The sequence below is a fragment of the Microbacterium sp. W4I20 genome (genome assembly GCF_030816505.1).
GTDB lineage: Bacteria > Actinomycetota > Actinomycetes > Actinomycetales > Microbacteriaceae > Microbacterium.
Map to the genome: position 1 here is coordinate 1869676 of NZ_JAUSYB010000001.1, position 448834 is coordinate 2318509.

Consider the following 448834-nt stretch of genomic DNA (forward strand, 5'->3'; position numbering starts at 1 on the left):
CGCACATCCGGGACATCGGCGACCTGGCCGAGTACACGAAGAAGGAGATCGAGCACTTCTTCGAGCACTACAAGGACCTCGAGCCCAACAAGTGGGTCAAGGTCGACGCCTGGGGCGACGCGGCCGAAGCGCAGCGCATCCTCGACGAGGCGATCGTCCGCGCGGGCGAGCAGGGTCACTGACCCAGGAGCCCGCTCCCGTCACGACGAAGACCCCCGGATCCGCTCAGCGGCCCGGGGGTCTTCTCGTCTCTGTGCGAACGAGCACTCAGACCGAGATGCCCTTGCCCGCCATGAAGTCGATCGGATTCGTGTAGGCGCCGTTGATGTAGACCTCGAAGTGCAGGTGGCAGCCGAAGGACCCGCCGGTGTTCCCCGCGTAGGCGATGACCTGTCCGGCGTTGACCCACTGTCCGCTGCGCACGGCGAATCCACCCTGCTTGATGTGCGCGTAGCCCGTGGCGACGCCGCCGCCGTGCTGGATGCGCACGTAGTTGCCGTAGCCGCCGTTGTAGAACGCGGCATCGACGGTGCCGGAGTGCGCGGCGTAGATCGCCGCACCGCAACCATTGGCCAGGTCGACGCCGTAGTGCCAGCTGGAGGAGCATCCGTTGGAATTGCACTGCTGCGAGCGCGGGCCGTAGCCCGAGCTGCGGTAGCCCCCGTGCGGGCGGACCCAGCCGCCGTTGCCGGGAGTGCCGCCCCCGCCGCTGTTGCCGCCCGCATTCGCGGCGGCTTCCTCGGCGGCCTTGGCGGCGGCCGCCTCGCGGCGCTTGCGGCGCTCGGTTGCCCCCTTCTGGTACTCCGCGACTGTCTTGGAGGTGGTGTCCTTGAGCGCGGCGAGCTGCGCCTGCATCGTCTCGAGATTCTCGGACTGCTCGTCGAGCGCCGCCTGCGCCGCATCCGCCGCCTGCTGCGCCGCGACCATCTTCTGCTCGGCGATCTGCTGCAGACGATCGCGCTCGTCGCGCGCAACGACGGCCTGGTCGCTGAGCGACTGGGCGGAGTTGCGGGCGGCGACGGCGTCGTCGTAGACCGACTGGTTGTATTCGAGGAGCTTGTCCATCGTGCCGAGACGCGCGAGCAGCTCGTCGGCGTTGTCGGCGGAGCCCGCGAAGAACAGCTCGAGCGACGTGTCATCGCCACCGTTGCGGTAGAGCTGTGCAGCGACCTGTCCGGCCTTGCGCGCTGACTCGTCGGCGACGGCCGCCTGAGCGTCGGCCTGCTGCTGCAGGGTCTCGGCCTCCGCGATCGCGGCGAAGTAGTTCTGCTGGGCTTCGAAGAATTCGTCGGATGCCACCTTGGCGGCGGCCTGCGTGTCGGCGACCTTCTGCGTGAGGGACTGGATCAGCCCCTCGATGCGGCTGACTTCTGCGGCCTTCGCCGCCTGGTTCTTCTTCGCGGCCACCACGTCGTCCCAGTCGGGGTACGAGGCGGCATACGCGGCGGAGACGCCGGACGTGATGCCGAAGGCACTGAGCGAGACCACGCTGAGCACACCGAGTCCGAGGGCCCCGCGGCGGCTGATCCCCTTCTTCGCCAAAGCGCGACTCTCCGTCGCGCTGGGCGCGCAGCCACATTCTGCGGATGCTGCCTCAGCAGCATCCAGCGTGATCCTGTCGTTCACTCGGCCCCTTCCGCCGGTTTCACACATGTCACACTAACAACAACATTCACACCAGCAACAGAGTGAGTATGCGGATGCCGTGGCACGCCTGACGTGTCCATCGTCCCCCCGATCGACGCTTCGAGTGGGCTGCCGCGCCCTCGATTCGCGATTTGCCTGAAACATCCCTTATGCTTGAGCGTCGGCAAGGAAGTCCCCCGGGACTGACTCGGCCCCATCGTTTAGCGGCCTAGGACGCCGCCCTTTCACGGCGGTAGCACGGGTTCGAATCCCGTTGGGGTCACTCCATCCGATACAATTGAAAACAAGTATGGCCCTGTAGCGCAGTTGGTTAGCGTGCCGCCCTGTCACGGCGGAGGTCGCGGGTTCAAGTCCCGTCAGGGTCGCTCCATGCGATGAGCTCTTTCTTCGGAGGGAGCTCTTCGTCTAGGACGCGACAGGTTCGCCGGTCGCGCGGCTCTGTAGCTCAGTTGGTAGAGCGCACGACTGAAAATCGTGAGGTCACGGGATCGACGCCCGTCGGAGCCACTGCCGCTTCTCTAGGCTTCTACTGGGGAAGCGGCTTTTTCGTTAACAGCCCCGATTTGCCGAGTGTATCCGAGGGTGTCCCCCATCCTCCCAAACGGCAACTCACGACTCACGCAGCAGTACGCCGGCCACGTTCTCGAGCCCGCATCTCTCCCCGTTCCCTCACCATGCGCGCGGTCACAGGGTCTGCAGCGATCCCTTCCGCAGATTCGGCGGCTCGTAGGAGTAGCACGGTGTATCGGATGTCTGTGATGCCGAGTGTGTGGCGGATGAGTTCGCGTTTGGTGGGACTGTTGCCGGGGTGTCGTCGTTCGAAGGCGAGGATGGTGGTGTATGTCATGCGTTCATGTTCCTCGGGGGTTCGGACATTACAGCGGCGGTGTTAGGTTGCGGTTGCCCGGAAGTGTTGCGGTTGTCGAGACGGAAGCGTAAACTGTTGCTATGAGCGATACAAATGAGACCCATATGGTATGTCGTTTCTGCGGAAGTCGAGAACGAGATCATCCTGGTGGGGCGTACTGCCCCAGTTGGCCGCAGGGCAAAAAGGATGCGAACCTCACTGGCCCGAGCGTGAACAGCTCCGGACAGCACGCGCGTGGAATCGACACGGTAGATACTTGCCCCGTTTGCTCCACTGGGGGGCGCTGATGTTGCAGCCAGGAGAAGTGCAGGCCGCACTGGATCGCATGGAGATCGGAGAGGCATCGTCGGAGGTTTTGGGGATGATCGTTTTGGGCGCAACTGCCTTCGCCGCACTAGTGCCCGAGTACGTCTTCAAATCCCCGATTGCAGCGGTTGTCTTCGCCACACAGAACGAAATGGCGGCGGAAACGATGCAAGCCGGACGACCGAGTGAGCGGATGCTTCTACGTCTCGCCCCGCCACTTCCGGCATGGCCCGCGGTCGAGCAGAATGATACCGAGTCATGACCGCTACACTTCAACGCGTGTCACCGAACCCGAAACGTGTCCTGAGTCCTGCCGACGAGACCAACATCCGTGAAGCTCTCACCCGTCGTGATGATGCGGTTGAGGGTGTGCGTCGTGCCGTGTTGGATGCTGTGTCGCATGGTGCATCGGTTCGTGTCCTGGCTGAGTTCACGGGCATGTCGACGAACACGATCAGCCGCTGGAAAGCCGACGCAAGGGAGACGGTTTCTGATGAATGACATTCCCGATTTCGTGCTCGACCACGGCGACAGAATGTTTCAGGACCTCATGCGGCGGATGAAGCCCGAGGTGTCCGTGACGCTCGACCCATTCGTGATTCAACCGATCCGGATCAATGCCCGAGTGCGGCCTGAGCATGTGTGACCACTCGCAAGATGAGGGTGGCAGAGAAGCCGCGATGGTTGTCATCAACCCCGGAACGTCAGAACGGAATCACCGTGACGGTATCTGGTGCGACCCTTGCCTCGAGCCCCTGATCCGTGCGCTCAACACGGCAGGCGTGGCGACGGTAGCTTCCTGCTGCGGTCACGGCACCGCCCCGACGTGGGTGTCGCTCAAGGACGGCCGCGACCTCGTTGTGTTCCCCGATCACCCCACCACCGTACGGACCCTGAACCCGCATGCCGACCTGACGGATATCTCATGACCATCCCTTAGCGTCGTCCGTTGGGTGGTCCGTCGTGTACGTCTTGGTCGTGTTTCATGTTCGCGGCGTACAGCCTGACGCATGCATGTTCGAGTGTGTTCGACCAGCCGATGACGTCGCCGCGAAACGTGACCTTGTAGCGGACGACACCAGCACTGGGGAGTCGGCGGATCTCGATACGGCCGAACGGGTCCACCTCATGCCGCGCCGTCATCAACCACACACCCGGAGAAGGCTCGGTCGTCAGGAAAATCGGGTGGAAGGTGGTCACCGGTCAATGATGCGGGCAACGTCCGACAACGACAAGAAACCCCCGCCCGACCGGTGAAGGTCGAACGGGGGTCTATGATGTCGAACATGTTGAAGATCCGGCGTCGGCTTCGTGCGTTCTTCGCCATGCCGAACCCGCGCACGTCAACCGTTTGCGGTACGTGCGGGCGGGATCTCGAAGGTCTGATCGTGTTCAAGAGCCACACGGCCCCCGGACGTTACTGCTCCGAGTCCTGCGCGGAAGACGCTGAGTCCTCCTGGGCTTGGTGATCAGCCGCCGAGCTCCACGACCTCGAAGCGCGCAACCCACCGGATGGTTGTCGCCGCCGCACCCGTGAGCAGCAGCACGACCGAGTTCGTGGACGCGGATGCGCTGCACGCCCAGCCCGACGCCCCGGCATCCGCCGCGATGAGCGTCGCCGCCGGGAACGAACTTCCCACCGCAACGGCCGCCGCCGAAGCAATGCGCTTCGCTGCTCCCTTGAGTTCCCAGGTAGCGCTGTTTCCCGTGGCGGTGTCGCGCGCGGTCACCATCACTCGGTACTGCACGGTCTGCGCCGGGTTGAGCAGGTAGCCGGGCATCGATCCGACCGTGGCGCTGGTCGTCGTCGCACGCTGGACGATGTCGCTGATCTGCGCATCGCCGGCGACCGCAAACGCACCGTTCGCGACGGCCTGCTGACCCGCGATACGCGCGATGGCCTGCAACCCTCGGGCGGTCGCGTAAGCCGCGGTCGCGTGCGAAAGAACACCCTCCGACACGGCACCATCGGCGGTCGCTGTCCCGTTGTTACCCGATGCCCGCGAGTAGTTCCCGGATGCAGTCATCAGGTTGCCGGTCGCGAGCGACTTGACGCCGGAAGCCGTCACCTTGTTGCCGATTGCGGCGCCGTCCGCCGCACTCGCCTCCACCCCAATCGCTAGGCCGCCAATACCAGTGACCGTGTTGAAGTTTCCGAACGCGGTGCCCGCGCTGCCCGTAACCGTGGTATTGCTCCCGCCGACAGTGCAGTTGCCACCGCCGGGCACGTTGATCGTGTTGAGGTACCCGCCGACGATGACGCAATAGTCGCCGTCGAGGATGCTGTTGGTGTACCCGCCTCCGATGACCGAGAAGTCTCCCACGACGATTTTGTGTACGGCGCCGCCGAGGATCGCGTTGTGAGTCGCGTTGAACGCGATGTACGAGTGGTCGGCGAGAATCACGCCCTTGAGACCCGCAATCACGTTGTCGTACCCCACGCAGAAGCTGTGGTTAGCGCGCTTGTTCACGTCCGCTTCAAGAAGATCAGCCGGTGTTCGCGGGGACGTTGCTGAGCCCCGTGTTCACATTCGCGATGACGCCCTTGCCGATGACATTCTCGCGCCCAGGTGTGCCGTCGCCCCCGATGATGGAACCTAAGACGTCAGGAGCAATGACATTGTCGGGGTGACCTGCCTTAAAGTTCCAACCCGACCCCACCTGCGTGATTGTTACTTCCGAGCTGGGCACGTAAGCGTCGGCAAGGATAGCGCCGATCGTCGTTCCGCTGTCGCTCATGTCAGTGCCGAGCGCCTGGATGACGGGCTCGGGAAGCCGGTAGTCGCTATCATTCACTGCAACAAGACGATCAACCATTGCGTCTCCCGCCTTTCGTTTTGTTGTGCCTCATCGGTCGGTGAGTTTGGCGATCTCTGCGGGAACAGTCACGCGGCTGACCGGTTTGGCGCCGTCGCTGTTGCCGTAGAACTTGGTGTCGAGGGCTTGCAGTGCCGCGATCGAGTAGTCACGACGTACCGGCGTCCCGAGCTGCACGGATGCCGTGGACCCGGAAGCGCGCACAGGAAGCACGTTCCCTGCAATCCGCGACACCATCGTGCGTGCGTCCGTCTTGCCCTGGTCGTCGTAGATCATCATGCGAGCGAACATCACGGCGTCACTGCTGCTCGTGTTGTTCACCCATTCGTTGTCCCGGCTGAAGTAGTCGAGCCCGCGTGCGATCCACGGCTGGCGGGAATCCGTCGCGCTCGTCTTGCCGGCCCGGTCGTCCTGCTCTTCCATGAACACGACTTGCGCGGCACCCTGGAAGCTGTTGCCCCAGAAGCGGATGTTGCGTGAACCCTTGTTGTAGAACGCGAACTTGGTGTCACCGTTGATCTTGACGTTCGCGACAACACACCAGCCGCACAGTTCGATGTGTACGCCGTACTGGGTTTTGCCGATGATGTCGATGTTCGTGATTGCCGCGTCAACACAGGACTGGTCGAGCCAGATGGCGACCGAGTTGCGGGGGTTCTCGATGATGAGTCGGTTCGCAACCAGACCCGTCGACACGGTGTCTTTCCATGCGGCCATCTCGCTGTTGTCGAACGCCGCACCAGACTTGTTCGCGTTGCGGATGATGCTCGACTCGGCGGTGAACTTGTCCGTCCAGTCCGTCGAGAGGATCTGCTTGGCGTTGCTGCCATCGAGCGTGCTAAAACGTACGGTTGCGCCAGTGAGCCGACGCGTCCGGTTGCCGAACGCACGCACCCCGAACGACGTCGAGTTCGTGATGTGCATGTTCTCGAGCAGCAGACCGGACGCTGACGACCCATCACCCGGATCGTCAGCCAGGATCAGAGTCCCGTAGTTGCCACCCCAGTTGCCGGTGAACCCATCCAACTGGAACCCGCGCATGACTACGCCCGGTGCTTTCACGATCATGAAACCCTTGACAGAACCATCAGCCGGGATGACCTTGACAGCCTCGCCGGGATAGTTCTGCAGGATGAACGCACCCTTGCCCTTGGTGAACGAGTCACCGAAACCGGGCACCTTGTATGTGCCGGCGCGCATCGAGATCGTGTCACCGGGCTTGTGGTTGTTGAGCGCAGTCGCCAGTTCGGTCGAGTTCTTCACGATGACGGACTGTGCACCGAGCGGGTAGGCGGCAGAACCGAGCGGGAGTGCACCGATCTGTGCGGGGATGACTACAGGCGGCGTCTCGAGCTCGGCGATGCGTGCCTTGAGAAACCGCACCTGTTCGTTGAGACCCGCAATCTCGGCAGTCTGGGCGTCACGTTCGGTACGGGCGACGTCCAGCGCACCATCCGCCACCAGCAGCAGCTCACGGAGGCGCTCAAGTTCGGTGTCGTAGACGGCCTCGAAAGCAGCCCTCGCGTCATCATGCACAGACATGCGTACTCCTTGGGTCAGTCAAGGTCGGGCGTGACGGTCAGCGTTGAGTACCCGCTATTGGGAAACGTGATGACGTCGGCGCCCTTGGTCACTTCGAGCTCGACGCTGTAGGTGCCCTTTTCGAGCGTGCCGGTGAGCTTGTGTGCCACGACACCCTCGACGGCATCCGTGATCGTGGAGGGCAGGACGATGGCCGTGTCGCTGTTGCGGGGCTTGGCGACCAGTCGCACGGTTGCCCCGGTGAGATCCAGGTTCGCTTTCCACTGGATCGAGTGAGTGTCCCCGCTTTTGACGATCATGCGTCCTCCAACGTGTGCGTGATGATGACCGGTGCGAGGGTGTGAGCGCTCGTCACGTCAGTGAGTGATGCAGACCAGTCGCCCGTCAGTGTCCGTGTCTTCGGAACAGGTGGCCCCGGGACGTACGTGCCGACAGTGAACTCGGCCGCGCTTCCCGATACGGCAGCGACAGTGCCCGCGACTGGGAACGAGACCGAGAAGGTGGAGGCAGCGGCACTCTGAACCTGGACGATCCCGGAGATGACGCGCCCGACCGTCATGGATGCACTCGACGTGGAGAGCACGCCGACAGTCCCACCGAATTCGATCGGCGCCGTCGTGACAGTGAATGCAGCAGTCGCGGTCGAGGTGACGTCCGTGCTGCCCGAGATCCGCATCGTGGCAGTCATGGAACCGGCCGCAACAGACGCGGCCTGCGCGGCACCGGAGATGGCCCACTGCCCTGTCACCGCCGCCGATGTGCCCGACGTCGCTGATACTGAACCAGAGAACGCCTGGACGACACTCAGTGACCCGGATGCTGCAGACGTTGCAGGCGTGAGCCCCGAGATGGGGAGGCGCACCGAGAACGCCGCCGAGGTCACCGACGCCGCGACCGTAGTTCCCGAGATTTCCTGGGATACAGATGCCGGATCGACCGCGATCAGAACCGCGTACCCGTTCGTCGCGTGCGTGTTCTGGAACGTGACCGTCGTCGCGCCCACCGCACCGGCAGTCGGCATGTCCTTGTATCCGATGAACAACGACTCGGCAGACGTGCCGTTCGCGAACGTGTGCGAGATTTTCGTGAAGCCGTTGTTGACAGTCGCCTCAACGGTTTCGTTCGCTGTCGTGCGTTCCGTGGCAATGATGAACACGCGCGCGCCGGCGACCGTCGTAGTGATCGACGGCGCGGTGGTTCCGAACGTTGCACCAGATGCCGCGCGGGTGCCATCCGCGCCAACAATCAGAGACGCCGGATTCACGCCAGCGATCGATAACACCAGGTGCGAAGTCTCCACAGACTGGTTCGGCGCATACGTCCACGTCGTGTCACCAGACTGACGAGTACGCGTGAAAAGTGACGTTTTCAGCGTGCCCGTCAGCACGCCCGTCTTCTGCACCGACCAACCAGCCGGAGTTGTGATCGTGGTTGCCGACGAGTCTTGAAACCCGACCGGCAACACCATCAGATCACCGACAGCGGCAGAAGCGTTCGGTGTGACAGTGCGGTTGCCTGTTCCCGACTGGAAAACCGATGTGCCGGTCAGATGGGTGATCGGCATCGCGACCCCTTACAGTCAGTCGAGCGTGATCGAAACGGCCCCAACAGCAGCCGTGAGAGTGTCGCCCACAGCAACCGTCTTGGATGCCGCGAGGGCGGTCCAGTCGGTGCGCTGAGTACCCGCCGTAGAGGCCGAGTAAATCGCGAAGTGGGAGATCGTCGCCGCACCCGTAGCTGCAGCAGACGTCAGCACATTCGCGTTCGCCTTCACGCTCGGAGTAGCAGCAGTAGCCGCAGCCCAACCAGTCGCACCGATCGCCGTACGTGCAATCGCTGACGACTCAGTCGTACCGTTCGCTGAGTACGCCACATAGTCGCCGCCACCAGTCACGGGAAAGCGTGCATCGAGAGTGGCTACCTGCTCAGCCTGAGTGAACCCAGCCACGTCACGCCCCCTTGTTGACGCGGGCCGCAGCGAACTGGATGCTCGCCTCACGCTCAGAATCGGTCAGCGGCTCAAGCCGTGCGAGAACCTCGTCCTTCGACGGGGCGTTGTACTCGGGCGTCTTTGCCAGTCCGAGCAGCCAACCGAACTTCGGCGACACGTACTTCTCGAAAAGGCGCACCACGAGGTAGTAGACCCCCTGGAAAGCGGCGGTCACGGCGACAATCAGCGCGGGCTCAAATCCTGCGTCGAGCTCGATGCCAGCGGTAACGAAACCGCCAATTACTGCACCGACCACGATCGGGACGAACGTTCGGACGAGAGAGTCAAACAGGGTCTTCATGATGCTTCTCCTTGGGTATCTTCTGGATCGGTAGCCGCCTGCGTCGCGGCCAGGTGGATGATGCCGAGCTTCGTCATGATCGGCATGGGCAGTTCGGGCATCACGCCCGCGCGGCCATGGATGTTCCACAACCACAACTGCGTCTCGCGAGACCGAACAGCGTCATTCATCTCATGCGACTCGAGGGACACGGCTGCCAGGCGGGTTTCCATCTCGGTCAGGCGGCGCTGAAAGTCCGCAACCGCAGCCGACACCTGACGGTCGACCACATCGTCGACATACTTCTGAAACGCGGCCTGACCCTTGAGGAAGGCATCCTCAGCGGACGCCTCAACCTCAACCTCTTTGATCTGCTTGTCGACCTTCTTGCCCCGGAAGAGGAAGTACGAACCAACGAGAGTCCCAATGGACGCGCACACGGCTACGAGAATCGGGCTCCAATCCATCAGATGTCGCCTTCCGTCATCCTCGCGTCCAACCGATCCGAACGTTCACGGTTCAGCCCGTCGAGGACTCTGGTAGCACGTTCTCTTCCGAGGCGTGCAAGGTTCCACATTGGTAGCGCGAGGAGGCCGGTGAGACCAGCAGCAACGAACCCTCGGCCGGCGTCACCCTGCACGTAAGCGATCCACACGGCGCCGGCATACCCACCGAGAACGAACACCATCGCCAGCTTGCCTACCGCCTCGAGATACCAGAGACGCGGGATTGCCAGGCCGACGAATGCCACCAGTCCCGCCATGAACAGCGTCCATGATGCGATGGCAGTGATCGTCGGGTCATATACGAGCGCAAACGACGGCATGCCATTGAGGATGCCGTTGAAGCCCATCAGCACAACGAGCCCATCGAACAGGGGCAGGACGATGCGCTTCATCTCCCGAGACGTAGAACCTTCAGTCGCGGGGATCGCGTCCTCAGCCCAGATCGTCGATCTCCACAACCAGCGCATCAGCCGTGGATCTGCTTCTGCTGCTCGAGCCACGAGTCGTTGAGCGCCTTCGCCTCGTCGATCGTGGCCTGGAACTCTGCCTTCGACTTGCAGTTCACGGCCTTGCCGTAGATGCGTGCCCACCGGTTCGCGGTCGCCTGCGAACGCGAGGAGCGGACGCCACCGGGTACCGTGGCACCAATCAGCGCCCAACCCTTCTCGCCACCAGCGGCGAAGTAGATGATCACTGCCTTGTCCATGTCCAACTCCTTGAGGATTGTCAGCGAGATCGCCGGGGTAGTGTTGCCGCCAGCGGGCTTGCCGTAGTTCGTATCGCGGTCGCGGATGTACTCGAAGTGGTGACGCTCGTTGGGCACGTAAAGCCGATTCCGAATGAAGCCGTTCTCGGCGAGGATCTCGACGATGCGGGCGTGCACCCAGTCGTCGGAATCGAGCGCCGTACCCTTCGTGTGAAACGCGAGCGGATCATCCGGGTGCAGCGCCTTCGAATGCCCGGGGTAGAGCAACGGGTTGTAACCAGAGTTCACATACCGGACCCACGCGTTGTACATCCCGAGCTGCGTGAAGCGCGATCGGTAGGTGGAGTTCGCGTCGATGTCGCGGCCGAACTCCGCACGAACCTGCGCCTCAGCGCGTCGGAACGCTGCTGCGCCCTCGGGTGTGAACTGCACTCCGGGTCGGATCGTTTCGATCACCAGACCGCCCATGATCAAGCAACCTCGTAGATGCCGAAGATGTACATACGCCCCGGAGCCCACGCACCCCCAGTCGGGTACGTCGGTGACAGGTTCGTCCCGGACACGCCAATCTGTACCGGCAACTGCCCAGTCGGAACGGTCGGGATGTTGACAGTGAAAGATGCAGCGCCAGTCAGTCGAGGCTGAACGGGGTACGACGCAAGCCCCTGCAAATGGAACAATCCGTGCCCGATATGGCGCAGCTTCGACATGTCAGCAGGAGGCACCGGAAGAGATATCTGAATCGGGCCTCCGAGCGCACCAGTCTCGGGGGCGAAGTCAAGCTCATAGATGAACTCCACAAGCTGCCCGCGCTGCTGATACTTGGCGTTCACCGCGCCACCATTGACATACAGGTTTGTGTACGTCGGAGACCACGACTTCCACCCCGACGAAACCACCTTCCACCCGGTCCCGTTGTGCCGGTACTCGGTGTCCGTGTCTGCCGCGTACCCGAGCAACCCTGCCCGCTTGTACGGGTATGCGTCGAGGGCAGCAAAGTTGTCCCGGATGATGCGGTTACCCACATCGTTCGCCTGCTCCGAGATGATCGTCGGATCAACACCGATGTCTGGTGCTCCCGCGTCGGAGAAGATGTACGCGCCCGTCAACGGATCGCGGTCGTCGTAAGTCATGTGAACCCCTTAGAAACACGAAACGCCCACCCGTAAGTGAGCGCATGAACAGAGAGTGAGAGTCAGCGAGTGCCGCCGATGCGGAGTGCACCGGAGAGCGAATCTTCGTCGACCCCGCGCCAGATGTTGTAACCGCCGTCCGCGACCGCGACGCCACGCCCGCCAGCCACGACATACGTACCGAACGACACGGGAAGAACCTGCCAACCAGACCTACGACCCTGCGGCAGATCAGTCTTTGACGTGATCGTCGGTGCGCCGCCAGGTATGGACGCGTGTGGATGAATTCCGACAGATGCCACACCGACCTGTTGCACCAATGGCAAGTAGATCTCGATCTTCGTGACAGTCCCGACGCCCACAGCATCCTTCACGCGGTTGCCGTACACCCAGATGCCATCATTGCTCGCCGACGCCCACGGACGCTTACCCCACCAGCCAGAACCAGCCTGATAGCGTCCGCTGTCAGACGCGCGAACAGTCACTGAGAACGGCTTCGACCCGCCACCCGACTCATCTGGTGGAGTGGGCGTCTCCGTGCCCGTCACCTTCCCCTGAATGACGCCAGTAGCCCAGTTGATCTCCACCGCGTCACCAACAGTCGGTGTGTACCCGGCCCGGTAGAACAGCATGTACTCCACGCCATCCACGGTCACCGAAGCTTTCGGCGCGCCCGTCCCAGACATTGTGCCCAGCGGGTTCAACGGGGTGACGGGTCCAGTAACAGCCGGCGAACCGTTCACCCAGTCCACGCGGACAGCCATACCCACCACGGGCGGGTAGAACCCAATGCACGGGACCGTCACAGTCGACAGGCCCATGTTCACGACAGCGAAACGGCCATCCATGCGGACGAACACAGCCGTCCCCGTGTTCACGGACCCCTTCTCGGCAAGCTTCCGCGCGACCGTCTTGGCGTTACTCACGTCAAGCTCCGGGCAACACGCAGCGTCACACTCATGAGTGGCGAGTTAGACAACGAGATCTTCCGCACTTGCCCTACCAGTGGACGCTTCCAGTCAGAGAGCTGGGCAACATCACCGATCTCAAGAAGCGGGTTCACGTGACACTGAATCTGCACGTCATACTGCTGTGACCCGACCGACTGATCCAAGATTGACTGAACGCCAGAGTTCGCCTGAGCCTGCGTCTTCACCAGATCTGACGACCAGTACCGCGTGTTCACCCCATACGGGCCATCAACACTCAACGGACCAGTATTGACCCGCGCCACTGCGAAGATCGGCTTGCCCTTCGCGTCCTCGAAGGTGCCAACCACCTCGTTGTACACGGTGTCCGTGTCGATCTCATCTGCGACGTCGATGACCGTACCCTCAGCGCCCAGACGCAACGTCGCAACAGGTGCACCGATCACATCCGGGATAATCTCCCACGCGCCCCGACTGTTCACAACAGCCGACCCACCCAGAACGCGACCGAGCTCGAGAACCGCATCCAAGCGTCCGCCCTGTTTCGCTTCCCACACCTTCAAGGCTGGAACCAGGGCATCCGCAACAGTCTCCTCAACAGCCATCCCCGTCAGGCGGCGAAGCTCACCAAATGCAGACACACCCGCCCTGGACTGCTCCGGAGACTGAAACCCCCACCGCTCAACATCCGCCTCAAGCGAATCGAACTTCACGCCCACCCGAGACGCAGAAACCATCTCGCGGCCGTCGTAGGTCACAACCGAATCCGAGGCGAACGGAACCGAGCCCACACGGAACGTGCCCAACGAAACAGACTCCATGAAACCGCCAGCGCGGATCGTCATCACCGGTTCCACGCGCGCACGGAACGGCGACAGCACACCCACCGTACCCACGGGGACAAGCGACGAACCGTCGACAGACGAGTGAACGATCGTCCCGGAACCCTGTGTGCAAATGCCGCGCTCAAGGTCAGCATCCAACTGCCAAGACTCGAACCGGACATCCTCAAGTACCCGATCGGAACCGTTGAAGACGTTCACTGACAGCTCACGCTCAAACGAACCAGACAGGACATCCACAAGCTCATCGCTATGCTGCCTCATGGTGCTCCTATCCCGCAGTACCCGCGAGGTCATAGCGACGATTCACATCAAGCCGCAGGAGGTTGTCTGCGTTCAACGCGGCACGAGTGGCGTAGAACGCATTCAGATCGGCCCGCGTCAACAGCGGTACGAACAGGCCAGGGATCGGCGGATCAACCTCGTCGCCGCTCAGACTGTGCGCAAGTTCCGAACCACCCCAACGGTGATCCATGTCCATCTCTGTAACACTCAGCGCCGACAAGAACAAAGGCTGCGGAAGACGCAAACGCCCATCGTTCGACCCAAGCCGGATGCACACAATAGGTGGCATGCCGTTGTCGCCCATCATCGCCTGCACCTTGTCGGCGTCCTCATCGGTGGACGTACGGACAACCATGTCAAGACCGGTCACCCCATACCGCGGCTCCGACAGCACCACGCCCACACGTCGGCCAAGCGGACGAGAAACCACACCAGGCGTCGGACGGGTAACACTCCACCCGCGATCTTCACCAAAGAAGACCTTCACGCCGCCCGAAGGGTTCAAGGGGTTGTGCATCCACGTGTCCGCACAAATCAGGGTCGTCGTCGCAGATTCCGTGAACCCCAACGACTCCCCCGCCGCATCGAACAACTCGGCCCGATATGTCACAGGGATGTTGAAGGGGATCTCGAAATCGATGCGAGTGAACGCGCCGGCAGTCGGCGCACGCACGGCACCGCGCATCAGAAACTCACGGCCACCCGCAAGCCGGTAGACCGTGATCCAGGCAGCCTCCGGGATCAGGTCATCAACGAACACCTCAACAAACGGGGCTGCGGTGACATCCGTGAGCAACGTAATCGCCATCAGGCAGCCTCCGCGTTATATGGGGTGATCGTGATGTACCCGATCGCATAAGCCACCGCATCGAACTCATACAAGCCCGGTTCCGAGAGTTCGAGATCCTGCTTGTCGTACAACTGGTCAGCAACACGGATCGCATCACGACCCGGCGAGAACAAGTCCCTGTAGAACCGGTCCTGACGGAAGCTTCCGAAAGCCATGAGAACCTCCCGTCAGGACCGCACGCCGCCACGAGACCATGCGTTAGCCGCATCATCGTGAGCGACAATCTGTTCCTGCACGATCGCGCGCACGGGATTGCCGTCGACCATCAACGTGAACGCTGCACCCGCAAGCGAGACGCTCACCGGTTCGGTGGGGCCAGATGAACCCGCGCCCGAGAACATCCCGAGCTCCTGCCCCGTCCGCACCCACACAGCCTCAGACCGTGTACGACGCGCCGGGTCCATCGAGATATACGCCTCGTCATACTCCTCAGCGAACTTGTGAATCCCACCCTTCGCATACGGGTATATCCCCGGCTCGAAACCACCAGAAGCAAACGTCTTCACGCCGTTCTGGTACAGCCCACCATCCGCGTTCAGATACTTGGCGAAGGCATCATTCATCGCCTGCGTCTTCGGGTTGAGCCACACGTTCACCGTTCGGTTGCCGTTACGGTTCACGAAGTTGTCAATCTCCCGCTGAGCCGCAGCCGTCTGAGCGATCACCTTGATGTCCTTCTCAGACGGAATCGCATAGATCTTGTCTGCCAACGCAACAGCCTGCGCGCGTGTAGCACCCATCGCGATCGCCGAATTGATCAGCGCATCACGACCCTCACGCATGCGCGTGATATACCCCTCAGTCGAACCATCGAGTTCCAGTTGAGCGGCAGCCGCACCCTGAGCATCGGAGGCCAGACCTAGGAGCATTCTCATGTTCTCCTGGCCGGCTTCGGTCGCAATGTCCAGGCCGGAAGCGCCATCCGAAATTGCCTGATTGACCGCGGCAAGAGTCTCTTGGTATGAGATGTTCTGGTCGATCGCACTCTGGTTCGTGCCGTTCGCCTCATTCATGGAGTCGATGAGCTCGAGAAGCTGATCGTTCAGCGTGGAAACCGATTCCGACTGCTCCAAGTACGCATCCGCGGCAGACTTCGCCGAAGACTCCGCGTCACCCATCGCCATGTTCAGCAACGACTGTTCATCCGCGGACTCGCCAGCCTTCGTGGCCTGCTCCACCAGCGCAGCCTTGAACGGCTCCATCTTGTTGATGAGAGCGACCATCTGCTCTTCCGTCAGGCCACTTTCCTCGGCGAGCAGGCGGAACTTCTCCTGCGCCAACGGGAGATCGGATGCAGCCAAGTCGCCGAGCTCGTCACCAAGCTTCATCACAGCATTCGCCGCGTTCAGCACAGGTCGAACACTGTCGCCCGTTGCCTTCGCGCCAGAAGCAGCAAGGTCCAGCATCTCTGCCAGACCTTCGACCGCAGACTCCGCAATCTTCAGATCGCCCGTCGCGCCGAAACCCTTACCCAGTGCAGCGCCGAGAACCTCAGCCGCGCTCGAGGCCGAGACCAGCTTGTTGTCAGTGACCTCAGAAGCATCGCCCATGTTCTGGATAGCCTCGGTGAGCAGATCCAGCCCCGCCGATGCTGCAGCGAAGCCCAGAAGGGCACCGCCACCAATCTTTGCCAGACGGCTGAGCTTCCCGGTGAGTGCGTCGCCGTCGAAACCAAGCTGATTCAGGGACTCCCGCAGATCATTGAACTTCGGGATGGCGAGGAGAGTCGCACCGCCAGCAAGAGCAACGCCAGCCGCAAGAACACCCATGCCTGCACCGAGCTGCTTAGCCCAATCCGGGAGAGCGTTGAAGCCGTCAACGATCTCAGTGAGACCCTGCACCAGCCAACGCAAGGGGCCGTTGGCGCCCTCGCCCATGCTGATAAACGCGGAGTCGAGCGCACCAGTCAGCTTCTCCCAGTCGCCAATGAGGTTATCGAGACGAGTTGCGGCAGTCTCTGCTGCGTACCCGGAGTCGTCAACCTTCTCCGTCCACTGCTGGATGCCCAGAGAGCCTTCCTGGTACAACACGTTCGCCGCACGAACCGCGTCCGAGCCAAACATGATCTCGAGTGATGCGTTGCGCTGCTCGTCGGTCAGGCCGGAGAGCGAGGACTTCAGGTTGCCAGCGAACTCAGCAAGACCAATGAACTGCCCCTGCGAGTCATACGCCGAGATTCCGAGGCGCTCCATCTCCTTCGCGGCCTTCGCCGAGTTCGGAGTGAGAGCACCCAGCATCGTCTTGAAGCTCGTACCCGCGTCGGAGCCCAGAAGACCCTGTGACGCGAAAGCCGCAAGGCCAGCCGTCGTCTCCTCGATCGAAAGACCCGTGGAATTGGCGACAAGGCCTGCCTGGTTCAACGCCTGCGACAAGTCCGAAACGTCACCCATCGCCTTGCCCGCGCCAGCAGCCAGAAGGTCAGCGACATGAGACATGTCCGAGCCTTCGAGCTTGAAGATCTTCAGAGCTGTCGCCGCTATACCAGCCGCGTCGGCCACCTCGAGTCCGCCAGCAGCAGCGAGGTCCAGCGCGCCGGTCAACCCGCCGCCCAGGATCTCCTGAGCCGACAGTCCAGCCTTCGCCATCTCCTCGATCGCGTTAGCGGCCTCGGTCGCGGAGTACACGGTCGCAGCACCAGCGTCGATCGCAGCCTGACGGAGCGCGTCCATGTTCCCGCGCGCATCCTCGCCAGTCGCCGCAACATTCGACATCGCCTGGTCAAACTCAGCGAAGCGAGCCACCGCCATACCAACGCCGGCAGCAAGAGCGGCACCCATTGCAACGCCAACCGTGCCGAGAGTCTGCATCGCCTGACGGGTCTGAGCCAACTTCTCAGCCTGAGTTCCGACCTTGCGAGTCTCCTCCGCCGCCTGCTGCATGCCCTTGCGATAGTCATCGACAACGGCCTTCAGACGGACCGAAACAACCCTCGTAGCCACGTCGGCCTCCCCAAGAAATGCGAAAAGCCCCTACAGTGAGGGGCATGAAGTGGGTTCGGGGATTGCTTGTCGCGGCAGTCCTATGTGCGACCGTTGCGGTCGGCACATGGGTAGTCCACGCTGCGCTCGGCGCCGACCTAGGCGACCCGGCCATGACGCTGATCGTCGCGTCGGGTGGCCTTGCGCTACTCCTCGCCGCAACGGCCGGGGTGGCAACGATCAACGGCTCCAAGAAGAGCTAGTCGCGCTTCTTCACCGTCCAGTGCATGGCCCGCGTGTTCGCGTTCGGGTTGGCCTTCTTGTAGCGCTCTTGAACCTCGTCGAGCTTCGCATCCACCCAGTCGACGACCGGCCCTTCAACGTCGTACGCGAACTGATTCGCAGGGTCCATCGCCTCGGACAGCAAGTGTCCATGCTGCCCGCGCGGAAGATTCGCCTCATGGCGCTGAGCCAGCATTGCCGCGACGTCCCACGAAGAAAACTCAGGCTCCCGCAGGGTCACAGAACGGACCATCCGGCCGGCGCCGTCATACTCATACGTCGTGACCTCGCCGGGCTCCCACCCGAAAAGACGACGAGGCGAAACGCCTAATTCGCGGGCGATGGAGACTTCCGGCCCGCTCGCGCTTTTCCCAGTTTGCGGAGAGCCTGCAACGACTCGTTGATGTTCACGCCCCAGATAGTGAGCTCGATGTTGTTGCGGAACGCGGGGTCCATGATCGCGAACCCTGCGGCCCAATCCTTGGGATCGATCTTCTCGCCATCGACCGTGACCTCGGGATACAGGGCGGTCAACGCCTTCGGGTTGTACCCAACCTGCGCATCATCCTCACGCCCCTGCCGTGGAGGGCAGCGTCCGATCAGGTCATCCCAAACCTCAGGCATCACCTTCGAAACTCCCACAGTCACCATCTCGCCACCGAACTCGACATCCAACGTCGACTCCTGGACGGTCTCAAGCTTCTCGCGCTGCTTCGCGATCAGATCCTTGAAATCACTCATGCTTCTCACCTCTCACCGTTCTCACCGGAAGGAAGACCTGGCCGGGATGGGTGAGGCATCCCGGCCAGGTGGTAGTTACGCGACCAGAACCGCGTCGCGCTCAGTCGGCTTCGTCAGGTACAGCGTGTACTGAGCCGTATCGACACCGTTCTCCACGGGAGCATCCGGGCGACGAACGCCCAGAACACCCGTGAGAACATCAACGACCTGGCCGGTCGCATAGTTCGCGTCGTTCGCGACACCCTGACGCTGCACATACTGCGACTCAGTGCCAGCAGCGGACAGCGCCTTCAGGATCGCGTCCGCCGACGCAACATCCGACGAGACAACGACCTTGATGTTGACCGTCTCAGTCACCTTGCCGGGACGCGAGAGATCCTGGATCAGCGTGAGGCGCTTGTCCTCCACGTTGGCCTGCGAGATCTGACGGTCCCAACCATCGGCGGTCATGCCGTAGGTCAGAGCCTTCGTCGTGCCACCGTTGAGAATCGCGACAGACTTCGCGTTCGACCCCACCGGCACCTGCAGAATTCGCCAGCGGCCATCGGACTGGCTTGAGGTAGGAACTGTTTCGGCTGCCATGGCAGTCTCCTTTCATCTCCCCGTGAACCGGGGCTTCGGTTGCCCTCAGGGAGACCGAGGGGGTACAAAAAGAGCCCCGCTGGTAGGCAGGGCTCAAGACTTGGTTGGGATCAGGCGGGCTGAGACCAGAACTCGAAGCTCAGGTCGAGGTAGTGGAGGTCGGTCACGGAGTCGTACCGCCCTTTGCCCTCTTCGACGCCAGGAACCAGAACGACTGGCGTGGAGGTGCGTCCGACGATCACAGGCGTCTTCCCGATCAGCGACATCACCGCATCGGCGAGCAACAGAAGACCGTCAGCGTCGACCGCGACGATCCGCACGTCGTACCGGTACCGTGCGCGCGACTCGACACGCTGCTGAGCCGTGAACCGGCCGTCATCAAGATCAGCGGGCCCATCGGGAAAGAGGACGATGTAGTTCGCGCGAACCGGTGTGCCGTTCGTGACGCGGATGTTCGAAAACACCTTGTTCGACAGCATCGACACGGCCAGCAGCAGAGCCTTGAACGCGGTGAAGTGAGCGAGCATGATCAGCCCTTCTCGATCGCCTCAGCAGTCGCATCGAACACAGCAATCTCAAGACCGCGGATGAAGTCAGGCTCGTTCGCTTCAAGTGCGTCACGACCGGCATGTTGAGGGCTGGACTTCACGCCACCACCCGCATCCTCGACGAAACCGAATGAACCCTGGTTGCGCCCCAAGTTCGGGCCTATCTCAGACGCGATCTCATTGCTCGAGTACTGCATGTCGAAGTCGATAGAAGCCGCGTACCCGGTCAGGCCAGTACGCTCAGCACCCTGCTGCCAGTCCTGTTTCATCTCGGTAGACGTCACCTTCATGGCCTTGACGACGTTACGTATCACCTTGGCCGGCGCGCCTGTAAGGTCAGCGGCCACTTCGAACAACTCGGAGAAGTCGTCGGCCACGGTTCACCCCAGTTCCGTGAGCGGATACCTGTACGCCGTGACCTGACCCGCAACAGCCGCACCTTGGATGCGAAACTGGCGGTCAACGAGAAGCGGGTCCGGGGAAGCAGTGATGTGCACCTCGTCGTCAGCCCAGACCCGCGGCGAACCAAAGGGGACGGACAGATAAGGTTCCTGTGAGCCCACCGGAGAGCTCGTCGAGTCCGAGTTGGAAACCTCGCGAGATGCCCAACGGATACGAGCCTTGCCCGAGTAACGTTCAACGTCTAGAACGCGGGTCGGGTCACCCGTCACAGGGTCCGTGCCGTCCTTGAAGCGGCCGACCTGCACCGTCTCAGACATCCGCGACTCAGCCTCAGCGCGCAGACCAGGAAGAGCTGCGGCGATATCCGTACCCAGGCTCACGGGTTGCCATCCAGTTCGAAGATCGGATAACCGGCGATGTCAGCGCCGCATGAACACCAGTTGGCGCCGAAGTTGACGTTGCACCACGCCAGATGCATTGAACCGGTGCCGAGCATGTCGATCGCGAACGCACCAGACGGGTCAGTGAGGCCCAGAAGCGTCCACCACTCATCCAGGATTTGCACGCGCCCCTTGCCCGAACGGTACGAGCGAGATGTCGTGCCGTCATCGACCGTGATGGACACCTGTGTGGCGTCGTCGGGCTTCTTCACCTGAGCGACAACAGCCTCACGCACCACGTAGTCGAGTTTCGCCTCGCCGATGTCGTCAAGGTTGATGTCTAGTTGCGTGGCGCGGTTCTCGATGAGCATGGTCGCGTCATCGATCCACAGAACCCACTGCTGTTCCGTAATGGAACCAGATTCGGGGGCGGCCACACCAAGTGCGACCGCGATAGTTGCGGGAGTCACAGCCATGACCGCCCCCTTCTCTGATTACTCCTTGTCGGTCTTCGCGACCGGCTTCTTCGCGGGCTTGTCGTCATTGACGACTTCCCACTCAGAACCCAGACGCTCGACCTTCTCGTCGGCGACCTGCACGATCGCCCCGGACTTGATGTGCCGAAGGCGAGCCATGATCACACCAGGTCGTGGATCTTCGCGAACGCGTTCAGATCCGCGATGCCCCAGCCGTAGACGACCTCCGCACGGAACGCGACCTGGTTGTTGCGCTTCAGGTCACCGCCGCCGTCCGGGTCGCCGTACTTGATGAGCTCGAGACCGATCTGCTTCTGAACTCCCCAGCGGATGGCAGAGAAGTCACCAACGAAACCGAGCACCTTCGTGTCGACCGCGATGACGCCAGTGCCGCTAACCGTGTTGGACACCGACGCGCGGTGTCCATCAAGCTCGCTGGTCTCAACGCCGAGCTTGAAGTTCGGGTAGAGCTTCTGCTCGGAGTTCGTGCCGCGCAGCGCAGAGAACTTCGCCGCGTAAGCCGGCGCCAGTGCGATGTCACGCGGAACGAAACCGTCTGCGAGGACGAGGTTGTCGGCGGCGTCGAGGCTCACGTACGGCTTGTCGGCCGCAGCGTACTCGACGAGGTTCGTGGTGTCCGTGAGTCCACCGTTCATCGCGGCAACAACAGCGCCGGATGCAGGGTTGATCTCGTGGAACACGCCGAAGTCGAGGGCACGCGAGAGCGCCGGCTGGATGAGTGCGAGGATCTCGTCGACAACCTCGAGCTGACGGTCTTCGTCGGCCCACAGGACTTCCTCGTTGAACCGAAGAGTCTTGTGGAACTTGAACGGCTTGATCGGCTTCGTGGTCGGCGTGACGGTCGAAGCGCCCTTCTGGGCACCTTCAGCGACATACTCGGCCTCACCAATGCTGAACGACCACGACTCGCCCTCACCGAACGTCATCGGCGTCTGGGCCGACAGTTCAGCGACGGCCGAGCCGTTCTTGATCGCGCCGAGCCAGGGGTCGAGCTTCTGCTTGGGGATCGAGAGCGATCCAGTTGCGAGAGCAACCATAGTCTTGCCTTTCGTTTAGTCGGTGCTGCCGAACAAGCCCCGCGCGAACTCGCGCAGACCTTTGTCGGGATCACCAGTCGTTTTGTTGACGCCCTCTTTTGGGGCGACGTTGCCTGTCTTCTTCTGATCAGCGATCCGCTCGGCCAGGCGCTTGGCCTGAGCCTCAAGAGCGTCCGCATTGGAACCGGTCAGGAATAGATCGCGGTCCTCGGCAGTGATGCCGTGCCGTGTGGCGATCTCGGATCGCAGCGCGCGGGCTTCCGCCTCCGCATGCTTGGCCTCGAGGTCGATGAGCTTCTGCTCAACCGTCTTCGCGCCTTCCGCTTTCGCCTTCAGATCGGCGTAGTCGCCGAACTGATTCTTGGCCTGCTGGGCGAGCCGATCCTTGAGGATCTGATTCAACTCAGCCTGCGTGAATGTCTTGTCCTGCGGCTGTTCGCCAGCTTCCACTGCCACAGGGGCTTCGGGAGCAATGGGGTCAGTCATTTGGTTCCATCCGTTTCCGTGCCGTCGCACTCCAGAACCCCGAAACTGTCGGGTACAGCCCGCCGAAACGGGAAGTCAATCGGGGTAGTTACCCTCGAGGTAGTCGCGCAGGAAGGCTTTCTCCTTGGGTGTACGGCGGCGCTTCGATGCCATGTACTGCATCGTGTCCGCTTCCGGTCCCATCGCGCCGCCCTTGAAGACCGGGGATGCCGTGCACATACAGTCGTCGTGCGCCGCGAACGTTGCCGTCTCCTTGCGATAGACGGCGCCGCGGTCAGCCAGCATCCGGCAGAATTTGCACGATTTCGCACCACGAGCAATCCGCGTCCACCCGACACACGCCGGATCTTGCTTGCGGTTCGTGATGATCGTGTCCCGATACGGACGCGCCATCTCCGATCGCATCAACTGGGCGAACCGGGCAGCAGCAAGTTCGTCATCATCGATCGAGAGCGGTTCGGAAGCCCAGGCGACACCTCGGCGTACTTTCACCGTCCGATCGAGAATGACCGGGGCCGCAGAATACGAACCGACCGTGCCCACGCGCGCATCATCGTAGAAGTCAGCCGCGAGGGCAGAAGAACCCTCCGAGTAGTACGCCAGAACACCAGGAACCGTGTCCAGAAGCTGTAGCCGCCGCGACTCCCACGACCCGGAAGATCGGCGCAACATCCACCGCACCTGATCTTCCGCGTCATCACCCAGCAGGGTCAGTTGAGCTTTCGACTCCAGCGCCGTCACCATTCGGAACCTCCGCCTGACGTGCAGCAATCAGAGACTCAGCAGACTGACGACCGCGCATCTTGTCTCGCTCGGCAAGCGCACGTTCGATCTGCTGCTGCGAGTAACCGAGAACCTCAAGGCCAACGGTCGTCTCGCGCATCCATTCAGGAGCCGCGGCAACCTGCTTGGCGCCGGCGTCTGCAACCGCAGCACGGGAAAGGTAGACCGGAGAACGCCACTGCGTATCGATCGACGCCCATTCCTTGGGGATCTCAGACAGGCCGTTCTGGATCGCCAGAGCCGTCTGAATGCGGCGACGGATCGGGACGGACCAGTCATCGGTCGCGCCCTCAGCCTCAGCGATCAGATCCTCACGTGACGCGTTGTACGAATCAGCCGATGTCGGGTTCGCCATGTCCGTCAGCGCGAACGCCGAATCGGGCAGGTCGTACTCGCGCGCCTCCAGCTTCGCCAGGGCGTTCAGGTCCGCAAGATGGGGCGCCGGCGACTGTGCAGCGATGTGCTGCACGTCCGCACGCCCGTTAGAACCAGCAGGCGGGTCATCATCGTCAGGGATCGCGAGAGCACGCCCAAGAGCGATCTGCCAAGACGCCTTGTATGACCCGTCGGGGTTCTTGAACATGGCCTCGTTCGCGCCCAGCAGGATCAACTGCGGGATCGTGAACACATCCATGTGTGCTTCAAGACGAACCAGCTCACGGACAGCCGCGTACTGGTGTGAGATCGCGGCAGGCGTGATACGAGACCGACCCATGCGCTTCGAGGACCGCGGCTTGTATACCAGCGGGTCGACCGGGACATGCCACGGGTGCTCAGAACGATCAAGCTCCCATGAGCCATCGACAAGATCCGCGTTGATAGTCTCACCGTCGAGGTAGAGCACGAAACCGGTGATCTTGTTCCGATCGCGCGACGTCACCGACAGAAGATTGTCCAGGCGACGCTTCCGGTTGTTCCACTCGCCGGTCGCGTTCAGTGCATCCTTGGCGTGAACCAGAGCCTTCGGCTCATCATCGCTCACATCGCCCTGGGTAGTGATCAGATACGAGATGCCGTGGATCAGCGAGTCAGTGCGGCCCTGCGACAGCTCTGACAGTAGGAAGTTCGAGTCCTCGAGCTCAGGCATGCCCAGCGAATCAAGATCGCCGTCAGCCCACACCATCTGCTCGAGCGTGCACCGACGACCGAGGCCATCGACACCCTTCGCAGTCCACCCCAGAGCAAGACCCAGACGGTGATACTGCGGAGGAATGATCGTGCCCACCTGGCGCAGCGCAGACTTCCCGTCGTACAGATCCGAACGCTTCCGGTTGTGCGACGTCTTGTCCTTCAACTGCTTCGCAAGGAAGTTGACGGTGACCGTCTCATCCTCAGAAAGTCCAGGTACGCGCAGAGTCTCATCAACCATGCGGTCCCCCGTCTCTACAGCACCAAAGCCGTACGTTCGCTAGTGCGGCGCCGTGTTGGGCGTTCCACATCGTCTTTCTGAGCGCCCCAGAGGGCGAGAGTTGCGGACACGATCGGCGTGATGTCGGATTCGGCGTCCTTGCGGTTCCACGCCCATGCGCCGGCCAGGTTCCGCTTCCGTGCAACAGACAAGGCCACGTTCAACTGCGGCTGATCGGTGTGGCGCAGCTTCGGCACGGGCTCCATCACCCCATCGAAGAACTGACCGCACGCGATAGCCATGTCACGGCCCTCCGCGGCGGCCAGAGTCACCACGACGTCAGTGCCTACCAAGTAGTTGCGGCCACGGCGTTCCTCAACCAGGCCAGTCATCTCATCGACAACCACGGCATGGAGACGGTTCCGTTCCGAACGGCCCTTGACCCACGCCGACACCCACTCCACAGAGCGCTTCTGCTCATCGAGCTCCACATGCCACAGGCCGTCCGCCCGTTGACCAGCAATGGACACGGAAGCCATGGAACGATCAGGGGCGACATCGATAGCCAGAGTCAGACGGTCGATCGCCATAGAAGCGGGGTCGACAACTCTGCTCCACGAGACGTCATCGATGACCTGACCCGAATCGGTTGCGTCGTAGATACCGAGCGCTTCTCGCTTGAACGAATCCTCGTTCTTGAGCTGCTTCCGCATCCGCAACATCGACTCGAGCGGCGTCCGATGTGGGAACGACGGATTCGCCTTCGCCCACTGCGCCCGATCATCCGGGTCAGCATCCTTGTCAGCCGAGAACTCGACAAACACCATGTCATCAGACAGGCCAACAACCTGATCCTCTGGCTTCGAGCCCAGCGCGTCATTCCTGCGCTCGAGCCACTCCTCACCCGGATCGGTCGGACGCGGCGGAGTGCCCATGAAGAACAACAGCGCGCCGGCGGGCTGGCGAGACTGGTTTGTCGCCGCCACCATGTCCTCGAGCGCCTTCTCCGTCAGGATCTGCGCCTCGTCGAACACCTCGACGTCGACCTCATCGAAACCACGACCGAACCCACCCTCACGGGCGCCGAACATAATCACAGAGCCGTTACGAAACCGGATCTCCTGCTCACCATTCGCCGTACGGATGCCATCGTTACGACCCGCCGCCAGATGACCGCGAATCTTCTTCTTCCGGACCATACCCTGCATTGTCTGGAACGTCTTCGTCGCCGTCTTCGTCCGATGCGCCGTCCACAGCACCGTCATCCGAGGGTTCAGGATGCACAGTGCAATCACGATCATGCCGACCAGGAAGGTCTTGCCTACCTGCCGCGGAATCGAAAGAACAACACCGCCGATCGTCGCCGCGTACTTGCCGTTCTTTGACTTCCCCAAAGCGACCCGGCCGATACCGTGCTGCCACTCATCGAACGCCACGCCCATCGCCGCACACTGAGCAACCACGCGCGGCCAAGCCGTCGTGACAATCCCCTTCGGGTACACGACATGACGAGCAACATCCGTCAGCTTCGGATCAGACCGCAGCGGCGTCGAACTCTCCATCGTCGACATTCGCGCCGCCCTCCGCGTCCTCATCCTCGCCGCGCTGCAGTGCCTCAATCTCCTTCGAGATGATCGACAACTGGCGGTGAAGAGCAGCCTTCGCCGGCCCCTTCTCCTCCGGGAGTGAAGTCGCAATCTCGCGGCGCTGAGCAAGCAGAATCTGCAAGTAGTCGCCGCCCTCGATCGCCTCAGTGAGAGTGAGGATCTTCGGGGGCGTGGATGGCACCTCATCAGCCTTCACGGCACGCAAGGCGGGCTTAGTCGAAGGCATTGTTCACCACCTTGCGGAAACAAAAAAACGTCAGAGAGAGTAGACGGCAAGCCCCGGAGGTCCATAGGGCGAGGGGTGAGGGGGCACCCTCCCCTGGGTCTCGACTCGTTATTGGAGTGAGCCTGACCTCTTGATGATGGGTGCGATGAGCCGCGCCCGCTTCTTGGAGTTGCAGCGCCAGTGTGCGGCCTTGGCGTTACTCAGGTCGTGGCGTCCACCCTTGTCGATGGGTACGTCATGGTCTGCAACGAATGCTTCTGGGTTGGGCTTGCGTGTGCCTGGAATGTAGTAGGGAATGTCGTAGTCGATGGGATCACCACACAGGTGACAGTTGCCACCGCGCCTGCGTACGTACTCGCGCATCCGGTCTTGCATGGCGGTGTTACGCCTGACCATGGCGCTACTCCTCGTCCCACCTTGCAGCGGGTCGCATGATGTGACGTACTGGTCGGCGTGCGTCCTTGGCCTCGGCTATGTCGCGGTCTTCGCACAGGAACGCGGCACGCATGGAGGGGTAGGTGTCACCGCACATCTCGCATGTGTGTGTCTCGCTGCCGTGGTAGGTCGCAGCATGCTTGTCAGCCACGCTTAGCCTCCGTTGTGAGGGTTTCATCGATGATGTAGCGACCAGTGATGGCGCTACGCCTTGCGCCGCCTACGCGGTAGACGCCGTCGCCCAGGTGTTGGAAGCGGGAGAGTTTGGCTTGGAGCCTGTCTCTTTCGTCCATGAGGCCAAGGATCTGGCACCCCGCGCATGCGGGACCGTGTGGTTCATGTGACTTACTCATCGCCACCATCACCAGTAATGCCGCGCACTCTGTCGAGTGCGTTGGTGAGCAGGCCGACAGCTACATGGTCCGGAAGGTTGCTGCTGGATGTCAGCAGTGCATACGCGGATTCGGGGCGGTCGTTCACGGATGGCAGGTAGATGTTCGCGATCCAGTCGCCAACGAACTCGCCCTCTTCGATGAAGCCTTCGTCCATGAGGTGGTTGGTGATCGCTGTCTGCATTGCTGCTTCGGTCTGATCGCTCACGTCCACGGCCCTTTCACGATGACCCCGGCGTGTGACGTCCAGGTCTTGGGTGCCCATCCGTCTGGTGTGCTGGGTTTGTCGCGCATGAAGAGCATGTCGAGTGTGGGTTGTTTCATGGCGTAGACGATGATGGCGATACTGATGCCGACGATCATGCCGAGTGTGACTCTCACGTGTGCACCAGATGGCTGAGATCCAAGATCGTCGCGCCTTGTCGGATGAGCATGTCTCGGTGTTCGCGTCCGTGGTGTGCGCAGAAGGCGGCGGTAAGTCCGGATGGGTACTTGACGTAGACGTAGGCGCGAACGTAGGCGGGTGCGGCGGGGTTGTTGTCGCAGGCGAGGCATAGGTCGTCGTTGACTTCGATGACATCCACGATCACCCCGATCGCTCGAAGAGTGCAGGGTGCGACGTCATTGCCGCACCCTGCGTTGGTCATACGCCTAGACGACGGGCGAGGTCGTCAACGTCCTGCAGTTCCTGGTGGAGTGCACGGACGCGAGCTCGAGACTCTTCGATCGCTTTCTCGAAGTCCGTCTTGTCAGTGGCAAGCGTGACCGTGACGACCCGTTCCTTGCCGATTGCGCGGCGCAGTACGTTCATCAGGCGTTCGATACCCGAAGCATCGAACTCAACGCCGTTCAGGTAGACGGCGGGGCTGTCAGCTCCCCATGTAACTGTCAGTACTGGTTCCGATACGCCGTCGTTTTCGACTGCGGTTGCGGAGTTCCAGAAGGTTTCCTTGGGCATGATTGCCCCTTTCGCTCGACGGGCATCACGCCCGTCTCACCCAGCATCGCGCCGGGGAGCTTGTGGAGGTTTCAGAAGAGGTGTTCCCGTGTTTGTCAGCCCGCCATGCACGTAATGCTGTTCGCGGCGAATGACTCGGGAAGATGCACGAGCCAGGCATGTACGCGACTCGGAAGTATGGGTCGAGTTGTGGGGCAGGTACGGACGGGCGTTCCCATCCCTCAGACTTTCGACTGCCTGCCCCACTCTCGACGCTTGTGTGCCCGACCTCGCCATGACGCGGCTTCGGGCATGTTCAGTTGGAGCGCACTATCTGGGAGCGTGCGCATGTCGCCGATGCTCTGTATCGGCTTCCCCTCGACCGATCATCGCCGCGTCTTCACACGAGCCGACCAGGAGGGCATTGGGGGAATGAGAAACGCCACCAGTCCCGGAGGACGGTGGCGAACTAGAACGGGCAAAGTTTCGACACTTGTGCCCTGCAAGAGACATACTACGGCAGAACTACACCGTTGTCATTCGTTTCCTGCCCGCGTGTCTCGGCGTCGTATGCGAGTGCGCGTTGGGCGAATTCTCCTTCCCGTGTTTCACCGCATGCTCGACATGACCAGCGCACGGATGACATGGGCGCGTCGGGGTCGTAGTCGATGACTACGGGGTGTGGCACAGTGTCGCCTTCCTCGTTGATGTAGGTGTTGGCGCCGCACTCGGGGCAGGGTCGGAGGAACTGCATGGTTGACCGTGGCGTGAGTTTGCCGCGGATGAGTGCTGCCCATCCTCGGAGTTCGCGCAGGTAGAACTCGGTCGTATCATCCACGGCCATGATGGCGACGTACCATGCGCGGAGATCCTGTACGGGGTCGCGGTGCACTGTCGCGCCGGCCATGCGACACCAGTCTCCGATGGTGGAGGTGATGCGGTGAAACTGCATGAGTGCGTCGGCGTCGAGGATCATGCGTGTGTGACTTGCCGATCTGCCTCCCGATCTACCGGTGGTCGAGTGGATTGCCTCCTCAAGTTGCACCAAGAGCGCGTCTTCGGATGCCCATGTGTGTCCGTCGTCTGTCTGCACCTTCACGTTGCGCGGAAGCGTCAGATCATCGACGGCATCGAGTAGTTCATTCATTGGTTGCCCCTCGCTCGATCTGCAACCGGTAGTCCAGCGGAAGGTCGCGAATCTTCATCTCGGCAATCACCTTGTCGCTACCCCTGTCGGCAAGGTCAACAACCTTCGCGGTGATGGCAGCAGATACCCGGGGGCGGTCCTTGAACGCATAGTCGCTCCTGGTGACGTCGAGGCTTGTGAGAATGCCGTCAAATGCGACGCCCTCCTGAGTTAGAACGATCCGCGATCCGACGTCCGTTGCGAGCAGCGAGCCCACCGTTACCTCGTCAAGACTCGGCCCTGATTCGCTCATCACGTTTCCTCCTTGTGGCAGTCGCAGGCGCACCGTTCGTTGGGGCAGCCTGCGTGTTTGGGGGTGGATGGGAACGCGCAGAACCCGGACCGCGTCATGCGGATCGTGGACTTCGACGGCTCACTCATCGGGTAGTCCTTTCACGTCAAGCGCGGTCGCGAGGGCTGACATTTGTGCGTCTAACATGTCCCGCAGCGGGTTGCGCATCGGGCGTCCTGCAGCGATCCACCGAGCCATATGTTCCTCACTGGTTTCTTCCGCGACGAACTCCTTGCGCGGGTCGAGGGGTAGAACGTCGAACTCGTAGTCGTACCCGCTGAGGTTGATCCACGGGTTGGAGATGCACTCTTCGTGAGCGAGGACCGCCCGCGCATGGGCGTCACGGTCCTCGTCTGTCAGTGGGATCTCTTCGACGTGGCCTTTCCGTGGGAACCACGAGTTCATCAGCATCATCTCTTCGCTGACTCGGAACGTGAATCCGTTCCTGTTCAGGTCAGAATGGAGTGTCATCGCCGAAGCTTCCCGGTGTCGTCCATGCGTCAGTTGTTGCGGCTGGTGCAGGCTGTGACGTCGACGCCTGTGACTGTCCACCCGACGTTGATGCGGCCCGTGTGACCTGTGCCGTCGCGTATCGCAAGTCAGGTCCGATCGCGTCTACTTCGAGCTCGATGCTGGATCGCTGGATGCCTTCCTTGTCCTGGTATGAGCGCTGTACGAGTCGACCCTGTGCGATGACGCGAGCGCCCTTGCTGAGTGACCCGGCGACATGCTCGGCGAACTCACGCCAGACGGATGCACGCAGGAACAGTGCGTCACCGTCTTTCCAGTCGTTGCTCGTCTTGTCCAACGTGCGCGGGGTGGATGCGATGGTGAAGTTCGCTACCGGGAGTCCGTTCTGCGTGTATCGAAGTTCGGGGTCTGCGGTCAGATTGCCGACCACGGTGATTACGGTTTCGCCAGCCATCAGTCTTCGTCCTCGTCTTCGTCATCCAGGTATCCAGGCGTCTCGAACCATGCCGTTCGTCCTGTCGCTTCGAGCGTGTCGCCGATGAACTCGATCGTTGACGACGTGTTCTCGAAGATCCCTTCCTGGCCATCGTTCTTGTACCGGGCGATGATCCGCTCGATAGCCTCAGCGTCGCTGATTGTGATCTTGTGCATGATGTTGCTCCCTCTATGCGGTTTGTCTGATGGATTCTTCGAAGCGGACGGCTTCGAGTGTGCGTTGGATGGATTGGTGTGCGTCGGTGTTGAAGAGTTCGCGTTGTAGCCGGCGCCTGTATTTCGTGTCGGTCGCGAATCGTTCCTCACAGGCTTGGATGTACGCGTCAAGACTCGGCTCAGGCATCTGCGCGGCGTTCGGTTCGGATAGCGTTCGCGCGGTGTTGCAGGAATGCGATGGTCGTGGCTTCCCGCCAGTCGTTGGGACCGACGTGGATCTCTGCGCGCGGAGCGTCCGTGATCGCCTTCTCGATTGAGGTAGCAGCAACCTCGCGATCGTGCGCCGCCAGCCATCGGTCGAATGCTTCCCCGCGTGACTTTTCAAGCGCTTCCTCGGCCTCGTCGAGTTCAACCCACGGTCGCGGCTCGCCACCCGTCTCGACGTATTCGCGGATTTCCTCAGTGCTCGGCGTGTAGTCGTTCATTCCTCGTCCTCTCGGTATGGCGTGCGTGGGTGTGGTTGGCGTGTGGCGTGTACGGCACAACACACGTGGTCGCCTTGATGCCCGTGGTGGAGTCCGCATCGACGGTTGTTGTCGATCGGTTCACGACAGATCGTCTGACTGTTCACGGCTGTCCCCAGCAGCACGCAGAGCGGTCGCGACGTCGCGCAGGATGCCAACGACGGTCGCCCGGACGTTGCTCCCGCCGACCTCGTGGTGAGATTCGAGACTGCTCGCGGCGTGCTCGAGGTAGTCGGCGTCCGCCTCGTGCTCCGGGATTCCGACCGGACCATACGGGACGTGCGGTCGGGGGATTGTCAATGCGTCGGACGGTTCGCCCTGCGGCTCCGGGGTCCAGTGCAGGCACTCGGAACGCGCAAGAATCGCGTCGGCGATCTGCTCAGCTTCGTGTGTCGGGAGCGAGCCTTGGGGCAGCGCAACGGACTCGATGATCCGCACCGTCTCCTCCCATCGCGACGGCACATGCCGAGGTCCGATGCCGTCGGCGCTCGGCTCCGGTAAATCGGTGCGACGGAAGCCAGCAGCGAGGATCGCATCGGCAGCGTCGTATCCCAGGCGCGCATGCCCCGCACTCGTCTCACCGTCACGAGCAAAGAGTGGTACCAGCGTCGATGCCAGCGCTTCCCGCTCGTCGTCGGTCGGGTTACTGCCCCGCTTGTGGGGGATCGTGAATCGAGTCATCACCGTTCTCCTTCGTTTTTGAGTTGCAGGCATCTGACACACGAATCGTCAGCAGCCCACTTGTGTCCGTTCGCGCACGGGTTCTTCGTCTCACCCATCGCCGCATCCCACTGCGCGTTGATGTCCATGACGGATGCTGTGGATGGTTCGTCGGTCCAGCGTTTGTCGGTCAACCACCCTTGTGCGTACTTGGGCGTGCGACCGTCGATCGTCTTGCCGCCCATGAGTGACCCGAGCTCGGCCTTGTATGCTTCGACGCCGGCCATGATCGCTGCCATGTCCGCACCGGCCTTGATTGCTTTGATGAACGACTTGCGTGCTGGCTCTTTGCCCTTCTTCACGGGCCATGCTTGCCAGAACGTGTCGAACATCCGATTGATCATCTGCGTGCTCGGCGCATCCGTAGGGTGCGCAATGTTCTTCTTCTTTAGTAGGTCGGGTCGGGTCGGGTCGGGTCGGGTCGGGGGTAGCGAACTCACAGCGTTAGTCACACCGTCTGTCACGCGTGACGAACCCTGTGACATCGCACGCTTGTTCTCGCGTGCTTCACGGGCCTTTTTCTGCCGTTCTCGCGCGTCATCCCGGCGTTTTTTGACCGTCTCGGATGTCTCCTGGTACTCGTCCCAGTCGTGGAACCGCCACCCGTCTTTCGTAGTTATCCACAGGTTGCAGTCCACCAACTCGGCCGCAGCATCAACATCACCAACTAGACGCAGAACGGGGCGTTTGATCACCCCATCGGTGAGGTGCTGACACGAGTACGCGCCGGCTCTCACCCACAGAGTCACGGCGGCATCAGACAGGGTTGCGGTCTTCGGATGCGACCAGAAGCCGTCATCCACTTTGAACCAGGTCATCGGCCTCGCTCCTCACTCTCATCGGTTCATAGCGCCGGCGTTTCACAGGGACACACTCGAGGTCGTCTTCAGGGGTGATCGAGAGACGCATATAGGCGGCGTACGCGCTGGATTCCTGAGCAGTGTTGTAGACCGGATTTTGATCATGAATCGTCACGGCCTCTACTCGGCGTGCTTCCCAGCGCGACCGGTATCCAAAGAGATCGACGTACCAGATGTCGATCTCTCCCAGCCACCACGACATCCGACGGTGTTGTGCCCAGCGCTTTGCGAAGTCGTCAGCGATGCCGACATAGGCAAGCCGGTGCCGCGCGTCCCAAACCTCGTATACCCAGCAGGTGGCGGCCGGACGCTGACTGTAGGTGTCGAGCGCATCGGGCACTACAGCAGCTATCTCGGCTAGTCCGTTCGGTCGACTCACAGCTCCCTCCTTGGCGCGTTCGGGCACTCACTATTTGTGACTCCCCATGGCGTTCGGCAAACCCCGCATACATGGGGTCGTTCGTCGTCGTGCGGGTATGTGGTGGGCGCTTGGATCTGAATCGGCGCGGTCATGGTTGTCCTTTCAAGATGCGGCGCCTCTGACGCTCGTTGGTTGATCCCCAAATGCCGTACTTTTCGCGGCGTTCGAGTGCGTAGGTGAGGCATTGGTTTCGCACGTCGCACCCGTCACAGATGGCACGTGCACGCTCAGCGGTCTCGACATCACCAACGGCAGGGAAGAAGATCTCGCCGCCCGTTTCGAGACATGCACCGTAAGCCATCCATGGTTCGGGTGTGATGTTCGAGTCTGTGTAGACCCGCATGGAGGTCATGACGACACCGCCAGTTCGTGCTCGATCATGAGGCGACCGATGCGTTCTGCTGCTGCGGGGACGACGGCGTTACCGATTCCTCTAAGTCGGTCCACCTGGCGGGGAATCCCATTAGCCAGTCGGTCCACTCGGGGTTCACGATCCAGCCACTCACGCGCTGCCCGCCGCTGGCTATGTGCATCCAACCCAGATAGTCCTCGAGCTGCGAGCGGTGTTCGCCCGATTCGGCTCTCGCCCATGCGATCCCGTGGCTGCCCATCGATGCCCGCGGGGTAGGCCACAAGGTAGACCCGTTCACGCGGGGTCGGTGCGCCGAAGTCGGACGCATGTAGAGTCGCCCATTCTGCATCGAACCCGAGGGTGTGAAGGTCGGCGAGGACTGTTCCCCAAGCTCGTCCATCTCGAACGAGAGCTGAGACGTTCTCCACCAGGACGTATCGGGGTCGTACTGTGCGTATGACAGCCTCGAAGGCAGGCCACATCCATCGTTCATCGTTCATGCCTTTCTGCTTTCCGCCGAGGCTGAATGGCTGGCAGGGAAATCCTCCGCACACGACGTGAACGGCTGGTCGGGGCTGAGAAAGCCACCAAGCTGGCGCGGTTGTGACGTCTTCGTGTTGGGGTACGTCGGGCCAGTGCTTGGCTAGTACGTCGCGGCACCATGGATCGATCTCCACCTGGCCCACCGTGGTCATGCCCGCACGCTCAAGGCCGAGCTCGATTCCCCCGATGCCGCTGAAGAGGGACAGAACGTTCACGACGTAACTTCGAGCTCGAGTCGCGCGGTCCCACCCGGTTCGTGCCGGATCAACGGTGCGCGCTTGTCCATGTATTCCGGGGTGTCGTCGCGAACCACGCCGGCATCCACCAGCCCGTCACACATCGCCTTGAACGTCGGATAGATGTTGTCGCTGTCTCGACGCCGCTTGTCAGTGACGACCCAAGTGAGTTGCACGATGACATGAGGGGCGGGCTCGAGGTGTGCGTTGCGTGCGATCAACTTCGTGGAGTCACGAATGCCACGCGTTTTCGCTGCCTTGTCGGCCCAGTGCAGTCTCTGATTCGCGTTGAGGGGCGGTCTAGGCCAGTCGAATGTGAGAACCGTCATGACGTCTCCTGTCGTTTCTGATCCCACTCGATGTACTCGGGCGTGATCTCGGTCAGCGCGCCGTCACAGCACGCGAGGTGTGTTTCTGTGGTGCAGTCCCCGGGGTACGTCTTCGCGCCGCACAGACACCACGTGCGGTTCATCTGCGGGTTGTACGTGACTGGCGGGTGGAAGAACCACGGGCACAGTTCCGGGGTTGTTCGATGGCGCGTCGGATCTCCACTAATTCCCTGCCTCACCACTCCGGCTGTCCATGTCATGTCCCCTCCTTGGGGTGCAAAGAGGGCCGCTCTCAAAGATGGAGAGCGGCCCTCGAATGGTTGGTGTTAGCTGAGTTCACCACGTTTGATGTCGAGTGTTGCGGCGAGGTCATCGTTCGCGTGGATGCCGAGTGACGTCGCGTACTTCTCGATCTTGTCGAGCTCGGCGATCGTGGCCGCGTTGTGAATTGCGGCGATCGCTTTCGGGATCGCATCGGCGGGCGGTGCAGCAACGGGCGCGACGTCGGGTAGCGGCTCGATGATCACGGGCGTCTTCTTGCCGCGCTTCACGGTGCTGGCGATCTTCATGGTCTTGCCGATGTGCGAGAGGTGGCTGATGCGAATCCCGCCGACCTCTTCCGGCCCGAACCGAACCGTCTCGTCGAGCTTGAGTGTCACCCGGCGCCCGATCCACACGTCAGACTCATCACCCCAAGCGGCGATCAAGAGACGAACAACAGTGGGCGGTGGTCGCCACACTCGCCCGCCACCTTCCACTAGGTCGATGTCGTACTTCTGTTCCGCCTTACCCGGCTTCACCCCAGCGACGGTGAACGTGCGGGGACCGCCGATGAGGTCGTCGCTGTTCCACTGGTCTGATCGCGGTTCTGCTGTGATCCTCATAGCTGCAGTTCCCCTTCATATTCGTAGACCATCCAGTTCGGCGGTCCGAGCAGTTCACCTTCGATGCCAGGCCACTCCCCCGTGTCCATGCACCTCTGCCAAACGTCACGTGCTTCTCGTGCGAGCTTGGTTCCGATGTCGCGGTAGATGACGTCGAGTTCGTGCACGGCAACCTGGTATGGACCACTCGTCTCGACGGCAATGAAGTAGAACGCGTCGAGGTCTTCTCCGGTCTCGAACTTGTGGACGTCGCGGTAGAAGCATTCCTGAACGAAATATCCGAACTCGACGACGTGTTTGCCGAACCCGCGTGGGGAAGCATCCGTGGTCGTCTTGAGGTCCGCGGCAGATCCGTTCCCGTAGATGTCGAAACGCGCCCGCACTGGAACGCCCTCGGGTGAGCTAGAGAACACTGACGTCTCGCGACGAGGAATGGTCTCAAGGATTCTTCGTGCGTCGGGGTTGGCGAGTACGGCTTCGGTGATCTTCCCGATGACTGCGACCTCGACCGCTTTCATGGGCACGAACCCGTTGTCGCGTTGTTCGATCGCCCAGTCTTTGGCGGCTTTCGTGGATGCGGCACCGTTTGATGCGAGTAGTTCTTCCGGGTATGCGACTGCCTGCAATCCTGTGCCCAACACTTTCGCGTGGACTGCATGTCCGATGTCGAACGCGGATGATGTGCGCGGGTGTGTACGGTCCCACATGTACTTCGCGGGTGATCCCTTGAACGCGGGGAGCAACGAACGAGCGCCCGTGCTGGATAGCTCACTTCTGCGGTGATAGGCGTCGTCGCTCATCGAGTAATCGATCGTCATGTCGCGTCCACTCCAATCGCGTCGTCAAGCTTCTTCTGGATCGCGTCGATTCGGTTCTGCCACTGGACAGCATCCGCTCTCCACCCATCGGCCTGTTTGCGGCATTCCTGCAGAGTTGCAATACCCGGCGAGCAGTTGGACAAGTTCCGCTGCTGGTTGCGGATCAGCACGTAGCAGTGGTTTCGCTTCTCGATGTATTCGCGCTGCAAGTCACGCAGCTCGGCAATCTCGTTCATGTCGTTCTCTCTTCGTTGAAGGCGCACATGAGCCGTTTGAGGTTCATCTCGCCGGGTGATCGCAACCTGTCCCCCGCGTCACACGCGCAGAGGTCTTCTTCGTCCGGGTCGCGGCTGACCATGTAGTGGCCGCTGTCCTTGCAGATGGAGCACGTCATTCCGTCCACCACGCCCAGCTGTTGTAGGTCCAGCGCTTGTACCAGCGCACACCGTCCGTGACGTGTGACATCACTCGCCGATTGCCTCGGGGTCTGATCATGGCTTCCATCCCCCTTCTTCGGCAAGTCGCAGCCTGACGAGTTCGCGTTCCCAGCCGGCGATGTGCGCTTCGGCCATGGCGATTGCGATGGGGTTGTGCACGACGGTCGCGGCTTCCAGGAACCTCTGTTCGGCGGCGAGTCTTTCTTCTACCTCGAGGATGTTCATGCGAGCGAGTCGGTTCTGATGCGGTGAATAAAAAGGGCGTGCTTCCATGCGTCTTCCCACGTCGGATGTGGGATGAACGTGGTGCCGGTGAACAGAACCCAGATGCCGTCTTCGTTGCGGTGGATGTGCTGTCTGAGCGGGAACGGGAACAACATCGGTGTCTCCTTCATGTCGCGAGCTCGGCCCAGGCGAGTGGGAGCATGTAGCGGCGACCGGACTCGGGATCTTCAATGAGAGGATCGAGGGTTGGTGCGCGATGGCTACGGCGAATCCGCTCCATCGGGACTGCAGGTCGGGGTTGGTCACGACGGCGACGCGGCCGAGAAGGTCTGCGTCGCTCATGACGCGTTCACAATCGCTCGAGCCTCATCCGCGCTTACGACCAGTTCCCAAACAGTCGCGGCTCTTCCCATGCGTGAGGGTCTCGTCAACCCGGACTCACGGATCACCCCATGACGCACGTGCAGTTCACTCAGCCGGCGTTTTACAGAGTGCGGGTCGATGAGTGTCGGCCAACCACAGACGGGCGCGAGGTAGCCGTATGACGTGATCAGTTCGTCACCTGTGCGCGGGTTCTCGTCGAGTAGGTCGATGAGTGCGAGCTTCAACCGCAACGTGTCATGCGGGTTCACCTGTGACGCGGCTTGATTCGACGTGATCGGGTCGGACGTGTGAGACATCGTGCGCGTGTTCATGACTCCTCCTTCGACTGGGTGTATCTGGCATCGGCTGATGTCCGAGCTTCGGTGCAGTCGCCGCATCTGCAACCACGCTCCTCGTAGGCGAATCGAGTTCCATGCCTTTCCACCGGAGCTAGGAAGCGCACGGCGCCGTTACCCCACGCCCCGCCCCTCACTGCCCATGAGGTATGCGCCTGAGCAAGCAGGCGAGCATCCGCACGTCGTTTGCGCATGTACTCGGTCTTCGCTTCTCGGCACGTCTTGCATCGACACCCGTGGCTGTACTTTCCGTAACCATGCCCATCTGTTGAATCCATGGCGCACTCCTTAGTGTTGAAAGTCGAATGGCGGCCGGACTCCCACAGTCCGACCGCCAGACACGACAACCCCAGATGCCGTGTTGTGCGCACGATCCCCCAGGAAGGTGCGCGCGTTCCCGAGTCCCCAGACGCGGGAAGAGAAAGGGGCCGGTGATTGACAGTCACCAGCCCCAGGGTCAACGGGAGCACGCGGCAGCTTCCACACCGCCGGGAACAACTCGGAACCGTTATGCCCTTCGTGCTCATGCGCCGCGACAGTGAGCGCACACATGAGCCGGATGTTCACCACCCGAAGAGCGCAACCGCTCCATTGAAGAGGCCGACGCCGATCAGAGCGCCGATCATCGCGGTCGGGATCGGCACCCACTTCCACCACAGCCAGTAACGGATCTGCATCTTCCGCAACTCCCAGCGGTTCACGCGATGCTGCATGTCCCACTTCTTCGCCCTACGGATGCTGTCGCGCAACATTGCCGGGTAAGTGAATCCCGCCCAGTTCTTCTCTCTCTGTTCCATGTGCGCAGCCGGGATTCGGACCCGGACAACCCCTTACGGCTCTGCGCTGTGCCTTTCACCGATGGACCGTCACCCTTTCGAGCCGCCACTGACACGGATACTCCGCACTACTTCTTCTGAAACCCCCCAGACAGGACGCCCCCACATACCTCATGGACGTCGCGCCAGCCGAAACTTACGGAGAGTGCACAACCGCTCGCAGTCCTCATAGCCGGGGTGTCGTGATCCGGGCTGTCCTGGCTTCCCAATGACGGGGTTCCAGGCTGTTACTCCTGCAAGTTCTGTTCAGTTGAAGCCGCGATTGAGCGCGACAAGTAGCGGTACCCACAGCGACGCGAGTACAGCCGGATCAGATGACGGGGATCAGCCGGTGATACTCGCCAGACGGGTTAGGACGCGGCGGGCATGTCGAACCTGTGCAGGGCTTGCGTTACCCCACGAGGACTCGCCATAGACGACGAACTCGAAGTCGGTGAGGACGCGACGCCAGGAGGAACGGGCCTGAGATTGATACCGCCTGATGTCGCAGAGGATCGGGTTCGTCGGGTTCGTCTGCGGGTACAGGCGGCTGCTGAACTGAGCCATCACGACAGCTCCGTGATTTTCTGAGTGCGCGGCGAGCCCAACAGATAGCGGGACACGCACTGACGACACCACTTCTCATGCGACGGCTTCGAACCACAACTGCAAGCCGGAAGACTCATCACGCACCTGCCTTCGTGAACTCGCGCGAACCAACCCGCTCGAGCACATCCGACCGCGACAACTCATCCGGGTTCGGAATCTGGGACATCGAACGGAAAGTGACGGCGATCAGGAGCAGCCACAAGACCACTGCGACCGGAACCCAGAACACGGGAGGCAGGTGATCGATCATGCTGACACCGCCTGCCGGTCTGACTTCTGCGCAAGGTACTGCTGCTTGCGCACCTCAGGCATCTTGCTCGGCGGGAACTTCCCGTTCGCCTTGTACTTGGCGTAGTTCTCACGCTGGGTTGCACGGTTGCACTCGCGGCACTGGCGGGTCTGTCCGTTCGGGGCCTTCATGATCCGGGTGTTCTCCGGTGTGAACTCGTGACCCTTGATGCAGTGAGTCTTGCGGGCATTCTGGGCGCCGGCGCCCACCCCGCGGAGGATATTCTCCTTCGGGGATACGGGCTCCAAGTGCTCCGGGTTCACGCAGGAGCGGTTCCTGCAGAGATGATCAAGGTGCAGGCCGGCCGGGATCTCGGTGTCGTTGAACATCTCGAAGTAGACGCGGTGGGCGAACTTGCCCCGGTGATGGCCGTACCCGTTCGAGTCGACATAGCCGAGCCATTCCCAGCAGCCCGCCTCTGTCAAGCGAACGTGGTCGTACGGGCATTCAAGCTCGGGCGTAGTCATGCGACCCGCTCCGGCTTCTCGTTAGGAAGAGAACCGAGCCATCTCCGGGCCTCTTCGACCGGGATCAGGGGCTTCGAGCCAAAGTAGGACGGTACAAGCTCGGAGCGCTTGATCGCCTTCTGGATCGAGTCCACTGAGAGATCAGTCGCAACAGCCAGGTTCTGCACCGAGTAGCTGAGCTTGTCGAGATGCGCTTCCATCACGCGGCCTCCTTCATGAATCGGGTTGCGGGGATACGCAAAAAGCCGCCGACATGCACCAGCTCGTCGATCTGGAATTCGGCTCGCCCGTTCAGGCGGTCGTCCAGCTCGGAGATGGTGATGTCGGCGGCTCGTGCGACGATGCGTACGTCGGCGCCTGCCTCGCAGATCGCGGAGTTGACTCTTCTCGCGATGTCGGAGTTGATCTGGTTCCTATCCATTTCAACAGGTTATGGCACGTTGACGACAGGTGTCAACCGTTGGAGTCAAGTTTCTGCCGGAATCGGTAGGAAATCTGCCGTATCCTAGGGGAATGGCCGAGAACGTAACCCCGATCAGTCGCGCGATCTCCGACGAACTCACCGGCGCATACACCAAGCGTCGGTTGACTCAGGAGGAACTCGCGCGTCGAGTCGAGATGCCCCTAGTCACGCTGCAGAAGAAGCTGCGTGCACGGGCACCGATCACGGCCACTGACCTTGTCCTGTTGTCGAACGCAATCGGCGTCGATCCGGCCAAGGTTCTAACCGACGCGATGGAAGAACTAGCCAACGCCGAGCGTCTAGCGTCGGAGGGTATCCCTACGATCGCTGGACAACGGAAGAAGCGTCCGTCGGAGATGACAGAGGAGGAGTTGGATGCGTTCGAAGGCGAACAAGCAGCCAACCGAGACCCAGAGCTTGGTCACCCCGAGCCTGACCCTGCCTAGAGGAAGAGAGTATGACCCGTGGGAGCATGCTGAGGCTCTCGATATACCGGTATATGTGCGCCGGCTTCGATCGGCGAACGGGATCTATTTCCGGGAGTATGGCGAGATCATTTTGAGTGATCGCCTGCGGAAGGGGGATCAGCGATTGACTCTCTCGCACGAGCTTGGCCACGTGGAGCTTCTACATCAGGATGACCGACCGAAACACGAGATACAGGCCGACCGGTTCGCGGCCCGGAACCTGATTTGTCCGGACGAACTGGCCGACCTGTATGAGTGGTGTCCCGATGAGCGAAAGATTGTTGCCGAGCTCGGGGTGACTACGCGCTTATTTCGCGCGTATGTCCTGTCTCATGCGGCGTGATCCTTCAAGAACACCCAATCGCCGACGTCCATGCTTTCGATGCGGCTCCGCGTGTAGTCCGACGAAGACGACGGGAGTTCGCGTCCTGCCGAGTGGCGACCGATGATGTCGATCGTCAACTTGGATGTCATCTTCTGGGCAACCATCTTGTCGCCCAAGTTCCGCGGAGCGTCAGCCTCATACGTACCGCCGGCGGGCCATGCCGCTTCAGTGCGCCACATGTATGAGTAGGTGCGCTCCATCGAGCCGTCAATGACCTTGGAGCGGTCGATGCCCAGCGACTCCAACACCTTTTTCAGCTCCTGGTTGTCGGGAACCGGTTCGGACTGCTTTGGGTTGATGCGGTCGGCGTTGTCGATCATCTTCCGGAGCAGGCCAATCGCTTTGTCCAACTCCCGAGCCGTCACACTTCCGACGTGCGACTTGCTCACGAGCTCGCGAGCCTCCTCGATCAGTTTCTGGTTGATGCTCATGCCGTCTCTCGATTCTGTTCGATCTGGTTTATTGTCTCAGGCGGCGTGAACAGTAGCGCGAATTGTTCCATTGCGGCTATGAGTCGCTTGCGGTTCTGGGGCGACTTGTAGGCCCGCGTGGTTGCGCGCACGGAGTGTCCAACGATGTCCATGACGAGGTCTTCGGGGATGCCCGCCTCGAGTAGCAGGTCGACGGTTGAGTGGCGCGCGTCGTGCAGCCGGACATCCTTCTGGATGCCGTACTTTGCCATGTCGGTTCGCCAGTCGCGTGATGCCTGGTCTGGGCTGATGGGCTTCCCGTCGTTGGTGAACAGCAGTCCCCATTCGTTGGGCGGCATGGCGGGAATGTACTTGTCGAGGATGGCTTTGAGTGGTCCGGTGAGCGGGATGATGCGCCACGACTTCGACGACTTGGGCCGCGTGAGATACAGCCCGCCCGTGACGTGCCGGTACTCGTAATCGGCAGGAACTACGGGTTTCCCGTCGACACCTGAGAGAGGGAGCCTGATGAGTTGCCAGGAGAGATCCACAACATCGGTGACGCGATCGACTTCTAGCCCGAGGACTTCGCCACGTCGGGCGCCGGTCAACAGTGCGGTAGCCCACCGCGCGCCACGTACGGGGTCTTGTGAGGCCTGTTCGAGGAAGTGCAGCGCCTCCTCTAGGTCGAGTGCTTCGAGCGCTGGACGGGCCTTCCTGGGTGCTGCGGTCAACTCTGCAGGGTTGCGTCCGATCCGACCTTCACGCATGGCGATCTTGAACGAAACCGACATGGTTCGGTGCGCGAGTAGTGCGGTCGTCGAGGACAGCCCTTTCGCGAGGATCGAGTCATGAACCCGGCGCACATGGGTCGCGGTGACTTTGTCCAGCTTCACCTTCCCAATAGCAGGGATGATGTGGTTGTTCACGGTGCGCCGGTAACCATCGAGCGTGTTCGGGCGCACCTCTTTCGCCGCCACCTGTTCGACCCAGTAGTTCAGCCACTGTTCGACCGTCTGGTTCGCGGTAGGCAGGTCGCCACGTCGCTCGAGCTCGGACTTGATCTTGGCGAGTTCGGCGAGCAACTCCTTCTTGTCCTTGCGCCGGATCTTCTTGCGTCGGCGCTCACCATTCAGCGGCGGAAGTTCGACGACACCGGTCCAGTAGCCGCGACTGTCCTTGAAGACAGACCCCTCGCCCTTACCGCGCATGCGAAACCCCGTTGAGGTGAGCGGCAACGCCGCTACGTGATTGACATGTCACAGATGGCTCCATTCGACTTGACCCCGGGAACGTAGCGCGACTTGAACTGCACCCAGTCGTTCTCGAGAACTCGCTCCATGTCCACTTGGCGCTGGCGGAACCAGTCGCAGTCCTCTCGTGGCGGCACGGGCGTTACCTCGTCTGTTCGACCCATGGACTACTACTCCTTGATGCTTCCGTCGGCCAGCATGGTCGGCCCCGGAACCGCCCGACTCCGAATGCGAGCCATGACGAGGATCGCCGCGTCTAGTTTCTCCTCTGCGATTTCCTCATGCTTCAACGCCACCGGATGGCGGCTACTGGTCAGCTCGTATCGCGCCGCCTCCTCAAGGCTCTTCGTGGCAAGGCGAAGCGCCGAGGCCAACTCCTCCAGCTCGGACTTCGACATGCGCTTGATGTCTCGCAGTTTGGCAGCTTCGTACCTTGTGGTTGTTGTACTCATGCGGATCTCCTAGCGGTGTGGGGCTTCGGTTTGGTGGCGCGGACTCCGTTGTCCGCATCTCTTCTTCTCAGGCTTACGACGTAGGCCACAGCTCGTTCCCTTCCGGCCAAGTTAGGTGTACCCGATGGAGTACCCATTGGTATCGGCGGCTGGCGGTTGCTAGCACCCGATAAAGACACGGTAACACACGGTTTGGATGGAAAACAAGTCGATTTCGGTATGTACCTCACGACTGAAAATCGTGAGGTCACGGGATCGACGCCCGTCGGAGCCACAGGGTGATCGTTACAGTCACCTTAGAAACCCCCACCTAGCTTCTAACATGGTGGGGGTTTTGCTTTGCCTGGCGGCCGTACGCTGGGTGGCATGTCGAAGCCTTCCCGCCGCATCGAACTCACGCTGCGAAAGCCCTGGTTCGCGCTGTACGTCGGAGTGCGACCGACTCTCGTGATCGCCGGTCGCGGCCAGCCGACGCAGTGGGGCCCTGGCACCTGGCAGGTTCCGGCCGATGAGACTTTCGTCCTCGGCGTCTACCTGTTCAACCGGGTGTGGCGGTTCGGCCAGGCGGAGTTCGCGCTCGAGCCAGACGACGCACCGACGCTCGACTACCGCGCGCCCGTGCTCCCCTTCCTCAAGGGACGGATCCGCAATGACCGCTGACCGCGCGCTCCCGAACCTTCCCGCCAGCGACTTCGCGGTCACGAGGCGCTTCTACGAGAGCTTCGGCTTCCGCACGACCTTCAGCGACGACGGCTGGATGATCCTCCGGCGCGGCACGGTCGAGCTCGAGTTCTTCTCGCATCCCGACGTCGATCCTCTGTCCAGCGCCCACCAGTGCACGATCCGCGTCGCCGACCTCGATGAACTCTGGCTGGCGATCCGGGCCACCGGCGTGCCCGTCGCCGACACCGGACATCCGCGGCTCCACGAGCCGCGGATGCAGGACTGGGGCATGCGCGCGGGTTACCTCATCGATCCGGACGGGACGCAGCTCACCCTCATCGAGAACCCGCGCTGACGAGGCTCGACCGCCTACAGGTCGTCCAGCGCACTCCGAGCCTCCTCGAGCCCGCTCGCCGCGGCATCCTTCTGCTCGGCGGCTTTCGCCCGCTGCTTCTGCGCGCCGGGCACGTCCTTCTGCACCCGCTTCCTCTCAGCCCGCAGCGAGGTGAGCGTGGCTTCGAGTTCGGCCTCCTCCGCCGTCAACTCGTCGACCTTCGCCTGCAGCACCTGCAGGGCCTTGTCGTGCTTGGCGAGTTCGCGCTCCGCGGCGAGCACGTCCTTCTCGGCAGCGCTCACCCGCTTCTCCGCCTCTCGCCGCACCCGTCTGGCCTGCAGTTCATCCGTCGGCCGCTCCGGCGCAGGCGCCGGACTCGCGACCTCACCCGCGACCGCAGCACGGATGTCGCTCGACGCCTCGGACGGTTCGAGCGCCCTGATCAACCGACCCGATGCGACGGCGGCCGCAGCCTCCGGAGCGAAGAACGCTGCGGAGATGGTCTGGGTGACAGCCTCCAGGGTGGCCGGCGTGATGCGTTCGCCGCGCGTCGCCGCGAGGTCGGCGGCCATCTCGGCGAGCCGCCGCGTGAGCGTGCGTCGCTCGCGGCCGAGCTTGGCGAGCGCCGCCGCATCCAGGTCGTCCTGAGCCTCCCGCAGCTCCGCCGCCAGCTGCAGGGCCTGGCCCAACTGGTCGGCACGCTCCTGGGCGAAGACGTTCATGACCCAGGCGGCGACCGACGGCTTCCGCAGGGCGCGGATCTGCTCGGCGAGACCGGCGTCTCCGGCATCCTTCGCTCGTCCGTTGCGTTCGGAGACGAAATCCGCCGGCGGGCCGGCGTAGAGCGCGGCCGCGATCTCTTCCAGCGTCGCAGGAGCCATGCGCCCACGATACGCGGACCGGACGATCCGACACGCGATGTCAGGGCTCCCGCCCGAGGCCGTCACTCGAGAAGAAGGAACTCTCCCCAGCCCGATTCGATCAGGACTCTGGTCTTGACCGCGCCGTTGCCAGTGCCGGGATAGAGATAGAGGTCACCGGCAGGGCTCCGCGCGAGAATATCTGCGAGACCGTCTCCGTCGTAGTCGACGCCACCGGTCACCGCGGTGTACTCCTGCCATCCCTCGCCGACGTTGCGCGCGGGCGAGAAGCCGCTGATCGCGCCGGCGTAGAACACCAGCGCGCCGGAATCCCGCACGCCGATGATGTCGCCCCGGCCGTCGTTGTCGAAGTCACCACCGACGAGGAAGTGGAAATTCTCCCACCCTCCGCCAAGGGTCTGGTTCGGCTTCGCGAAGCCGCCGGCGCCGTTGCCGCGGTAGATCGTGAGGACTCCGGTCGAGGACACCCCCAGGACGTCCTGCTTGCCGTCGCTGGTGTAATCCGCTCCGGAAGCGATGTGAAGCATGTCGTACCATCCGGTGCCGGGACTGGTCGTGGGTGACCGGAACCCGCTCGCGCCGGTACCGGCGTGGAAATCGAGCCCGTTCCTCGTCGCGACGAGGATGTCGCCCTTCGTATCGCCGTTGAAGTCGGTGTGAGTGACATGTCTGCGGCTGTCGCCCCAGGACGCCGACACGGTCGTGGCTGCTTGGAAGCCGCCCTTGCCGGTGCCCGCTCGAAGTCTCAGATCGCCGTTGCCGGCGATCAGGAGAACGTCGGCCGCCTTGTCGCCCGTGAAGTCCGCCGAGCCGAACTGCGCTCCCGGCGCGCTGCCCAGACCGGGGAGGTACAGCGGGATGAAGCCACCGCGGGCGACGTTCGACAGACAGGTGAAACCCTGATTGATGGGCGTGTAGACCGCCCCCTTCAATCGGACCTCGAAATGCAGGTGGTTGGCGACCGTGGCCCCCGTCTTGCCGACGACGCCGATCTGCTGCCCGCGGGTCACTCGCGTACCGGGCGCGAATTTTCCGGGAGCTGCCATATGCGCGTACCGCGTGGTGTACCCGCCCGGGTGCTCGATGTCCGTGTAGTTGCCGTATCCGCTGTTCGACGTCCGCGTCTTGATGACGCCGTCGTACGCGGCGAGGATCGGTGCGCCACCTGCGCCGGTGATGTCGATCCCGTCGTGGGCGCGGTAATTGCTTCGGCATCCGTCGCCGACCTTGGACTGGATGTTTCCCGACGCCGGGTAGATCATCTGGCCGTCGGTCGCGGCGGCCGCGGGAGCGGCGGCCCAGATCGACGGGACGAGCACGCCGGCCACCAGCGCCATCGCCGTTGCGATCCCGATCCGGGCGAGACGCCATCGGGAAGTTCGCTTCATCTCGCGTGCTCTCTTGCTAGCTCGGTCGGCCCCAGGGACGAGTGTCCTCCGCCGTCACCGTACCAGGGCGTGCGGATTAACCGAGAGAGCGTCGCCCACGGATGCGAGGCTGTAACCCGCACACCGGCTCCACCTCGCTCAGAGCAGGTCGAACGCTCCCCCGTAGGGCGCCGTGTCGTCACCCGTGTCACGATGATCCACTTGCACGGAGTCGACGGAGATGACCACCTGACTCCCCGTAGAGATGAACACGCTCACCGATCGGTTGCCCACCACGACGAAGTCCACGAATCGGCCGCCGCCTTGAGCGGCCGACACGATCTCCTCCTTGATACGGTCCACGTCCTGCCCCTGCGCCAGGAAGAAGCCCACGTCATTGACCGCGATCTGGGTGCGAACCATCGTCTGCATCTCAGTCATCCCACTCGCCTCCCCGTCATCTGTCATGCCGCGAACGTAGCTCCGCGGGCACCCGGACAGAAGGGGATTGCGCCCGAGACGATTACCGGGCATGCACGCCCTCCGCACCCGCCGGCGTGCGGTGCCATATATCGCGGTGTACGGTTCACTCATGGGCAGACTGCGCTATGACGGGATCTCGGATCCGATCCTGATCGAAGACGTGACATTGGCGCACCTGAAGATCGTGATCGCGACGAAGCTCCGACGCCAGGAGAGCTTCATGATGACCTGGAGGCCGGTCAGCGACGGCATCGACAGGCGCGCGACGGTGTGGATCCACCCGGCCATCCCCCTGCAGTTCGGCTTCGACAGCGCTGACCCGCCTCCCATCGACCCGCATCTGATCGCCGAGATGATGAAGGCACTGAACGCCACCGGAGAGCTGGTCCTCGACCACCTCGTCGACTCCCTCTGACCGAGGACTCCACGGTGTCGGAGCCCCGCCCCCTGCCCCATGTCGGGTTTGCCGGCCTCGGGATCATGGGCACGCCGATGGCTGCCAACCTCGTGCGCGCCGGTCTCGATGTGAGGGTGTGGAACCGCACGGCCGCGGCGACCGCGGAGCTCGCCGACGCCGGCGCCACCGTCGCTCCGACCGTCGACGGGTTGTTCGCCACCGCGCGCGTCGTCGTGCTCATGCTGCGCGACGAACCGGCCGTCGATGCCGTGCTCTCCCGCGGCTCGGCACGGTTCGGCGAGCTGGTGCGCGACCACATCATCGTGCAGATGGGAACCTTCACCCCGGACTTCTCTCGCACCCTCGCCGAAGAGGTCCAGCGCGCCGGCGGCGCCTACGTCGAAGCGCCGGTCTCCGGGTCGCGCGGCCCGGCCGCGGCCGGCACTCTCGTGGCGATGCTCGCAGGGCCCGCGGATGCCATCGCCGAAGTGGCGCCCGTCATCGACGCCATGTGTGCCCAGCGGTTCGTGTGCGGCGACGTGCCGGCAGCTCTCGGGATGAAACTCGCGGTGAACACCTTCCTCATCACGATGGTCACGGGCCTCGCCGAGGCGTTCCATTTCGCCGCGGCCACGGGAGCAGACATCGAGGTGCTCCGGAAGGTCATCGACGCGGGTCCGATGGCGTCGGCGGTGTCACGCGGCAAGTCCGCGATGGTGACCGCAGGCGACTTCACCGCGCAGGCGGCGGTCGGCGACGTCCTGAAGAACGCGGAACTGATCGAAGACGCCGCTCTCGCCGCCGGCATCCCGCACCCGCTCATCGCCGTGTGCCGCGAGCTGTTCGCGGAGGCCTCCGCCGCGCACCGCGATGACGACATGATCGCGGTGATCACCGCGATCGCCGGGCGCCGAAACTGAGCGCGCGCGATCGGGTCGACGCAACTAGGCTGGATGCGCGCCAACGCTCGGCCTGACCTCCATGAGGTCTCGGCCCTGGCGTGAGCACACGACCTCCCCTTCGATCCACTCGACCCCGCCCCGCGGGGACGGAGCCGCCGCTCCGCGACGTGGCCTCGGCAGAAAGGCTTCATCCCCATGAGCGAATCCTCCGGAAACGCCGACCGCGACGAGCGGTCGCCCGACTTCTTCGACCAGCTGATCGAGACGGCCCCCCGCGAGTCGCAGTCCGCTTTCACCGTGGGCTTCCGCGGTTACGACAAGGGCGAGGTGGACGCCGCTCTCGCAACCCTCCGCACGCAGCTGCAGCAGCTCACGGCCGACCTCGCCGAGACCAAGGCCCACCAGTCCGAGGCCGTCGACGCCGCACGCGACGAGGAGCGTGCCGCACGCGAGGCCCTCGAGGGGGAACTCAGCGCCGCGCACGCGAAGGCGTCCGACGCCGAGCAGCAGATCGCCACCCTCACCTCCGAGCTCGTCGACGCGCCGCAGCCCGACGGACAGGAAGCGCCCTCGCGTCAGCAGTTCGAAGCCATCCTCCGCGTCGCCGAGGAGCAGGCGAACGTCCTCATCCAGAACGCGGCCGTGCAGGCCGACCGCCTGATGACCTCGGCGCGCGAGGAAGTCACCGCGCAGCGTGCCGAGGCCCAGGCCGACGCCGAGCGGATCACGGCTCAGGCCCAGCGCGACGCCGACCAGGTGCGCCTGAAGATGGACACCGAGTACACCGCGCACGAGGCCCGTATCGAGCGCGAAGCCGCCCATGCCGCTGAGAAGGTCAACCAGGCCGCGCAGGAGGCGACCGCGATTCGCACCGAGGCCGAGAAGGGCGCGGCCGCGCTGCGCTCGCTCGTCACGCGTGAGACCACCCAGCTGCGGGCGGATGCCGAACGCGAGGTGCGCGACATGAACGCGCGCGTCCTGGAGTTCGAGGAGACGCTCACCCGCCGTCAGGACGACGCTCAGCAGGAGTTCCTCGTGCTGCACAACCAGGCCGTCGCCCACGCCGAGCGCATCACGAACGACGCCAACGAGCAGGTCGCGGCGTCCCTCGAGCATGCCCAGCGCATCTCGTCACGTGCCGAGGACTACGAGCGCCTGACGCGTTCCCAGGCGCAGACCATCGAAGCCGACGCGCAGGTGCGCGCCCGCGAGATCCTCGACCGCGCTCGCGTGAAGTCGCAGAAGATCGTCGACTCGGTCACCGGTCACACCACCGCGGTGCTCCATGACGCCGAGGACCGGACCCGTCAGCTGCGCTGGCAGCAGCAGCAGCTCACGAGCTTCATGGCCGAGGTGCGCGAGCTGATCCGCCCGGACGGCGTCTTCTCGGACGACTCGCTTCCTGCCGCGATCGCCGATGCCGCCCCAGGATCCGACGAGACGCCGGCGAAGCCGAAGTCGAACGCGAAGTCGAAGGGCAAGGCCGCGGACGACAGCGCGAACGAGGAGTTCCTCGGCGACGAGGTGCTCGACGACGAGCGGGACGACGACCGACCGCTCGAGAAGATCACCATCGATGTGGTCGAGGTCGACGAGAACACCACGCGCTGACCCGCAGATCGCTCCGATGAGGGCGGCATCCACCGGTCGGTGGATGCCGCCCTCATCCGTTCCACGGCTATCGCTCTCTGTCGCATCGCGTCAAGCTGAGGAGCATGACAGACAGCGTGATCGAGGTCCGCGACCTCCGCAAGGACTACGGCGGCTTCTCGGCCGTCGACGGCATCAGCTTCGACATCGCGCGCGGCGAGACCTTCGCCCTGCTGGGGCCGAACGGCGCGGGCAAGTCCACGACGATCGAGATCCTCGAGGGTTATCGGCACCGCAGCTCCGGTGACGTGCAGGTGCTCGGCGTCGACCCCGCACGTGGCGGCCTCGACTGGAAGGCGCGTCTCGGCATCGTGCTCCAGTCGACCGGGGAGGCCGGATCCTTCACCGTGCGCGAGCTGCTGACGGAGTTCGCGGGCTATTACCCGCACCCTCGGGACGTCGACGAGGTGATCGCCGCGGTCGGCCTCGAGCAGAAGCAGCGCACGCGGGCCGCTCGCCTGTCGGGTGGGCAGCAGCGCCGACTCGACGTCGCTCTCGGGATCATCGGCCGGCCGGAGCTCCTCTTCCTCGATGAGCCGACGACCGGCTTCGACCCTGAAGCACGACGGCAGTTCTGGGACCTGATCCGCTCGCTCAAGGCGGAGGGGACGAGCATCCTGCTGACGACGCACTACCTCGACGAGGCCGCCCATCTCGGCGACCGCGCTGCCGTGATCGTCGGCGGGACGATCGCTGCGATCGGCCGCATCGACGAACTCGGCGGCCCCGAGTCCCGCATCCCGCTCGTGCGCTGGATCGACGCCTCCGGCCATCGACGGGAGGAGCGCACGGACGCCCCTGGCGCGCTCGTCGCCGACCTGCAGCGCGACGGCGAACCCCCGGGTCTCGAGGTCGTCCGCCCGACGCTGGAAGACGTGTACCTCGAGCTGATCCACGCGTTCGACCTGCGCTCCGAGGAGAAGGGGGCATGACCACCACGACCACCACCCCGCAGGCACGATTCGGCCTCGCGCGCACCCTGCGCCTGGGGGTCCGCCGCGTCCCGTTCGAGCTGCGCCAGTACTTCCGCGCCGGCGACCAGGTGTTCTTCACCTTCCTGTTCCCGACGCTCATGTACGTGCTGTTCGCCACGATCTTCACCGGTGACATCGGCGAGGGTCCCGACGCCATCAGCATCGCGACCTATTACCTTCCCGGACTGATCGCCGGCGGCATCCTGCTCTCCGGCGTGCAGGGCCCGGCTCTCGAGATCGCTGCGGAGAAGAGCGACGGCACCCTCAAGCGCCTCGGCGGCACTCCCCTCTCGCCCGTCACGTACTTCATCGGGAAGATCGGCGAGGTGTTCGTCACCGCGATCCTGCAGATCGCCCTGCTGATCGCCGTCGCAGTGGTCGTCTACCGCGTCGAGCTGCCGACGGATGCCGCGGCCTGGGGCCGCTTCGCCTGGGTCTTCGTCCTCGGGCTCATCGCCTGTACCCTGCTGGGCATCGCCCTGTCGTCGGTGCCGCGCTCCGGCAAGTCCTCCGCAGCGGTCGTGATCCCGGTCGTGCTGCTGGTGCAGTTCCTGTCCGGCGTGTACATCGCCTTCTCGGCGCTGCCGGAGTGGCTGCAGAACGCCGCGGGCATCCTTCCCGTGAAGTGGATCGCCCAGGGGATGCGCTCTGTCTTCTTCCCGGACTCGTTCCGAGCGGCGGAGACGAGTGGTTCCTGGGAGGTCGGGCTCATCGCGGTGATGCTGCTGGTGTGGATCGTGGTCGGCCTGGTGCTCAGTCGGCTCACGTTCCGCTGGATCCGTCGCGACCGCTGACCCGTCGGATGCGGCACCGGGAGAACGAGATGGGAGAGTGGTCATCATGAGGACGGCAGCCAAGGAACGACTCGGTTGGGACCTCGCCTCGGCGGCCCTGTTCGTCGTGACCATGCTCCTCGCCTTCACGCTCCCGTCCCGATTCCCCGGCTCCTCCTGGCTGCTGGTGGCGACAGGATGCGGCATCGCCGCCGTCTACGCGTTCGGCGCCCGGCGCTACGTGAGCATCCGGGAGAGCCCGGAGCCCTCACCGCTGACATCGGGGCTGCTGCAGGCGGCACTGATCGCACTGCTGGCGTTGGGCACGTCGATCGAGCCGACCATGATGCTGCTGCAGACCCTCGTGCTGCCGTTGATCTGGATGACCTCGCGATCGACGACGCAGTCGATCGTCGTCACCCTGATGAATGCCGGCATCCTCACCTTCGCGTACGCCGCATCGGCGGGCTTCACCCCGGGGATGATCCTGGGCGGCGCCATCACCTCGGGCCTCTCCGCGGCGTTCAGCGTGGCCCTGGGGCTGTGGATCACGCGCATCGCAGAGTGGGGCACCGAACGTCAGCGGCTGCTGGCCGAACTCACCGACACCCAGCAGGGGCTGGAGGCGGCGAGCCGCGAGGCAGGAGCGGCAGCCGAAAGGGCTCGCCTCGCACGCGAGGTGCATGACACGATCGCGCAGAGCCTCACCAGCATCGTCATGCTCGCGGAGCGCAGCCGGCACGACGGCTCCCGCGACACGATCGGACTCATCGAGGAAGCCGCCAGGGAGGCGCTGCGCGAGGCGCGGGCGCTCGTCGTCGTCGAATCCCCCGCCGCCGACTCGTCCGCGTCGCTCGCGGAAGCACTGCGGCGGCTGGGCGAGCGGTTCGCCCGCGAGACCGGGGTCCCGGTGTCGGTCACCGCCTCTCCCCTCGTCGTGCCGCGCGACATCCAGGTCGTGCTCCTCCGCTGTGCGCAGGAAGGCCTCGCGAACGTGCGCAAGCACGCGGCCGCAGCGTCGGCCTCGCTCGCGCTGACGGTGTCCGACGACGACGCCGCGCTCGTGGTGAGCGATGACGGGCGGGGACTCGACGGCCGGGATCTCGGCGAACAGCGCGGTTTCGGCCTCTCGGGCATGCGCGACCGTGTCGGCCTGGTCGGCGGCACACTCGAGGTGCGCGACGGCGAGACCGGCGGCACCGCCCTCACCGTCCGCATCCCGCTCGCCGTGCGACAGGAGACCACATGATCCGCGTCATCGTCGTCGACGACCACCCGATCGTCCGATCCGGGATCATCGGTCTGCTCTCCCTCGACAACGAGCTCGAGGTGGTCGGTGAGGCCGCTGACGGCGCAGAGGCGATCGCTCTCGCGACGTCGCTCCGCCCCGACGTGGTGCTCATGGATCTCCGCATGCCGGAGGTCTCGGGAGCCGAGGCGACTGCCCGGATCACCGCCGAGCTTCCGGGGGTGCGGGTGCTCGTCCTCACCACGCATGAGGACGACGACGACATCCTCAGCGCGATCGAGGCCGGCGCCAGCGGCTATCTGCTCAAGGCAGCGCCGCATGCCGAGATCGTCGCCGGCATCCGTTCCGTCGCGGATGGCCACACGGTTCTGGCCCCGACGATCGCCGCCACCTTGGTGACGCGCATGCGCACGCAGGACCCGGCGCGGCCCGCACTCAGTCCCCGCGAGCTCGAAGTGCTACGGCTCGTCTCGCGTGGGCGCAGCAACCCCGAGATCGCCCGCGAGCTGTTCATCGGCGAGGCGACCGTGAAGACGCATCTGCTGCACGTGTTCGAGAAGCTCGAGGTGTCCGATCGGACCAGAGCGGTGACCCTGGCGCTGGAGCTCGGGCTGCTCTGAGCCGATCGCGCACGTCGGGCACAGAAAAGCCCGGCATCGCGGAGAAGCTCACGCGATGCCGGGCTGAGGCTGAAGTGTTACGGCCGTCCGAACTGGGCGACTGCCGGGCAGTCGAACGGATCTGCACCCGCGGAGAGGCCGACCCGGTTGAGGTAGTCGATCACGATCTTGTACGAGCGCAGCAGGTTGGTCTCGGTGTACGGCACGTCGTTCGCCGCGCAGTAGTCGCGGACGATCTCACGAGCCTTCGCCAGATGCGGGCGCGGCATGCTCGGGAACAGGTGGTGCTCCACCTGGTAGTTGAGGCCGCCCATGAGCCAGGTCGTCGCCCATCCACCGGTGATGTTGCGAGAGGTGCGCACCTGCTTGGTGAAGAAGTCGAGACGGGCGCCCGGCTCGATGATCGGCATGCCCTTGTGGTTCGGGGCGAATGCCGCTCCCATGTAGACGCCGAAGACGGCGAACTGCACACCCAGGAAGGCGAATGCCATTCCGAGCGGGAGCATCATGAACACGGGAACGAGGAGGAGCACGAAACGAGCAGCGATGATGCTGAGCTCGATCCAGCGTCCCTTGACGTTCTTCGTCGTCAGGAGGTACTTGAGACCGAGGAAGTGGAGGTTGAGTCCCTCGAGCGTGAGCAGCGGGAAGAAGAGCCAGCCCTGCTTGCGGGTGATCAGCTTGATGAGACCCTTCGCCTTCGCGGCATCCTCTTCGAGGAACGAGATCGTGTCGACCTCGATGTCGGGGTCCTTGCCGACCTGGTTCGGGTTTCCGTGGTGCTTGGTGTGCTTCGAGTCCCACCAGGAGTAGCTCATGCCGATGCTGGCGATCACGATGCGGGCGAGCTTGAAGTTCGCGGGTCCCGTGGTCAGGATCTGACGGTGCGCCGCCTCATGTCCGAGGAAGGCGATCTGCGTCAGGATGATGCCGAGGCCGGCGGCGATGAGCAGCTGGAACCAGCTGTCGCCGAGGAGGATGAACCCCGTGATGAGGCCGCCGAGGGCGACGGCGATTCCGGCGGCGACAGCGACGTAGAACCACTGTGCACGGCGGAGGAGACCGGTCTCCTTGACGACCTGCGAGACCTGCTTGTAGGCCTGGGCCATCGGCGGGAACTCGGCGTTGCCCGCGTATGTCTGACGAATCGGTCCCAGCGTTGCTGCGGTCGTTTCGACCTGTGTGGTGGAGATGATCTTCTCCTGTCGATCGGAGCCCTTGAGCTGTGAAAGCCCAAGGCGACTGCCCAACGCTTACCTCACACTAACCGGGCCCGCATGCGGCTCCGGGAATACATCGGCACCCCTTGACGGGAGCCTGTGAGTGTGAATGGATCCGAGCATGAATCGCCATGTCCGTGTCGCGTCGGCGGCTGTGCTGCTGCTGGCAGGCGGGACCTCTTCGCTCGTCGGATGCAGCAGCGCGCCCGGGGAATCGGCGACCTGCATCGATTGGGTGTACTTCGAGGCTCCGGCGGACGCTTACGACGATGCGGATGCCGTCGCTCGTGGACGCATCGTGGGCCGGGAAGGGACGACCAGCTACCTCGAGATGCCCGCCGCGATGTGGACCGCAGAGATCGACGAGTGGATGAAGGGGGCCGGCGACCGGGAGATCGTCGTCACCTCGCTCCCCCGCGGGTGCGGTGACGAGGGCGACTCGCTCGCCGAGGCGATGGATGCCGGGGACGAGGTGATCCTCTTCCTGCGCGAGCAGCCGTCCGGCTGGGAGGCGATCACGCCGTGGCAGGGAGCGATCGCCCCGGCTCCGGACGGCGGCATCCCGGACGCCTGGCCGGAAGACCTCTACGACTGACGGCTCAGGCCCGAGCGCGGCGGGCCCGGCGACGCCAGGCACGCGGAAGGAGCTGCGGGAACGCAGGTGAGTGGCGGGCCGGCTCGCTGATCTCTTCGAGGGCGCGGAACGCGTCGTCCAGGGAATCGAAGGCGCCGAGGTCGGTGCCGTGGTTGTCGCGCACGAGGTGCGCGGTGCCGTCGAACTCGACGAAGCCGGCGAATTCGCCGTTGCGCGTCGCGACGTGCACGTCGGCGTCGGCCTGCTTCCAGGTCAACGGATCGGACGGGGGGAAAGTGATGGTGGTCATGGTGATGCTCATTGCTGTGTGGCGGGCGCGCGTCGGCGCTCCGCAAGTTGTGAGATCGAGGGCGGATGCCGCGCGCATCGATGTGCGCGGTCCTTTACGGCCCTGATCAGTGGCGACGTGGCGGCCGAGAGGGGCACTGCACACACGTTGCACGATCAGCATAGCAGAATCCGCCAGCACCCGTTGCCCGATCCCCTGCGACCTCAGCGCGCAGGGGGTTCGCCGCCGCCGGCGGGTCCACCGCCCCCGCTTCCTGGCGCCACCCCGGCAGCGGGCGTCGTCGACGTGTCCACCCCCACGACGAGGGCCGCCGTGTACCCGCTCTCCACGTCACCGGTGACAGTCGCGAGCTGCGTCGCGCCACCGTCATCCCCGAAGACATTGTCGGCGGTCAGCGTGGTCCGGGCGAGGTTCTCGCTCGACCCGCTGTACACGGACTCCGCGTACACCACGGCGCACTCCTGCTCGGGAAGAGCGAGCTGCGAGGTGGCGATCGCGTTGGCGGCATCCGTGATCGATGCTGCATCCGGGTACACCTCGAAGTGGATGTGCGGCCACCTCCCCGAGTAGCACCCGGGGAACACCGAGGTGAAGGAGACTCTGCCCTCGGCATCCGCCACCTGCACGCCACGCAGGTAGGTGACGTCCTCCAGCCCCGACGAGTACATCGAATACTCGCCCTGTGCGGTGCAGTGCCAGAGGTACACGGCGGCACCCGCGAAGGGGCGTCCGTCGTTCGCCAGATCGATCACCTGGAGTTCGATGGCGAGGGGCACTCCCTCTGCGGTGGCCGCACCGTCGATCGACGCCCTGATGTCCTGACGGACGATGCCGGAGTCCTCGAGGACGTCCGGCCCGTTCGATCCATCACCCGGGTAGGGGCCCGCCGTCTCATCCGGGATCTCGATAGTGGTTCCGCCGGTGCCTGCGCTCGCATCGGCGCTGGGCGTCGCGGTCGATCCGCCCGAGGCGGCCGGAGCGCAGGCCGCCAGGACCACCGCGCCCAGCCCGAGGCCCGCGAGCCCCAGAACCCCACGGCGGCTCATGAGCGTGCGGATGTCGAAGGGAGCACCCTGGTCGACGACCTCTTCGTCTGCGCGATCGAGGAGTCGACCCTCGTAGGCGGGACCATCGGGAGTGCGGGTGGGTTCGGGGATGCGGCTCATGATCGTTCCTCTCAAGCGGACCACTCGTGGACTGGTCACCCATGCTGCGGGAACTCTCGATCAGGAATCCATGCTCCGACTATGCGTCCTCTTTGACGGCACAGCGTCCGCCGACGCCTCGTCCTTCGCCACCGGCGGCCGGAGCACGAGGACCACGACGATGATCACGAGGATCAACGCCGTCAGCGTCACGGGGATCGGCAGCACCGGGTCGAGCAGGACCAGCAGCGCACCGATGGGGACGACCGTGTTCACGACTCGGTCGGCGTTCTCGCGGATCGCGATCCACCAGATGCCGAGCAGGAAGATCGCTATCGGGATGGTGACGGTGAAGGAGGCCGCGATGTTCGACAGTTCGCTCTTGTGTGTGAGCACGTCGATCTCCACCTCGATGCCGGCCGAGAACGCGGCGGCGGCGGCGAAGACGAAGTAGTGGGAGTAGCCGTAGCGCAACGAACGCCGGAACGATGTGATGGCCCGGTGGTGGGGCGGCCAGAAGTAGATCCACCAGAGGGATGCCGTGACGACGAGCGTGAGCACCGAGATCGCGATCAGCGGCCCGAGCGTCTCCACCTCGTCGAAGGCGTCGATGATCGCGTTCGCCGATGCGAGGAGGCTCTCGCCCAGCACGATGAGCGTGAACAGACCGTAGCGCTCGGTGATGTGGTGCGGGTGCCACGGCGTCTGCCTGCGGTGCTCGGCGAAGACGGGCACGGAGATCTCGAGCAGGGCGAAGAGCACGAAGGCCGCGATCTGCAGTGGTCCCGCGGGAATGAGGAGGAAGAGGATCCACAGCACCTGGACGGCGGCGATCCCCCACGCGTAGCGTTTCGTCGCCCCTCGGAGCTGGCCGGCCGACCGTGATGCTCGCAGCCACTGAGCCACCATCGCGACGCGCATCACCACGTAGCCGAGCACCGTGAGGGTGAAGACGCCCTCGTTGAACGCCCGCGGGATCCCCGCCGCGAGCACCAGCACCCCTCCCATCTGCACGAAGGTCGTCACGCGGTAGAGCCAGTCGTCGGTGTCGAACGAGGTCGCGAACCAGGTGAAGTTCATCCACGCCCACCAGATCGCGAAGAACAGCATCGCGTAGGAGGTGACCCCGTGCAGGAAGTGCCCCTCGCCGAGCGCATGATGCAGCTCGGCGGAGGCGATGCTGACGGCGACCACGAACACGAGATCGAAGAACAGCTCGAGGGTGCTCGCCGTGCGGTGCGGCTGCGATGGATCACGCGGCTGCATCGGACGGAGCTGGAAGCGAGAAGCGGCAGGATTCGCGGTCACGGCGCAAGGATAGTGCCGGCGCGCAGGGGTTCGAGGAAGTTGTTCATCCATTCGCCGGAAATATCTTCCGCTCCGGCACATCTTCCGCTACAGTGTTCAAAGTCTGCTGTGCCTGCTGCTAGCGACCGCCGTGTGGGACGGCGAAATGCACTCCGTGAGTGGGATCACCGAGTTCCAGCAGGACCCGAGGGGTCGGGATGCAGACGTTGGCCGTGAACGTGGGGTTCATGGTTTGGGGAAATCTGGGGAACACACTGATGGCGCACTGGGGATTTTTGCGTACATTCACGGCTCAAGGGGCCTCGGCATGACTTCCGTCGAGGATGCTCTGAGCATCACTCGCGCGGGTTCGGTCTTCTTGCCGATCGCGGCCCCGAGGGCGACCAAGTCGGTGACGCACACGGTGGTCACACCGCGCGCCTCCGCAACCCTGGAAAGACGCCGTCAGTGGGAGCGTCGCTATCGGATGAGACTGCGGATCACGGATGCGGCCGTCATCCTGTTCGCCGTCGGTCTGACCGCGATGGTCCAACTGATGACCGGTGTCGCCGGGCTCGAGATACTCCGCGACGGCGTCCCCCTCGCCGCGCTGTGGTACCTCATGCTCAGCGCACTGCACACGCGGGACGCCGCGTTGTTCCGTGCGAGTGCCACCGAGTACCGCGGCGTGGTCCACGCCAGCGGGCTCGCCTTCGGGATCATCGCCATCGTGGCGGTGCTGCTCGCATGGAAGTCGATGCAACTGACACTGCTGCTGGGGCTGCCTGTCGGTGTGTTGACTCTTCTGGTGACCCGGTGGTTGTGGCGCCACTGGCTCCAGGCGCAGCGGGCGTACGGGAGGTTCACCTCCCGTACGCTCGTCGTCGGAAACCGGGATGACGTCGAGTACGTGGTGCGCACCCTGCACCCGATCGGCGCGTCCGGCTACCAGGTGGTCGGGGCGACGCTCCTCGACGGCAACGCCCGGGAGGTGGAGGTCGACGGCGCGAAGTTCCCGGTTCTGGGGAACGTGAACTCCGTGTCGACGGTCGCCGCCGAACTGGGTGCCGACACGATCATCGTGGCGAGCCGCCCCGATGGCGAGCCCGAGTTCGTGAAGCAGCTGAGCTGGCAGCTCGAGGGGACCGCTGCCGAACTCGTGCTGTCGAGCCGCCTCACCGATGTCGCCGGCCCGCGGATCTCGTTCGCGCCGGTCGAGGGGCTGCCCCTCATCCAGGTGCAGATCCCGACCTACGAGGGCGGCCAGCACCTGCTGAAGCGTGCCCTCGACATCGCCGTCGCGACGCTCGCGCTCATCCCGATCGGCCTGGTGGCTCCGGTCCTGGCGCTGCTCGTCAAGCTCGACTCCCCCGGCCCCGTCTTCTTCTTCCAGGAGCGTGTCGGCCGTGACGGCCGTCGCTTCAAGATGGTGAAGTTCCGCTCCATGAAGACCGACGCCGAGCAGCAGCTCGCCGCTCTCAAGGAGCAGAACCAGGGCGCAGGCCTCCTGTTCAAGATGAAGGACGACCCGCGCGTGACCCGGGTGGGCCGCGTTCTGCGCAAGCTGTCGCTCGACGAACTCCCGCAGTTCTGGAACGTGCTCATCGGTGACATGAGCGTCGTGGGCCCGCGTCCGCCGCTGCCCAGCGAGGTCACCGCCTACGACGGGACTGTCTTCCGTCGCCTCTACATCAAGCCGGGCATCACCGGGCTGTGGCAGGTCTCCGGCCGCAGCGACCTCTCCTGGGACGAGAGCGTGCGTCTCGACCTGCGCTACGTCGAGAACTGGTCGGTCATGAACGACCTGCAGATCATGTGGCGCACCGCGAAGGTCATGGTGCAGCCGAGCGGGGCATACTGATCGGATGAGCAATTCGAACCGCCTCACCATCGCGATGGTGGGGACCCGAGGAGTGCCCGCGGCCTACGGCGGTTTCGAGACGGCGATCGAGGAAGTCGGTCGCCGTCTCGCCGTGCGCGGGCACGACGTCGTGGTCTACACCCGCGGCTCCGAGCGTCGGGAGAAGGACTACCTCGGGATGCGCGTCGTGCACCTCCCGGCCATCCCGGTGAAGCAGATCGAGACGCTCAGCCACACCGGGCTGTCGACACTGCACCTGATGTTCCGCCGCCGCCCCGACGCGACGTTCGTCTTCAACGCGGCCAACTCCCCGTTCCTCCCGTTCCTCCGGCTGCGCAGGGCCCCCGTCGCCCTCCACATGGACGGACTCGAGTGGCGTCGATCCAAGTGGGGCCCGCGCGGCAAGGCCTACTACCGCTGGGCCGAGCAGTTCGGCGTGCGCACGGCCGACGCCCTGATCGCCGATGCACCCGGAATCGCCGATTACTATCGCCACCAGTTCGACGTGCCGACCGAGCTGATCCGCTACGGCGCGCCGATCCTGGATTCCGTCGCCGAGGGGCGCGTCGAAGAGCTCGACGTCTCCCCCGGCGGCTACCACCTCATCGTGGCCCGTTTCGAGCCGGAGAACCACGTGCTCGAGATCGTAGAGGGCTACCGTCGCAGCGCGGCGACCCTGCCCCTCGTCGTCGTGGGTTCGGCGCCGTACAGCAGCGACTACACGCAGCGCATCCAGCAGGCGGCAGCCGGGGACCCGCGGATCCGTCTCGTGGGCGGCGTATACGACCAGGAGCTCCTCGACGCCCTCTACTTCCACGCGCTCACGTACGATCACGGCCACTCGGTCGGAGGAACGAATCCTTCTCTGCTGAGAGCCATGGGCGCCGGCACCGCCGTCATCGCCTTCGACGTTCCTTTCAATCGCGAGGTGCTCGACGGCGAAGGCTGGTACTTCTCGTCTCCTGACGACGTCGCCAGAGCGTTCGAGGATGCGGAATCGGGTGCCGGGCGAACACGAGAGCTCGGGGCGAAGGCGCAGCACCGCGCGCGCGATGCGTTCCGATGGGAAGACGTCGCCGACGCCTACGAGGAACTCGCGCGTTCGCTGGCCGAGCGGAAGAGCATCCACCGCATCGCCCGCAGGGCTCGGCGGTCATCGGAAGAATGGTGATCGACGAGCCGATCGGTGCCGGTCAGGCGGGGCTGCCGAGCTCCCGCTGCACCCGCGATGCCAGCGTCCTAGCGTCGGAGGCGGCTTTGATGAGGCCCCGTCGGTGGGCCCGTGGACCGAAATGGTGCACGTCGACCACGTCGAGTGGATGCGCTGCCTCGCGCCGCCACAGCAGCGGACGACGGTTCGGCAGGTCGAGCGTTCCGCGGCGCGCGTCGAGGGCGACCGCGTACTCGGCGAGCGACGCCGCCGAGACCGGTCGCTCCCCCAGCAGGAGCGCCTCTCGAAGCGTGAACGTGCGAGTGCGGGCATTCGGGCGCAGCTGGGCGATCAGGGCGCGCTCGGCGAGCGATGCTGCGATCACCAGGTCTGCGGCGTCGAGGTGGTCCGCGTCCAGCCGCGCAGAACGATGGCCGGACGCGCCCTTCTCGATGTCGACCGCGACGCGGCAGGACCGCTTGCCGGGCTCAGCCTGGGTGCCGGCCGATCCGAAGACCCACTCGACCCCGCTCGAAGCCGTGTCTTCCACGGCGGCGAATCCCTCTTCGAACGCCGCCGCCATGAGCGGTGAACGGCAGATGTTCTGCGCACAGACGAACAACACGCTCTGGATCATCCCGTTCCGGCTCCCCTGCACTCATCGCGCGTCTTCACCCGGACGGATTCCTCTCGTCCGCGGCGACACGGTAAGAATGATCTCACACGCGGATCGACGCCCTGGCGGACCGCGATCTGAAGGGTGGGGGGATCCTCGTGCTCGTCCTCGTCGTACATCCCGGCGCTGAGCTCTACGGCGCCGACCGCGTCACGCTCGAATCCGCAGCCGGTCTTTCTGCGGCCGGCCATACCGTGGTCGCCGCTCTGCCGGAACACGGCCCGCTGGCGGCTGCTCTCGAATCCTTCGGAGTGCGCGTCGTGGTCAGCCGCATGTTCGTGCTGCGCAAGCAGCTGCTCCGGCCTCGCAACTGGCCGGCGCTGATGGCTGCGGCCGTCGGCGGGTTCGTCGAATCCTGGCGGCTGATCTCTCGCCACCGACCCGATGCCGCCTACGTGAGCACCGTCGTCCTTCCTCAGTGGCCGATGCTGCTGCGACTGCGCCGCGTGCCGACGGTCACGCACGTGCACGAGGCGGAGGCCGACTCGCTGTGGGCGCTCCGGGCTTTCCTCTACGCCCCGCAGCTCTGGGCCCACACGGTGATCGCGAACAGCCGCTTCACGGCAGACCTCCTGCGCCGGACCCTGCCGAGCCTCCGCCGGAAGATCCGCGTCGTTGCCAATCCGATCCCGGGTCCGCCGGCGAGCGCTCCGCCGCGCGAGCATCTCGACAGCATCCGCATCGGCTACGTGGGCAGACTCTCGCCTCGCAAGGCGCCCGATGTTGTCGTTCGCGCGCTCGCGGTGCTTCGCGACCGCGGACGGAGCGCGCGTCTCGAGATCGTCGGCGACGTCTTTCGCGGATACGAGTGGTATTCCGCAGAGCTCCGCGCGCTGATCACCGCCGAGGGCTTGACCGAGGTGGTGACGACGCACGGGTACGACCCGGACATCTGGCCGCATGTCGCAGCCTGTGACGTGATGATCGTTCCGTCCCGTACGGACGAATCCTTCGGGAACACCGCCGTCGAGTCCGTTCTCGGTGAGAGGCCGGTGATCGTGAGCGATCTGCGCGGGCTGCGCGAGGCCGTCTCGGAGTATCCGACATCACGGATCGTGCCCGCCGGAGACGCCGAAGCCGTGGCGGATGCCGTCGAGGACATCATCGACACGTGGTCCGATGTCGTGAGTCTCGCCCCCGCCGCCGCGGCAGAGGCGTCAGCACGTCATTCGGTCGAGACCTATCGGCAGACGGTGGCAGCGGCGGTCGAGAATGCGGCGGGACCGACCAACTCCGCGTTCATGGAGAATTCACGGCCCTGAACAGGGGAGAATAGTCCACGGACGAGTTTCTCCGGTCAGGAGAGCAATGCTCGCGCCCTGGGGGAGGGGAACCAGATGACACTGCAGGACTACTTCGAGGCGCTGCGTCGACAGTGGATCGTCATCGTCGCGCTCACGATCATCGGTGCGGGCGCCGCTTTCGGCTACTCCCGGACTCTGCCTCCCGAGTACAGTTCGACCGCAGCGGTCATGGTGATACCGCAACGTGGAGACAGCACCAATGAACTCGTCCAGGGGTCGAGCTACGTGCAGAGCCTGGTGCAGACATATGCGGTACTGGCGTCGTCGCCGCTCGTCCTCACCCCGGTGATCGACGACCTCGGTCTCGAGGAGACCGCGACCCAGCTCGCCAAGCGCGTCTCCGTGGTCAACACCCTGAACACCGTGGTCATCGAGATCTCGGTGACCGACAACGCCAAGGAGCGGGCTCAGGAGACCGCCGCCGCCATCACGGAATCCCTCATCGCCGCCGTCGCCGACGTTTCGCCCAGCGACGCCGAGGACAACCCCGCCGTGCGGCTCGAGACGATCGCCCCGGCACGCATGCCGCAGGCACCGATCGGACCGAACACCCGGCTTCTCACCCTGATCGGTGCGGCGATCGGCCTCGCGCTCAGCGTCGCCTATGCACTCTTCCGCCGGGTCCTCGGTACCCGGATCACCGAACGCGGCGACATCGCCGCCGTGACGGACGCCCCGGTGCTCGGTGAGATCGTGGCGTGGCGACGGAGCTACACGATCCTCTCGACGATGCTGCGCAGTCGTGACAGCCGGTCGGCTGAATCGTTCCGGGCTCTCGCCGCCAACCTCAAGTACGTCGCCGTCGACCGCGATCTGCAGGTCGTGATGATGACCTCGTCGGCGCCGCACGAGGGAAAGTCGTCTGTGAGCATCGGGCTGGCTGCGGCTCTGGCCGAAGCAGGTCACCACGTTCTCGTGATCGACGCCGATCTCCGTCGTTCTTCCGTCGCCACTCAGCTTCAGCTCGAAGGAGCGATCGGCGTCACCTCGATCCTGGTCGGCGATGTGACCTTCGTGGAGGCCGTGCAGCACTCGGAGTCGATGAAGATCGACATCATCGCCGGCGGTGCGCCGGCCCCCAACCCGGGGCAGCTGATCACCTCGCACCGTCTGCGCGACCTCGTGGCGCAGGCTCGCGAGTTCTACGAGTACGTGATCATCGACAGCGCTCCGGCACTCGTGGTGTCGGACGCGATCCGTCTCGCGGACCTGGCCGACGGCGTGCTGGTGGTCGCCCGTTCCGGCCGTACGCGTCGCAAGCAGATCAGCGCGGTGCTGTCCACGATGAAGTCCACGAACAAGGACGTCGTCGGAATCGTGCTCAACGCGGTCAAACGCAACGAGAGCAGCCCCTATTACGTTCCGGACACCAGCTCGCGCCGCTGGAGCCGGTCGTCGAAGGAATCGAGCACGCGTACGAAGAACGAACCCGGCACCGACGTCGCAGACGCATGAGCGTCCTGCTCGCGCTGGCGGCGAGAGCCATCTCGATGGCCGTCTCCCTCGTCTGCGGCGTCTTGACGGCACGCCTGATCCTCGGCGGCGCAGGAGTCGAGTACTACGCCCTGTACACGCTCGTCGCGTCTCTGCCCGGGCTCATCTCGTTCTCCGACCTCGGATCGGGGGCCGTGCTGGTGAACAGCATCGCGGTGAGCGATGCGCCGCGCGAAGACCGCGTCATCCGGGCGCAGCTCACGACGGTCGGCCGCATCATGGTCTGCTTCGCGGGCAGCGGCATGGTCCTGAACGCCGTGCTGTACCTCACCGGCGCCTGGCGGGTGATCCTCGGGGATGCCGGCTCCATCGCCGGCGCCGACCTCGCGGCGTTCGTGTCGCTGACGATCTTCTGCCTCGGCATTCCTCTCGGCATCTGGCAGCGCGTGCTCCTCGGCCTGCACAAGAACCACCGCATCATCCTGATCCAGGCCGGCCAGGGGCCGCTGAACCTGCTGCTCGTGTGGTTGCTGGTGTCGTTCGCCCCGCCGGAAGCAGGCACCTTCCTCGCGCTCTCGTCCATGGTCTCCGGCTTCGTGATCGCGGCCGTCGGCTTCGGATTCGCACTCACCGCGCTCTCCCCCCTGTTCGGTCGCGCGATGCGGGACATCCCTCGGCCCCGCCGCATCCCGGGCGTGCGGGTCATGCACATCGGCTGGCCCATGCTCGTCCAGCTCGTCTCCGCCCCGCTCTCGGTCGCGCTGCTGCGCTACATCCTCGCTCAGTCGGGAACGACGCACGAGGTCGCCGAGTACGGCGCGGTGGGCCAGGTTTTCTTCGCCATCATCGGGGTGGTCTCCGCCGGCGGGCTCGCCCTCTGGCCCCTCTTCACCCGCGCCCGCGCGCGCGGGACGCTGGCACGGGGGCCCTACGCGATCGCCGCCCTGTTCGCTGCGGGCGCCGCGGTGATCTGCGGGCTCGTCTGGGCCGTGTCCCCCTGGCTGTTCGACTTCATCACCGACGGGACCCTCGAGGTCTCCGGGACGACGGTGCTCGCCTTCGGCCTGATGGTCGTGTGCCAGGCCGCGCTGTACCCCCTCGGCATGTTCCTGATGGACGAGGCGGGGATCCGCTTCCAGATGATCCCGGTCGCCCTGATGGCCGTCTCGACCATCGTCCTCGCACTCCTGGTCACCCCGACCCTCGGCGCCGCCGGCCCGGTCCTCGCGAACGCCGCCTCGGTGTTCGTCTTCCAGATCGTGCCCTTCGCCGTGTACATCGCGCGCCACCGTGAGCGACTGATGGGGTCTTCTCCCGGCCCGGAGGAAGTCGCGACATGAAAGCGCTCGCAGCGGTCGTCTGCCTGGTCCTTGCGGCGCGCATCACAGTCCTGCAGGGAGTGACCGCCGGCATCCTGCTGAGCCTCGTGCTGCTCCCGGTGTGGGCTGTCGCGCTCTGGCGCCTTCGCGGCGGATCATCGATCCTCACATTCGGCGTCCTCGCCATGATCAGCGGTATCGTGCTCACCGACTTCTTCGCCGGCGACCACCCGACGAACGATTCGATGATGCAGCAGAACACGTTCTCGCTCATCAGCCTCATCGGCGGCATCGGGATCATCGTCTGGGCGCGCAGCATCCTCGGTTCGGCCGGAACCGCCCTCTGGTACGGCCTGGGGCTCCTGGCCGGAGCCGTCACCCACGGTCTCAACATGGACAACGTCTGGAAGTTCGACCTGTCCGTGCCCGCGACCGTGACGGTGCTCGCGCTCTGCATGCTCAGCCGCAAGCTGTGGCTCGAAGTGGCCGCGCTGCTGCTGCTCGCCGTCGTGTCGGCGCTCAACGACTCGCGATCCGCCGGATCCATGCTCCTGGTGGCGGCGGCACTGGTGGTCTGGCAGGCGCTCGGCTCCCGGCTCAGCAAGAGCTCGACCACGGTGCGCACGCTCGCCGTCTTCGGATTCGTCGCCGTCATCGGCTATGCCTCGCTGCAGGCGTTCATCCTCGAAGGCTGGTTCGGCAAGGCCGCCGCGGTGCGCTCCGAGGAGCAGATCGCCCAGTCCGGCTCACTGATCCTCGGCGGACGACCGGAGCTCGGCGCATCCACCGAGCTCATCGCCGCGAATCCTTTCGGCCTCGGGTCGGGGACGATGGCGAACGGCATCGACCTGTTCATCGCGAAGATGGGCATGGCGCGTCTCAACTACGACCCCAACAACGGCTACGTCGAGAAGTACATGTTCGGCAACGGCTTCGAAGTGCACTCGATGCTCGGCGATCTGTGGATCCGCTACGGGATCTTCGGTGCACTGCTCCTGGTCGCCCTGCTCGTCGTCGTCGCCCTGGGGACCGCAGGACAGGTCGCCAAACGCCAGGCGAGCGGGCTGATGATCTTCCTCGCCATCCAGGTGTTCTGGGACTCGCTCTTCGCCCCCTTCTTCTCCACGTCGATCTCGACGCTGGTGCTCGGGGTCGGGCTCGCGATGGTCCCCCGCGCGAAGACCGCGGCGTCACAGGCAGTGCGCTCCGACTTCGTGAGCTTCGAACGCTGACCCGCCCGACGACGCGCACACGCAGAAGCCGAGGCCCCGCGACGCGGGACCTCGGCTTCTGTCTTCCGCCCTCGCGGACGACGCCTACGGCTTCGTGACCGTCAGGTCATCCCAGCTGAAGATCATCGCCGGCACGGTGGATGCAGCAGACATCGTGTTCATCAGTCCGAGGGTTCCTGCTGCCTGCATGGCTGCCGTGGTGTCCGTCGCGGAGACCTGCCAGGCGGCGGGCTCCGTATCGGCGGCCTTCCACACCTTCGCGGCGAGGGTCGTGGGGCTGGTGCCGGTGACCGACAGGGCGACGTTCAGCACCGTTCCCGGCGTGTAAGTGACACCCGGCATGAGGTACGAGCCCAGAGAGACCTCGTCGCGCAGCAGGTAGAGCCGCACGCCGCCGCCTACTTCGAACCGCACCCGCGCGGAGTAGTTCGATGCCCCCACCTGTCGCCCGACGACGGAGGCGGTCGCAGCCCCACCGGTCGCCACCGCATCCGCCGAGACGGACACGCGGATCACGGCGTCCGTGACGGACAGACCCAGCCGGGCCGTCCGAGTGGCGGACGGAGCGAGGGACACCTTGCCCTTGCCGTCGGCGACGCTGTACGACGCGGCGCCGCCGGTGACGGTCCAGGCGCCGCCGGTGTCGGCGGACCCCCACCCCCCGGCCGCGACGGTGCGTGCGAACGTGTCAGCGGCGAGAGTGGATGCCGCCGGCGGAGCCGTGACCGTGACCTGCTTCGTGATGGTGCCGGTCGTTCCGCTGTTGTCCGTCACGGTGAGCGTGACGGAGTAGGTTCCCGTAGCTGCGTAGGCGTGCGACGCCGTCGCACCCGTCGCCGTGCCGTTGTCACCGAAGGTCCACGCGTACGACGCGATCGTTCCGTCCGGGTCAGCCGAGGCCGATCCGTCCACCGCCACGGACAAGCCCGTGGCGGTCGGGGTGAAGGCGGCCACCGGAGCCTGGTTCGGTGCCGGTGCGACCGTCACGTCGACGCTCTTGGTGGCGACGCCGCCGCGATCGTCTGTGACGGTGAGCTTGACCGTGTACGTTCCCGCCGCGGCGTAGGTGCGCGACGCCGTGACACCGGTGGCGGTCGAGCCGTCACCGAACGTCCAGGCGTACGATGCGATCGTGCCGTCTGGGTCGGTCGATGCCGCAGCGTCGACCGAGACCTTCAGGCCTGCCTTCGTCGGTGTGAACGCCGCCGTCGGCAGCTGGTTCGGCGAAGTCGGCGCCGTCGGATCCGCGACCGTCAGCGACCGCAGGTTCATCGTGGCGGTCTGCGTGACAGACGTGCCGCCGAGGTAGGTCAGCAGACCCACCGAACCGTTGGCCTGGAGGCCGCTCGTAGTGTCGGTTCCCGACAGCTGCCACGTGGCCGGCTCGGCATCCGAGGAACGCCAGACCTTCGCACGCACCGTCGTCGGCGACGTGCCGGTGACCTGCAGCCGCACCGAGAGCTCGTCACCCGGCGTGTACGTACCGGGCACCACGTACGAGGTGCCGATCGCCGTCTCGCCCCGCAGGATATAGAGCCGCATCGTGTTGCCGGCTTCGAAGCGCACCCGGGCGGAGTAGTTGTCGGATCCGACCTGTCGGCCGATCAGCGTCCAGGAGTATCCGGCACCCGTCCGGTCGACGGTGAACTTCGCCAGGAGGTCGGAGTTCTTCGACGAGACCGCGTTCAGCATGGCGCCTCGGGTGTCGTAGATGTTCGAGGCGATCCGCCCGGCCGAACCGGTGACGGAGAAGCTCGCGTTCCCACCAGAGGTCGTCCAGGCCCCACCCTTGTCGGCGGTGCCCCAACCGGTGGCGGTCGTGCGATCGAACTGGTCCTCGGCAAGAACCGTGAACTTCGGCGGCTCGACCGCGGTCACCTGCTTCGACGCGGATGCTGTGCCGCCGCGATCGTCCGTGACCGTGACCGTGACCGTGAATGTACCGGCGGCCGTGTAGTCGTGCGTGGTCGTCGCCGTGGTCGTGGTCTTCGTCGTCGTGTCACCGAAGTCCCAGGCGTAGGAGACGATCGTGCCGTCGGAGTCGCTCGACGCCGACGCGTTCAGAGAGGCGTTCAGATTGTCGATCGTCGCCGCGAGAGACGCCACGGGTGCCACGTTCGGCGCGAGCGCCGCCGTGACCTGCTTCGTGGTCGTCGCGCTGCCGCCCCGGTCGTCGGTCACCGTGAGGGTCACCGTGTAGGTGCCCGGGGTGGTGTACGCGTGGGTCTCTGTCGCACCGCTGCCCACCGCTCCGTCGCCGAAGGCCCACGAGTAGGTGGCGATGGTGCCGTCGGAATCAGCCGATGCCGCGGCGTCGACCGCGACGCTCATGTGCGTCGTCACGGCCTCGAACGATGCGCTCGGAAGCACGTTGGCCGCCTGCACCGTCACCGGCTGGGTGATGGTGTCGGTCGTCCCGCGGTCATCCGTCACGGTGAGCGTCACCTGGTAGGTGCCCCCCGCAGCGTAGGCGTGGGAGACCGTCGGCCCCTCGGTCGAGCTCTCGCTGTCGCCGAAGTTCCACTTGTACGACGCGATGCTGCCGTCCGTGTCGACGGAGGAGGACGCGTCGAACGCGACGTCCAGGTCCGTGGGGATGGAGCTGAAGGCAGCCGTCGGAGCCTCGTTCACCGAGCCGAAGGCACCGAGCTGGTAGTGCTCGTTCACCTGCGCCCCGGTCAGCGGTGCGCTGTAGACCGCGACCTCGTCGATCGTGCCGGTGAAGGTGGTCGCGCCACCCCAGCCGTTGTCGTTGCCGACCCGCCAGTAGCCGTTGTAGTTCTGCGCGACGGTGTTCGGGTTCGAGCCGACGAGGTTTCCGTCGACGTAGAACGACATCCCATCGCCGGACATCTCACCGACGACATGGTGCCATTGGGCGTCGTTGTACGAGCTCGGCGTGGTGATGAGGTTCTGGACGTTGTTGTAGACCCCGAAGTTGAGCTTTCCGTTCGGCGTCATGAAGATGTGCCGGTCGTTGCTGCTGCTGAGTCCGTTGTTGCTGTCGCCGAACCCGACGATCTTGCCGCCGGCGGCGGTCGAGGTCTTGAACCACGCCTCCACCGAGAAGATCTGCGGGTTCACGTACTGCTTCGTTCCGGCCAGCCGGACCGTGGTCGTTCCTGTCGTGGGCGCCCAGCGCACCGCGGTGTTCGAGACGCCCGAGAGCACGCCGGTCTGACCCTTCACCAGGACGCTCGTGCTGCCGGTGTAGGTGCCCGTCGACTTGTTCATGCCCGCGTCGGCAGCGGTCGTGGCGCTGCCGGTCTCGCCGAGTCGCCAGTACAGCGTCGGATCCAGGCCGAACACCGACTTGCCGTAGGCGTCGGCGGGAGCCGCAGGGATCGAGGTCTCTCGTCCGCTGGCGGTCCAGTGCGCGTCGACCTCGGCGCGGGTGAGCGCCTTGTCGTAGACGGCGACGTTCGAGATCGCGCCGCTCAGGTATCCGCTGGTGCCGGCGTTGGGCCACGAGCTGACGCTGTCGCCGCCGATCCGCCAGTAGCCGGTGTAGTCCTGCGCGGAGAACGTGTCGGTGCGGTCGCCGATCTTGACGCCGTCGACGTAGAGCACCTGGCCGGTCGCACTGAGCGTGCCGACGACGTGGTGCCACTTGTTGTCGTTGAAGCCGGTGCCGCTCGAGATGCTCCTGGTGTCTCCCGAGTACACGCCGAACGTGACGCGTCCCGAGTTGTCCAGGTACACCTGGCGGTCATAGCTGGAGGAGTTGCCGGTCGGCGACGAGCCGAAGCCGACGATCTTCCCGCCGCGCGTGCTGCTCGTCTTGAACCAGGCCTCGACCGTGAAGGTCTGCGGACCGGTCTGCGCCGTGGTGGTGCGGGCGCCTGAGCCACTGCTGCCCGTGAAGGTCGTGGCCGTGGTGGTCGCCGTCAGGTTGGGCCCGGTCGCTCCTCGCGTCCCGCTGGCCACGACGAGATCGTTGCCGCCCGCCCAGTCGAAGGCCGCCGTACCGGTCGGTTCGTTCAGGGGCCAGTAGTCCACGGCACCGCTGGAGAGCACCGCGTCGTCGTAGGCCGTCGACACGCCGACCGCAGCTGTCGTCACGGGGACCCAGTCGGTCTGCGTGCTGTTGCCGAACGAGTCCAGCGCACGGACTCGATAACTGTAAGTCGTTCCGGGCACAGCGGTCTTGTCGCGATAGGACATCGCCGGCCGGTTCCAGAACGTCGAGAGCTGATCGGTCTCGTAGATCGGTGTGGTCATGCCCTTGTCCTGGCGGAACACCTGGTAGTGCAGACTCTCGTTGTCGCGGTCGTGGTTCGCGCTCCACGCCAGCCGGTTGACGCCGGTCTGGACGGATGCGGCGCTGAGCGCCCAGGCACCGCCCTGCACCTGAGGTCCCTGCTTGTTGGGGGCGACGTTCTTCTTCGCGAAGCGGACGATGCCCTGCTGCGCGGCGCCGTTCACCTTGAGGAACTCGCCGCCGATGAGCATGTAGTCGCCGGCCGCGGTGGCCTGCCACGGTCCCTGGTACTGGCCGGTGTAGTTGCCCGGCACCCACTCGGGGTACCACTGAAGGATCGTGGGCGTGGGCTGACCGGTGAAGCTGCGGTATCCCTGCGTGTCCGGAGTGATGGTCTTTCCGCTGGGCGTCTTCGAGAACGCGAGCGAGTGCTTGTAGGACCGCGGGTTCGTCTCGGGGAAGCTGCCGATGTTGGCGCAGTAGTGCGGGTGGCCGACGACGTAGATCGCGTCAGCCGTGGGAGCGACGTCGTAGCTGTCGCCGTGGCAGTCCTCCATCCACTGCAGGGTGCCATCGCTCCAGCTCGCGCGGAACGCGCCCTCGAAACCGTCCTGAGAGGTTCCGCCGTAGTCGAAGCCCGTGCCGTAGACGCTGTCTCCGTCGGACGACAGGGAGTACATGGCCGCCACCGTGCCCGCATTGCGGAGCACGCTGTTCATGGCCCAGGGCATGAGCGTGCCGGTGCTCGCGTCGAGGGCGGTGATGCCGCGGCCGGGGTTGGTCGAGCCGTTCACCGAGGTGAATGAGCCGGCGATCACGACCTTGCTGCTGTCGGGCGAGACGACGATGCCCTTCGCACCGTAACCGCCCTGCACGTCGGCGGTGAAGCCGGTCACGGCTCCGGTGGACGACGACACGGCCGCGACCTTCGTGCGCTGCGTGCCGTTGATCGTGGTGAACTCGCCGGCGAGGTAGACCGTGGAGTCGGTGAGGGCGATCGAGTCGATCCGACCGTTCGCCTCGGGCGCCCAGTTGGTGATGAGCGCGCCGGTCGCCGTGCTGAATGCCGCGACGCGGTAGCGCCAGTTGCCCGCCGTCTGCGAGAACATTCCCGCGACATAGATGCGCGAGCCGTCTGCCGACTTCTTGATGTCGAGGACGGTGCCGTTGGCACCGGGGTTCCACGAGGAGATGAGCGCGCCCGTGGTCAGGTTGTAGGCGAGCAGGTTCGCTCGCGGGGTCTCGTTGGTGCCGAGCGGAGAGCCGGCGGGTCGCGCGTTGGCGAAGCTTCCGCCGACGTAGACCGTGTTCCCGACGACCTCCTGCGCGTACACGACACCGTCGATCTGCACGGTGGGCAATGCGTCGGCCGCGAAGGTCTCGGGCGTTCCTGCTGCCGGCGCCGTGTCTGCGGCCGCGGCGACCGGAACGGTCAGAGCCCCGACGGTCAGAGCAAGGGCGGTTGCTACCGCTCCCAGCAGCGTCGCGCCGCGCGAGCGGCGGTTTCCGTGCTTACCAGCCGTCACGAAACGGCCACCCCAATTGATCTGCACTGTGATTCTCCCCAGAATTCTGCCTGCGCACCGAAGCGACGCATAAATGAAGGCCGTCCCCCTAGACGGCCTTTCCCCTGGGGCTGATACTAGGGCATACCGCTCGCATCGGCAAGATGCAAGTCGAGAGAGCGATATTCCGGAACAGGGCGGCTGCTAGCCGACGTCTCCGCGGAAGACGAAGGCCGGTTCGCCGGCACGGTAGTCGAGGGTGAGCGTCACGTCGCCCCGCTGGTTCTGCGGGATGTTGTACACGTACACGCCCTCGGCGGTTCCGCCCGCCTTCAGCGTTCCCTCGAACGGAGCCGCTCCGGGCTTCACGAGCCCGATCGCAGGCGTGCGTCCTTCGCCGATGTAGGCGTTGACCGCGATGAGTCCCAGATCGACCGGCGAGTCCGTGTCGTTGGTCAGCTTCAGCGTGAACTGCACGGACGGTCCCGCGATCTCGCCGGCCTGCACGGCCTCACCCTCGACCGCCTTCATCGCCGTGATCTCGGCGACCAGCCCGTCATCGCTCTCGGCAGGCTCGTCGGGGGCGACGGGCGCGAGTTCCGGCATCGTTCCGGGAGTCGCGGACGGATCGGGAGTCGGCTGAGCGCTCGGATCCGCTCCGTCCACGGGTGCGGACGCGGAGGCGGAGGCGGACGGGCTCGATGCGGGCTTCCCCCCACCCGACGCTCCGGAGGTGAGGGCGAAGTAGACGATCACCGCGACCACCACGAGAACCGCTGCGACCGCGATGACCCACGGCCAGGCCTTCCGACGCGGACTCCGCACGGACCCGTTCGATTCGTCGACCATGCTCATCCGCCTCACTCCCCCGACCGCCGAGTCGGCGGACGGGGCGATTCTATCCGACCGCCCCGCTCTCAGCCTCGGGTGTGGGGCGCGCTCCTGGCGATGCGCCGACCGTCACGCCACCCTCGCCACACCGCACGCAGAGGACGCCACGGACGCAGGAGCTGGCGCCTTCCCCCGCGGAGCAGCACTTCTCGCGCTGCCGTGCGGGACGATGCATCCCAGCGCCGCATCGTCTCCGAGTCGAGGAGCTTCTGCGCGAGCAGCATCCGATTCCTGATGTTGTAGTAGTAGTAGAGCGGCGACTTGGCGTGCACGTCCGGATCCCCGATGCCTTGGGTACCGCCTTCGTCGTGCACGGCCTTCGCCTGCTCGACCAGGATCAGTCGACCGCCCGCGTCCTCGACGCGCATCGAGAAGTCGACGTCCTCCCAGTAGAGGAAGTACTCCTCATCGAAGCCCCCGACCGCGGTCCACGCGGCGTCGTTGATCATCAGCGCAGCCCCGGTGAGCCAGCGGCGCACTCTGGCCTCGGGGTTCCGCCCGGCCCACGCGGTTCCGTGCGTGGAACCGTCGTCGAGATCGAGCACATGGCCGGCCGACCATACGCGCCCCGCGCCGTCCTCGACGAGCGGAGCAGCCACGATCGCCTCGTCGCCGTCGACGGCCTCGAGGAGCAGATGGGTCGATGCGGCGTCGATCGAGGCATCGGGATTGATCAGCAGGTGCCGTGTGCGCCCCGCCGCACGCGCCGCTTCCACACCCCGGTTGACGCCTCCGCCGAAGCCGAGGTTCTCGGTCTGCAGCAGGGCGAACCAGCCCTCGCGTGCGGCGAGGGCCGTGATGAGCTCGGCTTCTTCCGCTGTCGATCGGTTGTCGACGACGTACACCGACGCGGCAGGAAGCGCCCTGCTCGCGGCCACGAGGTTCCGTTCCAGCAGAGCGGAGGACCCGTAGTTGACGACGACGATGGCGAGCGTCGACTCATCGACCATTCGCGGCACCGTTCCCCAACGCACGCATCGCGCGGAACCACCGGACGGCGGCGAGAAGACAGAACGCGAGCGCGGCGGCGAAGAAGAACGCGTAGGCGTAGACGAAGACGGTCGACCAGCCCCAGAGCACGTAGACGAGGCAGACGATGCCGTAGTCGACCGGTAGCAGGATGACGGATCGCAGCGCTCCGCCTCCCCCGCTCTGCGCCGACGACGGGATCCCCTTCGACGACTTCAGCAGGTCGTTCAGGATCATCCCGAAGAACGTCGCGGTGGCCACCACTGCGAACCCCAGCGGAACGAGCAGGTAGGACGTGGGAACATCCGCGAATCGGAAGAGTCCGATGGCCGTCGCGATCGGCAGCGACACGATCTTGATCGCGTCGATGAAGTGGTCGAGCCACTCGCCGGCGAGCGATCCGCCGCCCTGCAGTCGCGCCACCTGCCCGTCGGCGGAATCGAGGGCGTACCCGATGGCGAGCAAGAGCCAGACCAGCAGGCCGGTCCACCAGCCGGGCGCCACCAGGGCGAGCACGAGGATGCCGGAGAACGTGAAGACCGCGCTGACGGCGGTGACCCCGTTCGGCGAGAGCCCGATGCGGTACGCCAGCGCCGCGAACACCCGCCCGACAGGACGGTTCACGTACACGCTGTACGCCGGTGCTCCCTTGGCGCGGCCCTTCTGAGCCGACGACAGACGCCGCATCGAATCCGCAAAACTCTCCGTGGCCATTCGGCGTGTCCCCTCCGTCGAACCCCGCAGAGAGGGGCGCTCGTTCACCAGATAGAGTATGCCTTGCCGAGGGGGCACGCATCTGGGGAGCGCCGCCGACGACTCGGCGAAGGGGAGGACCACTGCCATGACCGTTGTCGACCCTCCGAACGGAGTCCCTCGGCCTCGCATCCTCATCAGCGCGTATGCGTGCGGTCCCGATCAGGGGCCGGAGGCATCCGCCGGATGGGCGCTCGCGCGTGCCGCGGCGGAGACCGGCGACGTCTGGATCCTCACTCGTGAGCGCTTCCGCGAATCGTTGACGAAGGCCCTGGCCGAATCGCCGGAGCTCGCTGCCCGGGTGACGGTCGTGCACATCGACCTGCCCGCCCGCGTGATGCGGTGGAAGCGACGCGGATGGGATCTCTACTGGTACTACGCGCTGTGGCAGCGTCTGGCCGGCCGGACCGCGGCACGACTGCATGCCGACGAGCCCTTCGACGTCGCGCACCATGTCTCCTTCGCGAATGACTGGATGCCGTGCGGCATCGCAGATCTCGACGTCCCCGTGGTCTGGGGCCCCGTCGGCGGAGCCAGTCGCGTGCCCATCTCGTCGCTCCACCGTTGGCTGGGCCTGCGGGGGACCGCGACCGAGGTGGCTCGCACCGCGCTCACCGCACTCCCGCGCGCCCTCTGGGGAGACACGACCGCTCGCCGCGCGGCTCTCGTGGTCGCGCAGAACCCCGACGTCGCGCGCCGGTTCCGACGCGCCAGAAACGTGGTCGTCGAGCCCAATGCGGCGTTCGCCGAGGAGATCCCTCCGCACCACGGCAGCGAGTCAGGGCGGACGGCCGTCTTCGCCGGGCGCCTGCTGGCGTGGAAGGGCGCAGCGCTGGCGATCGACACGATCGCTCGCCCCGCGGCGGAGGGGTGGCGCCTCCTGATCCTCGGTGAGGGCTACGAGCGCAAGCGGCTGCAGCGACTCGTGAAGACACTGGGCGTGGCGGATCGCGTGGAATTCCTCGGGCATCTGCCGCGCGAAGAGACGTTGAATACTCTTGCCGCGGCCGACGCCCTGCTCTTCCCCTCCATGCACGACCAGGCGGGGTGGATCGTCGGCGAGGCGAGCGCGATGGGCCTTCCGGTGGTGTGCCTCGACCTCGGTGGGCCGCCCACGCTGGCCGACATCAACGCCCGCGTGGTCGAGGCGACCGCGCCGAACCTCCCCGACCGCCTCGCCGAGACGCTGCGCGACACGTCCGCGGCACCAGGGCGCCCGCACCGGCGATGGGCCGAGGACCGGCTGCCGGCGATCGTCGGCGACTGGTACGCGACGGCGATGAGCGGACGACGACGACCGCTCGCGGTGATGGAGTCGCTCACCCGACTGCGCCCGACCACCAACCCGTACCTGGTGCAGCTGTGCGAGTCGCTCGACCGCACGCCCGGCATCGACCTGTCGTTCTTCAGCTGGAAGCGCGCCATCCTCGGCCGCCTCGATGTGCTGCACGTGCACTGGCCCGAACTCCTCGTCGGCGGTCACCGTCTGTCGGGTCGGATCGCTCGACGCATCCTCACCGCGGTGTTCCTCCTCAGGGCCCGCCTGACCGGCGTCGCGATCGTGCGCACGCTGCACAACCTCGAGCGCCCGTCCGACATGGCGAAGATCGACCTCGTGCTGCTCGACGCGGTCGACCGCCTCACGACGCTCACGATCACGCTGAACGACGACACGCCCCTCCCCGAGGGACATGCGCGACGCACGATCCTGCACGGGCACTACCGCGACTGGTTCTCGTCGTACCCCACCCCGCCGGCGATCGAGGGCCGCATGGGCTACGTCGGTCTGATCCGCCGGTACAAGGGCGTGGAGCAGCTGATCGAGGCGTTCCGGGCGCTGGATGCCGAGGGGTCCAGCCTCTCGGTCGCGGGGCGGCCGTCCACCGACGATCTGGCAGCCGAGCTGATCGGCCTCGCCGCGGGCGACGAGCGGATCGAGTTCCACTTCCGCTTCCTCGACGACGCCGAACTGGTGGCGCGGATCTCCGAGGCGGAGTTCATCGTGCTGCCGTACCGGCACATGCACAACTCCGGCACCGCGCTGGCCGCGCTCTCCGTCGGACGCGCGATCCTCGTTCCCGACAACACGGTCAACCGGGCGCTCGCGATCGAGGTCGGCGAGCGCTGGGTGCACCTGTTCGACGGCGAACTGACGGATGCCGATCTGGCGCGCGTGCGCTCCGCCGTCTCGGCCGGGATCGAGGGGGTGCCCGACCTCTCCCAGCGTGACTGGTCGACGGTCGGCGCCGAGCATTCCCGGGCGTTCCATGCTGCCGCCGCGCTGCGGAAGGCGCGTCGATGACCGGTGGCATCCGGATCGCCGTGGCGATCCCGACCTACCGGCGCCCCGAGCGTCTCACCAGCCTCCTCGCGGTGCTCCCCCTGCGCTTCGCGGAGCTCGAAGACGGCGACAGCGCCGACGTCTTCGTGATCGACAACGACCCGGAGGGCAGTGCGAAGGATGCCGCGACGGCGCCGGCGCCGGGCATCCGTGTCACCTACGCTCCCGAGCCGACTCCGGGAATCGCAGCCGCTCGCCAGCACGCACTCGACGTGACAGGCGAGTACGACCTCCTGGCCTTCATCGACGACGACGAGGTCCCACGGGCGGACTGGCTTCGCGCGCTCGTCGACACCTGGCGTCGAACCGGCGCTGCCGCCGTCGCCGGGCACGTGCACACCGAGTTCCCGGCCGACACCGATCCCTGGGTGCGGGCTTCGGGCCTCTTCGCGCGCCCGCTCCGCACGGACGGCGAGTCGCTGCCCGCCGCCGGCGCCGGCAATCTCCTCCTCGACCTGGAGCAGGTCCGCGCAGCGGGGATCTCCTTCGACACCTCGCTCGGCCTCTCCGGCGGCGAGGACACTCTCTTCACCCGCGCGATCGTCCGCGCCGGCGGTCGCGTCGTCGCCTGCCCGGCATCGGTCGCCGAGGATCAGCTCGAGGTCGAGCGCGCGACGCGGCGCTTCGCCCTGGCGCGAGCGCGGCATCACGGGCAGACCCAGTCGGTGATCGAGCTGCGCATGGCGCAGAATGCTCCGGCGCGAGTGCGCTCGCGAGTGCGCAACCTCGTCAAGGGCGTCGGCTGGTCCGCTCGCGGTGCCGTCCGGTGCGTGACCGGGACGCTGACCGGCACGCTTCCGCGTCGCGCCGGCGGAGCGCGCGAGGTGCAGCGCGGAATCGGACTGGTGCAGGGTGCGCTCGGCGCCGCTGCGCCGGAGTACGCGCGCGACACCCACCCCGGGAGCAGTGCCCGTCGTGTGCGCGCCGCGCTGCGACGCGCGGTGCGCGGCGTCTCGCCGGTGTTCCGCTCCGTGGTGAGCGTCGACACCGCTCGCACGGTCGTCGTCCTCACGCTCGACGACGGCCCAGATCCCGAGTGGACACCCCGCATCCTCGACGAACTCGCCCGGCGCGGCGCGACGGCGACGTTCTTCGTGCTGCTCACCCGCACCCGGACACACTCCGAGCTCCTGAAGAGGATCGTCGCGGAGGGGCACGAGATCGCCCTGCACGGCGCCGACCACCGGCGACTCACCTCGTTCAGCGGCGCCGAGGCGCTGCGGATGCTGCAGTCGTCGCGTGCCGAGCTCGAGCAGCTGTCCGGGGTCCCGATCCGCTGGTACCGGCCCCCGTACGGAGCCCTGTCGCCGGCGACCTGGCAGGCGGTTCAGCGCGCTGGCATGACCCCGGTGCTCTGGACGACCAGTGTGCTCGACGGGCGCGATGCCGCGCACGCGGAGCGGCTCGCCCGAGCGACGTCGGGGATCGAACCGGGAGCCATCGTCCTCGCCCACGATTCCCGCGCCGGCGCAGCGGACGGCGTCGACGACCCCGACATCGCGCCGTTCGATCGAGTGGCGCTGATCTCGGACGTCCTCGACGCGTACGAGCGGCACGGGCTGCGTGCGGTCTCGCTGGCGGACTCGCTGCGTTCGGGCCGGCTGCGCCGACGGATGGTGCTCGTCGGCTGACGACGCCGTTCGGCATCGTCAGCCGACGAGGGTCAACGGGCGGTCACCGGCGGCTGCGGCGCGCCGATCGCGCGGGTCTGCAGGGATACGCCCAGCAGATCCACGATCTTCCCCGGCAGCGCCGAGACACCGACACCCGGGACCGCCCGCGTGAGCTGCCACGTCTTGGCATCGACGATCGGCGCGCCTTCGGTCAGCACCGACTTCGCGTCGTTGCCGGTCAGCGCGCGGAACTCCTCGATCGTGGTGATGCCACGGGTGCCGTTCGAACCGTCCGCCCAGCACGCGAAGTTCGCGGGCGACGATGCGGACGACCGGTGGTACAGGTTGGCCTCCTGCGAGATGCCGAACTGGTTCCCCGACCACTTGTTCGTCAGGTCCTGCACGAGCATCGGGCACGCCTGGCCACCGTACGAGAGGATGTTGTTCCGCACGACCACGTCGCTGGTGATCCACGGGATCAGCGAGCTGATGCTCTGGATCTCCTGCCGACGCTCATCCTGCATGTACGTGATCGTCCGTCCGTTGCCGACGATCGTGTTGTTCCAGATGTCGACGTCGCCCGAGTCGAAGACGAAAACGCCGCTGTTGCCGTTGCCGATGATGTAGTTGCCTGCCACCGTCGCCGTCTGGCTGAGCTCGATCTCGAGCCCCTCGCGTCCGTTGCCCTCGAACACGTTGTTCATGATGTTGAGCTTCGAGCTGGAGACGTCGAACCACAGGCCGGTGGACCCCACGTTGTCGGAGATGATGCTGTCCGACACGGTCACGTTCGAGGCACGGGACATCTTGACCCCGCCGGCCACCGGCGTGTAGTTGAACTTCGCGGCGTTGTTGCCGGTCACGAGCGAATTTTCCACCGTCAGGTCGTCGGTGTCGTTCACCGCGATGCCCAGCAGTCCGTTGCCGGTGACCGTGAGGTTGCGCAGCGTCTTGTCGTCGTTCCAGACGAAGAGACCGACGGTCGCGTTGTCGCGGATGACCATGTTCTCGAGGGTGAGTCCGTCGACCTCAGCGCTCACGGCGCCCAGCATCGCGACGGTCGTGGCGTAGCGCTGCACGCCGATACCGCGGACCGTGGTGCCCTCACCCTGGATCTTCAGGCCCTTGGCGAGCGCGCTCGCCTCGACGGCGTGACCCGCCGGATCGTTGCCGACGACGATCTGCTTCGCCCCCTGATCCACGAAGAAGGTGCCGGCGGTGACTGCCGAACGGCTGCCGACCTGCCTCAGTGGCGCTCCGTCGAACCAGACCTGATCGGGGTGGCCTGCCAGCGGGTTCGAGTCGTTGACCCACCAGCTGGTCTCGTCCTGTCCGGCACTGAACGACACGCGGCTGTCGAAGAACGTGCTCCACGGCGCCGCCCAGGTGCTCCCGGACTGCGACCAGCCGGTGACGGGCTTGGAGCCGTCGAGCCACACGGCCTCGCCGGGTGCCGACTGGATCGTCAGCCGCTTGGAGAACGGCACCGCGACGGTCTCGCGGTACGTGCCTGCACGCAGCACGATCGTCGAGCCGCTCGGGGCTGCGTCGATCGCCCGCTGCGCACCGGCCACGGGGTCGGCCTTCGTTCCGCTGCCCGAGCTGCGGGTGCCTTCCGGCACCACGTAGATCGCGTCCGCGGGAGCCGGGTAGGAGGTCTGGCCGACGGGAACGGATCCTGCCGTGCCGGTGCCGGATGCCGGGGGCGTCACCGGCGGAGTGGTCGGCGGAGTCACCGGGGGCGTGACGGGCGGCGTGGTCGGCTCCGGCGCAGGAGTGGGCGTCGGAGTCGGCGTGGGTGCCGGAGTCGGCGTGGGTGCCGGAGTCGGCGTGGGTGCCGGAGTCGGCGTGGGTGTCGGAGTCGGCGTCGGCGTCGGCGTCGGCGTCGCGGTCGGCTCCGGAGTCGGCGTGGGCTCCGTCGTCGGTGTCGGCGTCGGCTCCGTCGTCGGTGTCGGCGTCGGCTCCTGGGTCGGAACCGGCGTCGGCTCGGGCTCGGTGGTGGGCTCCGGCGCCGGGCTCGGGACCGGCTCGGGAGCGGGCTGCAGGTCATCGGAGCTCACGCTGAGCTCATCGACGCTCACAGCCAGGGGCTGGTTGCCGGGCGACATGTACGTCTGGATGCCGGGCGTTCCGGCGGTCCGTACGGCCTCCGCGGACCCGTCCGTCACCTTGATCTGCCAGCGCGGGGTCTCGGTGCCGACGATCCAGGCGCGAGCGCGCACGGTCACGTCGTCGGTGCCGTCGGCTTCGATCTCCACCCGCACAGAGGCGCCCTCCGGCACCTCGCCGATCAGGAGGCGGTCCTGACGGATCACCGTCTGGGTGTCGTTCGCGTCATAGCGGCCGATCGAGAGCACGCCGCGCGACTGGGTGTCGAGCCGGAACCGCGCACCGTAGTATCCCGACTCGCTGTTGCGCGTCGTCACGATCGTCGTCGCGCCGTACCCGGCGGTCGGCACCGCGGAGTAGCGGATCGTCGCGCCGACGGTTGCGTCGGTCGCTGCGGCGACCGTCGCGACATGGATGCTCCGGTGCCCGCCGCTGGTCGCGATCACGCCCGCGTCATCGCTCACCGAGGCGTCGGATGCGGGCGAGGAGACGTAGCCGTCGCCCCACCCTCCCGTCGTCGTGCGCGTGAACGTGTCCGTCCAGGTCTCGGAGCCATCGGCATCCGTCGTGGTCTGCGCGCCGACCGTGGCGAGTGCGCTGCCGGGTTGAGGAACCGATGCATCGGCGGCGGCCGACGACGGGACGGCGATTGCGCCGATCACGAGCGCGACGGTCATCGCGGTCCAGATCGATCGTGGGGTGTGCGGACGGTTCGACGATCGCTGGAACGCGACCTGGTGGAACGAAGTCATATGGGAGAGCCCGGGCCTTTTCGTGGGGGATCGTGCTTCTGACAGCGAGCTCGGGCGATCCGTCACAGGTCGCGTCGGCTTCACGATGCGACCGTGTTCTTGCGGGAACCACTCGAGTTCTGGTCCCTCCCCGCTGCGCACCATACCCCATCAAGCTGGAAAAGCTCCAGCATCCCCGGTCTCGTCCCAGAGCATCCGATAGAGTCGTCGGGTACGACTGTGGGGGTCGTGGACGGCAGGGGATGGCCGTCCGCTCTGTGACGCCACCACGGACATCGACGTTTTCTCGAGGGGGATCATGAAGGGCATCATTCTTGCGGGCGGTTCCGGAACCCGGCTGCATCCGATCACGCTGGGCGTCTCGAAACAGCTGATCCCGGTGTACGACAAGCCGATGGTCTACTACCCGCTGTCGACCCTGATGCTCGCCGGCATCCGCGACATCCTGATCATCACGACGCCGCACGATGCCGCGCACTTCGAGCGGCTGCTCGGTGACGGATCGCAGTTCGGCATCTCGCTGACCTTCGCGCAGCAGGCCTCCCCCGACGGCCTCGCTCAGGCCTTCACGATCGGCGCGGACTTCATCGGCGACGACAGCGTCGCCCTCGTGCTCGGCGACAACCTGCTGTACGGCCCCGGCCTGGGCACGCAGCTCAAGCGCTTCGCCGACATCGACGGCGGCGCGGTCTTCGCCTACTGGGTCGCCGAGCCCGAGGCGTACGGCGTCGTCGCGTTCGACGCCGACGGCCAGGCCGTCTCGCTCGAGGAGAAGCCGAAGAACCCGCAGAGCAACTACGCCGTGCCCGGTCTGTACTTCTACGACAACGACGTCGTCGAGATCGCGCGCAACCTCGAGCCCAGTGCACGCGGCGAGTACGAGATCACCGACGTCAACCGCGAGTACCTCGAACGCGGCAAGCTGCAGGTCGAGGTGCTGCCGCGCGGCACCGCCTGGCTCGATACCGGAACGTTCGATCAGATGACGGATGCTGCGGACTACGTGCGCACGATGGAGCGCCGCACCGGCATGCGGATCGGCGTGCCGGAGGAGGTCGCGTGGCGGCAGGGCTTCCTGAGCGACGACGAGCTGCGGGCCCGCGCCGAACTGCTCGTGAAGTCGGGCTACGGCTCGTACCTCCTGACGCTCCTGGAGAGGGGCCGCGCATGACCCGACTGCTCGTGACCGGCGGCGCCGGCTTCATCGGATCCAACTTCGTGCACCACGTGATCGCGCACACCGACGCCCACGTCACGGTGCTCGACAAGCTCACCTACGCGGGCAATCGCGCGTCGCTCGCCGGCCTCCCCGAGGATCGCGTCGAACTCGTCGAGGGCGACATCGCGGATGCCGCACTCGTCGACTCGCTGTTCGCGAGGACCGACGCGGTGGTGCACTACGCGGCCGAGTCGCACAACGACAACTCGCTGCACGACCCGCGTCCGTTCCTCGACACCAACATCATCGGCACCTACACGCTGCTCGAAGCCGCCCGCCGGCACGAACGCCGCTTCCACCACATCTCGACCGACGAGGTCTACGGCGACCTCGAGCTCGACGACCCGCAGCGCTTCACCGAGCAGACCCCGTACAACCCCTCGTCGCCGTACTCGTCGACGAAGGCCGGGAGCGATCTGCTCGTGCGCGCCTGGGTGCGGTCGTTCGGGGTGCAGGCGACGATCTCGAACTGCTCGAACAACTACGGTCCGTACCAGCATGTCGAGAAGTTCATTCCGCGACAGATCACGAACGTGATCCGCGGCATCCGTCCCAAGCTCTATGGCGCCGGGCAGAACGTGCGCGACTGGATCCACGCCGACGACCACTCCTCGGCCGTCCTGACCATCCTGGAGAAGGGTGCGATCGGCGAGACCTACCTGATCGGGGCCGACGGCGAGAAGGACAACAAGTCCGTCGTCGAGCTGATCCTCACGCAGATGGGCCTGCCGGCCGACGCGTACGACCACGTCACCGATCGCGCCGGCCACGACCTGCGCTATGCGATCGACTCGACCAAGCTCCGCACCGAGCTGGGCTGGTCGCCGCAGTACTCCGACTTCGAGTCGGGGCTGGCGTCGACGATCGACTGGTACCGCGCGAACGAGGACTGGTGGGCTCCCTCGAAGGACGCCACCGAGTCGTTCTACGCCGCGAAGGGCCAGTGACCGCGATGACGGAGTTCGGCAAGTCGCTCACGGTGACCGAGACGCCCATCCCCGGCCTGCTGCTGGTCGACCTTCCCGTGCACGGCGACTCGCGCGGCTGGTTCAAAGAGAACTGGCAGCGCGAGAAGATGGTCGCCGCCGGACTCCCCGACTTCGGTCCGGTGCAGAACAACGTCTCGTTCAACGACGCGGTCGGCACGACCCGCGGCATCCACGCCGAACCCTGGGACAAGTGGGTGTCGGTGGCGACCGGCCGGATCTTCGGCGCCTGGGTCGACCTGCGGGCCGGCGAGTCATTCGGCGCGGTCTTCACGGCGGAGATCGACCCGTCACGCGCGATCCTGGTGCCCCGCGGCGTCGGCAACGCGTATCAGACGCTGGAGGCCGACACCGCGTACACCTACCTCGTGAACGACCACTGGTCGGCCGACGCGGAGTACTCGTTCCTCAACCTCGCCGACGAGGCCGCGGCGATCGCCTGGCCGATCCCGCTGTCCGAGGTCGAGATCTCCGCCAAAGACCTCGCGCATCCGCGCCTCGCCGACGTGACACCGATCGGGCCGCGCAAGACCCTGGTGATCGGCGCGGCCGGCCAGCTCGGGCTCGCCCTGCGCGAGGCCTGGGGCGACGCCGACCACATCGAGTACGCGACCCGCGAGACGTTCGATCTGCGTGCGGACCCGGCGGGCGCCCGCCGCTGGCGCGACTACGGCACCATCATCAACGCCGCCGCCTACACCGCGGTCGACCTCGCCGAGACGGCGGACGGCCGGGGCGATGCGTGGGCCGCGAATGTGACCGGCGTCGCAGCGCTCGCCCGAGTGGCCGCCGAGAACGGCATCACTCTCGTCCACGTGTCGAGCGACTACGTGTTCGACGGCACGAAGCAGGGGGCCTACTCGGAGGCCGACCCGGTGCGCCCGCTCGGCGTGTACGGGCAGACCAAGGCGGCCGGCGACGCGATCGTCGCCACGGTGCCACGGCACTACATCGTCCGCACCTCCTGGGTGATCGGCGAGGGCCGCAACTTCGTGCGCACCATGGCCTCCCTTGCCGAGCGCGGCATCGCGCCTCGCGTCGTCGGAGATCAGATCGGGCGCCTGACGTTCACGTCCGACCTCGCCTCGGCGATCCAGCACCTCGTGACGACGGCGGCGCCCTCCGGCGTGTACAACGTGACCGGTGCCGGCGAGGCGCAGTCGTGGGCCGACATCGCCCGTGCGGTGTACCGACTCACGGGCCACGACCCTGCGGCTGTCACCGATGTGACGACGGACGAGTACTTCGCCGGCCAGGAGGGTCCGATCGCCCCGCGCCCGCTCAACAGCGTGCTCGATCTCGGCCGGATCGAATCGACCGGCTGGACCCCGCGCGATGCGGGCGCCGCCCTCGCGGCGTACCTCTCGGCAGACGAGAGCTGAGCGACTAGAGCTCGCCCGGCTTCATCACCTCGACATCGATCGCGCGGATCACGCGCTGCGCGGCGGTGTCGACGGGCGGTTCGCCGACGGCGCCGTCGGACTTCCGCCGCCGCTCGGGCGCGTAGACCACGAGCGAGTGGAACAGGAACCGGGCGAAGAACGCGACGATCAGCGAGAGGGCCGTGGCCAGCACGCTGGAGATGTGCCAGGTCTCCACCATCAGCGCCATCACCGGGATGCGCAGGGCTGCCTCGACGTTGTTGAACGCGAACGACGTGGCGAAGCGGATGCCGAGCGCCCGGGCATCCGTCCGCATGTCGGCGAACACGAACCGCTCCTGCAGCAGGAAGTTGCCGATGATCGTGACCTCGGCGCCGATGATCGCCGCCCAGACGTAGGGGACGCCCGCCGCGGTCAGCGCCCACATGATGCCGAGGTTCGCCAGAGCCCCGATCACGCCGATCAGGGCGAACAGCGACATCTTGCCGAAGCGCAGCCGTGCGAGGTGCGCGAGGAACGTGGCTCCCTGCCGCATGCTCGCCTTGGAGCTGCCGTGTCGGCGCTCGCCGAACTCCATCGGCATCTCCGCGATGCGCAGGTCGGTGCGCGCCAGGATCTCGAGCAGGATCTTGAACCCCTGCGGCCGGAGCGCCGGCAGGTCGAGACGGCTCCGGTCGACGAGGAAGAACCCCGTCATCGGGTCGGTGCTTCGGGCGAGACGGATGGGGAACATCGCCCGGGTCAGCCAGGTCGCCGCGCGCGAGACGCCGAAGCGCACGGCCGTGCCGAGACCGCTGGTGTCGCCGCCGCCGACATACCGCGAGGCTGCGACGACGTCGGCATCGCCGACCGCGAACCGGTCGAGCAGGGCGGGGAGGAGCTCCGGCGGATGCTGCAGGTCGCCGTCCATCACGATGCAGACGTCGGATGCCGCGGCTTCCAGCCCGACGACCACGGCGCCGCCGAGGCCACCGGTGTTCTCAGTGCGATGCACCACGCGCACCGGGATCGGCGCGTCCGCGGCGACGCGAGCGATCTCGGCGGGAGTGTCATCGGTGCTGTCGTCGACGAACAGGATCTCGGCGTCGCGTCCGGCGAGGGCCGCGGCGGTGCGCGCGACGAGCTCGGCGACGTTTCCGCGCTCGTTGAAGGTCGGCACGATGACCGTGACGGCTGCCCCCACGTGCTCCCCCGCTTCTGCCTGCGCATGGTCTGCGGCATCCATCGTTTCACGGGTTCCTATGGGTGTGGAACACGTTGCTGCTACACTCGGAGATCGCGGCTGTGGGAGTCGCACGGCGGATGGGGATCCGCCTTCTGGGGAATTACTGATCTGGGGAGATCATGGGGACGCGTATCGGCTATGCCGTGGGTGCTTTCGACCTGTTTCACGTCGGGCATCTGAACCTTCTTCGTCACGCCAAGCAGCAGTGCGATGTTCTGATCGCCGGTGTCGTGAGCGACGAGATGCTCCGTCAGGTGAAGGGCATCGAGCCCGTCATCCCGACAGCGGAACGTGCGGAGATCGTCAAGCACATCTCGTTCGTCGACGACGTGTACGTCGAGACGACGCCGTCGAAGCTCGACTCGTGGCGAGACGTGCAGTTCACGCACTTCTTCAAGGGCGATGACTGGCGCGGCACCGAGAAGGGCCTGCGCCTCGAGCGCGAGTTCGCCGAGGTCGGCGTGGAGGTCGTGTACTTCCCGTACACCGCGCACACGTCGAGCTCGTCGCTGCGGCGAGCGCTCGACGCGATCACCGCCGGCGCGAACGCACCGACGCTCGCCCTGTCCCGCTGATCGACTCGCGCTGATCGGCCCGAACCGGTCAGCGCGAGTCGCTCAGTTCGCGACTCCGAGCAGGCTGCGCGCCATCCGCGCCACGTGCGGCGGGGTGTGCGGGCCGAGCCAGACCGTCCACTGTGCGGGAGGTTCGGTGCAGGTCCACTCCACGCACCAGGCGTGCACGGCGTTCGCCAGCCGCTCCCCCTTGGTGTGCGCGCGGGTCGCGTCTCCTCGCACCAGCCAGCGCACGGACACCCCGTCGGGAACGTCGATGTGCCGGAACTGGATCCGCGCGGCGGCCTCGAGCATGACGACGCCGGTCGCGTCCCAGGGGAGTCGGGCGGCGATGCCGGCGATGACGCCTGCGTCGGCCGCGTCACCGGCGATGAGCACGGCTCGGTCGATGTTCTCCCAGTCGGGATCATCCAGGTGCTCGCACGCGCTGCTCATGCAAGAAGTATAGGTAAGGCTAACCTTAGCAGCAACCCTGTGGCTCGGTTGCTTCACTTTTCTACCCCCTGATTCCGCGTCACGTCAACGCACTTGGCGCGATGACCTCCGGCCGTCACGGTGGACTCGTGAACACGTCACCGTCGCCGCGTACACGGCGCATCACTCGGTTCTCGAGCGCTGTGGCGGCCACCGCGCTGTGCGCCGCTTTGGCCGGGTGCGGGATCACCGTCCCCGCTGACCCGGGCGGAACCCTCGCTGCCGTCTCCGGCGGCACTCTGCGCGTCGGCACCTCTCCCGACGACGGCCTCGTGGGGATGACCGGCGGCGAGCCCTCCGGCAGCATCGTCGACCTCGTCGAGGACTTCGCCGACAGCATCGACGCCGAGACGGAGTGGACCGTCGACTCGGAGGAGACGCTGGTGACCATGCTCGAGGCGGGCGACCTCGACCTGATCGCCGGAGGGATCACTGCCGAGACCCCCTGGCTCGATCGGGCGGGCGTCAGCCGCGGCCATCCGGGGATCGACGGCGCGGACGGCCGCGAGATCGTGATGCTGGTCCCCCTGGGTGAGAACGCCTTCCTCTCCGAGCTCGAGACCTTCCTCGACGCGAAGGTCGGTCCCTGATGAAGACGAGACAGTTCGGGAGGACGACGCTCCCGCCGGAGCAGGAGAAGGCGACCCGCCGCGCCGTGCGCTGGGAGATCTTCACCATCGTCTACACCGCGATCACGATCGCCGTGATCGCGCTCGTGGTGGGCAACTCGCAGGCGATGCGAACCGCCTGGATCGAGGACATGCTCTCCCTCGTCCCGCAGTTCGCCTTCCTGATCGCGCTCCTCTTCGTCCGCAGACGACCGAACCGGAAGCACCCCTACGGCATGCACCGCGCGATGGGAGTGGGACACCTCGTGGCCGGAGTGGCCCTTCTCGCCGTCGGCCTCAACCTCGCGGTCGAGGCCGTCACCGGACTCATCGCCGCCGAGCATCCGACCATCGGCACGATCGTGCTGTGGGGCCACACGATCTGGCTCGGCTGGCTCATGGTCGCCGTGATGGCGGTCGTCATCATCGGCCCCGTGTTCTTCTACGGCCCCGCCAAGTCGAAACTCGCCCCGGTGCTCCACAACAAGCTGCTCTACGCCGACGCCGACATGGCGAAGGCGGACTGGCAGACCACGGTCGCCTCGATCGTCGGCGTGCTGGGTGTGGGGGTCGGTGCGTGGTGGCTCGACGGCGCAGCGGCCCTGTTCATCTCGCTCGGCATCATCTGGGACGGCTACCGCAACACCAAGGCCGCGATCGTCGACCTGATGGATCAGCGCGCCCGCACGTACGACAGCAAGAAGCCGCACCCGCTCGCCGCCGACATCGTCTCGTACCTGCGCGACCGGCCCTGGATCTCGGATGCCGCGGTGCGCATGCGCGATCAGGGTCAGGTCTTCCATATCGAGGCATTCGTGGTGCCGCGCAAGCGCAAGGTGTCGGTCCACGACCTGACCACGACCGCCGAGGGCGTGGCCGCACTCGACTGGAAGGTGCAGGACGTCGTCATCGTCCCCTCCGAGCGTCTGCCCGACGAAGCCGACACCGGACGCTGACCGGAGCCGACCCTTCCGTGCGGCTTTAGGCTGGATGCATGACTTCTCCTGCCTCAGACACGATCACGATGTTCGGCGCCGAGTGGTGCAGCGACTGCCGCCGCACCAAGAAGCAGCTCGATGAGCTGGGCGTCGAGTACACCTACGTCGACCTCGAGGCCGACCCCTCCGCCGCAGACGTCGCGAAAGAGATCTCGGGACGCATGAACATCCCGGTCGTGCTCTACCCCGACGCCTCGCACCATGTCGAGCCCTCGAACGCCGACGTCGAGACGAAGCTGCGGGAACTCGCGCTGATCTGACCCGCGCACGCCCTTCGTCTCGTCACTCCTCGGTTCCTGAGCGAGGAGCGAAGCGACGAGACGAAGGGCGCTCAGGAACCACGCCGATACACTGGCGCGATGAGCACTGAGGCTCGGCCCGAACGGGCATCCGTCCGCCTGTCCCCCCGAACGATCGTGCTGTACGCGATCGGCTCGCTCGGCACCGGTGGCTACGCCACCCTCCCCGGGCTGGTGCTGACGTACTTCCTCACCGACAACCTCGGCGTCGCCGCGCTCGCCGCCGGTCTCATCGTGACGTCGGCGAAGATCTGGGACGTCGTGATCGATCCGCTGATCGGTGCGGCGTCCGACCGTCAGCTCGCGCGCACCGGCTCCCGCCGCGGCTTCATGGTCACCGGCGCTCTCACGCTCCCGCTCTGCTTCGCCCTGACCTTCGCGGTGCCGCCGTCGTGGGGCCCCTTCGCGGGCGCGGCCTGCGTGCTGCTGGCGTTCCTCGCCACGGCGACCGCCTTCAGCCTCTTTCAGGTGCCCTACGTCGCGCTGCCCGCAGAGCTCACCGGCAGCTACGACGAGCGCACCCGGCTGCTGGGCTGGCGGGTCGTGGTGCTCACCGCCTCGATCCTGCTGTTCGGCGCCGGCGGCCCGGCGCTGCGCAAGGCCGGCCCCGACCCGGCGACGGGTTACCTGCTGATGGGCATCGCCGCAGGCCTCGTGATCGGCATCGGCATGCTCATCGCCGCGCGCACGGCGGGTGCGCCGGCAGCTGCGGCGAGCGCCGCGGGTCGCGCTTCGGCACCGGCATCCACGGATTCCGGATGGCGCGACCAGTACCTCTCCGGATTCCGGGCCCTGGGCCGCAGCCAGCCGTTCCGCGCGCTGCTGGGCACCTTCCTGCTGCAGGCACTCGCGACCGGCACGATGCTGGCCGGCGCGCAATACGTCGCGACCTGGGTGCTGCGGTCCGAGGACGCGGTGACCTTCGTCTTCGTGGCGCTCGTCGGGCCCGCCCTGCTCGCGACCCCGGCATGGACGGTCATCGCCCGGCGGCTCGGGAAGGAACGGGCGTTCGCGATCGCGAGCATCCTGTTCACGCTGGCCGCCGCATCCATCACCGCCGCGGTGTGGACGCCCGGCGTCTGGATCTACGCGTCCGTCGCGGTCGCCGGCATCGCCTACGCGGGATTGCAGTCACTGCCCATGGCGATGCTGCCCGACGTCATCTCGCACGACGAGCGCGTGAGCGGCACCGGCCAGGCCGGCACGTTCACCGGCATCTGGACCGCGGGTGAGACCGTCGGCTTCGCACTGGGGGCCACAGCGGTGTCGGTCACCCTCGCCGCGACCGGGTACATCTCGACGGTGGCCGGGGAGGCGGTGGAGCAACCGGATGCTGCCCTCACGGGCATCGTGCTCAGCTTCAGCATCCTTCCCGCCGTGCTCATGGCGGCGAGTCTCCTGACGCTCCGTCGCTACCGGCTGCGGCGCCACGACATCGACGTCGCGGTTCCCCTCGGCGCATAAGCTGGGATCCCGCCCGAAGGAGACGCCGATGACTTCTGCGACCACGCCCGACGCCCCGTCCGCCCCCGCGGAGAGCGCGCCGAAGACCGCGGCTCCCGAACTCGGGGAGGGTGAGCGGGAACGTCTCGATCTCGCGATCCAGGAGCTGCAGGTCGGCGCGGGCACGTGGTCGGCCTTCACGCTCGCCCAGCGGGTCACGCTGCTGCGGGCGGTGCGCACGAGCGTCGCCGCCGTCGCCGAGGACTGGGCGAACACGGCGTCGGCCTCGAAGGGACTCGACGAGCGGCATCCGCTCCGAGGCGAGGAGTGGCTGAGCGGGCCGTACAGCGTGCTGGGAGCTCTGGACGCCTACCTCGAGACGCTCTCCCGACTCGCGAAGGGCACGAATCCTCTCGACGGTGTCAAGATCGATCGGGCCCCGGGTGGCCGCACGCGCGTGCACGCCTTCCCGCTCACCGGCATCGACCGGTTCCTGCTCTCCGGCTACACGGGAGAGGTCTGGCTCGAGCCGGGGGTCACCCCGAACGCCGCGCGGGCCGCCGCGGGCCTCGCACAGCGCACGCCGGCCGACTCCCGGGGCGTCGGGCTCGTGCTCGGGGCCGGGAACATCACGTCGATCCCGGTGCTCGACGTGATGTACGAGCTGCTCGCGCACAACCGCACCGCTCTGCTCAAGGTCAACCCGACCCAGGATGCCCTCGTGCCGGTCTACAAGCGCGCGTTCGCCCCGCTGATCGGCGCGGGGCTCGTGCGGATCGTCCGCGGTGGCCCCGCGGTGGGCGAGTACCTCACGGGTCATGCCGACCTCGCGCACGTGCACATCACCGGCTCGGCCACGACGTTCGACGCGATCGTCTGGGGCCCGTCGAAGGGTCCGGGAGCCGCGGCCACCACTCGACGCCGGCGCGAGAACCGTCCGCGCCTGAAGAAGCCGATCACGGCCGAGCTCGGCGGCGTCTCACCGATCATCGTCGTACCAGGCAAGTGGACCGACGCCGACCTCACCTACCACGCAGAGCACGTCGTGACCATGCGGCTGCAGAACTCCGGCCACAACTGCATCGCCGGTCAGGCCGTCATCCTCTCGTCGGACTGGGATCAGGCCGATGCGTTCCGGGCGGCGCTCCGTCGGGCGTATGCGAGCGCACCCGAGCGGCCGATCTGGTACCCGGGCGCTCCCTCGCGCATGCACCTCGCGGCCGACGCCTACCCCGATGCGCTCGTGCTCGGCGATCGGCTCCTGGTCGAGATCGACGGCGACGACGACGCCTCCGCCCTGCAGAACACCGAGTACTTCGCCCCGGTGCTCGGCGTCGTCTCCGTTCCCGGCACCGACCAGGCCTTCCTCGACGCGGCCGTGGCCTACGCGAACGACGAGCTCCAGGGCACGCTCGGCGCGAACCTGCTGATCGATCCGGCGACGGAGAGGCAGTTCGGCGCAGGTTTCGAACGAGCGATCACCGACCTGCACTACGGGTCGATCGCGATCAACGGCTGGACGGCCTTCGGCTTCATCACCCCGACGCTCACGTGGGGCGCGTACCCGGGCAGCACGATCGCCGACGTCGGCAGCGGCATCGGCGTGGTGCACAACGCCCTGCTGCTCGACCGGGTCGAGCGCTCGGTGATCCGCGGACCGTTCCGACCGCTTCCGCGATCGCTGCCGGGGCTGAACGGCGGCGGTCGCATGACGATCCTGCCGAAGCCGCCGTGGTTCGTGTCCGCGCGCACCGGGGCGGCCGTCAGCGAAGGCCTCACCCGGTACCGCATCGACGGGAGCGTGCGGGGGCTGGTGAAGACGCTGCTCCGCGCGCTGCGCGCCTAGCCGCTCGGTATTACAGCTCGCCCCCGGAAACGGTCAGCGGCTCCGCACAGACGCCGAGTCCGTTCTGGAACCCCTCGGCGAACCACTTCGTACGCTGCTCGCTCCTCCCGTGCGTGAAGCTCTCCGGGTTGACGGTGCCGGATGACTGCTCCTGGATGTTGTCGTCACCGACCACGAACGCGGCGTTCAACGCATCTTCGATCTGCGTCTCGGTGGGCCGGTTCAGATACGGGTCGCCGTCGGCATCCTTCTCCTCACTGATCCGCCCGATCCAGGCGCCGGCGTAGCAATCGGCCTGCAGCTCGATGCGCACGCCGTTGCTGTCGGGACCGGTCCCGTTGTTCGGGTACTGGTCCATCACCCCGGTGATGTGCTGGATGTAGTGGCCCCACTCGTGACCGACGATGTAGAGCTGGGCGAGCTCGTTGGCGGATGCTCCGAACTGCTCCTGCATGAGCTGGAAGAAGGTGGGGTCGATGTACACCGTCTCATCGCCGGGGCAGAAGAACGGCCCCACGGCGTTGGATGCCGTGCCGCACGCCGTGTTCGTGGCGCCGTCGACCACGATCAGCTGCGGGGGGCTGTAGTTCTCGACCTCGTCGGACCAGAACGCGTCGAGCGCGACCTGCGCCCCGGCCATGCGGCAATCGACGTTCTCATTGGCGTCCTGCCCGGTCTTGCAGTCCTCGATCGCGGTCCCTCCCCCGGGTTCGCTGCCCCCTCCGGGAGCGGCGCCGCCGAGCAGACCGCTGAGGTCGATGCCCAGCAACGGGCCGGCGATCAGCGCGATGATGCCGAGCACGCCCACCACGCCGCCCCCTGCGATGGCGGTGTTGCGTCCGCGTCGACGCGTGGTGTTGGTCGAGAGATCGGCGTCGGGATTGAAGGTCATGCGACGAGGGTACTCCGCGCGACGGACGAGCGAACGGACGTAGGCTCGAAGACATGACGACGACGATCACCATCACGGGCGCGGGCGGGCAGATCGGCTACGCGCTGCTGTTCCGCATCGCGGCGGGAGACCTGCTCGGACCCGACGAGAAGGTGCGACTGCGGTTGCTCGAGATCCCGCAGGGACTCGGTGCGGCGGAGGGCGCGGCGCTCGAGCTGCAGGACGGCGCGTTCGGCCTGCTGGAGCACGTCGAGGTGACGGATGACGCGGCAGTGGGGTTCGACGGGACCGATCTGGCACTGCTGGTCGGGGCTCGACCGCGCGGACCGGGCATGGAGCGCGCCGACCTGCTCGCCGCCAACGCCGGGATCTTCGGGCCGCAGGGCGCGGCGATCGCCGCCAACGCGGCATCCGGCGTGCGCGTCACCGTGGTCGGGAACCCGGCCAACACCAATGCGCTGATCGCCTCGGCATCCGCCGACGGCGTGCCGCTCGAGCGGTTCACCGCGCTGACCCGCCTCGACGAGAACCGCGCGCGGGCGCAGCTCGCGCTGACACTCGGAATGCCGGTCGACACCGTGCGGCGCGTCCCGATCTGGGGCAACCACTCGGCGACGCAGTTCCCGGACATCTCCCACGCCACGGTGGGCGGCGAGCCGGTCGGCGAGGCGCTCACCCAGATCGTCGGCGACGTGCCCGAATGGCTCGACTCGACGTTCATCCCCCGCGTGGCGAAGCGCGGCGCCGAGATCATCGAGGTGCGCGGCTCATCGTCGGTGGCGTCCGCGGCGAGCGCGGCGATCGATCACGTGCGGGACTGGGTGCGCGGGACCGACGACTGGACCTCGGCCGGCGTGGTGTCGCACGGCGAGTACGGTGTGCCCGAGGGTCTGATCTCGTCGTTCCCCTTGCGTTCGGTCGATGGTGAGTGGCAGATCGTCGAGGGCCTGGAGCTGACCGACTGGGCGCGCGCGAAGGTCGACGCCTCCGTCGCCGAGCTCGTCGAGGAGCGCGAGGCGGTCCGTTCGCTCGGGATGTTGTGATCCGTCACCGGTGAGGCCTCCGGCAGGGCAGAATGGATGCCGGAGGCGCACCCATGAGCGACATGATCGAGTCCACGACGTCCGCGGCATCCGTCGATGTGACCCTGACGAGTCCCCTGCATCTGCCGCACCCGGCAGCGGAGTGCCCGAAGTGCTTCACCGAGCTGCAGGAGAACCGCGAATTCTGGACGGCGCGCCCCGAGGGCGCCCGGCTGGTCGGGCTCGTCGTCTCCCGGGAGGGAATGCCGTCGGTCGTCGAGCAGCGTGACGACCTCACGCGTTTCGGCGTGCCCATCGAGGGATTCCGGCATCCGGCGCCCGACATCCTGGAGAGCTGGAGCGAGCGGCTGGGCCGTCTGATCGCGACGCTCAACGTCGGTGACGTGCTGGTCGTCGCGAACATCAACGCCCTCGGCCGTGACGCCGACGAGGGCGCCCGCACGGCAGCGGAGCTGCGACGCCATGGGATCATCGTCAAGGTGCTGAGCCACGACGCGCGCCACCTCGCCGACGCGACCCGCTGAGCAGCCGAGTCACCGAGCAGCCGAGCCGCTGCGCAGCTGATACCTGGGCCACCGCCCTTCACGCACGAGAAAGCCGGCTGCCACCCCATCGGGGCGACAGCCGGCTCAGAAGTTCACCGCATCAGTGGCGACTGTGTCACCAGCGGTTCATGTTCTTGCTCTCGTTGGCCTGACCATCTGCCGAGTCCTGCGAGACCTGGCGGCCGATGTCGGTCAGCAGCGCCTTCATCTCGCTCAGCGCCGAGTTCCACTGCGCCTTCGCCTGGACGTAGGCCTCAGAGGCCGAACCCGTCCAGTTCGCCTGGAGCGGCTTGAGCGCGTTCTCCATGTCGTTGAGCTTGGTGTCGATGTTGTTCGCACCACGGACCAGGTCGGTACCTGCCGTGTCGACAGCACCGAACTGCATCTTGTAACCGTCGTTACCCATGTTCTCTATCCCTCCGATCTCAGCCGAGACGGCCCATGAACTTGTTCTGAGCCTGTGCCGACGAGTCGTCGGTCTGGGTGTAAGCAGACTGCGAGTCACGCAGGTTCTGCTCGAACGTGTCGAGCGCGTTCGTGATCTTGCGCGACTTCTCCTGCCACGCCTGGAACGTCTGCTGGAACGCGGCGGCCCCCGAGCCGGCCCATGACGCACCGATGCCGGAGAGCTGGCTCTGAATCGAGTTCAGCTCACCGATGATGTCCGTCTTCGAACTGCTGACGATGCTGGCACCTTGCTGCAGGGCACCATCCGCTGCAGAGACTTCTCCTGCCACGGTCCACCTCCTGGTCATAAGGGCTTGTTCGCCCCGATTGGTCAGCCCCCGAAGGGCCGTGACGCCGATGCCCGGCGACAACTATCACCTTACGGGTCTCGCGGCACGATGCCCATGGGTAGCTCTGCCCACCTGCGGCCAACCTGACCCGGAAGGCTAGAGATGAGAGGACGGCGCGTAGGCGAGCTGCAACGTCTGCACCCCGTGCTCACGCGTGATCAGCTTCGCCCGCCCCGGTACAGCCGGCGTCGCCTTGACGTTGCCGATCAGCGGGCCCTCGTCGGGGCTGCCCGACAACAGGATGCCGGGAGCCGCCAGATCGCGCAGCGTCTGCATCACCGGTTCGAACGTCGCACGCGAGGCCCCACCCGAACGACGTGCGAGCACGAGGTGCAGGCCGACATCGGTCGCCTGCGCGAGCAGCGGCTGGAGCACGGCGATCGGGTTGCCCGACTGTGTGTTCACGAGATCGTAGTCGTCAACCAGCACGTAGACCTCCGCACCCGACCACCAGGAGCGATCGCGGAGCTGCTGCGGCGTCACGTCGGGCCCGGGGAGCCGGCCGCGCAGGTACTGTGCGAGGCCGCCCAACTCCTCCGATGCCTGCTGCGCGGTGGTGAAGTAGCCGGCGAGATACTCGTCCGGGATCTCCGAGAGCAGCGCCCGCCGGTAATCGACCACGAAGATCTGCGCCGTCTTCGGAGAAGTCGTCCGCATGACCTCGCGTGCGAACGAGCGCAGGAAGCTCGACTTGCCGGACTGGCTGTCTCCGAACACGTACACGTGCGGGTTGCGACGCACGTCGAACGCCGTGGGAGCGAGCTCCGCCTCGTCGACGCCCAGCAGGACCTGGCCCTCGAGCGGCGTGCCGGCAGCGAGCTGCTGCAACCGGGGCAGCTCGAGCATCTCGGGCAGCAGACGAAGCTTCGGGCCGCGCGGACCCTTCCACGCCGCGTTCACCCGCTCGATCAGGTGCTCGACGCCCTCGCCGAGCGTGTCGGGGTCGCCGGACCCGTCCACGCGCGGCAATGCCGTGAGCATGTGGTGCTTCGAGGGTGCGAGACCGCGGCCCGGCCGACCGAGCGGCACGTTGACGGCCACCTTGCGGTCGATCTCCGAGTCGGTCGTGTCGCCGAGGCGCAGCTCGAGCTTCGAGCCGAAGGTGTCGCGGATCGCGGTGCGGAAGTCCATCCAGCGCGTCGTCGTCACGATCAGGTGCACGCCGAACGTCAGGGCCCGGCCGGCGAGCGCCTGGATCCCGAACTCCATCTCGTCGAACTCGGCGCGGATCGTGGGCCAGCCGTCGATGACCAGGAAGACATCGCCGTACCCGTCATCCGCCCGCCCCTGGGCGCGCAGGCGCCGGTATGTCTCGATGGAGTCGATGGAGTTCGCCGTGAAGTAGCGTTCCCGGGCGTTGACGATGCCGACGACCTCCTGGAACATGCGGCGAAGGACGTCGGGCTGGTTCCGGCCCGCGACCCCCGCGACGTGCGCCATCTTCCCGAACGGCACGAAGGTACCGCCGCCGAAGTCCATGACGTAGAACTGCACCTCCTGAGGCGTATGGGTCAGGGCGATGCCGGTGACCACGCTGCGCGCCAGCGTGCTCTTTCCGCTGCGCGCCCCGCCGACGATGGCGAGGTGGCCTCCCGCGCCCGTCAGGCTCATCACCAGGCTGTCGCGACGCTGCTCGAGCGGACGGTCGACGATGCCGAGCGGGATCGTCAGCGGCCCCTGCGTGCGCCAGCGCGGCGAGATCAGACCCAGCTGCGGATCCTCGACCAGGTCGCCGAGCAGCTCGTCGAACGTGGCGGGCACATCGAGCGGAGGGAGCCACACCTGGTGGGCCGGCATGCTCCGCCCCTTCATCAGTGACACGGCGATGTCGAACGTGACGCGCTTCTCGGGAGCCTCCCCGCCCCCCGAACCCAGAACGGGCGCCTGCTCCTCGGAGTTCTCCTGCACGAGCACGGGAGCTGCGGTGAAGGATCGCGCCTCGATCGCGCGGATAGGGAGTTCACTCCCCGGCGCCTCGGGCGTCGCCCCCGGCTTCCGCCGTCGCGTCTTCGGTGGTGCGGAGACGTAGGCGGCGCGGAACTGGGTGAGCGTCTCGGCATCCGACTTCAGGATGCCGTGGCCGCCGCCACCGGGAAGCGTGAACGCATCGGGGACGCCGATGACCGCACGCGAGTCGGCGCCGGAGAAGGTCTTCAGACCGATGCGATAGGACAGGTGGGAGTCGAGCCCCCGCAGCTTGCCCTCCTCGAGTCGCTGGGTCGACAGCAGCAGGTGCACATGCAGCGAACGGCCGAGGCGCCCGATCGCGACGAACAGCTCGGTGAAGTCCGGCTTCGCCGCGAGCAGCTCGGAGAACTCGTCGGCGACGATCAGCAGCGCGGGCAACGGCTTGAGATCGGTGCGACCGCCCTTGCGCGCGGTCTCGTAGTCGGTCACGTTCGCGAAGTTGCCGGCGTCGCGGAGCAGCTCCTGGCGACGCGTCATCTCGCCCTGGATGGCATCCTGCATCCTGTCGACGAGGGTGAGGTCGTCGCCGAGGTTCGTGATGACAGCGGACACATGCGGCATGTCGGCCATGCCCGCGAACGTCGCACCACCCTTGAAGTCGATGAGGACGAAGTTCAACGCCTCGGACGAGTGGCTCATCGCGAGCGACAGCACCAGGGTGCGCAGCACCTCGGACTTGCCCGAACCGGTGGCGCCGATCAGCATGCCGTGCGGACCCATGCCCTGCTGCGCGGACTCCTTGAGGTCGAGCAGCATCGGCTGTCCGGTGGAGGTGAGTCCGATGGGCACCCGCAGCCGGTCCCGGGCGGAGCGCGGCTTCCACGCCAGCTCCGGATCGAAGTCGCGCACGTCAGGCAGTGCCAGGAGATCGGTCAGCTCCGCGCTGATCGTGCGGACGCCACCGGCATCCTCGTCCTCGGCCGCCTCGCCCAGGCCGGTGAGCCGCCGGGCGACGGCCTCGGCCGAAGCGATACCGAGGAAGTCGGCGGACGCGGACACAGCGCCGACACCGCGACGAGCGACCGTGAGAGCCGTTCCCTTCTCTCCCTCGAGGATGAGCCGGATCGTGAGCGGATCGGTCAGCTGGTCCCACTCGCGAGGAATGTCCAGAACGGTCACGCCGTCGACCCCGCCCTCCTCGTTCAGGAGGTTCCCCGGAGGCAGCTCGACGCCGTCGGTGATCACCAGGACGTGCGGGACGGCCCCGCCGCCCCGGCCGCTCACCGGACCTCGCGAACGGATGTCGGCGATCAGGGGCTCGATCTCGGCCCAGGAAGAGGCGATCCGGCGAACGCCGCCGACGGCATCCGTTCTGCTCTCCGACTGCGCATGCGGCAGCCACTTGACCCATTCCCAGTACGGCAGATCCACGCCGGATGCGATGACCGCGACCTGCAGGTCCTCGGGGGCCGCGAACGTCACCAGCTGCGCGATCATCGCCCTGGCCAGCCCACGCCCGCGCACGGTGTCGCCGACGAGTTCGATGCGGGCGCAGGTGCCGATGTTCAGGCCGAAAGGCAGTTCAGGCACCTGGTCATGGGTGAGGACGAAGCGATGCGCCGCAGAGGCACTGACCGGGTCGAGCTGGGCGAGCGGCGGGATCGGGGCCTCGTCGAGCGCCATCACGAGCGGCTGCGTGGCCGTTCCCACCCGCGTCACCAGGAACTGCGGGTCGCCGACCGGTCGCTCCCAGACTCGGGAGCCCTCTTCGACGATGAAGGGCAGCGATTCCGGGGCCGGCAGCATCCACTCCTCGTAGCGGCGCTGCCGCGATGCCACCTCTCGCACAGCGTCTCGGGTCTCGGCGAGATACGCGAGGTACTCCCGACGCGTGTTCTCCACGTTGGTGGAATGCTGCGCCTTCTGCCGCCACATCTGTCCGCCCACCATGGACAGCGCCATGAACAGGAACAGCCCGCCCATGATGTAGGTGCGTGTCGCGTCGCCGCCCTGGGTCAGAGAGAGCACAGCGACGGACCCGAGGCTGCCCACCATCGGCAGCGCCATCATCAGGGTGTTCGAGGCACCCTCCGGCTTGGGGAGCTCCGGTGCCTGCTGCAGAGTGAGTTGGCCGCCGGCCGGGGGTTTCGGTGCACGGCGATTGCTGGTTGTGCTCACGGCTGGCCCTCCTCGAGTCGCCTACTATTGTGTCAGGACGCCGAGATGATCCGGTATCGTGCGAGAACTTCGAGGGGCGGGGGATGTCAGCGAAGACGATTCGCCTCACCGTCGCCGATGCGAACGGCCGCCACGACCTCGTCGTCGCCGCCGATTCGACCGTGTCCGAGCTCCTCGCCGTCGGTGGTGTGGACCTGCGCAGATACGTCAGCACGACCACCTCCGGCGCGGCGATCGATCTCGACAGCGCGGTGTCGGTCACCCCGGGCGATGGTGGCGTGATCTGGCTGTTCGATCGCACGGAGACGGATGCCGGTTCGCCATCGGGCACCGGCGCGAGGAAGGCCGCTCCGGTCATCCGCTCGCAGCGGAGCCCGTTGCTGCTCTCACTGCTCCTGCTGATCACCGCGATCCTCGTCCTCTGCGCAGTGATCACCCCGACTCCGATGATCGTGATCGTGTCGGCGGTGATGCTGCTGGCGGGGGCCGTGAGCATGCTCGCCCAGCCCGTCAGCGATTCCACGCTCTACGTGGCGTACATCGCACCGTTCCTCGGCGGCGCGGCAGGCGCCGTCGCACTCGCGGGCTTCCGTGACCCGGGAGGCATGATCGCGGCCGGCATGGTGGTGGGCGCCACCATCGCCTGCGTCCGCCACGCGCAGGCGCAGGTGGAGGGGCCGATCCTGCGGGCGACGACCGCGGTCATCGCCGCGCTCTGGTCGGTGTTCGCGGTCGTCGAAGCCGCCGCGTTCATCGCCGAGGTGCCGGCGGCGACGATGACGGCCGTGCACATCGCCTGTGCCGTCCCCCTCTTCCACTACATGCGCGCGGCCGCGCTCGACGTCGATGCCCATGAGCTGATCGACACTCCCTTCGTCATCCGCGACGCGCAGGGTCTGCGCCACGAGACACCGCTCGCTCCGTCTCCCGTGCACGCCGATGCAGCCGCCAGTCAGTATCTCGTCGCGCGACGTCGCTCCGAGGCGGGCATCGTCGCCGCCTGCGCGCTCGCCCTGCTGTCTGCGCTGTACGCGGTGCCGACCGCGACAGGACAGACGGTGGAGGCCTGGTGCGTGCTCGGTGGGGCTCTGGGCGCCGGATGCTACTTCCTGCTCACCTCCCGGACACTGCGCAACGGGCTCTCCCGCGCCGCTGCCCTGGTCACCGGAACGCTCATCGCGTCGCTCGCGGCTGCTGTCCTCGTCGTCTCTTTCCAGCTCAGCGGATTGCTGGTCGCGTTGGCGTTCGTGCTCGCCGGAATCATCGTCGGATGCATGACCGTGCCGTTCGCTCGCGATTGGCGTTCACTGGGCTGGTCGCGCACCGGCGACATCGTCGAAGGCATCCTGCTCGCCCTGGCTCCGGCAGCGCTGCTGTACGGATCCGGGATCGCCGGACAGATAGTGGAGGTCTTCTCATGACCATCTCCCCTCCCGCAGCACTGCGATCGCAGACAAGATCGGCCACCGCGCGCGTGGCACGGACGGTCGGCGCCCCTGCGGGGGCAGGACAGCGCGCCGGGGCGTACCTGATCGACCTGGTCATCGTCGCGGCCGTCGCCGCGGCTGTCTGGTTCGCGAGCGGCTCGCTCGTGCTGGTCGCGGTCACGGTGATCGAGCTGTGGGCGATCGGCTGGGTGTGGGAGGGCCACACCGGCGCGACACCGGGAAACCTGATCTGCGGCATCCGCACGGTCCAGCGCGACGCGGATGTGAGCGTCGGCGCGCGCCGGCTGTTCTTCCGCAGCCTGGTGCTGGGCCTCTCGCACGTCATCCCCGTGCTGCTGCCGGTGGGGCTCAGCGCGTCGGGGCTGCTCGATGGCCTTGCCGGCGCGAGGATGATCGACGTCCGCAAGACGCGGCAGTCGGCCTCGAGCGGCGCCGGACGCGTGCTCGATCTGGAGGCACGGGTGGTGGGCGCGGGTTCGACGACGAGCATCGTCGCCGACGAGCCGGGTGTCATCAGCCAGACACCGCTCACCCCCGCGCCGGCACCCATCACCCAGGCACCCGCGCTCGCATCTGCTCCTGCGCCTGCGGCGCCTGTGCCTGTGGCGCCGCACGTCGAGGCCGGGACCGTCCCCGTGTTCGTGCTCTCCGACGGCACGGTCATCCAGGCGACGGGCCTGGGCTTCATCGGCCGAGCCCCGCGCGCGCCCGAGTCGATCCCCGATGCGATCCTCATACGGGTGCCGGATGGCACGCGGTCGTTGTCACGTACGCACGCCGCGTTCGGAGTGGAGGAGGGACAGCTCTGGGTGCAGGACCTCGGTTCAGCCAACGGCGCGTCCGTGCGTCACGTCGATGGCAGCATCACCGCACTCTCGCCGCACGTTCCCAGCTTCCTGACCCCCGGCGATGTCCTCGTGCTCGACAGCGATGCCGAGCTCGCGTTCCGCCACGTGGTCGCCCGCGGGGCCCGACCGGCAGCCGCGCCGCCGGTCGCCGCACCGTCCGAGATCCCGGCTCCTGCTGCCTCGAGCGCGCCCGCGGAGAGCCCGCGACCGGCGCCGGTCCCCGCGCAGGCTTCGGTACCGGAGCCTGCACCCGCTCCCGCTCCCGCACCCGCAGCCGCACCCGCACCCGCACCCGCACCCGCACCCGCACCCGCACCCGCGACAGTCGTCGCTCTGCAGTTCAAGGACGGCACGACCGTGCCCATCCTCGGTGTCGGATACATCGGGCGTGCTCCTCGCCTGCCCGACGGGGAACGCGCGGATGCCGCCCTGATCCCCGTCCCCGACGGGGACCGCTCCGTCTCGCGGACGCACGGACGCTTCGGCATCGTCGACGGACAGGCCTGGTTCGAGGATCTCGGTTCCGGGAACGGTTCCTCACTGCGAACCGCAGACGGCCGCTCCGGCCCGATGACCCCGCATCAGCGATTCGGCCTCATCCCCGGCACGGTGCTGCAGCTCGGCGAATGCGTGATCCGCGTCGTCGCCGCCTGATCGAGGCACGGACTTCCGCTCGAGACGCACAGGAAAGCCGCTCACGCGCAGGCGGGTGAGCGGCTTGTCTCTGGAACCGGGGTTACCAGCCGGTGTCTTCCTGCCCCTCGGACGTCGAACGTCCTGCAGCACCCGCCGCACCGATGTCGGGCGCGGCCTCGTCGTCGGAGGGCTCGACCTCGAACGCCATCAGGTCCTGTCCGCGACGACGGTTCCGCTTGTCACCGCGTCCGCCCGCACCGCCACCGGCCGCAGCGCCACCCATCATGGCACCGCCACGGCCGCCGTTCGCGGCACCCGGCTGGGCGACGACACCGGATGCTCCGGCTCCGCCCATGCCGCCCGTGCCGCCCACGCCGCCGGCTCCGGTGAGCAGACCCGCGCCGCCGCTGAGGCGGTTGGCAAGGGCCGCACCACCCGCGAGACCTGCGCCGCCCGCGACGCCGCCGAGGCCACCGCTGACCGATCCGGCGCCGCCACCGCCTGTCGTTCCTCCGGGGAAGTTGCCGGTACCGCCGGGGCCACCCGTGCCCACGCCGGGAACCTCACCGACGATGGTGCCGTCGATGTTCGGCTTCTCCGGCTCCTCGGGCCGGGGGAACGGCGGCTCCTCGATCCAGGGCGGATCGACCTGCGGCGGGTGGTAGATGATCGGCGGCCGCACGATCGTGCCGCCATCATCATCGTCGTCGCCATTACCGTTGCCGTTGCCGTTCCCGTTTCCGTTCCCGTCGACAGTGCCCGATCCGCCACCGCCGTCGGTGCCGCCACCGTTCACTCCGGGGTTGTTGATCGGAGGGTTACCGCCGTTGCCGTCATCCCCCGTCGGCTCCTTCGGGGGCTCGGGCTCGTCGTAGTCGGTCTTCGGCATCCCGTCGATGATCTCCTGGAGGCGCTGATCCAGTGCGGCCGCGAGCTTGCGGGCCTCCTCCTCCTGGGCCAGCTCCGCCTGCTCCGCGTAGTACTGCTGAGCCGCGGCCGGCGTCATGGTGACGCCTGGCGACACCTGGACGGGACTGTCGGTCTTCGCCGCCATGTCGAGGGTGTTCTGCTGCTCTGTGGAGAGCCCCGTCGGCGGGAGGCCCTTCGTGCCGGCTGCGGTGGACTGCAGCGCATCATCAGCCTCGCCGATGGCCTTGTTGAGCGCGATCTGATACTCACCGAAACGCTCGAGGTCCTTGCGGATCTTGATCAGCGCTTCTGCCACCGTCGTGCCGAATTTGCCGTCGAAGGCCTCGGTGCGAGCAGCCTTCTGCACGCTCGTCGCGACCGTGTCGACGGCCTCGGTGGCAGCGGCGCGCTGGATGGACTGCGTGCCTCGCACGATTCCTACACTGAAGTCGGTCCGGTTGATCTGCAGCCGGCCGAGTCGCTCGACGTTGTGTCCCATGGTGTCTCCCCTCAGACCGCGATCGACTTGTTGGAGCGGCCCACGGCTTTGTGGAGCAGGTTCTGGTAGGAGGCCTTCTGATCAGCGTCGAGCTGATTCGTCTCCTGGATGGCCTTGTCGAGGTTCACGAACGCCGTGTTCAGTTCCAGCTGGATCGAATCGAGCCACTTGATCGCCGACTGGTATCGAGTACTCAGCTCGGTGGCGAGATCGACGGATTTGCCGTCAGCGGTCCAGAGGGACGTGGTCTGCCCTTCGGCCAGGTGCTCCAGGGTCGCCCGAGACTTCACCAGAGTGTCGTACGCCTCTTGGACCAGGTCGATCTGAGTCTGGGCCGTATCCTCGTCCATCCCGAAGTCTGGAATCATCATGATTGTTGCGCTCCCCTCCGACGATGCTGCGCATGACGATGATAGCTCGGGTGGTCGCTCGTTCTCCATGGGGAGAGCTCCCCATGGAACGAGCGAAGCAGACTACGGCTGAGGACTGGGGTCGGACGCCTGAGGGTCACACGTGAGCACCGCGTTGCCGATCGCCTTCTCCGCAGTCTCCCGCTCGGCCTCGGGCGGATCGCCGCCCGCCATGATGAGGCGAAGAGCGTCATCCGACAGCTCGGAGTCATACAGGTACTGCCCCACACACGGATAGAACTCCGGCATGTCGTCGTACGTGGTGATGCCTCCGGCCCGGATCGTCGCGGCGAACCCCTCGGCGATCTCCTCAGGGGACGGGCGACTGTCGCTCTCGCCCGTGGGCGGGTCGGACGGCTCGGCGGACGTCGAAGGCGGGGCGTTCGTGGCAGGAGCCGTGTCGATCGGGCTGGGCAGATTCGCCACCAGCGACACGACGAGCACGATGGCTCCGATCACACCGCCGACGACCGACACGATCATGCCGACGATCGACGGCCACTTCGGCGCGTTCTTCTTGAACAGTCCGATCAGAGAGACGACGAACCCGGCCAGCAGCACCACCATGCCCAGGCCGAAGACTGCCGGGATGCATGCCAGAACCGTGCCCAGCACGGCCAGGCCCAGCCCCACGAAACCCAGGACCGGCGAAGGCCGAGAGGTCGCGGCAGGGGCCGAGGTCACCGGGGCGGACGCCGCGGGGGCCGGCGCTTCCGCCGCGGGCTGCGCGGAACCCGCGCCCTGGACGGGAGCGTAGTCATCCGTCCACTGCGCACCATCCCACCAGCGCTGACGCCCTGAACCGTCGTCGTACCACCCAGCCGGCATACTCATCCGCGCACCCTCCTCGTCGCCTCAGTCCGCATCACGCGAACACCCATCCTACGATGGAGGATCAGACGACTGCGGAACTCTCCGGAACGAAAGCATCGAGCAGCTCGAGGTCGTCAGGCGTCACGATGCGCGCCCCCACGGCATGCTCGACCAGGCGCGAACGGACCGAGTCCGGGATCCCTCCCGCGGCATCCCGCTCGACGCCACGCACGCCGTGCCGCGCGAACTTGTCGCAGAGACTGCCGACACGGCGCTCGAGCTTTCCCAGGGGCCAGCCCAGCCGGCCGGCGACCTCGTCCATCGCCGGCAGACGCACGGAACCCTCCGCCGCGAACCGGAGCATCGGCTCCGACAGGGCAGTCAGCAGGATCCTCTGCACGGGTGACAGGAGTCCGGCGACGTCGCCGTCGGCCGCCGTCGCCGTCCACGGCGTCGACACCTGGTAGAACGGAGCCTCAGCGAGGAGTTCGATCTCGTACGTGGTCGGCCCCGCGGTGAACATCACTGTCGTCGCGGGGAAGACCAGCGGCGTCGATTCCCCCGGGGCGAGCAAGGACTGCGCCATCCCGCCCGCCGAGGCGACGGACGCGGTCAGCCGCGAACCCACATTGCTCAGCCACCAGATGCCCTCGCGCTGATCGAGTTCGAGAAAGCGCCGGTGCACGTACTGGTTGTCATCCATCGCCAGATCGGCGCCCCGGCCGATCACGAAGGTCGACCCGGCCGGAATGCGTTGCCTCCGGCCGCCGAAATCGAGGTCGAGTGCAAGACCGCTCGCGCCCCCGAGGCCCTCCGGTCCTCCGAGATCCCCCATGCTCACGCCGTGTGACGGGGCCAGGCCCCGCCCGGGAAGGCGCTGACCGAACCGAGTTCGTTCGTGACCTCGGTCATGAACGAAGCCGCAGCCTCGTTGGCCGTCATGACGATGCTCACGAGGTTCACCACGTCGGCGATGAACGACACGACCGCGGCGATGATCGTCGCGACACCACCGGGCGCCCCGAACACGGACACGATCTCTGCGATGCCGAGCCCGACACCGACCGCCGTGGTGATCGCCGCGATCGAGAAAGCGACCCAGAAGTCGACGATCGCATCGGCGAACGTGTTCAACTGCTCATCGATCATCGTGCACTTGGCATAGATGTTGTCGGATGCCGGCTGCTGCAGCTCCACGCGCGCGGAGTAGGCATTGTAGGCGGCTCCGGTCCAGTGACCGGTGCTCGGGAGCGACGTGAGGACCACGGTCGAGGTCGCCACGGTGGCCGGGGTGCCGACGCTCTGCACCCAGCTGATCCCGGTCTGACGAAGCGTGTTCGGGCTGCCGACGTAGGCGAAGATCTCCGCCGTCTTCTGGATCGCCTCGTTCACCTTCTCGAACATCTTGCTGATCAGCTCGTTGAGCCGCTCGATCAGGTCGCCGATCAACGGGATGTGGCTGGCGAGCTCGAGGACACCGTTGATGATGTCGACGACCGTGCCCGCACCGTCGACGAACTCATCGAACTTCGACCGCGAGCGATCGACGTCGGCGGCGTTGTCGCCTCCGCCGTGCGGGGAGGTGCGGCCGGACGGCGCGTCGGGACCACCCGAATTCGGGCGCGGACGTGGAGGTCGGGGAATGCTAACCATGGTGACGTCTTCTTCCAGTCGTGAGTTCTACGATCAGCTGTTCAGCCGGGTCTGCCATGCCGATGCTGCCACCGGCTGAGCAGGGATATCTGTGTCGGGGCGGAGCTCCTGAGGCTCGGTCTCCGGGGCGACCGAGGGGTCGCCCTCGCCCTCGGGCGTCGGCTGCACGTCGCCGTCGGGCTGCACGTCGCCGTCGGGCTGCACGTCGCCGTCGGGCTGCACGTCCGCCACCCCGTCTCCGTCTGCGTCGCTGACGGCGTCGGGCACTTCACCGGTACCGCCGTCGGTCTCGCCCGTCGGATCGTCGGTGACGACGCCGGTCTCGCCGGTGCCGCTGTCGGTTCCGCCGTCGATCTCTCCGTCGACGTTCACCTCACCCGTGGCCTCCAGGCCGCCGCGGTCTCCGCCGTGGTCGACACCCGCCGCGTCGTGGTGCAGCTCCGCTGCCTTGTCGCGCAACTCGGCGGCCTTGTCCCGCAGCTCGGCGGCATCCTCCCTGGCGTCCGTCATCTCCTCGACGGCCTCCTCGCGGCTCTCCTCCAGCTTCTCGATCTGCTCGCGGATCTCCGCGGCCTCCGCTCGCTGTGCGGAGGCGTCGGCGCGAAGCGCGGCGGATTCGGTGCGGGTCTGCAGAGCACCGGTCTCGTCACCTGCGGCCTCCTGCTGGGTGGCCTTCAGGTCGAGCTCGGTCGCACGGCGCTCGCCGTCGGTCGCGCTGCGGTCGAGCTCGGCAGCCCTCTCCTCGAGTGCGTCGATCTGCTTGTCGAGCGCTTCGGCCTGCTCCTGCGCCTTGTCGGCGTGCTCGTCGGCGCGGTCCGCCTGCTTGTCGAGCGCGTCTGCGCGCGCATCGAGCTGGTCGGCCTTCGCGTCGGCCTCCGCACGCGCCTCGTCGTCGGTCGTCTCACCGTCGAGGGAGCCGTCCACTCGCGGGTCGTCCACCGACCCGGTTCCCCCGCCGCCGGTTCCTCCACCGACCGATCCGCCGCCGGATCCGCCGCCGGACGAACCGCCACCGGATGAGCCGCCACTGCTTCCGCCGCCGGGCTCGGTGTACTCCGGCTCGACGTCCTTCGTCTGGTTCTTCTCCGACTCGACGTCGGTGGTGTCATAGGCATCCGCGGTCAGGCGGAGCGAGTCGGCGAAGCCCGTGTGCGCGTCCGGTGCGGTTCCCAACAGCGCAGCCATGGTCGCCTGGAACGTGTTGTACGCGCTCGAGGCCTGCCCGCCGATGAAGGAGAAAGCTGCCGCATCGATGGTGAGTCCCTCGGCGGCCGAGGTGACATTGCCGTAGGAGCTGGCTGCCGTGTCCCAGTTGGCGGCGTCCTTGCGGAGGTAGTCGGTCTGAACGTTGACCTCGCCCTCCGGCCCGAAGGTCGACGGCGACGGCTGCGGCGACGGCTCGGGCAGGATCGACTCGCCCGGCACGTCCGGCAGCGGCCCCGGCGCCGCGGGCTGAATGCCACCAGAGCCGTTGACACCACCACCGCCACCGCCGAAGAGATGACTCCCCGCGCTCACCACCTCATCGAGCGGGGTGGCGGCATCGAGCACATTGCCGAATGCGCCGAGGACGTCGCCCTCCGCGACATTCGTGCCGAAGTCGACGATCTCGTCGATCGGGTTCACCGCGTCGACGACATCGCCGAACACATCTCCAAGTCCCATTGCTGTTCTCCCTGCCTCAGCGGATGGCGCCCATGCGGCGCATCAGCTCGTGGGGGTTGTGCGCGATCTTCGTCAGCTGCTCGATCGCGGGGAAACCCTCGTACTTGTTCTCGCGTTCGCGAGCTGCCATCGCCATGACGTTGTTCAACGCCCGGACGATCTCCTTCTCGATCACACCGTCGTTGGTGTTCCTGACCCATCGCTCGTCGAGCTTCACGGCGGTGATGGTGTCGCCCTCGCGCGTGACGCTGATCGTCTTCGAGGAGTTCACGCCATCTCGCGCCTGTCGGGCACGCTGCGCACGATGAGCGAGGAAGTCCGCCTGCTCGGCGTCTGCGGCCGCGTACATCTCGCGCAGCTGCTCCCGCCCTTCGAGCCCCCAGGTCGAACTCGGGTCGCCCAGCTCGACCGGCTCCGGCGCGGGCATCGGAGCGCCGCCCTCGTGGTCGGGGCTCTCGGAGTACGCCTTCATCCACTGCCCGGCGCGCTGCCCGAGAGCATCCTGGTAGCAGGAGCTCACCGCGAGACCAAGCGACTCCTCGCCGATCTCGTCGCGCCAGTCCTCATCGAGGGTGAGCGACTCGACAGCGCCGTTCGCGGCGAGAGTGAGAGTCACGGACCCCTTCTCGTCCTTCACCGTCACCGCGGTCAGCTGCTCCGACGCCGTGGCGAGCGCGCGCAGTTCGCGCTGCAGCTCGCCGGCCGTCTGCTGCAGCTCTGCCATCAGACGGTTGGCGTCCGCCATATCCAAACTGACCATGGGCTCCCTCTTTCTCAGACCTTTGACGCAATCCTACGAAGCGCCTCACGATGAACATAGGGGGAGAAGTGCCCATGGGCCCTCTCACCCGGCTGCGCGCCGCGCCCGCCCCCGTGCGACCAGCAGCACGACGACCGAGATCGTCGCGGCCGCACCGACACCCCAACCGACGATCTCCCGGGCCGGGTCGAGTGGATCCGCGTCCGGAGCGACCGAGATCGTCCGAGGCGGGTCCGGCTCCGGCTCGACCGGTTCGTACGCCGGGGACTGCGGGCCCGGAAGTGTTCCGTCGTCGACCAGTGCGAGCGCTGCGGCGGGGCGCACCTCTCCCCATCCGACCGTGTCGCTGGGCTCGGCCGGGGCGACGCGCATCGCCGACTGGGTCAGACGGAACGCCCACTGGTCGGGGGACTCGTCCGGGTAGCGTGCCGCGACCAGCGCCGCCGCCCCCGACACGACCGCCGTGGCGTAGCTCGACGACGCCGAGTCGCCGTTGAAGACGCAGTCGCCGCCCGAGATGTACGCCGACGGCATCGACTGCCCCGGTGCGGCGATGTCGACGTGCTCACCGGCATACGAGGAATCCGCGTTCCACGTGCCGTCCTTCAGCACCCCCGCGACAGCGAGCGCACCGGGCAGCTCGCCCGGATAGAAGTGCGCGGGGTCAGGACGGTTGGAATCCGCGGTGTTGCGGTTTCCCGCGCTCGCGATCACCAGGGAGCCCCGCGCGTGGGCATAGTTGACGGCATCCGTGTACAGCCCGGCCGAGTTGTCGTCGGACAGCGAGACGTTGATGATCTGCGCTCCGTGATCGGCGGCCCACCGGATGCCTGCCGCGACCGAACCCGCGCTCGGTCCGACGACATCGTTCGACGACTGCCCGTCCTCGGGCGCGGATTCGAAGGCCCGCACCGGCATGATCTTCGCCTCAGGAGCGATTCCCACGACTCCCGAGCCTTCGACCGGCCGTGCAGCGATGAGACCCGCCACGGCGGTGCCGTGGCCGAACAGATCGTCGTCGGCACGCGCCCTCCCGTCGCCGAAGGTGCTCGCACCCGCCACCAGTGCGTCCCGGAGGTGCGCGTTTCCCGCTTCGACGCCGGAATCGACGACGGCGACGGTGACCCCTCGGCCGCGACTGAGCCCCCACGCCTGCTCGAGGCCGAGCCGGTCGACGAGATAGCTGCCTCCCGAGACGAAGACCCGCTCCCCCGGGGTGCACTGCTGGCCGGCATCGACGGACGGGCCCGATACCGCAGCGACAGGGGCATCGAGGGGCAGGGTCGCTCCCGCCGTGCCCAGCACGGCGACGAGCCCCAGAGCCGCCACCGCGTCGCGCAGGATGCGCGCTCGCATCAGTTCGCCTGCCCGGATGCCGTGCTCTGCGCGATCGCGCGGCTCAGCGTGGGTCCCTGCTCGAGCAGCTGAGTCCATGCGGTCGGCACGGTCACCGATTCCTCGGCCGCGTATCCCAGCAGCGCCATGTCCTCCGCCGATTCGACCGGGAAGTAGACCCCCGCCTCCGAGACGAAGCCGAAGGTCGACCCCTCGCCCTTCGATCGGGACGTGATCGCCGCTCCGGCACCGGGGGTGACACGGGTTCCCGGTTCGAGGTCGTCGGGGGCGGTCGCCACCGACACCAGGGGTCCGTCCGCGGCGGGCGTCATCTGCAGGCAGGCGGTCGAGCCGTCCGCCGATGGGGCGGGCACGCTCTCGGGCCAGTCCGCGGGGATGGCATCCGAGTTCACGTCGACCAGGTCGGTCGCCTCGGCCACCGTCATCACCGCGGGCTCCACCCCGACGTAGGCGGTGAAGAGCTGGCGGGCGAAGGCTGTGGCCGGCACCAGCCGCCCGTCACCGTCTGCGACGTACTCGGCGACGACCTTCCCGTCGGACTGCGTCTGCACGGCCTGGCCGATCAGGAGACCCGCGGTGTCGGCATCCTCCCCCAGCTCACCGCCGAGGTCGACCGCGAGGGGCGAGCCCGGCGAGACCAGGTTGAGCCACAGCCCCGAGACGGACGGGACCGAACTCACGTCGTCGATCCCCAGGAAGACGCTGGCCACGACCGCCACGTTGTCGTCGGCGACGGCGTATCGCCGATCTCCCTGGATGAACCAGTACCGGTCGCTGTCGTCCCTCACGAGGGCGCCCTGGTCGTCCGAGCCGACACTGTCTCCGAGGAGTCGTGTCGATATCTCGAGCGGGTAGTCGGCGGCGACGCAGCTGAGCCACGGGTCGTCGTACTGTCTGTCGGGTGCGGGAAGGTAGTCGGGCGCACCGTCGATCCCGACCGGCGAGGGATCACGGCTGATGCCGTCGAGTTTGCCGGCGGGAACGGACGTGATCTTCGCCGAGCCGACCAGCAGGCGGGCGCTGGCGAGATTCTTGACCGGATAGAGCGTGCCGTCCAGCGCGACGTACCGCGATCCCTCGCCCTGGACGACGATGATCGCGCCGTCGCGCCAGTCCTTCGGGAGGCTGCCGGTGAACGTGCCGATCAGCAGCGAGACGATGACGGTGAGCACGCCCAGTGCGACGCTGACCACGACACCGCGCAGCGGCTTGCCCGGGGCGAGCTCACGGCCACCGGGGGCACCGCTGACGAAGGCACGCTGAAGACGGCGACGGTTGAAGGCCTGCGCCTGCAGCAGCTCGGATTTGGATGCCATGGATCAGAACCAGCCCCCGGCGATGATGGCCAGGGGAAGCAGCAGCGCGATCGTCGCCCACTCCGCGAAATCGGCGAAGCGGGTGAGTCGCAGTCGCGTCCGCGGGTTCAGCAGCACGACGACGATGACGCAGACGGCGGCGGCAGCGAGCCCGATCACCAGGCCGCCCATCCATTCGGGGTGCGTGAGGATGGCTGTGACGATGCTCAGCGCGACGCCGGAGAGCACGCCGGCAGCGACCGCCACGATGTCGAAGCGGGAGTACACCTGGCGCGTCCCGAGGAACATGCCCATGTACGTCACGGTGCACAGCAGCAATCCCCAGAACCCCGATGCGACGACCGGTACCGTCGCCACCAGCACGATCACGCAGAGCGAGATGCGCAGGGCGACCTGATACCGATGGGCACGGCTGTAGAGCTTCGCCACCTCTTCCGGGGAGATGTGCGACGGAGCGTCGTAGACCTCGGACTCCTCGCGCGCGGACACGACGCGCAGCGGTACCGACGCGAGAGCGACCCACGGCGCGCCCAGTCCGGCGATGCCGGCGACCGCCATCGCCGCCGCCAGCGTGCCGGCCACGGGGGCATCGAGCCAGGCGACGACGGCGCCGATCACCAGGAGCATGCCGCCGACGGCGATGGGGATGAGACCGTACTCCCGCAGCCGCTTGAGTGCGAGCAGGGCGATCACGCCGAACACCAGCATCGCGGCACCGCCGATGACGAGCGGCACTCCCCAGCCGGGACCATCCGGGAGCACGGTGAACCCGGCCACGCCGACGTACACCGACGAGACCAGGGCGAGGGCCATCGTGGCCTGTTGCGGAGCGCCGGTACGCGCCATCACGAGTGCGCAGATCAGGAGAACGATGGCAGCGGCAGCCGTTCCCGCCGCCGTGACGATCGTTCCGCTGCCCGTCCACGCCCAGACGGCCGGGACGAGTCCCAGGAGGAGGAGGACGGATGCGACCACGGTCGCCGTGGTCACGGAGCTCTGCGTCGACCAGCTCGGGGCATTCTTCTCGACGGCATCGGCGACGGCCTCGACGAGGTCGTCGTAGCGCTTGGCGAGGGCAGCGGACGCCCCCTGCTCGAGCACGAGGAAGTCGCCGTCCTGGACGCCCTGGGCCGCGAGGGTGCGGTCGCCGTCCAGCGGCACTCCGTCAGCGTGGACCAGCCGGAAACCCGAGGATGCCGAGTGGCTGTCGAGCATGCGCAGGCGTCGCGTCAGCGAGGGGAGCACCTCGGCGACGGGGACGCCGCCGGGGACGCCGACGTCGATCCGCTCGGACTCCCACTGCACGGAGAGCCGGATGAGTTGCGAGGACGCAACGGCTGTCGTCTGCGGCGACATGGGACCCCCTGCTTTCAGTGAACGCGCGCGGTTCAGACTATCGCGCGGACCATCGGATCTCGGCGCGGTGCGGCCGTCGACTACGAGTCGTCGTCGTCGTCCGCATCCGCCGGTGGCGCGTCCAGCAGCGCCAGATCGTTCCTGGTCACGAGCCGGCTCGAGACGGCGTATTCGACCAGTCGAGCCTTGCGGTTCACCGCGAGCCGCCCCTGCCCTCCGCGCATGCCCTGCACACCGATGCGGTCGAACTTCTCGCACACGTTGTCGAGCTTGCGGTTGAATCGTGTGCTCGTCCAGCCCAGACGCTCGGCGGCCTGCGCGGAGCTGGGGATCTCGCTGATGCCGGTGCCCTCGCGCTTCAGTGCGGGCTCGGCGAGCGCGAGGATCAGCAGCTTCTGCCGCAGAGTCAGGGGCACATGTCCGATGGTGGACTGCCCGCCGTCCGCGCCGCCGCTCGAGTCGATCCGGAGCGCGGCGCCCGTGGAGTGGATCGTGAACTCGTACGTCGTGGGACCGGCGGTGAACACCACCGCGGTCTGCTCGAAGACGATCGGCAGTCGCGCACCCGGCGCCAGCCAGGCGTTGACCCCGCCCGAGGAGTCGGTCACGGTCGCCGTCAGCCTCGCACCGATGTTGGACAGCCACCACAGACCGTCGGAGTGGGAGATCTCGAGGAAGTGCCGATGCAGGAACAGGTTGTCATCGTCCAGTTCCAGATCGCCCCGGCGGCCCACGTAGAACGGCGCCTCCGGTTGCGGTGAGTAATACTCCCCCGCGAATTCGACTGTGATCTCCATCAGCCCCCACACCCCCTGGTCGTCCTGCAGTTCGGATCGCTCACTCGATGCATCCCCGCGCGGCTTCCGACGCGCGTCCATCGTCGCGGCGCAGTATCACGTCGATGCAGACCGCGCCCGGCCCGGAGCTGAACTGGGCGCTCGGCTCCGGCGTCTGCTGCGGGTCGACCTCGCCGGACATCTGGACGACGTTCCAGATGAACGTGTCGCCCTCGAGCGGATCCTCGTTGCGCCACGTGAACGACACCTGATCGCCCGTCCTGGTACCGGTCACCTCGACGACCTTCGGCACCGCGTCCGACACGACATCCTGCGGGCTCGCGGATTCCGTCGCCTGCGGCGTCGGTTCGATACCCCCGACCAGGATGTTCAGGAGCACGATCCCGCCGATCACCACAACCGCGGCCGCGGCGGACAGGAGGATCCACAGCCCGGTGCGTCCGCGCGGCTTCTCGGCCGGTGCTGTCGCAGGGGCGTCTCGGAAGGAGGGCGCCGGCGGCAGGACGGATGCCGCGGCCTCCGGCACCACGACCTTCGGCCCGCGCACGATGGTCCGCTCGTCGCCGTCGGCCTCGCGGTCGGGTTGCGGTGCGGGAGGAGCGGGGACCCTGACCTGCGTCTGCTCCATCGACGCCTGCGGCGGCGAGTCGAAACGCGGCACATCGGGGGCGGCCTCGGGTCCCTTGCGCTGCGTCGTCGCCGAGGGACGCGTGGCGGAGGAGATGTCCGGATCGATGCTGACGATCTCGCGGACCCTGGTCAGGCCATCGCCGTCGTCTTCCCGCTCTTCGGCCGGAGCGTGGTCGTCGACGATGTCGATCGGGGTGACCGAGTGCGACAGTTCGATCTGCACTTTCTGCAGCGCGCGGGCGAAGGAGACCGCACTCGGATACCGATCGTCGGGGTTCTTCGCCATGGAGCGTTCGAGCAGGCGCTGAAGGCTCTCCGGAGAATCGGGGCGGCCGAGTGACGGCAGCGCCGCCCGCTCGATGCGCTCGATGAGATCGGCGCTCGAGTTGCGTTGCCCGGGGCGTTCGAACGGCGAGCGCCCGGCCAGCAGGGAGTAGACGGTCGCGCCGAGAGCCCAGATGTCGGTGCGCGGACCGCTGCGAGGAGGATCGGCGAAGGACTCGGGAGGCGACCAGGGAACGGACATCCCGGATGCCTCAGCGGTCGTCCCCGCGGTCGAGGCGATGCCGAAGTCGGTCAGAGCCGGCCGGTTGTATTCCGTGACCAGGATGTTCGCGGGCTTGATATCGCGGTGGAGGACACCCGCGCGGTGCGCCGTCTCGACTGCCCCGGCAACCTGCACGCCGACGCGGAGCGCCTCGGCGACCGAGAACTGCTCCTTGCGGGTGCGCAGCTGCAGATTCGGTCTCGGACAGTACTCCATGACGAGATAAGGGCGCCCGTCGCCCGCGACGCCTGCCTGATAGATGGTGACGATCGCGGGGTGGGTCGAGAGCATGGCCATGACGTTGGCCTCGTCGGCGAACTCCTGAGCGGCGTTGCCCGCCAGCCGATCGGCGAGCAGGACCTTGACCGCCACGCGGCGTCGCGGCATCTGCTGCTCGTAGAGGAAGACATCGGCGAAGCCACCGGTCCCGAGAGGCTCGACGTACGTGAACCCCGGCAGCTGCGGGGGCGGCGAAGGCCGACGGCTCACGGCAGATCCTCGAACGCGACGGTCACTCCGTCTCCCAGATCGACGACATCTCCGGACAGGACCAGCGTCTGCTCCCCGGGGTGCAGACGAACAGGGTCGGCGCCCGGGCGGAGCAGGGTCGAGCCGTTGGTGGTGTGAAGATCGATGACCACGACCGTGTCGGCATCCGGACGCACCTCGAGGTGGCTGCGCGAGATGTCCTGCTGCGGGCTCTCGACCGCCACGAGGTGCGGCAGGTTCTCGCCGCTCGCCCGCTGCGATCGCGGGCGACGGCCGATGATCACGGTGCGGTCGAGCTCGACCACCTGTCCGGTGGAGACCCGGATACGGCCGGACCCGGCGGGCGTCACCGGGATCACCTGGGTCGGGGTGTCGTTCGCGACCGGCGTCTGCTGCCGGAGCGCGCGCAGCTCGGCCGCCGAGATGGTCGCGCCGTCGTGGTCGCCACCCGCGTCGAGCGGGAGCGGCGGGTGGGCCGTGGCCTCGACGATGCCGGGCGCGGTGTGCACCGTCTCTCCGAAGAGCTCATCGAGCTCGTCGGGCTCGTCGGGCTCGTCGACGTCGCTCGGCGGCGCCATCGTCGCTTCTCCCGGGATCAGGGTGTTCCCGTCGACGGAGTCATCGACCGGTGCCTCTTCGGGCTCCGGTCCATCCGGCTCGGAAGACGGCGCCTCGGCGGCGGGGACATCCGGCTCGATCTCGATGGGTCCGTCAGCCGCCTCGTCCTCGGCAGTCTCGGATGCGACTTCGTCGGCCGGGACTTCCTCGAGCGGGATCGTCTCGGCCGGGACTTCCTCGGCCGGGACGGTCTCGGCCGGGACTTCCTCGACCTCTGCCGCCTCCTCGACGTCCGACTCGATGGCGACATCCGGGACATCCACCTCGACCGCGGCATCCGTCTCGTCCGCGACATCAGGCACGTCAGGGACATCCGCGGGAGCAGCGGAGACGCTCACCGCCTCAGCGGCCTGCGCGACCGCGGCAGCCGTGGCCGCTCCGAAGAGCGCCAGGGCCGGAGCCGGGATTCCGCTGAGCACAGCCGCGGACACGCCTGCTTCCTCGGACTCGATCATCGGCACGGGGCCCAGCACTGCGACGATCGGCTCCGCGTCGCTCGCCTCGAGCTCCGCGCTCACGGCCGCGGCGCGCACGACACCGCTCTGCACCGGAAGGCCGGACGCGGCATCCGTGCCCTCGACGGTGATCTCGATCCGCGTGGCTCCGCCGACGAAGCGCTCGCTCCAGGTGGTCACCTCGGCACCGGACAGCTCCTGCGCGGCATCCCCGCCACTGCTCACGCGGGCCACCACGCCGCCCCGCAGGGCTATACGCACGTCCTTGCCCTCGGCGACGGCTGCGGCGAACGGCGGCAGCGATGCGAACGAGCCCCCGACGCTGGAGGTGAGCACATCCACGACGCTCGCCAGGGTCTTCTCGGCGGGGAGTCGATCCCACAGACGCGCGACGACTTCGCTGGACACGCCGGGGGGAAGTGCGACGAGAGCCCCCGGAACGACGATCAGATACCACTGACCCGGTCGATAGATCGTCTGCATCAGCGAACCCCTCCTGCTGCCTCGCGTGGACGAGTGTCCATGTCGATGTCGGTCTCGAGAAGTGTGCCGGGGCGCGAGGCCACAGACACGGCATCCGCGATCACGACGGTGATGTTATCGCGCCCCCCGGCCTCGAGCGCCTCGGCGACCAGAAGCTCGGCTGCCTGCTGGGGATCGGTCGTCAGCGTCAGGATCTCGCTGATCCGCCGGTCGGACAGCTCGGAGGTCAGTCCGTCCGAGCACACGATGATCCGGTCGCCCATCTCCGCGGGGAACAGCCAGTAGTCGGCATCCCCGGTGCTGCTGGCGCCGATGGCGCGGGTGATGATGTTCCGCCGCCGGTCGGTCGCCGCGTCTTCGGGGGTGAGCTCCCCCGCTTCGATGAGCTCCTGAACGACGGAGTGGTCGACCGTGATCTGCTCGAGCTCGGCGTCGGCGAACCGGTACGTGCGCGAGTCGCCGATGTTCAGCGCGAGCCAGTAGCCCATACCGTCGACCGAGGCGATCACGACGCCGCTGAGCGTGGTGCCGGCGCGACCGTTGCCGGAGGTGGACAGGTGTTCGACGCCCTCTCGAGCCCGCTCGAGTGCGAACCGGACGTCGTCGAGCTCGATCGACGTCCGACCGATGAAGAGGGCGAACTCCTCGATCACCGTGGCGCTCGCGCGCTCGCCGGCCTCATGCCGCGCCCATGCCGTCGGCCACCACGAACACCGGAGAGCTCGCGAGGTAGGCGTCCTCGTTCAGAGCACGGCGCAGACCGGGGTGCGTCGCAGAGCCCGTGACGACCACCAGTCCCGGCCTCACGCGTATCCCCCCACCGTGACGATGCGATCGCCGATCTCGATGGCATCGCCGAGACGGACGGGAACCCGCTGGCCGGCGGGGCAGGCGATGCGCTGTCCGTCGCGCACGATGGTCATGCCGTTGGTGGAGTGCCGGTCGAGCACCCACCCGCCGGAGGCTTCGGATGCCGCTTCGAAGTGCGTCTTCGAGAGCGAGAGCGTCTCGTCACGCACCGGTACGATCACGGCGCCGTCTTCCGCGGCAGGGTTGCGTCCGAAGATCGTGCGTCGCGAGACCGGCACCCGGGTTCCGTCGTCCCACGTGAAGATCAGGCGATGACCCGGGATGCTGATGCGGGTCTCTTCGAGCTCGGCATCGTCATCGTCATCGGAAACGAAGCCCGGCGCGGGCTCCGACGGCACGGGCGCAGACGGTGCGGGTGCGAACAGCGCGGGCTCAGAGGGCGCGGGTACGAAGGGCGCGGGTTCGAATGCCGCGGGCAGAGGCGGTACCGGCGGTGCAGCAATAGGCGGCACGGGAGAAGCAGAGGGCTCGAACGGCGGTGCGGGAGTCGGCGCCGTCACCGGCACTGACGGAGCGCTCGGGCGCTGCACCAGAGTCTCGTCGAGGCCCGGGTCCAGGCCGAACCCGGACTCGGCCGCGGGTGCATCCGGGAGGGGGGCAGGTGCCGGGGTCACGATGGCCGGAGCAGGGGGACGGGTCTGGCTGACGCCGGGCACGAATGCGATCAGCGATCCCTCATCGGCGACGGGCATCGCGGGAGCAGGCGCCGCAGCGGGCGCACCCTCCACTGCCGGCGCGGATGCCGACGACGGCGCGGGCGCGGCGAACGCACCCGAGCCCGTCTCGGGCACGGTGAATGCCCCCGACGCGGGCGCGGGAGCAGGCGCGGGTGCCGGTGCGTCGAAACCCGTCGGAGCGGTGAAGCCGCCCGGGTGCACGGGGGCCGACGGCGGAGCGGGGATTCCGGGGATGGCCGGTCCGCCGAGGTCGGCGGGCATCGGCGGCATGGCCGGGATCGCTGTGGTCGCGGGGGCCACTGAGACGGAGGCCGGGGCCGGGGCCGGGGCCGGGGCCGGGGACAGCCGAGCGTCGAGGACGAGCGCGTTGGCGACCTTGTCGTGCCAGCCCTGGAAGCGCCCCGAGCCGTCGAACAGCGGAGTGAAATACCCGACGACGATGCCGGCGGACAGTCCGAAGATCACGTTGCGCAGCAGGGCACGACCGAAGCCGAGCGGCGATCCGTCGGTCGCCGACACGAGGCGCAACCCCTGGGCCCGCATGCCGATCGACCCCTTGCCCGACTGCATCCAGGTGTAGACGACGAACCAGCCGAGCAGCAGGAGCGAGACGATCGGGCCGCCGACCAGCAGCGTCGACAGCGTGCCTTCGAGTCCGCCGGCGAGGGTGGCGGCGACCATCAGACCGCCGCCGAGGATGACAGCCAAGCCGCCGGCGATGGCCGCATCGATGAGGTAGCCGATCGCACGCCGGGAGATCGGCGCGATCTGTGCGAACGCGGGCTGCGTCATGAGGTCTCGCTCTCGGGTGCGACGGGTGTGCTCGTACTGCTGCTGCTCTCGATCGTGCCAGGTTCGCGCCGCACGCGCGCGGTCGCGGCCTCGCGGAGCCCCTGCAGTCCGTTCGAGATCGCCGAGCCGCCCATCAGCGACCGCAGACTCAGACGCGCCTTCGTGCGCTTCCAGAAACCGGCATCCTTGCCGAGGCCGCCGACGATCTCGTCGACCTCGCCCCAGAACGCCTCCACGTCCTCCGGGGTCGGCTCGCTGGGCCCGAAGACCTCGGCGTCGGCACGGTCGGCGAGACGCACGACCTGGGGCACGGCGAGCGTGGCGACCACGGCGGTGGCCTCCTCGATGCGGGTGCCTCCCGGGGCGAGCCGGGCGCCGTAGTCGACGGCGCGGTCGGTCAGCTCGTCCCAGCCGCCGCTGATGCGGTCGGCCGTGCGCGCGGCAGCGCGACGCGACCGACGCTTCGCGGCCTTCCACGCCCCGATCACGATGAACGGCGACATCAGCAGCGCCAGGATGCCGAGCGTGATCCCGCCGATCAGCAGGATGGCGCCGATGATGCCGGCCAGGTTGAGGTTCTCGTCCTCCGACTCGCGGTCGTCGGGCAGCGTCGGCGGCAGGTCGACCGGCTCCTGCGGCGGGGGCGGCGGCTGCAGCACCTGCGGCTTCGGGTCGACGCGCGGCTTGGTGTTCTGGTCGTTGGGGACCTGGTCCTCGGGGGGCGTCGGATTGAAGGTGAGCCAGCCGACGCCCTCGAAGTTGACCTCGACCCAGGCGTGGACGTTGTCGCCGGTGGCGGTGAAGACCGCCTCGCCCTCCTGCTCCTCATCGGGGTAGTACCCCATGACGACCCGGGCGGGGATCTCGAGCTGGCTGGCCAGCAGCGCCATCGCGACGGCGTACTGCTCGTCGTCGCCGATCATCTGGTCGCCGCCGATGAGCGTCGAGATGCGTTCGGCGGTGTGACCGGCGCGTGAGAGCACCTCGCCCTCGAGTCCGTGGCTGAAGAAGCCGCCCTCGGCGAGGAAGGTCTCCAGCGCCCGCACCTGCTCGATCGGGGACTCGGCACCCGCCACCGTCTCAGCCGCGAGGGAGGTGAGCTCTTCGGGGACATTGCTCTGCTTCGGCATCGTGACCTTGCCGAACGGCACTTCGGCGAGCTGCTTGTCGTCGAACTCCTTCGGCATCACGGCGTCGACCGTGTACTCGTCGCCCTTCTCGAGCTTCGGAGTCGCGACGGCGGTACCCGTGGCGGTGTTGACGTAGGTGCCGCGACGCAGCTCCTCCTCGCGATCACCGCTGAAGCGGATCTCCGACAGTGCTCCGGCCGTCGGCATCCACACCCCGGCGTAGTCCTCGACGGCGATCTTCAGGGTGACCGGGACGCCCTCGGCGTCCGGTGACATGTTCGACCGAACCGGCGAGAACGCGCTCGACGACGACGGCCCGCCGTCGGTCACGTTGTAGACCATGCCGTCGAACTGATCCATCACCGCGGTGCGGACGCGCGCGCCCTTGGGCAGTCCCTGCACCGTGAAGAGGGTCTCCTCCACCTCGTCGCGCACGTTCTTGCGGAACGCCTGGAGAGGGCTGGGATAGTCGCGGATGTCGAACGGCGGGATGATGACGTCGCGGAAGACGTGGCGCGGCTCGGCCGGTGCGGCGATCGCGCTCGTGGCGACACCGGCGCCGCCGGCAACGGCCAGCACCGCGACGCCGGCGAGCAGGCGGCGCATGCGCATGTGGTTGGCGCGGGACGGATCGACCTCGCTGACCGAGACCGCCATGTTCTGCGGCGCCCAGAGCTGACGGAGGGCGAGCCAGGCGATGCTGACCACGGCGAAGACGAGTCCCTGCACGACGGGGAAGGCCGGCTCCGGAGTGCCGAGGGCGATGACGAGCATCAGGAGCACGCCGGCCGGGAGCAGCGCCCACGCGACCTGCGAGAAGCGGATCGCGAGAGATGCGGTGAGCGTCGTGACCACGAGAGCCAGCAGGAACGGGACGATCAGGTGCCCGTCGGCCGCCGCCACCGGAGCGACCGTGGTGAGCATCTGCTTCCAGGCGGTGACCGGGCCGAGGGCGAGCTTCTGGAGCGTCTCCAGCGTGGGGATGACCCCGATGATCGCCGTCTGCGGGAGCGCGAGGGCCGCACCGAAGACGAAGTAGGCGGCGACCGTGAGGCCCGTGATGATCAGGATGCCCCAGCGCCGCCAGGCGGAGACGGCCGCGATCGCGAGCCCGAGCACGATGCCGCCGATGGCCGCCGGCAGGAACGACGGACCCGCGAACGTGGGCCAGAACCCGACGAGCGAGATCACGACGAGCAGCGCGGTCGCCGCGAGGTCGAGGCCCCAACGGCGGATCGGGATCGCCGAGAGTGCGGAGGCGGGGACGGATGGCGCGGTCATGCGAGCACCTTCTGCAGAGCGAGGGGGATCTGTTCGAGCGCCCCGACGGTGACGACGTCGGCCTCGCCGATGCGTCGAAGCGCCGGGCCGGTCACGGTGGTGTCGGCCACGACGGCGAGCACGCGGGCGCCGAACGGCAGCCGAGAGCATGCCAGGCGCAGATCGTCGGCGCTCACCCGCGGGCCGGTGACGAGGACGACGACGCTCGCCAGCGGGATGGTGGCAGACACGACCCCGGCGAGCTCGGCGATGCCGCCCTCGCGGGGCTTGCTGTTCTCGACCGCCGAGAGGGAGTCGAGAAGCTGCTTGCCGGTGCCGGCGGGCAGTTCACGCCCCTGCACCCGCACATCGACCCGCTGCGAGTCGCGGAGGGCGCGGAGCCCGATCGACCCGGCCGCGGAGACCGCGAGCTCGAAGTCGTCCGGTGTGGCGTAGTCGGCGCTGGAGCGGGACAGGCCGATCACGAAGTGCGAGCGGCGGGTCTCCTCGAACTGGCGGACCATCATGGTCCCGGTGCGCGCCGTGGACTTCCAGTGCACGTGACGCAGGTCGTCGCCGGGCTGGTACTCCAGCAGGGCGTGGAACGAGACGTCGTCGCGGGAGAGGTCGGCGGCGGGCAGACCCTCGAGGTCGCGCAGGTAGCCGAGCGACTGTCCGTCGAAGAGCACCGTGCGCGGGTGCACGAACAGGTCGACCGGCTCGTCGCGCCGATGCGCCCGTTCGAACAGCCCGAGCGGATCGCCGCGCACGACGCTCACCGGTCCGACCTTCACGACGCCGCGCTTCTGAGTGGGGATCGCGAAGAGCTCCTCCGCCTCCTCGCCCGGTGCGAGCCGCTGGATGCCGAACTCACCGCGACCCGATCCGACCGGGAGCACGATGCGTGAGGGCAGGATCGCCCTGGTGCCGCGGTTCGCAAGCGTCAGCGCCCCGACCGCACGCTCGCCGACGACGACGCGCGTGCGCGCGAGGTCGAGCGAGACGTCGTAGGCCGTGCGGCCGATCAGGAACAGCGCGCACAGGGCGACCGTGATCGCGATGACGATCGCGGCGACGGTGAACTCCGACCATCCGGCGATCTGTCCGACGATCCAGAAGAGCACCGCGAGTCCCATCAGCACCCAGGCGAGGGGACGGATGGCCGAGGCGATCAGGCGGAGGCGCCCCAGCACGCGCACGCCGACGACGGCCGCGACATCGCGCCATCCGGCGTCGCGGTCCACCCCCGCGGGGGTCGTCTGGAGTGCCTCCGTGGTCATCAGGCCGCCGTTCGCGCCTGCGGCGCCGCGACCGCGTCGAGCACACGGGCGATCACGGTGTCGCTGCTCGTCCCGGCGAACTCGGCTTCCGCGTCCAGCAGCAGACGGTGCTGCCACACGGGGCGCGCGAGCGTCTTGATGTCGTCCGGCAGCACGAAATGGCGTCCCTGGGCGGCAGCCCACACCTTGGCCATGCGGATCATCGCGATGGCACCACGGACCGAGACACCCAGGCGGATCGCCGAGTCGTTGCGCGTCGCCTCGGAGAGCTCGGCCACGTAGCGGAGGACGGCGGGCTCGACGTGCACGGTCGCACCCAGGTCGGCCATGTCGGCGACCGCGCTCGTCGTGATGATCGCGCCGAGACCGGCGGACGGGTTGCGATCGGAGGCGCCCGCGAGGATGCTCTCGGTGATCGCCAGGTCCGGGTAGCCGATCGACGTCTTGATCAGGAAGCGGTCGAGCTGCGCCTCAGGGAGCTTGTACGTACCCGCCTGCTCGATCGGGTTCTGCGTCGCGATGACGAGGAACGGACGGCCCGCCTCGTGCGTCACGCCGTCGACCGTCACGCGCGACTCTTCCATGACCTCCAGGAGGGCGGACTGCGTCTTGGGCGATGCGCGGTTGATCTCGTCGGCCAGCACGATCGACGCGAAGATCGGGCCCTTGTGGAACTCGAACTTGTGCGACTGCTGGTCGTAGATCGTCACACCCGTCACGTCGGACGGGAGCAGGTCCGGCGTGAACTGGATGCGCGCGCTGGTCCCCTGCACGGTGGCCGCGAGAGCCTTCGCGAGGCTCGTCTTGCCGGTGCCTGGCGCGTCCTCGAGGAGCACGTGGCCCTCGGCCAGCATCGACGCGAGCACGAGTCCGACGACTTCGCGCTTACCCTGCACCGCCTTGTCGATGTTGTCGACGAGACGCTGGAAGGTGCCATGGAACCAGGCGGCCTGCTCGGGGGTCATTGTCATGTCTGTTCGTCTCTCTCGTGGTGCTGTGTCTGTCGAAAGTCGGAAGCGGTGGGCTACCAGGCGCGTTTCTCGTAGTTCTTGCCGTCGATCTCCACCCAGACCTGGAGGCCGGGGTGGCCGTAGATGCAGGTGAGCTGCTTCGAGCCGTTCGCCGGGAGCGAGTAGCTCTTCGTGCTCGCGACCTGGCCGTAGTTCTCCGACATGCATTTCACCGTGTAGGTGCCGGCGTTGAAGTCCTTGGTGTTCAGCACGAAGGGCGCGCAGCCGGCTGTCGTGCATCCGGACACGGTCTGGTGGCCTCCGCGGGTGACCCACGCACGAGGCTCCGGCTTGTTGTCCGTTCGGGCGGAGTCCGACGCGACCGGCGACCAGGTGCCCATCGAATCCTGTGCCCTGACCCGGATGCTGTGCGTCTGCTCGTACCCGTTGCCCAGCGTCCGCGAGCCGCTGGCCTGCGCATCCTGCCAGCCGTTGCCGATGTCGATCTGGGTCACCTTGATCGGCCGGCCGTTGTACGACGGCGCGGAGTTCCACGAGACCTCGACACTGGTGCCGAGGTTTCGGGCCTTCGCGGTCGGGGCCGTCGGATTGCCGTAGGGGCTCCCCTGCACGCCGGGCGAGACCCCGCCCGCGTACGTCGTGCCGTCGACGGTGGCGACGCCGCGCACCTCGACCGTGTAGTTCTCGCCGTTCCGGAGGCCACCGACGACACCGTTGGCCGGGTATGCCGCCCAGCCGCCGTTGTTGAGGCGGTACTGGTACGCGACCTCGCCCTCACGGGCGCCGTTGCGCGATCCCGGCGTGAAGGTCACGGTGAGCTGGCGATCCGCCGGAGCGACGGAGGTGATCTGCGGCGGCGACGGCGCGACCACGCCGCGGCGCGGGGCCGACATCGCACTCCACTCGCCCCAGCCCGCCTTGTTGTATCCGCGGATCCGATACGTGTACGCGGTTTCCGAGGTCGGTACCACGATCGCCTGGCTCGTGGCGCCCGCACCGGGGGTCAGCGTGTTCACGAGCGACGACCCGTTCCACACCTCGAGCGTGTAGCTCCGGATGGGGTCGCCGTTCGGGTTCGGCTGCTGCCAGTTCACCTGCATCTGCGCCTGGTTGCCGACGGGAGCGAGTTCTGCCGTCGTCGGGGCCGGCGCGGCGAGCGGGGGGCCCGCCGGGATCTCGGACGCCGACCAGCCGCTCCAGCTCGACGGCTCCGGCGCACGGTTGTGAGCCTGCACGCGCACCTGATAGTTGCCGCCGTTCTCCAGACCCTCCCAGGTCATCGAGTTGCCGGTGACCTCCTTCTGCGAGATCCCCGAGGGCGGGGCGGGGGAGATCTCCAGCGTGTAGCGCTCGACGGGGGATCCGGGAGTGGTCGGCGTGGCCCAGCTGACCTTCAGCGACTTGTCCCCGAAGGCGAGCTTCGGCGGGTTCGGGGTGTCGGGACGCGCGTCGGGGCGTGCCACGGCCGACGTGCCGGATGGCTCCGATTCGCCGACCCGGTTCGTCGCGGTGACCTGGAACGTGTACTCGACGTTGTTCGTCAGTCCGTCGAGCGTGCAGGTGGTCGACTGGCACTCCCGGGTGTACGCGCTGCCCTGCGCGGACCTCACGGTGTACTTCGTGATCTCGGCGCCGTTGTTCGAGGGGGCTCCGAACGACACGACCACGGTGCGGTCCTGCACGCTCGTCACGGTCGGGGCGCCCGGGGCGTCCGGCACGCCCTGCACCGTCAGGATGATCTGCCCCGTCGCCTCGCGATCGGGGTCTCCGGTCGCGTCCTGGATCGTGTACCGCACCACCAGGGTCCCGACGAATTCCTTCGACGGCGTGACGACGACGTCGTCCCCCTGGATCTTGGCGCCCCCGGAGCCGGTCTCGACGACCGCCGATGTGATCTTCAGCGGAGTCTCCGGGAACGGGTTGTAGTCGTTCGCGAGCGCGGACACGGTGACGGCCTGGCCCTGATCAGCCTCGGCGACGGTGTCGGTGTTGGCGGCCGGCATCGCGCGGTTCGACGCGGTCACCTGCACGAGGACCTGACCCTCGATCGGTTCGGTCTCGCCGTCGCTGATGCGCAGGGTGAGCGTCGTCGCGGCACCCTTCTTCGCATTCGACGCCGCCTCGACGAACAGCTTGTCGCCGTCGACCCGCGCGCTGATGCCCTTGCCCTCGCCGTCGACGACGGAGTAGTCGTGCTCGCCCTCATCCTCGGGATCGGGGTCGGTGGTCAGCGCCGCCAGATCGAGTTCGGTCGGCGGCTCACCGGGAGCCACATTCATCTCGCTGCCGAGGAACTCCGGCTGCTGGTTGTCCGGCGGAAGCACGTTGATCGGGATGCTGAGCGTCGCCTTGCGCCCCTCCGGGTCGTCCGGCCCCGTGCCGTCCGTCACCTCGAAGGACAGCGAGTCCTGACCGAAGTAGCCGTCCTCGGAGGTGTAGACCAGGGTGCGCTCGTCCTTGACGAGATCCGACCCGTCGGACTTGAGGGCGCTCACCTTCGCGTGCTCGGTGATGACCACGTCACCGCCTCCGGCGACCGTCACGTACTTGGAGAGCGGGACTTCCTTCGTCTCGCCGCTGACGACCTCGAGAGGTTTCGTCGAGGTGAGCGTGGGGCGCAGCCCGTCTTCCGACGGGACGAAGATGAACGCCGACGCCTGCTGGTCATCCTGGTCGGTGAGCGTGTAGCGGATGAGCTGCAGCTCGTCGGTGACGGTGACCCTCACCTTGCCGTTCTCGAGCAGGGTCCCCCCGTCGCCGACCTCCACGTCGAGGCGCTCGGTCGTGCCGTCGGGGTCCTCATCGTTCTCGAGGATGTTGAGGTCCGCCGTGAGGGTGTCGTCCGTGAGATCGACGGGACGCAGCCGGTCGTCGCGGGCGACCGGCGCCTGCAGGGGCACGTCCTCGTCGACGGTGACCTGCAGCACGGCGGTGGCGGTCGCGCCTCGCGAGTCGGTGATCGTGTACTGCAGCGACGTCTCCAGCGCGGAGTTCGGCGCCTGCACGAGCACGCGGTCGCCGGAGACCCTGGCCTCCAGCTCATCCGGCACCTCGAGTCCGTCTTCGACGAGAACCACCTCGTCACCCTCGGGGTCGGAGTCGTTGAGCAGCACCGGTACCGCGATCTCGCGCCCCGGACGCACGACGACGGCATCCTTCACGGCGTACGGAGCCTGGTTGACCTGCTCCGCGGGGGCGATCCCGATGCGGATGGTCGCGGTGCCCTCCTTGCCGAGCCGGTCGCGCACGGTGTACTTGAAGACGTCCACGCCCGCCGCGTCGTCGAGGGCCTGGTAGGTGAAGTAGTTCGCGGCGACCTCGGTGATCCGCCCCTTGGTCGGGTTCGACGAGATGTCGAGGAGCTCGACGGAGTCGCCGTCGGCGTCGATGCCGTCCAGCGGCACGGCGACGTTGACCTCCGTGCCCGCGAGAGCGCGAGCGACGAGATCGCGCGGACGCGGAGCGGCGTTCGTCTCCTCCTCGATCGGGAGGATCTGGATCGTGACGAGGCCCGCGGCCTTCTGCTGCCGCGAATCCACCGCCTCGTACGTGACGTAGACGGTCTGCGCCTTCTCCCCCGCCTTGAACCGCACCGAGTCCTGCGAGACGAAGGCCTCGCCGGCCTCCGGGTCCACGAACGGCTCGATGAGTTCGGGCGCGAGGTGCAGCGCGTCGTCGCTGGGGTGGGTGTCGTTGTCGAGCACCGGGATCGTCACGACATCGCCGGCTCTGACATACGCGGTGTCGGCGGTGGTGACCGGCTGCAGGATCTTCTCCGGCGCCGGGATCGGCACCACCACGACCTCTCCTTCGGCGGACTGCGTGCCGTTGGAGATGCGGTAGCCGATGCGGACCTGCGCCTCGAGCGTGCCCTGGTCGGTGATGCGCAGCGTCTCGTGGTTCAGCACCGACACCGAGACGCCGGTCCCCGGCTCGATCGACACCGACTGCACGACCAGGATGCCGCCGGCGGGGTCGGTGTCGTTGTTGAGCACGCCGATGAGCACGTCGCCGCCGGCGGGCAGCAGCGCCACATCGCGCACCGCCACCGGGGGCAGGTCGGCCGGGGCCGCCTCGGTCACGTCGATGCGGACGAGTCCCTCGCCGTTCTCCGGGCCCGCGGTCGCGAGGTACTGCACGTAGTACACCCCGACCGTCGGCGCGGTGAAGGTGAACGTCTTGTTGGGGAAGTCGGGGGCGATGGTGGCACCGGCCACCTCGTCGACGCGTCCGAGCCGCAGGGGCTCGCGGCCGGAGCTGGTGTCGTTCGCCAGCGGCGCCACCGTGACCTGCTCGCCGACCCGCGTGACCACGTGGTCGGCGTTCGTCCTCGGCTTCGTGGACCCGGCCGCCCGCACGTCGAGCGTGATCGTCGTCGTGGCGACCTCGCCGGCACCGTCGGCCACCGTGACCTGCAGATCCTTGCGGCCCTGCATGCTCGCCGTCGCCTTGTACGTGAGCTGACCGTCGGTGCTGAACTCGACCTCGTCGCCGGGAGCGGCGACGACCTCCTTCAGGTAGATGTCGTCGCCATCCGGGTCGATCCAGTCCGGGAGGATGTTGTACGAGACCGTGCCACCGGCCTCGACGGTGAGCGAGGTCCGGCGCTTCGGCGTCGGCGCGCCGTTCACATCCAGGGGGTGCACGGTCAGCGTCACGCTGGCCGTGTCCTTGCCGCCGCGGCCGTCTTCGACCTCGTAGGTGAAGGTGGAGGACCCGGAGGCCTCCTCCGACACCGCGATCTGCAGCGATCCGCCGTTGTAGATCGGCTGCACGGTGCCGATCGACGGCTGCGCCTCCGCCATCGCGGCGACCAGGACGTCGCCGTCCGGGTCGTTGTCGTTGTCGATCACGGGCAGCAGTGCCGACGCCCCCGGCCGCACGCCGAAGGAGTCGTCCTCGGCGATCGGCGGGGTGTTGATCTCGCTGCGCTCCGGGAGCGTGGACTCCACCGTCTCCTCGGTGGAATCCTCCTCGTTCTCGGTCTCGCCCTCCGGCGGGATCAGGTCGCTCCAGTTGTCGACACGCTGCAGGCTCTCGTTGGCCATCCAGGCCGCGCCCCCCACGGCGTCGTTCAGGATGATCACATCGCGATTGACGCGGAAGACGAGGCTGGCGGACTCCTCGGCGCCGTCGATCTCGGCCAGGACGTCGTTCGCGTCGGACGGGCATTCACGCAGGAAGACGGCGGACCCGGCCCAGGCGCCGTAGGTGCATCCGCGCAGCCATACCGGCGCGGCGGGGACACCGGTCGCCCCGGCATCCGTCACGAGCGGCTCGCCGCCGTCCAGGGGAACCCGCACCAGAGCGGTCGCGGTGGCGACAGCCACGGCATCCGTCTCGGCCGAGGCGTGCTGCAGCACGGCCCCCTCGGCATCCGGGATCTCGGTGCGGAATCCGCCGGGCGTCATCACGGCACCCGACTTCTGGTCGAGCACGACGGGGGTGCGCCCGACGGCCGTGATCGTCGGCTGGTCCGCCAGCTCGACGTCGCCGAGAGACGCCGTCGAGGAATCCTTCGGCTCGCCCTCGTTGTCCACGGGGATCGTGACGACCTCACGGCGTTCGCTCGACAGAGCGAAGACGGTGCCGTCCTGAGAGACCACGACGTCGGAGTTCTCGCCGAGCTCGGCGACGGGGTCCGCCACCTCCACCTCGAAGGAGGCGATCCCGCGCACGGGCACGACCCACAGGTTGCCCGACTGCGGGCTCGAGGATCGCCGCGGTCTGTGCGCCCAGGGCGACCTTCGCGCCGGCGGGGATACCGGCGGAGTCGCCGAGCGAGACCCGGGAAGGGTCCACCGCCGTCACTGTCGAGGCACTCTCGTCGACGACGAGGATGTTGGCCGCATCCTGGAGGATGTCGTAGTTCTCGCCGGTGGTGCGCAGGCCCCCGTCGATGATCGTCGACTCATGATTGAAGTGCCCGACGAGCAGACTCGAGGTCTTGGTGATCCAGACGCCGCCGTCGTTCAGATCGACCTTGGTCGTGGGGAAACCCTCATAGGTGAACGCCATCGTGGTGATGGCGACGACGCCGACCGTGACGCCGGCCGCAGAGGCCAGCGCCTTCGGGCGCGCGCGGAGCCACGACAACGCCTTCATCCCGGTCTCCCCCCAGGCCTCGCATCCCGAACCGCGAACCGCTTCGCCCTCATGCGACGCGATACTCGTTCATCCTAACCGTGCCGTGACCGGGCTCCTATGGGCAGTGTTGCCCATAGGAGCCCGACATCGGGGCTACCAGGCCGTCCTCTCGTAGTCTGCGCCGTTGATCGTGACCCAGACCTGCGCGCGACCTCCGTAGCCGTGGAAGCAGGTCAGATTGATCGAGCCGTTGGCCGGGATGGCCACTGATCCGTAGTTCGAGAAGCGGTAGCCATCCGGGGCATCGCTGTTGCACGACACCGGATAGTTGCCCGCCGGGAAGTTCGACGTGTTCACGACGAACCTTGCGCAGGTGCCGTCATTGCACTCCGAGTTGCTGACGGCCTGACCCCGGGTGACCCAGGCGCGTGGCGCGGGCGGTGGCTGCGACGTGGCCTGCGCGGTGCCGCTCTCCGCCGACCACGCACCGCTCGTGTCCCGTGCGCGCGACCGGATCGTGTGCGTCTCGCTGTACCCGCCACCCACGTCGACCGTTCCCGACTGGGCGACGTCCTGCCATCCGCCGCCGTCGATGCTGATCTGCGTGAGGTTGATCTGGCGGCCGTTGGCCGAGCCGTTGGCGTTCCAGTGCAGCCGGACCTGCGTGGTGAGCGATTCGGCGCTCACGCCCGGCGTGTGCGGGATTCCGTGCGGATTGCCCCTCGCGGAATTCGACACCGCGCCCGAATACGTCGAGCCGCTCACCGTGGCGACGGCACGCACCTCCACCGTGTAGTCGGTGCCGTTGTTCAGACCTCGGATCGTGCGGTCTCCCGGGACACCGTTCCAGTTGCTGCCGTTCAACCGGTACTGGTAGCTGATCTCGTTGGAGGACGCGCCTCCGCTGGACCCTGCGTTGAACGCGATCGCCAGCGCGCTGTCGTTCTCGGCGGCGATCCGCAGGCTCGTCGGTGCTCCGGGCGGAACCACACCGCGGCGCGGAGCCGACTGCGCGCTCCACTCACCCCAGCCGGCCTTGTTCTCGGCGCGGATGCGGTAGGTGTACGCGGTCTCCGACGTCTCGACCACGATCGCCTGACTAGTCTCCTGCGGCCCCGGAGTGACGGTGCGGATGGTCTGGCCACCCCGCATCACCTCCAGCTGATAGCTGCGGATCGCATCGCCGTTCTTGTCCGGCGGGGACCAGTTCACCTGCATCTGGGCCTGATCGCCGACCGGCGACAGTTCCTGAGTCGTCGGCGCCCCGGCGGCCATCGGCGGCCCGGCCGGGATCTCGGACGACGACCAGCCGCTCCAGCTCGAGGGGTCGGGCGCGCGGTTGTGCGCCTGCACCCGCACCTGGTAGTTCGAGCCGTTCTCGAGGCCCTCCCAGGTGAGGGAGTTGCCCGTCACCTCCTTCTGGGTGACGCCGGACGGCGGCGCGGGAGAGATCTCCAGCGTGTACCGGTCCACCGGCGAACCCGGCGTGGACGGAGTGGCCCAGGCGACCTTCAGCGACTTGTCGCCGAAGGCGAGTGTCGGCGGGTTCGGGGTGTCGGGCCGTGCGTCCGGACGCGCGACCTCCGACGAGTTGGACGGCTCGGACTCGCCCACACGGTTCGTCGCGGTCACCTGGAACGTGTACTCCACGTTGTTCGTCAGCCCGTCGAGCGTGCAGGTGGTCGACTGGCACTCCTTGGTGTACGCGCCGCCCTTGACCGACCTCACCGTGTACTTCGTGATCTCGGCGCCGTTGTTCGACGGAGCGGAGTACGACACCACGACCGTGCGATCCTGCACGCTGGAGACGACGGGAACGCCGGGCGCGGCTGGAACGTCCTGCACCGTGACGACGATCTGCCCGTTCACCTCGCGATCGGCATCCTGCGTCGCGTCCTGAATCCGGTAGCGCACCACCATCGTCCCGACGAAGCCCTCGGCCGGCGTGACCGTGACGTCGCTCGCGGTGAAGGAGGCCTCCCCGCGCCCCGATTCCGTCACGGCCGCGACGATCTTCAGCGGCGTCTCGGGGAACGGATTGTGGTCGTTCGCGAGCGCGGGCACGGTGATGCTCTCACCGGCGTCCGCCTCGGCGATCGTGTCGGTGTTCGCGGTCGGCATCGACCGCGTGGACGCCGTGACCAGCGCGGTGACGATGCCTTCGACCGGCTCCGTCTCGCCGTCGCTGACACGGACGGTGAGCGTGACCGTCGTCCCCTTGACCGCGTTGGACGATGCCTCGACGAGCAGCTTGTCGCCGTCGACCCTGGCCGAGACGCCCTTCCCGTCGCCGCCGACGAACGAATAGTCGTGGTTGCCGGCATCCTCAGGATCCGGGTCGTCGGTGAGCGCGGCGAGGTCGAGCTCGGTGGCATCCTCGCCGGGTGCGACGTTGACCTGGCCCTGCACGAAGGTCGGCTGCTGGTTGTCGGGAGGCAGCACGTTGATAGGGATGCTGAGCGTGGCCTTGCGGCCCTCCGGGTCATCCGGCCCGGTTCCGTCGGTGACCTCGAACGTCAGCGAGTCGGGACCGAAGTACCCGTCGGCCGACGTGTAGACCAGGGTGCGCGGGTCCAGCAGCAGGTCGGAGCCGTCGGCCTTGTTGGCGCTGACCTTCGCCTTCTCGGTGATGATCACATCGCCGCCGCCGGCGACCGTCACGTACTCGGAAAGCGGCAGCTTCTTCGTCTCGCCGCTGACCACCTCGACCGGCTTGGTGGAGGTGAGGGCGGGGCGCAGTCCGTCGCGCGAGGGGACGAAGATGAACGCCGACGCCTGGAGGCCGTCAGGGTCGGTGAGCGTGTAGCGGATCAGCTGCAGCTCGTCGGTGACCGTGACGCGCACCTTGCCGTTCTCGAGCAGCGTGCCACCCCCGCCGACCTCGACGTCGAGCCTGTCCTTCGTGCCGTCCGGGTCCTCGTCGTTCTTGAGGATCTCGAGATCGGCGGACAGACTCCCGTCCTTCAGATCCGCCGGCTGGAGGCGGTCGTCGCGAGCGACCGGGGCCTGCAGCGGAACGTCCTCGTCGACGGTGATCTGCAGCGTGGCGGTCGCCGTGGCGCCGCGGGCATCGCTCACCGTGTACTGCAGAGACGTCTCCATCTCCTGGTTCGGCACGGTGAGGATCACGCGATCGCCGGAGACCCTGGCCTCGAGCTGATCGGGGACCTCGAGACCGTCCTTCACCAGCGCGAGCTTGTCTCCCTCGGGGTCGGAGTCGTTCTCCAGCACCGGCACCGCGATCTCCCGGCCCGGGCGCACGACGACGGCATCCTTGACGGCATACGGCGGCTGGTTGACCTGTTCGGCGGGGGCGATCCCGACGCGGATCGTGGCGATGCCCTCCTTGCCGAGGCGGTCGCGGACGCGGTACTTGAACACGTCCACGCCGGAGGCATCAGCGGCGGCCTCGAAGGTGAAGTAGTTCGGTCCCACGGCCGTGATCCGGCCCTTCGTGGGACTGGAGTCGATGCCGATCAGCTCGACCGAGTCGCCGTCCGCGTCGATGCCGTCCAGCGGCACGGCGATGTTCACCTCGGTGCCGGCCAGGGCGCGGGCCGTCAGATCCTGCGGGCGGGGAGCGGCGTTGGTCTCCGCATCGATCGGGAGGATCTGGATCGTGACGAAGCCGGCAGCCTTCTGCTGGCGCGAGTCCGACGCCTCGTAGGTGAGGTACACGGTCTGCGCCTCGTCGCCGGCCTTGAAGCGCACGGCGTCCTGCGACACGAACGCCTCGCCGTCCTCGGGATCCACGGTCTCGATGAGCTCGGGCTCGACGTGCATGATGTCGTCGCTCGGATGCGTGTCGTTGTCGAGCACCGGGATCGTCACGACGTCGCCGGCGCGGACGGTGGCCGTGTCGGGGTTCGTCACCGGGGGCAGGATCTCGTCGGGCGCGGGGATCGGGATCACCACGACCTCGCCCTCGGCGGACTTCGATCCGTTCGAGATGCGGTACTTGATGCGCACCGGCTCGTCGAGGGCACCCTGATCGGTGATGCGCAGCGTCTCGTGGTTGAGCACCGAGACCGAGATGCCGGTGCCCGGCTCCAGGGTGACCGACTGGACCACGAGGATGCCGCCGGCCGGATCGGTGTCGTTGTTGAGCACACCCAGCAGCACGTCTCCACCGGTCGGGAGAAGGGCCACGTCGCGCACGGCGACAGGAGGCAGATCGCTCTCCGACTCCGGCATCACGTCGATGCGCACGAGGCCTTCCCCGTTCTTGGGGCCGGTCGTCACCTGGTACTGCACGTAGTAGACGCCGGTCTTCGCCGCCGTGAACGAGAAGGTCTTGTTCGGGAAGTCGGGGAGGATCGTCGCTCCCGGTGCATCGAGCACCCGACTCAGCCGCAGCGGCTCCCGACCGGCGCTCGTGTCGTTGACGAGCGGCGCGACCGTGACCTGCTCCCCGGCTCTGGTGATCACATGGTCGGCGTTGGTCTTCGGATTCGTCGAGCCTCGCGGCCGCACGTCGAGCGCGATCGTCGCCGAGCCGACCTCACCCGACGCGTCGGCCACCGTGACCTGCACGTCCTTGCGGCCCTGCAGACTCGCCGTCGCCTTGTAGGTGATCTGGCCGTCCTTGCTGAAGTCGACCTCGTCACCGGGAGCGGGGATGACATCCTTCAGATAGATGTCGTCGCCATCCGGATCGATCCAGTCCGGCAGGATGTTGTACGAGATCGTGCCGCCCGTCTCGACGGCCAGGGCGGTCTTCCGCTTCGACTTCGGCGCGACGTTCTGATCCCAGTCGCGCACCGTGAGCGTGACCTGCGCGGTGTCCTTGCCCTTGCGGCCGTCGTCGACCTCGTATGTGAAGGTCGCCGACCCCGTCGCTTTCTCGTCGACCGCGATCTGCAGCGATCCACCGTTGTTGATGGGCTGCACGGTGCCGATCGACGGCTGCCTCTCGGCGAGTGCCGCGACGAGCACGTCGCCGTCCGGGTCGTTGTCGTTGTCGAGGACCGGCAGCAGCGTCGTCGCACCGGGACGCACGCCGTACTCGTCGTCGGTGGCGACCGGCGGATTGTTCTCCTCGCTGCGCTCGGGCAGGGTCGTCTCGATGGTCTCCTCGGTCGAGTCGTCCTCGTTCTCCGTCTCACCCTCCGGAGGCGTCCAGGTCGTTCCAGTTGTCGACGCGCTGCAGGCTCTCGTTGGCCATCCAGGCCGCGCCCCCGACGGCGTCGTTGAGGATGATGACATCGCGATTGACGCGGAACGTGAGGCTGGCGGAGTTCTCCGCACCGTCGATCGGGGCCTTGACGTCGTTGGCGTCTCCAGGGCATTCGCGGATGAACGTCGCCGATCCCGCCCACGCACCGTAGGTGCACCCGCGCAACCACACGGGCGCCGCCGCCGTACCCGATGCTCCCGCTTCGGTCGACGTCGTCTCTCCGCCGTCGAGCGGCACTCGCAGCAGGGCGGTGGGGGTCGCGACGGCGACGGCGTCGGACTCGGCGGAGGCCTGCTGCAGCACGGCATCCGCCGCGCCGTCGATCTCGGTCCGGAAGCCGCCAGGGGTGGTCACCACTCCGGCAGCCGCATCGAGCACGACAGGGGTGCGGCCGACAGCGGTGATGGTCGGGCGCTCGCTCACATCGAGTTCACCGATGGATGCCGCGGACGGCTCCCCCGGGCTGCCCTCGTTGTCGACGGGGACGGTCACGACCTCGCCGCGCTCGCCGGACAGCCCGAACACCGTGCCGTCGGATGCCACGGCGACGTCGGAGTCCTTGCCCAGCTCGATGAGCGGCTCCTCGGCCTCGATCTCGAAGGAGGCGAGTCCCTGGACCGGCATCACCCACAGATCACCCGACTTCTCGTCGAGGATCGCCGCCGTGTCCTTGCCGAGCGCGACCTTCGCCGAACCGGGGATCACCGTCGAGTCGCCGAGGGCGACACGGGCCGGGTCGATGGCGGTCACCGTCGACGCCGTCGTGTCGACGACCAGCACGTTCGCCGCGTCCTGCAGGATGTCGTAGCTCTCGCTGGTCGTGCGCAGACCGCCGTCGAGAACGGTGGACTCGTGGTTGAAGTGCCCGACCAGCAGGCTCGAGGTCTTCGTGATCCAGACGCCGCCGTCGTTCAGGTCGACCTTGGTGGTCGGGAAGCCCTCGTAGGTGAGCGCCATCGTGGTGAGGGCGATGACCCCGGCGGTCACTCCCGCAGCCGATGCCAGAGTCTTGGGTCGCGCGCGCATCCACGACAAGGCCTTCATACCCGGTTCCCCCCAGGGTCGACACTCTTCAGCTCACCACCGCGGACCCGACGGGCCGGCGGCGCACTCGTTCATCCTAACCGCACCTGGTATATCGCTCGATGGGCATGTCTCCCCTGTTGCTGCCTTACAGTGTCAGGCCCGCCAGCATCCCTCGAGGTGGTCATCGACCATTCCGGCCGACTGCATCAGGGCGTACATGGTCGTGGGACCGACGAAGCGGAACCCGCGGCGGCGCAGTTCCTTGCTCAGAGCGGTCGATTCCGGCGTGACCGCGGGAACGTCGGCCATCGATGAGGGGCGGATGCCGGACGCCGGCGGCGCGAACGACCACATCAGCGCGTCGAGCTCGCCGTCGCCCATCGAGCGGACGATGCGCGCGTTGCCGATCGTGGCCTCGATCTTCGCCCGGTTGCGGATGATGCCGGCATCCGTCATCAGACGCTCGACGTCGGCCTCACCGAACTCCGCGACGGCCTCCGGCTCGAAGCCCGCGAAGACCTCGCGGAACCGGGGGCGCTTGCGCAGGATCGTGATCCACGACAACCCCGCCTGGAAGCCCTCGAGCGCCATCTTCTCGAACAGTGCGCGGTCGCCGTGCAGCGCCGTGCCCCACTCCTCGTCGTGGTAGCGGCGATACTCGGCATCGTCGCCGACCCAGGCGCAGCGGGCGCGGGAGTCGGGGCCGGCTATCAGGGAGGTCATGCGTCGAGGCTAGCGGCGCCCACCGACGTCACGCGGCGAACGTCGACGCGTCGATGACGAACCGGTACCGCACATCCGAGGCCAGCACGCGATCATAGGCGGTGTTGATCTCGGATGCCGGGATCACCTCGATCTCGGCGGCGATGCCGTGCTCGGCGCAGAAGTCGAGCATCTCCTGCGTCTCGTCGATCCCGCCGATGTTGGACCCTGCCAGTGAGCGGCGGCCGCCGATCAACGACATGACCTGCACGGGAAGAGGTTCGGCCGGAGCGCCGACGCAGATCATGGTGCCTCCGACGTCGAGCAGGCTCAGGTAGGAGCGCATGTCGATCACGGCGCTGACCGTGTTGAGGATCACGTCGAACGACGACCGCAGCTCGCGGAACGTCTCGCGGTCGCTCGTCGCGCGGTAGTCGTCGGCCCCGAGGCGCAGGCCGTCGTCCTTCTTGCCCAGCGTCTGCGAGAGCACGGTGACCTCGGCGCCGAGCGCGTGCGCGATCTGCACGCCCATGTGCCCGAGCCCGCCGAGTCCGACCACGGCGACGCGTGTGCCCGGTCCGACGTTCCAGTGCCGCAGCGGGGAGTAGGTGGTGATGCCGGCGCAGAGCAGTGGGGCGGCGACGTCGAGCGGGAGCGCGTCGGGGATGCGGAGCGCGAACTTCTCGGTCACTACGACCTGCTCGGAGTAGCCGCCCTGGGTGACGGTCCCGTCGCGGTCCTCGGATCCGTAGGTGAACACGGCTCCCTGCGTGCAGAACTGCTCGTCTCCGCGCAGGCAGTTGCGGCACTCTCCGCAGGAGTTCACCAGACAGCCGACGCCGACGCGATCGCCGACCGCGTGCTTCGTGACGTCGGTGCCGATCGCGGCGACCGTTCCGGTGATCTCGTGTCCGGGCGCGAGCGGGTACTGCTGCGGACCCCAGTCCCCCTGCACGGTGTGGATGTCGGAGTGGCAGATGCCCGCGAAGGCGATGTCGATGAGCACGTCGAGGGGTCCGAGTTCTCGACGTTCGATCGTCGTCTTCTCGAGCGGTGCGGCTTCACTCGGCGCGGCGTAGGCGTGGACGCGGGTCATTGGATCTTCTTTCGTCGGCGGGCCGGGTGCGACACTACCCGCCCGGCGTTCGAATCGCGCAAATGGGCCCGATCGAGGACCATGAGGACCCATTCGCGCGATTCGAAAGCGAGTGTCAGCGCTTCTTCAGATCACCCAGCGGCTCCCGCTTGGACTTCTTCTCCTTGACCGGAGCCTCGCCGGATGCCTCGAGGTCGGCGTAGTAGGCGCGGGCCTCGTCCTGACGCTGCTTCTCGATGCCGCTCGCGATGGGTGCCCGCACGTGCTCCGGCTCGTAGCCGAACGCGTCGACGAGATCGAGGGCGTGCGGGCGGAGCCGCGCGCACAGGCGGTCGATGTACCGCGACACGGCACCCGCGCGCTGGTTCGACAGTCGGCCGTTGATCAGGTGCCAGGCGAGATGCTTCTCGATCAGCTGCAGGCCGAAGAGGTCGCGCAGCCAGGTGAGGACCTTCTTGGTGTCGGGGTCGTCGATCGCGTGCACGGCGTCGGTGAACGCTTCCCACTGCAAGAGCTCGCCGTGCGCCCGGGCCGCCTCGATGAGTTCGGCCTGGTTCTCGTTGAACAGCCGAGCGCCGAGCGCCTTGTCCTTCGCCCCGGGACGGAGCCGCCCGGCGATGTCGGCCACCATCTGCTGCACGCGCCCGGCGAGCAGGTCGTGCTGCTGCTCCTCGCGAAGTCCGTTCTCGACCGAGCGGGACACCTGTCCGAAGTCGGCGACCGACTGTCCGAGCTGGCGGAGGCCGGCGCCGTGGAACACCTTGCCCGCCGTCATGCCGACGGCGAACTTCGCCAGGGTCGCGGCATCCTTGCCCTTGAACTGCTGGGCGTAGTCCGTGAGCAGACGCTTGCCGACGAGCTGGAGCAGCACGTTGTTGTCGCCCTCGAACGTGACGTAGATGTCGAGGTCTGCGCGCAGACCGACGAGGCGGTTCTCGAACATGAACCCGGCGCCGCCGCAGGCCTCGCGGGCTTCCTGCAGGGTGTCGAGCGCGTGCCAGGTCGACAGCGGCTTGAGGGCGGCGGCGAGCGTCTCGAGGTCTTCGCGGTCGGCCGGGGTGTCGATGCGGCCGGAGAAGACGCCGTCGAACTTCTTCAGGAACTCGTCGTGGGCGAAGATGTGGGCGTACGTCGTCGCGAGCCGCGGGAGCAGGCGCCGCTGGTGCTTGCCGTAGTCGAGGAGCACGACCTCCTGCCCGTCGACGCCGTCGAACTGCCGACGCTGGGTCGCGTACGTGATCGCGATCTTCAGCGCGAGAGCGGAGGCCCAGGATGCCGCCCCGTCGAGCGAGACGCGACCTTGCACCAGAGTGCCGAGCATCGTGAAGAAGCGGCGGCCGGGGCTGTCGATCGCGCTCGAGTAGGTGCCGTCGGCGGCGACGTCGCCGTACCGGTTCAGAAGGTTCGTGCGAGGCACGCGCACCTGGTCGAACGAGAGCCGACCGTTGTCGATGCCGTTGAGCCCCCCTTGAGACCGTCGTCCTCGCGGCCGATGCCGGGGAGGTCATTGCCGTCCTCGCCGCGCAGTGGCACGTAGAAGCAGTGCACGCCGTGGTTGACGCCGTTCGTGATCAGCTGCGCGAACACGGTCGCCGCGACGCCGTGCAGGGCCGCATTGCCGAGGTACTCCTTGGTCGCCGCGCGGAACGGCGTGTGGATGACGAACTCCTCGGTCTCGGGATCGTAGGTCGCCGTGGTTCCGACAGCCGCGACGTCGGAGCCGTGCCCGATCTCGGTCATCGCGAAGGCACCGGGGATCTCGAGGTTCATGATGCCGGGCAACCACTTCTCGTGGTGCTCCTTCGTACCGAGCTGCAACACCGCCGAACCGAAGAGGCCCCACTGCACGCCCGACTTGATCTGCAGGCTCGGGTCGGCGACCACCAGCTCCTCGAAGCCGGCGATGTTGGCGCCGTTGTTGTCCTCGCCGCCGAGCGACTTCGGGAACGCGCGGTGCACGGCCTTGTTCTCGACCAGCAGGTGCAGCTGGCTGAGCACACGCTCGCGGTGCTCGTCCTTGCCCAGGTCGTCCTTGCGCCAGAACGCCGAGTCCTTGATCATCTCGCGCGCCTGCCGGCGGGTGTCGGCCCAGGTGCCCATCAGCGCATCGTTCACGCGGGAGACATCGAGGTGCGGGACGTCGGCCGCATCGTGCGGCTCGTGGGATGTCGTCGAAGGACGGACGGCGGCGTCGACCATGGCATTCCTCCAGGGGAAGTAGGGATGCCTCCATGGTAGGTCTGCGACAAACCCCGGCGAAGTCACCTGTGGTGTTCCTCCAAGCGGATGCGGGAGCGCATCGGCATCCGCTTGTCGCCAGCCGACAGGATCGGCGGGGCGGGTCAGGCGGCGGCGATGACCGCGAGCACACCCTCGCCGTAGGCCTCGCGCTTCTTGGCCCCGATGCCGGTGATGCCCTCGAGGTCGCCGAGGGAGGCCGGACGATGCTCGGCGAGGGCGCGCAGGGTCGCGTCGCCGAACACGATGTACGCCGGAACGCCCTGTTCCCGCGCGGTCTCGGCGCGCCAGGCGCGCAGCGCCTCGAAGATGCCGCGGTCACCGGCATCCAGCGTGTCGGCGGCACTGGCCTTGCGGGCGCGGGTCGACGACGCCGGGCGTCCGATCGTGTCCTTGCGCAGCGGCACCGGCGTCTCGCCGCGCAGCACGGCGGCCGCAGCCTCGCCGGGAGCGAGGGTTCCGTAGTCGCCCTGGGCGACCAGGATGCCGCGGGCCAGCAGCTGCCGCACGACGCTGCGCCAGTCCTGGTCGGAGAGATCGGCACCGATGCCGTAGGTCGCGAGCTTGTCGTGCCCCTGCTGACGGATGCGTTCGGTCGAGGCACCGCGCAGGATGTCGACGAGGTGCCCGGCGCCGAACGACTGATTCCGCTCGCGCTTCAGCCGCACGATCGTCGAGAGAAGCTTCTGCGCGGGGACGAGCCCGTCGAAGGTCTCGGTCTCGTCCAGGCACGTGTCGCAGTTGCCGCAGGGCTCCGACGGCTGCCCGAAGTAGCCGAGCAGATTCTGCCGACGGCACTCCACGGTCTCGCACAGCGCGAGCATCGCGTCGAGGTGCTGCCCCAGGCGCATCTTGAAGGTGCGATCGCCGGGGCTCTGGTCGATCATGCGGCGCTGCTGCACGACATCGCCGAGGCCGTACGCCATCCACGCGACCGAGGGTTCGCCGTCGCGGCCCGCGCGACCGGTCTCCTGGTAGTAGCCCTCGACGGACTTCGGCAGGTCGATGTGCGCCACGAAGCGCACATCGGGCTTGTCGATGCCCATGCCGAACGCGATGGTCGCGACCATGACCACGCCGTCATCGCGGAGGAAGCGCGACTGGTTCGCAGCGCGCACCTCGGCGGGAAGCCCCGCGTGATACGGCAGCGCGTCGAGGCCCTGAGCTGCGAGGTAGGTGGCCGTCTGCTCGACCGACTTGCGGCTGAGCGCGTAGACGATGCCGGCCGGCTGCGCGCCGGAATCGCCCGCCGCGGTCTGCGACTTGATGAACGCGACCAGCTGCTTGCGGGGGTCGACCTTGGGCACGATGCGGTACTGGATGTTCGGGCGGTCGAAGCTCGCCACGAAGTGCTTCGCGCTGTCGAGGTGCAGCCGCTCGGTGAGCTCCTTGTGCGTCGCCGCGGTCGCCGTCGCAGTGAGCGCCATGCGCGGCACGCCGGGGAATCGCTCGCCGAGGTCGCCGAGCGCGAGGTAGTCGGGCCGGAAGTCGTGGCCCCACTGCGACACACAGTGCGCCTCGTCGATCGCGATGACGCTGAGTGTTCCGCGCTGCAGCAGTGCGGTGGTCTGCGGGCTCGACAGCCGCTCGGGCGCGACGTAGATGAGGTCGAGCTCGCCGGCGACGTAGGCGCGTTCGACCTCGCGCCGCTCATCGATCGCCTGCGTGGAGTTGAGGTACGCGGCCTTCACGCCGTTGGCGCGCAGCGCGTCGACCTGATCGTGCATGAGGGCGATGAGCGGACTGATCACGAGCCCGGTGCCTTCACGCACGAGTGCCGGCACCTGGTACGTCACGCTCTTGCCGGCACCGGTCGGCATCAGCACGACCGCGTCGCCCCCGGCGATCACCTGCTCGACGATGGCGGCCTGGTCGCCGCGGAACTCGTCGTAGCCGAACACCGTGTGCAGCGCCTCGGCGGCGGACGGATAGCGGCTCGGGGTCGCCTTGCGGACGGCCTGCGCAGCAGGCGCGGATGCTCGTGGCGACACGGGTGTCGTCGGGCCGGGCCCCCAGTCGAGCGGCGGCTCGAATCCCGCGCCCTGCGGCTCCCAGTCCATCGGCTCCGGCGGCTCGCTCGTCTCCCAGCCACCGTCGTCGTAGGGCTCGTCGGCGTACGGCAGATCCGCGTACGGGTCACGGGGAGTCTGCGGCATCCCTCCAGCGTAACGATCCCCGCCGACGTCGGCGGCGCTCGTCCACAGATCCCCGCGACCCGCCGCCCGGCTACTTCACCGACCCCGCCGTCAACCCCCGAACGAAGTATCGACCGAGCGCGAGGTAGAGGATCACGGTCGGCGCCGCCACGAGGATCGCGCCGGCCATCAGTTCCGAGTAGTCCACGGTCGTCGTGCCGATCATGTTGTTCAGCGTGACGGTCGCCGGCCACACCGCAGGGGAGGACAGGATGAAGGCGAACAGGAAGTCGTTCCACACGTTCGTGACCTGGAAGATCCCGGCCACGACGAACCCCGGCACCGAGAGCGGCAGGAACACCCGGGTGTAGGTGCGCCAGATCCCCGCGCCGTCGACAGCCGCCGCCTCGACCAGCGCGGTGGGGATGCCCTCGTAGTAGTTGCGGAAGATCAGGGTCGTGATCGGAAGGCCGTAGATGACGTGCACGATGATCAGGCCGGTGATGGTCCCCTGCAGCTGGAGTGCGCTCAGGAACTGGAAGAGCGGGATGATCACCGACTGGAACGGGATGAACATGCCCACCAGCAGGATCGTGAACAGGGCCCCCGAATAGCGGAACGGGAACTTCGACAGGATGAAGCCGTTGAACGAGCCGATCAGGCACGAGAGCACCGCCGCGGGGATCGTGATCTGGAGCGAGTTGAGCAGCGACCCGTGCAGTTTGTCCCACGCTCCCGTGAACGCCTCGAAGCTCGGCTGGCTCGGGAAGGCGAGGAAGAACCCGGGGGCGCCGGTCGATCCGGCGAGCGCGGTGGCGAGGATCACGTAGATCGGGATCAGCATCGCGACGAGCCCGACGATGCAGAGCCCCAGCACGAGCCATTCGCCGGGGGTGCGCGGAAGTCGACTGCGATCGGCGGGGTCGACGGTGCGACGTCGGAGGAACCCCGGTCGGGCGCCGCGAATCCGCGCCTTCGACTCCGGGACGGTCAGCGCCTGGGTCGTCAGGGTGTCGGCCATGTCACGGCCTCCGTTCTTTGCGGTATCCCCGGATCAGGTAGGGGACGATCACGCAGAGCGTGAGGACGAGGAGGACGATGGCCATCGCGGATGCCTTGTCGTAGCGGCTGGCCAGATAGTTGTAGATGTAGATGCCGGGGACGTCGGTAACGAATCCGGGCCCCGAACCCGACATCGAGACGACGAGGTCGAAGATCTTCAGCGCGACGTGCAGCAGCAGCACGAAGCAGGTGACCGTGGCCGGCCACAGCTGCGGCAGGGTGATGTAGCGGATGCGCTTCCACGCGCTCGCTCCGTCGACGGATGCCGCTTCGAGCTGCTCGTCCGGAATCGCGGCGAGGCCGGCGAGGTACATCGCCATGGCGAAGCCCAGGAGCTGCCAGGCGGCGGCGAAGATGACCGGGAGCATCGCCACCGGGATGCCGAGCTGCACCTTGAGCCAGTCGTCGCCGGCGGGCTGGTTCAGCGATCCGAGGATCGTCGTGTCCGTCATCCACCCGGGTGGGTCCTCGATGCCGAGGAACCGCAGGACCTGGTTCACGCCCGTCGACGGGGCGAAGATCCAGCGCCATGCGACCCCGGTCACGATGAACGAGAGGGCGTACGGCAGCAGGAAGACGGTGCGGAAGAGTCCGCGGGCGGCGACGACGTGGTGGATCAGCAGAGCCCAGATGAGGCCTCCGACCACGGCGAGCACCAGGAAGAAGACGGTGAACACCACGATGTTCCGGATGTCGGCCTGGAATCGCTGCTCACCGGCGAGCTCGAGATAGGTGCCGCCGAGCGGTTCGCGGAGGCTGGGGTCCCGCGAGGTGCCGACCTTCCAGTTCGACAGCGAGATGTAGACCGTCGTGCCGATGAACACGTAGACGAAGATCAGGCTGACGAGCATCGTCGGCGCGAACATGAGGGCCGCGCGCCGCTGCGTGCGCACGCCGTGGTGGCGCGAGCGTCGTCGTCGGGAGGCGGGTGCGCGCGCTGCGGGCGGCGCGCCGCCGGCACGGAGGCGCGTGGCCTCCGTGCCGGCGGCGGTGTCGATATCGGTGTCGACCATGGCGATCAGAGACTGCCCTGCGCGGAGACCATCGTCGCCAGGAACGAGTCGACGTTCTGATCTCCGTTGAAGGCGGACACGGCGTCAGCGAAGACGCGCGCGAACTCGGCGGTGGTGACCTGGCCGTGCGCGAGGCTGGACACGACGTCGGCCGTCTTGAACGTCGCGGCCGTCTCCTGCTGATAGTCCGACAGCGTCGAGGTGTCGGCGGTGGTGAGCGCCGGGATCGACCCCTTCTTCGCCGCGAAGTCGGTCTGGACGGCCGGATCCATCAGCGTCGTGAGCCAGAGCTCCGCCGCGTCGGCGTTCGGGATGTTGGAAGCCGGGATCGAGAAGCCGTCGCCGACGTAGTCGAAGATCTGCGCCGAGTCCGGGAAGGAAGCCCAACCGAAGTCGACGCCGGGCTCGAAGCCCGCGCCCGCGAGCTCGCCGTACGCCCAGTCGCCCATCAGGCTCACCGCGCACTCCCCGGCGGCGACCTTCTTGGCCGCCTCATCCCAGGTGAGTGCTGCGTGGTCCTCGTTCGCGAGCGAAAGGGCGGTCTTGTAGTCCTCGAGCGCCTGCTCCACATCGGCGGAGTCGAAGGCGTACTCGTTGGTGAACAGCGCCTTCCAGTTCTCCGCGCCGACGCGCGCCATGATGAACGACTCGAGAAGCTGAGCGGAGGCGAACACATCCTTGTCGCCGAGGCAGATCGGCGTCGTGCCGCTGTCCGCGATGGTCTTCATGTCGTCGAGGAACTGATCGACGGTGGTCGACTCGTCGAGGGTGACGCCGGCGTCGGCGAGCACTCCCGGATTCGTCCACAGCACGTTGCCCCGGTGCACCCCGACCGGCACGGTGTAGTACTTGCCGTCGAACGCCTGCTGCTCTGCGACATCCTCCGGCAGATCAGCGGCCCAGCCGTTCTTCTCCCACAGCGCGCTGATGTCGGCGACCTGGCCGCCCTCGACGTAGCTCTTGAGCTCGCCGTCGGGGTGCAGCTGCCACGAGTCCGGCGGGTCGCTCGCCTGGAGACGGGCGGCGAGCGCCTGCTTGGCGTTCGCCCCGCCACCGCCGGAGACGGCGGCGTTCTCGACCGAGAGAGACGGATCCGACTTCTCCACGGCGTCGATGAGCACCTGGAGCGCCTCGGCTTCCGAACCGGAGGTCCACCACGAGGTCACCTCCAGGAGAAAGAAAAAAAAAAGACGTTCTCTCCACCGGCACTCCCCGATGTGTTGTTGGCCCCGCAGCCGGCGAGGGCGCCGACCGCGAGGGCGCCGATGCCGAAAGCTGCTGCTGCGCGCGACAGACGTGTGATCTTCATGACTCTCCTTCGAGGGACGGATCGCGGCTCTGCGATCCGGATGCTGCTCTTGTTCGGGTTCTCAGGACGCGCTCGACCGTCGGCGCCGCCATGGGGCGGCGCCGATGGACCGGCGCGCTCAGCGGGTCAGGGGCGGGGGATGGTGGCCTCGCGCTCGACCACCCGTGCCTTGCGGGCGATGCCGAGGCCGCGGGCGCCGATCTGATTGAGCTGCTCCTCCTGGAACCTGTTCGCCCACTCGACCTCGTAGTCCTCCTTGGGGAAGTCGGCCGGGCTCTCGCCGCGGCGGAAGCGCTCGGCGACGTCTTTGGCGTACACGGCGTTCTTCGCGCACATCGGCGCCGCCGGGATGTAGATGACGTTGCCCCAGCCCTCCTGGTTCTCCACGGCTGCGACCCCGTGGATCACGTCCGAGTGCCACCACACCGAATCACCGGGCTGCACGGTGGGGATGCCGGATCGCGCACGCATGAGGAGCGGGTGCCATTCCTCGTTGATGCCGAGGGCCTTCCCCTGCTCCGCCCCGCAGAGCGAGTCCTCCGGCACGTCGTCGAGAAGCGGTCGCACGAGGATGTAGGCCATCGCCTCGGGGATCGGCACGACCCACAGCACTCCCTGGTCGTGCTTCATCTCCGACATGGCCAGCCACCCCTGGAAGCTGCGGAAGACGCTGCACATCGTCGAGGACGGGTACTCGTCGACCTCGGTGCGGAACGCCGCATCCCAGGGGTCGTAGGAGCCGTAGTCGCCGTGGAAGATCGAGTCGAAGACCTGCTGGTACGCCGGCGTGAGCCAGCGCTCGACCGATCCGGAGTCGGTGTGCGCGCCGAGCCCCTTCGAGGTCGTGCCCGGGGGCCGCCGACGGATGCGATCGGGGTACATCGAATCCTGATCCGGGTCGAACCACGTCACCCCGCGCGATTCGCTCTTCCACATCCGGTTCAGGAAGCTCTGCACAGTGGCCGTGTGCTCGTGCTGACGGGCCTCCATCTGCGCGGTCGACCAGTAGATCGGGTAGATCTCCGGCTTCGAGGCGTCGAGCGCCCCGAAGAAGTCGTCGGCGGGGCCGCGGTACTTCGCCATGAAGTCGTTGCTGTCCACGTACTCCACGAGCGAGCGATCCCACTCGGTCGCCTGCTCCTCGTCCACCTGCCCGCGGACGACGGCACAGCCGCGTCGGTGGATGAGATCGAGGGTGGCCTGCGGCACGGTTCCCGCCTCGATGTCGGAGTACTGGACGATGGGCCACACGTCCTCCCCCCGTTCACGGGTCGCCTCGATCTCCCGCACGTGCGGCTCGAGATCGGCCTCGATGCGGGCGAACAGACCGGCGACGTCGCCGATCTGCTCGCGGAGTCGGGCCTTCACTGCGCGGATCGCGGACGGGAAGTCCTCGGGCGGCGTCGCCCAGCTGGTCTGCTCGGTCATGGAACAATCTCCCTAGGTCATTGAGGTTCAGTAAGGTATGATTACTGAATCGTTGAGGACACGATAGGAGAGGTTCCATGGCGGAGTCAAGCACCCAGCGCGATATACCGCGCGGGCCGGCAAAACGTGTCGACGGCCTGGCCGCACCGCGCCCCGAGGTCCTCGCATCGATCACCGACCAGCACGTGCTCCGGGTGATCGGCGACTCGCCCGCCCCCGTGTCCCGCGCCGAGATCGCCGAGGCGACCGGGCTGTCGAAGCCCGCCGTCTCCGCGGCCGCCGCTCGCCTGCTCGAGCGCGGAGTCCTGCGCGACGTGGGGGTCCGCGAGGGGAGGCGCGGCGGAGTCGCCACACTGTTCGAGATCGACCCGAATCACGGCAGGTCGATGGCGGTCGTGATCCAGGACGACGCGATCACGGTGCAGACGCGCGACCTCCACGGAGTCGTCCGCGCAGAGCTCGAGGCGGCGGTCTCGAGCGAGAGCCGGCGCGCTGAACTGATCCTGCTCGTGAACGGGCTCATCGCCGACGCGCAGCAGGCGTTCCCCGCACCGCTGCTCGCGGCGACGGTCTCGATCGCCGACCCCGTCGACGCGAAACTGGGCGTTCCCCTCGTGCTCGAGCGCTCGGTGTTCCCCGCCGTGCCCCTCGATCCGCGGGCGGCCTTCGACCTGTCCGACGCGGCGCAGGTCGTCATCGACAACGACGTGAACTGGGCCACGCTCGGCGAGTTCCGCGAGGGCGCCCTGCACGGCTGCGAGAACTTCGTCTACATCCACTTCGGACGTGGAATCGGCGGCGGGATGCTGCTCGACGGACGCCTCTACCGCGGACACCGTGGCCTCGCCGGCGAGGTCGGCTACCTGCGGGACGGCGGGTCGGAGCATCGGGACATCACCGAGCGGCTGGCGGCGGCGGGGCTCGGCACCGCGGGACAGTACGGGCTCGACCTGCGGATGGCGACCGAGCACCTGAGCCGGAGCCCGCTCACGAGCGTCGCGCTCGAAGCGGCCGACGTGCTCGCCCTCGCCATCGCCAATGTCGCGATCGCGGTGAACCCCCAGGCTGTGGCCTTCGGGGGTCCGCTCAGCACGTTCCCCGCGTTCACCGAGGCACTGCGCGAACGCATCGCCCGCGTCTCCATCGACACCCCCGAGCTGGTCGTCAGCACGAGCACTCCCCTGCTCGGCGCAGGGCTCGAGGCGCATCGCCTGGCGCTCCAGGAAGCCGGACTGCCGCAGCCGACCGAGAGTCCGGCGCGATGACCGGGTCATCGCCCCCGCGGGTGCCGCGGGGCTCGCCGGCATGGGTGCAGGAGCTCGATCTGTCCCTGCCGATCACGGCCCAGTTCCTCGTGACCGGAAACGTGCATGACGTGCATCTCGCATCGGATTCGGCGGGGTTCTCGTCGACCGTCGACCTCATCCGGCAGTGCCTGCAGGGCAATGCCTACGATCTGATCTACCGGTTCAGCCCTCTCGAGGGCATCCGGCTGGACCACGAGGGACCCGGTGTCACGAGCAACGAGTTCTTCCCGGATTCGCACCTCAACCGCCCCACCGTCGGGTCGGTCGCGAAACTGTCCGACCTGCTGCTGCAGTCCGCCGGACCGACGGAGCGTCGCGTGGCACTCATCATCGAGTCCGCCTCGCGGATCTGGAGCGACGGCGATAACGTCGAAGCCGGACGGCTGCTCCTCGCGAGCCGCCTCCTCTCGACACAGGACGTGCACCGGGCGCCGGGCAGCGAGCGTCGGGTCGCTCCGGGCAACAGCATCATCTGGATCACCGACGCCGAGGGTGATGCGCCGGACTGGCTGCGCACCTCCGACAGCACCCGCACGCTGCGCGTGCCCCTCCCCTCGCTCAGCGTGCGCCGCGCGGCCGCTGCGCGGCTGCTGCCCCTCCTCTCCGACGAGACGACGGCTGACGACGCCGATCTCGGCGGAGCGGCCACCGTGTTCGCCGATACGACCCAGGGAGTGACGCTGCGTGCGATGCGCAGCATCGTCGTCCTCGCGAAGGACCAGGGCATCGAGTCCGACCGCATCGACGAGGCCGTGCGCAGCTACCTCGCCGGGGTCATCGACAGCCCGTGGCAGGATCCCCATCTGCTCACCAGGATCCGGGGAGCCGAGGAGACGATCGAGCGGAGAGTGCTGGGTCAGCCGCGCGCCGTCCGTCGCGCGCTCGACATCCTGCTCCGCTCCGCCCTGGGGCTGACGGGAGCACACCAGGGCGGCAGCCGCGCGCGACCGCAGGGCATCCTGTTCTTCGCCGGGCCCACGGGCGTCGGCAAGACCGAGCTGGCGAAGTCGCTCGCCGAGGTGCTCTTCGGCACGGAGGACGCCTACGTGCGGTTCGACATGAGCGAGTTCTCCGCCGAGCACAGCGAGGCCCGCCTCATCGGCGCACCACCCGGGTACATCGGGCATCGCGAAGGCGGCGAACTCACCAATGCCGTGCGCGAACGCCCCTTCTCGGTGCTGCTGTTCGATGAGATCGAGAAGGCGCATCCGCGCATCCTCGACAAGTTCCTCCAGATCCTCGACGACGGACGTCTGACCGACGGCAGCGGCGACACGGTGTACTTCAGCGAGTCCGTGATCATCTTCACGTCGAATCTGGGGGCGGCCGCGGCCCTGCGGGACGCGTCGGAGGAGGATGCCGTGCCGTCGGCCGAGCATGCGGCGGCCCGGATCCTCGACTCGATCCAACGTCACTTCATCGAGCGGCTGGAGCGGCCGGAGCTGCTGAGCCGGATGGGCGACAACATCATCGTCTTCGACTCGATCGGCGAAGCCGTCGGGCGCCTGCTCATCGCCAAGTACATCGACGCGGTCGCCGAGACGCTGCGGGTCCGGTCCGCCATCGCGCTGCACGTCGGTGATCGGGCGCGAGAGATCCTCGAGGAGTACGCACTGAGCAAGCTCGCGTTCGGCGGTCGCGGCATCGGCACCGCGATCGAGACCGGTCTCGTGAATCCGCTGGCCCGCGTGCTGGCCGATGCGGGTGCCGCCGATGTCGTCACCGTCACCGACGCCGTGCACGACGCGGAGGGCTGGCATCTCGACGTCGAACTCGCACGAGCCTGACGTCCGCCTCCGGGCGTAGGTTGGATGCAGACGCAGGAAGGAGCCCCCGATGACCGACATCACCGTCACCCGCAACGACGCCGCATCGCGCTACGAGATCCGCGTCGGCGACGAGCTCGCCGGCTTCGCGGCGTTCGACCGTCGCCCCGGATCGATCCGCTTCCTCCACACCGAGGTCGATGACGCGTTCCAGGGCCAGGGTCTGGCCTCTCGGCTCGCCTTCGACGCGCTGACGGATGCCGCGGCATCCGGCGACGCGATCGTGCCGCTCTGCCCCTACATCGCCAAGTACCTCGAGACGCACGAGATCGCGGGAGCGGACATCCGCCGGCCGCGCCCGTCGACGGGCTCAGGGACCGAGGGGTCATGATCGGGGCGCGCCGCCTCGTGCTCGAGCCGCGCGAGGTGCCGCTCGGCGGAGTCCGCGGGATGAACGTGCTGCGCGCTCTCCCTCACCGCAACCTGCCCACCATCGGAGCCTGGTGCTTCCTCGACCGGTTCGGGCCCGCCGACACGAAGATGCGCGTCGAGCCGCATCCGCATATCGGCCTGCAGACGGTGACCTGGCCGCTCGTCGGCGAGATCCGGCACCGCGACTCCCTTCGCAGCCATGTGGACCTGCGCCGCGGACAGCTGAACCTGATGACCGCCGGCAACGGCATCTCGCACTCGGAGTATTCGCTCGGCGACGGCCCGATCCCGCTCGACGCCCTGCAGCTGTGGGTCGTGCTGCCGGAGGCGGCTCGCCACGGAGCGGCCGGTTTCGAAAGGCACACGCAGCTTCCCGCTGTCACGGTTCCGGCCGATGAAGGGGCGGATGCCACGGCCACGGTCGTGCTCGGCGAGTTCGCCGGTGCGCGCTCGCCCGCGACCGTTCACACGCCGATCGTCGGGGCGGAGATCGCGATGCCCGCCGGATCGCGGGTTCGCCTGCCGCTCCGGCCGCAGTGGGAGCACGCGCTGATGCTCGTCGAGGGCGATGCCGTCGTGTCCGAGCATCCGCTGGCGCAGAACGACCTGCTCTATCTCGGCGACTCGCGCGACGAGGTCGAGGTGTCGTCGACCGAGGGCGCGCTGCTCTTCCTGCTCGGCGGCGAGCCGTTCGAGGACGACATCGTGATGTGGTGGAACTTCGCCGGTCGCACGCACGACGAGATCGTGGCGGCGCGCGAGGAATGGGAGGCGGAGTCCTCCGCCGGCGCGGCGACCCCTCGCTTCGGCGCGGTCGACGGGCACGACGTGCGCATCCCCGCCCCGCCGCTGCCCGACGTGCGGCTGATGCCCCGCAGCCGCAAGATCTGAGATTCGAATCGCGCAACTGGGGGTTCCGGTCATCGATTTCGCCCCATTTGCGCGATTCGAAAGGGACAAGGCTCAGCCGCGCTCCGGCGTGTGCACGCGGGCGAGGAAGCGATCGGTGCGCGGCGACGGTCCGCGCGGGTCGAGCAGCGACACCACGACCGTGACAGCGGTGGCGAGCGGGATCGTCCAGGCCGCAGGCTGCGCCAGGTAGGGGGCCGCGATTCCGACGCCTCCGACGGCCCCGTGCACCAGGAGCGCCAGACCCGCCGCGAGCCCGCCGGAGAGCATCCCCGCGACCGCGCCCCGAGCCGTGAGGCCGCGCCACCACACGCCGAGGAGCACGACCGGCGACAGCGTCGACGCGGCCACGACGAAGACCACGCCGACGCTCGAGCCGAGACCGGCCGGCGCCGTGAGCAGCGCGATGACGAGCGGCACCGCGGCGCACAGCACGGCCGAGAACCGGAAGGAGCGCACCGAACCCGAGAACACGTCCTGACTGATCACGCCGGCGAGTGACACCACGAGCCCCGCTGACGTCGCCAGGAACGCGGCGAACGCGCCGGCCACGATCAGCGCGGTGAGCAGCTCGCCGAACACCCCGGGGAAGACGCGTGAGGGCAGCACCAGCACCACGGTGTCGGCGATGCCGGGTACCGCCAGGTCGGGGGCGGCGATGCGGGCCAGCAGCCCCATGGTGCTCGACACGGCGTAGAACGCGCTCACCATCACGATGACGATCACGGTCGTGCTCCGCGCCGACACCCCGGTCGGGCTGGTGTAGAACCGCACCAGGACATGCGGCAGTCCCATGGTTCCCAGCAGCAGCGCGAGCAAGAGGGATGCCGTCTCGTAGGCGTCGAAACCCGAGGGCCCGGCCTCGACGGGGAACACCAGCGCCGGATCGAAGTCGTGCGGACCGCCGCTGAGCGCGAACGCGATGCACACCACCGGAACCAGCAGCGCGGTGAGCTTGAGCCAGTACTGGAACGCCTGCACGTAGGTGATCGCGCGCATCCCGCCGGCCGCGACCGCGGCAGCGACCAGGACCGCCACGGTCACCGCCCCCACCCACTCGGGGAGCCCCGCCACGACCAGGAGCGTGATCCCCGCGCCGTGCAGCTGCGGCACGATGTAGAGCCAGCCGATGATCAGCACCGCGATGCTGGTCACCCGCCGTGCCGCCGTCGAGTCCAGCCGCGCCTCGATGAAGTCGGGGATCGTGTAGGCGCCGCTGCGGCGGAGCGGAGCCGCGACGAAGGCCAGCACCAGGAGGTACCCGGCGGCGTAGCCGATCGGGAACCAGAAGCCGCGGGCGCCGTCGAGGAGCACGAGGCCGGCGAGTCCGAGGAACGTTCCCGCCGACAGGTACTCCCCGCTGATCGCCGAGGCGTTCCACACCGGCCTTACCGTGCGGGAGGCGACGAAGAAGTCGCCGGTGGTGCGCGAGATGCGCAGCCCGTACACGCCGATCAGCAGGGTCGCGACGATGACGAGCGCGACGCCCACCAGGTCCATCACCGCGTTCATTCGCGATCCCGGAGTGCCCGGTACCGGCGCTCGTTGCGGGCCGCGGTGCGCACGTAGAGCACGGCGAAGACGACGATGACCGGGTAGAACGCGTACGCCTGCAGCAGCCACGACAGCGGCAGACCCCACACCATCACCTGCCCGATCTCGGGGATCAGCGCGACCGCGAGGGTGAGTGCGACGACCACGAGCACGAACCCGGCGACCGTGCCGAGCGCGAGCCGCAGCTGGCTGCGCATGAGCGCCCGCGCGTACACGGCATCCGCTTCGTCCACCGGCGCACCGGGCAGCGCGATGCCGCGGGTGAAGGCCGAGGGGCGCCGCGCGGGCAGGTCGGCGGTCACGCGCACGCGCTTGGGCGCCTCGGTCATCCGGCGACCTCTCCGCGCACGAGCGCCTCGCGGACGGTCGGCACCAGTCGCCGGCTGACGGGCAGCACGAGGTCGCCTATGGAGACCGAGGGGTCGGCCCCGGAGAGTCGCGCCTCGGTCACCGCCGTCGTGCGCACGAGCGAGGAGCGGTGGATGCGGAGGAATCCGGCATCGGCCCACCGCAGCTCGAGCTCGGAGATCGGGATGCGCACCAGGTGTCCGACGCCGTCGCCGGTGTGCAGCCGGGAGTAGTCGCCCTGCGCCTGCACCCAGCGCACGTCGCTGCGGCGCACGAAGCGCACCGCGGATCCGACGGTGACGGGGAGCATCTCGTCGTCGCCGGCCCGCGCCGCATCGCCGAGTTCGGCGACACGGTCGATGGCGCGGCGCAGGCGCTCGGCGCGGACCGGCTTGAGCAGGTAGTCGGCCGCCCGCAGCTCGAAGGCCTCGACGGCCCGCGCATCGTCGGCCGTCACGAACACCACGGCCGGCGGCTCGGCCAGTGCCTGCAGGGCGCGGGCGAGTTCGGTCCCCGGCAGACCCGGCATGTGGATGTCGAGGAAGGCGATGTGCACGGCGCGTTCGGACAGCCGGCGAAGGGCCTCCGCGCCGGTCTCGGCGACGAGGATCTCACCGACGCGGTCGTCGGTGCGCAGTAGGTGGACGAGTTCGTCGCGCGCCGGCTTCTCGTCGTCGGCGACGAGCACGTCGATCACGGGCGCACCGGATCGTGCAGAGGATCGTGCAGCGGCTGCGACTTCGGAACGCGCATGCGCACCAGGGTACCCGCGCCGGTGTTGGTCTCGACGACCAGGCCGCCGTCGGTGCCGTAGAGCTGGCGGAGCCGGGTGTCGACGTTGCGGAGGCCCACGTGCACCCCGTCGTCCGCAGCGGTGAGCGTCATCCGCAATGCATCCGGATCCATCCCCACCCCATCGTCCTCGACGGCGATCTCGGTGTGGGTGCCGTCGTCGCGCGACACGATGCGGATCTCGCCGCCGCCCTCCCCCGGCTCCAGACCGTGCCGCACGGCGTTCTCCACCAGAGGCTGTACCGAGAGGAAGGGGATCACGGTCGCGAGTGTCTCCGGGGCGATCTGCAGCGTGACCCGCAGCCGATCGCCGAAGCGCGCGCGTTCGAGTGCGAGGTAGGAGTGGATGCTGCCGAGCTCTTCCGCGAGGGTCGTGAACTCGCCCTGCCGGCGGAAGGAGTAGCGGGTGAAGTCCGCGAACTCCAGCACGAGCTCGCGAGCGCGGGCGGGGTCGGTGAGGATGAACGAGGCGATCGCGGTGAGGGCGTTGTAGATGAAGTGCGGCGAGATCTGCGCGCGCAGCGAGCGCAGCTCGGCCTCGGCCAACTGCGTGCGCGAGGCGTCGAGGCCACCCAGCTCGACCTGCGCCGCACACCAGTCGGCCACCTCCTCGGCGGCGCGCACGAGGGCGGCGGGCACAGGGGCTGCGAAGGCGACCACCACGCCGGCGACCTGACCGTCGACGAGGATCGGCGCTCCGACGGCTTCGAGTTCGTCGTCGGGTCCGGGCGAGGGGAACACCTGTCGCCGGCCCGATGCCCTGACCTGCGCCGCGATGCGGACGGCCGCCGCTTCCAGTCCGTCCGACGGGCCGTCGAACGACACCCGGTCATCCGCGCTGACGATCGCGACTGCGGCGCTACCGAGCAGCACCCGCAGATGACGGGCGGCCTTCACGACGTCGGGTCCGGCAAGACCGGCGCGCAGGTGCGGAGCGGCCAGGCTCGCGTGGTGCAGGGCGTTGAGTGCCGCCTGCTCGGCGTCGCTGCCGAGGTCGGTCGTCCCGCGCGCGAGCCGGCGCGCGAGCAGCAGCAGCACCGTGAGCACGATGCCGCCGAGCACGCCGAGGCACGCGGCGAGAACGACGTCGGTCATGCGTTCAGCCTAGATACCCCTCAACAGCAGCGGGCGCCGGGATTGCGATCCTGGTCATCCATCTTCTGCCGCCAGAACTGCCGCTCGGTCATCGGCTCCTCGCCCGGATGCGCGCGGCGGTGATGGGCGACGTAGGTCGCGTAGGCCGTGTCGCCCATCAGCGTCGTCATGTACCAGCGGATGCTGCGGCCGACCCGCCCTGCGGCACGGAGAACCGTGCGCAGAGGGGTGGCCGCAGCATCCGCATGGTCGGTCATGGTCGCCATCTCAGTGACTCGACGCCTTGCGATCGTCGGCGAGGATCGGCTCCCACTGCTTCTCGAGCTCGCGCTCGGCCGCGTTCGGCAGGAAGCCGGCCGGGGCGAAGCGCCGCGAGGCCACGGGCTCCTCCTCGGTGTTCTCGCCACCGCCGTTGCGGATCGCCTTGATGGTGACGATCACGGCCGCGATCATCACCACGATCGCCAGCGTCACGAAGATGATCGACAGCGTGCCCTGCACGGCCGTGTTGCGGATGACCGCCTCGAGCACCTCGGGGGCGCCGAGCGAATCGTCGCCGCTGTTCTGGGCGTCGAGGTACTTGAAGTGGTTCGCCCAGTATCCGATGGCCGGGACCGGAGAGAGGATCTTGTACAGCGAGGCCGTGATGGTCACGACCGCGGTGAACGCGAGCGGAAGCCCGATGATCCACAGCCACTTGATGTAGCTCTTGCCGCGCTTGGCGACGATCGCCATCACCACGGCGAGCGCGATCGCGGCGAGAAGCTGGTTCGCGATGCCGAACAGCGGGAAGAACGTGTTGATGCCGCCGAGCGGGTCGGTGACGCCGAGGATGAGGATCGCTCCCCAGCCGGCCACCATGATCGCGGTGCAGATCCAAACACCGGGACGCCACGAGACGTCACGGAACTTGGGGAACCAGGCGCCGATCGAGTCCTGCAGCATGAAGCGCGCGACTCGGGTTCCGGCATCCACCGCGGTGAGGATGAACAGCGCCTCGAACATGATCGCGAAGTGGTACCAGAAGGCCATGAGCGCCTGGCCGCCGAGGGCCTGCTGCATGATGTGCGCGAGACCGAGCGCGAGCGTCGGGGCGCCACCGGTGCGGGACACGATCGACTCCTCCCCGACCGCCTGCGCGGTGCCGGTGAGCATCTCGGGGGTGAGGTTCACCCCCGTCAGGCCCAACGAGTTCACGAAGGCGACCGCGCCCTCGACCGTGCCTCCGGTCGCCGCCGTCGGGGCGTTCATCGCGAAGTAGATGCCCTGGTCGATCGAGATCGCGGCCACCAGCGCCATGATCGCGACGAAGGACTCCATGAGCATGCCGCCGTAGCCGATGAAGCGCGACTGGCGCTCCTTCTCGATGAGCTTCGGGGTGGTGCCGGAGGCGATCAGGGCGTGGAAGCCCGACAACGCTCCGCAGGCGATGGTCACGAACAGGAACGGGAACAGCGGACCTGCGAACACCGGCCCCATCCCGTTCTCGCCGAAGATGCTGACCGCGGGAACCTTGATCTCGGGACGCACCAGGATGATCGCGCCGGCGAGCATCACGATCACGCCGATCTTCATGAAGGTCGACAGGTAGTCGCGCGGGGCGAGCAGCAGCCAGACCGGGAGCACCGCGGCGACGAAGCCGTAGATGATGATGCCCCAGGCGATCGTGGTGCGGTCGAGGTGGAAGATCGCCTGACCCCACTCGGTCGCCGCGACCTGACCGCCGCCGATGATCGCGGCCATCAGCAGCACGAACCCGATGATCGAGACCTCGGTGACCTTGCCCGGGCGGATGAAGCGCAGGTAGATGCCCATGAAGATCGCGATCGGGATGGTCATCGCGACCGAGAAGACGCCCCACGGGCTCTCGCCGAGGGCATTGACGACGACGAGTGCGAGGATCGCGACGATGATCAGCATGATCAGGAGGGATGCCACGATCGCGGCCGTTCCGCCGATCCTGCCGAGTTCCTGCCGCGCCATCTGGCCGATCGTGCGTCCGCCGCGGCGCATCGAGAAGAAGAGCACCGTGTAGTCCTGCACCGCGCCGGCGAGCACGACGCCGACGATGATCCAGATCGTGCCGGGCAGATAGCCCATCTGCGCGGCGAGCACGGGACCGACGAGGGGGCCGGCGCCGGCGATGGCCGCGAAGTGGTGGCCGTAGAGCACTCGGCGGTCGGTGGGGACGTAATCCTTGCCGTCCTGCTTGACCTCGGCCGGGGTGGCGCGGCGGTCGTCGGGGCGGGTGATGTACTTCTCGATCACCTTCGAGTAGAAGCGGTAGCCGATCAGGTACGTGCAGACGGCCGCGAACACGAACCAGATCGCGTTGACGGTCTCGCCGCGGACGATCGCGAGCATGGTCCACGCCACAGCGCCCAGCAGGGCGATGGCCGACCAGATCAGGATCTTCGGCAGAGTCCAGCGGTTCGCCTTCTCGTGGTGCTCGTCGGAGAGGGCGACGGAGGGGAGTTTCGGATCTGTGACGATCTCGGGGGCGGTCATGGGGATCTCCTCGGTGTGCGCATCATTGCGTTCACCCACGCTAGGAAGCGGCGTCGTCGCGTGCGCGTCGGAGAGCGGATGCTGCGACGAGCGGCACCGATCGCGCGACGAACGGGCCTTTCGAATCGCGCAAATGGGGCTTCCCGGGGCTGTATCGACACCAGTTGCGCGATTCGAAAGCGAGGGTCCGGACGCACACAGCGCCCCACGATCCGGAGACCGTGGGGCGCTGTGCTCAGGGGAGGTTCTACGGCTTCGCCGTCTCCGGGGCTTCCGTCGGCGGGGCTTCCGTTTCGGGGGCCTTGGTCGGCGGGGCCTCGGTCTCGGGAGCCTTCGTCGGCGGGGCCTCGGTCTTCGGGGCCTTCGTCTCGGGCGTCACCGTCTTCGGGGCCTTGGCCGCCGGCACGTCGACCTCGAGAACCGTGCGGATCGCCGAGTCGCCGTAGCGCACGAGTCCGAGGTAGCGGGTGCCGGTGGTGAGACCGGTCCAGCTGAGCTGGTAGCTCGTCTTCTGGCCCCGCACCGCGACGATCGGGTTCGGCGTCGCGGTGAGCGCGCCCACTCCGTCGGGCTGCACGTTGGCGTAGGACATGTCCCACGTCATCGGGCCCGTCGTCGAGAACACGTTCGCCACGATCAGGTACGTCCCGGCGGTCGGTGCCGGGATGGTGACCTGCTCGTCCGCCGAGGCGGTCGCCGACTGCCAGCGCTGGTAGTACTGCAGGTCGTCGGCGCTCACCACGCGGTACACGGTGAGGTCGAGGTCGCTGCCCGCGTCATCCGACGAATCCAGGTCGAACCGCGAGAGCGTGGTGCCCTCCGGCACGTTCACGATCCACGACACGTCCTTGTTCGCGTCACCCGAGGTCTCGTCGCCCGAGTGGCCGTCGACCGGGTTCGCCGGGTCGGTGAGCAGCTCGAACGGCGTGAGTCCCGAGACGTCGAGCGCCAGAGGACCGTTGAGTCCCGGCGTGATCGGCACGGTGGTGCTGCCGTCGACTCCGGTGCCCGTGACCTCGGCCGGAGCATCCGCCGTCACCGGGAACACCGCGATGGGCGAGCGGACCGTGTTCTTCTTGCTCTTCCAGACGAGCGAACCGGTGGCCCACTGCTCGACCGGCGCGCTGGCGTTGTCGAACGTCACCGTGAAGGTCTTCGTCTGGCCCGGCTTGTCGAACGTCAGCTGCGCCGGCTCGACCTTCACGTTCACTCCCGGGACGGTCGCCTTCGCGGTGAAGACGCCCTTCTCGGTCGAGGTGACCGAGCGGGTCACCTTCTGCGCGCTGGCCAGCGAGCCGATCGAGATCGAGGCCTGGTTCAGGTTGCTGCCGTCGATCGGGTCGATCCCCGGGAAGTCCGAGAGTCCCTTGCCGTCGAGGAACGCCGCCCAGTCCTTCACGCCGCTGAGGTACAGCAGACCCGGGTTGAGGTAGCGCTTGGGCTCGACCTGACCCGCACCCTGCTCGAACGGGTTCGTGTTCTTCGAACCGTCCGGCAGCACGGTGTCGTAGGCGGTGGTCATCATCGCCGACTTCACCTCGGCCGGTGTGGCCCGCGGCTTCTCGCCCAGGTACAGCGCGCCGAGACCTGCAACGTGCGGCGAGGCCATCGACGTGCCGGAGAGGATGCCGAAGGTCGGCTTCTCCCCCGGAGCGTTGTGGGTCGCCGCGAGGATCGCGACACCGGGAGCCGCGACATCCGGCTTCATGACATCACTGCCGTCGGCCAGCATCGGTCCGCGGCTCGAGAAGCCCGCGATCTGCGGAGTGGGCGTCGTGACATCGGTGGTGTTCTCGCCGACCAGCGTGATCGGGCGATCCTTGCCGCCCTGCACGTAGGCGAGGACGGCGGCGCGGTGCACCGAGCTGAGGTGCACGGTGGGCACGGCGTGGAAGTCGTTGTCCAGGGAGTCGGAGCCACCCGGGACGTTCACGAGGACCATGCCGATGCCGCCGGCATCCTTCACGACCTGCGACTTCTCGGCTCGCGCGTTGTTGCCGCGATCGCAGACCACGATGTGACCCTTGACCTTCGCCGGGTCCAGGGTGCCGGGGAGGCAGAGCTTCGCATCGACAGCGCCCGCCTTGGCGGCGTCACCGGCGTAGATCGAGGGGCCCTTCACGGTCTTGCCGAACGGCACGCTCACCGAGGCGCCCGCCTGCTCGAAGCCCTTGAACTGGACCGTTCCCTCCCACGTGGGGATGGTGGATGCCGCCACCGTCGTGTACCACGGCGAGGCGTGGTCGGCCGTGACCGGGTCAGGTCCGTCGTTGCCGGCGCTGACCGCGACGAAGACTCCGGCCGCTGCCGCGTTGAAGAACGCGATGTCCTCCGGGGCGAGCACGGTCGAGGCCGCTCCGCCGCCGATCGAGTAGTTGATCACGTCGACGCCGTCCGCGACGGCCTGGTCGATCGCGGCGACGAGGTCGCTCAGGGCGCAGACGTCGTCGGTCGTGACGGTGGTGTCGGGGCCGACGTAGCACGCCTTGTAGGCCGCGACCTTCGAGGCCGGCGCGACGCCCGACACGGTGCCGAGGTTGACGCCCTCGACGGTCGCCTTCACCTTGAAGTTGCCCGCCGCGGTGCTCGCGGTGTGCGAGCCGTGTCCGTCGCCGTCACGCGGCGAGAGGTAGTCGTACTGGAAGTCGAAGCCCGAGGCCTCGGCTCCCTTGTAGAAGTACTGGCCGCCGATGAGCTTGGAGGAGTAGTCCTTCTTGTCCCAGTCCTGGCCCTCGACCATCGCGGAGCGGAACTGGCCGCCGTCGGACTTGTCGAAGTACACGTAGGTGCCGTCGGAGTAGGGCTGGTTGCCCTTGTGGCGGCTCTGCTGCTTCTTCTGCTTCTTGAGCTTCTTGCCCTCGAAGGACGGATGCTCGGGCGCGATGCCGGTGTCGATGACGCCGACAACGACGCCCTCTCCGGCCTTGTCGACGCCGCCGGTCTGCTGCCAGACGCCGCCGCGACCCTTGCGGTCGTCGCCGAGCCCGAGGAAGTCGGTGGAGGTCTGCGCGACGGGGTGGCGGATCTCATCGGGGAAGACGCCGAAGACGTCCTTCGAGGCGCGCAGCTTGTCGACCTGCTCGCCGGTGAGGTCGGCGCTGAAGCCGTTCAGCGCGACCTGGTACGTGGTGTCGGGGGTGATGCCGACCTGGGTGACGAGGTCGGTCTGCTCGGTCTGGAGGTGCTCGACGTAACGCAGCGAGTCCTTGGACTGGGTCTCGAGCTGTTCGCCCTCCGCCGGCTTGGTCGCCTTGAGGCCCTTGACGTCGCCTTCATAGCTGGCGAGCGGATCGGCCTTCATGACCACGATGTAGTGGCCTGGCGTGCCTTCCACGGGGACGGGGTGTGTCACCTCCTCGGTACTCGCATAGCCTGCGGTTGCCGTTGACGCGATGAACAGCGTGGCCAAGGTGGTGGCTGCTGCCATCCGGAGGGGTGTTCGACCCATGTGATGCTCCCGATGATCCGGTGTGGCCGCGTTGCCGCACCGCGGCTCAAGTTAGTCCGGGGTCTGCGACCGCGCCAGATGCAGGACGGAAGACTAGACGAACGGCCACCCTGGTGACTTTCGTCGACAGAGCGGGTCTGCTCCCGGGATACTGCGGGGTTTGTCACGGCGCTCGCGCGGAGCCCGGGCGCGGGCGCGCAACTAGGCTGGGACCGTGGCCCGAACCCCCGTCCTTTCGACCAGATCGCTGCTGGTCTGCGCGGCCATCGGCGTCGCGACGGGCATCGTCGGCGGCATCGCCGGATGGGTCACGATCCCGGTGCTGGCAGGGCCCGTGTTCCTCTACGGACTGGTGCTCGGGTCGCACGTGCTGCCCGGCATCATCGCGCAGGAGGTGCTGCGGCGGCCGCTGGTCGCGCTGATCACGCACGTGATCGCGGCCCTCGTCGCGAGCGCCTTCAACCCGGCGTGGTCGCTGCGGTTCATCGGCACGGCGCTGCTGTTCGGCGCGATCCAGGAGGGTGTCGCGGCTCTCACCCGGTACCGGGCCTGGGGCGCCTGGCGCTTCTTCATCTCGGCGGGGGTGATCGGCGTCATCGTGGCCGTGGTCGTGTTCTTCGCGGCGCACCTGGGGACGCTGCCGCCCTGGGCGCAGATCCTCTACCTGGCGATCTCAGTGGTCGGACCGGTGGCATGGACGGCGATCGGGCTCGCGGTGGGCTCCTCGCTCACTCGCGCAGGGGTCGCTCGGCGCTGACGGGCGGGGTAGCGGCGGCCCGATCCTAGGGCTCTGGGGTGCGATCCGCCGCGATGGCGGATCAGGTAAGGCTCAGCTAAGTTGGAGGGGTACATCCGCCGACTCCCGGGACTCCGCCGTGCGCCCATCCGCGCCTCTGCTCCGCGTGCGTGAGCTCTCTCTCACCCACGCGGGTGCCGCGCACCCGTCGCCGCGCGACGTCACATTCGACATCGCCGCAGGCGAAGTGGTGCTGCTGCTCGGGCCGTCGGGGTCTGGCAAGTCGACGCTGACGCTCGCACTGAACGGCTTGATCCCCCACGCGCTCCCCGCAGCGATGAACGGAACGGTGGAGGCGGGCGGACTCGACACCGCGACAGCCCAGACGGCAACGCTGAGCACCCGGGTCGCGATGGTGTTCCAGGATCCGGATGCGCAGATCGTCACAGGCACCGTCTACGACGAGGTCGCGTTCGGACCCGAGAATCTGCTGCTCCCGCTCGCAGAGGTGCGGGCCAGGGTGGAGGACGCGCTCGCGCGGGTCGGCCTGTGGGAGCGTCGCGACGACAACCCCGATCACCTGTCCGGGGGTGGACGGCAGCGGCTCGCCATCGCGTGCGCTCTGGCCATGGGGTCACCCCTGATCGTGCTCGACGAGCCGACCGCCAACCTCGATCCGCAGGGCATCGACGATGTGTATGCGGCGCTCACAGATGTCGTGTCCGCGGGCGATCGGGCGATCCTGCTCGTGGAGCACAACCTCGATGCCGCGATGGGGTTCGTCACGCGGACCATCGTGCTGGACCGCGCGGGGCGGGTCGCGTTCGATGGGCCGGCGGCGGAGGTCATCCGTGAGCATGCCGACGAGCTGGTCGCGATGGGGGTCTGGCTGCCGGCGGCGACGCTGGCGGCGCTGCGGCTGCGGGATGCGGGGTACGCACTCGAGCCGCTGCCCCTGTCTCCGGATGAGCTGGGGGTGGCGCTCGGTTCGTCTCGCGACGCGGGCGAGGGTGGCGAGACGGGCCAGGGTTCGGCGTCCGCGGCGGAGATCCTGTCGCGACCCGTGCAGTCTGCGCGGTCGTCGAGCGGGGGCGATCCGATCATCCGTGCCCGCGGGCTCACCGTCCGGAAGCGGCGGGCCGAGATCCTGCACGGCGTCGATCTCGATCTCGAGCCGGGCAGCCTCACGGCGATCGTCGGGGCGAACGGCGCCGGGAAGACCACTCTCATCCAGGCCCTGGCGGGCGTCGTGCCCCCGCCGAAGGGGCAAGTCAGCGTCGACGGCATCGATCCCGGGGTGGCGTCTCCTCGCGAGTTGGCGGCGCGGATCGGGTTCGTCTTCCAGAATCCGGAGCACCAGTTCATCGCCCACACGGTCTTCGATGAGCTGGCGCATGGCCTGCGCCTTCGGCGGTCGCAGAGCTCGAAGGCGAAGGTCGGGAAGGCGAAGACCGGGCTGACGGAGGCGGGACTGACGGATGCCGAGATCGCAGCGCGCGTCGAGGCGATGCTCGTGCGCTTCGGGCTCGAGCACAAGGCCGACGTGCATCCGTTCCTGCTCTCCGGTGGTGAGAAGCGCCGCCTGTCGGTGGGCACGGCTCTGATCACCCGACCGCGGGTGCTCGCGCTGGACGAGCCGACGTTCGGGCAGGATCGCGCTCGCGCATCCGAACTCCTCGCTCTGCTGGAGGGTCTGCGCGAGGAGGGCACGACGATCGTGATCGTCACCCACGACCTGCAGCTGGTCGCGGAGCGCACGACGCACACGGTGGTCCTCGCGGACGGCCGGGTGCACGCGGCCGGACCGACCGCGGAGCTCTTCGCGGACGAGCGAGTGTTCGCCGAAGCGGGGCTCCGTCTGCCCGCGCTGCAGCAGGTACTGGCGACTCATCGACGGGCGGTGGGGTCGTGAGCACGGTGGTGTTCGATCCGTATGCGGCGATGGTCGCGACGTCACGGCACCAGTTCCTGTACGCGTTGAATCCGCTCGCGAAGGTCGCGGGGGTCGCGCCCGCGATGGTGCTGCTGATCTTCGTGCGCGACCTCGCGACGCCCGCGGCGTTCCTCGTGCTGGCGTACGCCGTCATCCTCGTCGGTGCCCGCCTGACCTCACGGCTGCTGCTCCTGTTGCTGCTGGCCGTCCCGGTCGGAATGCTCGCAATCGGGCTCGGCTTCTCGGTGTGGGTGGATGCGGGCCTCGTCGACGGCAGCGCGCCCGTCGTGGTGGTCGGCGGCTGGACGCTGTACGCCGGCGCCCTGGAGATCGGCTTCGCGACGGCGCTGCGTCTCGGTTCGATCGTCGCGCTGGCTCTGATCGGCGGGCTCACCACGAGCGGCCCCGATCTGGTGCGGGCGAGCGTGCAGCAGCTGCGGGTGCCGTATCGGATCGGATACACGGCGTTGGCAGCGTTCCGGTTCGTCCCTCGCTTCGGTCATGAACTCGCGGTGATCCGGGCGGCGCATCGGGTGCGGGGTCATCACGGCGGTCGTGGTCCGTTCGCTCGTCTGGCCCGCGGGTGGGGGTACATCGTGCCGCTGCTGGCCGGGGCGATCCGGCATGCCGAGCGGGTGGCTCTCGCGATGGATTCCCGCGCCTTCGGGGCTCACCCGACCCGCACCGAGCGGCATATGGTCCCCTTCCGCACCCGCGACACGGTGTTCGTGGTGCTGTGCCTCGCGGCATCCGCTGCGATCTTCGTTTTCTTCTTCCCCTGGCAGCTTCCCTGAAAGGCGTCCGATGGCGTTCAGCAAACTGGTCAAGCCCGAGTCCTCCGAGCTCATCCACCTGACGGTGCAGCGCACGGAGCATCTCTCCGCGCACTGGATCCGCGTGACGTTGGGTGGCGGTGAGATCGAGAAGTTCCGCCCGATGGGGTTCGACCAGTGGTTCCGGTTGTTCCTTCCGATCGGTGGCGATGCGGGGCTCGAGCGGGTACCGGTGAAGGCGAACAAGATGTTCGGGTACCTGAGGTTCCTGCGGATCCCCGATGGCGAGCGGCCGGTGATGCGCAACTACAGCGTGCGGGCGTATCGCGCGGCGACGGCGTCTTCGGGAGCCGAGATCGATGTCGACTTCGTTTTGCACGGCTCGGCTGCGGACGGAACGGCCGGTCCCGCGTCGCGGTGGGCGGAGACGTGCCAGCCGGGTGAGCACGTGCTGATCATCGACGAAGGACTCACCTTCAACCCGCAGCGCGGCACGGAGCGGGTGGTCTTGGTCGGCGACGCGACGGCTCTTCCCGCGATCGCGTCGATCTGCGCCTCGCTGCCGCTGGATGCTGTCGGCACAGCGATCATCGAGGTCCCTTCCGACGAGGACGCCCTGGCGTTCCCGCATCCGTCTGGTGTCGAGGTCGTCTGGATCGTGCGCCCTCATGATGTCGCACCGGGTTCGCTCGCCCTCGAGACCCTGGCGCGCACGGTGTTGCCGGATGCTCCATTCCACGCGTATGGGGCGGGCGAGCAGGCCCTCGCCTCAGGGGTGCGGAAGCATCTCGTGGGCGAGCGGGGTGTGGACAAGAACGCGGTGAGCTTCTGCGGGTACTGGAAGATCGGTGCGGCGTCGCCCGCGTCGAAGGCAGCGCGCGAGGCCGCTGCGGAGCCGCTGGTATGAGCGGGACGGATGCTCAGACGCCCGGAGGTCGCGGACGCTTCCGATTCCCGACCGCGATCCTTCTGACCTGCGCGGCACTCGGCGTGGCTGGGGCACTTCTCCTCGCGCCGGCCAACTGGGTTTCGACGATCCTCTTCCCGGGCCTGCCGTTCGTGAGCGTCGCGCTCGCCGGGCTGTGGCTGCTGCCGTCGGTCATCGCGCTCCGCCTGCTGCGGCGGCCTTTCGTCGGATTGCTGGTCGGGCTGCTCGCGGGGCTCATCATCGCGCCGTTCTCGGGCTACGGGTTCCGCAGCGTCGCCACGAATCTCTGGTGGGCGGCGTTCACCGAGCTGCCGTTCCTCCTCGTGCTCTGGCGCTATTGGGGCACGTGGTTGCACTATGTCGGCGCAGCTGTCGTCGGCATCGTGTATCCGTTGCTGGCGTGGGCGTCTTTCAACCTCGAGTCGATGAGCATCGGCGTGAGGATCGCGTTCTTCGCCATCACGCTGGCGAGCTCTGTCGGCGGGACCGCCCTCGGCATCCTGATCGCGGACCGGCTGCGCCGCGCAGGAGTCGGCGGTCGGAGTCTGCAGACCCGTCGTGGGAGTCATGCGGCGTAGTCGTATCGGGCGCGGCCGCCGAGCCGTGGGGTGCGGGCGGGATCGACGTACCGGGGTGGGATGAACCAGACCCGCCCGGCCACACCCGTCCCCTCGACGCGGATCTCCCACCCGTTGTCATGGATGCGGTGGTGACACGTCTCACACAGCAGGACCCCGTTGGTGAGGTCGGTGGGTCCGTGGTCGCGTTTCCACCAGGCGATGTGGTGTGCTTTCGTCATCTCCGGGGGCAGCCCGCACATCGCGCACCCGCCATCGCGTTCCACGAGCGCCAGGCGTTGCGCCCGGGTGAACAGGCGTTTCTCCCGCCCCCAGTCGAGGATCTCGCTGTCCCCGCCGAGGACCCACGGGATCACCCCACCCCCGGCCGCCATCCGCCGCGCCGCACCCGCCCCGACCGGTTGATCCATCCCGTCGATCGTCGCCGACCCGCACCCCGAGACCAGGTCCTCGAGGGTCATCCGCACGATCACCGTCGCCCCGGCGAGCGGGACCCGGGACTCGCACCCGAGCACATGCCCGCAGAACACCGCGAGCGCGTCGGCCTGGATCATCGGAACCGTCCGCCGGTCCGCATCCGCCGCCCCCGCATCCGGGGCATCCTTCCGGGCCGCGAACGTCGCCGCCACGTACCCCCGGATCGCCGCGATCACCGGGGCTGCGGACTCCGCATCGAGGACCGCGTTCAGATGCACCATCCCCCCACGTTCGGAGATCGTCAACGACCGTTTGGCTCGCTTCTCGTCTTCTTTCGGTTCGACCCCGTCCGGGTCCAACCACGCCTCCGCCCGCACGATCAGCTTCCGCACCGCATCCAGACTCAACCCCGCCGCCCTGTCGGTCAGCAACCGTTCGGCCAGGGCGATAGCCTCCATCCCCGCCACCACCCGGCACCGCTCCAATAACGCGACGATCAACCCCGCCGCCGCCACCCCGATCGACCCCGACCCCAGGGCCCGTCGAACGAGGGGATACCGGGCCGGCAACCGCGCCCCCAACAGATCGGTCCGAGGCGCCGTCGCCTCCCCCACCCTGATCAACCGTGACGCATCACCCGAGGAGATCCCCTGGGTCGTCGCAAGCAACTGGGCCGCACTCCGGAACCCCTGCTCCTTCGCCAGACTCCCCGCCCCCAGCTCCGCTCGCGACTCGTGGGCGATTCCCGCCGCGACATCGACAAGCACAGCATCCAACCGGCGCTGCACCAGCCCGAGCGCGTCATTCGCCGCGATCAACTGCTCCCGCGACAACCCCACCACATCACCCGCATCCGCCCACACCGCATCCAGACGGGTGACCGCCTCCTGCAAACCGGTGAGCTTCGACATACCCCGATTTTACCGGAGACGGCTCGAGTTTCGAAGCTATGTTCGAGTAGTATACTGGTCTATCGGTATGCGAGTTCGCGAAAAACAGACTCACTGCACGTCCGCAAGCAGCGCGAACAACTCCGGCCCCATCTCGACCTGCGCGAGCACGATCCGGAACGATCCGTCCGGGTCGACGAGAAAGTCCGTGCCCAGCCCGCCCGACCAGCCGTAGCGCCCGGCGTGATCGCCGTTCGTCACCACACCGACGCCGAAGCCCCACCCGCTGTCGTCCCAGAATCCGGGGTAGAAGCTGTCCTCCGCCTTCGCCGACGCGGGCACCTGATCCGTCGTCATCTGAGCGAGCAACTCCGGCTCGATGATCACCTGCCCGTCGTGGACACCGCCCGCCGCCAGCATCCGCGCGAAGGCGGCGTAGTCGGATGCCGTCGACACGTGCTCGGCATGAGTCAGGTCGAACGGCGCCGGCGCGACGTAGAACCCACCCGCGGCCGGCTCGATCTCGATCAGCGCGCCTGCCTCCTCGTGGCGATACGCGGCCGGAAGCCGGTGCGCCTGGTCGCTCGGCACGGTGCGCGAGGTGTCGACCATGCCGAGCGGTCCGAACAGGTCCTGCTGCAGGTATTCGTCCAGCGAGCCGCCGACCAGCCGCGAGAGCAGGATGCCGAGGATACCGAACGAGTGGTGGTACCGCCATCCGGCCCCGGGCTCGAACGCCAGCGGCAGCTCGGCGAGCGCGTTCAGCCACTCCTTCGCGCCGAGAGCGACGGGTTGCGGTCCGGCTTGCGTCTGGTTGGCGATCATCGCGTCCTGCAACGGGGAGGGCGTGGTCATCATGCCGTACCCCGACGTGTTGGTGAGCAGGTGGCGCACGGTGATCGGTGTGCGGGCGGGCTCGACGTCATCGAGCGCAGCACCGGGCGTGCGGAGCACCTGACGATCCGCCAGCTCCGGCAGCCACTTCTCGACCGCGTCGTCGAGGTCGAGGCGTCCGGCCTGCACCAGCCGAAGAGTCGTGACAGCCAGGATCGGCTTGGTCATCGACTGGATGCGCACGATCGCATCGGCGTCGAGATCACCCGCCGTGACGACTTCGATCTGTCCGTCCGGTGTGCCGGTGACGCCGATGATTCCCGGGGCGGTGCCGCGCGAGACATGGTCTTCGAGAATCGGGCGGAGGCTGTCAGTCATGCCGTCGATTCAAGCGCGTGCGAGGGATGCTGTCCACGGATCGTCGCAGCTCACCAGTAGTCGCCGAGTGACTGTCGATAGTGGGGATTCTCGCGGAGTTCCGGATGCTCTCGCTCGACCTGCGCCCTGGCACGATCCAGCATGCCCTCCGCCGCACGGCGGAATGCGCCGATCGCAACGACTCCAGTGCCGGGCGCGTGCTCCGCAGTGACCGCGACCGCATCTCCCCGGACGATGAAATCGATCGTGGCATCCGATTCGGTGCACCGACGGGGCTACGGACGGTTCCCATCACGCCTCTTCCGGCGGCGATGCCGGAGCTGTCACCCAGGCCCGCTCCAGCCTCGCCGCAGTCGTCATTCCGTCAGCCGGCGTTCGCCGATCATGCCAGCCCGCGCCCTGCTCGATCCATCGATCGCGGTACCGCACCGACGCCGAGAACGTCGAGTCCTCGTACCCCCATTCGACGCCGCAACAAGGGCAGATATCGAAGCTGCCGAAACGCCCATCAGGTCCCCACGGAGCTTCCTCGGGCTCGTACCCGCACACGCGGCAGTAGCGCGGGTCGAATCCGGTCATGGAAACACCTTAGGGTCTGGGATCCGGCGAGTCCGGAGGCAACTATGCGCTGACGGAGCGATCCAGACCGAATCTGCCGTCGGTCAAACTAGACCAGGTCGAAGATCTGACGGAATCGAAACGGCGGCAGGGTGCCCATATGAGAAATCCCAAGGAACTTCGGCTCGGTCTCCACTCTGATCAGCGGCCGCAGTGGCCCCCTGATCAGGAGCAGGCTCACGGTCCCGTGGTACCAGGAGACCGCTTGCCCGATCGATACCCGTTGCGCCCAGGAATGAATCAGGAACCAGGCAAGAAAGGTGAACGGAAGCAGTATCCACAGAGCAATGCCGCGGACGAGCAGAAAGAGCAACAGACCGAGCCCGTTGAAGAATTTCGTCACGGTCATCGCCCCAGATCACGCACCGAGGACCGCCCGCTTCGCCTCACTCACGAGCGCCGAATAGTTCGGCAGGAACGGCTCCACCAGCTTCGTCTCCAGTTGCGACTCCAGATCCCGGAGGACACGATGCTCAGCCTCATCGGCGGGCAGCACGTCGGTCTCGTTCGCACTCGCCAGCCATTCGAAGAACACCAGCACCTCAGCCCTCGTCAGGCGCATGTCGAAGCTCTCGTCGCTCACTCCCTCGCCTTCCTCAAGACTCATGCGTCGCGTCTCCGAAGCTGGCGCCGACTCCGGCGCCTTGAGAGGGACACCCCCACCACTCATCACATCGAAGCTGGATCGAAGGATGACGAAGGGGAGCACACCCGCGGCGATCTCCGCCACCTGCTGAAACAAGGGATCCGCAACGATCTTCTCATCGGAGCGGCGGTGGTCGAGCCGGTCGGTGAGCTCGTCCAGCACCCGTAGTGGAGCATCCACGTCCTCGCCGTAGACAGCTCCGCGGGTCAGAGCGTCCTGCAGCCCGCTGTCGCCGAACAGCCGATTCACGCACTCGATGTAGCCGGATTCCCATTCGGTCGACGGATGCATCCAGACGCGATCGCGAAACAGACTGCTCGCCAGCTCCGCCAACGAGACCACGACGTCGGAATGAAAGACCGCGCTCACCGGATCACCCACGCTCTCCACGACTCGCTCCAGATCTCCGCCTCCGACGTCGGCGGAGACAGCGTGAACTGCTCACTCACGTCTATTCGGGACACCATGCGCACCACTCTAGAGATGAGTCGCGTGCAGCGGCAGAAAGCGCACGCCCGGAATCCCTCCCGGGACGTGCGCTCCGATTCGGACCGAACGCGACCGCTACCGCTTCCCCGCGATCTGCCGTCCGACGATCTCGCGCATGATCTCGTTCGTGCCGCCGTAGATGCGGTGCACCCGGGCATCGAGGAACGCGCGGGCGATCGGGTACTCGGTGATGTAGCCGTAGCCGCCGTGCAGCTGCACGCCGGTGTCGAGCACCTCCCACTCGCGCTCGGTGGCCCAGAACTTGACCTTCGCGGCCTCCTCGGCGGACAGCTTGCCCTTCGAGTACGCGAGCAGCGCGCGGTCGATGTAGGCCCAGAGCGCGTCGACCGTGGTGGCCATGTCGGCGATCTTGAACCGGGTGTTCTGGAAGTCGATGATCCGCTCGCCGAACGCCTCACGGTCCTTCGTGTAGGCGATCGTCCAGTCGAGCGCGGCCTGCGCGGCTGCGGCTCCGGCGACACCGATCGACAGACGCTCGAGCGGCAGGTTCATCATCAGCTGCACGAAGCCCTTGCCCTCGACGCCGCCGATGAGGTTCTCCTCGGGGATGAACACGTCGCTGAACGACAGCTCGGCGGTGTCATGCCCCTGGAAGCCCATCTTGTGCAGCTTCTTGCCGTGATCGAAGCCCTCCATGCCGTTCTCGATCAGCACCAGGCTGAACGCGTCGGGACGGTTGCCCTCGCCGGTCTTCACGAACGTGACCACGAGGTCGGCGGTCGCACCCGACGAGATGAACGTCTTCGCGCCGTTGACGATGTAGCCGCCGTCGACCTTCTTCGCGGTGGTCTTGATGCCGCGCAGGTCGGATCCTGCGCCGGGCTCGGTCATGGCGAGAGCGCCGACGACCTCACCGGTCGCCATGCGAGGCAGCCACTTCTCCTTCTGCGCCTGCGTGCCCATGTGCACGAGGTACGGGATCGCCAGGTCGTCCTGGATGCCGAACGCGCCCGCGAGCGAACCGGCGCCGGCTGCGATGACCTCTTCGTTGACGACCGCGCGGAAGCGGTAATCCTGCAGCATCCCGGCGCCGCCGAACTCCTCGGGGACCGACAGGCCGACGATCCCGGCCTCACCGGCGGCGAGCATCGTGGCACGATCGACTTCGCCGTCGGCATCCCATTTCTCGATCGTCGCGTTGGTCACGTAGCGCTTGACGAAATCCTTGACGAGGTCGCGGAAAGCCTCGTGATCCTCTTCATAGATGTCGCGTTCCATGCCGTCCTCCTGAACGTGTCGTGCATCGTTGCTCCGGCGATTCTATGGCGGACGATGCCCTCGACACAGGACGTTGTGAGAATGCATCCCACAATTCGTGAGACTGGGTACCGCAGTTGTCGGATGCCGCAACGCGGGCTGCCGACGCCCCGATCAGCCCGTGTAGTCGGGCGCCGCAGGCAGCCCGAAGAACTCCTCGAGCGTGTGGAATCCGCCCTGATGGTAGGCCTCGGCGAGCTCGACGCCGACGTATCGGAGGTGCCACGGCTCGGGCGCGTACCCCGTGACCGGCGTGCCGACCTCTTCGTAGCGGACGATGAACCCGTGCTCCCAGGCGTGCGCCGCGACCCAGTCGCTCTGACCCGTGCCGCCGAAGCCGTCAAGACCACCGCAGCCCGCATCGCAGGCCACCACGTCGAGCGCCAGCCCCGTCTGATGCTCACTATGCCCGGGGCGCGCCGATCCGGCATCCGCATCCGACTGCCCCTGGGAGCGCACGTGGTTCGCGTAGGTCGTCACCTGCAGGCCGTAGGAGCGGTAGCCGTTGTTCGCGCCGATGCGCCCGACACCCGCCGCTTCGGCCGCATCCGCCATCCGGCCGACGGCCGCCGCGACGTCGGAGCGCACCTCTCCGGAGGGCGTCGTCATCTGGAGCGGCACGGAGTTCAGGCCGCGCGGCTCGTACTCCGGCGGATCGAGCGGGCGGTTCTTGTTCACCACGACCCAGAGCCGGGCAGGATCGCTCAGCGAGATGCAGGGGGCGTTGCCGGCGACCACGGCCGCGCGGAAGTTCTCGCCGCCCCCGAAGCCGGCGATCGCCCCGGCATCATCGCCGTTCGCGAGCGCTTCGGTCACCGCGGGATCGGCGCACGGATCGGCGGCGGGCGTCGCGTCGACCTGCACCGTCGGCACCTGCATCACCGCGGCAGGCTCGGGCATCGCGGGCTCGTTCGACGACGCGATCGGCGCAGACGCGATCGAGAACAGCATCCCGATCGCGGTGACGGCGACGCCGATCGGCAGTGCGGGGCCACGGATCGGGGACCGTGGAGCCGCATGCTGGGCGTGCGGCGTGACGTGCATCCGACCATTCTTCCATTCGAACGCATGTCGCATCACCTCTTGCCCCTCATTCGTTTCTATGTTCGAATAAGGTATGCGGTGGCAGGGACAGAAGCTCGGAGATGTGGATGCTGCGGCGCTGCCCGGGCTCGAAGACCGCTCGAGCGTCCTGCGCTCGGTGACCACCCCCGAGTTCGCCGGAATGACGTTCCACGAGGTGCTGTCGAAATCCGCGCTGAATCACGTGCCCGGCGCATCGCGGATGCCGTTCGCGTGGACGATCAACCCCTATCGCGGATGCTCGCATGCCTGCATTTACTGCTTCGCCCGCGGCACGCACGAGTATCTCGACCTCGACGGCGGCGCCGACTTCGACTCGCAGATCGTCGTCAAGGTCAACGTGGCCGATGTGCTTGCGAAGGAGCTGCGGAAGGGCAGCTGGCAGCACGAGACCGTCGCGCTCGGCACGAACACCGATCCCTATCAGCGCGCCGAAGGCCGGTACAAGCTCATGCCCGGCATCATCGAGGCGCTCGCGGCATCCGGCACGCCCCTCTCGATCCTCACCAAGGGCACGCTGATCCGGCGCGACATCCCGTTGCTCGTGAAGGCCGCCGAGCGCGTGCATGTCGACGTGCAGATGTCGATCGCCATGTACGACGACGAGCTGCAGAAGGCGATCGAACCCGGAGCCCCGACCACCCAGGCTCGGCTCGACACCGTGCGGGCGCTGGCGGATGCCGGCTTCCCGGTGACCGTCTTCCTGATGCCGATCATGCCGCACATGACCGACTCGGTCACCGCCATCGACGAGGCACTGAGGCGCATCAAGGAGTCGGGCGCGCGGAACGTCATCTACGGCGCCCTGCACCTGCGCCCCGGCGTGAAGCCCTGGTTCTTCCAGTGGCTCGGCGAAGCGCGACCCGACCTGGTGTCGTCGTATCGCGGCCTGTATCCGGGCGTCTCCGCCGAAGCTCCCAAGGCCTACCGGCAGTGGCTGTCCAAGCGAGTCCGTCCACTCATCCGCGCACACGGCCTCGATGGCCGGCACGAGGACGACTACCCGCAGCGCGGAACGCGTCCCGGTCAGGGGCACGTCGAATCGATCTGGCGTCAGGGCGGCCAGCAGACCGGGCGGCCGAGCGGGGCGGTCGCCTTCCGGACGACCGGGCCGGCCGCGGCAGCCTCTGCGCAGCCGACTCTGTTCTGACGACGCATTAACGGTCGGGCGGCCGACCCTCAGCCCGTAGGCTCGATCACTATGGCTACCGGCTCCACGATGCACACGTTCGACGTCCAGTTGGCCGACACCGACAGGGGCGTCTACGAGGACTACGCGCTGCGGGTCGCCCGGCATCCGTCCGAGACCGACGCCTACATGCTCACCCGGGTCCTCGCGCACGGGCTCGAGTACGCGGAGGGGATCACCTTCGGGGACGGCATCTCGTCGACCGAGGAACCGGCCGTGCTGGTGCGCGACATGACCGGCACAATCCTGGCCTGGATCGAGATCGGCGCACCCGACGCGGAGCGCCTGCACTACGGCAGCCGGCTCGCCGAGCGCACCGTCGTCTACACGCACCGCGACCCCGCCAAGGTCATGGCACCGTGGGCCGGGAAGAAGATTCACCGGTCCGACGCCATCCGGGTGTACAGCTTCGACCCCGGTTTCATCGAGTCCGCCGTGCCGCTGATCGCGCGCCGCAACATGCTGACGCTCACGGTGACCGAGCAGGTGCTCTACGTCGACCTGAACGGCACGTCGCTGACGACCGCGATCCACGAGCACGAACTGGGCTGAGCGCCCGCGCATCAGTCGGCCGACTGCTGTCGGCGAGGGGGTCAGACGCCGAGAGCGTCGTTCCAGGCCGTGACGAACTCTTCCTGCTTGTCGCCGTATCCGTTCACCAGGTTCGTGTGCAGCTTGCCGAGGACGTCGAACGAATACGCCGCATGCTCGAGGTTCGGCCCCCAAAGCGTCGATCCGAAGATCTCTGCCTCCTGCTCGCGCACTGCGACCGACTTGATCGCCGGCACGAGAGCGACCATGTCGACGTCGTGCTCGATCACGACGTCCAGCGTGTTCGGCGTGAGGGTCACGGCGTGCACCCCCTCGGCGGCGGCCAGCTCGAGGGCGGGTTCGAGACTGCCGAGGTAGCCGGTCGCGTTCGTGCTGAGCGCCTTGACCCGCATCCCCGGTCCGTCTTCCTGCTGCACGGAGAACTGCAGCGAGCGATAGGGCTCGAGCAGCGCCGGCGACGCGGCGAGCGTCTGCTGAACCGCCAGCGCGGTCTCGGCATCCGCCGTGGTGATCATCAGGATGTCGATCTGCGCCGATCGCGTCTCGACCCGCGCCGAGACGACACCGTCGATCGGCGCGAGAATCTCTCCGACCCGCGCATCGGCATCAGCATCGCGCCCGGTCGTCGTGACGATGCCGGCGCTGAGCGTGACCTTCAGGCCCGGCTCGGTGGCGATGAACGCATCGACCACGGGCGTCACTGCTGCCGCGTCGGCTGCGGTGCGCATGCGGAGGGTCAGCGCGTCATCCTTCAGCGAATACGTCTGGATCACGCCCGCTGACGCCACTGCCTCCACCACTTCGAATGCCGGCTGCAATGCCGCCGGGTCGCGGATCTCGATCGTCTTCCGCTCCTGCAGGTCGCTGACGACGAGCTGCGGTGTTCCTCCGATCGGCCCGGAAGCGGCAGCCTCCGTCAGAGGCGACACAAGAGTTACCGGGTCGACGCCGGCTTCGGCAACAACCTCCAGATGCAGTCCGCTCTCGCCCACGGACCCCCTGCCGCTGTAGACGCCCTCGACCTCGTCGAGAGCGGTCATCGTCGCGGCGAGCTCCGACACCTGCTCGTCGTCGCCTCCCAGGCGCCACTCCCATGCGCCCGATCGCACAGCGAACGTCCAGCGGTCGTCGACCGCCGAATCGGTCACGTCGTTCAGGCGCGCGGCGACGTCGGGAACATCGGCGGCAGCGATGCTGTCATCGAGCGTGATCTCGTAGTGCTTCGGCCCCGAGCCGCCGACGAGTTCGACCACCGTGACGCCGGATTCCTGCTCGAGCAGCTCCACGATGTTCTCGTTCGTCCTGGCACATCCGGCGAGGCCTCCGAGAACCACCGCCACTCCGAGCACGACTGACACCGCACGACCGACCCCCCGCTGGAAACGCATTACTCCAGCGTATGTGCAAACACTTTTCGGGGCGCAGGGCAGGTCTCCCCAGGTCCGGCCGTGAACAATTCCTCCAGAATGACGCCGAAAGGGCCCAGGACGGGTGGTCCTGGGCCCTTTCGGGAAATTCTTGCTGAGTTGTGCACGCCTCGGCCTCCCGGCCGACGCGACTCAGCGGCTCAGCTGGTGAGATCGGCCGCGGTCGGCACGCGACCGGTGATCTCCTCGATGATGTCGTCGTCGAGACGGGCGTTCTCGAACGGCGCGTCGATCTCGGCGCGCTCGAGCAGCTCGGTCATGCGACGCTGACGCTGACGCGTGATCAGCGTGACGACGCGACCGGAGCGACCCGCGCGGCCGGTTCGACCCGACCGGTGCAGGTACGTCTTGTACTCGTCGGGCGCATCGGCCTGGACGACCAGGTCGATGTCGTCGACGTGGATGCCGCGGGCGGCGACATCCGTCGCCACCAGCACGTTGACCCGGCCCGAGGTGAGGCGTTCCAGGTTGCGCGTGCGCTTGGCCTGGTTCAGGTCGCCGTGCAGCGAGACGGCCGGGATGCCGGCATCGTCGAATTGCTCGGCGAGCATGTCGGCGTAAGCACGGGTGCGGGCGAACACGAGCGTCTTGCCAGCGCGGTCGACGAGCGACGTGAGGATGTCGGCCTTGTCGCGGTGCTCGATCACGAGCACGCGGTGCTCGATCTGGCTCGAGCCCTGGTCTTCACCGGCGACCTCGAAGACGGCCGGGTCGATCAGGAACTCGTCGACGAGTGCGGCGACCTCGCGGTCGAGCGTCGCCGAGAACAGCAGCTTCTGGCTGCCGTCGGCCGTGTGACGGAGGATGCGCTGCACGGGCTCGACGAATCCGAGCTCGCACATGTGGTCGGCCTCGTCGAGCACCGCGATGCGGCAGTCGGAGAGGTCGAGCTTGCCCTGGTTGATCAGGTCCTCGATGCGACCGGGGGTGCCGATCACGATGTCGACGCCCTTCTTGAGCGCACCGACCTGGCGACCCTGCGGCACGCCGCCGTAGATCTGCGTGGTGAACAGGCCGACGCTGCGGGCGATCGGCTGGATCGTGCGGTCGATCTGCAGCGCGAGCTCGCGCGTCGGAGCGAGGATGATCGCGCGCGGCTTCCGGCCGAACTCGCGGCGCTTGCCGGCCTGCGACTGCAGCACGCGCTCGACGAGCGGCGCCCCGAAGGCGATGGTCTTGCCGGAGCCGGTGCGGCCACGGGCGAGAACGTCACGTCCTTCGAGGACGGCCGGGATGCTGGCCGCCTGGATCGCGAACGGCGAGGCCGCTCCCAGCTCGGCGAGTGTGTCGACGATGTTCGATCCGAGACCGAGGTCGCCGAACGTCACGCCATCGACCTCGACGGCCGCGACCGACTTCGCCTCGAGGCGATCGTGCACGACATCTTCGCCCTGCTCGAACTTCTTGGTCGGTGCGGAGGCGGGCTTCGCGTTCCAGTCGTTGCGGCTCGGACGCTCGTTGCGCGACGGGCGCCCACGGGTGTCGGAGGTCAGCGGGCGCACACGGTCGGTGCGGTACGCGCCACCGGTCGACGGACGCGAACGCTCGTCGCGGCCGCCCTCGAACGACCGCTGCGTGCGGTCGCGGTCGAAAGCACGACGGGCACGGTCGGCGTCGTACGAGCGCTCCGGGCGCTCCGCGCCACGGCTCGGCGCGGAGCCGCGGTCGTCACGGCGCGGACGCTCGTCACGATCGAAACGCTGGCCGCCGCGGTCGCTGCCCCGGTCATCGCGGTAGCTCCCCGAACCGGTCGGACGCTGGCCGCGACGGTCATCGCGGACCGGACTGCCGCCGTCACGGTGGTCGTTGTCGCGGAAGCCCTGGCGCTGCGTTCCCGCTCCGCGGTCGTCGCGGCGCGGACGCTCGTCGCGCTGGCCGCCGCGCTCGTCGCGGTAGGTGCCGGGACCGGTCGGACGCTGGCCGCCACGGTCGTCACGGCGCGAACGGTCGTCACGGTCGAAACGAGGACGCTCGTCGCGTCCGCCGTCACGGGCCGGGCGGTCGTCGAAACGACGCGCACCGGTCGAGGCGCGGTCGTTGAAGCGAGGACGCTCGGTGCGCTCGTCGCTGCGGTGGTGCGGTGCCTCGCGGCGGCCGGACTCGGCGCGGTTGCGGATGCCGCGGGCCTCGTCGCGACCCGCACGCTCCTGCGCGTTCCAGCGCTGCTTGGGGGCACCGGTCTCGGCCTCGGCCGGACGGTATCCGCGGTGACCGACGCTGCGGCTACCGGGGCGACGGTCGTATCCGCCTGCGGCGGGCGCACTGCGACGCTCGCCGGCATCCGCTCGTCCACCGCGCTCGGGACGGGCGGCGTCGCGACCGGTGGTGTGGCGGTCGTGGAACGAGGTCTTCTTGGCGCCGTAGCGCGGCTCGAAGTTGGCAGCGGGTCGTCCGCCGCGGGGCTTCTTGTTCTTGGGCAAAGCAGTTGTCCTTCTGAGTTCTCGCACGAGAACAGCGCTGCGCGCATGCGCGAGCACCCTTGCGTTCGTCTCAACAGACGATGCGGGGTTCCGGACTGTCAGCGGCCGGGGCCATTCATGTGATGGTTGATTTGCGTCGATCGACGCTCACCATCGGCCCCTGGACTCACACTTCTTACACAAAAACGTCCGCGCCATGCGCGGGTGTCCGAAGCCGACCGAACGAGTCTAGCGGGTGCGCCTGAGAGAGTCCTCCGCGACCGTACGATGGCGGAGTGAACTCTGCTCTCCCCACCGGCACCCAGGTACACCTCCAGTCCGGCGCCGTGACGGCGCAGATCGCCCAGGTGGGCGCGTCGCTGCGCTCCCTCCGCATCGGGGGCGTCGACCTGGTCACCGCGTATCCGCTGGACATCCCCACCCCCTCCTGCTCGGGGGTGGTCCTCACGCCGTGGCCGAACCGGGTGCGCGACGGGGTGTGGGATGACGACGGCACGCCCCGGCAGCTCGCGATCACCGAGCCGAAGTTCCACAACGCCAGCCACGGCCTGCTCCGCTTCGTCGCCTATGACATCGACCAGACGGATGCCGCCGCCACACTCAGCGCGACCGTCGTGCCGCAGACGGGGTACCCATACCTGATCGAGACGTCGGTGACCTACCTCCTGACCGACGACGGCATCGAGGTGGTGCACGTGCTGACCAACCGGTCGTCGGAGCCTGCTCCGGTCGCACTCGGCACGCACCCGTTCGTCATGATCGGCGACGTGGACACGCATGACCTGGTACTGCGAGTGCCCGCGGCGACCGCGTTCGAGACGGATGACCGGATGCTGCCCACCGGCACCCGCCCGGCCGATGCGGCTCTGCGCGACGGCATCCGGATCGGCGACACCTCGCTCGACACCGGGTTCACGGACCTTGCCCGCGACGCCGACGGGCTGGTCAGGACCACCCTCACGGCACCCGATGGCCGCCGCCTCACGGTGTGGCAGGGCGAAGGGTTCGACTACGTGCAGGTGTTCACGACCGACAAGTACCCCGGGCAGGAGCTCGCCGTCGCGATCGAGCCGATGACCGCCCCGGCAGATGCGCTGAACAGCGGCCTCGGCATCCGTCGACTGGCCCCCGGTGAGTCCTGGAGCCTCCGCTGGGGCATCGCGCTCGACTGACCAGCGCGTCCGGTCTCGCGCCGACGCTGTTCACAATTCAGTCAGAATTCGCGTGCGGGGGGTGAGATCGGTCGATCTCACCCCCCGCACGGAGTTCTTGCTGAATTGTGAACGCGCTGGCGGTCAGACCAGCCCGCGGTCGCGCAGTTCGCGGCGCGTCAGGTGCGACAGATCCGACAGACCGGACGCGTCGACCGTCGCCGACTCCGCCGATGCAGCAGCAGAGGGCGCCTCGGGACCGGTGGGTGCGTCCGAACCGGACGCCGCGGCAGCCGACCCGCCGCCCTTGCGGGCCTGGCGCCGCTCCTTCCGGCCCTCGATGAGGTTGTAGAGCGTCGGCAGCACGATCAGCGTCAGCACGGTCGACGAGATCAGCCCGCCGATCACGACGATCGCGAGCGGCTGCGAGATGAACCCGCCGTGGCCGGTGATGCCCAGCGCCATCGGGGTGAGCGCGAAGATCGTCGCCAGCGCCGTCATGAGGATCGGCCGCAAACGCTTCTCGGCGCCGGCCTTCACGGCATCCGCCGTCGACAGCCCCTTGATGCGGTACTGGTTCACCAGGTCGATGAGAACGATCGCGTTCGTCACCACGATGCCGATGAGCATCAGCAGACCGATCAGCGAAGCGACGCCGAGCGGCACTCCCGTGACGATCTGCAGCAGGATCGCACCGGTCGCCGCGAACGGCACCGAGACGAGCAGCTCCAGCGGCTGACGCAGCGACTTGAACGTCGCGACCATGACCACGTAGACGATCAGGATCGCGGCGAGCATCGCGAGTCCGAGCTGCGAGAACGAGTCGGCCTGCTGCGAGGCAACACCACCGACCTCGGCGTCCGCACCGTCCGGCAGCTCGACCGCGGCGAGCGCAGCGGTCACCGACGCCGTGGCGGTCGCGAGGTTGTCGGATGCCGGCGGCACGGTGATCGTCGCGGTGCGCAGGCCCTGCTCGGTCGTGATCGACGTCGGCCCGTTGCGCTCCTCGACCGTGGCGATGTCCCGCAGCTGCACGATGCCGAGCGGGGTCGGGATCGCGAGCGTCTGCAGGGCCTCGACCGTGGTCGGGGGCTCCGGCGTGACGATGTACATGGTCAGAGCGGTGTCGTCGATCTCGACGGTGCCGGCCTGCTGGGGACGCATCGTGTTCGACACGATCGAGCCGACGGCGACCTCGGAGAGCCCGCGCTGGGCCGCGGCATCCCGGTCGACGACCACGGCGATGTAGGGCAGCGAGGCCGCCAGGTTGTCGGTCACCTGTCCGACGCCGTCACGGCCGTCGAGTTCGTCGACCACGGCGGTCGTCGCGGTCTGCAGGTCGTCGGCGTTGGATGCCGAGACCGAGATCTCGATGTCGCTGGAGCCGAAGCCGGCGGATGCTGCGACAGACACTTCGCCGACCTCGTCGCCGAGACCGTCGATCGCCTTCTGCACGTCGGCGCGCAGCTTCTCCTGGTCGGCGTCGCCGTCGGTCAGCACCGAGTAGGTGACGCCCGCTCCGCCCGAGAAGGCGTCGCGCAGCGCCGAGCCGCTCGATCCGATGGATGCCTGCACGTGCTCGATGCCGTCGATGGCCAGCAGGGCGTCTTCGACGCTGGTCGCGGCATCCGACTTCGCCTCGAGGCTCGCGGTCGGACCGAGGTCCTGCGTGACCGTCATGGTGTTCTGGCCCGAGTCACTGAGGAAGTTGATCTTCATCAGCGGCGCTGCCGCGAGCGTTCCACCCAGCACCACGACCGCGAGGATCAGCGTGACGGCGGAGTGCTTGAGCGTCCAGCCCAGGATCGGGCGGTAGCCGCGCTGGAGCGCCGTGGGCGGTGCGTCCTGGTGCTCCGGGTCGATCGCCACGCCGTTCTCGTCGAGCAGCGGCTTGCCGGGGCGGAGGAACCAGTAGGCGAGCACCGGCACGATCGTGAGCGAGACGAGCAGCGAGGCGATCATCGCGATCGCCACGGTCATCGCGAACGGCCGGAACAGCTCCCCCACCATGTCGCCGACGAACACGATCGGAAGGAACACCGCGACGGTCGTGATCGTGGAGGCCGTGACCGCCATCGCGACCTCGCGCACCGCGAGCCGGATGGCGTCGCCCTTGTCGGCGTCGCCGACGTAGTGCCTCTTGATGTTCTCGATCACGACGATGGAGTCATCGACCACTCGTCCGATCGCGATCGTGAGCGCGCCGAGCGTGAGGATGTTCAGCGAGTACCCGAAGGCCTGCAGGCCGATGAAGGTGATCAGCACCGAGGTCGGGATCGAGATCGCGGTCACCAGCGTCGAGCGGATCGACAGCAGGAAGACGAGGATCACGATCACGGCGAAGACGAGGCCGAGCAGGCCCTCGGTCGCGAGGCTCTCGATGGACTGCTGGATGAACGGCGCCTGATCGAAGATGATCGTGAACTCGGCATCCGGGAATGCGTCGCCGATCTTGTCGAGCGCAGCGGTCACTCCCTGCGAGACCTCGACCGTGTTGGCGGCCGGGAGCTTGGTGACCGAGATCGACAGGGCGTCCTTGCCATCGACGCGCGAGATCGAGCTGACCGGGTCGGACTCCTGCACGACGGTCGCGACGTCGCCGATGGTCAGCGTCGTGCCGACCAGTGGCAGGGCGGCGAGCTCATCGACGGAGGTGATCTTCGCGCCGGTCTGCACGGTGAGCGTCTCGCCGTTCTCGGTGATGTCGCCACCTGGGAAGAGCGTGCCGTTCTGCTGCAGCGCGGTGTTGATCGCCTGGGTGCTCTGCCCCTCGGCCGCGAGCTTCGCGGCATCCGGCGTGATGCTGATCCGCTGGCCGACGCCGCCGACGATCTGGGCCGCGTTGACGCCGTCGACGTCTTCGAGCTCGGGGATCGCCACCGTCTCGAGTTCGGACTGCGCGTTCTCGGCGTCTTCGAAGCCGGTCACCGCGACCTGGATCACCGGGAAGTCATCGATCGAGACCGCCAGCACCTGCGGGGCGACGTCCTCGGGGAGCTGGCTCGAGATGCGGTTGAGCGCCTGCTGGATCTTCTGCTCCGCCGTGGCGAGGTTCGTGCCGTAGGCGAAGGTCGCCTGCACGATGGAGGCGTTCGTGGTGCTCGTCGCGGTGGTGTCCTCGAGTCCGGGCACGCCCTGGATCGCGGCTTCGACCGGTGTGGAGATGTCATTCTCCACCACCTCCGGCGATGCGCCCGGGTAGGTCGTCGAGACGATGAGGTTCGGCAGCTCGAGCGAGGGGATGAGCTCCTGCTTGAGGTTGGTCAGTGCCAGGCCGCCGAACACCGCGGCGACGATCGTGATGAGGGCGATGAGCGCCCGGTTCTTCAGGCTCAGGACGGCGAGATTCGACACGGCGGTTTTCCTCGGTTCAGGGTGCGGACGGCGCTGCGGTGCGACCGGGGGTGGTTTCAGTCTCGGGCATGCCGAGGATGCGGGTGAGCACGGTCTCGATGAACGTGCGGTCGAGCGCGGTGTCGCGGATCTGCGTGCTCCACATGACGCCGTCGATGAAGATCATCGCGGCGGTCGCACGGTCGACCCCGTAGGTGGGCTCGAGGAAGGCGACGAGCTGTTCGGAGAGGTGCCGTGCGAGCTTGCGCAGGCGCGGGTCGTGGATCGCGGCGGTGACGACCGCGCGATCGGCCTTCACCGCGTCGGCGTCGTCGAGTCCCTCGGCGATCAGGTCGGCGATCACCGCAGGGCTCGCGCCGCGCTGGGCCAGCGCGATGCGGACGCCGTCGAGCCGGGCATCCACCTCATCGGCGAGTGCGCGCAGGGCGGCGGCTCGGAGGTGGTCGAGGGTGTCGAAGTACTGGGTCGTCGCGCCGAGCGGCACGTTGGCGCGCGCCGCGACCATGCGGTGGGTGATGCCGTCGGCGCCCACCTCGACGATCAGCTCGGCCGCAGCCAGGATGATCGCGCGACGACGCGCTTCAGGATCACGTCGTCGACGTATGCTCTCTGCCATCTCAACCCCTTGGACATCCGTACATGTACATTTGTACATTCCCGGGTTGCGAGGATGCTGAGAAATACCGATATTCCGCGGAATTTCGGACCGTGGTACCACTCCGCGTCCTCCCACGGGATGATCTTTCTCCCCAGTTCGGCGACCGGGTGGGCGGCACCGACGCCACCCCCTACTGTGAAGCCGAACTCGAAGCTCGACCGGCACCCCCACGGTCTGCGATTCGCCCGCTTTCCGACGAGGAGTCTTCCGTGCCGTCCACATCGCTCATCCACGCCGACGCCCTGACCAAGGTGTTCGGTACCGGCGAGGAGACCACGCACGCCCTGCGCGGGGTGACCGTGGGGTTCGAGCCCGCGACCATCACCGCCCTGATGGGCCCGTCCGGCTCCGGCAAGTCGACGTTGCTGTACAACCTCGCCGGCCTCGATGTGCCCACCAGCGGCCGGGCGATGCTCCTGGGCGTCGACATCGCGACCCTGAACCGCACCGAGCTCGCGGAGTTCCGCCGCGAGCACGTCGGCTTCGTCTTCCAGCAATACAACCTCATCCCCTCGATCACCGTCTTCGAGAACGTCGCCCTGCCGATGCGCCTGGCCAAGAAGAAGCTCGACGTCGCGCACATCCGTCGCACGCTCGCCGCGGTGGGGCTCGAGGGCAAGGAGAGGCGCAAGCCCAGCGAGCTCTCCGGCGGGCAGCAGCAGCGCGTCGCGATCGCCAGGGTCATCGCCGCCCGCCCCGAGATCGTCTTCGCGGACGAGCCGACGGGCGCGCTCGACACCGCGACCGGCGCCGCGATCCTCGGACTGCTGCAGCGTTCGGCGAAGGAGCACGGCCAGTGCGTGGTGATGGCCACCCATGACCCGACCGTCGCGGCGCAGTGCGACCGCGTCGTCTTCCTTCGTGACGGGGCCCTGGTCTCGGAGATGCGCGCGCCCACCAGCGAGAGCGTCGCCGAGAAGCTCGTCGAGCTGCGCAGGGCCGCCTGACATGCGCGACCTCGTCGTGGCCGACCTCCGGCACTCGATCCGCATCTGGGCGGGCTCGCTGCTCGTCCTCGCCGTGACGCAGCTGTGCGCGATGTGGGTCACCGGTCTGCTCTTCGTCGGCATCGGGAATCTGTGGATGACCTTCTCCCGCGATCTGCCGCCGCTGGTCGACTCCACCGGGGCGACCATCCCTCCGGAGATCGCCTCGTTCCTTCCGTCGGGAATCGTCAGCGCGACGAGCTTCAGCTTCGTCATCGTCGCGGTCGTCTCGTCGATCACGGTCGGCAATGTCGTGAACACGATCGTCTACCAGCGGCGGCGGGTGATGGCGCTCTGGCAGCTCGCCGGGATGACGGACCGGCAGATGCTCGGCATCCTGCGCGCGCAGATCGCGCTGCTCTCGCTCGTCGCCTTCGCGGTCGCGGCCGCAGTGGCGCTGCTCACCGTCGAGTGGATCCTCGACCTGCTACGCGCCACCGACCTGCTCTTCACGCCGCCCATGACGACCGGGAACATCTACGTCGGCTACGCGGTCGGCGCGGCTGCCGGCATCCTGATCTGCATCGTCGCGGTGCGGGCGGCGGGTAAGGAGCTGCGGGCGATCAGTCCCCTCGAGGCCATCCGTTCCGAGGGCGTGCGCGAACTGCCGATGACCAGGAAGCGCTGGATCGGCATGCTCGTGTGGGGCGCGATCTCGGTCGCGTTCGCGATCACGGCGCTCTCGTCGACGACGATGTCCAGCGCCGGGAACAGCAGCCTGTTCACCGGGCTCTTCGCCCTCGTCGCGTTCATCGTCGGCGGGCCGTTGATCGTGATCGGCCTCATCCGCGTGTGGACGCGCGTGGTGCCGGAGCACGTCTCCGCATCGTGGTTCCTCGCCCGGTCCACGCTGCTCGCCGCGACCGCGCGGAGCGTCGCGACCGTCGGATCGATCGCGATCGCCGTCTTCCTCTTCACCGCCCTCTTCTCGCAGGCCTCAGCGGGCGGCGCCGAAGCAGACGTCGCGGGCTTCGTGCTCATCGCGGGTCTTCCGCTGGCGATCTCGGTCACCGGCTCGGTCGTGCTGGTGTTCATGGCCGGTCAGCAGCGCGAACGGGAGATCCACCTCGCCGAGCTCGCCGGTGCGACCCCGGCGCAGCAGAAGCGTCAGGCCGTCTTCGAGGCCGTGATCGTCGTGGTCACCGGCAGCGGCGTCGGGCTTCTCCTGAGCGTCGTCATGATCGCCGTGCTGCAGCCGGCGCTCATCGCGACGACAGGCGCTCCGGCTTTCGGCATCGCGTGGGGCTACTTCGCCGGGATCAGCCTCACCCTCCTCGCACTCAACGTCATCGCGACGGTGGTGCCGACGATGATCGCGCACGCGGCGCGGGACCGGATCGCGATCACCGGGTAGCGCGGCGAAGCAGCTCAGACCAGCGAACCGAGAGCCAGCCCCAGACCGGCCGCCGCCAGCCCGAGCAGCAGCATCCCGATGGCGTTGAAAGCGGATGCCGGGCGCTCGCCGTCGCGCCACAGGGAGACGGTGTCGAGCATGGCGGTGCTGAAGGTGGTGTAACCGCCGAGGAGGCCGGCTCCCACGACGAACGCGGCATCCGGCAGCGCCGTCGTGACGACACCCAGCGCGAAGGACCCGGAGAGGTTCACCAGCAGGATGCCCCACGGGAACCGGCGACCGGCGATGCGCGCGACGGCCCGATCGGCGAGGTACCGCAGTACCGCGCCGAGACCTCCGGCGAGCGCGGCGCCGAGGAAGAGGAGCGGGCTCATCGGGCGGCCGCCGTTCGAGGTCGTCCGAGCCGGAGCCCGAGGGCAGCGGCGGCGAGGCCCAGCGCGAGGCTCCCGACCGCATAGGCCGCGGCGAGCAGAGGAGCATCGGCCCAGAGCGCGATCGCGCCCGTCATGAAGGCGCTGTACGTGGTGAACCCGCCGAGCACGCCGGTGCCGAGCAGCAGGCGGAGATCCGCGGCTCCCGGTTCGCTGAGCCCGGAGAACGGCCGCGCGGCGAGGGCGCCGATGAGCAGGGCGCCGACCACGTTCGCGATCAGGACCGCGAACGGGAACCCGCCGGCATCCGGGACGGCGAGGCCGAGCCCGAGCCGGGCGGCCGTGCCGATCGTGCCGCCGAGAGCGACGAACAGCACGCGACGGAGATTCACCTTCGTCACTGTAGTCGCGGGATGCGCGCCGGATCTTTGACCGCGCAGCATCCGATTGTCAAGCCGGTGGGTGACTGCGGGTCGACGGCGTTGACTGACCCCATGAAGCCACTCTGGAAGAACGACACGTCCTTGCCCACCGGCTCCCCGTTCGAGCCGGGTGCGCAGCACGACGTCGTCATCGTCGGAGCAGGGCTCACCGGACTCACCACCGCCGTGATGCTGACGCGCGCCGGGCTCGACGTGGCCGTGATCGAGGCCGGAGACATCGCCGAGCTCGCCACCGGAGGGAACACCGGCAAGCTCTCACTGCTGCAGGGCAAGCGCCTCGCGGAGATCCGTAAGCATCACCCCCGCCGGGCTCGTGCGGGCCTACGTCGACGCGAACCGCGAGGGCATGGACTGGCTGACCTCCTTCGCCGACAGCGCCGGCGTGCCGTACACCTGGCGCACGGACCACTCGTACGCGCAGGGGCCCGACGGGCTCGAGGACGTGCAGGCTCAGCACGACGCGGCATCCGAGGCGGGGCTGCCGACGCGGATGCTCTCCCCCGGCGACCTGCCGGCGATGCCGTTCCCGATCGCCGGGGCGGTCGCGCTCGACGACCAGGTCACGATCGATCCGGTCACCGTCACCGCGGCTCTCGCCCGCGAGTTCCTGGCCGAGGGCGGAACGCTGCACACCGGCATCCGCGCCACCGGCGCTCACGCGCTCCCCACGCCGCGCGTCGACACGTCCGCCGGAACGCTGCTCTGCGACCACATCGTGCTGGCCACCGGCAGCGTCATCCTCGATCGAGGGCTCTACTTCTCGAAGACCAGCGGGATGCGGTCGTACTGCGTCTCGTTCCGGGTGCCGGGCGAGCTGCTCGAGGGGACGTTCCTCTCGGTCGACGGCCCGACGCGGTCGATCCGTCCGGTCTCGGATGCCGACGGCCCCGGCGGCACCGCCCAGCTCGTCGTCGGCGGGAACGGCCACCCGGTCGGGCGCTCCGACAGCGAGGCTGCGGCCGTCGCCGACCTCGTCGCCTGGACCACCGAGCACTTCCCCGGAGCAGAGGAGACGCACCGCTGGTCGGCGCAGGACTACCAGTCGCACAACCAGATCCCGTTCGTCGGCGCGTTGCCGCGCGGGCTCGGTGCGATCCGCTTCGCCACCGGCTACGCCAAGTGGGGGCTGTCGAACGCTCCGGCTGCCGCGCTGCGCCTGACCGCCGAGATCCTCGGCATCCCGTGGCGGGAGCGCTCGACATGGATGAACGCGATCGGCACGCGCCTGACCGTGCCCGCCGACCTCGCTCAGGGTGCGGTCGAAGGAGCCAAGGTCGCCGCCGCAGCCACCTCGGGCTGGGTGGAGGCCGAGTCGCGGAAGGTCCCGGTGCCGCAGCCGGAAGAAGGCCAGGGCGTGGTGGCGAACCGTGCCGGACTCCCGGTCGCGGTCTCGACCGTCGATGGAGTCACCCGCGCGGTGAGTGCCGTGTGTACCCACCTCGGCGGCGTGCTCGACTGGAACGACGCGGAGTGCACGTGGGACTGCCCGCTGCACGCCTCGCGCTTCGCCCCCGACGGCACCCGCATCGAAGGACCGGCGCTGGAGGATCTGAAGGAGCTCCCCCGCTCGGGTCGCGCCTGAGTCCGTCGCGCTGAGCCTCAGCTCTCGTGCGGGAGCTGAGCCTCGTCCCACCCCTGCTGCGGGGTCTCGCAGGTCTCGCGGAACACGTACTGCGAGGCGAGCTTGCGCTGGCTGCTCGACCAGTCGATCGCGGGTCGGCGCTGCTCGGGCGGAAGGTAGCCGAGCCGGTAGACGGCCATCAGCTCGAGGTCGTCGGGAACGTGCAGCAGGTCGACGATCTCGTCCCACTTGCCGGGAACCTCCATCGGGAACGAGATGAACTGGATGCCCATGCCGAGCTCGACGGTCGTGAGCCAGATGTTCTCCATCGCGGCGCCCATGCTGAACACCGAGTAGAACGACGAGAGCTGCCCGGGCCGGTACTCGCTGCGGTCGAGCATCACGCCCAGCAGCAGAGGTGATCCGGCGACGAGCTTCTGGTTCTCCGAGCCGAGGGTCTTCGGCACCCCGAACGTGTTCATGAGCGTCTGCCCGCGCTTGGTGAACACCTGGCTGGTGAAGGGCCGGAGCGCGGCCGGGAGCTTGTCGAACAGCATCCCGCTGCGCTTCTCCTCCATCTCGGCCTGACTGAAGCGGAAGTACGGCTTGTAGCGCTCGAAGAACGTGCCGTTCGACATCGCCTCCGTCATGCTCTCGCCCGAGATGCGGGCGATCCGCTCGATCGTGTCGCGGCTCTCGATCACGACGAAGCGCCACGGCTGGCTGTTCAGCTGCGAGGGTGCGCGACCGGCCGCCTCCAGCAGCAGGCGCTGGTGCTCTTCGGAGACCGGGTCGGGAAGCATCGCCCCGTTGGTCGTCTTGCGGCGGCGGATGGCGTCGAGCAGTTCCATGCGGTCACTTCCGGGTTGCGGGGCGGAGCGAGCACACGAGGCCCGCGATGACGAAGGGAGCCGCGGCGAGGGCGACGAGCGGATGCCGTCGGCCGTGCGACCCGAGATACGGGATGGCGGCGAGCGGGATCGCGGCCGGTGCGAGAGCCAGGGCCGCGCGGCGGCTGGCGCGTCTGGGGGCGCCCCAGAAGAGCGCGCTGACCGCAGCGACGACGGTGGTGCAGGTCGCGATGTAGAGCGCGTGGTGCAGCCAGCGGAAGTTCGAGGTGTCGATCACCTTCGTCGCGACCGCGGTGCCGAGAGCGACGTTCGCCCCGTATGCGACGGATGCTGCCACGAACAGCGGCGCAGCGTTCGTGCGCTGCCGTCGTTCCCTCATGCGATGACCCTACCGCCCGACCCTCCGACAGGCGCGCCCCCTTGCGCGCAGGCGACCGTGTCGATATCACTTCCCGGTTCCTGATTCCCGGTTCATGAGCGAGGAGCGCGACTTCCCGGTTCCTGAGCGAGGAGCGCGACTTCCCGGTTCCTGAGCGAGGAGCGACTTCCCGGTTCCTGAGCGAGGAGCGAAGCGACGAGACGAAGGGCGCCCATGCGGGGCTGTCCTTCGTCTCGCTGCGCTCGCTCAGGAACCGAGAGTGTTACAGGTTGCCCTCCGCGTAGATGCGGAGCGCGTCGCGGACGAACTCCGCACCGCGGGTGCCGCCGTCGGCCGTCGCGTAGTTCGCGCCGAAGCGCGGGTCTGCGACGTACATCTCGCCGAGCCCGATCACGTAGCCCTTGACATCAGAGTTGGGTCCCTGAGCCTGTCGAAGGGTGGCGGCGGGCGTGCCGGGCACGCTCGTGAGCCACTCGACGTGGCGCTTTGCCACGTCCTGCGCCTCAGCGGATGCCGGATCGATGCCGCTCTCCGCGGCCGCGATCCAGTCGCGTCCGAGGTCGGACACGCGCTGCTGCCACTCGGTGCGCTCAGCATCCGTCATGCCCCGCCACCAGCGGTCGCTGTCGGCGTAGGCCTTCTTTCCCCAACGGTCCTCGACCTCCTCCTTGTACTGGGTGTGGTCGAAGCCGTCGAACATGTTCTCTGCCATGAGTTCTTCACCTCCTCTCAATGAGTCGATGGTGGATTCGACCGACGCGATCTGTCGCGCCAGCCGGTCCTGCTCCTCACGCAGGAGCGCGAGGTGGGTCTGAAGAGCGGATGCTTCGGAGCCATCGGCCCCTGAGCCTGACGAAGGGTCGAGGAGCCCGGCGATCTGCGGCAGCCCGAGGCCGAGCTCCCGCAGCAGCAGAATGCGCTGCAGGCGCACGAGCGCCGAGGCGTCGTAGTGCCGGTACCCGTTCGGCGCGATGCGCGACGGGGGCAGCAGCCCGACGTCGTCGTAGTGCCGCAGCGTGCGGCTCGTCGTTCCCGCGAGCCGTGCGATCTCCTGGATCGACCAGTCCTTCTGCTCCATCTGCATCCTCCTTCCGTTGTTGTGCTTTCAGCCTAGAAGTTGACGTTGCGTCAATGTCAACTGTCCTCATATGACAATATATAGCGCTCATGTGCATTGCTTCCTGCGGCAAGCGCCTGTCACGATCGAGTTGCTTGATGAATCTCTTGAGGTGATTTATGTGCCATCGGGATGCAGAAGATCGAAAGGATCGAACGTCATGAAGTGGTTGTCTAGGATCATCGGAAGCCTCGTGGCAGCTCTCGTCGCCACGGTCGGCACCGCCGTCATCACCGCAATCTGGCTCATGTTCTCGGCGGGTTCGACCGAGGGTCGGCGCCTCGGATACTTCGGCGCCGTGTTCGTCGAGGTGAAGCAGACGCCGCAGGGCACCACCCAGCTGGGAGTGGGACTGGCCGACGCCCTCCCGCTCGTGCTCTCCGTCGTCGCGATCGCACTGTTCCTCCTCGCCGTCATCGTCGTGCACGACCAGCTGCGCGCACGGAGGCGGCAGCTCCTCGCCGACGCCGGGTGATGTGGTCGACGACGGCCAGCGTGCTCCGTGCCCGCACGGTGATCCGCTGGCTGTCTGTGCGCGTCGTCGGCGCTTCATGATGTCGACAGCACGTCGACGTCGACAACTTTTTCTCCCGAACCTGCGCGTTCTCGGTACCGTCGTCAGGTGACCGCATCGCATCCCCTCGCCCTCGCCCCCGTGACTGCACCGCCGAGCACGCCTGACGACTTCGCGAAGCAGTTCCTGCACAACCTCAACTTCGATCGCGGCGTCGCCCTGTCGGCCTCGAGCGCGAACGACCGCTACTTCGCGCTCGCCCACACGGTCCGCGACTATCTGATGGCGCGATGGCTGGAGGATCTGCGGCGACAGAAGGAGACCCAGGCCAAGGCGGTGTGCTACCTGTCGGCCGAGTACCTGCTCGGCCGACAGCTCGACAACAACCTGCTGGCGGCCGACCTCGCGAAGGTCGCGGAGGAGGCCCTCGCCTCGTGCGGCGTTTCGCTCGATGAACTCCGCGCCCACGAGGTCGAGCCCGGCCTCGGCAACGGCGGACTCGGACGTCTCGCCGCATGCTTCATCGACTCGTTGGCCACGATGGCGGTGCCGAGCATCGGCTACGGCATCCGTTACGAGTACGGCATCTTCCGGCAGACGTTCGTCGACGGTCAGCAGGTGGAGCAGCCGGACGCCTGGCTCACGCTGGGCTCACCGTGGGAGTTCGCGCGACCAGAGGACTCGCAGACCATCGCGTTCGGCGGTCACACCGAGAAGTACGACGATGACGGAGTAGTCCGCAGCCGCTGGGTCCCGGCATGGAACGTACAGGCAGTCCCCTACAACTACATGGTCCCCGGCTTCCAGAACGGCCGCGTCAACACTCTGCGGCTCTGGAGCGCGGTCGCCACCAGCGCCTTCGATCTGCGCATCTTCAACTCCGGCGACTATGAAGAGGCCGTGCGGGCGCAGACCTTCGCCGAGAACATCTCGAAGGTGCTGTACCCCGAGGACTCGACTCCGCAGGGCAAGGAGCTGCGGCTGCAGCAGCAGTACTTCTTCGTCGCGGCATCCATCAACGACTTCCTCGAGAACATGCTCGCCGACGACTTCGAGCTCACGGACCTGCCTGAGCGCGTCATCTTCCAGCTCAACGACACCCATCCCGTGATCGCCGTGCCCGAGTTCATGCGCGTTCTCATCGATGAGCGCCACCTCGAATGGGATGCCGCATGGGCGATCACCCGTCAGTGCTTCGCATACACCTGCCACACACTGCTCCCCGAGGCGCTCGAGGTGTGGTCGGTCGAGCTGCTGGGGCGGCTGCTCCCGCGACACCTGGAGATCATCTACCGGATCAACGACGAGTTCCTCCTGGAGGTGAGGGAGCGCCACGGCGACGACGAGATGCTCCTGCGCGACATGTCGATCATCTCCGAGCATCCGGAGCGATCCGTGCGGATGGCCTACCTCGCGACCGTCGCCGGCGCCAAGGTCAACGGGGTCGCCGAACTCCACTCGCAGCTGCTGCGCGAGAAGGTGCTCAGCGATTTCGACGCGTTCTTCCCCGGCAAGTTCACCAACGTCACGAACGGCGTCACCCCGCGCCGCTTCCTGCGCCTGGCGAACCCCGAGCTCTCGGAGTTGATCACCGCGGCCATCGGCGACGGGTGGACCACCGACCTCGAACGTCTGCGCGAGCTCGAGCCGTTCGCGGAGGATGCGGAGTTCCGCGCCGCGTTCGCTCGGGTGAAGGCGTCGAACAAGCGCCGCCTGAGCGAGGTCCTGCGCGAGCGGGACGGAGTCGAGATCAGTGACGGTCACATGCTCGATGTGATGGTCAAGCGGCTACACGAGTACAAGAGGCAGCTGCTGAAGGTGCTCCATGTCGTCACGACCTACGAGGGCGTGGTCTCCGGTGCCGTCGCGGCATCCGACATCGTGCCGCGCACCGTGATCTTGGGCGCCAAGGCGGCACCGGGGTACACGATGGCGAAGCGCATCATCCATCTGATCAACGCCGTCGGCGACGTCGTCAATGACGATCCGCGCCTCGAGGGCCGACTGAAGGTCGTCTTCCCGCCGAACTACAACGTGACGCTCGCGGAACGCGTGATCCCGGCGGCCGATCTGTCGGAGCAGATCTCCCTTGCAGGAAAAGAGGCCTCGGGCACGGGGAACATGAAGTTCGCCCTGAACGGCGCTCTCACCGTCGGCACCGATGACGGCGCGAACGTCGAGATCCGGGAGCTCGTCGGCGACGACAACTTCTTCCTGTTCGGCATGAGCGAGCCCGAGGTCGAGACGCTGACCACTCGCGGCTACCGACCCGATGAGTTCTATCACGCCGACGCGGGCCTGCGCCGAGCGATCGATCTCATCGCCTCGGGCGCCTTCTCCGGCGGCGACCGCTCGGTCTTCGAACCGGTCGTGTCGAATCTGCTCTACGAGGACCGGTTCATGGTGCTCGCCGACTACGCGACCTACATCGATGCGCAGCACCGGGTGGATGCCGCCTACGCCGATCGAGAGGCCTGGAACCGGTCCGCCATCCTGAACGTCGCCCGAACCGGCTTCTTCTCATCCGACCGTTCGATCCGCGATTACATCGATCGGATCTGGCACACTCCGCCGCTCGCCTGAGGGCGACCGGCGTCGGGTCAGGCGGCACTCTTGACAACATCGAGATATATCGTGTTACTCTCGACACACACACGATATATCTCGATCCCTCAACACAGGAGAAGCAGACATGACCGAGAAGTGGCTCATCGCCCCCGGCGAGGAACGCGTCATCGACATCGAATCCGTCACCCGCCTCAAGGTCGGTCTCGTCGGAGGACAGGTCGACATCATCGCGCACGACGAACCCGGCATCCGCATCGAGGTGCACGGCGTCACCACGAAGGACCTCCGCGTCGAAGCCCGCGACGGAGAGGTCGAGATCGACCACCCGCAGCTGGGCTGGGACAACTTCCTCGAGGTGTTCCGCAACTTCGGCTCCGGCGGTCCCCGTGCCGAGGTGAGCGTCGCGGTCCCCCGCGCCATCGCCCTGAACCTCGGCGTCGTCAGTGCGGGAGCGCTCGTCTCCGGCATCCGCAACGATGCCCGCCTCAACACGGTGTCGGGCGACATCATCGTCGACACCCTGATCGGCGACCTCAACGTGAACTCCGTGTCGGGCGACGTGCAGGTGCGCGGCCTCACCGGCTCGATCACCGCCAACAGCGTCTCGGGCGACGTGGCCGTCACGGGCACCGTGCGCAAGGCGACGGTCGACATCGTCTCGGGCTCGACGCTCGTGGATGCCGCGGGCGACGTGAACACCATCAACGTGAACTCGGTCTCGGGCGGCACCACGGTGCGCCTCGACGAGTCGCTCGCCGCCAACTACGTGATCCGCTCGCTCAGCGGACGCCTGCTCATCGACGGCGTCGAGCGCAGCTCCTCGGGCCCGAGCAACTACACCGGTTCGACGGGCGAGCTCGCCGGACGCTTCGTCGACCTGCGCGCGAACTCCGTCTCCGGCGGCGTCACCGTGCTGCGCCGCGCACCCGAATCCATCACGAACGACGCCGAGTGGGAAGAGTCATGAGCCCCGCCGTCTTCTCCCACGGCGACCTGCGCCTGTACCTGCTGTCGCTGCTCGCCGAAGCCCCCCAGCACGGGTACGGCATCATCCAGTCGCTCACCGATCGCACCGGCGGCACCTACACGCCGAGCGCCGGCACCATCTACCCGCGTCTCGCGAAGCTCGAGGAGGAGGGCCTGGTCACCAAGACCGTCGACGGCCGCACCACCATCTACGCGATCACGGATGCCGGACGCCGAGAGCTCGAATCACGGGAGGGCGACCTCGCGGGAATCGAAGCCGGCCTGACCGACTCGGTGCGGCTGATCGCCAACGAGGTGCGCCAGAGCGTGCAGGAGGCGATGAAGAGCCTCCGCGCCGACTTCGCCTCGGCCGAGCACGACGAGCGCACGGCTGCGAAGAGTCGGCCGCGTGGCGCGTCCGACGACGCCCGCATCATCAGCCGCGAAGAGCTGCATCGGGCGGATGCCGTCGTCAACGCGTTCCGCGCCCGCATCCGCACCGACCTGCGCACGCACGTCGCGAAGGGCGGCACGCTCCCGTCGTCCGTGGTGAGCGAGCTCGAAGACGGGCTGGATGCTGCCGCGCGCGGCATCACGACCGCACTCGCCGCGCTGAACTCCGGGCACTGACGGAGGCCGCAGCGACGGGCTGAGAACACGCGGATGGGCGGAGGTGTGGGCGACCATGCTCCGCCCATTCGTGAGTTCTCCTCCCGACGGTGTGAGCCTCCCGACGGCGTGTGAGCCTCCCCACGGTGTGCGGGCCGACGGACGGCCGCTACTCGGGCTCCGGCCAGATCTCCTTCTGGGTGTCCGGGACGGATTCGCCGAGCGGAACGACCATGATCGGGCGATGCTGCCGGTGCGCGAGCCGCGCCGCGACCGATCCGGTGAAGAACTCCCGGATCGATTCGCCGATGCCGCGCTTGCGGGTGCCGACCACGATGAGCTGCGCGTCGAGCTTTCCGGCGAGCTGCTTGATCGCCAGCGCCGGGTCTCCGACGAGCTGGCGGGCGGTCCAGGTGATGCCGGTGCCGTCGAGGATCGCAGCGGCAGATGCCTGGACGGCCTCGAACTCGGCGGCGCCGGCGTCGAAGTTGATGTCGATCGGAGCCGAATGCACGTAACCGTCGGGGTCCTCGTATGTCACGAAGCGGGTGACGTCCACGTGGGCGACGACCAGCGGCACGCCGAGGAGCCGCGCGTATCGCACGGCCTCGTCGACCACGCGACGATCCTGATGCGGTTGCATGCCGACAATGACGGCCTTCTGCAGCGCCGCGTTCTGCGAGGCCTCGTCGGACGGAGTGGAGGTGCTGTCTGACATGAGGATTGCTCCCTTCACCGGCCTGGCATCAGCCAGGAGGTCTCAGCCGCGTGCTATTCTGAATGCTACTCTTACCGGCTTCATCCGGTGTCGTGAAATGCGTCGGGCCTCTGCAGCCCGCAGCTGAAATCGTGAGGGGGTCTGGCGTATGGGCCGTGGCCGTCAGAAGGCGAAGCACACGAAGATCGCCCGCGAACTCAAGGCGTACAGTCCGTCGGTGAACTACTCCGCGCTCGAGCGCGAATTGGCTCACCCGACCGACGAAGACGCCTACGTCGACAAGTGGGCGGACGACTTCGCAGACGAAGACGAGGACGAACTAGAGAAGGCCTGACCGCCGACTCTCTCGTCGACCCCCGTGCGAACCACGGGGGTTTCGTCGTGCCCTGATGAAAGGAAGCCGCCATGGCCCGCGTCGTCGCTCTGTACCGTCACCCGATAAAGGGACTCACGCCGGAGGCCCGAGAATCTCTCACCGTCCAAGCCGACGGACGGGTCGCGGGTGACCGGGTGCTGGCGTTCCGATTCGCCGACGCGGTGACCCCGGAGGACCGCGGCGGTCTCGACTACTGGCCGAAGGCGAAGGGCCTCTCCTTGCAGGACTTCCCTGCCTTGGCGGCCCTGCGCGTCAGCTTCGATGACACGCAGAGGCGGGTACGGATCGAGCGCAAGGACGAGCTGGTCGTGGAGGCCTGCCTCGACGCCGCGGGCCGCGCCGAGCTCGTCGCCGCCGTCACCGAGTTCGTGCTCGCGACTCGGGAGGGCCGCCGGCTCCAGCGTCCCGGCAGGCTCCCGCTCGTACTCGTCGGCGACGGGGAGGCGTCGCGATTCCAGGACCGGGCACGCGGTTACGTCTCACTGCACAGCCACGGCAGCACGGCTGCACTGGCCGACGCGCTCGACGCACCCGTCGACGACCGTCGCTTCCGCTCCAACATCGTCATCGACGGCGTCGGCCCCTGGGAGGAACTCGCCTGGTCGGGCGAGGTGCGCATCGGCGAGCTGACTTTCCGCACCCAGGGCCCGATCGTCCGCTGCCTCGCGACCCACGCCAATCCCGACACCGGAGAGCGCGACGCCAAGGTGCTCACCACCCTCACCTCTGCGTTCGGCCAGGGCGAGCCGACCCTCGGGCGGCTGCTGCTCCCGGCGGCCGGCTCAGCCGAGGCCACCATCCGCATCGGTGACGAGGTCCAGGCGCACAGTCCGCTGTTCTGAGCCATGCTGTTCTGAGCCGTGCTGCTCTCGCGCGCGGTTCAGACGCGCCGTGCGACCGCGGTCGAACGGCTGTCACCAGCGACCGTGCCGGCGCTCCCACTCGTCTTCGATCGTGCGCCGGCGCCCGGCGACGATGCCGGCCGGGATCGACAGCACGAGCACCGAGCCGACCACGATCAGCGGCACCTGCCACCCGGCCGTCGTCTCGTGCAGCAGACCGACCAGCAGCGGGAAGACCGCGGCGATCGCGTACCCGATGCTCTGCACGAATCCGCTCAGCGCGACGGCGCTCTCCGGTGTGCGCGAACGGATGCTGAGCAGCACCAGGCTCAGCGGGAACATGATGGCCGACAGACCGAACAGGCACACCCACAGCGGCAGTGCCACGGTCGGGGCGAGAAGGAGGCCGAGCAGACCGATCAACCCGCTGGTGACACCCACGAAGAAGAGCGGACGCGTGGCGTGGTACTTCACCACGAGGACCGGCACGACCAGCGAGCAGGGCAGGCCGACCAGCGCGAACAGCGAGAGCAGGAAGCCGGCGGTCGCCGGGGTGACCTCGCCGATGTCGACGAGCATGGCCGGCATCCAGGCGAAGGAGACGTAGGCCATCGTCGACGACGTGGCGAAGACGACCGCCACCGCCCACGCCAGCGGTACACGCCAGAGCCGACCGAAGGAACGCCGGTTGGCCGGTGCCGTCGAGATCGGACCGGTCGCGACAGCGACGGCATCCTGCATGTCATGGCGACCATCGGTCGGGTCGTCCTCCACCGACTCCGCGGCCGCGACCGTCGGGGCAGCACGCTCGCGGAGCAGCAGGCCCACCCACGGCACCAGTGCGATGGCCGCGAAAAGCCCCCACATGCCGAGCGACACGCGCCAGCCCAGCGAGTCGGCGACCGGCACGGCCACGAGCGGCGGCAGGAAGGTCGACACCGCGAGCGTGGTCGAGTAGACCGTCATCATCAGGCCGATGCGGTCGGGGAAGTACTTCTTCACCAGCGGCGGCAGCAGCACGTTGCCCGAGCCGACCCCGGCGAACACGAGAGCCGTCGAGGCCAGCAGCCCCACCGACTCGCCCGCGAACCCTCGCAGCAGCATCCCCGCCGCCATGAGTGCGATGGCCGTCACGGCGACCCGCTCCAGCCCGAACCGTCGCTCGAACAGCGGCGTCAGCAGCCCGAAAACCGCGAAGCACACCGGGGGCGCCGCGCCGATCAGCCCGATGACGACCGGCGGTACCGGGAAATCGTCGGCGACGTGATCGATCACCGGCGACAGTGACGCGACGGCGGAGCGCAGCGAGAACGCGACCAGCACGATGCCGATGAGCGCGAGCGTCCTGCCCTGCCAGAGCGGGCGGGCGGTCACGATGTCTGTGACCCCTCCACCCACGCCAGGTACTCGTCGCTGACGGTACCGGTGACGTAGCGGCCGTCGAAGCAGCTCATGTCGAGTTCGGTGAGCGCGGAGCCCTCGATGATCGCGGCCTTCAAGTCTTCGACCTCCTGGTAGACCAGGTGGTCGCAGCCGAGCTCCTGCGCGATCTCGGGGATCGTCCGCCCGTGCGCGATGAGTTCGTGACGCGACGGCATGTTGATGCCGTAGACGTGTGGATGCCGCACCGGCGGCGCCGCGGACGCGAAGGTCACCGAGGCGGCACCGGCATCCCGCGCCATCTGGATGATCTCCTTCGACGTCGTGCCGCGCACGATCGAGTCGTCGATCAGGAGGACGTTCTTGCCCTGGAACTCGGTCGACATGGCGTTGAGCTTCTGGCGCACGCTCTTCTTGCGCACCGCCTGCCCCGGCATGATGAAGGTGCGGCCGACGTAGCGGTTCTTGTAGAAGCCCTCGCGGTACTCGATGCCGAGCTTGCGGGCGACCTCCATCGCAGCGGGCCGCGAGGAGTCGGGGATCGGCATGATGACGTCGATCTTGTCCATCGGCACGTGCTTCGCGATCGTGTCGGCGAGCCGGTCGCCCATGCGCAGTCGCGACTCGTACACCGAGATGCCGTTCATGACCGAGTCGGGACGGGCGAGGTACACGTACTCGAACGCGCACGGCGCGAGCTGCGCCTCGGGGGCGCACCGCTTGCTGAACATCTCGCCGTCGTTCGTGATGAACACGGCCTCACCGGGCTCGACCTCGCGCACGACCTCGTAGTCGCCGTTCTCGAGCACGAGCGACTCGCTGGCGACGACCCACTCGTCGCGGCCCTCGGCGCCGGCGACCGTCGAGGGACGACGTCCGAGGATCAGCGGACGGATGCCGAACGGATCGCGGAAAGCGAGCAGACCGTAGCCGGCGATCACGGCGATCACCGCGTACGCGCCCTCAATACGGGCCTGCGTGCGAGTGACCGCCTCGAACACGCGCTCGGAGTCGAGGTCGACCGTCGAGGTCGTGGTCTGCAGCTCGCCGGCGAGCACGTTGAGCAGCAGCTCGGTGTCGCTGGAGGAGTTCAGGTGCCGGCGGTCGCGCTTGGCCATGTCGGCGGTGAGCTCACGCGTGTTGGTGAGGTTGCCGTTGTGGATGAGGATGATGCCGTAGGGCGCGTTCACGTAGAACGGCTGCATCTCCTCCTCGTTCGACGCGGTGCCCTTCGTGGCGTAGCGCACGTGACCGAGGCCGACGTTGCCGAGCAGCGCGCGCATGTCGCGGGTGCGGAAGGCCTCGCGGACCATGCCCTGCGCCTTCGCGTTGTGCATGACGCCGTTGGTCTCCGCCGTGGCGATTCCCGTCGCATCCTGCCCGCGATGCTGCAGCAGCAGGAGCGCGTCGTAGATGTCCTGATTGACCGGGGCAGACCCCACCATTCCGACGATGCCGCACATGGGCTCTTAGTTCACTCCGTCCGCGTATGCACCGACGAGGCGCACCGCTCCGCCGTCGACGCCCTTGGCGCCCTGTTCGAATTCTCCTGCCGGGCGCGCACCGAAACCGGCGCCCTCGAAATGCACGGTGCCGACCTGCCACGCATGCAGGCTCTGCGACCCGAGAGCAGCCAGCGCAGCATCCTTCTTCTCCGCGGCGACGACCGCGAGGAAGCCGATGCCGAGGTTCCAGGTGCCCTCCGCGGATTCCAGCGTGGACCCGGCGATGTCGCTGAGCACCCGGAAGACGGGGCTCGGCGACCAGGTGCTGCGATCGACCTCGGCCCAGCTGCCCTGCGGGAGCACACGGGCGAGGTTCGCGGCGATGCCGCCGCCGGTGACGTGGCTGAGCGCGTGGACGCCGCCCGGAATCGCGTCGATGAGGCGCAGCAGCGGGAGCGTGTAGAGGCGGGTCGGCTCGAGAAGAGCCTCGCCCCACGTGGTGCCCAGGTCGGCGGCGTTGTCGCCGTAGGAGATGCCGGCGCCCGTGATGATGTGACGCACCAGGGAGTAGCCGTTGGAGTGGAGCCCGCTGGACGCGATCGCGATGACCACGTCGCCGTCCTGCACGCGGTCCGCACCGAGGATGGCGTCGGCCTCGACCACTCCGGTCGCAGCTCCGGCGACGTCATAGTCGCGCGGGCCCAGCAGGCCGGGGTGCTCCGCGGTCTCGCCTCCGACGAGGGCGGTGCCCGTGGCCGAGCAGGCCTCGGCGATGCCGCGCACGATGTCGGCGATGCGCTGCGGGAACACCTTGCCGCACGCGATGTAGTCGGTCATGAAGAGGGGCTTCGCGCCCACCACCACGATGTCGTCGACGACCATTCCGACCAGGTCCTGCCCGATCGTGTCGTGCTTGTCGATGGCCTGAGCGATCGCGACCTTCGTACCGACGCCGTCGGTGCTGGTCGCCAGCAGCGGACGCCGGAAGTCGCGCAGCGCGCTCGCGTCGAACAGGCCGGCGAATCCGCCGACCCCGCCGAGCACTTCGGGGCCGTGCGTCGCGCGCACGGAAGACTTCATCAGCTCGACGGCAAGATCACCTGCTGCGGTGTCGACGCCGGCTTCGGAATAGGGATTGGTGGGGGAGGCAGCCACCCGTCCAGCCTACCGCCCGCAGCCGGTCCGGCTCTCCGCCGAAACAGACCGCCGACGACGCCCCCGGTGCCGCATACGATGGGGCCATGGCCGACAAGCCGCAGTGGCTCATCCGCGAAGACGCGAGCGTTCCCGTGCTCGTCGCGCTCGCGCTGCGCCAGACCCTCGGGATCCGGGCGCCGGAAGACCTCCCGAGCCTGCGCGAGCTCCCGGTGCGAGCCCCGGATGCCGCCGAAGCATCCGATGCCATCGACGCGCAGTGGCGGTCGTACTGGGACATGACGGTCGAGCCGCGTGCGCACCCGGCCGACGGGCCGCTCGAGCTGATCGACGGCTTCGACACGCTGGTCGCTCTCCCCGCCACCGGTGCGGAAGAGCTGTCCGCGGCGATCGCCCCGCACGGCGAATCGGCTCTCCGCTATGCGCGGGCCGCGCACGACCGCTACGTGAACTCGATGAAGAGCCACACCGGCGGCGACGCCTACCGCGCCTACGCGAGCGCCATCGCCGAGTTCGAGCGCGAGGTCGGGCGGCGTGCGCACTCGTTCGAGTTGAATGTGCAGGTGCTGCCGTTCTCGCAGCGGGGCATCTGGTGGATCGGCGCACTCACGGTGGCGGTGACCGACGGGATGCGACGCGATGTCGTGGCGTTCGACGCCGGCATCCGTCCGATCATCGCCGAACTGGCGTAGCGGCGTCGGAGAAAGTCAGTCGACTTCGATGATGGTCTCGCGGTCGACCCGCACGACGCGATCGTGGCGACGCGCGACCCGCTCGAGGATGAGCCCGGCGATCCCGCCGAGAGCGATACCGGCGGGCACCGTCCACAGCAGCAGGAAGCCGAAGACCTGCCCGGCCGGGTAGACGACGTCGAGCGCCTGCGACTCCTCGAAGCTGCCGGTCCAGGTGAGGATGACGGCGGCGATGATGCCGACGACCACGCCGATGCCTATGAACACGCCGTACCGCGGCACGTGACGCACGGTCGCCTCGACGGTCTGGTGGGAATCGGTGGGGGCCATGACTCCATTCTCCCACCGATCCCACCGGAGCGGCACCGGTGCTTCGACGCTTCGACAGGCTCAGCGACCCAGCGGGTGGGTCCCTGAGCCTGTCGAAGGGCCGATCGCGTCAGACCTCGGCCGACACCTCGACCGCGTCAGTCTTCCCGGTGCGACGACCGATCAGCACGCCTCCCGCGCCGACCGCCACGAGCAGCACCAGTCCGCCGACGATCCACGGCCACACCGGCGCACCCTCCGCAGGTGCCGGTACGGTGACGGCGGTGACCGCGGCGGCGGCATCCGATCCGTCCTCCTCCGCGACCGGAGCCGCGACGCCGCAGTCGGGGTTCACCGGGATCGTCGCGGTGACCGGGTCGAGCGACTCCCCCGCGGCGTAGGTGCCGAACGCGGCGGCGCCCGCCTCGGTCAGAGTCGTGGGGACGGCATCGAGCGACAGCACCCCGTCGACGACGGCGGCATCGCCGAGGGCGAACTCCGCGAGCCGCACGCCCTGCTGGTCGACGCTCGTGCCGTCCTGCGTCGTGCCGGTCACGTCGAACACCAGGTACCCGGTGTCGCCGGCGAGCTCGACGCGCGCGTTCGCCAGGGTCGTGTTCAACGCACCGTCGTGACCCGTGAACGCGATGCTGCCGCCGTAGGTGACGAGGCCCGTGAGCGTCGTGTCGTCGAACGACCCGGCGCCGCTCTCCCACACGAAGTCGGGGTAGCGGTAGGCCACGTCCGTCAGCGTCCAGCCGCCCTTCGCGATGCCCTCGATGTAGGTGCGGAACGACTCCTTATAGCCCCACTGGAGCGTGGCGCCCTCGACCGTGCACGCACCGAGCACGGCGGCGGCGCGGGCCAGCGTGAACGCGAGCCCCCGGTCGACCGATCCCTGCAGGGTGAGGGTGTGCGCGCCGTCCTCGAGCCCGGCGGGCAGCGTGCCCGTCCAGGAGGCGACGCCGTCGGCATCCGCCGTCACGGTGTCGAGCAGCACCGGGGTCGAGTACACGACGACGCGGATGCCCTCCTCGTTCGGCCGGAAGCCGGCGGCCGAGAAGGTCGCCGCCTTTCCGGACTGGAGCGCGGCGAGGTTCTTCTCGTCGATGTCGATCCCGTCGTTCGCCGGCGGCGTGGCCGGGAGCGCCTTCTTCACCGTGACGGATGCTGCCGCCACAGTGCCCGTCGTCCCCGACGGCGCGGCCGCCACGGACCCGATCGTGAAGGTGACCGGGTTCAGCGTGGTGGGGTTTCCGGACAGGACGCGGTCCCGCCCGGCATCCGTCAGCGTCGCGGGAGCCGCCGAGTAGGTGACGGCACCGTTCGCGGTGATGCGCGCGGCCCGGGTCAGGTCGAGGGTGGCGAAGACCACCTGGGAGCCGCCGCTCGAGACGGACAGTGTCGCAGCACCCGCGGAGGTGATGCGGATCTGCGGATTGGAGACCGTCACGTCGAGGAGGCCGTGATGGCCGGTGAAGCGCACCGACCCGCGGTACACGACACTGCCACGACCGGACTTCGCGTCGAAGTCGCCGCCGACCGTCTGCCCGAACTGGAACTGGCCGCCCGAGCGGGTCGCGCCATCGGACACCGCGATGGCCCCCTGGGCGATGGGCCCCGTGATGTAGTTCGTGAACGACGACGAGATGGCCCAGCGGAGCGATCCGCCCGGCACCGCGGCCGGCGGGGTCACGGGCTTCGTCGGAGTGGTGGGCTCCTCCGGCTTCGTGCCGAGCAGGGCGTCCCACTGCGTCGCGGTGATCGCGACGGCGCCGCGGGCGAGGATCGTGTCGGCGTTCGGCATCGAGTGCTGCTTCCACACGATCACCTCGTACGTCTTGGTCCGGTCGAGCGTCTTCGCGGCCGCGGTCAGATCGACGGAGAACGCGCCGTCCGAGATCGAGCGCACGTACTGCATCGCGAGGAATCCGCCGTCGGCCGTGACATCCGCCTCGGTGCCGGTCTCGATCAGCGCGACGTATGCGCCGGGGATCGCCCCGAGCTTCGAGCCGGCGGCGGCGACCGTCAGGCCGTCCTTCGCGGTCGCCGTCTTCACACTCGTCGTGACCGCCGGAGTCGCCGGGAACAGCGTCTCCCAGTGCGCATCCGTGATCGGTACGGCCGCGCGGGCGAGGATCGTGTCGGCGTTCGGCATCGAGTGCTGCTTCCACACGATCACCTCGTAGGTCTTCGCGCGGTCGAGCTTGTCGACGGCCGCGGTCAGGTCGACGCTGAACGCGCCGCCGGAGATGCCCCGCACGTACTGCATGGCGAGGAAGCCGCCACCCGCCGTGACATCCGCCTCGGTGCCGGTCTCGATGACCGCGGCGTACACGCCGGTGGCCGCGCCGAAGTTCGAACCTGCGACCGTCGCAGTGATGCCGGACGCCGCCGTCGCGAGCGCCGCGGAGACCGCGACCTTCGGTGCGAGGGAGTAGTTGAGGGCGACGCTGCGCTCCTGGTCGGCGTTGACGACCCCGCCGGCGCCATAGGTGTAGACGCCGTAGGAACCGGGGGATGCCGCAGCATCCTTCAGAGTCAGCGTGGCCTGGAACGAACCGTCGGCCGCGATGTCGACCCACTGCGCGCGGATGGCTCCCTGATACTGCGCGGGAACCTGGTTCAGCACGCTCTCGGAGAGCGCCCACGCCTGCGAGCCGACCGAACGGCTCGACGACGCGGCCCCGGTCGACGGCTGCCAGGCGGAACCGAAGTTGCCGAACACGACGTACGTGCCCTGCGGGAGATGCGACGGGATCGGCACCCCGCGCCCGCCGACGTTGGCGGTCGGGTCATAGCCGGAGCCCTTGACGACGATCTTGTCGCCGGCCTTGAGTGCCTTGTCCGCGGCGGGGGTGGTGCCGTCGGCGAGGAACACGGAGAGCGATGCGGATGCCGGCGGCGTGCCGGGGTCGGTCCCCGGGTCTGTTCCGGGGTCAGTGCCCGGGTCGGTTCCGGGGTCGGTGCCCGGGTTGGTACCGGGGTCTGTCCCCGGGTCCGTCCCGGGATCCGTTCCCGGCTCCGCGCCGAAGACGGCATCCCAGTGCTGTGCGGTGATGTCGACGTCGCCCCGGGCGTAGATCGTCGATGCATCCGGGTTGGAGTGCTGCTTCCAGATCAGCACCTCGTACACCTGGGTGCGATCGAGCGACGCGGCGGGTGCGGTGAGCGTGAACGAGGTCTCCCCGGCGCTGACCGTCGGGAACGGGATCGCGAACGCGGCATATCCTCCGCCGGCCGAGATCGAGCTCTCGGTGCCCTTGATGATGAGCGCGGCATACGCGCCGGCCACGTCGGGAAGACCGGATGCCGTCACCTGCACGGTCACGCCGGAGGTCGAGGCGCTGGTGACGCTCGGGCTGACGCTGCCGCCCGCGGCGTGCGCGGGGACGGCGACCACGGCACCCGCGGCGATCAGGAAGAGGGAGACGAGGGCGGCGATCAGCACGCGGATGCGGCTGCTCGCTCGGAGGGCGATGGCTGTGTCGTTCACGGGTTCTCTCCGGACCCCGGGGCACGCGGACACGCGCGCCGGCGGTGCCGCAATGCAGTCGGGCGAAGGGATGAGGATTGGTTAGGCTTGGCTAACAAGCCGATGGTCCCGAGCGTAGGGTGCGAGCCCGAGGCGCGTCAAGTTTTAGGGCAGCCTTACCTAAATTCGGGACCAAATGCGACCCGTGAGGTCCGCCTTCCACAGCTCGAGGCAAATGTGTATGCGCCGGCTGGAATACCTTTGTCGTCCATGTCCACGACTCAGCCTCGACGCCGTCTTTTCCTGAAGCCGCGCCTCTGGCACATCGCACCCGTCCTCATCCTGTTCCTCCTGCAGGCGATCGTGGGCGGAGCGCTCGTGGGCGCACTCTACGCGCGGGGCGACCTCGTCAGCGGAGCACTCCTCGGGCTGCTCGTCGCAGCTGTCTTCGTGGGCGTCATCGCGCTGACGGGTTGGCTGCCGCGCATCCTGCGCGAGCGCCACCGGCATTCCGCACTGTGGCCGGCTCTGCTCGTGGGCGGTGCGCTCCTCGCATCCTTCATCGCCAGCCTCCTCACGGCGGAGTGGTCAGGCGTCGCGGGATCCTTCATCCTGGGCGCGGCGATCGTCGCGCTCACCGATGGGCTCACCGAAGAGGTCACGTTCCGCGGTGCCGTGGTGGTGGCCGCCCGTTCTCGCCTGAGCGAGTTCTGGGTGTGGATGCTTTCGACAGTGCTCTTCGCATCCACGCACTTCCTGAGCCTGACCGCCGGACAGTCTCTGGGCGACACTCTCCTCCAGGTGCTGTTCACCTTCGTGGCCGGCACCAGCTTCTACGTGCTCCGCCGCGCGCCACGGGGACGCTACTCCTGCCGATCCTCTTCCACGCCTGCAACAACTTCCTCGTCGACATCCCCAACACCGTGGATCCGTGGTGGCAGCTCGTCGCCGTCTCGTCGGGCCTCATCGCGTTGGTCCCCGTCATCCGCAGCGCGGATCGCTCGCGGAAGACCGAGGCTCTCGACGCACCGGCACCGCTCGCCTGACGCGCCTCCGGCGTTGCGGAGGCGCTGCAGAGCCGACGCGGAGGCGCCGCGATTTAGGTTAGCCTTGCCTCATGCGCCGTGTTCTTCCCGTCCTCCTTGCGGCCGCGCTCGTCATCGGTCTGGCCGGATGCGCGACGCCGGGTTCCGCCGCTGACACCACCGCCACCGCGGATGCCTGCCCCCAGGCATCCGTCCCTCTCGCCTCTCTCGATGTCGTCGACGACGTGCGCGAGGTGACCGGCGGATCGACCGCCTGCCTGTCGAGCCACGCGATCGAGCCGGTCGCCGATGACACCGCACCGGAGCTTCCGGTGACCGTGACCGACAGCGAAGGCCGCGACGTCGAGGTCACCGACATCGACCGCATCCTGCCCATCGACATCTCGGGCACGATCGCCTCGACGGTGTTCGCGCTCGGACTCGGCGACCAGGTCGTCGGCCGCGATTCGTCCACCGCCTTCGCGGGCACCGAGGACCTGCCCGTCGTCACGAAGAGCGGTCACTCGCTCAATGCGGAGGCCATCCTCGAGCTGGCGCCGACCGTGATCCTGACCGACACCACCATCGGTCCGAAGGAGATCCGCCAGCAGCTGCGCGATGCCGGCATCGCCGTGGTCGTGATCTCCAGCGACCGCCGCCTCGACACCACCGACGCGCTCGTCACCGAGATCGCCGCCGCGCTCGGAGTGCCGAGCCGCGGCGAGGCCCTGAACGAACGACTGGATGCCGGCGTCGAGGCCTCGCTCACAGAGATCGCCGAGGTGGTCCCCGCCGCGGAGGAGGACCGCGCCCGCATGCTGTTCCTCTACGTGCGCGGCAGCGCGAACGTCTACTACATCTTCGGCGAGGACTCCGGGGCGGATTCCCTCATCGACGCCGTCGGCGGCATCGACGTCGCCGGTGAGATCGGCTGGCAGGGCATGAAGCCGATGACTGCCGAAGCGCTCGTCGCCGCGCAACCGGACGTGCTGGTGATGATGACCGATGGCCTCGAATCGGTGGGCGGCATCGACGGCCTCATCGAGCGGATCCCCGCCGTCGCCGAGACACCGGCCGGCGTCAACCGCCGCGTGATCGACATGGCCGACAGCGAGATCCTCAGCTTCGGCCCGCGCTCCGCCGACGTGATCAGCGCGCTCGCCCGGGCGCTGTACGCCCCCGAGCCCGCGAAGTGACGTCGGACGACACGGCGTCGGAGGTCGTCACCTCGACGCCGGCGCGGCACCGCGGTCTGCGTTTCGTGCTGGTGGTCGCCGGCCTGCTCGTCGCGCTCGCGGTCACCGGGATCGCGTCGATCACCAGCGGGCAGTACGCCCTCTCCCCCGGCGATCTGGTCGGCGTGCTGCTCAAGGGAGTCGGCATCGACACGGCCTGGGCCCCGACCGCCTCGACCGACTACGGCGTGATCAACAGCATCCGGATGCCGCGCCTCGTGCTCGGCCTCCTCGTCGGGGCTGCGCTGGCCGTCTCGGGCGTGCTGATGCAGGCGATCTTCGGCAACCCGCTGGCGGATGCCGGAGTGGTCGGCGTCTCGTCCGGCGCGGCGCTCGGCGCGGCGGCGAGCATCACGTTCGGTCTCGCCACCTTCGGGATGTGGACCACACCGGCCTTCGCCTTCGTCGGCGGGCTCGTCGCCGTGCTCGCCGTCTACTTCATCAGCCGTGCGGGAGGACGCACCGAGGTCGTGACGCTGCTGCTCACCGGCATCGCGATCAACGCCATCGCCGGCGCGGGCATGGCGTTCCTCACGTTCCTCGGCTCGACCTCCACGCGCGAGCAGATCGTGTTCTGGCAGTTCGGCTCGCTGAACGGCGCGCTGTGGCAGAACATCCAGCTGGTCGCGCCGCTGGTCGCCGTCGGCATCGTCGCCGCCCTGATCGTCGCCCCGAGCCTCGACCTCTTCGCGCTCGGCGAGCGCACCGCGCGGCATCTCGGGCTGAACGTCGAGCTGTTGCGGATGGCGGTGATCGTCACGGTGGCGATCCTCGTCTGCGCGGCCGTCGCGTTCGCCGGCATCATCGGCTTCGCCGGTCTCGTCGTGCCGCACCTGATGCGCATGATCATCGGCCCGGCCCACCTGCCCCTCGTCATCGCCTCGGCCCTCGGCGGGGCGCTGCTGATCGCCGTCGCCGACCTCATCGCCCGCACGGCGGTGCCGCTGGCCGATCTCCCGATCGGCATGATCACGTCTCTCGTCGGCGGGCCGTTCTTCCTGTGGCTGCTCGTGCGCACGCGGCGACGCTCGGGTGGGTGGGCATGACCGTGGGGCTGCGTGGCGAGGGCCTCACGGTGCGGATCGGCGAGGGGCGCGCGATCCTCGAGGACGCGTCGATCGACATCCGTGCCGGCGAGATCCACGCGCTGGTCGGCCCGAACGGTGCCGGTAAGACCACGCTCTTCGGGGTGCTCGCGGGCGATGTGACCACGCAGGCGGGCGAGGTCACCCTCGACGATCGACCGATCGGCAGCTGGCGTCCTCGCACCCTGGCCCAGCAGCGCGCGGTGCTCCTGCAGGAGAACACAGTCACCTTCCCGTTCAGCGCGGAGCAGGTGGTGCGCATGGGCCGCACGCCGTGGGCGCGCACTCCGGCCGCCGATGACGACGACTCCGTGGTCGCCTCTGCGATGGAGCTCACCGAGGTGACCGCCCTGAGCGCTCGCGCGGTGACCTCGCTGTCGGGCGGCGAGCGCGCCCGCGTGGCCCTCGCCCGGGTGATCGCGCAGAGCACCGGCATCCTGCTGCTCGACGAGCCGACCGCGGCACTCGACCTCAAGCATCACGAAGACGTCATGAGACTGATCAGGAGTAGGGCGGATGCCGGCGTCGCGGTGGCCATCGTGCTGCACGACCTGAACTCCGCGCTCGCCCATGCCGATCGCGTCACGCTGCTGTCGGAGGGCCGCGTCGTGGCGTCAGGGCCACCGGCACAGGTGCTCACCGCGCCGCGCATCGAGGAGGTCTACGGGCAGGCGGTCGACGTCTTCCCGCATCCCATCACCGGGGTTCCGCTGGTGGTGGCTCGGCGCTGACCTGCCCGCCGCGGGCTACGGCCGCAGGGGCAGGACGCCCAGCAGGTCGGCCCGTGTGCCGGAGGCGTGGATGCGGCCGGCCGTCGCGGCATCCGCCCAGGCCTCCTCACCCGTCGACACGGCGATCCAGGTCGCAGCATCCATCTCGACGACGTTCGGCGGAGTACCGCGGGTGTGCCGCGGCCCCTGGATGACCTGAACGGCGCCGAACGGCGGCACCCGCACCTCGACGCTGTTGCCCGGCGCCTTCTCATCGAGCAGCTGCAGCAGGTACCGCACCGCGGTCGCGAGATCGGTCCGCGGGGGCTTCTCGCCCGCAGCATCCGCGCTCCGCACCGCAGCCAATGCGGAGCGACCATCCACGATATCGATCCGGCGTGCCATGACCGCCAGCCTAGACCGGTGTCACGGCAGAGGCGCCTCCAGGCGGACCAGCCGCACGAAGCGCACGACCAGGTCATCCGCCCCCTCCGCCAGGGAGATCCGCAGACGGGTGGTATCCGGCGCCACGGCACCCGATGGCAGGGCGACGGTGGCCGTGCGCCACTCCCCGCTGCCGGTACGCGGCACGGCCGCCGACGCACCGGCATCCGTCTCGACCATGAACGAACCCGTTCCGGAGTCGAGGAAGGTGACCTTCAGCACCGCGTCCCCTGTGGTGCCGGCGGCGAACCGCTCATCGACCTCGAAGACGAACCCGGTGTCGCCCGAACTCACGGCCGTCGACAGTCCCTCGTGCGCCGTGCCGTTCGCCTCCTCCAGCTCCCCGACATGGGTGTCGACATCCGTGCGATGCGCGACCGAGCCCGGTTCGTCGACCTGCACGATCCACCGCTCGAGGTTGCGCACCCACGGCTGGTCGTTCCAGGCACGAGGGAACTCCTCCTCCGCCCAGTACGTGTCCTCCGCATCGCGCAACGCGGCCCAGGCATCCGGAGCGGTCTCGGCGGTCTGCCCCAGTTCGAGCCGCACCCAGTCCCAGTGCTCCGGATACTCGGCCATGTACGACGGCTCCGGCACCACGTACATCCAGTTCATCCGCAGCTGCAGCGCCTTGAGGTTCGCCTGACGCACCGCGTAGTACGGATCACTCGTCGAGTACCCGCAGTCGTTGAAGCACTCGTTCTCCGTGGCGACCACGAAGCGTCCGGAATGCACCGGGAGCGTCTCATCGACGACCATGTGCCCGTTCGGCTGGATGGCCGAGCCGTACGCCGGAGCCTCGCTGAGGTGGAAGTTGCTCGGCTCCGTGATGCCGGTGCGGATGCCCATCCCGGCATCCACGGCCTGCACGGCCAAGAGGTCGTCCGCCTCGCCGAACGGTCCGAACGGGTAGTCCTCCCCGGTGAACACGAGCTTGTGCGCGTGGTCGCCGAAGAGGTCGACCAGGTCGGTCCACGCGTGGTCGTACCAGGCCAGATACGTCTGCTCGTCGAGGTCCCCGCTCTCCACCCCGGCCGTCACCATCTCGTAGTCGAACTCCGCCCAGGTGAACGCACCCGGCACGTAGACGAACCGCAGACGCGGGTTCTCCGCCAGTCCGAGGTCGACGAACAGGGAGCGGTAGGTGTCCATCAGGTGTCCCCACACGCACTCGTCCCAGATCGGCAGGTGCGATTGACCGTCGTAGTCGGGCCCGTAGGTCGTGACGCCGCAGTCCTCGGCCACCCACTCGGGTGCCCACTCCTCACCGCTCGCGAACACGCGCATCCAGAAATCCCCCGGCTCGGCGAGCTGCGCATCGAGCGCGTCGAAACTCATCCCCTGTGCCGACCCGGTCGAGGATCGGTCGATCGGGCCGTCCTTCGTCGGTCGGATCTGCCTCCAGCTGACGTCGATGGATCGGACCGCCACGAGTTCGTCGGCAGAGGCTTCTTCCGAGAAGTAGCCGGAGTTCGCGGCGGGACGCGCGTGCGCCGGCAGCGTCCAGTCGTCGCCGTCCGAGACCGAGACCCCGGCCGGGCCGGCATCCACGAACTCCGCACGGGGACCGATGCCGAGATTCACGTCTGCTGGCCCTCCGGTCGGCAATGGTTCAGGGGCAGCTGTGCATGCCGCGAGCAGCAGGACCCCCGCCAGGACGAGCGCGAACGAGGATCGACGCCTCACGCCAGCGACTCCACTTCGGCACGAGTCGCCTGCCCTCCGGTTCCGCCGGCGCCGCGCGTGGAGAGGGATCCCGCCACCGCCGCCCACCGCAGCGCCGCCTGCACGTCGCCGTGTTCGGTCCACGACGCGAGGAATCCGGCGTCGAAGCTGTCGCCCGCACCGGTCGTGTCGATGACGTCGAGCACCAGGCCCGGCGCCCGCAGGGCGCGTTCCCCGACGATCGCGAGTCCGCCGGCGGCACCGTCCTTGACGACGACGATCGGGCCGCTCGCGGCGAGCGCGCGCGCCGCGTCCTCGGCATCCTCGGCCCGGGTGCCGGCCGCCGCGGCGAGCGCGATGGCCTCCGCCGCGTTCGGCAGAAGCAGGTCGAGCAGCGGAAGGCATTCCGAGATGCCGTCCCAGCGCTCGGCGGGATCCCAGTTCGTGTCGAGGCTGGTCGTGACGCCGCGCGCGCGGAGCTCGGTCAGCACCTCGGGGAGCGCCGCGGCCAACGCCGGCACGAGGAAGTAGGAAGCGAAGTGCACGTGCGAGCGGCCTTCCGCCGCGGCCAGGACCTCTGCGGCGGTGACACCGGAGAGTGCGCCCGTGAGCGTGAGGATCGACCGATCATGAGGGGCCGACAGAATCACGGAGATGCCGGTGGGCTCGTCGACCACCCGCACCGCCGCGGTGTCGACCCCGGCATCGGCGAGTAGCTCGCGGGTCCTGTCGCCGAAGACGTCGGCTCCGACGCGGGCGACGAGGGCCGTGTCGACACCCAGGCGGGCGAGACCGGCCGCGCAGATGCCCGCACTGGATCCGAGCACCAGGTCGGCGCCGTCGAGCAGCTGCTCGGCCTGACCGAAGCGCGGCACCACGTCGCCCCGCAGGACGAGGTCGAGGTTCGCGTCGCCGGCCACGAGGATGCGCGGGCTCATCCCTTCAGCCCGGTCATCGTCATCGTCTGCACGAACTGCTTCTGCGCGAACAGGAAGAACAGCACCAGCGGTGCCGTCGCGATCACGTTGCTCGCCATCAGCAGCTCCCACTGCGTGCGGCGGGAGCTCTGGAAGTTCGCGATGCCCAGCTGCACGGTGAAGATGCTGTCGTCGTTGATCGCGATGAGCGGCCAGATCAGGTCGTTCCAGGAACCCAGCAGCGTGAAGATCGCCAGGGTGGCGATCGCCGGTCGGGCCAGCGGCAGGATCACCCGCAGGAACGTCTGCAGCCGGTTCGCGCCGTCGAGCGCCGCGGCCTCCTCGATCTCCACGGGGATCGAGAGGAAGAACTGCCTCATCAGGAAGATGCCGAAGGCCGAGGCGAGCCAGGGCACGAAGGCGGCCGCGATCGTGTTGACCAGTCCGAGCCGGGAGAACATCACGTAGGTCGGGATCATCAGCAGCTGCGTCGGGATCATGATCGTGGCGACGATCATGATGAAGCCGAGGTTCCGGCCGCGGAAGCGCAGCCGGGCGAACCCGTAGCCGGCAAGCGAGCAGAGCACGATGTGCGCGCCGATCGCGATTGCCGAGACGAACGTGCTGTTGAGCAGCCAGTGCAGGATGTCGGTCGTCGTGAACAGCGCAACGAACCCATCCAGGGTGAACCGCGAGGGGATGAACGGCGGCGGGAACTTCACCAGATCCTCGGCGGGCGAGACCGACGCCATCACCATCTGCGCGAACGGGATCACGAACAGCAGGGCGATCGGCGCGAGCACGAAGTGCCAGCCGCTCATCCGGCGCCGACGGCGGGGCGGCCGGCCCTGCTTGCCCGTGACGATCGAATACGTGTCGGCGGTCATCAGAATGCCTCGACCTTCTTGATGCGCGAGTAGACGACCATGCCGATGGTGATCAGCAGCGTCACCGCGAAGAGCACGTAGGCCGCCGCGGATCCGTAGCCGAAGTCCAGGCTCTTGAACGCCTTCTCCCACAGGAAGTAGACGATGGTCTTCGTCGAGTCGAGGGGCCCTCCTCGCGTGGTCGTGTAGACGAGGTCGAACAGCTGCAGCGCGCCGATGGTCTGCCAGATGGCGATGAACACCGTGACCGGACCGAGTTCCGGCCACACGATGCGCCAGAACGTCTGCCAGCGATTCGCACCGTCGATGCGCGCCGCCTCGAGCAACTCCTCCGGGATGTCCTGAAGCCCCGCGAGGTAGATGACGGTCGTGAAGGCGGCCTGCCCCCACAGCGACATGATCGCGATGACCAGCATCGCCTGCTGCGGATCCTCCAGCCATCCCTGAGCCGGCAGGCCCACGGAGCGGAGCACGTTGTTCACGATGCCGTACTGCGGGCTGAACAGATAGGTGGAGAGGATGCCGGTCGCCACCGCCGACGCGACGAACGGCACGAAGATCGCCGTGCGGTACAGGCCGATGAAGCGGATCTTCCGGTTCAGCGCGACCGCGAGGAAGAGGCCCGCCAGCACGGAGGCCGGTACGAAGAGCACGACGAAGCCCGCCGTGTGCGACACGGCATCCCAGAACTCCCCGTCCGACATCAGTCGCGAGTAGTTCTCCCCGCCGACCGCCACCGGATCGGAGAATCCGTTCCAGTCCTGAAGCGAGAGGATGAACGCCCACACGGCCGGGAAGATCGACAGGCCGACGATGATGACCATCGCCGGTCCCACGAACCCCCAGCCGGTCAGGTCGTTGCGGAGGAGACCGCGCCGCCGGGTCGCGCTCGCCGGTCGTCGTGACGGGGTGTCTCCGTCGATCTCGGCGGATCTCTTCTTCTCGCGAACTGTCGTCATCGTCATCATCGCTCCGTCGTCCGTCGGCTGTCGTCTGTCGTGCGTGGGCTCAGGAGAGCACGATCGACCTCGTCAGATGACGAGGCTGGTCAGGGTCCAGGCCGCGCTCTTCGGCCGTGCGAACCGCCAGCCGCTGTGCGAGCACCAGTTCGATCAGAGGATCGGCCGTGCCCTGCACGACGGTGGCCCCGGTGACGGCGATGTCGTCGGCGAGCTCGTCGTCGCGGCTGCCGAGGAACCAGATGAGCGTGCCGGGATGGGCGACCGCGAGCGGGCCGTGCCGGTAGTCGAGCATCGGGTACGACTCGGACCACGCCTGCGCAGCCTCGCGCACCTTCAACGCTGCCTCCTGGGCGAGCCCGTAGGCCCACCCTCGACCGAGGTACACGAGGTGTTCGATGTTCTCGGGGAGGGTCGACGGCTGGGCCAGGGCCTCAGCCGCGGCATCCGGCAGCCCCGACACGTCCTCGCCGAACGCGGCTCTGGCGAGGAACAGGACCGTCGTCGGGAAGCGGGTCTGCACCACCGACTTCTCGTCGGCGAAGTCGAGGAGCAGCACCTCGTCCGCGAGCCGGGCGCACGGCGAGTCCGCGACGCCGGTCACCACGACCTTGCGCACTCCCGACGGCAGCGCGTTCAGTGCATCGATCACCTCGGTCGTGGTTCCGGAACGGCTGATCGCGATGACCGCGTCGTACGGCCGCCAGGGGCGCGGTTCGGAGGCGTACGCGGCGTCGGTCTCGCCCAGCCCCGCCGCCTCGCGCAGCAGCGCGAACGACTCGGCCACGAAAGCGGAGGTGCCGCATCCGATCACCAGCACCCGCTCTCCCGGTCGTCCGAGCACACGGGCCGCCTCGTCTCGAAGCGTCAGCGCGGCCCGCCAGGTGTCGGGCTGGCTGTCGATCTCCATCGCGGTGATGTTCATGGTTCTCTTTCTCGTTCGTGTCCCGGTCGGCGGCTGCCGGGCCGGTCGGTGGGCGGCGCGTGCCGCCCACCGAAGGATCAATTCCGCGCCAGCGCCTGGTCGGCCTTCTCGGCGGCATCCTTGAGGGCCTCCTCCGCCGTCCCCTGACCCTGCAGGACCTTCGAGATGGCGCCACCGATGGCCTCCGAGAGTCCGACGTAGCCGGAGACGGTCGGGCGGGCGTTGACGGCGTTCTCGTTGTTCTCGGCCATGATCTCGAGGCCGGGAAGCGCGGCGGCCTGCTCCTGGAACTCGGGGGTGTCGATCTCGCTGGCGCGCAGCGGCAGGTTGCCGTAGGCCACGTTCCACCGCAGATCCTGCTCCTGGGCGGTCAGCCACTTCATGAGCTCGACGGACCAGTGGTTCTCGTTGACGTCCTTGGTGTCGAAGAGCGCCCAGATGTCCGGGCCCGACACGGTCTGGTGGTCGCCGTCGATGCCGGGGAGCACGGTGACTCCGTAGTCCGTCTTCGCGGTCTTCAGATCCCAGAGCTGCCACGGTCCCGACGTCATCATCCCGATGCGGTTCGCGGCGAACAGCTGGGCGAACTTCGTGTCGGTCTGGTCGAGGTAGATGCTTTTGTCGTCGACGGCCATCTGGCGCAGGAACTCGAGCGCCTCGACGCCCTCGTCGCTCGCGAAGGCGGCGGTCTTCTGGTCGTCGGAGAGGATCTCGCCGCCGTTCTGCCAGAGGTGCGGCCAGAACTGCCAGGTGGTCTCCTCGGAACCCGACACCGAGTACGCGTAGCCGTAGGTCTCGTTCGCGGGATCGGTCAGGGCCTTGGCCGCCGCGCGGAACTCGTCCCAGGTCCATTCCTCGGTCGGGTAGTCGACGCCGGCCTGGTCGAAGACGGTCTTGTTGTAGAACAGCGAGATGTTGTCGACGAGAGCGGGGAAGCCGATGATCTTCTCGCCGGTCGGCTGCACGGTCGCGCGCGCCGCCTCGGAGAACTCGTCCCAGCCGAAGTCGGGATCGGACACCTGCTCGCTGATGTCGAGGGTGCGCTGCGACGACTCCAGTTCGCTGGCCCAGGCGCCGAAGGAGTAGGAGATGTTCGGGTAGCTGTTCCCGGCGAATCCGGCCGAGAGCTTCTGCAGCAGCTCTTCGGTGGACGAGGCGCCGGGAGAGATGTCGATCGTGACGTTGGGGTGGAGCTCTTCGAACTCCGCGGCGAGACCCTCGAGGATCGTCTGCGCCTCGTCGCTCTGGCCGGTCCACCAGGTGATGGTGACGTCGGCGTCCGGGTCGAGTTCGGTCGCGCCCTGCGATCCGGCGCATCCGGAGAGCAGCAGCGCCCCGGTCGCGATGCCGGCGGCGGCGTAGTGCGAGATCTTTCGTGCGTGGCGACGGTGCATGGCAATTCCTGTCTCGTATGAAGGTGGTCTTATCGTGCCGATATATCGCTCAGTCGACAATCAAATGCGCAATTCGCTCACTCCGATTGGTCATTTGGCTGAGCGTTGAGGTCACAGCACGCCGCCGAGTGCGCGGGGCAGCAGCTCCGCATGAGCGGCGGTGAGCTCGTCGCAGAGCTGCCAGATCTCGTCGGGCGTGAGCGTCGAACTCGCATTGGGGTCGATCAGCACCGCACGGCGCACGAGTTCGGGATCGCCCTCGAGGGCGGCACGGATCGTGAGGTCGGCGACCGACAGGTACGTGCGGTTCAGCGCCGCGCCGGCCGCAGGGATCGCCCCCCAGGCGATCGGATGCACACCGTCGGCGTCGACCGTCGCCGGCACCTCGACCACCGCGCGCTCCGGGAGGTTGTCGATCAGGCCGTGGTTGACGACGTTCGCATGGATCTCGCGTGGCGCACCGGTCAGCATCGAGTGGATGATCTGCGGCGCGTACTCGGCGGCGTCGCCCTCTTCGTGCAGGGGCACCTCCTGACCTGCGGCGAGCAGGCGTTGCGCCTCGTGGAACTCGTTCACGTTCTCCTCGGAGATGCCGATGTACTGCAGCGGCTCGAGTCGGAAGCGCTCGATCTGTGCATCGGAGCGCAGGAACCAGCCGAGGTACTCCGACGAGTGTTCGCTCGTCTCGGTCGGGTAGTACCCGATGCGGCGGAAGATCTCCGCGCGCACTCGCCGCTGCAGGTCGGGCTCGGCCTCGATACGCTCGCGCAGACGCGGGTAGAGGTCCTCGCCGTCGTGACTCCACTCGGTGAGCCACGACTGGTGGTTGACGCCGGCCGCGCGGTAGTGCGTGCCCTCGAGGGGGACTCCGACGAGTTCGCACAGGTCGTTCACGGTCCAGTACACGCTGTGGCACAGGCCGACCGTCCTGATCTCGGGCGCGACCTCCGACATCCACCAGACGTTCATCGCCATCGGGTTCGTGTAGTTCAGGAACCAGGCGTCGGGGCAGAGTTCGCGCATGTCCTGCGCGATCGCCGAGAGCACCGGGAACGTGCGCAGCGCGCGGAAGACGCCGCCGACGCCGGTCGTGTCACCGATCGTCTGCCGAAGCCCGCGGGCGGCCGGCAGCTCGAGATCGATCCTGGTCGCCGCGACCCCGCCGACCTGGATCATGTTGATGACGAAGTCGGCGCCGTCGAGCGATTCGCGTCGGTCCAGCGAGGCGCGCACCCGGATGTCGCGCCCGAGCTGGCGGGCGACGCTGAGTGCGGTCAGTCGCGCGACCTCGAGCCGGTCGGCGTCGATGTCGTGCAGAGCGATGTCGAGGGTCGGAAGATCCGGGAAGCGGAGCAGATCGGTCAGCAGCTGGCGGGTGAAGACGACGCTGCCTGCGCCGAGGAAGGTGATCGTGGGCATGCCATGATTCTTCGCAGAAATGCACATGATGCGCAACGAAATGATTGCATTGACACTCAATCGCTCACCTGTCATGCTCACTTCTCATGGCCACTGCCTTCAGCACGACCTCCGTCGCCGAGCTCGGCGGATCACCGAAACGATCTCGACGTATGGCGGGCATCCTCGACACGATCGCCGAACGCGGAGAGGTGACGCTCGCCGAGCTCGCCGAGCAGTTCGGCAGCTCTGCCGCCACGCTGCGCCGCGACCTCGGCGCGCTCTCCGACCAGGGACTCATCATCCGCACGCACGGGGGCGCGAAGCCGGCGGGCTCGCTGGCCGAACTGCCCGTCGCCCTGCGCGACACCCGATTCCAGGACGCCAAGCGACGGATTGCCCGAGCCGCAGCCGCGCGGCTGCCTCGCGAGCGTCATGCCGTCGCCCTCAGCGGCGGGACCACGACAGCCTCCGTCGCGCGTGAGCTCGTCAACCACTCCGACCTCACGATCATCACGAACTCCCTGTCGATCGCTTCACTCGCGGCGCCCTACCCGCGGCTCCGCGTCGTGATGACCGGCGGAATCCTGCGACCGCAATCGCTCGAACTCGTCGGCGTGCTCGCCGAGGGAACCTTCAGCGCGATCAACGTCGGCACCGCGATCCTCGGCGCCGACGGCATCTCGGCGGATGCCGGAGTGACGACGCACGACGAGACGGAAGCGCGCACCAATCATGCGATGGTCGCCAAGGCGCAACGCACGATCGTGGTCGCCGACGGCTCGAAGATCGGGCGCGTGGCGCTCGCTCAGATGGCCGAGGTGTCCGACGTCGACGTCCTGATCACCGACGACAGCGCGGATGCCGCCGAGCTCGACAGACTGCGCACGATGGGCGTCACGGTCGTCATCGCCTGACCCGCTCTTTCTGTGCGTAGGCTCGGACGCATGAGCACGCAGCATCCTGCAGGCGCCCGCGCCGAGTTGATCGCCGCGGCGTCCGGACACTCCTGGGGCGGCCCGTTCCCGCAGCTCGCCGACCCGGGCAGCGCGCACGACGCGGCCGTGCTCATCCTGTTCGGCGTCCTCGATCGCACGCCCGCCCCGGTGGCCGATGCCGCGGTCGCCCGCGACCTCGATGTGCTGCTGCAGCGCCGCGCCCCCTCGCTCTCGTCGCACCCCGGGCAGGTCTCGTTCCCCGGCGGGCGCAGCGAGCCGTCGGATGCGGATGCCGTGGCCACGGCCCTCCGCGAGGCCGAGGAGGAGACCGGGCTGGACCCTGCCGGCGTCGAGATCCTGGCCACGCTGCCGGAGATACCGTTGGCCGCGAGCAACCACCTCGTCACCCCGGTGCTGGCGTGGTGGCGGTCGCCGTCGCGTGTCGTCGCGGTCGATCACGCCGAGACCGTCGAGGTCTTCCGGGTGCCGGTCGCACAGCTTCTCGACCCGGAGATCCGGTTCACATCGACGCTGCATCGGATGGGTCGCACGTTCCGCGGGCCGGCGTTCGACGTCGACGGGACCATCGTCTGGGGCTTCACCGCCATGGTGCTCGACGCCCTCTTCACGGCGGCCGGGTGGACAGTGCCCTGGGACGAATCCGTCGAGCGCCCGATCGAGCTCTGACCCGGGCGCGGTGGAAGAGGCGCGCGGCACTCGTTCACAATTCAGCAAGATCGAGCCCGGAGCACCCTGACACTCCGCGTGCACGAGCCATTCCCGGAGATCTGGCTGAGTTGTGAACGGCGTCCACCCCCGAAACGGAAGGCAACACCCTCGGTAGGCTGGACCGGTGAAGATACTCGTCCTCGGTTCCGGTGCCCGTGAGCACGCGATCATCCTCGCCCTGCGGGCAGAGCAGGCGGAGCACGAGCTCTTCGTCTCTCCCGGCAACGCCGGCATCGCGCAGGACGCCACCCCCGTCTCGGTCGATCCGCTCGACGGGGCTGCGGTGACCGCGTTCTCGAACGAGCACGGGATCAACCTCGTCGTCGTCGGCCCGGAGGCTCCGCTGGTCGCGGGCGTCGCCGACGCGCTGCGGGCGCACGGCATCCCGGTGTTCGGTCCCGGCAAAGCGGCCGCGCAGCTCGAGGGTTCGAAGTCGTTCGCGAAGCGGGTCATGGATGCCGCGGGCGTGCCCACCGGACGCGCGCTGCGCGCGGCAACAACCTCCGAAGTCGAGGCCGCGTTCGACCAACTCGGCGCTCCATACGTCGTCAAGGCCGACGGCCTCGCGGCGGGCAAGGGCGTCATCGTCACGTCCCACCGCGCCGAGGCGCTCGCGCACGCCGAGCAGTATCTCCCGGCCGGGCCGGTGCTGATCGAGGAGTTCCTCTCCGGTCCCGAGGTCTCGCTGTTCTTCCTGAGCGACGGCGACACCGTGCGCGCGCTCAGCCCCGCGCAGGACTTCAAGCGCGCACTCGACGGCGATGCCGGCCCCAACACCGGCGGCATGGGCGCCTACTCGCCGCTGCCCTGGCTGGCCGAGCAGTTCGGCAGCGAGCAGGCGTTCGTCGACGAGGTCACCCGCGACGTCGCCCTGCCCGTGATCCGTCAGCTGGATGCGGAGGGCACGCCTTTCATCGGTCTGCTCTACGCCGGGCTCATCCTCACCCCGGCCGGTGTCCGCGTGATCGAGTTCAACGCGCGCTTCGGCGACCCCGAGACGCAGGTGGTACTGCCACGCCTCGTCACCCCGCTGTCGGAGCTGCTGTTCGCCGCAGCATCCGGCACTCTGGAGGATCAGCCGGAACCGGTCTTCCGCGACGAGGTGGCCATCACGGTCGTGCTCGCGAGCGAGGGGTATCCGGAGTCGCCGCAGACCGGCCGCCCGATCGAGGGACTCGGGGATGCCGCATCCGTCGAGGGCGTCCACCTGGCACACGCCGCGACCGCGAGCCCCGATGCACCCGGCGGTTCACTCGTCGCCTCCGGTGGTCGCGTGCTGAGCGTCGTCGCCGTGGCATCCGACTTCCGCACCGCGCGCGAGCGCGCGTACGACGCGATCGGGCGGATCCGCCTCGACGGCTCACACCACCGCACCGACATCGCCGCCCGCGTCGCGGAGTAGCCGGCTCGGCGGGCGGCCCGCCCGCGGCATCCGAGATTCGGAGTTCGGCGCGCTCGTCGGAGGATTCCTGCCGAATCATCCGAGATTCCTGCCATCTTCCGAGTTCCGGATGCCGCGCGCTTGACTTCGCCAGCTTTCTTCAAGAAAGTAAGCGGATGCCGCTCCGCTCCGACTGGTCGTCGACGACCTGCCCGATCGCCCGCTCCGCCGACGTCCTCGCCGACCCCTGGGTACTGGTGATCCTGCGAGAGCTCTTCTCGGGGCGCACGCGATTCGACCAGCTGCGGGATGCGACCGGCGCCGCCGACTCAGTGTTGGCCCGACGGCTCAGGACCATGACCGAGGCCGGGCTCCTCACCCGCGATGAAGACCCGCGCTCGGGCTATCGCCTGACGGATGCCGGGAGCGAGACGCTCCCGATCCTGCATGCCTACGCGCGGTTCTCGAAGGTCACCGAACCCGACGACGACTACGGGCTGAGCGTGTCCTGCGGGCGGTGCGGGGAGGCCGCGGCATCCGTCGATTGGTGTGCGCACTGCTCGGCCCCGCTCGATGTCGACAGCACCCGCTGGACCAGGCGCAGCATGGGCGGAACTCCCTTCGACCTCGCCTCAGTCGGAGCCGGAACCGGCGCGGGAGCCCGCGCGTGACCGCCGAGTCCGTGGACGAGCCCACCCGCACGCCCGCCGCACGGCCCCGCCGCCTCCACCCGGCGTGGACCGTCGCGCTCGTCGCCCTGATCGCCCTCATCGGCGCGGCCGGATTCCGTGCGGCCCCCGGTGTGCTGATGGTGCCGCTGCAGGAGGAGTTCGGCTGGACGACCGCGGATCTCTCGCTCGCCGTCTCGATCAACCTCCTGCTCTACGGCCTGATCGCGCCGTTCGCCGCCGCACTGATGCAGCGATTCGGCATCCGAGCGGTGACGGTGGTCGCACTGTTCGTGATCGGCGCGGGCGCCGCACTCAGCGTGCTGGTCGCGACGCCGGGGCAGCTGATCCTCACCTGGGGCGTCCTGATCGGGCTCGGGACCGGATCCATGGCCCTCGTCTTCGCCGCGACCATCACCGACACGTGGTTCGCTACCCGCCGGGGTCTCGTCTCGGGTGTGCTCACCGCGGGCAGCGCCACCGGCCAGCTCATCTTCCTGCCGGTGATCGCGACCGCGGCCGAAGACATCGGCTGGCGCGGAGCATCCTTCATCATCGCCGGCGGCGCACTCGCGGTCGCACCCCTCGTCTGGATCTTCCTGCGCAACCGGCCGAGCGACCTCGGCGTCACCCGCTACGGCGAGACCGAGCCGTACGCGGCAGCGAAACCCGCACCGCGCGGCACTGCCTGGGGCGCGGCGAAGCTCGCCCTGACCACGCTGCGCGAAGCCGCCCGCACCCGCACGTTCTGGGCCCTGGCCATCGGGTTCGCGATCTGCGGCGCGACCACCAACGGCCTCATCGGCACGCACTTCATCCCGAGCGCGCACGACCACGGGATGGCGACCACCACCGCGGCCGGTCTGCTCGCGGTCGTCGGCATCTTCGACATCGTCGGCACGGTGTTCTCGGGCTGGCTGACCGACCGTGTGAATCCGCGCATCCTGCTCGCCGCGTACTACGCGCTGCGCGGAGTGAGCCTGCTGTTCCTCCCGAGCCTGCTGTCTGCCGAGGTGCAGCCGAGCATCGTGGTGTTCATCGTGATCTACGGGCTCGACTGGGTGGCGACCGTGCCGCCGACGATCGCGCTCTGCCGCGAGGTGTTCGGGTCGAAGGGTCCGCTCGTGTTCGGCTGGGTCTTCGCCGCGCACCAGATCGGTGCCGGCATCGCCTCGATCCTCGCCGGAATCATCCGCGACCACACCGGCCAGTACACCTTCGCCTGGTTCGCCGCGGCAGGGTTGTGCGCCGTCGCGGCCCTGGTCAGCGCGACCATCCGCCGGCATGCACCTCGCGCGTCAGCATCCGACTCCTCCATCGCGCCCGCGCAGCCCCTCGCCGACTAACCCCCGTCGCCCCGCACGCAAGTCGACCCGCCCCCTTATGCCCGAGCCGCCCCTTTGAGTACGCACTCAAAGGGGCGGCTCGCACGAAAAGGGGCGGGTCGGCAAGAGGAGCGGGGCGCGCTCAGAGCACCTTCGAGAGGAAGTCCTTCAGGCGCTCGTTCTTCGGGGCACCGAACAGCTCGGCGGGCGGAGCCTCCTCCACCACGACGCCGCCGTCCATGAAGACCGTGCGACCCGAGACCTCGCGGGCGAAGCCCATCTCGTGCGTCACCAGCACCATCGTCATGCCGCCGGAGGCGAGGTCGCGGATGACCTGCAGCACCTCGCCGACCATCTCGGGGTCGAGCGCGCTGGTGGCCTCGTCGAAGAGCATGATCTCGGGGTCCATCGCGAGTGCACGGGCGATCGCCACGCGCTGCTTCTGACCACCGGAGAGGGATGCCGGCTTCGCATCGGCCTTCTCCGTGAGCCCGACGCGCTCGAGCAGCGCCAGCGCCCGCTCCCGCGCCTTGGCCTTCGACAGGCGCCCGAGCTCGATCGGCGCGAGCGTGATGTTCTCGACCACCGTCATGTGCGGGAAGAGGTTGAAGTGCTGGAACACCATGCCGATGCGCTGGCGCACCTCGTCGAGCTTCACACTCTTGTCGGTGAGGTCGACGCCGTCGATGACGACCTTGCCCGAGGTGGGCTCCTCGAGCTTGTTGAGGCAGCGCAGCAGGGTCGACTTGCCGGATCCCGAGGGACCGATGACCGCGACGACCTCGCCGTCCTCCACCGTGAGGTCGATGCCCTTGAGCACCTCGTTGCTGCCGAAGGACTTGTGCAGGTTCTGCACGTCGATCTTGCTCATGCGTTGAACTTCCTCTCCAGGCGGTTCGCGAGCAGCGTCAGCAGCGTGATCACGACGAAGTAGATGATGGCGACGATCGTCAGCACCTGCGCCGACAGGTACGTCGAGGCGATGATCTGACGCGACTGGAACGTGAGCTCCGCGAGACCGATGACGCTGATCAGCGACGTGTCCTTGAGGGTGATGATGCCTTGGTTCACGAACGACGGGATCATGATGCGGAACGCCTGCGGCAGCACGACCTTCTGCATGGTCTTCCAGTGGCCGAGGCCGAGCGAGCGCGACGCCTCGTTCTGGCCCGGATCGACCGCCTGGATGCCGCCGCGGATGATCTCGGTCATGTACGCACCCGTGTTGAGCGACAGCGTGATCGCACCCGCCACGAATGGGTTGAACTGGAGTCCGGGGAACAGCTGCGGCACCGCGAAGAACACGAAGAACGCCTGCACCAGGATCGGGGTGCCGCGGAACACGAACACGTACGCGGTCGCGAGCCAGCGGAACGGCAGGAACTTCGAGATGCGGCCGAAGCCGAACACGATGCCGAGGATGAACGAGGCCACCAGCGCGACGAGCGTCGCGAGGATCGTCAGCCACAGGCCGCTCATCAGGGCCGGCGAGTACTTCACGGCCACCGAGATGATGTCGGTCGGCTGCGTGGATGCCTCGCCGGTGCTCAGGTACGTGTCGACGATCTCGTCGTACTCGCCGGATTCCTGCAGGTTCGCGAGCCCCTCGTTGAACATCTCGATCAGCTCGGGGTTCATGCCCTTGTTGACCGCGAACCCGTACTCGCCGCCGAGCTCCGGGTCGCCGATCAGACGGAACCCGGAACCCTGCTGGATGCCGTAGGCCAGCACCGGGAAGTCCTCGAAGTAGCCGACGGCCTGGCCCGCCTTGACGGCATCCACCATGTCGGTCGTGTCGGAGTACGGCGTGATCTTGAAGCCGTATTCGTCTTCGTTCTCCTCGGCGAAGGTCTGACCCTGGGTGCCGGTCTTCACCGCGACCGTCTTGCCGTCGAGGTCGTCGAGCGATTCGATGTCGCTGGCCTCGAGAACGCCGAGCTGGATGCCGCTGGTGAAGTACGGATCGCTGAAGTCGAAGGTCTGCTTGCGCTCGTCGGTGATCGACATGCCGGCCATGACCGCGTCGACCTGGTTCGACTGCAGCGCCTGCAGGGCGGCGTCGAACCCGAGCTGACGGACCTCGACCTCGAAGCCCTGATCCTCGGCGATCGCGCGGAGCAGGTCCATGTCGATGCCGACGAGGTCGCCGTTCTCGTCGGTGAACTCGAACGGCGCGAAGGTGGTGTCGGTGCCGATGATGTACGACTCGGTGTCGTCGGCGGCGACGGCAGCGGATGCTCCGCCGAGCAGCGCGCCGAGGGTGACGAAGGCGGTCAGTGCCGTCGCGCCGGCGGTTCGGCCGAACCGGCGCAGGCGCGCGGAGGGGGTGCGGATCACGACGGGTGCTCCTCGGGATCGGATGATGCGACCGGACAGCCGCCGAGCATCCACCCTAACGGGCCGCCTTTCACACCGCGCTCCCGCGCCGGACGGACGAGCCCTACAGGGTGATCCAGTACCGGCGGAGCAGGGCGTGGCCGCGCTCCGTCTGATCGCTCACGTCCTGCAGCACGCCGCCTGCTCGCTCGATGGTCCGCGCCGAGGTCACGGACCCGGCGGCTCCGGTCGCGGAAACGCACCAATCGGGCGACCGGATGGGTGCGTTTTCGCGACGGGAACTACTCGACGGGAACGGATGCCGGCGCGTCGACCTTCGCGGACCTCTGCTGCGGCGCCCCACGGAGGAACAGCGAGGCGACGAGTCCGATCACGATCACGCAGGCCGGCAGCAGGATGGCCTGCGACATCCCGGCCGCGAAGCCCTCGGCGACGGCATCCGGCAGCTTCCCGCCGGAGCCGATCGAGCCTGCGGCGTCACCCATTCCGGGGAGGTTGGCCTCGAGGCGTGCCTGCATGAAGGTCGCGATCGCCGCCGAGCCGACCACCGAGCCGATGGTGCGGGTGGTGTTGTAGATGCCCGCACCGGCGCCGGCCTGGCGCATCGGGAGCATCCGCGTGGCCGTCGTCGCGAGCGGCCCCCACATGCCGGCGCTGCCGATGCCGAGGAGGGCGGACGGGAACAGGAACATCCAGATCTCGCTGTCCATGTTCACCAGCGACGAGTACCAGACGAGCGCTGCGCCGAACGCGATGAGACCGGGGATGAGGATCACCCGCGGGTCGGTGCGGTCGAGGATCTTGCCCGCGAGCGGGGCGAGCACACCCGAGAACACGGCCATCGGGATCATCAGCAGCGCAGCCTGCGTGGGCGTGAGCCCTCGGGCGATCTGCAGGAAGAACATCAGCGGCAGCGACATGCTCGTCACGGCGAACCCGACCGTCGCGATCGCGATGTTCGCGCCGGAGAAGTTGCGGTCGCGGAACAGCGCGAGCGGCACGAGCGCCTCGCTCTTCGTCTTCCACTGCTGCAGCACGAACAGGCCGAGGACGACGATGCCGGCGATGATCAGGCCCCAGACCGAGATCGGACCCCAGATGACGCCCCAGTCGTACTTCTCGCCCTCCTGCAGGCCGAAGACCAGGAGGAAGATCGCGGCCGCACTCAGCACGACGCCGAGGATGTCGAAGCGGTGCGGGTGCGTCTTGAGGCGCGGCACGAGGATCCACGCGGCGATGAAGGCGATCACGCCGACCGGGAGGTTCACGAAGAAGATCCACTGCCAGCCGAAGCCGTCGACCAGCAGGCCGCCGGCCAGCGGGCCGACGAGGGTCGCCACACCGGCGGTCGCGCCCCACAGCCCCATGGCCGCACCCCGGCGGTCGGCGGGGAAGGTGCGGGTGATGACCGCCATCGTCTGCGGCGTCATGAAGGCCGCACCGAGACCCTGCACCGCACGGGCGGCGATCAGGCCCTCGAGCGAGTTCGACAGGCCGCACCACAGCGAGGCGAGCGTGAAGACCGCGAGACCGATCAGGTAGATGTTCTTCGGTCCGAAGCGGTCACCCAGACGTCCGGTGATCAGCAGCGGAACCGCGTAGGCGAGCAGATAGGCACTCGTGACCCACACCACGTTGTCGAGATTGTTGGTGTCCGGGTCGAGCGCGGCCTTGATCGCGGGGTTCGCGACCGAGACGATCGTGGTGTCGACGAGGATCATGAAGAACCCGATGACGAGCGCCCACAGGGCGGGCCAGGGGCTCTTCGGCGCGTTGCCGGCCGCGAACGGCCCCGTCTCGGGGCTCGCGGCCTTGGTGGAATCGGTCATAACTGTGCAGCCTTTCGCTGAGCGAGGTAGCGGTCTGAGTCGGTGAAAGCCGAAGGACCCCAGAGGATGCTTTCGGCTTCGAGACGGGTGAGGAGGGAGTCGAGCCAGCGGATCTCGGCGTCGAGGAGCGCTTCCTGTCGCTCCACCTCGACGAGCACCTGTGCCGGGACTCCCTTGTCGGCGGCCTTGCGCAAACTGTCGCTGTGCGCCGCGAGATCATCGCTCAAGCCCGAGCGGCGGGCCCGCAGAAGGTCGATGACCTCGGAGCGCTCGAGGTTGTGCGACTCCGCGAGGGCGATGCGGAACTCGGCGGGGCGATCGATCCGCGCGATCTCTCGGCGCACCCACGCGACGACGGCGTCGCGTCCGGCATCCGTGAGCGTGTAGGTCGTGCGCTCGGGACGGTTGCCTTCGCGGTCGATGCCGACCTCGTCGATCAGCCCCTCCCGCTGGAGCCGGGAAACCGTGTGGTAGAGCGTGCCGTTGGTGATCGTGAGCAGGCGGTCGTCGTGGCGCACGCGCAGCAGGCGTGCCATCTCGTAGGGGTGCATGTCGGCTTCGCGCAGCAGCGCGAGCACCATCACCCCCATGGGCGTGAGCCGGTCGACGGCATCCTTTGTCATTGTTCCACCTCGATTAGTCCACGTGGACTATACACCCGGATCGACTCGGGGACCAAGGCCACTCGTGCGCTCTGGAATGATGGGGCGGGTGAGCACACCTTCAGAAGGCACGGCACGCCCCATTCCCGGCTGGCGGCACCTCTACTCCGGCAAGGTCCGCGATCTGTACGCGTCGGAGGACGCCGAGGACACGCGCATCCTCGTCGTCGCCTCGGACCGCGTGAGCGCGTTCGATTTCGTGCTCTCCCCCGGCATCCCCGAGAAGGGCGCGCTGCTCACGCGCCTCAGCCGCTGGTGGTTCGCGCAGCTCGACGATGTGCCCAACCACATCGCCGAGGGCGAGATCCCGGATGCCGTCGCGGACCACGCCATGCTCGCGCAGTCACTCGAGATGCTGCCCGTCGAATGCGTCGTGCGCGGCTACATCACCGGCAGCGGCTGGGTGGAGTACCAGGAGAGCGGCACCGTCTGCGGCATCCCGCTGCCCGCCGGTCTCGAGAACGGCGACCGACTGCCGGAACCGCTGTTCACCCCGGCCTACAAGGCGCCGATGGGCGAGCACGACGAGAACATCACCTTCGAGAAGACCATCGAGTTGGTCGGCGCCGAGCGCGCGGCCGAACTGCGCGACGTGTCGCTGGCGCTCTACACCCGCGCCGCGGCGATCGCCGAGGAGAAGGGGCTGATCCTCGCCGACACCAAGTTCGAGTTCGGGACGGATGCCGATGGCGTGCTGCGGCTGGCCGACGAGGTGCTCACGAGCGACTCGTCGCGGTACTGGGATGCCGAGGCGTGGAACACCGGCGTCACCCCGAGCGAGCGGATGGCGAGCTTCGACAAGCAGATCGTGCGCGACTGGCTCGCGTCGAATTGGGACAAGCAGGGCGAGCCGCCGCTGCTGCCCGACGACATCGTCGAGCGCACCGCCGACCGCTACCGCGAGCTGATCGCGCGCCTCGGGGCGTGACGTTTCGTCTCGCTCCGCTCGCTCAACGACCGGAAGGCACGCGGCGTACGTCGGTGTGGACGAAGTCGTCGCCCTTGAAGAGCAGCGGCTCGTCGCGGGTGATCGCGAGCGCATACGAGAAGCAGTCGCCGTAGTTCAGGCGGGCCGGATGCTTGGAGCCGCGACCGAAAGCCGCGTGACCGCGGCTGGCGGCCCGGGCCTGGACTTCATCGACCATCACGACACGGATGCCTGCTTCGCGAACGAGGCGGTCGACCTTGGAAACCCCCACCTCCCCGAAGCGCCGTCGCATGACGATATGTGATTCGAGCAGGGTCGCTGCCGACATGACGGGCGCAGGGTCTGCGAGCAAAGTGCGTTCGAGATCGGGACCATCCGTCTCGTCGATCAGGATGGCGACAACCGCTGACGAGTCGACGATCACCGCGGAAGCCCGGCTTCGTCGTACATCTCGTCCATGATCTCTTCGTAGCTCGGCCCGATGACCGGGAGCTTTCGAGCCTCTTCGACAACCGCACGGATAGCCGCACGCTTGCGCTCGACCTCTGCCTCCTTCGCCCCCTCGAGCTCGGCGATCCGCCGACGTACAGCATCCTCGACGGCACTCGTCTGACTCTGTCCGGTGAGCTCGGCCAGCTGACGCACGAGCGCATGCGTCGTCTCGTTCTTGATGTTGAGGCTCATGTCTACCATTCTACCCTCGACGTCTACCCTGGTAGAAGGCATCCAGCCAACACTCAGGAATCGGTAGTGTGGCTCCAGCGCTGTCGCGATCCCCCGAGCGACACCCCCGAACCTGAGGAGCCCCATGGCCCTGTGGAAGCTGCATGGAAACGGCCGCACGGTCGAGGCCGGCGCCGTCGTCACGCCCGAAGAGCGGCTGAACTGGCCGGCGACCATCGCGATCGGCGCTCAGCACGTCGTCGCCATGTTCGGGGCGACGTTCCTGGTTCCCACGCTGACCGGCTTCCCGGTGTCGACCACGCTGCTCTTCAGCGGTCTCGGCACCCTGATCTTCCTGCTGATCACGAAGAACCGGCTGCCCAGCTACCTCGGCTCCTCGTTCGCGTTCATCGCCCCGATCACGGCGGCCGTCGCCGCGGGCGGCACGGGTTCGGCTCTCGCCGGAGTGGTCGCCGTCGGCATCCTGCTGACCGTCGTCGGCCTGGTCGTGCAATTCGCCGGCCTCCGCTGGGTGGACGCGCTGATGCCCCCGGTCGTCGCCGGTGCCATCGTCGCGCTCATCGGGTTCAACCTCGCCCCGACCGCCTGGAACAACTTCAAGATCGACCCGGTCACCGCCACCATCACACTCGTCGCGATCATCGTGTTCGCGGTGCTGTTCCGCGGGTTCCTCGGCCGCATCTCGATCTTCCTCGGCGTCGCAGTCGGCTTCGTCTACGCCGCCCTCACGGGCTCCTTCTCGGTCCCGAACGAACTGCGCGGCGGCAAGACGCCCGCCGAGCTGATCTCGGATGCGCCCTGGGTCGGTCTGCCGCACTTCGACTTCCCGAACTTCGTCGAGCCGGGCACCTGGTCGACGATCGCGATGTTCCTCCCCGTCGTGCTCGTGCTCGTCGCCGAGAACGTCGGGCACGTGCGCGGCGTCGCGACGATGACCGAGGACCCCGAGATCAACAAGCACACGGGTCGCGCACTCATCGCCGATGGTGTGGCCACGACCATCGCCGGTGGCTTCGGCGGTTCGGGCACCACGACGTACGGCGAGAACATCGGCGTCATGGCCGCGACCCGCGTCTACTCGACCGCGGTCTACTGGGTCGCCGGTCTCTTCGCGATCCTGCTCGCGTTCTCGCCGAAGGTCGGCGAGGTGTTCAACTCGATCCCCGCCGGCGTGCTCGGCGGCGCGACCACCGCGCTCTACGGCCTGATCGGCATCATCGGCATCAAGATCTGGGTCGACAGCCGCGTCGACTTCTCGCGTCCGGTCAACCAGTACACCGCCGCGGTCTCGCTCGTGATCGGCATCGCCGGGTTCTCGATGCAGCTCGGCGACTTCGCGTTCGGCGGCATCGTGCTCGGCACGGTCGCCGCACTCCTGATCTACCACGTGGGCAACGCGATCGCCCGGGCGCGCAAGACCGGCGCCGACGACCCGAAGCCGCTCGAGCCCGTCGGTCCGCTGGGCGGAGACCCCGCCTAGTCAGACCGCGGAGTCCTTGACGACGAACCGGAGGCGCACGCCCGGCGCCAGCTGACCTGCGAGATCGAGGCTCCGATCGGTGAGCGCACCGATGATCGGGTAACCACCCGTGAGGGGGTGATCGGGGAGGAACAGCATCGGCTGCCCGTCGGGCGGCACCTGAATCGCACCGGTGACCGCTCCTTCGCTCGGCAGCTCCCCGCCGACCGACCGCTCCAGCGGCACATCGCCCTGAAGGCGGATGCCGACGCGATCGGCACGCGGGGTGACGGTCCACTCCTGGTGGGTGAGCGTGTCGCGCGCTACCGCCGTGAACCAGTCGTCCCGGGGCCCGAGAGTGATCTCGAGCTCGACGAGCTCGCCGGGGGCAGGGAGGTCGCGGAGTACAGCATCGGGCTCGACGGGATCCGGCGCGGCGCCCGCGATCCGCATCACCGCCCCCGCCACGAGGTGCTGCGGACCCAGTCCGGCGAGCGTGTCGGCGGACCGGCTCCCGAGGACAGTCTCCGCATCGATCCCGCCCCGCACGGCGATGACGTGACGCAACCCGCGCTCCGGATGCCCGATGATCAGCTCGTCGCCCTCGGCCGTGGCGAAAGGAGCTCCGTGTACGACGCTGCGAACGGCCCCGCCGACATCGGTGAGGGTGAGCGCCCCGATCGCCCCCGTGACCGCGGCGACACCTGCGCCGTGGAATCGCAGCACCGCACCCCCGACGCTCTCGAGCACCGCGGCCGTGGTCGCATTGCCCACCGCGCGGTTCGCGTCGCGCATCGCCCGGCGGTCGGCCGCTCCGGCTGCCGAGACCCCGAGCGCCGCGTAGCCCGGGCGCCCGGCATCCTGCACCAGCAGTTGCAGCGACGGGCGCACCACCTCGACTGCGGGCATGACAACCTCGGCGGAGAAAGCGGGAGCATCCGTCTCCCCCGCGGCATGGCGGCCGTTGACACCCCGCGACTGCTCGCGATGGTCTCCGTCCTCCGACAGCCGCACCTGTTCACGCACCCGCTCGAACCGCACGGCCGTGCCGGGTGACAGCAGGGCAGGCGGGTCTCGGTCGATGTCCCACATCACGGCATCCGTGCGGCCGATGAGCTGCCAGCCGCCCGGGCTCTCGCGGGGATACACCCCGGTGAACTGTCCGGCGAGTGCGACGGACCCCGCGGGCACGCGCGTACGCGGCGACGAGCGGCGCGGCACCTCGAACAGGGGATCGCTGCTGACGACGTAGCCGAATCCGGGAGCGAAGCCCGAGAACGCGACGCGCCAGTCGGCGGCGAGGTGCCGGCTCACCAAGCTCTCGGCCGAGACGCCGAGCAGGGACGCTGCCTCGTCGAGGTCCTCGCCGTCGTAGTGCACGGGCACTGTGACCCGGCCGGCGACCGGCGGCGGCCCGGGGGCGACTTCCGTCGCCGAGAGAACCGCGGTGAGGTCGGCGGCGGAGACCTGCAACGGATCGAAGCGCACGAGCACCGTGCGTGCGCCGGGGACGCGCTCGACGATGCCGGCGACCCCTTCCCATGCGAGATTCAGGCGCATCGCCTCGTCGAGGTCGGCCGCCTCGACGAGGAGCGCGCGATCGGATGCCGTGAGGATGCGCATCAGTCAGAGCACGCCGTCATCACGCCCCCGCGAACGGGGCGATCGTGATGCCCGCGCCCTCCAGCATCCGCCGGGTCTCCGCCGCCATGGCCACCGAACCGGGGCTGTCGCCGTGCACGCAGATCGACTGCGCGACGACCGGCACGTCGGTCCCGTCGATCGCTCGGATCACGCCGTCGGAGGCGAGCCGCACCATGCGCTCGGCGACCGCCGCGGGGTCGTGCAGCACTGCACCCGGCTCGGTGCGCGAGAGGAGCTGTCCGTTCGGCTGATAGGCGCGGTCCGCGAAGGCCTCCGCGGCGACGGCGAGCCCGGCCCGCTCTGCCACCTCGAGCACGACACCTCCGGAGAGGCCCAGCAGCACGAGGCTCGGGTCGATCGCGCGGATCGCCGCCACGACGTCCTTCGACTGCCGCTCATCGCGCGCGATCGTGTTGTACAGCGCGCCGTGCGGCTTGACGTACGCCACCCGTCCGCCGACCGCCCGAGCGAGGCCGATGAGCGCGCCGAGCTGATACTCGACGTGCGCCTGCAGCGTCGCCGAGTCGATGTCGACCTTCGTGCGACCGAAGTTCTCGTAGTCGCGGTAGCCGGGGTGCGCGCCGATCACGACGCCGCCCTGCACGGCCGCGGCGAGAGTGTCGCGGATGCCCTCGGGGCTGCCGGCATGGAAGCCGCACGACACGTTCGCGCTTGTGATGAGGCGCAGCATGCTCTCGTCGTCGCTCACGACCCGGTCGACGACGTTCTCGCCGAGGTCCGAGTTCAGGTCGATCGAAACCATGCGATCACGCTCCCGAGTCCAGTATCCCCGTCGCTCGCGGACGCCGTTCGCCGTCATGGAGTCGCACGGGCGGAGCGATCGGCGTTGTCGGCTCCGGCAGTCCGTACCGCTGATGCATCCATCGGCGGGCATCCTCCAGCGGATAGGTGGCGCCGAAGACCGCGAACTTCACGAAGATGCCCTCGAGGGTGCTCCGCAGCATGATCTCCTCCAGCGCCGGATCGGCGGCGCCCCTGGCCCGGAAGAGCTCCCGCACGGCATCCTCCGCCGCCTTCGCCGCGTCCTCGTGCCGGGCCTCCGATTCGGCGAAGAGCCGGTGGGTGGCGGGCTGCTGCTGCATCGCCAGCACCGCGCGCTGCAGCGGTAGCGCATAGGCGGTCGCCGTCAGCGCGCCGTCGATCACCGCGGCGAGCGCCTCATCGGGCGTCCCGTCGACCTGCGCGAAGCCGAGCACGGTCTCGAACCATCGATCGATGACGGCGGCGACGAGCTGGTCCTTGCCGCCGAAGTGGTAGTTCACGAGGCCCTGTGCGTTGCCGGCCCTCTGCGTGATCTCGGCGATGCTGGATCCCGCCACTCCGCGTTCACTGAAGACTTCGATGGCCGCCTGCAGGAGGGCCTCCCGGGCGCGCTCGCGGGCGAGGCGGTGACGGGCGTCGGAGCGGGCCATGCGGCATCCACCTCCTGCGTTTCGCCGATGTCTTCCGGAACAGTCCCCCCGCCGTATAGATTACTCACTGAATAGTCGTTCAATCTATGGGCGAAGACGGATCCAGCCCTCCCCAGGAGTAGAAATGCACCCTGTCGCGCGCGTCGACTTCAACGACCTCGGCTCGATCGTCCAGTGGCTCATCGGGCAGTGGTGGGTGTGGACGATCGTCGGCGTCATCGTGCTCTTCTTCCTCATCGTGTGGATCCTCCCCGACGCCAAGGTGAAGCCCTCGGAGGAGTTCTCCACGACCGACACCGAGGCGAATGAGATCGCGCTCGGCTTCCTCCAGATCACCAACCTGCCGTCGGGCCCGTGGAACGACCCGACCGCCTCGGGCCTCGGCGCTCGCGAGAAATCGGTGCTCGTCGACCAGTGGGGCGTGCACTCGCGCCAGGACTGGCTCGACAACATCGAGCGCCTCACCACCGATCGTCGTCGTCGTGAGATGTGGACGCTGTATCTCGCTGTCCGCACCGCCCTCGCCGAGCGCCTCAGCCGCGCACCGAAGGCGAAGGAGTGGCTGGCCGCGATCGTCGAGGAGGGCGGCGACAAGCGCGACGCCCGCACCTTCGTCACCGCGATCGAGTACATCGAGTCCGAGGTGCGCAAGCGCGTCGGGAAGGACATCGTCACCCCCGGCCTGTTCGTACGCACACTCGACGGCTACGCCATCGGCCAGGCGGTGGCCATGACCACGTGGGGTGTCGGACTCGGGCACGGCGATGTCGCCGAAGCGCGGTCCATCATCCACCGGATCAACGCCGACGCCCGCCCGGCATTCGCCTCGTGGGCCGACTTCGGCCTCAGCTACATCGCCGGCCGCGTCATGCACGGGAGCGACGGCAGCGTCGACGAGAAGTCGTTCGAGAAGTTCGGCGACGGCTGGTCCGACTTCAAGGCCGCCGCGACCGAGAAGCGCAACGGCCCGTGGGCGACCCTGCCATGGAGGCGCTGACCGTCGATCTGGAACCGCTGCGACGCAGCGCCGGATTCCGGGACATCCTCGCCTACGAGCGCATCTGCCGTATCCCGCCGCACAAGCGCTTCCTGGCGATCCTCATCGCCGTGCTGCTGTTCGCGGCGGCGATGCTGATCGGCCTGTGGGTGCTGGGGCGCAGCGACATCCTCGCGGTCGCACCGATCCTCGGGGTGTTCGTGATCGGCTACACCGTGCTGGCCGCGGTCGGGTTCGTCTGGTACGCCGTCGGGCTCAGTCGGCGCGTCAAGGTCGCCGCCTTCGCCTGGCAGAACGGGTGGGCCTACGCCGACGCGCTCGAGCACACCCGCCGCCCCGGCGCCGCGTTCACGCGGGTGCTGCGCGGACAGGAGCGAGCGGTCGTCGCGTGCGACGACGAGCGGATGCCGTTCGAGCTCGGCATCCACCATTCGGTGTCGCGCGGGCAGGAACGCGCGACGGTGCAGCGGCCCTTCGCCTTCGTCGAGCTGCCGCTGCCGTCGTCGGTGCCGCACATCGTGCTCGCCAACCGCCGCCGCAGCATCATCCCGACTCTGGGCCTGGGCCGGGGAGCGGCGCGGATGGACCTCGAAGGGGACTTCGCCCGGACGTTCCGGCTGATCGTTCCCGAGGGCTACCAGCAGGATGCGCTCTACATCTTCACACCCGACCTGATGGCGCGCGTGCTCGACCTCGGGTCGGGTGCCGAGATCGAACTCGTCTCCGACCGGCTCTACGTCTATCTGCCGCCGAGCACCCGCTTCGACCGTGCACAGACGATGGCCGCGGTGCTCACCCTGGCCGAGGAGTTCCACCGCCGATTCTCCGCCCGCACCGAGCTGTACCGCGACGACGATGCCGGCGAGATCGCCGCCCGGGCCGGAGTCTCCGTCGGGCTGCGCGGTCAGCGGCTGGGCGGCCGCGGCGTCTCCGTCCTCGCCGTCGCCGGAACCGCCGGCGTGCTGCTGCTCTCGGCCGGAGTCACGGCCTTCTCCCTGTTCGGCGGCGACATCCTGCGCACGCTGGGCGGCTGACCCATAGACCCACGGTTGCGGACCTGGCCAGGAGGGGGCGCCAGGTCCGCAGCCGTGCTGACCTCGCTCGTGCCGCGAACTTCTGCTCGCTAGGCCGAGGCGCGCACCACGAGCTCGGTGGGCAGGATCGTCGTGTTCACCGGATCCTCGCCCGCGAGCCGCGCCAGCAGCACGCCGGCCATCGCCTCGCCCTGCGCGTACATCGGCTGACGCATCGTGGTGAGCTGCGGATCGGTCGAGACCGCGACGGAAGAGTCGTCGAAGCCGACGAGAGCAACGTCTTCCGGCACGCGCAACCCCGCCGAGCGCAGGGCCGTCAGCGCCCCTCGAGCCATGAGGTCGCTCGCGACGAAGACGGCATCCGGCGTTCCCCCGGAGAGGATGCGGCGCATCGCTTCGGTGCCGCTGGTCTCGCTGTAGTCGCCGGCATCCTCGGCGAAAGGCTGCAGACCCGCATCCGCGAGCGCGCTCCGGAATCCGTTGACGCGATCGATCGATGACACCATGGTCGGCGTGCCGCAGATCGTCGCGATCCGGGTCCGGCCGATGTCGACCAGCCTGCGCGTCGCGGTCTTCGCCCCGGCGACGTTGTCGACGTCGACGACGTAGTCCGTCTCGTTGCGACGCACCGGTCGCCCGCCGTAGACGACAGGCACGGCATCCGCGATCCGGTCGATGAACGCATCGCTGGTGTGATGCGACACGATCAGGGCGCCGTCGACACCGCCGTTCCGGACGAAGCTGGTCATCTTGTCGCCGGGGTCGTCGCTGGCGATGAGCAGGTTGAGCAGGTAGTCCGAGCCCCCGAGCGCCCCGGTGATGCCGGCGACGATCTCAGCGAAGAACGGGTCGCCGAAGAAGCGGGTGGTGTCCTCGGGCACGATCAGCGCGATCGCGTGCGTCTGCCGAGAGGCCAGCGAGCGCGCGGCACGGTTCGGGACGTAGTTCAGCTCGTCGATCGCGGCACGCACGGCGGCGAGGGCCTCGGGACTCACCGCCGTCGAGCCGTTCACGACCCTCGACACCGTCGACCGTGAGACGCCGGCCGCCGACGCCACCTCTTCGATGGTCGCTCGTGGCGACATCATCGCGCGTACTCTTCCATCGACCCATTCTGTCTGCTCACCGGGGAGCTCCGTCGCCGATCCTCGTTCGAATCGCCTGAATGGGCGTTTCCGGCCCCCCGAGACCCCGATTCAGGCGATTCGAACGAGCGCGGGTTGCGGCGTCGGGGCGAGATCCCGCGCCGCGATGATGCGTGCGTACTCCCGGCCGGAGTCCTTCAGGCTCCGCTCCTGCGTCTCGTAGTCGACCCGCACGATGCCGAACCGCTTGTCGTAGCCCCAGGCCCACTCGAAGTTGTCGAACATCGACCAGTAGAAGTAGCCCCGCACGTCGACGCCGGAGTCCGCGGCATCCAGCACCGCACCGAGGTGCAGGCGCAGGAACTCGGTGCGCTCGACGTCGTGCACGCGGGTCTCGCCGTCCTCCAGGACCGCGACATCGTCGTAGGCGGCGCCGTTCTCGGTCATGTACAGCACGGTGCCCGCGGGCTCGGCGTACTCGGTCCACACGCGCTGCAGCAGGCGGGTCAGGCCCTCGGGCTGCACCTCCCAGTTCTGCGCGGTGCGGGGCAGTCCCCGCTCGACCGAATGGATGTTCTCGAACGAGGGGTACGGGCTGCGAGCCTTGCGCTCCGTGTCGGGCACGCTCTCCACGGCCGCGTGGACCGGTGCGCTGCCGGCGAGGAAGTCGCCGTGGTAGTAGTTCACGCCCTGGGTGTCGATGTGCTGCGAGATGGTGTCGAGGTCTCCGTCGTGGATCGCGGATTCGAAGCGCGCGACGGCATCCGCATCCACCGCCCTGATGTCCTCGACGATGTCGGCGGGATACTCGCCGCGGTAGATCGGGTCGAGGAACCAACGGTTGAACTGTCCGTCCACCCGGCGCGCGGCGTCGACATCGGCGGGGTTCTGCGGGTCGGCCGGATCGGCGACCGTGTGGTTGAGCGTGATGCCGAGATCGAGCGAGGCATCGCGCCGGCGCAGCTCGCGTACCGTCGACCCGTGCGCGAGCAGCAGATGGTGCGACGCGAGCAGCCCCTCCTCGACACTCGTGTGTCCCGGTGCGTGCTCGCCGCCCGTGTAGGAGAGGAACGACGAGCACCACGGCTCGTTCAGCGTGGTCCACACGTTCACCCGGTCGCCGAGCGCGTCATGCATCGTGCCCGCGTACTCCAGGAAGCGGTCGACGGTGTCGCGATTGGTCCAGCCCCCGGCATCCTGCAGCGCCTGCGGCATGTCCCAGTGGTACAGGGTCAACCAGGGCAGGATGCCGGCGCCGAGGAGCTCATCGACCAGCCGCTGGTAGAAGTCGACGCCCTTCACATTCGCCGCTCCCCCGTCGGGGCGTACTCGCGACCACGAGGTCGAGAACCGGTACGTCTGCAGTCCGAGCTCGCTCATCAGAGCCACATCCTCGGCGTGCCGGTGGTAGTGGTCGCATGCGACATCGCCGTTGTCGCCCCCGATCACGGCGCCGGGCTCGCGCGAGAACGCATCCCAGATCGAGGCTGTGCGCCCGTCTTCGAACGCCGCACCTTCGATCTGATACGCGGCGGTCGCCGCACCGAAGAGGAATTTCGAGGGGAAGGGACGGGTCATAGGGGTCATCCTTTCACCGCGCCCGCCATGATGCCACTGACCAGCTGCCGTCCGGCGACCACGAAGAGCACGAGGAGCGGGAGGGTCGCGAGCACGGCACCGGCGAGCACGATGGAGTAGTCGATGTAGTACCCGGACTGCAGCTGGCTGAGCGCCGTCTGCAGGGTCGGGTTCGAGGGAGAGAGCACGATCAGCGGCCACAGGTAGTCGGTCCAGGCGGTCATGAACGTGAAGAGTCCGAGGATCGCCATGGCCGGACGCGCAGCCGGGATGCCGACGGTGAGGAAGGTGCGGAACTGGTTCGCACCGTCCATCCGCGCCGCTTCGATCAGCTCGTCGGGGATCACGTCGACCAGGTACTGCCGCATGAAGAACACCCCGAAGGCGGTGACCAGCGTCGGCACGATGACGGCGCCGATCGTGCCCGTCCAGCCGAGCTCGCGCATCACCATGAACAGCGGGATGATGCCGAGCTGCGTCGGGATCGCCATGGTCGCGATCACGAAGATCATCAGCCCATCGCGTCCCTTGAAACGCAGCTTCGCGAACGCGTAGCCGGCGAGCGTCGAGAACGTCACGACCGAGAGCGTGATGATGCCGGAGATCAGGAACGAGTTGCCGAGTGCCAGCCAGAAGGGGATGGCGTCGAACACCTTGGCCGCGTTGGCGAGGAAGTTGCCGCCGGGGATGAGAGGCAGGGTCTCTCCGCGGGTGGAGTTCGTGCCGCTGGCGACGACGAGCGACCACCAGAGCGGATACACGCTGCCGATGATGAAGGCGGCGAGGAGGCCGTAGGTGAGGAAGCCGGGGCGGCTGCCGATGCCGGCGGTTCCTCCCGCGGCGCCGCGGCGACGGCGGATCTTCTCGGGCACGCTGAGTGCCTGGGTGGCGGTCATCGCGCGTCCTCCTTGCTGGTCGAGCGGATGCGGCGGCGTGCGGCGCGGTTGCGCCGATCGTCTCCGGTGGAGATCCGGCGGGAGATCAGGAAGTTGATCAGACCGAACACCACGATGAGCAGGAACAGCAGGATCGCGACGGCCGACGCCTTGCCCAGGTCGAGGCGGAAGAACGCCAGCTCCCAGAGGAAGAGGACGGTCGTCTGGAACTGCCGGTCGCTGCCGCCGATTCCACCGGCCGTGGAGACGTCGAACAGCTTCGGCTCGGCGAAGATCTGCAGGCCGCCGATGGTCGAGGTGATGATCACGAAGATCAGGGTCGGCCGGATCGTCGGGATCGTGATCGAGAAGAAGCGCCGCGCGGAACCGGCCCCATCGATGGCGGCGGACTCATAGAGGTCACGCGGCACCGACTGCATGGCGGCGAGCAGGATGAGCGCGTTGTAGCCGGTCCAGCGGAAGTTCACCATCACCGCGATCGCGATGTGCGACAGAGCGGTGTCCTCCTTCCACTGCTGATCGGCGATGCCGATGAGGTTCAGGAGGTTGTTGGCCAGGCCATCGGCCTCGTTGAAGATGCTGGAGAAGATGAGGGCGACCGCGACGGGGGTCACCACGAACGGGATGAGGACGCTCATCCGCCAGAACGTCGGGGTGCGCAGGCCGCGGTCCAGCAGGTAGGCGATGAACAGCGCGACCGCGAGCTGCGGGATCGCGGAGAGCAGGAAGATGCTCAGGGTGTTGAAGATCGAGTTCCAGAACATGCCGTCGCCGAGGATCTCGACGAAGTTGCCGACGCCCACGAAGTCGCCCTGGCCTTTGAGCAGGTTCCAGTCGTGGACCGCGACCCAGATCGTGTAGAGCAGCGGGAAGAGTCCGACCAGCCCGAAGAGCAGGAAGAACGGAGAGATGTAGAAGTACGGGGACGCGTGCTGGTCGAAACGCGAGACGCGGTGGCGCCAGGGGCGCTTCGGCGCGGCATCCGTCTTCTCCGGGGGAGCGGATGCTGTCGTCCCGCGCTCCGCAGGTGGGGCGGTGAGAGTCATGAGAGTCCTTCGTCAGGCGGGCGATGTCTCGGGCGGGCGAGCGCGGTTCCGGTCGCAGTTCCTGTCGCTTGAGGGGCTTTGCCGCGACAGGAACTGCGACCGGAAGGTGAGGCGGGTCAGCCGACGAGGTCCTTGAGCAGGCCCAGCGCCTTGTCCCAGGCACCCTGGGTGTCGATCTCGCCGAGGTCCAGGCTCTTCAGCGCGGGACCGAAGACGTTCTCCTGGATGACGGAGTCGTCGGCGCCCTTGAACTGCGCGACGACGCCCTCGGCACGCGCGGCGAGGATCGCACCGGTGGGTGCGTCGTTGAAGAACTCGTTCGGCGTCGCGTCGGCGGCGAGCGTCTCCTGAGCCTTCAGCGTCGAGGGGAAGTTGCCCGCGGCGGCGGACTGCTTCACCTGCTGCTCGGGCTGCGTCAGCCAGTCGGCGAGCTCAGCGGCCGCCTCCTGGTGCTGCGAGGTCTCCGGGATCGACAGGAACGCGCCACCCCAGTTGGCCGCCCCTCCCGGGAACACGTCGGCGAAGTCCCATCCGGTCGACGCGTCGCCGCCACCGGCCTCGACCGAGCCCTTCACGTTGCCCAGCATCCAGCCGGGGCAGACGAACACCGCGAAGGTGCCGTCGACGAACGACTTTCCGCCGTTCCAGTCCCAGGCCTTCTGCGCGGCGGACTGGCCGCCCTCGGTCGCCGCTCCCAGCAGCTCGAAGCGGTCCTGGAGCTCGGCGTTGCCCTCGACGTTCAGCTCGCCGTCGGCGGTGTAGTAGCCCTCATCGAGCTGGTTGACCATCGCGTTCCAGACGAAGCCGGAGTGGTCGTACCAGGCCTTGCCGGTCTTCTCGGTGTAGTCGGCGCCGACCTCGAAGAAGTTCTCCCAGTCGCCGTCGAGCAGTTCGGCGACACCCTCGCGGTCGCTGGGGAGTCCCGCCGCCTCGAGCGCGGGGCCGTTGAAGCAGATGCCGCTCGGGCCGATGTCGGTACCGTAGCCGATCACACGGCCCTCGGCATCCGTCCCCTGCTTGTACTTCCAGTCGACCCAGTCGTCCTTGCGGTCTTCGATGCCGAAGTCGCGCAGATCGACGAAGGTGTCGGAGACGTCCATGATGGCGCCGAGCCAGCCCTCTTCGATCGCGACGATGTCGCTGAGGCCGGATCCCGCCGCGATCTTGGTGAACGCGTCGGTGCGGGCGTTGCCGCCGGTGTCGATGTTGTTCGCCTCGATCGTGACGTTCGGGTGCGCCTTCTCGTATTCCTTGTAGAGGTCTTCGTAGCCGAAGGTGCCGAAGGTGGTGACGGTCAGCGTGACGTCCTCGTCGGCGTTGCCCTGCGGGGCGTCACCGGTGTTGCCGGAGCAGCCGGCCAGGGCGAGGGCGGAGATGGATGCCACGGCGACAGTCGCCAGGATCCGGGTGCGGGCACGTGTGTTCACAGGTTCACTCCTTTGTGTGGTGGTCGTGCGGGTCGTGCGGTGTTGATGCTCGGGCGCCGTGGGAGCGCTCCCACGCCTGATCGGTAACTCTATGGGAGCGCTCCCACGAATGTCAAGCGAGCTTGTCTCGGCCGCTGGCGGTGCACAACTCCGCAAGAATTCGCCGCCACGCCGCGACACGCCGACCGCCCGGGCCGATCGGCCGCATTCTTGCTGAGTTGTGCACGCGAGGTAGCCTTGCCCGGTGCCCGAAGCCGCTCTCTCCCCCGCTCTCACCCGTGCCGCATCACTGATCCGCAGCATCCCGGACTACCCGGAGCCCGGCATCGTCTTCCGCGACATCACGCCCCTGCTGGCCGATGCCGAGGCCCTCCGCGTCACGACCGAAGCAATCCTCGAGCCCTTCGCCGGGCAGTTCGATGTGGTCGCCGGCATCGAGGCGCGCGGATTCATCCTCGCCGGTGCGGCCGCCATCGCCGCGGGAGTCGGACTGGTCCCGATCCGCAAGGCGGGCAAACTGCCCCGGCCGGCCGCATCCGTCGACTACGCCCTCGAGTACGGCACCGCGACGATCGAGATGCACGACGATCTGCCGAAGGGCACGCGCGTGCTCCTGATCGACGACGTGCTCGCCACGGGCGGCACCCTCGCGGCGGGGCGCGAACTGGTCGAGCGACTCGGCAGTCACGTCGCCGGAATCTCCGTGCTGTTCGAGATCGACGGCCTCGGCGGGCGCGCGGCGATCGGCGACCTGCACACGGTCTTCCACTCCGAGTGACGCCCCGGCGCAACCCGCGTGAGGCGGCCGCGACAGGCCGGTAGACTGAGGGCGCCAGCCTTCCCGCGACTTCCGGCGTTTCGTCTCCTCGCTGCGCTCGTCGCTCAACGACCGATAGCTGCCGCCTGCGGCCGCCAGGAGGATCACGATGCCCACCATCGTCGTCGACGTCATGCCCAAGTCCGAACTGCTCGACCCGCAGGGAAAGGCCGTCGCCGGAGCGTTCACCCGCCTGGGCGTCGAGGGCTTCAGCGACGTCCGCATCGGCAAGCGCTTCGAGCTCACGGTCGAGGGCGAGGTCACCGACGAGCTGCTCGCCGAGGCCCAGCGTCTCGCCGATGAGGTGCTCTCCAACTCGGTGATCGAAGACGTCGTCGGTGTCGAGGTCGTCGAATGACCGTGCGCATCGGCGTCGTCACCTTCCCCGGGTCGCTCGATGACCGCGACGCGCAGCGCGCCGTGCGCCTCGCCGGCGCCGAGCCCGTCGCTCTCTGGCACGGTTCGCACGACCTCGAGGGCGTCGACGCCCTCGTGCTGCCCGGCGGATTCAGCTACGGCGACTACCTGCGCGCCGGTGCCATCGCGGCCCTCTCGCCGATCATGGCCGAGGTGAAGGATGCCGCCGCCAAGGGCCTGCCGATCCTCGGCATCTGCAACGGGTTCCAGATGCTGGTCGAGGCGCACCTGCTGCCCGGCGGCCTGATCCGCAACGACCACCAGCACTTCGTGCGTCGCGACCAGAAGCTCACGGTCGAGAACTCCGACACGGCGTGGACGAATGCGTTCCGCACCGGCCAGGAGATCGTCATCCCGCTGAAGAACGGCGACGGCGGCTACATCGCCGACGACGCCACGCTCGATCGTCTCGAGGGCGAGGGCCTGGTCGCGTTCCGCTACGCGGGCGTCAACCCGAACGGGTCGCTGCGCGACATCGCGGGCCTCACCAACGAGGCGGGCAACGTCGTCGGGCTCATGCCGCACCCCGAGCACTCGGTCGAGCCGGGCTTCGGCCCCGACACCGCGATCGCCATGCGCAGCGGCATCGACGGACTCGGCTTCTTCGCGAGCGCGATCGCCGCGGTCGCCCGCGTCGCCGCGTAACTCTCCCGATCAGTAGGCCGCCGCGCGCCTCAGCCGGCAGCATTCAGTCTTGCGCGCCCTCAGCCGGCAGCGCTCAGTCTTCCGCGCCCGCGGCCGGAAGACGGAACGGGTTGTCGCCGGCTGCCGCGAGCAGGTACCAGGCGGTCGCACCGGTGTGCAGACTCGCGTAGTACAGGTCGCCGAACCCGGAGTCGAGGCCGTCGGTCGACGTCGCCACGATCCCCTTGCCGTCGCCGTTCGGGGCGTCGTGCTGCGCAATCCGGATGCTGTCGAGCAGCGCTTCCGCGCGACCGGCATCGCCCTGGCCATCGCGCAGCCGCAGCGCCAGCGCGAGGTTGCCTCCGCCCTCGAACCACACTTTCGACACGTCGGCGTCGCTGATCGAGGGGCCCTGGTACGGGCCATCCGTGGCCATCAGGTTCTCGAGCGTCCAGTCGAGCGCGGCCCCGTAGCGCGTGTCGCCGGTGCCGAGGAAGCTCCAGGTCTGCGCGTCCAGCGGGATCGGCCGGGTGTTGATCGTGGAGCCGTCAAGGAGCGTGCCGGTGTCGACGTGGCCGTCGGCGCTCTGCATCGCGGCGACGAAGCCCGCGGCGACGGCAGCACGCTCGGACCACACCGGATCGCCGGTGAGCTGCGCCAGCTGCGTGAAGAATCCCGCGACGTCGCTGTTGTGCTCGGTCGACTTCCAGGTCAGCGACGCGCCGCTGTCGTTCTGGCCGCCGGTGTAGCCGAACGGCGCGCGTGCGAGGTCGGCGGTGTTCGCCTGGATCCACTGGCCGATCCGCAGGGCCCCGTCGAGATACCTGGACTCGCCCGTCGCGTGGAACAGCCGCGTGAGCGCCATCCCGACCCAGGCCTGATTGCCGGTGAAGGTGCCGGGACCGGTGATCTCCATCCGACCCTGACGCATGCCGTGCGGTTCGTACGACGTCCGGACGCGGCCGTCGCTGATCGGGTCCTGCGCCTGGAAGAAGAGCAGCGCGTCACCGACCGCCTGCGCCCGGCGGAGATCGTCGGGGAGGCCGCGGGCGGTGTACGCAATCACGACGAGGGCGTCGTCGTAGACGAAGGAGGGCGTGAAGTCCCAGCTCGGGGTGGTGAAGAACCCGCCTTGATAGCTGCGCGGCAGGCAGCGGCCGTCGCCGTCGCAGAACTCGTCGACACGGGCATCCAGGAACTCGTAGGCGAGCGAGACGGACTGCGCGGCATCGAGAGCGTTGCCCCCGGGACCCGGGTCGTCGGCGGAGGCAGCCGCCGAGGACACGAGAGGCACTGCACCCGCGAGCAGGGCCGCCGCCGCGAGCGCACCGATCATCGCCCAGGGCGCCGATCGGCGCGATGTGCCGGACATGGGTACCCCTCGATCGGAAGTGAGCGCGTCGCCTGTGCACGGCCGAAGGAGCCGCGAGAAAAGCCTGCCAGCGGCGACACGATCCGACTATGGGCGAAGGTCTATGGTTTGCGTCATCTCCCGTCGGCATCCGGCCACCCTCCTAGCAACAGACCTCGCAACGCGCAAGGCTTTTGCCGCCCCGCGCCGACTCTGCGCACGATGGCACCAGACCCCGACTCCATCTCCGATCGTCAGAGGAAAGGACACCCCATGTCCCGCGACCAGTACACCTTCGTCAACCCCGCCGAGCTCTACTCCGACATCGAGCCCGAGAAGCAGCACATGCCGGAGCCCGGGCTCGACGCCGATCTCGCGCCGAAGGCCGACCTCGGCGAGGAGAGCTACCGCGGCTCCGGACGGCTGCAGGGGCGCAAGGCGCTCATCACCGGCGGCGACTCGGGCATCGGTGCCGCCACCGCCATCGCGTTCGCGCGAGAGGGCGCGGACGTCGCCCTCTCCTACCTCCCGGAGGAAGAGAAGGATGCGAGCCGCATCGCCGGCATCCTGCGCGAGGCCGGTGCGACGGTCGCCACTCTCCCGGGCGACCTGCGCGATCCCGAGTACTGCCGTGCACTCGTCGCCGACGCCGTGGAGGCGCTCGGGGGCCTCGACATCCTGGTGAACAACGGCGGCAAGCAGGTCTTCCAGGAGTCGCTGACCGACATCACCGACGAGCAGTTCGACGACACGTTCAAGACCAACGTCTACGCGATGTTCTGGATCACGAAGGCTGCTCTCCCGCACCTTCCCGCGGGTTCGACGATCATCAACACCACGTCGATCCAGGCGTACTCGCCGTCCGGCATCCTGGTCGACTACGCCTCCACGAAGGCGACCATCAACGCGTTCACGAAGGGGCTGGCCGACCAGCTCGCTCCGAAGGGCATCCGCGTGAACGCCGTGGCGCCGGGACCGATCTGGACGCCCCTGCAGCCGAGCGACGGCCAGCCGCAGGAGAAGCTGCCGGAGTTCGGAGAGGACACCCCGCTCGGCCGCATGGGTCAGCCGGCCGAACTCGCCCCCGCGTACGTCTTCCTGGCGTCGGCGGAGTCGAGCTACGTCGCCGGCGAGACCCTGAACGTCAACGGCGGCATGCCGACCCCCTGACCGGAGACGGCCGTCGGCGCTCGGTCATGCCAGCGCCGGCGGCCACACCCCGATGATCACGGCCATGACCAGCACGGTCACGAGCTCGTGCGCGATGTTCAGTGTGGTCAGCTTCGTCGAGCGCCCCTCGAAGGCGTCGTGCGTGATGAACCGTGCGGCCGTGAATCCCGCCCACAGCGTCACGGCGGTCACGATCGTGCCCCACAGGAACGCGCCGCCATAGAAGTGCCAGGAGATGGCGGATGCTCCGGCGAGCACCCATGCCGTGATGAAGCTCACGATGACCGTGGTGATGATCGGCCACATCGCCGTCGCGGCCGGCCTGTCCATGTCGACGTTCGCGAGCTTCGCCCAGCGCGTGCCGAACACTTTCGGCGCGTACCAGACCGAGCCGACCAGCATGCTCGATGCCGCAGCGATCAGGACCGCCCAGTAGTTGATCTCGGGAACCATCTTTGCCTCCTCGAACCGGATGCCGCCAGGGTACTCCCCCTCTTCGCGCTCGGACGCGAGTCCCGGAGTCGAACCGATTCGATTCCTGCGCTGGCGGGCCTGTAGCCTGTTCGCATGGCACAGCTTGAGCAGATCGCAGCCCCCGGTTCCGAGTGGTGGCGCAGCGCCGTCATCTACCAGATCTACCCCCGTTCCTTCGCCGACGCCTCGGGCGACGGCATCGGAGACCTTCCGGGCATCACCGCCCGACTCGACTCGCTGCAGGAGCTCGGCGTCGACGCGATCTGGCTGAGCCCGTTCATGACGAGCCCGCAGCGCGACGCGGGTTACGACGTCGCCGACTATCGCGACGTCGACCCGCTGTTCGGCACTCTCGCCGACTTCGACGAGATGCTGGCCGAGGCCCATGGCCGCGGCATCCGCGTCGTCGTCGACCTGGTCCCCAACCACTCGTCCGCCCAGCACGCCTGGTTCCAGGAGGCGCTCAAGGCGGCCCCGGGCAGCCCCGAGCGCGCGCGCTACATCTTCCGCGACGGCAAGGGCAAGAACGGCGAGCTTCCGCCGAACAACTGGGAGTCGGTGTTCGGCGGCGGCATGTGGGAGCGCATCGTCGAGGCCGACGGCACCGCCGGCCAGTGGTATCTGCACATCTTCGACCCCACGCAGCCCGACTTCGACTGGAACAACGAAGAAGTACGCGAAGAGTTCCGCTCGATCCTGCGCTTCTGGCTCGACCGCGGCGTCGACGGCTTCCGCGTGGACGTCGCCCACGGCATGATCAAGGCCGACGGACTGCCCGACTACACGCCCCCGGCCGACGCCGACTCGATGGGCGGCGCCGAGGCGGACGTGCCGTACTGGGGTCAGGATGCCGTGCACGACATCTACCGCGACTGGCACGAGGTGCTCGCCGCGTACGACGGCGACCGCGCGCTGTGCGGTGAGGCCTGGCTGCCGACGCTCAAGAAGACCGCGCTCTGGGTGCGTCACGACGAGATGCACCAGACCTTCAACTTCCCGTACCTGCAGACGGCGTGGGACGCGAAGGCGCTCGGCGATGTCATCCGCGAGTCGCTCGACGCTTTCGGCGACGTGGGCGCGCCCAGCACCTGGGTGCTCTCGAACCACGACGTGGTGCGTCACGCGACCCGGCTCGCACTAACCGCCGACAACCCGCAGGGCGAGGGCATCGGCCCGAACACGCCCGACAAGCCGGATGCCGCGATCGGCCTCGCCCGCGCCCGCGCGGCGACCACGCTGATGCTCGCGCTTCCGGGGTCGTCATACCTGTACCAGGGCGAGGAGCTGGGCCTGCCCGAGGCGATGGACATCCCCGACGCGTTCCGCCAGGACCCCACCTGGTTCCGCACGAACGGCGAGCGCTACGGGCGCGACGGATGCCGCGTGCCGCTGCCCTGGACCGCCGACGGCCCGGCCTTCGGATTCAACGACACCGGCGCCTCGTGGCTGCCGCAGCCGGCCGAGTGGGCGACCTACGCGCGCGACGTCGAAGAGGCCGACCCGACCTCGACCCTCTGGCTGTACAAGCAGCTCCTGGCCGGGCGCCGCGAGCACGGCTTCGGCAGCGGCTCGCTGGTCTGGGAAGACGCCGGAGCGGATGCCGTGGCCTTCCGCCGCGGCGACGTGCACGTGATCGCGAACCTCGGCACCGCTCCGCTCGAACTGCCCGCCGGTGCGACCGTCATCCTGTCGAGCCAGCCGTTCGACGGCACAGCGCTGCCCGTCGACACCGCCGCCTGGTACACGACGGCCTGATCGCAACGGTCTGCATCCGCCATCGGCATCTGTCGACCCGCCCCTTTTCGTACGACCCGGCCCCTTACGACCGTCCACAAAGGGCCGGGTCGTACACAAAGGGGCGGGTCGACGAGGCTGTCGGGGGCGCGGGGCGACGAGGCTGTGAGCGCGGGGCGGGGGCGGGTCAGACCTCGGGGGTGAGGGGGTGGAACCGGCGGTCGAGGTAGACCAGCGGGCGACCGACCGGGCCGTGCAGCACCTCGAGCACTTCGGCGATGACCACGGTCGACGATCCGACCGGCACGCTCTGGATCGGTCGGCAACGCAGCGCCACACGGGCGCCGGGCAGGTGCGGCTCTCCGGTCGGCAGCGTCTCCCACCCCTGCTCGGGGGTGAAGCGCGCGGCGCCGCTCACCGCGAACGACTGCGCGAGGGCGGAGTGCTCGTCGTCGATCAGGTGCACCACGAAGCTCTCCGCGGCGAGGATGGCGCCGGCGCTGCCGGTCGCGCGGGTGACCGAGAACACGATCGCGGCGGGGTCGACCGAGACCGACGAGACGCTGGAGGCGGTGAGCCCGACCGGACCTTCGGGGCCGGCGGCGGTGATGATGGCGACGCCCGCGGGGTGCGTGCGGAACGCGGCCTTCAGCCCCTCGCCGACCTCGCTCGGGATGGGAGTCGTCATGCGTGAGCCGCCTGCGGCGGGAGCGCGGCGATGATCGGGTGGTCGAAGGCGTACATCCCGACCTTCGCGGCGCCGCCGGGCGAGCCGATCTCGTCGAAGAACTCGACGTTCGCCTTGTAGTAGTCCTGCCACTCGTCGGGAAGATCATCTTCGTAATAGATCGCCTCGACGGGGCACACCGGCTCGCAGGCGCCGCAGTCCACGCATTCATCCGGATGGATGTACAGGAACCGTTCGCCCTCGTAGATGCAGTCGACCGGACACTCGTCGATGCAGGCCTTGTCCTTCACATCGACACAGGGCAACGCGATCACATAGGTCATCGGGGCACACTCGTTCTCGTCACGTTCCCACCGTAAAACCTCAACCGCTGTTCAGGTCAAATCGGCGGGTCGCCGCGCCGCGAAAAACCTCGTGCCGCGAAACCCTGCGCCGCGGCATCCGCCCGTCAGGCCACGGTGAACTCGGCCGCCAGCAGCACCTCATCCCGGGACGACGGCCCGACGAGCAGCTCGAACACCCCCGGCTCGACGCGACGGATGCCGGCGGCATCCACGATCGTGCACTCGGCGACCGGCAGCTCCACCCGCACGCGTGCGGTCTCGCCGGGCGCGAGATCCACCTGTCGGTAGGTCTTGAGCTCCTTGTCGGTCCAGCTCACGCTGGTCACGGCATCCCGCACGTACACCTGCACGGTCTCGCGCACCGGGCGCTCCCCCGTGTTGGTCACGGTCACGTGTCCGACGATGGTGTCGGCGACGCCGAGCCCGGTCGACGACAGCTCGAGGTCGGCGTACTCGACGCGCGTGTACGACAGCCCCTCACCGAACGCCCACGCGGGCGACTGGGTGAGGTCGGCGTACCGGTCTCCGTGCTGTCCGCGGATCTGGTTGTAGTACGTCGGCTGCTGGCCGACGTGCCGGGCGAAGGAGATCGGCAGCCGACCGGAGGGCTCGACCGCCCCGGTGATGATCTCGGCGAGCGCCCGTCCGCCCTGCATCCCCGGGCTGGCGGCCCAGATGACGGCCGCCGCACGCTGCACGGATGCCGGCAACACGAGCGGCTTCGAGGCGAGCAGCACCACGACGACGGGCTTCCCGGTCGCGATCAGGGCGTCGAGCATCGCGATCTGCCCGCCGACGAGTTCGAGCGTCGCGGTGGAACGCCCCTCGCCGACCAGTTCGATGCGATCGCCGACGACCGCGACGACCACATCGGAGTTGGATGCCGCGGCCACGGCCTCCGCGATCAGCTCGGCATCCGGCGCGGAGGGCTGCACGACCGGCGGGCGGGGCTGCCCGTCGGGGAAGGTCGCGCCGGCAGGGTTCGGCGCGAGCGTCAGGATCTCGGCCCCGCGGGAGTACGAGACCTCCCACGGCGCGATCTGGCGCAGTCCGTCGAGCACGGTCGTGATCATGTCGCGGGGCTGGCCGTCGAGCCAGCCGGCCTGACCGGAGGAACCCGCCCAGTCGCCGAGCTGGTTCTGCGCGTCATCCGCGAGCGGCCCCACCACGGCGACCCGTCGCACATCAGCGGGCTGCACCGGGAGGAGGCCGTCGTTCTCGAGCAGCACGACCGAGCGCCGGGCGATCTCGAGGTTGAGCGCCGTGTGCTCGGCGCTGCCGACGACCTGGTCGAGCTCGGCGCGCGGGAGGCGCGGATCCTCGAAGAGCCCGAGCTCGAACTTCAGGGTGAGGATGCGTGCCGCGGCCACGTCGAACGCGTCCTCGGCGAGGAGGCCCTGCGCCACGGCATCCAACGCACCCTCGAAGAACCCGGGGGTGTTCATGATCATGTCGTTGCCGGCGGTGACCGCCGCCGCCGAGGCGTGCGGGTAGTCGGGCTGCACCCGCTGCTCCCACACCATGCGGCCGACGTTGTCCCAGTCGGTGATGAGGGTGCCGGTGTAGTCCCACTCGCCGCGCAGCACGTCGCTGAGCAGCCACTCGTTGGTCGTGATGGGCACGCCGTCCATGGTCTGGTAGCCGAGCATGAACGACCGGCAGCCCTCCCGCGCGACCCGCTCGAACGGCGGCAGGAACCACGACCGCAGCTTCCGCCGCGAGATGTCGGCCTCGCTCGCGTCGCGTCCGCCCTGCGTCTCGGAGTAGCCGGCGAAGTGCTTGGCCGTCGCGAGAACCGCGGTCGGGTCGTCGAGTCCGTCGCCCTGATAGCCGCGCACCATGGCGCTGGCGAGCTCGCCGATCAGGAACGGATCCTCGCCGAACGTCTCCCCCACGCGCCCCCAGCGCAGGTCGCGCGAGATGCAGAGCACCGGCGAGAACGTCCAGTGGATGCCGGTCACCGCGACCTCCTCGGCGGTCGCACGGGCGACGCGCTCGACGAGCTCGGCATCCCACGACGCGGCCATGCCGAGCTGGGTCGGGTAGATCGTGGCGCCGGGCCAGAACGAGTGGCCGTGGATGCAGTCCTCGGCCACGAGCAGGGGGATCTGCAGGCGCGTCTGAGCGGTCAGCTCGTTCGCCCGCAGGATGCGCTCCGGCGAGGTGTGCAGGATCGACCCGACGTTGCGGCGCAGGATGTGGTCGTCGAGATCGTCGCGCGCGTCGAGCTGCAGCATCTGCCCGATCTTCTCCTCGAGCGTCATCCGGCCCAGGAGGTCGGCGACACGTTCGGGGATCGACAGCGCGGGATCGAGGTACGGCGGGGCGGTGGTCACGGTAGGAGAGGTCATCACTTCGAGTTCTGTGTCTTCGTGTTCGTGGGAGTCGTCTGGGGCGCCTGGCGGGAGGTCGGCACGCTGCGCACGGCCGTGACCGCGTCGTTCACGTTCAGGCCCTTCTTCTTCATCGCCCGAGCCCGCTCTCCCGCGGAGCGCAGGCGCGGGTTGACATACTCGTCGATGCCGAAGTTGATCAGCGACAGCGCCACGCCGAGCAGCGCGATGCAGAGTCCGGCGGGCACGTACCACCACCAGTAGTTCGGGAAGGCGCCGTTCTGCTGCGCCCAGTACAGGATCGTGCCCCAGTTGAGGTTCGTGATCGGGATGACCCCGATGAACGCGAGCGTGGTGAGGCCGAGCACGGCGGCGGTCACGGTGCCGACGAAGCTCGAGGCGATGATCGCCATCAGGTTCGGCAGCATCTCGACGAAGATGATCCGTCGCAGCGGCTCGCCGTTCGCGCGGGCGGCCTGGATGAAGTCGCGGTTGCGCAGCGACATCGTCTGCGCCCGCATCACCCGCGCACCCCACGCCCACCCGGTGAGGGCGAGCACGGCCGCGATCAGCACGAGCGGCGGGTTCTCGAACTGCGAGGCCACGATGATGATGAGCGGGAGTCCGGGGATCACCAGGAACACGTTGGTCAACGCCGAGAGCGACTCGCTGCGCCAACCCCGCGTGTATCCCGAGACGACGCCCATGATCACGGCGATGAAGGTGCCCATGATGCCGGCCAGGAAGCCGACGATCAGCACGCCCCTGGTGCCGTAGATGATCTGGCTGAGGATGTCCTCGCCCATGTGGGTCGTGCCGAGGAGATGGGTCGGCGACGGCGCCTGACGCAGGGCCGTGTAGTCCTTCTCGAGGGGGCCGTAGGGCGCGAGCAGATCGCTGAAGATCGCGACGAGCGCGAAGACCCCGAGGATGATGAGCCCGGTCAGCGACTTGCGGTTGCGGAACATCGCGAAGGCCGCGCCGAGCTGCGACCAGAACGTCTTCTCCGCCGGCTTCTTCGTGGCGGGTGTGCGGAGCGTCGCCGTCTCCGGCATTCCGGTGACCGGTGCGACGCCGTCCGTCGAGGCGGCGGCGTTCTCCGCCGAGGGGGAAAGGGACATCTCAGGCCTCCGACTGCCGAGTGCGCGGATCGAGCACCGCGTACGCGATGTCGGCGAGGATGTTGGCGATCAGCACCGCCATCGTGATGATCAGGAACAGCCCCTGCATGAGCGGGTAGTCCTTCGCATTGGTGGCGTCGAGCAGGAGCTTGCCGACCCCGGGGTACGAGAAGACCATCTCCATCACGATCGTGCCGCCGACGATGAAGCCGATCGACAGCGCGAAGCTGGAGAGCTGAGGCAGCACCGCATTGCGGGCCGCGTAGCGCCACAGCACCCGGCTGTTCGGCATGCCCTTGGCCTGCGCGACCGTGATGTAGTCCTCATCCAGCACGGTCAGCATCATGTTGCGCATGCCGAGGATCCAGCCGCCGAGAGAGGCGATCACGATCGTCAGCACCGGCAGAGCGCCGTGCGCGATCACCTGGCCGATGAAGTCGAGCGTGAGCTCGGGGCTCGATCCCTTGTCGTAGGCGTGCGACGCCGGGAACCAGCCGAGACCGGTCGAGAGCACGGCGATCGCGATGAGTCCGAGCCAGAAGTACGGCACGGTGCTGAAGAACGTCGAGATCGGCACGATGACGTCGGCGCGGCTGCCGCGCCGCCATCCGATGATGGCCCCGCCCGCGGTGCCGATCAGGAACGACAGGATCGTGGCGATCCCGACCAGCCCGACGGTCCACGGCAGCGCGGCGGAGATGACCTCGCCGACCGGCGCGAGTCCGTTCGAGAACGAGCGGCCGAGGTCGCCCGAGAAGAGCAGGCCCCAGTAATCGAGGTACTGCTGCCAGAGCGATGTGTTCTGATCCAGCCCGAAGAGGATGCGCAGGGCGCGCTCGGCCTCGGGGCTGATCTGGCCGGCGTTCTTCTGCATGTACGCGGTGACCGGGTCGCCCTTGAGCATGCGCGGCAGGAAGAAGTTGATCGTGATCGCGGCCCATGCGGTGAACAGGTAGAAGGCGATGCGGCTGGCGATGAAGCGGAACGGGATTCTCATTCGGCTCCTCCGAACGGATGCTGCGTCGCGGACGCGAAGTGCTTCTCCGGGTCGGGCGATGCCGCCCTGAGCTCCTTCGTGTACGGATGCTGGGGGTTCAGGATCACGTCGTCGGCGGGGCCGTGCTCGACGACCTTGCCGTGGTGGAGCACCATGATCTCGTCGCTGAAGTGCCGGGCGGTCGCCAGGTCGTGCGTGATGTACAGGACGCCGAGGCCCTCTTCCCGCTGCAGGTCGGCGAGCAGGGTGAGCACGCCGAGGCGGATCGAGACGTCGAGCATCGACACCGGCTCGTCGGCGACCAGGATCGAGGGCCGCGAAGCGAGCGCGCGGGCGATCGCGACGCGCTGCCGCTGACCGCCGGAGAGCTCGTGGGGGCGGCGGTCGATCACGGCATCCGGGTCGAGGCGAACCCGCTCGAGCAGACGGCGGACCTCGGTCTCGGTCTCGTCCTTCGGGACGACGGCGTCGAGCTGGAGCGGACGCTCGACGTGATAGCGGATGGTGTGGGCGGGGTTGAGCGAGGCGAACGGATCCTGGAACACCATGCGCAGCTGCTGCCGATAGCGGCGGAGGCCACGACCGTGGCGGGGGATCGGGGCGCCGTCGAGACGCACCTCCCCGGAGGTCGGCGTCTCGAGCTGGGTGAGGATCTTGGCGATCGTGGACTTGCCGCTGCCGGACTGTCCGACCAGGGCGACCGTCTGCCGGTCGCGCAGCGTGAAGCTGACGTCGTCGAGGGCGAGCATCGACGCGGCGCCGCGCACGCGGTAGCGCTTGGTCACGTTCTGGAACTCGAGGAGCGTCATCGGACCAGCACTCCCCTCTCGCCGGTGAGGCGCGGGAACGAAGCGAGGAGCTTCTTGGTGTACTCGTGCTGCGGCCGCTCCCAGAGGTCACGGGCGGTGGCCAGCTCGATGATCTCGCCCTCGCGCATCACGGCGATGCGGTCGCTGATCTCGAGCAGGAGCGGAAGGTCGTGGGTGATGAAGATCACCGAGAAGCCGAACTCGTGCCGCAGCTGCGAGATCTGGCGGAGGATCTCGCGCTGCACCAGCACGTCGAGGGCGGTGGTCGGCTCGTCCATCACCATGAGCTGCGGGCGCAGGGCGAGGGCCATCGCGATCATCACGCGCTGGCGCATGCCGCCGGAGAGCTCGTGCGGATACGAGCGGATGCGGTCCTTCCCGACCGCGACCAGCTCGAGCAGCTCTTGCGCCGCGGCGCGCCGCTCGCGGCGGCTGAGGTCGGGACGGTGCACCTCGAACACGTCCTCGAGCTGCGCGCCGATCGTGGCGACCGGGTTGAGCGCGTTCATCGCGCCCTGGAACACCATCGAGACCTTGTCCCAGCGGAATCTCTGCATCGCGTCGGCATCGAGGGCGTTGATGTCGACATCGACACCGGATGCATCGTGGAAGGTCACGCTGCCGCCGGTGATGACGGCGGGTGCACGGAGCAGGCGCTGCACGCCGTACGCGAGCGTGGTCTTGCCGCATCCGCTCTCTCCGGCGAGACCGAGGATCTCGCCGCGCTGCAGTTCGAGCGTCACGTTCTTCACCGCCTCGACGGGAGGGGCGACGTCGTACACGACCGAGAAGTCGCGCACGCTGAGCAGGGGGTCAGGCATGGGGATATCGCTTTCGTGGGGACGGCCCTTCGTCTCGCTCCGCTCGCTCAGGAACCGAGCGAGCGGAGCGAGACGAGAGGGTCACTCGGCCGGCTTGAGCTTCGTGAGGATCAGCGGGACGGTGACCAACGTGGGGTCGGCCGTCGCGTACTGATCGTCCTCGCCGGGCCAGCCGACGTAACCACGCGTGTTGTACTCGCCGAGCACCGGGTGGGTGCCGACCGGGATCACCGGCACGTCTTCGACGAACATCTTCTGCACCTCTTCGATCGCCGCGGTGCGCTCCTCCTCGCTTCCCGAGGTGGCGTAGGTGTTCAGCAGCTCCGTGGCGCGGTCGTTCTCGTAGCGGCCGAAGTTGAAGTCCACCTCGTCGCCGGTGAGCAGCCAGCGGCCGTCCATGGTGTCGGAGTAGAGGTCGTAGGGCGTGGTTCCGCCGTCGACCCAGTGCATGATCGCGTCGAAGTCGCCGGTGCGCTTGTTCGCCCACCAGGTGTCGGCGTCGGGGGTGTCGACCTTGGCGTCGGCACCGAGGGTCTCCTTGACCTGGTCGGCGATCAGGCTGATGCCGGTGACGTAGTCGTTCCAGCCCTGCGGCACCTGGAGGGTGAACGAGACGGGCTCGCCGTCCGGGTCCATCAGCGCGTCGCCGTCCCAGGTGTAGCCCGCGTCCTCGAGGATCCCGCGAGCGCCGTCGACGTCCATCGAGAACTCCTCGCCCTCGAACTCGGGGGCGATGTACTGCTCACCGATCGGGGTGGGCAGGCCGGTGACCGAGGTGAGCTCGGGTCCGGCGTTCTCGCGCGCGATCTCGGTGTGTGCCGCGCGGTCGATGACCATGTTCACGGCCTGGCGGAACGCGAGGTCGTTGAACGGCTTCTCCTTGTGGTTGAGGAAGAGCACGTCGGGCGCCAGGTTGTTGGCCGCCCAGAAGACGTTGTGCTCGGGGTCCTTGTCGACGAAGGCGCTCTGCACGTCGGGGATGAAGGCCTGCGCCCAGTCGGCGTCGCCGTTGGCGAGGGCCGTGGTCAGCGCCGTGTTGTCGTTGTACGAGATGTAGTACAGCGTCGGCACGGCGAGGTCGCCGCCCCAGTAGTCGTCGCGCGCCTGGAGCGTGACCGACTGGCTGCTGAAGGTGTCGAGCGTGTAGGGACCGGTGCCGACGGGGTCGGGCGCGACCTCGGTGGTCGGGTCGGCGATGTCCTTCCAGATGTGCTCCGGCACCATCGGGATGTGCAGCACCTGTGACTGCTTGACAAACTTCGACTCGGCGAAGGAGAGCACGACGTTCTCGCCGTCCTTGACGATGTCGGTCAGCTGGATGTTGCCGGTGTCGAAGGCCGGGGTGTTCCGGATCATGTCGTACGAGAAGATGATGTCGTCGGCGGTGAACTCCTCGCCGTCGCTCCAGGTGACGCCCGCGCGCGGGGTGACGGTGAGCTGCGTGTAGTCGTCGTTCCACTCGACCTTCTCGGCCAGCCACGGGGTGGTCTCGTTCTTTCCGACGGAGTTGACCATGGCGAGCGGCTCGAAGATGACGTTCTTGTAGCCGAGCTTGTTGGCCGACGAATCGCCGACCCAGGGGTTGTTCGACTCGGTGGTGATGGCGCCGTCGGGCTTGGCGATCGTCAGCGCGGGGGATTCTCCGGAGCTGCCGCCGCCGTCGGTGCCGCCGCCGGCTGCGCACCCGGCGAGGACCGAGGTGCTGAGGGCGGCGATCGCTGCGACGGCGATCAGGGATTTTCTGAGCTTCATTGCTTCTCCTTGGGCACGGTCATTGTGCTGCGTGTGTGGGGACATCACTTACTGGCGAGAAAGTAAGTATTGGTGAGGTTACCCACTGGTAAGTAAGATGGCAAGTGCCGGTCGGCGAGAGGAGGCAGCGTGGCTGAAGAGACGACGCGCACACGTCCGTCGACTCGTGCGAAGCGCGAACAGATCCTCAAGGCGGCCGTCGAGATCTTCGGCAACAAGGGTTCGACCAACGGCACGCTCGCCGACGTCGCCGAGCAGGTCGGCATCACGCACGCCGGTGTTCTCCACCACTTCGGCTCGAAGCAGAAGCTGCTGCTCGAAGTGCTCTCCTACCGCGATCAGGCCGATGTCGCCGAGCTCGCGAAGAAGCACATCCCCGGCGGCCCCGAACTCTTCCTGCACCTCGTGCGCACGGCCTTCGCGAACGAGAAGCGCCCCGGCATCGTGCAGGCGTACACCGTGCTCTCGTCGGAGTCGGTGACCGACGACCACCCCGGCCGCGAGTACTTCGAGGATCGATACATCACACTCCGCCGCGAGGTCACCGCCGCCTTCGGCGAGCTGTGCGCGCAGGAGGGCGTCACCGAACCGGAGACGATCGCCGCAGCATCCGCGAGCATCCTGGCGGTCATGGACGGACTGCAGCTGCAATGGCTCCTGCATCCGGAGGAGATCGAGCTCGGCGCCGCGAGCGAGTACGCGATCCGCGCGATCGTGAACGGCGTGCTGCATCCGGGCCCTGCCCTGGAGACGTACGCCCGCGAGTGAGGCGGCCGCCGCGGCGAACGCTCCGCGGAACACATGTCCGACGTGCGCTGCACGACCGTTACCGCGACTCCGTGAAGATGGCAGCGACATCAGTCGATGGGGTCGCCGTATCCCTACCCTTTATCGATCGTTGCCATGCCAGGGCGCCGACGACGGAAGTTCTTCTCCCCTTCGGGGCCACGGACCCTCGTCGAGCCAGGCTCCGATCGGACACCCGTCGAGACGAGCTGGCGCAGGGGATGCGAAGTACTCGCAAATCTGGCCGCCTTCACTCTGCCTGCGGTCATCGCAAACGGCGCGCCCGGAGGTGACCGAAAAGCATGGAAGGCAAATCGTCTTGCGATCGTAGGTAGTCGATGGTGCGTTGCATCCCGGGAAGACGCTTCGCCCGGTCAGCCGTCGCCTTGTCTAGACGATCGATACGCCGGAGCGCCACGAGTGCGGCTCGCACTACCTCGGGGTCGTATTCCTTGTCGATGATGGCCTGAAGCTTGACCACGTCTGAGGGCGTTCGACCAAGTGCCGCCACCTGCATCGCGATTGCGCGTTGAAAGCTCGCTTGAGAGAGATCGAAGGCAACTCTTCTTGCATAGTTGACGATTCGAGGCGTCGCGGAGGATGGTTCGTCCGCGAATGCAGCGAGCAGCCAACTGGCGAGGTAGCCTCCCGTGTTGCGCTCCGGGTCGTCGAGATAGTCCGCGACGCCGTCCGCAACGCGTCGCGTGGTGACCCAGGGAGCGATGTATGCCGCAACATTCCAACCCAGTTGAGCGATGGTCTCGAGATTGTCGAGCACCTTCTTGAGTACGGCCTTTTCGCGCAACTTGTAGAGCCGGTAGAGACTGAAACGAGCGTGGGTGCGGTTCACCGTTCCGTCGCCCTTGAGGGCATCGCGGAACAGCTTGGATAGAGACTTGCGAACGTCGGCGGAGTCGTCGTCAGTGTCGAAGGCATAGTTGGCGTCTTCGAGAGCCGTGTCTTCGAGCGCAGCGATCGCGTCAGCTGCCGTCCTCAACTCCGTCTTCTTCGTCGACAGGACCAGGTTTCGCTTCTTGCACTCGTCGTCGAATTCGTGGAGTGCGCGTATAGCAAGATGCCGAGTAGGGGCGATGATGCGTACATCGTCCATGTAGCGGTAGTACGAGACGTCGGGGATGCGAGACATCACGTCATCTACGGCTCTCATGTAAAAGTTTGCCAACAGGCGAGACGCGTCCGGACCCTGCGGCAGTCCGGTGCTGGGAGCGACTGCCCACGTTCTTAGCATGTGACTGAGCACGTTCGTAAGCGTCTGCGGGACGCCCGCGTCGCGGATCTCCCGCATGAGGAGCGTGTGATTGATGCAGTCGAAAAATGCGGTCACATCCGTTTCGACAACGTAACCGCCTACTTCGTCGGCGCGATGTCGGACACCCGCCTTCCAACGAGCGAAGCCCCCCGTGCGAATAAAGCGATGCCCAGAATCGAGTCGCGCCGCGTATGCCTCACTGCCGATGAGATCGTCCAGAGTCGGCGCCATAGCCAGAACCACGGCGTGATAGGCAAGGCGGTCCGGTAGCGACAAGTTCACCGCGTTGCGTAGGAAGATCGGACTCTTCGGAACGGGCACGCGAATCGCCGGATCCAATGGAGCCGTCTCGTCGACGCGGGCCGCAGCGGCGTCGGTGAGAGCGGAGGTGTCGCGAAGATCATCTGCGAAGCGGAGAACATCAGGGACCCAAGCGTCACGATTGAGATCCTGATTGCGGATGTGCCGCAACGCTGCGGTGAAATCGACCAGAGCCGAGGCGGCTCCAGTGACCCGCTGTTGACGACGAGACGCTTGAGCCGGAAGAGCGTCTTCTCGGATGATCCAGTTCCGACCGCTCTTCACCGCCTCGATGAGCCCATCGCGGGCGCGACGCTTCACGGTAGCGGACGAGACGCCGAGCCGACGCGCGGCTTCCTCGACCGTTAGAAAGGACCCAGACATAACTTTCCGCTCACTCTGATCGTTATCGCTCATTGAGCGTAACACCTGCGGCCTTACTGTAGGTCGAAGCAACGAACATTCGGCGTCGTCGAAGTCTCCGAACGCACCGAGAGTCACGCGCCTGGGACTGGGCTCACATGCCGGGCTAGGCTCGGCACCATGACGATCGACCTCGAAGCGCTCTACATCGACCTGCACCAGCATCCCGAGCTCTCGTTCCAGGAGACGCGCACCGCCGGCATCGCCGCGGCGCACCTGCGGGATCTGGGGCTCGAGGTCGAGGAGGGCGTCGGGGTCACCGGCGTCGTCGGCATCCTCCGCAACCCTTCGACAGGCTCAGGGACCGCGGACGACCCTCAGCCGGTCGTCTGGGTGCGCGCCGACATGGACGCGCTGCCCGTCGAGGAGCAGACCGGTCACGCCTACGCCAGCACCGCCAAGGGCGTCGACCCCTCCGGCACCACCGTCCCCGTCATGCACGCCTGCGGGCACGACATGCACGTCACCGCCATGATCGGTGCGGTCGAGAGGCTCGTGGCCGAGCGGGCCGACTGGTCGGGCACCCTCGTGGTGCTCATCCAGCCCGCCGAGGAGTACGGCGCCGGTGCGCGCGCGATGCTCGACGACGGCATCCTCGACCGCTACCCGAAGCCCGACGTCGTGCTCGGCCAGCACGTCACCCCGCTCCCCGCCGGCATCATCGGCGTGCGCAGCGGCACCCAGATGGCGGCGTCCGACGGTCTCACCGTCACCCTGCACGGCCGCGGCGGGCACGGCTCGCGCCCGCACTCCACCATCGACCCGATCGTCATGGCGGCGGCGACCGTGATGCGCCTGCAGACCATCGCCTCCCGCGAGATCGACCCGCAGGGCGTCGGTGTCGTCACGGTCGGATCGATCCACGCGGGCCTCAAGAACAACATCATCCCGGCCGAGGCGAAGCTGGAGCTGAGCCTCCGCTACCCGAACGAGGCCGCCCGCGAGAAGGTGCTCGCCAGCGTCGAGCGCATCGTGCGCGCCGAGGCGATGGCCTCGGGGGCCGAGCGCGAGCCCGAGATCCACACCCTGCACACGCTCCCCGCGACGATCAACGACGAGGAGGCCACGGCCCGCGCGACCGCCGCCCTGCAGCGCGCGTTCGGCGAAGCATCCGTCATCGATCCGGGCATGTTCACCGGCAGCGAGGACGTCTCGTGGTTCGCGCGGGACGCCGGCGCTCCCCTGGTGTTCTGGTTCTGGGGCGGCGTCGACCCCGTCAAGTTCGCCGAGGCTGCGGCAGCCGACCGGCTGGACAAGGACATCCCGACGAACCACTCGCCGTTCTTCGCGCCGGAGATCCACCCGACCATCGAGGTCGGCGTGACCGCACTGTCGTCGGCGGCACGCGAGTTCCTCGGCTAGGGCCGCCGCTCCCACGGGCGCACGACACCGAGCACCCGCCCCTGGCCATCGTCGAGCACCTGCAGCGCGGCATCCGACACTTCGGTCGGTGTGTGCCAGCGCACGTTCTCGCCGTCGTCGTGCCAGCCCAGCAGGAGGGTGTCGGGCGCGGGCGACGGTTCGCCGCGGGCCGGATCGGCGGCGGCACTCGTCCGCACCAGAACGGTCCGGCCGTCGATCGCCGCCTCGATGCGCCGAAATGTGCTCGGAGTGATCGCAGGCTCGTACACGAGCGCAATCCGCCAGCGGGTGGTCCCGAGCGCCGCATCCAGCGCGAGAAGATCCCGCGCATCGACATGCATCCCGACCACGCCCGCAGGCATCGGGTGCCGCCGTCCGATCCCCGTCACCTCGACTCCTCGGCGCACGAGAGCCGATGCCGCGGGCGCGAGGATTCCAGACGCGCCGACGACGAGAACCGAGTCCATACGCTCCAACCTAGAACGCCTGCGGTCCGACCGGTGCTCCTGACCGCCCCTGGAGGAAGTCGAGATCGAGCCCCTCATCGGCCTGCGTGACGTGGTCGATGTAGAGGCGGGTCCAGCCGCGTTCGCTGTTCGGCACGACCGGCGCGACCCAGTCGGCGCGTCGACTCTCGAGTTCCTCATCGGAGACATGCATGTGCAGGGAGCGGCCCGCGACGTCGAGCGTGACGGTGTCGCCGGTGCGGATGAAGGCGAGCGGACCGCCGGCGGCAGCCTCCGGCACGACGTGCAGCACGACCGTGCCGTAGGACGTGCCACTCATCCGGGCATCCGAGATCCGCACCATGTCGGTCACCCCGGCCTCGAGGATCTTGCGCGGCAGCGCGAGGTTGCCGACCTCCGGCATCCCGGGGTAGCCCTTCGGGCCGACGTTGCGTACGACGAGGATGTCGGCGGGCGTCACGTCGAGATCCGGGTCCTCCGCGTCGGCGAGATAGGCCTGCAGCGAGTCCCACACGAGCGCTCGCCCGGTGTGCTGCATGAGCTCGGGGGCGGCCGCCGACTGCTTGATCACCGCGCCGCGCGGGGCGAGGTTGCCCTTGACCACCGCGATGCCGGAGCCCACGGGCTTGACCGGGTTGTCGAGCGGACGGATGACCTCGCGGTTGAAGACCTCGGCGCCGGCGTAATTCTCGCCGAGCGTGGCACCGGTGACGGTGAGCGCGTCGCGGTGCAGCAGGTCGCCCAGTGTCTCCGCGAAGCCGGCGGTGCCGCCCGCGTACTCGAAGTCCTCCATCAGGAAGCGCCCACTGGGCATCAGGTCGGCCAGCACCGGGATGTCGCGCACGAGCGTGTCGAAGTCGTCGATCGTGAGCTCAACGCCGACGCGGCGGGCGAGCGCCAGCAGGTGGATCACGGCATTCGTCGAACCGCCGAGTGCCGCGTTCGCGCGCACGCCGTTCTCGAACGCCTTGCGGGTGAGGATCTTGGAGGGACGCAGGTCTTCCGCGACCATCTCGACGATGCGACGGCCGGCGAGGTGCGCAGCGGTCGCGCGGCGCGAGTCGTTGGCCGGGAGCGATGCGGTGCCGGGCAGCTGCATCCCCATGTACTCCGAGATGCACGCGAGAGTCGAGGCGGTGCCCATCGTCTGGCAGTGGCCCTGGCTGCGGGCCATGCAGCCCTCGGCCTCAGTGATCGCGGTGTCGTCGATCAGCCCGGCGCGGTACGCCTCGGTGAACTTCCAGACCGAGGTGCCCGAGCCGATGTCGGTGCCGCGGTGCTTGCCGTTCAGCATCGGCCCGCCCGTGATGAGCAGGGCCGGAAGATCGACGGATGCTGCGCCCATCAGGTAGGCGGGCGTGGTCTTGTCGCATCCGGCGAGCAGCACGACGCCGTCGAGCGGGTTCGAGCGCAGCGTCTCCTCGAGGTCCATCGCCATGAGGTTGCGGAGCAGCATCGCCGTCGGGCGCACGATCGGTTCGCCCGCCGAAGTGGTCGGGAACTCGAACGGCACACCGCCCGCTTGCCAGATGCCCCGCTTGACGTGCTCGGCGAGGGCGCGGAGATGGATGTTGCAGCTGGTCAGCTCGCTCCACGAGTTCGCGATGCCGATGATCGGACGCCCGCGGAACGAGTCGTCGGGCAGTCCTTCGCTGCGCAGCCACGAACGGTGCATGAACCCGGTCTTGCCCTCGGCGCCGAACCACTGCTGGCTGCGGAGCCCGGTGCCCCACTCGTGCTCGCCCTGCGGGACGAACCGGTCGAACGGCGCGTGCGGGATCTGCGGGTCGGACGCCGCGTGCGACTCCCCGGGCTGGAACGGCTCGTGCGTCGAGCCGAGGTTCTCGGCGCTCATGCGAACCTCGGAAGGTGCTGCGCCTGCGCGGCGATCAGGTCCTCGGCGAGAGCCGTGGCGCGGTCGGCGTCGAAGATCGCGCCGTCGGCGATCATGGCCTCGACCACCAGGTCTCGGTTGCCGGTGAGCGCGGCCTCGACGGCCAGATCGACCGAGGTCAGGCGTCGGGCGAGGATCGCGGTGAGCGGCTTGCCGAGGTCGGGCACCGCGATCGGGCGGATGCCGCGGGCCGTGGCCACTCCGGGGATCTCGACGGCCGACCAGTCGGGGAGACCGGGGACCGCGCCGTTGTTCACCACGTTGCAGCTGAACATCTCGCGGGAGTCGAACGTGATGGAGCGGATGATGGCGATCAGCTGCTCCTGCTCGCCGCCGGACCGCTCGAAGATCGACTGGTCGAGCGGCTCCTCACCCAGGGCCTGGCGCTTCATCCCCTGGTAGCGGTTCTCGCCCCACTCGAGGATCTCGGGGAGGCTGAACGCATCGATGCCGAGCTTCTTGCCGTAGTAGTCGCCGCTCTGGAACCGCTCGGGGAAGAACTCCACGACGTGCCGGTCACCCGCCGCCGCGAAGGCGCCGTAGCGATCGAACAGCTCCCAGGCGAACGGGTTGTGCCACGCGGTGGGCTTCTCGTAGAAGATGTTGCCGATGTCGGCCGGGTCGGGCGCCTCGGCGAGCTCCTTGCGGACGCGGTCGCGGATCAGCGGCCAGGCGTCCTGCCCCTTCCACCGGAAGTCGTAGATGAACGTGAGGTGGTTGATGCCGGCGTAGAGCGTCGAGGTCTCGTCGAACGGTGCATCGATGAGCTGCGCGAGTTCGCGCTGAATGTGGTGCATGCCGTGGCAGAGGCCGACGACGTCGAGCCCGGTCTGCTGGTGGATGGCCTGCACGTTCGCGGTCATCGGGTTCGAGTAGTTGAAGAAGAACGCATCCGGAGCGAGCTCGGCGATGTCCTGCGCGACCTCGACGAGCACCGGGGTGGTGCGCAGCAGCCGCGAGATGCCGCCGGGCATGATCGAGTCGCCGACGGGCTGGTAGACGCCGTGCTTCTGCACGATCTCGTGGTCGAGCTGCCACGCCGGGCGGCCTCCCACGCCGACGCAGGTGACGATGAAGTCGGCTCCCCCGAGCACCTCGCGGCGCTCCGTCGATCTCACGATGCGGATGCTGTCCTCGACGCCGCGCGCCGCGACCATCGCTTCGGCGAGATCGGCGGCGACGCCCAGAGCCACGGCATCCACGTCGACGAGGCGGATCTCCCAGGCGCCGAGGTCATCGGCGCTGATGAGGTCGGCGAGCAGGCCTCGGGTGAAGACGGCGGATCCGGCCCCGATGAGGACGAGGACGCGGCGGTCGGTGGTGTTCATCGTTGAGTTCCGATCGGTGCGCGGGAGGAGCGGCGCTCAGGCGGTGAGACGCGAGCGGTGGACGAAGCGGTTGCGGAGTTCGCCGATGCCCTCGACGCCCGCCGTGACGACCTCGCCGTGCTGGAGGTAGCGCGGCGGGGTGCGGAATGCTCCGGCTCCCGCGGGGGTGCCGGTGAGGATGAGGTCGCCGGGCTCCAGCGTGACCCCATCGCTGACGAACGCGAGGATGGTGGGCACGTCGAAGATCATCTCGGCCGTGTCGTCTTCCTGCAAGAGCTCGCCGTCGACCTCGGCGTAGATGCGGTGGCCCGCAGGGTCGCCGAACTCGTCGGGGGTGACGAGCTCCGGCCCGAGCGGCGTGAACGTGTCGAAGGACTTGCCGCGGGTCCACTGCACGTCGCCGAACTGCACGTCGCGGGCCGAGACGTCGTTGGCCACCGTGTAGGCGGCGACGTCGTCGAGGGTCGCGGGGGTGTCTCCGCCGCAGCGACGGCCGATGAGGAGCGCGAGCTCCGACTCGAAATCGACGCCCTGCGTGAGGTGGTCCGGCACCACGACGTCTGCCGTGGGGCCGGTGATCGAGGTCGCGTACTTCGCGAAGGTGAGCGGACGCTCCGGCTGGGTGAAGCCCGTCTCGGTCGTGTGGTCGACGTAGTTGAGGCCCACGGCGATGATCTTGCCCGCGCCGGCGACGGGGGCCAGCAGCTCGAGGTCGGCGAGGTCGACCTCGGCCCAGTCGGCGGAGCCGCCGGATCGCCCTGTCGCCAGTGCGGCGAGCGCGTCGTCCGCGTGCGAATCCGGTGCGAGCCGGGAGATTCCGGCATCCGTGATCACGATGCGGGGCGTGCCGTCGATGAGGACTCGGGCGATTCTCATGCTTCTCCTTCGAAAGGTCGTGGAAGCAATGCTGTCACAAACACCCACAAATGAGCAAGAATAAGCAAATGCTTTCAGAGAACATCATGACCGTGGGCGCGCATCGCCCCATCGCGGGACGGGTCTCCCTGGCCCAGGGCGTCTACGGCGCCCGCGGAAACCTCGAGATCGTCGCCTGCGATGCGACCGACGGCCTCTGGGTCTTCTGGTTCAACGCCGACGCTCCCGCCGACTCCGTCGACACCCCCGACGTACCCCCGGGCCAGTGGAGCACCGGCCTCGCCTTCGCCTCAGGCTCGCGCTACCGCGACGCGCAGATCGTGCAGTCGACGCTCGGCCCCGACCACCTGGAGGTCGTCGCCCTGACGGATGCCGGGGTGCTGGAGAGCTGGTACTGGTCACCCGGTCCCGGTTTCCAGCGGCGGGCGGTGCACGCCGCAGCATCCGTCCGCCGTTTCCGGCTCACGCATCGCGACGGAATCCTCACCCTCGACATCGAGAAGGTCGACGGGACGACGGCGGTCGTCAGCTCCGGTGTCGAGCGTTACCCCAATCGGATCTGGATGCCGGTGAAGGCGACTGCTGTGCTCGACGACGACCGCGCCGCCGAGGCTCTGGAGGCACACGGCATCCGCGATGTGGTGCCCGGCACCGCCCGTGCTGCCCGCTCCACGCGCGACGGCGGCACGACCGAGCTCACCTGGCGCGACCGCGACGGCAGCATCCGCCACCTCGGCGTCCGCGACTGACCCGCGCGCGCCCCTCGCGGCCAGCACGAATCTCGCAGAACGTCACGAACTTCGCAGGGATGTGGCTCCAACCCCGCGAGGTTCGTGCCGTTCTGCGAAGTTCTGGCCCCTCCCACGGGCTCACGCGCGGCGGCGCGCGATGTGCAGCCCCTGCGCCACCGCCCGCATGATCAGGTCCTGTACCATCGGCCACTCGTCCATCATCTGGTGGTAGCTCACGCGGATCACGTGATAGCCCATGAGCTTCAGCGCAGCATCGTGCCGGATGTCCTCCGAGCGTTGAGGCCCGACGTGGTGAGCGCCGTCGATCTGCAGTGCCAGCCGATCTCCGAGGAGGGCATCGACGCGGTGACCGGCGATCCAGGTCTGGAAGCGCAGGGGCGATCGCAACCACCGGAGCCGCACACCGAGGTAGGTCTCGAGTCCCGCATCGGCGAACGGCGTCGCGTCAGCGAGCACTCGCAGTGCGTTCGAGCGCAGCGGGAGCGCTTGCAGCGCCTCCCGCTGCACCAGCCCCTTGTTGAGCGCAGACTCCCAGGTCGCGAGTGCCTGCTCGAACGGCTCGCATTCCGCGACGATTGAGAGCACGTTCTCTATCGGATCCGCGAGCACGCCGGGCGCGCGAGGGATCAGCGGCGTGGCCCAGTGCACGCGCATGCTCTCCGGCTTGCCGCCGGCGCTGCCCGGAGTCGCCGCAACGTGAAGGCCGGGCTTCTGCTCGTGCACCCAGAGCCCCAGACGGCGGGCTTGCGTGAGGCAGGACAGAACGACTCCATAGCGGGCGGCAGCCCGGAGTTCCGGGTCGGCATCGGGAAGCGCGACCCAGCCATTCCGGACGCGGATGAGCGTGCCGCTGCGGATCGCGTGAACGAGAGCGGCGCGGCGGTGGCCGCGATCGACGAGATCCCGGACTCGTGCGACACCTCCGACCGCGCGGACGGCTGCGACGATGCTCGGCTTCTCGATCTTGCGTGAGGGCATCCCGCGAGCGTGGCAGCAGCGCGCAGCACGGTGCGCCGCAGCATCCGCTCGCCGTGGGGAACTCCGCCGAACCCGCACCTGTGCAGGAGGGCTGCGCGAATGTGAACCCTCGCAGAACGGCGCGAACTTCGCAGGCTTTCTCCCGGAACTCTGCGAAGTTCGTGTCGTTCTGCGAAGTTCCGACGTCGCCAGGGGCGGGTCGGCTCAGTTCACGCGGTGGATCATCGTGTTCGCGAACTGGTAGCGGTAGCCGGCATCCTTGACCGCCTGGTCGTGACGGGGGCTCTGCCCGTACGACGACCCGTGCAACCACACGAAGGCGGGCGCCTCCTGCCCGGTCACGGCCTCGAGCTGCGCCTTCGACTCGACGACCTCGCGGCGGATGTCGTCATCCGTCAGCGCCGTGTCGAAGCCCTCGTGGTGCGCGGTGTGCGGGAACACCACGTGTCGCTGCGACACCTCGGCGACCTCATCCCAGCTCATCGCGATGCGACCGCCCTTGGTGTCCTCCTCGACCAGCGAGATCCAGTGCGCGCGGGCGAAGGCCTCTTGATGCTCGGGGTCGCAGTCGACGAACGACGTGGCGATCGGGAACCAGCCGGTCAGGCCGTACTGATCGCAGAGGGGCGCGGCCACTGAGATGGAGTTGCGGTAGCCCTCGTAGAACACCGGGATCAGGCCCGGCTTGTCCTTGTGCCAGGCACCCGTCTCGAAGAGCCGGTCGAGGTCGTCGAGCGTCACCGGTGCGTAGTCGCGGGCGAAGCCGGCGAGCTCCTTCTCCAGCTCGTCGCGCGCACCCCGCGGCGTCGAGTGATAGTTGACGACCCGGATGAAGTGGCCGTTCGCGAGCTGCTCGCGCTGCACGTCGAAGGAGGGCTTGGTCATGCGAGGGTTCCTTCCCCGGTCAGGACGGGATCGATCGGATCGGATGCCGCGGGCGCGACGGGTTCGGATGCCGACGCCGCAGGCGCCGCAACCGGAAGCACATCGGCGAGCGGAACGGCCCCGGGTGCGAAGTGCGTGTACGCGAGCACCTGCATCGCCGTGATGACAGCGCCCTCGTCGTCGAAGCGGGCGAACGGCACCAGGGCCTCGCGGTAGCGGTCGAGCACGGCGAGATAGGCGGCCCCTTCCGCGCGCTGCGACTCGGATGGGGCGGCCGGGATCGGACCGCGCTCGTCGGCGAGGCCCAGGACCATGGGGATCCCCTCGCGCTCGAGGCGACGGTCGTGGCACGCGCGCATCAGTCCGACGATGTCGCCGGCCTCGAGCAGCGCAGCGGCGCTGGGTTCTCCGTCGTGCGACGACGGTCCCTGGACGGTTGCAGACATGGATTCCTCTCCGGATCGGTGGATCAGTTCGCGCCCGGGCGCGAGATCACGCCGAGCAGGTGGGCGACGTCGTCAGCGATGGCGTCGCGCGCGGCGGTCAGCGCCCGGCGAGGGTCGACGCGGTCACCGAGCTCTGCGCGCAGCGCGTTCGAGTACGCCGCCGACAGTTGCGTGCCGACGTTGACCTTGCGGATGCCGGCCGCCACGGCCGCGCGGATGCCGTCGTCGTCGACGCCGGAGGAACCGTGCAGCACCAGCGGCGCCGGCACGGCGTCGGCGAGCCGCGCGATCAGGTCGATGTCGAGGGCGGCGGTGCGACTGGTCATGGCGTGGGACGAGCCGACCGCGACGGCGAGCGCATCGACACCGGTGGCGGCGACGAACGCGGCCGCCTCATCCGGGTCGGTGCGGACTCCGGGCGCGTGGGCGCCGTCCTTGCCGCCGATCTCGCCGAGCTCCGCCTCGACCCACAGTCCGCGCTCCTGGGCACGAGCAGCCACGCGGGCGGTCGCGGCGACGTTCTCGACGTACGGCAGCGTCGAGGCGTCGAACATCGCCGAGTCGAATCCGAGGCCCGCGGCCTGCATCACGAGCTCTTCGGATTCGCAGTGATCCAGGTGCAGGAAGACAGGCACGGATGCCGCGTCCGCCAGCGTCCGGCAGGCCGCGGCGAGGGGCGCGAGATCGCCGTGGAAGCGCACGGCGTTATGGCTCACCGAGAGGAGTACGGGGAGCCCGGCGCGCTCCGCGCCGGCCACGATGCCCTCGGCGTACTCGAGCGTGATGACGTTGAATGCGGCGATCGCGGGCAGGCTCCCGCCCAGCCCCACCGCCGCCAGGGTCGGCGGGATCAGCATGTCTGGACGGTCACCCCCGCCGCACGCATGCGCTCCAGCAACTCTTCGTCCGCTCCGTCGTCGACGATCAGACGGGAGATCCCGTCGGTGGGGACCAGCCGTGCCGGTCCGCGTCGGGCGAGCTTGGAGTGGTCGGCGAGCACGATCAGTTCCCGCGCGGACGAGGCCAGCGAGCGGTCGGTCTGCGTCTCGGAGAGGTTCGTCCCGGTGACACCCATCTCGGGGTCGACTCCGAAGGCCCCGGTGAACACCCGATCGATGCCGAACTCGTCGAGGCCGGCGATCGTGAGGTGTCCGAGCAGGCTCATCTCCGTGCGGCGCAGCACTCCGCCGAGCACGATGATGTCGATGTCGGGGAACTGGGACAGCCGGCTGACGACGCTGAGGCTGTTGGTGAGAACGGTCAGACCCGGGATGCCGCCGAGGAAGGGCAGCATCGCCTCGGTCGTGGTGCCGCCGGTGATGAGCACGGTCGAATTGGGGGTGATGTACGCGGCGGCCGCCCGGCCGATGCGCTGCTTCTCCTCCGCGTAGGCGACCTCGCGCTGCGGGCGGAGGGGCTCCACGTCGTCGTCGACCTGCGCCGCACCGCCGTGCACGCGCTCGACGAGCTTCTTGTCCTGCAGCTCGTTCAGGTCGCGCCGTACGGTTGAGGCGCTCACCCCGAGGAGCTTGGCCATCTCGCTGACGGACCCGGCACCGTATGTCCGGATGTAGTTGAGCAGCTCGCGCTGACGCTTCGGCCCGATCAGGGGCTCAGTAACCGGCTGCACGGTCCACCTCATTCAGCAAGGGCCGGTTCTCGGCCAGTCGGGTCAGGTTCTCGACGACGAGGTCGAGTGTCTGTGCATGATACTGCGGGGCCAACCCCGCGACATGCGGCGTGATCAGCGCGCCAGGTTCAGTCCACCACACCGAGCCCGCACCGAGGGGCTCCTCGTCGAACACGTCGAGGGCGACCCCGCCGACGCGGCCGTCGCGCAGGCGGTCGAGCAGGGCGGCCTCGTCGACGATCCCCCCACGGGCGATGTTCACCACGAAGGCGCCCGGCGGGAGCAGGTCGAGCTGTGCCGGTCCGATGAGTCCGCGCGTGAGCTCGGTGAGCGGCACCACGACCACGAGGAAGTCACTGCGCCGCAGCACCTCGTCGAGCCGGTCGATCGGGAACAGCTCGGCCGGATCGTTGTCCGGCGCCTGGCGCCCGGTGTCGAACTTCTCGGCGACCGCGACACGAGTGCCCGAGCGGCTGACCCCGAGCACGTGCATGCCGAAGGTCGTGGCCAGACGCGAGATCTCGCGGCCGATACGCCCGTAGCCGACGATCGCGACCGTGGACCCGGCGAGCTGGCGAGGCGTCAGCGAGGCGAGCCGCTCGGCGTTCGACGGCCAGCTGCGATCTGCCCGATGACGTTCGATCAGCGGCATCCGGTGCGCCAGCTCGAGGATCGACATCAGCGCGTACTCCGCCATCGGCACCGGCGCGATGCCGCCGAGGGTCGCGATCGGCACGCCGCTCTCCCACAGCGAGGTGCCGCGCACGTGGTCGACACCCGAGGTGTCGAGCTGCACGAGTCTGACGCCGGGGACCTCGTCGGCCCGCGGCAGCCATTCGCTCGTGTGCAGCAGGTCGACCGCAGCGAGCACCTCGGGAGCCGGCGGCACGGCATCCGGCGTCATCCGATGCACCGCGACATCCGGCATCCGCTTCTGCAGCTCGTCGAACCAGGCGTCCGGCAGCGGCAGCGAGCAGAGGTACGTCAGTGTCATTTGATCCCGCTCCGCGCGAAGCCCTGCACGAAGTAGCGCTGGAAGAAGATGAACAGCAGCACCATCGGCAGCACCGAGATCAGCGCGAGCGCCATGATCGCGTTGTAGTCGGGCGACGTCTGATTCTTGAGATACAGCAGTCCGATCGGAAGGGTGAACAGCGCATTGTCGTTGAGGGCGATCAGCGGCCACGCGAAGTCGTTCCAGCTTCCCATGAGAGTGAGCAGCGTGAGCACCGCGATGAGCGGCTTGCAGAGCGGCAGCACCACCTGCAGGAAGATGCGGAAGTGCCCTGCTCCGTCGATGCGCGCGGCCTCGATGATCTCGTCGGGGATGCCGATGAAGAACTGGCGGGCCAGGAAGATGCCGAACGCTGCCGCGGCTCCCGGCAGGATCACACCCCAGTAGGTGCCGTAGATGCCGAGCCCCGAGACGAGCTTGAACTGGGCGACCATGATCGCCTGCACCGGGATCATCATGGTCGCGAGCGCCAGGATGAACACCGCGTTGCGGCCGCCGAAGCGCAGCCGCGCGAACGCGTAGCCCGCGAGGAGGTTCACGAACACCGTCAGCGCCGTGACGATCACGCCGATCACCACCGAGTTGCCCAGCCAGTCGATGACCGGCACGCGGTCGAAGACCTTGGCGAAATTCTCGAGCGTCAGCGTGCTCGGCCACAGGCGGAGCCCCGGCTCGAAGACCTCACCCCGGGGCGAGAAGGCGACGACCAGCATCCAGTACAGCGGGAAGATGACCGCGATCGCCACGACCGTCGCGATGAGCGTGCGCCAGACGATGCCCTTGCGGGTCTGGCTCTGCCGACGGCGACGACGCTGCACACGGGCGGCGCCCTTCTCGCCGAGCAGGGCCGCGTCGGCGATCTGCACGACAGTGGTTGTTTCAGCCATGATGCGCTCCTACTCCGCCAGGTCTCGCGTGCGACTGGTCTTCCACTGGATGAACGTGAAGATGAGGGTGATGATCAGGATGACGATGCCGATCGCGGCGCCGTATCCCTGCTCCCGGATCTGGAAGCCGTTGCGATAGGCGTAGGTCACCAGCACGGAGGTCGAGTTGCCCGGGCCTCCGCCGGTCATCACGAAGATGAGGTCGAACACCTGGAACGAGGCGATCACGTTCATGATCAGCAGGAAGAAGGTGGACGGTCCGACCAGCGGAACCGTGACCGAGCGGAACTGCTGCCAGCGGCTGGCTCCGTCGATGCGCGCAGCCTCGTAGAGCTCGGGCGAGATGGACTGCAGGCCGGCCAGGTAGATGATCATGTTGAAGCCGAGGCGCAGCCAGATCGCCGCGATCATGACCGACATCATCGCCGGGGCGCCCTCGGACTGCCAGCCGACCGAGTCGAGGCCGATGGCGTTCAGGATCTTGTTCACCAGCCCGTTGGACTCGTAGAACATGATCACCGCGATCATGCCCGAGGCGACGCCCGAGATGACCATCGGCAGCACGATCGCCGTGCGGAAGACCCCTCGAGCCGGGAGCACCGAGTTGAGGAGCACGGCGAGTCCGAGCCCGCCGAGCAACTCGATCGGCACGGTCACGAGCGTGAAGATGATCGTCTGCCCGAGGCTCTGCCAGAACACCGGGTCCGACACGAGCGTGCCGTAGTTCTCCAGGCCCACCCACTCCGGATCGCCGAAGCCCTTGGTCTCCTGGAAGGAGAGGATCAGGGCCCAGATGATCGGGACGAACAGGAAGAGGGACATCAGCACGAGGTTCGGAGCGGCGAAGCCCCAGCCGACGAGAGACTCGCGCAGCCGGGCCGTGCGCTGCCCCGCCCGCGGCCGGGGCGACGCGACAGCGCCCCGGTCGCGGGTGGACACGGAAGTCATTACTGCGCGGCTTCCTCGATGGCGGCCTTCAGGTTCGCCAGCGTGTCCGCGGTGGACTGACCCCCGATGAAGGCGGCCTCGAGCTGATCCTGGAGTGCGGTGTTGATCGCGGCCATCGCGGGCGACGTCAGCTGCTTCACGTCGGTCGGCTCGATGGTGCCCGCCTGGTCGACGAAGACCGGCATGACGTCGGGACGGACCTTGAACTCCACCGCATCGCCCTCGAGGTCGAGGCGTGTCGGCAGCTCATTCGTGTTGGCGCAGAACTCGCTCATCGCGTCGGCCGAGACCATGAACTTCAGGAACTCGGCAGCGAGCTCCGGGTTCTTGGTGCCCTTGGTGGCGACGAGTGCGTTGCCGCCGAGGTCGGTCGCGCCGCGCTCGTCCTTCGGCATCGGGATCGCGGTCCAGTCGAACTTCGCGAGGGAGTCGATGTCGGGCACGAGGAAGGAGCCGGCGAAGGCCATTGCGACGGTTCCCTCGGTGAAGAGGTTGTCGGCGTAGACCGTGCCCTTGGTCGAGCTGGTGGGCGGGACCCACTCGTTCTCGAAGAAGCTCTTCGTGAAGTCGAGCGCCTTCTCCCCCTCGGGGGAGTCGATGGTCGCCTCGGTGCCGTCGAGGAAGGTGCCGTTCGTCTCGAACAGCCAGCTGAGCCAGCGGGGCGCGCCGCCGAGCTGCCAGTTGTAGGCGAAGGGGTACTTGTCCGACGGGAGTTCCGCGCGCAGCTGCGTGGCCACGTCGGCGAACTCGTCCCAGCTCCACGCGTCGTCCTGCGTGGTCGGGAGCGTCGCCGGGTCGATGCCGGCCTCCGTCAGCATCGCCGTGTTGACGAGCAGCGCCGACACGTCGGTCTGGTGGGGCACGCCGTAGGGCGCGCCGTCGAAGGAGACGGCCTCCCACATCGCGGGGGTGAACTCGGAGACCTCGTCGTCCGAGAAGTACTCGCTCAGGTCGAGCAGCTGGTCCTGGCTGGAGTAGACGCCCAGGTTGCCGTAGTCGACGCGGAACAGGTCGGGCGCCTTGCCCGAGGAGAGCTGCGCGTCGATGTTCGAGAACATCTGGTCGTAGGGCACCACGTTGAGCTTGATGTCGACGCCGTCGTTGTCGGCCTCGAACTGCGCGATGAGGTCCTTGAAGGTGTTCTCCTCCGCCTCGCTGCCCCAGGTGGTGAAGGTGAGGGTCTTGTCGCCGCCCTCTTCGTTGCCGCCGCCACCGCCGCCGAAGCCGGCACAGCCGGAGAGGACCAGTGCGCTGGCGGCGCCGAGTCCGACGATGCCGATGAGGCGCTTGTCTCTGATACCCACGCGTCGATCTCCTTCTCGTGATCTCGCCCGCAGCCTCGATGCTGCGCGGCGTCCCTGTCCGTTGCAGTATTCATGAATCGCGCCAATCCGTCAAGAACTTTCATTCCTTGCTCATTTCTGATTGAATCTGCACAGATCGTCGCCACATGCGCGACGACGGAGAGATCCGAAGGACCATCGAGATGAACGAAACCACCGCCACCTCCGGCGTGATCACGCGGGCGGAGCTCATGAGCCAGCCCGAGATCTGGCAGCAGGCGCTCGACCTCACCGAGAAGCACAGTGCACTGCTCCCCGCCGCCGGCGAGAAGGTCCTGGTCATCGGCTGCGGCACCTCCTACTACATGGGTGACGCCTACGCCTACCTGCGCAACGACGCCGGGCTCGGACGCACGCGCGCGGCCATCCCCAGCGAACTCGACTGGATCGACGACGACGAGCACATCGTCGTGATCTCCCGCTCGGGCACGACCGCCGATGTCGTCGAGCTCGTCGAGCGCTACGGTTCCACGCACCGCGTCACCGCGATCCTGGGCGACACGAACACCGCGCTCGGCCTGCTTTGCGCCGATCGCACCGTGCACCTCGACTTCGCCGACGAGCAGTCGATCGTCCAGACGCGTTTCGCCACGACCGGCCTGACCGCGCTCCGCGCCTCGATCGGCCAGGTGTCCGCAACGCTGGTCGACGATGCACGCGCCGCCCTGGCCGCAGCGCTGCCGGCCGACCCGGCGCAGGTACAGCACATCGTCTTCCTCGGTCACCGCTGGACCAACGGCCTGGCCCAGGAGGCCGCGCTCAAGGTGCGCGAGTCCGCCGGGTTCTGGACCGAGGCGTACTCGATGTGGGAGTACCAGCACGGACCCATCTCGTGCGCCGGACCGAACACCCTGGTCTGGTTCCTCGGCGAGGCTCCCGAGGTGGTCGCCGACGACGTGCGCTCGACCGGAGCATCGGTCTACGTGAACGATCTCGACCCGCAGGCGAACCTTCCCCTGGTGCACCGCCTGGCCGTCGATCTCGCCGCCCTGCGCGGGCGCAACCCCGACACTCCCCCGTTCCTCAACCGCTCGGTGCTCGTCACCGACTGACCGATGCCGGTCGTCACGGTCGCCGTCGCGCCGCATGCCGAGGAGCGCGACCTGCTCGCTCGCGTCGCCGACGCGATCGCCGACGCCCTCGAGCTCGCCGCCGGTGACGTGATCGCGATGTCCGTGCCGGTGCGCGAGACCGTCTCGAGCGGCGCAGCGCCGGATGCCGTCTCCGAGCCGTGGGTGCTGATCAGCATCCACGGCTCCGACCGCGGCGCGGAGAAGACCCGGCGTGCGTGCGAGGCCGCGCGGATCGCGGCGGCAGACTGGAGTCGCCGACACGGCGTCGGCCAGGAAGGAGCGTGGTGCGAATGGCTGCTGCCGCAGCATCCGTAGGTCGATTGCTCGTCATCGGCGAGCTGTGCGTCGACCTGATCATCGAGGTCGACGACCAGATCCGCTTCGGACAGCACGAGCAGATCGTGCCGCGGACCACGCTCACCATGGGCAGTTCCTCGGCGATCACCGCGTGCGGCGCCGCAGCGCTGGGCATCCCCACCCGGTTGATCAGCGTGCGCGGCGACGACACGTTCGGCCGGTTCCTCGACGCCGAGCTCACGGAGCGCCGGGTCGATACCTCGGGCGTGCGCGTCGACGACAGCCTTCCGACCGGAGCATCGACGCACCTCACCCGCCCGAGCGGCGACCGCGCCATCCTGACCTCGATGGGCTCGATCGGCACGGTGCGCTCGGCGGACGTGACCGCGGCGGACCTCGCGTCGGCCGCACACCTGCACGTCGGCAGCTACTTCCTGCAGCACACCCTGCACGACGATGCGCCGTCGCTGTTCCGCGCGGCGCGCACCGCGGGATTGAGCACCTCGCTCGACGGCAACTTCGATCCCGCCGAGCAGTGGGACTCGGGAATTCTCGACCTCCTGCCGCACGTCGACGTCTTCTTCGGCAACGAGGAGGAGCTGACCGGGATCACCGGTGCCGCCGATATCGACGCAGCGGTCGAGCGACTCCTCGAGATCATGCCGGCGGATGCGGTGGTCGTCGCGAAGCTCGGCGCCGACGGCGCGGTCGCGGTCCGACGCGTCGGAGGCGGTGTCGAGCGGGTGCGCGCGGGCGTGCCACCCCTGGACTCGGCGCTCGTCGACACGGTCGGCGCCGGAGACACGCTGGCGGCGGGTTTCCTCGCGGCACGGCTGCTCGGGATGACCGCCGACGACGCGATCGCCTTCGCCGTCGCGTGCGGCACCGCATCGACGCGGGGTGCGGGTGGGGTCGGCGCTCAGCCCGACCGTGCGACGGCGCTGGCCCTCGCCGCGCGGACCGCGGTCGGCTGACCGGACAGCGCTCAGAGGCGCCGCGCGGTGATCGCCTCGCGGCCGTACTCCTGCCGCACCGTGCGCAGACACCGCGAGCACAGCAGCTCCACGCGACGGGGATGCCCCTCCCCGCAGACGCAGTCGATGGTCACTCGCCACTTGGCGCGGCGACCACAGGGCGCGTAGGCAGTCTCGTCGCCGTGGTCGCACTCGCAGCGCTGCGGTTCGCGGTCGATGCCGGCAAGCTCGCCGAGGTCGACGATGCTCTCGATATCGGCTTCGGCTGATCTGACCACCAGGCGATGGTGCCAGGAGGAGGCCGCCGACCGCAAGACGGCGATCCGACTCAGATCAGCCGCCGATGGCGTTCATGCCGCGCGACGGCTGCAGGAACGACGGATCGTCGATCGCGTGACCCGGCAGCTTGCCGTGCACGCACGAGCGCAGCATCGCGGCGATGACGTCGTCGCGCTCGCCCGGCACCGCGCCGTCTGCGCGCATCACCTTGGTGAGGTCGTACTCGGCGTTCGAGAACAGGCAGTTGCGGAGCTGGCCGTCGGCGGTCAGCCGCAGACGGTCGCACGCGCCGCAGAACGGCGCGGTGACCGAGGCGATCACGCCGACCTCGTGCGGGCCGCCGTCGATGCGCCACTTCTCGGCCGGGGCACCGCCGCGGCCGGGGACCGGCTCGAGGTCCCACCGCTCGCTCAGCGAGGCGAGGATCTCTTCGCGCGTGACCATCGTGGTGCGGTCCCAGGTGTGACCGGCATCCAACGGCATCTGCTCGATGAACCGCAGCTGTGCGCCGACCTCCATGGCGAAGGCCGTGAGGTCGACCAGCTCGTCGTCGTTGACGCCGCGCATGGCGACCGCGTTGAGCTTGAGCGGACGGAGCTCCGATGCCGCCGCAGCCGCGATCCCCTCGAACACGTCCTCGAGGCGGTCGCGTCGGGTGAGGTCCGCGAAGCGCTGACGGTTGATCGTGTCGATGCTGATGTTGAGACGGGTGAGTCCGGCCTCGATCAGATCGGGGAGCTCCTTCGCGAGGCTGATGCCGTTCGTGGTCATCGCGACCTCGACCGGGCCGTCCTCGCCCTGGATGCGCGCGATCCGGCGCACGACATTGATGATGTCGGCACGCAGCAGCGGTTCGCCGCCGGTCAGCCGGAAGGTGCGGATGCCGAGGGAGGCGGCCACTTCGGCGACCTCGACGATCTCGTCGGTGGAGAGGATGCTCGAGCGCGCGAGCCACTCGTTGCCCTGCTCGGGCATGCAGTACGTGCAGCGCAGCGAGCACCGGTCGGTCAACGAGATGCGCAGATCGCGGTGCACGCGGCCGTGGGTGTCGACGAGGGCTCCGCTGGTGGGGACGGCGCCGGCAGCAGGTGCGGCCGCGGGCGCGCGCATACCGATCACGACCGGTACGGCCGTCATCGTGCACCCTCGCTCATCGACATCCTTCGAGACTAACCCGCGCCGGGCCGGTGCGGGGCGCCGTGACGCCGATGACCGGCGCATTGTCAGCGTGGCTACGAGCCTGCCTCGCGGTCGTCGCGCAGGGAGACGACCATGCCGCGCAGCATCCGCACCGCGCTCGCCCGCTCGTCGGGTGTCATGCCGCTCAGCATCCTTTCCTCGACGGATCGCACGGCGGCGCTGGCCTTCGCGAGGCGGCGTCGGCCCAGCGGCGTGAGGCTCGCCGGCAGCACCTTCCCCACCGCCGCTTCGGCCGGCCGCGTGACCGATCCATCCCGCTCGAGCGCCTGCAGCAGCACGTTCATCGACTGCCGCGTGACGAAGGTGCCACGCGCGAGCTCGGAGTTCGACAGGCCGGGGCGCTGGGCGAGGAGCTCGAGGCAGGAGTAGTGCGTCACGGTCATGCCCAGCGGTTTCAGCACCGCTTCCATGGCGACGCGCAGAGCGCTGGACGCCTCTTTCAGCAGATAGCCGAGCGACGTGTCGAGGTCGATCCCTGCGGCGTCTTGACTCATGTCAGTATTCTGACATACTATTCTGTATGTCAGATAACTGACACACAAGGAAGGTTCATCCTATGCCCGTCACCGGTCCCGACTTCATCTCCCTCCAGGCGCGCGATCTCGATGCCTCGCAGGCGTTCTACGAGCACTACCTCGGTCTCGTCCGATCGCCGGCCGGCCCGCCGCACGCCGTCGTCTTCACCACGACGCCGATCGCATTCGCCCTGCGCGACATCGTGCCCGGCACCGATCTCGATGCGGTCGCGCAGCCGGGCATCGGTGCGGCGATCTGGATGCATGCGACGGAGGTGCAGGCGATCCACGACGCCCTCGCCGCCGACGGCCACACCATCGTCCAGGCGCCGATCGACGGTCCGTTCGGGCGCACCTTCACGTTCGCCGACCCCGACGGATACCAGATCACGTTGCACGATCGCGCGTAGATCGGTTCAGCTCACCGGCACGAACCGAACGTGCGCCGGGTCGATCCGCAGCCGCACCGGCGCACCGGGCTCGAGGCCGGCGGCATCCATCAGCGAGACGTCGACCTGACCCGCCGTCGTGTGCACGCGGATGCCGGCGAGCGTCGATTCCAGCCGCATGATCGTGGCGCTCCACCTGTTGCCATCGCTCGAGTCACCGTCGGCGACGACGCGCACGTCCTGCGGGCGGAACACCGCGGCGAGCGCCACCCCGTCGGTGGCGGCGAGTGCGCGCGACGCGGCCTCCGCGCTGGTGAGGCCGACGTCGCCGCTCTGCCACCCGCCATCGCGCGCAACCCCGACGAGCCGATTGACCCCCGCGATGGCGGCGACGAAACCGGATGCCGGAGCGGCGAGCACCTCGCGCACCGGCCCGCTCTGCGTGAGGCGACCGGCCTCCACGACGATCAGGCGTTCGGCGAGCGCGACCGCGTCGGCGGCGTCGTGCGTGACCGCGATGGTCGTGATGCCCATGAGCTGTTCGCGCAGCATCCGCCGGATCTCTCCCGCCGTCGCGGGGTCGAGCGCGACGAGCGGCTCGTCCAGCAGCACGGCGCGAGGGGATGCCGCGAGGGCGCGGGCGACAGCGACGCGCTGACCTTCTCCGCCGGAGAGCTCGCGCGGCATCCGCGAACCGGATCCGGGCAGCCCGACCCGCTCGAGCCACTCATCGGCGGAGGCTCGCGCCGTGCGGGCATCCACGCCCGCAGCTCGGGGCCCGAAGGCGACGTTCTCGCGCACGGAGAGGTGCGGGAACAGGCGTGCGTCCTGTCCGAGCAGCACGATGCCGCGGTTCATGGGGGTCGTCCGCACCCGCGGGGCAGCGACCCGGTCGACGACGCGCTCCTCGACCGCGATCTCCCCCGCCGTCAAAGGTTCGAGGCCGGCGAGCGCCTGGAGCAGCGTCGACTTGCCCGCGCCGCTGGGGCCCATCACGGCGACGGTCTCACCCGCTGCAACCTCGAGAGCCACGTCGACGGCGAAGTGCTCGCGCTCGACGACGATGTGAGCGCGCAGCCCGCTCGCGGTGTGCTCGACCCGGTCGACCCCGCTCATCGCGCCGACCCCGGCCGCCAGCCGCGCACCAGCAGAAGTACCGCGATCGCGGTGGCGAGGAGCAGCAGCGCGAGCGCGACCGCCGCCCCCTGTGACACCCCGGCGCCGTTGAACGCGGTGTAGATCGCGAGGGGCATCGTCTGGGTGACGCCCGGACGGTTTCCGGCGAAGAGGGCCGTGGCCCCGAACTCCCCGATCGCCCGCGCGAAGCACAGCACGACACCGGCGACGATGCCGGGGGGGCGGCGAGCGGCAACGTGATCCGGCGGAGGATGGTCCACCGACCCGCGCCGAGGGCCGCGGCGGTGCGCTCGTAGTCGACGCCCGACGTGCGCACGGCTCCTTCGACGGCGAGCACGAGGAACGGCAGCGCGACGAACGTCTGCGCGAGCACCACGGCGGGAGTGCTGAACGACAGCCCGAGTCCGCCGAGCCAGCCCGCCCGCCCGAAGAGGTAGAGCAGGGCCACGCCGCCGACCATGGGCGGCAGGACGAGCGGAACCGTGACCGCCGCGCGAAGCACAGCGGCCAGGCGCGGACCGGAACGAGCGATGAACAGGGCGAGGGGCACTCCGATGACGATGCAGAGCACGGTCGCGAAAAGCCCGGTGCCGAGCGAGAGGCCCAGCGCCGAGAGGGCCGCCTTCGATGTCACGTCGGCGAGGAACGTCGACCACTGCACGCGGGCGATCAGCGCCGCGAGCGGCACGACGAGGAACGCGAGTCCGATCAGGGCGGGGATGGCGAGGGCGCGCGGCGCATACCCCTGCGCGCCGGCCGAGGTCATGGCTTCCCGAAGCCGAAGTCCGCCAGGATCTTCTGCCCCGCGTCCGAGAGCACGAACGCGACGAACGCGTCGGCGGCATCCGGGTTGGCCGCGTCGGCGAGCGCGGCGATCGGGTAGTGGTTCACGACGTCTCCGGCGCCGTCGGGCACGATCACCTCGATGTCGTCGCGTCCGACCACATCGGTCGCGTAGACCAGGCCGGCGTCGGCCTCCGCTGCCGCGACCTTGGTGAGCACTGCGGTCACGTTCTGTTCGAGGCTCGCCGCCTCGACCGTGACGCCAGCGGCTGAGAGCAGCTTCGCGGATGCCGCCCCGCACGGCACCTCGGGGGCGCACAGGACCGTGGTGACGTCGGCGAGGTCCGCGAGCGTCTTCACGTCGCCGGGGTTGCCCGCGGGGACCGCGATCACGAGAGTGTTGGAGACGAACAGCTGCGGGTCGGGCGCAGCATCCGCCGCCTTCTCCATGTTCGCCTCGTCGGCCGAGGCGAACACGTCCGCCGGGGCGCCCTCGAGAATCTGCGTGACCAGGGTCGACGAACCGTCGTAGACGGGGCTGACCGTGACGTCGGGGTTCTCGGCCGTGAACTCCTCGGCGATCGCATCGAAAGCGCCGGTGAGCGAGGCGGCGGCGTACACCGTGAGCTCGCCGGTCAGGCCGCTCTCGTCGGCCGAGGCGGATGGCACGGGGGATGCCGGTGCACTCGCGCATCCCGAGAGAGCCAGGGCAGCGGCGGCCAGGAGTGCGGCAGCAGAGCGACGGAGTGCGCGGCTCATCTCAGTCCTTCGGGATCTCGACGACGACCTGCGTCGCCTTGACGGATGCGGTGGCGAGCGAGCCGACCTCGAGCTGCAGTTCGCGCGCGGCCTCGGCCGACATGAGCGAGACGACGCGGTGCGGGCCGGACTGCAGGTCGACCTGAGCCATCAGCCCGTCGATCTGCACCCGGGTCACGATGCCGACGAAGCGATTGCGGGCGCTGGAGAGGAGGTGTTCTGCGGCCTTCGCCTCCTCGGCGAGCGCGACCGCCCGGGCGGCCAGCGCATCGCCGGGAATCTCGGCGGGAACGGCATCCGTCACGGGAAGCAGGCCGTGCTCGACCCAGCGCCGCACGGTGTCGTCGCTCACGCCGAGAAGTTGCGCGGCGCGGGCGATCCGGTAGGTCTGCATGGGGTGAATCTACCGCAGATGCGGGTTATCCTGCCATTTTCATCCGTTTTTGCGTGGACGAGGATCGGTGCCGGCTTTGCCAGGGCGACGATTCGCGGAGGCGCCGACGTCTTGCGGACCGATCCCCACGAGGGAGTCCGCGATTCGTCGTAGGCTCCGCAGAACGTCGGGCGATGCCGCCTGTCCCCCGAATGGCCGATACCGCGCAGAGCCGATGTCCGGGAAGATGAGCTGTTTCGAGGTTTTCGAACATCAGGCGCGGAGTGGGGCTCTGGATGACGACACCGGATCGACAGACGGATGAGCTGTCCGACTTCGCGGAGCTGATGACCCACGAGCAGGAGTTCACGAGCCGTCGGGATCGGATCGATCCGGACGTGCGCAGGAAGCGCAGACGCCTCGGGCTGATCATCACCACCATCTGTGTCGTCCTGATGCTGGCGGCGGCCGGGGGCTACGTGTGGTGGACTCTCACCGCTCCCGTGAATGCTCCCGCGGTGACCACGCAGACGCCGCCGGTTCCGACCGGGGATGCTGCCGTCGTCGAGACTCCGTACGCGTCCTCCACGGCGATCAGCATCGCGGGCGCCGATGCGTATCTGGGCGAGAAGGCGAGCGGCATCTGGTCGTCGAGCGGAACCGGAGACCCTCTCCCGATCGCGAGCATCACCAAGCTCATCACCGCGCTGGTCATCCTCGACGCCGCACCCCTCGCCTCAGCCGATGACCCCGGCCCCACGATCACCTTCACGCGGTCGGACCACGACCTCTACGACCGGTACTACGTGCAGGGCGCGACCATCGCCCCCATGCCGACGGGCACCTCGATGTCGCTGCACGATGCCCTGGCCGTGATGCTGATCCCGTCCGCCAGCAACTACGCCGAGGCGCTGTCGTCCCACATCTTCGGATCGCAGAACGCGTTCCTCGGCGCGACGCGCGACTGGCTCGCCGCCCACGGGCTGACCGGCACGACGCTCACCGAGCCCACCGGCATCAGCCCGCGCAACACCAGCACGCCCGCGGACCTCCTGGCGATCGGGAAGCTCGCCGCCGCGCATCCGGCGATCGCGCAGATCGTCGCGACCCGGTCGATCTCGATCCCCGGCGCCGGCCCGCTCAACAACACCAACGGCCTCCTCGGAACCGCTGGGATCACGGGGCTGAAGACCGGAACGCTGGGCGCGGGCACCTACAGCCTGCTCTATACGGCGACGCTCGATGTGGGTGCCGCCGATCCGCTCGCGGTGACCGGCGTCCTCCTCGGCGGTCCCACGCGCGAATTGGTGAACGACAGTGTGATCAGCACGCTGGAGAGCATCCGCGCCGGCTTCCACGAGGTGGCCGTCGCGACCTCCGGCCAGGAGGTGGGCACCATCTCGACACCGTGGGGCTCCACCGCCGAGCTGGTCATCGGAGAGGATGCGTCGATCTTCACCTGGTCGGACACCCCGATCGTCGTGACGATGGACATCGACACCCCGCCGACCTATCAGGACGGGACAGTCGTGGGGAAGGTCACCTGGACGGCCGGACCGAACACCGTCACCGCTCCGGTGACGATCAAGGGGAACATCGACCCGCCGACCGAGTTGTGGCGCCTCACCCACCCGACGGAGCTCGGTCGATGACGGATGCCGGCGGCTGACGCCGCTCAGTTCTCCGCGACGGCGAGGTCGTCGAGCCGACGGATGCCACGGAGCGGCGACAGCCAGACCCACAGCACCGTGAAGAGGCACAGGATCGCTCCGACGACGAGCCCCATGCGCAGCCCGAGCCAGTCGCCGACCAGGCCGCCGAGCAGCGCGCCGAGGGGGATGGTGCCGTAGGTGATGGTGCGCATCGTCGCGTTGACCCGGCCCAGCATCCGGTCGGGCGTGCGCAGCTGACGGATGGTGATCAGGAGCACGTTCGAGACGGCGGTGCCCGCGCCGTTGACAGCCATCAGGGTGGCGAGGGCCGCGACGGCGGCGACACGGGGCCAGCCGGCATCCACCACCGGGATCAGCAGCAGCGCCCCGCACTCGACGGCGGCGCAGAGCACGAGGATCGTGCCGGCTCGCAGACGTGTGGTGAGTCGGGATGCGGTCGCGGCGCCGAGGAGTGCCCCCGCCGCCCCGGCAGAGAAGACGATCCCGATCTGCCCGGCCTCGAGCTTCAGCGTATGCACGGCGTACAGCATGAGCAGCAGCGTGATCCACTGCGCGAACGGGTTGTAGAGCGCGGAGAAGCCGACGTTGGCGCGCAGGTACGGATCGCGCACGACGAGGCGGATTCCCAGTCGGAGTTCGGCGAGGAAATGCCGTTCGGTCGTCGCGGGCGGCCGCTCCTCGGCTGACATCAGCAGCAAAGCCACGGCTGAGACGACGTAGGTCGCGGCGTTGACGACCAGCGTGGCCGTCGTGCCGAGCAGCTGGAGGAGAAGTCCTCCGAGGCCGGGGCCGCCGATCTCCCCGGCCGCAGCGGTCGCCTGGATCCGGGAGTTCGCTGCCCCGAGTTCGGCGCGTGGCACGAGCGAGGGAATCGCGGACTGATGGCCCACCTCGTACACGACCGTCAGCGCGCCCAGTGCGACGACGGCGATGAGGAGTAGCGGGAACGCGAGCGCGTTCGATGCCGCGGCCACGACGAGCCCGACGATCAGCGCGCCGCGGCCCAGCTCGGATGCCATCAGCAGTCGACGTCGCCGGTACCGATCGACGATCACGCCGAGCGGCAGCGCCAGCACCAGGAACGGCAGCCACTGCGCCGCGCTGAGCACACCGAGTTCGGTGGCCGAGACGTGCAGGACCGAGACGGCGATCAGGGGGATCGCGAACTCCTTCAGCTGGTCGCCCATCACCGAGGAGCCCTGGGCGAACCAGAAGAGGCGGAAGTCCCGCCGCCAACGCGGTGGCGTCGCCACTGCGGGCTTAATGGGTGCTGTCTGCTTCATGCATTAGAGAATGCCACGTGCTAATGGACTATGTAAAGATCACGCGTTAGAATTTTCGTCATGACCTCAGAGCCCCGCGCGACCTTCTCCCGCATCGGAGGACACGTCGCGCTCGACCTGATCAACACGGTCGAATGGCGGCTCTCCGACGAACGCCGCGAGGAGGATCTTCGGGACTACGCCGACGTGGTCCGCTGGGCGCGGCAGCTCGAGCTCATCTCGGTCGACGAGGCCGAGACCCTCTCGAGACCGGCAGTGCAGGCATCCGCCGACGCCGAGCAGGAGCTCGCACGAATCCTGTCGATCCGCGAGGCGTTGTACTCGACCCTCTTCGCCGCCGGGTTCTCGCAGCCCGTCGCCGAGGAGTATCGCGAAGCGATCGGTCACGCTGACCTCGAACGACACGACGATGACTGGTCATGGACCCTCCCCCTCGACCTGTCGCTCCCGCGACGGCGCATCGCGCTCGCCGCGGTCGACCTGCTGACGCATTCCGACCTCTCGCACCTCAGTCAGTGCCAGGATGCCGAATGCGGATGGGTCTTTCTCGACACCTCACCGCGGAGCAACCGGCGGTGGTGCGTATCGAGCGACTGCGGCAACCGCAACCGGGTGCGCGAGTACTACGCACGCAGTCGCACCGCCCGCGCCGCCGAGACGGCCTGAGCGACGACCCCGACGTTGGGCGAGAAACGCGTTTCTCCGACGAGCGGACCTTCCTGCACGGCTTTGCCTCGATCCGGGCTCTCCACATAACCCGGGCCGCTGTCTAGGGGGTCTCAACGTTGAATGTCTAGGGGGCATAAATTATGCTCGTGGTCGGGCCGATGAGATACAGCGCCCTCACCGCTCTGCTCCGGGAAGCGGGTTTCCGATCCCGTCAGGGGAAGGGCGATCACGAGGTGTGGTCGAACGGACGACATCATGTGTCGATCACTCAGACGCGAGACATCTCCCCGGGAATCGTACGCAAGGCCTTGAAGACGATTCAGGCATCGAAGGAGGACCGATGACGGAGATCACCGCAACCGCGCGCAAGTGGGAGCACGGTTGGGAAATCTGGCTCGACGGAGAGGCTGCCACTCAGGTCGCGACGCTCGACAAGGCAGAACAACAGGTCCGCGACTACCTCGACACCGAAGTTCCGGAGGTCGACCACAGCAGCTGGCGCGTCTCGGTGGTACCGGACATCGGACCCCTCGGCGACGAAGTGGCAGCAGCGCGCCTCGCTACGGAGAACGCCATCGCGGCGTCGGCGACCGCGGCATCCGAGTCGCGTCGGGTGGTGCGGCATCTTCGAGAGGCCGGGTTCTCTGTAACCGACTCCGCCGCGATCCTCGGTGTCTCGCGCGGGCGTATCTCGCAGCTCGTGAACGGCTGAAGCTGCCCCTACCCCTACCGCGTCGGCAGCTCCACACCGGTGGCGTCAGCCAAGGCGGCGAGCAGCTCCTGCTGGAACGCCGCATCCGTGACGGCCGGGTGCGGTTGCCTCTGCTCGCCGTGGTGCCAGTAGCCACCGGTGACCGTCAGATCCGAAGCGGTCGCCAGGCGTTCCTGGGTCTCGTGGCCGAGGTCGAAGTCGTCTGTCGCTCCGGCGCCGCCCATCTTCGTCGGCACCCAGCCTGGGTCGACGGCGTTGGCCGAGACGCGGGGTGCCCACCGGTCGGCGACCGCCGCGGTGAGCGTCGTGAGGAACAGCTTCGTGTCGGAGTAGCTGGCGGTCTGCCGGTCGCCGTACCAGTCGAGCACCGCAAGGTCGGTCGATCCGCCGCGATGCATCCCGCTGCTGAGGTAGACGTGCCGGGTCGGTGTGCGCAGCAGCGCGGTGAAGAGGTACGGGGCGACGACGTTCACCGGCAGCAGGCCGGCGCCTGAGACCACGCCGGCATTGTGGATCACCGCATCGATGGATGCTCCGTCGTCGAGCTCCTGGGCTGCATCCCTCACGGCCTGCCGATCGGCCAGGTCGGCGATCACCAGGTCGGCACCGCGGTCGATCAGCGCCTGGATCGCGGCGGCGCGTTCCACGCTGCGCGCGTGCACGATCACCTGATGCCCCTGGTCGAGAAGTGCTTCTGCGGTCGCGCGGCCGAGGCCGTCGGTGGATCCGGTTACGAGGATGCGTGCCATGAGACCATCCTCGCCCCGGATCGACGGAGCGGGGCCGAGTCAGAGATCTCTCGCGGCGATGCCCGGATACTCCAGAACCAGTCCGGCCGCGTCATAGACGAGGTCGCAGGCGAATGAGAAGGCGGGCGACTCATAGTGGAAGATCAACCGGCCAGAGGAGCGAGCCATGAGCGCGTAGGTCTGCTCCAGTCGCTCGACGCGCAGGTCGTCTGCCCGCACGAATGCCGACGAAACCGCGACGGTCTCTCCTATCTCGAAGGCGGTCCGGTGCAGCGGGAGCGTGTTGGTGACCGCCGATGACTCGAAGTCGACGTCGACGCAGCCATCCAGGTCGGGCCTGGCTTCGCCATCGACGATCCACCCGTCCTCGGCATCACGGCTCAGCGTGACCGCTCTCGCGCCTTGTGGTCCGAGTGTCGTCGCGTGCACGGCGACGGTTCGCCAGCCGGCATCGAGCAATATGTCGTACCCGACGGACCACAGCGCCGATTCCTCATTCGCCGTGGTGTGGCCGATGAGACGGTGTCCGGCGTCGAGTCCCTCGCGGAAGAAAGTCAGCTCGAATCCGCTCCTGGCCCCCAGATGCTTCCAGCTCGCCGCGGACGGCAGTGGTGACAGCCTCATCCGTCGAACCTACCGGTGCCACCGCCAGCCCGGACAGGCATACCCTGAACCCATGCAACCACTCGTCGCCCCTGTGCCTGCCCTGGAGCCGACCGAACTGATCCGCACGGCCCGGCACGCTGTCCTCCGCGGCATCGGTGAAGAGGGGCAACGCCGCCTCAGCGCCGCCCGCGTCACGGTCGTCGGCGCCGGAGGTCTCGGGTCGCCCGTGCTGCTGGCTCTCGCCGCGGCCGGGGTCGGGGCCATCACCGTGATCGACGACGACGTCGTGGAGCTGACCAACCTGCAGCGCCAGCTCGCGCACCGCGTGGATGACATCGGTGCCCTGAAGACGGCATCCGCCGAACGTGCGATCACGGCACTCGCCCCGCAGACCGTGGTCACCCAGTTCGCCGAACGCCTCGATGCCGCCAATGCCGAGCGCCTGCTCGCCGGCGCCGACGTGATCGTCGACACGAGCGACTCGTTCGCCACCCGCCGCGACGTCGCGGCCGCGGCCGAAGCGCTCGGCGTTCCGCTGGTCTGGGGCGCCGTGCAGGAGTGGCACGCCCAGGCGACCGTCTTCTGGTCGAAGCCGCCGACGGGAGACCCCGTCGTGCTCGAGGATCTCTTCCCGATCGGCACCGAGGGCGAGCCGCCCAGCTGCGCCCAGGTCGGCGTGCTGGGCGCGCTCTGCGTGCAGGTCGGCGGGATGCTGGCCAGCGAGGTCGTGAAGCTCGTGACCGGGGCCGGCGAGCCCCTGCTCGGACGACTCGCCATCATCGATGCGCTCACCTCGCGGCAGCACGAGATCGCGATCCGCTCGGCGTCCGCGACGGCCGAGGCGGTGTCCGCATGACCGCCCTGCGCTCGGTCGAAGACCAGCTCTCGCGCGTCCTCGATGCCGTGCACGTGCTCGAGGCCGAGACCCGCGCCGTGTCGGATGCCGCGGGTCGCACGCTCGCTGACCCCGCTCGCGCTGCCCACGACATCCCGCTGTTCGACAACTCGGCGATGGACGGCTTCGCGGTGCGCGCTGCCGACGTCGCCGCGGCATCCGAGGCGAACCCGGTCACGCTGCGCGTGGTCGCCGACCTCCCGGCTGGTGTCGCGATCGACCCGTCCCTCGCGCCCGGGCATGCCGCCCGCATCATGACCGGCTCTCCCGCCCCGACCGATGCCGACGCGATCGTGCCCTTCGAGGACACCGCAGGCGGCCTGGCGGACTCCCTGGGCGAGGTGCGCGTGCTGCGCGCTCCGACCAAGCCCGGCGCCTTCATCCGCCGACGCGGGGCCGACCTGAGCGCGGGTGACGACGTCGTGCTCGCCGGCGAGCGCCTCGGCGCGTTCCAGCTCGCGGCCGCGGTGGCCGCCGGCATTTCCGAGGTGACCGTCACCAGGGCACCCCGCGTGGCGGTCGTCTCGACCGGCAGCGAACTGCTCGCGCCCGGCGAATCGGCGACCCGCGGCCGCATCCCCGACTCCAACGGTCCCCTTCTCGAACAGCTGGTGGGGGATGCCGACGCCGAGGTCGTGCTCGTCGCGCGCGTGCAGGACCAGGCCGATGCGGTCCGTGCCGTCACCGCCGAGGCCGTGGCGCTCGGCGTCGACGTGATCGTGTTCACCGGCGGCGTGAGCGCCGGAGCCTACGAGCCGGTGCGCGGCGCCTTCGACGGCCAGGGCGAGGTCGAGTTCGTCGGCGTCTCGATGCAGCCGGGCAAGCCGCAGGCGTTCGGCGTGCTGGACTCGGGGGCTCTCGTCTTCGGGCTCCCCGGCAACCCGGTGAGCGTGGCCGTGTCGTTCGAGGTGTTCGTGCGCCCGGCGCTGCTCGCGATGCAGGGCCGCACCGAGATCCACCGCCCGCGGGCCACCTTCACGGCGGATGCCTCGTGGACCCCGCCTCCGGGCCGCCGCCAGTACCTTCCCGCCGTCGTCGACCTCGCCGCGCGCACCGTCCGTCCAGCGACCGCCGGCGGCTCGGGCTCGCACCTGGCCGGAGGCCTCGCACGCGCCCAGGCGTTCGCGATCGTACCGGCCGAGGTGGAGGCCGTCGCCGTGGGCGACACGATCGATGTCATGCTGGTCTGATGAGCTTCCCTCACCTGGACGCGGCCGGCCGCGCGCACATGGTCGACGTGACCGCGAAGCAGCCCACCGTCCGCTCCGCGACCGCACGCGGTTTCGTGCGCTGCAGCCCCGAGGTGATCGCGGCGCTCCGTGACGGCACCGCCCCGAAGGGCGACGTGATCGCGGTCGCCCGTATCGCCGGCATCCAGGCCGCCAAGTCCACCGCGGCTCTGCTCCCCCTGGCGCACGTGATCGGCGTGCACCGTGCCAGCGTCGAGCTCGACATCGTCGACGACGGCGTGCTCATCGAGGCGACCGTCGGCACCGCCGACCGCACCGGCGTCGAGATGGAGGCGCTGACCGCGGTGTCGGTGACCGCGCTGGCGGTCGTCGACATGATCAAGGGCATCGACCGGTCGGTCGTGATCGAGAACGTGCGCATCGTCGCGAAGTCGGGCGGACGCTCCGGCGACTGGGTGCGCCCCGGCGAGGCGGATGCTGCCGCTCCGGCATCCGGAGGCGACCGATGACCCGCGTGCGCTACTTCGCCGCCGCTGCAGAAGCCGCCGGCACCGACGCCGAGGAACGCGGCGAGCGGTCACTGCTCGCCCTGCGCGCGGCCGTGGTGGCCGAGCATCCGGCCCTCACCGACATCCTGCCCCGTTGCGCCGTGATGGTCGACGGCGTGCGCGCCGACGACGACCGCTCGCTCGACGACGCCCAGCTCATCGACGTGCTCCCACCCTTCGCCGGCGGGTGATTCGAGCGGTGGCTCAGCCGCCGATGCCCTTCCACGTCGTCGATCCGTCGGATTCGAGCTGGCGCTTCCACACCGGCAGGTCGCGCTTGATGTCTTCGATGACCGCGCGACACACCTCGAACGCCTCGGCGCGGTGCTCGGAGGCGACCGCGATCACGACGGCCGCATCGCCGACCTCGAGCGTGCCGATACGGTGGCTGACCGCGACGACGGCACTCGCGTCCCCCCCTGCGTTCTCGGCGATGCGTCGCAGTGCCGCCTCGGCATCCGGATGGGCGCTGTACTCGAGGCCGACCACGGGGGTGTCGGCATCAGGATCGTTGTCGCGCACACGCCCGACGAAGGTCGTCACGCCGCCGAGGCGCGGGTCCTCGACGGCGCGCAGGTGCGCATCGAGGTCGAGGAGCTCCTCGCTCATCGCTGCCAGTCGTACGTCGTTCATGAATGGTCTCCGCCCTCTACCTGATCGATGATGTGCGCGGCGACGCCGAGCACGACGGGTACGCCGGATGCCACGGCGCGCGTGGAGCCGGGGAGGTTCACGACGAGCGTGCCGTACGGGTCGATGATGCCGGCGAGTCCGCGCGACAGCACCGACAGCGGGGTGTCGGTGAGGCCGCTGCGCCGCAGCTCCTCGGCGATGCCGGGAATCTCACGGGTGATCACCCGACGGGTGCCCTCGGGCGTCTTGTCGCGCGGTCCGACGCCGGTGCCGCCGGTCGTCACGATGAAGCGGATGCCGCGCGCGGCAGCCCTGCGCAGAGCATCCGCCACCGAGCTCTCGCCGTCGGGGATGATCTCGGCGTCGGGGCAGTGCCACCCGGCATCCCGCAGCAGGCCGACAGCGATCGGTCCGCCGCGATCTTCTCGTTCTCCCGCGAAGGATCTGTCCGAGACGGTGATCACGAGAGCGGGGTGCGACGTCATGGGTCCACCCTAGGGGTGGGGGTGCGGCGCCGCACCCGGCGCCGCACCGGTCTCAGGTGACGCGGATCAGCGAACGCTGCCAGCCCGACGAGCCGTTCGGGGCGATGGCCGCGCGCTCCTCGATCTGCAGGTCGCCGTTCTTGTTGACGGCGCGGACCGCGACGTAGTGCGTGCCGGGAGTGGCGTCCCACTCCATGAACCACTGCACCCAGGTGTCGTCGTTGATCGGCTTCGACAGGGTCACCGGGGTCCACTCGCCCTCGTCGATCTTCACCTCGACGCGTTCGATGCCGACCGACTGGGCCCAGGCCACACCCGCGATCGGGATCTTGCCGGCGGGCACGGCCTCGCCGATGCTGGGGGGTGTCCAACCGAGACGAGAACTTGATCGGAGCCTCGGCGCTGTAACCGCGCGGGGTCCAGTAGGCCTCGTCATCGGCGAAGGTGGTGACCTTGAGCTCGGTGAGCCACTTCGTCGCCGAGACGTATCCGTAAAGTCCCGGCACGACCATCCGCACCGGGAAGCCGTGTTCGGCCGGCAGAGGTTCGCCGTTCATGGCGACCGCGAGGATCGCGTCGAGGTTGTCGTCGGTCAGGGCGGCCAGCGGAGTGCTCGCCGTGTATCCGTCGACGCTGCGCGAGAGCACCATGTCGGCGCCGGACTTCACGCCGGCCTTCTTCAGCACGTCGCGGAGTGGCACGCCGAGCCACATCGCGTTGCCGACGAGCTCGCCGCCGACCTCGTTCGAGACGCAGGTCAGCGTGATCGCGTACTCGTCGAGACCCATGTCGAGGAGGTCCTGGAACGACATCTCCACACGCTGGTCGACCATTCCGTCGATCACAAGACGCCAGGTCTCGGGGTCGACCGCGGGAACCGTGAGTGCCGTGTCGACGCGATAGAAGTCCTTGTTCGGCGTGAAGAGCTTGCTCAGCCCCTTGATGTCGAGTTCCGCGCCGTCCGGCACGGTGACCTTCGACTTCGCCGCCGGCAGCTTGAGCGCGTCGCGGATCGACTCGACCGAGCCGACGGTCATGCTGACCGCACGTGATGCGACGCCGACGACCACGGCCGACGCCCCCGAGATGGCGGCGAGCACGAAGAAGCGACGACGGTCGACGCCGATCGGCGCAGCCGGGTTCTCGGGCGCATCGCCCTCGGGCGCGTCGTTCGTGGCATCGGCCGCCCGCTCCGGCAGCGCTGCTGCACGCCAGGTGCGCAGCCGCTTGACGAGGAGGAAGAGGACGAAAGACCCGGCGATCGTGCCGAGGAGCGGCGGAAGGAACGCGAGCGCTGTGACTCCGGCGCGAGTGACGATCGCGGCGGTCGAGAGCGCGCCGGCGATGACCAGGGCGATGACGCCCAGAGGCGGTTTCACGAGCTGCAGGATGCCGGCGATCGCCGAGGCGATGACCACGGCCAGACCGAGACTGCCCAGCAGCACGATCTTGTCGTACTCGCCGAAGGTCGCGATCGCGAACTCCTTGACCGGCTGCGGCACGATGTCGATCACGAACCCGCCCACCGCCAGGATGGGGCTGGCGGCTCGCGCGAAGATCAGCGCGAACACCTCCGCTGTGGCGAGGAAGACCGCACCGCCGATCACGCCCGCGAGCGCGGACAATGCGATGAATCGTTTCCCGCTGCGCCGCTTGGCCATGATCGTCTCCTGTTCCACCCGTGAAGGTGCTCGCAGGTTGTTCGGAGACGAGGGTCGAATGGATCGGATGGGTATTCTCCGTTCCGCCCTCACCGGAGCGTGTTCCGACTCTGATGGACGACCTGATCGCCTACCTCAACCGAGACGACATCCCGGTGATGGTGCAGGCGGCGATCGGCCACGCGCAGTTCGAATCAATCCACGCCTTCACCGACGGCAACGGCCGTATCGGACGAGCTCTCGTGTCGGCGGTCCTCCGCCGTCGAGGCGCCACCCACAACGCCGTGGTCCCTCTCGCGAGCGGTCTCCTCGCCGAACGGGAGGATTATTTCACCGCGCTCGGCGAGTACCGGCGAGGGGACCCGACACCTCTCATCGAGCTGTTCGCGCGATCCGCGCGAGCAGCGGCCATCTCGTCGCGCGAGTCCATCGCCCGCATCAAGGCGATGCCCGCAGAGTGGGCGGCCGAACTGCGGCCTCGCGCGGGTTCTGCTGCTGCGTCCCTGATCCCCGCTTTCTACGATCACCCCGTCATGTCAGCGGGCGAGATCGAGGAGCGAGCAGGGGCATCCGCCCAACAGACCTACCTAGCTATTGCTCAGCTCGTCGAAGCCGGATTCATCCAGGAGATCACCGGCCGAAAGCGCGACCGTGTCTGGGTGGCAGCAGAGTTGCTCGCCGAACTCGAGGACCTGGATCGCCGTATCCAGGCCGCGATGAGATCACGAAGGATGAGTGACCATCGTGCGACCCGCGGCCCCGACGACGGCGCTTAGACCCCGACGATGCGCGGAGGCGGAGGCGGCGCGAGCTGCCGCCGCGGCACGCCGTGGGCCTCGCGGTGCAGGCGCTCCATGCGGGTGTCGAGCTCGGCTGCCGCCGCTGCGGCATCCGTCAGACTGTCGACGAGGTGCGACGGCACCTGGTTCGAGAACTTGTAGTAGATCTTGTGCTCGAGGCTGGCCCAGAAGTCCATCGCGATGGTGCGGAACTGCACCTCGACGGGCACCAGCAGCGCCCCGGTCGACAGGAACACCGGCACCTCGATGATGGCGTGCAGGCTCTTGTAGCCGTTGTCCTTCGGCTGCGCGATGTAGTCCTTCACCACACGGACCGTCACGTCGTCCTGCTGAGTGAGCAGATCGAACAGCTGGTACACGTCGGCGACGAAGCTGCACGTCACGCGCACGCCGGCGATGTCGGTGATCTCGGCGCGGATGCGGTCGAAGTCGGGCTCGTCGATGCCCTTGCGCGCGATCTTCTCGACGATGCTGTCCGGCGTCTTCAGACGACTCTTCACGTGCTCGATCGGGTTGTAGGCGTGGTCGTGGGTGAACTCGTCGCGGAGGATCGAGATCTTCGTCTCGACCTCGCGCATCCCGAACTCGTACTCGCGCAGGAAACGCTGGAACTCGTCACGCAGTTCGCGTGTCTTGCGGATGGAGTCTTCGGTGACCTGAAGGGCCGTCATGCTCTCGACGTTACGGGTTCGTGATCGGAAAGGGCTGTGGATCGTGCACTTCGCACAGGATCCATACGGTTCGGATGAGCCTTGACGCGTCCGCAGGGCGGGTTTAGAACGGAGGACATGAGCAGCGCGGGAGAGACCTGGACCGAGGCATACATCGAGGCGTGGAGATCGAACGATGCCCAGCAGATCGGAGCGCTCTTCGCCGAGGACGCGCGATACCTGACGAGCCCCGACTCCGAGCCGCGGGTGGGACGAGCCGCCATCGTCGCCGGCTGGCTCGAGGATCTCGACGAGCCCGAGACTTGGAGCTTCGAATGGTCGATCATCCACGAGGACGAGAGCCTCGTCCTCGTGGAGGGCCGCACGAAGTATCCGGCGGAGCGGGACTACCTCAACCTCTGGGTCGTCCGACTCGACGCCGAGGGGCGGGCGACCGAGTTCACCGAATGGTACATGCCGCGTCCGCATCAGGACTGACCCGGCCCGCGCACGCGCACGCGTAAGGATTCCGTGAGGGGCGCACGACTCGCCGTAGGGATTCCGTGAGGAACGCGTACGGATCCCGTCGGCAGGCGTAGTGTCGCCCGACGTGTCAGAAGAAATCCGAGACAGCACGGACGCCCCTCCCCGCGTCAAGCGCATCCTCATCGGCGACCCGCTCACGAGCCAGCAGGTCGACGACCAGCTGCTCCCCAAGCGCATGGCGCTGCCGATCTTCGCGTCCGACGCACTGAGCTCGGTGGCGTATGCGCCGCAGGAGCTCGTGATGATCCTGCTGATCGGCGGTCTCACGTTCCTGTCGTTCACGCCCCTCGTCGCGGCGGCGGTCGTGCTGCTGCTCATCGTCGTGGTGCTGAGCTACCGGCAGCTCATCAAGGCGTATCCGTCGGGCGGCGGCGACTACGAGGTGGCGTCGAAGAACCTCGGCGAGATCCCCGGCGTCATCGTCGCGGCCGCCCTCCTGGTCGACTACGTGCTGACGGTCGCCGTCTCGGTGGCATCCGGTGTCGACAACATCATCTCCGCGGTGCCGGGACTCGATCCGTTCCGGGTGGAGCTGGCCGTCGGATTCGTGATCTTGATCATCGTCGTGAACCTCCGCGGTGTGCGCGAGGCGTCGCTGGTGTTCGCGATCCCGACGTACCTGTTCATCGGATCCGTGGGATTCATGATCGTCACCGGGCTGATCCGGACGTTCCTCGGTGACGCGCCGGTCGCGGCGAGCGCCGACTTCTCGGTGCAGGCTGAGAATCTGAGCCAGGCCGCCGTCATCCTGCTCGTGCTGCGGGCCTTCTCGAGCGGATGCTCCGCCCTCACGGGCGTCGAGGCCGTGTCGAACGGAGTCCCGGCCTTCCGCGCCCCGAAGGTGCGCAACGCCCAGTCGACCCTGGTCCTGATGGGCTCGATCGCGGCCTGCCTGTTCGCCGGACTCACCGCCCTCGCCCTCATCACCGGGGTGCACTACGCCGAGAACCCCTGCGACCTCATCGGCTTCGACTGCACCAACCCGCAGCCGAGCCTGATGGCGCAGATCGCGAGCGCGACGTTCGGCGGCGGCAGCATCCTGTTCTTCATCGTGCAGGCGGCCACCGCCTGTGTGCTCCTCCTCGCCGCCAACACCGCGTTCAACGGCTTCCCGCTCCTGGGCGCCGTGCTCGCCCGCGACGGCTATGCGCCGAAGTCGCTCAACACCCGCGGCGACCGCCTGGTGTTCTCGAACGGCATGATCCTGCTGGGCATCGGCGCGATCGTCGTGCTGGTGGTCTTCCAGGCCCGGTTGACGACGCTGATCCAGCTCTACATCATCGGCGTGTTCGTGTCATTCTCGCTGGGGCAGATCGGCATGGTGCGACACTGGCGACGAATCCTGCGCGGGCCGGACGGCGCCGCGAAGGACGCGGCGACCCTGCGGTCGGCCCGTGTCGGACTCGTCATCAACTCGGCCGGTGCGGTCATGACCGTGCTGGTGCTGCTGATCGTGACGATCACGAAGTTCACGCACGGCGCCTACCTAGTGTTCTTCGCCATCCCGATCCTCGCGTTCCTGATGCTCGGCGTGAAGCGCTACTACCGCGACGTCGACCACGAGATCGAACTCGACGACACCACGCGCTTCGGCGCGACGGGCGACGTGGCGATCGTCATGGTCAGCCGACTGCAGAAGCCCGTCGCGAAGGCGGTCGACTACGCCGTCGCCGCGAAGCACGGCAAGACGATCGCCGTGCACGTGGCGGTCGACGCGGATGCCGCGAACGAGCTGCAGCAGCAGTGGGCCGACCACCTGATGCCGATCCCCCTGGTGATCCTCGAATCGCCGTACCGGGCGTTCGCCCAGCCGGTCGCGCAGTTCATCAAGCAGTATCGGGCCACGCACGGCTCATCGGTGGTGACCGTGTACCTGCCGCAGTACATCGTGGGGCACTGGTGGGAGTCGTTCCTGCACAACCGTCGCGCCCGCCGGATGGCGAACCAGCTGATGATGGTGCACGGGGTGTCGATCACGCTCGTGCCGTGGCTGCTCGATTCGTCGGAGCTCATCTACGGGCGACGCTCGCGCCCGCTTCCGGGTCAGGAGCGTGCGGGTCGTCCGGTCGTGGTGAACGGTCGGCGAGCCCACCGTCCGGCGGGCCCGCCGCAGGACTGACGCCGGCTCTTCCCTTCGCTCCCGTGGCAGTTGTTGCGGGTTCGGCGGCGGAATGGCCGCACGAAGTGCCACGGGAGCGGCCGGGCGGGAGTCACGCATCCTCGACACCGTCGACGACGAACGTGTAGAGGTCGCGCACGATGTCCACCGTCTCCGCCCGATCGCGGGCGGAGACCGCCTGCACGAGCGCGTCGACCGCCGAGCGCAGCATCACGGGATTGCGGGGCCGACTCAGGGAGCGGATGCCGAGCATGAGCGCGACGCGCTTCGATGCGTGCAGGCGGCTCAGGTAGCGGTTGCCGGAGAAGTCGGCGAGCAGATCGAGCAGATTCCACAGCGCCTCGGCTCCGAAGATCTGGTCGTGCTCCTCGCGATCCCAGAGCGCGGTCACCCGCGCGGCACCTGCGACGAACGCCGCGATCTGCCCGTCGGTCGCCCGGGCGATGCCCCGATCCGCGCCGACCACGGAGAGGCCGGAGCACTCCGCGACCACGGCGACGAACCAGCTGGGCATGGGCGAGATCACCACGGAGGCACGGTTGAGGCGATGCTCGATCAGATGCATCCCCTCGAGCACTCCGAGCGCGGAGCGCACGGTCGCAGCCGACACGGAGAGCCGCTGCGTCAGAGCCGACACCGAGAGGGGCTGTCCGGCGGCGAGGTCGCCGGACTCGATCGCCGACGCGAGCGTCTCGACGACGGCATCCGGTCGGGAGCGGACCCGGGGCGCCGGCGACAGTCCACGCAGCAGACGCGTGGACAGCAGCGATTCGATGGATTCGTCATCCGCCATGGGTTCATCCTGGCACCGGGCGACTACGACGTGCCGGCGACGGCCCTCGCGGCTTCGCGGAGCGGGTCGATCGACGATCGCTGGAAGATCTCCTCGATGAGCAGGCGCGCGGGGGCGGCGTCCCGGCGGCGTACGATTTCGCGCAGCTCCTCCAGCGACTCGCGCAGGAAGTCCGCGATGTCCTGCGGCGTGCGTTGGCGAGGAATCGTGCGCGTCAGATGCAGCGCGAGCTGGCCGTCCAGGATCTCGATCATCGTGCGGTTCCCTGTCGCGAGCACCAGGGAACCCCACAGCCCGTACCAGTGCCCTCGGACCTCACGGCTGCCGGCGAGTGTGAGGTCGAACGCGAGGAGCTCCTCGATACGGGTGTCGAACGCGGCGATCTGCGTGTCGGAGTAGGTCGGGATGACCGCCAGCGCCGCATAGCCGACCATGGCTGCGGCCGCCTCGACCCTGTCGGCCTGAGCGAACAGGTCGATCGGGGCCACCCGGGTGAAGCGATTCGTGCTCACCTCGATGAGTCCGAGATCGGCGAGCCGGGTCAGCGCCTCGCGGATCGGCGTGCGAGAGACCCCGAAATCGGCCTGCAGGTCCTGCGCACGGATCTCCTCGAGAGGGAGCAGGCGCCCCGAGACGATCTCCTCTGCGAGCATCGCGAACACCTGGTCCCGGATGAGTTCGCGGGGCGGGATCGGCAGGGGATCGTCGGCATCGTCCACGGCCACACACTACGACTCGCGGGGGCGTACCACCACACATCAGGCACTGAAACTTCACCCGCATCCGCCGCCCTTGCGTACCGTCGAGGAAAGGGCAGCGGCCCGTGCGGGCGCCCTCCCCCAGTCGCGCCCGGTCCCCCGTGCTCCGGCACCCGGGCCGCTGCCTCCTCTTCCGCTCCCGTGGCAGTTGCTGCGGGTTCAGGGCCGTTCAACCCGCAGCAAGTGCCCCGGGAGCGAAGGTTGCGCGCGCGTCAGCCGGCGACGAGAGCCAGCGACAGCGCGGCCACGGCCACCGTCGGCACGGCGACGGCGAGGCCCCAGAGCATGAAGCGCGGCCAGCTGATGGTGACCCCGAGCGCCACGATCCGGTGATGCCAGAGCAGCGTGGCGAGCGAGGCCCACGGGGTGACGAGCGGCCCCAGGTTCACGCCGATCAGGAGCGCCATCAGCGTCACAGGATCGCTCGCGGCCGGCTCCAGGATCAGGTAAGCGGGGAGGTTGTTCACGCCGTTGGCGGCGAGCGCCCCGATCCCTGCGAGCTGCAGCAGGGCCACCGGTCCGTGATCTCCCGGCACCAGCGCGGTGAGGAAATCGAGGATGCCGTTGGCGTGCGCCGTCTCGACCAGCACGAACAGTGCGGCGGCGAGACCGACGGCCGACCAGGGCACCAGACCGAGCCGCAGCACATGCCGGCGGCGCACCGCGAACAGCACGAGCAAGAGGAGAGCTGCCGCCGAAGCCGGGATCCAGACATCGTGGGTCAGGGTGAGCAGCGGCAGCAGCACGATCAGCACCGCGACGGCGCCCCAGAAGAGCACCGGATCGGAGGGGGTTCCGGGCTGCGGCACCCGGTACGCGCCGAACAGCGTCCGCCGGTGCACGACCGTGAGGATCGCGACCGGGATGAGCACGCCGACCAGCGTCGGGGCCCAGCTCAGCGCCAGGAACGCGGCGGGGTCGGCACCGATCGCGGGGGCGGCGAGCAGGTTCGTGAGGTTCGAGACCGGCAGCGCGAGGGATGCCGTGTTCGCGAGCCACACCGTCGCGAGCGCGAACGGGAGCGGCGAGACGCCGATGCTCTGCGCGAGCACCACGACGACCGGGGTCACGATCACCGCCGTCGTGTCGAGCGACAGGAACACGGTGCTCACCACGGCGAGCGCGACGACCGACACCCAGAGCGCCACGACCCGACCGCACCCCCAGCGGGCCAGCCGCTGCGCGAGCACATCGAAGACACCGGCATCCCGAGCGAGCTCGGCGACGATCGTGATCGCCACCACGAACCCCAGCACCGGGATGATGCGGGCGCCGAGCGCCCCGGCATCCGCTGCGGGCAGGAGGCCGGTGATCACGCACACCGCGGCGACGGCGATGAGCGCGAGGACGGCTATCGTCCCCGCGCCGATCCGCCGTCTGGTCGCACCCACTCCGTGAGCATAGATCCACCGGCGTGGTTCCCGTCGCACTCGTGCATGCATCCGGTGAGGGGATGGCTGCGAAATCGCGACCGGAGCAGGTTTGGGCCCCCGCCGTGAGGGTCGCGCATGGGTCGGGCGAGAACCCGTAGGGGAACCGTGAGGATCGACGGATGCTGCGCCGCAGCGGAGTTGTATCGACTCCGTGCTCGACATCATCTACATCGCGCTGACTCTCGCGCTGTTCGCCCTCGTCTCTCTCGTGGCCAAGGGGGTGGAACGACTGTGATCGTCTTCGAGATCGCCGCCGCCGTCCTCGCCGTGGCCGCGATCGTCTACCTCGTGGTCGCCCTCGTCGCCCCGGAGAAGTTCTGATGGGCGCGGAGATCTGGTTCGGCGTCCTGCAGCTTGCGGCCGTCGTGGTCGTGCTGGTGCTGCTCTACCGCCCCCTCGGCGACTACATCGCCCGCATCTACTCCACACCGCGCGACCTCCGCGTCGAACGCGGCCTCTACCGACTGATCGGCGTCGACTCGCGCTCGGAGCAGACCTGGCGCGCCTATGCCCGCAGCGTGCTCGCCTTCTCGGTCGTGGGCGTCGTGCTCGTCTACTCGCTGCAGCGCCTCCAGGCATTTCTTCCGCAGTCGCTCGGGCTGCCCGCCGTTCCCGAGGGACTCGCGTTCAACACCGCGGCATCCTTCGTGGCCAACACCAACTGGCAGTCCTACTCGCCGGAACAGACCATGGGCTACGTCGTGCAGCTCGCCGGCCTCACCGTGCAGAACTTCGTCTCGGCGGCCGTCGGCCTCACGATCGCGATCGCGCTCATCCGCGGGCTTGCGCGCCGCGGCTCGACGACGATCGGCAACTTCTGGGTCGACCTGACCCGCGGGCTCGGGCGCCTGCTCCTGCCGCTCGCGCTGATCGGCGCGGTCGTCCTGCTCGCAGGAGGCGTCGTCCAGAACTTCGCGGGCTTCACCGACATCACGACCGTCTCGGGGGGAACCCAGACGATCCCGGGCGGACCGGTCGCCTCCCAGGAGGCGATCAAGCTCCTCGGCACCAACGGCGGCGGCTTCTTCAATGCCAACTCGGCGCACCCGTTCGAGAACCCGACCGGGTTCACGAACCTGTTCCAGATCCTCCTCATCCTGGTGATCCCGTTCGCCCTCCCCCGAACCTTCGGACGCATGATCGGCGACCACCGCCAGGGCTATGCGATCGCCGCGGTCATGGGCACGATCTTCCTCGTCTCGACGTTCGCCCTCTCGGCGCTCGAACTCGCCGGTCGCGGCACCGTGCCCGAACTCGCCGGGGCCGCGATGGAGGGCAAGGAGGTGCGCTTCGGCATCCTCAGCTCCACGCTGTTCGGCAGCGCCAGCACCCTCACCTCCACCGGCGCGGTCAACTCGATGCACGACTCGTACACGGCCCTCGGCGGCATGATGCCGATGCTCAACATGATGCTCGGCGAGGTCGCCCCCGGCGGCGTCGGCTCGGGTCTGTACGGGATGCTCGTGCTCGCGATCATCGCGGTCTTCGTCGGCGGACTGCTCGTCGGCCGCACCCCGGAGTACCTCGGCAAGCGGATCGGCCCGCGGGAGATCAAGCTCGCGAGTCTCTACATCCTCGTGGTCCCGGCGCTCGTGCTGGGCGGGACTGCGCTGAGCTTCGCGATCCCCGGCATCCGGGCCGACGTCGAGGCGACCAGCATCCTGAATCCGGGCGTGCACGGCATGGGCGAGGTGCTCTATGCCTTCACCTCGGCCGCGAACAACAACGGCTCGGCCTTCGCCGGGCTCACCGCGAACACCCCCTGGTTCAACACGGCCCTGGGCGTCGCGATGCTGCTCGGCCGCTTCCTGCCGATCGTGCTCGTACTGGCACTGGCCGGCTCATTCGCCGCGCAGGAGCGGGTCCCCGCGAACTCCGGCACGCTCCCCACCCACCGGCCGCAGTTCGTCGGCCTCCTCCTCGCCGTGACGGTCATCGTCACCGCACTCACCTACTTCCCCGTGCTCGCACTGGGACCCCTCGCCGAAGGACTCGTCTGACATGACCACGAACATCGATCCATCCCACCGGTTCCTGAGCGAGGAGCGCAGCGACGAGACGAAGGGCACCGCCACACCCCCGGTCCCTGAGCCCGTCGAAGGGCAGGATGCTGCGGCATTCACACCCGCCACCGACAAGCCCGCCCGCGCGTTCGGCTGGTCGCAGCTCGTCCAGGCGCTGCCCGGGGCGCTGCGCAAGCTCAACCCGGCCTCGCTCGTCCGCAACCCTGTCATGCTGCTGGTGTGGGTCGGCGCCGCCTTCACCACCGTGCTCGCGGTCGTCGAGCCGTTCCTGGGCGGCCCGGCCGACTCCGGCGGAACCCCCGTGCCGGCCCCCTTCACCTGGGGCATCGCGGTGTGGCTGTGGCTGACCGTGCTGTTCGCGAACGTCGCCGAGTCGGTGGCCGAAGGCCGCGGCAAGGCCCAGGCCGCGACACTGCGCAAGACCCGCACCAGCACGATGGCACGGCGGGTCGTCGGGTACGACCAGGAGTCGGATGCTGCCGCCGAGCGCGCCGCGACCGCCGAGGTCTCGTCGGCCGAGCTCCAGCGCGACGACATCGTGATCGTCGAGGCGGGCGAGCTGATCCCCGGCGACGGCGACATCATCGCGGGCATCGCGACCGTCGACGAGTCGGCGATCACGGGCGAGAGCGCCCCGGTCATCCGCGAGTCCGGCGGCGATCGCAGCGCCGTCACCGGAGGCACCCGCGTGCTGTCCGACCGCATCGTCGTGCGCATCACCTCGAAGCCCGGCGAGACCTTCGTCGACCGGATGATCGCCCTCGTCGAGGGCGCGAGCCGTCAGCGCACGCCGAACGAGATCGCGCTGAACATCCTGCTCGCGAGCCTGTCGATCGTGTTCGTGATCGTCGTGCTCGCACTCAACCCCATCGCCTCGTACGCGGCGTCGCCGGTCAGCATCCCCGTGCTGATCGCTCTGCTCGTCTGCCTCATCCCGACGACGATCGGCGCCCTGCTCTCGGCCATCGGCATCGCGGGCATGGACCGCCTCGTGCAGCGCAACGTGCTCGCGATGTCGGGCCGCGCGGTCGAGGCGGCAGGAGACGTGACGACGCTGCTGCTGGACAAGACGGGCACCATCACCTACGGCAACCGTCGGGCGCACGAGGTGCTGCCCCTGAGCGGCGTGCCCGACGACGAACTGCTGCGCATCGCGGCGCTGTCGTCTCTCGCCGATCCCACCCCCGAGGGCGCCTCGATCGTGGAGCTGGCCGCGAGCCGCGGCATCCGGGTCGAACTGCTGGCGGATGCGATCGTCGTGCCGTTCACGGCGCAGACGCGCATGAGCGGGCTCGACCTCGCCGACGGCACGCAGATCCGCAAGGGCGCCGGCTCGGCCGTGCGGGCGTGGCTGTCCCTGTCGGGCGACGATGCGGAACTCACCGCGCTGACCGACGGGGTCGCCCAGAGCGGCGGCACGCCACTGGTCGTCGCCGTCAAGGGCCCTTCGACGAGCTCAGGGACCCAGGCCGACCGCATCCTCGGGGTCGTGCACCTCAAGGACATCGTCAAGGACGGACTCCGCGAGCGGTTCGACGAACTGCGCAGCATGGGCATCCGCACCGTCATGATCACGGGCGACAACCCGCTCACCGCCCAGGCGATCGCTGCGGAGGCCGGCGTCGACGATTTCCTCGCCGAGGCGACACCCGAGCAGAAGCTCGCCTACATCCGCCGCGAACAGGAGGGCGGACGCCTCGTCGCGATGACCGGCGACGGCACCAACGACGCGCCCGCGCTCGCGCAGGCCGACGTCGGCGTCGCGATGAACACCGGCACCTCTGCCGCGAAGGAAGCCGGGAACATGGTCGACCTCGACTCGGATCCGACCAAGCTCATCGACATTGTGCGCATCGGCAAGCAGTTGCTCATCACCCGCGGAGCCCTCACGACCTTCTCGCTCGCCAACGACATCGCCAAGTACTTCGCGATCATCCCGGCGATGTTCATGGGCGTCTTCCCCGGGCTCGCGACCCTGAACATCATGCAGCTTCACTCCCCGGCATCCGCCGTCACCAGCGCGATCATCTTCAACGCGATCGTGATCGTCTTCCTCATCCCGCTCGCGCTGCGGGGTGTGAAATACCGTCCGGCGAGCGCCTCGCAGATCCTGCAGCGCAACCTGCTCGTCTACGGCCTCGGCGGCGTGATCGCCCCGTTCATCGGCATCAAGCTCATCGACCTCGTCGTGAGCCTGATCCCCGGCTTCTGACGTCCTTCGTCTCGTCGCTTCGCTCCTCGCTCAGGAACCGCGCTCACACCTGGTCCCTGAGCGAGCGAAGCGAGACGAAGGGCCACCCCGCCACTTTCCAGAAAGGCCCCTCATGTCCTCCACCCGCACCGCCGTCCGCACGACGGGCGTCGCCGTCCGCGCGATGCTCATCCTCACCCTCGTGCTGGGCGTCGGGTACACCCTGCTCGTCACCGGCATCGGCCAGCTGCTGCTGCCGTACCAGGCGAACGGCTCGCCCCTCCCCGGCGACCGGGGCAGCGCCCTGATCGGCCAGGCGGCGACGGATGCCGACGGCGAAGCGCTGCCCGAATACTTCCAGTCCCGCCCCTCCGCTGCCGGCGACGGCTACGACGGCACCGCGTCGAGCGGCAGCAACCTCGGCCCCGAGAACGCCGACCTCATCGCCACCATCGCGGAGCGCAAGACCGCGATCGCCGAACGCGAGGGCGTCTCACCCGACGACGTGCCGGCGGATGCCGTGACGGCATCCGGCTCCGGTCTCGACCCGCACATCAGCGTCGCCTACGCCCTGCTCCAGGTCCCGCGCGTCGCGGCCGCCCGGGGACTCGACGAGCAGGACGTGCGCCTGCTCGTGGAGTCTAGGATTCAAGGGCGGGATCTGGGATTCCTGGGCGAGGAGCACATCAACGTCGCCGAACTCAACCTCGCACTCGATGACCGGGAGGGCGCATGAGCACAGAGCCTTCCCTTCGACGGGCTCAGGGATCCAGGGGGCGCCTCCGCGTGCTGCTGGGTGCCGCACCCGGGGTCGGCAAGACCTTCGAGATGCTCGCCGAAGGACGCCGCCTGCAGGACGAGGGGCACGACGTCGTCATCGCGATCGTCGAGACCCACGAGCGCGCGGCGACGCACGCGCAGACCGTCGGCCTCGAGGAAATCCCCCGACGAGTGGACGAGCATCGTGGCGTTCCGCTGACCGAGCTCGACGTGGACGCCGTCCTCGCGCGCTCCCCCGAGATCGCCCTGGTCGACGAACTCGCACACACGAACACGCCCGGGTCGCCGCATCCGAAGCGCTGGCAGGACGTCGAGCGGCTGCTCCAGGCCGGTATCGACGTCATCACGACCCTGAACGTGCAGCACATCGAGTCGCTGAACACGGTCGTCGAGAAGATCACCGGCATCGCCCAGCAGGAGACGATCCCGGATGCCGTCGTGCGAGCCGCCGACGAGATCGAGGTCGTCGACCTCGCACCCCAGTCGCTGCGGGATCGCCTCTCGGCCGGTCTCGTGTACCCCGCCGAGCGCATCGATGCGGCGCTGTCGAACTACTTCCGCCTCGGCAACCTCACCGCACTGCGGGAACTCGCCCTCCTCTGGCTGGCCGACGAGGTCGACAGCGCGCTGCGCAGCTATCGCGCGGAACAGGGCATCGAGGGCACCTGGCAGGCGCGCGAGCGCGTGGTCGTCGCACTGACCGGAGGCCCGGAGGGCGAGACCCTGCTGCGCCGCGGAGCCCGGATCGCGGCACGCTCAGCCGGCGGAGAGCTGCTGGCGGTGCACGTCTCCGCCCAGGACGGCCTCCGCGACGAGACGCCGGGCGCCCTCGACGCGCAGCGCACCCTCGTCGAGTCGCTCGGCGGCAGCTACCACCAGGTCGTCGGCGATGACATCCCCGGGACCCTGGTCGAGTTCGCGCAGGGCGCCGATGCCACGCAGCTCGTCATCGGCGTCAGTCGGCGCGGTCGACTCGCCGCCGCGCTCACCGGACCCGGGATCGGCTCCGAAGTCATCCGCCGCTCCGGCGACATCGACGTGCACATGGTCACGCACGCCGCGGCCGGCGGACGACTCGCCCTCCCGCGGATGACCGGCGGCGCACTGGGCTGGCGACGGCAGGTGCTCGGCTTCGCGGTCGCACTCGTGTTCGGCCCGCTGCTCTCCTGGGTGATGTTCACTTTCCGCAGCCCCGAGTCGATCACGGCTGAGGTGCTCGCGTATCAGCTGCTCGTCGTGGTGGTCGCGCTCATCGGCGGCATCCGTCCTGCCGTGTTCGCGGCGGTGCTGTCGGGCATCACGCTCGACTTCCTCTTCGTCGCTCCCCTGTTCACGATCACCGTCGCGCATCCGCTGCACGTGCTCGCGCTCGGGCTGTACGTCGTGATCGCGATCCTGGTGAGCATCATCGTCGATCAGGCCGCGCGGCGGGCGCGCACCGCCCAGCGCGCCGCAGCCGAGGCCGAGCTGCTCGCCGCGGTCGCCGGTAACGTGCTCCGCGGCGACAACGCCGTGCTGGCGCTCGTGAGCCGCACCCGGGAGGCATTCGGGCTGAGCGGCGTGCGCCTGCTCGCACCCGACGGCGAGGTGCTCGCGAGCGACGGGGAGCCGGTGCCCGACGGCCGGGCGACCGCGATCCCGGTCGGCGTCAGCCCGAACGGTGTGCCCCGCGCGACGCTGGAACTCAACGGCGACCCGCTCGCCGGTCCGGAGCGCCGGCTGCTCGACGCGATCGTGGCGCAGCTGTCCGCCGCGATCGAGCACACCGATCTCCGGGCGACGGCCTCCGAGGCCGAAGCCCTCGCAGAGACCGACCAGGTGCGCAGCGCCCTGCTCTCGGCGGTCAGCCATGACATCCGTCGTCCGCTGGCATCGGCCGTCGCCGCGATCGGGGGACTGCGCGGTGCGCACGAGCTCTCGGCATCCGATCGCGCCGAGCTGCTCGAGACCGCAGACGAGAGTCTCGCGGCACTGTCGAGCCTGGTCACCGATCTGCTCGACGTGAGCCGTGTGCAGGCGGGGGTGCTCGCCGTCTCGGCGACCCGACTGGAGGCCACGACCCCCGTGCTCGCCGCGATCGACGAGCTCGGACTCGGCCCGGCCGACGTCGACCTCGCTCTCGACCCGGCGCTCCCCGCGCTGCAGGCAGACCCCGTGCTCCTGCAGCGAGTGCTCGTCAACGTGCTGGCGAACGCGCACCGCCACGCCCCGGCGGGAACCCGCGTGCTGATCTCGACCAGTGCGCTCGGGGACCGCGCCGAGATCCGCATCGTCGATCGCGGACCCGGAGTGGCCCCCGAACGGCGGGACAGCATCTTCCAACCGTTCCAGCGCTTCGGCGACACCGACAACACGACGGGACTCGGCCTCGGACTCGCCCTGTCCCGCGGATTCACCGAGGGCATGGGCGGTACCCTGACACCCGAGGACACACCGGGCGGAGGCCTCACCATGGTCATCTCCCTGCCGCTGGCCGCATCGCGAGAAACGGAAGGCACGGAGTGAAGCTCCTCATCGCCGACGATGACCCCCAGATGGTGCGGGCGCTGCGCATCACCCTCGCGGCCCACGGGTACGAGGTCGTCGTCGCCCCGGACGGCGCGGCTGCGATCGCCGCGGCCGCACAGACGCATCCCGACCTCATCATGCTCGACCTCGGGATGCCGAGGCTCGACGGCATCGAGGTGATCCAGGCGCTGCGCGGTTGGACGAACGTGCCGATCATCGTGGTGTCCGGACGCACCGGCTCCGCCGACAAGGTCGAGGCGCTGGATGCCGGCGCCGACGACTTCGTCACGAAGCCGTTCCAGGTCGACGAGCTGCTCGCGCGGCTGCGGGCGCTGTCGCGGCGAACGGTTCCCGTAGGCGGCGAATCGGTGGTGTCGTTCGCCGACGTCGTCGTCGACCTCGCGACCAAGACGGTGACGCGCGCGGGTTCTCGCGTGCATCTGACGCCGACCGAGTGGCGCATGCTCGAGCATCTGGCGCGGCATCCCGGGGCGTTGGTCACGCGGCAGGATCTGCTAAAGGAGATCTGGGGCAGCGAGCAGGTGTCCGACTCCGGCTACCTGCGGTTGTACATGTCTCAGCTGCGCAAGAAGCTCGAGCAGGAGCCGAGCGCACCCGCCCATCTGCTCACCGAATCCGGGATGGGCTACCGGCTGGTGCTCTGACAGCCGGGTCCCCCGTTCACAATTCAGTCAGAATTTCGGCCGACCGGCCCGGGAGCGCGGTTCTGGGGGCTACGCGCAGATTCTGGCTGAATTGTGAACGGGCAGCGGCCGGAACTACCCCGCCGCGACGGCCCGGCGCCGCCGCAGCACAGCCACGACCCCGGCGACGACGAGCAGCACAGCGACGATGATCGCGGCGATCGCGGTCGTCGTGCTCTCGGGCTCCCCGGTCAGCCGCCCGACGGCGAGCCAGGAGAGGCCCCACACCGTCGCCAGCGCGGGAGCGATGCGGCCGGTGAACCACGCGGATGCCGCGCCGATCACCAGCACGGCCACGAGTACGGCGACGGCCCAGACCTCGGCCTGATCCGCCCAGCTCGCCGGGGCGACCTGAGTGAGCCACGCGGTGATGTTGGCGACCGTGGCGATCGTCACCCATCCGAAGTGGAGGCCGTTCGCGCCGTCGGTGAGAATCCGGTCGGCGAGGTTCTTCGCGGGGAAGCGCCCGAGGATCACGATGACGCGGGCGATGGTCGCGAGCAGCAGCGCGATCACGATCCAGGTGAGGACCAGCGTGAGGAACTGCGCGGTCACCAGCCACAGCCCGTTCAGCACCATGGTCGCCGCAATCCATCCGCCGACCGCGCGCTGGCGTTCGTCCACACGCTGCGGGGGCAGCGCCTGCCACACCGTGTACGCGATGAGCCCGAGGTAGATGAGCGACCAGATCGAGAACGCCGGCCCCGCCGGAGCGAGGTAGGAGCCCTGAGCCGAGAGGGCTCCGTCCTGCAGCTCGCTGACGGAGGTGCCCCCGAAGGCGCCCGATCCGACAGCGGCGGCGATCAGCATGAACGTTGCCGCGGCGATGATCACGGCCTGGCGGATGATGTCCTGTGTCCGGGATTCCATGGCAGGGACTTTACCACCAACTCGCTAACCTGGTTAGTGACTTGCCTGGTTAGAGTCGGACGGGCGAGGAGCGGACTGCGGCGTCGATCAAGACCTCCGCGGCATCGCGAGCCTGCACCGCGACCTGCGGATCGGCCGAGATCGCCGCCGTGCTCTGCGCGCCTTCGGCGAGGATCGACAGCTGAGCGGCGAGAGCCGCAGGCGCGCCGGCACCCTCGACGAGTCCGGTCATGTACTCCTGGAACGAGGCCTTGTGCGTGCGGACGATCGAGGCCACCTCGGGGTTCGTCCCGCCCAGCTCGCCGAACGCGTTGATGAACGCGCAACCACGGAAGTCGTCGGTGCAGAACCAGTCCTCGAGATAGCCGTACACCGCGAGAAGTCGTGTGCGGGCGTCGCCACCGGCATCCGCCACTGCGGCCGTGAGGCCGTTCTCCCACTCGGCGTGCTTGCGCGCCAGCACCGCGGTGACGATGTCGTTCTTCGCCGGGAACAGCGTGTACAGGCGGCGCAACGACACGCCGGCGGCAGCCCGCAACTCGTCCATGCCCACGGCCGCGTATCCCTTGCGGTAGTAGAGCTCGTCGGCGGCGGAGAGGATGCGTTCGCGTGCCTCGTCTTCGGTCATGCCCAGAGTTTACTTGACATGAGAACGAACGTTCTCTAGATTGTTCCTATCGAGCGAGAACGATCGTTCTCACCGGAACCGGAAGGATCAGGATCATGGGTTACATCACCGTCGGAGACGAGAACAGCACCCCGATCGAGCTGTACTACGAAGACCAGGGAGCCGGTCAGCCCGTCGTCCTGATCCACGGCTATCCGCTCGACGGCCACAGCTGGGAGCGCCAGACCCGCGAACTCCTCGCCCAGGGCTACCGCGTCATCACCTACGACCGCCGCGGTTTCGGCCAGTCGTCGAAGGTGAACGCCGGCTACGACTACGACACGTTCGCCGCCGACCTCAACACCGTGCTCGAGACTCTCGACCTGCGCGACGTCGTGCTCGTCGGGTTCTCGATGGGCACCGGAGAGCTCGCCCGCTACGTGGCGAAGTACGGTCACGACCGCGTCGCCAAGCTCGCCTTCCTCGCCTCGCTCGAGCCCTTCCTCGTGCAGCGCGACGACAACCCCGAGGGCGTGCCGCAGGAGGTCTTCGACGGCATCGAGGCTGCCGCCAAGGGCGACCGCTTCGCGTGGTTCACCGACTTCTACAAGAACTTCTACAACCTCGACGAGAACCTCGGCTCGCGCATCAGCGAGCAGGCCGTCACCGGCAGCTGGAACGTCGCGATCGGCAGCGCACCCGTCGCCGCCTACGCCGTCGTCTCGTCGTGGATCGAGGACTTCCGCGGTGACGTCGAGGCCGTGCGCGCCGCCGCCAAGCCCACCCTGATCCTGCACGGCACGAAGGACAACATCCTCCCGATCGACGCGACCGCCCGCCGCTTCCACCAGGCGGTGCCGGATGCCGACTACATCGAGGTCGAGGGCGCCCCGCACGGTCTGCTCTGGACCCACGCCGACGAGGTCAACGCCGCGCTGAAGGACTTCCTCGCGAAGTAGTCCGCGCGCAGCATCCGCTCCCGTGGCAGAAGATGTGGGTTCACGCCCGGGGAACCCACATCATCTGCCACGGGAGCGTCGTGTGTGCGCCGGGGTCAGCCGCGCATCGCGACGCCGCGCCGCCAGTACCCCATGAACGCGACCTGCGAGCGGTCGATGCCGAGGTCCTTCACGAGGTGGCGGCGGAGCGTCGTGACCACGCTGCTCTCGCCGGCGATCCAGAAGTAGCGTTCGGCCGGAGCATCCGTCACCGCGATCTCTTCGCCGAGCCCCGAGTAGTCGGGCGTCTCCCAGAGCAGATCCTCGGTGTCGACGTCGGTCAGGTCGATCTCCTGCAGAGCGTCGGCATCGCCGAGGTACGAGAGCACGGCGGGGATGACCTCGAAGCCGTGCAGCTCGCCCGCGGTGCGGGGCAACCAGCGCACCTCCACGCCGGCGGGCGCATCGATCGGCAGCACATCCTCGGCACTCGGCACCTCGAGGAAGGCGATGCCGCGAAGATCCCGGGGAGCGTCTTCGAGGATGCGGGCGATCGCCGGCGCCGCGGTCTCGTCGCCCACGAGCACGACCGACGGGGCACTTCCCGGCGCGAACTCCGCGCCGCCGTGCGCATCGGCGGGCACCCCGCGCCGCGGCCCCACGACGAAGAGCTCCTGGCCGACGGCCGCGGCATCCGCCCACCGCGAAGCGGGTCCGCTGAGGCCCGGCGCGAGGTGCAGCACGAAGTCGACGTCGACCTCGGTCGCCGCCGTCACGGGGTCGACGCGCAGATCGCGCACCGAGTAGGTGCGCATCGAACCACGCTCCTCCTCCGGCACCGCGAGGTACGAGCCCCACCAGTCGCCGGTGTCGCGATCGAGGGGCGGAAGGATGCCGGATGCCGGCGGGAAGACGAGCTTAATACGCGAGTCGAACACCTCGCCGGGCGTGCAGAACTCGAACAGTTCGTCGCCGCCGAAGGTGACGCGCACGAAGTTCGGCGAGACGCGCGACACGGCGAGAACCTCGGCGCGAGCGAGGACGTAGGTGGGGCGCTCGGTGGTGGTGGTCTCAGCGGACATGATGCCTCCCGATGGGCGTGACCATCGGCTTGCCGGAGACCGGGTCGATGGTGATCTGATTGGCGAGGCCGAAGACCTCTTCGACGAGGCTGGCGGTGACGACCTCCTGCGGGGCACCAATGGCGTGCACCCGGCCCTCCTTCATCGCGACGAGCTCATCGGCGTAGCGGGCGGCCATGTTGAGGTCGTGCAGCACCATGACGATCGTCGTGCCGCGCGAGACGCTCAGGTCGGTGAGCAGGTCGAGCACCTCGATCTGGTGGGCGACGTCGAGGAACGTGGTGGGCTCGTCGAGCAGCAGGATGTCGGTCTCCTGCGCGAGCGCCATCGCGATCCACACCCGCTGACGCTGCCCGCCGGAGAGCTCGTCGACGCTGCGGTCGGCGAGGTCGGTCGTGCCGGTCGCCTCCAGGGCATCGGCGACGACCTCGTAGTCGTGGGCGCTCCAGCGCGCGAGCATCTTCTGATGCGGATGCCGCCCGCGGCCGACCAGGTCGGCGACCGCGATGCCCTCGGGCGCGACCGGTGACTGCGGCAGCAGGCCGAGGATGCGGGCGACCTCCTTCGTCGGCCGGGCGTGCACGGACTTGCCGTCGAGCACGATCTGGCCCTCGGTCGGCGACAGCAGACGCGCGAGGGAGCGCAGCAGCGTCGACTTGCCGCATCCGTTCGCCCCGACGATGGTGGTGATCCGGCCCGGTGCGATCTGCAGGTCGAGCCCGTCGATGATGGTGCGGTCGCCGTAGGAGAGGGTCACCCCCTCGGCCGACAGAGTGTGCGAGACGGTCATAGCGAACCCCCGGAGCGGTTGGTGCGGACGAGAAGGTAGATCAGGTACGGGGCGCCGAGCACGCCGGTGACGACGCCGACCGGGTACCGGGTGCCGAGCGCGAACTGGGCGACCAGGTCGCTGCCGAGCACGAGCGCCGCGCCGACGAGGGCGCTGGGCACCAGGAGGTTGGCGCCGGGGCCCGTGAGCCGCGCGGCGATGGGACCCGCCATGAAGGCGACGAACGCGATCGGTCCGGTCGCCGCGGTCGCGAACGCCAGAAGGGCCACGGCGCCGAGCATGAACAGCAGCCGGGTGATGTTGACCCGTACGCCGAGACCCGCGGCCGAGTCGTCGCCGAGCTGGAGCGTGCCGAGTGCGCGCCCCTGGCTCAGCATGAACGGCAGGATGATCGCCGCGGCGATGGCCACCGGCATCACCCGGTCCCACGAGGCGTTGTTCAGGCTGCCGGTGAGCCATTGCATCGCGACCTGGATGTCCCAGTTCGGCGCACGGGACAGCAGGTACGAGACGACGCTCTGCAGCATCGCCGCGACACCGATGCCGATCAGGATGAGGCGGGTGCCGGCGAATCCGCCCCTGATCGACAGCGCATAGATCACGGCGGCGGTCGCGAGCGCACCGCCCAGGGCGAGCAGCGAGACCAGCGGGCCGTTGAACGAGAAGACGATGATGCCCATCACCGCGGCGGCGCTGGCGCCCTCCGAGATGCCGATCACGTCGGGGGAGGCGAGCGGATTCCGCAGCAGCGTCTGGAAGCTGACGCCGGCGACTCCGAACCCGATGCCGACCAGCACCGCCAGCACCGCGCGCGGCAGCCGCAGCTCACCCACGGTGAAGGAGGCACCCGGCACGGTCTCGCCGAGGATCACGCGGACGACCTCGTCGAGCGGATAGAACGTGTTGCCGATCATCAGCGAGACGAGGAGCAGCGCGAGCACCAGCGCACCCAGCACGACGGATACGATGCCGTGGCGGCGGTGGCGGGACCGTCGGCCGGCGATGATCGCGGCGACGCGGTCGGCAGCGGGGCGTGTCGGCCGGTCGAGGGTGTGCTCGGTCGTGCTCACAGCTCACGCACCTTCGTACGGCGGACGATCCAGATGAAGAACGGGGCGCCGACGAGAGCGGTGATGATGCCCACCTGGATCTCCTCGGACGACGGCGCGATGACCCGTCCGATGATGTCGCTCGCGAGCAGCAGCGCGGAGCCTGCGACGGCCGAGAACGGCAGCAGCCAGCGGTGGTCGGTGCCGATCAGCATGCGGCAGACGTGCGGGATGACGAGCCCCACGAAACCGATCGGACCGGCGATCGCGGTCGCCGCACCGGCGAGGATGACGGCGCCGACGGCCGACAGCATCCGCGTGCGGAACACGTGCTCACCGAGCCCCTTCGCCATGTCGTCACCGAGGGCGAGCGAGTTCATGCCGCGCGCGCTGAGGAAGCAGATGAGGGCCCCGAGCGCGAGGACCGGCGCGGTGATGGCGATGCGCGGCCACTCGGCGCCGCCGACTCCGCCGATCTGCCACGACTGGAAGGTCTGCAGCAGGTCGACGCGGGGCAGCATGATCGCCCCGATGAGGGAGGCGAGCGCAGCCGAGGTGGCGGCCCCGGCCAGCGCGAGCTTGAGCGGGGTCGCGCCGCCGCGGCCGAGCGAGCCGACGGCGTAGACGAAGACCGCGGCGACCGCGGCGCCGACGATCGCGAACGCCATCTGACCGTAGGCGTTCGACAGGCCGAAGAAGGCGATGCCGCAGACCACGGCGAGCGAGGCTCCGTTCGACACCCCGAGGATGCCGGGGTCCGCGATGGGATTCCGGGTCACGGCCTGCATCGTCGCGCCGGACAGCGCGAGAGCGGCGCCCACGAGGATCGCCAGCACCGTTCGAGGGATGCGTTTCACGATCGCGGCCTGCGAGATCGTGTCGGTCTGACCTGCGAGCGCCGCGAAGATGTCGTCGACCGTGACCTCGCGCACCCCGAACGAGATCGAGAGGATGCTGAGCACGACGAGCACCCCGGCCCCGACGAGGAGCCAGAGGGTGCGCACCACCACCGGGCGCCGCATGTCTGCGGCGCCCGGTGCGATGGCCGTTGCGGTTGCTGAGGTCACGGAGAAGGTCTTTCCGCGGATGCGGATCGATGGACTACTTCGCGAGCGGGGCAGCCAGCAGGCCGAGGTAGTCGGACAGACCCCACGGGATCGACAGCGGCGACGGGTTGGCGGATGCCGCGACCGGCGTGGCATCCGGCAGGATCGCGATGCGACCCTCGGCGATCGCGGGGATCTTCGACAGCAGCGGGTCGGCCTGCAGCGTGGCGATCAGCGAGTCGTCGCCGTAGGTGACGAACACGTCGACGTCGGCGAACTTCTCGGCCTCTTCAGCGCTGACCGTGAGGTAGAACTGGTCGCTGTCGGCGTTCTCCTCGACGATCGCCGGCATCGGGAGGCCGATGCTCTTCAGGTAGCCGGGGCGGGTGTCGATCTGGGTGTAGAACCCGATCTGGCTGAGGTCGGCCGGGTCGAGGTAGGCGAACAGCACCTTCTTGTCGACGAGAGCGCTGTTGGCCTCGAGCGCAGCATCCGCGTCGGCGTGGAGCTCTTCGATCAGAGCGTCGCCCTCCTTGGAGAGGCCGAGGGCGGCGGAGTTCATCTCGATCATCTCGTCGACCGAGGTGCCCCAGGCGACCTTCGGGTAGGCGACGACCGGAGCGATCTTGGAGAGCTGGTCGTACTCCTCGTGGGTGAGGCCGGAGTAGGCCGCGAGGATCACGTCGGGCTGCGTGTCGGCGATGGCTTCGTAGTCGAGGCCGTCGTCGTTGTTGAAGAGCACCGGCTCCTCGCCGCCGAGCTCGTCGATCTTCTCCTCGACCCAGGGCAGGATGCCGTTGCCGTCGTCGTCGCCCCAGGAGGCGGAGGCGAGGCCGACCGGCACGATGCCGAGGGCCAGCGGCACCTCGTGGTTCGCCCATGCGATGGCGGCGACGCGCTCGGGCTTCTCCGTGATGGTGGTTTCGCCGTAGACGTGCTCCACCGTGACGGGGAAGGCGTCGTCGGACGCGGGGTTGCCGCCGGCGGAGGCGGTGGACTGCGGGGCGGTCGACGAGCAGGCGGCGAGGCCGACGGCCAGCACGGCCGCGGCGCCGATGGCGAGAAGACGGGAGGTGCGCACAGGCGTTCCCTTCGGGGTTCGGGTGTGGGTGTCGGCGCGAGATCCGCGCCACAGGCTTTGGTAAGCCTGCCCTAATCTAACAGAAGGTTAGGTATGCCTCAGCCCCCGGGTCCGCCACCCCACCGCCTTTCGAATCGCGCAACTGGGGGATTTTCGGGCCCTTATCCCCCCAGTTGCGCGATTCGAAACGGTCCCGGCGCACGAAAAACCGGCCGGACCCGTGAGGGTCCGGCCGGTTTCAGGAAGTCAGCGCGCGCTCAGAGAGCGCGGATGTTCGCCGCCTGCATGCCCTTGGGGCCACGCTCAGCGTCGAATTCGACCTTCTGGTTCTCGCGGAGCTCCTTGAAACCGGAGCCGGCGATAGCCGAGTAGTGGGCGAAAAGGTCGTCCGAGCCGTCATCGGGAGCGATGAAGCCGAAGCCCTTTTCCGCGTTGAACCATTTCACAGTGCCAGTGGCCATGTGTTTTCTACTTTCTATTTGACTTAGCCGCTTGCGCGGCCTACGCCGAATCGGAACATCCGATACACGCGCTCGCTCAACGTACCACGGCTGGCTGCCGAGTAGCAGAGAAACCTGGATTCTGATGTGCGAGTGCGGCCTCGGTGCGGGTGCTGACCCCGAGTTTGCGCAGCACAGCGGAGACATGGACGCTCACGGTCTTGACGCTGATGAACAGCCGTTCGCCGATCTGGCGGTTGCTCAGACCCTCGGCGATCAGCTCGAGCACCTGCCTTTCGCGGGCGGTCAGCGACTCGGCATCGGCGGCACCGGTCGCCACGGGGCCGTTGGCCGCACGGAGCCCGGCGTCGGATGCGAAGCGTGTCACGGCCGCCTGCAGTTGCGCGTGTCCGAGCTGATCGGCGATGGCCGTGGCCTCATCGAGGACCACCGTGGCCGCTGCGCGGTCACCGGCGTGCACCAGCATCCGCCCGCGCTCCAGGCGCAGCACGACGCGGAAGGTGATCGGCACGTCGTCGCCGTCGGCCCGGTGAAGGGCCGCGTCGACGGACTCGGGGCGCGGATCGAGGAGCGCGTCGAGGATCAGCGACCACGCGTCACCCTGCAACTGCGGAGGCTGCGCGGTCCACGCGGCGCGCAGGATCTCGGATGCCGCACCGACCTCAGCACCCTCGGCGCGCAGTTCGGCGATCAGCGCTCCGCCTTCCAACATCAGGCGGCGCTGGTGCAGCAGGGCGGGCCGGTCGTCCTGGAGCATCTCGAGGATGGTGTCGAGTGCGGCCTGGGGGCGGCCCGCGCTCTGCGCCACTGCGACGATCATCGTCACCCGGTCGTACCAGATCTGCCGCTCGGATTCGCCGGTCTCGAGGAAGGCCGGCAGCCATTCCTGCATCAACTCCTCGGCCTCGGCCGATCGCCCCCGCCACGCCAGTGCGCAGACGCGGGTCATGCTCATGTACATGCGGAACACGCGCAGCGTGCCCTGCACGAAGTCGCGGGACAGCATCTCTTCGACACGATCGATCTCGCCGAGCTCGAGCAGCGGCGCGATCATGTTCTGCACCATGATCGACCCCGAGGTGCGCTCGACTCGGAGCTCGCGGGCCCGGCGCAGCCCTTCCTCGGCGATCTCGACCGCCTCGCGATAGCGCCCGAGCAGGGTCAGCAGGTCGGAGTAGTTCACGCGGTATCGCATCTCGGCGCTCGTTCCCGCGGCGAGCACGCGCGCGCGCTCATACTCCCGCACGCCGGCCTCGACCTCCCCCAGGTGCGCGAGTGAGCCTCCGCGCACGTTCGCAGCGACAGAGAGCTGATCCGTGGACTCGGCTCCCGCGGCCGCACGCTCGGCCTCGTCGGCGAGGCGGAGCGCCTCGGCGCGGTCGCCCGAGATCATGTGGCGGCTCGCCAGGTGGTTGAGCAGCTCGGCACGGAAGACCTCGTCGTCGAGACGCTCCTCGGCGATGGTCAGGGCCTCCTGCAGCAGCGGGATCGCCCCGAGACGCCCGAGGTTGACGAGGTACAGGGCCTTGTTGCGCAGCAGGCGCGCGTGCTGTCGCGGATCGACGGTTTCGGGGTCGATCTCGTCGAAGGCGAGGTTCGCGACCGCCAGCGCCCGCTCTCCATCGCCCGCATTGCGAAGGACCGAACCCAGCACAAGCAGTAGATCGAGGCGGTCGACGCCCACGGCATCCGCTGCATCCGGCACCTGAGGCCACAGCTCCAGCACCATCTCACCGAAGCGCGCGGCGCTCGCGAACGCGTATCGCGCCTTCGCGTGCCGCATTGCCTGAGCGGCGGCGATCAGAGCCCGCCGGTCGTCTTGCGCGAGCTGCCAGTGGTAGGCCAGCGCCGCGGCGTCGCCGGTGTCGGAGCCCGCGCACTGTGCCTCGAGCGTCTCGGCGTACGCACGGTGCAGGCGGGCCCGCTCCCCCGGAAGAAGGTCGTCGTGCACGGCCTCGCGCAGCAGGGCGTGCCGGAAGCGGTAGTCATCGTCGACGACGACCAGGATGCCACTGCGGGTCGCCTCGCGGATCGCCTCATCGAGCCGCTCCTCCGGCAGGTCGACCAGACGCAGGATCAGCGGATGCGACAGCGGACGCTCGGCCCCCGACGCGACCTGCACGACGCGGCGGGCGTCGTCGCCGAGCCGGTCGAAACGCGAGAGCAGGAGGTCGCGCAGGCTGTCGGGAAGCGGTCCCTTCGTGCAGCCCGCGATCTCCTCGACGAAGAAGGGCACGCCCTCCGCTCGCTCCTGCATGCGGTCGACCGCCGCCTGGGTCATGGGCTGGCCGGTGATCTGCTCGGCGAGCTCGCGTACGGCGCGGGCGTCGAGCCGCTCGAGGGTGAGGCGCTCGAGGAGCCGGGACCTGGTCGCCTCGCCGATGAAGCGGCTCACCGCATCGCCGCGCCGCACGTCGTCGGTGCGGCAGGTGATCAGCAGCAGGATGCGCCCGCGGCCGAGGGCGCGCAGCAGGAACGAGAGGATCGCGAGGGTGGATTCATCCGCCCAGTGCAGGTCTTCCACCACCAGCACCTGGGGAACCCGCTCGGCCGCCGCCTCGATGAGCGAGGCGATCGCATCGCGCAGCCGCTCGGGACTGGTGCGCTCACGGTCGGTCGGGGTGGATACGAGTTCGGGCAGCAGCATGCCGAGCGCCTCCGCGCCGATGCCGACCGATTCGCGCACGCGATCGACACCCATGCTCGCGACGATCGATCGCAGGATGCCGGTCAATGGGCCGTACGGCGTGCGCGAAGCCCCGAGATCGAGGCACCAGCCGATGTGCACGTCGGCCGTCCGCGCGATCTCGCCGGCGAACTCGCGCAGCAGTCGAGACTTGCCGATGCCGGCCTCGCCCTCCACCAGGACGGCTGCGGGCAGGCCCTCGCGCACACCGTCGAAGAGACGACGCACTTCGGCGAGGTCGGCATCGCGGCCGACCATCACGGAGCTCGGAGCGGACTGCGGCATGGAGACATCGTCCCACCCTCCACCGACATCCGGGGTGGTCTCCGCTGCAGGCAGCACGCGCTCCGGATTCACGGTGCGGATGCGGCGATCGGCTCGCATCCGTTCGCCGATCGAGCACCTGACGCTCGGCTACCCGCGGCCCGGTCACCGGGGCGGGATCCCGCCACGGCGGCGGCCGGTGCACGACCCGCGGCATCCGTCTTCCGGCCGAGCACGCGGCGCAGCATCCGCCGCACCGGGCCAGCCGGACGGGGCACGATCTGATCGGCATGTTCGAGCAGGAAGCGGCGCCGCTCAGCGGCCTGCGCGATCTGCTCCTGATCGAACGTGGTCGACTGGAGGGTGAGATAGGGGTGCTCGAACATGGCTTCTCCTCGGCGGTTGGGGTACCCCCTACGCTCCGCTCTGAGGTACCCCGCCGACATCGGACGGATGCCCTATCTTTCGGATGCTGCCACCTAGGGATGCCGCCGCCCGAGGGCACCGGCGCCGGGCACGGCGAAGGCCCGAACGCAGCGGATGCTGCGCCCGGGCCTTCGAATTGCTCAGGTCAGGCTTCGACGTCGCCGCGCCACGCGCCGGTCTCGGCGCCGCGGCTCTCGATGAACTCCTTGAAGTTCTGGAGGTCCTTCTTGACGGCGTGCGAACCCGCTCCGACGAGGGAGCCGAGCTTCTCGAGGAGCCCCTCGGGCTCCCAGTCGATCTGCACGGTCACGCGCGTCGTCGTGTCGGAGAGCTTGTGGAACGTGACCGCCCCGGCGTGCTCGGTCTCGCCCCCGGTGCTGGTCCAGGCGACACGCTCGTCGGGGTGCTGCTCGGTGATCTCGGCGTCGAACTCGCGCTCGATGCCCCCGACCTTGACCTTCCAATGGGTGTGGGTGTCGCCGGTCTGCGTGATCGACTCGACCTCGTCGAGGAACTTCGGGAAGCTCTCGAACTGCGTCCACTGGTTGTAGGCGGTGTTGACGGGAACGTCCACGTCGATGGTCTCGATGATCTGCACCATGTGATGCTCCTCACTGCTCGTCGTTCAGGTTCGTGTTCCCTCATTCAGCCAGTCCCGGTCGAGATGGGCGACGGGGTTGACAGGCGCCGCGCGGGGAACGACTATCGCGGCACCGCCCGTGCAGCATCCGCACGACTACCGTGGACGGCATGCGCATCCCCGCCGCCATCCGCGCCTCGCAGCGCTCTCCGCTGCTGCAGGTCGTGAAGTCGGCCGCGGCGACGATCGGGGCGTGGCTCATCGCGGGGTGGGTGTTCCCGAGCCAGTTGCCGGTGTTCGCCGCGATCGCCGCACTGCTCGTCGTGCAGCCGAGCGTGAACCAGTCGCTGTCGAAGGCACTGGAGCGCAGCATCGGCGTCATCGCGGGCGTGGTGATCGCCGTCGCGCTCGGGCTGCTCTTCGGGTCGCCCAGCTGGATCGTGCTGCTCGCGATCGTGGTGGCGATGCTCGTCGCGTGGGTGTTCCGCGCCTCACCCGGCACCGGGAACCAGGTCGCGATCTCGGCGATGCTCGTCCTGGCGCTCGGGTCGTCGAGCCCGGAGTACGCAGTGGCTCGCATCGTCGAGACCCTGATCGGGGTCGTGATCGGCATCATCGTCAACGCGTCGATCGTGCCGCCGGTGCTGATCGCTCCCGCGCGACGTGACCTCGGCCTGCTCGGCGGCGAGCTGGCGGCGAGCCTCGACCGGCTGGCGGACGTGCTTCCGGCGCCGCAGTCCCCCGCCAAGCTGCAGGAACTGATGCTGGAGGTGCGGCTGCTGCGTCCGATGAAGGACGCCGCCGACGCCTCCATCGCCGCGGGCGAGGAGTCGCTGACGCTCAATCCCCGCCGCTCCACGCACCGCGCCGACCTTCGCGAGATGCGGATGCTGCTGGACCGGCTGTCGCCGATCGTGACGCAGACCATCGGGATGACCCGCGCCTACTTCGACCACTACGACGACACGATCGCCGACGAGCCGGCCGTGATCGCGATCGCCGAACAGTTGCGTCGCGCCGGCCACGACGTGCGCCTCGCGGTGCAGGTCGCCGAGGTCGAACCGGCGACGATGACCTCGGCGATACCCGCTCTGACCGCGCCGCTGGTGATCCGTCCGCCGTCGTCGCAGCACTGGATCCTGATCGGCTCACTCATGGAAGACCTGCGGCGCATCCGCGCCGGGCTACTCGGCGAGGACTGAGTCGGGCTCGGAGCTTCAGGCGCGAGCTCAGGCTCCTCCGTCAGGAACCCGCGCCGGGAGCCTCCGCGTCGACGTCACCGTCGTCCGAGTCGTCGCCCGAACCGGTCGGGGGAACCGTGGGCGGCTCGCCCTTGCCGTCTTCGGCGCCGAGGTTGTCGTTCTCCTCCGGGCCGGGCGACGGCTCACTGCTGACGTCGTTCCTCGAGGTGCTGATGTCGTCGTCCTGTCGGTTCTCGTTGCTCATGTCGCTTCCCTTCCTGGAGGTGTGCCGCCCATCGTACGGACGCACCGGCACGGGCGTCCGGGCCTTGACAAGGCCGCCGTCGCCGCGCGAACGGTTCCGCTCTACCCTGGAGCCATGCCCGACATGACGCTCGCCGATGCGCTGGTCGAACTCGCCGCCCTCGAGGATCCGAAGATGCGCGCGGCGAACGAGAAGCGCGGCGACGACCACGGCATGAACCTCAGCCGTTTGCGCGGGGTGGCGAAGAAGATCAAGACCGATCAGCCGCTCGCGCAGGAGCTGTGGGCGACGGCCGAGACACCCGCGAAGCTGCTCGCCCTGCTGATCTGCAAGCCCGCCGCTTTCACGGCCGATGAGCTCGACACGATGATCCGCGACACCCGGGCTCCGAAGGTGAACGACTGGTTCGTGAACTACGTGGCGAAGAAGACGCCCCGCGCCGAGCAGATGCGGCTGCGCTGGTTCGACGACGCCGATCCGACCGTCGCCGCCGCGGCCTGGTCGCTCACCTCGGTGCGCGTCGCGAAGGATCCGGACGGCCTCGATCTCGACCACCTGCTCGACCTCATCGAACGCGACATGAAGGATGCGCCCGCGCGGCTGCAGTGGTCGATGAACGAGACGCTCGCCACCATCGGCATCCACCATCCCGCGCTCCGCGCCAGGGCACTGGAGATCGGAGAGCGTCTGCAGGTCCTCGCCGACTATCCGACCGCTCCGGGATGCACCTCTCCGTTCGCGCCGATCTGGATCGGAGAGATCGTGCGACGCCGCGAGGGGTGATTACGCTGGTGCGATGAGCACCCACATCGCCGCCGAGCCCGGTCAGATCGCCCCCGTCGTGCTGTTCCCCGGCGACCCGCTGCGGGCGAAGTGGATCGCCGAGACCTTCCTCGACGATGCCGAGCTGTACTCGCAGACCCGCGGGATGCTGGGCTTCACCGGCACCTGGGAGGGGCACCGCGTCTCGGTGCAGGGCTCGGGCATGGGACAGCCCTCGATGGCGATCTACGCGAACGAGATGTTCGACTCCTACGACGTGCAGACCGTCGTGCGCGTCGGTTCCTGCGGTGCGTTGACCGAGAAGCTGAAGGTGCGCGACATCATCATCGCGAACGGGGCCTGCACCGACTCCGGCATCAACCGCGTGCGCTTCCACGGACTCGACTACGCCCCGGTCGCGGACTTCTCGCTGCTGCGGGCGGCGGTCGAGGCGAGCGAGGCGGAGCCACCGGCATCCGCTGTGCACGTCGGCCTGCTGCTCTCGAGCGATCAGTTCTACAACACCCGCCCCGAGCTCAACGAGCCGTTCGTGCAGCACGGGGTGCTGGGCGTCGAGATGGAGACCAGCGGGCTGTACACGCTCGCGGCGTACCACGGCCGTCGGGCGCTGAGCATCTGCACGGTGTCCGACCACATCCTGACCGGCGAGGAGACCAGCGCCGTCGAGCGCGAGCAGACGTTCGGCGAGATGATCCGCATCGCGCTGCGGGCGGCGACCGCGGGCTGAAGCCGGGTGTTCGGCGGATCGGCCGGACGGACGGGGGCTGAGGCAGGCGGCCGCCGTGTTCACAATTCAGTCAGTTCTTGTGGTTTCGGCCGAATCCGGGCCGCATCGGCCCGCCGAGGCGAATTCTGACTGATTTATGAACGGCTATCGGCGGCAACCGCCTCCCGGTTGGCCAGGAATTCGGCCCAGCTCGTCCCCGCGCGGACGGCGGAGTCGTCGGCGAGGTTGTCTCCCGCGCGGTAGGCCCGGCCGACCGCACCCGGGATGCGCAGGGGCAGCAGGCGCCGCGTCCGCCCTCGCGCCGCGTCGAAGGCCCGCACGAGGTCGGCGATCTCGCGGATCTCCGGGCCGGCGAGATCCGCCACCCGCCCGGCCGGCGACCCGAGCGTCAGTTCCGCGAGCCGCGCCGCGACCACATCGACGCCCACGGTCTCGAAGCGCAGGCCCCGCGGCGCGACCCGCATCGCCGACAGCGCCTTCACCATCGGCACCGCGAAGTCGTGCAGCTGCGCCACCCGCAGGATCGTCCACGGGATGCCGGACGCGGCGAACTCCCGCTCGGCCGCGGCCTTCATGCGGAAGTAGCTGATCGGCATCCGGTCCGCGCCGACCACCGAGATGAGCACGAGGTGTCGCACCCCGGCCGAGCGCGCGGCCGCGACGAGGTTCCGGGCCGCGACGTCGTCGCCCTTCGCTCCGCCGGCGAGATGCAACACCGTCTCGACGCCCTCGAGCGCTTCGGCCAGACCGAGGCCCTTTACCGTGTCGCCCACGACGTGCTCGATCGCCGCCTCCGCGACCCGGGCGCTGCGACTGAGGATACGGACGTCTCGACCCGCGTCGCGCAGCAGCGGAACGGTGTGGCGTCCGATGTTCCCGGTACCGCCGGTGACCAGAATGGGAGTGCTCATGTCGGTGTTCCTCTCGTGTTGTCGCGGCGGCCTGTCACATCCCGGCCGTCGCATCCGTCGAGATCATGACGAGCGACGACGAGGAGATGTGACATGGACGACGAAGAACTCGCGCACCGGTTCGAATCCGCTCGGCCCCGCCTGCGCGCGATCGCGACCCGGATGCTCGGTTCGGCCGCAGACGCCGACGATGCGGTGCAGGAGACCTGGCTGCGGCTGGCCCGATCGGATGCCGCGCAGATCGATAACTTCGACGCCTGGTGCACGACCGTGGTGTCGCGGATCAGCCTCGACATGCTGCGAGCCCCGCGGGCGACGCGGGAGCGCTCGTGGAACATCGAGCCGTGGCGCGACGAACCGGTCGACCCGGCCCCCGACCTCGCCGACCTGGTCGCCCGGTCGGACAACGTGAACGTGGCGCTGCTCGTCGTGCTCGACGCCCTGACCCCGGCGGAGCGGATCGCGTTCGTGCTGCACGACGTCTTCGGGCAGCCGTTCGACGAGGTCGCCCGCGCCGTCGACCGGTCGCCGGATGCCGCACGCCAGCTCGCATCGCGGGCGCGCCGTCGACTGCGCGAGGCCACGGTGCCCGATCGCGCCGATCGCCGACGGGGGCGGGCGCTGGTCGAGGCCTGGCTGACCGCGGCGCAGGACGGCGACCTCGCCGCACTGCTGAGCCTGCTCCACGACGACGCCACCCTGCACGCCGACTACGGTGCGCGCACCCAGGAACTTCGCGGCGCGGCCGAGATCGGTGCGCAGGCCGTGCTCGCCGCGCGCCTGGCCGCCCATTCGACGCCGGTGCTCATCGACGGGCGACCCGGCGTGGCGGCATCCTTCGGCGAGCGCATCGTGTCGCTGATGGCGTTCGACATCGAAGACGGCCGCATCGTCGGGCTCGATGTGCTCGCAGATCCGGATCGCCTCGCCGGTGTTGCGCTGCCGCAGCCGTGAACAACTCCTCCAGAATGTCTCGGTATTCGCCCGATCAGGCCGCCTGACGCGGGAGAACGCGCGTTCCGGAGGAGTTGTTCACGGCAGCAGTAGGAGATGATCGAGAGATCATGTCTTCGCTCCTCGACGCGGCCCCCCTTCCGGACAGCTCCGACCCGGATGCCGTGTACCTGGCGTTCGTCGAGTGGGCGGAATCCACCGGCATCCGCCTCTACCCGGCGCAGGACGAGGCAGTCATCGAGATCGTCTCGGGCAACAACCTGATCCTCTCGACGCCGACCGGCACCGGGAAGTCGCTCGTCGCCGTGGGCGCGCACTTCGCCGCGCTCGTCTCCGGCCGCCGCAGCTTCTACACCGCTCCGATCAAGGCGCTGGTGAGCGAGAAGTTCTTCGCCCTGGTCGACGTGTTCGGGGCCGAGAACGTCGGAATGATCACCGGTGACTCCTCGGTGAACGCGGATGCTCCGATCATCTGCTGCACGGCCGAGATCGTCGCGAACCTCGCGCTGCGCCAGGGCACCGAGATGGACGTCGGCCAGATCGTGATGGACGAGTTCCACTTCTACGCCGACCCCGAGCGCGGCTGGGCGTGGCAGGTGCCGCTGCTCGAGCTGCCGCAGACGCAGTTCATCCTGATGTCGGCGACCCTCGGCGACGTGACCGAACTCGCGGCCGACCTCACCCGCCGCACGGGTCGGGAGACCGCGACCGTCACCGGCGTCGAGCGTCCGGTGCCGCTGCACTTCTTCTACGAGACGACCCCGATCCACGAGACCATCGACGACCTGCTCGGCACCGGGCAGGCGCCCATCTACGTCGTGCACTTCTCGCAGGCTGCGGCCATGGAGCGCGCACAGGCCCTGTCGAGCACGAAGGTCGCCACCCGCGAACAGCGCGACGCCATCGCCGATCTGATCGGCGCGTTCCGGTTCACGACCGCGTTCGGCAAGACGCTCTCGCGATTCCTGCGCGCGGGCATCGGGGTGCATCACGCCGGGATGCTGCCGAAGTACCGCCGCCTGGTCGAGCAGCTCGCGCAGCGCGGACTCCTGCGCGTGATCTGCGGCACCGACACGCTCGGGGTCGGCATCAACGTGCCCATCCGCACCGTGCTGCTCACCGCGCTGACCAAGTTCGACGGCACGCGGATGCGGCAGCTCAACGCCCGCGAGTTCCACCAGATCGCCGGTCGGGCAGGAAGAGCCGGGTTCGACACCGCCGGCACTGTGGTCGCACAGGCGCCCGAGCACGAGAGCGACAACGTCGCGGCGGTCAAGAAGGCCGGCGACGATCCGAAGAAGAAGCGCAAGATCGTCCGCAAGAAGGCTCCGGACGGCTTCGTCTCCTGGGGGGAGCCCTCGTTCCGCAAGCTCATCGATGCGACACCCGAGACGCTGACCTCGCACATGCAGATCACGAGCGCCATGATGCTCAATGTGATCGCCCGCGGTGGCGACGTCTTCGCGAACATGCGCTCGCTGGTATACGACAACCACGAGCCGCGGAATCGGCAGCGGGAGCTCGCGATCCGTGCCCTCGGGATCTACCGCACGCTGCGCGAATCCGGCATCGTCGAAACGGTCGACGGGGACGTGCGCTTGACCGTCGACCTGCAGCCGAACTTCGCGCTGAACCAGCCGCTGTCGCCGTTCGCCCTCGCCGCCTTCGAGCTGCTCGACCCTTCGTCGGGCTCAGGAACCGGTGATGTCGGGGCGGGCACCGGCCACTACGAACTCGACATGATCTCCATCGTCGAGTCCACGCTCGACGATCCACGCGCGGTGCTGAGCCAGCAGGAGTTCCTCGCCCGGGGTGAGGCGATCGGCGCGATGAAGTCCGAGGGCATCGAGTACGACGAGCGCATGGAGCTGCTCGAGGAGGTCACGTACCCGAAGCCGCTGGACGAGCTGCTGACCGCCGCGTTCGAGACGTTCAGCGCCGCCCAGCCGTGGATCCGCGACTTCGAGCTGCACCCGAAGTCGGTGGTGCGCGACATGTACGAGCGGGCCATGTCGTTCGGGGAATATGTCGCGTACTACAAGCTCGCCCGCTCCGAGGGTGTCGTGCTCCGCTACCTCTCCGACGCGTATCGTGCGGCCTCGCAGACCATCCCGGAGGAGGCGAAGACCGAGGACCTGCGCGACCTGATCGAGTGGCTCGGCGAGCTCGTGCGCCAGGTCGACTCGAGCCTGCTCGACGAGTGGGAGGAGCTGCGCGCCGGCATCGACAACGGCCGGTTCGACGAGCACGGCGTGGAGGCCCCGATCGTCCCACCCGCGCCCAAGCGCTTGTCCAGCAACACCCGCGCCTTCCGCATCCTGGTGCGCAACGAGCTGTTCCGCCGGGTGCAGCTCGCCGCCCGCGAAGACGTCGAGACCCTGGCTGAGCTCGACCCGGAGTTCGGCGCAGACGGCTGGAACGCGGCGCTGGACGGATACTTCGCCGACCACGACCAGATCCTCACCGGAGGCGACGCACGCAGCTCGAAGCTGCTGATCCTCACCGAGGGCGCCACCGAGTGGACCGCGCGCCAGATCTTCGACGATCCCGCCGGCGACCACGACTGGGGCATCTCCGCGACGATCGACCTGGCGGCATCCGACGAGGCCGGCCAGGCCGTGCTCACCGTGACGGGCGTCGACCGCCTCTAGATAGCCCGCCTCCAGATCGTCCGCCTCCAGATCGCCCGCTTAGATCGCCCGCCAGGTGAACCGACCGCCGAGGAGCGTCGCGGCCACCGGCATCCCCCGCAGCTCGTCGCGGTCGCTCGCGAACGGATCGCGGTCGCTGATCACCAGGTCGGCGCGCTGGCCGACGACGAGCGACGAGCGGACGGATGCCGCGAGCGCCACGTCGAGCGGAAGACGCTGCTCCGGATGCCACGCCTCACGGTCGCCGCGACTGCGGGCAGTGGCTGCAGCGAGCGAGATCCACGGGTCGAGCGGGGCGACCGGGGCGTCCGACCCGAGTCGCAGCGATGCGTCGGCCCGGTGCAGCGACCCGAAGGCGAAGGCCCGCGCGGTGCGTCCCGCCCAGTGGTGGTCCGCGACGTCGCGGTCGTCCATGGCGTGCTCGGGCTGCACGCTCGCGATCAGACCGAGCCGGGCGAACCGGGCGAAGTCCTCCTCGCGCACGAGCTGCGCGTGCTCGATGACTCCCGGCATCCCGAGAGCCTCGAAGGTGTCGAGCACCTCGGTGTTCGCACGGTCGCCGATCGCGTGCACGGCCGCCTCGATGCCGGCGCCCCTCGCCATCGTGAGCAGACGCCGCAGCTCGGGGATCGGCACGCTCTCGAGACCGCACGCGTGCGGGTGCGCGGGGTCCACTCCGGGATACGGATCCCAGCACCAGGCGGTCCGGGTGTTCAACGAGCCGTCGACGATGACTTTCAGACGGCCGAACTCGACCAGACCGCGCTCATCGACGACGTCGCCGGTGCGCAGTCCCCGGGCGATCACGCTCTCGAGCCGATCGGCCCAGACGGCGATGTCGACCCGGAACGCGTCGAGGCCCTGCGCCGTGCGCTCCGACCAGTCGGTGACGTTGTCGGCGTTCTCGTACTCGACGATGCCGACCACACCGCGCGCGGCGGCGGCATCGGCGGCCTCGCGGTAGGCCGAGAGCGGCAGGTCGCCGGCCTGATCGAAGGAGTGGAGCAGGTCGATCCACGGGCCTTCGCGCAGCAGCCCGGTCTCATCGAGCGCGAGACCGAAGCGCGCCGCGGCCGCACTGTTCATCCACCCGCAGTGCAGATCGCCGCTGACCAGCACCACCGGGATGTCGGAGACGACGGCATCGAGCGCCGCGAGCGAGGCCGGCACCGGCCAGAGGCCATCGCGGAAGCCGTAGCCCATCAGCATCCCATCGCTGAGCGGCGCTCCCTCGACTCGTGCTCGGCGCACGGCGTCGAGCACGTCGGCAGCACTGTGCGTCTCGGTCAGGTCGACTCGGCGACGACGGATGACGTGCTGCGTGAAGTGCACGTGCGCGTCCCACAGACCGGGCCCGATCCAGCGCCCTCCCCCGTCGACGACCCCACCGTCGGCATCCGCCGTTCCTCCCGGAGTGATCCCGGCGATCATCCCGTCGCGCACGACCACGTCGACGGGCTCACCGCCGTCGTACGGACGAACGTTCCGCAGCGTGAGCGACCCGGTCACGCGCCCTGCTCTCTTCCGTGCACCCGCGCCATGCGTGCCGCCAGCATGGGGTTCCGATACGGCCCGGGCTTCCCGAGCTCTTCGATGACGCGGTCGACGACCTCCGCCGGCTTGTCCTGGCTCATCTTCTCCTTGGCTTCGAATCGGTCGACCCGCAGGCGGAAGCCCACGGTGCCGTGCACGATCCGTTCGGCATACTCCGCGTTCTCGAGCGTGCCGCGCATCAGGAACGGCTCGGGCAACGGGTTCTCGAAGTGCGCGACCAGCCGGTCGAGCACCCGCAGGTTCTCGTCGTCCGACAGGAGCTCCGGGGTCCCGTGCAGGTGCGCGACCGCGAAGTTCCAGGTCGGCACCGCGGGCGAGGATTCGTACCACCCCGGCGACACGTAGCCCTGCGGGCCGTAGATGATCACCATCAGCTCGTGCGCACCGAGTTCGTGCAGGCGCTCGTCGGGGCGACCGACGTGGCTCACGAGCACGATCCCCTCGGCATCCTCCTCGAGCAGCAACGGATAGTGCGACGCGACGAGACCTTTTCCGGGCACGAAACTGACGATCGTCCCCCACGGGTTCTCGCGCACGAGGGCGCGGACGGCCTCGACGTCGTCGAGCACGTAGTCCGGAGTGTGCCGCATCAGGCACTCGCGGCGGCGGCGAGCCGGGCGACCCGGCGCTCCTGCTGCACGTCCGGGTCGGGCACGGGAGCGGCCGCGAGCAGTCGACGCGTGTACGGATCTTCCGGATGCTCCAGCACCCGCGTCCGCGAACCCGCCTCGACGACCCGGCCGGTGTTGAGCACCATCACGCTGTCGCACAGCTCGTCGATCACGGCCAGGTCATGGCTGATGAACACGCAGGCGAACTCGAGCCGTGACTGCAGCTCGCGGAACACCTCGAGCACCTGCGCCTGCACCGAGACGTCGAGCGCACTGGTCGGCTCGTCGGCGATCAGCAGCGCCGGGTCGAGCGACACCGCCCTCGCGATGGCGACACGCTGCTTCTGCCCTCCCGACAGCTCATGCGGGTAGCGGTCGGCGCGATCCGAGAGATCGACCGATTCCAGGAGCTCGTCGACCCGCTCGCTCAGCGCCTTCCCGCGCAGACCCAGGATGCTGTGCAGCGGCTCCTCGACGCTCTGGCGCGCGGTGTACCGGGGGTTGAGCGACAGGGCCGGGTTCTGGAACACGACCCCGACGCGGCGACGGGTGCGACGTCGCTCGGCACGCGAGGCGGTGCGCATGTCGACACCCTCGATGCGGATCGTGCCCTCGCTCACGGGTGCCGCGCCGATCACGGCGCGTCCGATCGTCGACTTGCCGCTGCCGGACTCACCCACGAGCCCGAGGATCTCGCCCTTCTGCACGCGCATGCTCACCCCGTCGACCGCGCGGAAGGTGCCTCGCAGGCGACCACCGTAGGTCACGACGAGGTCGTCGATCTCGAGCACGGCCGGGGCTTCCTTCAACGCGGCGGCCGCTCCGCGCGATCCGATCCGCGGCACGGCGTCGAGCAGCTGGCGGGTGTAGCCGGCGGAGGGCGAGAGCAGCACGCTGCGCGCGGTGCCCTCCTCGACGTGTTCGCCGTGCCGCATGACCACCACCCGGTCGGCGAGTTCGGCGACCACGCCCATGTCGTGCGTGATGAGCAGGATCGCCCGTCCCTCGCGACGCCCGAGGCGGGCGAGCACGTCGAGCACCTCGGCCTGCACGGTGACGTCGAGCGCCGTGGTCGGCTCGTCGGCGATGAGCAGCTGGGGATCGGATGCCAGCGCCATCGCGATCCCGACCCGCTGGCACTGTCCGCCCGAGAGCTCATGCGGGTACTGCTTCATGCGCCGCGCGGGATCGGGGATGTCGACGAGTTCGAGGAGCTCGATCGCCCGTCTCCGCGCCGCGCGGGTGCTCAGCGACCGGTCGTGCGAGCGCACGGCCTCGATGACCTGGAATCCGATCGTGAAGACCGGGTTCAGCGAGGCCACCGGGTCCTGCGAGATGAGCGCGATCTCGGCGCCGCGCACCTGCCGAAGTTCGTGCGGCGAAAGCCCCAGCAGTTCGCGCCCGTGCAGCTGCACCGAGCCGGTGGCCGATGCGCCATCCGGCAGCAGCCCGATCACCGACAGCGCGGTGACCGACTTGCCGGACCCGGACTCGCCGACGATCGCGACGACCTCACCCGGAGCGACGTCGAGGTCGAGCCCGTGCACGACCTCGATCGGAGTGCGCGTGCCGAAGGACACGCGCAGGTCGCGCACCCGGAGAACGGCGTCAGTGGCATCCATCGATCACGCTTCGTCCTCGCCCGCATCGCGAGCGCGCTTGTGCTCGCGCCAGTCGGCGAGCATCTTGTGGTGGTAGTCCTGCACCCACTCGAGGTAGTCGCGGCCGTTCCGCAGACGCACGGCGGCGTCGGTCTCGGTCGGGCTCAGCCAGCGCAGGGCGGTGTCGAGCGAGCGGATCTCCCGATCGAAGTAGCGGCGCTCGTTCGCGAGGAAGCTCCCCCACGGGTCTTCCTCGGCCATGAAGTAGTGGTTGCGATCGCCGGGCAGCGAGTGCCGGCGGATGAAGTTCGTGTCGATGAGCCGACGAGTCGCCATCGAGACCGCTCCGGTGCTGGCGCCCAGCGCCGACGCGAGGTCGGCCGACGAGATGTAGGGGCGATCCATGATCATCAGGTAGCCGAGAACGCGTCCGTCCATCCGCGAGGTGCCGGCCATCTCCCAGATGAGCGAGATCTCCTCGGCGAACTGTCGGCGGTACTGCTCGCGTTCGGCGGCGGCGGCGTCTGCGGCGGCGTTGTCCTCGGTCATGCGTTCTCCCCTTCCGGCGGCGTTCCGATCAGCATGCCACTCACCGTCTCTCCCTCGGATCGAAGACGCTGCGCAGCTCCTCGCCGATCGAGACGACCGCGAGCACCGTGAGGGCGAGCAGCACGCTCGGCAGCACCAGCACATGCGGCGAGGCCTGGAAGACGCGCGATCCGGCCGCGATCTGCAGGCCCCACGAGATCGCCGGCGACGAGAGGCCGACGCCGAGGTAGGTGAGGGTGCTCTCGGCGACGATGACGGCGCCGATGGTGAGCGTCGCGAGCAGCAGCACCGGCTGCACGGCGTTCGGCAGCACATAGCGCGAGACGATCCGCCCGGTGCTCAGCCCCATGGTGCGGGCAGCGAGCACGTGGTCGGCCTTGGCCACCGATCGCACCGAGCCGCGCATCAGCCGGGCCATCATCGGCCAGCCGAAGACGCCGAGCACGAGTCCGACGGTCAGCACGTTGCGGGCGCCGAGCATGTTGAGCACGACGATCGCGGCGAGCAGGAACGGGAATCCGAGGAACACCTCGGTCAGGCGGGAGATGATCCAGTCGGCGATCGAGCCGCCCATGCCGGCGAGGGTTCCGAGCAGCAGCGCGATGACGAGGGCGATCGCGGTGGCGAGGAATCCGACCGACAGCGACGCCTGCGCGCCGTAGACCGCGTTCGCCCAGATGTCGCAGCCCTGCACGTCGAAACCGAACGGATGCCCGGCACTCGCCGTCCCCGCGCTGTCGGAGAGGTCGCACGCGCGCGGGTCTCCGTTGCCGAAGAGCGCGGCGAAGGGCGCGGGCGCGACCGCGAAGGCCCCGATGACCAGGAGCACCAGGGCGCCCATCCAGAACAGCGGTCGGCGCACCAGCATCCGCCATGCGCCTTCGCGTCGGGTGGCGATCGCGATCGCGGTGGTCTTCGGCACCGTGATCTTCGCGGTGCCCGGAGTGACGTTCTGGGGATCAAGCACGGCGGATCCTCGGGTCGAGCAGCGCGTGGAGGGCGTCCACGATCAGCGAGGTGAGCAGGAAGATGATGATCAGCGCCGTCGAGATGCCGACGACCAGCGTCGCCTCGTGGTCGCGGATCGCGAGGAACAGGAGGTTGCCGACGCCGGGGAGGTTGAAGATGCCCTCGATCACGACGGCGCCGCCGAGCAGGAACCCGAGGTCCGTCGCGAGGAACGTGGCGGTCGGGATCAGGGAGTTGCGCATCACGTGCAGTCCGATCACCCGGGACTCGCTGATGCCCTTCGAGCGGGCGGTGCGCACGTAGTCGGCCTCGAGGTTCTCGACCATCGATCCGCGCACGAGGCGCGAGACGGATGCCAGCCCGAACAGTGCGATCACGAGCGACGGCAGCAGGTAGGCGAGCGGCCATCCCTCGCGGATGCCGGCGACCGGCAGCCAGTCCAGCCGCACACCGAAGATGATCTGTGCCGTGATGCCGAGCACGAACACCGGGATGCAGCTGAGCCCGATCGAGATGACCAGCAGGCCGCGGTCGATCAGCGTGCCGCGCTTCAAGGCCGAGACGATGCCGACCGCGAGGCCGAGGATGATCTGGATCGTCCAGGCGGTCAGGGCCAGGGTGATCGTGACCGGCCAGCGGGACGCGAGCTGGTCGGCGACGGCGCGACCGCGCAGGTCGACGCCGAGATCGCCCGCGAGCAGGCTGCCGATGTAGTTGCCGTACTGCACGAGCAGCGGCTGGTCGAGCAGGTACCGCGCGTTCAGGGCGTCGATCACGGACTGCGGCAGCTGACGGTCGCCGGCGAGCGCGCGGATCGGGTCACCCGGCAGGCTGAAGACGGTGAAGTAGATGATGAACGTCACTCCGAAGAAGACGATCGCGAACCCCACCAGGCGCTGCAGCAGCTTCAGTCCGAGGGCCACGCGCGAGGCCCTTCGAGCTGCGCGTGCGCGGCCAGGATCGCTCCGTACTGCACGCCGACGACGGCGCTCAGCGGCAGAGGCACGGAGTCGCGGTCGCTCAGCGCCTCGGCCAGCCAGCCGTCGAAGAGCTCCTGCGCCTCGACCGCCACCCGGCGCAGTTCGGGCGCCGCGGTTCCGGCGTCGACCTCGGCCTGCAGTGCGCGCACCAGCATCCCGCCCCAGCGCAGCCGGTGCAGGCGTACGAGGCCGGCGAGCGCTTCGACCTCTGAGACCGTGGCGTGACGGTCGGACTCCTGCGCCGCGCGGGCGATGCTCTCCTCCCCTGCCCCGATCGCCGCCGGCGCGAAGACACGGGCGGCCCGGAGCAGCGGGGTGTCGAGGCGCAGGTGCGGCGCGACGCGTTCGATCAGACCGGTGAGCCGGATGCCGGCATCCTGCAGCTTCTCGCCCGATTCGCGCAGCGCATCCCGGTAGGGGATCTCGGTCTCGGAGGTGTCGTCGGCGAACGGATCGCTGAACTGCGGCAGCTCGGCGATCAGCGACAGCGTGCCGTACTTCTGCGCGTACGACGTCGACGCATCGCCGGCGGATCCGGGCGGATACGGGTCGAGCCCGTACGCCTCCATCCAGTCGTACGCGTCCTGCAGGGTGCCCATCTCGTAGATCGCGGGAGCCAGCACGGTGAAGTGCGCGCCCTCGGGCTCGCCGGTGTGCAACGGGACGCCGAGGGATGCGGGCAGTGCGTGCAGCAGATCGTAGAGTCCGGGCATCGGGCGCGACAGGTAGTAGTAGGCGCCGCCGCCCTCGCTGTTGTGCAGCGGAACGTAGAGGTCGGGCCGGGCGGTGTCGATCGCCCGCGCCAGCGCCTGCGTTTCGGGCATCATCGCGTCGAAGTAGGCCTTCTTGTAGGAGAAGGGGAAGGTCCACTCGACCTGCTCGTCGGGGGCCGGACGGTAGAACTGCCGCGCGTACAGCTCGCGGTCCGAGGGATCGGCGAACCAGGCCTCGTTCAGCCGCATGCCGTCGGGGTCGGCGCACGGGACGATGTGCCAGGTGGTGTCGAGCTGCTCGCGGAATGCGGCATCCGTCGCCAGCTGCTCGATGAGGTGCAGGATCGTGAGCGAGCCGATCGGCTCGTTCGGATGCACGCCGCCCACGACGAGCGCCGACCGCGTTCCCGTGCCGATCGAGTAGAGCGAGATCGGCTCGCCCAGGCGGCTGGTGCCGATCCGCTGCACGGAGAGGAGGTGCGGATGCTGCGCGCGCAGCGCCTCCAGCTGCTCGTTCAGTGCGTCGACGGTCGGGAAGGCGGTGTGGCTCGGCGCCGCGCCGGCACGGCGGAGGATGTCCTCCGTCGTGCCGGCGGTCGGTGCCGCGGTGGAATCGTGCACGGGTGTCGTTCTCTCTCGGTCGATCAGGATGCCGCGGAGCCGGTGACGACCTTGGTGAGGTCGACGCTTCCCGACACCGTGCTCAGCTCGGAGATGCGGTCCGAGGTGACGTACAGGTACCGGTTGCCGAAGAGCGGCACCGTGGGGAAGTCCTCGAGGATGCGCTCCTGCACCTGCACGTAGCCCTCGGACGACTCCTCGAACGTGTCGGCCGCGTTGGCCTCCTTGATCAGTGCGTCGACCTCGGGGTTCGAGTAGCCGCCGGCGCCGAAGTTGCCCTCGCCGGTCGCCGTGTACACAGCGGTCAGCGTGTTCTGCTGGCTCGGGTACAGGGCGCCCCAGCGGGCACGGTACGGTCCGTTGAACTCGTGCGCGCCCACGCTGTCGACGAAGGCGGCGAAGTCGACCGACGGGGTGGCGACGACGTTCTCGATGCCGAGGTTCTGGCGCAGCTGGTTGGCGATCGCCTCGAACAGGTCTTCCTGACCCCAGTTCGCGATGAAGTGCACGCCCAGTTCGCCGTCGAATCCGCCGGCTTCCTCGAGCAGTGCCTTCGCGGCATCCGGATCGAACTCGCAGTACTCGCCGCAGACACCCTCGGGGTCGCCGGGCATGCTCGGCGCGGTGAGCGAGGTCGCCGGCACCTGGGAGCCGCCGAAGATCGCGTCGTTGATGGCCTCGCGGTCGATCGCCATCGAGATGGCCTGCCGGATGCGGGGGTCCGCGAAGCGCGGGTCTTCGAGGTCGAACCCGAGGAAGTCGACACCGGGTGCGTCGAGCTCGTAGACGTGCTCGCCGAAGTCGGTGCGCGCCTGGGCGACCTGCGAACCGGCGATCGCGACGATGTCGACCTCGTCGGCCAGAGCATCCGTGTAAGCGGTGGCGGTGTCGAGGTACGGCACGAAGGTGACCGCGCTGATGCTCGGCTCCTCGCCGGCGTAGTCGTCGTAGGCGACGGCCTCGATCGGGTCGGTGTCGGACCAGCCGTCGACCAGCGCGAAGGGACCGTTGCCCACCGGCGCCTCTTCCCAGGCGGCGATGTCGTCGAGCGCCTCGGACGGGAGCGGGTAAAGACCGGTCTGCCCGGCGGTGAGCTGCAGCGGGAACTGCCGGTCCGGGGCGTTGAGTTCGACCGTGAAGGTGAGATCGTCGACGACCTTGAGACCTGCGAGCTCAGTGGCCGCCGGCTCGGCGCCTTCGGCCGGGTTGAGGTCGCCGTAGCCCACGACGCCCGCCAGCTGCGCGCCGTTCACCCAGGCGTTCGGGCCGTAGGCGGCGTGGTTCCAGGTGTCGACGTAGTCCTGGGCGGTCACGTCGGTGCCATCGTGGAACGTCCAGCCCTCTCGGAGCGTGATGGTCCACAGCTTCGCGTCGTCGGACTCGACGGATTCCGCCGCGATGTTCGTGATCTCGCCCTTGTCATCGATCGCCGTGAGCGGCGAGAACATCGCGATGACGATGTTGTACGACGTGAACTGGTTGGCCGGGACGAGGCTGTCGGGCTTCTCGACCGCGAAGCGGATCGGGTCGGCGTCCTCTGCGTCGTCCGGCGTCGTCGACGACGCGGAGCATCCCGCGAGCGACAGTGCCAGGACCGCGGAAGCCGCGATGATCAGTCGTGCCTTGCTGTGCATAACTCCTCCTTGAGCCACACCTGACGGTGCCGCATCGAGTGTGGGATGGCTCGGGTCCTGCGGGATTTCGCAGGTGCTTCTCCGCACGCTAGATCGCGGCGCTTCAACAGTCAATGAAAGTTCAGCAGAAATTGAAAGTTGTAATAGGAGTGAAACAGGAGGGACTCGTGCGCGCAACAGAAGGGGATGGGCGTTATCGAAACGTGACCGGGAGAGGGTAACCGTCTCCCGACGTACCCTGGAGCGATGCAGCCCATGCGCAACTCTGTGATCGTGCTCTCCGAGGGTCCCGCCGATGCATGACGTGATCGTGATCGGCGCCGGACTCGCGGGGCTCCGTTGCGCAGGTCTCCTCGCCGCCGACGGGCTCGACGTGGTCGTCCTGGAAGCCGCGGATGCCGTCGGGGGCCGCCAGCGCACCGACATCGTCGACGGGTTCCGGCTGGACCGCGGCTTCCAGGTGCTCAATCCGGCCTACCCGGCGCTTCGCCGCAGCGTCGATCTCGATGCACTCGCGATGGGGAGCTTCCCGGTCGGTGTGCGAGTGCGCACGGAGGGCGGGATCGCCGAGCTGCGGCATCCGGTGCGGCATCCGCTGTCGATCGTCGCCACGCTGCGCAGCGGCCTGGTGCATGCTCGGGATGCTGTCGCGCTGGCCCGCTGGGCGGCGCCGGGGCTGGTGCTTCCGCTCTCGCGTCTCGCCCGGAACGACGTCAGCCTGCGCGAGGGGTGGGATGCCGTGGGGCTCCGCGGTCCGCTCCGCACCGCGGTGCTCGAGCCGTTCCTCGCCGGAGTCCTCGCGGAGCGCGACGGCGAGACATCGAACGCCTTCGCGCAGCTGCTGGTGCGGTACTTCGCGCTCGGCCGCCCGGGTCTGCCCGCAGAGGGGATCGCGGCGGTCCCGGAGCAGCTGGCCGCGCACGCGCGCGATGCCGGTGCCGACATCCGTCTCGACGCCAGGGTCGACCGCGTATCGGTGGGCGGCGAGGGCAGGGTGGTGGAGGTCGCCGACGGTGACCCGGTCCGTGCTGCGCGGGTCGTCGTCGCGGTCGGTCCCGATGCGGTCGCCGATCTCACCGACCTCCCCAGGCCGGCGACGAACGGCCTGCAGACCTGGTGGTTCGCCGCCGCCGAAGCACCCACGACCTCTGCGCTGCTCACCGTCGACGGCCGCGGCCGCGGCCCCGTCGTGAACACCGTCGTGATGACGCACACCGTGCCCTCGTACGCCCCGGTCGGACGCCACCTCATCGCCGCAACGTGCCTGCTGCCGCGTGGCAGTGAGCCCGCCGAGGAGAACGAGGTCCGCCACCACTTGAGCGAGATCTGGGGTGTGGATGTCAGTGCGTGGGAGTTGGTCCGGCGCGACGACATCGCCGATGCGCTGCCCGCTCAACAGGCACCCCTGCGGGCGGCGCGATCGCCGCGGTATGCGGAAGGCCTGTATGTCGCGGGCGACCATCGGGACACCGCGTCGATCCAGGGCGCGCTCGCGTCCGGCGAGCGGGTTGCGCGCGCGGTCCTGAAGGATGCGGGGGTATCGGGAAGCAGCTGACGGCCCGTTGGATACACGATCCGGATAGCTCACCTGCGGCCATGAGCATGGTGCTGATAATGGTACTTATGTCAGCTTGGGTCGACGTCTGCCAAGTCCCTTGGTGCCCTATGTCAGTTCTCGGCAATCCATCTCAGATCTGGGACACAATCGCGCTGCATGCGGCACGATGATCGTGCCGACGCGGATGTCGGCACGATCGGAGAGAAAGATGAAGAAGAGAACACTCAGCAGCATCGGACTTGCGACGGCAGTGGTGGCTTCCCTGATCGGTGCGGGGGCACCGGTCTACGCGTCAACCACTGACGTCGAAGCAGCGCCTGAATCAACCTGCTCTATCAACTACGAGACACAGAAGACCTTCTGCGTCGAGGGCGACATTGAGGATCTCACCGCGCAACTGCTCGAGCAGCAAGACGTCGCGCTGGTGGAGGCTGACGCCCAAGGGCGGGCTGATTTGGCAAGCGCCCGTGCGGATGCGAGCCGGGATGGCGACGTTCAACCTCTGGCGAACTACGTGCTCGGCGTCGCATACGATGACGCTTCCTACGGTGGCAGGACGATCGTCTTCAACACGAGCGTCAGCACCACCTGTTCGACCCACTCCTTCTCGTGGGATGAACTCTCCTTCGCATACTGGCAAGGCTTTGGCTGGGCAAATGTTGATGATCAGATCTCGTCCGTGGCTCCGGGGCCCGGCTGCAAGATGTGGCTCTATGTGGATTCGAATAGAAGCGGATCCGTCTACAAGGCGACGGGCAACGCCGCAAGCCTGGGGTGGATGAACAATCAGGCATCGTCGATCTGGTTCACCGGCTGAGACTCCTTGTGGGTGGGTAGCGATTGAGTCGCCCACCCACAAGCTGTCTCATCGCGGGATCCTCAGCCCGGCCGTCCCGCAAAATGCAGGGTCCTCGGTCGGAAACACCTTCAACGCTCCCCACTGGTCCTCACAGACCACCATCGGGGGGATGGGGTATTTGTTCTCGAGTACCGCCCCCGCGGGCTGCCCAATCACTCCAGTTCTCCAGGACGCCCCGCAGCTGTCTGCTGCCAGTTGAGATCGTGGGGTCTGTTCATCCCCCTCGACGGGGATCATGTAGCTCATTACGGACTCTGAAGCCGTGGAAGCTTCCACGAAGCACTCCGCGACGTAACTCTTCTGGTAGTTATTCAGGACGACCATGAAGCTCCCGCCGAGGAGAACAGCTCCTAGGCCGGCACTCAATCCCACCGCCGTGATGCGCGTGGTCCGCTCCTTGCTGCGGGCCCGTGAGACAGCGGTCATTAGTCGGTCGCCCATTGCCGCGAAATCCGGTTCGTTGAGGCTGAGTTGATCGTTCATCATCGTTCCCCTTCGTGGCGCCCAAGAGTTCGCCGCATCTCTGCCTTGGCTCGCGATAGCCGATTGCGTACTGCGCTGTGCGTGAGGCCCAGGCGTACAGCCGCCTCCTTGTATGTCAGATCGCTTGCTACGCACAGTGACAAGATCGCGCGATCTGTCTCGGATAGCTGGGCTGCTGCCTGCAGCAGATCTTGGTGCTTCTCCCTGTCGACGAGTAGCGCCAGGGGATCTGGCGAATCATCTGAGAGCTCACCAAGTTCAGCTTCTCGCGATTGAGAACGCCGTAGCTTTCGCGCACGGTTCAGAGCCAGGTATCTGGCGGTTGTGAGCAGCCAAGGCAATATCGATTCGCTATAGATCCGTACAGACCGGCGCTTCGACCACAGCATGAGAAACGCATCTTGCGAGCACTCCTCCGCTTCAGTCCGGTCGTTGAGGACACGCTGAGCGGACCGATATACCAGCGCGATGTGTCGCTGATGCAGCGTCAGCAGAGCGCGTTCGTCTCCCTGGCGGATCGCTTCCAGCAGGTCCGCATCCGTTGACTGGGTGTCGGTCGTAGGCATCACACCTCCTCACCCTTGTTATGTCGCTACCACCCCTCGGCGTCTCAGCGACGCGCAATTTACCTGGGATGACGTCGGGAATGGTCGTCACGACAAGCGTGCGCAACCACTCGGAGCCGACACCGGTCGCCGAACGTCACGTAGTGTGGAGGGGAGCCCGGGGGCGAACTCGCCCAGATGGGCAAGGAGGGGAGCCTTGATGTACTCGATTGCCACGACCGAAGCGCTGAACCCCGCAGTAGCCGTGCCCCTCCAGCTCGTCGCGCTATGCCTCCTGAGCATCGCGGCGGTCATCTTGTGGCGCGTCGACCGCGCGGACCTTCGGCGCGAGAAGGAACGTTCCGAACGCCGCAATCACTGACGACGCGATCGAGCTATTAAAGAAGACACACCTCAGTCATGCTCGTCCGCGAAGCTTTCAAGCGTGGACTCTTCCCCGAGTGCCCAAGTGATGGTCACTTCGTCCAGCAGCGCCTTCTGCCTAGTCGCCGTGAACTCTTGCCTGCGCCAGCGGGATCAGATCGCGCATCATGACCGTCACCGTATGTCCGCGCGCGGAGTGTCCAACAGGTCGATGGGCGTCCGCACCGCGCCCCGTAGTCACTTTGCGGCATGCTGATAGTCGTAATTATGTCAGCCTCTATGAGGCCAGTAAGGCGCGTAGACTCTGGCCGTCTGCAACGCAGCAGACGGAATGGGGAAGTTCGATGCCGAACTACATCGTCAACCGCAACGCACAACCGGGTTCAAGGGATCACGAGGTCCACAATGCCGACTCCGGATGTCAGTACATGCCGACCTGGTCCAACCAGATCGCGCTAGGAAACTTCTCCTCCTGCAGCGGTGCGGTACAGGCAGCGCAGAACTATTACAGCGATGTCAACGGGTGCTATTACTGCGCCAATGACTGTCACACGACCTGACACAGAGAGGATCGCCCAGAGGAAGCGTTGACGCCTCGTGGTTGTAGCCGTAGACGCACTGCTTCCATCGCCAGTCCGCATCGACAGGTCCGATTGTGATCCGGCGCACGTCATTCACTCAGATGTACGTCACTGTCGATACCTTCGAAGAGTCGTTCAGGCTTCGATGAGCAGAGGCGTGCGAGTGATTGAAGGGACGAGTGGTGAAGAAGACAGCTGCGAGTACATCACCGAATCTTGCTATCGGTCCAAACAACACCAGTCGATCAATCTCGGAGACGGTTTCGCGTCGAGTGTGGATCGCTGCGGGAGGTCGCTGCACGTTCTGTAACCGCTGGCTTCTCGAGGATGAGACCACCGGTCAGGCAGTGTTCATCGGCCAGCTCGCTCACGTTGTCGGATGGAACACGGCACCAGGATCTCCCCGTGGCTCCGAGCCGTTGCCCGTGGCCGAGCGCAACGAGGCGGAAAACCTCATGTTGCTCTGCTACGACCAGCATCACGTCATTGACGCGAAGAGCCTTTGGGAGGTGTACAGCGCTGAAAGGCTCCGGGACATCAAGCGGCGACATGAGTACCGGATCAAGAGATTGACTTCCCTCGCTCAGAAAGACAGCGCGACCGTCCTTCGGGTCGTTGACACTATCCACGGGAGCCCCGTGCAGCTCGCGCAATCCGCTGTCAATGAGGCGCTCGTCGAGATGGGACGCTTCCCGAGCTATGTCCTGCAAAGAACGGATGAGTATGAGGTCGACCTCCGACGATTCCCAGGCGAGAAGGAGAGTTCCGCGGAACACTGGAGTGCCGCAGTCGCGCTCATCCGCAACCAGCTCCAGCTCCTAAGCGCACTGGTCACTGATGGCTCTGTGACTGACCTCGCCATATTCCCGCTCGCGAGAATCCCGATTCTCATCACGCTTGGGGTGATGCTGGACGACACGATCCCGACGACCGTCTACCCGAAGCGGCGTGGAGGCACCGAGGCATGGGGTTGGCCAGCACCGGGCACAGAACGCTCTTTCGAATGGCGTGTTCTAAGCGAAGATGACGGCGAACCGGAACAGGTCACCGTGGTGTTCTCCGTGTCTGGCTCGGTCGAGATCGACCGAGTTCCAGGCGAGATCACCGCAGGCGCACGCGTCTACGAGATCTCCCCCGTCGGAGTGACGCCAAACTTCGACTTGGTGGATTCGCCCCGGACGGTGGACATGTTCGCTCTGTGCTGGCGGTCCCTGATCGCTGAGATCGAAACCATTCCCAGTGTCACCCGGATCAACCTTGTGCCGGCAGTGCCGACGACAGTCGCGGTGGCGATCGGCCGTTCAATAAACACATCCGTGCACCCGCCGGTGCTCGTCTACGATCGCAGCGGACTGGCGTCGAGTTACTTCTTCACCATGGAGCTGCCCCGATGAGCGAGTAGCTCACTTCCGGCCATCATGAGACTGCTCTATCCAGTCGAACGGTCTCCGTGGTCATCCGAGACAGTCACAAGATGCTCCCGTATCGCCTTGATCTGGCGTTGTCACCTTCACTGAAACACGTCAAACCGGCGGTCTCGAGCGTAAGTAGTGATGCGCCGGATTGACCCCGGTGTGGGGCATGGCGAACAGATGGGTGCCGCTGGCGTCGTCCCCTAGGTGGGATGCGATCAGCGTCGTCATCGTTGAGGCGACTCCAGCCATGTCGGCGGCGGAGCCGTGGAAGGTCGGAATGGAGCACCCACGCGTGGGCACGAATTCGTCGTTGGCCTCGGGATCGATCCAGAAGATGCCGTATGGCTCCAACTGCGGATCTGCTAGCACAACGGCGCCCGCGATCCTATCCTGATCCAATGCATCATGGTTCAACTCACGACCGTGAATCATGACCATTCCGAGGCTGCCGCTACGCGCATCCACGGCGACCTGGGCGACGACAGCTCGCCTGCCGGACTCCTGGAGGAGCACCCCGCTGACAGTACGCGCGACTGTCTTGCTTACGGTGGCGTCTACAACGAGGTCTGCGAACCGCAGAGTATCGCGGAGTTCTTCTTCTTCAAGCGCGTCCCACACGTCGACGGTTAGGTCGGGCGCGATGCGGCGCAGGCGCTCGGCGAGCCGATCGGACTTCCTGCTGCCGATATCGGAGTCCTCGTATGTTTGGCGGACCAGCAACCCGCCAGAAACCATCCCAGGGTCGCAGAGGACGATCCTCTTCGCCCCGGCTCGAACGATCAGTTCCGCGATCCACGATCCCAGCCCTCCGAGCCCGAGCATGACAACCGTCGATTCGAAGAAGCGGGCGGTCGGCCGAGCGTGGTCGCGTCTCGTATTGATCGCGGGCCGTTCGTCCGACACATGCGTCCACATGACCTCCAGGCCTGGGGGGATGTCTCTTGGGCTGATCTCGCGACCCTCTTTTCTCGCGCGGTGATCGAGTTCGCGCAACAGGTCGCCCGAATCCGAGTCGAGGTGAGCAGCCAGAAGGTGTACCGGTCCTCCTTTCGGATGAGGAACCCCTAGGACGAACTGCTGGCCGTGGCCGGTGGGCTTCCGCCGCGCGCTAGCGCAGAGGATAGCTAAGAAGGTCGACGACTGCGACGGATCGTATCGAGGCCGAGCAGTGACACCGCCGAGCGGTCCCTGTTGCTGCAGGCAGTTCAGCCGCTCACCTCTGGGCCCGAAAGAAGCTGCCGATCCCTCTCCGAGACCAATTTTTGCGGCAATACGATTCGAGTCAAAGTCCAGGCGTTCCAGCAGGTCCTGCAGGCCCGCGCGACCGACGCCGAAAGGTAGGTCACGGTCTGTGAAGAAAACGGGCGCATGCGTCGTCGCCCGGGTGGCGTCGGAGAGCGGGGTCGGGTGCAGCTCCAGACACCAATCCGAACGCGGGGCAAGCCAACTGCTCGCGACCCGTGAATCTCGGGTCGGGAGGGAACGCACAACAATCGGCGGAAGAGGTGACGGGCGACGCCCGATCTGCGGTAGACCGCCCACTGCGTGGTACAACGCCTCGTTCGCGTCGAACTGATTCGCGCTACCGCGCTCGAGCCAGCGCCAAAGCCTGTTAAGAACCCCATTCGGATGCGATGTGAGGCCGTAGTTCGCATCCCACTCGCGGCTCGGGTCCAGGTAGAGACACAGGTAGTACCCCGACAGCACATGCGGATGGCCGAGGAAACGAAAGTGGTCGACGAGCACATGCGGTGGCCGCTCGCCGCTGGCTTCGATTGCAAGCACCAGGTCCTCCACTGGGCGGAGTGGAAGACCGCCTCGCGTCCTCGGAAAAGCCGAGGTGCGAATCGTAAAACGAACAGATAGAACCGAGGTCTCGCGATCAAAATGCTCCGGAGCCACGCTCCGTATCAACTCCGGGCGCAAGTGCGAAGCAGCTCGAAGTTCGTGAAGACAGCGCTTCTGCCATGCGGTAGCGTGCGCTCTGCGCTTGGTCATGCAGCGCCTACCCGGCGCGGCCCGACCTACCGGTCGAGGTTTCCGTTGTGCTATCAGACTCGGTCACCGGCGGAGGGAACACCGGCGTACTGGTCTGTGATGGTGGGCCGAACTGGGCTCCCAGGATTTCTCGCCAGAGGTCGACCGATTCGGCGGAAGAACTCATACATGAAATCGCGGCGTCCACGAGGTCCGCGAGCGTTTGTACATCCTCACGAAAGACGTCGTACTCAGACTGCGGCCACCGATGCGTAAAAGAAGAGTCCGCGGATGACGGGTCCTCTACTTCCGGACGCTCCGGCAAGTCGCGGACCCAATCGGCAAGGCCCATCAACACTCGGTGAAGGGTCTTGGGGACGCTGTCGTAGCATCCCGGGAATGCCCGGGCCGTATCCGTGTCGATGACTCGACCTACAACGGTGGTGAGGATGATCGACCGCGTCTCGCCCATGAAACCGCGATGGTCTCGGAGGTACTTCAACAGGCGGAGAACACGCCGCAAGTTTCCGTTGCTGGTCTTGTCGCGCTCCTTCATCCACGATGTGAAGCCATCCGGGTCCGTGCCCTCCCACTTGCCGGTCTCCGCGTTGACGATGTTCTCTCCGTCGACATCGCGGTTGACATAAGGCACAACGTCAACATGCATAGAGTTCGCATACGTGACGCGCACGCACCGGTTCTTCGCCTCAGCGGGGACGCTCATCCCCTGGGCATCGACGTAATCGCTGAGGGCGTCGAAGACGGCGCCGTGGTAGTCACGCGGCTCCCACTCGGCACGCTCCTCGAGCTCCACCATGAAGTCCGCATCGAACTCCGCCTCTTTGGCCGGCTGAATGATGGTTCGCTGTGCCCACGAACCCTGCTTCTTCATCGCTTTGACTCGGACGCCGAGATCCGCGCGCTTCAATGCGTCGAACAATCGTTCAGTTCGCTCGTCGAGGTACGTCAACTTATAGTCCGGCAGGTTCACTACCTCCTTGAGGAAGGTATTGAAATGCGTGACGTGCTCCATCTGAGTCCCCTCTCAGTAGTTCCCGCCCCAGACGGGAGAACCACTCTGTGTCACTATCATAATTTCCGGCACCGACATTGCGGCTTACAAGCAGTCCGTGGGTGCGCCACGGGTGTTGGACGGCCTCTATCCGTAGCGGATGCCGGGGCGCCACTGCGCCAAACGAACTCCGCCGTTCCCCTTGCGGTGCTCCGGTGTGAGGACACCACCGATAGGCGCATATACCCAGATGTCAGGCGAACGATACCTTGCTGTCAAGCCACGGGTGGCTTGGTGAGTGCTCGCCGGACGCTGGAGGCTCCGACTCCGAGCACTCGGCCGATGCTGTCCCAGCTCTGCCGCTCGGCGCGCATGCGCTCGGCCGTGGCCATTCGCTCAGGCGTCATGACACTGGGGCGGCCACCGACGCGGCCTTGACTGCGCGCATAATCGAGGCCGCGCTGCGTGTTGTCACGGATCGTGTCGACTCGGAGCTGCGCGAAAACCGCGACGATGCCGTAGAGCGCTCGGCCCATCGGGGTTGTCGTGTCGATCATTGGTTCGGTGAGACTGACGATGTTGACCTGACGGGCGTCGAGGTCCTGCAGCGTCTCGATCAGAATTCGTTCACTGCCCGCAAGCCGATCAAGGCGGCGGACTTTGAGGGTGTCCCCCGGTCGAAGGTAGTCGAGGCATGCGAGCCACTGCGGCCGATCCACGACGCGACTGGACTCGCCTTGGTCGACAAACACGCGTTCGCAACCGGCAGCGCGCAGCTCGGCCTCTTGCGCCTCGGGGTTCTGCTCTCTCTTCGAGACGCGGGCGTATCCGACTTCGTGACTCATGCCGAAAACGCTACCGCCGAAGTTCCGGCGAGGTTTGGTTTCGGCAGGGGGTTTCGGCGGATCGTTTCGCGGCGTGTCGTGCACCTGGTCGGGGTCCGCGACGAACCAGCCGTAAACGATCGTTATCGACAGGTCGACGGCCTCTTGGTTATACGCCGGCCAGCGTTCTGGTGACGTCGCGCCGCAGTGCGGCGATGGTGGGTCCCAGTGATGCGGTGAGGATCAGAACGAATCCGAGTGCGGTGACGATGAGAATGCTGAGGTAGTGGATGCCGGTGAGTGACATGCCGAGGCTGCTGCTGACGATGAAGGCGGTGGTGACGACCGCGATGAACGCGAGGAGCATCGCGGTGAGGGTGTAGATCACGGCTTCCAGGATCGAGGAGACGGCGATTTGTCGTTGGGTGGAGCCGGCCGCTTGGAGGAGTGCGATCTCGCGTTGGCGCGCGCCTCCTGACATGAACACGGTGGCTGCGGCGCCGATGCCGGCGATGAGCAGTGGGCCGCCGAGCAGCTGGACTGCTTGCCCTGGTTCGAGGACATACCCCGAGGCGTCACCCGACTGTTGGCGCACGTACTCGGCAAGGATTTCGACGCATGTGTAGATCCCGCCAGCCAGGCCGATGCCGACCATCAACGGGCTGATCGTGGCCGTGCTTTGCGTTACCCGGTAGCGCGCCGCGTGACGGGCGAGATACCAGGATGTCGAAACTCGCGCGGGAACGATCCACGTCCAGGCGCGCAGCGTCAACGGCAACAGCAACGGACCTGCGGCTGCCAGAATCATCACGATCGCTGGGGCGATCAGGATCGATGTGCTGGTCACGGTTTGCACGTCGCCGTCGACCATCATGCTCACGAGACCGTAAGTCGCGGCGACCGCGAGCGCTGTCAAGAGGTACCGGATCCAGGTCATCCGGATCTTGGGAGGTTCAGGTTCGGTCAACGCTTGAAGCGGAGAGGTGATCGCGGCGTTCCTCGCACCCCGGAGTCCGGCGATGACGACGACGGCGATGATCGCGAGGATGACGGCGATGAGTGTCGAGATGTTCGTGTGTGGTTCCACGGGGGTGCTGAAGTTCCACGAAGCGAAGAGAAACTCGAACAGACGCCGGAATGCGACCGCGGAGAGCATCGCGCCAATGATCGCGCCGAGCGCGGACACGATCGCGAGTTGGAGCTCGACGATCAGCGCGACAAGAATCGGCCGCACGTTGAAGATTTGCCAGAGCGCGTAGGAGCGGCGTTGCAGCGAGACCGTGAGGTTCGCTGTCGAGCTCAGGACGACGAGTGCGGTGAATCCGGAGAAGATCAGGACGGGTGAGCTGGCATTCTGAAGTGCCTTGCGGGTAGGTCCCTCGTATGCGTTCGCGGTCTCCAGGAGGCCGGCACCGATGCTGGCCGCGAAACCGGCGGCCGCGGCGACGAGGAGTATCCCGACCCAGACGCGCGCGTTCGCGCGGAGGTCGGACAGAATCAGCGTGATCACGCGTTCTCCCGTGCTCGCGCCATAGCTTCCAAGACCGCCTCGGGTGTCGGAGTGCGCAGTTCAGAGTGGATCAGCCCGTCCCGCAGCACAAGCACCCGATCGGCAAGCGCAGCAGCCTCCAAGTCGTGGGTGACCATGACGACCGAGCGGGCATCGGTCGTCACCGCCCGAAGCAGGCGAAGAACCTCCGCACCCGATGTCGTGTCTAGGGCTCCGGTCGGCTCATCGGCGAACACGATGGCTGGGCGAGCGGCGAGCACGCGGGCGATCGCGACGCGCTGCTGCTGACCTCCGGATAGCTCACTCGGCTTGTGGGAGCCTCGGTCGTCGAGTCCAACCTGCGCGAGAGCGTGATCTGCTTCCGCGCGGCTGATCGGTGTGCGCGCCAGACGTGCAGGAAGCGCGACGTTCTCGCGCGCGTTCAGCGACGGGATCAGGTTGTACGACTGGAACACGAACCCGACATGCTTTCGGCGAACCGCCGCTACGGCGCTCCGCCCCATGCGCGTCACATCCTCACCTGCGAGATGCACGCTGCCGGCTGTGGGCTTCTCCAAACCAGACAGGCAATACAGCAGTGTCGACTTTCCCGACCCGCTCGGCCCGACGATGCTGACCATCTCTCCCGCAGCGACTTCGAGAGAGACGCCCTTCAAGACACTGACATCCGGCTCCTTCCGGCCGCCCGGATACGACTTGGTGACGTTCGAGGCAGCAACAATTGGGCCGGTCATGCTCCCAACCTATCGACCGGTCCCGCCAGAGCACACATCGGCAACCCGCCACTTCTGGCGTATCCGCCCCGCCACCACAGTTCAGCCGAAAACGTCTGCCGAACAGCCCTTCTGACCGACGATTGGGGCGAGCGTTTCGACCTGCTGCACGAGACCGCGCCGGAAACGATCGTTTAGGCGCATCCCGATAGCGAGAGCGATGCCGCGACCTCGACAGCCCTCTAGCGGAATTCGAGTAGTACCTTCGCGAGTTGATTGTCAGCGTAAGGCGACGTCGAGAACAGAGGAAGGGGCTTGTAGCCCAGCTGGCGATGCAGCCGGTGCGCCTCGGCGAGATCATCCCGAATTGTCAACCTGAGGGTATGCAGACGGAGGTTCGTGCGCAGTCTTGGCCCGACGCTGAACATCCTGTATTCACGGCCATTCGACTGCCCCCACCACCGGCCATGCGCCGTCAGACGTGTTCGCGATGATGCTTCCCGTAACCCCTGAGTTTGGGTCAAACCAGGTGCGGGCCGAGACTCCCGCGTCATATCCCTCGAGCATCACGGCTGCCGAATCCCAGCCGCGCCAGAACCCCCGGGCGTACCGCATATGCTCGCTATCCACGGCGTGCTGCGCCTCGGTGAGAGCCGCAAGGGTGCGCTCCGACACGATGCGGTGCTCGAACAGTGCGCCCCAGAAGGAGCGCAGGTCAGCCGCTGTGGTGACGGCGCCACCATCTCCGTTGCCGCGCACCGGGAGGTGCAGAATGTTCGTGCGGTCATCGTCATCACCGAGATAACCGACGGATAGATCGCCGGGCATGTCGTCGGTGCGGGGATAACCGCTCGCCGTCATTCCAGCCGGGGCGAACACCCGGCGCTGCACGAGATCATGGAACGGCACGCCGGATGCTCGTTCCGCGATCAGCGCCAGAACCACGAACCCACTGTTGCAGTACGCGAACTTCTCCCCCGGGGCGCTCGCCTGCGGGCGCCCGTCCAGCACCGGGATGAAGGCCTCGGTGGTGTCGAGCTCGTGAAGAGGACGGTCGATCACGTAGTCCGTGATCGACCCGGTCGACTCGTCGATGTAGTCACCGATCCCCGAGGTGTGCGCCATCAGATGCTCGATCGTGACCGCGTCGTCGATCAGCGGTAGATCGCCGCCCAGAAAGGGCCGCACCGGGCTGTCGAGCGAGAGGACGCCATCGTCGATCAAAGCCCCCACCGACAGAGCGGTGAAGCCCTTGCCGACACTGGCGACCACGAATCGGCTGGCGGTTGTCATCGCCAGCCGCCGTGCACGATCCGCGAATCCGTACGCTTGCGCGAACGCTTCCGCCCCAGGGCGATCGACGCGGATGATGCCGCTGAATCCGGTCGCCATCGCCGCGTCGTGCAGCGCCGCCGTTACATCCGTCGTCGTCTTCATCGAGTCCTCCGCACCTGGCCGGCTCCGCAATGTGCGCTGTGGCCGCTGCCGGTCGCAATGATGGTCTGGGGCGAATGGGCCATGAATCGGTCTCTCTTCTTGGATGACGGGAAGCGCGACCACGCTCAAGCGAGCACGTCGTTTCAATCGATGTAACCATGGCTTCGCGCAGGCGCACATCCACCCGGAGAGGAATCCTACGTCCCTTGGTGTCACCCCAGACGGGGCCAGCAAACCTGGCAAGTTGACGATCCTGACGATTCCAGCAGCGGAAGCACCTCGACCGCACCTGGCGGGTCAAACAGGCAGCGCATGTTCATCGGACAGACAGGGCAGCGGATCATCACGGCTATGCCAGGACCTCAGTGCACCGGAACAAACTTGGTTCGGTGGTAGACCGCTCAAATCAGGAGAATACGAATGTCTCGACGTCTCTTGCAACTCTCGCCAGAGTACGGGGACACGTTCCCGGTATGGGAGCGCACCCCTGAACTAAATCCTGGCCCGATCGACCCCGAAACCTCGGGACTCTCAGAGCAGCTCATCCAGGAACTCATCAATTGGAACGCTCAGTGGGAGGAACTCTTCCTACCGAATCTGCCCGAGCAGGAGGCCGAGCGGTTGCAGTGGAAGCGAGAAGGTCGCAGCCTCGCCAAACGTGTTGAGCTCGAGCTCGGCAAGGAGATAGATGTGCAGGTCACTTACGAACCGTGATTGATACTTCAATCGGGCGCCGCGATATCGCTGATCGCATCCTGTGCACCGACTAGGGGAAGCATAGGACCGGGGCCCCCAGCCGTGCGCAGCCGATCAGAGCGGCGTCGTCGGATGCGGTCAAGCGCTGCCGAAAACGATCGATTTCGGCAGAAGATCTGATGTGCGACATCGCGGCCGCTCTAGAACGGAACGCTGGTTCCGCGGACGCTCATGCCGGACGGCGCGTCTTCAGGTTCGAGCTCTCGCGATCCGTGCCCTGCAGCGCTACTCACCACAGAGGTTCCTTCGGCAGGCGGTCCCATTCCAGCTCCGCGGGCTTGACCTCAGTCGGTTCAAGCTCGAGCGAGGTGACCCGGCCGCCGCTCTCGAAGATGATGCGATGCGCGGGGCCTTCGAGGGTGACAGTCGCAACCGCCGCGTCGAGCGTGACGCGTAGAACTCGCACCAGAGAGCCGCTGACGTGAAGTATCCCATCGTCTTCCACCGCGAGAGGCGATTGCAGCGCGCGGATCGCGGCCACGGGCCCCAATCGCCAAGACGCCGGCGCCTCGGCTACCGCCGAGATCCTCTTTCCGGGGCGGCCTCCCCAGGCTGTCTCGTCGGTTTCGATCAGCGAGAAGCCGGGGCGGTAGCCGATGGAGCGCCGTCGTCCGAGATCGAGGACGCCGCGCAACTCACCGCTGGTCACGCTCTCCCCCACCCTCGCGGCCCAGGACTTCACTTCTTCCGTCGCTACATCTGCAGGATCTGCACGACCCATCGTCAACGTGTATCTGAACGGCCCGCTCCCGCGCATTGCCCGGAGCCCAGACTCCAGGCTGTGTTCGGGGAGCGAACCCGAGCGAGCTCCGGGGCGATCGAGAGCGCGGGGACTCTCTGGTACCGTTGCGGCCTCTGAGATGTGGTTCATGTCGTCAGTGTTGTGCATGGTGGGAGTGTCGAATCTGCCCCAAGGGCAGGGTCAATTTTTCGCTGCGATCTCAGTGCGGTTTCCCAGCCGGTCGGATCGAACGCTACCGATCGGAGCGACGCGACTGCGCCTTCTCGACTCGACTTTCGACATACAGCCGACTCAGAATCGCGATGAGGGCCACGCCGCTCCCGATCCATGACACCCAGCCGAAGTCGGACATGAAGTTTGTGATCGGGTCAGGGAGGAACTGCAGGACGTTCGGGTTGTTGTTGTGCAAGGTGAAGGATACGGCGATAAGGATTCCGAGACCCGCGAGGACGGCGAGGACAGCGCTCAATTTCTTCATGGATTGAGAGGACACCGTGCCCTTGGGGCCGAGTCAAGTCATGCCGTTCGCTTGACTCTGCCGCTGGGGCACCTGCTGGTATTGAGATCGAAGACGGAGGAGAAACGCATGGCGTGGAGCACCCAACAGCTGGCCGACCTGGCCGGCACGACAGTGAAAACTGTCCGGCACTACCATCAGGTCGGGCTACTCGAGGAGCCGGAGCGCGCGGCCAACGGTTACAAGCAGTACCAAACCGCTCATCTCGTGCGACTTCTGCAGGTCAAGAGGATGAGCGATCTCGGCATCTCCCTCGCCCAGATCCGAACGCTAGCCACGAGTACGGTCGATACCGACGCGTCCATCGCCGTCCTCGATGCCGAACTCGAGGCGAGCATCGAAAGACTGCAGCGCGTGCGGGCGGAACTCGCCCTGCTCCTGCGATACCGCGCACCCCTCGACACGCCCACGCCGTTCGCTCACTCCGCCGACGGCCTTCCAGAGAAGTACCGCGGGCTGCTCACCGTGTACTCCCGCGTCCTGAACGAGACGGCGCTCCACGACACGAGTGAGCTCCTGAATGAGCCGGATGAGGCGAGCGAACCGTTCGAAGCCCTCACCGACGAGTCCGACGACAGGACCATCGACGACGTCGCACAGCTCCTCGCGGTGTCGATGGCAGCACATCGCGAACGGTTACCTTGGGCTTCCGATCTGCGATCGGCCACCCAGACAAAGGGGAATCTCGCGCAGGAGGCTCTGTCTTCGGCGGTGGTCGACGCCTTCAATCACGGCCAGCTGCGCGCTCTGGCGCGCGCGCATGACATCGTCCGAAAGGCGGACGCGGCGGACGATCAAACGGTGTGATCGATCCGCGCCACGGTGCTTCGCGGTTGACCCTGCCCCAAGGGCACGGTGTCCAATGACGTCCATGAAGAACAACACCGTGAAAGTAGAAGCCTCGACCGACACAGAACGTCGACCGCAGTGGTTGGAGCTGGTCATCGCTCTGGTAGCCGCCGTGCTGATCTATGGCGTGGGCATCGCTCTGCTGGGGATCTTCCCCGCGCCCACACCGGCACTGGAGGGGGTCGTCGGGCTCTTTTTCTCGGGTGCAGCGCCGATCCTCGTGTTTGCGATCGTCGTCCTCTCCCGCATTCGTGATCTCTCCGCCTTCGGGGTCCGACGGGTTAGCCCGCGATGGCTCCTGATCGCCGTCCTCCTGGCCGCCGCGTGCTTCGCCGTCATCCTCACGTTCGACACGGTGATCCAACATCTCTACCCGGGCATCGACGACTCTCAAGACACCCTGCGTGCAGCCGCCTCCGGCGGAGTACTTGCGCTCGTGGGAACCATCTTCTTCGGAGCTGTCCTGACGCCGTTGGGCGAGGAGCTCTTGTTCCGCGGGATCCTGACCCGTTTCTTCGAGCGTTGGGGCGCTTGGGTCGCCATCGTGGTGAGCGCGCTGATCTTCGCTGTATGGCACGGCATCAACCTCGTGTTCCCGTCGGCTCTTCTCGTCGGCTTGATAAACGGGTGGCTGATGGTTCGTACGAAGTCGGTCTGGCCCGGCGTCGTCCTGCACATCGTCTACAACTCCGCCTTCCTGATCCTCTACTCGTTCAGCTGACCTAATTCCGCAGGAGATGTGCACGGTCCCGTCGACCGCGATCCTGTGACGCGACGGGATGAGCACGCAAGGCTCGTGAGTGCCGCGAAAGGAACGACCATGACAAGTAGAGCGATGAAGAGGATGTCGGCGTTCGCGGTGCTGACGGTGACCGCGGTGATGGCAATGGCGGGTTGCAGCGGCATCTCGGATGGGGGCGCTCCCCCGCAGGGCGATCGGACCGCTTCTCCGAGTCCCCAGACCAGTGCTGAGATCGCCGCCAACATAGGCAGGATCGAAGCGGAGTTCGCCGTCACGGTCGGTGCCTTCGCCATCGGGGAGAGCGGACAGGTCGTCGAATACAACGGCCAGGCGCGGATGCCCTACGCGTCGACGATGAAGGTTTTCGTCGCTGCTGCCATGCTGGCTTCCGCGCCGGTCGATGAGCGCGAGACGATCGTCCGTTGGAAGCAGGCCCAGCTCGATGTAGCTGGATACTCGCCGGTCACTTCCGAGCACCTCGACGACGGGCTCACCCTGGATGCGCTGGCGGAAGCTGCCGTGCGTGACAGTGACAACGCAGCCGCCAACCTGGTGATGGAGTCGTTGAACGGCCCGTCGGGTGTCCAGGACTTCTTCCGCGCGCTGGGAGACCCGACGACCGTCGTCACTGCGTATGAGCCCGAGCTCAACGCCGTCGTCCCCGGAAGTGACCGGAACACCAGCACGCCATTAGCCCTCGCGACAAATTTGAAGACCATCTTCGAAGGTGACGCGCTCGAGCAGGGCTCTCGTGAGACGCTCCTGGACTGGATGAACGGCAATGCGACCGGGGACTCCCTCATCCGTGCTGCGGCACCTTCGGGGTGGACCGTCGCCGACAAGTCCGGAGGAGCGGGAGGCGTACGCAACGACGTCGCCGTGGTGACCACCGAATCAGGTGAGCAGATCTACATCGCGATACTCACGGCCACGAAGGATCCCGCCGCTGTCTACACCGATGAGGCCGTCGCGCACGTTGCACGCGACTTGCTCGCCGAGTTCTGAAACGGTCCCGTCGCGCCCTTCGCGGACCTGAACGAAGACACCTCACGACCGAGCATGATCGTCCTCGAAAGAAATGAAGCGCGTGCGCGCAACAGATTGAATCAATCATGGAACAACAGCCCCCTCGACAGTCACTGACCTCGCCCCGCTGGGCTCTCATCGACAGCATCCGGGGGTTCGCGCTCGCGGGAATCCTGCTCGTGAACAGTGTCGATATCACCGAGGTGAGCTCCCGCCTGGCCACTGCGGGTCACCTGCGCGAACCGGAGCCGACTCGCGTGATTCTCGATCTCTTCGTGCAGACACGATTCGTTCCGATCTTCGCGTTCCTGTTCGGGATGAGTTTCTGGTTCGTGCTAGATTCTGCCCGACGTCGCGCCGGATCGCATCGCCCCTGGGCGGTGATGCTGCGGCGGATGCTCTTCCTGATTTTGATCGGCGCTGCCCTCGCGCTCATCTACCCCGGCAACATCCTGTTCGAGTACGGGATCATCGGCCTCCTCGCGCTGCCGGTGATCCTGCTCACCCCGCCCATCGCGGTGGCCATTCTCGGTGGCCTGACGACTGTAGCCGCCCTCGCGTTTTTCGGAAGCGGCACCCCGACCCTCTTCGGCCTGATCCTCCTCGGCGCCGGTTCCGCGGCGCTGGGGCTCCCGCGAGCACTCGAGAAGGGCGGGCGTGCCATCGCCCTGCCCTTCGCCGTTCTGCTCGCACTGGCGGTGCCCGCACTGTTCTGGCAGTCGACCGAGCCCGGGGATCCGCGCTTCACCATCGGCGGAGCCTTCGGAATCATCTTCGCGGGGCTCTACGTCACCGGGTTCGCGCTGCTATGGCGCACCCGGCTGCGCAGGCCGTTGGCTGCTGTCTTCGATCCGCTCGGCAGAATGGCGCTGAGCAACTACGTGGGTGCCGCCGCGATCTTCTTCGTCCTCACCCGAATCATCGACTTCCCGTCGATGCCCAGCATGCTCCCCGTGGTGCTCGCCAGCCTCGCCGTCATCGCACTCCAGTCGGTGCTCTCGCGCCTGTGGTTGCGCACGCACTCCTACGGACCCATCGAATGGGTCTGGCGCGCCGCCACCTGGTGGAAGCGCCCGGAAGGCAGACGCGCAGAGAAGGACAGCACCGAGCAGCCGGCATCCTGAGCCACCGCCCGGAGAACCAGACACCCCGGAGCCCTGGGCCCCACATAGAAGGAAGAACATGTCGTCCGATCCCACACCCTCCCCCTCATCAATGAGCCCCCCGGAGCCACGCACCCGGACACCTCGCGCGATTCCCCCCGGCGTGCAATACCAGAACGCCCTGAGCGGCGACAAGCGCCGAATCGGACGCGGGCTCCTCGCGATCGGATTGCTCGTCGGCGGCATGTTCGGCATGACCCTCGGCGCCGTCCAGATCGCCTTCCGCGTCGACGCAGCACTGGGACTGACCGGATACACGGGCACGATCCACATCGCAGCCATGCTGCCCATCGCGCTCCTCATCCCATGGAGCATGCTCATCCAACGCTGGCTCTACGGGGTGAGTGCCGCCTCGCTGACGTCGGTGTTCGGCGTCTTCCGCACGGCGTTGTTCGGCAAGGCGATGCTCGTCGTGGTCCCGCTGTGGGCAGTGAACCTCGTGGTGTCGAACCTCGTGATGGACAACGCCACCACCACCTGGACGACGGCGGGCCTCGCTTACGTCTTCCTCATGACTCTTCTCCTGACGCCCCTGCAGGCTGCCGGCGAGGAGTACGGCTACCGCGGCCTCGTGTTCCGCGTCGCGGCGAGCTGGGCGCGCGGACCCCGCACCGCTCTGATCCTCGGCATCATGGTCTCCAGCCTCGTCTTCGCTGTGGTCCACTTCTCCACCGACCCATGGGTGAACCTGTACTACCTCGTCTTCGCCTCGACACTCGCGATCATCACCTGGAGGAGCGGCGGACTCGAGATCGGCATCGTCGTGCACGCCGTGAACAACACCATCGGCTTCCTCGTCCTTCTCGTCTTCCACGCGGACTTCACTGCAGCGAACGACCGCTCCGACGGAGTCGGGTCAGCCATCATGCTCCTCCCGTGCGCACTGCATCTCGTCATCACGGCGTGGGTGTGGTGGATGACCAGAAGAACCGGCCCGATCGTCTCGCCCGGGCAGGGCTCCAAGAGTCAAAGAACCTTCCGCGTCGACGGAGACAAATCCCTCTGATACGCCGACACGATGACAGCTTTCGGGAAAATCCGACAAGTTTCGTGAGAAACGACAAGTGGTGCAACTGTCCGATCACGAGAGTCCTCGTTTGGCGTGACCGAGGATCCCCGTAAAGCAACCTCGGTGCGCCTGCCGGAAACGATTGTTTTCGGCGGCGCCCCTCTTGATCGGTGACGCGGGCAGCAGTCGCGACTCTCTGTTGAAACCGGTCGATCTACCTTCGGCCGCTACGTACAAGTGGTGGCAGCTAGTCCGCAGCCAACTTGCCACCACTTGGTGGTCAAGACCCGCGATCAGAACCAGCCAATCGATGAGCCGAGGAAATACCCTCCGACGGCGAGAACGAGCGCACCAACGCCGATAGACGACCACAGCATCGCACGAGGTCTTGCATCCTCTTCACTCAGCTCTCGGAAGGAAGCACCGACCGGGTTTTCGTTGATGCCGGCCATCTGACCAAACTCTTGGCGATTGGGTTCCATGTTCAGCCTCTCGTCGCCATCAGTCTCTCAGTCGGCCGGTCGGTCGATCCGCGACACCACGTGCAGCGGCGGATCGATCGGGTTGTCCGGCTCCATGTCGCCTTCTCTCACCCTCTGGAATCCGGCCTTCTCGAGCGCCCGCCACGACCCGACATTCCCCCCGACGTGAGGTCGTCAGCGGGGGGTCGGTCGGTGATCAGCAGCGAGAAGAACGGTCGTTCACGACTCGTCGCGGAAGTCGGAGATCGTGCGCTCCACCAGGCGGGGTTCGTCGAAGACGACGTCGCAGCCGTCGCTCTGAGGCGACTGGGCCTCGAATCCGACCTCGAGCGTCTTGTGGCTGTTCGGGAGCGCGAACGCGCGGATCAGCATCCATCGTTCGCCGTCCAAGGAGGCGTGGAAGGCGAAAACCGTCCCCTTCCGAGAGACACGCAGGTGCACGTGATCACCGTCGACGGTGAAGGCGTTGGCGTCGTCGGACACGCGATTGTTGACGACACTGACGATCATGCCCTCGCCGCGCGGCGAGAACTCGAAGCAGAGCTTCGCCCACGTCTCGCGGTCGTGGCGCAGGAACAGCACGCCGGCATCGAACGTGCCGGCGAAGCGGACGCGTACGCGCGCGCTCAGCTGGAAGTCGCCGGCGGGAGCGTCGGTCAGAAGCGTGGCGGCGTTGTGCAGCGTCGACGACGTGACCTGGTCGCCGTCGTCGCCACCTGGGTCGGTGAAGATGTCGGTGCCCGGAATGCTGGTCACGCTGATGCTGCCCGACGCAGGATCCACCGACCAGCGGTCGTCTGGAAAGGGACGGAACGAGGTCTCGATGCTGGGGATGTGTACCGACATTCGATCAGGCTAACGTGACGACCCGTCATAGGGTGAAAGCCAGGCCAGCAGCAAGGAGAGCGCATGAGCACGCCCGCGGGATGGTACGACGACGGCTCAGGTCGTCAGCGGTGGTGGGACGGGAGCCAGTGGTCCGACCACTTCGCCCCCGCACCGGAGCAGCTCTCTGCGCCTCCCACGCAGAACCCCGGCGCGCATGACGTGAGCCCAGTCACCAGGCCGCGCCCCGTCCTCGGGTTCATCGGGTTGGGGCTGGCTGTCGTGGGAACGGTGCTCGCCTTCTTCCCCGCCACCTTCGCGTTCGCTCTCGCGATCCTCTTCGCCGCATTCGTCGTCTCGCTCATCGGGGTGTTCAAGAAGAACACCACCAAGTGGCCCTCCATCGTGGGAATGGCCCTTCCACCGGTCGGCGCTGTGGCCGGGTTCGTGGTCGTTCTCGCGGTCATCGCCACCGGGTTGGCGAACACGCCGTCCGTCGAGGCCGGCCCTCAGCAGCCCGCGCCCACCCCCACTCCCACCTTCACCCACCCCGACGGCGGGACGTACGTGGGCCGACCGCCGGTGGAGGAGGTCACGGAGTCGATCAAGATCGCGATCGAGGCCGACCCCTCGGTCAACATCTACCAGGACATGCCCGAATTCTTCCCCTGCCTCGGCGAGTGGCTCTGGGAGTCGGATGTCTCTGACGAGAGCCTGTGGCTGGTGGTCGACGGCTACGACCCGCTCGAGGAGGAGTACGACTACGTACAGAACGTGATGTTGAACGGATCGCTGCAGTGCGACCCGCAGCCCGGGGCCACCGACCCGATCCCCTTTGTGCCCTTCGAGCCGCCGACGGAGCTCGACGGTCGTCCCACCGTCGACGAGATCAGCCGCGGCCTCGCCCAGTCGGATCGGCGCAATGGCACCGTGGGGACGGAGGAGGCCGAGTACACCTGCATGGGGCAGTTCTACTACGACTCCGCGCTGACCGACGAGGAACTGTTCGCCGTCGCCAACGCCAAGCCCTCCGGCGCTGCGACACTGGAAGTGGGCTTCGATGCACAGGATGCCTGCGGCTAGAGCATCGAGACCGGCACGGTCGAGGAGGGAACGCGAGCACCCGCGACCAGCCGCGCCACCAGGTCGGTGTACTCCACCCCCGCGGCGGCGAACATCCGCGGCACCTGCGAGGCGGCCGTCAGGCCCGGCATCGTGTTGACCTCGTTCAGCACCGGCCCCTCGTCGGTGAGGAAGAAGTCCATCCGGGCGACGCCGTCGCAGCCGAGGGCGTCGAACATCGCGATCGCGGCCCGTTTGAGCGCTGAGGTCTCGGCCGCGTCCAGCAGCGCCGGCACCGTGAACCGCGCACTCCCGTCGTACTTGGTCGCGGTGTCGAAGAGCCCCGGAGCGTGGATCTCGAGTGGCGGCGCAGCCCAGCGGATGCCGCCCGCTTCGCGGAGCACGGCCACGTCGATCTCCCGCGCCCGCACGACCTCCTCGACCAGGATGCGGCGGTCGAAGCGCGCCGCGGTGTGCAGTGCGCCCAGAAGCTCGTCCTCCTCGGTGACCAGGCTCACGCCGTAGCTCGACCCGGCCGACACCGGCTTCACCACCACCTCGCCCTCGAACTCGACGTCGCCGATGTCGTCCGCCGCGACCAGCCTGCCCCGCGCGGTGCGGATGCCGACGGCATCCGCCACCAGCTTGGTGGCCCACTTGTCCATGCCGATCGCGCCGGCGCGCAGGTCGGAACCCACGAGCCTCGTGCCCGCCAAAGCGACGAGCGCGGCGAGGGCGCCGTCCTCACCGAGCGCTCCATGCACTGCGGGGAATACGACGTCGGCTTCGGCGATGAGCCGCAGCGCGAGACCCAGCGATTCCGCCGCAGAGTCGCAGGGCGGGATGCCGTCGGCACGCCAGAAGCCCTCCCGATCGATCGTCACGGAGCTCACCGCGTGACCTCCCATCCGCAGCGCCGCGGAGACGGCGGCGGCCGACGCCAGCGACACCTCGTGCTCGGGGTTCTGCCCTCCGCCGATGACCAGGACGTGTGTTGTCATGCGATGCTCCTCTGCACTCGTGTTCCGATTCCGGTGACGATCGTGTGGGGGATGGTTCCGGCCCACCGCGCCCATTCCTGCACCGACGGCACCGCTCCACCCTCGGGACCGAAGACGGTGACGGCCGTCCCCCGGGGGAACTGCGCCGCGCCCGTGTCGACGACGATCTGATCCATCGACACGCGTCCGACCAGTGGATGCCGCGCGCCGCATATCTCCACGGATGCACCGGCTGCCAGGTCCCGGGGGATGCCGTCGGCGTAACCGACTCCGACGACACTGAGGTGCGTGGCAGATGCCGTGACGTACGTTCCGCCGTAACCGACCGGGGTTCCGGCCGGCACGGCGGCGCTGTGCACGACCGACGCGGTGAAGCGCCCGGCACCGTCCAGCGTCTCCGTCTCGGAGGGGTCGATGCCGACGAGCCCCGCCCCGATGCGCACCATTCCGAAGTGCGTCGCCGGATCCGTCAGCGCTCCCGACGTCGCGGCGAGGTGCACGAGAAGGGGCCCGAACCCCTCTCGCAGCACCGCGTCGCGCGCCTGCCGCATGCGCAGCACGGCGGCCGCGTTCGCGCGCGGATCCCCCTCGTCCGCTCGCGGCAGGTGCCCCATCACCCCCACGACCTCGATGCGCCCGCGCCCCTGCCGCGCGACCCGCAGCAGCTCCGGCCACTCCTCGAACGGGCTCCCCCCGCGCGACATCCCGGTGTCCAGGTGCAGGTGCACCCGCACCGGAGCACCCGCATCGGCGATGAGGTCACGCAGCTCCTCGACCGACCCGACGGCGATGTCGACGCGATGCGCAGCGGCCTCCGCCGCATCCACCCCTGCCGGGTTCAGCCACGACAGGATCGGCACGGCGAGACCGGCGTCGCGCAGTGCGACGGCCTCCGCGACATCCGTCACCCCCAACCACTCGGCCCCGGCATCCACCGCCGCCCGGGCGACCGTGACCGCGCCGTGGCCGTAGCCGTCGGCCTTGACCACGGCCATGATCCGGGCGTCGGTCGCGGCCCGCACGCGGTGGACGTTCTCGCCCACGGCATCCGGCAGCGTCGCGAGCGTCGGTGCGGAGAGGAGCGAGAGCCGCGTGCGCTCAGGAGCGATCAGCACGGCGGTCACGGCTGCATCCTCGGGTCCTCGGTGGGATCCGAGTACATCTCGGGACACCCTTCGTTCACGGCATCCGGTCGCAGCTCGTAGTGCCATGACTCGTTGGCGTAGATCTGGCAGAGCCCGTAGTCCGAGCCGCGCTGAGCGAGCCAGTCGAGCGTCGGGAGCGGACCGAGATCGACGGCTTGGCCCGACACGTGGGCCGAGGTCGTGGGGCTGGCGACCCAGCGCGCCGCCTCGGCCTCGGAGCCGTACTGCACGACCGCCTCGCGCAGCATGTGCTCCTGCAGTGCGGCGGAACGCCATCCGCTGTTCACCCGGAACTCGAGGCCGTCGGCCGCCGCATCGTTCGCGGCACGCTGCAGCGCGTCGAGCAGTGCGGGATCGAGTTTGCCGACCGCGACCCGATCGGTGTCGAAGACCGTGGGCTGGTCGCCCTCGCGGATCACCCCGTCGGCGTCGCTGGGGGCGATCGGAGAGCCGTTCACCTGCTGCGCCGGAGTGTCGGCGGGAGCCGACGACGTCGCCGTCGGCTTCGGGACGGCAGCGGATGCCGCGGCGAGCGACTGCTGCACGGCGAAGGCGAGGATCACGGCGGCGGCGAGCGCGACCGCCGTGACGATGAGTCGTCGACGGCGCCGCGCGGGGCGGGAGACAGGGATCGTGCTGGTGTTCATGTCTCCAGTGAAGGAGGATGCCGGTTGCCGGGGCGTATGCGCTTTTCCATATGCTCCCGATATGCGCGGGTGCGTAGGATCGGAGCACATGAGAGCTGAGCCATGCGTGTGCTGATCGTCGAGGACGAGCCCTACCTGGCCGAGGCGGTCCGCGACGGGTTGCGTCTGGAGGCGATCGCCGCCGACATCGCGGGCGACGGCGACACCGCGCTCGAACTGTTGAGCATCAACTCCTACGACCTCGCGGTGCTCGACCGCGACGTGCCCGGTCCCTCCGGCGACGACATCGCCCGGTGGATCGTGGCCTCCGGCAGCGGCATCCCGATCCTCATGCTCACAGCCGCCGATCGCCTCGATGACAAGGCGTCGGGGTTCGAGATCGGCGCCGACGACTACCTCACCAAGCCGTTCGAGCTGCGCGAGCTCGTACTGCGGCTGCGTGCGCTGGACCGCCGGCGGCAGCGGTCGCGCCCTCCGGTGCTCGAGGTCGCCGGGCTTCGCCTCGATCCGTTCCGCCGCGAGGTCTACCGCGACGACCGCTACGTCGCGCTCACCCGCAAGCAGTTCGCGGTGCTGGAGGTGCTGGTCGATGCGGAGGGCGGGGTGGTCAGCGCCGAAGAGCTGCTCGAACGCGCGTGGGACGAGAACGCCGACCCCTTCACGAACGCGGTGCGCATCACCGTGTCGTCGCTGCGCAAGCGGCTGGGCGAGCCGTGGCTGATCCTCACCGTGCCCGGCGTCGGGTACCGGATCGGGACGGATGCCGATGCTTAGGCGCCGCGGCATGAGCGCCCGACTCAAACTCACCCTGAGCTACGCGGGCATCGTGGTCGTGTCGGGGGTGCTGCTGCTCGCGGCCGTGGCGGTCTACCTGCTGCGGTACGTGCCCGACACCGTCGAGTTCTTCCCCAACCGATCCGATCTGACCAGGGCCTTCGTCCCGGCCGCCGTGATCGTGATGATCGTGCTGTTCGTCCTGGGGCTGGCGGGCGGGTGGATCCTCGCCGGACGGATGCTGGCGCCCCTCGACCGGATCAGTCGCGCGGCACAGCTCGCCGCGCAGGGATCGCTGTCGCACCGGGTCGCGCTGGAGGGACCGCGGGATGAGTTCCGCGACCTCGCCGACGTCTTCGACTCCATGCTCGAACAGCTCGAGGCGCATGTGGCCGAGCAGCAGCGGTTCGCGGCGAACGCCTCGCACGAGCTGCGCACGCCGCTGGCGATCTCGCAGGCGATGCTCGAGGTCGCCCGCACCGACCCCGACCGCGACGTCGACGCCCTGATCGCCCGGCTCGAGGTCGTGAACACCCGCGCCATCGAGCTGACCGAGGCGCTGCTGATGCTCAGCCGCGCGGACCGCCGATCGTTCACGCGCGACATCGTCGACCTCTCGCTGCTCGCCGAAGAGGCCGTGGAGGCGCTGCTCCCCGTCGCCGACCGACGCGGCATCGCCGTCGAGGTGGGCGGCGTCGCCGCCCCCGTGCTCGGGTCATCGACGCTGCTGCAGCAGCTGGTCACCAACCTCGTGCTCAACGCGATCGTGCACAACCGGCCGACGGGCGGCGCGGTGTCCGTGCGCACGCATGCCCTCCCCGACGCCGTCGCGCTCGTGGTCGAGAACACCGGTGCCGTCATCCCCGCTCACCGCGTCGTGACCTTCACCGAGCCGTTCCAGCGTGGCGCCGAGCGCACCCGCAGCGAGGATCACGCCGGACTCGGTCTCGGGCTCGCGATCGCCGAGCGGATCACACAAGCGCACGGCGGCACCCTCGTGCTCACCCCGCGCGCGGAGGGCGGTTTGATCGTGACGGTGTGGCTGCCGCATCCGTATCCCGCGCCACTGGGCTGAGGCCGGCCCCGGCATCCGTCGATCCGGCGCACGCCACCCCACCAAGTTCCGCGGCCATCCCGAAGTTCTGCGGCCCGAATCCCCCGATCCGGGCCGCAGAAGTTGTGATCGGCCGCAGAAGTCGAGGCCGGAGAGCCCGGGTCAGGCGACCTGCGAACCCCGCAGCGCGGCGACCTCGCGGCCGTAGGCCACGGCATCCGTCTCTGCGGCTTCCTTGAGTTCCTGGGCGGCGTCGGCGAAGGCGTCGAGCGCCGGGTTCACGCCCACGAGGGTGAATGGGCGCTGCACGACGCGCAGGTCGAGGCCCCAGACGTCTGCCAGCACGCGGCGGAGCCAGCCGGTCGAGTGGTCCCAGCCGTCCTTCGGGGTGCCGGGCGCGTAGTTGCCGCCGAGCACGGTGACGAGGGTCGCGGGCTTGCCACGGAGCGCGGTGCCCGACGGGTCGATGCGCGAGTCGGTGTAGGCGAGGTCGAACCAGGTCTTGAAGTGCTGCGAGACGCCGTAGTTGTACAGCGGCACGGCGAACAGCAGCGCGTCGGCGCCGATCAGCTCGTCGGCGAACGAGGTCGCCAGCGCCCGGGCGTCGTTCTGCGCCGGAGTGCGCTGGGACGGGTCGACGAATCCGCCGGTGACGGCATCCGCCCAGGCTGTGGCGGGCACGGGGTCGGCGGCGAGGTCGCGGCGGGTCACGGTCGAATCGGGGTGGGACGCCGTCCACTCGGCCTCGACGAGGTCGGCGAGTGCGCGGCTGGCGGACGACGCGGGAAGGATGCTGGCATCCAGGCGGAACAGGGACATGCGTGAGCCTCTCGGTTTCAGGTCATTCAATTTTCGTAGTCGCTAGGTTTTTCTTAGCGGCACTGGTTAACGTAGCACGGTAGGATGGGGGCATGCCCGAGGTCGAGGAAGAGCTGCATGTGTGCGATGCCGCCGTCACGCTCGCCTTCAGCGTGCTCGGCAAGCGCTGGAACGGCATGATCATCGCCTCGCTCGGCGGGGCTCCCTCGACCTTCGTCGGTCTGCGTCGCGCCGTGGTCGGCATCAGCGACACCGTGCTCTCCGACCGGCTGGCGGAACTCGCCGAGACCGGACTCGTCGCCCGCACGGTCGATGCCGGCCCGCCCGTCACCGTGTCGTACGCGCTGACTGCGAGCGGCGAAGGACTGCTGCCGATTCTCGATCAGCTCGGCACCTGGGCCTCAGCGAACCTGGAGCGCCGCGGAGTCTGAACCCTCGACGAGCTCAGGCCACACAGCCGCCGCGTCGGGTCAGACGAGCGGCAGGATGATCTCCGTCACGGATGCCGTCGGCGCCGTGTCGGCCGGATCCGTGAGGTACTCCTCGAACACAGGATGGTCGCGCGGTTCCTCCCCGGACGACGGCAGCCAGACTCCGTAGAGCCACCGGTACGCGCGGTGCATCGACGAGTACGGTCCGACGTAGCGCAGCACCGCGTGCCGTCCGGCGGGGATCGTCCGTGCGTGCAGGGGCTCCGGCACCACGGCATCCGCGTGGATGACCACGCCCGCCGAGGAGCGGAGCGCACCGGCGGGCGTGGCATCCGCATCGTCTTCGTAGATCGCGATCATCCGTCCGACCGGACCCATCCGATCCCGGACGCGAGCGAACGCCCTGCCGATGTCGATGTAGGCGCCGCGGTGGTCGGACATCGCCAGCGTGGTCGCCGGCAGAACGCGGATCTCCACGGGGTGCCCCGACAGCGCCTCGTCGCTCTGCCGGTGGAATTGCACGTGCGCACCGCTCTCGCGGAATCTTCTCGGAGGCATCCCGTAGGCACGGGTCAGGGCACGGGTGAACGTCTCCGTGCCCGAGAACCCCGACCGTCGGGCGATGCGCGAGATCGGCAGGTCCGTCTCCACGAGGAGTGCCGCCGCCCGCTCCAGGCGCAGTCGGTGCACGGTCTGCGCGGCGGATTCCCCTCGCGCCGCGCGATAGAGCCGGTGCCAGTGGAAAGCAGAGAAGCGCGCGACTCCGGCGAGGATGTCGAGGTCGAGATCGTCGTCGAGATGGTCGTAGATGTACGCTGTCACGGCATCGAGCTGCTGTTGATACTGAGCGGCCTTCACGAAGCAGAGCGTAGTCCGAGCGAGATCTCGATGGTGCCGTCGGCAGCGTATCGCTCGAAGTCGGCGAGGTAGCTCAGGTCGAGATCGCTCCGGGACCAGATCTCCTGCCAGGCGGCGCCGACGAGATCGGGACGGCCGGGTTCGAGCGACACGATCTCGCGCGCGGATGCCGGCACGACGACTGCCGTGAGGTCGGCCGGGATCGTCGCCGGATCATCCACGCGATACCCGATGACCAGCGTGTAGTCGCCGAGGTTGTCGATACCGGCGTGCTCATGCTCGGCGTAGACGGCATACAGGTCGCCGTCGGCGCGCAGTCGCCCCGCGACGCCAGCCCGCTGGAAGGCTTCCCAGTGCAGCGGGATGGTCGTCGCCGCCTCCCGGTTATTGCTGCGCAGCGGCAGTCCGACGACGGTGAACGCTTCCTGTGTGGTTCGCATGGCTCCAGCCTGCCGAGGACCGCTTGACGATTCTTGCGCTGTCGCGATGCGGCATTCGCCGTTTCCCCGACGGCACCCCAGTCGGGCGACACGCCAGATGTCGGACGAAACCGCCGAACCGGTCCGACATCTGGCGTGTCGGCCGACATCTGCACACGAAGAGGGACCCGCTCGCTCAGCGGAAGCACCTCACCAGGGACTGGGCTCGTAGTCCTTCAGGAACACACCGTGGATGTCTTCGCCGGCCTCGCCGCGCACGATCGGGTCGTACACGCGCGCCGCGCCGTCGACCAGGTCGAGCGGGGCGTGGAAGCCCTCTTCGGCGAGACGCACCTTCGTGTAGTGCGGGCGCTCGTCAGTGATCCAGCCGGTGTCGACGGCCGTCATCAGGATGCCGTCGGTCTCGAGCATCTCGCCGGCGCTGGTGCGCGTGAGCATGTTCAGAGCGGCCTTCGCCATGTTGGTGTGCGGATGCCCCGGGCCCTTGTACCGGCGGGAGAACTGCCCCTCCATGGCCGAGACGTTCACGACGTACTTGCGGTGGGATTCGGATGCCGCCATCGACGCGCGGAGGCGACTGATCAGCAGGAACGGGGCGGTCGTGTTCGCGAGCTGCACCTCGAGCATCTCGAGCGGATCGACCTGGTCGATCGACTGCACCCAGCTGTTGGTGCGGTTCACGTCGGGCACGAGTCCGCCCGCGTCGATCGCGGTGCCGTCGGCGTGCTTCTCCAGCGACGATGAGCCGGGCGCCATGGCGAGGCGCGCGAGGTCCTCGGCCGTGAGCGCCTGACCGCCCTGCTCCGCGACCGTGCCGCCGAGAGCCGCGACCGACAGGAGCGGATGCGCGTCGACCGACGCCTGCAGCGCCTGCGGGTGCGGATCCGCGGTGTGCCCGAACGTCTCCATCTCGGGCAGCGGTCCGTCAGGCAGGGGCTGGAGCTCGGCATCCGCCAGCAGCGAGTACGAACCCGGCGAGCGCCGCACGGTCTGCGCGGCGTTGTTGATCAGGATGTCGAGGGGGCCCTGCGCTGCCACCGAGTCGGCGAGGCCGATCACCTGGGCCGGGTCGCGCAGGTCGATGCCGACGACCCGCAGCCGGTGCAGCCAGTCCCCTGAGTCGGGCAGCGCCGAGAAGCGCCGCACCGCATCGCGCGGGAAGCGCGTCGTGATGGTCGTGTGCGCCCCATCGCGCAGCAGCCGCAGCGCGATGTGCATGCCGATCTTCGCGCGGCCGCCGGTGAGCAGCGCGCGCTTGCCGGTGAGGTCGGTCCGGGCGTTGCGCTTGCCGTGGCTGAAGCGCGCGCAGTCGGGGCAGAGCTGGTGATAGAACGCGTCGACCACGGTGTACGGCTGCTTGCAGATGTAGCAGTTGCGCGGCTTGAGCAGCTCGCCCGCGATCGGAGCATCCACCACGCTCGTCGCGAGATCGGCGCCGCGGGTCTCGTCGTCGATGCGGTCGGGCGCGCCGGTGGCGGTGCGGGCGACGACGGCCTTGTCGGCCTCGGCGATCGCATCGCGGATCTCCTTGCGGCGCACGCGCTTGACGGCTTTGAACATCGCGGCGGTGGCGTGGCGCACGGCCACGAAATCCGGATGCTCGTTGTCGATCTCATGCAGCTGGGACAGCACACGCAGGGTCGTCGCGAGATCGTCGGGATCGACGCCGGCGCCGAGCACGTCGCGGAGTTCGTCGCTCGCGGTGACCTCCTCGGCAGGGTCCCTGAGCTCGTCGAAGGGGCCAGGCGCATCGGTCATTGTCCCGATTTTACGCGACTGTCCTGGGGATTCGGCGCGCCGGCTCTTGATATGCAAGCCGTGACTTGCATATCATGGCGGTATGCCGGATGTGTTCCACGCTCTCGATGACGAGACGCGGCGACTCATCCTCGACGAGCTGTCGGCGCGCGACGGGCAGACGCTGTTCGAGATCTGCACCACTCTGGCCATGCGGCACGGCGTCACCCTGACCCGTCAGGCGGTCTCGCAGCACCTCGCGGTGCTCGAATCCGCTGAACTCATCTCCACGGAACGGCGCGGTCGTTCCAAGTTCCACTACTTCCATCCCGAGCCCATCGCCCGCATCGCGGATCGCTGGCCGACCACCCGGAGCACCCCATGAGAATCGAACTGACCAGCATCTTCGTCGACGACCAGCGCAAGGCGCTCGCCTTCTACACTGACGTCCTCGGATTCACGAAGCACCTCGACATCCCGCTCGGCGAGGACTCCTGGCTCACTGTGAAGTCGCCCGAGGCACCGGGAGGCCCGGAGCTGCTGCTCGAGCCCGCGGGCCACCCCGCGGTGAAGCCCTACCGCGATGCACTGGTCGAAGACGGCATCCCGCTCGCCCAGTTCGCGGTCGACGACCTCGCCGCCGAACACGAACGCCTGACCGGTCTCGGCGTGGTCTTCACGCAGCCGCCGACCGACATCGGCTCGGCGCACGTGGCGGTGCTCGATGACACCTGCGGCAACCTCATCCAGCTGATCCAGGTGAAGGCCGCGTAACCCGAGCAGGTCCGGGTGCCGCCCCTCGGCCGTGCACAACTCAGCAAGAACGGCACCGAAACCGACGTTTCGGCGTGATCCAGGGGCCTGACGCGGAATTCTGGCTGAATTGTGCACGCCGCCCGGCGCGGCAACTCCCACCGCGCAGCACTGGATCACCCGCCCCCAGAACGGCTACCTTGGACGCGACGAGCGTCGAGAGGAACGCATTGGGCGGATTCGAAGAGCAGGTCGAACAGGTCGAGATGGACCCGGTCATGTCGCCGACGCTGACCGACGATCAGTGGACGCGGCTCGTCGCGGCCGGCACCCCCGAAGACGTCGCCGCCGGCGACCACGTGTTCCGCACCGGCGACTCGGGCTACGACCTGATCGTCATCGAGTCCGGCGAGGTCGAGATCGTCCGCGATGCGCTGCGCTGGATGGGCGAGATCGTCATCACGACGATGGGTCCGCGCACGTTCGCCGGCGAGCTCGGGCTGCTCAACGGGCAGGGGGCGTTCCTGACCGCGCGCGTGACGAAGCCGGGACGGGTGCATCGCGTGACCCGCGCCGCTCTCCGCACTCTCATGAACGAGGACGATGAGCTGTGCGACCTCATCCTGCACGCGCTGTGGGCCCGGCGGGAGTCGCTGCGCACGGGACCCGCGGCCATGACGCTGAAGTTCGTCGGGACCTCGTCGTCCAGCGATTTCCTGGCACTGCGCCGCTTCGCCGAGCGTCTCGACCTCGTGCACAAGGCCGTGACGGTCGCGCCCGATGACCTGAGTTCGCTCGGCACACACGAGATCACCGTCGACGATCTTCCGGTCGCTTATATCCAGGGCGAGCCGCTGCGGCACGCGACCCCCGGACTCGTCGCCGAGCGACTCGGCCTCAGCTACCAGGCGCACGCCGACGAGGTCGTCGACCTCGTCGTGGTCGGCGGCGGTCCCGCCGGCCTCGCGGCCGCCATCTACGGCGCCTCCGAGGGACTGAGCACCGTGCTGCTGGATGCCGTCGCGCCCGGTGGCCAGGCCGCCGCCACCTCGCGCATCGAGAACTTCCTCGGCTTCCCGTTCGGCGTCAGCGGAGGCGATCTGATCGGCCAGGCGATCCTGCAGGCGCTGAAGTTCGGCGTGCGGGTCTACGCCCCGTGCGAGGCGACGGGGCTCACCCGGGTCGGGCCCGACCTGCTCGATGTCACACTCTCGGACGGTCGCCTGATCCGCGCGCGCAGTGTGATCGTCACCTCGGGAGCCGCGTATCGCCGCCTCGACCTCGACCGCTGGACGGACTTCGAGCGGTCAGGCGTCTACTACGCCGCGACACCCCTCGAGCTGCGCCAGGTGCAGGGCAAGCCGGTCGTCGTGGTCGGCGGCGCGAACTCCGCCGGTCAAGCCGCGCTGTACCTCTCGTCCCACGGCTCGCCGGTGCACCTCGTCGTACGCGGCCACGACCTGGGCGCGCGCATGTCGAGCTACCTCGCCGACCGGCTGGCCGACGACCCGCGCGTGCAGGTGCACACCGCATCCAACGTCGTCGGCCTCGACGGGAACGGCACACTCGAGTCGGTGCGCATCGACACCGTCGGCGAGGTCGACGCCCGCGGCCTGTTCTGCTTCATCGGGGCGACGCCGGCGACCTCCTGGCTGCCGACGCTCGACCGCGACGCCGAGGGATTCATCCGCACCGGGACCGACGTCGGCATCCAGACCCTCGAACAGTGGCAGGGCCTCGGCCGCGAGCCGTTGCCGTTCGAGACGTCGGCGCCACGGGTGTTCGCCGCCGGAGACGTGCGGCGCGGGTCGATGAAGCGCGTGGCGGCCGCGGTCGGTGAAGGGTCGAGTGCCGTGGCATCCGTCCACCGCGCACTGGCGTTCTAGAGAGGGAGAGATGATGAGTTCGGATATCGACACGAATGCCGCACCGTCCGGGACCGGATGCGTGGAATGCGACGCCGACGGCGGATTCTGGGTGCATCTGCGGCGCTGCGCGGCCTGCGGACACGTCGGATGCTGCGACACCTCACCGGAGCAGCACGCCACCGCGCACTTCAAGGAGACCGGGCACCGGCTCATCCAGAGCTTCGAGCCGGGTGAGGACTGGTACTGGGACTTCGTCGACGAGTCCACGTTCGAGGGTCCGGAGCTGGCGGCGCCGACGAGCCATCCCGCCGATCAGCCGGTGCCCGGTCCGGCCGGCCGCGTGCCGGCGAACTGGCAGGAGCTCATCCACGACTGACGGGCCATCGGGCCTGTCTCGCGCCCGACGGATGCACGGCCTCCGGCGCTCGGCGATCCGGGCCGGTGAACAACTCCTCCAGAATGTGCGTGAACCGGTGAAAACCGCCTCGAATCCGGGGCTCCTAGCTCGTTCTGGAGGAGTTGTGCACGCGTGCGGACCCTGACAGGCGGAGAATGACCGGATGGACTCCACAGATCCGCACGTGCTCGGCCCCGGGCTCCTGCCGACGCCGTTCACCGCCGACGAGATCCGCGACGCCACAGGGCCGGGCAGGGTCATCCGGCTGCTGCTCGAGGGTCCGGACGGCCCGCTCGGCGAGCACGTCAACCGATTCCGGGAGACGGATGCCGAGGGCGCGACCCTCGACCGCTGGGCCGCCGCCGACCCGAAGGCCGTGGTGTCGCACCGGGTGACCTGGACCGAGTTGCAAGGTCACGCCGCGTTCGATGCCGGCACGACGAGCGTGTCGACCGTGTCGCTGACCACACCCCTCGGAGACCTGACCTGCCGGAGGTACGACACCGACGACGGCGTCTTCTGGTTCTCGGTCGATCACCCCGGGATGCCGGTGCAGTACGAGTCGGACGGCATCCGCACGACCGTGCTCGGCATCGACAGCGACTGACCTCACGGCGCCCCGCCCGCGCCCGCCCGCCCGACACCCGCCACGATCTGCGGACCTTGTCACGATTCGCGGAGCTTTCCCGCGAAGCATCCGCTGATCGTGAACCGGTCCGCAGATCGTGACACCGCGGCTGTAGCCGAACGTCCGATGCCCGACGTCGGCACCCCGGCGTAGGGTCGCATCATGAGCAGCACAGCATCTGAAAACCGTCTCGGGGTCGTCCCCTCCTACCTGCTCGCGCGCCTGGCCGAGTCGGGCCGCTTCCCCCGGGCCGCCGCCGCCGCGCGTCAGACGCTCACCGCAGGCCGGCCGCCCTTCCGCGCGCGCATCGACCTGTCCATCGACGAGAACGGCGACCTGGTGGCCCAGCTCTCCGACGCTCCCAACCGCACGATCAGCGATGCCGGCAACACGCAGGAGCTCCCCGGCATCGTGGTGCGCAGCGAAGACGACGAGCCCGTGGCCGACACCTCGGTGAACGAGGCGTTCGACGGACTGGGCGCGACGTTCGAGATGCTTCTCACCGCGTTCGGCCGCAACTCGCTCGACGACGCCGGAGCGCCGCTCGACGCGAGTGTGCACTACGGCGTCGACTACGACAACGCCTTCTGGGACGGCGAGCGCATGGTGTTCGGAGACGGCGACGGCGAGGTGTTCCGCGGGTTCACCGGGTCCACCACGGTCATCGGTCACGAACTCGCGCACGGCGTCGTGCAGCACACCGCGAACCTCGAGTACCAGGGCCAGCCCGGTGCGCTCAACGAATCGATCGCCGACGTGTTCGGCGCCCTCACCGAGCAGTACGCGAAGGGCCAGACGGCCGATCAGGCGAGCTGGCTCATCGGCGCCGAGATCTTCACCGAGGCCGTCGAGGGCAGCGCGCTGCGGTCGATGATCGAACCGGGAACGGCATACGACGACGACGAGCTCGGCAAAGATCCGCAGCCCGCGCACATGAGCGACTTCGTGCGCACGACGGAAGACAACGGCGGAGTGCACATCAACTCCGGCATCCCCAACCGCGCGTTCGCCCTGTTCGCGATCGACCTCGGCGGCAACGCCTGGGAACGCGCGGGCACCGTGTGGTATCGCACCCTCACCGGAGGCCTGTCGAGCACGGCGACGTTCACCGAGTTCGCCGACGCCACCCTGGCTGCCGCGGAGACCGTCGACGATGAGACGGCTGCTGCCGCTCGACGTGCGTGGACGGCCGTGGGAGTCTATGCGGATGAGCGAGTCCCCTCCACCGACTGACCTGCGTGTCGTGATCGCGGTGGTGCGCACGGGTGGCATCGCCGGCATCCGTCGTCAGTGGCGGGTCGAGGCGGAGGCCCCCGACGCCGACGACTGGATCACCCTCATCGACAGCTGTCCCTGGGATCAGGAGACGGATGCCGAGGCCGGCGCCGACCGATTCGTCTGGCGCATCCGCGCCCGCACGCCCTCCGAGCAGCGCGAGCGCGAACTGAGCGACTCCGCGGTCGACGGGCCGTGGCGGGCCCTCGTCGATGCGGTGCGCGCGGCCTCACGCCGCGAGGAGTGATTGTCAATCCGGTGTGAATCCGGCCACCCGCCGGGCAAGGCGGGAGAGACTGGGACCCATGGGATTGTTCCAGCAGCGCAAGGACGAAGAAGAGAATCAGTGGACGCTTCCGTCCGAGCCCCTCGATCGTGACCGCACCGATGTGCTCGACGAGGCGCCGGCGGTCGACCCGATGACTCTCGGGCTGGGTCTCGGTGCCGGTGTCGACGTGAACTCGATCGTCTTCCCGGTCGCACCTCCCGCTCCCGCAGCATTCTCCGTAGAGAACCGCGAGCCCGAAAGCGAGACGGACGAGACAGACGCCTGACGAGCGGGCACCGGTAGTCCGGCTCCACCGCCGGCCGCGGCTACGGTGGAGGGATGACGATCACCGCCGCCGCAGACGGCTCCGCCCTGGGCAACCCCGGCCCCAACGGGTGGGCCTGGTACATCGACGACGACAACTGGGCGGCAGGCGGCTCTCCGCACGGCACGAACAACCAGGGTGAGCTGCAGGCAGTGCTCGAGCTCCTCCGGGCGACGGCCGGCACCGACGAGAAGCTGCACATCTGGTGCGACAGCCGCTATGTGATCGACTCCGTGACGAAGTGGATGCCGGGCTGGAAGCGCAAGGGGTGGCGCAAGTCCGACGGTGGCCCCGTGCTCAACCGCGACCTGCTCGAGGGCATCGACGAAGCGATGCGCGGTCGCGACGTGCAGTTCTCGTGGGTCAAGGGGCACGCCGGCGATGACCTGAACGAGGCGGCCGACGAGCGCGCCAACGCGGCGGCGACCGCCTACAAGAACAAGCAGGAGCCGCGCCGCGGTCCGGGGTTCACGCGAGCGACCGGCGGCGGGGCCGCCGTCGCAGCCTCCGCACCGGTCGCAGCGGGCGCCTCGCCCTCGAGAGCCGGGACCCCGGCATCCGGGACCTCGACATCCGGGGCCTCGGCATCCGCGCCCGCCGGATCAGGGCAGACCGGATCAGGGCAGACCAGCACCCCCATAACGCCGCCCGCACAGCTGTGGGCAGAAGCATCCGATCTGCTCGACGGACTCGACGCGCCCTTCGCCTCCGACGCCCCGCGTGAGAGCGACCCGATCGAGCTGCGCATCCCGCTGACCCCCGATGAGCACGCCCGCTTGCGCGACCGGGCCGAAGCCCAGGGCATCTCGCTGGAGGAAGCGCTCCGCCGCCTGATCTGATATTCCGGTATTAGATTCACGCGCATCCATCCGAAGGGTGTTCCCCGGGCACCGGGCTTGGATACATTCACCTCAGCCCCCGCTGTGTCGGGGGTGGCGATCGCCTCCGTCTTCAGCGGACGCGATCGCGAGGTCCTCGGGGGAGGGCGAGCAAGGCGGTGAGTGGCACGTTCGGCGTGCCACTCAGGCGCCGTGTCAGCTCGGCGCAAGGGAGCGATCCATGAATTCACCGACCACGTCATCGCCGCGCCGTCGGCGCAGGACGCCGATCCGCGCAGGGGTGTCCACGATCACCACTGTCGCCCTGGGCGTCCTGGTCGCTCTCGTGCCTGTCCCGGCATCCGCCGATCCGCTCGCCGCCGTGGCCGAGATCCTCACGGACGGCACGCCCGCCTTCGACGCGACGGCGGGACCGGGCTTCGACACCGGCGCCGCCAACGGCATCCTCCGCACCGGCGACGACGTGCAGTACGACTTCCACTACAACTTCGACTCTGCCGGCACGACCGATCCGGTGCTTCGATCGGAGCTGCCGCGAGGCATGCACTGGAAGATCCTCCCCACCGAATGCTCGGGCAGCGGCACTCCCGCCTCCGGCATCTACAACGTCGCCGCAGGCGATCGACGGGTGCTCGTGTGCCAGCTCCCCTCCAGCGCGACCACGCTCTCGGGCCGCATCAACCCGGTCGCGACTCTCGACTCCACCGTGCGCAACGGCGTGCCACTGCCCGTGTCCTACTCACTGACGGAAGCCGGCGGAGAGACGATCACGTCGAACAGCGTCGCCGTGACGGCGTCGCAGGAGCTGTTCCCCCGCTACGACCTGGCCAAGACCGTCGTCGCCACCAGCACGACGCCGTCCGTGGCGGGGCCGAACGGGAACGAGCCGGGTCAGGTCGTGAGCTACGCGATGACGATCCGCACGCCCTGGACCAACCCGAAGGGCGGTCAGGTGCTGGCGCAGCCGCTGACCTTCGTGGAGGACTTCGTCGAGTTGCCGCCCTTCGCCAGGATGACGGAATGCCGCGGTCGCAGCCAGGCGTCGGTCGTCGGATGCTCGACCCTCGGGCGGCAGGTCACGGTGCGCGGGAACATCAACGCCTCCGGCGCGCAGTTCCAGATCTCCTTCGCGATCCCGAACTCCGTGATCCGCGCCGGGGCCGACGGTGTCGCCGGCACGACAGACGACAACCACTTCCCCTCGGTGAACACGGTGCGCGACTTCGACCCCGTGAGCGTCTCGGGCGTCTCGAACTTCGGCGACGACATCGAGCCCCTGACCAACAACCGCGTCTCGCACGACATCCGCATTCCTGTGCCGGCCATCCCCGGGCCGACCAAGCTGTGGCAGAACAGCAACGGAGACCCGATCGGAGATGGAGCGGTCGGGCCGCAGAGCCGACTGTCGGGGCTCGTCACCGACAACGGCAACCAGAACATCACGGGAACATCGGAGATCCTCTGCGACGTGTTCGACGACACCGCCGTGCAGCTGGCCCTCATCCCCAACGCCACCGTTCCGGCTCGGGTCGAGGCCGGCGCCGCCGACCCCTTCGTGATCGAGTACGGTCGGGCGACGACTTCGCCGACCACGCTGGCGCAGCACCAGGCATCACGCTGCGGCGACGCCGATGCCACCTGGTCGACCGATCCCACCGACCCCGGCCTGGGTGACGCGCTGACCACTGACGGATACCGGACCGGGATCGACCGAGTCCGCGTGCGCTTCACCGGACCGGTCACCGAGAACCTCACGCACTCGCTGCGGGTCGGGTTCCGCGTGATGTCCCGGTCCGCACGTACCGGCACCTCGGTCTACAACGTCGGGCAGAAGCAGTTCGAGAATCGCGCCTGGGCGCAGTTCACGCACCGCGTGTTCTTCTCGCCCGGTGAGCTGAGCATCGCGAAGTCGTCGGTTCCGCAGGCGGCCGGCACCGGCAACCACTACACGGCCGGAAGCGAGATCCCGTTCGACCTGCGCCCGGCGATCGTCCGTACGGGACCGATCACGAGCACCATGACGAACGTGCAGGTGACCGACATCCTGCCGACGACCGCTCCTCGGCTGACGGTGTCCCCCGACACGGTGACCCGCCCGCCAGGAGTGCAGCGCGTCGAGTTCTGCGAGGTCTGCAACGGCTCCGACTGGTCGACGACGCCACAGGTCACTGTGCACGGCGTGCGGTGGAGCTTCGGCGACCTGCCGACGACGGCGACGCTTCCTCTGCTCTCGTTCAAGGCCGACACGTCCCTCGAGACGCCGAACGGCACGCAGTACCTGAACGTCGCGAGCGTCTCGTCGCCCACCGCATCGGGTACGCCCACCGCATCGACTCAGGTGATCGTCGACGCCCCATCGACCGTGCTCGCCTCCAAGCGCGCAGTGGAGCCGCTCATCCCCGTGGCCGGCACCGGAGAGTTCCTGCTGAGCGTGCGCAACAACACCCCCACGGCGCTCACCCGCCTCGACATCATCGACGTGCTGCCGTTCCGCGGCGACGCCCGCGCTCCGGCATCCCAGTTCGGCGGCGGTTACAGCGACATCGATCTCCCCGACCTCCCGGCAGGCATGTCCGGCTACGTGACCGCGGTAGCGCCGGCCGTGCTGGACTCGTCCGACGGGACCGTCGATGGTTACGCCGACGCGCTCTCGCCGGGTACACCGGGACACGTGCTCCCGGGAACCGGCATCTGGGCCTGCGAACTCGACGAGGTCGGAACCGCGGGCTGCCCCGACATGGACGAGGTGACCGCTGTGCGCATCGCGGGCGACGGAGCAGGGCTGTTCCCCGCCGGCACCACCGTGGAGATCCCGCTCGAGCTCACCACCGAGGGCAACGCGGCGGGAGACCGGTACACGAATCGCTTCTCGGCGCGCGTCGACCAAGCGCAGCTCTCTCTCCCGGTGCTCTCGAACGACACGTCGATCGATGTCGTGTCGCCGCTGGTGAGCATCGAGAAAGACGTGTGCACCGCCGCCGCGATCGAGGACTGCGACCCCGCGGACGATTCGCTCTGGGCCGCCCAGGCCACGGTCGCCGAGGGTGGGACCGGCGTCTTCCGGGTGCGCGTCACGAACACCGGCCGCCGCGCCGGCGACGTCGTGGTCGAGAGCACCCTTCCGGACACGCTGGAGTTCGTCGACGGTTCGGCTGAGGCGTCGCGCGGCGACATCGGCAGCTTCCCGACCACCTGGACCGTGGGCAACCTCGCGTCCGGCGAGAGCGCGGCGCTGACGTTCGCCGTCACCATTCCGAACGGCACCGACTCCCGCATCGTGAACGCGGCCACCGTGTCGATCACCGACGAGTTCGACCAGACCGGGACGGACTCGGATGATGCCGAGCTCGGGACGGTCTCGCCGGAGCTCGAGGTGACCACGGCCGTCTCCTCGACGACCGATGCCAACGGAAACGGCCGGCTCGACGTCGGGGACACCATCGACTACTCCTACCTGGTCACGAACACGGGTCAGATCCCGTTCACCCTGATCTCGGTCGATGCGACACGGGGGTCCGTGTCCGGCTGCGATCAGGCTCCTCTCGCGGCCGGGGCCAGCGTCACGTGCACCGGCTCGTACGTCATCACGGAGGACGACGCCGACTCGGCGGCGATCGTGAACAGGGCGACGGTGACCGGCACCCCGGCGAACGGGGATGCCGTGACGAGTACGCCGTCGATCGCGACGCAGGACCTGGAGATCCCGAGCTCCATCGGTCTCGAGACGACGGCGCGACTCGTCGACCTCGACGACGACGGCCTGGCGGATGCGGGCGAGGAGATCGAGTACTCCTTCCTCGTCGAGAACACCGGTGATGTCACGCTCGGCTCGGTCGTCGTGGATCATGACGGAATCGGCGTCGTGGAATGCTCCGAAGAGCCTCTCGTCGCAGGCGACTCCCGCACCTGCACGGTCCGCTACACCGTCTCCCAGGCCGACGTCGATGCCGGCATCGTCCGGCACGCCGCCACCGCGACCGGGACACCCGCCAACGGCGATCCCGCCGTCGTCTCGGCGCCGACGTCGACGGACACCGCCACGACGCCTGCCGAGCCGGTGCTGGGGCTGGAGACCTCCGCCGACGTCACGACGTACGAGCGGGTGGGGCAGGTGATCACCTTCGCATTCCGGATGACCAACGCCGGCAACGTCACGGTCACCGACGCCCGCATCGCGGAGGTCTCATTCTCGGGCGCGGGAGCACCATCCGCCGTCGACTGTCCTGCCGCTGCGGCGGAGATACGCCCGGGGGCGGTCGTGACCTGCACGGCCACCTATGCGCTCATACAGGCCGATCTCGATGCCGAGGAACTGACCTTCGCCGCCTCCGCTCTCGCGTCGTACGGCGGCTCCGAGGTGAGCTCGGCCGCCGACTCGGTCAGCATCCCTCCGGCTGAGGACGGAGACGGCTCTCCCGACCCCGAGCCGCAACCGGGCGAGGAAGAGGGCGCAGGGCCGGACGCGGGTGCGGGCGCAGGGCCCGGGGCGGGTGCGAGCGCGGGGGAGATCGCCCAGACCGGATCGGACCCGACGGCTGCCCTGGGCCTCGCCGTCTGCCTGCTCCTGCTCGGCGCGGCACTCATCGCGAGCAGGCGGCGGGTGACGGAGTGAGGGCACGGATGCCGTCCGCTCTGAATTGATCGGCTGAGCGGCTGAATCAGAGTCGCTCCGGCTGGGCACCCAGCCCCACGAACCGACCGGTGATCCGCGTCAACGCGCGGTGATCGCGCAGCATCTGCAGTGGCCTCGGCAGCGGCGCGCCCGGAGAGCTCGTCGTCAGCAAGGGCTTCTGCATGAGGCGCTGCACCGCCTGGGTGACGAGCATCGGCCAGGTGCGGCGGCGCTGGACGCGGCGCAGATCGACCGGCCGGGGAGTGCCGCGCTGCAGCACCGGGCCGAGGATGCGGGCCGTGGCCACGGCATCCTGAATGGCGAGGTTGATGCCGACACCGCCCGCGGGAGACATCGCGTGGGCGGAGTCGCCGATGCAGAGGAGGCCGTCGACGTACCAACGCCGCAGGCGCTCCAGCCGCACCCGCAGCAGGTGCACGTCGGCCGAGGTCACGTCGGCCGCGGCCGCTCCGAGGCGCGGCGAGATGCGGAGGAGTCGCTCCCTCATCCGCATCACGTCAGCGTCTGATCCGGTCCACGACCCGGACGGGATCACGTGGGCGATCTGGAAGAAGTCGCCGCGGTCGATCGTGATGATCATGCCGGCCCCGGCCTGCACGAAGGGGTAGGTCTCCTCGGCCCGCTTCGGCAGTCGGAACCAGAGCACGTCCATCGCGGCCGCCACGCCCGTCGGCCGCAGGCCGGCTGCGGCACGGAGCTCGGAGTCGCGCCCCGAGGCGTCGACCACCAGCCGGGTACGGAGTTCGACGGCGCCCTCCGGACGGGTGCCGGTGACGCCGACGACGCGGCCCTCGTCGCGGATGACCTGATCGATGCGGGTGGAGCGCAGCAGGCGGAAGCCGGGGTGGCGGCCCGCGGCGTCGGCGAGCAGGTCGAGGAAGTCCCACTGCGGCATGAAGGTCATGACCTTGCGGGTGGTCGGGAGGCGCGAGAAGTCGGCGAGGGTGAGCTCGGTCCCGTGCCAGCTGAGCGTGACGCGGGACATGTCGGCGTGCGGCCTGGCCAGGAACTCGTCGAGCAGACCGAGCTCGCCGAGCAGCTCCTGCGTCGACGGGTGGATCGTGTCGCCGCGGAAGTCGCGCAGGAAGTCGGCGTGCTTCTCGACCACGGTGACGTCGAGGCCGCGGCGAGCGAGGAGGAGTCCGAGCATGAGGCCGGCGGGTCCGCCGCCGACGATGACGCAGTCGGTGTCGCGGTCGGTGTCGATTCGCGTGTTCATAGGGAGAGCGTCCTCCCCCGGGTGCGACGATGCGAGCATGGTCAATAAAGGCCCCGGGCGGCCGCGAGGCTCTTCGCACGCACGTCAATTGCTGATGGGTGCCGCGCAGCGGCACTTCGAACAGGGAGATCTGGCGGCGATCTCCTCCCGCGATCTCGCTGCAGAGGTGGGTGTCAGCCACACGCTGGTCAATTACCACTTCGGGTCGCGCGAGGGACTCGTCGCTGCGGCGGTCGCGCTGCGCGCCGCCCCGCACGACGTCATCGCGCTGTCCCGCGACGGTCAGGGGGCGATCGACCTCTCGCGCCTGGCGCACGGCATCCTCGCCGCCTGGGAGGATCCGGAGCACGGCGACCGGCTCACCGGACTCGCCCGCCGACTCGCCTCGGGCGGCGGGTCTGCCGATTCCATCGCCGAGTACATCCAGAACTCCGTCTTCCAGCCGCTCGTCGACGACCTCGGGCGAGAACATGCCCGGCGGGTGGCCGTCGCCATCGTCGGCTTCCTCTTCGGCCGGTACGTGCTGGCCCTGTCGATCTTCACCGTGCTCTCCCGCGACGAGGCCGGGCGCCTCCTGCTCTCGATGATCCGCTGAGCTCCGGATCGTGCGGTCTCACCCCGGTGGCAGTGCCGCCCGTTCACCGACCAGGGGCCACCGGCCACGATCCCGACGGAACTCGATTGCGGCGAGCAGAGGCGTCACGTCGTACTTCGTGATGCTCAGTGTCAGAGAGTCTCCGTTCGACGACACCACCGAGACATACTGCTGTCCGTTCATGGTCGAGAACTGGTATCTGACGATCTCGCCGTAGACGATCACCTTCCGGCGGCCGAAGAACGTGCGCGCATGCACGGCATCCGGCCCGGGCTCGATGAACCAGTTGATGTAGGCGAGCAGCACAAGTGATCCGACGACGAGAAGCACGATCGCCGCGATTTCCATGCCGAGAGGGAAGCGTGCGAGGTGAGCGGTGAGAGCGAAGAGAACGGCGACGCCGAGCGCCAGCAGCCCTGCGACGAGCACGAAGCGCGGCATTCGCACGCGGCCAGGATGGACGGACGACCGGTGGGGATGCCGACGTGCCCAGAGCGCGACGGCCAACCCGATCACGAGAACGATCACGCTGACGGCGACGCTGAGGCCTATGCGTCCGGCCGCGTCCGCGAAGAAATCCCTCACGAAGCGACCTTAGCGGTGAGGCGGATGCCGGATCCGTAGACTCGGTTGATGGAATGGACGGCGACGCAGCAGTGAAGGCGCGCACCATCTTCGGCCTGCTCCGTCTCGGCGCTGCCGCCATCTGCTTGATCGCACTGATCCATCGACTGAGCTGGGGACTGGCCTCCAATACGATCGCCAGCCAGAACTTCTTCGCGTACCTCACGAATCAGTCGAACATCGCGTTCGTGGTGCTGCTGATCGTCGCCGGCGTCATCGCGCTGCGGAGAGCAGAGGATCCGCGGTGGTTGACTGTGGCTCTCGCGCTGGTGCTCAGCTGGACGATCACGGCCGGGATCGTCTTCGCCGTGATGGTGTGGCAGGGCGGCGAGCGCGGCATCCGCATCGATGTGCCCTGGTCGGATCAGGTGCTGCACTTCTGGCTTCCGGCGTGCACGATCGCCGCCTGGGCACTGGCTCCGGGCCACCGCAGCGTGCCGTGGCGGGTTGTGCCGATCACGCTGGCGTACCCGTTGGTCTGGGGCGTTTTCACGCTGTGGCGCGGTCCGCTCATCGGGTGGTACCCGTACTACTTCCTCGATCCGCGTCAGGTGAGCGGGCCGATGGAGTTCTTCGTGTTCTCCGGCGTCGCCCTCGCCGTGTTCGCCCTGGTCGCGGCCGGACTGGTGCTGATCAGCCGGATGCCGACACGGGCGAGGTGGCGCGCGCCTCAGACCGCAGGGGCGTAGACCGCGAGTGCCGCCATGGCCGATTCGAGGGCTGCGGTGTCGTCGAGGTCGGCGAAGTCCGCCGCTGCCTCTCCACCGACGATGCCGACCAGGACGTTCTCCCCGGTCGCCGGGCGGAGGTTGATCCAGGTGCGGATCGAGACGTCGGCTCCTACCGTGTGCCAGATCGCCGCGTCCGACTCCCAGAACTCCTCGTCGAAGTGGAGCCAGATCGTCTCGATGCGCCCCATCCCGAGAGTGGTGACGGCGGTGCGGTTGACGAAGGGCAGCGCCGGCGAGAACTCGATGTCCTGCTGCTGCAGGACTCCCAGTGGAAACGGTCACCACCACGCGGTCGAACGACAGTGCCTCGCCGGTGCCGAGACGCAGGCTCACACCGGTGTCGTCGTGCGCGATGCGACTGATGGGCGACGACAGCGACACCTTCACGCCGTCCAGCGCATCCTCGACGAGCGGCGTGAGATCGTCGCGCGCACCCTCCAGCGCGGTCTCCTCCGTGGTCGCGGGGAGCACCGGGGGGAACCAGCTGGACAGCTGCGCGGCATCCGCTCCGGTCGTCGTCGCGAGGAAGGCGAGCAGCGCCGCGGTCGACGGGTCTTCAGGATCTCCGCCGGCTTCGACGATCGCCTCCGACAGGGCGACGTCGGCGTCGGCCGTCTGCGCCTTCTCGACGGCGGCCTGCAGCGGCTGGGCGTCGACCGGTTCGATCTCGCCCTCGGGGCCGAGCCACTGCGCGCCGGCGAGATCGACCACGCCGATGTCCCACGACCTCATGCGCCGACGCAGGTCGACGTCGGCTTCGCCGAACAGCCAGGCGCCGAGCTGCACCGGCATCGGCCACGCGTCATCGGTGACCGAGTGCACCCGGCCGCCGATGCGGTCGCGCGCCTCGAACACCGTGACCTCGAGGTCGGCAGCGACGAGTCGGGCGGCGGCAGTCGCCCCGGCGAGGCCTGCTCCGATCACGGCGACCCGCTCACCGGACTCAGCCTGGTCCTCGACCTCATCCGCGGCACGAGCGCCGGAGCGGATCGCTCCCCGCATCGTGCCGGGGTCGTCGACGTCGGTCGCCTCGCCCGCGAAGAACACGCGGTCGCCGATCGGGCGGGCGAGCTGCTCGCGGGTCTCGGCGAGCACGCCGACCGGGGTGAAGCTCACCGCGCCGTAGGAGAACGGGTCGGTCGTCCAGGAGCTGCGCCTGCTGCCGGCCGGCTGCGGAACGCCCGGCTGCGGCTGCGGCTCACGGGTCGGAGTGGGGGTCGGCGTCGGTTCGGGATCGGGGGTGCAGGACGCCAGCAGCACCGAGACGGCGCCGACTCCGGCGCCCATGAGCAGAGTGCGGCGCGTGATCCTCATCGTGTCGCCACTTTATCCCGGCGCGGGGGTGGGGGCGACAGCATCCGCGGTGCGTGGCTTGGTCGGCTGGCGTGCACAACTCCTCCAGAACGTCGCGCGAGAGGCCGCGCATCCGCGAAAAACCGGCCGACCCGCTGTGGGATCGGCCGGTTCTTGCGGAGTTGTGCACGCTCAGACGGCGAGCAGCTCCTTCTCGAGCCGGTCGTACGACGCTTCCATGCCGTCGGCCATGCCGGTGGCGAGGATCATGTCACGCGTCTCCTTGTCGGGGTACTCGATGTAGAGCGTGATGAGGGTCGCGCCGTCTTCCTCATAGAGGTTCAGGTCGTTGAGGGTCTCGACCGGCATCCCGACCATCCGCTCGGTCTGCACCGACCGTCGCGGGGCGTCGATCAGCAGCGCCTCGCCCTCGAAGCCGAACGGCTGTCCCTCGGTGTCGCCGATCGGCGCCCACGAGGTGCGGTAGGTCTGGCCGACCTCGGTCGCGACGACGCACTCCGTCATCTCCCAGCCTTCGGGTCCGAGCAGCCACTGCTTCATCAGCTCGGGCTCGTTGTGGGCACGCCACACCAGCTCGCGCGGTCCCTCGACGAGGCGCGTGATGCGCACGTGCACGTCGTCGAGCAGCTCGACATTGGTGCCCTTGCCCTGGGCGTAGTCACGGAGGTCCTGCAGCACGACGTCGAGCTGCGACATCGCGAGCTTGAGGCCCTCGACCTGCCCCATCGACACGACCTGCTCGATCGCGTCGACCGAGGCGAAGTGGCTCGTGGTCACCATGCGGGTGCCGCCGGCGGTGGACTCGAACTCGAACGACATCCGCTGCGCGGGGAAGTCCTCGAGCGGCTTGCCGTCTTCGTCGACGAACGAGTCGAGCACCTCGAACCGGTGCGGAGCCTCGATGGCGAGGAACTCCCACGATCCCGAGGAGCGCTCGCCCCGCGGGCCGTTCATCGTGTACTGGGCGCGCCCGCCGACGGTGTGGTCCCAGGCGCCGAAGGTGGCCGGCCATCCGGGAGGACCCCAGAAGCGCTCGAGCTGCCGCGGGTCGCTGTAGGCGCTCCAGACCCGCTCGACCGGTGCCGCGAACTCGGCGACGACCGTCATGGTCAGGTTCTCGGTATCGGTGATGACGTCGGTGACAGGCATGTCAGTCCTCTTCCTTGGGTTCGTTCTGCGGAGGTGCCGGCTCGGCCAGCAGGTCGTCGAGTCGGGCGATGCGCGACCGCCACAGCTCTTCGTATCGGGCGAGGAGCGCCCTGGCGCGGGCGATCATCTCGGGGTTCGCGCGGACGAGCCGCTCGCGTCCCTCGGCGCGCTTGACGATGAGGTTCGCGGCTTCGAGCACGGCGACGTGCTTCTGCACCGCGGCGAACGACATCTCGTATTCGGAGGCGAGGGTCGAGACGGACTGCTCCCGCTCGATCGTCCGGCGCAGGATGTCACGCCGGGTCGACGTCGCCAATGCGTGGAACACACGGTCGACCTCCGCTTCGCTGAGTTCTCTTTGTACAACCATTTGGTTGTAGATTATGGCGAAGCGGATGCCGTGTCAAGAGGTTTCCTGGCGCGCTGGCCCCGTCTACGACTCGGCGAGCCAGGCGCGGATGACCCCGATCAGCGCATCGCGATCTTCTGCGCGCTCGGCGGCGGGGGGGACGGGCAGGCTGGCTCGGATGTCGGAGTGCCAGATGAGCCGCCGCTGAGGGTCGCCGGAGAACGTGGGCGGTGCGTTCTTCGCTTCTGCGCGGTCGGTGCCGAAGTGCAGGATGAGCCGCACCGGCCCTCTGCCGGCGGCGTTGACCGTCAGCCGATCGACACCGTTCAGCGTGTAGTTGGGCGAGTTCCACTTGATGGTCTCGCCGACGCCCGGTTCGGCCTCGAACACGAGCGCCTGGAGCCACTCGACTTCCGCTCGCCTTTCGGGCGGCTGCGCGTCAAGGAACTCGGCGACCGTCGCGAACTGTGTGGGCATGGGTGATCTTATCGAGCCACCCCCGCGCGCACGAGTGCCTTGTGAACGGCGATCACGATGCCGCCGATCGCCAGCTCGCCGCCGATGCGCGCGGCGAACGTGGCGATGAGCACAGGAGGCACCAGGTGCTCCGGCGAGAAGACCGGAAGCGCGACGAGGAAGAGCACGGCGCCGGTCGCGGCCGCAGCCAGAAGGATGCGGCCGCTCGGCGTCGACTTCTCCCGCCGCAGGGGCAGCGACAGGTCGAACGCCAGCCCGGCCAGCAGCATCGGCACGGCGGCGAGGGGACCGATCGGAGAGATCGCCGAAGTGAGGAGACCCGTCACGAATGCCGTGAAGGTCGCCATTCCGGGGGTGCGGGTGACGACGCGGGCGAGGAACGGCATGAGGGTATGGATGCCGGCGACCAGCGCGTACGCCGGCGGCGAGGAGACCGCGAGCACCGACGTCAGCGGCACGACGGCGACGAACAGCAAGGACTGCACGGCGCCGAACGCGGCACTCACCAGGAGTGCGCTCGTACGAACTCGTCTCGGCGTCTCGACTCGGGCGTCTTTCACTCGTCGATCCTAAGTCTCGGAAACTCCGGCCCCGCGCGGGCCTCCCCCGTCAGACCGACGGCAGGCTTGCTGCGCGCCGATCCTCACCCGATCGCTGCACACGTCGCAGCGTCAGGATGAAGACGACACTCGCGACGACACCCGAGCCCAGCCCATAGAACGCGTAGAGGGGGAAGAGCCAGGCTCCGACGATGAGCCCGATGATCGTCCACGCGAGCGCGGGTCCCGCGAACGCGAGCAGGGCGCCCGGCCAGCTCGACAGCTGCGGCCCGCTGCGGAGCCAGACGGTGCTCGCCAGCACGAAGAGCGTGGTCAGCGCCGCGAGGACCAGCGCCCAGCCCAGTGCGGGAAGCACTCGCTCGCCCCAGTCCTGCGGGTTCATCGCGGCGACGAAGACGTTGGTCGCCACCGCGTTCGCGACCACGCCCATAACGGCCACCGCCGCCAGCGCCTTCCCGTATGCAGAAGCCCGCATCGTTCGCCTCAGCTCTCCGAGGTCGACGGCTGGTCTTCGTCCGACAGTGTGTGCCAGGTCTCGAAGGTCAGGTCCGCGGCCCCCTCGACGTCGCCGTCGGCCAGCAGGGCGACGAGCTGCTCGTGGCGCTCGAACGACGCCTGCCCGTCCTCCGCGAAACGCATCCGCTCCGCACGCCGCACGACGGGGCCGAACTGTTCCAGCACCATCACGATGGCATCATTGCCGAGCACCGTCACCGGGACGCGATGGAACTCCTCGTCGGCATCCATCGCTGCCGGGATGGATTCCGCAGCCAGTGCCTTCGCGAAGCGCCGGTTCGCGTCTCTCATGCGTTCGAGGTAGCTGTCGGTGGGGACTCCTGCCATCCCCCGGACCGCCAGCACGTGCATCGATCCCACGACGTCCCGGGCATCGCGGACCGCCTTGGCGTCGATCGCGCTCACCGTCGTGGACCGGCCCGGCCTGGCGACCACCAGTCCGCTCGCGCCCAGCCTCAGTAACGCTTCACGCACGGGCGTACGGCTCACGCCGAGCCACTCGGCGAGATCCGCATCCTTCAACTGCTCCCCGGGGAGGAACGTGCAGTCGACGATGGCATCGCGCAATCGACGGAAGACGTCGTCACGGAGGAGTGTTCGGTCCACTCCTGAGGTCTGCTGCGGAATCGGCATGCAATACATTGCGCACGATCGCATCCGGGGGGCAAGTCGACACGCCTATTGCGTTCGAAATCCAATGTGCAATATATTGCGTATCACGAGCGTTACACCTGGACAACAACCCTCACCCGGGCTCGCGCAGAGCCGAAACTGAAAGGAAGAGCCATGAACACCACCGCTGAGATCACGAACGTCGTCCTCGTCCACGGAGCCTTCGCGGACGGAACCGGCTGGCGCCGGGTGTACGACCTTCTCACCGCCCGCGGCTACCGCGTCTCGATCGTGCAGAACCCGCTCACCTCCTTCGCCGACGACGTCGCCGCGACCACCCGCGTCCTCGACGCTCAGGACGGCCCGGCCATCCTCGTCGGCCACTCCTGGGGCGGCACGGTCATCACCGAGGCCGGTGTGCACCCGAAGGTCGCCGGGCTGGTCTACGTGTCCGCTCTGATTCCGGACGTCGGGGAGACCAGCGGGCAGCAGTACGAGGGCTTCGCCGCCACACCCGAGTTCGTCGTCGACATCGACGACGACGGCTTCGGTCGCCTCAACCGCGACGCCTTCCACCCGGGATTCGCCGCCGACCTGAGCGAGGCCGACGCCCTGTTCCTGGCCGACAGTCAGGTGCCGGTGAACATGGCCGTGTTCGGCGAGGCCGTCACCCAGGCCGCATGGCGCGGCACGCCGAGCTGGGCCGTCATCGCGACCGAGGACAAGGCCTTCGACCAGGCGATGCTGCAGCACATGGCCAGCCGCATCGGCGCCGACATCACCAACGTCTCCGGCAGCCACGCCCTGTTCATCTCGCAGGCCGAGACCGTCGCCGACGTGATCGCCTCCGCCGCAGGTTCGGCATCCTCCGCCACTTCGGCGGCAGCCGTGGCCGCAGCTCGCTGACGATCGCGATCCGCCGGGGTCAGCATCCATCGAGATGGTGGATGCTGACCCCGGGCGCGTCATGGAGGAGGGCGATTCCGCCGCGTCTCCGGCGGAGCTCGATCAGCCGGCCGGATACACCGCGACGCTCTCCGGGCGCTGCTTCGCCGCGAGGACGATCGCGAGGATGCCGAGGCCCAGAGTGCCGGCGAGCGACGCGAGCGATCCGAGCATCCGGAAGAGGTCGGCGAAGCCTTGGATGTTCTCCGGCCGTTCGGTGACGAAGATGATCTGCGGTATCGCCCAGGTCACCGCGTAGAGGCCGAGCACCCACATCGGCGCCCACCGCCAGGGTCGCGGAAGGTCCTCGTTGCGCCCGATCTGCGCGGCGGCCACGAGAGCAGCAGCAGCGGGGACGAGCAGCGAGACATATCCGTAGACGTTCCAGGCGGCGTCGTCGGCCGTGGGCTCGAGGGCCCGCGTGATCGCGAACGCGGCGAGGGCCCAGAGGGCCAGGAGCGTCAGCGCGGCCACCCCGAGCGGCCTGCGTCCGACGACACTCGCATCACGCGAGAGCCCGAACGCGAACAGCAGGATCGACGCTGCGAACACCACGGCGGAGCCCGCGCGGACGGCATCCGATCCGACGGACGCGTTGAGGCCGGGCTGCACCGTTTCGACCACCCCGCAGAGGATGAGGCCGACGCCGCCGTAGGTCCAGGTTCTCTGTCGGCTTCGCCTGCTCATCCCCCCAGACTAGGTGCCCGATCCCTCCGGCCGACCCGCCTCCTTGTGCGTGAGCCGCCCCCTTGAGTGCGTCACTCAAGGGGGCGGCTCGCGCAAAGAGGGGCGGCTCGACAGAAGGTGGCGAGCAACAAGCAGCGACGCGATCAGGCCAGGCGGTCGAGCCTCATCGTGGCGGTCGCGCTGTGCGCGGCCATGCCCTCCGAGTCGGAGATGACCTGCACGGCGTTCGCCAGTTCGGGCGTGGCCTCACGGCTGATGCGCTGGTACGTCAGCGGCTTGAGGAAGCGCGACACCGAGAGGCCGGCGCTGTGCTTCGCGCCACCCGCGGTGGGCAGCACGTGGTTGGTGCCCGCCATCCCCTTGTCGGAGTAGGCGACGGTGCTCCACGGGCCGAGGAAGATCGAACCGTAGTTGCGCAGGGTCTCGTGGTACCAGTCGTCATCGGCGGTGAGCAGCTCGAGGTGCTCGGGCGCGAGGTCGTCCATCAGCGCGGCCGCGGTCTCGCGGTCCTTCGCGACGGTGACCGTGCCGTAGTCGCGCCAGGCTGCTCCGGCGATCTCGGCGGTGGCGAGCGTCTCGAGCTGACGGTCGATCGCTTCGATCACGGCCTTGCCGTGCTCCTCGGAGGTCGTGATCAGCGCGGCCGGCGAGTTCGGGCCGTGCTCCGCCTGGCCGAGCAGGTCGGCGGCGACGAGCTCGGGGTCGGCGGTCTCGTCCGAGATGACCGCGACCTCGCTGGGGCCGGCGAGCAGGTCGATCGTGACCGTGCCGAACAGCTGGCGCTTGGCCTCGGCGACGAACGCGTTGCCCGCGCCGACGAGCATGTCGACGGGCAGGTCGCCGAGCAGACCGTAGGCCATCGCGGCGAGCGCCTGCACACCGCCGATGACGAAGACGCGGTCGACGCCCGAGAGGTGCGCGGCGTAGACGACCGCGTCGTTCGCGCCGCCGTCGGGCTGCGGGGGCGTGCACGCGATGACGGTCGGGACGCCGGCGGCCTTGGCCACGCCGACGGTCATGAACGCGCTCGCGGTCAGGGGGAAGCGGCCGGCCGGGAGGTAGGCGCCGACGCGCGAGACCGGGATGTACTTGGCGCCGGTCACGATGCCGGGCACGAACTCCGTCTCGAAGTCGGTGAGGTGCTCGCGCGAGGCGCGGGCGAAGGCCTGGGTGCGCTCGGCGCCCAACTCGATCGCGGCGCGGAGGTCGGGCGCGAGGCGGTCGCCGCTCGTCGCGATCTGCTCGGCGGTGAGCTCGAGGTCGCTGCCCTGGTAGTTGTCGAGCTTGCGCGCGTAGTCGAGCACGGCGTCGAGCCCGCGCTCGCGGATGTCGGCGAGCATGTTCGTGACGGTCTCGATGACGGCGGGATCGCGCTGCGCGGCCGGTGCGTCGATGAGCGGGGTCTTGAGGTGGTGGAACGCGCCTTCGTAGTGCGCGAGGACGGGAGAGGAGTAACGCATGCAGGAAGGCTAGATCGATACGAACCATTCGACAAGCCTGATGGTCCGAGACCATTCATCGGGTTTACCATTGGCTGTGACCATCACCCAGCTGACCGCCTTCCTCGCCGCTCTCGAGCACGGCTCCTTCACCGCCGCCGCCACGAATCTGACCATGACGCAGGCATCCGTCTCCGAGCTCGTCGCCCGCCTGGAACGCGAACTCGGCGTCACCCTCTTCACCCGCGGAAGCCGCCGCCTCGTACCGACGGCCGCCGCCCTCGAACTCCGCCCGCACGCGACCCAGGCGGTGAGCGCGGTGCAGAACGGCATCGACACCATCCAGGCGCTGACCTCCCTCGACCGCGGAACCTGCACGTTCGGCGTGCTCCGCAACGCGGCCTACTACGCCCTCGCGGATCTCGCCGAGACGTTCCACCACCGGCACCCGAACGTGCGGCTGCGCCTGGTCGGCATCAACTCCGCCCACGTCGCGCGCTCGATCGCGAGCGGCGAGCTCGAGGCCGGACTCCTGGTGCTGCCCGTCGACGAAGAAGGGCTCGAGGTGCGGCCGCTCTTTCGCGACGAGGTGCTCTACGCCTCGGCCACCCGCCCGAGCGACAGCGCCCCCGTCACGATCGAGGACGTCGCCGAGGCGAAGCTCGTGCTGTACGACGCATTCGCCGGATGGGACGACCCGACCCGCCGCCAGCTGCTCGAGCGCGCACGCCTGCGCGGACTGTCGATCGAGCCGGCCGTCGAGGTCGAGAACGTCGAGACGGCGCTGAGCCTGGTCGCGGCGGGCGCGGCAGACACCATCGTGTCGCGATCGATCGCGGAGTCGGAGGGCTTCCCCTCCGGCATCCGCACCTTCCCCTTCGCCGAGCCGATGCACGACACGATCGCGCTCGTGCAGCGGGAGGGGATGCTGCTGTCGCCGGCGACCCAGCGCCTGGCCGAGCTGGCGGAGCGGATGCTGCGCGAGAGAGTACCCGAGCACCAGGGGCGCACCGCGCTCGGGGGCTGAGTCCCTTCGACAGGCTCAGGGACCCAGTCCGGCTCAGGGACCGGGATCGTTTGACTCAGTACAGGTCGCCCCGCCGGTCGTCGAACAGGTGGTTGTGCGGGGGTAGCGACTTCTCGCGTACGGCGGCGAGCGAGAGCACGGCCGTCGCGCCCATCACGGTCCGGAACGCGACGATCCAGCCCTGCTCGTCGATGATGGCGGTGCCGTCGGTCCAGTCCACGCCGCGCTCGGAGCCCCAGCGGTCGGCGATGACGACCGGCAGCCTCGACGAGCGGGCGGAGGCCATGGCCTGGATCAGTTCCGGCGCGTGTTCACCCTCGGGCCGCGACACGAGCGGCCAGTTGACCGGCAGCGCGAGTACGTCGGCTCCGGCGAGCGCGAGCCGCCGCGGAACCTCCGGGAACTCGTTGTCGTAGCAGATCGCGACGCCGAGCCGCCCGAACGAGGTGTCGACCACGAGCCCGGCCTCGGTGCCGTGATCGAAGACCAGCTTCTCGGCGCCCCAGAGGTGCGACTTGCGGTAGTCGGCGATCCGCGCCTCATGCGTCAGCACGGCGGCCGTGTTGAAGAGCTGCGCGCCGGCGATCTCGGCATACCCGACGACGACCACCGCATCCTCGGGAATCACCTCCCGCACGGCATCCCATCGCGAGTCATCCCGCGTGATCGCCGCCGCCTCGGCCTCCGCGCGATCGGCGAACACGTAGCCGCTGACGGCGAGTTCCGGCAGCACGATCAGCCGGGCGTCGCGGCGAGCCGCGGCGGTGATCGCCTCCCGGATGCGGGCGAGATTCCCGTCGACGTCGCCGAGGACGATCTCGGGCGACAGCGCGGCCACGCGCAGTTCATCGGATGCTGCAGTCATGTCCTTGATTCTCCTCCGGATACGCCGAAGCGCGAGGGGCCGACAGCCCCTCGCGCTTCGTCGGTCTCAGTCGTCTTCGGTCGCGGTGACCATCACGCCGAGCGGCGCGAGGTATCCGTTCGGGTCGATCGTCCAGTCGGCCGCGGCAGCCGCCTCGACGACCTCCGGGGCCCACTCGAGGTAGACGCGGTCGTCGCCGCCGTTGATCACGAGCACCGTGCCGGAGCCGGTCTCATCGCCCTCGACGCAGCGGTACGAGCGCCACGCGCCCTCGGGCACGGAGAACGCGTCACCGGCGCCGAGGTTGACGGTCGTCGTGGAGTCATCGTTGAGCGTGACCTCCCAGCGACCGGTCTTGAACAGCAGCGCCTGCGTCTTGTCGTGGCGGTGACGGAGCACGCCCTGACCCGCCTCGGCCTTGACCCACGCGAGGTTGAACGAGTGGGGCTCGTGCACGTTCGGCACCTGGCGGCGGTTCTCGCTCATGCCGTAGCCGATCGCGGTGGCGAGCTCGACGCGGCCGCCGTCGACGGCGGCGCACAGCAGCGCGGCCTTCGAGTACTTGCGGTCGCCCGGCTGGATGACGCGCGAGCGCATGTCCTCGACCGTGTACTCGGTCAGCTCGTCGATGTAGTGCTGCTTCATCGGCGTGATGAGCGCCACATCGTCAGGGAGCACGTCACCGGCGACCGTGTCGATCAGCTGGTTGTCGGCCGTGAGGTGCAGGCCGTACGACTCTGCCTCGCGGAGCACCGAGGGGCCCCAGATGATGCCGCCGTTGTCGTCGCGACCGAGCACCGTGTAGAGGATGCCCTCGTCCGGTCCCTCGTTCGTGAAGCCGCGGAAGATCCACGTGGGAATGGTCACGATGTCGCCGTCGTGGCTGATGTATTCGCCCTGCTTGCCGTCGACGCCCCACCGCAGGCGGAACTCGCCTCCGAGGTTGATGAAGACCTCGGCGGTGAAGTGCAGGTGCAGGTTGTTCGAGATGCCGTTGGGCATGCCGGCCGCGCCGGTGTTGAACCCGTGGTTCTCCTCGAGGTTCACGTACTGGTTCGCGTTCTGCGAGACACCCGCGCCGATGAACGCGTAGTTCTCCTTGCGGTCGGAACCGGGGGTGCGGCAGTCGATGAATGCCGAGTTGCAGGGGACCCAGTCCGTGCGGCGGATCGTCCGTCGTTCGATCTCGGCCGTGTCGACGGTGACCTGTCGGTCGTCGACGATGACGTCAGTCATTTCTTCTTCTCCTTGTTCGTCGATCAGTCGTTGATCAGTAGATGTTGGTGGGGCCGACCGGCTCGTCGCCGCGCATGCCGGCGATCTGTGCCCGGAGGGCGATGTCGTCCCACAGGCGCACCTCCTTGACGAGGGCGCCGTTGTGGAAGGTGAACTGCGAGATGCCGAGCACGTCGACGGGCTTGCCGGTGAGCGGACCGTAGTTCGGCTTGCCGTTGTAGTCGCCGACGAACTTCCACGTCACCGCGACCCGGAGGCCGGCGTAGCGCACGTCGTAGTTGGTCTGGATGTCGCGGATCTCGAACTGCCCGCCGGGGAACGACTCGAGGAAGTGCAGCAGAGCGCGGCGGTAGCCCTCGGGACGGATGATGACCTTGTTGCCGATGGTCTGGAGCACGAGGTCGCGGTGGAAGTACTTCTCCACCTTCTGCAGGTCGCGGTCGTTCCAGATGGTCTGGATCATGTCGATGACCGTCTCGACCTCGGAGCGGTGATCGTCGGGGCGAACACCCGAGTCGCCCTTCGCGATGACGTCGGAGGGAGCGGGTTCGGTCCAGGAGCCCGTGTAACCGCGGAAGGCCTGTGCCCGCGCGAGCTCGTCGACGTCGGCGCCGAGCTCCAGTGCGCTGGCGAGGGAGTCGCGGACGACCCACTCCTCGACCATGCGGCCCTTGCGGTACAGGCAGTTGGCGATCGTGTAGCTGTGGGTCGAGCCCTGCAGGTAACCGGAGAGCACGAGGTGCGAGCTGAGGAACGCGTCGTCTCCGCGCGCCTCCCAGATCACGTCGGCGGCCTGGCCGGTGCGGTCGGGGGTCGACGAGATGCGCATGAGCGTGCCCTCGATGACCTCGTCGCGGGTCGTGGAGGTGCCGTAGGCGCCGTGCACGATGGAATCCGGTTCGTAGTTCTCACGGATGTAGTGGATCGACCGATCCACCCAGATCAGGTCGGTGACTTCACGGATGAAGTCATCGGGGTCCTTGTACGGCAGGTAGGCGACCGGATCGAGAGGCACGCTGTTTCACTCCTTAGAAGATGAGTCCGCGCTTCATCGGTGATCGCGGGCTTCTTTCGCCAGTGTATGCGTATGCACAAATGAGTGCAAGAGACACTTTGAGGACACACGGGTGTCCCCGGACGGATGCCGCGTCAGCCGGCGTGCGCGGCGGCGAGGCTGCGCCGCGGCACGAACGCCGACACGAAGCGCGTGTTCTCGATCGGCGCCGTGCGGTCCTCGATGCGCCGCACGATGAGGTCGGCGGCGGCCGCCGCCATGCCGGCGATGTCGTAGCCGACCGTGGCGAGATCGACGATCGGCCAGGCCGCCTCGGGGAGATCGTCGAAGCCGATGACCGAGAGATCTTCCGGCACGCGCAGTCCCGCCCTATGCGCGGCGTTCAGCACGCCGTAGGCGACAACATCATTGCCGCAGAACAGCAGCGTCGGGCGATCTTCGCCCTGCAGGAGAGCGGATGCCGCGGCCTCGCCCTCGTCGGCGCTGTACGGCACCCGACGGGTGTCGGCTTCGGCGAGCGACAGGCCGTGCGAGACCAAGGCGGCGCGCAGTGCGGCCTCGCGGGCCTGCGCCGTGCTCGTGTTACTGGGGCCGAGGACGGCGCCGATGCGGCGGTGCCCCAGCTCGACGGCACGATCCACGGCCTGCTGATAGCCGGGCACCGGATCGACCACGGTCGCGTCGGCCTCGATCAGCGACCCGGTCCGGTTGAAGTACACGAACGGCAGGCCGCGGTCCTTGAGGCGCAGGGGAGCCGCCGATTCCACGGTCGTCGTCGCGAGGATCAGTCCGTCGAGCCCGTTGGCGAGCAGCCGCTCCACGATGGTGTCGTTGTCGGCGGTCTCGGTGTGCAACATGAGCTGGTAGCCGAGTGCCTCGAGCTCGCGATGGACCGGCGCGATGATGTGCGAGTAGAACTGGTTGTCGAGGTCGGTCAGCAGCAGGCCGATGCGGCGCGTGCGCCCCGAGGACAGCGCCCGGCCGGCCTCGCTCGGCACATACCCGAGCAGCTGCGCCGCTTCTCGGACGCGCACCTTGGTGGCCTCGGACACGCGGGAATCGTCGCGGAGCGCCCGGGAGACCGTCGGCTGCGACACCCCCGCCAGACGTGCGACATCGCGACTCGTGACGACCATGTGACGCCTTTCCCTCAACGGGGGAATCCTAACGCGCTTGACGCATCTGTGCATACGCGGTCATAATCGAGGCATACGTATGCAATGAAAGGAGGGGCCATGCCCCTGCACCTCAAGTCCGCGCCGACGAAGACGTTCGCGGACACCGCGCAGCAGGACGTCGCCGAGCGCGTCCGCGGGATCATCGGAGACATCCGCGAGAACGGCGACGCCGCCGTGCGTCAGTACGCCGAGCAGTTCGACAAGTCGAGCCGTGAGTCCTACCGTCTGACGGATGCCGAGATCGAGGAGATCATCGGCACCCTCTCGCCCCAGGTGATCCAGGACATCGAGTTCGTGCAGAACCAGGTCCGCCGCTTCGCCCAGGCGCAGCGCGACTCCCTCGTCGACATCGAGGTCGAGACCCTCCCCGGCGTCTTCCTCGGTCAGAAGCACGTGCCCGTGCAGGCTGCGGGCGCCTACATCCCCGGCGGAAAGTACCCGCTGACGGCATCCGCCCACATGACGATCATCACCGCCAAGGTCGCCGGTGTCCCGCGCGTCGTCGCGTGCACCCCGCCGATCCGCGGCGAGATCCCCGCCGCCACCATCGCCGCCATGAAGATGGCCGGAGCCGATGAGATCTACCTCCTCGGCGGAGTCCAGGCCGTCGCCGCCATGGCCGTCGGCACCGACTCCATCGAACGCGTGAACATGATCGCCGGTCCCGGCAACGCCTACGTCGCCGAGGCCAAGCGCCAGCTGTTCGGCGAGGTCGGCATCGACCTGTTCGCCGGCCCCACCGAGATCCTCATCGTCGCCGACGAGCACGCCGATCCGTTCTTCACCGCCGTCGACCTGCTCTCGCAGGCCGAGCACGGCCCCGACTCCCCCGCCGTGCTCGTCACGACGTCGCAGTCGCTGGCCGAAGAGGTCATGGACTGGATCGAGAAGATCCTTCCCGGCATGCCCACCCGCGACTACGCCGGTCCTGCCTGGCGCGACTGGGGCCAGGTCATCGTCGCCGACGACCTCGACGAGGCCTACCGTATCGCCGACGAGTTCGCGTTCGAGCACGTGCAGATCTTCACCGAGAACCCGCGCGAAGCGCTCACTAAGATGCATGACTACGGCGCGCTCTTCCTCGGCGAGAACACCTGCGTCTCTTACGGCGACAAGGTCATCGGCACCAACCACGTGCTCCCGACCCTCGGCGCCGCCCGCTACACCGGCGGCCTCTGGGTGGGCAAGTACCTGCGCACCGTGACCTACCAGGAGGTGCAGAACACGGAGTCGTCGGCCGAGCTCGGCGCCGTCTGCGGCCGCGCCGCCCGCGTCGAGCTGTTCGAGGGCCACGCCCGCTCCGGCGACGCGCGTGCCTGGCGTCACGCCGGCACCGAGTTCGCGTGGATCGACGAGAGCCACGCCGCGGTCGCCTCCGGTGCGGTGACGGACGCACGATGACCGACCTCACCGGTCGCACCGCGGTCGTCACCGGCGGCGGCAGCGGACTCGGGGCGGCGATCGCCCGTGCGCTGCACGCCTCCGGCGCCGAGGTCGTGGTGGTCGGCCGCGACGAGCGGAAGCTCGCTGCGGTCACCGCCGAGCTCGGCGATCGAGCGCGGAGCCTGGCGTGCGACGTGTCGGATCCGGCATCCGTCGACGCCCTGCGCGAGGCGCTGTCCGGCACCGAGGTCTCGATCCTCGTGAACAACGCAGGCATCGCCGGCCCGGTGGCCGCACTCACCGACATCTCGGTCGACGACTGGGACGAGGTGTTCGACGTGAACGTGCGCGGCACCTTCCTGCTCTGCAAGGCGCTGCTGCCCGGCATGATCGAGCGCGGCGACGGCGACGTCATCAACATCGCGTCGGTGTCGGGCAAGCGCCCGCTCGCGCACCGCACCCCCTACTGCGCGTCGAAGATGGCCGTGATCGGACTCACCTCGACGCTCGCGTTCGAGGTCGGCCCCGCGGGCGTCCGCGTGAACTCGCTCTCCCCCGGGCCGGTGCAGGGACCGCGGATGGAGCGGAACTTCCGCCTCGAGGCCGAACGCTCGGGCACCAGCGTCGACGACGCCGAGCAGGTCTTCGTGTCCCGCGCGGCGCTCGGGCGCATGATCACCGAGGAGGAGGTGGGCGCCGCCGTCATCGCGATGCTGGCCATGCCGGGGATGTGCGGAGCCGACGTCGACCTGTCCGCCGGTATGGTCGCCTGATGACGTCGTTGCGCGCGCGGGCCCATGCCGGGGAGAAACTGCTCGGCGCCCTGCTGCGGATGCCGTCGGAGGAGCTCGTCGAGATGCTCGCGGTCGCCGAGTTCGACTTCGTGCTCATCGACTGCGAGCACGGGCCCGCGGACATCACGGCGCTCCGGAACCACATCGCCCTCGCGGCGGTGCACGGCGTGCCGGTGATCGTGCGGGTCGGCGAGAACGACCGGGGGCAGATCCTGCGCGTGCTCGACCAGGGCGCCGAAGGCATCCTGATGCCGCACCTCGACACCGCAGCGGATGCCGCGGCGCTCGTTGACGCGTCGCTGTACCCGCCGGTCGGCAACCGCGGCTTCGCGACCTACAGCCGGGCCGGTCGCTTCGGCGAGGTGGCGCCCGCCGACCACCTCGCCTGGTATCTCGAGAACACCCTGGTGCTCGGAATGATCGAGTCTCCCGGCGGAGTCGCGAGCGTCGAGGCGATCGTGTCGACGCCCCGGCTCGACGGGATCATGGTCGGACCGGCGGATCTCGCCGCGAGCTCGGGCCCCGACGATCAACCGGTGCCCGAGGCGATCGCGGCCGTGCACTCGGCCCTGGCTGCGGCCGGTTCGCTGCGGATGGACATCGTCGGTACGCGCGACGCGGCCGCGGCATCCTTCGCCGCCGGCGCCGACCTGGTCGTCTACAACCTCGCGTCGTCACTCATGCGGCACCTGCGGGATCTCGCCTCGCCGGAGCGCTGAGCGCGAGCGCTGAGCGGGAGCGCTGAGGCAGCGCGCACACACTCATGGGCTGAGTTCTCTTCGTTGGGCGGATGCTGCCGCCGCATCCGTCCGCCTATGGCCGAGTTCTCCGCCGGAGCGGGTGACCGCGCGCGGCTCAGCGCTTCCGGAGGCCGCGGTATGTCGGCAGGAACGCGAGCAGTGCGGCGAGCACGGTTCCGACCGACAGGAGCGGGAGTGCCGGCTCCATCGCCCACGGCGAGTTCCCGCTCAGCCCCATGCCCATCACCATCCACGCACCGAGCGTGCCGGCGATCAGCAGCCCGACGAACGTGAGGGTGATCCGCTCCGACAGTGTGGACACCTCGCTCCGCGCCAACGACGGCAGCGTGACGAGCGACCCGAGGATCACCGCGATCAGCACGACGAACGCGACCCCGAACGGGACATCCCCCGAAGAGACCTCGCCGGACTCGTCTGCGCCGAGCAGACCACCGACCAGACCGAAGAGGTTCACCGTCTGCTCCTCACCGTCCACCCGGTCGGTCACGAACGGCACGAGCAGCCCGAGCACCAACAGGATCTCGGTGACGATGAGAGGGAAGACGAGCACCGCCGCCTCGAGCGCCTGCACGCGCCGCTCCAGCGCGCGCTGCCCCGCCTCGGTCGTGGTCGCCGCTGCATCCTGCGTCATGATTCCACCCCTCGTCGCCCCGGTGGCCGCGAGCTCCACCCTCGAGCGCGAGTGTACTCACCCCGGTGCGCCGCGAGCGCGCACGCCCATGGGCTGAGTTCTCCCCGATGGGCGGATGCTGTCGCCCGAAGTCTCCGCCCCACGGCGCGTTCTCCTCCCCACAGGGTGGGGCAGAGAGCCGAAAGGCGCAGGGCCTCAGCGCCGCGACGCCCCCGCCGCGGCATCCGCCAGCTGCGTCTGCCACGACCGCAGCAGTGAGCCGAAGGCCTGCGGGCGTTCGAGCGGCAGCAGGTGCCCGGCGTCGAGGGACACGAGCCGCGCGTCGGGCATCTGCGTGACGATCTCGGTGTGGAAGTGCGGCGGCGTGATCACATCGTCGAGCCCCGACACCACCAGCGTCGGTGCGGACACCTGCGGCAGCAGCCCGAGCAGGTCGCCACGGTCGAGCTGCAGCTGCAGCTGGGCCCGCAACCGCGCCGTGCCGGTCGCGGTGCCCATCGCCAGCGTCCGCTCGATCAGGTCGGGGCGATCGCGCACGGCATCCGCCCCGAGCAGCGCCGGCAGGATGCGGGACTGCAGCTCACGAGCATCCGTCCCCGCGTCGAGCGCATCGAGCCACTCCTGCCACGCCGCACGCTGGGCATCCGTCGGCGCCTTCGCGTTGGTCGACACGAGGCAGAGCCCCGCCACCCGCTCGGGCGCCGCGAGCGCGACGTTCATCGCGACGATGGCCCCGAGCGAATGCCCGACGAGCACGAACCGCTCGGGCAGCGACGCCAGCAGGGCCGTGACCTGCAGAGAGATGGCGGGGCGGTCCAGCACCGGCTGGACCGCCCTGTCGAGTCCGGCATCCGCCCACAGATCGGCGGTGCAGTTCATGCCGGCGAGCAGGACCAGCGTCGGCATGTCAGCCCTTGACGGCGCCGTCTGCGAGTCCTGCGACAAGATATTTCTGCGCGACGAACGCGATCACGAACACGGGGATCGTGAGCAGCATGGACGCTGCTCCCGCCTGTTGCAGCATCGGCAGCGTCTGCCCGAGTTGCGTGGCGATGAACACCGGCACCGTCTTCGACGAGGTGTCAGTGAGCACGAGCGCCGTCAGGTACTCCTGGAATGCGAACAGGAACACGAAGATGCCGGCGGTCAGGATGCCGGGACCCATCAGCGGGATCATGACACGGCGCAGCATCCCGATCCTCGTGCAGCCGTCGATCATGGCCGCCTCGTCGAGCTCCTTGGGGATCTCGGCGAAGAAGTTGCGCAGCAGCCAGATCGTGAACGGCTGGTTGATCGCGACGAGGGCGATCGCAAGCGCGAACGTGGTGTCGTAGATGCCGAGCGCCCGGCTGATGTCGTACATCGGCAGGACCACCGCGAAGCGGGGCAGCGCGCGGAAGATGAGCGCGAGCACCAGCAGAATCGCCGACACGTAGCTCGGGAACCGCGACAGCGCGTAGGCGGCCGGGATGCCGATCGCGAGGGCGATGACCGTGGAGACCACCGCGACGACCAGGGTGTTGATCAGGTAGTCGGAGAAGTACGTGGTCTCCCACAGGTCGACGAACGCCTGCAGCGTGGGCTGGTAGTCCCAGAGCACAGGGGGGTTCGAGAACGCGACGTCGGTGGGCTTGGTGACCGAGAGCGTCATCCAGATGAACGGGCTCAGCACCACGACGCAGAGGATGGCGAGCAGGAGGCCCGTGATGACCGGTGGGCGGTTGACGCCGCGACGCTTGCGCTTCGGTGCGCCCTTGGTGACGATGGCCCTCGTCGAGAGTTCTGCGGAGGTGAGACTCATCGTTCGGCCTTCGCTTCCTTGAAGATGCCCCGGATGAACGGGATCAGCATGATGAGGATCAGGATGATGGTGAGCACGTTGATCGCGCTGCCGAGACCGAGGTTCTCGGCGCCGTCGGCGAATGCCACCGAGTAGACGTAGAGCATGATCGACTCGTTCCCGATGTTCTGCGCCTGGGGCGACAGCGGGATCAGGTTGTCGAACATGCGCAGCACGTCCATGATCGTGATCAGCGTGACGAAGCCGAGCACTCCGCGGATGGTCGGGATGATGACGCTGATGTGCGTCTGGAACCCGTTGGCGCCGTCGATCTTGGCGGCTTCCTTGAGCTCGTTCGGCACGCCCTGCAGCCCCGCGAGGATGATGAGCATCGCGAACGGGAGCATGTGCCAGACGGTGTTCGCGATCACGAGGATCGCGTTCGGCACCTGATCGGTGAACCAGAGCACCTGCGATCCGCCGAAGAATCCGATCAGCCGGTTGACGACGCCGCCGAAGTTGTCGTCGAAGAGCCACGAGAAGGCGACCGCGCCGACGAGGTTCGGCAGCACGTACGAGACGAGCATGATGCCGAGGACGAGCGGGCGCGAGGTGGTGATGCGGTTGATGCCGGTGGCGATGATGTAGCCGAACACCAGCAGGATGGCCGTGGTGACGATGGTGACCGCCACGGTGAAGAGGACCGCCTTGTGGAAGCGCGGATCGGTCAGCGCGTCGGTGAAGTTCTCCAACCCGACGAACGTGCCGGGTGTGCCGTATCGGACCTGCTCGAAGCTCCACTGCACCGTGCGCACCAGGGGGAGCACCAGGAGTGCACCCATCACCAGCAGGCTCGGGAAGAAGAGCAGCCAGAATTCGCGTGCCTTCATTTGCGTCCTCCCTTGGACGGACTGTGGCCTGAACTCGCGCTCAGGCCACAGTCATGGACGATCGGTCCTGGTCAGCCGGCGATCTTCTCGCCGGCGGCCTGCATCTGCGCCATTCCGTCCTCGACGGAGATCTGGCCGTTCAGCACCGAGACCAGGATCGGCCGGATCTCGTTGGTGATGTCGGCGATGATCGGCGACACGATCGGCGGCATGGCGCTGGCGATCGAGTCGTTCGCCGCGGCGCCGTACGGAGAGTTCTTCTCCGTGACCATTCCTTCACGCGCCGGGTAGGCGGCGGGGACGGAGGCCTTCGATGCGTCCTCGCTGACGGCGGATGCCATCATCTGGAAGAGCATGTCGTGGTCGAGCTTCGTGTTGAACGGGATCGACCAGCCGTCGATCGAGAGGCGGTTGTACGAGTACTCCGCGTCATCCGAGACCTTCGGCGCTCCGGCGAAGCCGAAGTTCTCGAAGAGCTTCGAGTTCGACTCGAGCGTCAGGTCGAACATGCGGCCGGAGAACATGATCGACATGGCAGCCGTGCCGTTGAACATCTGCTGCTGCACCTTGGGCTGGTCGAAGGTCGTGACCTGCGGGTCCATGTAGGGCTTGAGTGCGAGCATCGCCTCGAGGGCCTGCTGGGCCTCGGGGGTGTCGAGCGTGACGTCGCCCTCGGCGTTCACGAAGTCGGCGTTGAGCGAGTTCATCGCGCCCTCGAAGCCGGTGGTGACGTCGGCGGTGGCGAGCCACGGCAGCGCGATCGGGTAGTCCATGAGGCCCTCGGCCTTGATGGCCTCGGCAGCGTCGATCATCTCGTCGAACGTGGTCGGAGCCTCGAGGCCGAGGTCTTCGAAGATGTCGGTGCGGTATGCCATCACGAACATCTGCGCCTGCATCGGAATCGCGTAGATGTTGCCGTCGTACGACATGCCCTCGACCATGGACTCGCTGATGTCGCCGAGGCCGTAGTCGTCGCCGTACTTGTCCCACAGGTCATTCAGCGGAACGAGGAGCTCCTCTTCGCCGAAGCCCGGGATGACGAAGCCATAGGTCTCGAGGATGTCGTAGGTTCCCGTCTCGCCGGCGAGCGTCGCCGTCGTCTTGGTCACCTGGCCGCCGAAGTCGATCGGGTCGTGCTTCAGCGTCACGTCGTCGGTCGAGCAGCTCGAGACCATCGTGTCGGTGAAGGGGTCGATCGCGGAGGAGTTGTAGGCGAGGACGTTGACCGTCGTCTTGCCCTCGGGTGCCGTGTAGTCGCACGACACCGTCGTCGAGTTCTCATTGTCGGTGCGGGAGCCCGCGCCGCAGCTGGTGAGGGCGACGATGCCCACAGCCACGAGTGCGAGAACCGGCAGTGCCCGATGCTTAGTGTGTCCCATAAGGGTGATGGTATACGTATGCAGTCAACTTAGGGAAGCCTATTTTCACGGAATATATTCCCTATGAATACGTATACGTAACGATTGGCTCCGGATGCTTGCGGACAGGCCGCGGATGACCGGCACCCCGGCGCGTCCGCGCCGGTTCAGCGCGCGTCCGCAGCGCTCAGCCAGCGCAGACCGCGCTGGCTCGACGTGACCCGACCGTCGCGATCGACGACGACCATGAGCACGCCGTCGCAGCTGCGGCAGCGCACGACGAACCCCATCGGGTGGGCATAGACCGCGGCCTGTGCGAGCACGGCGATGTCGTCGCACGTGTCGCACTGCCCCCGCGCCGTGGTGGGCTCGAAGGGGAAGAGGGCGCCGACGACGCCGGCGAGGACGTTGCCGTCGAGTGCCCCGCCGCGACCAGCCGTGTCGTCGAGTGACGTGCTCTCGAGCGCATTGTCATCCGGATGCGTCATCAGATTCCTCCGAACCGTTCGGTGCGGATGTCGTCGTCCGCATGTCCGAGCTCGATCATGGCCCGTGCCACTGTCTCCACGAAGCCGGTGGGACCGCAGATGAAGATCAGCGGGCGCGCGCTCGCAGGCAGTGTCTCCCTGGCCAGGTCGTCGGCGGTGAGCCGTCCGGCCGACCGCGGCCACTCCGCCGGCACGGCGCGGGTGTAGTGCCAGGTGGTGTCGACCGAGGCGGTCGGCGAGGAGAGTTCGTCTCGATAGAAGGCGTCCGCAGGACTGCGCAGGGAGTACAGCAGCCGCATCGGAGCCGCGCCCTCGGCCCCGGCGTGCGCGCGCGCCATCGCGACGAAGGGCACGACTCCCGACCCGCCGGCGATGAGCTGTACGGGCCGCGTCTGCTGCGGCGTCCAGACGAACCATCGGCCGAGCGGCCCCCGGAGTTCGACGGTGTCGCCGACCTCGAGTTCGTCCACGAGGAAGGGCGAGACCTCGCCGTCGGGCAGTCGGTCGACGACCAGTTCGAGCTCGGGCTGGTCAGCGCTGCCGGCCCCGAACCCGGCGCTCGCGAGCGAGTATGAGCGCACGGCCTGGTACCCGTCAGGCGCCGTCAGCCGGATGTCGACGTGCTGCCCTGCCTCGTTGCCCGGCCAGTCCTCGACAGTGAACACCAGACTGCGAGCGGTCGGAGTCAGCGGCCGCGCCCTCGCCAGGACGCCGCTGCGCCAGCCGGGGCTGCTCACGCGTAGCGCTCTTCGCGCCACGGGTCTCCGTGCAGGTGGTAGCCGTTCTCCTCCCAGAACCCCGGCTCGTCGTCGTCCTGCATGACGATCCCGCGCACCCACTTGGCGCTCTTCCAGAAGTACAGGTGCGGCACCAGCAGCCGCGCAGGTCCCCCGTGCTCGGGGTCCAGGCTCTCACCGTCGAACTCGTAGACGACCCACGCCTTGCCGTCGAGGATCTCCTCGAGCGGCAGATTCGTCGTATACCCGCCGTACGAGTGCACCATCACGAACTCCAGGCTCGTCTCCACGTCGGCGAACAGGGTGTCCAGCGAGACTCCGCGCCACCCGGTGCCGAGCTTCGACCAGCTCGTGACGCAGTGGATGTCGACCGTGATGTCCTCGGACGGGAGCGCGAGCAGCTCGGCCCAGCTCCAGCGATGCGTCACCCCCGTCTCGGTCTGGATGACGAACGCCCAGTCCTCTTCGTCGATCCGCGGCGTCGGACCGGCCGACAGCACCGGGAACCCGTCCGTCAGATGCTGACCGGGCGGCAGATCAGGGTTCTCCTCACGCCGTCGACCTCCGAAAACAGCCATCACTTCTCCCTCAGTCGATCCACGCGGAAAGCATGATCCATTGCTATCGGGAAGAGGGCGGAATATCCAGTGCTTCCGCGTGCGGATCGACGCGCGCCGCACGCCTCTTCTCCAGGGCGAAGCAGAACACCACGGCGACGATGCCGGCCGCGGGGGCGACCAGGAGCCCGGCGCGCAGACTCTCCTGGTCGGCGATGTAGCCGACGAACGGCGGCGACAGAAGGAACCCGACGCGCAGCAGCCAGGCGAGCACCGTGAGCCCGACACCGCGTCGGAGGCCGGGCAGCTCGTCGGCGGCGTGCATCGCCGCCGGGATCAGCGTCGCGATTCCGAAGCCGAGTGCCGCGAAGCCGAGGATGGTGCCGAGGATGCTGGGGAACGCGAGCGCCAGCCCCATGCCGGCCGCCGCGATCAGACCGCCCGCCCCGGCGACGAGACGCTGGCCGAACCGATCGGTCAGGCGGTCGCCCATGAGCCGCCCGATGGTCTGGGCCACCATGAGCGCGATGAATCCGAGCGGGGCGATCGGGGCGGCGGCGTCGAGGGAGTCGGCGAGATACAGCGTCGCCCACGAGTTGCCGGCATCCTCGCCGACCGCTCCGGCCATGGCGATGAGCGTGAGGGCCGCGAGCATCAGGATGGTGCGCAGGCTCGGTCCGCGCCGGGGCGCTGCACCAGCCCCGGGAGCCTCGGCGACGGCATCCGCTTCTTCTTCGTCCAGCCCGGGAAGGCAGAAGCGGAGCGCGCACAGGGCCACGGCGGCGAACACCGCGGTGGAGATCGCGAGATGGATGCCGACGGGAAGGCCGATCGCGATCGCCGCGGCAGCCATCGCGCCGCCGAGCACGGCGCCGATCGACCAGATCGCGTGGAAGGAGTTGATGATCGAGCGTCCGAACCGGCGCTGCACGCGGAGGCCGTGGGCGTTCTGCGCGACGTCGGTGATCGCGTCGAACACCCCGGTCAGGAACAGCGCCCCGGCGAAGAGGAGGGCCGAAGGCGAGAGACCGGCGAGGAGATAGCCGATGCTGGTGAGGGCAGTGCCGAACACGGCGACCCGCGCCGAGCCGAGGCGGCGGATCAGCACGGCGGCCGCGAGACCGGCGAGGAGCGCACCCGCGGGGAGGGCGGCGATCGAGAGACCGTAGGTCGTGTTGTCGAGTCCGAGCATCGTCTTGATCTCGGGGTACCGCGGCAGGATGTTCGCGAACAGGGCGCCGTTGGTCAGGAACAGCGCGCTGACCGCGATGCGCGCGCGCCGGGCGGCGGCATCCGCAGCAGGCCGCGCGGGGGCATCGGTCTTCGCACTCGGGTCGTCCATCGCGCCCCATCCTTCCACGGTCGGCGGACAGGCTCGCGTCCGTCGCGTCCGGCTACCGCACTTGCACGTCCGCGGCTCGAGCGCCACCCGCTTCTCGCTGTCGCACCACGGACGTACGCTCGACCCATGACCGACCTCACCCAGCCCACCGGACGCGAAGAGGCACTGCGCGCCGTCCCCCGCGAAGACGGATCCGCGCCCCGCGCCCTCGTGCTCGGCGCGACCGGGTACATCGGCGGGCGGCTGACTCCGCGGCTGCTGAACGCGGGCTACCGGGTGCGCGTGCTGGCGCGCGACGCCGTGCGCGCGGCATCCTTCCCCTGGGGCGCCGACTGCGAGATCGTCGAGGGATCGGCCGACGATGCGGATGCCGTCGCCGAAGCCATGGCAGACGTCGACGTCGTCTACTACCTGATCCACTCGATGACCGCGGGCAAGGGCTTCGAGGAGAGCGACGATCGCGCCGCGACGACGGTGGCGGATGCCGCGTCACGCGCGGGCGTGCACCGGATCGTGTATCTCGGCGGGCTGCACCCCGACGACGTGAAGCTGTCGCCGCACCTGCGATCGCGTGTGGAGGTCGGCGAGACGTTCCTGCACTCGGGAGTTCCGACTCTCGTGCTGCAGGCCGGCGTCGTGATCGGTTCGGGCTCGGCGTCGTTCGAGATGATCCGGCACCTGACCGACGTGCTGCCGTACATGCCGGCGCCCAAGTGGGTGCGCAACCGCATCCAGCCGATCGCCGTGCGCGACGTGCTGCACTATCTGCTCGGCGCCGCCCGGGTCGACGAGCAGGTGAACGGGGCGGTCGACATCGGCGGACCCGACGTGCTGCGGTACGGACAGATGATGAACGGCTATGCCGTCGAGGCCGGGCTCCCCCAGCGCGCGATCGCCTCCCTCCCGGTGCTCACGCCGTGGCTGGCCTCGCACTGGGTCAATCTCGTGACGCCGGTACCGCGCTCGATCGCCCGACCCCTCGTCGCCTCGCTGCAGAACGAGTGCGTCGTGAAGGATCATGCGATCGACGACCTCATCCCGCAGCCCGCCGACGGGCTGACCCCGTACCGGCGCGCGGTCGCCCTCGCACTCGGGCGCCTCGACGCCGACACGATCGAGACCAGCTGGCAGGACTCCGAGGTGTCCGGCGCCCCGAGCGACCCGCTGCCGAGCGACCCCGACTGGGCAGGCCGCACGGCGTTCACCGACGCGCGGTCGCTGAAGACCTCGGCATCCGTCGACGACCTGTGGCGCGTGATCATCGGCATCGGCGGCGAGAACGGGTGGTATTCGTCGCCATTCCTGTGGGCGGTGCGCGGCTGGATGGACCGACTGGTCGGCGGCGTCGGACTGCGGCGCGGTCGGCGCAGCCGCAACGCGGCCCGCATCGGCGACGCGATCGACTTCTGGCGCGTCGAGGCGGTGTCACAGCCGGGATCGGGAGAAGAGGATGCCGGACTGCTGCGGCTCCGCGCCGAGATGAAGGTGCCGGGCGAGGCGTGGCTGGAACTGCGCGCGATCGCCGACGGTTCCGGAGCGCGCTACGAGCAGCGGGCGGTGTTCTTCCCACGCGGACTCAGCGGACGCCTGTACTGGTTGGCCGTGCTGCCCTTCCACGGTTTCATCTTCGCGGGCATGGCGGCGCGCATCACGGGTGCGGCTGAGGGTGCCGTGAAGGCCTGAGTCTTCCGCAGCCTTCCGCGGTTCAGTCGACCGGGCGATCCTCGCGGCGCGGGGGCTCGCCCTCGACCGCACCCGGCGCGTCCGCGGCCTCGGCCGTCTGCTCGGCGAGTCCGGCCGTCGCGGTGCCTGCGTCGGCAGCATCCGCTCTGCCTTCGCCGGAGGCGTCGGGGATGATGTCGATCGCCTCGGTCGCCGCCCCGTAGACCTCGGCGAGGCTGTCGTCGACGGTGTCCTCGTCGATCCAGGCGAGGTCGTCTTCGGAGTGGTCGTACTCGACGGGCACGAGCGCGAAGTCGTCGCCGTACTCCTCGAGGCCCGCCATCACGCTGTGGCGTACGGCCATGCGGGCGTAGCGGTCGCGCAGGATCAGCGGATCGCGACGCAGGTCCTTCATAAACGCGACCATCATGAACGCCATGATCACCGCGAAGGGCAGGGCCGCGATGATGGTCACGTTCTGCAGCGAGCGCAGTCCGCTCCCCTCTTCGCCGGAGATGAGAAGCACCGCGGCGATCACGCCGACCAGCACACCCCACACGACGGTCACCCAGCGCGACGGCTCGGGTCGACCCTGTTGCGACAGCGTGCCCATCACCAGCGATGCGGAGTCCGCGCCGGTGATGAAGAAGATCGAGATCAGCAGGATGAGCAGAATGCTGGTGAACAGCGGGAACGGGAGATTGCCGAGCACGCCGAACAGCACCTCCTCCGGCGGGTTCACGTTCAGGCCGGCGCCGTCCATCTGCTGTTGGATGGCGGTCGTGCCGAAGATCGAGAACCAGACCAGCGAGATGGCCGAGGGCACCACGATGACGACCGACACGAACTGGCGGAGCGAACGGCCGCGGGAGATCTTCGCGATGAACATGCCGACGAACGGGGACCACGAGATCCACCACGCCCAGTAGAAGATCGTCCAGGTCGACAGGAACGCCTGCGACTCATCGCCCTGCGACGCCGAGCGGGCGATCATCGTCGGCAGGTCGCCGAGGAACTGCACCGCGACCGACGGGATCACGTTGAGGATGAGCAGCGTCGGGCCGACGAAGAACACGAAGAACGCCAGGATCAGCGCGGCGACGGCGTTGATGTTCGACAGCGCGCGGATGCCCTTGGAGACTCCCGACACCGCCGACGCGATGAAGCAGGCGGTGAGCACGGCGATCGCGGCGATGAGGATGCCGTTGCCGAGCTCTCCGATGCCGGTGACGATCTCGACGCCGTGCCCGATCTGCAGGGCGCCGAGCCCGAGGGATGCCGCCGTGCCGAACAGCGTGACGATGATGGAGAACACGTCGATGGTGCGCCCGAGGGGTCCGGTCGTGCGGTGCTCGCCGAGGAGCGGCGCGAAGATCGAGGAGATCAGCGGGGTGCGACCGCGGCGGAACGCGCCGTAGGCGATCGCGCCGCCGACGAGCGCGTAGAACGCCCACGCCTGCGGACCCCAGTGATAGAGCACCTGGGCCTGCGCGGTGTGCATGGCCTCGAGGGTGTTCGCCTCGACCGTTCCCGGCGGCGGGCTCTCGAAGAACGTGAGGGGTTCGGCGGCGCCCCAGAAGACGAGGCCGATGCCCATTCCGGCGGCGAAGAGCATCGAGATCCACGAGAACATCGAGAACTCGGGCTCCTCGTCGTCGCGCCCGAGCGGGATGCGTCCGTAGCGGCTGAAGCCGATGAACAGCATGAACACCAGGATGACGGTGGCGATGGTCGTGAAGAAGAAGCCGGTGTACTCGACGACCGCGTCGAGCACGGTCTTCGTGGTGCCGGCGAGGTTGTCGCCCGCGAACACGCCCCACGCGATGAAGGCGACCGTGAACGCGACCGCGATGCCGAACACGAGCGGATCGGTCCGGTACGACCGGCCGGTCTCCTCGACCGAGAGCCCGGGCACGAGCGCCGGATGGACGCTCCGCGGAGGAACCTTCGCGATGTCGCGGACGATCTTCTTCGCGGTCGGGACGATGCCCGTTCCGGGTGCGGTTCCATCGGAGCGTGCGGGCGGCTTCTCGTCAGGGGTCTCCATGGGAATCCATTCTCCCATGCCGGTATTCCGGTGCCCGGCCGTCAGCGCTGCCCGCGCCGCCCGACGCCGGCGAACACCGAGTGCAGCAGCGGAAGCGCCGAGACGCAGATGAGCGTGATGCCGAGCGGCGGGGCGGGGGCGATGAGCAGCGCGCCGCCCACGAGCATCGCGGCGAACAGCACCCCGGAGGCGATGCGCCGCGCGATGCCCTCGAGCCGATCCAGCCGACGCTCGAGACGCGAGGTGTCGAAGGTCACCGTGCCGTCGTCGATCCGGCTGATGATGCCGTCGATGCGCTTGGGCAGCCGCATGGTGACGGCGGCGGTCTCCATGGCCTGCTTCGCCATGTCCTGCATCAGGTTCCCGGACTCGTCGCGCAGCAGACGGCCGGCGTACGGCTCTGCGGCATCCCACACGTTGAAGGCGGGATCGAGCCCGCTGCACATCCCCGAGGTCAGCGAGACCGCGCGGATCAGCAGCAGCATGTTCTCGGGCAGCTGCAGTGGCAGCGACCGCACCATGTCGCCGAACTCGTCGGCGAAGTCCTTGAACTCCCGCGGATCGACCTTGCTGAGCTCGGCGAACCCCATCCCGCCGAAGCGGGCGAACAGCGCGGTCAGTGCGCGTTCGAGCTCGTTGGTGTCGGCCGAGGGCAGCAGCACGCCGATCTCCTGCGCGGCGGCGACCAGGCCCCGGCTGTCGCGCCCGGCGACCGCGATCAGGAGGGTGCGGAGGCCGTCGCGGAGGTTGTCGGGGACCTCGGCCATCATCCCGAAGTCGATGAAGGTGAGGCGGAAGTTCCGGCCCTCGGTCCCTGAACCGCCACCCTCGGTCCCTGAACCGCCGCCACCGGTCCCTGAGCCTGACGAAGGGCCCACGGGCGAGACCGGCGTCACGAAGATGTTGCCCGCATGCGGGTCGGCGTGCACGAAGCTGTGCGTGAACACCTGGTCGAACATGACCTCGGCGAAGACATCGGCCACCTGCGACGGGTCGATCCCCGCCGCACGGAGAGCGTCGATGTCATTGATCTTGATCGCGGTGACGTCCGACAGGGTGAGCACGCGGCGGGTCGACCGCTCCCAGACGATCTGCGGGGTGTCGACGCGGGTGTCGTCGGCGAAGTTCTCCCGGAAGCGCTCGGCACTCGCGGCCTCGTGCAGGTAGTCGATCTCCTCGAGGCTGGTGTGCGCGAACTCCTCGACGAGCGCCGGTGCATCGACCCGGTCGGCGACGAGGCGCACACGTGTCAGCCACCGTCCGACGCGGCGGAGCGCCGCGAGGTCGACCGCGACGACCTCGTCGATGCCCGGACGCTGCACCTTCACGATCACGTTGTCGAGTCCGGTGTCGCTCGCGTCGATCTCCGAGAGCCGGGCGCGATGCGCCTGACCGAGGGATGCTGCCGCCACCGGATTCTCGTCGAACCAGGCGTACGCACGAGTCAGCGGCATGCCCAGCTCGGCCTCGGCGACGACGCGGATGTCGGCGAACGGCACGGCCGGCACCTCGTCCTGCAGCCCCTCGAGCTCTGCGGTGATCTCGGGTGGGAGAACGTCGAGGCGCGACGACATGAACTGGCCGACCTTGATCATGAGGCCGCCGAGCTCGATCGCGAGCACATGGAACCGTCGGGCGAACTTCTGCATCCGCGGGCCGCGCGTGCGTTCCGCGATCGACGTCATCCCGAACCGCGGGAGGACGAGCTCGAACCACCAGATCTTGACGAACTCGCGGGCCGCGAACGACAGGATGCGACGGTACCGGGCGCGGTGGACGCCCTGGGGCGCAGCATCCGTCATCGGTGTGTCCCCTTCTTCACCCCGGATCAGTCCTGCGCGAGGATCGAGTAGAGCTTACGGCGCGCGTCGTCGAGGATGTCGATGGCGCTCTGCACCTGCTCGGGCGATCCGCTGCGTCCGACCGCTGCGGCGGCGGCGGCGAGATCGACGCCGGCCTTCGGAAGGGCGTGGAACCGGGCGTCGTTTCGGTTGCCGTCCTTGTCGGCGGACGACTCCCACGGAGCCTTCGTCTCGGACGACTCGTTCGCCACGGCGCGGCCGGCCTCGGTGAGCGAGTAGGTCTTGCGACCGTTCTGCTCGTCCGCCTCGATCAGTCCCTCATCGGCGAGGAGCTGGAGGGTCGGGTAGACGGATCCGGCGCTGGGCTTCCAGGTGCCGCCGCTGCGCTCGGCGATCTCGTTGATGATCTGGTAGCCGTGCATCGGCTTCTCGGCGAGCAGCGAGAGGACCGCCGTGCGGACGTCGCCGCGGGCCATGCGCGAGCCGCCGCTGGGGCGCTGCTCGAAGGACTTGCGGAGCTGCTCCATGGCCTCGAAGATCCCGCCGGCGGGGCCGTTCGCGCCGCCGAAGAGGTTGCCGAGGTTGTTGGCGCCGTCGCTGCTGCCGGCGGGGCCGAAGGGGAATGCGTTGTTCATGATGCCTCCATGCTCGGGGTGTCGAACGATACTCAACGATATATCGTTAACCCTGGAGGTTGGGTGGGAATTCGGGCGGTCATTGCTCGCGGGAGCCGTGGACGACAGCCCAGGTCCTACTCTGGGCGTGGAGCAGCACCGGCAGTTCTGCGGCCGGGGCCGCGCGTCCGGCAGCGACGCACCGGTGATCCCCGCAGGCGTGCACGACGAACTCCTCATCAGCCGTCGGCAGGCGTAGCTGCAGCTGATAGCGGAGGCCCTCATCGGTGGTCTCGAACGCGGCGACGACGGGAAGCGCGAGCGGAGTGCCGTTCTCCTTCAGCGTGACCGTCGAGGCGACGCTCGTGCCGGCATTGATCCAGAGTCCCGCGGCGAGCAGCACGATGAGCGCACAGCCGAAGGCCATCAGCGCGAACTCCCACCACCACGGCTCCAGCGAACGGAAGCTCATCGCGAATCCGGTCACCCCGACCACGGCGAGGATCACCGCGGTGATCCGCTGGCCCGTTCCGCCGCGGCGGCTCGTCAGATCGACCTGGGTCCATTCGGGAGGCGTGCTGCCGGGCATGCTGACACTCTAAGCCGCGGCCGGGCTGAAGAGATCGGATCGAGTGCCCTAGAGCAGGTCCGCCCGTGCGTGGTGGATCAGCTCGCCGTCGAACGTCAGATCGAAGGTTCCGCCGGTCTCCCCGCCGGGGAAAGAACCGGTGAAGTGCACCTCGACGTGGATGGTGCCGCCGCGTGCCTCGCTGCTCACCAGGCGGGTCTGGGTGTCGTAGCCGAGGAAGTAGGAGTCGAAGTATTCGCCGACACGCTCGCGCCCAGCGAACGCGTCACCGACGGAGGGGTCGTCGAGCACGGCATCCGTCGTGAAGAACGACAGGAACCTCTCGCGATCGTGGCTGTTCGCAGCGGTGATCCAGTCCTCGATGATGCGGTCGTGTTCGGTCGTGGTCATGGTGCGCTCCTCAGGTCGGTCGGGGTGGATCACCTCCGGCCTCGACTCTCGTCGTCATTGATTCACGGGACCAGGGAGGATCGCACCCTGGCACAGGCGAGAGATGCGGGTGATGCTGGTGGCAGTCCCCGATCAGAGGAGCCGACATGCCCACCGACCCGTCCGACCTGCTCACCGCCCGCGATCAGGCCCGAGAGGTGCGCGCGTTGTACGAGATCCTCGAAGAGCGGTTCAACGGCCGGACCTGGTCGCTGCACGAGCTGATGATCGGGTTCACGAACGACGTCGGCTACATCGGCCGCCTGCTGCTCGCCGACGAGGGCACCTGGGCGATCGAGGGCGACCCGCGGGCCGAACTGCGTCACAAGCTGGCGGAGTCGATGTGGTGGACGTTCGTGCTCGCCGACCGGCTCGACATCGACCTCGATGCCGCCTTCAGCGACACCATCTCCACGATTCGCACAGGTCTCGAGGCGTCGATCAGCCGCCCCGAGACATCGCGGGACTAGCGTGGGCATCGTGACCACGCCCCCAGGACCGCTCGGAGCGTTCCTGCGCGCGCAGCGAGCACGTCTCACGCCTGCAGATGTCGGGCTGCCCGACGTCGGCGGTCGTCGTGTGCAGGGGCTGCGCCGTGAAGAGGTCGCTGTGCTCGCCGGCGTCAGCGCCGATTACTACGCGCGGCTCGAACAGGGCAGGGAGAGCACGCCTTCAGCCCCCGTCGTCGAATCGCTCGCCACTGCCCTGCGCCTAAGTCCAGACGCCCGCGGCCATGTGTTCCGCCTCGCACGGCTCGCTCCGGGTGTGCAGCCCGATCCCGGGCCGGTGAGCGGTGAGTTGCAGCAGCTCATCGATGCGTTCCCACACGCGGCCGCGTATGTGATCGATCCGGGGTTCCAGATCATCGCAGCGAACACGACTGCACGGATGCTCCTTGGAGAGGCGCAGCTGGCACACGGTGCCATGGACTTCGTGTTCCTCGACCCTTCGGCGCGCTCCTACTTCCTGCACTGGGACCGCGTCGCGCGGGCCGCGGTCAGCGCGCTTCGCCTGGGGGCAGGCTTCCGGACGCCCCACCCTGCGATCCTGCCGCTGATCGCTCGGCTACGCGCGCAGTCGCCCGAGTTCGACACCTACTGGCAGGACCAGACCGTCGCAGGGCTGAGCATGACGGTGAAATCGATCGACCACCCGCAAGTCGGGCGCCTCACCCTGACTTATCAGACGCTCGACGTGCGCGATGCGCCCGGACAGCAGCTGACGGTCGCGACCGCCGCGGCAGGGAGCCCGAGCGCCGATGGCCTGGCGCTTCTCGGCACGCTGGCAGCTGCGCAGCGATAGAGGGTTCATCGCGGCAGATCAGGATCGCGGCAGTGTGAGGATCTCGGCGCCGTCGGCGGTGATCGCGATGGTGTGCTCGCTATGGGCGGTGCGACATCCGGTCGCGCTGCGCAGCGTCCAGCCGTCGGCATCGGTGACGAGTTCGTCGGTGTCGGCCATGACCCACGGCTCGAGCGCGAGCAGCAGCCCAGGGCGGAGCTTGTAGCCGCGACCGGGACGGCCGTCGTTGGCGACGTGCGGGTCCTGGTGCATGGTTGAGCCGATGCCGTGACCGCCGAACTCGAGGTTGATCGGGTATCCGGCCTCCGTCAGCACGGCGCCGATCGCGTGGGAGATATCGCCGATGCTGGCGCCGGGACGTGCGACGGCGATGGCTGCGGCGAGCGCGCGCTCGGTCGTCTCGATCATGGCGAGGTCTTCCGCGGCTCCTCCTCCGCCCACGATGAAGCTGATGGCGGCGTCGGCCGAGACCCCGCGCAGGGTGACGGCCAGATCGAGCGTCAACAGGTCGCCGGCGACGAGCGCGTAGTCGTGCGGCATGCCGTGCAGCACCGCATCGTTCACGGCGGTGCAGACGTAGTGGCCGAAGGGTCCGCGACCGAACGAGGGCGCGTAGTCGACGTAGCAGGATTGCGCCCCGGCATCCTCGATCATCTGCTTCGTCCAGCGGTCGAGGTCGAGCAGGTTGACGCCGGGGACCGCGCGCACCTTCAGCGCCTGGAGGATGGTGCCGACGAGGGCGCCGGCTTCCCTGGCGCGGTGGAGCTCGGCGTCGTTCAGTATCTCGATCATGGCTGCCTCCGGACTCTTACCAATAACTATCCCGGTAATACTATCCCGGGATTAGTATGGGCGTCATGATGGTCCGGATGCCGCACACTCCCGCCGAGGTCGAACGCGGCGAGCGCCTCGGAGCGCTGCTGCGGCGAGCGCGCGGAGATCGGTCGATGCTCGGCGTCGCACTCGATGCGGGCGTCTCCCCCGAGACGCTGCGCAAGATCGAGTCCGGCCGCGTGGCGACGCCCGCGTTCTCGACGATCGCCGCGATCGCCGGCGTGCTGGACATCTCGTTGGACGCCGTCTGGGCGGAGATCGGGTCGGATGCCGCCGAGTCGGCCCGCCGCATCGCCTCGTAGCCCTCCTCCACAACGGGGATCTCCGGGAGGTTGCGCGCAGATCGCGGGTTGGCGGGGTCGGCGACCTGTGGGGCTCGACGATGCTGGGGACATGAGACCCGACCGCGATCACCAGCCACCCTTCACCCCGCAGAGTCACGCATGCATACTGTAAGCATGCCCAATGTGCTCATTCGTGACCTCGATCCGGCCGTGCATGCCGTCCTCACCGCACGGGCCGAAGCACAGGGGCAGTCGCTGCAGCAGTACCTGACCGCCGAACTGACCCGCCTGGCCGGACAGCCGACGCTGCGCGAGCTGTTCACGGAGATCGCTCGGAGGCCGCAGCAGCCGCAGATTCCAGCGAGCGCGATCGTCTCCGCGATCCACGACGGCCGCCGAGCGGGATGATCGTCGCCGATGCCTCGGTCGTCGTCGACCTGCTGACTGCCGCACACGGAGCGACCCGGCTCCACGAACGGCTGGCTTCCGAGACGCTGATCGCACCGGAGATCCTCCCGATCGAGGTCGCCTCCGCACTCCGAGGCCTGAACCGAGGGAGCCTGCTGAGCGACGAACGAGTGGATCGGGCGGCATCCGATCTCGCCCGACTACGGATCGAGTTGTACGCGTCACTGCCCCTGGTCTCCCGGGTGCTCGACCTGCGACACAACCTCAGTGCCTATGACGCCGCATACGTCGCATTGGCCGAGGTGACCGGATGCACACTGCTGACCCTCGACCAGCGGCTCGCCCGTGCGGCGGCTGCCCACTGCACGGTGGAGGTGCCGGTGCGATGAGAGTGCAGCGCGGGCTCGCTTTGCGGCGCGGCGGGCCTCGGCGCTAGCGCAGCACCGAGTCGAGCAAGCCGGGGAAGAGTGCGTCGAGGTCGTCGCGTCGGAGCGTCAGCATCCGCCGTCGTCCGTTCGCCTCGTTGCGGATGACACCCGCTTCGCGCAGCACCTTCATGAAGTGGGACTTGGTCGACTTCGGCAGGTTCGGGTCGGTGGCGTGGCACGCGGCCATGTCGAGCGGGCCGTCGGCGAGCTGGCGCGCGATGGCGAGGCGCTCGGGGTCGCTGAGCGCGAAGAGCACGTCGGTGAGCTGGATCTCGGAGGGATCCGGATGCGGAAGATCGCCAGGCATGGTTCGAGAATAGTTGAACTATCTGGGAATGGGGCGTACTCTCCGATAGTTCGACAAATATCGAACCCATAAGGAGCAGCATGCCCACCACTCAGCCGATCACGGCCCCGGGGACCGCGTCGACCCCTTCTGACCGCGGCCCGTCGGCCCGTCGCATCCGGTTCGGATTCGTGCTCGCGATCGTCGCGCAGATCGCGATGATGATCGCGGCGAGCGCCCCGTCGCCGTTCTATCCCGTGCTCGCGCAGGACATCGGCTTCGACGCGATCGTAGTCGCGGCCGTGTTCGCCGTCTACGCGGTGGTTCTGCTGCTCACGCTCTTGACCGCGGGCTCCCTCTCGGACCACGTCGGCCGCCGTCCGGTCGCGATCGCCGGATTCCTGCTGCTCGCCTCGAGCACCCTCCTCTTCTGGCACGCGGATGCCGTCGCCATGCTGGTCCTCGCTCGCGTGCTGCAGGGCTTCGCCACCGGACTGCTCATCTCGGCGCTGTCCGCCGCGGTGCTCGACCTCGCGCCGGGCGGACGCGCGTCGACGGCCGCGCTGTGGAACGCGCTCAGCCCCGGCATCGGCCTCGCCGCAGGCGCACTGCTGTCCGGTGTGATCCTCGACCTCGCCGTGACCCCGCTGCTCGACGTCTTCGCACCGCTGACCGCGATCTACGTGGTGCTCGCCGCGCTGTTCCTGCTGGCCCCGGAGACGGCGCCTCTCCGGCCGGGCGCCTGGGCGTCGCTGAGCTTCCGGCTGTCGATCCCGCCGGTCATCCGCGCCGACTTCTGGCGTGCCGCGCCCGCCGTGGTCGCGGGATGGGCGACCGGCGGACTGTTCCTCTCGCTCGGCGCCAACATCGTGCGCGACGAGCTCGGCGGCACCGCGCACCTCTGGCAAGGGCTCGCTCCGGCGATGCTCGCGGGCGTCGGAGCCATCACCGCCTTCGTGATGCGGCGGCGGTCACCCCGCACGTCGGTGATCTTCGGCACCGCGGCGCTGGCCGTCGGAACCGCACTGTCACTGGTGGCGCTCGGGGTGGGGTCGCTCCCCTTCTACCTCGGCGCGACCGCGGTGACCGGCATGGGTTTCGGCACCGCGTTCTCGGGAGTGGTCGGGTCGCTCGCCCCGCGGATCCCGGCGACGCAGCGCGCCGACACCTTCGCGGTCATCTATCTGCTGGCCTACCTCGCCTTCGGGGTGCCGGCGGTGATCGCGGGCGCACTGGTCGGCGTGGTCGGACTCGCGACCGTGTGCGTCGGGTATGGCATCGTCGTCATCGCGCTGGCGCTCGTGGCGCTGGTGTCGCGGGTGCGCCGGGCGGACTGAGGCGCGGGTCCGGGGTCACGCGGTGCGGGGCCTGTCCCCGGGGCCTGCGTGGCCGCGCCGTAGGGCTGAGAACACGGCGTCGGGCGGAGAATCCCCGCGGGAGCTTCCTCCCCACAGAGTGTTCTCCGCCCAACACAGCGCCCGAGCACAGGCCCCGAGCCCCGAGCCCCGAGCCCCGAGGACCCTCAGTCGCGAGGCCACACCGCGACGACGCCCGCTCCGACCACGGCGAGCGCGGCGGCCCCGAGGAAGAGCCAGGTGAATCCGCCGGTGAGGGCATCGCTGGCGGTCGCGCCGCCCGACTCGAGCGCGGCCGTCCGCAGACCCGCGATCGTCCCGAGCATTGCCAGTCCGACCGCTCCGCCGATCTGCTGGCTGGTGTTGATGAGCCCACCGGCGAGTCCGGCCTCGCCGCCTTCGACCCCGTCGACCGCGAGCTGGGTCGTGGCGACGAATGCTCCGCCGAGTCCGACGCCGATCAGCAGGGTCGGCCCGAGCAGTTGCGTCAGGAACACCGCGTCCGAGGGAGCCGCGGCGAGCCATACCAAGCCGCCGGCGAGCACGAGCAGCGAGCCGGACAGCACCGGGCGGGTACCGAGGCGGGCGATCAACGTCGGCACCAGTCCGGCGACGAGCACGAGTGCTCCGGCGAGCGGCAGCTGGGAGAGCCCGGCCGCGAGGGCGTCGTACCCGAGCACGGCCTGCATGTAGACCGAGAGCGCGAAGAAGAGTGCGACCATCGCGGCGCCGCCCAGCATCATCACGACATTGCCGAGCGCGAGGCTGCGGTTGTGGAAGACCGACAACGGCACGAGCGGCTCAGCCGCGCGGCGCTCGATGAGGAGGAACGCGGCGCCCAGCAGGAGCGCGGCGGCGAAGAGCACGAACGGAAGCGGATGCAGGAAACCGAGCTGCTCGATCGCACTGAACGCTCCGACGAGGGCGACGAGTGCCGCCGTGACGGTGACAGCTCCCGCGGCATCCAGACGCCCCTGCTGGCGGACGCCGTCGCGGGTGATCAGCAGCGGGATGGCGATGAGCACGACCGCGCCGACCGGCACATTGACGAAGAACACCGACTGCCAGCCGAGGGTCGCGGTGAGCACGCCGCCGAGCAGGACCCCCGCCGCCGAGCCGATGCCGGCCACGCCTCCCCAGACACCGAGCGCCCTGGTGCGCTCCTTCGCGTCGGGGAAGAGGTGCGTGAGCAGCGCGAGGGCCGCGGGGGCGAGAAGCGCCGCGGATGCTCCCTGCAGCGCACGAGCGGCGAGCAGCATCTCCGCCGAGAGCGAGAGACCCGCCAGAGCAGATGCCGCCACGAACCCGGCTGTGCCGACGAGGAAGACGCGGCGGTGGCCGTAGCGGTCGGCGAGGCGTCCGCCCAGCAGGAGCAGTCCGCCGAACGCGAGGACGTAGGCGGTGATGACCCATGCGAGGCCGGCGGTGTCCATGGCGAGCTGCTGCCCGAGCACGGGGAGCGCGATGTTCACGATCGAGGCATCGAGCACGACCAGGAATTGCGCGAGGGCGAGGATGCTGAGGGCGAGCCAGCGGCGCCGGCTTCGCGGTGCGGCCGCGGAGGTGGTGGACGGGGTGAGGGAAGTGGACATGAGATTCTCCTTCGTGGGATGAGTGATTGCTCACTCACTCTGGTGAACAGGCAAAAGGCGGAATGGATCGGTGGACGATCCGCGGACGAGTGGTGGGGAGGCGGCAGGTTCCGCCGGGGCATCAGTCGGGATGCGCTTCGGCAGCGGCGGGTTGCCAGTCGGGGTGCTGGATGCCGCGGGTCAGCAGTTCCGCCCATTTCTCGGGACGGCCGTCGAGCTGCGTCGTGACAATGAGGTGGCAGAGCTGACCGAACGCGATGAAGCGCTGCACGTCTTCATCGCTGCCGCCGGAGCGGGACTGCGCATAGGTGGTGACTCGGCCAAGCCCGACCCGGAGCGCGGCCCCGACCTCGGGGATCTCGGCGACCGACTGCGCGTGCACTTGCAGCATGAGCAGCTTCCGGTCGGAGATGAGGTGCGCGTAGGCATCCCCCATGGCGTCGAGGATCGCTTCGGGTGTCTGCTCGGCCGCAGCATCCGCCCCTTCCTCGAGGGCGAGGAGGATCGCTTCGAAGCACGCCTCGAGGGCGGCGATGAAGAGCGCCTCCTTGCCCGAGTAGAGCTTGAAGACGTAGGCCGGCGAGATCTTGGCCTCGCGGGCCACGTCGGCCACCGTCGTGCCGTGATACCCGCCGCGCGCGAACTCCGCGAGCGCCGCGGTGGCCACGAGGGGTCGGCGGGCGTCGGCCGTCGAGAGGATGGAGCTTCGCGTGGTGGACATATGAGTGACTGTACACTCACTCTGTCGTCCCGACAACGGTGAATTGCGCTATCGAACGATAAACGATAGATTCCTGTTGTTCTTCGATGAAAGAGGTAGGCCCATGAACAGAGTGACGATCATCGTGCTGCAGGTCGTGATCGCGATCGCGCTGGTGGGGTCGGTGGCTGTGCAGGCTCTCATCGCTCCGCTGCTCTGGCTCGATCTGGGCGAAGAGGAGTTGCTGGGCAGGATCTTCCTCGTCGGCATCGTGGTCATCGGGGTCGGCACCCTGCAGGCGTTTGGAATCTGCGTCTGGATGCTGCTGAGCAAGGTGCGGCGCGGGTCGATCTTCTCGGAGTCCTCCTTCCGCTACGTCGACGTGATCATCGGTGCGATCCTCCTGGCGGCCGCGCTCACACTGGCGCTCGCGATCGTGCTCGCCCCCGGTCAGACCGCGCCGGGCGTCGTGGGACTCATCTGCGGCGCCGCCCTCGTGCTCGGTGGGATGGCGCTACTGGTCGTGGTGATGAAGGCGCTGCTGCGGCAGGCGATCGAGCGGGAGACCGAGGCGCAGACGCTCCGCTCCGAGCTCGACAACGAGGTGATCTGATGCCCGTGGTCGTCGACATCGACGTGATGATGGCCCGCCGCAAGATGAGCGTCGGCGAGTTGGCCGAGCGCATCGGCATCACGCCGACGAACCTCGCGGTCCTCAAGAACGGCCGCGCGAAGGCGGTGCGGTTCACGACGCTCGATGCCCTGTGCGAGGTGCTCGAGTGTCAGCCGGGCGACCTGCTGCGGTGGGAGGGGCCCGGGGCGTAGGGCCGACACCCGTCATCGCAGCGACATCCGCGCGATGGATCGCATCGTCGGGCTGACCACTCCGAAGGCACCCGGTTCGGAGAGCGCAGCGAAACGCTCGGTCACCACCTGGGCCGAGGACGGCCCGTTCGCCGACTCGCTGCCTCCGAACAGCGGCCCGGCGAACGACTCGAAGTGCGCAGCGACCCGCTCATGACCCGCATCGAACGCGGCACGCCCCGCTGCGACCAGATCCGGGAGCTCGGCCAGAGTGCGTGCAGAGCCGTCGGCGATCGCGAGAAGGGACAGTGTGGTGTCTCGCGACTGCCCTGCCCACCGCCAATCCCGCCTCCGACCGAGATCGCGCACAGCGTTGATCACATCGTCGAACGCGCGCTGGTGCCCGAGCGAGAGTGATCGCCCTGCGTTGGTCACGACGACACGACCTCGCAGCCGACGAAGCAGTCTCGCCTCTCGAGCGACTGTCATCAGCGCTGCGGCCGGTTCGACGCCGGCCCCGTCCGCGGCATCCGTCCATCCCAGCGATCCGGTCAGCTCGCCGAGGATCACGCTCGGCATCCACCCGTCGTCGCCCTGCTCGACACCCTCGTCTCCCACACAGGCGAGGAGCATGCGCAGGGCCTCGGTCGACGCCTCTCTTTCGGCCGGAGGAGGCGAGGTCGCGTCGAGAATGCCTGCCTCCTCGAGATGCACCCGGAGTGCGAGGCGGCGTACCGAGGGGAGCGACGCGGCCAGCTGCGCGATCGGCGAAGAATGCCGGATGCCTCGCTCGACCGAAGCGATTCCCGAGTCGTCGAACTGGGGAACGACGGTGCCGAAGCGACGGGCGAGTTCGAAGTTGACGTGTTCGAGCCGGAACGGAGGAGGGGCCGTCTGCCAGGCGCCGGATGCCGGAGGCTCCGGGATCTGCGTGTCGACGAGCGACACCCGCGCCTCGCCGACCTCGGGACCGAAGAGGCCACGGACAGTCAGCGTCATGCCCGGCGGGGCGCCGTCGACTTCGATCTCTTGAACCTGGGGATCCCAGTAGTCGAGGTTGAGGAAGACGGGCCCGTCCTCCTCGGCATCCTGGTACTCGTCTTCGTCTCCCACGGCGCCGAAGCTGAGACGCAGAGCCTCGATCACCCAGTGCGCGGGAGCACGGCGCGGGACCTGGATCATCCGAGTGAGCTCCGGATGGTCGGCCACTGCCACCTCGATGCGAATGGACGGAGGGATCTGCATGTGCTCGCGAAGGTTCATGTGCGACACGCTAGGCAGCAGGGCGGACTCCACCGGACCGCAAACTCACGCACTGTGGACAATCCCGCGATCGGCACTTCGGTGCAGAGCCAGGCATGCCGCGCCGAGAACTACCGCGACGAGCATCTCCTGTCCCGTCCACGAAAGGCGATGTGCGCCCCGGAAGGACGGAATCCGCGATTCAGTCCTTGCGAGGCGCGCATCTCCTTGTGGGGCGCACAGCGGATGCCGGGAGGAGCGGATGCTGCGCCGAGAACTACCGCGCGGCGAGCAGCTCCCGCAGCCGCGCAGCCTCTTCCGCGGCCATGCCGTACCCGTGCTCGGGCCCGGGATACACGCCGCCGCGCACCTCCGACGCATACGCGGAAACCCCGGCGATGGCCTCCTCACGCAACCCCGCGTACCGCTTCACGAACTTGGCCGCGGGCCCGTCGTACAGGCCGAGCAGGTCGTGGAAGACGAGCACCTGCCCGTCGGCATCCGCTCCTGCACCGATGCCGATGACCGGGATGTCGAGGAGTGGCACGAGCGCCGCGGTGACCTCCGACGGCACGGCCTCGACGACGAGCATCGCGCAGCCGGCATCCTGCAGGGCGAGGGCGTCGTCGATGACGGCGAGCGCGGCATCCGCCGTTCGTCCCTGTGCCCGGTATCCGCCGAGGGCGGTGGCCGTCTGCGGTGTGAGTCCGACGTGTCCGACCACGGGGATTCCGGCCTGCACCAGGGCTCGCGCGCGGTCGACCGTCGATCCGCCGCGTTCGATCTTGACGAGGTCGCAGCCGCCCTCCTTGAGGAAGCGCTGCGCCGTGGCGATCGCGATCTCGTCGGACGCCTCGTACGAGCCGAACGGCAGGTCGCCGACCAGCAGCGGCACCGTGAGCCCGCGCCGGACAGCGCGCGTCAGCATCAGCATCTCGTCGACGGTCACGGGCACCGTACTGTCGTAGCCGAGCACGGTCATCGCGGCGGAGTCCCCCACGAGCACGATGTCGACGCCCGCCGCCTCGACGATCTGCGCGCTCGGATGATCGTAAGCGGTGACCACGACGATCGGCTCACCGGCATCCTTCTTCGCGCCGAGTTCCGCGAGGGTGACGCGCTTGCGCGGAGCGGCGTGCGCGCTCACAGCGCAGCCTCGGTCAGCAGGCGGTCGACCGCGTCGTCGACCTGGATGATGCCGTTGGCGCGGTCGACATGCACGACGCGCGGCTCATACTCGGCGAGGTCTTCGCGGGAGTAATCGGCGTAGGAGATGACGATGATCGTGTCTCCGGAGTGCACGAGCCGCGCGGCGGCGCCGTTGACCTGGATGACTCCGGATCCGCGTTCGCCCACGAGCGTGTACGTCTCGAACCGGGCGCCGTTGTCGACGTCGACCACGTGCACCTGCTCGTGCGGCAGGATGTCGGCGGCCTCGAGCAGGATGGGGTCGACGGTGATCGAGCCGACGTAGTGGAGGTCGCTGCCGGTGACGGTCGCGCGGTGGATCTTCGACTTCAGCATGGTGCGGCGCATCAGCTCGCATCTCTCGTTCGGAGGACGGAAAGGAGGTGGTTGTCGATCAGCCGGGCAGCCCCCACGTGGGCGGCGACGGCGAGGAGGGCGTCTGCCTCGACGCGCGCGACGGGCTGCAGGGTCTCGGCGTCGCGCAGTTCGAGATATTCGGGCGCGATCCCGGCGTCGGCGAGCACGCGGTGGGCAGCGGAGAGGATGCTGTCGGCATCGCGCTCCCCCTCCTCGAAGGCGGATGCTGCGGCATCCAGCGCCCGGTTCAAAGCGGTGGCTCGCGCGCGAGCATCCGCGTCGAGGTAGACGTTGCGCGAGCTCATCGCGAGTCCGTCGGGCTCGCGCACGATGGGGCATGCGTCGATGCGCACGTCGAGGTCGAGGTCGCGCACGACGCGGCGGACGACGAGTACCTGCTGCGCGTCCTTCTGCCCGAAGTAGGCGACGTCGGGTCGGACGATGCCGAACAGCTTCGTGACGACGGTGGCGACGCCGTCGAAGTGGTGGGGGCCGCGGCTCGCGCCGTCCAGCACGTCGGTGACCCCGGCGACGTGGATGTTCGTCGCGAAGCCGTCGGGGTAGATCTCGGATGCCGCGGGCGCGAAGAGGATGTCGACGCCCTCGGCCTCGGCGAGCCGGGCGTCTCGAGCCTCGTCGCGCGGGTACGCACCGAGGTCTTCGTTCGCACCGAACTGCGTCGGGTTGACGAAGAGCGAGACGACGACGAGATCGTTCTGCTCGCGCGCTCGGCGCATGAGCGACAGGTGTCCCTCGTGGAACGCGCCCATCGTGGGAACGAGGCCCACGCTCCCGCCTTCTCGCCGGGCGGCGCCGACGGCGAGCCGGACCTCTGCGATCGTGCGGAGGATCCTCATTCCGGCTCCCTCTTCTCGGCGAGGGTTCGGGTGGCGGCGGCGAGCGCGTCGAAGAGGTCGGCGTATTCTCCGGATGCTGCGCGCTGCCGCGCCACCGTGGCTTCGTCGCCGCGGGCGATGGGCCCGGTGAGGGCGGCCGCGGCGCCGTCGGCTTCCCAGTTGTCGATCGTCTGGCGCACGAGCGGGACGAGCCGGCTGCGATCGACGCCGGCGGTGCGAGCGAGCTGCTCGGCCGCGTCGAGCACGGTGAGCACGAAGTTCGAGGCGAAGGATGCCGCCGTGTGATAGCTCGCGCGGTGCTCGTCGCCGACCGTGAATGGAAGGATACCGAGGGCGCGGGCGAGCTGCTCGGCAGTCTCGAGCGCCTCGGGCGTGCGACCCGCGATTGCGGCGCCGATGCCATGCAAGACGTCCGGAGTCTCGGATCCGGTGAAGGTCTGCAGCGGGTGGAGGCTGAAGTCGACGTCATCGAGCGACGTGGCCCCGGAGACGTGACCGACCAGGGGCACATGCGGACGCGAGACGAACGCGACGGCGGGGATGGCAGCATCCGGCACGCAGAGCAGCGCGATGTCGGCCTTCGGCATCGACTGGTCTCGGCGAAGCGGGCCGAGGACCTGGAAGCCCGCGGCCCGGAGTGCCCGGGCGAGAACGCTGCCGAGACGCCCGGCACCGATCACGGCGATGGTCGTCTCAGACGCGAGGAGGGAGGTGGTCTGCATGTCGATTCCCGGGCTGAGATGGGAAGCCCGAATGCCAAAAGTATCCGCCTACCGCGGCATCCGCTCCAAATCTGGGATCAAACAGACAGTTGCTACTTACCCGGAGTGGGCAGACCGCCCAGTTCTACCGACTTCAAATAAGCAGATCGCTCCCGGCCCGACATGGCCGGTCCGGACCGCCGCAAGGAGAAATGCGCTTCGCAAGGCCGGGAATGCGGCCTTGCGAAGCGCATGATTCCTTCCGAAGCGCACGCCGGTTTCTCGGCACGCGCGACGAGTCTCCAAGAACCCCGTGCTTCAGGATGCGGCGAGCGCACCCGCCACCTGCGCCGCGAGCCGCGCAGCATCCGGCGCATCCCCATCGAGCAGGTCGTACGCGAGCAGCAGCGATCCGATGACGGGCGGCACGGTCGCCACCGAGATCGTCGCGCGGTCGCCGTCGGCGTACGGCTCGCGGATGCTCTCGAGCAGGAACTCGTTGCCGGACTGCAGCAGACCACCGCCGAGCAGCACGGGCAGCGGCCCGAGACCGTCGTGCCAGTCGAGGCGCCGACGGGTCGTCTCGATGAAGGTCACGACCTCCGCCGCCACGCGTCCGATGAGGGTCTGCGCCACGGCATCCCCCGCCGCCGCCGTCTCGAGTGCGACGCGTGCGAGCTCGACGAGGCGGTGCTCGGAGAGCCGGCCGAACATGATCTCCTCGGTCACCTGCAACGGCCGGTCGAGACCGAAGTGCTGCGGCACACGCTGGGCGAGGAGCGTCTGCGCGCCGCGGCCGTCCTCTGCACGGCAGGCGAGTGCGAGCGCCTGGCGTCCGAGGTCTCCCCCGCCGCCCCAGTCGCCGCTGACCACACCCATCGCGTGATAGCGGACATGCACGTCACCCCGCACGCCGACGCAGTTGATGCCGGCCCCGGCGACGACGGCCACGCCGTCACCCCGGTCACCGGGAACCGTGCGCAGCAGCGCGAAGGTGTCGTTGAGCACGCTCAGCCGATCGGCGAGCCCGGCGTCGGCCGCCCGCTGCGACATGGCCTCCTCCTGCGCGGGAAGGTCGATCCCGGCGATCGCGAGGCACGCGGCGTCGAAGCCCGACCGCGCACCGCTCGCGCGTTCGGCGAGGTCGAGCAGCGGATCGAGCATCGCGTCGAGGTCGCCCAGTCCCGACGCCACCCCCGGCCCCGAGGCGACACCGACCACCCGGCCGTCACGGTCGGCCGCGACGACGAGCGTCTTCGAGTTGCCGACGTCGACCCCGAGCACGAACCCAGTGCCGTCAGCCCGCCCACGCCCGTCAGCCCGCGGCACGGCCGAAGAACTCACGCCCCCTCGCCCGCGAACTGCGGCAGGTGCGCAGCACCCGACTCCAGCAGCCTCGGCAGCAGACCCTCGACCTGACCCCACTGTCCGATCAGCGGGTGCGCGAGCAGCGCCCGGCGCACGTCGTCCTCGTCGCCCGACACCGCGGCGCGGGCAGCGATCCGCTCGTAGGCGCTGACGTGCTGGATCGGTCCGAGCAGCTCGGGCGGCACGGTCGCCTGCGGCTGCGGGACGACGCCCGCGGCACTGACGAGGCAGCGGGTCTCGATCACGTCGTCGTCGGCAAGCCCCGGGATGAGCCCGGCGTTGCGCACGTTCAGCACATGCGCGGTCGGCTCGGTCGCATACAGCGACGCCAGCAGGTCGACGGCGGCCTCGCTGTAGAACGCACCCCCGCGGTGGGCGAGCTGTTCGGGCTTCTCGAGCAGCAGCGGCGACCGGTACAGCTCGAGCAGCTCGGCCTCGAGCCCGGCGACGACGGTCGCCCGCGGCGTCTCGGTGCGCAGACGCTCCAGGACGACATCGTGGAAGTAGTAGTACTGCAGGTAGTACGACGGGATCGCACCGATCAGCCGGACCAGCTCCTCCGGGAACGGGTACTTCTCGAGCACGTCCGGCATCCGCTCGGCGAACAGCTGGGGCAGCACGTCTTCGCCGTCGACGAGGATGCGCCGCGTCCACGAGAAGTGGTTGAGCCCGACCGGATCGACCGACACCCGCGCCGGCTCGACGTCGAGCAGCTGAGCCGCCCAGCGCTCCACGCCGATCGCGTAGTTGCAGAGCCCGATGGCCTTGTGCCCCGCGTCGAGCAGCGCCCGGGTGACGATGCCCACCGGGTTGGTGAAGTCGATGATCCAGGCATCCGGCTTCGCGACCCGTCGCACCTCGTCGGCGATGTCGAGCACCACCGGCACCGTGCGCAGCGCCTTGGCGAGCCCGCCGGCACCGGTCGTCTCCTGACCGATGCAGCCGCACTCCAGCGGGAACGTCTCGTCGCCGAGCCGGGCGGCCTGCCCGCCGACGCGAAGCTGGATGAGCACGGCATCCGCATCGGTCACGGCCTCCGTGCGATCCGTCGTGAGGGTGACATGGGTGTCGAGACCCTGGTGCGCCAGCATCCGCTTCGCGAATTCGCCGACGACCGACAGGCGTTCGGCGTGCACGTCCATGAGCACCAGCTCGTCGACGGCGAGCCGGTGGTGCTGGGCGGCGAGGCCCGAGACCAGTTCGGGGGTGTACGTGGAGCCGGCTCCGATGACCGCGACCTTCATGTGGGGATCCTTCCGAATCGTTCGTCGATGTCTGAGAGAGCGGATGCTGCCGCTCTCATTCCTTCACGCCCGAGAGCGCGATGCCCTGCACGAACTGCTTCTGCGCGAAGAAGAACAGCACGATCACCGGGATGACGAACAGCAGGGTGGCCGCCATGGTGAGGTTCCACTGCACCGAGTGCACCGACCGGAACTGCGAGAGCCCGATCGACAGGGTGTACCACTCCTGGTTGGAGCCGAGGTACAGCAGCGGGTTGAAGAAGTCGTTCCAGCTGTAGAAGAAGGCGAACAGCGCGGCGGCCGCGATGGCGGGCTTCACCATGGGCAGGAACACGGTCCAGAGCAGGCGGAACTCGGATGCTCCGTCCATGCGTCCCGCGTCGAGGTACGCCCGCGGCACCGACACGAAGAACTGGCGCAGCAGGAAGATCGTGAACGCGTCGCCGAACAGGGCCGGGATGATCAGTGGCAGCGGCGACCCGACCAGCCCCAGCTGCGCATAGGCGGCGTAGAGCGGGACGATCGTCACCTGCGGCGGCAGCATCATCGCGGCGATGACCGCGACGAACAGCACGCGCCGACCCCGGAACCGGAACGTCGCGAGGGCGTACGCGACCGGGATGCTGGTGGCCACGGCGAGGATCGTGCTCGACGCGGCGACGAGCAGCGTGTTGCCCATGTACCGCAGCAGCGGCACCTTGTCGAAGACCTCGACGAAGTTGGCGAGGTTCACCGGATCCGGCCAGATGCGGCTCGTGAGCGCCTGGTCGTTGGTCATCAGCGCCGTGGTGATGATGAAGAACAGCGGCCCGAGGAACATCAGCAGCAGGGCGATGAGGAACGCGTGCCGGCCGACGGCGGCGAGCAGCCGGCGACGGCGGGCGCGAGCTCTGGTCTGACGCTGCGAGGGCGTGCTGTCGGAACGCGGGACGGATGCCGTCGGTCGATCGATGATGGCGGTCATGGTCAGCCTTCCTCACCGTGCACACGTCCGCGGGTCGCGCGGATGAGCACCAGGGTGACGATGAGCGTGGCGGCGAACAGCACCATCGAGAGCGCCGCCGCGTAGCCCATGTTGAAGTAGCGGAAGCCCTGCTGGTACAGCACCTCGGTGAAGAACAGGAGGGTGTTCTGCGGGTAGCCGATGTTGTCGGCGGTGAGTCCGGAGCCGCCGCCGATCACGGTGCTGACGACGTAGGGCTGTGCGAACAGCTGGAGGCTGCCGATCACGCCCATGATGGTCGAGAACAGGATCACGGGCGAGATGGTCGGCAGGGTGATGTGCCAGAAGCGCCGCAACCCGCTCGCGCCGTCGATCTGTGCGGCCTCCTGCATCTCGACCGGCACCTCGAGCACCGCGGCGAGCAGGATCACGATCGTGTTGCCGACGCCCCAGGTCGTGAGCATCAGCAGAGACAGCTGCGACAGTGCGGGGTCGCTGAACCACAGCGGCTTCGGCAGGCCGAGGGCGCCGAGGACCGCGTTGACCGGGCCGGTGCCGGGGTTCAGTACGAACGAGAACGTCATGGCCGCGGCGACCGGCGGCAGCAGAGTCGGCAGGTAGAACAGGGTGCGGTAGATGCCGGCGCCGGATCGGACCCGGGCGAGGGTGGCCGCGATCCCGAGCGAGAACATCAGCTGCACGGGCACCGAGACAAGGCAGAACACGAGCGTGTTGCGGATCGCGGTGCCGATCTGCTGATCGCCGTCGAACATGAACTGGTAGTTGGCGAAGCCGATCCACTCGGGGGCGTTCACCATGTCGAAGCGGGTGAACGAGTAGAAGAGGTTCGCGAGCAGCGGGTAGCCGAAGAACAGCGTGAGTCCGATGAGTCCCGGGCTCAGGAACGCCAGGATCGTGAGCCGCTGTCGCCGGACCCGCCGCCGGAGCGCCGCGGAGCGGCCGGGCGACATGGTCGCCTGACCGCTCCGCGTGGGGGTCGCCGTCGTCACGGCGCGTTCCCTCCGGATGCCTGGGAGATCTGGCTGTCGATCTGCTTCGCGACCGCGGCGAGGCCCTTCTTGACGTCGGTCTCGTCGCCGGCCTGCCAGCCCTGGAGGAACTGGCCCATGAGCTCACGCGGTGCGGCACCGGCGGGCGTGCCGGGCACGGAGCGCGTGTTCTCGTTCGCGGCGATGTCGAGCATCACGTTGAACTGGTCGATCGTGCGGATGCTCTCGTCCTCCAGCGCGCCGGTCGTGGTGGGGACGTTGCGCAGCTCGAGGGTGAGGTCGACGAGGTTCTCGGTGTCGGTGGCGAGGTACTCGGCGAGCAGCCACGCGGCATCCGAGTGCTTCGATCCGCGCGGGATCCCGACGGTCGTGCCGCTGATGATGCCGCCGCCGTAGCCGGCCTCGTCGACGCTCGGCATGGGTGCCGTGCCGTAGTTGAGGTCCGGTGCCTGGTCGTCGATGAAGGCAACGCGCCACTCGCCGTCGACCGCCATCGCGAGACGGCCGGTGTGCAGCGGGTTCTCGGCCGAGAACTCGGCGCCGAGGCCCGCGACGTACTCCTGCAGGTCGTCGTAGCCGTACCAGTCGATGAGCTCCTTCTGCCATTCGAGCATCTCGGCCCACTGCGGGTCGGAGGCCATGGCCGCGGCTCCGTCTTCGTCGTACCAGGTCAGGTCCCAGCCCGGCGTGAAGGTCGCGACGTTGTTCTCCTGGAAGTCGAGCAGCGGCACGAAGCCGGCGACCTGGATGCTGCCGTCCGCGTTGCGCACGGTGAGCTTCTTCGCGGCCTCGGCGAGCTCATCCCACGTCTTCGGAACCTCGACGCCCGCGGCATCCAGCATGTCCTGGTTGAAGTAGAGGCCGTACACGTCGGCCATCACGGGCAGAGCGCAGCGTTCGTCCTCGTACGACGTGTACGCCAGCGTCGAGGGGAGGATGCTGTCGATGTCGGCATCCGATTCCTTGATGCGATCCTCGAGGTTCTGGAACACACCCGTGGAGCAGTAGCTGGCGACGGCCTCGCTGTTGCCCGAGAGCGCGACGTCGGGGGCGGTGTTGCCGCGCACGGCCTGCAGGAGCGTGTCGTCGTTCTGGCCGCCGGTGTGGTCGACGGTGATCCAGGGGTACTCCTTCTGGAACGCCTCGAGGCGGGCATCGATCACGCCCTGCTCCCGATCCGTGAAGAAGCTCCACAGCGAGAGGGTGATCGGGGTCTTGTCGTCCGGTCCGCCCTCGCCTCCGTCGGCCTGCCCCTGTCCGGTGCCGCAGGCGGTCAGGGCGAGGGCGGCCACGGCGATGGCGGCGAGTCCTGCTGGTCGAGTGCGCATGTGTACTCCTCCGTTGGGGTGATGCGGTTCGGGTGGTGCGGGGGTTTCGGGTGGTGCGGGTTTTCGGGTGGTGCGGTTGTTCCTCGGATGCCGGCGCTCGGGCGCGCCGGCATCCGTGGGGCGTGTGCGCGCTAGTGCTCCGCAGGAGCGGTGTCGGCGTTCGCGGGCAGCCGGCCGGCGGCGGCGCGGTCCAGGCTCACGTGCACGTTGTCGTGCTGCAGGGCGAAGGTCGCGGGGAACTCCGGGTCGAACTCGTCCGCGCCGAGGAGGCGTGCCGTCGATGCGGCCTTGCCGGCGCCGTGCACGACGACCTCGATGCGACGGGCATCCGCGAGGGTCGCGAGGCCGACGCTGACGCCGTGGGTCGGCACGTCGTCGAGCGAGCCGAACTCGGGGAAGGTGCCGAGGTTGTCGGCCCGCGTCGAGTCGGCGAGGGGGATGATGCGGGTGCGGCTGTCGATCGGCGTGCCGGGCGGGTTGAACGCCACGTGGCCATCGGAGGAGCCGACCGCGACGTAGAAGATGTCGATGCCGCCGGCATCCGCGATCCGGGCGTCGTACGACGACGGGTCGGCGGGATCGGGCGACCAGAGGTGTGCGGCGCCGATGCCGGCGAGCGGCTTCACCGCGTCGGTGAGTGTCGCGATCAGCTGCTCGCCGTACTGGCGGCAGCTGTAATGCGCGGTGACCGGGGGCGCCGTCCAGCTCTCGCCGTCGGGCAGCGCGTAGTCGTCCATCAGGACGAAGCGCACGTGACGGAGGTCGTGCGGCGTCTCGCGCAGCTGTGCGGCGAGGGCGTCAATGACGCGGGGTCAGCGTGCGGCCGGCGGGGACCCCGACGAGCAGGTTGCGGCCGTCGGCGGCGGCCGCAGCGATCGCTTCGACCAGACGGGCGGCGAGGGTCGCGCTCATCTCGTCGACCGTGGAGCTGATGGAGTACGGCAGGGTCAAGGGATTCTCTTCTCGTGTGGGGCTGCTCCGTCACTGTAGGGTGGTGCGACCAGCGAAACAAACCAAAATGGACCAAATCAGTCCAAAAAACCAGATTGGTTATCAAGATGAGCGATGGGTTGTCAGAGCCGACGTCTCTCCCCATGGCAGCGGCGCGCACGACGAAGACCGGGGCATCGGAGGCGGCCGCCGAGCATCTGCGGCGGCTCGTGCGGGGCGGCTCGTTCGGGTCCACCGGCCGGCTGCCGAGCGAGCGCGAACTCGTCGATCGGCTGCAGGTGAGCCGCACCACGCTGCGGCGGGCGCTGGGCATGCTCGCCGACGAGGGGCTCGTCAGCTCGGCGCCGCAGTCGGGGTGGTTCGTCAACGAGGCGCCGCTCGGTGAGCCGCCGCGCACGCTGATCAGCTTCACCGAGATGGCCCGGCGCCGCGGTGTCGTGCCACGTACCCGGGTGCTGTCGCACGTCGTCCGCGAAGCGAAGCTCGACGAGGCGCATCAGCTCATGGCGGCGCCGGTCAGCCCTGTGCTCGAGGTGGAGCGGCTGCGCTCACTCGGCGAGACGCCGATCTGCATCGATCACGGCGTGATCCTGCTCGAGCGCACCCCCGGCATCGAGCACGTCGACCTCGAAGACACGTCGCTGTACGCCGAGATGGGCGCGCTCGGCACCGAACCCGCGCGCTCGAACTTCGTCGTCGAGGCGATCGGGGCGGATGACCGCGAAGCGGAACTGCTCGACGTGCCGGTCGGGAGCCCGCTGCTGCTCGGCGCCGAGACCGCGTTCGACGCCGTCGGCCTGCCGATCCTCATCGGCAGCACGCGGTACCGGGCCAACGTGTACCGGTTCTACAGCACGATGCTGCGGAGGTAGGGCGGGGTCGACATGTAAAGAATGGGCGCGATTCTTTACACGTTCGGGGCACGTGCCAAATCTCTTTACAGATCCCGCGATGCGAGCGAGCAGGCCGACGCGCGGGAATCGCCGCCCGGCTCAGGACACCGGCAGCGAGTCCGCCACGTTGATCAACCCGAACGGGAACGGGCTGAAGACAGATGCCCTGCCCCTCAGGAACTCGTCGATGGGGATCATCCCGAACCACACCCACGAGATCACGCTCGCCGCGACCACCAGCACGATGACGATAAGGGCCGCGCGGTCGAGCGTACGCAGCGCCGCGCGTTCGTCGGTCGCCTTCATCACGCGGCCGAGTGCGAGGAGCACGATCAGGGCAATGGCGACGTAGACCAGCGGGCTCGGCCCGAGGGTCAGCGTCACGCAATACGAATCCCCGCCCGTGTCTGCGCCGTCCACGCACGCGCCTCTGTTGCCCGTCAGCATCCCGGAATACACCAGCGCCGCAAATGCCGACAGGAGCAGGACACGGCGGATCCGTCCGACCACGACCACACCGGCGAAGCCCGCGCCGACGGCGGCGCGCTGCGAGGTGAGAGTCGTGGACATGGCGGCCTCCTCGGTCGTCGTCCTGCCCATCCTGGCGCAGCATCCGCCGTGGCGAAAGGGCACTGTCATGGAATGAGGTGACACCGGTCACCCCTTCTCATGACACGGGGACACTGTGCCCGAAGGCGGCGATGGAGTGCGATGGAAGGATGTCCACTCAGCAGATCTCTCTCCCCCATGCCGAGCCCGTGCGCTTCTGGCGAAGGCCCTTTCGGGTCGTGCGCGAGAACATGCGCGTCTACCTCATCCTCAACGCAGCCGCCTACGGGCTCGCGCTCCTCGGCTTCGTCATCGGGATGACCTTCCCGGATCTCGTCGCCGCCGAAGCCGCAGGTCTCGAGGAGGACGGAACCGGCGAGCTCGTGCGCTGGCTCGTCAACACGCCTCCCCTGTTCGCGCTGACGATCCTGGGCGTGAATCTCTTCCGGCTCAGCGCGCTGACCATCGTGCTGCCGTCGCTCATCGTGCCGTTCGCGGGGCTCGCCTTCTTCGGGTACTGGTCGGTGACCACCGGCATCACTCTCGTCCCGAGCTCGGACACGGGCTGGGTCGCGCTCATCCCGCACTCGCTGACCTTCCTGATCGAGCTGCAGGCGTACGTGCTGTTCCTGCTGGGCGCCTTCCTGATCGGCAAGTACTGGCTCTTCCCGCGCACGGCGGGAGCGAAGAACCGGCGCCAGGGGTATCTCCGAGGTCTGCGGCAGCTGGGCCTGCTCGCGCTCCCGGCGCTCGTGCTGCTCGTCATCGGAGCGATCTGGGAGGCGTACTCGCTGCGCTACCTCGTGCATCCGCTCGCCGAGCTGCTGCTCTGAGTTCCTGACCACGATCTTCAAGAGGAACACCCCCATGTTCGACGAAGACGATGCCGACGCGCTCGGCATGCTCGGCGATGCCGACGACGGCACGATGCCCCGCCGTCAGAAGCGCGGAGACGGGCGTCCGCTCCCGCCTTTCCGCTGGTGGCATCTCGTGTCGGGGCGGAAGCTGTTCTCGCTCGCGGTGCCGCGGCCGGGCGGGCCCGACGTGATCTATGCCGTGGACATACGGTCCCACGAAGACGGCGACCCACGCGCCCATCTCTACCGAGACGGAGCGCAGGCCGTGGTGTCGAAGCTGCCGGCGGCCTTCGCGGTCGAGGGCGGCGTGATCCAGGTGCGGGCCGGGTCGTACGGCCTCAGACGGATGCACTACGTCAGGCCCGACCGATCCGAGCGCCGCCTCACCCCGCATCCGAGATCTGCGATCGGTCGCCGCCTGCGACTCGAGCAGACGCATCCGGTCGCGAGCCGCTGGATCGCCGCCACCGCGATCGTCGTCCTGATCATCGGTGTGGGAGTGAATGTCCCGCAACTGGTGCAGGTGATCTCCGAGATCCCACCCATCGCGGAGCGCTTCGGCACGTTCGTCTCCCCGATCCAGCTCCCCCTCTGGCTCAACATCACCCTCGGCACCGGTGCGGCGCTGGCCAGCATGGAGCGCGGCCTCCGGCTCCGCTACCACTGGATGCTCGACGGCCTCGGCAACTGAGCGGGCAGCGGGCGGCCAGGAGTCGACACCCGGCAAGGAGAAGTGCGCTTCGCAAGGACGGATGCCGCGGAATCGACCTTGCGAAGCGCACTTCACCTTCCGAGCGCACACCACTCGCTCACGGCACCACGATCACCTTGCCCACGACCCTCCCCTGCGCGGCTTCGGCATGCAGCGCCGGCAGCTCGGTGAGCGGGATGCGGCGCGTGACCTCCAGGGTCAGGTCGCCGCTGTCGACGAGCGAGACGAGCTCGGTGAGCTTCTCGGCATCGCTGCGGACGAAGACGACGACCGAGCGCACGTTCCGCTCGGCGTCGTCGGGCGCCGGCATCCAGGCGGTGGTGCTCACCACGACCCCGCCGTCGCGCACGAGTCGCACCAGGGCGGTGAACTCGTCCGGCTCGATCGGTGCGAGGTTGAGCAGCATGTCGACCGGCTGCGAGACCGCGTCGAGCACACCCGTCTGCGTGTGGTCGATGATCTCGTCCGCGCCGGCGGCACGGACGGCATCCGCACTCCTCGGGCTGGCCGTGGCGATCACGTGCGCGCCGGCCCGCGTGGCGAGGGCGATCGCGTACTTGCCGACGACCCCTCCCGCGCCGACGATGAGCACCCGCTGACCCGCCTCGAGTCCTCCGTCGTCGAAGAGCGCCTGGCGTGCAGTGAGGGCGACCGAGGGGAGTGCGGCGGCATCCGCGAGCGGCACCGAGGTGGGTGCCGCGACGAACGCGTCGACCGGGGCGACGACGTATTCGGCCGCGCCTCCGTCTTCGGCCATCGGCAGGAAACCGATCACCGCGTCGCCCACCGCGAACTCGTCGACGCCGTCGCCGACCGCGTCGACCGTGCCCGAGACGTCGTAACCGGGGACGTGCGGGAGCACCACGGGGATCGGGAGGAAGCCCGCCCGCATGCCGTTGTCGGCGGCGTTGAAGGCGGATGCTGCGACGCGCACCCGCACCTGTCCTGCTGCCGGAGTGGGCTGCGCGACGTCTTCGTACCGGAGCACTTCGGGGCCGCCCACTTCGTGGAACCGTACTGCCTTCATGATCTCATCCTCTCGTTGGTGCTTCGAATTCGAAGCAATAACCTGACAGTAGCACTGCTTCGAATTCGAAGCAATACGTATACTGGAGGGATGAGCACCCCATCTCCTCGGCTCTCTCCGACCGAGCTCGCGGCCTACTTCGCCTTCTCCGAGGTGAGCAGCCTGCTGCGGCACGCGGTCGAGAAGCAGCTGAAGGATGTCGGCCAGCTCAGCTACGTGCAGTTCCAGCTGCTCGCGCGGCTCGGCGATGCGCCCGACGGCAGCCAGCGGATGACCGATCTTGCCGACGGCGTCGTGTACAGCCGCAGCGGTCTGACCTATCAGGCGCAGGCACTTGAGGAGCGCGGACTGGTCACGCGGTCGCCGTCGCCCGAGGATGAGCGCAGCACGATCGTCGCGATCACGGCGGCGGGGCGCGACGTGCTGGCGAAGGTCTTCCCCGGGCACATCGAGGCCGTGCGGAGTCTGCTGCTCGATCCGCTGGCCGAGGCCGATGTCGAGGTGCTCGCGCGGGTGATGACCCAGGTCAGCGGACATCTGCGGGCGAATCCCCCGCGGTCGGCGGGAAGGCGCAAGAAGTGAGACCACTCCGGTACGGGATCAACGTGACGCTCGACGGGTGCGTGCACCACGAGGCGGGGATGCCGCCCGACGAGGAGTTCATGCGCTTCTGGACGGCCGAGATGGAGCGATCGGATGCCGAGCTCTACGGCCGCGTGACGTACCAGATGATGGAATCCGCGTGGCGGCGGCCGGCCGACGGCGTATGGCCGGACTGGATGGGCGAGTGGGAGATCCCGTTCGCGGAGGCCATCGATCGGACGAAGAAGTACGTCGTGTCGAGCACGCTCACCGAGGTCGACTGGAACGCCGAGCTCGTGCGGGGTGATCTGGGCGACGCGGTCCAGGCGCTGAAGCAGCAGCCGGGCGGGGACTTGTCCGTCGGCGGTGTGACGCTTCCGCTCGCGCTGGCCGAGCTCGGACTCATCGACGAGTACGTGTTCGTCGTGCATCCGGTCATCGCCGGGCACGGTCCGACGCTGCTCGCGGGGTTGAGTGCGCGGGTGGAGTTGGAGCTCGTGGAGCGGCAGGAGTTCCGGTCGGGTGTCGTGGTGCAGCGGTACCGACCGCGGCGCTGACACGGGCGCACGTCCCCGGTCGTTGAGCGAGCGAAGCGAGACGAAACGTCTCCGGTCGTTGAGCGAGCGAAGCGAGACGAAACGCGACTCAGCCGAGCACACCCACCGCCCGCAACGCCCCGCGCAACCCCTCCGCTGACGTGAAGCGATGCGTCAGCATCCCCACCTCCACTGCCCCCACGAGCTTGCTCGCCGAATCGTCCGTGAAGAACACCTCGGATGCCGCGAGCCCGAGCGCATCGAGCACGTGCTGGAACGCGCGGGCATCCGGCTTCGCCCACCCGATCTCGGCAGAGTTGAATATCGCGTCGAAGTGCGCGGTGAGGCCGAGCTGCTCCGCCTCGGCGGGGATCGTGTCGGTGCCGTTCGTGAGGATGGCGGTGCGGATGCCGGCGGCGCGAAGCGCATCCGCGATGTCCAGCACCTCGGTGTCGACCTCGGAGGGCTGCCGCCCCCACTCCTCGGCCGCTGCCGTCGAACCGAGCGTCTTGGCGACGCGGCCGACCCAGGTGCGGCGGGAGATCCGGCCGGTCGTCACCTGGGCGAGCAGTTCGGGCTCGAACGCGGCATCCACCACTGCGCCCGGCGCGAGGCCGTGCCGGGTCTCGATGGCGGTGGTGTGAGCCTCATCGAACTGTCGGACGACGCCGTCGAGGTCGAACACGACCGCACGAATGGTGGCCATCGGTCAGTGGCTCTCGCGTGCGCCGGCCGACCCGAGGATCGACGAGAAACCGGCCCCGAGGGAGTCCGCGACCGTGGGCGGGTCGCCGAGGTAGCCGTTGACCATCGCCCCGTCGCGCAGGATCATCAGCTGGTTCGCCACCGAATCCACGTCGCGCACGCCCGCCTTCTCGGCGATCCCGGCGAAGAAGTCGCGCATCCATCCGCGGTGGGTGTCGACGGCGACGCGCACCGGATCGTCGCGGTCGGGGTACTCGGCGGCGGCGTTGATGAACGCGCACCCGCGGAAGCCCGGGGTGCAGCTGGCCGCCCCGATGCCGGCGGCGATCGTGCGGGCGGTGGCGAGCGGGTCGGCGTCGTCGACGGTGCTCAGCATCCAGGCCTGTTCGGCGGCCGACTGCTGGGCGAGGTAGGCGACGACGAGGTCGTTCTTCGTGCGGAAGTGGCGGTAGAAGGTGACCTTGGTGATGCCGACCTGGTCGATGATGCGGTCGGCGCTCGTCGCGCGGATGCCGTGGGTGTAGAAGAGCTCGTTGGCGGCGTCGAGGATCCGCTGGCGTGTGTTCGCACCGCCCGAAGGCTTCGCCGCGGGGGCGGGTGTTTCGTCGTGCATCTCGGGCTCCGGTCTGGATCGGGCGGGTCGCGTCAGCGCCTTCAGGATTTCATGATTCTGCGGGTGGACGTACTGGTCAGTTCTCTCTCTTGGGGGTGGCGGGGGCGCCCACTCCCGCTGCGGCGAGCGCGGCATCCACATGCAGGGCCGTCGTCGGGAAGACTGGCACCGGTGAATCCGCGGCCGAGACCAGCAGCTCGATCTCGGTGCAGCCGAGGATGACGCCCTCGGCGCCCTGGGCCACGAGCTCGTCGACCACCTCGCGGTAGAAGGCGCGCGATTCGGGCCGGATGATGCCGTGCACCAACTCGTCGTAGATGACGGCGTGCACTCCGGCGCGGCTCTCGGCGCTCGGGACGATCACCTCGATGCCCTGGGCTTCGAGCCGCTCGCGGTAGAACGGCTTCTCCATCGTGAACGCCGTGCCGAGCAGCCCCACGCGGCGGATGCCGGATGCGAGCACGGCCGCGGCCGTCGTGTCGGCGATGTGGAGGAAGGGGATGCTGATCGCGTCTTCGATCCGGTCGGCGACGAGGTGCATGGTGTTGGTGCAGAGCACGATCAGGTCGGCGCCGGCGCGCTCGAGGCCGCGGGCGTGGTCGGCGAGCAGGGTTCCGGCGGCATCCCAGTCGCCGCGGACCTGGAGCTCTTCGATCTCGGCGAAGTCCAGCGAGTCGAGGATGATGCGCGCCGAGTGATGGCCGCCGAGGCGTTCCCGCACGCGTTCGTTGGCGAGGCGGTACCACTCGAGCGAGGATTCCCAGCTCATTCCGCCGAGGACGCCGATCGTCTTCATCGCTGTCGCTCGCTGTTCGTGCGGGTCGAGGGGGAGGCGGTGCGCATCCATTGAATCTATCCCTGGCGGTCGTGGGGCGGCTTGCGTTCGAGGTCGAACGGGTCTATCGTCCGATGTAGACGTACTAGTAACTCTACCGGTCGATCTTCTTCAGAAAGTGGCTTCTCATGTCTGCATCCGTCTCCTCCTCCCCCTTGAGCAGCGCGCTGCGCCGGCTCTACTTCGTCCGCTTCGGGTTCACCGTCGTGTGGGCCGCGCTGCTGTTCGCGACCGGCGGTGCCGCGGGCCCGTTCCTCACGGTCCTGCTGATCGTGTATCCGCTGTTCGACGCGGGATCCGTCTTCTGGCAGATCCGCTCCGAGGGCGATGGCCGTCGGGCGAAGGTCTCGGAGTGGATCAACGTCGTCGTCAGCGTGGTCGTCGCGATCGGGCTGGGCTGGGCGTCGACGGTGTCACTGTCGCTGGCGCTGACCGTGTGGGGCGTGTGGGCCATCAGCGCGGGACTGCCCCAGTTGATCACCGCGATCCGCAACCGTCGTTCGGGCGGACAGGTTCCGCAGATGCTGTCCGGCGGCATCTCGGTTTTGGCCGGTGGGGCATTCGCCGCGCAGGGGCTGCAGGGCAGCGGGATGATCGTCGGGGTCGCGGGCTACGCGCTGGTGGGTGCGGTGTTCTTCCTCGTGTCGGCGGTGCGGCTGACGGTTTTGCTGCGGAAGAAGGTTGGGGTGTGACCGTCCATCGAGACCGCCAGCAAGAGCCCATCAGCGGGGTCTGGCTTCGGATCCTAAAGACCTACGGCCGTCCGGCCGTCTGACGCAGTACCGAGAAAAGGAACACACGATCATGTCCACGAAGGTCACGCTCGTCATCGAGAACCCCACCGACCCGGAGGCGTTCGAGAACGTCTACCCCGAGATCAAGACTCTGGCGGCGCAGCTCCCCGGGCTGCAGCGGCTGGAATCCGCGAAGGTCTGGCCCAAGGAAGACGGAACGCCGACGCCCGCACATCGCACCCTCGACCTGTACTTCGAGACCTACGAGGCGGCTTCGGCGGCCGTCGCGGTTCCGGCCGCCGGAGAGTTCTTCCAGAAGCTCGTCGGAACGGGGGTGCCGTTCATCGGGTTGTTCTCGGATGTCGAGGAGGGGTGAGCGGATGCTGGTGCACGGGTGGTGACTACATCGCTCTAAGTTGCAGGGCATGGCGCGCCCGACGGACCGTCGACGAGCAGTCGACGGTCCGCCGCGTCACTCAGCGCTGGTTGCAGTGCTCGCAGATGCGGTACCCACCGGTGCCGGGTAGCCGATTCTGAGCCGGGATCTGGCGACCGCTGACGCAATCGTCGTACACGTGGTAAACGTCCGGGTCACTGGGATTGCTCGAGTGGTAGGCCGAAACTCTCATGCGGGTTGCTCCTTTGCATCGCGAGGCCGGAATCGCCCGGCCCTCGTGTATCAGGAGGTCGCTCGGCCCACTCCTGATACCTGGAGCAGTCGGCATCAAATCGATACGCTCGCGCGTCCGATATATCGGTAGCGTTCAGTGACACCCGAGCAGAGAGACGGCAACGATGCCAGAAACACCTCAGGGTTGGTACGCCGACCCGAACCAGCCCGCGCAGCAACGTTGGTGGGATGGGACGCAGTGGACGCACCACACTGCACCGCTCGGTCAGATGCCGGTAGCCGTGGCCGAGGCACCGGCGGCGAAGTCGTCGAAGCTCGTCGTGGCACTCATCATCGGTGCAGTCATCCTGGTGATCACGCTGCTCACCCGGAGCCTGGGTGCGATCCTCATGCTCGCGGGATTCGTCCTGTTCTTCGTCGCGATCTACGCGATCGTGCGCGGCTCGGCCAAGCTCTTCCGCGTGCGTTCGCGCGGAGCTGCGTGGGCTGCGCTCGGAATTGCCTTCGTGCTGATGTTCGTTGGGACCGGAGCCAACGCGGCGCTCGGCGGCCCCGGCTCGAACGCTGGCAATGCGAACAATGCGGCCGAGGCCAAGCCGTTCGCGTCGACGCCGACCGAGAAGCCTTCTCCGTCTCCGTCACCGAAGCCGACGACGTTCGAAGAGGTCGAGGAGTCCGCGGTCATCCCCTTCGAGCGCACCACGGTGGACGACGCGAACATCGACATCGGCAAGACCGTGATCACGACGATCGGCGTCAACGGCACGAAGGTGACCACATACCGAGTGAAGTACGTGGACGGCGAGGAAGTCTCGCGGGAGCTCGCCAGCGAGGCCGTGACCGTCGCACCGGTCAATGAAGTGACCTCGAACGGGACGCGACAGCCGGCACCGGTGCCGCTCGTGCAGGCGCCGAGCAAATGCGACGGCAACTACGAGGGCGTCTGCGTCCCGATCGATTCCGACGTGGACTGCGAAGGCGGTAGCGGCGACGGACCGTCGTACATCGACGGCCCCCTGCGGGTAGTCGGCACCGACGTGTACGACCTGGATCGTGACGGGGACGGGATCGCCTGCGACAAGTGAGGCGTAGTTCAGGGGGTTTGCCTGCGCCAGTCGCGTAGGTGCCCTGGGACGGCGTCCCCCCAGCATCCGCTCTACGCTGGAACGTCTGCCTCATTCTCGGGGCGCCCTTCCCTGGAGCATCCATGTCTGCAACGACGGTCGACGATCGTGCCCGCTATCGGGCGAATCCCACGGTGCTTCAGGCGCTGAAGAATCCGCGGATGCTGACCCGAGAGGTCCTGGCCGGACTCGTCGTCGGGCTCGCGCTGATCCCCGAGGCGATCGCGTTCTCGGTGATCGCCGGGGTCGATCCGAAGGTGGGGCTGTTCTCGTCGTTCATCATGGCGGTGTCGATCGCGTTTCTCGGTGGACGTCCGGCGATGGTGACCGCGGCGACCGGAGCCGTGGCGTTGGTGATCGCTCCGGTCGCGCCGACGTACGGGCTGGACTACTTCATCGCGACGGTGATCCTCGCGGGGGTTTTCCAGGTGATCCTCGGGGTGCTCGGCGTCGCGAAGCTGATGCGGTTCATCCCCCGGAGCGTCATGGTCGGGTTCGTGAACGCGCTGGCGATCTTCGTGTTCAGCTCGCAGTTCCCGCAGCTGATCGATGTGCCGTGGCTGGTGTTTCCGCTGGTGGCGCTCGGCATCATCGTGATGATCGTGATGCCGAAGATCACCAAGATCGTGGCGGCTCCGCTCGTGTCGGTCGTGATCGTGACGGGCGTCGTGCTGGCGTTCGCGATCACCGTGCCGACCGTCGGCGACCAGGGCGAGCTGCCGCGCAGTCTTCCGGAGCTGTTCATCCCGAACGTGCCGCTGACGTGGGAGACGTTCACGATCATCGCGCCGTTCGCACTCGGGGTCGCGGTGGTCGGATTGCTGGAGTCGCTGCTCACCGCGAAGCTCGTCGACGAGATCACCGATACCCACTCCCGCAAGGGACGCGAGGCGTGGGCGCAGGGAGTGTCGAACGTGTTGTCGGGCATCTTCGGCGGCATGGGCGGCTGCGCCGTGATCGGTCAGACCATGATCAACGTGAAGGCGTCCGGAGCCCGCACCCGCATCTCGACGTTCTGCGCCGGTCTGTTCTTATTTCTCTTGGTCGTTGTCTTCGGGGACTTCGTCGGGACGATCCCGATGGCGGCGCTCGTGGCCGTGATGATCATGGTCGCGATCGGCGCGTTCGACTGGCACAGCGTGCGCCCGTCGACGTTGAAGCGGATGCCGAAGAGCGAGACCTTCGTGATGGTGGCCACGGTTGCGTTGGTCCTGGTGACCCACAACCTGGCGGTCGGGGTTGTCGGTGGAGTGCTGGTCGCGTCGGTGCTGTTCGTGCGGCGGGTGGCGCATTTCGTGACGGTTACTCGTTCTCTGTCTGCTGATGAGGGGGTTGCGACGTACGTCGTGGAGGGGGAGTTGTTCTTCGCCTCGAGCAATGATCTGACGACGTTGTTCTCGTACTCATCGGATCCATCTCGCGTGGTGATTGATCTGACGGGGTCGCATGTGTGGGATGCGTCGACTGTTGCCGCGTTGGATGCGATTGAGACGAAGTACGTGGCGTTGGGGAAGACAGTGAAGATCGTCGGGATGAACGAGAGCAGTCAGCGGATGCGGGGAAGGCTGACGGGTGGGTTCGATTAGACGCCTCAGGCAACGCGCGGCGTGACGGCAACGGCGAGCCGGTCACACCTACCGATATCCCCATGTCCAATCCCCATGCCAATATGAAGGCGTGAGTGAGCAAGCACCAGCGGGTTGGTACCCGGACGGCAGTGGAAACGAGCGGTACTGGGACGGGACAGGGTGGACCGAGCATCTTCGAAGCCCGCTGCCACCTGCCCCGACGCCACCGCCGGCACCGACTCCCGGCGCGGTCGCAGTAGTGGTCGCAACGAATGAGTCGAGTGAGGGCGCCGGGATGTTCTCGAAGCTCGGTTCAGCCGTGAAAAAGGCCGCGGCCGACAAGAAGGCCACGAAAGAGGAAGAGGCACGGGCGCACAGCGAGCGCGCCCAAGCCGCAGGCGCGCTGGTTACAAGCGGCGTTTTCGGCACCGCAACGATCGAGATCTACGAGGGCGGGTACGTACGCGTGGCCGGCGGCGGTGAGACAAATGAGCGCGCCGTAGGCATCGCAAAGAACACTCCGTACGAAAGGCTTCGGTCTATTTCGTTCGCTTCCCCCGAAGCCGAGAAAGCGACCGCGGATGAGCCGGGCTCGCCCATCGAGGGTGCGGTCATGCAGGCGATGTCTGGGATCATCAAGGGCGGCAGGATCCTGAGCAAAGGCACCGCGATCGGTCTGGCTACGAGCAGTGTCGCTCAGATCGCAGCGAATTCTGCTCGCAAGTCGAACCTGGTGATCGCGACGGACAAGACCATCCACACATTGGTCAATCAGAAGAGCAACGGGTGGATGAACGTGACGCAGAAGGAACATAACGCTGTCGCGATGGCGCTGGTCGAGGCCGGCAACGCCGTACTCGGCATCAGTACCGCCGCGGAACCCGAGGTCGCGATCGAGGCTGTTGCGGTCGCCACGACCCTCCCGGCTGCGCCGACACTTTCGGACCGAATTCGGGAGCTCTCAGAGTTGCACCGAGAAGGAATCTTGTCGGACGAAGAGTTCGCCGGGGCGAAAGCGAAGCTGCTGGCGGGACTCTAACCCCAAGGGTTCTGAAGAGTTTGCAACGTGGCGTGATCTGGCGCACAAGTCGGAGCACGCGTGGTGAGTACGAACAGGCCTGGGAGGGCGCATTGGAAAAGGATCTCAAGACCAGTGAACGCATCCGGGCTGCGATCGAGTTCCTCGCGGACAAGACCCCCGGCGACTACGTCGCCATAGCGGAAATCTGGGAGCACTCGCTCGCCGCGGTTCCGCTCACGCCGTACGAGCTGGAGCTGAACACAAAGAATCTCCCGCGCGGCCAGACCAACTGGCGGTTCGCAAGTTCAGACTTTGTCGGTGCTGGTTGGTTGATCAAGAATCCGTCGGGCAACGGCGAGTGGTCGATCACAGAGCAGGGCGTCGATGCCCTCGTGCGTCACCCGGGCAATGACCTCCACGCGGAAGCAGCACGGCTTAGTGGCGAAGAGCGGACGCGACTTCGGGAAGAAAATGGGCGAGCG

The 448834-nt window shown here is 68.0% G+C and carries 449 protein-coding genes, 3 tRNA genes and 6 pseudogenes (2 of these 458 running past the window's edge); 163 read left to right on the top strand and 295 right to left on the bottom strand.

Features of this window, described 5'->3' with window-relative positions:
- On the top strand, positions 1-182 hold the final stretch of the coding sequence (locus QFZ21_RS09010; protein ID WP_307376901.1) for an inorganic diphosphatase. Its footprint begins 310 nt before the window's first position; the window shows 182 of its 492 coding nt (coding positions 311-492); its start codon lies beyond the left edge, outside the window; the stop codon is at positions 180-182.
- Positions 183-267: 85 nt separating this feature from the next.
- On the opposite strand, the gene QFZ21_RS09015 is transcribed toward QFZ21_RS09010, so the two are convergent.
- On the bottom strand, positions 268-1626 hold the full coding sequence (locus tag QFZ21_RS09015; protein WP_307376905.1) for a M23 family metallopeptidase: 1359 nt from the start codon (positions 1624-1626) through the stop codon (positions 268-270).
- A 210-nt stretch (positions 1627-1836) separates the two neighbouring features.
- Here QFZ21_RS09015 and QFZ21_RS09020 point away from each other — a divergent pair.
- The 3 genes from QFZ21_RS09020 (at position 1837) to QFZ21_RS09030 (ending at position 2154) form a co-directional block, all read left to right on the top strand.
- Positions 1837-1909: transfer RNA gene (locus tag QFZ21_RS09020), tRNA-Glu, on the top strand.
- A 29-nt stretch (positions 1910-1938) separates the two neighbouring features.
- Positions 1939-2012, top strand: a tRNA-Asp gene (locus tag QFZ21_RS09025).
- Positions 2013-2081: 69 nt separating this feature from the next.
- Positions 2082-2154: transfer RNA gene (locus QFZ21_RS09030), tRNA-Phe, on the top strand.
- Positions 2155-2263: 109 nt separating this feature from the next.
- Here QFZ21_RS09030 and QFZ21_RS21050 read toward each other — a convergent pair.
- On the bottom strand, positions 2264-2494 hold the full coding sequence (locus QFZ21_RS21050) for a DUF3263 domain-containing protein (protein ID WP_373426010.1): 231 nt from the start codon (positions 2492-2494) through the stop codon (positions 2264-2266).
- Between the two features lie 325 nt (positions 2495-2819).
- Between QFZ21_RS21050 and QFZ21_RS09035 the strand changes: the two genes are divergently transcribed.
- The 4 genes from QFZ21_RS09035 to QFZ21_RS09050 are packed head-to-tail and all read left to right on the top strand — an operon-like array spanning position 2820 to position 3750.
- A complete protein-coding gene (locus QFZ21_RS09035; RefSeq protein WP_307376908.1) occupies positions 2820-3083 on the top strand; it encodes a hypothetical protein in 264 nt (87 codons plus the stop codon).
- Positions 3084-3100: 17 nt separating this feature from the next.
- Complete coding sequence (locus QFZ21_RS09040) at positions 3101-3322, top strand: helix-turn-helix domain-containing protein (protein WP_307376911.1); 222 nt, start codon at positions 3101-3103, stop codon at positions 3320-3322.
- Entirely contained in the window at positions 3315-3467 is a 153-nt protein-coding gene (locus QFZ21_RS09045; RefSeq protein ID WP_307376914.1) for a hypothetical protein, read from the top strand. The genes QFZ21_RS09040 and QFZ21_RS09045 overlap by 8 nt, the downstream gene beginning before the upstream one ends.
- Positions 3468-3501: 34 nt before the next feature.
- Complete coding sequence (locus QFZ21_RS09050; RefSeq protein ID WP_307376916.1) at positions 3502-3750, top strand: hypothetical protein; 249 nt, start codon at positions 3502-3504, stop codon at positions 3748-3750.
- 7 nt (positions 3751-3757) lie between these two features.
- Here QFZ21_RS09050 and QFZ21_RS09055 read toward each other — a convergent pair whose 3' ends face one another.
- From QFZ21_RS09055 to QFZ21_RS09320, 57 genes are all read right to left on the bottom strand, one after another.
- A complete protein-coding gene (locus QFZ21_RS09055; RefSeq protein ID WP_307376920.1) occupies positions 3758-4021 on the bottom strand; it encodes a hypothetical protein in 264 nt (87 codons plus the stop codon).
- 269 nt (positions 4022-4290) lie between these two features.
- Positions 4291-5292, bottom strand: coding sequence for a hypothetical protein (locus tag QFZ21_RS09060; protein WP_307376923.1), 1002 nt, complete (start codon positions 5290-5292; stop codon positions 4291-4293).
- 16 nt (positions 5293-5308) lie between these two features.
- Positions 5309-5638: a hypothetical protein gene (locus QFZ21_RS09065; protein WP_307376926.1), complete on the bottom strand. Its 330-nt coding sequence runs from the start codon at positions 5636-5638 to the stop codon at positions 5309-5311.
- A 30-nt stretch (positions 5639-5668) separates the two neighbouring features.
- Positions 5669-7180, bottom strand: coding sequence for a hypothetical protein (locus QFZ21_RS09070; RefSeq protein WP_307376929.1), 1512 nt, complete (start codon positions 7178-7180; stop codon positions 5669-5671).
- Between the two features lie 14 nt (positions 7181-7194).
- Positions 7195-7479 (bottom strand): hypothetical protein, encoded by a 285-nt coding sequence (locus QFZ21_RS09075; protein WP_307376932.1) that lies wholly within the window; start codon positions 7477-7479, stop codon positions 7195-7197.
- The gene (locus QFZ21_RS09080; RefSeq protein WP_307376935.1) at positions 7476-8744 is read right to left on the bottom strand and encodes a hypothetical protein; all 1269 of its coding nucleotides are present in this window, start codon (positions 8742-8744) and stop codon (positions 7476-7478) included. The genes QFZ21_RS09075 and QFZ21_RS09080 overlap by 4 nt, the downstream gene beginning before the upstream one ends.
- 385 nt (positions 8745-9129) lie before the next feature.
- On the bottom strand, positions 9130-9471 hold the full coding sequence (locus QFZ21_RS09085) for a hypothetical protein (protein WP_307376937.1): 342 nt from the start codon (positions 9469-9471) through the stop codon (positions 9130-9132).
- Positions 9468-9917, bottom strand: coding sequence for a hypothetical protein (locus QFZ21_RS09090; RefSeq protein WP_307376939.1), 450 nt, complete (start codon positions 9915-9917; stop codon positions 9468-9470). Before QFZ21_RS09090 ends, QFZ21_RS09085 begins: the two co-directional genes overlap by 4 nt.
- A complete protein-coding gene (locus QFZ21_RS09095; RefSeq protein ID WP_307376942.1) occupies positions 9917-10348 on the bottom strand; it encodes a hypothetical protein in 432 nt (143 codons plus the stop codon). Before QFZ21_RS09095 ends, QFZ21_RS09090 begins: the two co-directional genes overlap by 1 nt.
- A 74-nt stretch (positions 10349-10422) precedes the next feature.
- Complete coding sequence (locus tag QFZ21_RS09100) at positions 10423-11130, bottom strand: hypothetical protein (protein WP_307376945.1); 708 nt, start codon at positions 11128-11130, stop codon at positions 10423-10425.
- Positions 11131-11132: 2 nt separating this feature from the next.
- Entirely contained in the window at positions 11133-11795 is a 663-nt protein-coding gene (locus QFZ21_RS09105; RefSeq protein WP_307376947.1) for a hypothetical protein, read from the bottom strand.
- 62 nt (positions 11796-11857) lie between these two features.
- Complete coding sequence (locus QFZ21_RS09110; RefSeq protein ID WP_307376950.1) at positions 11858-12721, bottom strand: hypothetical protein; 864 nt, start codon at positions 12719-12721, stop codon at positions 11858-11860.
- The gene (locus tag QFZ21_RS09115) at positions 12718-13830 is read right to left on the bottom strand and encodes a hypothetical protein (RefSeq protein WP_307376953.1); all 1113 of its coding nucleotides are present in this window, start codon (positions 13828-13830) and stop codon (positions 12718-12720) included. The genes QFZ21_RS09110 and QFZ21_RS09115 overlap by 4 nt, the downstream gene beginning before the upstream one ends.
- A 7-nt stretch (positions 13831-13837) precedes the next feature.
- Positions 13838-14659 (bottom strand): hypothetical protein, encoded by an 822-nt coding sequence (locus QFZ21_RS09120; RefSeq protein ID WP_307376955.1) that lies wholly within the window; start codon positions 14657-14659, stop codon positions 13838-13840.
- Positions 14659-14856: a hypothetical protein gene (locus QFZ21_RS09125; RefSeq protein WP_307376958.1), complete on the bottom strand. Its 198-nt coding sequence runs from the start codon at positions 14854-14856 to the stop codon at positions 14659-14661. Before QFZ21_RS09125 ends, QFZ21_RS09120 begins: the two co-directional genes overlap by 1 nt.
- Before the next feature lie 12 nt (positions 14857-14868).
- Positions 14869-17640 (bottom strand): phage tail tape measure protein, encoded by a 2772-nt coding sequence (locus QFZ21_RS09130; protein ID WP_307376960.1) that lies wholly within the window; start codon positions 17638-17640, stop codon positions 14869-14871.
- A gap of 238 nt (positions 17641-17878) precedes the next feature.
- Positions 17879-18142 carry a hypothetical protein gene (locus QFZ21_RS09135; RefSeq protein ID WP_307376962.1) on the bottom strand — a complete coding sequence of 88 codons (264 nt, stop codon included), beginning with the start codon at positions 18140-18142 and terminating at the stop codon, positions 17879-17881.
- A gap of 86 nt (positions 18143-18228) precedes the next feature.
- A complete protein-coding gene (locus QFZ21_RS09140; protein ID WP_307376964.1) occupies positions 18229-18642 on the bottom strand; it encodes a hypothetical protein in 414 nt (137 codons plus the stop codon).
- 75 nt (positions 18643-18717) lie between these two features.
- Complete coding sequence (locus tag QFZ21_RS09145; protein ID WP_307376966.1) at positions 18718-19224, bottom strand: hypothetical protein; 507 nt, start codon at positions 19222-19224, stop codon at positions 18718-18720.
- A 110-nt stretch (positions 19225-19334) separates the two neighbouring features.
- The gene (locus tag QFZ21_RS09150; RefSeq protein ID WP_307376969.1) at positions 19335-19751 is read right to left on the bottom strand and encodes a hypothetical protein; all 417 of its coding nucleotides are present in this window, start codon (positions 19749-19751) and stop codon (positions 19335-19337) included.
- 2 nt (positions 19752-19753) lie between these two features.
- On the bottom strand, positions 19754-20149 hold the full coding sequence (locus QFZ21_RS09155; protein ID WP_307376971.1) for a hypothetical protein: 396 nt from the start codon (positions 20147-20149) through the stop codon (positions 19754-19756).
- Positions 20150-20152: 3 nt separating this feature from the next.
- The gene (locus QFZ21_RS21055; RefSeq protein ID WP_373426011.1) at positions 20153-20554 is read right to left on the bottom strand and encodes a DUF6093 family protein; all 402 of its coding nucleotides are present in this window, start codon (positions 20552-20554) and stop codon (positions 20153-20155) included.
- A complete protein-coding gene (locus QFZ21_RS09160; RefSeq protein ID WP_307376974.1) occupies positions 20551-21030 on the bottom strand; it encodes a hypothetical protein in 480 nt (159 codons plus the stop codon). Before QFZ21_RS09160 ends, QFZ21_RS21055 begins: the two co-directional genes overlap by 4 nt.
- An 18-nt stretch (positions 21031-21048) precedes the next feature.
- Positions 21049-21189 (bottom strand): hypothetical protein, encoded by a 141-nt coding sequence (locus tag QFZ21_RS09165; protein ID WP_307376977.1) that lies wholly within the window; start codon positions 21187-21189, stop codon positions 21049-21051.
- Positions 21190-21191: 2 nt separating this feature from the next.
- Entirely contained in the window at positions 21192-22088 is an 897-nt protein-coding gene (locus tag QFZ21_RS09170) for a phage major capsid protein (RefSeq protein ID WP_307376979.1), read from the bottom strand.
- 15 nt (positions 22089-22103) lie between these two features.
- Positions 22104-22574: a hypothetical protein gene (locus QFZ21_RS09175; RefSeq protein ID WP_307376981.1), complete on the bottom strand. Its 471-nt coding sequence runs from the start codon at positions 22572-22574 to the stop codon at positions 22104-22106.
- Positions 22575-22649: 75 nt separating this feature from the next.
- A complete protein-coding gene (locus QFZ21_RS09180; RefSeq protein WP_307376983.1) occupies positions 22650-23318 on the bottom strand; it encodes a hypothetical protein in 669 nt (222 codons plus the stop codon).
- Positions 23272-24726, bottom strand: coding sequence for a phage portal protein (locus tag QFZ21_RS09185; RefSeq protein WP_307376985.1), 1455 nt, complete (start codon positions 24724-24726; stop codon positions 23272-23274). Before QFZ21_RS09185 ends, QFZ21_RS09180 begins: the two co-directional genes overlap by 47 nt.
- Before the next feature lie 14 nt (positions 24727-24740).
- Positions 24741-26276 (bottom strand): hypothetical protein, encoded by a 1536-nt coding sequence (locus QFZ21_RS09190; RefSeq protein WP_307376987.1) that lies wholly within the window; start codon positions 26274-26276, stop codon positions 24741-24743.
- The gene (locus QFZ21_RS09195; RefSeq protein WP_307376991.1) at positions 26239-26508 is read right to left on the bottom strand and encodes a hypothetical protein; all 270 of its coding nucleotides are present in this window, start codon (positions 26506-26508) and stop codon (positions 26239-26241) included. The genes QFZ21_RS09190 and QFZ21_RS09195 overlap by 38 nt, the downstream gene beginning before the upstream one ends.
- Positions 26509-26646: 138 nt before the next feature.
- Positions 26647-26934 (bottom strand): HNH endonuclease, encoded by a 288-nt coding sequence (locus tag QFZ21_RS09200; protein WP_307376994.1) that lies wholly within the window; start codon positions 26932-26934, stop codon positions 26647-26649.
- A 384-nt stretch (positions 26935-27318) separates the two neighbouring features.
- Complete coding sequence (locus QFZ21_RS09205) at positions 27319-27573, bottom strand: hypothetical protein (RefSeq protein WP_307376995.1); 255 nt, start codon at positions 27571-27573, stop codon at positions 27319-27321.
- Complete coding sequence (locus tag QFZ21_RS09210) at positions 27570-27728, bottom strand: hypothetical protein (RefSeq protein WP_307376998.1); 159 nt, start codon at positions 27726-27728, stop codon at positions 27570-27572. Before QFZ21_RS09210 ends, QFZ21_RS09205 begins: the two co-directional genes overlap by 4 nt.
- A gap of 14 nt (positions 27729-27742) precedes the next feature.
- Positions 27743-28012, bottom strand: coding sequence for a hypothetical protein (locus QFZ21_RS09215; protein WP_307377000.1), 270 nt, complete (start codon positions 28010-28012; stop codon positions 27743-27745).
- Positions 28009-28323: a hypothetical protein gene (locus QFZ21_RS09220; protein ID WP_307377002.1), complete on the bottom strand. Its 315-nt coding sequence runs from the start codon at positions 28321-28323 to the stop codon at positions 28009-28011. Before QFZ21_RS09220 ends, QFZ21_RS09215 begins: the two co-directional genes overlap by 4 nt.
- Positions 28324-28816: 493 nt before the next feature.
- The gene (locus tag QFZ21_RS09225) at positions 28817-29449 is read right to left on the bottom strand and encodes a hypothetical protein (RefSeq protein ID WP_307377004.1); all 633 of its coding nucleotides are present in this window, start codon (positions 29447-29449) and stop codon (positions 28817-28819) included.
- Positions 29442-29741: a hypothetical protein gene (locus QFZ21_RS09230; RefSeq protein ID WP_307377006.1), complete on the bottom strand. Its 300-nt coding sequence runs from the start codon at positions 29739-29741 to the stop codon at positions 29442-29444. Before QFZ21_RS09230 ends, QFZ21_RS09225 begins: the two co-directional genes overlap by 8 nt.
- A gap of 120 nt (positions 29742-29861) precedes the next feature.
- Complete coding sequence (locus QFZ21_RS09235; RefSeq protein ID WP_307377009.1) at positions 29862-30251, bottom strand: hypothetical protein; 390 nt, start codon at positions 30249-30251, stop codon at positions 29862-29864.
- Positions 30235-30705: a single-stranded DNA-binding protein gene (locus tag QFZ21_RS09240; protein ID WP_307377012.1), complete on the bottom strand. Its 471-nt coding sequence runs from the start codon at positions 30703-30705 to the stop codon at positions 30235-30237. Before QFZ21_RS09240 ends, QFZ21_RS09235 begins: the two co-directional genes overlap by 17 nt.
- Positions 30705-30902: a hypothetical protein gene (locus QFZ21_RS09245; RefSeq protein WP_307377015.1), complete on the bottom strand. Its 198-nt coding sequence runs from the start codon at positions 30900-30902 to the stop codon at positions 30705-30707. The genes QFZ21_RS09240 and QFZ21_RS09245 overlap by 1 nt, the downstream gene beginning before the upstream one ends.
- Positions 30903-31081: 179 nt before the next feature.
- On the bottom strand, positions 31082-31387 hold the full coding sequence (locus tag QFZ21_RS09250; RefSeq protein ID WP_307377018.1) for a hypothetical protein: 306 nt from the start codon (positions 31385-31387) through the stop codon (positions 31082-31084).
- 120 nt (positions 31388-31507) lie between these two features.
- Positions 31508-32107: a hypothetical protein gene (locus tag QFZ21_RS09255; protein WP_307377020.1), complete on the bottom strand. Its 600-nt coding sequence runs from the start codon at positions 32105-32107 to the stop codon at positions 31508-31510.
- The gene (locus QFZ21_RS09260; RefSeq protein WP_307377024.1) at positions 32107-32964 is read right to left on the bottom strand and encodes a hypothetical protein; all 858 of its coding nucleotides are present in this window, start codon (positions 32962-32964) and stop codon (positions 32107-32109) included. Before QFZ21_RS09260 ends, QFZ21_RS09255 begins: the two co-directional genes overlap by 1 nt.
- Positions 32942-33385 (bottom strand): GIY-YIG nuclease family protein, encoded by a 444-nt coding sequence (locus QFZ21_RS09265; protein WP_307377027.1) that lies wholly within the window; start codon positions 33383-33385, stop codon positions 32942-32944. Before QFZ21_RS09265 ends, QFZ21_RS09260 begins: the two co-directional genes overlap by 23 nt.
- 130 nt (positions 33386-33515) lie before the next feature.
- Positions 33516-33779, bottom strand: a complete 264-nt coding sequence (locus tag QFZ21_RS21060; protein ID WP_373426012.1) for a WhiB family transcriptional regulator — start codon at positions 33777-33779, stop codon at positions 33516-33518.
- Positions 33776-34537: a DNA cytosine methyltransferase gene (locus tag QFZ21_RS21065; protein WP_373426013.1), complete on the bottom strand. Its 762-nt coding sequence runs from the start codon at positions 34535-34537 to the stop codon at positions 33776-33778. Before QFZ21_RS21065 ends, QFZ21_RS21060 begins: the two co-directional genes overlap by 4 nt.
- The gene (locus QFZ21_RS09270; protein WP_307377030.1) at positions 34534-34887 is read right to left on the bottom strand and encodes a hypothetical protein; all 354 of its coding nucleotides are present in this window, start codon (positions 34885-34887) and stop codon (positions 34534-34536) included. The genes QFZ21_RS21065 and QFZ21_RS09270 overlap by 4 nt, the downstream gene beginning before the upstream one ends.
- 326 nt (positions 34888-35213) lie before the next feature.
- Positions 35214-35687: a hypothetical protein gene (locus QFZ21_RS09275; protein WP_307377033.1), complete on the bottom strand. Its 474-nt coding sequence runs from the start codon at positions 35685-35687 to the stop codon at positions 35214-35216.
- 80 nt (positions 35688-35767) lie between these two features.
- Positions 35768-36589 carry a PD-(D/E)XK nuclease-like domain-containing protein gene (locus QFZ21_RS09280; RefSeq protein ID WP_307377036.1) on the bottom strand — a complete coding sequence of 274 codons (822 nt, stop codon included), beginning with the start codon at positions 36587-36589 and terminating at the stop codon, positions 35768-35770.
- Positions 36586-36825 carry a hypothetical protein gene (locus QFZ21_RS09285; protein ID WP_307377039.1) on the bottom strand — a complete coding sequence of 80 codons (240 nt, stop codon included), beginning with the start codon at positions 36823-36825 and terminating at the stop codon, positions 36586-36588. The genes QFZ21_RS09280 and QFZ21_RS09285 overlap by 4 nt, the downstream gene beginning before the upstream one ends.
- Positions 36826-37080: 255 nt before the next feature.
- Positions 37081-37251 carry a hypothetical protein gene (locus QFZ21_RS09290; protein WP_307377041.1) on the bottom strand — a complete coding sequence of 57 codons (171 nt, stop codon included), beginning with the start codon at positions 37249-37251 and terminating at the stop codon, positions 37081-37083.
- On the bottom strand, positions 37248-37406 hold the full coding sequence (locus tag QFZ21_RS09295) for a hypothetical protein (RefSeq protein WP_307377043.1): 159 nt from the start codon (positions 37404-37406) through the stop codon (positions 37248-37250). The genes QFZ21_RS09290 and QFZ21_RS09295 overlap by 4 nt, the downstream gene beginning before the upstream one ends.
- A 183-nt stretch (positions 37407-37589) precedes the next feature.
- Positions 37590-37946 carry a hypothetical protein gene (locus QFZ21_RS09300; RefSeq protein WP_307377047.1) on the bottom strand — a complete coding sequence of 119 codons (357 nt, stop codon included), beginning with the start codon at positions 37944-37946 and terminating at the stop codon, positions 37590-37592.
- 587 nt (positions 37947-38533) lie between these two features.
- Positions 38534-38683: a hypothetical protein gene (locus tag QFZ21_RS09305; protein ID WP_307377049.1), complete on the bottom strand. Its 150-nt coding sequence runs from the start codon at positions 38681-38683 to the stop codon at positions 38534-38536.
- Positions 38684-39640: 957 nt separating this feature from the next.
- Entirely contained in the window at positions 39641-40150 is a 510-nt protein-coding gene (locus QFZ21_RS09310) for an HNH endonuclease signature motif containing protein (protein WP_307377053.1), read from the bottom strand.
- On the bottom strand, positions 40147-40350 hold the full coding sequence (locus QFZ21_RS09315; protein WP_307377054.1) for a hypothetical protein: 204 nt from the start codon (positions 40348-40350) through the stop codon (positions 40147-40149). Before QFZ21_RS09315 ends, QFZ21_RS09310 begins: the two co-directional genes overlap by 4 nt.
- Entirely contained in the window at positions 40350-40571 is a 222-nt protein-coding gene (locus tag QFZ21_RS09320) for a hypothetical protein (RefSeq protein WP_307377056.1), read from the bottom strand. The genes QFZ21_RS09315 and QFZ21_RS09320 overlap by 1 nt, the downstream gene beginning before the upstream one ends.
- A 92-nt stretch (positions 40572-40663) precedes the next feature.
- On the opposite strand from QFZ21_RS09320, the gene QFZ21_RS09325 reads away from it, so the two are divergent.
- Positions 40664-41059, top strand: a complete 396-nt coding sequence (locus tag QFZ21_RS09325; RefSeq protein WP_307377059.1) for a helix-turn-helix domain-containing protein — start codon at positions 40664-40666, stop codon at positions 41057-41059.
- Entirely contained in the window at positions 40989-41423 is a 435-nt protein-coding gene (locus QFZ21_RS21070) for an ImmA/IrrE family metallo-endopeptidase (RefSeq protein WP_373426014.1), read from the top strand. The genes QFZ21_RS09325 and QFZ21_RS21070 overlap by 71 nt, the downstream gene beginning before the upstream one ends.
- Here the strand turns inward: QFZ21_RS21070 and QFZ21_RS09330 are convergent.
- From QFZ21_RS09330 to QFZ21_RS09340, 3 genes are all read right to left on the bottom strand, one after another.
- Positions 41411-41896: a hypothetical protein gene (locus tag QFZ21_RS09330; RefSeq protein WP_307377061.1), complete on the bottom strand. Its 486-nt coding sequence runs from the start codon at positions 41894-41896 to the stop codon at positions 41411-41413. The genes QFZ21_RS21070 and QFZ21_RS09330 overlap by 13 nt on opposite strands.
- Positions 41893-43086: a tyrosine-type recombinase/integrase gene (locus QFZ21_RS09335; RefSeq protein ID WP_307377062.1), complete on the bottom strand. Its 1194-nt coding sequence runs from the start codon at positions 43084-43086 to the stop codon at positions 41893-41895. The genes QFZ21_RS09330 and QFZ21_RS09335 overlap by 4 nt, the downstream gene beginning before the upstream one ends.
- A gap of 212 nt (positions 43087-43298) precedes the next feature.
- Positions 43299-43580 (bottom strand): hypothetical protein, encoded by a 282-nt coding sequence (locus QFZ21_RS09340; RefSeq protein ID WP_307377063.1) that lies wholly within the window; start codon positions 43578-43580, stop codon positions 43299-43301.
- 366 nt (positions 43581-43946) lie between these two features.
- Here QFZ21_RS09340 and QFZ21_RS09345 point away from each other — a divergent pair, with 366 nt between their 5' ends.
- Entirely contained in the window at positions 43947-44240 is a 294-nt protein-coding gene (locus QFZ21_RS09345; protein WP_307377064.1) for a hypothetical protein, read from the top strand.
- Positions 44230-44598 carry a bleomycin resistance protein gene (locus tag QFZ21_RS09350; protein WP_307377066.1) on the top strand — a complete coding sequence of 123 codons (369 nt, stop codon included), beginning with the start codon at positions 44230-44232 and terminating at the stop codon, positions 44596-44598. The genes QFZ21_RS09345 and QFZ21_RS09350 overlap by 11 nt, the downstream gene beginning before the upstream one ends.
- 14 nt (positions 44599-44612) lie before the next feature.
- Here QFZ21_RS09350 and QFZ21_RS09355 read toward each other — a convergent pair whose 3' ends face one another.
- The 3 genes from QFZ21_RS09355 to QFZ21_RS09365 all read right to left on the bottom strand — a co-directional run bounded on the left by QFZ21_RS09355 (position 44613) and on the right by QFZ21_RS09365 (position 47266).
- Complete coding sequence (locus tag QFZ21_RS09355; protein WP_307377068.1) at positions 44613-45458, bottom strand: transposase; 846 nt, start codon at positions 45456-45458, stop codon at positions 44613-44615.
- Between the two features lie 62 nt (positions 45459-45520).
- Positions 45521-46846, bottom strand: coding sequence for a VCBS repeat domain-containing M23 family metallopeptidase (locus QFZ21_RS09360; RefSeq protein ID WP_307377070.1), 1326 nt, complete (start codon positions 46844-46846; stop codon positions 45521-45523).
- 138 nt (positions 46847-46984) lie between these two features.
- A complete protein-coding gene (locus QFZ21_RS09365) occupies positions 46985-47266 on the bottom strand; it encodes a hypothetical protein (protein WP_307377072.1) in 282 nt (93 codons plus the stop codon).
- Positions 47267-47417: 151 nt separating this feature from the next.
- On the opposite strand from QFZ21_RS09365, the gene QFZ21_RS09370 reads away from it, so the two are divergent.
- The 7 genes from QFZ21_RS09370 to QFZ21_RS09400 all read left to right on the top strand — a co-directional run bounded on the left by QFZ21_RS09370 (position 47418) and on the right by QFZ21_RS09400 (position 53873).
- Positions 47418-47723, top strand: coding sequence for a hypothetical protein (locus tag QFZ21_RS09370; protein WP_307377074.1), 306 nt, complete (start codon positions 47418-47420; stop codon positions 47721-47723).
- 14 nt (positions 47724-47737) lie between these two features.
- Complete coding sequence (locus tag QFZ21_RS09375) at positions 47738-48625, top strand: NAD(P)-dependent oxidoreductase (protein ID WP_307377076.1); 888 nt, start codon at positions 47738-47740, stop codon at positions 48623-48625.
- A gap of 177 nt (positions 48626-48802) precedes the next feature.
- Positions 48803-50218, top strand: coding sequence for a DivIVA domain-containing protein (locus QFZ21_RS09380; RefSeq protein ID WP_307377078.1), 1416 nt, complete (start codon positions 48803-48805; stop codon positions 50216-50218).
- A gap of 104 nt (positions 50219-50322) precedes the next feature.
- Positions 50323-51189: an ABC transporter ATP-binding protein gene (locus QFZ21_RS09385; RefSeq protein WP_307377080.1), complete on the top strand. Its 867-nt coding sequence runs from the start codon at positions 50323-50325 to the stop codon at positions 51187-51189.
- A complete protein-coding gene (locus tag QFZ21_RS09390) occupies positions 51186-52025 on the top strand; it encodes an ABC transporter permease (RefSeq protein WP_307377082.1) in 840 nt (279 codons plus the stop codon). Before QFZ21_RS09385 ends, QFZ21_RS09390 begins: the two co-directional genes overlap by 4 nt.
- 46 nt (positions 52026-52071) lie before the next feature.
- A complete protein-coding gene (locus tag QFZ21_RS09395; RefSeq protein ID WP_307377084.1) occupies positions 52072-53253 on the top strand; it encodes a sensor histidine kinase in 1182 nt (393 codons plus the stop codon).
- Positions 53250-53873, top strand: coding sequence for a response regulator transcription factor (locus QFZ21_RS09400; protein WP_307377086.1), 624 nt, complete (start codon positions 53250-53252; stop codon positions 53871-53873). The genes QFZ21_RS09395 and QFZ21_RS09400 overlap by 4 nt, the downstream gene beginning before the upstream one ends.
- Positions 53874-53950: 77 nt before the next feature.
- Here the strand turns inward: QFZ21_RS09400 and QFZ21_RS09405 are convergent, their stop codons facing one another.
- Positions 53951-55123: an acyl-CoA desaturase gene (locus QFZ21_RS09405; RefSeq protein WP_307377088.1), complete on the bottom strand. Its 1173-nt coding sequence runs from the start codon at positions 55121-55123 to the stop codon at positions 53951-53953.
- 91 nt (positions 55124-55214) lie between these two features.
- On the opposite strand from QFZ21_RS09405, the gene QFZ21_RS09410 reads away from it, so the two are divergent.
- Complete coding sequence (locus QFZ21_RS09410; RefSeq protein WP_307377090.1) at positions 55215-55688, top strand: hypothetical protein; 474 nt, start codon at positions 55215-55217, stop codon at positions 55686-55688.
- 4 nt (positions 55689-55692) lie between these two features.
- On the opposite strand, the gene QFZ21_RS09415 is transcribed toward QFZ21_RS09410, so the two are convergent.
- The 3 genes from QFZ21_RS09415 to QFZ21_RS09425 form a co-directional block, all read right to left on the bottom strand.
- Complete coding sequence (locus tag QFZ21_RS09415) at positions 55693-55977, bottom strand: hypothetical protein (RefSeq protein WP_307377093.1); 285 nt, start codon at positions 55975-55977, stop codon at positions 55693-55695.
- Between the two features lie 203 nt (positions 55978-56180).
- Positions 56181-57143 carry an intradiol ring-cleavage dioxygenase gene (locus tag QFZ21_RS09420; RefSeq protein WP_307377095.1) on the bottom strand — a complete coding sequence of 321 codons (963 nt, stop codon included), beginning with the start codon at positions 57141-57143 and terminating at the stop codon, positions 56181-56183.
- Between the two features lie 60 nt (positions 57144-57203).
- Entirely contained in the window at positions 57204-58388 is a 1185-nt protein-coding gene (locus QFZ21_RS09425; protein ID WP_307381267.1) for a low temperature requirement protein A, read from the bottom strand.
- 349 nt (positions 58389-58737) lie between these two features.
- On the opposite strand from QFZ21_RS09425, the gene QFZ21_RS09430 reads away from it, so the two are divergent.
- Together QFZ21_RS09430 and QFZ21_RS09435 are read left to right on the top strand one after the other, a co-directional pair.
- Entirely contained in the window at positions 58738-60270 is a 1533-nt protein-coding gene (locus QFZ21_RS09430; protein ID WP_307377097.1) for a sugar transferase, read from the top strand.
- Positions 60271-60274: 4 nt separating this feature from the next.
- On the top strand, positions 60275-61441 hold the full coding sequence (locus tag QFZ21_RS09435) for a DUF1972 domain-containing protein (protein WP_307377099.1): 1167 nt from the start codon (positions 60275-60277) through the stop codon (positions 61439-61441).
- Between the two features lie 22 nt (positions 61442-61463).
- Here the strand turns inward: QFZ21_RS09435 and QFZ21_RS09440 are convergent, their stop codons facing one another.
- Positions 61464-62045 carry a hypothetical protein gene (locus tag QFZ21_RS09440; protein ID WP_307377101.1) on the bottom strand — a complete coding sequence of 194 codons (582 nt, stop codon included), beginning with the start codon at positions 62043-62045 and terminating at the stop codon, positions 61464-61466.
- A gap of 149 nt (positions 62046-62194) precedes the next feature.
- Between QFZ21_RS09440 and QFZ21_RS09445 the strand changes: the two genes are divergently transcribed.
- The 4 genes from QFZ21_RS09445 to QFZ21_RS09460 all read left to right on the top strand — a co-directional run bounded on the left by QFZ21_RS09445 (position 62195) and on the right by QFZ21_RS09460 (position 67385).
- Complete coding sequence (locus QFZ21_RS09445) at positions 62195-63358, top strand: glycosyltransferase (RefSeq protein ID WP_307377105.1); 1164 nt, start codon at positions 62195-62197, stop codon at positions 63356-63358.
- 75 nt (positions 63359-63433) lie between these two features.
- Positions 63434-64855 carry a polysaccharide biosynthesis tyrosine autokinase gene (locus tag QFZ21_RS09450; RefSeq protein WP_307377108.1) on the top strand — a complete coding sequence of 474 codons (1422 nt, stop codon included), beginning with the start codon at positions 63434-63436 and terminating at the stop codon, positions 64853-64855.
- The gene (locus tag QFZ21_RS09455) at positions 64852-66174 is read left to right on the top strand and encodes a lipopolysaccharide biosynthesis protein (protein WP_307377110.1); all 1323 of its coding nucleotides are present in this window, start codon (positions 64852-64854) and stop codon (positions 66172-66174) included. Before QFZ21_RS09450 ends, QFZ21_RS09455 begins: the two co-directional genes overlap by 4 nt.
- A complete protein-coding gene (locus tag QFZ21_RS09460) occupies positions 66171-67385 on the top strand; it encodes a hypothetical protein (protein ID WP_307377112.1) in 1215 nt (404 codons plus the stop codon). Before QFZ21_RS09455 ends, QFZ21_RS09460 begins: the two co-directional genes overlap by 4 nt.
- 84 nt (positions 67386-67469) lie before the next feature.
- Here the strand turns inward: QFZ21_RS09460 and QFZ21_RS09465 are convergent, their stop codons facing one another.
- The 4 genes from QFZ21_RS09465 to QFZ21_RS09480 form a co-directional block, all read right to left on the bottom strand.
- Positions 67470-73112 carry a PKD domain-containing protein gene (locus QFZ21_RS09465; protein ID WP_307377114.1) on the bottom strand — a complete coding sequence of 1881 codons (5643 nt, stop codon included), beginning with the start codon at positions 73110-73112 and terminating at the stop codon, positions 67470-67472.
- Positions 73113-73295: 183 nt separating this feature from the next.
- Entirely contained in the window at positions 73296-73940 is a 645-nt protein-coding gene (locus QFZ21_RS09470) for a hypothetical protein (protein ID WP_307377116.1), read from the bottom strand.
- Between the two features lie 68 nt (positions 73941-74008).
- Entirely contained in the window at positions 74009-74932 is a 924-nt protein-coding gene (locus QFZ21_RS09475) for a glycosyltransferase (RefSeq protein WP_307377117.1), read from the bottom strand.
- Positions 74922-75575, bottom strand: a complete 654-nt coding sequence (locus QFZ21_RS09480; RefSeq protein WP_307377119.1) for a CDP-alcohol phosphatidyltransferase family protein — start codon at positions 75573-75575, stop codon at positions 74922-74924. Before QFZ21_RS09480 ends, QFZ21_RS09475 begins: the two co-directional genes overlap by 11 nt.
- A gap of 217 nt (positions 75576-75792) precedes the next feature.
- On the opposite strand from QFZ21_RS09480, the gene QFZ21_RS09485 reads away from it, so the two are divergent.
- Both QFZ21_RS09485 and QFZ21_RS09490 read left to right on the top strand, forming a co-directional pair.
- Positions 75793-78006, top strand: coding sequence for a glycosyltransferase (locus QFZ21_RS09485; protein WP_307377121.1), 2214 nt, complete (start codon positions 75793-75795; stop codon positions 78004-78006).
- A complete protein-coding gene (locus QFZ21_RS09490; RefSeq protein ID WP_307377123.1) occupies positions 78003-79676 on the top strand; it encodes a polysaccharide deacetylase family protein in 1674 nt (557 codons plus the stop codon). The genes QFZ21_RS09485 and QFZ21_RS09490 overlap by 4 nt, the downstream gene beginning before the upstream one ends.
- 32 nt (positions 79677-79708) lie before the next feature.
- Here the strand turns inward: QFZ21_RS09490 and QFZ21_RS09495 are convergent, their stop codons facing one another.
- Entirely contained in the window at positions 79709-82519 is a 2811-nt protein-coding gene (locus QFZ21_RS09495) for a right-handed parallel beta-helix repeat-containing protein (protein WP_307377126.1), read from the bottom strand.
- A 298-nt stretch (positions 82520-82817) separates the two neighbouring features.
- Here QFZ21_RS09495 and rfbA point away from each other — a divergent pair, with 298 nt between their 5' ends.
- The 3 genes from rfbA to QFZ21_RS09510 are packed head-to-tail and all read left to right on the top strand — an operon-like array spanning position 82818 to position 86106.
- Positions 82818-83690, top strand: a complete 873-nt coding sequence (gene rfbA, locus QFZ21_RS09500) for a glucose-1-phosphate thymidylyltransferase RfbA (RefSeq protein ID WP_307377127.1) — start codon at positions 82818-82820, stop codon at positions 83688-83690.
- Positions 83687-84685: a dTDP-glucose 4,6-dehydratase gene (gene rfbB, locus QFZ21_RS09505; protein WP_307377130.1), complete on the top strand. Its 999-nt coding sequence runs from the start codon at positions 83687-83689 to the stop codon at positions 84683-84685. The genes rfbA and rfbB overlap by 4 nt, the downstream gene beginning before the upstream one ends.
- Before the next feature lie 5 nt (positions 84686-84690).
- The gene (locus QFZ21_RS09510) at positions 84691-86106 is read left to right on the top strand and encodes a bifunctional dTDP-4-dehydrorhamnose 3,5-epimerase family protein/NAD(P)-dependent oxidoreductase (protein WP_307381268.1); all 1416 of its coding nucleotides are present in this window, start codon (positions 84691-84693) and stop codon (positions 86104-86106) included.
- Between the two features lie 4 nt (positions 86107-86110).
- On the opposite strand, the gene QFZ21_RS09515 is transcribed toward QFZ21_RS09510, so the two are convergent.
- A complete protein-coding gene (locus QFZ21_RS09515; RefSeq protein ID WP_307377133.1) occupies positions 86111-87331 on the bottom strand; it encodes a glycosyltransferase in 1221 nt (406 codons plus the stop codon).
- Positions 87332-87450: 119 nt separating this feature from the next.
- Between QFZ21_RS09515 and QFZ21_RS09520 the strand changes: the two genes are divergently transcribed.
- Positions 87451-87906: an adenylyltransferase/cytidyltransferase family protein gene (locus QFZ21_RS09520; RefSeq protein ID WP_307377135.1), complete on the top strand. Its 456-nt coding sequence runs from the start codon at positions 87451-87453 to the stop codon at positions 87904-87906.
- A 42-nt stretch (positions 87907-87948) separates the two neighbouring features.
- On the opposite strand, the gene QFZ21_RS09525 is transcribed toward QFZ21_RS09520, so the two are convergent.
- On the bottom strand, positions 87949-88341 hold the full coding sequence (locus QFZ21_RS09525) for an SIP domain-containing protein (protein ID WP_307377137.1): 393 nt from the start codon (positions 88339-88341) through the stop codon (positions 87949-87951).
- Positions 88342-88469: 128 nt separating this feature from the next.
- On the opposite strand from QFZ21_RS09525, the gene QFZ21_RS09530 reads away from it, so the two are divergent.
- The 5 genes from QFZ21_RS09530 to QFZ21_RS09550 all read left to right on the top strand — a co-directional run bounded on the left by QFZ21_RS09530 (position 88470) and on the right by QFZ21_RS09550 (position 93574).
- Entirely contained in the window at positions 88470-88970 is a 501-nt protein-coding gene (locus tag QFZ21_RS09530) for a transporter substrate-binding domain-containing protein (protein ID WP_307377139.1), read from the top strand.
- The gene (locus QFZ21_RS09535; protein ID WP_307377141.1) at positions 88970-89944 is read left to right on the top strand and encodes a cation diffusion facilitator family transporter; all 975 of its coding nucleotides are present in this window, start codon (positions 88970-88972) and stop codon (positions 89942-89944) included. Before QFZ21_RS09530 ends, QFZ21_RS09535 begins: the two co-directional genes overlap by 1 nt.
- Before the next feature lie 38 nt (positions 89945-89982).
- On the top strand, positions 89983-90246 hold the full coding sequence (locus tag QFZ21_RS09540) for a glutaredoxin domain-containing protein (RefSeq protein ID WP_307377143.1): 264 nt from the start codon (positions 89983-89985) through the stop codon (positions 90244-90246).
- Positions 90247-90345: 99 nt separating this feature from the next.
- Entirely contained in the window at positions 90346-91749 is a 1404-nt protein-coding gene (locus QFZ21_RS09545) for an MFS transporter (RefSeq protein WP_307377144.1), read from the top strand.
- Between the two features lie 28 nt (positions 91750-91777).
- The gene (locus tag QFZ21_RS09550; RefSeq protein ID WP_307377146.1) at positions 91778-93574 is read left to right on the top strand and encodes an aldehyde dehydrogenase family protein; all 1797 of its coding nucleotides are present in this window, start codon (positions 91778-91780) and stop codon (positions 93572-93574) included.
- Between the two features lie 10 nt (positions 93575-93584).
- Here the strand turns inward: QFZ21_RS09550 and QFZ21_RS09555 are convergent, their stop codons facing one another.
- Positions 93585-94466, bottom strand: coding sequence for a neutral zinc metallopeptidase (locus QFZ21_RS09555; RefSeq protein WP_307377148.1), 882 nt, complete (start codon positions 94464-94466; stop codon positions 93585-93587).
- A gap of 53 nt (positions 94467-94519) precedes the next feature.
- On the opposite strand from QFZ21_RS09555, the gene QFZ21_RS09560 reads away from it, so the two are divergent.
- Both QFZ21_RS09560 and QFZ21_RS09565 read left to right on the top strand, forming a co-directional pair.
- Positions 94520-95509 carry a malate dehydrogenase gene (locus QFZ21_RS09560; RefSeq protein ID WP_307377151.1) on the top strand — a complete coding sequence of 330 codons (990 nt, stop codon included), beginning with the start codon at positions 94520-94522 and terminating at the stop codon, positions 95507-95509.
- 53 nt (positions 95510-95562) lie between these two features.
- Positions 95563-96033 (top strand): dehydrogenase, encoded by a 471-nt coding sequence (locus tag QFZ21_RS09565; RefSeq protein ID WP_307377154.1) that lies wholly within the window; start codon positions 95563-95565, stop codon positions 96031-96033.
- A gap of 136 nt (positions 96034-96169) precedes the next feature.
- Here the strand turns inward: QFZ21_RS09565 and QFZ21_RS09570 are convergent, their stop codons facing one another.
- The 3 genes from QFZ21_RS09570 to eccCa form a co-directional block, all read right to left on the bottom strand.
- Complete coding sequence (locus QFZ21_RS09570) at positions 96170-96460, bottom strand: WXG100 family type VII secretion target (RefSeq protein WP_307377156.1); 291 nt, start codon at positions 96458-96460, stop codon at positions 96170-96172.
- A gap of 19 nt (positions 96461-96479) precedes the next feature.
- Entirely contained in the window at positions 96480-96791 is a 312-nt protein-coding gene (locus QFZ21_RS09575) for a WXG100 family type VII secretion target (protein WP_307377161.1), read from the bottom strand.
- A 156-nt stretch (positions 96792-96947) separates the two neighbouring features.
- Positions 96948-100937, bottom strand: coding sequence for a type VII secretion protein EccCa (eccCa, locus tag QFZ21_RS09580; protein ID WP_307377163.1), 3990 nt, complete (start codon positions 100935-100937; stop codon positions 96948-96950).
- Positions 100938-101020: 83 nt separating this feature from the next.
- Between eccCa and QFZ21_RS09585 the strand changes: the two genes are divergently transcribed.
- Both QFZ21_RS09585 and QFZ21_RS09590 read left to right on the top strand, forming a co-directional pair.
- Positions 101021-102358 (top strand): hypothetical protein, encoded by a 1338-nt coding sequence (locus QFZ21_RS09585; RefSeq protein ID WP_307377165.1) that lies wholly within the window; start codon positions 101021-101023, stop codon positions 102356-102358.
- Positions 102355-103887 (top strand): RDD family protein, encoded by a 1533-nt coding sequence (locus tag QFZ21_RS09590; RefSeq protein WP_307377169.1) that lies wholly within the window; start codon positions 102355-102357, stop codon positions 103885-103887. Before QFZ21_RS09585 ends, QFZ21_RS09590 begins: the two co-directional genes overlap by 4 nt.
- 82 nt (positions 103888-103969) lie before the next feature.
- Here the strand turns inward: QFZ21_RS09590 and QFZ21_RS09595 are convergent, their stop codons facing one another.
- The 32 genes and pseudogenes from QFZ21_RS09595 to QFZ21_RS09750 all read right to left on the bottom strand — a co-directional run bounded on the left by QFZ21_RS09595 (position 103970) and on the right by QFZ21_RS09750 (position 148877).
- Complete coding sequence (locus QFZ21_RS09595; RefSeq protein ID WP_307377172.1) at positions 103970-105277, bottom strand: hypothetical protein; 1308 nt, start codon at positions 105275-105277, stop codon at positions 103970-103972.
- Positions 105278-105288: 11 nt separating this feature from the next.
- Positions 105289-105627 (bottom strand): hypothetical protein, encoded by a 339-nt coding sequence (locus tag QFZ21_RS09600; protein WP_307377176.1) that lies wholly within the window; start codon positions 105625-105627, stop codon positions 105289-105291.
- A 123-nt stretch (positions 105628-105750) separates the two neighbouring features.
- On the bottom strand, positions 105751-106521 hold the full coding sequence (locus QFZ21_RS09605; protein ID WP_307377178.1) for a DUF2510 domain-containing protein: 771 nt from the start codon (positions 106519-106521) through the stop codon (positions 105751-105753).
- A 61-nt stretch (positions 106522-106582) separates the two neighbouring features.
- Complete coding sequence (locus QFZ21_RS09610) at positions 106583-107335, bottom strand: hypothetical protein (protein ID WP_307377181.1); 753 nt, start codon at positions 107333-107335, stop codon at positions 106583-106585.
- Positions 107336-107337: 2 nt separating this feature from the next.
- The gene (locus QFZ21_RS09615) at positions 107338-108153 is read right to left on the bottom strand and encodes a hypothetical protein (protein WP_307377183.1); all 816 of its coding nucleotides are present in this window, start codon (positions 108151-108153) and stop codon (positions 107338-107340) included.
- 33 nt (positions 108154-108186) lie between these two features.
- A complete protein-coding gene (locus QFZ21_RS09620; protein WP_307377186.1) occupies positions 108187-109818 on the bottom strand; it encodes a type VII secretion target in 1632 nt (543 codons plus the stop codon).
- 16 nt (positions 109819-109834) lie between these two features.
- On the bottom strand, positions 109835-110578 hold the full coding sequence (locus QFZ21_RS09625; protein WP_307377188.1) for a YbaB/EbfC family nucleoid-associated protein: 744 nt from the start codon (positions 110576-110578) through the stop codon (positions 109835-109837).
- Between the two features lie 84 nt (positions 110579-110662).
- A complete protein-coding gene (locus QFZ21_RS09630) occupies positions 110663-111934 on the bottom strand; it encodes a S8 family serine peptidase (RefSeq protein ID WP_307377191.1) in 1272 nt (423 codons plus the stop codon).
- On the bottom strand, positions 111934-113250 hold the full coding sequence (locus tag QFZ21_RS09635) for a type VII secretion protein EccB (RefSeq protein WP_307377193.1): 1317 nt from the start codon (positions 113248-113250) through the stop codon (positions 111934-111936). The genes QFZ21_RS09630 and QFZ21_RS09635 overlap by 1 nt, the downstream gene beginning before the upstream one ends.
- 3 nt (positions 113251-113253) lie before the next feature.
- Positions 113254-114606 carry a type VII secretion integral membrane protein EccD gene (gene eccD / locus QFZ21_RS09640; protein ID WP_307377196.1) on the bottom strand — a complete coding sequence of 451 codons (1353 nt, stop codon included), beginning with the start codon at positions 114604-114606 and terminating at the stop codon, positions 113254-113256.
- Between the two features lie 80 nt (positions 114607-114686).
- Positions 114687-115406 (bottom strand): hypothetical protein, encoded by a 720-nt coding sequence (locus tag QFZ21_RS09645; RefSeq protein ID WP_307381269.1) that lies wholly within the window; start codon positions 115404-115406, stop codon positions 114687-114689.
- A gap of 37 nt (positions 115407-115443) precedes the next feature.
- Positions 115444-117069, bottom strand: a complete 1626-nt coding sequence (locus tag QFZ21_RS09650; protein WP_307377198.1) for a serine/threonine-protein kinase — start codon at positions 117067-117069, stop codon at positions 115444-115446.
- Complete coding sequence (locus tag QFZ21_RS09655) at positions 117066-118625, bottom strand: FHA domain-containing protein (RefSeq protein ID WP_307377200.1); 1560 nt, start codon at positions 118623-118625, stop codon at positions 117066-117068. The genes QFZ21_RS09650 and QFZ21_RS09655 overlap by 4 nt, the downstream gene beginning before the upstream one ends.
- Complete coding sequence (locus QFZ21_RS09660) at positions 118625-119278, bottom strand: PP2C family serine/threonine-protein phosphatase (RefSeq protein ID WP_307377203.1); 654 nt, start codon at positions 119276-119278, stop codon at positions 118625-118627. The genes QFZ21_RS09655 and QFZ21_RS09660 overlap by 1 nt, the downstream gene beginning before the upstream one ends.
- Positions 119279-119303: 25 nt before the next feature.
- Positions 119304-119432: a hypothetical protein gene (locus tag QFZ21_RS09665; protein WP_307377206.1), complete on the bottom strand. Its 129-nt coding sequence runs from the start codon at positions 119430-119432 to the stop codon at positions 119304-119306.
- A complete protein-coding gene (locus tag QFZ21_RS09670; RefSeq protein WP_307377209.1) occupies positions 119429-120964 on the bottom strand; it encodes an RDD family protein in 1536 nt (511 codons plus the stop codon). Before QFZ21_RS09670 ends, QFZ21_RS09665 begins: the two co-directional genes overlap by 4 nt.
- A complete protein-coding gene (locus tag QFZ21_RS09675) occupies positions 120961-123375 on the bottom strand; it encodes a transglutaminase domain-containing protein (protein ID WP_307377210.1) in 2415 nt (804 codons plus the stop codon). The genes QFZ21_RS09670 and QFZ21_RS09675 overlap by 4 nt, the downstream gene beginning before the upstream one ends.
- Positions 123372-124634, bottom strand: a complete 1263-nt coding sequence (locus QFZ21_RS09680; protein WP_307377212.1) for a DUF58 domain-containing protein — start codon at positions 124632-124634, stop codon at positions 123372-123374. The genes QFZ21_RS09675 and QFZ21_RS09680 overlap by 4 nt, the downstream gene beginning before the upstream one ends.
- On the bottom strand, positions 124634-125605 hold the full coding sequence (locus QFZ21_RS09685) for a MoxR family ATPase (protein WP_307377216.1): 972 nt from the start codon (positions 125603-125605) through the stop codon (positions 124634-124636). Before QFZ21_RS09685 ends, QFZ21_RS09680 begins: the two co-directional genes overlap by 1 nt.
- A 53-nt stretch (positions 125606-125658) precedes the next feature.
- Positions 125659-131016, bottom strand: a complete 5358-nt coding sequence (locus QFZ21_RS09690; RefSeq protein WP_307381270.1) for an Ig-like domain-containing protein — start codon at positions 131014-131016, stop codon at positions 125659-125661.
- A gap of 145 nt (positions 131017-131161) precedes the next feature.
- Positions 131162-131710, bottom strand: a complete 549-nt coding sequence (locus QFZ21_RS09695; protein WP_307377218.1) for a hypothetical protein — start codon at positions 131708-131710, stop codon at positions 131162-131164.
- Between the two features lie 135 nt (positions 131711-131845).
- Entirely contained in the window at positions 131846-136897 is a 5052-nt protein-coding gene (locus QFZ21_RS09700) for an Ig-like domain-containing protein (RefSeq protein ID WP_307377221.1), read from the bottom strand.
- Positions 136794-137912: a hypothetical protein gene (locus QFZ21_RS09705; RefSeq protein WP_307377223.1), complete on the bottom strand. Its 1119-nt coding sequence runs from the start codon at positions 137910-137912 to the stop codon at positions 136794-136796. The genes QFZ21_RS09700 and QFZ21_RS09705 overlap by 104 nt, the downstream gene beginning before the upstream one ends.
- A 135-nt stretch (positions 137913-138047) precedes the next feature.
- Entirely contained in the window at positions 138048-138617 is a 570-nt protein-coding gene (locus QFZ21_RS09710) for a DNA-3-methyladenine glycosylase I (RefSeq protein ID WP_307377224.1), read from the bottom strand.
- A 28-nt stretch (positions 138618-138645) separates the two neighbouring features.
- Positions 138646-139692, bottom strand: coding sequence for an NAD(P)-dependent alcohol dehydrogenase (locus QFZ21_RS09715; RefSeq protein WP_307377226.1), 1047 nt, complete (start codon positions 139690-139692; stop codon positions 138646-138648).
- A gap of 115 nt (positions 139693-139807) precedes the next feature.
- Positions 139808-141891, bottom strand: a pseudogene (locus tag QFZ21_RS09720) (acyl-CoA dehydrogenase).
- Positions 141892-142034: 143 nt separating this feature from the next.
- Positions 142035-144086 (bottom strand): DNA helicase RecQ, encoded by a 2052-nt coding sequence (gene recQ / locus QFZ21_RS09725; RefSeq protein ID WP_307377229.1) that lies wholly within the window; start codon positions 144084-144086, stop codon positions 142035-142037.
- 70 nt (positions 144087-144156) lie between these two features.
- Complete coding sequence (locus tag QFZ21_RS09730; protein WP_307377231.1) at positions 144157-145086, bottom strand: carbohydrate ABC transporter permease; 930 nt, start codon at positions 145084-145086, stop codon at positions 144157-144159.
- A 1-nt stretch (position 145087) separates the two neighbouring features.
- Positions 145088-146140 (bottom strand): carbohydrate ABC transporter permease, encoded by a 1053-nt coding sequence (locus QFZ21_RS09735; protein WP_307377234.1) that lies wholly within the window; start codon positions 146138-146140, stop codon positions 145088-145090.
- 5 nt (positions 146141-146145) lie between these two features.
- The gene (locus QFZ21_RS09740; RefSeq protein ID WP_307377237.1) at positions 146146-147306 is read right to left on the bottom strand and encodes an ABC transporter substrate-binding protein; all 1161 of its coding nucleotides are present in this window, start codon (positions 147304-147306) and stop codon (positions 146146-146148) included.
- Positions 147303-147449 carry a hypothetical protein gene (locus QFZ21_RS09745; RefSeq protein ID WP_307377239.1) on the bottom strand — a complete coding sequence of 49 codons (147 nt, stop codon included), beginning with the start codon at positions 147447-147449 and terminating at the stop codon, positions 147303-147305. Before QFZ21_RS09745 ends, QFZ21_RS09740 begins: the two co-directional genes overlap by 4 nt.
- A 126-nt stretch (positions 147450-147575) precedes the next feature.
- Positions 147576-148877, bottom strand: coding sequence for a DUF1479 domain-containing protein (locus QFZ21_RS09750; protein WP_307377241.1), 1302 nt, complete (start codon positions 148875-148877; stop codon positions 147576-147578).
- Between the two features lie 77 nt (positions 148878-148954).
- Here QFZ21_RS09750 and QFZ21_RS09755 point away from each other — a divergent pair, with 77 nt between their 5' ends.
- Genes QFZ21_RS09755 through QFZ21_RS09770 form a run of 4 tightly spaced genes read left to right on the top strand, consistent with a single transcriptional unit; the run spans position 148955 to position 153273 of the window.
- Entirely contained in the window at positions 148955-150142 is a 1188-nt protein-coding gene (locus QFZ21_RS09755; RefSeq protein WP_307377243.1) for an ROK family transcriptional regulator, read from the top strand.
- Positions 150139-151971 carry an AAA family ATPase gene (locus tag QFZ21_RS09760; protein ID WP_307377245.1) on the top strand — a complete coding sequence of 611 codons (1833 nt, stop codon included), beginning with the start codon at positions 150139-150141 and terminating at the stop codon, positions 151969-151971. Before QFZ21_RS09755 ends, QFZ21_RS09760 begins: the two co-directional genes overlap by 4 nt.
- Positions 151972-152020: 49 nt before the next feature.
- Positions 152021-152341 carry a GNAT family N-acetyltransferase gene (locus QFZ21_RS09765; RefSeq protein WP_307377246.1) on the top strand — a complete coding sequence of 107 codons (321 nt, stop codon included), beginning with the start codon at positions 152021-152023 and terminating at the stop codon, positions 152339-152341.
- On the top strand, positions 152338-153273 hold the full coding sequence (locus QFZ21_RS09770; protein ID WP_307377248.1) for a pirin family protein: 936 nt from the start codon (positions 152338-152340) through the stop codon (positions 153271-153273). The genes QFZ21_RS09765 and QFZ21_RS09770 overlap by 4 nt, the downstream gene beginning before the upstream one ends.
- 72 nt (positions 153274-153345) lie before the next feature.
- Here the strand turns inward: QFZ21_RS09770 and QFZ21_RS09775 are convergent, their stop codons facing one another.
- From QFZ21_RS09775 to QFZ21_RS09805, 7 genes are all read right to left on the bottom strand, one after another.
- On the bottom strand, positions 153346-154803 hold the full coding sequence (locus tag QFZ21_RS09775) for a cation acetate symporter (RefSeq protein WP_307377251.1): 1458 nt from the start codon (positions 154801-154803) through the stop codon (positions 153346-153348).
- Positions 154800-155174: a heavy metal transporter gene (locus QFZ21_RS09780; RefSeq protein WP_307377253.1), complete on the bottom strand. Its 375-nt coding sequence runs from the start codon at positions 155172-155174 to the stop codon at positions 154800-154802. Before QFZ21_RS09780 ends, QFZ21_RS09775 begins: the two co-directional genes overlap by 4 nt.
- Entirely contained in the window at positions 155171-155890 is a 720-nt protein-coding gene (locus tag QFZ21_RS09785; protein WP_307377254.1) for a LytTR family DNA-binding domain-containing protein, read from the bottom strand. Before QFZ21_RS09785 ends, QFZ21_RS09780 begins: the two co-directional genes overlap by 4 nt.
- On the bottom strand, positions 155887-157080 hold the full coding sequence (locus tag QFZ21_RS09790) for a sensor histidine kinase (RefSeq protein ID WP_307377255.1): 1194 nt from the start codon (positions 157078-157080) through the stop codon (positions 155887-155889). Before QFZ21_RS09790 ends, QFZ21_RS09785 begins: the two co-directional genes overlap by 4 nt.
- Positions 157081-157100: 20 nt before the next feature.
- Positions 157101-157337 carry a YbdD/YjiX family protein gene (locus tag QFZ21_RS09795; RefSeq protein ID WP_307381272.1) on the bottom strand — a complete coding sequence of 79 codons (237 nt, stop codon included), beginning with the start codon at positions 157335-157337 and terminating at the stop codon, positions 157101-157103.
- Positions 157338-157347: 10 nt separating this feature from the next.
- Complete coding sequence (locus QFZ21_RS09800; RefSeq protein ID WP_307377258.1) at positions 157348-159588, bottom strand: carbon starvation CstA family protein; 2241 nt, start codon at positions 159586-159588, stop codon at positions 157348-157350.
- A gap of 247 nt (positions 159589-159835) precedes the next feature.
- The gene (locus QFZ21_RS09805) at positions 159836-162940 is read right to left on the bottom strand and encodes a S8 family serine peptidase (protein WP_307377260.1); all 3105 of its coding nucleotides are present in this window, start codon (positions 162938-162940) and stop codon (positions 159836-159838) included.
- 310 nt (positions 162941-163250) lie between these two features.
- Between QFZ21_RS09805 and QFZ21_RS09810 the strand changes: the two genes are divergently transcribed.
- The 5 genes from QFZ21_RS09810 to QFZ21_RS09830 all read left to right on the top strand — a co-directional run bounded on the left by QFZ21_RS09810 (position 163251) and on the right by QFZ21_RS09830 (position 167984).
- Positions 163251-163793 carry an ECF transporter S component gene (locus tag QFZ21_RS09810; protein ID WP_307377263.1) on the top strand — a complete coding sequence of 181 codons (543 nt, stop codon included), beginning with the start codon at positions 163251-163253 and terminating at the stop codon, positions 163791-163793.
- 118 nt (positions 163794-163911) lie between these two features.
- Positions 163912-165684 carry an ABC transporter ATP-binding protein gene (locus QFZ21_RS09815; RefSeq protein WP_307377266.1) on the top strand — a complete coding sequence of 591 codons (1773 nt, stop codon included), beginning with the start codon at positions 163912-163914 and terminating at the stop codon, positions 165682-165684.
- A gap of 29 nt (positions 165685-165713) precedes the next feature.
- A complete protein-coding gene (locus tag QFZ21_RS09820; protein WP_307381274.1) occupies positions 165714-166499 on the top strand; it encodes an energy-coupling factor transporter transmembrane component T in 786 nt (261 codons plus the stop codon).
- A gap of 10 nt (positions 166500-166509) precedes the next feature.
- On the top strand, positions 166510-167385 hold the full coding sequence (locus tag QFZ21_RS09825) for a siderophore-interacting protein (protein ID WP_307377268.1): 876 nt from the start codon (positions 166510-166512) through the stop codon (positions 167383-167385).
- The gene (locus QFZ21_RS09830; protein WP_307377271.1) at positions 167382-167984 is read left to right on the top strand and encodes an ECF transporter S component; all 603 of its coding nucleotides are present in this window, start codon (positions 167382-167384) and stop codon (positions 167982-167984) included. Before QFZ21_RS09825 ends, QFZ21_RS09830 begins: the two co-directional genes overlap by 4 nt.
- On the opposite strand, the gene QFZ21_RS09835 is transcribed toward QFZ21_RS09830, so the two are convergent.
- The 7 genes from QFZ21_RS09835 to QFZ21_RS09865 all read right to left on the bottom strand — a co-directional run bounded on the left by QFZ21_RS09835 (position 167972) and on the right by QFZ21_RS09865 (position 174578).
- Positions 167972-169312 carry an HNH endonuclease signature motif containing protein gene (locus tag QFZ21_RS09835; RefSeq protein WP_307377273.1) on the bottom strand — a complete coding sequence of 447 codons (1341 nt, stop codon included), beginning with the start codon at positions 169310-169312 and terminating at the stop codon, positions 167972-167974. The genes QFZ21_RS09830 and QFZ21_RS09835 overlap by 13 nt on opposite strands.
- Before the next feature lie 90 nt (positions 169313-169402).
- The gene (locus tag QFZ21_RS09840; RefSeq protein ID WP_307377275.1) at positions 169403-170503 is read right to left on the bottom strand and encodes a serine hydrolase; all 1101 of its coding nucleotides are present in this window, start codon (positions 170501-170503) and stop codon (positions 169403-169405) included.
- Between the two features lie 291 nt (positions 170504-170794).
- On the bottom strand, positions 170795-171082 hold the full coding sequence (locus QFZ21_RS09845; RefSeq protein ID WP_307377277.1) for a hypothetical protein: 288 nt from the start codon (positions 171080-171082) through the stop codon (positions 170795-170797).
- Between the two features lie 88 nt (positions 171083-171170).
- Complete coding sequence (locus QFZ21_RS09850; protein ID WP_307377280.1) at positions 171171-171470, bottom strand: hypothetical protein; 300 nt, start codon at positions 171468-171470, stop codon at positions 171171-171173.
- Between the two features lie 9 nt (positions 171471-171479).
- Positions 171480-172136, bottom strand: a complete 657-nt coding sequence (locus QFZ21_RS09855) for a hypothetical protein (protein WP_307377282.1) — start codon at positions 172134-172136, stop codon at positions 171480-171482.
- Positions 172137-172331: 195 nt separating this feature from the next.
- On the bottom strand, positions 172332-173495 hold the full coding sequence (locus QFZ21_RS09860) for an acyl-CoA dehydrogenase family protein (protein WP_307377285.1): 1164 nt from the start codon (positions 173493-173495) through the stop codon (positions 172332-172334).
- A gap of 153 nt (positions 173496-173648) precedes the next feature.
- The gene (locus QFZ21_RS09865) at positions 173649-174578 is read right to left on the bottom strand and encodes a M15 family metallopeptidase (RefSeq protein ID WP_307377288.1); all 930 of its coding nucleotides are present in this window, start codon (positions 174576-174578) and stop codon (positions 173649-173651) included.
- A 73-nt stretch (positions 174579-174651) separates the two neighbouring features.
- On the opposite strand from QFZ21_RS09865, the gene QFZ21_RS09870 reads away from it, so the two are divergent.
- Positions 174652-175767 (top strand): Rv2578c family radical SAM protein, encoded by a 1116-nt coding sequence (locus QFZ21_RS09870; protein WP_307377291.1) that lies wholly within the window; start codon positions 174652-174654, stop codon positions 175765-175767.
- Between the two features lie 51 nt (positions 175768-175818).
- Positions 175819-176358 carry a YaeQ family protein gene (locus QFZ21_RS09875; RefSeq protein WP_307377294.1) on the top strand — a complete coding sequence of 180 codons (540 nt, stop codon included), beginning with the start codon at positions 175819-175821 and terminating at the stop codon, positions 176356-176358.
- Positions 176359-176399: 41 nt separating this feature from the next.
- On the opposite strand, the gene QFZ21_RS09880 is transcribed toward QFZ21_RS09875, so the two are convergent.
- Entirely contained in the window at positions 176400-177746 is a 1347-nt protein-coding gene (locus QFZ21_RS09880; protein ID WP_307377297.1) for a hypothetical protein, read from the bottom strand.
- Positions 177747-177925: 179 nt separating this feature from the next.
- Positions 177926-180205 (bottom strand): DEAD/DEAH box helicase, encoded by a 2280-nt coding sequence (locus QFZ21_RS09885; RefSeq protein ID WP_307377299.1) that lies wholly within the window; start codon positions 180203-180205, stop codon positions 177926-177928.
- A gap of 275 nt (positions 180206-180480) precedes the next feature.
- Here QFZ21_RS09885 and QFZ21_RS09890 point away from each other — a divergent pair, with 275 nt between their 5' ends.
- Positions 180481-181377 (top strand): aldose 1-epimerase family protein, encoded by an 897-nt coding sequence (locus QFZ21_RS09890; protein ID WP_307377302.1) that lies wholly within the window; start codon positions 180481-180483, stop codon positions 181375-181377.
- A gap of 123 nt (positions 181378-181500) precedes the next feature.
- On the opposite strand, the gene QFZ21_RS09895 is transcribed toward QFZ21_RS09890, so the two are convergent.
- A complete protein-coding gene (locus tag QFZ21_RS09895) occupies positions 181501-184710 on the bottom strand; it encodes an efflux RND transporter permease subunit (protein WP_307377305.1) in 3210 nt (1069 codons plus the stop codon).
- A 16-nt stretch (positions 184711-184726) separates the two neighbouring features.
- Positions 184727-185326 (bottom strand): TetR/AcrR family transcriptional regulator, encoded by a 600-nt coding sequence (locus tag QFZ21_RS09900; RefSeq protein ID WP_307377308.1) that lies wholly within the window; start codon positions 185324-185326, stop codon positions 184727-184729.
- Between the two features lie 251 nt (positions 185327-185577).
- Between QFZ21_RS09900 and QFZ21_RS09905 the strand changes: the two genes are divergently transcribed.
- Both QFZ21_RS09905 and QFZ21_RS09910 read left to right on the top strand, forming a co-directional pair.
- On the top strand, positions 185578-186315 hold the full coding sequence (locus QFZ21_RS09905) for an ABC transporter ATP-binding protein (protein WP_307377311.1): 738 nt from the start codon (positions 185578-185580) through the stop codon (positions 186313-186315).
- A 1-nt stretch (position 186316) separates the two neighbouring features.
- Positions 186317-187708, top strand: a complete 1392-nt coding sequence (locus tag QFZ21_RS09910; protein WP_307377313.1) for an FtsX-like permease family protein — start codon at positions 186317-186319, stop codon at positions 187706-187708.
- A gap of 14 nt (positions 187709-187722) precedes the next feature.
- On the opposite strand, the gene QFZ21_RS09915 is transcribed toward QFZ21_RS09910, so the two are convergent.
- Together QFZ21_RS09915 and QFZ21_RS09920 are read right to left on the bottom strand one after the other, a co-directional pair.
- Positions 187723-188082 (bottom strand): CrcB family protein, encoded by a 360-nt coding sequence (locus tag QFZ21_RS09915; protein WP_307377316.1) that lies wholly within the window; start codon positions 188080-188082, stop codon positions 187723-187725.
- Positions 188079-188471 (bottom strand): CrcB family protein, encoded by a 393-nt coding sequence (locus QFZ21_RS09920; RefSeq protein ID WP_307377318.1) that lies wholly within the window; start codon positions 188469-188471, stop codon positions 188079-188081. Before QFZ21_RS09920 ends, QFZ21_RS09915 begins: the two co-directional genes overlap by 4 nt.
- Positions 188472-188573: 102 nt before the next feature.
- Between QFZ21_RS09920 and QFZ21_RS09925 the strand changes: the two are divergent.
- Positions 188574-188717 (top strand): annotated as a pseudogene (locus QFZ21_RS09925) (FAD-dependent monooxygenase); the annotation flags it as partial.
- Positions 188718-188835: 118 nt separating this feature from the next.
- Positions 188836-190104, top strand: coding sequence for an FAD-dependent oxidoreductase (locus QFZ21_RS09930; RefSeq protein WP_307377320.1), 1269 nt, complete (start codon positions 188836-188838; stop codon positions 190102-190104).
- Positions 190105-190121: 17 nt separating this feature from the next.
- On the opposite strand, the gene QFZ21_RS09935 is transcribed toward QFZ21_RS09930, so the two are convergent.
- The 3 genes from QFZ21_RS09935 to QFZ21_RS09945 form a co-directional block, all read right to left on the bottom strand.
- On the bottom strand, positions 190122-190934 hold the full coding sequence (locus QFZ21_RS09935; protein WP_307377322.1) for a nitroreductase family protein: 813 nt from the start codon (positions 190932-190934) through the stop codon (positions 190122-190124).
- Between the two features lie 4 nt (positions 190935-190938).
- On the bottom strand, positions 190939-191313 hold the full coding sequence (locus QFZ21_RS09940; RefSeq protein ID WP_307377324.1) for a hypothetical protein: 375 nt from the start codon (positions 191311-191313) through the stop codon (positions 190939-190941).
- Positions 191314-191575: 262 nt separating this feature from the next.
- The gene (locus QFZ21_RS09945; RefSeq protein WP_307377326.1) at positions 191576-192391 is read right to left on the bottom strand and encodes a MerR family transcriptional regulator; all 816 of its coding nucleotides are present in this window, start codon (positions 192389-192391) and stop codon (positions 191576-191578) included.
- Between the two features lie 199 nt (positions 192392-192590).
- Here QFZ21_RS09945 and QFZ21_RS09950 point away from each other — a divergent pair, with 199 nt between their 5' ends.
- From QFZ21_RS09950 to QFZ21_RS09965, 4 genes are all read left to right on the top strand, one after another.
- Positions 192591-192905, top strand: a complete 315-nt coding sequence (locus tag QFZ21_RS09950) for a hypothetical protein (RefSeq protein WP_307377329.1) — start codon at positions 192591-192593, stop codon at positions 192903-192905.
- Between the two features lie 147 nt (positions 192906-193052).
- Positions 193053-195527, top strand: a complete 2475-nt coding sequence (locus tag QFZ21_RS09955; RefSeq protein WP_307377332.1) for a glycogen/starch/alpha-glucan phosphorylase — start codon at positions 193053-193055, stop codon at positions 195525-195527.
- A gap of 109 nt (positions 195528-195636) precedes the next feature.
- Positions 195637-196479, top strand: coding sequence for a DUF4097 family beta strand repeat-containing protein (locus QFZ21_RS09960; RefSeq protein WP_307377334.1), 843 nt, complete (start codon positions 195637-195639; stop codon positions 196477-196479).
- Positions 196476-197108 carry a PadR family transcriptional regulator gene (locus tag QFZ21_RS09965; RefSeq protein WP_307377336.1) on the top strand — a complete coding sequence of 211 codons (633 nt, stop codon included), beginning with the start codon at positions 196476-196478 and terminating at the stop codon, positions 197106-197108. Before QFZ21_RS09960 ends, QFZ21_RS09965 begins: the two co-directional genes overlap by 4 nt.
- 148 nt (positions 197109-197256) lie before the next feature.
- On the opposite strand, the gene QFZ21_RS09970 is transcribed toward QFZ21_RS09965, so the two are convergent.
- Positions 197257-197805, bottom strand: a complete 549-nt coding sequence (locus QFZ21_RS09970; protein WP_307377339.1) for a universal stress protein — start codon at positions 197803-197805, stop codon at positions 197257-197259.
- Between the two features lie 148 nt (positions 197806-197953).
- On the opposite strand from QFZ21_RS09970, the gene QFZ21_RS09975 reads away from it, so the two are divergent.
- Both QFZ21_RS09975 and QFZ21_RS09980 read left to right on the top strand, forming a co-directional pair.
- Entirely contained in the window at positions 197954-198139 is a 186-nt protein-coding gene (locus QFZ21_RS09975) for a DUF3073 domain-containing protein (protein ID WP_307377341.1), read from the top strand.
- A gap of 71 nt (positions 198140-198210) precedes the next feature.
- Entirely contained in the window at positions 198211-199023 is an 813-nt protein-coding gene (locus tag QFZ21_RS09980; RefSeq protein ID WP_307377344.1) for an MOSC domain-containing protein, read from the top strand.
- 72 nt (positions 199024-199095) lie between these two features.
- On the opposite strand, the gene QFZ21_RS09985 is transcribed toward QFZ21_RS09980, so the two are convergent.
- The 3 genes from QFZ21_RS09985 to purM are packed head-to-tail and all read right to left on the bottom strand — an operon-like array spanning position 199096 to position 203003.
- A complete protein-coding gene (locus tag QFZ21_RS09985; RefSeq protein ID WP_307381277.1) occupies positions 199096-200400 on the bottom strand; it encodes a CynX/NimT family MFS transporter in 1305 nt (434 codons plus the stop codon).
- On the bottom strand, positions 200394-201866 hold the full coding sequence (gene purF, locus QFZ21_RS09990) for an amidophosphoribosyltransferase (protein WP_307377345.1): 1473 nt from the start codon (positions 201864-201866) through the stop codon (positions 200394-200396). Before purF ends, QFZ21_RS09985 begins: the two co-directional genes overlap by 7 nt.
- 6 nt (positions 201867-201872) lie before the next feature.
- The gene (gene purM / locus QFZ21_RS09995) at positions 201873-203003 is read right to left on the bottom strand and encodes a phosphoribosylformylglycinamidine cyclo-ligase (protein WP_307377348.1); all 1131 of its coding nucleotides are present in this window, start codon (positions 203001-203003) and stop codon (positions 201873-201875) included.
- 86 nt (positions 203004-203089) lie between these two features.
- On the opposite strand from purM, the gene QFZ21_RS10000 reads away from it, so the two are divergent.
- Complete coding sequence (locus QFZ21_RS10000) at positions 203090-203695, top strand: zinc-binding alcohol dehydrogenase (protein WP_307377350.1); 606 nt, start codon at positions 203090-203092, stop codon at positions 203693-203695.
- A 15-nt stretch (positions 203696-203710) separates the two neighbouring features.
- On the opposite strand, the gene QFZ21_RS10005 is transcribed toward QFZ21_RS10000, so the two are convergent.
- A complete protein-coding gene (locus QFZ21_RS10005; protein WP_307377353.1) occupies positions 203711-204025 on the bottom strand; it encodes a potassium transporter Trk in 315 nt (104 codons plus the stop codon).
- Positions 204026-204134: 109 nt separating this feature from the next.
- A complete protein-coding gene (locus QFZ21_RS10010) occupies positions 204135-207500 on the bottom strand; it encodes an HtaA domain-containing protein (protein ID WP_307377356.1) in 3366 nt (1121 codons plus the stop codon).
- A gap of 249 nt (positions 207501-207749) precedes the next feature.
- Here QFZ21_RS10010 and QFZ21_RS10015 point away from each other — a divergent pair, with 249 nt between their 5' ends.
- Genes QFZ21_RS10015 through QFZ21_RS10030 form a run of 4 tightly spaced genes read left to right on the top strand, consistent with a single transcriptional unit; the run spans position 207750 to position 211555 of the window.
- The gene (locus QFZ21_RS10015) at positions 207750-208679 is read left to right on the top strand and encodes a CPBP family intramembrane glutamic endopeptidase (protein WP_307377359.1); all 930 of its coding nucleotides are present in this window, start codon (positions 207750-207752) and stop codon (positions 208677-208679) included.
- Positions 208597-209700, top strand: a complete 1104-nt coding sequence (locus QFZ21_RS10020) for a hemin ABC transporter substrate-binding protein (protein WP_307377362.1) — start codon at positions 208597-208599, stop codon at positions 209698-209700. Before QFZ21_RS10015 ends, QFZ21_RS10020 begins: the two co-directional genes overlap by 83 nt.
- On the top strand, positions 209697-210785 hold the full coding sequence (locus tag QFZ21_RS10025; protein ID WP_307377364.1) for an iron ABC transporter permease: 1089 nt from the start codon (positions 209697-209699) through the stop codon (positions 210783-210785). Before QFZ21_RS10020 ends, QFZ21_RS10025 begins: the two co-directional genes overlap by 4 nt.
- Positions 210782-211555: a heme ABC transporter ATP-binding protein gene (locus QFZ21_RS10030; protein ID WP_307381280.1), complete on the top strand. Its 774-nt coding sequence runs from the start codon at positions 210782-210784 to the stop codon at positions 211553-211555. Before QFZ21_RS10025 ends, QFZ21_RS10030 begins: the two co-directional genes overlap by 4 nt.
- Positions 211556-211570: 15 nt before the next feature.
- Here the strand turns inward: QFZ21_RS10030 and QFZ21_RS10035 are convergent, their stop codons facing one another.
- From QFZ21_RS10035 to QFZ21_RS10070, 8 genes are all read right to left on the bottom strand, one after another.
- Positions 211571-211939 carry a sterol carrier family protein gene (locus QFZ21_RS10035; RefSeq protein WP_307377366.1) on the bottom strand — a complete coding sequence of 123 codons (369 nt, stop codon included), beginning with the start codon at positions 211937-211939 and terminating at the stop codon, positions 211571-211573.
- A gap of 21 nt (positions 211940-211960) precedes the next feature.
- The gene (locus tag QFZ21_RS10040; RefSeq protein ID WP_307377368.1) at positions 211961-213562 is read right to left on the bottom strand and encodes a hypothetical protein; all 1602 of its coding nucleotides are present in this window, start codon (positions 213560-213562) and stop codon (positions 211961-211963) included.
- A gap of 98 nt (positions 213563-213660) precedes the next feature.
- Positions 213661-214581 (bottom strand): carbohydrate kinase family protein, encoded by a 921-nt coding sequence (locus tag QFZ21_RS10045; protein WP_307377371.1) that lies wholly within the window; start codon positions 214579-214581, stop codon positions 213661-213663.
- Positions 214578-215447 carry a carbohydrate ABC transporter permease gene (locus QFZ21_RS10050; RefSeq protein ID WP_307377373.1) on the bottom strand — a complete coding sequence of 290 codons (870 nt, stop codon included), beginning with the start codon at positions 215445-215447 and terminating at the stop codon, positions 214578-214580. Before QFZ21_RS10050 ends, QFZ21_RS10045 begins: the two co-directional genes overlap by 4 nt.
- Complete coding sequence (locus tag QFZ21_RS10055; protein WP_307377376.1) at positions 215447-216406, bottom strand: carbohydrate ABC transporter permease; 960 nt, start codon at positions 216404-216406, stop codon at positions 215447-215449. Before QFZ21_RS10055 ends, QFZ21_RS10050 begins: the two co-directional genes overlap by 1 nt.
- A 49-nt stretch (positions 216407-216455) precedes the next feature.
- Positions 216456-217331 carry an SIS domain-containing protein gene (locus QFZ21_RS10060; protein ID WP_307377379.1) on the bottom strand — a complete coding sequence of 292 codons (876 nt, stop codon included), beginning with the start codon at positions 217329-217331 and terminating at the stop codon, positions 216456-216458.
- 77 nt (positions 217332-217408) lie between these two features.
- Entirely contained in the window at positions 217409-218725 is a 1317-nt protein-coding gene (locus QFZ21_RS10065; protein ID WP_307377381.1) for an ABC transporter substrate-binding protein, read from the bottom strand.
- Between the two features lie 111 nt (positions 218726-218836).
- On the bottom strand, positions 218837-220144 hold the full coding sequence (locus QFZ21_RS10070; RefSeq protein WP_307377383.1) for an alpha-glucosidase/alpha-galactosidase: 1308 nt from the start codon (positions 220142-220144) through the stop codon (positions 218837-218839).
- A gap of 86 nt (positions 220145-220230) precedes the next feature.
- On the opposite strand from QFZ21_RS10070, the gene QFZ21_RS10075 reads away from it, so the two are divergent.
- The 5 genes from QFZ21_RS10075 to QFZ21_RS10095 all read left to right on the top strand — a co-directional run bounded on the left by QFZ21_RS10075 (position 220231) and on the right by QFZ21_RS10095 (position 225185).
- Positions 220231-221040, top strand: a complete 810-nt coding sequence (locus QFZ21_RS10075; RefSeq protein WP_307377385.1) for a DeoR/GlpR family DNA-binding transcription regulator — start codon at positions 220231-220233, stop codon at positions 221038-221040.
- 30 nt (positions 221041-221070) lie between these two features.
- The gene (locus tag QFZ21_RS10080) at positions 221071-221748 is read left to right on the top strand and encodes a CoA pyrophosphatase (protein WP_307377389.1); all 678 of its coding nucleotides are present in this window, start codon (positions 221071-221073) and stop codon (positions 221746-221748) included.
- 166 nt (positions 221749-221914) lie between these two features.
- Complete coding sequence (gene purD / locus QFZ21_RS10085; RefSeq protein WP_307377390.1) at positions 221915-223192, top strand: phosphoribosylamine--glycine ligase; 1278 nt, start codon at positions 221915-221917, stop codon at positions 223190-223192.
- 155 nt (positions 223193-223347) lie between these two features.
- Positions 223348-223842, top strand: a complete 495-nt coding sequence (locus tag QFZ21_RS10090) for a helix-turn-helix domain-containing protein (protein ID WP_307377392.1) — start codon at positions 223348-223350, stop codon at positions 223840-223842.
- Entirely contained in the window at positions 223839-225185 is a 1347-nt protein-coding gene (locus tag QFZ21_RS10095; protein WP_307377393.1) for an MFS transporter, read from the top strand. Before QFZ21_RS10090 ends, QFZ21_RS10095 begins: the two co-directional genes overlap by 4 nt.
- Before the next feature lie 121 nt (positions 225186-225306).
- Here QFZ21_RS10095 and QFZ21_RS10100 read toward each other — a convergent pair whose 3' ends face one another.
- From QFZ21_RS10100 to QFZ21_RS10115, 4 genes are all read right to left on the bottom strand, one after another.
- Entirely contained in the window at positions 225307-226035 is a 729-nt protein-coding gene (locus QFZ21_RS10100; protein WP_307377394.1) for an amino acid ABC transporter ATP-binding protein, read from the bottom strand.
- Positions 226032-227501: an amino acid ABC transporter substrate-binding protein/permease gene (locus QFZ21_RS10105; RefSeq protein WP_307377397.1), complete on the bottom strand. Its 1470-nt coding sequence runs from the start codon at positions 227499-227501 to the stop codon at positions 226032-226034. Before QFZ21_RS10105 ends, QFZ21_RS10100 begins: the two co-directional genes overlap by 4 nt.
- 281 nt (positions 227502-227782) lie before the next feature.
- Complete coding sequence (locus QFZ21_RS10110) at positions 227783-229330, bottom strand: DHA2 family efflux MFS transporter permease subunit (RefSeq protein ID WP_307377399.1); 1548 nt, start codon at positions 229328-229330, stop codon at positions 227783-227785.
- A complete protein-coding gene (locus QFZ21_RS10115) occupies positions 229327-229953 on the bottom strand; it encodes a PadR family transcriptional regulator (RefSeq protein WP_307377402.1) in 627 nt (208 codons plus the stop codon). The genes QFZ21_RS10110 and QFZ21_RS10115 overlap by 4 nt, the downstream gene beginning before the upstream one ends.
- A gap of 79 nt (positions 229954-230032) precedes the next feature.
- On the opposite strand from QFZ21_RS10115, the gene QFZ21_RS10120 reads away from it, so the two are divergent.
- Positions 230033-230920, top strand: a complete 888-nt coding sequence (locus QFZ21_RS10120; RefSeq protein WP_307381283.1) for a phosphoribosylaminoimidazolesuccinocarboxamide synthase — start codon at positions 230033-230035, stop codon at positions 230918-230920.
- 22 nt (positions 230921-230942) lie between these two features.
- Here QFZ21_RS10120 and QFZ21_RS10125 read toward each other — a convergent pair whose 3' ends face one another.
- Together QFZ21_RS10125 and QFZ21_RS10130 are read right to left on the bottom strand one after the other, a co-directional pair.
- Positions 230943-231344, bottom strand: a complete 402-nt coding sequence (locus tag QFZ21_RS10125) for a type II toxin-antitoxin system VapC family toxin (protein WP_307377403.1) — start codon at positions 231342-231344, stop codon at positions 230943-230945.
- Entirely contained in the window at positions 231341-231604 is a 264-nt protein-coding gene (locus tag QFZ21_RS10130) for a type II toxin-antitoxin system VapB family antitoxin (protein WP_307377405.1), read from the bottom strand. The genes QFZ21_RS10125 and QFZ21_RS10130 overlap by 4 nt, the downstream gene beginning before the upstream one ends.
- 124 nt (positions 231605-231728) lie before the next feature.
- On the opposite strand from QFZ21_RS10130, the gene QFZ21_RS10135 reads away from it, so the two are divergent.
- A complete protein-coding gene (locus QFZ21_RS10135) occupies positions 231729-233084 on the top strand; it encodes a uracil-xanthine permease family protein (protein ID WP_307377408.1) in 1356 nt (451 codons plus the stop codon).
- Here the strand turns inward: QFZ21_RS10135 and QFZ21_RS10140 are convergent, their stop codons facing one another.
- The 3 genes from QFZ21_RS10140 to QFZ21_RS10150 are packed head-to-tail and all read right to left on the bottom strand — an operon-like array spanning position 233085 to position 236140.
- Positions 233085-234686: an urea amidolyase family protein gene (locus tag QFZ21_RS10140; protein ID WP_307377410.1), complete on the bottom strand. Its 1602-nt coding sequence runs from the start codon at positions 234684-234686 to the stop codon at positions 233085-233087. It lies immediately after the preceding gene.
- Between the two features lie 19 nt (positions 234687-234705).
- Positions 234706-235470 (bottom strand): LamB/YcsF family protein, encoded by a 765-nt coding sequence (locus QFZ21_RS10145; protein ID WP_307377413.1) that lies wholly within the window; start codon positions 235468-235470, stop codon positions 234706-234708.
- A gap of 4 nt (positions 235471-235474) precedes the next feature.
- Positions 235475-236140, bottom strand: a complete 666-nt coding sequence (locus QFZ21_RS10150) for a TetR/AcrR family transcriptional regulator (RefSeq protein WP_307377415.1) — start codon at positions 236138-236140, stop codon at positions 235475-235477.
- Positions 236141-236264: 124 nt separating this feature from the next.
- On the opposite strand from QFZ21_RS10150, the gene QFZ21_RS10155 reads away from it, so the two are divergent.
- Complete coding sequence (locus QFZ21_RS10155) at positions 236265-237137, top strand: DUF1266 domain-containing protein (RefSeq protein WP_307377418.1); 873 nt, start codon at positions 236265-236267, stop codon at positions 237135-237137.
- A complete protein-coding gene (locus tag QFZ21_RS10160; protein ID WP_307377421.1) occupies positions 237110-238171 on the top strand; it encodes a hypothetical protein in 1062 nt (353 codons plus the stop codon). Before QFZ21_RS10155 ends, QFZ21_RS10160 begins: the two co-directional genes overlap by 28 nt.
- An 89-nt stretch (positions 238172-238260) precedes the next feature.
- Here QFZ21_RS10160 and QFZ21_RS10165 read toward each other — a convergent pair whose 3' ends face one another.
- The 5 genes from QFZ21_RS10165 to QFZ21_RS10185 all read right to left on the bottom strand — a co-directional run bounded on the left by QFZ21_RS10165 (position 238261) and on the right by QFZ21_RS10185 (position 244203).
- The gene (locus QFZ21_RS10165) at positions 238261-239256 is read right to left on the bottom strand and encodes a LacI family DNA-binding transcriptional regulator (RefSeq protein ID WP_307381285.1); all 996 of its coding nucleotides are present in this window, start codon (positions 239254-239256) and stop codon (positions 238261-238263) included.
- A gap of 111 nt (positions 239257-239367) precedes the next feature.
- A complete protein-coding gene (locus QFZ21_RS10170) occupies positions 239368-240834 on the bottom strand; it encodes a GH1 family beta-glucosidase (protein WP_307377423.1) in 1467 nt (488 codons plus the stop codon).
- A 5-nt stretch (positions 240835-240839) separates the two neighbouring features.
- Complete coding sequence (locus QFZ21_RS10175; protein WP_307377425.1) at positions 240840-241730, bottom strand: carbohydrate ABC transporter permease; 891 nt, start codon at positions 241728-241730, stop codon at positions 240840-240842.
- Complete coding sequence (locus tag QFZ21_RS10180) at positions 241727-242776, bottom strand: carbohydrate ABC transporter permease (RefSeq protein ID WP_307377428.1); 1050 nt, start codon at positions 242774-242776, stop codon at positions 241727-241729. The genes QFZ21_RS10175 and QFZ21_RS10180 overlap by 4 nt, the downstream gene beginning before the upstream one ends.
- A 116-nt stretch (positions 242777-242892) precedes the next feature.
- Positions 242893-244203: an ABC transporter substrate-binding protein gene (locus QFZ21_RS10185; protein WP_307377429.1), complete on the bottom strand. Its 1311-nt coding sequence runs from the start codon at positions 244201-244203 to the stop codon at positions 242893-242895.
- Positions 244204-244447: 244 nt separating this feature from the next.
- Here QFZ21_RS10185 and QFZ21_RS10190 point away from each other — a divergent pair, with 244 nt between their 5' ends.
- The 3 genes from QFZ21_RS10190 to purQ all read left to right on the top strand — a co-directional run bounded on the left by QFZ21_RS10190 (position 244448) and on the right by purQ (position 246082).
- Complete coding sequence (locus tag QFZ21_RS10190; RefSeq protein WP_307377430.1) at positions 244448-244981, top strand: adenine phosphoribosyltransferase; 534 nt, start codon at positions 244448-244450, stop codon at positions 244979-244981.
- A 148-nt stretch (positions 244982-245129) separates the two neighbouring features.
- A complete protein-coding gene (gene purS, locus QFZ21_RS10195) occupies positions 245130-245378 on the top strand; it encodes a phosphoribosylformylglycinamidine synthase subunit PurS (protein WP_307377431.1) in 249 nt (82 codons plus the stop codon).
- Positions 245375-246082 (top strand): phosphoribosylformylglycinamidine synthase subunit PurQ, encoded by a 708-nt coding sequence (gene purQ, locus QFZ21_RS10200; protein WP_307377433.1) that lies wholly within the window; start codon positions 245375-245377, stop codon positions 246080-246082. Before purS ends, purQ begins: the two co-directional genes overlap by 4 nt.
- 73 nt (positions 246083-246155) lie before the next feature.
- On the opposite strand, the gene QFZ21_RS10205 is transcribed toward purQ, so the two are convergent.
- Positions 246156-247433 (bottom strand): hypothetical protein, encoded by a 1278-nt coding sequence (locus tag QFZ21_RS10205; RefSeq protein ID WP_307377436.1) that lies wholly within the window; start codon positions 247431-247433, stop codon positions 246156-246158.
- A gap of 252 nt (positions 247434-247685) precedes the next feature.
- Here QFZ21_RS10205 and QFZ21_RS10210 point away from each other — a divergent pair, with 252 nt between their 5' ends.
- Positions 247686-248582: an SDR family oxidoreductase gene (locus QFZ21_RS10210; protein WP_307377438.1), complete on the top strand. Its 897-nt coding sequence runs from the start codon at positions 247686-247688 to the stop codon at positions 248580-248582.
- 24 nt (positions 248583-248606) lie between these two features.
- On the opposite strand, the gene QFZ21_RS10215 is transcribed toward QFZ21_RS10210, so the two are convergent.
- The gene (locus QFZ21_RS10215) at positions 248607-249035 is read right to left on the bottom strand and encodes a DUF1761 domain-containing protein (protein WP_307377441.1); all 429 of its coding nucleotides are present in this window, start codon (positions 249033-249035) and stop codon (positions 248607-248609) included.
- 114 nt (positions 249036-249149) lie between these two features.
- Between QFZ21_RS10215 and QFZ21_RS10220 the strand changes: the two genes are divergently transcribed.
- Complete coding sequence (locus tag QFZ21_RS10220; protein WP_307377444.1) at positions 249150-250811, top strand: glycoside hydrolase family 13 protein; 1662 nt, start codon at positions 249150-249152, stop codon at positions 250809-250811.
- Positions 250812-250977: 166 nt separating this feature from the next.
- Here the strand turns inward: QFZ21_RS10220 and QFZ21_RS10225 are convergent, their stop codons facing one another.
- From QFZ21_RS10225 to QFZ21_RS10260, 8 genes are all read right to left on the bottom strand, one after another.
- A complete protein-coding gene (locus QFZ21_RS10225; RefSeq protein WP_307377447.1) occupies positions 250978-251478 on the bottom strand; it encodes a flavin reductase family protein in 501 nt (166 codons plus the stop codon).
- Positions 251475-251801 carry a ferredoxin gene (gene fdxA, locus QFZ21_RS10230; protein WP_307377450.1) on the bottom strand — a complete coding sequence of 109 codons (327 nt, stop codon included), beginning with the start codon at positions 251799-251801 and terminating at the stop codon, positions 251475-251477. Before fdxA ends, QFZ21_RS10225 begins: the two co-directional genes overlap by 4 nt.
- A 125-nt stretch (positions 251802-251926) precedes the next feature.
- Positions 251927-254173 carry a glycoside hydrolase family 3 N-terminal domain-containing protein gene (locus QFZ21_RS10235; RefSeq protein ID WP_307377452.1) on the bottom strand — a complete coding sequence of 749 codons (2247 nt, stop codon included), beginning with the start codon at positions 254171-254173 and terminating at the stop codon, positions 251927-251929.
- Entirely contained in the window at positions 254173-255210 is a 1038-nt protein-coding gene (locus tag QFZ21_RS10240) for an ABC transporter permease (protein ID WP_373426044.1), read from the bottom strand. Before QFZ21_RS10240 ends, QFZ21_RS10235 begins: the two co-directional genes overlap by 1 nt.
- Positions 255211-255277: 67 nt before the next feature.
- Positions 255278-256273 (bottom strand): ABC transporter permease, encoded by a 996-nt coding sequence (locus QFZ21_RS10245; protein WP_307377456.1) that lies wholly within the window; start codon positions 256271-256273, stop codon positions 255278-255280.
- Positions 256270-257082, bottom strand: coding sequence for an ABC transporter ATP-binding protein (locus QFZ21_RS10250; protein ID WP_307377459.1), 813 nt, complete (start codon positions 257080-257082; stop codon positions 256270-256272). Before QFZ21_RS10250 ends, QFZ21_RS10245 begins: the two co-directional genes overlap by 4 nt.
- Positions 257079-257903 (bottom strand): ABC transporter ATP-binding protein, encoded by an 825-nt coding sequence (locus tag QFZ21_RS10255; protein ID WP_307377461.1) that lies wholly within the window; start codon positions 257901-257903, stop codon positions 257079-257081. The genes QFZ21_RS10250 and QFZ21_RS10255 overlap by 4 nt, the downstream gene beginning before the upstream one ends.
- Before the next feature lie 81 nt (positions 257904-257984).
- Positions 257985-259655 (bottom strand): ABC transporter substrate-binding protein, encoded by a 1671-nt coding sequence (locus tag QFZ21_RS10260; RefSeq protein ID WP_307377464.1) that lies wholly within the window; start codon positions 259653-259655, stop codon positions 257985-257987.
- A gap of 129 nt (positions 259656-259784) precedes the next feature.
- On the opposite strand from QFZ21_RS10260, the gene QFZ21_RS10265 reads away from it, so the two are divergent.
- Positions 259785-260423: a TetR/AcrR family transcriptional regulator gene (locus QFZ21_RS10265; RefSeq protein WP_307377467.1), complete on the top strand. Its 639-nt coding sequence runs from the start codon at positions 259785-259787 to the stop codon at positions 260421-260423.
- 283 nt (positions 260424-260706) lie between these two features.
- On the opposite strand, the gene QFZ21_RS10270 is transcribed toward QFZ21_RS10265, so the two are convergent.
- The gene (locus QFZ21_RS10270) at positions 260707-262428 is read right to left on the bottom strand and encodes a reverse transcriptase domain-containing protein (protein ID WP_307377469.1); all 1722 of its coding nucleotides are present in this window, start codon (positions 262426-262428) and stop codon (positions 260707-260709) included.
- Between the two features lie 126 nt (positions 262429-262554).
- Between QFZ21_RS10270 and QFZ21_RS10275 the strand changes: the two genes are divergently transcribed.
- Positions 262555-263796: an amidohydrolase gene (locus tag QFZ21_RS10275; protein WP_307377472.1), complete on the top strand. Its 1242-nt coding sequence runs from the start codon at positions 262555-262557 to the stop codon at positions 263794-263796.
- Here the strand turns inward: QFZ21_RS10275 and QFZ21_RS10280 are convergent.
- Genes QFZ21_RS10280 through QFZ21_RS10295 form a run of 4 tightly spaced genes read right to left on the bottom strand, consistent with a single transcriptional unit; the run spans position 263793 to position 268361 of the window.
- A complete protein-coding gene (locus QFZ21_RS10280; protein WP_307377476.1) occupies positions 263793-264263 on the bottom strand; it encodes a hypothetical protein in 471 nt (156 codons plus the stop codon). The genes QFZ21_RS10275 and QFZ21_RS10280 overlap by 4 nt on opposite strands.
- A 10-nt stretch (positions 264264-264273) precedes the next feature.
- The gene (locus tag QFZ21_RS10285; protein ID WP_307377479.1) at positions 264274-266118 is read right to left on the bottom strand and encodes an IlvD/Edd family dehydratase; all 1845 of its coding nucleotides are present in this window, start codon (positions 266116-266118) and stop codon (positions 264274-264276) included.
- The gene (locus QFZ21_RS10290) at positions 266115-267485 is read right to left on the bottom strand and encodes a hypothetical protein (RefSeq protein WP_307377482.1); all 1371 of its coding nucleotides are present in this window, start codon (positions 267483-267485) and stop codon (positions 266115-266117) included. Before QFZ21_RS10290 ends, QFZ21_RS10285 begins: the two co-directional genes overlap by 4 nt.
- A 36-nt stretch (positions 267486-267521) precedes the next feature.
- Complete coding sequence (locus QFZ21_RS10295; protein ID WP_307377486.1) at positions 267522-268361, bottom strand: fumarylacetoacetate hydrolase family protein; 840 nt, start codon at positions 268359-268361, stop codon at positions 267522-267524.
- Between the two features lie 68 nt (positions 268362-268429).
- On the opposite strand from QFZ21_RS10295, the gene QFZ21_RS10300 reads away from it, so the two are divergent.
- Positions 268430-269110 carry a hypothetical protein gene (locus QFZ21_RS10300; RefSeq protein WP_307377489.1) on the top strand — a complete coding sequence of 227 codons (681 nt, stop codon included), beginning with the start codon at positions 268430-268432 and terminating at the stop codon, positions 269108-269110.
- A gap of 120 nt (positions 269111-269230) precedes the next feature.
- Here the strand turns inward: QFZ21_RS10300 and QFZ21_RS10305 are convergent, their stop codons facing one another.
- The 9 genes from QFZ21_RS10305 to QFZ21_RS10345 form a co-directional block, all read right to left on the bottom strand.
- Positions 269231-270091, bottom strand: coding sequence for an endonuclease domain-containing protein (locus tag QFZ21_RS10305; protein ID WP_307377491.1), 861 nt, complete (start codon positions 270089-270091; stop codon positions 269231-269233).
- A 204-nt stretch (positions 270092-270295) separates the two neighbouring features.
- Positions 270296-270976 (bottom strand): polysaccharide deacetylase family protein, encoded by a 681-nt coding sequence (locus tag QFZ21_RS10310; protein ID WP_307377494.1) that lies wholly within the window; start codon positions 270974-270976, stop codon positions 270296-270298.
- Positions 270973-271422 carry a hypothetical protein gene (locus QFZ21_RS10315; RefSeq protein WP_307377497.1) on the bottom strand — a complete coding sequence of 150 codons (450 nt, stop codon included), beginning with the start codon at positions 271420-271422 and terminating at the stop codon, positions 270973-270975. The genes QFZ21_RS10310 and QFZ21_RS10315 overlap by 4 nt, the downstream gene beginning before the upstream one ends.
- Positions 271423-271445: 23 nt before the next feature.
- Complete coding sequence (locus QFZ21_RS10320; RefSeq protein ID WP_307377499.1) at positions 271446-272279, bottom strand: class II fructose-bisphosphate aldolase; 834 nt, start codon at positions 272277-272279, stop codon at positions 271446-271448.
- Positions 272273-273052, bottom strand: a complete 780-nt coding sequence (locus tag QFZ21_RS10325; RefSeq protein WP_307377501.1) for a DeoR/GlpR family DNA-binding transcription regulator — start codon at positions 273050-273052, stop codon at positions 272273-272275. The genes QFZ21_RS10320 and QFZ21_RS10325 overlap by 7 nt, the downstream gene beginning before the upstream one ends.
- A complete protein-coding gene (locus QFZ21_RS10330) occupies positions 273036-274046 on the bottom strand; it encodes a D-2-hydroxyacid dehydrogenase (RefSeq protein WP_307377504.1) in 1011 nt (336 codons plus the stop codon). Before QFZ21_RS10330 ends, QFZ21_RS10325 begins: the two co-directional genes overlap by 17 nt.
- Positions 274043-274954 carry a carbohydrate ABC transporter permease gene (locus QFZ21_RS10335; protein ID WP_307377507.1) on the bottom strand — a complete coding sequence of 304 codons (912 nt, stop codon included), beginning with the start codon at positions 274952-274954 and terminating at the stop codon, positions 274043-274045. The genes QFZ21_RS10330 and QFZ21_RS10335 overlap by 4 nt, the downstream gene beginning before the upstream one ends.
- A gap of 9 nt (positions 274955-274963) precedes the next feature.
- Complete coding sequence (locus QFZ21_RS10340) at positions 274964-275902, bottom strand: carbohydrate ABC transporter permease (protein WP_307377510.1); 939 nt, start codon at positions 275900-275902, stop codon at positions 274964-274966.
- A complete protein-coding gene (locus QFZ21_RS10345) occupies positions 275902-277206 on the bottom strand; it encodes a sugar ABC transporter substrate-binding protein (protein WP_307377512.1) in 1305 nt (434 codons plus the stop codon). The genes QFZ21_RS10340 and QFZ21_RS10345 overlap by 1 nt, the downstream gene beginning before the upstream one ends.
- 182 nt (positions 277207-277388) lie before the next feature.
- On the opposite strand from QFZ21_RS10345, the gene QFZ21_RS10350 reads away from it, so the two are divergent.
- From QFZ21_RS10350 to QFZ21_RS10360, 3 genes are read left to right on the top strand one after another with little or no spacing between them, the layout of a single operon-like run.
- Complete coding sequence (locus QFZ21_RS10350) at positions 277389-278297, top strand: SIS domain-containing protein (protein ID WP_307377514.1); 909 nt, start codon at positions 277389-277391, stop codon at positions 278295-278297.
- A 3-nt stretch (positions 278298-278300) separates the two neighbouring features.
- Positions 278301-278633 carry a hypothetical protein gene (locus QFZ21_RS10355; protein WP_307377516.1) on the top strand — a complete coding sequence of 111 codons (333 nt, stop codon included), beginning with the start codon at positions 278301-278303 and terminating at the stop codon, positions 278631-278633.
- Positions 278609-279589 (top strand): carbohydrate kinase family protein, encoded by a 981-nt coding sequence (locus QFZ21_RS10360; protein WP_307377519.1) that lies wholly within the window; start codon positions 278609-278611, stop codon positions 279587-279589. Before QFZ21_RS10355 ends, QFZ21_RS10360 begins: the two co-directional genes overlap by 25 nt.
- A gap of 11 nt (positions 279590-279600) precedes the next feature.
- Here the strand turns inward: QFZ21_RS10360 and QFZ21_RS10365 are convergent, their stop codons facing one another.
- From QFZ21_RS10365 to QFZ21_RS10375, 3 genes are all read right to left on the bottom strand, one after another.
- Positions 279601-279867: a hypothetical protein gene (locus tag QFZ21_RS10365; RefSeq protein WP_307377522.1), complete on the bottom strand. Its 267-nt coding sequence runs from the start codon at positions 279865-279867 to the stop codon at positions 279601-279603.
- A gap of 55 nt (positions 279868-279922) precedes the next feature.
- Positions 279923-281005 carry a GTP 3',8-cyclase MoaA gene (gene moaA / locus QFZ21_RS10370; RefSeq protein ID WP_307377525.1) on the bottom strand — a complete coding sequence of 361 codons (1083 nt, stop codon included), beginning with the start codon at positions 281003-281005 and terminating at the stop codon, positions 279923-279925.
- A 95-nt stretch (positions 281006-281100) separates the two neighbouring features.
- The gene (locus QFZ21_RS10375) at positions 281101-281562 is read right to left on the bottom strand and encodes a MarR family winged helix-turn-helix transcriptional regulator (RefSeq protein ID WP_307377528.1); all 462 of its coding nucleotides are present in this window, start codon (positions 281560-281562) and stop codon (positions 281101-281103) included.
- Positions 281563-281624: 62 nt separating this feature from the next.
- Here QFZ21_RS10375 and QFZ21_RS10380 point away from each other — a divergent pair, with 62 nt between their 5' ends.
- Positions 281625-281993 (top strand): VOC family protein, encoded by a 369-nt coding sequence (locus QFZ21_RS10380; RefSeq protein ID WP_307377531.1) that lies wholly within the window; start codon positions 281625-281627, stop codon positions 281991-281993.
- A gap of 6 nt (positions 281994-281999) precedes the next feature.
- Here the strand turns inward: QFZ21_RS10380 and QFZ21_RS10385 are convergent, their stop codons facing one another.
- The 4 genes and pseudogenes from QFZ21_RS10385 to QFZ21_RS10400 form a co-directional block, all read right to left on the bottom strand.
- Positions 282000-283088, bottom strand: coding sequence for an ABC transporter ATP-binding protein (locus QFZ21_RS10385; protein WP_307377534.1), 1089 nt, complete (start codon positions 283086-283088; stop codon positions 282000-282002).
- Positions 283085-283875: pseudogene (modB, locus tag QFZ21_RS10390) on the bottom strand (molybdate ABC transporter permease subunit). The gene QFZ21_RS10385 and the pseudogene modB overlap by 4 nt, the downstream one beginning before the upstream one ends.
- Positions 283872-284651: a molybdate ABC transporter substrate-binding protein gene (modA, locus tag QFZ21_RS10395; protein WP_307377536.1), complete on the bottom strand. Its 780-nt coding sequence runs from the start codon at positions 284649-284651 to the stop codon at positions 283872-283874. Before modA ends, modB begins: the two are co-directional and overlap by 4 nt.
- 1 nt (position 284652) lies before the next feature.
- Positions 284653-285045, bottom strand: a complete 393-nt coding sequence (locus QFZ21_RS10400) for a molybdopterin-binding protein (protein WP_307377538.1) — start codon at positions 285043-285045, stop codon at positions 284653-284655.
- A gap of 275 nt (positions 285046-285320) precedes the next feature.
- Here QFZ21_RS10400 and QFZ21_RS10405 point away from each other — a divergent pair, with 275 nt between their 5' ends.
- Positions 285321-286676: a D-alanyl-D-alanine carboxypeptidase gene (locus QFZ21_RS10405; RefSeq protein ID WP_307377541.1), complete on the top strand. Its 1356-nt coding sequence runs from the start codon at positions 285321-285323 to the stop codon at positions 286674-286676.
- A 23-nt stretch (positions 286677-286699) separates the two neighbouring features.
- Here QFZ21_RS10405 and QFZ21_RS10410 read toward each other — a convergent pair whose 3' ends face one another.
- Positions 286700-287980 (bottom strand): MFS transporter, encoded by a 1281-nt coding sequence (locus QFZ21_RS10410; protein ID WP_307377543.1) that lies wholly within the window; start codon positions 287978-287980, stop codon positions 286700-286702.
- A gap of 60 nt (positions 287981-288040) precedes the next feature.
- Between QFZ21_RS10410 and QFZ21_RS10415 the strand changes: the two genes are divergently transcribed.
- Positions 288041-288646, top strand: a complete 606-nt coding sequence (locus QFZ21_RS10415) for a CGNR zinc finger domain-containing protein (RefSeq protein ID WP_307377546.1) — start codon at positions 288041-288043, stop codon at positions 288644-288646.
- A 343-nt stretch (positions 288647-288989) separates the two neighbouring features.
- Positions 288990-289361, top strand: coding sequence for an antitoxin HicB (locus QFZ21_RS10420; RefSeq protein ID WP_307377548.1), 372 nt, complete (start codon positions 288990-288992; stop codon positions 289359-289361).
- Between the two features lie 14 nt (positions 289362-289375).
- Here QFZ21_RS10420 and QFZ21_RS10425 read toward each other — a convergent pair whose 3' ends face one another.
- Together QFZ21_RS10425 and QFZ21_RS10430 are read right to left on the bottom strand one after the other, a co-directional pair.
- Positions 289376-290110, bottom strand: a complete 735-nt coding sequence (locus tag QFZ21_RS10425) for an SDR family NAD(P)-dependent oxidoreductase (protein WP_307377551.1) — start codon at positions 290108-290110, stop codon at positions 289376-289378.
- A gap of 39 nt (positions 290111-290149) precedes the next feature.
- Positions 290150-290734: a putative glycolipid-binding domain-containing protein gene (locus tag QFZ21_RS10430; RefSeq protein WP_307377553.1), complete on the bottom strand. Its 585-nt coding sequence runs from the start codon at positions 290732-290734 to the stop codon at positions 290150-290152.
- Positions 290735-290786: 52 nt separating this feature from the next.
- Between QFZ21_RS10430 and QFZ21_RS10435 the strand changes: the two genes are divergently transcribed.
- From QFZ21_RS10435 to QFZ21_RS10450, 4 genes are read left to right on the top strand one after another with little or no spacing between them, the layout of a single operon-like run.
- Positions 290787-291572, top strand: coding sequence for a HesA/MoeB/ThiF family protein (locus QFZ21_RS10435; RefSeq protein ID WP_307377556.1), 786 nt, complete (start codon positions 290787-290789; stop codon positions 291570-291572).
- A complete protein-coding gene (gene glp / locus QFZ21_RS10440) occupies positions 291569-292801 on the top strand; it encodes a gephyrin-like molybdotransferase Glp (protein ID WP_307377558.1) in 1233 nt (410 codons plus the stop codon). Before QFZ21_RS10435 ends, glp begins: the two co-directional genes overlap by 4 nt.
- Positions 292801-293310, top strand: a complete 510-nt coding sequence (gene moaC / locus QFZ21_RS10445; protein ID WP_307377561.1) for a cyclic pyranopterin monophosphate synthase MoaC — start codon at positions 292801-292803, stop codon at positions 293308-293310. Before glp ends, moaC begins: the two co-directional genes overlap by 1 nt.
- Positions 293307-293540 carry a MoaD/ThiS family protein gene (locus QFZ21_RS10450; protein WP_307377563.1) on the top strand — a complete coding sequence of 78 codons (234 nt, stop codon included), beginning with the start codon at positions 293307-293309 and terminating at the stop codon, positions 293538-293540. The genes moaC and QFZ21_RS10450 overlap by 4 nt, the downstream gene beginning before the upstream one ends.
- Positions 293541-293553: 13 nt before the next feature.
- On the opposite strand, the gene QFZ21_RS10455 is transcribed toward QFZ21_RS10450, so the two are convergent.
- The 3 genes and pseudogenes from QFZ21_RS10455 to QFZ21_RS10465 form a co-directional block, all read right to left on the bottom strand.
- Entirely contained in the window at positions 293554-293982 is a 429-nt protein-coding gene (locus QFZ21_RS10455; RefSeq protein WP_307377566.1) for a molybdenum cofactor biosynthesis protein MoaE, read from the bottom strand.
- Positions 293979-294467: a molybdenum cofactor biosynthesis protein B gene (locus tag QFZ21_RS10460; RefSeq protein ID WP_307377569.1), complete on the bottom strand. Its 489-nt coding sequence runs from the start codon at positions 294465-294467 to the stop codon at positions 293979-293981. The genes QFZ21_RS10455 and QFZ21_RS10460 overlap by 4 nt, the downstream gene beginning before the upstream one ends.
- A gap of 52 nt (positions 294468-294519) precedes the next feature.
- Positions 294520-296128, bottom strand: a pseudogene (locus QFZ21_RS10465) (molybdopterin-dependent oxidoreductase).
- Between the two features lie 26 nt (positions 296129-296154).
- Here QFZ21_RS10465 and QFZ21_RS10470 point away from each other — a divergent pair.
- Positions 296155-296904, top strand: coding sequence for a Fic family protein (locus QFZ21_RS10470; protein WP_307381286.1), 750 nt, complete (start codon positions 296155-296157; stop codon positions 296902-296904).
- Here the strand turns inward: QFZ21_RS10470 and QFZ21_RS10475 are convergent.
- Positions 296901-297599, bottom strand: a complete 699-nt coding sequence (locus tag QFZ21_RS10475; RefSeq protein WP_307377572.1) for a GTP pyrophosphokinase family protein — start codon at positions 297597-297599, stop codon at positions 296901-296903. The genes QFZ21_RS10470 and QFZ21_RS10475 overlap by 4 nt on opposite strands.
- Positions 297600-297716: 117 nt before the next feature.
- On the opposite strand from QFZ21_RS10475, the gene QFZ21_RS10480 reads away from it, so the two are divergent.
- Together QFZ21_RS10480 and QFZ21_RS10485 are read left to right on the top strand one after the other, a co-directional pair.
- Positions 297717-298076, top strand: coding sequence for a nuclear transport factor 2 family protein (locus tag QFZ21_RS10480; RefSeq protein WP_307377574.1), 360 nt, complete (start codon positions 297717-297719; stop codon positions 298074-298076).
- A 100-nt stretch (positions 298077-298176) separates the two neighbouring features.
- Positions 298177-300243 (top strand): APC family permease, encoded by a 2067-nt coding sequence (locus QFZ21_RS10485; protein ID WP_307377577.1) that lies wholly within the window; start codon positions 298177-298179, stop codon positions 300241-300243.
- Between the two features lie 91 nt (positions 300244-300334).
- On the opposite strand, the gene QFZ21_RS10490 is transcribed toward QFZ21_RS10485, so the two are convergent.
- From QFZ21_RS10490 to QFZ21_RS10500, 3 genes are all read right to left on the bottom strand, one after another.
- Positions 300335-301036, bottom strand: coding sequence for a GntR family transcriptional regulator (locus QFZ21_RS10490; RefSeq protein ID WP_307377580.1), 702 nt, complete (start codon positions 301034-301036; stop codon positions 300335-300337).
- A gap of 23 nt (positions 301037-301059) precedes the next feature.
- Positions 301060-301755 (bottom strand): GntR family transcriptional regulator, encoded by a 696-nt coding sequence (locus tag QFZ21_RS10495; protein ID WP_307377584.1) that lies wholly within the window; start codon positions 301753-301755, stop codon positions 301060-301062.
- A 251-nt stretch (positions 301756-302006) separates the two neighbouring features.
- Positions 302007-303185 (bottom strand): SLC13 family permease, encoded by a 1179-nt coding sequence (locus tag QFZ21_RS10500; protein ID WP_307377586.1) that lies wholly within the window; start codon positions 303183-303185, stop codon positions 302007-302009.
- A gap of 273 nt (positions 303186-303458) precedes the next feature.
- Between QFZ21_RS10500 and QFZ21_RS10505 the strand changes: the two genes are divergently transcribed.
- The 6 genes from QFZ21_RS10505 to QFZ21_RS10530 all read left to right on the top strand — a co-directional run bounded on the left by QFZ21_RS10505 (position 303459) and on the right by QFZ21_RS10530 (position 311395).
- Positions 303459-303548, top strand: a complete 90-nt coding sequence (locus QFZ21_RS10505; RefSeq protein ID WP_307377589.1) for a potassium-transporting ATPase subunit F — start codon at positions 303459-303461, stop codon at positions 303546-303548.
- On the top strand, positions 303548-305227 hold the full coding sequence (kdpA, locus tag QFZ21_RS10510; RefSeq protein ID WP_307377592.1) for a potassium-transporting ATPase subunit KdpA: 1680 nt from the start codon (positions 303548-303550) through the stop codon (positions 305225-305227). Before QFZ21_RS10505 ends, kdpA begins: the two co-directional genes overlap by 1 nt.
- 1 nt (position 305228) lies before the next feature.
- The gene (gene kdpB / locus QFZ21_RS10515; protein WP_307377594.1) at positions 305229-307463 is read left to right on the top strand and encodes a potassium-transporting ATPase subunit KdpB; all 2235 of its coding nucleotides are present in this window, start codon (positions 305229-305231) and stop codon (positions 307461-307463) included.
- Between the two features lie 112 nt (positions 307464-307575).
- Positions 307576-308178: a K(+)-transporting ATPase subunit C gene (gene kdpC, locus QFZ21_RS10520; protein ID WP_307377596.1), complete on the top strand. Its 603-nt coding sequence runs from the start codon at positions 307576-307578 to the stop codon at positions 308176-308178.
- Complete coding sequence (locus QFZ21_RS10525) at positions 308175-310727, top strand: ATP-binding protein (protein WP_307377599.1); 2553 nt, start codon at positions 308175-308177, stop codon at positions 310725-310727. The genes kdpC and QFZ21_RS10525 overlap by 4 nt, the downstream gene beginning before the upstream one ends.
- Positions 310724-311395 (top strand): response regulator, encoded by a 672-nt coding sequence (locus QFZ21_RS10530; protein ID WP_307377602.1) that lies wholly within the window; start codon positions 310724-310726, stop codon positions 311393-311395. Before QFZ21_RS10525 ends, QFZ21_RS10530 begins: the two co-directional genes overlap by 4 nt.
- Positions 311396-311509: 114 nt before the next feature.
- Here the strand turns inward: QFZ21_RS10530 and QFZ21_RS10535 are convergent, their stop codons facing one another.
- Positions 311510-312304 (bottom strand): tryptophan-rich sensory protein, encoded by a 795-nt coding sequence (locus QFZ21_RS10535; RefSeq protein ID WP_307377605.1) that lies wholly within the window; start codon positions 312302-312304, stop codon positions 311510-311512.
- A 49-nt stretch (positions 312305-312353) separates the two neighbouring features.
- The gene (locus tag QFZ21_RS10540) at positions 312354-312932 is read right to left on the bottom strand and encodes a TetR/AcrR family transcriptional regulator (protein WP_307377608.1); all 579 of its coding nucleotides are present in this window, start codon (positions 312930-312932) and stop codon (positions 312354-312356) included.
- 95 nt (positions 312933-313027) lie between these two features.
- Between QFZ21_RS10540 and QFZ21_RS10545 the strand changes: the two genes are divergently transcribed.
- The gene (locus QFZ21_RS10545; RefSeq protein WP_307377611.1) at positions 313028-313870 is read left to right on the top strand and encodes an alpha/beta fold hydrolase; all 843 of its coding nucleotides are present in this window, start codon (positions 313028-313030) and stop codon (positions 313868-313870) included.
- 95 nt (positions 313871-313965) lie between these two features.
- On the opposite strand, the gene QFZ21_RS10550 is transcribed toward QFZ21_RS10545, so the two are convergent.
- The 9 genes from QFZ21_RS10550 to QFZ21_RS10590 form a co-directional block, all read right to left on the bottom strand.
- Positions 313966-314931, bottom strand: a complete 966-nt coding sequence (locus tag QFZ21_RS10550) for a siderophore-interacting protein (protein ID WP_307377614.1) — start codon at positions 314929-314931, stop codon at positions 313966-313968.
- A complete protein-coding gene (locus QFZ21_RS10555; RefSeq protein ID WP_307377616.1) occupies positions 314921-315721 on the bottom strand; it encodes an ABC transporter ATP-binding protein in 801 nt (266 codons plus the stop codon). Before QFZ21_RS10555 ends, QFZ21_RS10550 begins: the two co-directional genes overlap by 11 nt.
- Positions 315718-316791, bottom strand: coding sequence for an iron chelate uptake ABC transporter family permease subunit (locus QFZ21_RS10560; protein WP_307377620.1), 1074 nt, complete (start codon positions 316789-316791; stop codon positions 315718-315720). The genes QFZ21_RS10555 and QFZ21_RS10560 overlap by 4 nt, the downstream gene beginning before the upstream one ends.
- Positions 316788-317792: an iron ABC transporter permease gene (locus QFZ21_RS10565; RefSeq protein WP_307381288.1), complete on the bottom strand. Its 1005-nt coding sequence runs from the start codon at positions 317790-317792 to the stop codon at positions 316788-316790. The genes QFZ21_RS10560 and QFZ21_RS10565 overlap by 4 nt, the downstream gene beginning before the upstream one ends.
- A gap of 79 nt (positions 317793-317871) precedes the next feature.
- Positions 317872-318897 carry an iron-siderophore ABC transporter substrate-binding protein gene (locus QFZ21_RS10570; RefSeq protein ID WP_307377622.1) on the bottom strand — a complete coding sequence of 342 codons (1026 nt, stop codon included), beginning with the start codon at positions 318895-318897 and terminating at the stop codon, positions 317872-317874.
- A gap of 257 nt (positions 318898-319154) precedes the next feature.
- A complete protein-coding gene (locus QFZ21_RS10575) occupies positions 319155-319358 on the bottom strand; it encodes a cold-shock protein (protein ID WP_017831237.1) in 204 nt (67 codons plus the stop codon).
- Between the two features lie 76 nt (positions 319359-319434).
- Positions 319435-322428 carry a LuxR family transcriptional regulator gene (locus tag QFZ21_RS10580; RefSeq protein ID WP_307377625.1) on the bottom strand — a complete coding sequence of 998 codons (2994 nt, stop codon included), beginning with the start codon at positions 322426-322428 and terminating at the stop codon, positions 319435-319437.
- The gene (locus QFZ21_RS10585; protein ID WP_307377627.1) at positions 322398-322694 is read right to left on the bottom strand and encodes a hypothetical protein; all 297 of its coding nucleotides are present in this window, start codon (positions 322692-322694) and stop codon (positions 322398-322400) included. Before QFZ21_RS10585 ends, QFZ21_RS10580 begins: the two co-directional genes overlap by 31 nt.
- 185 nt (positions 322695-322879) lie before the next feature.
- On the bottom strand, positions 322880-323335 hold the full coding sequence (locus QFZ21_RS10590; RefSeq protein WP_307377631.1) for an SRPBCC family protein: 456 nt from the start codon (positions 323333-323335) through the stop codon (positions 322880-322882).
- A 149-nt stretch (positions 323336-323484) separates the two neighbouring features.
- Between QFZ21_RS10590 and QFZ21_RS10595 the strand changes: the two genes are divergently transcribed.
- Complete coding sequence (locus tag QFZ21_RS10595) at positions 323485-324516, top strand: aromatic acid exporter family protein (protein ID WP_307377634.1); 1032 nt, start codon at positions 323485-323487, stop codon at positions 324514-324516.
- Between the two features lie 40 nt (positions 324517-324556).
- Here the strand turns inward: QFZ21_RS10595 and QFZ21_RS10600 are convergent, their stop codons facing one another.
- Positions 324557-324760 (bottom strand): hypothetical protein, encoded by a 204-nt coding sequence (locus tag QFZ21_RS10600; RefSeq protein WP_307377636.1) that lies wholly within the window; start codon positions 324758-324760, stop codon positions 324557-324559.
- A gap of 114 nt (positions 324761-324874) precedes the next feature.
- Between QFZ21_RS10600 and QFZ21_RS10605 the strand changes: the two genes are divergently transcribed.
- Together QFZ21_RS10605 and deoD are read left to right on the top strand one after the other, a co-directional pair.
- A complete protein-coding gene (locus QFZ21_RS10605; RefSeq protein WP_307377639.1) occupies positions 324875-325543 on the top strand; it encodes a DNA alkylation repair protein in 669 nt (222 codons plus the stop codon).
- 13 nt (positions 325544-325556) lie between these two features.
- Positions 325557-326270, top strand: a complete 714-nt coding sequence (deoD, locus tag QFZ21_RS10610; protein WP_307377642.1) for a purine-nucleoside phosphorylase — start codon at positions 325557-325559, stop codon at positions 326268-326270.
- 134 nt (positions 326271-326404) lie between these two features.
- Here the strand turns inward: deoD and QFZ21_RS10615 are convergent, their stop codons facing one another.
- Positions 326405-327181 (bottom strand): SDR family oxidoreductase, encoded by a 777-nt coding sequence (locus QFZ21_RS10615; protein WP_307377644.1) that lies wholly within the window; start codon positions 327179-327181, stop codon positions 326405-326407.
- A gap of 93 nt (positions 327182-327274) precedes the next feature.
- Between QFZ21_RS10615 and QFZ21_RS10620 the strand changes: the two genes are divergently transcribed.
- Positions 327275-328135, top strand: coding sequence for a sigma-70 family RNA polymerase sigma factor (locus QFZ21_RS10620; protein WP_307377646.1), 861 nt, complete (start codon positions 327275-327277; stop codon positions 328133-328135).
- Between the two features lie 110 nt (positions 328136-328245).
- Positions 328246-330786 (top strand): RNA helicase, encoded by a 2541-nt coding sequence (locus QFZ21_RS10625; RefSeq protein WP_307377649.1) that lies wholly within the window; start codon positions 328246-328248, stop codon positions 330784-330786.
- Positions 330787-330825: 39 nt separating this feature from the next.
- On the opposite strand, the gene QFZ21_RS10630 is transcribed toward QFZ21_RS10625, so the two are convergent.
- Genes QFZ21_RS10630 through QFZ21_RS10665 form a run of 8 tightly spaced genes read right to left on the bottom strand, consistent with a single transcriptional unit; the run spans position 330826 to position 340018 of the window.
- Positions 330826-332295 carry an amidohydrolase gene (locus QFZ21_RS10630; RefSeq protein ID WP_307377652.1) on the bottom strand — a complete coding sequence of 490 codons (1470 nt, stop codon included), beginning with the start codon at positions 332293-332295 and terminating at the stop codon, positions 330826-330828.
- The gene (locus QFZ21_RS10635; protein ID WP_307377655.1) at positions 332292-332930 is read right to left on the bottom strand and encodes an FMN-binding negative transcriptional regulator; all 639 of its coding nucleotides are present in this window, start codon (positions 332928-332930) and stop codon (positions 332292-332294) included. Before QFZ21_RS10635 ends, QFZ21_RS10630 begins: the two co-directional genes overlap by 4 nt.
- Positions 332930-334573: an ABC transporter ATP-binding protein gene (locus QFZ21_RS10640; RefSeq protein ID WP_307377658.1), complete on the bottom strand. Its 1644-nt coding sequence runs from the start codon at positions 334571-334573 to the stop codon at positions 332930-332932. Before QFZ21_RS10640 ends, QFZ21_RS10635 begins: the two co-directional genes overlap by 1 nt.
- 3 nt (positions 334574-334576) lie before the next feature.
- Positions 334577-335101, bottom strand: a complete 525-nt coding sequence (locus QFZ21_RS10645; RefSeq protein ID WP_307377661.1) for a GbsR/MarR family transcriptional regulator — start codon at positions 335099-335101, stop codon at positions 334577-334579.
- 40 nt (positions 335102-335141) lie between these two features.
- The gene (locus tag QFZ21_RS10650; RefSeq protein WP_307377664.1) at positions 335142-336068 is read right to left on the bottom strand and encodes an ABC transporter permease; all 927 of its coding nucleotides are present in this window, start codon (positions 336066-336068) and stop codon (positions 335142-335144) included.
- Positions 336061-336993, bottom strand: a complete 933-nt coding sequence (locus QFZ21_RS10655; protein ID WP_307377666.1) for an ABC transporter permease — start codon at positions 336991-336993, stop codon at positions 336061-336063. The genes QFZ21_RS10650 and QFZ21_RS10655 overlap by 8 nt, the downstream gene beginning before the upstream one ends.
- On the bottom strand, positions 336978-338384 hold the full coding sequence (locus tag QFZ21_RS10660) for a M14 family zinc carboxypeptidase (protein ID WP_307377668.1): 1407 nt from the start codon (positions 338382-338384) through the stop codon (positions 336978-336980). The genes QFZ21_RS10655 and QFZ21_RS10660 overlap by 16 nt, the downstream gene beginning before the upstream one ends.
- Before the next feature lie 23 nt (positions 338385-338407).
- Complete coding sequence (locus QFZ21_RS10665) at positions 338408-340018, bottom strand: ABC transporter substrate-binding protein (RefSeq protein WP_307377671.1); 1611 nt, start codon at positions 340016-340018, stop codon at positions 338408-338410.
- A 295-nt stretch (positions 340019-340313) separates the two neighbouring features.
- Between QFZ21_RS10665 and QFZ21_RS10670 the strand changes: the two genes are divergently transcribed.
- The gene (locus QFZ21_RS10670; protein WP_307377674.1) at positions 340314-341573 is read left to right on the top strand and encodes an FAD-dependent oxidoreductase; all 1260 of its coding nucleotides are present in this window, start codon (positions 340314-340316) and stop codon (positions 341571-341573) included.
- 211 nt (positions 341574-341784) lie between these two features.
- Entirely contained in the window at positions 341785-342393 is a 609-nt protein-coding gene (locus QFZ21_RS10675; protein ID WP_307377676.1) for a hypothetical protein, read from the top strand.
- A gap of 48 nt (positions 342394-342441) precedes the next feature.
- On the opposite strand, the gene QFZ21_RS10680 is transcribed toward QFZ21_RS10675, so the two are convergent.
- Together QFZ21_RS10680 and QFZ21_RS10685 are read right to left on the bottom strand one after the other, a co-directional pair.
- A complete protein-coding gene (locus QFZ21_RS10680; protein ID WP_307377677.1) occupies positions 342442-342918 on the bottom strand; it encodes a hypothetical protein in 477 nt (158 codons plus the stop codon).
- Entirely contained in the window at positions 342918-343484 is a 567-nt protein-coding gene (locus QFZ21_RS10685; protein ID WP_307377681.1) for an RNA polymerase sigma factor, read from the bottom strand. The genes QFZ21_RS10680 and QFZ21_RS10685 overlap by 1 nt, the downstream gene beginning before the upstream one ends.
- A gap of 199 nt (positions 343485-343683) precedes the next feature.
- Between QFZ21_RS10685 and QFZ21_RS10690 the strand changes: the two genes are divergently transcribed.
- Together QFZ21_RS10690 and QFZ21_RS10695 are read left to right on the top strand one after the other, a co-directional pair.
- The gene (locus QFZ21_RS10690; RefSeq protein WP_307377684.1) at positions 343684-343845 is read left to right on the top strand and encodes a hypothetical protein; all 162 of its coding nucleotides are present in this window, start codon (positions 343684-343686) and stop codon (positions 343843-343845) included.
- Positions 343846-344853: 1008 nt separating this feature from the next.
- Positions 344854-345822 (top strand): SAVED domain-containing protein, encoded by a 969-nt coding sequence (locus tag QFZ21_RS10695; RefSeq protein ID WP_307377687.1) that lies wholly within the window; start codon positions 344854-344856, stop codon positions 345820-345822.
- Positions 345823-345951: 129 nt separating this feature from the next.
- Here the strand turns inward: QFZ21_RS10695 and QFZ21_RS10700 are convergent, their stop codons facing one another.
- From QFZ21_RS10700 to QFZ21_RS10725, 6 genes are all read right to left on the bottom strand, one after another.
- Positions 345952-347841, bottom strand: a complete 1890-nt coding sequence (locus QFZ21_RS10700) for a ThiF family adenylyltransferase (RefSeq protein ID WP_307377690.1) — start codon at positions 347839-347841, stop codon at positions 345952-345954.
- Between the two features lie 7 nt (positions 347842-347848).
- A complete protein-coding gene (locus QFZ21_RS10705) occupies positions 347849-348853 on the bottom strand; it encodes a cyclic GMP-AMP synthase DncV-like nucleotidyltransferase (RefSeq protein WP_307377693.1) in 1005 nt (334 codons plus the stop codon).
- A 254-nt stretch (positions 348854-349107) separates the two neighbouring features.
- Positions 349108-349761, bottom strand: coding sequence for a recombinase family protein (locus tag QFZ21_RS10710; RefSeq protein ID WP_307377696.1), 654 nt, complete (start codon positions 349759-349761; stop codon positions 349108-349110).
- Between the two features lie 64 nt (positions 349762-349825).
- A complete protein-coding gene (locus QFZ21_RS10715) occupies positions 349826-350842 on the bottom strand; it encodes an FtsX-like permease family protein (RefSeq protein ID WP_307377697.1) in 1017 nt (338 codons plus the stop codon).
- Positions 350843-351162: 320 nt separating this feature from the next.
- The gene (locus QFZ21_RS10720) at positions 351163-351900 is read right to left on the bottom strand and encodes an ABC transporter ATP-binding protein (protein WP_230108561.1); all 738 of its coding nucleotides are present in this window, start codon (positions 351898-351900) and stop codon (positions 351163-351165) included.
- Between the two features lie 414 nt (positions 351901-352314).
- A complete protein-coding gene (locus QFZ21_RS10725) occupies positions 352315-353439 on the bottom strand; it encodes a serine hydrolase (RefSeq protein WP_307381291.1) in 1125 nt (374 codons plus the stop codon).
- Positions 353440-353736: 297 nt separating this feature from the next.
- Between QFZ21_RS10725 and QFZ21_RS10730 the strand changes: the two genes are divergently transcribed.
- Positions 353737-354030: a hypothetical protein gene (locus QFZ21_RS10730; protein ID WP_307377702.1), complete on the top strand. Its 294-nt coding sequence runs from the start codon at positions 353737-353739 to the stop codon at positions 354028-354030.
- A gap of 271 nt (positions 354031-354301) precedes the next feature.
- Here the strand turns inward: QFZ21_RS10730 and QFZ21_RS10735 are convergent, their stop codons facing one another.
- Positions 354302-354721 carry a hypothetical protein gene (locus tag QFZ21_RS10735; protein ID WP_307377705.1) on the bottom strand — a complete coding sequence of 140 codons (420 nt, stop codon included), beginning with the start codon at positions 354719-354721 and terminating at the stop codon, positions 354302-354304.
- Between the two features lie 496 nt (positions 354722-355217).
- Here QFZ21_RS10735 and QFZ21_RS10740 point away from each other — a divergent pair, with 496 nt between their 5' ends.
- The 5 genes from QFZ21_RS10740 to QFZ21_RS10760 all read left to right on the top strand — a co-directional run bounded on the left by QFZ21_RS10740 (position 355218) and on the right by QFZ21_RS10760 (position 360117).
- Positions 355218-356138 carry a MerR family transcriptional regulator gene (locus QFZ21_RS10740; protein WP_307377708.1) on the top strand — a complete coding sequence of 307 codons (921 nt, stop codon included), beginning with the start codon at positions 355218-355220 and terminating at the stop codon, positions 356136-356138.
- A gap of 64 nt (positions 356139-356202) precedes the next feature.
- A complete protein-coding gene (locus tag QFZ21_RS10745; protein ID WP_307377712.1) occupies positions 356203-356901 on the top strand; it encodes a CPBP family intramembrane glutamic endopeptidase in 699 nt (232 codons plus the stop codon).
- A gap of 99 nt (positions 356902-357000) precedes the next feature.
- The gene (gene bla / locus QFZ21_RS10750) at positions 357001-357927 is read left to right on the top strand and encodes a class A beta-lactamase (RefSeq protein ID WP_307377715.1); all 927 of its coding nucleotides are present in this window, start codon (positions 357001-357003) and stop codon (positions 357925-357927) included.
- A gap of 107 nt (positions 357928-358034) precedes the next feature.
- Positions 358035-359072 carry a DUF418 domain-containing protein gene (locus QFZ21_RS10755; RefSeq protein WP_307377718.1) on the top strand — a complete coding sequence of 346 codons (1038 nt, stop codon included), beginning with the start codon at positions 358035-358037 and terminating at the stop codon, positions 359070-359072.
- A gap of 142 nt (positions 359073-359214) precedes the next feature.
- Positions 359215-360117, top strand: a complete 903-nt coding sequence (locus QFZ21_RS10760) for a CPBP family intramembrane glutamic endopeptidase (protein WP_307377720.1) — start codon at positions 359215-359217, stop codon at positions 360115-360117.
- 296 nt (positions 360118-360413) lie between these two features.
- Here QFZ21_RS10760 and QFZ21_RS10765 read toward each other — a convergent pair whose 3' ends face one another.
- Together QFZ21_RS10765 and QFZ21_RS10770 are read right to left on the bottom strand one after the other, a co-directional pair.
- The gene (locus QFZ21_RS10765; RefSeq protein WP_307377723.1) at positions 360414-360602 is read right to left on the bottom strand and encodes a hypothetical protein; all 189 of its coding nucleotides are present in this window, start codon (positions 360600-360602) and stop codon (positions 360414-360416) included.
- Positions 360603-360821: 219 nt separating this feature from the next.
- Complete coding sequence (locus QFZ21_RS10770; RefSeq protein ID WP_307377725.1) at positions 360822-361448, bottom strand: DUF1349 domain-containing protein; 627 nt, start codon at positions 361446-361448, stop codon at positions 360822-360824.
- A gap of 63 nt (positions 361449-361511) precedes the next feature.
- Here QFZ21_RS10770 and QFZ21_RS10775 point away from each other — a divergent pair, with 63 nt between their 5' ends.
- The gene (locus QFZ21_RS10775; protein ID WP_307377727.1) at positions 361512-362510 is read left to right on the top strand and encodes a DUF2510 domain-containing protein; all 999 of its coding nucleotides are present in this window, start codon (positions 361512-361514) and stop codon (positions 362508-362510) included.
- On the opposite strand, the gene QFZ21_RS10780 is transcribed toward QFZ21_RS10775, so the two are convergent.
- The 3 genes from QFZ21_RS10780 to QFZ21_RS10790 are packed head-to-tail and all read right to left on the bottom strand — an operon-like array spanning position 362507 to position 365282.
- On the bottom strand, positions 362507-363490 hold the full coding sequence (locus QFZ21_RS10780; protein WP_307377730.1) for a D-alanine--D-alanine ligase: 984 nt from the start codon (positions 363488-363490) through the stop codon (positions 362507-362509). The two genes, QFZ21_RS10775 and QFZ21_RS10780, sit on opposite strands and share 4 nt — an antisense overlap.
- Entirely contained in the window at positions 363487-364614 is a 1128-nt protein-coding gene (gene alr / locus QFZ21_RS10785) for an alanine racemase (protein ID WP_307377733.1), read from the bottom strand. The genes QFZ21_RS10780 and alr overlap by 4 nt, the downstream gene beginning before the upstream one ends.
- Positions 364611-365282, bottom strand: coding sequence for a M15 family metallopeptidase (locus QFZ21_RS10790; protein ID WP_307377736.1), 672 nt, complete (start codon positions 365280-365282; stop codon positions 364611-364613). The genes alr and QFZ21_RS10790 overlap by 4 nt, the downstream gene beginning before the upstream one ends.
- A gap of 102 nt (positions 365283-365384) precedes the next feature.
- Between QFZ21_RS10790 and QFZ21_RS10795 the strand changes: the two genes are divergently transcribed.
- Positions 365385-366056, top strand: a complete 672-nt coding sequence (locus QFZ21_RS10795) for a response regulator transcription factor (protein WP_136041415.1) — start codon at positions 365385-365387, stop codon at positions 366054-366056.
- Positions 366057-366066: 10 nt separating this feature from the next.
- Positions 366067-367131 (top strand): HAMP domain-containing sensor histidine kinase, encoded by a 1065-nt coding sequence (locus QFZ21_RS10800; RefSeq protein ID WP_307377740.1) that lies wholly within the window; start codon positions 366067-366069, stop codon positions 367129-367131.
- Positions 367132-367272: 141 nt separating this feature from the next.
- Here the strand turns inward: QFZ21_RS10800 and QFZ21_RS10805 are convergent, their stop codons facing one another.
- Positions 367273-367929 (bottom strand): FMN-dependent NADH-azoreductase, encoded by a 657-nt coding sequence (locus QFZ21_RS10805; RefSeq protein WP_307377742.1) that lies wholly within the window; start codon positions 367927-367929, stop codon positions 367273-367275.
- Positions 367930-368021: 92 nt separating this feature from the next.
- Between QFZ21_RS10805 and QFZ21_RS10810 the strand changes: the two genes are divergently transcribed.
- Positions 368022-368360, top strand: a complete 339-nt coding sequence (locus tag QFZ21_RS10810) for a helix-turn-helix domain-containing protein (RefSeq protein WP_307377744.1) — start codon at positions 368022-368024, stop codon at positions 368358-368360.
- A 39-nt stretch (positions 368361-368399) separates the two neighbouring features.
- Here QFZ21_RS10810 and QFZ21_RS10815 read toward each other — a convergent pair whose 3' ends face one another.
- From QFZ21_RS10815 to QFZ21_RS10825, 3 genes are all read right to left on the bottom strand, one after another.
- Positions 368400-369218: a GyrI-like domain-containing protein gene (locus QFZ21_RS10815; RefSeq protein WP_307377746.1), complete on the bottom strand. Its 819-nt coding sequence runs from the start codon at positions 369216-369218 to the stop codon at positions 368400-368402.
- On the bottom strand, positions 369215-369658 hold the full coding sequence (locus QFZ21_RS10820) for a GyrI-like domain-containing protein (RefSeq protein WP_307377749.1): 444 nt from the start codon (positions 369656-369658) through the stop codon (positions 369215-369217). The genes QFZ21_RS10815 and QFZ21_RS10820 overlap by 4 nt, the downstream gene beginning before the upstream one ends.
- Positions 369659-369847: 189 nt before the next feature.
- Complete coding sequence (locus tag QFZ21_RS10825; RefSeq protein ID WP_307377754.1) at positions 369848-371416, bottom strand: SDR family NAD(P)-dependent oxidoreductase; 1569 nt, start codon at positions 371414-371416, stop codon at positions 369848-369850.
- 82 nt (positions 371417-371498) lie between these two features.
- Here QFZ21_RS10825 and QFZ21_RS10830 point away from each other — a divergent pair, with 82 nt between their 5' ends.
- The 10 genes from QFZ21_RS10830 to QFZ21_RS10875 all read left to right on the top strand — a co-directional run bounded on the left by QFZ21_RS10830 (position 371499) and on the right by QFZ21_RS10875 (position 382360).
- On the top strand, positions 371499-371780 hold the full coding sequence (locus QFZ21_RS10830; RefSeq protein ID WP_307377756.1) for a helix-turn-helix transcriptional regulator: 282 nt from the start codon (positions 371499-371501) through the stop codon (positions 371778-371780).
- Entirely contained in the window at positions 371777-372169 is a 393-nt protein-coding gene (locus tag QFZ21_RS10835; protein ID WP_307377758.1) for a VOC family protein, read from the top strand. The genes QFZ21_RS10830 and QFZ21_RS10835 overlap by 4 nt, the downstream gene beginning before the upstream one ends.
- Before the next feature lie 209 nt (positions 372170-372378).
- Positions 372379-374034, top strand: a complete 1656-nt coding sequence (locus QFZ21_RS10840; RefSeq protein WP_307377760.1) for a cyclic nucleotide-binding domain-containing thioredoxin-disulfide reductase — start codon at positions 372379-372381, stop codon at positions 374032-374034.
- A gap of 13 nt (positions 374035-374047) precedes the next feature.
- Positions 374048-374392, top strand: a complete 345-nt coding sequence (locus tag QFZ21_RS10845) for a UBP-type zinc finger domain-containing protein (protein WP_307381292.1) — start codon at positions 374048-374050, stop codon at positions 374390-374392.
- Positions 374393-374576: 184 nt separating this feature from the next.
- The gene (locus QFZ21_RS10850) at positions 374577-375020 is read left to right on the top strand and encodes a hypothetical protein (protein ID WP_307377761.1); all 444 of its coding nucleotides are present in this window, start codon (positions 374577-374579) and stop codon (positions 375018-375020) included.
- A 183-nt stretch (positions 375021-375203) separates the two neighbouring features.
- Entirely contained in the window at positions 375204-376274 is a 1071-nt protein-coding gene (locus QFZ21_RS10855; protein ID WP_307377764.1) for a M4 family metallopeptidase, read from the top strand.
- Entirely contained in the window at positions 376249-376563 is a 315-nt protein-coding gene (locus QFZ21_RS10860; RefSeq protein ID WP_307377767.1) for a protealysin inhibitor emfourin, read from the top strand. Before QFZ21_RS10855 ends, QFZ21_RS10860 begins: the two co-directional genes overlap by 26 nt.
- A 58-nt stretch (positions 376564-376621) precedes the next feature.
- Positions 376622-376870 (top strand): hypothetical protein, encoded by a 249-nt coding sequence (locus QFZ21_RS10865; RefSeq protein WP_307377770.1) that lies wholly within the window; start codon positions 376622-376624, stop codon positions 376868-376870.
- A 53-nt stretch (positions 376871-376923) separates the two neighbouring features.
- Positions 376924-377748: a ribonuclease H gene (locus tag QFZ21_RS10870; RefSeq protein ID WP_307377772.1), complete on the top strand. Its 825-nt coding sequence runs from the start codon at positions 376924-376926 to the stop codon at positions 377746-377748.
- 220 nt (positions 377749-377968) lie between these two features.
- Positions 377969-382360 carry a hypothetical protein gene (locus tag QFZ21_RS10875; protein WP_307377774.1) on the top strand — a complete coding sequence of 1464 codons (4392 nt, stop codon included), beginning with the start codon at positions 377969-377971 and terminating at the stop codon, positions 382358-382360.
- A gap of 46 nt (positions 382361-382406) precedes the next feature.
- Here QFZ21_RS10875 and QFZ21_RS10880 read toward each other — a convergent pair whose 3' ends face one another.
- Entirely contained in the window at positions 382407-383600 is a 1194-nt protein-coding gene (locus tag QFZ21_RS10880) for an FAD-dependent monooxygenase (protein WP_307377775.1), read from the bottom strand.
- A 37-nt stretch (positions 383601-383637) separates the two neighbouring features.
- On the opposite strand from QFZ21_RS10880, the gene QFZ21_RS10885 reads away from it, so the two are divergent.
- The gene (locus QFZ21_RS10885; RefSeq protein ID WP_307377777.1) at positions 383638-384195 is read left to right on the top strand and encodes a TetR family transcriptional regulator; all 558 of its coding nucleotides are present in this window, start codon (positions 383638-383640) and stop codon (positions 384193-384195) included.
- A gap of 18 nt (positions 384196-384213) precedes the next feature.
- On the opposite strand, the gene QFZ21_RS10890 is transcribed toward QFZ21_RS10885, so the two are convergent.
- On the bottom strand, positions 384214-384780 hold the full coding sequence (locus tag QFZ21_RS10890; RefSeq protein ID WP_307377779.1) for a hypothetical protein: 567 nt from the start codon (positions 384778-384780) through the stop codon (positions 384214-384216).
- Positions 384781-384833: 53 nt separating this feature from the next.
- Between QFZ21_RS10890 and QFZ21_RS10895 the strand changes: the two genes are divergently transcribed.
- Entirely contained in the window at positions 384834-385508 is a 675-nt protein-coding gene (locus tag QFZ21_RS10895) for a Pr6Pr family membrane protein (protein ID WP_307377780.1), read from the top strand.
- On the opposite strand, the gene QFZ21_RS10900 is transcribed toward QFZ21_RS10895, so the two are convergent.
- From QFZ21_RS10900 to QFZ21_RS10935, 8 genes and pseudogenes are all read right to left on the bottom strand, one after another.
- On the bottom strand, positions 385490-385819 hold the full coding sequence (locus QFZ21_RS10900) for an FAD-dependent oxidoreductase (RefSeq protein WP_307381294.1): 330 nt from the start codon (positions 385817-385819) through the stop codon (positions 385490-385492). The genes QFZ21_RS10895 and QFZ21_RS10900 overlap by 19 nt on opposite strands.
- 58 nt (positions 385820-385877) lie before the next feature.
- Positions 385878-386864 (bottom strand): annotated as a pseudogene (locus QFZ21_RS10905) (FAD-dependent oxidoreductase); the annotation flags it as partial.
- Between the two features lie 171 nt (positions 386865-387035).
- Positions 387036-388013: an SRPBCC family protein gene (locus QFZ21_RS10910; protein ID WP_307377782.1), complete on the bottom strand. Its 978-nt coding sequence runs from the start codon at positions 388011-388013 to the stop codon at positions 387036-387038.
- A 1-nt stretch (position 388014) separates the two neighbouring features.
- Positions 388015-388383 (bottom strand): helix-turn-helix transcriptional regulator, encoded by a 369-nt coding sequence (locus QFZ21_RS10915; protein WP_307377784.1) that lies wholly within the window; start codon positions 388381-388383, stop codon positions 388015-388017.
- 63 nt (positions 388384-388446) lie between these two features.
- Positions 388447-388839, bottom strand: a complete 393-nt coding sequence (locus QFZ21_RS10920; protein WP_307377786.1) for a DUF1801 domain-containing protein — start codon at positions 388837-388839, stop codon at positions 388447-388449.
- A gap of 8 nt (positions 388840-388847) precedes the next feature.
- Positions 388848-389399 (bottom strand): ECF transporter S component, encoded by a 552-nt coding sequence (locus QFZ21_RS10925; RefSeq protein ID WP_307377787.1) that lies wholly within the window; start codon positions 389397-389399, stop codon positions 388848-388850.
- 49 nt (positions 389400-389448) lie between these two features.
- Positions 389449-389874, bottom strand: a complete 426-nt coding sequence (locus tag QFZ21_RS10930; RefSeq protein ID WP_307377789.1) for a hypothetical protein — start codon at positions 389872-389874, stop codon at positions 389449-389451.
- 8 nt (positions 389875-389882) lie between these two features.
- Entirely contained in the window at positions 389883-390521 is a 639-nt protein-coding gene (locus QFZ21_RS10935) for a GntR family transcriptional regulator (RefSeq protein ID WP_307377790.1), read from the bottom strand.
- A gap of 180 nt (positions 390522-390701) precedes the next feature.
- On the opposite strand from QFZ21_RS10935, the gene QFZ21_RS10940 reads away from it, so the two are divergent.
- Positions 390702-391433, top strand: a complete 732-nt coding sequence (locus tag QFZ21_RS10940) for an alpha/beta fold hydrolase (RefSeq protein ID WP_307377791.1) — start codon at positions 390702-390704, stop codon at positions 391431-391433.
- A 102-nt stretch (positions 391434-391535) separates the two neighbouring features.
- Here the strand turns inward: QFZ21_RS10940 and QFZ21_RS10945 are convergent, their stop codons facing one another.
- Together QFZ21_RS10945 and hisD (QFZ21_RS10950) are read right to left on the bottom strand one after the other, a co-directional pair.
- Complete coding sequence (locus QFZ21_RS10945; RefSeq protein ID WP_307377794.1) at positions 391536-392159, bottom strand: hypothetical protein; 624 nt, start codon at positions 392157-392159, stop codon at positions 391536-391538.
- Positions 392160-392302: 143 nt separating this feature from the next.
- Positions 392303-393619: a histidinol dehydrogenase gene (hisD, locus tag QFZ21_RS10950; RefSeq protein ID WP_307377796.1), complete on the bottom strand. Its 1317-nt coding sequence runs from the start codon at positions 393617-393619 to the stop codon at positions 392303-392305.
- A gap of 76 nt (positions 393620-393695) precedes the next feature.
- Here hisD (QFZ21_RS10950) and QFZ21_RS10955 point away from each other — a divergent pair, with 76 nt between their 5' ends.
- Positions 393696-394625 carry a LysR family transcriptional regulator gene (locus tag QFZ21_RS10955; RefSeq protein ID WP_307377798.1) on the top strand — a complete coding sequence of 310 codons (930 nt, stop codon included), beginning with the start codon at positions 393696-393698 and terminating at the stop codon, positions 394623-394625.
- A gap of 55 nt (positions 394626-394680) precedes the next feature.
- On the opposite strand, the gene QFZ21_RS10960 is transcribed toward QFZ21_RS10955, so the two are convergent.
- The 4 genes from QFZ21_RS10960 to QFZ21_RS10975 all read right to left on the bottom strand — a co-directional run bounded on the left by QFZ21_RS10960 (position 394681) and on the right by QFZ21_RS10975 (position 398877).
- Positions 394681-395490: a nitrilase-related carbon-nitrogen hydrolase gene (locus tag QFZ21_RS10960; protein WP_307377799.1), complete on the bottom strand. Its 810-nt coding sequence runs from the start codon at positions 395488-395490 to the stop codon at positions 394681-394683.
- A gap of 66 nt (positions 395491-395556) precedes the next feature.
- Complete coding sequence (locus QFZ21_RS10965; RefSeq protein WP_307377801.1) at positions 395557-396726, bottom strand: cupin domain-containing protein; 1170 nt, start codon at positions 396724-396726, stop codon at positions 395557-395559.
- 34 nt (positions 396727-396760) lie between these two features.
- Positions 396761-397741 (bottom strand): ester cyclase, encoded by a 981-nt coding sequence (locus QFZ21_RS10970; RefSeq protein ID WP_307377803.1) that lies wholly within the window; start codon positions 397739-397741, stop codon positions 396761-396763.
- Positions 397742-397875: 134 nt separating this feature from the next.
- On the bottom strand, positions 397876-398877 hold the full coding sequence (locus QFZ21_RS10975) for a LacI family DNA-binding transcriptional regulator (protein WP_307377805.1): 1002 nt from the start codon (positions 398875-398877) through the stop codon (positions 397876-397878).
- 99 nt (positions 398878-398976) lie between these two features.
- On the opposite strand from QFZ21_RS10975, the gene hisD (QFZ21_RS10980) reads away from it, so the two are divergent.
- The 3 genes from hisD (QFZ21_RS10980) to QFZ21_RS10990 are packed head-to-tail and all read left to right on the top strand — an operon-like array spanning position 398977 to position 401815.
- Entirely contained in the window at positions 398977-400320 is a 1344-nt protein-coding gene (hisD, locus tag QFZ21_RS10980; RefSeq protein ID WP_307377807.1) for a histidinol dehydrogenase, read from the top strand.
- Positions 400317-401075 (top strand): SDR family NAD(P)-dependent oxidoreductase, encoded by a 759-nt coding sequence (locus tag QFZ21_RS10985; protein ID WP_307377808.1) that lies wholly within the window; start codon positions 400317-400319, stop codon positions 401073-401075. The genes hisD (QFZ21_RS10980) and QFZ21_RS10985 overlap by 4 nt, the downstream gene beginning before the upstream one ends.
- Positions 401075-401815, top strand: coding sequence for an HpcH/HpaI aldolase/citrate lyase family protein (locus tag QFZ21_RS10990; RefSeq protein WP_307377809.1), 741 nt, complete (start codon positions 401075-401077; stop codon positions 401813-401815). The genes QFZ21_RS10985 and QFZ21_RS10990 overlap by 1 nt, the downstream gene beginning before the upstream one ends.
- Positions 401816-401951: 136 nt before the next feature.
- Here the strand turns inward: QFZ21_RS10990 and QFZ21_RS10995 are convergent, their stop codons facing one another.
- From QFZ21_RS10995 to QFZ21_RS11035, 9 genes are all read right to left on the bottom strand, one after another.
- On the bottom strand, positions 401952-402488 hold the full coding sequence (locus QFZ21_RS10995; protein WP_307377811.1) for a hypothetical protein: 537 nt from the start codon (positions 402486-402488) through the stop codon (positions 401952-401954).
- A 195-nt stretch (positions 402489-402683) separates the two neighbouring features.
- Positions 402684-403394 carry an alpha/beta fold hydrolase gene (locus QFZ21_RS11000; protein WP_307377812.1) on the bottom strand — a complete coding sequence of 237 codons (711 nt, stop codon included), beginning with the start codon at positions 403392-403394 and terminating at the stop codon, positions 402684-402686.
- Position 403395: 1 nt separating this feature from the next.
- Positions 403396-404289: a carbohydrate ABC transporter permease gene (locus QFZ21_RS11005; protein WP_307377813.1), complete on the bottom strand. Its 894-nt coding sequence runs from the start codon at positions 404287-404289 to the stop codon at positions 403396-403398.
- Positions 404286-405158: a carbohydrate ABC transporter permease gene (locus tag QFZ21_RS11010; RefSeq protein WP_307377815.1), complete on the bottom strand. Its 873-nt coding sequence runs from the start codon at positions 405156-405158 to the stop codon at positions 404286-404288. Before QFZ21_RS11010 ends, QFZ21_RS11005 begins: the two co-directional genes overlap by 4 nt.
- 71 nt (positions 405159-405229) lie before the next feature.
- Positions 405230-406537 (bottom strand): ABC transporter substrate-binding protein, encoded by a 1308-nt coding sequence (locus tag QFZ21_RS11015; RefSeq protein ID WP_307377816.1) that lies wholly within the window; start codon positions 406535-406537, stop codon positions 405230-405232.
- 146 nt (positions 406538-406683) lie between these two features.
- Positions 406684-407004, bottom strand: a complete 321-nt coding sequence (locus tag QFZ21_RS11020) for a DUF6510 family protein (protein WP_307377817.1) — start codon at positions 407002-407004, stop codon at positions 406684-406686.
- Entirely contained in the window at positions 407004-407741 is a 738-nt protein-coding gene (locus QFZ21_RS11025) for an FAD-binding oxidoreductase (protein ID WP_307377819.1), read from the bottom strand. Before QFZ21_RS11025 ends, QFZ21_RS11020 begins: the two co-directional genes overlap by 1 nt.
- Positions 407738-408319: a sulfite oxidase-like oxidoreductase gene (locus tag QFZ21_RS11030; protein ID WP_307377820.1), complete on the bottom strand. Its 582-nt coding sequence runs from the start codon at positions 408317-408319 to the stop codon at positions 407738-407740. Before QFZ21_RS11030 ends, QFZ21_RS11025 begins: the two co-directional genes overlap by 4 nt.
- 43 nt (positions 408320-408362) lie before the next feature.
- On the bottom strand, positions 408363-409640 hold the full coding sequence (locus tag QFZ21_RS11035; RefSeq protein ID WP_307377821.1) for an MFS transporter: 1278 nt from the start codon (positions 409638-409640) through the stop codon (positions 408363-408365).
- A gap of 126 nt (positions 409641-409766) precedes the next feature.
- Here QFZ21_RS11035 and QFZ21_RS11040 point away from each other — a divergent pair, with 126 nt between their 5' ends.
- Positions 409767-411323 (top strand): SDR family oxidoreductase, encoded by a 1557-nt coding sequence (locus tag QFZ21_RS11040; RefSeq protein WP_307377822.1) that lies wholly within the window; start codon positions 409767-409769, stop codon positions 411321-411323.
- A 22-nt stretch (positions 411324-411345) separates the two neighbouring features.
- Here the strand turns inward: QFZ21_RS11040 and QFZ21_RS11045 are convergent, their stop codons facing one another.
- The 5 genes from QFZ21_RS11045 to QFZ21_RS11065 form a co-directional block, all read right to left on the bottom strand.
- Positions 411346-413349 carry a BCCT family transporter gene (locus tag QFZ21_RS11045; protein ID WP_307377824.1) on the bottom strand — a complete coding sequence of 668 codons (2004 nt, stop codon included), beginning with the start codon at positions 413347-413349 and terminating at the stop codon, positions 411346-411348.
- A gap of 41 nt (positions 413350-413390) precedes the next feature.
- Positions 413391-415151, bottom strand: coding sequence for an AarF/ABC1/UbiB kinase family protein (locus QFZ21_RS11050; protein WP_307377826.1), 1761 nt, complete (start codon positions 415149-415151; stop codon positions 413391-413393).
- A 26-nt stretch (positions 415152-415177) separates the two neighbouring features.
- Positions 415178-415786, bottom strand: a complete 609-nt coding sequence (locus QFZ21_RS11055; protein WP_307377828.1) for a PadR family transcriptional regulator — start codon at positions 415784-415786, stop codon at positions 415178-415180.
- A 79-nt stretch (positions 415787-415865) separates the two neighbouring features.
- On the bottom strand, positions 415866-416354 hold the full coding sequence (locus QFZ21_RS11060) for a hypothetical protein (RefSeq protein ID WP_307377829.1): 489 nt from the start codon (positions 416352-416354) through the stop codon (positions 415866-415868).
- 48 nt (positions 416355-416402) lie between these two features.
- On the bottom strand, positions 416403-416744 hold the full coding sequence (locus QFZ21_RS11065) for a nuclear transport factor 2 family protein (RefSeq protein ID WP_307377830.1): 342 nt from the start codon (positions 416742-416744) through the stop codon (positions 416403-416405).
- Between the two features lie 146 nt (positions 416745-416890).
- Here QFZ21_RS11065 and QFZ21_RS11070 point away from each other — a divergent pair, with 146 nt between their 5' ends.
- Both QFZ21_RS11070 and QFZ21_RS11075 read left to right on the top strand, forming a co-directional pair.
- A complete protein-coding gene (locus QFZ21_RS11070) occupies positions 416891-417253 on the top strand; it encodes a hypothetical protein (RefSeq protein WP_307377832.1) in 363 nt (120 codons plus the stop codon).
- A gap of 10 nt (positions 417254-417263) precedes the next feature.
- Positions 417264-418085 carry a helix-turn-helix transcriptional regulator gene (locus tag QFZ21_RS11075; RefSeq protein ID WP_307377833.1) on the top strand — a complete coding sequence of 274 codons (822 nt, stop codon included), beginning with the start codon at positions 417264-417266 and terminating at the stop codon, positions 418083-418085.
- Between the two features lie 18 nt (positions 418086-418103).
- Here the strand turns inward: QFZ21_RS11075 and map are convergent, their stop codons facing one another.
- Entirely contained in the window at positions 418104-418877 is a 774-nt protein-coding gene (gene map, locus QFZ21_RS11080) for a type I methionyl aminopeptidase (RefSeq protein WP_307377835.1), read from the bottom strand.
- 68 nt (positions 418878-418945) lie between these two features.
- Between map and QFZ21_RS11085 the strand changes: the two genes are divergently transcribed.
- From QFZ21_RS11085 to QFZ21_RS11095, 3 genes are all read left to right on the top strand, one after another.
- Complete coding sequence (locus tag QFZ21_RS11085; protein WP_307381297.1) at positions 418946-419221, top strand: helix-turn-helix domain-containing protein; 276 nt, start codon at positions 418946-418948, stop codon at positions 419219-419221.
- Between the two features lie 156 nt (positions 419222-419377).
- Positions 419378-419611 carry a hypothetical protein gene (locus QFZ21_RS11090; protein WP_307377837.1) on the top strand — a complete coding sequence of 78 codons (234 nt, stop codon included), beginning with the start codon at positions 419378-419380 and terminating at the stop codon, positions 419609-419611.
- Complete coding sequence (locus QFZ21_RS11095) at positions 419608-420000, top strand: type II toxin-antitoxin system VapC family toxin (protein ID WP_307377838.1); 393 nt, start codon at positions 419608-419610, stop codon at positions 419998-420000. Before QFZ21_RS11090 ends, QFZ21_RS11095 begins: the two co-directional genes overlap by 4 nt.
- Positions 420001-420043: 43 nt before the next feature.
- On the opposite strand, the gene QFZ21_RS11100 is transcribed toward QFZ21_RS11095, so the two are convergent.
- Positions 420044-420346, bottom strand: a complete 303-nt coding sequence (locus QFZ21_RS11100) for a helix-turn-helix transcriptional regulator (RefSeq protein WP_307377839.1) — start codon at positions 420344-420346, stop codon at positions 420044-420046.
- Between the two features lie 80 nt (positions 420347-420426).
- Here QFZ21_RS11100 and QFZ21_RS11105 point away from each other — a divergent pair, with 80 nt between their 5' ends.
- On the top strand, positions 420427-421662 hold the full coding sequence (locus QFZ21_RS11105; RefSeq protein WP_307377841.1) for an MFS transporter: 1236 nt from the start codon (positions 420427-420429) through the stop codon (positions 421660-421662).
- Between the two features lie 185 nt (positions 421663-421847).
- Here QFZ21_RS11105 and QFZ21_RS11110 read toward each other — a convergent pair whose 3' ends face one another.
- Both QFZ21_RS11110 and QFZ21_RS11115 read right to left on the bottom strand, forming a co-directional pair.
- Entirely contained in the window at positions 421848-423272 is a 1425-nt protein-coding gene (locus tag QFZ21_RS11110; RefSeq protein WP_307377842.1) for an MFS transporter, read from the bottom strand.
- A gap of 121 nt (positions 423273-423393) precedes the next feature.
- Complete coding sequence (locus tag QFZ21_RS11115) at positions 423394-423993, bottom strand: TetR/AcrR family transcriptional regulator (protein WP_307377844.1); 600 nt, start codon at positions 423991-423993, stop codon at positions 423394-423396.
- Between the two features lie 103 nt (positions 423994-424096).
- Here QFZ21_RS11115 and QFZ21_RS11120 point away from each other — a divergent pair, with 103 nt between their 5' ends.
- Entirely contained in the window at positions 424097-424585 is a 489-nt protein-coding gene (locus QFZ21_RS11120) for a DUF2975 domain-containing protein (RefSeq protein ID WP_307377846.1), read from the top strand.
- Complete coding sequence (locus tag QFZ21_RS11125; protein WP_307377847.1) at positions 424585-424797, top strand: helix-turn-helix transcriptional regulator; 213 nt, start codon at positions 424585-424587, stop codon at positions 424795-424797. The genes QFZ21_RS11120 and QFZ21_RS11125 overlap by 1 nt, the downstream gene beginning before the upstream one ends.
- Positions 424798-424809: 12 nt before the next feature.
- Here QFZ21_RS11125 and QFZ21_RS11130 read toward each other — a convergent pair whose 3' ends face one another.
- From QFZ21_RS11130 to QFZ21_RS11185, 12 genes are all read right to left on the bottom strand, one after another.
- Positions 424810-426039 (bottom strand): hypothetical protein, encoded by a 1230-nt coding sequence (locus tag QFZ21_RS11130; protein WP_307377849.1) that lies wholly within the window; start codon positions 426037-426039, stop codon positions 424810-424812.
- A 256-nt stretch (positions 426040-426295) separates the two neighbouring features.
- Positions 426296-427165, bottom strand: coding sequence for a 3-methyl-2-oxobutanoate hydroxymethyltransferase (panB, locus tag QFZ21_RS11135; RefSeq protein WP_307377850.1), 870 nt, complete (start codon positions 427163-427165; stop codon positions 426296-426298).
- The gene (gene panD / locus QFZ21_RS11140; RefSeq protein WP_307377851.1) at positions 427162-427554 is read right to left on the bottom strand and encodes an aspartate 1-decarboxylase; all 393 of its coding nucleotides are present in this window, start codon (positions 427552-427554) and stop codon (positions 427162-427164) included. The genes panB and panD overlap by 4 nt, the downstream gene beginning before the upstream one ends.
- Positions 427554-428420, bottom strand: coding sequence for a pantoate--beta-alanine ligase (gene panC, locus QFZ21_RS11145; RefSeq protein WP_307377852.1), 867 nt, complete (start codon positions 428418-428420; stop codon positions 427554-427556). The genes panD and panC overlap by 1 nt, the downstream gene beginning before the upstream one ends.
- Positions 428417-429142, bottom strand: coding sequence for a Rossmann-like and DUF2520 domain-containing protein (locus QFZ21_RS11150; RefSeq protein ID WP_307377853.1), 726 nt, complete (start codon positions 429140-429142; stop codon positions 428417-428419). The genes panC and QFZ21_RS11150 overlap by 4 nt, the downstream gene beginning before the upstream one ends.
- A 297-nt stretch (positions 429143-429439) precedes the next feature.
- Positions 429440-430465: a BadF/BadG/BcrA/BcrD ATPase family protein gene (locus tag QFZ21_RS11155; RefSeq protein WP_307377855.1), complete on the bottom strand. Its 1026-nt coding sequence runs from the start codon at positions 430463-430465 to the stop codon at positions 429440-429442.
- Positions 430462-431733, bottom strand: a complete 1272-nt coding sequence (locus QFZ21_RS11160; RefSeq protein WP_307377857.1) for a 6-phospho-beta-glucosidase — start codon at positions 431731-431733, stop codon at positions 430462-430464. Before QFZ21_RS11160 ends, QFZ21_RS11155 begins: the two co-directional genes overlap by 4 nt.
- 55 nt (positions 431734-431788) lie before the next feature.
- The gene (locus tag QFZ21_RS11165) at positions 431789-432697 is read right to left on the bottom strand and encodes a carbohydrate ABC transporter permease (RefSeq protein WP_307377858.1); all 909 of its coding nucleotides are present in this window, start codon (positions 432695-432697) and stop codon (positions 431789-431791) included.
- A gap of 2 nt (positions 432698-432699) precedes the next feature.
- Entirely contained in the window at positions 432700-433686 is a 987-nt protein-coding gene (locus QFZ21_RS11170) for a carbohydrate ABC transporter permease (protein ID WP_307377859.1), read from the bottom strand.
- Positions 433683-435014, bottom strand: coding sequence for an extracellular solute-binding protein (locus QFZ21_RS11175; RefSeq protein WP_307377860.1), 1332 nt, complete (start codon positions 435012-435014; stop codon positions 433683-433685). The genes QFZ21_RS11170 and QFZ21_RS11175 overlap by 4 nt, the downstream gene beginning before the upstream one ends.
- A gap of 131 nt (positions 435015-435145) precedes the next feature.
- On the bottom strand, positions 435146-435766 hold the full coding sequence (locus QFZ21_RS11180; protein WP_307377862.1) for a hypothetical protein: 621 nt from the start codon (positions 435764-435766) through the stop codon (positions 435146-435148).
- Between the two features lie 46 nt (positions 435767-435812).
- On the bottom strand, positions 435813-435965 hold the full coding sequence (locus QFZ21_RS11185) for a hypothetical protein (protein ID WP_307377864.1): 153 nt from the start codon (positions 435963-435965) through the stop codon (positions 435813-435815).
- Between the two features lie 143 nt (positions 435966-436108).
- On the opposite strand from QFZ21_RS11185, the gene QFZ21_RS11190 reads away from it, so the two are divergent.
- Entirely contained in the window at positions 436109-436837 is a 729-nt protein-coding gene (locus tag QFZ21_RS11190; protein WP_307377866.1) for a GntR family transcriptional regulator, read from the top strand.
- A 120-nt stretch (positions 436838-436957) separates the two neighbouring features.
- Here the strand turns inward: QFZ21_RS11190 and QFZ21_RS11195 are convergent, their stop codons facing one another.
- A complete protein-coding gene (locus QFZ21_RS11195; RefSeq protein ID WP_307377868.1) occupies positions 436958-437428 on the bottom strand; it encodes a hypothetical protein in 471 nt (156 codons plus the stop codon).
- A gap of 149 nt (positions 437429-437577) precedes the next feature.
- On the opposite strand from QFZ21_RS11195, the gene QFZ21_RS11200 reads away from it, so the two are divergent.
- Together QFZ21_RS11200 and QFZ21_RS11205 are read left to right on the top strand one after the other, a co-directional pair.
- Positions 437578-438240 (top strand): stage II sporulation protein M, encoded by a 663-nt coding sequence (locus QFZ21_RS11200; protein ID WP_307377870.1) that lies wholly within the window; start codon positions 437578-437580, stop codon positions 438238-438240.
- 34 nt (positions 438241-438274) lie between these two features.
- Entirely contained in the window at positions 438275-438955 is a 681-nt protein-coding gene (locus QFZ21_RS11205) for a hypothetical protein (RefSeq protein ID WP_307377872.1), read from the top strand.
- A 118-nt stretch (positions 438956-439073) separates the two neighbouring features.
- Here QFZ21_RS11205 and QFZ21_RS11210 read toward each other — a convergent pair whose 3' ends face one another.
- The gene (locus QFZ21_RS11210) at positions 439074-440003 is read right to left on the bottom strand and encodes an NADP-dependent oxidoreductase (protein ID WP_307377874.1); all 930 of its coding nucleotides are present in this window, start codon (positions 440001-440003) and stop codon (positions 439074-439076) included.
- Between the two features lie 90 nt (positions 440004-440093).
- Between QFZ21_RS11210 and QFZ21_RS11215 the strand changes: the two genes are divergently transcribed.
- Together QFZ21_RS11215 and QFZ21_RS11220 are read left to right on the top strand one after the other, a co-directional pair.
- A complete protein-coding gene (locus tag QFZ21_RS11215) occupies positions 440094-440585 on the top strand; it encodes a MarR family winged helix-turn-helix transcriptional regulator (protein ID WP_307377876.1) in 492 nt (163 codons plus the stop codon).
- Complete coding sequence (locus QFZ21_RS11220; protein ID WP_307377878.1) at positions 440582-441142, top strand: dihydrofolate reductase family protein; 561 nt, start codon at positions 440582-440584, stop codon at positions 441140-441142. The genes QFZ21_RS11215 and QFZ21_RS11220 overlap by 4 nt, the downstream gene beginning before the upstream one ends.
- 88 nt (positions 441143-441230) lie before the next feature.
- On the opposite strand, the gene QFZ21_RS11225 is transcribed toward QFZ21_RS11220, so the two are convergent.
- The 3 genes from QFZ21_RS11225 to QFZ21_RS11235 form a co-directional block, all read right to left on the bottom strand.
- The gene (locus QFZ21_RS11225; RefSeq protein WP_307377879.1) at positions 441231-441827 is read right to left on the bottom strand and encodes an HAD family phosphatase; all 597 of its coding nucleotides are present in this window, start codon (positions 441825-441827) and stop codon (positions 441231-441233) included.
- Positions 441828-441830: 3 nt separating this feature from the next.
- Positions 441831-442439 carry a TetR/AcrR family transcriptional regulator gene (locus tag QFZ21_RS11230; protein ID WP_307377880.1) on the bottom strand — a complete coding sequence of 203 codons (609 nt, stop codon included), beginning with the start codon at positions 442437-442439 and terminating at the stop codon, positions 441831-441833.
- Positions 442440-442515: 76 nt separating this feature from the next.
- The gene (locus QFZ21_RS11235; RefSeq protein WP_307377882.1) at positions 442516-443286 is read right to left on the bottom strand and encodes an aspartate/glutamate racemase family protein; all 771 of its coding nucleotides are present in this window, start codon (positions 443284-443286) and stop codon (positions 442516-442518) included.
- A 116-nt stretch (positions 443287-443402) separates the two neighbouring features.
- On the opposite strand from QFZ21_RS11235, the gene QFZ21_RS11240 reads away from it, so the two are divergent.
- The 7 genes and pseudogenes from QFZ21_RS11240 to QFZ21_RS11270 all read left to right on the top strand — a co-directional run.
- Entirely contained in the window at positions 443403-443966 is a 564-nt protein-coding gene (locus tag QFZ21_RS11240) for a hypothetical protein (protein ID WP_307377885.1), read from the top strand.
- A 112-nt stretch (positions 443967-444078) separates the two neighbouring features.
- Entirely contained in the window at positions 444079-444384 is a 306-nt protein-coding gene (locus QFZ21_RS11245) for an EthD family reductase (RefSeq protein WP_307377887.1), read from the top strand.
- A gap of 419 nt (positions 444385-444803) precedes the next feature.
- Positions 444804-445724, top strand: coding sequence for a G5 domain-containing protein (locus tag QFZ21_RS11250; protein ID WP_307377888.1), 921 nt, complete (start codon positions 444804-444806; stop codon positions 445722-445724).
- A 122-nt stretch (positions 445725-445846) separates the two neighbouring features.
- On the top strand, positions 445847-447349 hold the full coding sequence (locus QFZ21_RS11255) for a SulP family inorganic anion transporter (RefSeq protein ID WP_307377890.1): 1503 nt from the start codon (positions 445847-445849) through the stop codon (positions 447347-447349).
- Positions 447350-447440: 91 nt separating this feature from the next.
- Positions 447441-447539: pseudogene (locus QFZ21_RS11260) on the top strand (DUF2510 domain-containing protein); the annotation flags it as partial.
- Positions 447540-447626: 87 nt separating this feature from the next.
- Positions 447627-448370, top strand: coding sequence for an SHOCT domain-containing protein (locus QFZ21_RS11265; protein ID WP_307381300.1), 744 nt, complete (start codon positions 447627-447629; stop codon positions 448368-448370).
- Between the two features lie 32 nt (positions 448371-448402).
- Positions 448403-448834, top strand: partial view of an McrB family protein gene (locus tag QFZ21_RS11270; protein WP_307377891.1) — the 5' portion only. It continues 1764 nt past the right edge of the window; the window shows 432 of its 2196 coding nt (coding positions 1-432); its start codon is at positions 448403-448405; the stop codon falls past the right edge of the window.

Excerpts from the sequence above, each read along its gene's own strand:
- QFZ21_RS21050 (WP_373426010.1), bottom strand. The coding sequence starts at position 2,494 with ATGACATACACCACCATCCTCGCCTTCGAACGACGACACCCCGGCAAC.
- QFZ21_RS09045 (WP_307376914.1), top strand. The coding sequence starts at position 3,315 with ATGAATGACATTCCCGATTTCGTGCTCGACCACGGCGACAGAATGTTT.
- QFZ21_RS09050 (WP_307376916.1), top strand. The coding sequence starts at position 3,502 with ATGGTTGTCATCAACCCCGGAACGTCAGAACGGAATCACCGTGACGGT.
- QFZ21_RS09065 (WP_307376926.1), bottom strand. The coding sequence starts at position 5,638 with ATGGTTGATCGTCTTGTTGCAGTGAATGATAGCGACTACCGGCTTCCC.
- QFZ21_RS09070 (WP_307376929.1), bottom strand. The coding sequence starts at position 7,180 with ATGTCTGTGCATGATGACGCGAGGGCTGCTTTCGAGGCCGTCTACGAC.
- QFZ21_RS09075 (WP_307376932.1), bottom strand. The coding sequence starts at position 7,479 with ATGATCGTCAAAAGCGGGGACACTCACTCGATCCAGTGGAAAGCGAAC.
- QFZ21_RS09080 (WP_307376935.1), bottom strand. The coding sequence starts at position 8,744 with ATGCCGATCACCCATCTGACCGGCACATCGGTTTTCCAGTCGGGAACA.
- QFZ21_RS09085 (WP_307376937.1), bottom strand. The coding sequence starts at position 9,471 with ATGAAGACCCTGTTTGACTCTCTCGTCCGAACGTTCGTCCCGATCGTG.
- QFZ21_RS09090 (WP_307376939.1), bottom strand. The coding sequence starts at position 9,917 with ATGGATTGGAGCCCGATTCTCGTAGCCGTGTGCGCGTCCATTGGGACT.
- QFZ21_RS09095 (WP_307376942.1), bottom strand. The coding sequence starts at position 10,348 with ATGAAGCGCATCGTCCTGCCCCTGTTCGATGGGCTCGTTGTGCTGATG.
- QFZ21_RS09100 (WP_307376945.1), bottom strand. The coding sequence starts at position 11,130 with ATGGGCGGTCTGGTGATCGAAACGATCCGACCCGGAGTGCAGTTCACA.
- QFZ21_RS09105 (WP_307376947.1), bottom strand. The coding sequence starts at position 11,795 with ATGACTTACGACGACCGCGATCCGTTGACGGGCGCGTACATCTTCTCC.
- QFZ21_RS09115 (WP_307376953.1), bottom strand. The coding sequence starts at position 13,830 with ATGAGGCAGCATAGCGATGAGCTTGTGGATGTCCTGTCTGGTTCGTTT.
- QFZ21_RS09120 (WP_307376955.1), bottom strand. The coding sequence starts at position 14,659 with ATGGCGATTACGTTGCTCACGGATGTCACCGCAGCCCCGTTTGTTGAG.
- QFZ21_RS09125 (WP_307376958.1), bottom strand. The coding sequence starts at position 14,856 with ATGGCTTTCGGAAGCTTCCGTCAGGACCGGTTCTACAGGGACTTGTTC.
- QFZ21_RS09140 (WP_307376964.1), bottom strand. The coding sequence starts at position 18,642 with ATGAGTGATTTCAAGGATCTGATCGCGAAGCAGCGCGAGAAGCTTGAG.
- QFZ21_RS09145 (WP_307376966.1), bottom strand. The coding sequence starts at position 19,224 with ATGGCAGCCGAAACAGTTCCTACCTCAAGCCAGTCCGATGGCCGCTGG.
- QFZ21_RS09150 (WP_307376969.1), bottom strand. The coding sequence starts at position 19,751 with ATGCTCGCTCACTTCACCGCGTTCAAGGCTCTGCTGCTGGCCGTGTCG.
- QFZ21_RS09160 (WP_307376974.1), bottom strand. The coding sequence starts at position 21,030 with ATGGCTGTGACTCCCGCAACTATCGCGGTCGCACTTGGTGTGGCCGCC.
- QFZ21_RS09165 (WP_307376977.1), bottom strand. The coding sequence starts at position 21,189 with ATGGCTCGCCTTCGGCACATCAAGTCCGGGGCGATCGTGCAGGTCGCC.
- QFZ21_RS09170 (WP_307376979.1), bottom strand. The coding sequence starts at position 22,088 with ATGGTTGCTCTCGCAACTGGATCGCTCTCGATCCCCAAGCAGAAGCTC.
- QFZ21_RS09175 (WP_307376981.1), bottom strand. The coding sequence starts at position 22,574 with ATGACTGACCCCATTGCTCCCGAAGCCCCTGTGGCAGTGGAAGCTGGC.
- QFZ21_RS09180 (WP_307376983.1), bottom strand. The coding sequence starts at position 23,318 with ATGGTGACGGCGCTGGAGTCGAAAGCTCAACTGACCCTGCTGGGTGAT.
- QFZ21_RS09185 (WP_307376985.1), bottom strand. The coding sequence starts at position 24,726 with ATGGTTGATGAGACTCTGCGCGTACCTGGACTTTCTGAGGATGAGACG.
- QFZ21_RS09190 (WP_307376987.1), bottom strand. The coding sequence starts at position 26,276 with ATGTCGACGATGGAGAGTTCGACGCCGCTGCGGTCTGATCCGAAGCTG.
- QFZ21_RS09200 (WP_307376994.1), bottom strand. The coding sequence starts at position 26,934 with ATGGTCAGGCGTAACACCGCCATGCAAGACCGGATGCGCGAGTACGTA.
- QFZ21_RS09210 (WP_307376998.1), bottom strand. The coding sequence starts at position 27,728 with ATGATCGTCGGCATCAGTATCGCCATCATCGTCTACGCCATGAAACAA.
- QFZ21_RS09215 (WP_307377000.1), bottom strand. The coding sequence starts at position 28,012 with ATGACCAACGCAGGGTGCGGCAATGACGTCGCACCCTGCACTCTTCGA.
- QFZ21_RS09220 (WP_307377002.1), bottom strand. The coding sequence starts at position 28,323 with ATGCCCAAGGAAACCTTCTGGAACTCCGCAACCGCAGTCGAAAACGAC.
- QFZ21_RS09225 (WP_307377004.1), bottom strand. The coding sequence starts at position 29,449 with ATGAATGAACTACTCGATGCCGTCGATGATCTGACGCTTCCGCGCAAC.
- QFZ21_RS09230 (WP_307377006.1), bottom strand. The coding sequence starts at position 29,741 with ATGAGCGAATCAGGGCCGAGTCTTGACGAGGTAACGGTGGGCTCGCTG.
- QFZ21_RS09235 (WP_307377009.1), bottom strand. The coding sequence starts at position 30,251 with ATGACACTCCATTCTGACCTGAACAGGAACGGATTCACGTTCCGAGTC.
- QFZ21_RS09240 (WP_307377012.1), bottom strand. The coding sequence starts at position 30,705 with ATGGCTGGCGAAACCGTAATCACCGTGGTCGGCAATCTGACCGCAGAC.
- QFZ21_RS09245 (WP_307377015.1), bottom strand. The coding sequence starts at position 30,902 with ATGCACAAGATCACAATCAGCGACGCTGAGGCTATCGAGCGGATCATC.
- QFZ21_RS09250 (WP_307377018.1), bottom strand. The coding sequence starts at position 31,387 with ATGAACGACTACACGCCGAGCACTGAGGAAATCCGCGAATACGTCGAG.
- QFZ21_RS09255 (WP_307377020.1), bottom strand. The coding sequence starts at position 32,107 with ATGACTCGATTCACGATCCCCCACAAGCGGGGCAGTAACCCGACCGAC.
- QFZ21_RS09260 (WP_307377024.1), bottom strand. The coding sequence starts at position 32,964 with ATGACCTGGTTCAAAGTGGATGACGGCTTCTGGTCGCATCCGAAGACC.
- QFZ21_RS21060 (WP_373426012.1), bottom strand. The coding sequence starts at position 33,779 with ATGACCTCCATGCGGGTCTACACAGACTCGAACATCACACCCGAACCA.
- QFZ21_RS09270 (WP_307377030.1), bottom strand. The coding sequence starts at position 34,887 with ATGACGGTTCTCACATTCGACTGGCCTAGACCGCCCCTCAACGCGAAT.
- QFZ21_RS09280 (WP_307377036.1), bottom strand. The coding sequence starts at position 36,589 with ATGACGATCGATTACTCGATGAGCGACGACGCCTATCACCGCAGAAGT.
- QFZ21_RS09285 (WP_307377039.1), bottom strand. The coding sequence starts at position 36,825 with ATGAACGAGATTGCCGAGCTGCGTGACTTGCAGCGCGAATACATCGAG.
- QFZ21_RS09290 (WP_307377041.1), bottom strand. The coding sequence starts at position 37,251 with ATGAACATCCTCGAGGTAGAAGAAAGACTCGCCGCCGAACAGAGGTTC.
- QFZ21_RS09295 (WP_307377043.1), bottom strand. The coding sequence starts at position 37,406 with ATGTTGTTCCCGTTCCCGCTCAGACAGCACATCCACCGCAACGAAGAC.
- QFZ21_RS09300 (WP_307377047.1), bottom strand. The coding sequence starts at position 37,946 with ATGAACACGCGCACGATGTCTCACACGTCCGACCCGATCACGTCGAAT.
- QFZ21_RS09305 (WP_307377049.1), bottom strand. The coding sequence starts at position 38,683 with ATGCAGCATCGCGTGAACCGCTGGGAGTTGCGGAAGATGCAGATCCGT.
- QFZ21_RS09310 (WP_307377053.1), bottom strand. The coding sequence starts at position 40,150 with ATGACTACGCCCGAGCTTGAATGCCCGTACGACCACGTTCGCTTGACA.
- QFZ21_RS09315 (WP_307377054.1), bottom strand. The coding sequence starts at position 40,350 with ATGGAAGCGCATCTCGACAAGCTCAGCTACTCGGTGCAGAACCTGGCT.
- QFZ21_RS09320 (WP_307377056.1), bottom strand. The coding sequence starts at position 40,571 with ATGGATAGGAACCAGATCAACTCCGACATCGCGAGAAGAGTCAACTCC.
- QFZ21_RS09325 (WP_307377059.1), top strand. The coding sequence starts at position 40,664 with ATGGCCGAGAACGTAACCCCGATCAGTCGCGCGATCTCCGACGAACTC.
- QFZ21_RS21070 (WP_373426014.1), top strand. The coding sequence starts at position 40,989 with ATGCGTTCGAAGGCGAACAAGCAGCCAACCGAGACCCAGAGCTTGGTC.
- QFZ21_RS09330 (WP_307377061.1), bottom strand. The coding sequence starts at position 41,896 with ATGAGCATCAACCAGAAACTGATCGAGGAGGCTCGCGAGCTCGTGAGC.
- QFZ21_RS09335 (WP_307377062.1), bottom strand. The coding sequence starts at position 43,086 with ATGCGCGGTAAGGGCGAGGGGTCTGTCTTCAAGGACAGTCGCGGCTAC.
- QFZ21_RS09340 (WP_307377063.1), bottom strand. The coding sequence starts at position 43,580 with ATGAGTACAACAACCACAAGGTACGAAGCTGCCAAACTGCGAGACATC.
- QFZ21_RS09345 (WP_307377064.1), top strand. The coding sequence starts at position 43,947 with ATGTCGAAGCCTTCCCGCCGCATCGAACTCACGCTGCGAAAGCCCTGG.
- QFZ21_RS09350 (WP_307377066.1), top strand. The coding sequence starts at position 44,230 with ATGACCGCTGACCGCGCGCTCCCGAACCTTCCCGCCAGCGACTTCGCG.
- QFZ21_RS09355 (WP_307377068.1), bottom strand. The coding sequence starts at position 45,458 with ATGGCTCCTGCGACGCTGGAAGAGATCGCGGCCGCGCTCTACGCCGGC.
- QFZ21_RS09360 (WP_307377070.1), bottom strand. The coding sequence starts at position 46,846 with ATGAAGCGAACTTCCCGATGGCGTCTCGCCCGGATCGGGATCGCAACG.
- QFZ21_RS09365 (WP_307377072.1), bottom strand. The coding sequence starts at position 47,266 with ATGACTGAGATGCAGACGATGGTTCGCACCCAGATCGCGGTCAATGAC.
- QFZ21_RS09370 (WP_307377074.1), top strand. The coding sequence starts at position 47,418 with ATGGGCAGACTGCGCTATGACGGGATCTCGGATCCGATCCTGATCGAA.
- QFZ21_RS09380 (WP_307377078.1), top strand. The coding sequence starts at position 48,803 with ATGAGCGAATCCTCCGGAAACGCCGACCGCGACGAGCGGTCGCCCGAC.
- QFZ21_RS09385 (WP_307377080.1), top strand. The coding sequence starts at position 50,323 with ATGACAGACAGCGTGATCGAGGTCCGCGACCTCCGCAAGGACTACGGC.
- QFZ21_RS09390 (WP_307377082.1), top strand. The coding sequence starts at position 51,186 with ATGACCACCACGACCACCACCCCGCAGGCACGATTCGGCCTCGCGCGC.
- QFZ21_RS09395 (WP_307377084.1), top strand. The coding sequence starts at position 52,072 with ATGAGGACGGCAGCCAAGGAACGACTCGGTTGGGACCTCGCCTCGGCG.
- QFZ21_RS09400 (WP_307377086.1), top strand. The coding sequence starts at position 53,250 with ATGATCCGCGTCATCGTCGTCGACGACCACCCGATCGTCCGATCCGGG.
- QFZ21_RS09410 (WP_307377090.1), top strand. The coding sequence starts at position 55,215 with ATGAATCGCCATGTCCGTGTCGCGTCGGCGGCTGTGCTGCTGCTGGCA.
- QFZ21_RS09415 (WP_307377093.1), bottom strand. The coding sequence starts at position 55,977 with ATGACCACCATCACTTTCCCCCCGTCCGATCCGTTGACCTGGAAGCAG.
- QFZ21_RS09420 (WP_307377095.1), bottom strand. The coding sequence starts at position 57,143 with ATGAGCCGCATCCCCGAACCCACCCGCACTCCCGATGGTCCCGCCTAC.
- QFZ21_RS09425 (WP_307381267.1), bottom strand. The coding sequence starts at position 58,388 with ATGCAGCCGCGTGATCCATCGCAGCCGCACCGCACGGCGAGCACCCTC.
- QFZ21_RS09430 (WP_307377097.1), top strand. The coding sequence starts at position 58,738 with ATGACTTCCGTCGAGGATGCTCTGAGCATCACTCGCGCGGGTTCGGTC.
- QFZ21_RS09435 (WP_307377099.1), top strand. The coding sequence starts at position 60,275 with ATGAGCAATTCGAACCGCCTCACCATCGCGATGGTGGGGACCCGAGGA.
- QFZ21_RS09450 (WP_307377108.1), top strand. The coding sequence starts at position 63,434 with ATGACACTGCAGGACTACTTCGAGGCGCTGCGTCGACAGTGGATCGTC.
- QFZ21_RS09455 (WP_307377110.1), top strand. The coding sequence starts at position 64,852 with ATGAGCGTCCTGCTCGCGCTGGCGGCGAGAGCCATCTCGATGGCCGTC.
- QFZ21_RS09460 (WP_307377112.1), top strand. The coding sequence starts at position 66,171 with ATGAAAGCGCTCGCAGCGGTCGTCTGCCTGGTCCTTGCGGCGCGCATC.
- QFZ21_RS09470 (WP_307377116.1), bottom strand. The coding sequence starts at position 73,940 with ATGGTCGACGAATCGAACGGGTCCGTGCGGAGTCCGCGTCGGAAGGCC.
- QFZ21_RS09475 (WP_307377117.1), bottom strand. The coding sequence starts at position 74,932 with ATGGTCGATGAGTCGACGCTCGCCATCGTCGTCGTCAACTACGGGTCC.
- QFZ21_RS09485 (WP_307377121.1), top strand. The coding sequence starts at position 75,793 with ATGACCGTTGTCGACCCTCCGAACGGAGTCCCTCGGCCTCGCATCCTC.
- QFZ21_RS09490 (WP_307377123.1), top strand. The coding sequence starts at position 78,003 with ATGACCGGTGGCATCCGGATCGCCGTGGCGATCCCGACCTACCGGCGC.
- QFZ21_RS09495 (WP_307377126.1), bottom strand. The coding sequence starts at position 82,519 with ATGACTTCGTTCCACCAGGTCGCGTTCCAGCGATCGTCGAACCGTCCG.
- rfbA (WP_307377127.1), top strand. The coding sequence starts at position 82,818 with ATGAAGGGCATCATTCTTGCGGGCGGTTCCGGAACCCGGCTGCATCCG.
- rfbB (WP_307377130.1), top strand. The coding sequence starts at position 83,687 with ATGACCCGACTGCTCGTGACCGGCGGCGCCGGCTTCATCGGATCCAAC.
- QFZ21_RS09510 (WP_307381268.1), top strand. The coding sequence starts at position 84,691 with ATGACGGAGTTCGGCAAGTCGCTCACGGTGACCGAGACGCCCATCCCC.
- QFZ21_RS09515 (WP_307377133.1), bottom strand. The coding sequence starts at position 87,331 with ATGGATGCCGCAGACCATGCGCAGGCAGAAGCGGGGGAGCACGTGGGG.
- QFZ21_RS09520 (WP_307377135.1), top strand. The coding sequence starts at position 87,451 with ATGGGGACGCGTATCGGCTATGCCGTGGGTGCTTTCGACCTGTTTCAC.
- QFZ21_RS09525 (WP_307377137.1), bottom strand. The coding sequence starts at position 88,341 with ATGAGCAGCGCGTGCGAGCACCTGGATGATCCCGACTGGGAGAACATC.
- QFZ21_RS09535 (WP_307377141.1), top strand. The coding sequence starts at position 88,970 with ATGAAGACGAGACAGTTCGGGAGGACGACGCTCCCGCCGGAGCAGGAG.
- QFZ21_RS09540 (WP_307377143.1), top strand. The coding sequence starts at position 89,983 with ATGACTTCTCCTGCCTCAGACACGATCACGATGTTCGGCGCCGAGTGG.
- QFZ21_RS09545 (WP_307377144.1), top strand. The coding sequence starts at position 90,346 with ATGAGCACTGAGGCTCGGCCCGAACGGGCATCCGTCCGCCTGTCCCCC.
- QFZ21_RS09550 (WP_307377146.1), top strand. The coding sequence starts at position 91,778 with ATGACTTCTGCGACCACGCCCGACGCCCCGTCCGCCCCCGCGGAGAGC.
- QFZ21_RS09555 (WP_307377148.1), bottom strand. The coding sequence starts at position 94,466 with ATGACCTTCAATCCCGACGCCGATCTCTCGACCAACACCACGCGTCGA.
- QFZ21_RS09560 (WP_307377151.1), top strand. The coding sequence starts at position 94,520 with ATGACGACGACGATCACCATCACGGGCGCGGGCGGGCAGATCGGCTAC.
- QFZ21_RS09565 (WP_307377154.1), top strand. The coding sequence starts at position 95,563 with ATGAGCGACATGATCGAGTCCACGACGTCCGCGGCATCCGTCGATGTG.
- QFZ21_RS09570 (WP_307377156.1), bottom strand. The coding sequence starts at position 96,460 with ATGGGTAACGACGGTTACAAGATGCAGTTCGGTGCTGTCGACACGGCA.
- QFZ21_RS09585 (WP_307377165.1), top strand. The coding sequence starts at position 101,021 with ATGTCAGCGAAGACGATTCGCCTCACCGTCGCCGATGCGAACGGCCGC.
- QFZ21_RS09590 (WP_307377169.1), top strand. The coding sequence starts at position 102,355 with ATGACCATCTCCCCTCCCGCAGCACTGCGATCGCAGACAAGATCGGCC.
- QFZ21_RS09595 (WP_307377172.1), bottom strand. The coding sequence starts at position 105,277 with ATGGGACACAACGTCGAGCGACTCGGCCGGCTGCAGATCAACCGGACC.
- QFZ21_RS09600 (WP_307377176.1), bottom strand. The coding sequence starts at position 105,627 with ATGGACGAGGATACGGCCCAGACTCAGATCGACCTGGTCCAAGAGGCG.
- QFZ21_RS09605 (WP_307377178.1), bottom strand. The coding sequence starts at position 106,521 with ATGAGTATGCCGGCTGGGTGGTACGACGACGGTTCAGGGCGTCAGCGC.
- QFZ21_RS09610 (WP_307377181.1), bottom strand. The coding sequence starts at position 107,335 with ATGGGGGATCTCGGAGGACCGGAGGGCCTCGGGGGCGCGAGCGGTCTT.
- QFZ21_RS09615 (WP_307377183.1), bottom strand. The coding sequence starts at position 108,153 with ATGGTTAGCATTCCCCGACCTCCACGTCCGCGCCCGAATTCGGGTGGT.
- QFZ21_RS09620 (WP_307377186.1), bottom strand. The coding sequence starts at position 109,818 with ATGGGACTTGGAGATGTGTTCGGCGATGTCGTCGACGCGGTGAACCCG.
- QFZ21_RS09625 (WP_307377188.1), bottom strand. The coding sequence starts at position 110,578 with ATGGTCAGTTTGGATATGGCGGACGCCAACCGTCTGATGGCAGAGCTG.
- QFZ21_RS09630 (WP_307377191.1), bottom strand. The coding sequence starts at position 111,934 with ATGCGAGCGCGCATCCTGCGCGACGCGGTGGCGGCTCTGGGGCTCGTC.
- QFZ21_RS09635 (WP_307377193.1), bottom strand. The coding sequence starts at position 113,250 with ATGGCATCCAAATCCGAGCTGCTGCAGGCGCAGGCCTTCAACCGTCGC.
- eccD (WP_307377196.1), bottom strand. The coding sequence starts at position 114,606 with ATGTCGCCGCAGACGACAGCCGTTGCGTCCTCGCAACTCATCCGGCTC.
- QFZ21_RS09655 (WP_307377200.1), bottom strand. The coding sequence starts at position 118,625 with ATGCAGACGATCTATCGACCGGGTCAGTGGTATCTGATCGTCGTTCCG.
- QFZ21_RS09670 (WP_307377209.1), bottom strand. The coding sequence starts at position 120,964 with ATGACGCAGCCCGCGTTCGCACAGATCGCGCCGATCTCCCGGCGTGCG.
- QFZ21_RS09675 (WP_307377210.1), bottom strand. The coding sequence starts at position 123,375 with ATGACCGCGCCATCCGTCCCCGCCTCCGCACTCTCGGCGATCCCGATC.
- QFZ21_RS09680 (WP_307377212.1), bottom strand. The coding sequence starts at position 124,634 with ATGACCACGGAGGCACTCCAGACGACCCCCGCGGGGGTGGACCGCGAC.
- QFZ21_RS09685 (WP_307377216.1), bottom strand. The coding sequence starts at position 125,605 with ATGACAATGACCCCCGAGCAGGCCGCCTGGTTCCATGGCACCTTCCAG.
- QFZ21_RS09690 (WP_307381270.1), bottom strand. The coding sequence starts at position 131,016 with ATGACGCCCGGCGGATTCCGCACCGAGATCCCGGATGCCGAGGGGGCC.
- QFZ21_RS09695 (WP_307377218.1), bottom strand. The coding sequence starts at position 131,710 with ATGAAGGCGTTGTCGTGGCTCCGCGCGCGCCCGAAGGCGCTGGCCTCT.
- QFZ21_RS09700 (WP_307377221.1), bottom strand. The coding sequence starts at position 136,897 with ATGTCATCATCCTCAACGACGCCGTCGGGGGCGCGGCCTGGATGGCCA.
- QFZ21_RS09705 (WP_307377223.1), bottom strand. The coding sequence starts at position 137,912 with ATGAAGGCCTTGTCGTGGATGCGCGCGCGACCCAAGACTCTGGCATCG.
- QFZ21_RS09710 (WP_307377224.1), bottom strand. The coding sequence starts at position 138,617 with ATGACCTCCCTGATAGCCGGCCCCGACTCCCGCGCCCGCTGCGCCTGG.
- QFZ21_RS09715 (WP_307377226.1), bottom strand. The coding sequence starts at position 139,692 with ATGACCCGCGTCCACGCCTACGCCGCGCCGAGTGAAGCCGCACCGCTC.
- recQ (WP_307377229.1), bottom strand. The coding sequence starts at position 144,086 with ATGCCGCAGACTCCCCGTGACCCGTACGCGGATCTGCCGTACGCCGAC.
- QFZ21_RS09730 (WP_307377231.1), bottom strand. The coding sequence starts at position 145,086 with ATGGCCGACACCCTGACGACCCAGGCGCTGACCGTCCCGGAGTCGAAG.
- QFZ21_RS09735 (WP_307377234.1), bottom strand. The coding sequence starts at position 146,140 with ATGGTCGACACCGATATCGACACCGCCGCCGGCACGGAGGCCACGCGC.
- QFZ21_RS09745 (WP_307377239.1), bottom strand. The coding sequence starts at position 147,449 with ATGAAGATCACACGTCTGTCGCGCGCAGCAGCAGCTTTCGGCATCGGC.
- QFZ21_RS09750 (WP_307377241.1), bottom strand. The coding sequence starts at position 148,877 with ATGACCGAGCAGACCAGCTGGGCGACGCCGCCCGAGGACTTCCCGTCC.
- QFZ21_RS09755 (WP_307377243.1), top strand. The coding sequence starts at position 148,955 with ATGGCGGAGTCAAGCACCCAGCGCGATATACCGCGCGGGCCGGCAAAA.
- QFZ21_RS09760 (WP_307377245.1), top strand. The coding sequence starts at position 150,139 with ATGACCGGGTCATCGCCCCCGCGGGTGCCGCGGGGCTCGCCGGCATGG.
- QFZ21_RS09765 (WP_307377246.1), top strand. The coding sequence starts at position 152,021 with ATGACCGACATCACCGTCACCCGCAACGACGCCGCATCGCGCTACGAG.
- QFZ21_RS09770 (WP_307377248.1), top strand. The coding sequence starts at position 152,338 with ATGATCGGGGCGCGCCGCCTCGTGCTCGAGCCGCGCGAGGTGCCGCTC.
- QFZ21_RS09775 (WP_307377251.1), bottom strand. The coding sequence starts at position 154,803 with ATGAACGCGGTGATGGACCTGGTGGGCGTCGCGCTCGTCATCGTCGCG.
- QFZ21_RS09780 (WP_307377253.1), bottom strand. The coding sequence starts at position 155,174 with ATGACCGAGGCGCCCAAGCGCGTGCGCGTGACCGCCGACCTGCCCGCG.
- QFZ21_RS09790 (WP_307377255.1), bottom strand. The coding sequence starts at position 157,080 with ATGACCGACGTCGTTCTCGCCGCGTGCCTCGGCGTGCTCGGCGGCATC.
- QFZ21_RS09795 (WP_307381272.1), bottom strand. The coding sequence starts at position 157,337 with ATGACCGACCATGCGGATGCTGCGGCCACCCCTCTGCGCACGGTTCTC.
- QFZ21_RS09800 (WP_307377258.1), bottom strand. The coding sequence starts at position 159,588 with ATGACCGCCCCCGAGATCGTCACAGATCCGAAACTCCCCTCCGTCGCC.
- QFZ21_RS09820 (WP_307381274.1), top strand. The coding sequence starts at position 165,714 with ATGGTCGCGACGTCACGGCACCAGTTCCTGTACGCGTTGAATCCGCTC.
- QFZ21_RS09825 (WP_307377268.1), top strand. The coding sequence starts at position 166,510 with ATGGCGTTCAGCAAACTGGTCAAGCCCGAGTCCTCCGAGCTCATCCAC.
- QFZ21_RS09830 (WP_307377271.1), top strand. The coding sequence starts at position 167,382 with ATGAGCGGGACGGATGCTCAGACGCCCGGAGGTCGCGGACGCTTCCGA.
- QFZ21_RS09835 (WP_307377273.1), bottom strand. The coding sequence starts at position 169,312 with ATGTCGAAGCTCACCGGTTTGCAGGAGGCGGTCACCCGTCTGGATGCG.
- QFZ21_RS09840 (WP_307377275.1), bottom strand. The coding sequence starts at position 170,503 with ATGACTGACAGCCTCCGCCCGATTCTCGAAGACCATGTCTCGCGCGGC.
- QFZ21_RS09845 (WP_307377277.1), bottom strand. The coding sequence starts at position 171,082 with ATGACCGGATTCGACCCGCGCTACTGCCGCGTGTGCGGGTACGAGCCC.
- QFZ21_RS09850 (WP_307377280.1), bottom strand. The coding sequence starts at position 171,470 with ATGACCGTGACGAAATTCTTCAACGGGCTCGGTCTGTTGCTCTTTCTG.
- QFZ21_RS09860 (WP_307377285.1), bottom strand. The coding sequence starts at position 173,495 with ATGGAACGCGACATCTATGAAGAGGATCACGAGGCTTTCCGCGACCTC.
- QFZ21_RS09865 (WP_307377288.1), bottom strand. The coding sequence starts at position 174,578 with ATGCACGTCACGCCGCACGCCCAGCATGCGGCTCCACGGTCCCCGATC.
- QFZ21_RS09870 (WP_307377291.1), top strand. The coding sequence starts at position 174,652 with ATGCGGTGGCAGGGACAGAAGCTCGGAGATGTGGATGCTGCGGCGCTG.
- QFZ21_RS09875 (WP_307377294.1), top strand. The coding sequence starts at position 175,819 with ATGGCTACCGGCTCCACGATGCACACGTTCGACGTCCAGTTGGCCGAC.
- QFZ21_RS09880 (WP_307377297.1), bottom strand. The coding sequence starts at position 177,746 with ATGCGTTTCCAGCGGGGGGTCGGTCGTGCGGTGTCAGTCGTGCTCGGA.
- QFZ21_RS09900 (WP_307377308.1), bottom strand. The coding sequence starts at position 185,326 with ATGGCAGAGAGCATACGTCGACGACGTGATCCTGAAGCGCGTCGTCGC.
- QFZ21_RS09910 (WP_307377313.1), top strand. The coding sequence starts at position 186,317 with ATGCGCGACCTCGTCGTGGCCGACCTCCGGCACTCGATCCGCATCTGG.
- QFZ21_RS09915 (WP_307377316.1), bottom strand. The coding sequence starts at position 188,082 with ATGAGCCCGCTCCTCTTCCTCGGCGCCGCGCTCGCCGGAGGTCTCGGC.
- QFZ21_RS09935 (WP_307377322.1), bottom strand. The coding sequence starts at position 190,934 with ATGGAACTGCTCGACGCCATCCGCCGCCGCAAGACGACCAACGGGGCG.
- QFZ21_RS09940 (WP_307377324.1), bottom strand. The coding sequence starts at position 191,313 with ATGAGGGAACGACGGCAGCGCACGAACGCTGCGCCGCTGTTCGTGGCA.
- QFZ21_RS09945 (WP_307377326.1), bottom strand. The coding sequence starts at position 192,391 with ATGGAGCAGAAGGACTGGTCGATCCAGGAGATCGCACGGCTCGCGGGA.
- QFZ21_RS09950 (WP_307377329.1), top strand. The coding sequence starts at position 192,591 with ATGAAGTGGTTGTCTAGGATCATCGGAAGCCTCGTGGCAGCTCTCGTC.
- QFZ21_RS09960 (WP_307377334.1), top strand. The coding sequence starts at position 195,637 with ATGACCGAGAAGTGGCTCATCGCCCCCGGCGAGGAACGCGTCATCGAC.
- QFZ21_RS09965 (WP_307377336.1), top strand. The coding sequence starts at position 196,476 with ATGAGCCCCGCCGTCTTCTCCCACGGCGACCTGCGCCTGTACCTGCTG.
- QFZ21_RS09970 (WP_307377339.1), bottom strand. The coding sequence starts at position 197,805 with ATGTCAGACAGCACCTCCACTCCGTCCGACGAGGCCTCGCAGAACGCG.
- QFZ21_RS09975 (WP_307377341.1), top strand. The coding sequence starts at position 197,954 with ATGGGCCGTGGCCGTCAGAAGGCGAAGCACACGAAGATCGCCCGCGAA.
- QFZ21_RS09980 (WP_307377344.1), top strand. The coding sequence starts at position 198,211 with ATGGCCCGCGTCGTCGCTCTGTACCGTCACCCGATAAAGGGACTCACG.
- purF (WP_307377345.1), bottom strand. The coding sequence starts at position 201,866 with ATGTGCGGCATCGTCGGAATGGTGGGGTCTGCCCCGGTCAATCAGGAC.
- QFZ21_RS10000 (WP_307377350.1), top strand. The coding sequence starts at position 203,090 with ATGGCCGACAAGCCGCAGTGGCTCATCCGCGAAGACGCGAGCGTTCCC.
- QFZ21_RS10005 (WP_307377353.1), bottom strand. The coding sequence starts at position 204,025 with ATGGCCCCCACCGATTCCCACCAGACCGTCGAGGCGACCGTGCGTCAC.
- QFZ21_RS10015 (WP_307377359.1), top strand. The coding sequence starts at position 207,750 with ATGTCCACGACTCAGCCTCGACGCCGTCTTTTCCTGAAGCCGCGCCTC.
- QFZ21_RS10020 (WP_307377362.1), top strand. The coding sequence starts at position 208,597 with ATGCGCCGTGTTCTTCCCGTCCTCCTTGCGGCCGCGCTCGTCATCGGT.
- QFZ21_RS10030 (WP_307381280.1), top strand. The coding sequence starts at position 210,782 with ATGACCGTGGGGCTGCGTGGCGAGGGCCTCACGGTGCGGATCGGCGAG.
- QFZ21_RS10035 (WP_307377366.1), bottom strand. The coding sequence starts at position 211,939 with ATGGCACGCCGGATCGATATCGTGGATGGTCGCTCCGCATTGGCTGCG.
- QFZ21_RS10045 (WP_307377371.1), bottom strand. The coding sequence starts at position 214,581 with ATGAGCCCGCGCATCCTCGTGGCCGGCGACGCGAACCTCGACCTCGTC.
- QFZ21_RS10050 (WP_307377373.1), bottom strand. The coding sequence starts at position 215,447 with ATGACCGCCGACACGTATTCGATCGTCACGGGCAAGCAGGGCCGGCCG.
- QFZ21_RS10055 (WP_307377376.1), bottom strand. The coding sequence starts at position 216,406 with ATGACGACAGTTCGCGAGAAGAAGAGATCCGCCGAGATCGACGGAGAC.
- QFZ21_RS10060 (WP_307377379.1), bottom strand. The coding sequence starts at position 217,331 with ATGAACATCACCGCGATGGAGATCGACAGCCAGCCCGACACCTGGCGG.
- QFZ21_RS10065 (WP_307377381.1), bottom strand. The coding sequence starts at position 218,725 with ATGCACCGTCGCCACGCACGAAAGATCTCGCACTACGCCGCCGCCGGC.
- QFZ21_RS10070 (WP_307377383.1), bottom strand. The coding sequence starts at position 220,144 with ATGCCCACGATCACCTTCCTCGGCGCAGGCAGCGTCGTCTTCACCCGC.
- QFZ21_RS10075 (WP_307377385.1), top strand. The coding sequence starts at position 220,231 with ATGGCCACTGCCTTCAGCACGACCTCCGTCGCCGAGCTCGGCGGATCA.
- QFZ21_RS10080 (WP_307377389.1), top strand. The coding sequence starts at position 221,071 with ATGAGCACGCAGCATCCTGCAGGCGCCCGCGCCGAGTTGATCGCCGCG.
- QFZ21_RS10090 (WP_307377392.1), top strand. The coding sequence starts at position 223,348 with ATGCCGCTCCGCTCCGACTGGTCGTCGACGACCTGCCCGATCGCCCGC.
- QFZ21_RS10100 (WP_307377394.1), bottom strand. The coding sequence starts at position 226,035 with ATGAGCAAGATCGACGTGCAGAACCTGCACAAGTCCTTCGGCAGCAAC.
- QFZ21_RS10110 (WP_307377399.1), bottom strand. The coding sequence starts at position 229,330 with ATGACCGATTCCACCAAGGCCGCGAGCCCCGAGACGGGGCCGTTCGCG.
- QFZ21_RS10115 (WP_307377402.1), bottom strand. The coding sequence starts at position 229,953 with ATGACAAAGGATGCCGTCGACCGGCTCACGCCCATGGGGGTGATGGTG.
- QFZ21_RS10120 (WP_307381283.1), top strand. The coding sequence starts at position 230,033 with ATGGGGCGGGTGAGCACACCTTCAGAAGGCACGGCACGCCCCATTCCC.
- QFZ21_RS10130 (WP_307377405.1), bottom strand. The coding sequence starts at position 231,604 with ATGAGCCTCAACATCAAGAACGAGACGACGCATGCGCTCGTGCGTCAG.
- QFZ21_RS10135 (WP_307377408.1), top strand. The coding sequence starts at position 231,729 with ATGGCCCTGTGGAAGCTGCATGGAAACGGCCGCACGGTCGAGGCCGGC.
- QFZ21_RS10140 (WP_307377410.1), bottom strand. The coding sequence starts at position 234,686 with ATGCGCATCCTCACGGCATCCGATCGCGCGCTCCTCGTCGAGGCGGCC.
- QFZ21_RS10145 (WP_307377413.1), bottom strand. The coding sequence starts at position 235,470 with ATGGTTTCGATCGACCTGAACTCGGACCTCGGCGAGAACGTCGTCGAC.
- QFZ21_RS10150 (WP_307377415.1), bottom strand. The coding sequence starts at position 236,140 with ATGGCCCGCTCCGACGCCCGTCACCGCCTCGCCCGCGAGCGCGCCCGG.
- QFZ21_RS10155 (WP_307377418.1), top strand. The coding sequence starts at position 236,265 with ATGCACCCTGTCGCGCGCGTCGACTTCAACGACCTCGGCTCGATCGTC.
- QFZ21_RS10165 (WP_307381285.1), bottom strand. The coding sequence starts at position 239,256 with ATGTCGCCACGAGCGACCATCGAAGAGGTGGCGTCGGCGGCCGGCGTC.
- QFZ21_RS10170 (WP_307377423.1), bottom strand. The coding sequence starts at position 240,834 with ATGACCCGTCCCTTCCCCTCGAAATTCCTCTTCGGTGCGGCGACCGCC.
- QFZ21_RS10175 (WP_307377425.1), bottom strand. The coding sequence starts at position 241,730 with ATGACCGCCACCCAGGCACTCAGCGTGCCCGAGAAGATCCGCCGTCGC.
- QFZ21_RS10180 (WP_307377428.1), bottom strand. The coding sequence starts at position 242,776 with ATGACTCTCACCGCCCCACCTGCGGAGCGCGGGACGACAGCATCCGCT.
- purS (WP_307377431.1), top strand. The coding sequence starts at position 245,130 with ATGCCCACCATCGTCGTCGACGTCATGCCCAAGTCCGAACTGCTCGAC.
- purQ (WP_307377433.1), top strand. The coding sequence starts at position 245,375 with ATGACCGTGCGCATCGGCGTCGTCACCTTCCCCGGGTCGCTCGATGAC.
- QFZ21_RS10205 (WP_307377436.1), bottom strand. The coding sequence starts at position 247,433 with ATGTCCGGCACATCGCGCCGATCGGCGCCCTGGGCGATGATCGGTGCG.
- QFZ21_RS10210 (WP_307377438.1), top strand. The coding sequence starts at position 247,686 with ATGTCCCGCGACCAGTACACCTTCGTCAACCCCGCCGAGCTCTACTCC.
- QFZ21_RS10215 (WP_307377441.1), bottom strand. The coding sequence starts at position 249,035 with ATGGTTCCCGAGATCAACTACTGGGCGGTCCTGATCGCTGCGGCATCG.
- QFZ21_RS10220 (WP_307377444.1), top strand. The coding sequence starts at position 249,150 with ATGGCACAGCTTGAGCAGATCGCAGCCCCCGGTTCCGAGTGGTGGCGC.
- QFZ21_RS10225 (WP_307377447.1), bottom strand. The coding sequence starts at position 251,478 with ATGACGACTCCCATCCCGAGCGAGGTCGGCGAGGGGCTGAAGGCCGCG.
- fdxA (WP_307377450.1), bottom strand. The coding sequence starts at position 251,801 with ATGACCTATGTGATCGCGTTGCCCTGTGTCGATGTGAAGGACAAGGCC.
- QFZ21_RS10235 (WP_307377452.1), bottom strand. The coding sequence starts at position 254,173 with ATGACCTCTCCTACCGTGACCACCGCCCCGCCGTACCTCGATCCCGCG.
- QFZ21_RS10240 (WP_373426044.1), bottom strand. The coding sequence starts at position 255,210 with ATGCCGGAGACGGCGACGCTCCGCACACCCGCCACGAAGAAGCCGGCG.
- QFZ21_RS10245 (WP_307377456.1), bottom strand. The coding sequence starts at position 256,273 with ATGAGAATCCCGTTCCGCTTCATCGCCAGCCGCATCGCCTTCTACCTG.
- QFZ21_RS10250 (WP_307377459.1), bottom strand. The coding sequence starts at position 257,082 with ATGACGCTCCTCGAGTTCCAGAACGTGACCAAGCGCTACCGCGTGCGC.
- QFZ21_RS10255 (WP_307377461.1), bottom strand. The coding sequence starts at position 257,903 with ATGCCTGACCCCCTGCTCAGCGTGCGCGACTTCTCGGTCGTGTACGAC.
- QFZ21_RS10260 (WP_307377464.1), bottom strand. The coding sequence starts at position 259,655 with ATGAAGCTCAGAAAATCCCTGATCGCCGTCGCAGCGATCGCCGCCCTC.
- QFZ21_RS10270 (WP_307377469.1), bottom strand. The coding sequence starts at position 262,428 with ATGAGCGATAACGATCAGAGTGAGCGGAAAGTTATGTCTGGGTCCTTT.
- QFZ21_RS10275 (WP_307377472.1), top strand. The coding sequence starts at position 262,555 with ATGACGATCGACCTCGAAGCGCTCTACATCGACCTGCACCAGCATCCC.
- QFZ21_RS10280 (WP_307377476.1), bottom strand. The coding sequence starts at position 264,263 with ATGGACTCGGTTCTCGTCGTCGGCGCGTCTGGAATCCTCGCGCCCGCG.
- QFZ21_RS10285 (WP_307377479.1), bottom strand. The coding sequence starts at position 266,118 with ATGAGCGCCGAGAACCTCGGCTCGACGCACGAGCCGTTCCAGCCCGGG.
- QFZ21_RS10290 (WP_307377482.1), bottom strand. The coding sequence starts at position 267,485 with ATGAACACCACCGACCGCCGCGTCCTCGTCCTCATCGGGGCCGGATCC.
- QFZ21_RS10295 (WP_307377486.1), bottom strand. The coding sequence starts at position 268,361 with ATGAGAATCGCCCGAGTCCTCATCGACGGCACGCCCCGCATCGTGATC.
- QFZ21_RS10300 (WP_307377489.1), top strand. The coding sequence starts at position 268,430 with ATGCTTTCAGAGAACATCATGACCGTGGGCGCGCATCGCCCCATCGCG.
- QFZ21_RS10305 (WP_307377491.1), bottom strand. The coding sequence starts at position 270,091 with ATGCCCTCACGCAAGATCGAGAAGCCGAGCATCGTCGCAGCCGTCCGC.
- QFZ21_RS10310 (WP_307377494.1), bottom strand. The coding sequence starts at position 270,976 with ATGACCAAGCCCTCCTTCGACGTGCAGCGCGAGCAGCTCGCGAACGGC.
- QFZ21_RS10315 (WP_307377497.1), bottom strand. The coding sequence starts at position 271,422 with ATGTCTGCAACCGTCCAGGGACCGTCGTCGCACGACGGAGAACCCAGC.
- QFZ21_RS10320 (WP_307377499.1), bottom strand. The coding sequence starts at position 272,279 with ATGCTGATCCCGCCGACCCTGGCGGCGGTGGGGCTGGGCGGGAGCCTG.
- QFZ21_RS10330 (WP_307377504.1), bottom strand. The coding sequence starts at position 274,046 with ATGACACTGACGTACCTCTGCTCGCTGCCGCTGCCGGACGCCTGGTTC.
- QFZ21_RS10335 (WP_307377507.1), bottom strand. The coding sequence starts at position 274,954 with ATGGCTGAAACAACCACTGTCGTGCAGATCGCCGACGCGGCCCTGCTC.
- QFZ21_RS10340 (WP_307377510.1), bottom strand. The coding sequence starts at position 275,902 with ATGACTTCCGTGTCCACCCGCGACCGGGGCGCTGTCGCGTCGCCCCGG.
- QFZ21_RS10350 (WP_307377514.1), top strand. The coding sequence starts at position 277,389 with ATGAACGAAACCACCGCCACCTCCGGCGTGATCACGCGGGCGGAGCTC.
- QFZ21_RS10355 (WP_307377516.1), top strand. The coding sequence starts at position 278,301 with ATGCCGGTCGTCACGGTCGCCGTCGCGCCGCATGCCGAGGAGCGCGAC.
- QFZ21_RS10360 (WP_307377519.1), top strand. The coding sequence starts at position 278,609 with ATGGCTGCTGCCGCAGCATCCGTAGGTCGATTGCTCGTCATCGGCGAG.
- moaA (WP_307377525.1), bottom strand. The coding sequence starts at position 281,005 with ATGACGGCCGTACCGGTCGTGATCGGTATGCGCGCGCCCGCGGCCGCA.
- QFZ21_RS10375 (WP_307377528.1), bottom strand. The coding sequence starts at position 281,562 with ATGAGTCAAGACGCCGCAGGGATCGACCTCGACACGTCGCTCGGCTAT.
- QFZ21_RS10380 (WP_307377531.1), top strand. The coding sequence starts at position 281,625 with ATGCCCGTCACCGGTCCCGACTTCATCTCCCTCCAGGCGCGCGATCTC.
- QFZ21_RS10385 (WP_307377534.1), bottom strand. The coding sequence starts at position 283,088 with ATGAGCGGGGTCGACCGGGTCGAGCACACCGCGAGCGGGCTGCGCGCT.
- modA (WP_307377536.1), bottom strand. The coding sequence starts at position 284,651 with ATGAGCCGCGCACTCCGTCGCTCTGCTGCCGCACTCCTGGCCGCCGCT.
- QFZ21_RS10400 (WP_307377538.1), bottom strand. The coding sequence starts at position 285,045 with ATGCAGACCTACCGGATCGCCCGCGCCGCGCAACTTCTCGGCGTGAGC.
- QFZ21_RS10405 (WP_307377541.1), top strand. The coding sequence starts at position 285,321 with ATGACGACACCGGATCGACAGACGGATGAGCTGTCCGACTTCGCGGAG.
- QFZ21_RS10410 (WP_307377543.1), bottom strand. The coding sequence starts at position 287,980 with ATGAAGCAGACAGCACCCATTAAGCCCGCAGTGGCGACGCCACCGCGT.
- QFZ21_RS10415 (WP_307377546.1), top strand. The coding sequence starts at position 288,041 with ATGACCTCAGAGCCCCGCGCGACCTTCTCCCGCATCGGAGGACACGTC.
- QFZ21_RS10420 (WP_307377548.1), top strand. The coding sequence starts at position 288,990 with ATGACGGAGATCACCGCAACCGCGCGCAAGTGGGAGCACGGTTGGGAA.
- QFZ21_RS10425 (WP_307377551.1), bottom strand. The coding sequence starts at position 290,110 with ATGGCACGCATCCTCGTAACCGGATCCACCGACGGCCTCGGCCGCGCG.
- QFZ21_RS10430 (WP_307377553.1), bottom strand. The coding sequence starts at position 290,734 with ATGAGGCTGTCACCACTGCCGTCCGCGGCGAGCTGGAAGCATCTGGGG.
- QFZ21_RS10435 (WP_307377556.1), top strand. The coding sequence starts at position 290,787 with ATGCAACCACTCGTCGCCCCTGTGCCTGCCCTGGAGCCGACCGAACTG.
- glp (WP_307377558.1), top strand. The coding sequence starts at position 291,569 with ATGACCGCCCTGCGCTCGGTCGAAGACCAGCTCTCGCGCGTCCTCGAT.
- moaC (WP_307377561.1), top strand. The coding sequence starts at position 292,801 with ATGAGCTTCCCTCACCTGGACGCGGCCGGCCGCGCGCACATGGTCGAC.
- QFZ21_RS10450 (WP_307377563.1), top strand. The coding sequence starts at position 293,307 with ATGACCCGCGTGCGCTACTTCGCCGCCGCTGCAGAAGCCGCCGGCACC.
- QFZ21_RS10455 (WP_307377566.1), bottom strand. The coding sequence starts at position 293,982 with ATGAACGACGTACGACTGGCAGCGATGAGCGAGGAGCTCCTCGACCTC.
- QFZ21_RS10460 (WP_307377569.1), bottom strand. The coding sequence starts at position 294,467 with ATGACGTCGCACCCCGCTCTCGTGATCACCGTCTCGGACAGATCCTTC.
- QFZ21_RS10475 (WP_307377572.1), bottom strand. The coding sequence starts at position 297,599 with ATGACGGCCCTTCAGGTCACCGAAGACTCCATCCGCAAGACACGCGAA.
- QFZ21_RS10480 (WP_307377574.1), top strand. The coding sequence starts at position 297,717 with ATGAGCAGCGCGGGAGAGACCTGGACCGAGGCATACATCGAGGCGTGG.
- QFZ21_RS10490 (WP_307377580.1), bottom strand. The coding sequence starts at position 301,036 with ATGGCGGATGACGAATCCATCGAATCGCTGCTGTCCACGCGTCTGCTG.
- kdpA (WP_307377592.1), top strand. The coding sequence starts at position 303,548 with ATGGGCGCGGAGATCTGGTTCGGCGTCCTGCAGCTTGCGGCCGTCGTG.
- kdpB (WP_307377594.1), top strand. The coding sequence starts at position 305,229 with ATGACCACGAACATCGATCCATCCCACCGGTTCCTGAGCGAGGAGCGC.
- kdpC (WP_307377596.1), top strand. The coding sequence starts at position 307,576 with ATGTCCTCCACCCGCACCGCCGTCCGCACGACGGGCGTCGCCGTCCGC.
- QFZ21_RS10525 (WP_307377599.1), top strand. The coding sequence starts at position 308,175 with ATGAGCACAGAGCCTTCCCTTCGACGGGCTCAGGGATCCAGGGGGCGC.
- QFZ21_RS10535 (WP_307377605.1), bottom strand. The coding sequence starts at position 312,304 with ATGGAATCCCGGACACAGGACATCATCCGCCAGGCCGTGATCATCGCC.
- QFZ21_RS10540 (WP_307377608.1), bottom strand. The coding sequence starts at position 312,932 with ATGACCGAAGACGAGGCACGCGAACGCATCCTCTCCGCCGCCGACGAG.
- QFZ21_RS10545 (WP_307377611.1), top strand. The coding sequence starts at position 313,028 with ATGGGTTACATCACCGTCGGAGACGAGAACAGCACCCCGATCGAGCTG.
- QFZ21_RS10550 (WP_307377614.1), bottom strand. The coding sequence starts at position 314,931 with ATGTCCGCTGAGACCACCACCACCGAGCGCCCCACCTACGTCCTCGCT.
- QFZ21_RS10555 (WP_307377616.1), bottom strand. The coding sequence starts at position 315,721 with ATGACCGTCTCGCACACTCTGTCGGCCGAGGGGGTGACCCTCTCCTAC.
- QFZ21_RS10565 (WP_307381288.1), bottom strand. The coding sequence starts at position 317,792 with ATGCGGCGCCCGGTGGTGGTGCGCACCCTCTGGCTCCTCGTCGGGGCC.
- QFZ21_RS10575 (WP_017831237.1), bottom strand. The coding sequence starts at position 319,358 with ATGGCCACTGGCACTGTGAAATGGTTCAACGCGGAAAAGGGCTTCGGC.
- QFZ21_RS10580 (WP_307377625.1), bottom strand. The coding sequence starts at position 322,428 with ATGCGAGCCGATCGCCGCATCCGCACCGTGAATCCGGAGCGCGTGCTG.
- QFZ21_RS10585 (WP_307377627.1), bottom strand. The coding sequence starts at position 322,694 with ATGTTCGAGCACCCCTATCTCACCCTCCAGTCGACCACGTTCGATCAG.
- QFZ21_RS10590 (WP_307377631.1), bottom strand. The coding sequence starts at position 323,335 with ATGGTGCAGATCATCGAGACCATCGACGTGGACGTTCCCGTCAACACC.
- QFZ21_RS10595 (WP_307377634.1), top strand. The coding sequence starts at position 323,485 with ATGCGCATCCCCGCCGCCATCCGCGCCTCGCAGCGCTCTCCGCTGCTG.
- QFZ21_RS10600 (WP_307377636.1), bottom strand. The coding sequence starts at position 324,760 with ATGAGCAACGAGAACCGACAGGACGACGACATCAGCACCTCGAGGAAC.
- QFZ21_RS10605 (WP_307377639.1), top strand. The coding sequence starts at position 324,875 with ATGCCCGACATGACGCTCGCCGATGCGCTGGTCGAACTCGCCGCCCTC.
- deoD (WP_307377642.1), top strand. The coding sequence starts at position 325,557 with ATGAGCACCCACATCGCCGCCGAGCCCGGTCAGATCGCCCCCGTCGTG.
- QFZ21_RS10615 (WP_307377644.1), bottom strand. The coding sequence starts at position 327,181 with ATGAGCACTCCCATTCTGGTCACCGGCGGTACCGGGAACATCGGACGC.
- QFZ21_RS10620 (WP_307377646.1), top strand. The coding sequence starts at position 327,275 with ATGGACGACGAAGAACTCGCGCACCGGTTCGAATCCGCTCGGCCCCGC.
- QFZ21_RS10625 (WP_307377649.1), top strand. The coding sequence starts at position 328,246 with ATGTCTTCGCTCCTCGACGCGGCCCCCCTTCCGGACAGCTCCGACCCG.
- QFZ21_RS10635 (WP_307377655.1), bottom strand. The coding sequence starts at position 332,930 with ATGCGGCACACTCCGGACTACGTGCTCGACGACGTCGAGGCCGTCCGC.
- QFZ21_RS10640 (WP_307377658.1), bottom strand. The coding sequence starts at position 334,573 with ATGGATGCCACTGACGCCGTTCTCCGGGTGCGCGACCTGCGCGTGTCC.
- QFZ21_RS10645 (WP_307377661.1), bottom strand. The coding sequence starts at position 335,101 with ATGACCGAGGACAACGCCGCCGCAGACGCCGCCGCCGCCGAACGCGAG.
- QFZ21_RS10665 (WP_307377671.1), bottom strand. The coding sequence starts at position 340,018 with ATGCACAGCAAGGCACGACTGATCATCGCGGCTTCCGCGGTCCTGGCA.
- QFZ21_RS10670 (WP_307377674.1), top strand. The coding sequence starts at position 340,314 with ATGCATGACGTGATCGTGATCGGCGCCGGACTCGCGGGGCTCCGTTGC.
- QFZ21_RS10675 (WP_307377676.1), top strand. The coding sequence starts at position 341,785 with ATGAAGAAGAGAACACTCAGCAGCATCGGACTTGCGACGGCAGTGGTG.
- QFZ21_RS10680 (WP_307377677.1), bottom strand. The coding sequence starts at position 342,918 with ATGAACGATCAACTCAGCCTCAACGAACCGGATTTCGCGGCAATGGGC.
- QFZ21_RS10685 (WP_307377681.1), bottom strand. The coding sequence starts at position 343,484 with ATGCCTACGACCGACACCCAGTCAACGGATGCGGACCTGCTGGAAGCG.
- QFZ21_RS10690 (WP_307377684.1), top strand. The coding sequence starts at position 343,684 with ATGTACTCGATTGCCACGACCGAAGCGCTGAACCCCGCAGTAGCCGTG.
- QFZ21_RS10700 (WP_307377690.1), bottom strand. The coding sequence starts at position 347,841 with ATGACCAAGCGCAGAGCGCACGCTACCGCATGGCAGAAGCGCTGTCTT.
- QFZ21_RS10705 (WP_307377693.1), bottom strand. The coding sequence starts at position 348,853 with ATGGAGCACGTCACGCATTTCAATACCTTCCTCAAGGAGGTAGTGAAC.
- QFZ21_RS10720 (WP_230108561.1), bottom strand. The coding sequence starts at position 351,900 with ATGACCGGCCCAATTGTTGCTGCCTCGAACGTCACCAAGTCGTATCCG.
- QFZ21_RS10730 (WP_307377702.1), top strand. The coding sequence starts at position 353,737 with ATGTCTCGACGTCTCTTGCAACTCTCGCCAGAGTACGGGGACACGTTC.
- QFZ21_RS10745 (WP_307377712.1), top strand. The coding sequence starts at position 356,203 with ATGAAGAACAACACCGTGAAAGTAGAAGCCTCGACCGACACAGAACGT.
- bla (WP_307377715.1), top strand. The coding sequence starts at position 357,001 with ATGACAAGTAGAGCGATGAAGAGGATGTCGGCGTTCGCGGTGCTGACG.
- QFZ21_RS10755 (WP_307377718.1), top strand. The coding sequence starts at position 358,035 with ATGGAACAACAGCCCCCTCGACAGTCACTGACCTCGCCCCGCTGGGCT.
- QFZ21_RS10765 (WP_307377723.1), bottom strand. The coding sequence starts at position 360,602 with ATGGAACCCAATCGCCAAGAGTTTGGTCAGATGGCCGGCATCAACGAA.
- QFZ21_RS10770 (WP_307377725.1), bottom strand. The coding sequence starts at position 361,448 with ATGTCGGTACACATCCCCAGCATCGAGACCTCGTTCCGTCCCTTTCCA.
- QFZ21_RS10775 (WP_307377727.1), top strand. The coding sequence starts at position 361,512 with ATGAGCACGCCCGCGGGATGGTACGACGACGGCTCAGGTCGTCAGCGG.
- QFZ21_RS10780 (WP_307377730.1), bottom strand. The coding sequence starts at position 363,490 with ATGACAACACACGTCCTGGTCATCGGCGGAGGGCAGAACCCCGAGCAC.
- QFZ21_RS10790 (WP_307377736.1), bottom strand. The coding sequence starts at position 365,282 with ATGAACACCAGCACGATCCCTGTCTCCCGCCCCGCGCGGCGCCGTCGA.
- QFZ21_RS10795 (WP_136041415.1), top strand. The coding sequence starts at position 365,385 with ATGCGTGTGCTGATCGTCGAGGACGAGCCCTACCTGGCCGAGGCGGTC.
- QFZ21_RS10800 (WP_307377740.1), top strand. The coding sequence starts at position 366,067 with ATGAGCGCCCGACTCAAACTCACCCTGAGCTACGCGGGCATCGTGGTC.
- QFZ21_RS10805 (WP_307377742.1), bottom strand. The coding sequence starts at position 367,929 with ATGTCCCTGTTCCGCCTGGATGCCAGCATCCTTCCCGCGTCGTCCGCC.
- QFZ21_RS10810 (WP_307377744.1), top strand. The coding sequence starts at position 368,022 with ATGCCCGAGGTCGAGGAAGAGCTGCATGTGTGCGATGCCGCCGTCACG.
- QFZ21_RS10820 (WP_307377749.1), bottom strand. The coding sequence starts at position 369,658 with ATGCGAACCACACAGGAAGCGTTCACCGTCGTCGGACTGCCGCTGCGC.
- QFZ21_RS10825 (WP_307377754.1), bottom strand. The coding sequence starts at position 371,416 with ATGACCGATGCGCCTGGCCCCTTCGACGAGCTCAGGGACCCTGCCGAG.
- QFZ21_RS10830 (WP_307377756.1), top strand. The coding sequence starts at position 371,499 with ATGCCGGATGTGTTCCACGCTCTCGATGACGAGACGCGGCGACTCATC.
- QFZ21_RS10835 (WP_307377758.1), top strand. The coding sequence starts at position 371,777 with ATGAGAATCGAACTGACCAGCATCTTCGTCGACGACCAGCGCAAGGCG.
- QFZ21_RS10845 (WP_307381292.1), top strand. The coding sequence starts at position 374,048 with ATGAGTTCGGATATCGACACGAATGCCGCACCGTCCGGGACCGGATGC.
- QFZ21_RS10850 (WP_307377761.1), top strand. The coding sequence starts at position 374,577 with ATGGACTCCACAGATCCGCACGTGCTCGGCCCCGGGCTCCTGCCGACG.
- QFZ21_RS10855 (WP_307377764.1), top strand. The coding sequence starts at position 375,204 with ATGAGCAGCACAGCATCTGAAAACCGTCTCGGGGTCGTCCCCTCCTAC.
- QFZ21_RS10860 (WP_307377767.1), top strand. The coding sequence starts at position 376,249 with ATGAGCGAGTCCCCTCCACCGACTGACCTGCGTGTCGTGATCGCGGTG.
- QFZ21_RS10865 (WP_307377770.1), top strand. The coding sequence starts at position 376,622 with ATGGGATTGTTCCAGCAGCGCAAGGACGAAGAAGAGAATCAGTGGACG.
- QFZ21_RS10870 (WP_307377772.1), top strand. The coding sequence starts at position 376,924 with ATGACGATCACCGCCGCCGCAGACGGCTCCGCCCTGGGCAACCCCGGC.
- QFZ21_RS10875 (WP_307377774.1), top strand. The coding sequence starts at position 377,969 with ATGAATTCACCGACCACGTCATCGCCGCGCCGTCGGCGCAGGACGCCG.
- QFZ21_RS10880 (WP_307377775.1), bottom strand. The coding sequence starts at position 383,600 with ATGAACACGCGAATCGACACCGACCGCGACACCGACTGCGTCATCGTC.
- QFZ21_RS10885 (WP_307377777.1), top strand. The coding sequence starts at position 383,638 with ATGGTCAATAAAGGCCCCGGGCGGCCGCGAGGCTCTTCGCACGCACGT.
- QFZ21_RS10895 (WP_307377780.1), top strand. The coding sequence starts at position 384,834 with ATGGACGGCGACGCAGCAGTGAAGGCGCGCACCATCTTCGGCCTGCTC.
- QFZ21_RS10910 (WP_307377782.1), bottom strand. The coding sequence starts at position 388,013 with ATGCCTGTCACCGACGTCATCACCGATACCGAGAACCTGACCATGACG.
- QFZ21_RS10915 (WP_307377784.1), bottom strand. The coding sequence starts at position 388,383 with ATGGTTGTACAAAGAGAACTCAGCGAAGCGGAGGTCGACCGTGTGTTC.
- QFZ21_RS10920 (WP_307377786.1), bottom strand. The coding sequence starts at position 388,839 with ATGCCCACACAGTTCGCGACGGTCGCCGAGTTCCTTGACGCGCAGCCG.
- QFZ21_RS10930 (WP_307377789.1), bottom strand. The coding sequence starts at position 389,874 with ATGCGGGCTTCTGCATACGGGAAGGCGCTGGCGGCGGTGGCCGTTATG.
- QFZ21_RS10940 (WP_307377791.1), top strand. The coding sequence starts at position 390,702 with ATGAACACCACCGCTGAGATCACGAACGTCGTCCTCGTCCACGGAGCC.
- QFZ21_RS10945 (WP_307377794.1), bottom strand. The coding sequence starts at position 392,159 with ATGAGCAGGCGAAGCCGACAGAGAACCTGGACCTACGGCGGCGTCGGC.
- hisD (WP_307377796.1), bottom strand. The coding sequence starts at position 393,619 with ATGCGTTACTCCTCTCCCGTCCTCGCGCACTACGAAGGCGCGTTCCAC.
- QFZ21_RS10960 (WP_307377799.1), bottom strand. The coding sequence starts at position 395,490 with ATGACTGCAGCATCCGATGAACTGCGCGTGGCCGCGCTGTCGCCCGAG.
- QFZ21_RS10965 (WP_307377801.1), bottom strand. The coding sequence starts at position 396,726 with ATGACTGACGTCATCGTCGACGACCGACAGGTCACCGTCGACACGGCC.
- QFZ21_RS10975 (WP_307377805.1), bottom strand. The coding sequence starts at position 398,877 with ATGGTCGTCACGAGTCGCGATGTCGCACGTCTGGCGGGGGTGTCGCAG.
- hisD (WP_307377807.1), top strand. The coding sequence starts at position 398,977 with ATGCCCCTGCACCTCAAGTCCGCGCCGACGAAGACGTTCGCGGACACC.
- QFZ21_RS10985 (WP_307377808.1), top strand. The coding sequence starts at position 400,317 with ATGACCGACCTCACCGGTCGCACCGCGGTCGTCACCGGCGGCGGCAGC.
- QFZ21_RS10990 (WP_307377809.1), top strand. The coding sequence starts at position 401,075 with ATGACGTCGTTGCGCGCGCGGGCCCATGCCGGGGAGAAACTGCTCGGC.
- QFZ21_RS10995 (WP_307377811.1), bottom strand. The coding sequence starts at position 402,488 with ATGACGCAGGATGCAGCGGCGACCACGACCGAGGCGGGGCAGCGCGCG.
- QFZ21_RS11000 (WP_307377812.1), bottom strand. The coding sequence starts at position 403,394 with ATGCCGACGCTGGTCCTGCTCGCCGGCATGAACTGCACCGCCGATCTG.
- QFZ21_RS11005 (WP_307377813.1), bottom strand. The coding sequence starts at position 404,289 with ATGAGTCTCACCTCCGCAGAACTCTCGACGAGGGCCATCGTCACCAAG.
- QFZ21_RS11010 (WP_307377815.1), bottom strand. The coding sequence starts at position 405,158 with ATGAAGGCACGCGAATTCTGGCTGCTCTTCTTCCCGAGCCTGCTGGTG.
- QFZ21_RS11015 (WP_307377816.1), bottom strand. The coding sequence starts at position 406,537 with ATGGGACACACTAAGCATCGGGCACTGCCGGTTCTCGCACTCGTGGCT.
- QFZ21_RS11020 (WP_307377817.1), bottom strand. The coding sequence starts at position 407,004 with ATGACGCATCCGGATGACAATGCGCTCGAGAGCACGTCACTCGACGAC.
- QFZ21_RS11030 (WP_307377820.1), bottom strand. The coding sequence starts at position 408,319 with ATGGCTGTTTTCGGAGGTCGACGGCGTGAGGAGAACCCTGATCTGCCG.
- QFZ21_RS11035 (WP_307377821.1), bottom strand. The coding sequence starts at position 409,640 with ATGGACGACCCGAGTGCGAAGACCGATGCCCCCGCGCGGCCTGCTGCG.
- QFZ21_RS11040 (WP_307377822.1), top strand. The coding sequence starts at position 409,767 with ATGACCGACCTCACCCAGCCCACCGGACGCGAAGAGGCACTGCGCGCC.
- QFZ21_RS11045 (WP_307377824.1), bottom strand. The coding sequence starts at position 413,349 with ATGGAGACCCCTGACGAGAAGCCGCCCGCACGCTCCGATGGAACCGCA.
- QFZ21_RS11050 (WP_307377826.1), bottom strand. The coding sequence starts at position 415,151 with ATGACGGATGCTGCGCCCCAGGGCGTCCACCGCGCCCGGTACCGTCGC.
- QFZ21_RS11055 (WP_307377828.1), bottom strand. The coding sequence starts at position 415,786 with ATGAACAACGCATTCCCCTTCGGCCCCGCCGGCAGCAGCGACGGCGCC.
- QFZ21_RS11060 (WP_307377829.1), bottom strand. The coding sequence starts at position 416,354 with ATGCCCGGCAGCACGCCTCCCGAATGGACCCAGGTCGATCTGACGAGC.
- QFZ21_RS11065 (WP_307377830.1), bottom strand. The coding sequence starts at position 416,744 with ATGACCACGACCGAACACGACCGCATCATCGAGGACTGGATCACCGCT.
- QFZ21_RS11070 (WP_307377832.1), top strand. The coding sequence starts at position 416,891 with ATGCCCACCGACCCGTCCGACCTGCTCACCGCCCGCGATCAGGCCCGA.
- map (WP_307377835.1), bottom strand. The coding sequence starts at position 418,877 with ATGATCGAGATACTGAACGACGCCGAGCTCCACCGCGCCAGGGAAGCC.
- QFZ21_RS11085 (WP_307381297.1), top strand. The coding sequence starts at position 418,946 with ATGGTCCGGATGCCGCACACTCCCGCCGAGGTCGAACGCGGCGAGCGC.
- QFZ21_RS11090 (WP_307377837.1), top strand. The coding sequence starts at position 419,378 with ATGCCCAATGTGCTCATTCGTGACCTCGATCCGGCCGTGCATGCCGTC.
- QFZ21_RS11095 (WP_307377838.1), top strand. The coding sequence starts at position 419,608 with ATGATCGTCGCCGATGCCTCGGTCGTCGTCGACCTGCTGACTGCCGCA.
- QFZ21_RS11100 (WP_307377839.1), bottom strand. The coding sequence starts at position 420,346 with ATGCCTGGCGATCTTCCGCATCCGGATCCCTCCGAGATCCAGCTCACC.
- QFZ21_RS11105 (WP_307377841.1), top strand. The coding sequence starts at position 420,427 with ATGCCCACCACTCAGCCGATCACGGCCCCGGGGACCGCGTCGACCCCT.
- QFZ21_RS11110 (WP_307377842.1), bottom strand. The coding sequence starts at position 423,272 with ATGTCCACTTCCCTCACCCCGTCCACCACCTCCGCGGCCGCACCGCGA.
- QFZ21_RS11115 (WP_307377844.1), bottom strand. The coding sequence starts at position 423,993 with ATGTCCACCACGCGAAGCTCCATCCTCTCGACGGCCGACGCCCGCCGA.
- QFZ21_RS11120 (WP_307377846.1), top strand. The coding sequence starts at position 424,097 with ATGAACAGAGTGACGATCATCGTGCTGCAGGTCGTGATCGCGATCGCG.
- QFZ21_RS11125 (WP_307377847.1), top strand. The coding sequence starts at position 424,585 with ATGCCCGTGGTCGTCGACATCGACGTGATGATGGCCCGCCGCAAGATG.
- QFZ21_RS11130 (WP_307377849.1), bottom strand. The coding sequence starts at position 426,039 with ATGAACCTTCGCGAGCACATGCAGATCCCTCCGTCCATTCGCATCGAG.
- panD (WP_307377851.1), bottom strand. The coding sequence starts at position 427,554 with ATGCGCCGCACCATGCTGAAGTCGAAGATCCACCGCGCGACCGTCACC.
- panC (WP_307377852.1), bottom strand. The coding sequence starts at position 428,420 with ATGAGGATCCTCCGCACGATCGCAGAGGTCCGGCTCGCCGTCGGCGCC.
- QFZ21_RS11150 (WP_307377853.1), bottom strand. The coding sequence starts at position 429,142 with ATGCAGACCACCTCCCTCCTCGCGTCTGAGACGACCATCGCCGTGATC.
- QFZ21_RS11160 (WP_307377857.1), bottom strand. The coding sequence starts at position 431,733 with ATGAAGGTCGCGGTCATCGGAGCCGGCTCCACGTACACCCCCGAACTG.
- QFZ21_RS11165 (WP_307377858.1), bottom strand. The coding sequence starts at position 432,697 with ATGACCGCCATCATCGATCGACCGACGGCATCCGTCCCGCGTTCCGAC.
- QFZ21_RS11175 (WP_307377860.1), bottom strand. The coding sequence starts at position 435,014 with ATGCGCACTCGACCAGCAGGACTCGCCGCCATCGCCGTGGCCGCCCTC.
- QFZ21_RS11190 (WP_307377866.1), top strand. The coding sequence starts at position 436,109 with ATGGCAGCGGCGCGCACGACGAAGACCGGGGCATCGGAGGCGGCCGCC.
- QFZ21_RS11195 (WP_307377868.1), bottom strand. The coding sequence starts at position 437,428 with ATGTCCACGACTCTCACCTCGCAGCGCGCCGCCGTCGGCGCGGGCTTC.
- QFZ21_RS11200 (WP_307377870.1), top strand. The coding sequence starts at position 437,578 with ATGTCCACTCAGCAGATCTCTCTCCCCCATGCCGAGCCCGTGCGCTTC.
- QFZ21_RS11205 (WP_307377872.1), top strand. The coding sequence starts at position 438,275 with ATGTTCGACGAAGACGATGCCGACGCGCTCGGCATGCTCGGCGATGCC.
- QFZ21_RS11210 (WP_307377874.1), bottom strand. The coding sequence starts at position 440,003 with ATGAAGGCAGTACGGTTCCACGAAGTGGGCGGCCCCGAAGTGCTCCGG.
- QFZ21_RS11215 (WP_307377876.1), top strand. The coding sequence starts at position 440,094 with ATGAGCACCCCATCTCCTCGGCTCTCTCCGACCGAGCTCGCGGCCTAC.
- QFZ21_RS11225 (WP_307377879.1), bottom strand. The coding sequence starts at position 441,827 with ATGGCCACCATTCGTGCGGTCGTGTTCGACCTCGACGGCGTCGTCCGA.
- QFZ21_RS11230 (WP_307377880.1), bottom strand. The coding sequence starts at position 442,439 with ATGCACGACGAAACACCCGCCCCCGCGGCGAAGCCTTCGGGCGGTGCG.
- QFZ21_RS11235 (WP_307377882.1), bottom strand. The coding sequence starts at position 443,286 with ATGGATGCGCACCGCCTCCCCCTCGACCCGCACGAACAGCGAGCGACA.
- QFZ21_RS11240 (WP_307377885.1), top strand. The coding sequence starts at position 443,403 with ATGTCTGCATCCGTCTCCTCCTCCCCCTTGAGCAGCGCGCTGCGCCGG.
- QFZ21_RS11245 (WP_307377887.1), top strand. The coding sequence starts at position 444,079 with ATGTCCACGAAGGTCACGCTCGTCATCGAGAACCCCACCGACCCGGAG.
- QFZ21_RS11250 (WP_307377888.1), top strand. The coding sequence starts at position 444,804 with ATGCCAGAAACACCTCAGGGTTGGTACGCCGACCCGAACCAGCCCGCG.
- QFZ21_RS11255 (WP_307377890.1), top strand. The coding sequence starts at position 445,847 with ATGTCTGCAACGACGGTCGACGATCGTGCCCGCTATCGGGCGAATCCC.
- QFZ21_RS11265 (WP_307381300.1), top strand. The coding sequence starts at position 447,627 with ATGTTCTCGAAGCTCGGTTCAGCCGTGAAAAAGGCCGCGGCCGACAAG.